This window comes from Streptomyces sp. NPDC051320 (assembly GCF_040682175.1).
Classification (GTDB): domain Bacteria; phylum Actinomycetota; class Actinomycetes; order Streptomycetales; family Streptomycetaceae; genus Streptomyces.
Map to the genome: position 1 here is coordinate 111,999 of NZ_JBFBAL010000004.1, position 393,491 is coordinate 505,489.

The 393,491-nt window shown below is 69.1% G+C and carries 384 protein-coding genes, 4 tRNA genes and 11 pseudogenes (1 of these 399 only partly in view); 143 read left to right on the forward strand and 256 right to left on the reverse strand.

Annotated elements, in window-relative coordinates; translation table 11 throughout:
• On the forward strand, nt 1-244 hold the final stretch of the coding sequence (locus AB0M87_RS10760) for an aldehyde dehydrogenase family protein (RefSeq protein WP_365851600.1). The gene continues 659 nt to the left of window position 1, outside the view; only the last 244 of its 903 coding nucleotides appear in the window; its start codon lies off the left edge, out of view; it ends in the stop codon at nt 242-244.
• 328 nt (nt 245-572) lie between these two features.
• Here AB0M87_RS10760 and AB0M87_RS10765 read toward each other — a convergent pair whose 3' ends face one another.
• Nucleotides 573-953: a hypothetical protein gene (locus tag AB0M87_RS10765; RefSeq protein ID WP_365851601.1), complete on the reverse strand. Its 381-nt coding sequence runs from the start codon at nt 951-953 to the stop codon at nt 573-575.
• A gap of 110 nt (nt 954-1,063) precedes the next feature.
• On the opposite strand from AB0M87_RS10765, the gene AB0M87_RS10770 reads away from it, so the two are divergent.
• Nucleotides 1,064-1,741, forward strand: coding sequence for an ATP-binding protein (locus tag AB0M87_RS10770; protein ID WP_365851602.1), 678 nt, complete (start codon nt 1,064-1,066; stop codon nt 1,739-1,741).
• A gap of 173 nt (nt 1,742-1,914) precedes the next feature.
• Here the strand turns inward: AB0M87_RS10770 and AB0M87_RS10775 are convergent, their stop codons facing one another.
• Entirely contained in the window at nt 1,915-2,679 is a 765-nt protein-coding gene (locus AB0M87_RS10775) for a SigE family RNA polymerase sigma factor (protein ID WP_365851603.1), read from the reverse strand.
• A 236-nt stretch (nt 2,680-2,915) separates the two neighbouring features.
• On the opposite strand from AB0M87_RS10775, the gene afsQ1 reads away from it, so the two are divergent.
• From afsQ1 to AB0M87_RS10800, 5 genes are all read left to right on the forward strand, one after another.
• Nucleotides 2,916-3,593 (forward strand): two-component system response regulator AfsQ1, encoded by a 678-nt coding sequence (gene afsQ1, locus AB0M87_RS10780; RefSeq protein ID WP_365851604.1) that lies wholly within the window; start codon nt 2,916-2,918, stop codon nt 3,591-3,593.
• Entirely contained in the window at nt 3,590-5,086 is a 1,497-nt protein-coding gene (locus tag AB0M87_RS10785) for an ATP-binding protein (RefSeq protein WP_365851605.1), read from the forward strand. The genes afsQ1 and AB0M87_RS10785 overlap by 4 nt, the downstream gene beginning before the upstream one ends.
• The gene (locus tag AB0M87_RS10790; protein ID WP_365851606.1) at nt 5,083-5,694 is read left to right on the forward strand and encodes a hypothetical protein; all 612 of its coding nucleotides are present in this window, start codon (nt 5,083-5,085) and stop codon (nt 5,692-5,694) included. The genes AB0M87_RS10785 and AB0M87_RS10790 overlap by 4 nt, the downstream gene beginning before the upstream one ends.
• Nucleotides 5,695-5,810: 116 nt before the next feature.
• Complete coding sequence (locus AB0M87_RS10795; protein WP_365851607.1) at nt 5,811-6,380, forward strand: VanZ family protein; 570 nt, start codon at nt 5,811-5,813, stop codon at nt 6,378-6,380.
• A 56-nt stretch (nt 6,381-6,436) separates the two neighbouring features.
• Nucleotides 6,437-6,643 carry a PspC domain-containing protein gene (locus tag AB0M87_RS10800; RefSeq protein ID WP_365851608.1) on the forward strand — a complete coding sequence of 69 codons (207 nt, stop codon included), beginning with the start codon at nt 6,437-6,439 and terminating at the stop codon, nt 6,641-6,643.
• A 95-nt stretch (nt 6,644-6,738) separates the two neighbouring features.
• Here AB0M87_RS10800 and AB0M87_RS10805 read toward each other — a convergent pair whose 3' ends face one another.
• Both AB0M87_RS10805 and AB0M87_RS10810 read right to left on the reverse strand, forming a co-directional pair.
• Nucleotides 6,739-7,122 (reverse strand): hypothetical protein, encoded by a 384-nt coding sequence (locus tag AB0M87_RS10805; RefSeq protein WP_365851609.1) that lies wholly within the window; start codon nt 7,120-7,122, stop codon nt 6,739-6,741.
• Between the two features lie 125 nt (nt 7,123-7,247).
• Entirely contained in the window at nt 7,248-8,402 is a 1,155-nt protein-coding gene (locus tag AB0M87_RS10810) for an adenosine deaminase (RefSeq protein WP_365851610.1), read from the reverse strand.
• A gap of 103 nt (nt 8,403-8,505) precedes the next feature.
• Between AB0M87_RS10810 and AB0M87_RS10815 the strand changes: the two genes are divergently transcribed.
• Nucleotides 8,506-9,270: an alpha/beta hydrolase gene (locus tag AB0M87_RS10815; protein ID WP_365851611.1), complete on the forward strand. Its 765-nt coding sequence runs from the start codon at nt 8,506-8,508 to the stop codon at nt 9,268-9,270.
• 20 nt (nt 9,271-9,290) lie between these two features.
• Here AB0M87_RS10815 and AB0M87_RS10820 read toward each other — a convergent pair whose 3' ends face one another.
• The gene (locus tag AB0M87_RS10820) at nt 9,291-10,253 is read right to left on the reverse strand and encodes a LysR family transcriptional regulator (RefSeq protein WP_365851612.1); all 963 of its coding nucleotides are present in this window, start codon (nt 10,251-10,253) and stop codon (nt 9,291-9,293) included.
• A 63-nt stretch (nt 10,254-10,316) separates the two neighbouring features.
• Between AB0M87_RS10820 and AB0M87_RS10825 the strand changes: the two genes are divergently transcribed.
• The gene (locus AB0M87_RS10825; RefSeq protein ID WP_365851613.1) at nt 10,317-11,603 is read left to right on the forward strand and encodes an MFS transporter; all 1,287 of its coding nucleotides are present in this window, start codon (nt 10,317-10,319) and stop codon (nt 11,601-11,603) included.
• A 140-nt stretch (nt 11,604-11,743) separates the two neighbouring features.
• On the forward strand, nt 11,744-12,721 hold the full coding sequence (locus tag AB0M87_RS10830) for a sigma-70 family RNA polymerase sigma factor (protein WP_365851614.1): 978 nt from the start codon (nt 11,744-11,746) through the stop codon (nt 12,719-12,721).
• Between the two features lie 18 nt (nt 12,722-12,739).
• Here the strand turns inward: AB0M87_RS10830 and AB0M87_RS10835 are convergent, their stop codons facing one another.
• The 4 genes from AB0M87_RS10835 to AB0M87_RS10850 all read right to left on the reverse strand — a co-directional run bounded on the left by AB0M87_RS10835 (nt 12,740) and on the right by AB0M87_RS10850 (nt 15,299).
• Nucleotides 12,740-13,054: an STAS domain-containing protein gene (locus tag AB0M87_RS10835; protein ID WP_365851615.1), complete on the reverse strand. Its 315-nt coding sequence runs from the start codon at nt 13,052-13,054 to the stop codon at nt 12,740-12,742.
• Nucleotides 13,055-13,233: 179 nt separating this feature from the next.
• Nucleotides 13,234-14,511 (reverse strand): thymidine phosphorylase, encoded by a 1,278-nt coding sequence (locus tag AB0M87_RS10840; RefSeq protein ID WP_365851616.1) that lies wholly within the window; start codon nt 14,509-14,511, stop codon nt 13,234-13,236.
• Between the two features lie 131 nt (nt 14,512-14,642).
• Nucleotides 14,643-15,032, reverse strand: a complete 390-nt coding sequence (locus AB0M87_RS10845; protein WP_365851617.1) for a cytidine deaminase — start codon at nt 15,030-15,032, stop codon at nt 14,643-14,645.
• A 108-nt stretch (nt 15,033-15,140) separates the two neighbouring features.
• Nucleotides 15,141-15,299: an Arc family DNA-binding protein gene (locus AB0M87_RS10850; RefSeq protein WP_365851618.1), complete on the reverse strand. Its 159-nt coding sequence runs from the start codon at nt 15,297-15,299 to the stop codon at nt 15,141-15,143.
• A 29-nt stretch (nt 15,300-15,328) separates the two neighbouring features.
• Here AB0M87_RS10850 and AB0M87_RS10855 point away from each other — a divergent pair.
• Nucleotides 15,329-16,409 (forward strand): annotated as a pseudogene (locus tag AB0M87_RS10855) (transposase); the annotation flags it as partial.
• A 48-nt stretch (nt 16,410-16,457) separates the two neighbouring features.
• Here AB0M87_RS10855 and AB0M87_RS10860 read toward each other — a convergent pair.
• From AB0M87_RS10860 to AB0M87_RS10900, 9 genes are all read right to left on the reverse strand, one after another.
• Nucleotides 16,458-17,744: an ABC transporter permease gene (locus AB0M87_RS10860; RefSeq protein WP_365851619.1), complete on the reverse strand. Its 1,287-nt coding sequence runs from the start codon at nt 17,742-17,744 to the stop codon at nt 16,458-16,460.
• Entirely contained in the window at nt 17,741-18,874 is a 1,134-nt protein-coding gene (locus AB0M87_RS10865; protein WP_365851620.1) for an ABC transporter permease, read from the reverse strand. Before AB0M87_RS10865 ends, AB0M87_RS10860 begins: the two co-directional genes overlap by 4 nt.
• Nucleotides 18,871-20,505, reverse strand: coding sequence for an ABC transporter ATP-binding protein (locus AB0M87_RS10870; RefSeq protein WP_365851948.1), 1,635 nt, complete (start codon nt 20,503-20,505; stop codon nt 18,871-18,873). The genes AB0M87_RS10865 and AB0M87_RS10870 overlap by 4 nt, the downstream gene beginning before the upstream one ends.
• A 361-nt stretch (nt 20,506-20,866) precedes the next feature.
• Complete coding sequence (locus AB0M87_RS10875) at nt 20,867-21,925, reverse strand: BMP family ABC transporter substrate-binding protein (RefSeq protein ID WP_365851621.1); 1,059 nt, start codon at nt 21,923-21,925, stop codon at nt 20,867-20,869.
• A 141-nt stretch (nt 21,926-22,066) separates the two neighbouring features.
• A complete protein-coding gene (locus tag AB0M87_RS10880) occupies nt 22,067-23,263 on the reverse strand; it encodes an amidohydrolase (RefSeq protein ID WP_365851949.1) in 1,197 nt (398 codons plus the stop codon).
• 362 nt (nt 23,264-23,625) lie between these two features.
• Entirely contained in the window at nt 23,626-24,675 is a 1,050-nt protein-coding gene (locus AB0M87_RS10885; RefSeq protein WP_365851622.1) for a hypothetical protein, read from the reverse strand.
• 40 nt (nt 24,676-24,715) lie between these two features.
• Nucleotides 24,716-25,639, reverse strand: coding sequence for an N-acetylneuraminate synthase family protein (locus tag AB0M87_RS10890; protein ID WP_365851623.1), 924 nt, complete (start codon nt 25,637-25,639; stop codon nt 24,716-24,718).
• An 11-nt stretch (nt 25,640-25,650) separates the two neighbouring features.
• Nucleotides 25,651-26,838, reverse strand: coding sequence for an acylneuraminate cytidylyltransferase (locus tag AB0M87_RS10895; protein ID WP_365851624.1), 1,188 nt, complete (start codon nt 26,836-26,838; stop codon nt 25,651-25,653).
• The gene (locus AB0M87_RS10900; protein WP_365851625.1) at nt 26,838-28,091 is read right to left on the reverse strand and encodes a DUF6716 putative glycosyltransferase; all 1,254 of its coding nucleotides are present in this window, start codon (nt 28,089-28,091) and stop codon (nt 26,838-26,840) included. The genes AB0M87_RS10895 and AB0M87_RS10900 overlap by 1 nt, the downstream gene beginning before the upstream one ends.
• A 238-nt stretch (nt 28,092-28,329) precedes the next feature.
• On the opposite strand from AB0M87_RS10900, the gene AB0M87_RS10905 reads away from it, so the two are divergent.
• Together AB0M87_RS10905 and AB0M87_RS10910 are read left to right on the forward strand one after the other, a co-directional pair.
• Nucleotides 28,330-29,313, forward strand: a complete 984-nt coding sequence (locus AB0M87_RS10905) for a glycosyltransferase family 2 protein (RefSeq protein WP_365851626.1) — start codon at nt 28,330-28,332, stop codon at nt 29,311-29,313.
• Complete coding sequence (locus AB0M87_RS10910; RefSeq protein WP_365851627.1) at nt 29,310-30,638, forward strand: alpha-2,8-polysialyltransferase family protein; 1,329 nt, start codon at nt 29,310-29,312, stop codon at nt 30,636-30,638. The genes AB0M87_RS10905 and AB0M87_RS10910 overlap by 4 nt, the downstream gene beginning before the upstream one ends.
• A 60-nt stretch (nt 30,639-30,698) precedes the next feature.
• Here AB0M87_RS10910 and AB0M87_RS10915 read toward each other — a convergent pair whose 3' ends face one another.
• Complete coding sequence (locus AB0M87_RS10915) at nt 30,699-32,297, reverse strand: methylmalonyl-CoA mutase family protein (RefSeq protein ID WP_365851628.1); 1,599 nt, start codon at nt 32,295-32,297, stop codon at nt 30,699-30,701.
• 214 nt (nt 32,298-32,511) lie between these two features.
• On the opposite strand from AB0M87_RS10915, the gene AB0M87_RS10920 reads away from it, so the two are divergent.
• Entirely contained in the window at nt 32,512-33,444 is a 933-nt protein-coding gene (locus tag AB0M87_RS10920; RefSeq protein ID WP_365851629.1) for a L,D-transpeptidase family protein, read from the forward strand.
• Between the two features lie 163 nt (nt 33,445-33,607).
• Here the strand turns inward: AB0M87_RS10920 and AB0M87_RS10925 are convergent, their stop codons facing one another.
• From AB0M87_RS10925 to AB0M87_RS10935, 3 genes and pseudogenes are all read right to left on the reverse strand, one after another.
• Nucleotides 33,608-34,711 carry a hypothetical protein gene (locus AB0M87_RS10925; protein ID WP_365851630.1) on the reverse strand — a complete coding sequence of 368 codons (1,104 nt, stop codon included), beginning with the start codon at nt 34,709-34,711 and terminating at the stop codon, nt 33,608-33,610.
• Nucleotides 34,711-35,370 (reverse strand): RNA polymerase sigma factor, encoded by a 660-nt coding sequence (locus AB0M87_RS10930; protein WP_365851632.1) that lies wholly within the window; start codon nt 35,368-35,370, stop codon nt 34,711-34,713. The genes AB0M87_RS10925 and AB0M87_RS10930 overlap by 1 nt, the downstream gene beginning before the upstream one ends.
• Before the next feature lie 583 nt (nt 35,371-35,953).
• A pseudogene (locus tag AB0M87_RS10935) lies at nt 35,954-36,517 on the reverse strand (enolase C-terminal domain-like protein); the annotation flags it as partial.
• On the opposite strand from AB0M87_RS10935, the pseudogene AB0M87_RS10940 reads away from it, so the two are divergent.
• Nucleotides 36,513-37,111 (forward strand): annotated as a pseudogene (locus tag AB0M87_RS10940) (ABC transporter substrate-binding protein); the annotation flags it as partial. The pseudogenes AB0M87_RS10935 and AB0M87_RS10940 overlap by 5 nt on opposite strands.
• Nucleotides 37,112-37,477: 366 nt before the next feature.
• On the opposite strand, the gene AB0M87_RS10945 reads toward AB0M87_RS10940, so the two are convergent.
• Nucleotides 37,478-37,954: a lamin tail domain-containing protein gene (locus AB0M87_RS10945; RefSeq protein ID WP_365851633.1), complete on the reverse strand. Its 477-nt coding sequence runs from the start codon at nt 37,952-37,954 to the stop codon at nt 37,478-37,480.
• 283 nt (nt 37,955-38,237) lie between these two features.
• Between AB0M87_RS10945 and AB0M87_RS10950 the strand changes: the two genes are divergently transcribed.
• Both AB0M87_RS10950 and AB0M87_RS10955 read left to right on the forward strand, forming a co-directional pair.
• Nucleotides 38,238-38,933 (forward strand): TNT domain-containing protein, encoded by a 696-nt coding sequence (locus tag AB0M87_RS10950; RefSeq protein ID WP_365851634.1) that lies wholly within the window; start codon nt 38,238-38,240, stop codon nt 38,931-38,933.
• Nucleotides 38,934-38,941: 8 nt separating this feature from the next.
• On the forward strand, nt 38,942-39,175 hold the full coding sequence (locus AB0M87_RS10955) for a hypothetical protein (protein WP_365851635.1): 234 nt from the start codon (nt 38,942-38,944) through the stop codon (nt 39,173-39,175).
• A gap of 49 nt (nt 39,176-39,224) precedes the next feature.
• Here AB0M87_RS10955 and AB0M87_RS10960 read toward each other — a convergent pair whose 3' ends face one another.
• Both AB0M87_RS10960 and AB0M87_RS10965 read right to left on the reverse strand, forming a co-directional pair.
• The gene (locus AB0M87_RS10960) at nt 39,225-39,479 is read right to left on the reverse strand and encodes a hypothetical protein (protein ID WP_365851636.1); all 255 of its coding nucleotides are present in this window, start codon (nt 39,477-39,479) and stop codon (nt 39,225-39,227) included.
• Nucleotides 39,480-39,565: 86 nt separating this feature from the next.
• The gene (locus AB0M87_RS10965) at nt 39,566-41,182 is read right to left on the reverse strand and encodes a glycoside hydrolase family 20 protein (protein ID WP_365851637.1); all 1,617 of its coding nucleotides are present in this window, start codon (nt 41,180-41,182) and stop codon (nt 39,566-39,568) included.
• Nucleotides 41,183-41,336: 154 nt separating this feature from the next.
• Between AB0M87_RS10965 and AB0M87_RS10970 the strand changes: the two genes are divergently transcribed.
• From AB0M87_RS10970 to AB0M87_RS11010, 9 genes are all read left to right on the forward strand, one after another.
• Complete coding sequence (locus AB0M87_RS10970) at nt 41,337-42,029, forward strand: 2-oxo-4-hydroxy-4-carboxy-5-ureidoimidazoline decarboxylase (RefSeq protein ID WP_365851638.1); 693 nt, start codon at nt 41,337-41,339, stop codon at nt 42,027-42,029.
• Between the two features lie 170 nt (nt 42,030-42,199).
• Nucleotides 42,200-42,580: a succinate dehydrogenase, cytochrome b556 subunit gene (sdhC, locus tag AB0M87_RS10975; RefSeq protein WP_365851639.1), complete on the forward strand. Its 381-nt coding sequence runs from the start codon at nt 42,200-42,202 to the stop codon at nt 42,578-42,580.
• A 7-nt stretch (nt 42,581-42,587) separates the two neighbouring features.
• Entirely contained in the window at nt 42,588-43,064 is a 477-nt protein-coding gene (locus AB0M87_RS10980) for a succinate dehydrogenase hydrophobic membrane anchor subunit (protein ID WP_365851640.1), read from the forward strand.
• A 25-nt stretch (nt 43,065-43,089) separates the two neighbouring features.
• Nucleotides 43,090-44,844 carry a succinate dehydrogenase flavoprotein subunit gene (sdhA, locus tag AB0M87_RS10985; RefSeq protein ID WP_365851641.1) on the forward strand — a complete coding sequence of 585 codons (1,755 nt, stop codon included), beginning with the start codon at nt 43,090-43,092 and terminating at the stop codon, nt 44,842-44,844.
• Entirely contained in the window at nt 44,844-45,638 is a 795-nt protein-coding gene (locus AB0M87_RS10990) for a succinate dehydrogenase iron-sulfur subunit (RefSeq protein ID WP_365851642.1), read from the forward strand. The genes sdhA and AB0M87_RS10990 overlap by 1 nt, the downstream gene beginning before the upstream one ends.
• A gap of 152 nt (nt 45,639-45,790) precedes the next feature.
• Nucleotides 45,791-46,309 (forward strand): hypothetical protein, encoded by a 519-nt coding sequence (locus tag AB0M87_RS10995; protein WP_365851643.1) that lies wholly within the window; start codon nt 45,791-45,793, stop codon nt 46,307-46,309.
• Nucleotides 46,310-46,393: 84 nt separating this feature from the next.
• Nucleotides 46,394-46,801 carry a hypothetical protein gene (locus AB0M87_RS11000; RefSeq protein WP_365851644.1) on the forward strand — a complete coding sequence of 136 codons (408 nt, stop codon included), beginning with the start codon at nt 46,394-46,396 and terminating at the stop codon, nt 46,799-46,801.
• 6 nt (nt 46,802-46,807) lie between these two features.
• Nucleotides 46,808-47,200: a DCC1-like thiol-disulfide oxidoreductase family protein gene (locus AB0M87_RS11005; protein WP_365851645.1), complete on the forward strand. Its 393-nt coding sequence runs from the start codon at nt 46,808-46,810 to the stop codon at nt 47,198-47,200.
• Between the two features lie 11 nt (nt 47,201-47,211).
• Nucleotides 47,212-47,916 (forward strand): TetR family transcriptional regulator, encoded by a 705-nt coding sequence (locus tag AB0M87_RS11010; RefSeq protein ID WP_365851646.1) that lies wholly within the window; start codon nt 47,212-47,214, stop codon nt 47,914-47,916.
• A 72-nt stretch (nt 47,917-47,988) separates the two neighbouring features.
• Here AB0M87_RS11010 and AB0M87_RS11015 read toward each other — a convergent pair whose 3' ends face one another.
• Complete coding sequence (locus AB0M87_RS11015; protein ID WP_365851647.1) at nt 47,989-49,545, reverse strand: ABC transporter substrate-binding protein; 1,557 nt, start codon at nt 49,543-49,545, stop codon at nt 47,989-47,991.
• A 169-nt stretch (nt 49,546-49,714) separates the two neighbouring features.
• A complete protein-coding gene (locus tag AB0M87_RS11020; RefSeq protein WP_365851648.1) occupies nt 49,715-49,966 on the reverse strand; it encodes a hypothetical protein in 252 nt (83 codons plus the stop codon).
• Here AB0M87_RS11020 and AB0M87_RS11025 point away from each other — a divergent pair.
• Nucleotides 49,905-51,311 carry a D-alanyl-D-alanine carboxypeptidase gene (locus AB0M87_RS11025; protein WP_365851649.1) on the forward strand — a complete coding sequence of 469 codons (1,407 nt, stop codon included), beginning with the start codon at nt 49,905-49,907 and terminating at the stop codon, nt 51,309-51,311. The genes AB0M87_RS11020 and AB0M87_RS11025 overlap by 62 nt on opposite strands.
• Here the strand turns inward: AB0M87_RS11025 and AB0M87_RS11030 are convergent.
• From AB0M87_RS11030 to AB0M87_RS11040, 3 genes are all read right to left on the reverse strand, one after another.
• Nucleotides 51,259-52,173: a YihY/virulence factor BrkB family protein gene (locus AB0M87_RS11030; protein ID WP_365851650.1), complete on the reverse strand. Its 915-nt coding sequence runs from the start codon at nt 52,171-52,173 to the stop codon at nt 51,259-51,261. The genes AB0M87_RS11025 and AB0M87_RS11030 overlap by 53 nt on opposite strands.
• Before the next feature lie 97 nt (nt 52,174-52,270).
• On the reverse strand, nt 52,271-53,236 hold the full coding sequence (locus AB0M87_RS11035) for a decaprenyl-phosphate phosphoribosyltransferase (protein ID WP_365851651.1): 966 nt from the start codon (nt 53,234-53,236) through the stop codon (nt 52,271-52,273).
• Entirely contained in the window at nt 53,229-53,747 is a 519-nt protein-coding gene (locus AB0M87_RS11040) for a phosphatase PAP2 family protein (RefSeq protein WP_365851653.1), read from the reverse strand. The genes AB0M87_RS11035 and AB0M87_RS11040 overlap by 8 nt, the downstream gene beginning before the upstream one ends.
• A 247-nt stretch (nt 53,748-53,994) precedes the next feature.
• Between AB0M87_RS11040 and AB0M87_RS11045 the strand changes: the two genes are divergently transcribed.
• Both AB0M87_RS11045 and AB0M87_RS11050 read left to right on the forward strand, forming a co-directional pair.
• Nucleotides 53,995-55,335: an FAD-binding oxidoreductase gene (locus AB0M87_RS11045; protein WP_365851950.1), complete on the forward strand. Its 1,341-nt coding sequence runs from the start codon at nt 53,995-53,997 to the stop codon at nt 55,333-55,335.
• 92 nt (nt 55,336-55,427) lie between these two features.
• Entirely contained in the window at nt 55,428-56,183 is a 756-nt protein-coding gene (locus AB0M87_RS11050) for a decaprenylphospho-beta-D-erythro-pentofuranosid-2-ulose 2-reductase (protein WP_365851654.1), read from the forward strand.
• A 64-nt stretch (nt 56,184-56,247) separates the two neighbouring features.
• Here AB0M87_RS11050 and AB0M87_RS11055 read toward each other — a convergent pair whose 3' ends face one another.
• The gene (locus AB0M87_RS11055) at nt 56,248-56,853 is read right to left on the reverse strand and encodes a 2'-5' RNA ligase family protein (protein WP_365851655.1); all 606 of its coding nucleotides are present in this window, start codon (nt 56,851-56,853) and stop codon (nt 56,248-56,250) included.
• Between the two features lie 133 nt (nt 56,854-56,986).
• On the reverse strand, nt 56,987-58,000 hold the full coding sequence (gene trpS, locus AB0M87_RS11060; RefSeq protein WP_365851656.1) for a tryptophan--tRNA ligase: 1,014 nt from the start codon (nt 57,998-58,000) through the stop codon (nt 56,987-56,989).
• Nucleotides 58,001-58,055: 55 nt separating this feature from the next.
• On the opposite strand from trpS, the gene AB0M87_RS11065 reads away from it, so the two are divergent.
• From AB0M87_RS11065 to rocD, 3 genes are all read left to right on the forward strand, one after another.
• A complete protein-coding gene (locus tag AB0M87_RS11065) occupies nt 58,056-58,697 on the forward strand; it encodes a sigma-70 family RNA polymerase sigma factor (protein WP_365851657.1) in 642 nt (213 codons plus the stop codon).
• On the forward strand, nt 58,694-59,638 hold the full coding sequence (locus AB0M87_RS11070) for a hypothetical protein (RefSeq protein ID WP_365851658.1): 945 nt from the start codon (nt 58,694-58,696) through the stop codon (nt 59,636-59,638). The genes AB0M87_RS11065 and AB0M87_RS11070 overlap by 4 nt, the downstream gene beginning before the upstream one ends.
• 107 nt (nt 59,639-59,745) lie before the next feature.
• Nucleotides 59,746-60,951, forward strand: a complete 1,206-nt coding sequence (gene rocD / locus AB0M87_RS11075) for an ornithine--oxo-acid transaminase (protein ID WP_365851659.1) — start codon at nt 59,746-59,748, stop codon at nt 60,949-60,951.
• An 18-nt stretch (nt 60,952-60,969) separates the two neighbouring features.
• On the opposite strand, the pseudogene AB0M87_RS11080 reads toward rocD, so the two are convergent.
• The 3 genes and pseudogenes from AB0M87_RS11080 to AB0M87_RS11090 form a co-directional block, all read right to left on the reverse strand.
• Nucleotides 60,970-62,171: pseudogene (locus AB0M87_RS11080) on the reverse strand (glutathionylspermidine synthase family protein).
• Between the two features lie 20 nt (nt 62,172-62,191).
• On the reverse strand, nt 62,192-62,464 hold the full coding sequence (locus AB0M87_RS11085) for a hypothetical protein (protein ID WP_365851660.1): 273 nt from the start codon (nt 62,462-62,464) through the stop codon (nt 62,192-62,194).
• 136 nt (nt 62,465-62,600) lie between these two features.
• Nucleotides 62,601-63,989 (reverse strand): PLP-dependent aminotransferase family protein, encoded by a 1,389-nt coding sequence (locus AB0M87_RS11090; protein ID WP_365851661.1) that lies wholly within the window; start codon nt 63,987-63,989, stop codon nt 62,601-62,603.
• 47 nt (nt 63,990-64,036) lie between these two features.
• Between AB0M87_RS11090 and AB0M87_RS11095 the strand changes: the two genes are divergently transcribed.
• Entirely contained in the window at nt 64,037-64,570 is a 534-nt protein-coding gene (locus AB0M87_RS11095; RefSeq protein WP_365851663.1) for a carboxymuconolactone decarboxylase family protein, read from the forward strand.
• Between the two features lie 87 nt (nt 64,571-64,657).
• Here the strand turns inward: AB0M87_RS11095 and AB0M87_RS11100 are convergent, their stop codons facing one another.
• From AB0M87_RS11100 to AB0M87_RS11110, 3 genes are all read right to left on the reverse strand, one after another.
• Nucleotides 64,658-65,647: a malate dehydrogenase gene (locus AB0M87_RS11100; protein WP_365851664.1), complete on the reverse strand. Its 990-nt coding sequence runs from the start codon at nt 65,645-65,647 to the stop codon at nt 64,658-64,660.
• Between the two features lie 378 nt (nt 65,648-66,025).
• On the reverse strand, nt 66,026-66,568 hold the full coding sequence (locus AB0M87_RS11105; RefSeq protein ID WP_365851665.1) for a DUF3017 domain-containing protein: 543 nt from the start codon (nt 66,566-66,568) through the stop codon (nt 66,026-66,028).
• Nucleotides 66,558-67,412, reverse strand: a complete 855-nt coding sequence (locus AB0M87_RS11110) for a bifunctional methylenetetrahydrofolate dehydrogenase/methenyltetrahydrofolate cyclohydrolase (protein ID WP_365851666.1) — start codon at nt 67,410-67,412, stop codon at nt 66,558-66,560. Before AB0M87_RS11110 ends, AB0M87_RS11105 begins: the two co-directional genes overlap by 11 nt.
• A 213-nt stretch (nt 67,413-67,625) precedes the next feature.
• Between AB0M87_RS11110 and AB0M87_RS11115 the strand changes: the two genes are divergently transcribed.
• Nucleotides 67,626-68,258 (forward strand): RDD family protein, encoded by a 633-nt coding sequence (locus tag AB0M87_RS11115; protein WP_365851667.1) that lies wholly within the window; start codon nt 67,626-67,628, stop codon nt 68,256-68,258.
• A gap of 100 nt (nt 68,259-68,358) precedes the next feature.
• Here AB0M87_RS11115 and purH read toward each other — a convergent pair whose 3' ends face one another.
• Together purH and purN are read right to left on the reverse strand one after the other, a co-directional pair.
• Nucleotides 68,359-69,996: a bifunctional phosphoribosylaminoimidazolecarboxamide formyltransferase/IMP cyclohydrolase gene (purH, locus tag AB0M87_RS11120; protein WP_365851668.1), complete on the reverse strand. Its 1,638-nt coding sequence runs from the start codon at nt 69,994-69,996 to the stop codon at nt 68,359-68,361.
• The gene (gene purN, locus AB0M87_RS11125) at nt 69,908-70,594 is read right to left on the reverse strand and encodes a phosphoribosylglycinamide formyltransferase (protein ID WP_365851669.1); all 687 of its coding nucleotides are present in this window, start codon (nt 70,592-70,594) and stop codon (nt 69,908-69,910) included. Before purN ends, purH begins: the two co-directional genes overlap by 89 nt.
• A gap of 171 nt (nt 70,595-70,765) precedes the next feature.
• Here purN and AB0M87_RS11130 point away from each other — a divergent pair, with 171 nt between their 5' ends.
• Nucleotides 70,766-71,581 carry a hypothetical protein gene (locus AB0M87_RS11130; protein WP_365851670.1) on the forward strand — a complete coding sequence of 272 codons (816 nt, stop codon included), beginning with the start codon at nt 70,766-70,768 and terminating at the stop codon, nt 71,579-71,581.
• 44 nt (nt 71,582-71,625) lie between these two features.
• Here AB0M87_RS11130 and AB0M87_RS11135 read toward each other — a convergent pair whose 3' ends face one another.
• Nucleotides 71,626-73,536, reverse strand: coding sequence for a DUF6350 family protein (locus tag AB0M87_RS11135; protein WP_365851671.1), 1,911 nt, complete (start codon nt 73,534-73,536; stop codon nt 71,626-71,628).
• A 125-nt stretch (nt 73,537-73,661) separates the two neighbouring features.
• On the opposite strand from AB0M87_RS11135, the gene AB0M87_RS11140 reads away from it, so the two are divergent.
• Nucleotides 73,662-74,465: a hypothetical protein gene (locus tag AB0M87_RS11140; RefSeq protein ID WP_365851672.1), complete on the forward strand. Its 804-nt coding sequence runs from the start codon at nt 73,662-73,664 to the stop codon at nt 74,463-74,465.
• A 64-nt stretch (nt 74,466-74,529) separates the two neighbouring features.
• Here AB0M87_RS11140 and sucD read toward each other — a convergent pair whose 3' ends face one another.
• From sucD to AB0M87_RS11165, 5 genes are all read right to left on the reverse strand, one after another.
• A complete protein-coding gene (gene sucD, locus AB0M87_RS11145) occupies nt 74,530-75,417 on the reverse strand; it encodes a succinate--CoA ligase subunit alpha (protein ID WP_365851673.1) in 888 nt (295 codons plus the stop codon).
• Between the two features lie 45 nt (nt 75,418-75,462).
• On the reverse strand, nt 75,463-76,638 hold the full coding sequence (sucC, locus tag AB0M87_RS11150; protein ID WP_365851674.1) for an ADP-forming succinate--CoA ligase subunit beta: 1,176 nt from the start codon (nt 76,636-76,638) through the stop codon (nt 75,463-75,465).
• 302 nt (nt 76,639-76,940) lie between these two features.
• Nucleotides 76,941-78,140, reverse strand: coding sequence for a VWA domain-containing protein (locus tag AB0M87_RS11155; protein ID WP_365851675.1), 1,200 nt, complete (start codon nt 78,138-78,140; stop codon nt 76,941-76,943).
• The gene (locus AB0M87_RS11160) at nt 78,140-80,629 is read right to left on the reverse strand and encodes a DUF5682 family protein (RefSeq protein ID WP_365851676.1); all 2,490 of its coding nucleotides are present in this window, start codon (nt 80,627-80,629) and stop codon (nt 78,140-78,142) included. Before AB0M87_RS11160 ends, AB0M87_RS11155 begins: the two co-directional genes overlap by 1 nt.
• Nucleotides 80,626-81,729 (reverse strand): AAA family ATPase, encoded by a 1,104-nt coding sequence (locus AB0M87_RS11165; RefSeq protein WP_365851677.1) that lies wholly within the window; start codon nt 81,727-81,729, stop codon nt 80,626-80,628. The genes AB0M87_RS11160 and AB0M87_RS11165 overlap by 4 nt, the downstream gene beginning before the upstream one ends.
• A gap of 118 nt (nt 81,730-81,847) precedes the next feature.
• On the opposite strand from AB0M87_RS11165, the gene AB0M87_RS11170 reads away from it, so the two are divergent.
• Both AB0M87_RS11170 and AB0M87_RS11175 read left to right on the forward strand, forming a co-directional pair.
• Nucleotides 81,848-83,260 carry an SWIM zinc finger family protein gene (locus AB0M87_RS11170; RefSeq protein ID WP_365851678.1) on the forward strand — a complete coding sequence of 471 codons (1,413 nt, stop codon included), beginning with the start codon at nt 81,848-81,850 and terminating at the stop codon, nt 83,258-83,260.
• A gap of 120 nt (nt 83,261-83,380) precedes the next feature.
• Nucleotides 83,381-84,934: a DUF5691 domain-containing protein gene (locus AB0M87_RS11175; protein WP_365851679.1), complete on the forward strand. Its 1,554-nt coding sequence runs from the start codon at nt 83,381-83,383 to the stop codon at nt 84,932-84,934.
• Between the two features lie 215 nt (nt 84,935-85,149).
• Here AB0M87_RS11175 and AB0M87_RS11180 read toward each other — a convergent pair whose 3' ends face one another.
• Entirely contained in the window at nt 85,150-85,563 is a 414-nt protein-coding gene (locus tag AB0M87_RS11180) for a cobalamin B12-binding domain-containing protein (protein ID WP_365851680.1), read from the reverse strand.
• A 278-nt stretch (nt 85,564-85,841) separates the two neighbouring features.
• Between AB0M87_RS11180 and AB0M87_RS11185 the strand changes: the two genes are divergently transcribed.
• Both AB0M87_RS11185 and AB0M87_RS11190 read left to right on the forward strand, forming a co-directional pair.
• Nucleotides 85,842-86,777, forward strand: a complete 936-nt coding sequence (locus AB0M87_RS11185; RefSeq protein WP_365851681.1) for an alpha/beta fold hydrolase — start codon at nt 85,842-85,844, stop codon at nt 86,775-86,777.
• A gap of 248 nt (nt 86,778-87,025) precedes the next feature.
• Complete coding sequence (locus tag AB0M87_RS11190) at nt 87,026-88,549, forward strand: M23 family metallopeptidase (protein WP_365851682.1); 1,524 nt, start codon at nt 87,026-87,028, stop codon at nt 88,547-88,549.
• Between the two features lie 11 nt (nt 88,550-88,560).
• Here the strand turns inward: AB0M87_RS11190 and pcrA are convergent, their stop codons facing one another.
• On the reverse strand, nt 88,561-91,035 hold the full coding sequence (gene pcrA, locus AB0M87_RS11195; RefSeq protein WP_365851683.1) for a DNA helicase PcrA: 2,475 nt from the start codon (nt 91,033-91,035) through the stop codon (nt 88,561-88,563).
• 459 nt (nt 91,036-91,494) lie between these two features.
• Here pcrA and AB0M87_RS11200 point away from each other — a divergent pair, with 459 nt between their 5' ends.
• Nucleotides 91,495-92,646 carry an NlpC/P60 family protein gene (locus AB0M87_RS11200; RefSeq protein WP_365851684.1) on the forward strand — a complete coding sequence of 384 codons (1,152 nt, stop codon included), beginning with the start codon at nt 91,495-91,497 and terminating at the stop codon, nt 92,644-92,646.
• A 7-nt stretch (nt 92,647-92,653) separates the two neighbouring features.
• On the opposite strand, the gene AB0M87_RS11205 is transcribed toward AB0M87_RS11200, so the two are convergent.
• A complete protein-coding gene (locus tag AB0M87_RS11205; protein ID WP_365851686.1) occupies nt 92,654-93,007 on the reverse strand; it encodes a hypothetical protein in 354 nt (117 codons plus the stop codon).
• Nucleotides 93,008-93,361: 354 nt separating this feature from the next.
• Between AB0M87_RS11205 and AB0M87_RS11210 the strand changes: the two genes are divergently transcribed.
• Entirely contained in the window at nt 93,362-94,408 is a 1,047-nt protein-coding gene (locus AB0M87_RS11210) for an NlpC/P60 family protein (RefSeq protein ID WP_365851951.1), read from the forward strand.
• Here the strand turns inward: AB0M87_RS11210 and AB0M87_RS11215 are convergent.
• Together AB0M87_RS11215 and AB0M87_RS11220 are read right to left on the reverse strand one after the other, a co-directional pair.
• Complete coding sequence (locus AB0M87_RS11215; RefSeq protein ID WP_365851687.1) at nt 94,372-95,520, reverse strand: alpha/beta hydrolase-fold protein; 1,149 nt, start codon at nt 95,518-95,520, stop codon at nt 94,372-94,374. The genes AB0M87_RS11210 and AB0M87_RS11215 overlap by 37 nt on opposite strands.
• Before the next feature lie 90 nt (nt 95,521-95,610).
• A complete protein-coding gene (locus tag AB0M87_RS11220; RefSeq protein WP_365851688.1) occupies nt 95,611-95,985 on the reverse strand; it encodes a VOC family protein in 375 nt (124 codons plus the stop codon).
• Nucleotides 95,986-96,292: 307 nt separating this feature from the next.
• On the opposite strand from AB0M87_RS11220, the gene AB0M87_RS11225 reads away from it, so the two are divergent.
• The 3 genes from AB0M87_RS11225 to AB0M87_RS11235 all read left to right on the forward strand — a co-directional run bounded on the left by AB0M87_RS11225 (nt 96,293) and on the right by AB0M87_RS11235 (nt 97,992).
• Nucleotides 96,293-97,186, forward strand: a complete 894-nt coding sequence (locus AB0M87_RS11225) for an SPFH domain-containing protein (RefSeq protein ID WP_365851952.1) — start codon at nt 96,293-96,295, stop codon at nt 97,184-97,186.
• On the forward strand, nt 97,183-97,446 hold the full coding sequence (locus tag AB0M87_RS11230; RefSeq protein ID WP_365851689.1) for a hypothetical protein: 264 nt from the start codon (nt 97,183-97,185) through the stop codon (nt 97,444-97,446). Before AB0M87_RS11225 ends, AB0M87_RS11230 begins: the two co-directional genes overlap by 4 nt.
• Nucleotides 97,447-97,602: 156 nt before the next feature.
• Nucleotides 97,603-97,992, forward strand: a complete 390-nt coding sequence (locus AB0M87_RS11235; protein ID WP_365851690.1) for a cupredoxin domain-containing protein — start codon at nt 97,603-97,605, stop codon at nt 97,990-97,992.
• Here AB0M87_RS11235 and AB0M87_RS11240 read toward each other — a convergent pair.
• The 3 genes and pseudogenes from AB0M87_RS11240 to AB0M87_RS11250 form a co-directional block, all read right to left on the reverse strand.
• Nucleotides 97,979-98,164, reverse strand: coding sequence for a DUF397 domain-containing protein (locus AB0M87_RS11240; RefSeq protein ID WP_365851691.1), 186 nt, complete (start codon nt 98,162-98,164; stop codon nt 97,979-97,981). The two genes, AB0M87_RS11235 and AB0M87_RS11240, sit on opposite strands and share 14 nt — an antisense overlap.
• A complete protein-coding gene (locus tag AB0M87_RS11245; RefSeq protein ID WP_365851692.1) occupies nt 98,161-98,775 on the reverse strand; it encodes a DUF5753 domain-containing protein in 615 nt (204 codons plus the stop codon). The genes AB0M87_RS11240 and AB0M87_RS11245 overlap by 4 nt, the downstream gene beginning before the upstream one ends.
• A 49-nt stretch (nt 98,776-98,824) precedes the next feature.
• Nucleotides 98,825-98,953, reverse strand: a pseudogene (locus tag AB0M87_RS11250) (transcriptional regulator); the annotation flags it as partial.
• 93 nt (nt 98,954-99,046) lie between these two features.
• Between AB0M87_RS11250 and AB0M87_RS11255 the strand changes: the two are divergent.
• Nucleotides 99,047-99,487 carry an ATP-binding protein gene (locus AB0M87_RS11255; RefSeq protein ID WP_365851693.1) on the forward strand — a complete coding sequence of 147 codons (441 nt, stop codon included), beginning with the start codon at nt 99,047-99,049 and terminating at the stop codon, nt 99,485-99,487.
• A 16-nt stretch (nt 99,488-99,503) separates the two neighbouring features.
• Here AB0M87_RS11255 and AB0M87_RS11260 read toward each other — a convergent pair whose 3' ends face one another.
• Together AB0M87_RS11260 and AB0M87_RS11265 are read right to left on the reverse strand one after the other, a co-directional pair.
• Nucleotides 99,504-100,421, reverse strand: a complete 918-nt coding sequence (locus tag AB0M87_RS11260) for an RNA polymerase sigma-70 factor (RefSeq protein ID WP_365851694.1) — start codon at nt 100,419-100,421, stop codon at nt 99,504-99,506.
• Nucleotides 100,418-101,611: an FAD-dependent oxidoreductase gene (locus AB0M87_RS11265; protein WP_365851695.1), complete on the reverse strand. Its 1,194-nt coding sequence runs from the start codon at nt 101,609-101,611 to the stop codon at nt 100,418-100,420. Before AB0M87_RS11265 ends, AB0M87_RS11260 begins: the two co-directional genes overlap by 4 nt.
• A 219-nt stretch (nt 101,612-101,830) precedes the next feature.
• On the opposite strand from AB0M87_RS11265, the gene AB0M87_RS11270 reads away from it, so the two are divergent.
• The gene (locus AB0M87_RS11270; RefSeq protein ID WP_365851696.1) at nt 101,831-102,034 is read left to right on the forward strand and encodes a hypothetical protein; all 204 of its coding nucleotides are present in this window, start codon (nt 101,831-101,833) and stop codon (nt 102,032-102,034) included.
• A 135-nt stretch (nt 102,035-102,169) separates the two neighbouring features.
• On the opposite strand, the gene AB0M87_RS11275 is transcribed toward AB0M87_RS11270, so the two are convergent.
• Nucleotides 102,170-103,696: a hypothetical protein gene (locus tag AB0M87_RS11275; protein WP_365851697.1), complete on the reverse strand. Its 1,527-nt coding sequence runs from the start codon at nt 103,694-103,696 to the stop codon at nt 102,170-102,172.
• A 275-nt stretch (nt 103,697-103,971) separates the two neighbouring features.
• On the reverse strand, nt 103,972-104,751 hold the full coding sequence (locus tag AB0M87_RS11280) for an SDR family oxidoreductase (protein ID WP_365851698.1): 780 nt from the start codon (nt 104,749-104,751) through the stop codon (nt 103,972-103,974).
• A gap of 639 nt (nt 104,752-105,390) precedes the next feature.
• Here AB0M87_RS11280 and AB0M87_RS11285 point away from each other — a divergent pair.
• Nucleotides 105,391-105,723, forward strand: a complete 333-nt coding sequence (locus AB0M87_RS11285; RefSeq protein ID WP_365851699.1) for a hypothetical protein — start codon at nt 105,391-105,393, stop codon at nt 105,721-105,723.
• A 66-nt stretch (nt 105,724-105,789) separates the two neighbouring features.
• Here AB0M87_RS11285 and AB0M87_RS11290 read toward each other — a convergent pair whose 3' ends face one another.
• On the reverse strand, nt 105,790-106,485 hold the full coding sequence (locus AB0M87_RS11290; protein ID WP_365851700.1) for a response regulator transcription factor: 696 nt from the start codon (nt 106,483-106,485) through the stop codon (nt 105,790-105,792).
• Nucleotides 106,482-107,768, reverse strand: a complete 1,287-nt coding sequence (locus AB0M87_RS11295) for a PspC domain-containing protein (RefSeq protein WP_365851701.1) — start codon at nt 107,766-107,768, stop codon at nt 106,482-106,484. Before AB0M87_RS11295 ends, AB0M87_RS11290 begins: the two co-directional genes overlap by 4 nt.
• Nucleotides 107,769-107,898: 130 nt before the next feature.
• Here AB0M87_RS11295 and AB0M87_RS11300 point away from each other — a divergent pair, with 130 nt between their 5' ends.
• Nucleotides 107,899-109,218, forward strand: a complete 1,320-nt coding sequence (locus tag AB0M87_RS11300; protein ID WP_365851702.1) for a PspC domain-containing protein — start codon at nt 107,899-107,901, stop codon at nt 109,216-109,218.
• Nucleotides 109,208-109,531: a hypothetical protein gene (locus AB0M87_RS11305; protein ID WP_365851703.1), complete on the forward strand. Its 324-nt coding sequence runs from the start codon at nt 109,208-109,210 to the stop codon at nt 109,529-109,531. Before AB0M87_RS11300 ends, AB0M87_RS11305 begins: the two co-directional genes overlap by 11 nt.
• 66 nt (nt 109,532-109,597) lie before the next feature.
• Here the strand turns inward: AB0M87_RS11305 and AB0M87_RS11310 are convergent, their stop codons facing one another.
• Nucleotides 109,598-110,491, reverse strand: a complete 894-nt coding sequence (locus tag AB0M87_RS11310) for an NADP-dependent oxidoreductase (RefSeq protein ID WP_365851704.1) — start codon at nt 110,489-110,491, stop codon at nt 109,598-109,600.
• 70 nt (nt 110,492-110,561) lie between these two features.
• On the opposite strand from AB0M87_RS11310, the gene AB0M87_RS11315 reads away from it, so the two are divergent.
• Nucleotides 110,562-111,158, forward strand: a complete 597-nt coding sequence (locus AB0M87_RS11315; protein ID WP_365851705.1) for a helix-turn-helix domain-containing protein — start codon at nt 110,562-110,564, stop codon at nt 111,156-111,158.
• Here AB0M87_RS11315 and AB0M87_RS11320 read toward each other — a convergent pair.
• From AB0M87_RS11320 to guaA, 4 genes are all read right to left on the reverse strand, one after another.
• On the reverse strand, nt 111,124-111,681 hold the full coding sequence (locus AB0M87_RS11320; RefSeq protein ID WP_365851706.1) for a TQO small subunit DoxD: 558 nt from the start codon (nt 111,679-111,681) through the stop codon (nt 111,124-111,126). The two genes, AB0M87_RS11315 and AB0M87_RS11320, sit on opposite strands and share 35 nt — an antisense overlap.
• A 223-nt stretch (nt 111,682-111,904) precedes the next feature.
• The gene (locus AB0M87_RS11325) at nt 111,905-113,200 is read right to left on the reverse strand and encodes a hypothetical protein (protein ID WP_365851707.1); all 1,296 of its coding nucleotides are present in this window, start codon (nt 113,198-113,200) and stop codon (nt 111,905-111,907) included.
• Between the two features lie 144 nt (nt 113,201-113,344).
• Nucleotides 113,345-114,133, reverse strand: a complete 789-nt coding sequence (locus tag AB0M87_RS11330; RefSeq protein WP_365851708.1) for a class II aldolase/adducin family protein — start codon at nt 114,131-114,133, stop codon at nt 113,345-113,347.
• Between the two features lie 134 nt (nt 114,134-114,267).
• The gene (guaA, locus tag AB0M87_RS11335) at nt 114,268-115,842 is read right to left on the reverse strand and encodes a glutamine-hydrolyzing GMP synthase (protein ID WP_365851710.1); all 1,575 of its coding nucleotides are present in this window, start codon (nt 115,840-115,842) and stop codon (nt 114,268-114,270) included.
• A gap of 297 nt (nt 115,843-116,139) precedes the next feature.
• Here guaA and AB0M87_RS11340 point away from each other — a divergent pair, with 297 nt between their 5' ends.
• Nucleotides 116,140-116,466 (forward strand): chorismate mutase, encoded by a 327-nt coding sequence (locus AB0M87_RS11340; protein ID WP_365851711.1) that lies wholly within the window; start codon nt 116,140-116,142, stop codon nt 116,464-116,466.
• Between the two features lie 655 nt (nt 116,467-117,121).
• Here AB0M87_RS11340 and AB0M87_RS11345 read toward each other — a convergent pair.
• The 8 genes from AB0M87_RS11345 to AB0M87_RS11380 all read right to left on the reverse strand — a co-directional run bounded on the left by AB0M87_RS11345 (nt 117,122) and on the right by AB0M87_RS11380 (nt 132,318).
• Complete coding sequence (locus AB0M87_RS11345; protein WP_365851712.1) at nt 117,122-119,038, reverse strand: GMC family oxidoreductase; 1,917 nt, start codon at nt 119,036-119,038, stop codon at nt 117,122-117,124.
• Nucleotides 119,039-119,057: 19 nt separating this feature from the next.
• Nucleotides 119,058-120,680, reverse strand: coding sequence for a succinic semialdehyde dehydrogenase (locus AB0M87_RS11350; RefSeq protein WP_365851713.1), 1,623 nt, complete (start codon nt 120,678-120,680; stop codon nt 119,058-119,060).
• A gap of 141 nt (nt 120,681-120,821) precedes the next feature.
• A complete protein-coding gene (locus tag AB0M87_RS11355) occupies nt 120,822-122,522 on the reverse strand; it encodes a serine/threonine-protein kinase (RefSeq protein ID WP_365851714.1) in 1,701 nt (566 codons plus the stop codon).
• Between the two features lie 58 nt (nt 122,523-122,580).
• On the reverse strand, nt 122,581-124,239 hold the full coding sequence (locus AB0M87_RS11360; protein ID WP_365851715.1) for a serine/threonine-protein kinase: 1,659 nt from the start codon (nt 124,237-124,239) through the stop codon (nt 122,581-122,583).
• A 33-nt stretch (nt 124,240-124,272) separates the two neighbouring features.
• Nucleotides 124,273-125,826, reverse strand: a complete 1,554-nt coding sequence (locus AB0M87_RS11365; protein WP_365851953.1) for a serine/threonine-protein kinase — start codon at nt 125,824-125,826, stop codon at nt 124,273-124,275.
• Nucleotides 125,827-125,974: 148 nt separating this feature from the next.
• Nucleotides 125,975-128,377, reverse strand: coding sequence for a protein kinase (locus tag AB0M87_RS11370; protein ID WP_365851716.1), 2,403 nt, complete (start codon nt 128,375-128,377; stop codon nt 125,975-125,977).
• 122 nt (nt 128,378-128,499) lie between these two features.
• Entirely contained in the window at nt 128,500-130,488 is a 1,989-nt protein-coding gene (locus AB0M87_RS11375) for a protein kinase (RefSeq protein ID WP_365851717.1), read from the reverse strand.
• 120 nt (nt 130,489-130,608) lie between these two features.
• Complete coding sequence (locus AB0M87_RS11380; RefSeq protein WP_365851718.1) at nt 130,609-132,318, reverse strand: glycerol-3-phosphate dehydrogenase/oxidase; 1,710 nt, start codon at nt 132,316-132,318, stop codon at nt 130,609-130,611.
• A 207-nt stretch (nt 132,319-132,525) separates the two neighbouring features.
• Here AB0M87_RS11380 and AB0M87_RS11385 point away from each other — a divergent pair, with 207 nt between their 5' ends.
• Both AB0M87_RS11385 and AB0M87_RS11390 read left to right on the forward strand, forming a co-directional pair.
• Nucleotides 132,526-133,776, forward strand: a complete 1,251-nt coding sequence (locus tag AB0M87_RS11385; RefSeq protein ID WP_365851719.1) for a nucleotide sugar dehydrogenase — start codon at nt 132,526-132,528, stop codon at nt 133,774-133,776.
• 160 nt (nt 133,777-133,936) lie between these two features.
• Nucleotides 133,937-134,437, forward strand: a complete 501-nt coding sequence (locus AB0M87_RS11390; RefSeq protein WP_365851720.1) for a hypothetical protein — start codon at nt 133,937-133,939, stop codon at nt 134,435-134,437.
• Nucleotides 134,438-134,510: 73 nt separating this feature from the next.
• On the opposite strand, the gene AB0M87_RS11395 is transcribed toward AB0M87_RS11390, so the two are convergent.
• The 4 genes from AB0M87_RS11395 to AB0M87_RS11410 all read right to left on the reverse strand — a co-directional run bounded on the left by AB0M87_RS11395 (nt 134,511) and on the right by AB0M87_RS11410 (nt 138,820).
• Nucleotides 134,511-135,635 (reverse strand): GuaB3 family IMP dehydrogenase-related protein, encoded by a 1,125-nt coding sequence (locus AB0M87_RS11395; RefSeq protein ID WP_365851721.1) that lies wholly within the window; start codon nt 135,633-135,635, stop codon nt 134,511-134,513.
• A 108-nt stretch (nt 135,636-135,743) separates the two neighbouring features.
• A complete protein-coding gene (gene guaB / locus AB0M87_RS11400; protein ID WP_365851722.1) occupies nt 135,744-137,246 on the reverse strand; it encodes an IMP dehydrogenase in 1,503 nt (500 codons plus the stop codon).
• Between the two features lie 141 nt (nt 137,247-137,387).
• Nucleotides 137,388-137,975, reverse strand: coding sequence for a sigma-70 family RNA polymerase sigma factor (locus tag AB0M87_RS11405; RefSeq protein ID WP_365851723.1), 588 nt, complete (start codon nt 137,973-137,975; stop codon nt 137,388-137,390).
• Nucleotides 137,976-138,208: 233 nt separating this feature from the next.
• Complete coding sequence (locus tag AB0M87_RS11410; protein ID WP_003948568.1) at nt 138,209-138,820, reverse strand: response regulator transcription factor; 612 nt, start codon at nt 138,818-138,820, stop codon at nt 138,209-138,211.
• A 393-nt stretch (nt 138,821-139,213) separates the two neighbouring features.
• On the opposite strand from AB0M87_RS11410, the gene AB0M87_RS11415 reads away from it, so the two are divergent.
• On the forward strand, nt 139,214-139,537 hold the full coding sequence (locus tag AB0M87_RS11415) for a WhiB family transcriptional regulator (protein ID WP_365851724.1): 324 nt from the start codon (nt 139,214-139,216) through the stop codon (nt 139,535-139,537).
• 100 nt (nt 139,538-139,637) lie between these two features.
• On the opposite strand, the gene AB0M87_RS11420 is transcribed toward AB0M87_RS11415, so the two are convergent.
• Nucleotides 139,638-140,528 (reverse strand): LysR family transcriptional regulator, encoded by an 891-nt coding sequence (locus tag AB0M87_RS11420; protein WP_365851725.1) that lies wholly within the window; start codon nt 140,526-140,528, stop codon nt 139,638-139,640.
• An 80-nt stretch (nt 140,529-140,608) separates the two neighbouring features.
• Here AB0M87_RS11420 and AB0M87_RS11425 point away from each other — a divergent pair, with 80 nt between their 5' ends.
• The 5 genes from AB0M87_RS11425 to AB0M87_RS11445 all read left to right on the forward strand — a co-directional run bounded on the left by AB0M87_RS11425 (nt 140,609) and on the right by AB0M87_RS11445 (nt 143,555).
• Nucleotides 140,609-141,286, forward strand: a complete 678-nt coding sequence (locus AB0M87_RS11425) for an MOSC domain-containing protein (RefSeq protein ID WP_365851726.1) — start codon at nt 140,609-140,611, stop codon at nt 141,284-141,286.
• Between the two features lie 71 nt (nt 141,287-141,357).
• Nucleotides 141,358-141,525 (forward strand): hypothetical protein, encoded by a 168-nt coding sequence (locus AB0M87_RS11430; RefSeq protein ID WP_365851727.1) that lies wholly within the window; start codon nt 141,358-141,360, stop codon nt 141,523-141,525.
• Entirely contained in the window at nt 141,476-141,832 is a 357-nt protein-coding gene (locus tag AB0M87_RS11435) for a multicopper oxidase domain-containing protein (RefSeq protein WP_365851728.1), read from the forward strand. Before AB0M87_RS11430 ends, AB0M87_RS11435 begins: the two co-directional genes overlap by 50 nt.
• Before the next feature lie 10 nt (nt 141,833-141,842).
• Nucleotides 141,843-142,616, forward strand: a complete 774-nt coding sequence (locus tag AB0M87_RS11440; RefSeq protein WP_365851729.1) for an SDR family oxidoreductase — start codon at nt 141,843-141,845, stop codon at nt 142,614-142,616.
• A gap of 243 nt (nt 142,617-142,859) precedes the next feature.
• Nucleotides 142,860-143,555, forward strand: a complete 696-nt coding sequence (locus AB0M87_RS11445) for an ester cyclase (RefSeq protein ID WP_365851730.1) — start codon at nt 142,860-142,862, stop codon at nt 143,553-143,555.
• Nucleotides 143,556-143,632: 77 nt separating this feature from the next.
• Here the strand turns inward: AB0M87_RS11445 and groL are convergent, their stop codons facing one another.
• Together groL and groES are read right to left on the reverse strand one after the other, a co-directional pair.
• Entirely contained in the window at nt 143,633-145,255 is a 1,623-nt protein-coding gene (groL, locus tag AB0M87_RS11450; protein ID WP_365851731.1) for a chaperonin GroEL, read from the reverse strand.
• Nucleotides 145,256-145,368: 113 nt separating this feature from the next.
• Nucleotides 145,369-145,677 carry a co-chaperone GroES gene (groES, locus tag AB0M87_RS11455; protein ID WP_328537177.1) on the reverse strand — a complete coding sequence of 103 codons (309 nt, stop codon included), beginning with the start codon at nt 145,675-145,677 and terminating at the stop codon, nt 145,369-145,371.
• 291 nt (nt 145,678-145,968) lie between these two features.
• On the opposite strand from groES, the gene AB0M87_RS11460 reads away from it, so the two are divergent.
• Nucleotides 145,969-147,183 carry a class I SAM-dependent methyltransferase gene (locus AB0M87_RS11460; RefSeq protein ID WP_365851732.1) on the forward strand — a complete coding sequence of 405 codons (1,215 nt, stop codon included), beginning with the start codon at nt 145,969-145,971 and terminating at the stop codon, nt 147,181-147,183.
• Here the strand turns inward: AB0M87_RS11460 and AB0M87_RS11465 are convergent.
• From AB0M87_RS11465 to tsaB, 6 genes are all read right to left on the reverse strand, one after another.
• Nucleotides 147,167-147,532, reverse strand: coding sequence for a hypothetical protein (locus AB0M87_RS11465; protein ID WP_365851733.1), 366 nt, complete (start codon nt 147,530-147,532; stop codon nt 147,167-147,169). The genes AB0M87_RS11460 and AB0M87_RS11465 overlap by 17 nt on opposite strands.
• 74 nt (nt 147,533-147,606) lie before the next feature.
• A complete protein-coding gene (locus AB0M87_RS11470; RefSeq protein WP_365851734.1) occupies nt 147,607-148,326 on the reverse strand; it encodes a hypothetical protein in 720 nt (239 codons plus the stop codon).
• 94 nt (nt 148,327-148,420) lie between these two features.
• Entirely contained in the window at nt 148,421-148,678 is a 258-nt protein-coding gene (locus AB0M87_RS11475) for a hypothetical protein (RefSeq protein WP_365851735.1), read from the reverse strand.
• Nucleotides 148,675-149,778 (reverse strand): tRNA (adenosine(37)-N6)-threonylcarbamoyltransferase complex transferase subunit TsaD, encoded by a 1,104-nt coding sequence (gene tsaD, locus AB0M87_RS11480; protein ID WP_365851736.1) that lies wholly within the window; start codon nt 149,776-149,778, stop codon nt 148,675-148,677. The genes AB0M87_RS11475 and tsaD overlap by 4 nt, the downstream gene beginning before the upstream one ends.
• Nucleotides 149,771-150,280 (reverse strand): ribosomal protein S18-alanine N-acetyltransferase, encoded by a 510-nt coding sequence (gene rimI, locus AB0M87_RS11485; RefSeq protein ID WP_365851954.1) that lies wholly within the window; start codon nt 150,278-150,280, stop codon nt 149,771-149,773. Before rimI ends, tsaD begins: the two co-directional genes overlap by 8 nt.
• A gap of 35 nt (nt 150,281-150,315) precedes the next feature.
• Nucleotides 150,316-150,975 (reverse strand): tRNA (adenosine(37)-N6)-threonylcarbamoyltransferase complex dimerization subunit type 1 TsaB, encoded by a 660-nt coding sequence (gene tsaB / locus AB0M87_RS11490; RefSeq protein WP_365851737.1) that lies wholly within the window; start codon nt 150,973-150,975, stop codon nt 150,316-150,318.
• Nucleotides 150,976-151,082: 107 nt separating this feature from the next.
• On the opposite strand from tsaB, the gene AB0M87_RS11495 reads away from it, so the two are divergent.
• Complete coding sequence (locus AB0M87_RS11495; protein WP_365851738.1) at nt 151,083-151,643, forward strand: hypothetical protein; 561 nt, start codon at nt 151,083-151,085, stop codon at nt 151,641-151,643.
• A gap of 62 nt (nt 151,644-151,705) precedes the next feature.
• Here the strand turns inward: AB0M87_RS11495 and AB0M87_RS11500 are convergent, their stop codons facing one another.
• From AB0M87_RS11500 to glmS, 7 genes are all read right to left on the reverse strand, one after another.
• Complete coding sequence (locus AB0M87_RS11500) at nt 151,706-151,987, reverse strand: hypothetical protein (protein WP_365851970.1); 282 nt, start codon at nt 151,985-151,987, stop codon at nt 151,706-151,708.
• Between the two features lie 187 nt (nt 151,988-152,174).
• Nucleotides 152,175-152,696, reverse strand: a complete 522-nt coding sequence (gene tsaE / locus AB0M87_RS11505) for a tRNA (adenosine(37)-N6)-threonylcarbamoyltransferase complex ATPase subunit type 1 TsaE (protein ID WP_365851739.1) — start codon at nt 152,694-152,696, stop codon at nt 152,175-152,177.
• Complete coding sequence (locus AB0M87_RS11510) at nt 152,671-153,885, reverse strand: alpha/beta hydrolase (RefSeq protein WP_365851740.1); 1,215 nt, start codon at nt 153,883-153,885, stop codon at nt 152,671-152,673. Before AB0M87_RS11510 ends, tsaE begins: the two co-directional genes overlap by 26 nt.
• Nucleotides 153,882-155,087, reverse strand: a complete 1,206-nt coding sequence (gene alr, locus AB0M87_RS11515; RefSeq protein ID WP_365851741.1) for an alanine racemase — start codon at nt 155,085-155,087, stop codon at nt 153,882-153,884. Before alr ends, AB0M87_RS11510 begins: the two co-directional genes overlap by 4 nt.
• Nucleotides 155,088-155,204: 117 nt before the next feature.
• Nucleotides 155,205-156,629: an NAD(P)H-hydrate dehydratase gene (locus AB0M87_RS11520; RefSeq protein WP_365851742.1), complete on the reverse strand. Its 1,425-nt coding sequence runs from the start codon at nt 156,627-156,629 to the stop codon at nt 155,205-155,207.
• A gap of 3 nt (nt 156,630-156,632) precedes the next feature.
• Nucleotides 156,633-157,001, reverse strand: a complete 369-nt coding sequence (locus AB0M87_RS11525; RefSeq protein WP_365851743.1) for a holo-ACP synthase — start codon at nt 156,999-157,001, stop codon at nt 156,633-156,635.
• Nucleotides 156,998-158,845 (reverse strand): glutamine--fructose-6-phosphate transaminase (isomerizing), encoded by a 1,848-nt coding sequence (gene glmS, locus AB0M87_RS11530; RefSeq protein WP_365851744.1) that lies wholly within the window; start codon nt 158,843-158,845, stop codon nt 156,998-157,000. The genes AB0M87_RS11525 and glmS overlap by 4 nt, the downstream gene beginning before the upstream one ends.
• Before the next feature lie 154 nt (nt 158,846-158,999).
• Here glmS and AB0M87_RS11535 point away from each other — a divergent pair, with 154 nt between their 5' ends.
• The 7 genes from AB0M87_RS11535 (at nt 159,000) to AB0M87_RS11565 (ending at nt 163,996) form a co-directional block, all read left to right on the forward strand.
• Nucleotides 159,000-159,617, forward strand: a complete 618-nt coding sequence (locus AB0M87_RS11535) for a GPP34 family phosphoprotein (RefSeq protein WP_365851745.1) — start codon at nt 159,000-159,002, stop codon at nt 159,615-159,617.
• Nucleotides 159,618-159,699: 82 nt separating this feature from the next.
• Nucleotides 159,700-160,701: a type I pantothenate kinase gene (gene coaA, locus AB0M87_RS11540; protein WP_365851746.1), complete on the forward strand. Its 1,002-nt coding sequence runs from the start codon at nt 159,700-159,702 to the stop codon at nt 160,699-160,701.
• Nucleotides 160,702-160,719: 18 nt separating this feature from the next.
• On the forward strand, nt 160,720-161,661 hold the full coding sequence (locus AB0M87_RS11545; protein ID WP_365851747.1) for a DUF389 domain-containing protein: 942 nt from the start codon (nt 160,720-160,722) through the stop codon (nt 161,659-161,661).
• A gap of 298 nt (nt 161,662-161,959) precedes the next feature.
• Nucleotides 161,960-162,562: a hypothetical protein gene (locus tag AB0M87_RS11550; RefSeq protein WP_365851748.1), complete on the forward strand. Its 603-nt coding sequence runs from the start codon at nt 161,960-161,962 to the stop codon at nt 162,560-162,562.
• Between the two features lie 213 nt (nt 162,563-162,775).
• A complete protein-coding gene (locus AB0M87_RS11555; protein ID WP_365851749.1) occupies nt 162,776-163,051 on the forward strand; it encodes a hypothetical protein in 276 nt (91 codons plus the stop codon).
• A gap of 217 nt (nt 163,052-163,268) precedes the next feature.
• Nucleotides 163,269-163,550, forward strand: coding sequence for a hypothetical protein (locus tag AB0M87_RS11560; RefSeq protein WP_365851750.1), 282 nt, complete (start codon nt 163,269-163,271; stop codon nt 163,548-163,550).
• Between the two features lie 92 nt (nt 163,551-163,642).
• Entirely contained in the window at nt 163,643-163,996 is a 354-nt protein-coding gene (locus tag AB0M87_RS11565) for a hypothetical protein (RefSeq protein ID WP_365851751.1), read from the forward strand.
• 90 nt (nt 163,997-164,086) lie between these two features.
• Here the strand turns inward: AB0M87_RS11565 and AB0M87_RS11570 are convergent, their stop codons facing one another.
• The 5 genes from AB0M87_RS11570 to AB0M87_RS11590 form a co-directional block, all read right to left on the reverse strand.
• On the reverse strand, nt 164,087-165,019 hold the full coding sequence (locus AB0M87_RS11570; protein ID WP_365851752.1) for an alpha/beta hydrolase: 933 nt from the start codon (nt 165,017-165,019) through the stop codon (nt 164,087-164,089).
• A gap of 198 nt (nt 165,020-165,217) precedes the next feature.
• On the reverse strand, nt 165,218-166,576 hold the full coding sequence (gene glmM, locus AB0M87_RS11575; protein ID WP_365851753.1) for a phosphoglucosamine mutase: 1,359 nt from the start codon (nt 166,574-166,576) through the stop codon (nt 165,218-165,220).
• Nucleotides 166,577-166,775: 199 nt separating this feature from the next.
• On the reverse strand, nt 166,776-167,303 hold the full coding sequence (gene rpsI, locus AB0M87_RS11580; RefSeq protein ID WP_365851754.1) for a 30S ribosomal protein S9: 528 nt from the start codon (nt 167,301-167,303) through the stop codon (nt 166,776-166,778).
• A gap of 44 nt (nt 167,304-167,347) precedes the next feature.
• Nucleotides 167,348-167,791: a 50S ribosomal protein L13 gene (gene rplM / locus AB0M87_RS11585; protein ID WP_365851756.1), complete on the reverse strand. Its 444-nt coding sequence runs from the start codon at nt 167,789-167,791 to the stop codon at nt 167,348-167,350.
• A gap of 327 nt (nt 167,792-168,118) precedes the next feature.
• On the reverse strand, nt 168,119-169,738 hold the full coding sequence (locus AB0M87_RS11590) for an ATP-binding cassette domain-containing protein (RefSeq protein WP_365851757.1): 1,620 nt from the start codon (nt 169,736-169,738) through the stop codon (nt 168,119-168,121).
• Nucleotides 169,739-169,833: 95 nt separating this feature from the next.
• Between AB0M87_RS11590 and AB0M87_RS11595 the strand changes: the two genes are divergently transcribed.
• Entirely contained in the window at nt 169,834-170,682 is an 849-nt protein-coding gene (locus AB0M87_RS11595) for a hypothetical protein (protein WP_365851758.1), read from the forward strand.
• Between the two features lie 69 nt (nt 170,683-170,751).
• Here the strand turns inward: AB0M87_RS11595 and truA are convergent, their stop codons facing one another.
• From truA to AB0M87_RS11755, 32 genes are all read right to left on the reverse strand, one after another.
• Nucleotides 170,752-171,603: a tRNA pseudouridine(38-40) synthase TruA gene (gene truA, locus AB0M87_RS11600; protein ID WP_365851759.1), complete on the reverse strand. Its 852-nt coding sequence runs from the start codon at nt 171,601-171,603 to the stop codon at nt 170,752-170,754.
• 88 nt (nt 171,604-171,691) lie between these two features.
• Nucleotides 171,692-172,186 (reverse strand): 50S ribosomal protein L17, encoded by a 495-nt coding sequence (gene rplQ / locus AB0M87_RS11605; RefSeq protein WP_327295852.1) that lies wholly within the window; start codon nt 172,184-172,186, stop codon nt 171,692-171,694.
• 282 nt (nt 172,187-172,468) lie between these two features.
• On the reverse strand, nt 172,469-173,491 hold the full coding sequence (locus AB0M87_RS11610; protein WP_365851760.1) for a DNA-directed RNA polymerase subunit alpha: 1,023 nt from the start codon (nt 173,489-173,491) through the stop codon (nt 172,469-172,471).
• Between the two features lie 122 nt (nt 173,492-173,613).
• On the reverse strand, nt 173,614-174,018 hold the full coding sequence (gene rpsK, locus AB0M87_RS11615; protein ID WP_125496499.1) for a 30S ribosomal protein S11: 405 nt from the start codon (nt 174,016-174,018) through the stop codon (nt 173,614-173,616).
• A 96-nt stretch (nt 174,019-174,114) separates the two neighbouring features.
• Nucleotides 174,115-174,495, reverse strand: a complete 381-nt coding sequence (rpsM, locus tag AB0M87_RS11620) for a 30S ribosomal protein S13 (RefSeq protein WP_164264459.1) — start codon at nt 174,493-174,495, stop codon at nt 174,115-174,117.
• Between the two features lie 191 nt (nt 174,496-174,686).
• Nucleotides 174,687-174,800 (reverse strand): 50S ribosomal protein L36, encoded by a 114-nt coding sequence (rpmJ, locus tag AB0M87_RS11625; RefSeq protein ID WP_003956441.1) that lies wholly within the window; start codon nt 174,798-174,800, stop codon nt 174,687-174,689.
• A 62-nt stretch (nt 174,801-174,862) separates the two neighbouring features.
• A complete protein-coding gene (infA, locus tag AB0M87_RS11630; protein WP_014047798.1) occupies nt 174,863-175,084 on the reverse strand; it encodes a translation initiation factor IF-1 in 222 nt (73 codons plus the stop codon).
• 155 nt (nt 175,085-175,239) lie between these two features.
• Nucleotides 175,240-176,094, reverse strand: a complete 855-nt coding sequence (gene map, locus AB0M87_RS11635; RefSeq protein WP_365851761.1) for a type I methionyl aminopeptidase — start codon at nt 176,092-176,094, stop codon at nt 175,240-175,242.
• Nucleotides 176,095-176,203: 109 nt separating this feature from the next.
• Nucleotides 176,204-176,869 (reverse strand): adenylate kinase, encoded by a 666-nt coding sequence (locus AB0M87_RS11640; RefSeq protein ID WP_365851762.1) that lies wholly within the window; start codon nt 176,867-176,869, stop codon nt 176,204-176,206.
• Nucleotides 176,869-178,182 (reverse strand): preprotein translocase subunit SecY, encoded by a 1,314-nt coding sequence (secY, locus tag AB0M87_RS11645; protein WP_365851763.1) that lies wholly within the window; start codon nt 178,180-178,182, stop codon nt 176,869-176,871. The genes AB0M87_RS11640 and secY overlap by 1 nt, the downstream gene beginning before the upstream one ends.
• A gap of 212 nt (nt 178,183-178,394) precedes the next feature.
• Entirely contained in the window at nt 178,395-178,850 is a 456-nt protein-coding gene (gene rplO, locus AB0M87_RS11650) for a 50S ribosomal protein L15 (RefSeq protein WP_365851764.1), read from the reverse strand.
• 1 nt (nt 178,851) lies between these two features.
• Entirely contained in the window at nt 178,852-179,034 is a 183-nt protein-coding gene (gene rpmD, locus AB0M87_RS11655) for a 50S ribosomal protein L30 (RefSeq protein WP_093594204.1), read from the reverse strand.
• Nucleotides 179,034-179,636: a 30S ribosomal protein S5 gene (rpsE, locus tag AB0M87_RS11660; protein ID WP_031080478.1), complete on the reverse strand. Its 603-nt coding sequence runs from the start codon at nt 179,634-179,636 to the stop codon at nt 179,034-179,036. The genes rpmD and rpsE overlap by 1 nt, the downstream gene beginning before the upstream one ends.
• A 46-nt stretch (nt 179,637-179,682) precedes the next feature.
• Nucleotides 179,683-180,066 (reverse strand): 50S ribosomal protein L18, encoded by a 384-nt coding sequence (gene rplR, locus AB0M87_RS11665; protein WP_327295855.1) that lies wholly within the window; start codon nt 180,064-180,066, stop codon nt 179,683-179,685.
• 3 nt (nt 180,067-180,069) lie between these two features.
• Nucleotides 180,070-180,609, reverse strand: a complete 540-nt coding sequence (gene rplF / locus AB0M87_RS11670) for a 50S ribosomal protein L6 (protein WP_328537214.1) — start codon at nt 180,607-180,609, stop codon at nt 180,070-180,072.
• A gap of 21 nt (nt 180,610-180,630) precedes the next feature.
• Nucleotides 180,631-181,029, reverse strand: a complete 399-nt coding sequence (rpsH, locus tag AB0M87_RS11675; protein WP_164264452.1) for a 30S ribosomal protein S8 — start codon at nt 181,027-181,029, stop codon at nt 180,631-180,633.
• 263 nt (nt 181,030-181,292) lie between these two features.
• A complete protein-coding gene (locus AB0M87_RS11680) occupies nt 181,293-181,478 on the reverse strand; it encodes a type Z 30S ribosomal protein S14 (RefSeq protein WP_024491590.1) in 186 nt (61 codons plus the stop codon).
• Nucleotides 181,479-181,480: 2 nt separating this feature from the next.
• A complete protein-coding gene (gene rplE, locus AB0M87_RS11685) occupies nt 181,481-182,038 on the reverse strand; it encodes a 50S ribosomal protein L5 (RefSeq protein ID WP_365851765.1) in 558 nt (185 codons plus the stop codon).
• The gene (gene rplX, locus AB0M87_RS11690) at nt 182,038-182,361 is read right to left on the reverse strand and encodes a 50S ribosomal protein L24 (RefSeq protein ID WP_365851766.1); all 324 of its coding nucleotides are present in this window, start codon (nt 182,359-182,361) and stop codon (nt 182,038-182,040) included. The genes rplE and rplX overlap by 1 nt, the downstream gene beginning before the upstream one ends.
• A gap of 2 nt (nt 182,362-182,363) precedes the next feature.
• Nucleotides 182,364-182,732, reverse strand: coding sequence for a 50S ribosomal protein L14 (gene rplN, locus AB0M87_RS11695; RefSeq protein ID WP_003966950.1), 369 nt, complete (start codon nt 182,730-182,732; stop codon nt 182,364-182,366).
• Between the two features lie 100 nt (nt 182,733-182,832).
• A complete protein-coding gene (rpsQ, locus tag AB0M87_RS11700; RefSeq protein WP_365851767.1) occupies nt 182,833-183,129 on the reverse strand; it encodes a 30S ribosomal protein S17 in 297 nt (98 codons plus the stop codon).
• Nucleotides 183,129-183,353 carry a 50S ribosomal protein L29 gene (gene rpmC / locus AB0M87_RS11705; RefSeq protein WP_028812369.1) on the reverse strand — a complete coding sequence of 75 codons (225 nt, stop codon included), beginning with the start codon at nt 183,351-183,353 and terminating at the stop codon, nt 183,129-183,131. Before rpmC ends, rpsQ begins: the two co-directional genes overlap by 1 nt.
• Nucleotides 183,353-183,772 carry a 50S ribosomal protein L16 gene (rplP, locus tag AB0M87_RS11710; protein WP_164264448.1) on the reverse strand — a complete coding sequence of 140 codons (420 nt, stop codon included), beginning with the start codon at nt 183,770-183,772 and terminating at the stop codon, nt 183,353-183,355. The genes rpmC and rplP overlap by 1 nt, the downstream gene beginning before the upstream one ends.
• A 5-nt stretch (nt 183,773-183,777) precedes the next feature.
• Entirely contained in the window at nt 183,778-184,635 is an 858-nt protein-coding gene (gene rpsC, locus AB0M87_RS11715) for a 30S ribosomal protein S3 (RefSeq protein WP_365851769.1), read from the reverse strand.
• Nucleotides 184,635-184,982: a 50S ribosomal protein L22 gene (rplV, locus tag AB0M87_RS11720; protein ID WP_006604878.1), complete on the reverse strand. Its 348-nt coding sequence runs from the start codon at nt 184,980-184,982 to the stop codon at nt 184,635-184,637. Before rplV ends, rpsC begins: the two co-directional genes overlap by 1 nt.
• Before the next feature lie 41 nt (nt 184,983-185,023).
• On the reverse strand, nt 185,024-185,305 hold the full coding sequence (gene rpsS / locus AB0M87_RS11725) for a 30S ribosomal protein S19 (RefSeq protein ID WP_164264446.1): 282 nt from the start codon (nt 185,303-185,305) through the stop codon (nt 185,024-185,026).
• A 12-nt stretch (nt 185,306-185,317) separates the two neighbouring features.
• Nucleotides 185,318-186,154 carry a 50S ribosomal protein L2 gene (gene rplB, locus AB0M87_RS11730; RefSeq protein WP_365851770.1) on the reverse strand — a complete coding sequence of 279 codons (837 nt, stop codon included), beginning with the start codon at nt 186,152-186,154 and terminating at the stop codon, nt 185,318-185,320.
• Nucleotides 186,155-186,193: 39 nt separating this feature from the next.
• Nucleotides 186,194-186,517: a 50S ribosomal protein L23 gene (rplW, locus tag AB0M87_RS11735; protein WP_327295858.1), complete on the reverse strand. Its 324-nt coding sequence runs from the start codon at nt 186,515-186,517 to the stop codon at nt 186,194-186,196.
• On the reverse strand, nt 186,517-187,170 hold the full coding sequence (gene rplD / locus AB0M87_RS11740) for a 50S ribosomal protein L4 (protein ID WP_365851771.1): 654 nt from the start codon (nt 187,168-187,170) through the stop codon (nt 186,517-186,519). Before rplD ends, rplW begins: the two co-directional genes overlap by 1 nt.
• Nucleotides 187,171-187,177: 7 nt before the next feature.
• Nucleotides 187,178-187,822 carry a 50S ribosomal protein L3 gene (gene rplC, locus AB0M87_RS11745; RefSeq protein WP_250299280.1) on the reverse strand — a complete coding sequence of 215 codons (645 nt, stop codon included), beginning with the start codon at nt 187,820-187,822 and terminating at the stop codon, nt 187,178-187,180.
• A 13-nt stretch (nt 187,823-187,835) separates the two neighbouring features.
• Nucleotides 187,836-188,144, reverse strand: coding sequence for a 30S ribosomal protein S10 (gene rpsJ, locus AB0M87_RS11750; protein ID WP_003948644.1), 309 nt, complete (start codon nt 188,142-188,144; stop codon nt 187,836-187,838).
• Nucleotides 188,145-188,990: 846 nt separating this feature from the next.
• Nucleotides 188,991-190,547, reverse strand: coding sequence for an SMI1/KNR4 family protein (locus AB0M87_RS11755; protein WP_365851772.1), 1,557 nt, complete (start codon nt 190,545-190,547; stop codon nt 188,991-188,993).
• 201 nt (nt 190,548-190,748) lie between these two features.
• On the opposite strand from AB0M87_RS11755, the pseudogene AB0M87_RS11760 reads away from it, so the two are divergent.
• From AB0M87_RS11760 to AB0M87_RS11795, 8 genes and pseudogenes are all read left to right on the forward strand, one after another.
• Nucleotides 190,749-190,865 (forward strand): annotated as a pseudogene (locus AB0M87_RS11760) (ATP-binding protein); the annotation flags it as partial.
• 355 nt (nt 190,866-191,220) lie between these two features.
• Entirely contained in the window at nt 191,221-192,159 is a 939-nt protein-coding gene (locus tag AB0M87_RS11765) for a helix-turn-helix domain-containing protein (protein WP_365851773.1), read from the forward strand.
• Between the two features lie 52 nt (nt 192,160-192,211).
• The gene (locus tag AB0M87_RS11770) at nt 192,212-192,799 is read left to right on the forward strand and encodes a Uma2 family endonuclease (RefSeq protein WP_365851774.1); all 588 of its coding nucleotides are present in this window, start codon (nt 192,212-192,214) and stop codon (nt 192,797-192,799) included.
• Nucleotides 192,726-193,097, forward strand: a complete 372-nt coding sequence (locus tag AB0M87_RS11775; RefSeq protein ID WP_365851955.1) for a phospholipase D-like domain-containing protein — start codon at nt 192,726-192,728, stop codon at nt 193,095-193,097. The genes AB0M87_RS11770 and AB0M87_RS11775 overlap by 74 nt, the downstream gene beginning before the upstream one ends.
• Before the next feature lie 499 nt (nt 193,098-193,596).
• Nucleotides 193,597-193,851, forward strand: a complete 255-nt coding sequence (locus tag AB0M87_RS11780) for a hypothetical protein (protein WP_365851775.1) — start codon at nt 193,597-193,599, stop codon at nt 193,849-193,851.
• Between the two features lie 128 nt (nt 193,852-193,979).
• Complete coding sequence (gene cpt, locus AB0M87_RS11785; protein WP_365851776.1) at nt 193,980-194,513, forward strand: chloramphenicol phosphotransferase CPT; 534 nt, start codon at nt 193,980-193,982, stop codon at nt 194,511-194,513.
• Nucleotides 194,514-194,688: 175 nt separating this feature from the next.
• Nucleotides 194,689-195,402: a hypothetical protein gene (locus tag AB0M87_RS11790; protein WP_365851777.1), complete on the forward strand. Its 714-nt coding sequence runs from the start codon at nt 194,689-194,691 to the stop codon at nt 195,400-195,402.
• Nucleotides 195,314-195,976: a hypothetical protein gene (locus AB0M87_RS11795; protein WP_365851778.1), complete on the forward strand. Its 663-nt coding sequence runs from the start codon at nt 195,314-195,316 to the stop codon at nt 195,974-195,976. The genes AB0M87_RS11790 and AB0M87_RS11795 overlap by 89 nt, the downstream gene beginning before the upstream one ends.
• Nucleotides 195,977-196,525: 549 nt before the next feature.
• Here the strand turns inward: AB0M87_RS11795 and AB0M87_RS11800 are convergent.
• From AB0M87_RS11800 to AB0M87_RS11820, 5 genes are read right to left on the reverse strand one after another with little or no spacing between them, the layout of a single operon-like run.
• The gene (locus AB0M87_RS11800; protein WP_365851779.1) at nt 196,526-197,119 is read right to left on the reverse strand and encodes a hypothetical protein; all 594 of its coding nucleotides are present in this window, start codon (nt 197,117-197,119) and stop codon (nt 196,526-196,528) included.
• 6 nt (nt 197,120-197,125) lie between these two features.
• Nucleotides 197,126-197,737 carry a hypothetical protein gene (locus tag AB0M87_RS11805; protein ID WP_365851780.1) on the reverse strand — a complete coding sequence of 204 codons (612 nt, stop codon included), beginning with the start codon at nt 197,735-197,737 and terminating at the stop codon, nt 197,126-197,128.
• Nucleotides 197,734-199,086: a hypothetical protein gene (locus tag AB0M87_RS11810; protein ID WP_365851781.1), complete on the reverse strand. Its 1,353-nt coding sequence runs from the start codon at nt 199,084-199,086 to the stop codon at nt 197,734-197,736. Before AB0M87_RS11810 ends, AB0M87_RS11805 begins: the two co-directional genes overlap by 4 nt.
• 25 nt (nt 199,087-199,111) lie before the next feature.
• A complete protein-coding gene (locus AB0M87_RS11815) occupies nt 199,112-200,485 on the reverse strand; it encodes a putative T7SS-secreted protein (RefSeq protein WP_365851782.1) in 1,374 nt (457 codons plus the stop codon).
• A gap of 56 nt (nt 200,486-200,541) precedes the next feature.
• Nucleotides 200,542-200,871, reverse strand: coding sequence for a hypothetical protein (locus tag AB0M87_RS11820; protein ID WP_365851783.1), 330 nt, complete (start codon nt 200,869-200,871; stop codon nt 200,542-200,544).
• Nucleotides 200,872-201,233: 362 nt separating this feature from the next.
• Between AB0M87_RS11820 and AB0M87_RS11825 the strand changes: the two genes are divergently transcribed.
• Nucleotides 201,234-201,671, forward strand: coding sequence for a DUF5959 family protein (locus AB0M87_RS11825; RefSeq protein ID WP_365851784.1), 438 nt, complete (start codon nt 201,234-201,236; stop codon nt 201,669-201,671).
• Nucleotides 201,672-202,471: 800 nt separating this feature from the next.
• Here the strand turns inward: AB0M87_RS11825 and gdhA are convergent.
• Nucleotides 202,472-203,788, reverse strand: coding sequence for an NADP-specific glutamate dehydrogenase (gene gdhA / locus AB0M87_RS11830; RefSeq protein ID WP_365851956.1), 1,317 nt, complete (start codon nt 203,786-203,788; stop codon nt 202,472-202,474).
• A 706-nt stretch (nt 203,789-204,494) separates the two neighbouring features.
• Here gdhA and AB0M87_RS11835 point away from each other — a divergent pair.
• The gene (locus AB0M87_RS11835) at nt 204,495-206,492 is read left to right on the forward strand and encodes a PIG-L family deacetylase (RefSeq protein WP_365851957.1); all 1,998 of its coding nucleotides are present in this window, start codon (nt 204,495-204,497) and stop codon (nt 206,490-206,492) included.
• Between the two features lie 137 nt (nt 206,493-206,629).
• Here the strand turns inward: AB0M87_RS11835 and tuf are convergent, their stop codons facing one another.
• The 14 genes from tuf to AB0M87_RS11905 all read right to left on the reverse strand — a co-directional run bounded on the left by tuf (nt 206,630) and on the right by AB0M87_RS11905 (nt 224,668).
• Nucleotides 206,630-207,823: an elongation factor Tu gene (gene tuf / locus AB0M87_RS11840; protein WP_365851785.1), complete on the reverse strand. Its 1,194-nt coding sequence runs from the start codon at nt 207,821-207,823 to the stop codon at nt 206,630-206,632.
• Between the two features lie 150 nt (nt 207,824-207,973).
• On the reverse strand, nt 207,974-210,103 hold the full coding sequence (gene fusA / locus AB0M87_RS11845) for an elongation factor G (protein WP_365851786.1): 2,130 nt from the start codon (nt 210,101-210,103) through the stop codon (nt 207,974-207,976).
• A 38-nt stretch (nt 210,104-210,141) separates the two neighbouring features.
• The gene (gene rpsG, locus AB0M87_RS11850; protein WP_365851787.1) at nt 210,142-210,612 is read right to left on the reverse strand and encodes a 30S ribosomal protein S7; all 471 of its coding nucleotides are present in this window, start codon (nt 210,610-210,612) and stop codon (nt 210,142-210,144) included.
• A 2-nt stretch (nt 210,613-210,614) separates the two neighbouring features.
• Nucleotides 210,615-210,986, reverse strand: coding sequence for a 30S ribosomal protein S12 (gene rpsL / locus AB0M87_RS11855; RefSeq protein WP_003948652.1), 372 nt, complete (start codon nt 210,984-210,986; stop codon nt 210,615-210,617).
• A gap of 328 nt (nt 210,987-211,314) precedes the next feature.
• Nucleotides 211,315-215,214 carry a DNA-directed RNA polymerase subunit beta' gene (locus AB0M87_RS11860; RefSeq protein ID WP_365851788.1) on the reverse strand — a complete coding sequence of 1,300 codons (3,900 nt, stop codon included), beginning with the start codon at nt 215,212-215,214 and terminating at the stop codon, nt 211,315-211,317.
• Between the two features lie 128 nt (nt 215,215-215,342).
• Nucleotides 215,343-218,825, reverse strand: coding sequence for a DNA-directed RNA polymerase subunit beta (gene rpoB / locus AB0M87_RS11865; protein ID WP_365851790.1), 3,483 nt, complete (start codon nt 218,823-218,825; stop codon nt 215,343-215,345).
• A gap of 594 nt (nt 218,826-219,419) precedes the next feature.
• The gene (gene rplL, locus AB0M87_RS11870) at nt 219,420-219,803 is read right to left on the reverse strand and encodes a 50S ribosomal protein L7/L12 (protein ID WP_365851791.1); all 384 of its coding nucleotides are present in this window, start codon (nt 219,801-219,803) and stop codon (nt 219,420-219,422) included.
• An 81-nt stretch (nt 219,804-219,884) separates the two neighbouring features.
• Nucleotides 219,885-220,442 carry a 50S ribosomal protein L10 gene (gene rplJ, locus AB0M87_RS11875; RefSeq protein ID WP_365851792.1) on the reverse strand — a complete coding sequence of 186 codons (558 nt, stop codon included), beginning with the start codon at nt 220,440-220,442 and terminating at the stop codon, nt 219,885-219,887.
• A 305-nt stretch (nt 220,443-220,747) separates the two neighbouring features.
• Nucleotides 220,748-221,644, reverse strand: a complete 897-nt coding sequence (locus AB0M87_RS11880; RefSeq protein ID WP_365851793.1) for a DUF1396 domain-containing protein — start codon at nt 221,642-221,644, stop codon at nt 220,748-220,750.
• Between the two features lie 141 nt (nt 221,645-221,785).
• A complete protein-coding gene (gene rplA, locus AB0M87_RS11885) occupies nt 221,786-222,508 on the reverse strand; it encodes a 50S ribosomal protein L1 (RefSeq protein WP_365851794.1) in 723 nt (240 codons plus the stop codon).
• Between the two features lie 132 nt (nt 222,509-222,640).
• Nucleotides 222,641-223,075: a 50S ribosomal protein L11 gene (rplK, locus tag AB0M87_RS11890; protein ID WP_365851795.1), complete on the reverse strand. Its 435-nt coding sequence runs from the start codon at nt 223,073-223,075 to the stop codon at nt 222,641-222,643.
• A 164-nt stretch (nt 223,076-223,239) separates the two neighbouring features.
• Nucleotides 223,240-224,130, reverse strand: coding sequence for a transcription termination/antitermination protein NusG (nusG, locus tag AB0M87_RS11895; RefSeq protein WP_365851796.1), 891 nt, complete (start codon nt 224,128-224,130; stop codon nt 223,240-223,242).
• Between the two features lie 73 nt (nt 224,131-224,203).
• Nucleotides 224,204-224,488 (reverse strand): preprotein translocase subunit SecE, encoded by a 285-nt coding sequence (gene secE, locus AB0M87_RS11900; RefSeq protein WP_365851797.1) that lies wholly within the window; start codon nt 224,486-224,488, stop codon nt 224,204-224,206.
• A 107-nt stretch (nt 224,489-224,595) separates the two neighbouring features.
• Nucleotides 224,596-224,668 (reverse strand) — tRNA-Trp (locus AB0M87_RS11905).
• A 225-nt stretch (nt 224,669-224,893) separates the two neighbouring features.
• Between AB0M87_RS11905 and AB0M87_RS11910 the strand changes: the two genes are divergently transcribed.
• Together AB0M87_RS11910 and AB0M87_RS11915 are read left to right on the forward strand one after the other, a co-directional pair.
• The gene (locus tag AB0M87_RS11910) at nt 224,894-226,120 is read left to right on the forward strand and encodes a pyridoxal phosphate-dependent aminotransferase (protein ID WP_365851798.1); all 1,227 of its coding nucleotides are present in this window, start codon (nt 224,894-224,896) and stop codon (nt 226,118-226,120) included.
• Nucleotides 226,121-226,269: 149 nt separating this feature from the next.
• Nucleotides 226,270-227,286, forward strand: coding sequence for an adenosine deaminase (locus AB0M87_RS11915; RefSeq protein ID WP_365851799.1), 1,017 nt, complete (start codon nt 226,270-226,272; stop codon nt 227,284-227,286).
• Here AB0M87_RS11915 and AB0M87_RS11920 read toward each other — a convergent pair.
• Nucleotides 227,276-227,875, reverse strand: a complete 600-nt coding sequence (locus AB0M87_RS11920; RefSeq protein ID WP_365851800.1) for a TetR/AcrR family transcriptional regulator — start codon at nt 227,873-227,875, stop codon at nt 227,276-227,278. The two genes, AB0M87_RS11915 and AB0M87_RS11920, sit on opposite strands and share 11 nt — an antisense overlap.
• A 96-nt stretch (nt 227,876-227,971) precedes the next feature.
• Here AB0M87_RS11920 and AB0M87_RS11925 point away from each other — a divergent pair, with 96 nt between their 5' ends.
• Nucleotides 227,972-228,613, forward strand: a complete 642-nt coding sequence (locus tag AB0M87_RS11925; RefSeq protein ID WP_365851801.1) for an NAD(P)H-binding protein — start codon at nt 227,972-227,974, stop codon at nt 228,611-228,613.
• 30 nt (nt 228,614-228,643) lie between these two features.
• Here the strand turns inward: AB0M87_RS11925 and AB0M87_RS11930 are convergent, their stop codons facing one another.
• The 8 genes from AB0M87_RS11930 to AB0M87_RS11965 all read right to left on the reverse strand — a co-directional run bounded on the left by AB0M87_RS11930 (nt 228,644) and on the right by AB0M87_RS11965 (nt 233,408).
• Nucleotides 228,644-229,699: a UDP-N-acetylmuramate dehydrogenase gene (locus tag AB0M87_RS11930; protein ID WP_365851802.1), complete on the reverse strand. Its 1,056-nt coding sequence runs from the start codon at nt 229,697-229,699 to the stop codon at nt 228,644-228,646.
• Between the two features lie 65 nt (nt 229,700-229,764).
• Nucleotides 229,765-231,195, reverse strand: coding sequence for an MFS transporter (locus AB0M87_RS11935; protein ID WP_365851803.1), 1,431 nt, complete (start codon nt 231,193-231,195; stop codon nt 229,765-229,767).
• 75 nt (nt 231,196-231,270) lie between these two features.
• Nucleotides 231,271-231,828 (reverse strand): helix-turn-helix domain-containing protein, encoded by a 558-nt coding sequence (locus tag AB0M87_RS11940; RefSeq protein ID WP_365851804.1) that lies wholly within the window; start codon nt 231,826-231,828, stop codon nt 231,271-231,273.
• Between the two features lie 99 nt (nt 231,829-231,927).
• The gene (locus AB0M87_RS11945) at nt 231,928-232,356 is read right to left on the reverse strand and encodes a MaoC family dehydratase (protein WP_365851805.1); all 429 of its coding nucleotides are present in this window, start codon (nt 232,354-232,356) and stop codon (nt 231,928-231,930) included.
• A 2-nt stretch (nt 232,357-232,358) separates the two neighbouring features.
• The gene (locus tag AB0M87_RS11950; RefSeq protein WP_365851806.1) at nt 232,359-232,811 is read right to left on the reverse strand and encodes a MaoC family dehydratase N-terminal domain-containing protein; all 453 of its coding nucleotides are present in this window, start codon (nt 232,809-232,811) and stop codon (nt 232,359-232,361) included.
• Between the two features lie 157 nt (nt 232,812-232,968).
• Complete coding sequence (gene rpmG / locus AB0M87_RS11955) at nt 232,969-233,133, reverse strand: 50S ribosomal protein L33 (protein ID WP_006604855.1); 165 nt, start codon at nt 233,131-233,133, stop codon at nt 232,969-232,971.
• An 85-nt stretch (nt 233,134-233,218) separates the two neighbouring features.
• A tRNA-Met gene (locus AB0M87_RS11960) sits at nt 233,219-233,291 on the reverse strand.
• A 44-nt stretch (nt 233,292-233,335) separates the two neighbouring features.
• Nucleotides 233,336-233,408: transfer RNA gene (locus AB0M87_RS11965), tRNA-Thr, on the reverse strand.
• 213 nt (nt 233,409-233,621) lie between these two features.
• On the opposite strand from AB0M87_RS11965, the gene AB0M87_RS11970 reads away from it, so the two are divergent.
• Nucleotides 233,622-234,857 carry a hydrolase gene (locus AB0M87_RS11970; protein ID WP_365851807.1) on the forward strand — a complete coding sequence of 412 codons (1,236 nt, stop codon included), beginning with the start codon at nt 233,622-233,624 and terminating at the stop codon, nt 234,855-234,857.
• 67 nt (nt 234,858-234,924) lie between these two features.
• Nucleotides 234,925-235,581, forward strand: a complete 657-nt coding sequence (locus tag AB0M87_RS11975) for an SDR family oxidoreductase (RefSeq protein ID WP_365851808.1) — start codon at nt 234,925-234,927, stop codon at nt 235,579-235,581.
• Nucleotides 235,582-235,651: 70 nt separating this feature from the next.
• Here AB0M87_RS11975 and AB0M87_RS11980 read toward each other — a convergent pair.
• Nucleotides 235,652-235,733, reverse strand: a tRNA-Tyr gene (locus AB0M87_RS11980).
• Nucleotides 235,734-235,923: 190 nt separating this feature from the next.
• Here AB0M87_RS11980 and AB0M87_RS11985 point away from each other — a divergent pair.
• Nucleotides 235,924-236,412 (forward strand): YajQ family cyclic di-GMP-binding protein, encoded by a 489-nt coding sequence (locus AB0M87_RS11985; RefSeq protein WP_328537243.1) that lies wholly within the window; start codon nt 235,924-235,926, stop codon nt 236,410-236,412.
• 38 nt (nt 236,413-236,450) lie between these two features.
• Nucleotides 236,451-237,098, forward strand: a complete 648-nt coding sequence (locus AB0M87_RS11990) for an alpha-ketoglutarate-dependent dioxygenase AlkB (protein WP_365851809.1) — start codon at nt 236,451-236,453, stop codon at nt 237,096-237,098.
• Nucleotides 237,099-237,131: 33 nt separating this feature from the next.
• On the opposite strand, the gene AB0M87_RS11995 is transcribed toward AB0M87_RS11990, so the two are convergent.
• The gene (locus AB0M87_RS11995) at nt 237,132-237,404 is read right to left on the reverse strand and encodes a GlsB/YeaQ/YmgE family stress response membrane protein (protein ID WP_365851810.1); all 273 of its coding nucleotides are present in this window, start codon (nt 237,402-237,404) and stop codon (nt 237,132-237,134) included.
• A gap of 144 nt (nt 237,405-237,548) precedes the next feature.
• On the opposite strand from AB0M87_RS11995, the gene pyrF reads away from it, so the two are divergent.
• The gene (pyrF, locus tag AB0M87_RS12000; protein ID WP_365851812.1) at nt 237,549-238,256 is read left to right on the forward strand and encodes an orotidine-5'-phosphate decarboxylase; all 708 of its coding nucleotides are present in this window, start codon (nt 237,549-237,551) and stop codon (nt 238,254-238,256) included.
• 14 nt (nt 238,257-238,270) lie between these two features.
• Here pyrF and AB0M87_RS12005 read toward each other — a convergent pair whose 3' ends face one another.
• From AB0M87_RS12005 to AB0M87_RS12065, 13 genes are all read right to left on the reverse strand, one after another.
• A complete protein-coding gene (locus AB0M87_RS12005; RefSeq protein WP_365851813.1) occupies nt 238,271-238,663 on the reverse strand; it encodes a YccF domain-containing protein in 393 nt (130 codons plus the stop codon).
• Nucleotides 238,660-239,523, reverse strand: a complete 864-nt coding sequence (gene htpX, locus AB0M87_RS12010) for a zinc metalloprotease HtpX (protein ID WP_365851814.1) — start codon at nt 239,521-239,523, stop codon at nt 238,660-238,662. The genes AB0M87_RS12005 and htpX overlap by 4 nt, the downstream gene beginning before the upstream one ends.
• A 147-nt stretch (nt 239,524-239,670) precedes the next feature.
• Nucleotides 239,671-240,129 (reverse strand): MscL family protein, encoded by a 459-nt coding sequence (locus AB0M87_RS12015; RefSeq protein WP_365851815.1) that lies wholly within the window; start codon nt 240,127-240,129, stop codon nt 239,671-239,673.
• 181 nt (nt 240,130-240,310) lie between these two features.
• Nucleotides 240,311-241,825 carry an NADH-quinone oxidoreductase subunit N gene (locus AB0M87_RS12020; protein ID WP_365851816.1) on the reverse strand — a complete coding sequence of 505 codons (1,515 nt, stop codon included), beginning with the start codon at nt 241,823-241,825 and terminating at the stop codon, nt 240,311-240,313.
• Nucleotides 241,822-243,435, reverse strand: a complete 1,614-nt coding sequence (locus AB0M87_RS12025) for an NADH-quinone oxidoreductase subunit M (RefSeq protein WP_365851958.1) — start codon at nt 243,433-243,435, stop codon at nt 241,822-241,824. The genes AB0M87_RS12020 and AB0M87_RS12025 overlap by 4 nt, the downstream gene beginning before the upstream one ends.
• A 27-nt stretch (nt 243,436-243,462) precedes the next feature.
• The gene (locus tag AB0M87_RS12030; RefSeq protein WP_365851817.1) at nt 243,463-245,484 is read right to left on the reverse strand and encodes an NADH-quinone oxidoreductase subunit L; all 2,022 of its coding nucleotides are present in this window, start codon (nt 245,482-245,484) and stop codon (nt 243,463-243,465) included.
• Nucleotides 245,481-245,831: an NADH-quinone oxidoreductase subunit NuoK gene (nuoK, locus tag AB0M87_RS12035; RefSeq protein WP_365851818.1), complete on the reverse strand. Its 351-nt coding sequence runs from the start codon at nt 245,829-245,831 to the stop codon at nt 245,481-245,483. Before nuoK (AB0M87_RS12035) ends, AB0M87_RS12030 begins: the two co-directional genes overlap by 4 nt.
• Complete coding sequence (locus AB0M87_RS12040; RefSeq protein ID WP_365851819.1) at nt 245,831-246,397, reverse strand: NADH-quinone oxidoreductase subunit J; 567 nt, start codon at nt 246,395-246,397, stop codon at nt 245,831-245,833. Before AB0M87_RS12040 ends, nuoK (AB0M87_RS12035) begins: the two co-directional genes overlap by 1 nt.
• Nucleotides 246,394-247,008 (reverse strand): NADH-quinone oxidoreductase subunit I, encoded by a 615-nt coding sequence (locus AB0M87_RS12045; RefSeq protein ID WP_365851820.1) that lies wholly within the window; start codon nt 247,006-247,008, stop codon nt 246,394-246,396. Before AB0M87_RS12045 ends, AB0M87_RS12040 begins: the two co-directional genes overlap by 4 nt.
• Nucleotides 247,008-247,976 carry a complex I subunit 1 family protein gene (locus AB0M87_RS12050; protein WP_365851821.1) on the reverse strand — a complete coding sequence of 323 codons (969 nt, stop codon included), beginning with the start codon at nt 247,974-247,976 and terminating at the stop codon, nt 247,008-247,010. Before AB0M87_RS12050 ends, AB0M87_RS12045 begins: the two co-directional genes overlap by 1 nt.
• Nucleotides 247,973-249,148, reverse strand: coding sequence for an NADH-quinone oxidoreductase subunit C (locus tag AB0M87_RS12055; RefSeq protein ID WP_365851959.1), 1,176 nt, complete (start codon nt 249,146-249,148; stop codon nt 247,973-247,975). Before AB0M87_RS12055 ends, AB0M87_RS12050 begins: the two co-directional genes overlap by 4 nt.
• A gap of 2 nt (nt 249,149-249,150) precedes the next feature.
• Entirely contained in the window at nt 249,151-249,741 is a 591-nt protein-coding gene (locus AB0M87_RS12060; RefSeq protein ID WP_365851822.1) for an NADH-quinone oxidoreductase subunit B family protein, read from the reverse strand.
• Complete coding sequence (locus AB0M87_RS12065) at nt 249,732-250,157, reverse strand: NADH-quinone oxidoreductase subunit A (RefSeq protein WP_365851823.1); 426 nt, start codon at nt 250,155-250,157, stop codon at nt 249,732-249,734. Before AB0M87_RS12065 ends, AB0M87_RS12060 begins: the two co-directional genes overlap by 10 nt.
• Nucleotides 250,158-250,382: 225 nt before the next feature.
• On the opposite strand from AB0M87_RS12065, the gene AB0M87_RS12070 reads away from it, so the two are divergent.
• The 5 genes from AB0M87_RS12070 (at nt 250,383) to AB0M87_RS12090 (ending at nt 257,152) form a co-directional block, all read left to right on the forward strand.
• A complete protein-coding gene (locus AB0M87_RS12070) occupies nt 250,383-251,552 on the forward strand; it encodes a sensor domain-containing protein (RefSeq protein ID WP_365851824.1) in 1,170 nt (389 codons plus the stop codon).
• Nucleotides 251,553-251,748: 196 nt separating this feature from the next.
• Nucleotides 251,749-253,059 (forward strand): sensor domain-containing protein, encoded by a 1,311-nt coding sequence (locus AB0M87_RS12075; protein WP_365851825.1) that lies wholly within the window; start codon nt 251,749-251,751, stop codon nt 253,057-253,059.
• A 133-nt stretch (nt 253,060-253,192) separates the two neighbouring features.
• Complete coding sequence (locus AB0M87_RS12080; RefSeq protein WP_365851960.1) at nt 253,193-253,852, forward strand: response regulator transcription factor; 660 nt, start codon at nt 253,193-253,195, stop codon at nt 253,850-253,852.
• Between the two features lie 269 nt (nt 253,853-254,121).
• Nucleotides 254,122-256,107 (forward strand): 2-oxoacid:acceptor oxidoreductase subunit alpha, encoded by a 1,986-nt coding sequence (locus AB0M87_RS12085; protein WP_365851826.1) that lies wholly within the window; start codon nt 254,122-254,124, stop codon nt 256,105-256,107.
• The gene (locus AB0M87_RS12090; protein ID WP_365851827.1) at nt 256,100-257,152 is read left to right on the forward strand and encodes a 2-oxoacid:ferredoxin oxidoreductase subunit beta; all 1,053 of its coding nucleotides are present in this window, start codon (nt 256,100-256,102) and stop codon (nt 257,150-257,152) included. Before AB0M87_RS12085 ends, AB0M87_RS12090 begins: the two co-directional genes overlap by 8 nt.
• Before the next feature lie 66 nt (nt 257,153-257,218).
• Here AB0M87_RS12090 and AB0M87_RS12095 read toward each other — a convergent pair whose 3' ends face one another.
• A complete protein-coding gene (locus AB0M87_RS12095) occupies nt 257,219-257,593 on the reverse strand; it encodes a helix-turn-helix domain-containing protein (protein WP_365851828.1) in 375 nt (124 codons plus the stop codon).
• Between the two features lie 97 nt (nt 257,594-257,690).
• Between AB0M87_RS12095 and AB0M87_RS12100 the strand changes: the two genes are divergently transcribed.
• Nucleotides 257,691-258,545, forward strand: coding sequence for an SDR family oxidoreductase (locus AB0M87_RS12100; RefSeq protein WP_365851830.1), 855 nt, complete (start codon nt 257,691-257,693; stop codon nt 258,543-258,545).
• 122 nt (nt 258,546-258,667) lie between these two features.
• Nucleotides 258,668-259,663: an EamA family transporter RarD gene (gene rarD, locus AB0M87_RS12105; RefSeq protein WP_365851831.1), complete on the forward strand. Its 996-nt coding sequence runs from the start codon at nt 258,668-258,670 to the stop codon at nt 259,661-259,663.
• A 7-nt stretch (nt 259,664-259,670) separates the two neighbouring features.
• Here rarD and AB0M87_RS12110 read toward each other — a convergent pair whose 3' ends face one another.
• From AB0M87_RS12110 to AB0M87_RS12130, 5 genes are all read right to left on the reverse strand, one after another.
• Complete coding sequence (locus AB0M87_RS12110) at nt 259,671-260,255, reverse strand: TetR/AcrR family transcriptional regulator (RefSeq protein WP_365851961.1); 585 nt, start codon at nt 260,253-260,255, stop codon at nt 259,671-259,673.
• A gap of 194 nt (nt 260,256-260,449) precedes the next feature.
• Complete coding sequence (locus AB0M87_RS12115; protein ID WP_365851832.1) at nt 260,450-261,340, reverse strand: ABC transporter permease subunit; 891 nt, start codon at nt 261,338-261,340, stop codon at nt 260,450-260,452.
• Complete coding sequence (locus tag AB0M87_RS12120; RefSeq protein WP_365851833.1) at nt 261,327-262,277, reverse strand: ABC transporter ATP-binding protein; 951 nt, start codon at nt 262,275-262,277, stop codon at nt 261,327-261,329. The genes AB0M87_RS12115 and AB0M87_RS12120 overlap by 14 nt, the downstream gene beginning before the upstream one ends.
• A gap of 140 nt (nt 262,278-262,417) precedes the next feature.
• Nucleotides 262,418-263,650, reverse strand: a complete 1,233-nt coding sequence (locus AB0M87_RS12125; RefSeq protein ID WP_365851834.1) for a DUF2092 domain-containing protein — start codon at nt 263,648-263,650, stop codon at nt 262,418-262,420.
• A gap of 255 nt (nt 263,651-263,905) precedes the next feature.
• Nucleotides 263,906-264,916 carry a polyprenyl synthetase family protein gene (locus AB0M87_RS12130; protein WP_365851835.1) on the reverse strand — a complete coding sequence of 337 codons (1,011 nt, stop codon included), beginning with the start codon at nt 264,914-264,916 and terminating at the stop codon, nt 263,906-263,908.
• 177 nt (nt 264,917-265,093) lie between these two features.
• On the opposite strand from AB0M87_RS12130, the gene AB0M87_RS12135 reads away from it, so the two are divergent.
• From AB0M87_RS12135 to AB0M87_RS12145, 3 genes are all read left to right on the forward strand, one after another.
• Nucleotides 265,094-267,106: a CocE/NonD family hydrolase gene (locus tag AB0M87_RS12135; RefSeq protein ID WP_365851836.1), complete on the forward strand. Its 2,013-nt coding sequence runs from the start codon at nt 265,094-265,096 to the stop codon at nt 267,104-267,106.
• Nucleotides 267,107-267,295: 189 nt separating this feature from the next.
• Nucleotides 267,296-268,522, forward strand: coding sequence for a fumarylacetoacetase (gene fahA / locus AB0M87_RS12140; protein ID WP_365851837.1), 1,227 nt, complete (start codon nt 267,296-267,298; stop codon nt 268,520-268,522).
• The gene (locus tag AB0M87_RS12145) at nt 268,519-269,163 is read left to right on the forward strand and encodes a GPP34 family phosphoprotein (protein WP_365851838.1); all 645 of its coding nucleotides are present in this window, start codon (nt 268,519-268,521) and stop codon (nt 269,161-269,163) included. Before fahA ends, AB0M87_RS12145 begins: the two co-directional genes overlap by 4 nt.
• Nucleotides 269,164-269,313: 150 nt before the next feature.
• Here the strand turns inward: AB0M87_RS12145 and recQ are convergent, their stop codons facing one another.
• From recQ to AB0M87_RS12220, 15 genes are all read right to left on the reverse strand, one after another.
• Nucleotides 269,314-271,233, reverse strand: coding sequence for a DNA helicase RecQ (gene recQ, locus AB0M87_RS12150; protein ID WP_365851839.1), 1,920 nt, complete (start codon nt 271,231-271,233; stop codon nt 269,314-269,316).
• Between the two features lie 464 nt (nt 271,234-271,697).
• Nucleotides 271,698-273,350, reverse strand: coding sequence for an NADH-quinone oxidoreductase subunit NuoN (gene nuoN / locus AB0M87_RS12155; protein ID WP_365851840.1), 1,653 nt, complete (start codon nt 273,348-273,350; stop codon nt 271,698-271,700).
• Nucleotides 273,347-274,966, reverse strand: a complete 1,620-nt coding sequence (locus tag AB0M87_RS12160) for an NADH-quinone oxidoreductase subunit M (RefSeq protein ID WP_365851841.1) — start codon at nt 274,964-274,966, stop codon at nt 273,347-273,349. Before AB0M87_RS12160 ends, nuoN begins: the two co-directional genes overlap by 4 nt.
• A gap of 4 nt (nt 274,967-274,970) precedes the next feature.
• Entirely contained in the window at nt 274,971-276,917 is a 1,947-nt protein-coding gene (nuoL, locus tag AB0M87_RS12165) for an NADH-quinone oxidoreductase subunit L (protein ID WP_365851842.1), read from the reverse strand.
• A 14-nt stretch (nt 276,918-276,931) separates the two neighbouring features.
• Entirely contained in the window at nt 276,932-277,231 is a 300-nt protein-coding gene (gene nuoK / locus AB0M87_RS12170) for an NADH-quinone oxidoreductase subunit NuoK (protein WP_250299134.1), read from the reverse strand.
• Nucleotides 277,228-278,145, reverse strand: coding sequence for an NADH-quinone oxidoreductase subunit J (locus tag AB0M87_RS12175; RefSeq protein ID WP_365851843.1), 918 nt, complete (start codon nt 278,143-278,145; stop codon nt 277,228-277,230). Before AB0M87_RS12175 ends, nuoK (AB0M87_RS12170) begins: the two co-directional genes overlap by 4 nt.
• Nucleotides 278,142-278,792, reverse strand: a complete 651-nt coding sequence (gene nuoI, locus AB0M87_RS12180; protein ID WP_365851844.1) for an NADH-quinone oxidoreductase subunit NuoI — start codon at nt 278,790-278,792, stop codon at nt 278,142-278,144. The genes AB0M87_RS12175 and nuoI overlap by 4 nt, the downstream gene beginning before the upstream one ends.
• Complete coding sequence (gene nuoH, locus AB0M87_RS12185) at nt 278,785-280,107, reverse strand: NADH-quinone oxidoreductase subunit NuoH (protein WP_365851962.1); 1,323 nt, start codon at nt 280,105-280,107, stop codon at nt 278,785-278,787. The genes nuoI and nuoH overlap by 8 nt, the downstream gene beginning before the upstream one ends.
• 32 nt (nt 280,108-280,139) lie before the next feature.
• Complete coding sequence (locus AB0M87_RS12190) at nt 280,140-282,683, reverse strand: NADH-quinone oxidoreductase subunit G (protein ID WP_365851845.1); 2,544 nt, start codon at nt 282,681-282,683, stop codon at nt 280,140-280,142.
• Complete coding sequence (gene nuoF, locus AB0M87_RS12195) at nt 282,680-284,074, reverse strand: NADH-quinone oxidoreductase subunit NuoF (RefSeq protein ID WP_365851846.1); 1,395 nt, start codon at nt 284,072-284,074, stop codon at nt 282,680-282,682. The genes AB0M87_RS12190 and nuoF overlap by 4 nt, the downstream gene beginning before the upstream one ends.
• The gene (nuoE, locus tag AB0M87_RS12200) at nt 284,074-284,886 is read right to left on the reverse strand and encodes an NADH-quinone oxidoreductase subunit NuoE (RefSeq protein WP_365851963.1); all 813 of its coding nucleotides are present in this window, start codon (nt 284,884-284,886) and stop codon (nt 284,074-284,076) included. Before nuoE ends, nuoF begins: the two co-directional genes overlap by 1 nt.
• A gap of 26 nt (nt 284,887-284,912) precedes the next feature.
• Nucleotides 284,913-286,301: an NADH-quinone oxidoreductase subunit D gene (locus AB0M87_RS12205; protein ID WP_365851847.1), complete on the reverse strand. Its 1,389-nt coding sequence runs from the start codon at nt 286,299-286,301 to the stop codon at nt 284,913-284,915.
• Nucleotides 286,301-287,026 (reverse strand): NADH-quinone oxidoreductase subunit C, encoded by a 726-nt coding sequence (locus tag AB0M87_RS12210; RefSeq protein ID WP_365851848.1) that lies wholly within the window; start codon nt 287,024-287,026, stop codon nt 286,301-286,303. Before AB0M87_RS12210 ends, AB0M87_RS12205 begins: the two co-directional genes overlap by 1 nt.
• Nucleotides 287,023-287,577: an NADH-quinone oxidoreductase subunit B family protein gene (locus AB0M87_RS12215; protein WP_365851849.1), complete on the reverse strand. Its 555-nt coding sequence runs from the start codon at nt 287,575-287,577 to the stop codon at nt 287,023-287,025. The genes AB0M87_RS12210 and AB0M87_RS12215 overlap by 4 nt, the downstream gene beginning before the upstream one ends.
• Nucleotides 287,578-287,595: 18 nt before the next feature.
• A complete protein-coding gene (locus tag AB0M87_RS12220; protein ID WP_250299117.1) occupies nt 287,596-287,955 on the reverse strand; it encodes an NADH-quinone oxidoreductase subunit A in 360 nt (119 codons plus the stop codon).
• 710 nt (nt 287,956-288,665) lie between these two features.
• On the opposite strand from AB0M87_RS12220, the gene AB0M87_RS12225 reads away from it, so the two are divergent.
• Nucleotides 288,666-289,472 carry a C40 family peptidase gene (locus tag AB0M87_RS12225; protein ID WP_365851850.1) on the forward strand — a complete coding sequence of 269 codons (807 nt, stop codon included), beginning with the start codon at nt 288,666-288,668 and terminating at the stop codon, nt 289,470-289,472.
• Nucleotides 289,473-289,626: 154 nt separating this feature from the next.
• On the opposite strand, the gene AB0M87_RS12230 is transcribed toward AB0M87_RS12225, so the two are convergent.
• Nucleotides 289,627-290,910, reverse strand: a complete 1,284-nt coding sequence (locus AB0M87_RS12230; RefSeq protein ID WP_365851851.1) for a geranylgeranyl reductase family protein — start codon at nt 290,908-290,910, stop codon at nt 289,627-289,629.
• 100 nt (nt 290,911-291,010) lie between these two features.
• On the opposite strand from AB0M87_RS12230, the gene AB0M87_RS12235 reads away from it, so the two are divergent.
• Nucleotides 291,011-291,520 (forward strand): GNAT family N-acetyltransferase, encoded by a 510-nt coding sequence (locus AB0M87_RS12235; RefSeq protein WP_365851852.1) that lies wholly within the window; start codon nt 291,011-291,013, stop codon nt 291,518-291,520.
• Between the two features lie 44 nt (nt 291,521-291,564).
• On the opposite strand, the gene AB0M87_RS12240 is transcribed toward AB0M87_RS12235, so the two are convergent.
• The 5 genes from AB0M87_RS12240 to AB0M87_RS12260 all read right to left on the reverse strand — a co-directional run bounded on the left by AB0M87_RS12240 (nt 291,565) and on the right by AB0M87_RS12260 (nt 298,174).
• Nucleotides 291,565-292,263, reverse strand: coding sequence for a demethylmenaquinone methyltransferase (locus AB0M87_RS12240; RefSeq protein ID WP_365851853.1), 699 nt, complete (start codon nt 292,261-292,263; stop codon nt 291,565-291,567).
• An 85-nt stretch (nt 292,264-292,348) separates the two neighbouring features.
• Complete coding sequence (locus AB0M87_RS12245; protein ID WP_365851854.1) at nt 292,349-292,954, reverse strand: Uma2 family endonuclease; 606 nt, start codon at nt 292,952-292,954, stop codon at nt 292,349-292,351.
• A 128-nt stretch (nt 292,955-293,082) separates the two neighbouring features.
• On the reverse strand, nt 293,083-293,586 hold the full coding sequence (locus AB0M87_RS12250; protein ID WP_365851964.1) for a hypothetical protein: 504 nt from the start codon (nt 293,584-293,586) through the stop codon (nt 293,083-293,085).
• A gap of 15 nt (nt 293,587-293,601) precedes the next feature.
• Entirely contained in the window at nt 293,602-294,816 is a 1,215-nt protein-coding gene (mqnC, locus tag AB0M87_RS12255) for a cyclic dehypoxanthinyl futalosine synthase (RefSeq protein ID WP_365851855.1), read from the reverse strand.
• A 430-nt stretch (nt 294,817-295,246) separates the two neighbouring features.
• Entirely contained in the window at nt 295,247-298,174 is a 2,928-nt protein-coding gene (locus AB0M87_RS12260; protein WP_365851856.1) for a BTAD domain-containing putative transcriptional regulator, read from the reverse strand.
• 366 nt (nt 298,175-298,540) lie between these two features.
• Here AB0M87_RS12260 and AB0M87_RS12265 point away from each other — a divergent pair, with 366 nt between their 5' ends.
• The gene (locus AB0M87_RS12265; RefSeq protein ID WP_365851857.1) at nt 298,541-299,191 is read left to right on the forward strand and encodes a hypothetical protein; all 651 of its coding nucleotides are present in this window, start codon (nt 298,541-298,543) and stop codon (nt 299,189-299,191) included.
• 20 nt (nt 299,192-299,211) lie between these two features.
• The gene (locus tag AB0M87_RS12270; RefSeq protein WP_365851858.1) at nt 299,212-300,243 is read left to right on the forward strand and encodes a hypothetical protein; all 1,032 of its coding nucleotides are present in this window, start codon (nt 299,212-299,214) and stop codon (nt 300,241-300,243) included.
• 114 nt (nt 300,244-300,357) lie between these two features.
• On the opposite strand, the gene AB0M87_RS12275 is transcribed toward AB0M87_RS12270, so the two are convergent.
• From AB0M87_RS12275 to AB0M87_RS12335, 13 genes are all read right to left on the reverse strand, one after another.
• Nucleotides 300,358-300,765 (reverse strand): Imm50 family immunity protein, encoded by a 408-nt coding sequence (locus tag AB0M87_RS12275; protein ID WP_365851859.1) that lies wholly within the window; start codon nt 300,763-300,765, stop codon nt 300,358-300,360.
• Nucleotides 300,758-301,252 (reverse strand): Imm50 family immunity protein, encoded by a 495-nt coding sequence (locus tag AB0M87_RS12280; protein ID WP_365851860.1) that lies wholly within the window; start codon nt 301,250-301,252, stop codon nt 300,758-300,760. Before AB0M87_RS12280 ends, AB0M87_RS12275 begins: the two co-directional genes overlap by 8 nt.
• Nucleotides 301,239-305,582 carry a DUF6531 domain-containing protein gene (locus AB0M87_RS12285; RefSeq protein WP_365851861.1) on the reverse strand — a complete coding sequence of 1,448 codons (4,344 nt, stop codon included), beginning with the start codon at nt 305,580-305,582 and terminating at the stop codon, nt 301,239-301,241. Before AB0M87_RS12285 ends, AB0M87_RS12280 begins: the two co-directional genes overlap by 14 nt.
• A 5-nt stretch (nt 305,583-305,587) precedes the next feature.
• Nucleotides 305,588-305,899, reverse strand: coding sequence for a hypothetical protein (locus AB0M87_RS12290; RefSeq protein WP_365851862.1), 312 nt, complete (start codon nt 305,897-305,899; stop codon nt 305,588-305,590).
• Between the two features lie 268 nt (nt 305,900-306,167).
• Nucleotides 306,168-306,635 carry a pilus assembly protein TadG-related protein gene (locus tag AB0M87_RS12295; RefSeq protein ID WP_365851863.1) on the reverse strand — a complete coding sequence of 156 codons (468 nt, stop codon included), beginning with the start codon at nt 306,633-306,635 and terminating at the stop codon, nt 306,168-306,170.
• Nucleotides 306,632-307,066, reverse strand: coding sequence for a TadE/TadG family type IV pilus assembly protein (locus AB0M87_RS12300; RefSeq protein ID WP_365851864.1), 435 nt, complete (start codon nt 307,064-307,066; stop codon nt 306,632-306,634). The genes AB0M87_RS12295 and AB0M87_RS12300 overlap by 4 nt, the downstream gene beginning before the upstream one ends.
• Complete coding sequence (locus AB0M87_RS12305; protein WP_365851865.1) at nt 307,063-307,506, reverse strand: TadE family protein; 444 nt, start codon at nt 307,504-307,506, stop codon at nt 307,063-307,065. Before AB0M87_RS12305 ends, AB0M87_RS12300 begins: the two co-directional genes overlap by 4 nt.
• Before the next feature lie 157 nt (nt 307,507-307,663).
• The gene (locus tag AB0M87_RS12310) at nt 307,664-307,909 is read right to left on the reverse strand and encodes a hypothetical protein (protein WP_365851866.1); all 246 of its coding nucleotides are present in this window, start codon (nt 307,907-307,909) and stop codon (nt 307,664-307,666) included.
• Between the two features lie 35 nt (nt 307,910-307,944).
• Complete coding sequence (locus AB0M87_RS12315) at nt 307,945-308,880, reverse strand: type II secretion system F family protein (RefSeq protein WP_365851867.1); 936 nt, start codon at nt 308,878-308,880, stop codon at nt 307,945-307,947.
• A complete protein-coding gene (locus AB0M87_RS12320) occupies nt 308,877-309,875 on the reverse strand; it encodes a type II secretion system F family protein (RefSeq protein ID WP_365851868.1) in 999 nt (332 codons plus the stop codon). Before AB0M87_RS12320 ends, AB0M87_RS12315 begins: the two co-directional genes overlap by 4 nt.
• A gap of 10 nt (nt 309,876-309,885) precedes the next feature.
• Nucleotides 309,886-311,196: an ATPase, T2SS/T4P/T4SS family gene (locus AB0M87_RS12325; RefSeq protein WP_365851869.1), complete on the reverse strand. Its 1,311-nt coding sequence runs from the start codon at nt 311,194-311,196 to the stop codon at nt 309,886-309,888.
• Complete coding sequence (locus AB0M87_RS12330; RefSeq protein ID WP_365851870.1) at nt 311,193-312,020, reverse strand: hypothetical protein; 828 nt, start codon at nt 312,018-312,020, stop codon at nt 311,193-311,195. Before AB0M87_RS12330 ends, AB0M87_RS12325 begins: the two co-directional genes overlap by 4 nt.
• A 39-nt stretch (nt 312,021-312,059) precedes the next feature.
• A complete protein-coding gene (locus AB0M87_RS12335; protein ID WP_365851871.1) occupies nt 312,060-312,788 on the reverse strand; it encodes a hypothetical protein in 729 nt (242 codons plus the stop codon).
• A gap of 785 nt (nt 312,789-313,573) precedes the next feature.
• Here AB0M87_RS12335 and AB0M87_RS12340 point away from each other — a divergent pair.
• The 11 genes and pseudogenes from AB0M87_RS12340 to AB0M87_RS12390 form a co-directional block, all read left to right on the forward strand.
• On the forward strand, nt 313,574-314,230 hold the full coding sequence (locus AB0M87_RS12340; protein ID WP_365851872.1) for a hypothetical protein: 657 nt from the start codon (nt 313,574-313,576) through the stop codon (nt 314,228-314,230).
• Nucleotides 314,218-315,276: a hypothetical protein gene (locus AB0M87_RS12345; RefSeq protein WP_365851873.1), complete on the forward strand. Its 1,059-nt coding sequence runs from the start codon at nt 314,218-314,220 to the stop codon at nt 315,274-315,276. The genes AB0M87_RS12340 and AB0M87_RS12345 overlap by 13 nt, the downstream gene beginning before the upstream one ends.
• A gap of 860 nt (nt 315,277-316,136) precedes the next feature.
• A pseudogene (locus AB0M87_RS12350) lies at nt 316,137-316,268 on the forward strand (MarR family transcriptional regulator); the annotation flags it as partial.
• Nucleotides 316,269-316,782: 514 nt separating this feature from the next.
• Entirely contained in the window at nt 316,783-317,085 is a 303-nt protein-coding gene (locus tag AB0M87_RS12355; RefSeq protein ID WP_365851874.1) for a hypothetical protein, read from the forward strand.
• 1 nt (nt 317,086) lies between these two features.
• Nucleotides 317,087-318,298: a putative T7SS-secreted protein gene (locus AB0M87_RS12360; RefSeq protein ID WP_365851875.1), complete on the forward strand. Its 1,212-nt coding sequence runs from the start codon at nt 317,087-317,089 to the stop codon at nt 318,296-318,298.
• 11 nt (nt 318,299-318,309) lie between these two features.
• Nucleotides 318,310-318,984, forward strand: coding sequence for a hypothetical protein (locus tag AB0M87_RS12365; protein WP_365851876.1), 675 nt, complete (start codon nt 318,310-318,312; stop codon nt 318,982-318,984).
• A 20-nt stretch (nt 318,985-319,004) separates the two neighbouring features.
• Nucleotides 319,005-319,895, forward strand: a complete 891-nt coding sequence (locus AB0M87_RS12370) for a hypothetical protein (protein WP_365851877.1) — start codon at nt 319,005-319,007, stop codon at nt 319,893-319,895.
• Between the two features lie 144 nt (nt 319,896-320,039).
• Nucleotides 320,040-320,930, forward strand: a complete 891-nt coding sequence (locus AB0M87_RS12375; RefSeq protein ID WP_365851878.1) for a hypothetical protein — start codon at nt 320,040-320,042, stop codon at nt 320,928-320,930.
• Between the two features lie 255 nt (nt 320,931-321,185).
• A complete protein-coding gene (locus tag AB0M87_RS12380; protein ID WP_365851879.1) occupies nt 321,186-323,408 on the forward strand; it encodes a hypothetical protein in 2,223 nt (740 codons plus the stop codon).
• On the forward strand, nt 323,398-324,687 hold the full coding sequence (locus AB0M87_RS12385) for a transmembrane domain-containing protein (RefSeq protein WP_365851880.1): 1,290 nt from the start codon (nt 323,398-323,400) through the stop codon (nt 324,685-324,687). The genes AB0M87_RS12380 and AB0M87_RS12385 overlap by 11 nt, the downstream gene beginning before the upstream one ends.
• A 37-nt stretch (nt 324,688-324,724) precedes the next feature.
• Nucleotides 324,725-324,975: pseudogene (locus AB0M87_RS12390) on the forward strand (thiamine pyrophosphate-binding protein); the annotation flags it as partial.
• 28 nt (nt 324,976-325,003) lie between these two features.
• On the opposite strand, the gene AB0M87_RS12395 reads toward AB0M87_RS12390, so the two are convergent.
• Nucleotides 325,004-325,672 (reverse strand): hypothetical protein, encoded by a 669-nt coding sequence (locus AB0M87_RS12395; protein ID WP_365851881.1) that lies wholly within the window; start codon nt 325,670-325,672, stop codon nt 325,004-325,006.
• A gap of 222 nt (nt 325,673-325,894) precedes the next feature.
• On the opposite strand from AB0M87_RS12395, the gene AB0M87_RS12400 reads away from it, so the two are divergent.
• Nucleotides 325,895-326,548 (forward strand): hypothetical protein, encoded by a 654-nt coding sequence (locus AB0M87_RS12400; protein ID WP_365851882.1) that lies wholly within the window; start codon nt 325,895-325,897, stop codon nt 326,546-326,548.
• Between the two features lie 859 nt (nt 326,549-327,407).
• Here the strand turns inward: AB0M87_RS12400 and AB0M87_RS12405 are convergent.
• The 3 genes from AB0M87_RS12405 to AB0M87_RS12415 are packed head-to-tail and all read right to left on the reverse strand — an operon-like array spanning nt 327,408 to nt 330,051.
• On the reverse strand, nt 327,408-328,013 hold the full coding sequence (locus tag AB0M87_RS12405) for a hypothetical protein (protein ID WP_365851883.1): 606 nt from the start codon (nt 328,011-328,013) through the stop codon (nt 327,408-327,410).
• 12 nt (nt 328,014-328,025) lie between these two features.
• Nucleotides 328,026-328,685, reverse strand: a complete 660-nt coding sequence (locus AB0M87_RS12410; protein WP_365851884.1) for a hypothetical protein — start codon at nt 328,683-328,685, stop codon at nt 328,026-328,028.
• Nucleotides 328,686-328,719: 34 nt separating this feature from the next.
• A complete protein-coding gene (locus AB0M87_RS12415; RefSeq protein WP_365851885.1) occupies nt 328,720-330,051 on the reverse strand; it encodes a hypothetical protein in 1,332 nt (443 codons plus the stop codon).
• Between the two features lie 236 nt (nt 330,052-330,287).
• Between AB0M87_RS12415 and AB0M87_RS12420 the strand changes: the two are divergent.
• Nucleotides 330,288-330,617: pseudogene (locus AB0M87_RS12420) on the forward strand (transposase); the annotation flags it as partial.
• 26 nt (nt 330,618-330,643) lie between these two features.
• Here AB0M87_RS12420 and AB0M87_RS12425 read toward each other — a convergent pair.
• Nucleotides 330,644-331,843, reverse strand: a complete 1,200-nt coding sequence (locus tag AB0M87_RS12425; RefSeq protein ID WP_365851886.1) for an IS110 family transposase — start codon at nt 331,841-331,843, stop codon at nt 330,644-330,646.
• A 188-nt stretch (nt 331,844-332,031) separates the two neighbouring features.
• On the opposite strand from AB0M87_RS12425, the gene AB0M87_RS12430 reads away from it, so the two are divergent.
• Nucleotides 332,032-332,553: an IS5 family transposase gene (locus AB0M87_RS12430; RefSeq protein ID WP_365851887.1), complete on the forward strand. Its 522-nt coding sequence runs from the start codon at nt 332,032-332,034 to the stop codon at nt 332,551-332,553.
• Nucleotides 332,554-332,568: 15 nt separating this feature from the next.
• On the opposite strand, the gene AB0M87_RS12435 is transcribed toward AB0M87_RS12430, so the two are convergent.
• The 3 genes from AB0M87_RS12435 to AB0M87_RS12445 form a co-directional block, all read right to left on the reverse strand.
• On the reverse strand, nt 332,569-333,015 hold the full coding sequence (locus tag AB0M87_RS12435) for an SRPBCC family protein (RefSeq protein WP_365851888.1): 447 nt from the start codon (nt 333,013-333,015) through the stop codon (nt 332,569-332,571).
• 21 nt (nt 333,016-333,036) lie between these two features.
• Nucleotides 333,037-333,294 (reverse strand): hypothetical protein, encoded by a 258-nt coding sequence (locus AB0M87_RS12440; RefSeq protein WP_365851889.1) that lies wholly within the window; start codon nt 333,292-333,294, stop codon nt 333,037-333,039.
• 148 nt (nt 333,295-333,442) lie between these two features.
• Nucleotides 333,443-333,742, reverse strand: coding sequence for a WXG100 family type VII secretion target (locus tag AB0M87_RS12445; RefSeq protein ID WP_365851890.1), 300 nt, complete (start codon nt 333,740-333,742; stop codon nt 333,443-333,445).
• A 243-nt stretch (nt 333,743-333,985) separates the two neighbouring features.
• On the opposite strand from AB0M87_RS12445, the gene AB0M87_RS12450 reads away from it, so the two are divergent.
• Nucleotides 333,986-338,533, forward strand: a complete 4,548-nt coding sequence (locus tag AB0M87_RS12450; protein ID WP_365851891.1) for an FtsK/SpoIIIE domain-containing protein — start codon at nt 333,986-333,988, stop codon at nt 338,531-338,533.
• A 150-nt stretch (nt 338,534-338,683) separates the two neighbouring features.
• Nucleotides 338,684-338,830 (forward strand): hypothetical protein, encoded by a 147-nt coding sequence (locus AB0M87_RS12455; protein ID WP_365851892.1) that lies wholly within the window; start codon nt 338,684-338,686, stop codon nt 338,828-338,830.
• A 41-nt stretch (nt 338,831-338,871) separates the two neighbouring features.
• On the opposite strand, the gene AB0M87_RS12460 is transcribed toward AB0M87_RS12455, so the two are convergent.
• Together AB0M87_RS12460 and AB0M87_RS12465 are read right to left on the reverse strand one after the other, a co-directional pair.
• Nucleotides 338,872-339,195 carry a PQQ-binding-like beta-propeller repeat protein gene (locus tag AB0M87_RS12460; protein ID WP_365851893.1) on the reverse strand — a complete coding sequence of 108 codons (324 nt, stop codon included), beginning with the start codon at nt 339,193-339,195 and terminating at the stop codon, nt 338,872-338,874.
• A gap of 185 nt (nt 339,196-339,380) precedes the next feature.
• Entirely contained in the window at nt 339,381-340,193 is an 813-nt protein-coding gene (locus AB0M87_RS12465; protein ID WP_365851965.1) for a menaquinone biosynthesis protein, read from the reverse strand.
• 401 nt (nt 340,194-340,594) lie between these two features.
• Here AB0M87_RS12465 and AB0M87_RS12470 point away from each other — a divergent pair, with 401 nt between their 5' ends.
• Entirely contained in the window at nt 340,595-340,798 is a 204-nt protein-coding gene (locus AB0M87_RS12470) for a cold-shock protein (protein WP_003967102.1), read from the forward strand.
• Nucleotides 340,799-340,949: 151 nt separating this feature from the next.
• Here AB0M87_RS12470 and AB0M87_RS12475 read toward each other — a convergent pair whose 3' ends face one another.
• The 6 genes from AB0M87_RS12475 to AB0M87_RS12500 all read right to left on the reverse strand — a co-directional run bounded on the left by AB0M87_RS12475 (nt 340,950) and on the right by AB0M87_RS12500 (nt 346,728).
• The gene (locus tag AB0M87_RS12475) at nt 340,950-342,821 is read right to left on the reverse strand and encodes a long-chain fatty acid--CoA ligase (protein ID WP_365851966.1); all 1,872 of its coding nucleotides are present in this window, start codon (nt 342,819-342,821) and stop codon (nt 340,950-340,952) included.
• 406 nt (nt 342,822-343,227) lie between these two features.
• Entirely contained in the window at nt 343,228-343,851 is a 624-nt protein-coding gene (locus AB0M87_RS12480) for a TetR/AcrR family transcriptional regulator (protein ID WP_365851967.1), read from the reverse strand.
• A gap of 156 nt (nt 343,852-344,007) precedes the next feature.
• Nucleotides 344,008-344,307 (reverse strand): DUF4229 domain-containing protein, encoded by a 300-nt coding sequence (locus AB0M87_RS12485; RefSeq protein WP_365851894.1) that lies wholly within the window; start codon nt 344,305-344,307, stop codon nt 344,008-344,010.
• 73 nt (nt 344,308-344,380) lie between these two features.
• The gene (locus AB0M87_RS12490; RefSeq protein ID WP_365851895.1) at nt 344,381-344,905 is read right to left on the reverse strand and encodes a GNAT family N-acetyltransferase; all 525 of its coding nucleotides are present in this window, start codon (nt 344,903-344,905) and stop codon (nt 344,381-344,383) included.
• 94 nt (nt 344,906-344,999) lie between these two features.
• The gene (gene mqnE, locus AB0M87_RS12495; protein ID WP_365851896.1) at nt 345,000-346,196 is read right to left on the reverse strand and encodes an aminofutalosine synthase MqnE; all 1,197 of its coding nucleotides are present in this window, start codon (nt 346,194-346,196) and stop codon (nt 345,000-345,002) included.
• Between the two features lie 76 nt (nt 346,197-346,272).
• On the reverse strand, nt 346,273-346,728 hold the full coding sequence (locus AB0M87_RS12500; RefSeq protein ID WP_365851897.1) for an Lrp/AsnC family transcriptional regulator: 456 nt from the start codon (nt 346,726-346,728) through the stop codon (nt 346,273-346,275).
• Nucleotides 346,729-346,833: 105 nt separating this feature from the next.
• Between AB0M87_RS12500 and AB0M87_RS12505 the strand changes: the two genes are divergently transcribed.
• Nucleotides 346,834-346,956 (forward strand): hypothetical protein, encoded by a 123-nt coding sequence (locus AB0M87_RS12505; protein ID WP_365851971.1) that lies wholly within the window; start codon nt 346,834-346,836, stop codon nt 346,954-346,956.
• A gap of 13 nt (nt 346,957-346,969) precedes the next feature.
• Here the strand turns inward: AB0M87_RS12505 and AB0M87_RS12510 are convergent, their stop codons facing one another.
• The 3 genes from AB0M87_RS12510 to AB0M87_RS12520 all read right to left on the reverse strand — a co-directional run bounded on the left by AB0M87_RS12510 (nt 346,970) and on the right by AB0M87_RS12520 (nt 350,117).
• The gene (locus AB0M87_RS12510) at nt 346,970-347,653 is read right to left on the reverse strand and encodes a UbiX family flavin prenyltransferase (RefSeq protein ID WP_365851898.1); all 684 of its coding nucleotides are present in this window, start codon (nt 347,651-347,653) and stop codon (nt 346,970-346,972) included.
• Between the two features lie 83 nt (nt 347,654-347,736).
• Nucleotides 347,737-348,660 carry a menaquinone biosynthesis prenyltransferase MqnP gene (mqnP, locus tag AB0M87_RS12515; RefSeq protein ID WP_365851899.1) on the reverse strand — a complete coding sequence of 308 codons (924 nt, stop codon included), beginning with the start codon at nt 348,658-348,660 and terminating at the stop codon, nt 347,737-347,739.
• A complete protein-coding gene (locus AB0M87_RS12520; RefSeq protein ID WP_365851900.1) occupies nt 348,657-350,117 on the reverse strand; it encodes a menaquinone biosynthesis decarboxylase in 1,461 nt (486 codons plus the stop codon). Before AB0M87_RS12520 ends, mqnP begins: the two co-directional genes overlap by 4 nt.
• A 120-nt stretch (nt 350,118-350,237) precedes the next feature.
• Between AB0M87_RS12520 and AB0M87_RS12525 the strand changes: the two genes are divergently transcribed.
• Entirely contained in the window at nt 350,238-350,624 is a 387-nt protein-coding gene (locus AB0M87_RS12525; protein WP_365851901.1) for a PLD nuclease N-terminal domain-containing protein, read from the forward strand.
• Nucleotides 350,624-351,138, forward strand: a pseudogene (locus AB0M87_RS12530) (nucleoside deaminase). The gene AB0M87_RS12525 and the pseudogene AB0M87_RS12530 overlap by 1 nt, the downstream one beginning before the upstream one ends.
• Before the next feature lie 24 nt (nt 351,139-351,162).
• Here the strand turns inward: AB0M87_RS12530 and AB0M87_RS12535 are convergent.
• From AB0M87_RS12535 to hemL, 8 genes are all read right to left on the reverse strand, one after another.
• Nucleotides 351,163-351,672 carry a hypothetical protein gene (locus AB0M87_RS12535; RefSeq protein ID WP_365851902.1) on the reverse strand — a complete coding sequence of 170 codons (510 nt, stop codon included), beginning with the start codon at nt 351,670-351,672 and terminating at the stop codon, nt 351,163-351,165.
• Nucleotides 351,673-351,782: 110 nt separating this feature from the next.
• Nucleotides 351,783-352,865 (reverse strand): c-type cytochrome biogenesis protein CcsB, encoded by a 1,083-nt coding sequence (gene ccsB, locus AB0M87_RS12540; RefSeq protein WP_365851903.1) that lies wholly within the window; start codon nt 352,863-352,865, stop codon nt 351,783-351,785.
• Nucleotides 352,862-354,580 (reverse strand): cytochrome c biogenesis protein ResB, encoded by a 1,719-nt coding sequence (locus tag AB0M87_RS12545; protein WP_365851904.1) that lies wholly within the window; start codon nt 354,578-354,580, stop codon nt 352,862-352,864. Before AB0M87_RS12545 ends, ccsB begins: the two co-directional genes overlap by 4 nt.
• The gene (locus tag AB0M87_RS12550; protein WP_365851905.1) at nt 354,581-355,354 is read right to left on the reverse strand and encodes a cytochrome c biogenesis protein CcdA; all 774 of its coding nucleotides are present in this window, start codon (nt 355,352-355,354) and stop codon (nt 354,581-354,583) included.
• Between the two features lie 4 nt (nt 355,355-355,358).
• Entirely contained in the window at nt 355,359-355,976 is a 618-nt protein-coding gene (locus AB0M87_RS12555) for a TlpA disulfide reductase family protein (RefSeq protein WP_365851906.1), read from the reverse strand.
• 67 nt (nt 355,977-356,043) lie between these two features.
• On the reverse strand, nt 356,044-357,291 hold the full coding sequence (locus AB0M87_RS12560; RefSeq protein ID WP_365851907.1) for a hypothetical protein: 1,248 nt from the start codon (nt 357,289-357,291) through the stop codon (nt 356,044-356,046).
• Between the two features lie 102 nt (nt 357,292-357,393).
• Nucleotides 357,394-358,119 (reverse strand): histidine phosphatase family protein, encoded by a 726-nt coding sequence (locus tag AB0M87_RS12565; RefSeq protein WP_365851908.1) that lies wholly within the window; start codon nt 358,117-358,119, stop codon nt 357,394-357,396.
• Nucleotides 358,116-359,438: a glutamate-1-semialdehyde 2,1-aminomutase gene (gene hemL, locus AB0M87_RS12570; RefSeq protein ID WP_365851909.1), complete on the reverse strand. Its 1,323-nt coding sequence runs from the start codon at nt 359,436-359,438 to the stop codon at nt 358,116-358,118. Before hemL ends, AB0M87_RS12565 begins: the two co-directional genes overlap by 4 nt.
• Before the next feature lie 116 nt (nt 359,439-359,554).
• On the opposite strand from hemL, the gene AB0M87_RS12575 reads away from it, so the two are divergent.
• Nucleotides 359,555-360,124 (forward strand): hypothetical protein, encoded by a 570-nt coding sequence (locus tag AB0M87_RS12575; protein WP_365851968.1) that lies wholly within the window; start codon nt 359,555-359,557, stop codon nt 360,122-360,124.
• A 28-nt stretch (nt 360,125-360,152) separates the two neighbouring features.
• Here the strand turns inward: AB0M87_RS12575 and AB0M87_RS12580 are convergent, their stop codons facing one another.
• A complete protein-coding gene (locus AB0M87_RS12580; RefSeq protein ID WP_365851910.1) occupies nt 360,153-360,758 on the reverse strand; it encodes a TIGR03086 family metal-binding protein in 606 nt (201 codons plus the stop codon).
• Between the two features lie 97 nt (nt 360,759-360,855).
• Between AB0M87_RS12580 and AB0M87_RS12585 the strand changes: the two genes are divergently transcribed.
• Both AB0M87_RS12585 and AB0M87_RS12590 read left to right on the forward strand, forming a co-directional pair.
• Entirely contained in the window at nt 360,856-361,665 is an 810-nt protein-coding gene (locus tag AB0M87_RS12585; RefSeq protein WP_365851911.1) for a helix-turn-helix transcriptional regulator, read from the forward strand.
• 127 nt (nt 361,666-361,792) lie between these two features.
• Nucleotides 361,793-362,341 carry a GNAT family N-acetyltransferase gene (locus AB0M87_RS12590; RefSeq protein ID WP_365851912.1) on the forward strand — a complete coding sequence of 183 codons (549 nt, stop codon included), beginning with the start codon at nt 361,793-361,795 and terminating at the stop codon, nt 362,339-362,341.
• Here AB0M87_RS12590 and AB0M87_RS12595 read toward each other — a convergent pair.
• Nucleotides 362,331-362,597, reverse strand: coding sequence for a hypothetical protein (locus tag AB0M87_RS12595; protein ID WP_365851913.1), 267 nt, complete (start codon nt 362,595-362,597; stop codon nt 362,331-362,333). The two genes, AB0M87_RS12590 and AB0M87_RS12595, sit on opposite strands and share 11 nt — an antisense overlap.
• Before the next feature lie 194 nt (nt 362,598-362,791).
• On the opposite strand from AB0M87_RS12595, the gene AB0M87_RS12600 reads away from it, so the two are divergent.
• Both AB0M87_RS12600 and AB0M87_RS12605 read left to right on the forward strand, forming a co-directional pair.
• The gene (locus tag AB0M87_RS12600) at nt 362,792-363,652 is read left to right on the forward strand and encodes an NAD(P)H-binding protein (RefSeq protein ID WP_365851914.1); all 861 of its coding nucleotides are present in this window, start codon (nt 362,792-362,794) and stop codon (nt 363,650-363,652) included.
• Nucleotides 363,653-363,746: 94 nt separating this feature from the next.
• On the forward strand, nt 363,747-364,493 hold the full coding sequence (locus AB0M87_RS12605) for a Mut7-C RNAse domain-containing protein (protein WP_365851915.1): 747 nt from the start codon (nt 363,747-363,749) through the stop codon (nt 364,491-364,493).
• Here AB0M87_RS12605 and AB0M87_RS12610 read toward each other — a convergent pair.
• Both AB0M87_RS12610 and AB0M87_RS12615 read right to left on the reverse strand, forming a co-directional pair.
• Complete coding sequence (locus tag AB0M87_RS12610) at nt 364,462-364,956, reverse strand: MarR family transcriptional regulator (protein WP_365851916.1); 495 nt, start codon at nt 364,954-364,956, stop codon at nt 364,462-364,464. The two genes, AB0M87_RS12605 and AB0M87_RS12610, sit on opposite strands and share 32 nt — an antisense overlap.
• 78 nt (nt 364,957-365,034) lie before the next feature.
• Nucleotides 365,035-365,667 carry a TetR family transcriptional regulator gene (locus AB0M87_RS12615; RefSeq protein ID WP_365851917.1) on the reverse strand — a complete coding sequence of 211 codons (633 nt, stop codon included), beginning with the start codon at nt 365,665-365,667 and terminating at the stop codon, nt 365,035-365,037.
• A 123-nt stretch (nt 365,668-365,790) separates the two neighbouring features.
• Here AB0M87_RS12615 and AB0M87_RS12620 point away from each other — a divergent pair, with 123 nt between their 5' ends.
• The 3 genes from AB0M87_RS12620 (at nt 365,791) to AB0M87_RS12630 (ending at nt 368,473) form a co-directional block, all read left to right on the forward strand.
• Entirely contained in the window at nt 365,791-367,242 is a 1,452-nt protein-coding gene (locus AB0M87_RS12620; RefSeq protein ID WP_365851918.1) for an FAD-dependent monooxygenase, read from the forward strand.
• A 28-nt stretch (nt 367,243-367,270) separates the two neighbouring features.
• Entirely contained in the window at nt 367,271-367,606 is a 336-nt protein-coding gene (locus AB0M87_RS12625) for a YnfA family protein (RefSeq protein ID WP_365851919.1), read from the forward strand.
• Between the two features lie 93 nt (nt 367,607-367,699).
• A complete protein-coding gene (locus AB0M87_RS12630; RefSeq protein WP_365851920.1) occupies nt 367,700-368,473 on the forward strand; it encodes an SDR family NAD(P)-dependent oxidoreductase in 774 nt (257 codons plus the stop codon).
• Between the two features lie 61 nt (nt 368,474-368,534).
• Here AB0M87_RS12630 and AB0M87_RS12635 read toward each other — a convergent pair whose 3' ends face one another.
• The gene (locus AB0M87_RS12635; RefSeq protein ID WP_365851921.1) at nt 368,535-369,728 is read right to left on the reverse strand and encodes an RtcB family protein; all 1,194 of its coding nucleotides are present in this window, start codon (nt 369,726-369,728) and stop codon (nt 368,535-368,537) included.
• A gap of 162 nt (nt 369,729-369,890) precedes the next feature.
• Here AB0M87_RS12635 and AB0M87_RS12640 point away from each other — a divergent pair, with 162 nt between their 5' ends.
• From AB0M87_RS12640 to AB0M87_RS12650, 3 genes are all read left to right on the forward strand, one after another.
• Nucleotides 369,891-370,727, forward strand: a complete 837-nt coding sequence (locus AB0M87_RS12640) for a DUF3558 domain-containing protein (RefSeq protein WP_365851922.1) — start codon at nt 369,891-369,893, stop codon at nt 370,725-370,727.
• 129 nt (nt 370,728-370,856) lie between these two features.
• On the forward strand, nt 370,857-371,567 hold the full coding sequence (locus AB0M87_RS12645; RefSeq protein WP_365851923.1) for a DUF3558 family protein: 711 nt from the start codon (nt 370,857-370,859) through the stop codon (nt 371,565-371,567).
• Nucleotides 371,568-371,660: 93 nt separating this feature from the next.
• Nucleotides 371,661-373,061, forward strand: coding sequence for a DUF2637 domain-containing protein (locus AB0M87_RS12650; protein WP_365851924.1), 1,401 nt, complete (start codon nt 371,661-371,663; stop codon nt 373,059-373,061).
• 73 nt (nt 373,062-373,134) lie between these two features.
• On the opposite strand, the gene lysS is transcribed toward AB0M87_RS12650, so the two are convergent.
• The gene (lysS, locus tag AB0M87_RS12655) at nt 373,135-374,934 is read right to left on the reverse strand and encodes a lysine--tRNA ligase (RefSeq protein WP_365851925.1); all 1,800 of its coding nucleotides are present in this window, start codon (nt 374,932-374,934) and stop codon (nt 373,135-373,137) included.
• A gap of 177 nt (nt 374,935-375,111) precedes the next feature.
• On the opposite strand from lysS, the gene argS reads away from it, so the two are divergent.
• Nucleotides 375,112-376,878 (forward strand): arginine--tRNA ligase, encoded by a 1,767-nt coding sequence (argS, locus tag AB0M87_RS12660; RefSeq protein WP_365851926.1) that lies wholly within the window; start codon nt 375,112-375,114, stop codon nt 376,876-376,878.
• An 18-nt stretch (nt 376,879-376,896) separates the two neighbouring features.
• Here the strand turns inward: argS and AB0M87_RS12665 are convergent, their stop codons facing one another.
• Nucleotides 376,897-378,183, reverse strand: coding sequence for a helix-turn-helix transcriptional regulator (locus tag AB0M87_RS12665; protein ID WP_365851927.1), 1,287 nt, complete (start codon nt 378,181-378,183; stop codon nt 376,897-376,899).
• Nucleotides 378,184-378,460: 277 nt separating this feature from the next.
• On the opposite strand from AB0M87_RS12665, the gene AB0M87_RS12670 reads away from it, so the two are divergent.
• On the forward strand, nt 378,461-378,985 hold the full coding sequence (locus AB0M87_RS12670) for a DUF4232 domain-containing protein (protein WP_365851928.1): 525 nt from the start codon (nt 378,461-378,463) through the stop codon (nt 378,983-378,985).
• 46 nt (nt 378,986-379,031) lie between these two features.
• Here the strand turns inward: AB0M87_RS12670 and AB0M87_RS12675 are convergent, their stop codons facing one another.
• A complete protein-coding gene (locus tag AB0M87_RS12675) occupies nt 379,032-379,511 on the reverse strand; it encodes a MarR family transcriptional regulator (protein ID WP_365851929.1) in 480 nt (159 codons plus the stop codon).
• 70 nt (nt 379,512-379,581) lie between these two features.
• Between AB0M87_RS12675 and AB0M87_RS12680 the strand changes: the two genes are divergently transcribed.
• The 4 genes and pseudogenes from AB0M87_RS12680 to AB0M87_RS12695 all read left to right on the forward strand — a co-directional run bounded on the left by AB0M87_RS12680 (nt 379,582) and on the right by AB0M87_RS12695 (nt 381,275).
• Nucleotides 379,582-380,136, forward strand: coding sequence for a carboxymuconolactone decarboxylase family protein (locus AB0M87_RS12680; protein WP_365851930.1), 555 nt, complete (start codon nt 379,582-379,584; stop codon nt 380,134-380,136).
• A 115-nt stretch (nt 380,137-380,251) separates the two neighbouring features.
• Nucleotides 380,252-380,614, forward strand: coding sequence for a GNAT family N-acetyltransferase (locus tag AB0M87_RS12685; protein ID WP_365851969.1), 363 nt, complete (start codon nt 380,252-380,254; stop codon nt 380,612-380,614).
• A pseudogene (locus tag AB0M87_RS12690) lies at nt 380,512-380,811 on the forward strand (amidase family protein); the annotation flags it as partial. The gene AB0M87_RS12685 and the pseudogene AB0M87_RS12690, both read left to right, overlap by 103 nt.
• Nucleotides 380,812-380,891: 80 nt before the next feature.
• A complete protein-coding gene (locus tag AB0M87_RS12695) occupies nt 380,892-381,275 on the forward strand; it encodes a VOC family protein (RefSeq protein WP_365851931.1) in 384 nt (127 codons plus the stop codon).
• Between the two features lie 38 nt (nt 381,276-381,313).
• On the opposite strand, the gene AB0M87_RS12700 is transcribed toward AB0M87_RS12695, so the two are convergent.
• On the reverse strand, nt 381,314-382,012 hold the full coding sequence (locus AB0M87_RS12700) for a YafY family protein (RefSeq protein WP_365851932.1): 699 nt from the start codon (nt 382,010-382,012) through the stop codon (nt 381,314-381,316).
• A 230-nt stretch (nt 382,013-382,242) separates the two neighbouring features.
• On the opposite strand from AB0M87_RS12700, the gene AB0M87_RS12705 reads away from it, so the two are divergent.
• On the forward strand, nt 382,243-383,028 hold the full coding sequence (locus tag AB0M87_RS12705; protein ID WP_365851933.1) for a DUF4253 domain-containing protein: 786 nt from the start codon (nt 382,243-382,245) through the stop codon (nt 383,026-383,028).
• Between the two features lie 205 nt (nt 383,029-383,233).
• On the opposite strand, the gene hemB is transcribed toward AB0M87_RS12705, so the two are convergent.
• From hemB to AB0M87_RS12735, 6 genes are all read right to left on the reverse strand, one after another.
• Nucleotides 383,234-384,223: a porphobilinogen synthase gene (gene hemB / locus AB0M87_RS12710; RefSeq protein WP_365851934.1), complete on the reverse strand. Its 990-nt coding sequence runs from the start codon at nt 384,221-384,223 to the stop codon at nt 383,234-383,236.
• Between the two features lie 56 nt (nt 384,224-384,279).
• A complete protein-coding gene (locus AB0M87_RS12715; protein WP_365851935.1) occupies nt 384,280-385,938 on the reverse strand; it encodes a bifunctional uroporphyrinogen-III C-methyltransferase/uroporphyrinogen-III synthase in 1,659 nt (552 codons plus the stop codon).
• On the reverse strand, nt 385,935-386,894 hold the full coding sequence (hemC, locus tag AB0M87_RS12720; protein ID WP_365851936.1) for a hydroxymethylbilane synthase: 960 nt from the start codon (nt 386,892-386,894) through the stop codon (nt 385,935-385,937). Before hemC ends, AB0M87_RS12715 begins: the two co-directional genes overlap by 4 nt.
• Nucleotides 386,891-388,279 (reverse strand): glutamyl-tRNA reductase, encoded by a 1,389-nt coding sequence (locus AB0M87_RS12725; RefSeq protein WP_365851937.1) that lies wholly within the window; start codon nt 388,277-388,279, stop codon nt 386,891-386,893. Before AB0M87_RS12725 ends, hemC begins: the two co-directional genes overlap by 4 nt.
• Nucleotides 388,276-389,052, reverse strand: coding sequence for a redox-sensing transcriptional repressor Rex (locus AB0M87_RS12730; protein ID WP_365851938.1), 777 nt, complete (start codon nt 389,050-389,052; stop codon nt 388,276-388,278). The genes AB0M87_RS12725 and AB0M87_RS12730 overlap by 4 nt, the downstream gene beginning before the upstream one ends.
• A gap of 274 nt (nt 389,053-389,326) precedes the next feature.
• The gene (locus AB0M87_RS12735; RefSeq protein WP_365851939.1) at nt 389,327-389,605 is read right to left on the reverse strand and encodes a glutaredoxin family protein; all 279 of its coding nucleotides are present in this window, start codon (nt 389,603-389,605) and stop codon (nt 389,327-389,329) included.
• A 207-nt stretch (nt 389,606-389,812) separates the two neighbouring features.
• Between AB0M87_RS12735 and AB0M87_RS12740 the strand changes: the two genes are divergently transcribed.
• From AB0M87_RS12740 to AB0M87_RS12750, 3 genes are all read left to right on the forward strand, one after another.
• Nucleotides 389,813-390,748, forward strand: coding sequence for an HAD-IB family hydrolase (locus AB0M87_RS12740; protein WP_365851940.1), 936 nt, complete (start codon nt 389,813-389,815; stop codon nt 390,746-390,748).
• A gap of 416 nt (nt 390,749-391,164) precedes the next feature.
• Nucleotides 391,165-391,938 carry an ECF subfamily RNA polymerase sigma factor, BldN family gene (locus AB0M87_RS12745; RefSeq protein ID WP_365851941.1) on the forward strand — a complete coding sequence of 258 codons (774 nt, stop codon included), beginning with the start codon at nt 391,165-391,167 and terminating at the stop codon, nt 391,936-391,938.
• A gap of 236 nt (nt 391,939-392,174) precedes the next feature.
• The gene (locus tag AB0M87_RS12750) at nt 392,175-393,395 is read left to right on the forward strand and encodes a DUF5667 domain-containing protein (RefSeq protein ID WP_365851943.1); all 1,221 of its coding nucleotides are present in this window, start codon (nt 392,175-392,177) and stop codon (nt 393,393-393,395) included.
• Nucleotides 393,396-393,491: the final 96 nt, after the last annotated feature.

The following is a 393,491-nucleotide window of genomic DNA, read 5'->3' on the forward strand; positions in this document are numbered from 1 at the left end:
CGCACCGCTCGCCGCACACCAGGACGTCAACGCGATCGATCTCACCGGGGCGGACGCCGAACTGGCCCGCGACCTGGAAATCGCCGCGGCGGACAACCTGAAGCGGGTGCTGCGTCCCCAGCCGGTGGATCAGCCGGCGGATTTCACGGCCGACCCCGGCACACGGCGGCTGACCGCGTTCCTGGAGACCAAGACGGTCTGGCACCCGACGGGTGCGCTGGGGGTCTCCGGATCGTCGTACTGAGGCACCCACGAGAGCCGTGCCCTGTCTCCGTCCGGGGAGGGCACGGCTCTCGCATCGGAAAGGTCGCATCGGAAAGCTCGCATCGGAAAGACGGAGCTGCGACGGCACAGCCCGTGTCAGGATGCTCGGCATGTCTGGTCGCGCACTGCGCGCAAGCACGTACCGCGACTACCGAGCTGTACATCATCGAAGTCGACGTGATCCGCATCATGGTCACCCATCTCTGCCGGACACCCTGAAGGTCCGGCAGACTGAACGCGGCCCGGCACACCAGGGGTCGTGCCCTCCCCGTCCGGGGAAGGCACGGCTCCTGGCGCCGTGTACCGGCTCAGCCGCCGGCCAGCAGGTCCTTCAGGCTGGCGCCCTTGGTCACCGGGGAAGTGACCTGCGCGGTGGAGACCGGCTTGAAGTCCGCGATCTGGGTGCCCACCGCGTTGTCCAGCGGGTCGACGCCGGTGTTGGCCAGCGGGTCGAGCTGAAGCTGCGTCGCCGGCGCGGTCGAGTCGGTGACCGCCTCGGTCAGCTTCTGCACCGGCGACGATCCGAGGTCACCCAGCGCGGCGGTGGGAACGCCCGCCGCAGGTACGGGGGGCGCCGCGGCCTGGGCCGCCGCACCGCCCATCCCGAGCGCCGCGCCGGCCACCGAAACGGTGAGCCCGACGCGCAGCAGGGTGTTCCGCCGGGGCCTGGGGGAAGCATGTGTTGCCATGAGGTTCCTGACTCGCTGGATGATCGTTTGCGTAATCGTGCGAACGCACAGCGTAGTTGAGTGGCCCTGCTCACTCCAATAAGCGCACCCGGAAGCACCCTCCCGGGGGGATGCGCGGCCCGCTGAATGACGGAGAATGGACTCCCGTGAGTCCTTCCCAGTCGCTGCCGACCCGTGTCGTCCTGCTCGCGGGCCCTTCCGGTTCCGGAAAGTCGTCCCTCGCCGCGCGTTCGGGGCTTCCCGTGCTGCGCCTCGACGACTTCTACAAGGAGGCCGGTGACCCCACGTTGCCGCAGGTCCCGGAGAGCGCCGACATCGACTGGGACTCACCACGATCCTGGGACGCGGACGCCGCGGTCGCGGCGATCGAGGAGCTGTGCCGTACCGGCCGCACCGACGTACCGGTGTACTCCATCGCCACCAGCACCCGCGTGTCGGCCGAAACTCTGGACATCGGCCGGCCGCCGGTCTTCATAGCCGAGGGGATATTCGCGGCGGACATCGTGCGGCGCTGCGCGGAACTTGACCTGCTGGCGGACGCCCTGTGCCTGCGCGGCCGGCCGTCCACGACGTTCCGGCGGCGGCTGCTGCGCGATCTGCGCGAGGGGCGGAAGTCGGTACCGTTCCTGCTGCGACGGGGATGGCGGCTGATGCGCGCCGAGCGGGCGATCGTGGCCCGGCATTCGGCGCTGGGCGCCTACCCGTGCGCCAAGGAGGATGCGTTGACCCGCCTTGCCGCGGCCGCCGTGGCCGAACCCGGGATCCGCACCGGGCTCCGGTCATCCTGATCGGCGCGGGCGAGCGGAGCGCGGGCGACCACGGCGCGGGCGGAACCCGAAGCGCAGACGGAAGGGGCCGGACGGACCCCCCCGGTCCGTCCGGCCCCGACTCCCCCGTACCCCGTTACCCCCTCGGTACATCCGCCGTATCCCCCGAGACGGCGGCCCCCGTACCCCGATCCTCAGGCGACCAACTCGCCGAAGGACTCCTCCTCGTCACGGCCGAAGCTGAGCGCTTCGTCGTCCCGCATCCGGCGCAGGCAGCGCCAGATGGTCGACTTCACCGTGCCGACACTTATACCGAGAATGTCCGCGATCTCCGGGTCCGTGCGGCCCTCGTAGTAGCGCAGTACCAGCATGGTGCGCTGCGGTTCGGGCAGCCGGGCCAGGGCCTGCCAGAGCACCGCGCGCAGTTCGGTTCCACGCATCGCGTCCGTGTCGCCCGCCGTCTCCGGGAGCTGCTCGGTCGGATACTCGTTGATCTTGCGCCGGCGCCAGGCGCTGATGTGCAGATTGGTCATGGTGCGGCGCAGATAACCGCCGACCGCCGCCTTGTCGCTGATCCGGTCCCAGGCGCGGTAGGTGGAGAAGAGCGCGCTCTGCAGCAGATCCTCGGCCTCGAAGCGGTCACCGGTCAGGTGGTACGCGGTGGCGTACAGGGAGGCGCGGCGTTCCTGTACGTAGGCGGTGAACTCCGCCTCCGACAGGGACTGCCGCTCCCCCGTGTCCTCCCGGTACGCCGCCGCGGGCTCCGCCGGTGCCTGTTCCAGCGGTGCCCGTTCCAGCGGTGCGTCGACCACGGTCATGTACGCCGTGGACTGACGCCCGGTGCCGCGAGCACACCCCCGCCTGCTTACGGCACCGGACTTCTCGGCGTTGCGCGTCTGCACGACGTCGTGCAGACGCGTGATTACTGCGCTGGAGTTGGTGCTGTGCAGTGTGTTCATCTCGCGCCCCCCGTCGTGGAGTCGTGCTCGGCCTGTGATGAAGAGATTGCCCTGGCAGTTTCATGACGGTGTCTGCCGACTGTCACAGCCGCGTTACAAGGGGAGGTTGTGCTCGGCCGCGGGTCCGTGGGTTGCCACGGGGAAACGTGGTACGAGGGGAGATTGCAGGAGGGCGGAAGCGATCAGAGCGCTCCAGAGGTCGAACTCCGCTGCCCCCATAGGCCAGAATGGCCCCCGTGCCCTTCCTGTTGCTGATCGAGGACGACGACGCCATCCGTACGGCTCTTGAGCTGTCTCTGTCACGCCAGGGGCACCGTGTGGCCACGGCCGCCACCGGCGAGGACGGTCTGAAGCTGCTGCGCGAACAGCGGCCCGATCTGATCGTGCTGGATGTGATGCTGCCCGGGATCGACGGTTTCGAGGTCTGCCGGCGGATCAGACGCACCGACCAGCTGCCGATCATCCTGTTGACCGCGCGCAGCGATGACATCGATGTGGTGGTCGGCCTGGAGTCCGGCGCCGACGACTACGTGGTGAAGCCGGTCCAGGGCCGGGTGCTCGATGCCCGGATCCGTGCGGTGCTCCGCCGCGGGGAGCGCGAGTCCACCGACTCGGCGGCCTTCGGCAGTCTGGTCATCGACCGTTCCGCGATGACCGTGACCAAGGACGGTGAGGACCTTCAGCTCACGCCGACCGAACTGCGGCTGCTCCTCGAGCTGAGCCGCAGGCCCGGGCAGGCGCTGTCCCGCCAGCAACTGCTCCGGCTGGTGTGGGAGCACGACTATCTCGGCGACTCCCGGCTGGTGGACGCCTGCGTTCAGCGGCTGCGGGCGAAGGTCGAGGACGTGCCGTCCTCGCCGACCCTGATCCGTACGGTCCGTGGCGTCGGCTACCGGCTGGACACCCCTCAGTGAGTCGTACGTTCCTCCGCAGGCTGCGATGGACCAGTCTGCGGCTGCGGCTCGTCGTCGTCTTCGCGCTGGTGGCGCTCACCGCGGCGGTCTCGGCGTCGGGCATCGCTTACTGGCTCAACCGTGAGGCGGTGCTGACCCGCACGCAGGACTCCGCGCTGAAGGACTTCCGGCAGGAGATGCAGAACCGGGCCGCCTCGCTGCCGCTGCAGCCGTCGCAGAACGAACTGCAGACCGCCGCCGTGCAGATGGCGCACAGCAGCAACCCGGGATACAGCGTGCTGCTGGTCGGCGAACGGGCGAAGGGCAAACCGGTCGTCGGCTATTCGAACCTGGACGGTTTCACCCTGTCCGACGTGCCGAAACGGCTCCAGGACGCGGTGGGCAAGAAGCAGGACGTCGGCGATAGCAACGCGTACGCGTACCACTTGTTCTGGCAGCGGATCACCCTGCACGGCAAGCCGTATCTGGTCGGCGGCACCCGGATCATCGGCGGCGGACCCACCGGTTACATGCTCACCTCGCTCGCCCAGGAGCGGGAGGACCTCAACTCCCTCGCCTGGTCACTGGCGATCGCCACCGCACTGGCGCTGATCGGCTCCGCGCTGCTCGCCCAGGCGGCGGCCACCACCGTGCTCCGGCCCGTACAGCGGCTCGGGGACGCGGCCAGGCGGCTCGGCGAGGGCAAGCTCGACACCCGGCTCAGGGTCTCCGGCACCGACGAACTCGCCGATCTTTCCCGGACCTTCAACAGGACCGCCGAGGCGCTGGAGGAGAAGGTCAGCCACATGAGCGCGCGGGAGGAGGCGAGCCGCCGTTTCGTCGCCGACATGTCGCATGAGCTGCGGACCCCGCTGACCGCGATCACCGCCGTCTCGGAGGTCCTCGAGGAGGAGTCCGAGAACCTCGACCCGATGATCGCGCCCGCCGTGCAGCTGGTGGTCAGCGAGACCCGCAGGCTCAACACCCTGGTGGAGAACCTGATGGAGGTCACCCGCTTCGACGCGGGCACCGCCAGGCTGGTCCTCGACCATGTGGACATCGCCGACCAGATCACCGCCTGCATCGACGCCCGTGCCTGGCTCGACGCGGTGGAACTCGACGCCGACCGCGGCATCATGGTGCGCCTCGACCCGCGGCGTCTCGACGTGATCCTGGCGAATCTGATCGGCAACGCGCTGAAGCACGGCGGTTCCCCGGTGCGGGTGGCGGTGCGGATCGAGGGCGACGAGCTGGTCATCGAGGTGCAGGACCACGGCCCCGGCATCCCCGAGGAGGTGCTCCCGCACGTCTTCGACCGTTTCTACAAGGCGAGCGCTTCCCGGCCGCGTTCGGACGGCAGCGGCCTCGGTCTCTCCATCGCGATGGAGAACGCGCACATCCATGGCGGGGACATCACCGCGGCCAACGCGGCGGGCGGCGGTGCGGTGTTCACCCTGCGGCTGCCCCGCGACCCGGCGGACCCGGCCGACGACCAGGAAGGCGACCGCGCATGAGGGCGGGCAGAGCGGTGGCGGCGCTCATCGGGGTGGCGGCGCTCTTCGCCGCGGCGACCGGATGCGGGATCCGGGACACCTCGGTGCCGGTGGACGCGGGGGCCGCACCGTCCCGGGTGGCCTGTGACCTGCCCACGGAGAACGTCACCGCGCAGGCGCTCGAGGGCATCCCGGTCCGGGTCTATCTGGTCTGCGGGAGCCGCCTGGTCTCCGTGGACCGTACGGTGCAGATCGCCGAGGGCCGGACGCTCTCCGACGGTGTACGGGTCGCCGAGAAGCTCCTCGACGAACTGCGCGAACCGCCGACCGCCGCCGAGAAGAACGCCGGCTTCACCACCGACGTACGGGATCCGATCGCGGTGAGCGCCGGGCACAAGCGCGACCCGGCCGGAGCGCTGCGGCTGAGCGTCGCGCCGGAGGACCTGCCGGCCAACGCCCTCGCCCAGATCGTCTGCACCTACGCGGAGAGCGCGGCGGCGGAGACCGACGGCTCGGTGGTACTCGGCGGCCCCGGGCAGGACCCGCCGCGGGCCTACTTCTGCACCCAGGAGCTCAAGACCCGGCCGGGCTCCGGTCCGAACCTGGGCAACGTACGGCCCGGGGGCTGACGCACGGGCCGGTAGCCGACGCACGGGCCGGTGGCCGATGACAGGGACGTCACCGTGACAGAGTCGGCGGAACCGATCCTGATGGTGGCCGCGTCTTGGAAGGCGTGCGTCAAGGAATGGGCGGCCGCGCCGTCATCCGTGTCCGCGTCGCGGGGGTCGTCCTCCTCGCCGCGCATCTGCTGGTCGTCGGCTGGCTGACGCTGCGACCCCTTGACGTGATGTGGGTGACCGCATCGAATTTCACCCCGTTCGCCGGCCTCAGAGCGGACCTGGCCCTCGGCGCCCTGCAAGCCACCCGCCGCATCGGCGAGGGCCTGCTGCTGCTCGCGCCGCTGGGCGTGCTGCTGCCGCTCGCGGGCGCCCGGCTGTACGTCTCTCCGTGGGCCTCGCTGGCCCGTACGGTCGCGGCGGGCGCCCTGATCTCGCTGGCCATCGAGCTGCTGCAGACGGGTGTGCCCGGCCAGGTCGTCGATGTGGACTCGCTGCTGCTGAACACCGTCGGGGTGGCCCTGGCGCACGTCGCGGTGGTGCCCGCCGTACGGTCCCGGCTGCGCGGCAGCCAGGCGCCGCGTCCACGCCGCGCGCTCCCACCGCAGGAGGAGCCTGCTCAGGGGCCGACCCCGATGATTCCCAGGGTCGGGATCGCCCCGCGGAGCGACGCTCTGTACCAACGCTCCGCGTCATAGTGGAAGTACCGGGAGCGCGACGGAGCAGCTCCCAAAGCTTCGCGAAGGAGCCCCTCATGTCCGCACTTGTCCGCCCCCGTGACGGCCGTGTCCTCGGCGGAGTGTGCGCAGCGCTGGCACGGCGCTTCGGCACGTCCGCCACCACCATGCGGGTGATCTTCGTGGTCTCGTGCCTGCTGCCGGGGCCGCAGTTCCTGCTCTATCTGGCGCTGTGGATCCTGCTGCCGTCCGAGTCCCCGAGGCCGGCGTCGACCGCCTGGTAGCCCGGGCCCGCCGATGACCGCGGCGGGGCGCACACCCGTGGGGACGGGTGTGCGCCCCGCCGCGGTTCACTGCTGCGCCGGCCGGCGCCCCGGCGTCAGGCGCTGACGCCGGACAGCGCATCGCCCGGCAGTGAGTTGCCGGACAGCGAGCCGCTGGGCAGGCCGCCGAGGAGGCCGCCGGGGTTGACCCCGCCGTTGAGGGGCAGCCCCTTCGACAGGGTGGCGGCGAGGGCGTTCGGCAGGCTTGTGGTTTCGCTGCCGAGGGCGGTCCGACCGGCGTCCACCGACTTGGCGGCCCCGAGCGGCATCTGAGCGGGGCCGACCTGCATCGGGAGTGCCTCGGCGACGGAGTCCAGGGCTCCGGCCACGTTCGGCGTGGCCGCCGGAACGGTGGCCGCGGAGGCGGAACCGGCGGCGACTGCGGCGAAAGCGGCACCGACGACGGCGACACCGAGGGTCTTGGCAGCAGACTGCTTCATGAGGAAAACGTCCTTGTGACGGGGAATTTGAGCGGTTACGCAAGGTAGCCATCCGTCAGCACGTCCCGCAAACACCCGTAAGTGCCCGTAACCACCGGCGCCCGGCCGTTTTCCGTCGGCGCCAGTCAGCTCGTCGAACCCCTGGAACCACTGGTCACAGCGGTCTGACGGAACAGCCATTCCGCCTTGAGTTCGGCGTAACCCGGCTTGATGACGTCATTGATCATGGCCAGCCGTTCATCGAAAGGAATGAACGCCGACTTCATCGCATTGACGGTGAACCACTGCATGTCGTCGAGCGTGTAGTCGAACGCATCGATCAGGGACTCGAATTCGCGACTCATGGTGGTACCGGACATCAGCCGGTTGTCGGTGTTCACCGTCGCCCGGAAATGCAGCTTCCGCAGCAGCCCGATCGGGTGCTCGGCGTACGAGGCTGCGGCGCCGGTCTGCAGGTTCGACGTCGGGCAGAGCTCCAGCGGGATGCGCTTGTCGCGGACATAGGCGGCGAGCCGCCCGAGCTTCACCGTGCCGTCGTCGGCGACCTCTATGTCGTCGATGATGCGCACGCCGTGGCCGAGCCGGTCGGCGCCGCACCACTGGAGCGCCTGCCAGATCGACGGCAGGCCGAAGGCCTCGCCGGCGTGGATGGTGAAGTGGTTGTTCTCCCGCTTCAGGTACTCGAACGCGTCGAGGTGCCTGGTGGGCGGGTAGCCCGCCTCGGCGCCCGCGATGTCGAAGCCGACGACGCCCGAATCGCGGTAACGGTTCGCGAGCTCGGCGATCTCCAGGGCGCGGGCGGCGTGCCGCATGGCGGTGAGCAGCGCCCCGACCCGGATCCGCCTGCCGTTCTCGCGGGCGATCCGCTCGCCCTTGCGGAAGCCCTCGTTGACCGCCTCGACGACCTCTTCGAGGCTCAGCCCGCCGTCCAGGTGCTGCTCGGGCGCGTAGCGGATCTCGGCGTACACCACGCCGTCCTCGGCGAGGTCCTCGGCGCACTCGGCAGCGACCCGCACCAGGGCCTCGCGGGTCTGCATGACGGCGCAGGTGTGCGCGAACGTCTCCAGATAACGCTCCAGAGAACCGGAGTCCGCCGCTTCCCTGAACCAGATGCCGAGCTTGTCGGTCTCGGTCTCGGGAAGCGACTCGTACCCGACGGCGCGGGCGAGTTCGATGATGGTGCCGGGGCGCAGGCCGCCGTCGAGGTGGTCGTGCAGCAGCACCTTCGGTGCGCGGCTGATCTGGTCGGTGGTGGGCGATTGCCCGGTCTGGCTCGTCATCTGTGCACTTTAGCCCCTACGCGCGTAGAACAGTCCCCGCCGATATGTAACAGTGACCGTCTTGGAGGGTGGAGTACACCTCCGCTTCTGAGACTGTTCCGTTATGGCACTGCAAGCACCCGGCCTGCCGGAAGCCCGGCTGGGACCGGTAGTCGGGGCGGACGGCGCCCGGTCAGCGGTCGGTGGCGTGGTGCTGCTGCTCCCCGACGGCGCCCCGCTCTCCAAGCGCCGCCCGTCCCCTCTTCCGTACGCCTCCCTCCGCCCGCTGGCCCGACGGCTGGCCCGGGCGGGCCGCGACGACGGTCTGGCGGCCCATGTCGTCCGGTACCGCTTTCACGGCTGGAACGGCACCGACGCGCATCTCGCCGAGGACGCGAACCGGTGCGTGGACGAAGCCGTACGGCGTTACGGGGACGTGCCGGTCTGCCTGGCCGGGCGCGGCATGGGCGGCCGCGCGGCCCTGCACGCGGCGGGTCACCCGGCGGTCGCCTCGGTCCTGGCGATCGCTCCGTGGCTGCCGGAGGACGACCGGGCCCCGGCACCCGAGCCGGTGAAGCAGTTGGTGGGGCGGCAGGTGCTGATCGTGCACGGCACGACGGACCGGCGTGCGGACCCGGAGCTCTCCCTGCGCCTGGCCGAACGCGCCAAGAAGATCAACCGCACCACCTGCCGTTTCGAGGTGCACTCGGACGGCCACGCACTGCGCCAGCACCGGGCCGAGGTGATGGCGCTCGCGTCGGATTTCGTGTGCGGGACGCTGTTCTCCCGGCGGTTCTCGCGGCCGGTGGTCGATGCGCTCGCGGCTCCGCCGCCGCTGGGGCTGCGGATGCCGTTGGCAGCGGGATTCGGGCGGTCGCTCGAGCGGTAGCCGCAGACCTCGACGGAGCCTCAGGGACTGAAGGTGGGCAGCAGTCTTCCTCTTCGTGACAGCAGGAACTCCTTGAAGGCGGCGACCGGAGGCGTGTCCGGGTGGCCGTCCAGCCAGGCCACCCCGATCTCGCGCACGGCCCGCGGCGCGGTGACCGACAGTTCCACCACCCCGGGCCTGGGCACCGCCGGCGGGGGCAGCAGCGCCACCCCCAGGCCTGCGGCGACCAGGCCCCGCAGTGTCTCCGCCTCCTCGCCCTCGAAGGCGACCCGCGGGGTGAAGCCGGCCTCGGCGCACAGGTCGTCGGTGATACGCCGCAGGCCGTATCCGGGCTCCAGCGTGACGAAGGCCTCGTCGGCCGCCTCGACCAGACGGATCCGCTTGCGTCCGGCCAGCCGGTGCTCGTCCGGCACCACCAGCCGCAGCCGCTGCTCGTCGAGACGGCGGGCGACCAGATCCGGCGCTTCGGGGACCGGTGAGGTGAGGCAGAGGTCGAGTTCCCCCGCCCGCAGCCCCTTGAGCATCGCCTCGCCGTAGTTCTGCACCAGCTGGAAGCGCACCTTCGGATGGTCTGCCCGGAAGGCGCGGATCAGTGCGGGCACCGTCTCCGAGCCCATGGTGTGCAGAAAGCCGAAGGAGACCCGGCCCGCCGTGGGGTCCGCGTCCGCCCGTACCGAGTCCGCGGCCCGCTCCACCTCGGCGAGAGCCCGCTCGACGGTGGTGAGGAAAGTCCGGCCGGCCGGAGTCAGTGAGACGGTGCGGCCCTTGCGGGCGAACAATGCCACCCCCAGGTCCGCCTCGAGCCTGACCATGGCCCGCGAAAGGGTGGACTGGGGCACCGACAACTCGTGCGCGGCCCGGGTGACGTGCTCGTGGCGGGCCACCGCCTCGAAGGAGGCGAGGCGAGGCGCGAGCAGGAGGCGGATGTCTTCGTCGTGACTACCGGGTGACATCCGGGGCTGTGAGCTGTCGTCATGCACCATGGGAACGATTATGGCCAGTCCGTGCATTGGACGCATGAGAGCCGGCCGACCTACGTTCGCCGTATGCCTTCCGCGAGTACCGAGGCGCTCAGCACGTCGAGCGCCCCGTCCGAGTCCGCCCCGTCCGAGTCCTCTGCACCACAGCAGCTCATGCCGGGGCGCCCCGGCTACCGGCGGATGAGCTTCGCGCTCTTCGCCGCCGGTGTGGCCACCTTCGCCCTGTTGTACTCCACGCAGGCGCTGCTGCCCGCGATCACCTCCGACTTCGGTGTCACGGCGAGCCAGGCCAGTTGGACGGTCTCCGCCGCGACCGGCGGACTCGCTCTCTTCGTACTGCCGCTCAGCGCGCTGTCCGAGCGGTTCGGACGTCGGACGATGATGACGGCCTCGCTGACGGTCGCCGTGGTCATCGGACTGTTGGTTCCGTTCGCACCGAACCTGGGCTGGCTGATCGCGCTGCGCGCCGTACAGGGCGCGGCTCTCGCCGGGCTGCCCGCATCGGCGATGGCGTTTCTCGCCGAGGAGGTGCGGCCGAAGGCGCTGGTGGCGGCGATCGGTCTGTTCGTCGCGGGCAACTCCATCGGCGGGATGAGCGGGCGCATCCTGGCCGGCTGGGCGGCGCAGGCCTGGGGCTGGCGGGCCGCGCTCGGCACGATCGGCCTGGTCGCGGCGGTCTGCGCGGTCGGCTTCCGGCTGCTGCTCCCGGCGGCCCGCAACTTCACCCCGGTCTCCCTCAACCCCCGCGCCCTGGGCCGTACGGTCGGCGCCCACCTCGGCGACCCGCTGCTGCGCCGGCTGTTCGCCATCGGCGCGCTCTTCATGACGGTGTTCGGTGCCGTGTACACGGTGATCGGCTACCGGTTGGTCGGCGCGCCGTTCGATCTGGCCCAGGGCCTGGCCGGTTCGGTGTTCCTGGTCTATCTCGTCGGTACGGTCTCCTCAGCGGCCGCCGGACGGCTGGTCGACCGGCTCGGCAGGCGCGGTGCGCTCTATCTCGCCGGGTCGACGACCGCGGTGGGCCTGCTGCTCTCGCTGGCCGACCTGCTGCCCGTCGTACTGCTCGGGCTCGTCCTGATCACGGCGGGCTTCTTCGCCGGGCACGCGGTCGCCTCGTCGGCCGTGAGCCACACCGCGAAGACCGGCCGGGCCCAGGCTTCGGCGCTCTACCAGTCGGCGTACTACCTGGGCAGCAGCGCCGGTGGTGCGCTCGGCGCGGTCGCCTTCCATGCCGGGGGCTGGGCGGGCACGGTCGCGCTGGGGCTGCTCGCGGTGCTCGGTGTCGTGGCGGTCACCGTGCACGGGTCGCACAGCGCCCGGGCCGCCCGCCGGATGACTACCGCGGTGCGCTGAGCGGCGCCGAGCCGGCCGCACCGACGGTACCCGCCCCGCCCGGGCCCGGTCGGTCAACGACCGTTCCGGGGGCGATTGTCAGTGGTCCCCTGTAGCTTTTCAATCGCTGGTGCGATTGGGATTCAAGCAGGGGGCACCCTATGAGCGACCTCGCCACAACCGACCTCGACGTCCGTCTGGAAGAGCACCGGACGGAGCTGACCGGATACTGCTACCGGATGCTCGGTTCGGCCTTCGAAGCGGAAGACGCCGTGCAGGACACGATGGTCCGCGCCTGGCGGGGCTTCGACCGGTTCGAGGGGCGTTCCTCGCTGCGTTCGTGGCTGTACCGCATCGCGACCAACGTCTGCCTGGACATGCTCAAGGCCGGCAGCAAGCGCGCCCGCCCGATGGACCTCACCGCCGCCACCCCGGTCGCTCAGGCCGCGCTCAACTCCCGCCCCGAGGTGACCTGGCTGGAGCCGGTGCCGGACGGCCGGGTGCTCCCCTCGGCAAGTGACCCGTCGGAGACCGCGGTGGAGCGGGAGACGATCCGGCTGGCCTTCGTGGCCGCGTTGCAGCATCTGCCGCCCAAGCAGCGGGCCGTGCTGATCCTGCGCGAGGTGCTCGCCTGGAAGGCGAGCGAAGTGGCGGAGCTGCTCGAAACCACCGTCGCGTCGGTCAACAGCGCGCTGCAGAGAGCCCGTGCGACGCTCGCCGAATCCCCGCCCGCGACGACCGACGCCGCCGAGCCGCTGGACGAGGAGCAGCAGAAGCTGCTCGCCCGCTATGTGGCGGCCTTCGAGGGGTACGACATGCAGGCGCTGACCGCGCTGCTGCATGAGGACGCCACTCTCTCCATGCCGCCCTACGACCTGTGGCTGCGCGGACACGAGGACATCGTCGGCTGGATGCTGGGCGTCGGCTCGGTCTGCCGTGGCTCGCGCCTGGTGCCCGTGGTGGCCAACGGCACGCCGGCCTTCGCGCACTACCACCCGAGCGAATCGGGCAAGGGCTTCGATCCCTGGGCGCTCATGGTCATCGAGATCACCGACGGCGCGGTCGCCGGGATCACGTCCTTCCTGGACACCGAGCGCTGGTTCCCGCTGTTCGGCCTGCCCACCCGCCTGGAGGCGTGAGCGGCGGCGTCCGCCTCCCTACGACACGTCGGCGAGCCCGACCAGCTCCAGCAGTGCGACGAGCGCGGGAGCGGCATTGCGCAAACGGACGCGGCTGCCGTGCCGGCGGGCGGTGAGCCGGAGCCGGACGACGGCTTCGACCGCGGCCAGGTCGGGGCAGGTCAACGCTCCGACGTCGCAGTCCACCACGGATGCCCCCGTGCTGGTGAGCAGCGCTCGCAGCTCCGCGCACAGGCGCGGTACATCCGCCCGGCCGACCGGCCCGGCCACGACAAGGGCGATCGGCCCGGTGACATCCACAAGGGGAAGACCGGCGCGGCGAACGGAACTCATCGCTGCGAGCACGGCCGGCCGCGGGCCTGCGCACCGCGCACCGGGCCCGGACCACCGTTCCGGCCACGGACACCGCGCCGGGGCCGGCCGGATGAGCCCCACCGGGGCGCCGTGCTGCTGGACCGACTCAACTGCCGTGCGGGTGCGGCTCGTCACGGCGTCATGGGTCGGATCCCCGGTCAGGCGATGCGTTCCAGGACGATCGGGCTCGCCGTGAACGCGGTGCCGGCGGGGGCGATCTCGTACGCGGCGGAGAGCGATTCCAGGGCGTAACCGAACTTCTCCGGGGTGTCCGTGTGCAGGGTGAGCAGCGGCTGCCCCGCCGTCACCCGGTCCCCCGGCTTGGCGTGCAGCTCGACGCCCGCCCCGGCCTGCACCGGGTCGTCCTTTCGCGCCCGGCCCGCGCCGAGACGCCAGGCGGCCACCCCGACGTCGTACGCGTCGAGGCGGGTCAGCACGCCGCTCGAACCGGCGGTGACCACGTGCTGCTCGCGGGCGACCGGTAGGGCCGCGTCCGGGTCGCCGCCCTGGGCGGAGATCATCCGGCGCCAGTGGTCCATCGCCGAACCGTCGGCGAGCGCCTTGGCCGGGTCGGCGTCCGGCAGCCCCGCCGCGTCCAGCATCTCCCGGGCCAGCGCCAGGGTGAGCTCGACGACGTCGGACGGGCCGCCACCCGCGAGGACCTCGACGGATTCCCGCACCTCGAGGGCGTTGCCCGCGGTCCGGCCCAGCGGGGTGGCCATGTCGGTGAGCAGTGCGACCGTACGCACACCGTGGTCGGTGCCGAGGCCGACCATGGTCGAGGCCAGTTCGCGGGCGTCGGCCAGGTTCTTCATGAAGGCGCCGGAACCGACCTTGACGTCCAGCACCAGCGAACCGGTGCCCTCGGCGATCTTCTTGGACATGATCGAGGAGGCGATCAGCGGGATGGCCTCCACGGTGCCGGTGACGTCGCGCAGCGCGTACAGCTTCTTGTCGGCCGGCGCCAGGCCGTCGCCCGCCGCGCAGATGACCGCGCCGACCGAGTCCAGTACGTCCAGCATCTCGGCGTTGGAGAGCAGCGCCCGCCACCCGGGAACGGACTCCAGCTTGTCCAGGGTGCCGCCGGTGTGGCCCAGGCCGCGGCCCGACAGCTGCGGCACGGCGGCGCCGCAGGCGGCGACCAGCGGGGCGAGCGGCAGGGTGATCTTGTCGCCGACACCGCCGGTGGAGTGCTTGTCGGCGGTCGGTCGGGAGAGCGTCGAAAAGTCCATCCGCTCACCGGAGTTGATCATCGCGGCGGTCCAGCGGGCGATCTCGGCGCGGTTCATGCCGTTCAGCAGAATCGCCATGGCCAGCGCGGACATCTGCTCGTCGGCGACCTCGCCGCGGGTGTAGGCGTCGATCACCCAGTCGATCTGCTCGGGGCTCAGCTCGCCGCGGTCCCGCTTGGTGCGGATGACGGAGATGACGTCCATGGCTTTCCTTCCGGCCTTCCGGCAAAAAAATCGTATCGCGCGACTCTACGCGCATAGAGAAAACGTGGGGTGACGGCCTGCCCGCGCATGCGGGAAGGCCGTCACCCTCGGCGACGTCAGCCTCGGCGCGGTCAGCCGAGATGCTGCGGGCCGAACGCCTGCGGCAGCATCTCGGACAGCGGCAGCACACCGCCAGGCGTTTCGAGCAGCAGCTCGGGCCCACCGAATTCGTACAGCAGCTGGCGGCAGCGACCGCACGGCACCAGGACCGCGCCCTCGCCGTCCACACAGGTGAAGTGCGTCAGCCGGCCGCCGCCGGTGGCCTGCAGCTGCGAGACGAGCCCGCACTCGGCGCACAGGCCCAGACCGTACGAGGCGTTCTCGACGTTGCAGCCGACCACCGTACGACCGTCGTCCACCAGGGCCGCCGCCCCGACCGGATACCGCGAGTACGGCGCATAGGCCCGGGCCATCGCAGCCCGAGCGGCCTCCCGCAGAGCGTCCCAGTCGACATCGGTCACCGGGCCCCTCCGAGGATGCCCCGGCCTTCAGGCCGGCGCGAGGGCATCTCCCTCCCGAGGGGGAGAATCGGACTTCTGCGGAGCGGGGCAGGGAAAGGCGAATCAGCGTTAGAGCGATTCGCCGCCTGCCGCAGCGTCGGCGCGCTCGCTCTCAAGCCGGTGGACGATCTCGGAGTTGAGTGACCGGTGAGCGGACTTCGCTTCGGCGACCAGCCACGAGTGGAGGTCGGCGGGCAAGCGAAGCGTGATGCGTGATTCATGATCCATGACTCCCACTGTAGTGCTAAGATGACACCATGACGACACTTGAAGTGGCGGAGCAGGCCGGGCATGCCCGATACACCTACCGCCTTCGCGTGTCGTCCACCGCACTCGCCGGACTCGAGGCCGAGTGGGCGCGATGCCGGTGGATCTGGAACGAGTGCGTGGCACGCTCGAAGAAGGCCCATGCCGAGAACGAGAAGTGCGGCCCGGCCCGCCTCGACAAGATGCTGACCGAGGCCCGTACCGCGACGACGTGGCTGCGTGAGGGGCAGCTCGGTGCCGCAGCAACAGACCATCCGGGACTTCGGCAAGTCCCGCGCCAAGGCCCTGAAAGACATCAAGGACCGCCTGCCCGTGCGGCGCCGGGCCGGGATGCCCAGGCTGAAAAAGAAGCGTGAAGCAGTGCCCACGCTGAACTACACGAAGCGCGGGTTCCGCCTCAAGGATGGCCGTCTGCACCTCGCCGGAAACATCGCGCTGACCCTGGTGTGGTCCCGCCACCTGCCCGCCGAGCCGTCCAGTGTGCGCGTGTACCAGGACTCCGTGGGCCACTGGTACGCCTCGTTCGTCGTCACCGCCGAAGCCCAGCCCCTCCCGGAGACGGGTGCCGTGATCGGCATTGACTGGGGCGTGAAAGAAACCGCGACCACCACCTCGGACTCGCACGACCTCCCACACGCCGAACACGGAAAGAAAGCCGCGCAACGCCTGGCCCACTATCAGCGGAAGATGGCCCGCCGCAAACCAGTACGCGGACAGGCCGCCTCCCAGGGCTACCGGCGGGCGCAGAAGCAAACCGCGAAGGTCCACAAGAAGGTGTCCCGCCAGCGGCGGGACACCGCCCGTAAGTGGGCGAAGAAGATCGTGAGCGACCACGATGCTCTGGCCGTCGAGGACTTCCGTCCGAAGTTCCTGGCCAGGACCACCATGGACTGCGCGTCGTGCGGAGCGAGAACCAAGCACGCACTTCCTCTTTCGGAACGTATCTACACCTGCACCGCCTGCGGAGCGGTGTCCTCCCGGGACAAGAACTCCGCCCGCGTGATGCTCGTCCGGGCTGGTCTGGCCCCGGCTGGTGTCGAAGGCATAAGACCTCCCGGACCGCCGGTCCGCGAGGCAGCCCGAGCCAGAAATCCCCTCCCCCTTCAGGGAGGGGAGCATTCACTTGCCCTGGCCCTTTCGGTAGCGCATACCGTCCGCTTTCGGCATCCGCAGCCGCTGCGCGGACAGCGAGAGCACCAGCAGGGTCACCACGTACGGCGTGGCGCCCACGAAGTCGGACGGGACATCGTCGGTCAACAGGTACCAGACCAGGACGACCACGGCCATGACCGCGCTGATCGTGCCCTGCACGACCGCCTTGCGGTAGAGCTTCCACACCGCCAGCAGCACGAGCAGCACCACGATGAGCAGCAGCAGCGCATGCACGGTCTCGCCGCCGTTGCGCAGCTGCAGCGCATCGGAGAAGCCGAACAAGCCGGCGCCCATGGCGAGGCCGCCGGGCCGCCAGTTACCGAAGATCATCGCGGCGAGGCCGATGTAACCGCGGCCGCCGGTCTGGTTCTCCAGGTAGATGTGCGTGGGGACCATCGCCAGGAAAGCGCCGCCGAGTCCGGCCATACCGCCGGAGATGGCGACGGCCGCGTACTTGTACCGGTAGACGTTGACGCCCAGCGACTCCGCAGCGATCGGGTTTTCGCCGCTGGAGCGCAGTCGCAGGCCGAACGCGGTCTTCCACAGCACCCACCAGGTGCCGACGAAGAGCAGCACGGCCAGGATCGTCAGCACCGACACATCGGTGACCAGACCGCCGAGGATGCCGGCCAGGTCGGAGACGAAGAACCAGTGGTGCTTCTCGATCGACGACAACCCGTCCGAGAGCCCCGGGATGGTGACGGTGGGCAGCGAGTCGACCGGCGGGGACTGCTTGGGGTTGCCGCCCGCGGCGATGGCGTCGCCGTGGTTGAAGAAGATCTTGGCGAGGTACTGCGTGGCGCCCAGCGCTAGCAGGTTGACCGCGACGCCGGAGACGATGTGGTCGACGCCGAAGGTGATGGTGACGATGCCGTGGATCAGGCCACCGAGCATGCCGAAGGTGATGCCGGCCAGTAGTCCCAGCCAGGGGCTGGTCTGCCAGCCGATCCAGCCGGCCCCGAAGGTGCCGAGGATCATCATGCCTTCGAGGCCGATGTTGACCACACCGGCCCGCTCGGACCACAGACCGCCGAGGCCCGCGAGTCCGATCGGCACGGCCAGGCCCAGCGAGGCGCTGATCTGACCCTCCGAGGTGAGCTGGTCGGCGCCGGTGATGATGCGGACCAGCGAGACCAGGATCAGCGCGCCCGCGATGATCAGCAGGATCTTCGAGAGGCTGAGCTTGCGGCCGGGTGTGGCGTTCGCCGCCTTGGGAGCCGCCGGAGGCGGGGTCTTCGTCATGGTCGCGGTCATGCCGTCACCTCCTGCTGGTCCTGCTTGATCGAGGCGGCCTGCGCGGCGATTTCGGCGCCGACCTTCTGCTGCTGGCGCTTGAGCCCGTATCGACGCACGACCTCGTAGGCGATCACGACGCACAGGACGATGACGCCCTGGATCACGCCGAGGATCTCCTTGTCGTAGCCCATGAACTCAAGGTGGTTGGTGGTGCGCTCCAGGAAGCCCCAGAGCAGCGCGCCGAGCGCGATGCCGACCGGATGGTTGCGGCCGAGCAGGGCGATCGCGATCCCGGTGAAGCCGACACCCAGCGGGAAGTCGTTGCTGTACATGTGGCTGTCGTTGAGCAGCGTCGGCATGCCGATCAGACCGGCCATGGCGCCAGAGATGATCATGCTGGTGGCGACCATCTTCTTGACGCTGACACCGCTCGCGGACGCCGCGGACTCGGACTGGCCGACCGCGCGGAGGTCGAAACCGAAGCGCGTGCGACCCAGCACGAACCAGTACGCGACACCGGCCAGCGCCGCGATGACGATGAAGCCCCACAGCACGCCGGCCGGGCCGGTGTCGATGGAGAAGAACCAGGAGGACTTGGGGAGCGGCTTGGTGGAGACCAGGGTGCCGGAGTCGTCGAGCTGGCCGAGCCGGCCCGGCTGCATCAGATAGGCGATGACCGCGGTGGCGATCGAGTTGAGCATGATCGTCGAGATCACCTCGCTGACGCCCCGCGTCACCTTCAGCACACCCGCGATACCCGACCACATCGCACCGACCAGCATGGCGGTGACGATCATCAGCGGGATCTGGACGGCGCCGGGCAGTGTCAGCGCACCGCCGACGACCGCGGCGAAGAAGGCAGCCATGCGGTACTGGCCGTCGACGCCGATGTTGAAGAGGTTCATCCGGAAGCCGATGGCCACCGCGATGCCGGCGAGGTAGTAGGTCGTCGCCTTGTTGAGGATGTAGATCTGGCTGTCGCTGGCCGAGCCGAAGCTGATCATGTCGCTGAACGCGGCGAACGGGTCCTTGCCGGTGGCCAGGATGACCAGCGCGGTGACGACCAGGGCCGCCACGATCGCGAGCAGCGGGGCGGCGATCGCCAGGACCAGCCGCTCCCGGTCGATGCGCGAGGTGTACTTCTTCATCGGTCCTCTCCCCCAGCTTCGCCGCCGGTGGTGTCCGGGGTCTTCCGGGACTCCGGGATCCCCGGTGTCTTCGGGGCGTCCGGAGTCTTCGGAGCGGCCGTCCCGTCGGGCACGGGCTTCTCGCCGTGGTCCAGGTGTCCGCCGGCGGCGCCGGTCATCGCGGAGCCGAGCTCCTCGGGGGTGATCGTGGCGGGGTCCGCGTCCGCGACCAGCCGGCCGCGGTACATCACCCGCAGGGTGTCGGACAGGCCGATCAGCTCGTCCAGGTCGGCGGAGATCAGCAGGACGGCGAGGCCCTCACGCCGGGCCTCCTTGATCTGGTCCCAGATCTGCGCCTGCGCGCCGACGTCCACGCCCCGGGTGGGGTGTGCGGCGATCAGCAGCCTGGGGCGGTGGCTCATCTCCCGGCCGACGATCAGCTTCTGCTGGTTACCGCCGGAGAGCGAGGCCGCGGTGACGTCGATCCCCGGCGTACGGACGTCGTACTCGGCGATGATCCGCTCGGTGTCGGCGCGCGCCGCCTTGGCGTCGATCAGTCCGCGCCGGGAGTTGGGCGCCTCGGTGACATGGCCGAGGATGCGGTTCTCCCAGAGCGGGGCCTCGAGCAGCAGGCCATGGCGGTGCCGGTCCTCGGGGATGTATCCGACGCCGCTCTCGCGCCGTTTGCGGGTGGGGGTGTGCGAGATGTCCGTGGTGCCGAGGGTGATGACGCCGCCGTCCGGTTCGCGCATCCCCATGATCGCTTCGACGAGCTCCGCCTGGCCGTTGCCCTCCACACCCGCGATGCCCAGGACTTCGCCCTGGTGGATGGTGAAGGAGACGCCGGACAGCACCTCGCGCACGAAGCCGTCGGCGTCGGCCGCGGTCAGCGTGAGGTCGTCGAGGGTGAGCATCGGGGTGCCGGTGACCGTCGACTCGCGGGTCTCCGGCGAGGGCAGCTCGCTGCCGACCATCAGCTCGGCCAGCTGCTTGGTGGTGGTGGACGCCGGGTCGACGGTGCCCACGGTGGTGCCGCGGCGGATCACGGTGATCTCGTCGGCGACCGACAGCACCTCGCCCAGTTTGTGGGAGATGAAGATGACGGTCAGGCCCTCGGACTTCAGCTCGCGGAGGTTGTCGAAGAGCGAGTCCACCTCCTGCGGGACCAGCACCGCGGTCGGCTCGTCGAGGATGAGGGTGCGGGCGCCGCGGTAGAGCACCTTGAGGATCTCCACCCGCTGGCGGTCCGCGACCCCCAGATCCTCGACGAGGACGTCCGGGCGGACGTTCAGCCCGTACGCGTCGGAGATCTCCTTGATCCTGGCGCGGGCCTTGCCACCGATGCCGTGGAGCTTCTCGCCGCCGAGCACGACGTTCTCGAGGACGGTGAGGTTGTCGGCGAGCATGAAGTGCTGGTGCACCATGCCGATGCCGAGCGCGATGGCGTCGGCGGGCGTGGCGAAGGAGGCCTGCTTGCCGTCGACGGTGATGGTGCCCTCGTCCGGCTTCTGCATGCCGTAGAGGATCTTCATCAGGGTCGACTTGCCGGCACCGTTCTCACCGCAGAGCGCGTGCACGGTGCCCTTGCGGACGGTGATGTCGATATCGCGGTTGGCGACGACACCGGGGAATCGTTTGGTGATGCCGCGCAGTTCGACGGCGGGCGGGCTGGACGCGTTGATGACGCACTCTCCTCGGGAGAAGGAGCGATGGGGCGGCGGGCCCCGGCGGAGTCGGGGGTGCGGTGACGCTAACGCGCCAACTGAACGCTACACGCGTAGAGTTGACACATTGTTACGACCTGGTGCGCGGTAGGCGTCGGATCAGCCTGCGGTGTCGGATGCGGTGCATCGCAAGGCGGCGGCGCGCCCTCATAGCGGAGCTGTTTGGGCGTTTCGCCAACGCGGCGAGGTGCCGTAGCCGGCGCCGCAGGCCCGACGCCTACCGCGCGCCAGGTCGTCAGGGGCCCGGGGAGGGATGGCAACCCTCTCCGGGCCCATGGGAGACGGCGGGTCAGGGAGTGGTCTTGACCTTGACGGTGCCGTCGGCGATCTTCTTCTTCGCCGCGTCGAGCTGCGGCTTGATGTCGTCGATGAACCCCCCGCTGGTGGACAGCGAGACGCCGCCCTTGGCGAGAGAGTAGGTGTTGGTGCCGGTGACGGGCTTGCCGTCGTGGACCGACTTGACCAGGTCGTAGACGCCGATGTCGACGTTCTTGACGACCGAGGTCAGGATCGAGGACTTGTACTGCGCCAGCGACGGAATGTTGTACTGGTCCGAGTCGACGCCGATCGCCCAGGCGCCCTTCTTGCCGTGGACGGCCTCGATCGCGCCGTTACCGGACGAGCCGGCCGCAGAGAAGACCACGTCAGCGCCCTTGTCGAGCATGCCCTGTGCGGCCTGCTTCCCCTTGTCGGGGCTGGCGAAGCCGGAGGTGTCCGAGCCGTGGCTCAGGTACTGCCGGTCGATCTTGATGCTCTTGTTGGTGTCCTGGACGCCCTGGACGTAACCCGCCTCGAACTTCTTGATCAGCGGGATGTCCACGCCGCCGATGAAGCCGACGTGCTTCGTCTTGGTCTTCAGCGCCGCGGTGACACCCGCGAGGTAGGAGCTCTGCTCCTCCGTGAAGACGATGTTGTCGATGTTCTTCGCGTCGACCACGGAGTCCACGAGGCCGAAAGTGACCTTCGGGTACTTGGCGGCGACCTTCTTCATCGACGGCGCGTAGGAGTAGCCGATCCCGACGATCGGGTTGTAACCCGCGTCGGCCAGGTCGGTGAGCCGCTGCTCGCGGTCGGCCTCGGTGTCCGACGTCTTGGCGGTCAGCTCCTTGACGTCACCACCGAACTCGGACTTGGCCTTGTCGATACCGCGCGCGGCGGAGTCGTTGAAGGAGTGGTCGCCACGGCCGCCGACGTCGTACGCGACGCCGACCTTGACACCCTTGGACGAGGAGGAGGACGAGGCGGAGTCGGACTCCTTCTGGGTCGACGTGCTGCCGCAGGCGGAAACGGAGAGAGCGAGGGCCGCGGTGGCTATGCCAGACGCAGCGATCTTGGTTACCCGGCGCAAGAGGAGGTCCCTTCAAACCAAACCTGGAAGCGCCTCTTCCGGCGCTGGTTTTCGCCAGGATCGTAACGCGCGTAGATGTCAGGTAAAGGCCCGTTCGGAACCTGTTATCGGATCGACGCGAACGGGGCCTGACGTGTCCGGCTACAGCCGGTGTCCGGCGAGCAACGCAGCGGCGGTGAAGAGCTCGACGGCGACCTCGATCGCGGACTCGTCGGCGTCGAAATCACCCCGGTGCAAGTCCCCTCCGACGCCGTCGCCCGGCGTACGCACCCCGAGTCTGACCATCGCCCCCGGCACCCGCTCCAGGTACCAGGAGAAGTCCTCGCCGCCCAGGCTCTGCGCGGTGTCCTCGATCGCGTGCAAGCCGCGGCGGGCGGCCATCGCGTCGCGCACCAGCTCGGCCACGTCTCCGTCGTTGACGACCGGGGGCACCCCGCGAACGTAGTTGACCACCGTCTTGGCCCGCTGCATTTCGGCCACCTCGTCGATCGCCGCATGCACCAGGTCGGGTGCGGCCCGCCAGGCGTCGAGATCCAGACACCGCACGGTCCCGGAGAGCTCCGCGTGCTGCGGGATGACATTGCAGGCGTGACCGGAGTCGATACGCCCCCAGGTGACGACGAGCCCCGACCGGGCGTCCACCCGCCGGGCCAGCAGCGCCGGCACGTCGACGGCGACCTTCGCGACGGCGGTGACCAGGTCCGTGGTCAGATGCGGGCGCGCGGTGTGCCCGCCGGGTCCGTCCAGGGTGATCTCCACACGGTCGCAGGCGGAGGTGATGGGCCCGGTCCGCAGCCCGATCCGCCCGGCATCGACCTTGGGATCACAGTGCACCGCGATGATCTGCCCGACCCCGTCGAGCGCCCCGGACTCGATGGCGTCGAGCGCACCGCCCGGCAGCACCTCCTCGGCGGGCTGGAAGATCAGCCGCACCGGAAACGGCAGCTGCCCGGCCCGGTGCAGTTCGGCCAGTACCAGCCCGGCGCCGAGCACCGCCACCGTATGGACGTCGTGCCCGCAGGCGTGCGCCATGTCCGGCACGGTGGACCGGTAGGCGCACCCGATCTTGGTGTCCGGGATGGGCAGGGCGTCGATGTCGGCCCGCAGCGCGAGAATGGGCCTGCTTGCTCCCCCGCCGCCCTCCGGCATGCCGATGTCGCACAGCAGCCCGGTCCCCGTGTCGAGCACCCGCGGCGCGAGCCCGGCCTGCTCGAGCCGCGCCTTGATCGCCGCGGTGGTCCGGAACTCCTGGTTCCCGAGCTCGGGATGCCGGTGCAGATCCCGCCGAAGGGCGATCAGCTCATCACGCAACTCCGCCGGGAGCACCCCGGGCAGCACCTCGTCGCCGGCGTCGCCGCCTGCGCCACGGTCGGTGGACTGATGAACATCGGACTCGCGGGGGGTCAAGTGGTTCACCTGTTCAAGGTTAGGCCCCTTCACGGCTCAACCACCGGTCCATCCGGGAATTTCAGCCGCATAGGCGAAAGAATCTCGGTTCGCGAGGTATGGCGGCGGGCTCCGATGGGTAAGGCGCGGGCTCTGTACTGAGGCCCGGGTCCGGTCGTCTCACCGCAGGTGACCACCGTTCGGAGCCCCGGTGACGCGACTTGATCTACTTCGACGCCCTCGAGGTGCAGGATTCGGCGACGTCCGACGCAGCTGAGCTCGTGGTCCCGAGGTTCGGGACGTGCCCGCGGACCTCACGCAGCCGACGCCGGTCCCATCGGGGTCAGTCGCTGCACGTCGCGGGCCGTTCCTGTGACGCCCGCCAGGAAGCCCTGGGCGCGCGGTGACGCCGTGGCGGTGAGCCAGACGGGGTCGATGTCGCAGACGGCGACGCGGACCTCGGTGCCGGCCAGGGCGAGCGGGAGGGTGTGGACCACGGTGGACGGGAAGCTCACGATGGTGCGGCCGATGGGGCCGCGGCGGGCTATCAGTTCCAGCGGGAGGTCGGGGCGGACGATTTCCAGGCCGGTTTCGAGGTGCAGGCGGTGCAGCTTGTCGGTGGCCTCGCGCCGGTGCGCGAAGTAACGGGTCGCGTGGTGGGTGCGGGCCAGCGAGGCCACCGCGGTGATGTAGCGGTCCGGGTCCACCACGCCCGTCTCGACGAGCGAGGTGCCCACCAGGTCGGCGGTGCGAGTGATGCGGGGCGGGCCGAAGCGGGCGCGGGTCCAGGCGAAATCGTTCCGGGTGACGGTCAGGCCGGGTGGCGCGGTGTCGACCGGCATGGCGCTGAAGACCTCGACGGTGCGGCGGCGGGACGGAGTCAGCCGGCGGCGGGCCGCCGAGGACATCGGGGCGAAGAGGAGGTCCCGGGGGCCGCGGCGGCCACGCCGGTGCCAGCGGGTCAGCGGCTGCCTCGCGGCGAGTTGGGAGATGAACTCCATGGTGGCGGTGCCGTCGTCGACCACCGTCAGGTCGCGGGCGCCGGTGATCGAGAGGAGAAGCTGCACGTAACGGGAGAACGGGTCGCCGATGACGATCCGGCCGGCCCCGCGAAGCAGCGGCAGCAGACCGCCGATCGTCCGGAACGGCGCCGCCGCGCCGCCACGCGCCTCCTCCCACCGCACCGTGATGCCTTCGCCGCGGGCCAGTTCGGCCATCCGGCGCAACTGGCCGCGGGACATCGGGTCGAGCGGTGAGAGGACGACCACGGTCAGGTCCGTGGGCGTCGGGTGAGCCCATTCCAGCAGGTTGAGCAGCTGGACGGGGCTCTCCACGAAGGCGAGCGTGGCGGGGGCGCTCTTCACTGTGGCGGCCTCTCCTCGTACGGACTTGGGCCTCTACGGATCAGACGGACGCGGGCTCGCGGTCACCGGCCTCGGCGACCACCCCGGCCACCCGGCGCAGCTTCTTCATCGGGGCGAGCTCCGAGTCGTAGACCTTCTTGACGCCGTCACCGAGGGAGGCCTCGATGGTGCGGATGTCGCGGACCAGGCGCTGCAGGCCCTGCGGCTCGACGGAGGCCGCCTGGTCGGAGCCCCACATCGCGCGGTCCAGGGTGATGTGGCGCTCGACGAAGGCCGCGCCGAGCGCGACGGCGGCCAGCGTCGTCTGCAGGCCGGTCTCGTGGCCGCTGTAGCCGATCGGGACGTTCGGGTACTCGGACTGCAGGGTGTTGATGACCCGCAGGTTCAGCTCCTCGGCCTTCGCGGGGTAGGTCGAAGTGGCGTGGCAGAGCAGGATGTTGTCGCTGCCGAGCACCTCCACCGCGTGGCGGATCTGCCGCGGGGTCGACATGCCGGTGGACAGGATGACCGTACGGCCGGTGGCGCGCAGTGAGCGCAGCAGCTCGTCGTCGGTGAGTGAGGCGGATGCGACCTTGTGGGCGGGGAGGTCGAACTTCTCCAGGAAGGCGACGGCCTCGGTGTCCCACGGGGAGGCGAACCAGTCGATGCCACGCAGCGCGCAGTGGTCCGAGATGGCCCGGTACTCCGCCTCGCCGAACTCCACGCGGTGGCGGTAGTCGATGTACGTCATCCGGCCCCAGGGGGTGTCGCGCTCGATGTCCCACTGGTCGCGCGGGGTGCAGATCTCGGGGGTGCGCTTCTGGAACTTGACGGCGTCGCAGCCGGCTTCGGCGGCCGCGTCGATCAGGGCGAGCGCGTTGTCCAGCTCACCGTTGTGGTTAATGCCGATCTCGCCGGTGATGTAGACGGGGTGGCCGGGGCCCGCGGTCCTGTTGCCGAGGGTGCGGAGGCGGGTGGTGCGCATGAGGGGTGTCCTTAGCTGTGGGAGGTGTTGAGGGTGGGGCCCAGGAGCCAGGCGGCGATCTCACGGATCGCGCCCTCGCCGCCGGGGGTGGTGGTGACCGCGCGGGCGGCGCCGCGTACGACGTGGTGTGCCTGGGCGACCGCGACGGGCCAGCCGACGAGGCCGAAGCACGGCAGGTCGTTCACGTCGTTGCCGACGTAGAGCACGCGCTCGGGCGCGACGCCCTGTTCTTCGCACCACTGCTTGAGTGCGAGGTCCTTGCGGTCGATGCCGTGCAGTACGGGGACGCGCAGTTTGCGTGCCCGTGCGGCGACGACCGGGTTCTGTTCGGTGGAGAGGATGAGGAGTCTGAGGTCCGTGGTGTCACGGAGGGCGGCGATCCCGAGTCCGTCCCCGCGGTGCACGGCGACGAACTCGTGGCCCTCGGCGTCGATGAGGACCCGGTCGTCGGTCTGGGTTCCGTCGAAGTCGAGAACCACCGCGTCGATGTCCTCGCGGCTCGGCAGCGTCCGGGTGTCGAGCAGCGGGGCCAGGGCGCGGGCCCGGGCCAGGTCGTGCGGGTCGTCGATCTCCAGCACCCGGGCGGGGTCCGTACGGACCAGTGCGGTCTCGCCGAAGAAGCGGTGCCGGGTGGCGCGGAAACCGGCGGCGTTCATCGCGTACGCCGCGCCGGTCTCCAGGTAGTCCTGCGGCCGGTCCTGGCGGCGGGGCCGACTCGCCTTGTCGTGGTTGACGCCGATGGCCTCCGCACTCGCCGGGCTTTCCCGCCACAGGAAACCGTGGGTGGTGGCGACCGTGTGCGCGGTGTCCGCGCCGCCCTCGGCGACCGCCGCGGCGACCCCGTCGATGTCCTCCCCGGTGATGAAGGGGCTGGTGCACTGGACGAGCAGCACCACGTCCGTGCCGGGGTAGCCGTCCAGGGCGTGCAGCACCGCCGCCTCGCTGCTCGCCGTGTCGCCGGCGATCTCGGCGGGGCGCAGCACCACGTCGGCGCCGGCCTCCCGGGCCGCGGCCGCGATGCGTTCGTCGTCGGTGGAGACGGCGACATCGGTGACCAGACGGGCGCCGAGGCAGGCGCGGACCGCCCGGACGACCAGCGGCACGCCGCCGACGGCGGCCAGGTTCTTGGCCGGTACGCCCTTGGACCCGCCGCGGGCGGGGATCACGGCCAGGATCTTGGTCGGCACAGTGGTGGGCATCACAGTTCTCCCATGCGGCGGATGACGGGGGCCACGCGCTGGACGCCGTGGCGGTAGGCGCCGCGCGCCGCGTCGCGTACGGCGTCGCGCATCACGCGCCGGACACCGGTGACTTCGTCGGCCGGAGCGGCATCGAGGCGGTAGCGGGCGAGGATCCCGGGGAGGTAGCCGGGCGCGGTGGTGGCGGTGTAGTAGGGGGCGATCGGCGGAAGTGCGGGCCGGGCGAGGAGGTCGGCGACCCGTTCGCGTACGGCGTCGAAGGCCGTGTCGTACGGGACGTCGGCGGCCACCCCCTGCCCGGCCAGCCACGCCGGGTCGGCGTCGGGGCGTTCACCTGCGTCGAGTTGGTCCCAGGACGCGAGGCAGCCGGAGCCGATGAAGTGGTGGTTGCCGAGCGTTTCCCGGACGCCGAGGTCGGTGAGGACGACGGTCGGGATGCGTCGGTGCAGGGATTCCAGGGCGGCGGTCGACGACACGGTGACCAGCAGGTCGGTGCGGTCGAGCAGCTCGCCCATGTGCCCGTAGGCGAGACGGAAGTTGGGCGGCGGTTCGGAGGCGAGTTTGCCGGCCAGCTTCTGGTAGGGCAGTTCCTCGATGTGCGTGGTGTGCTCGCCGGGCTGGGAGCGGAGTTTCAGCACTACCTCGCGGCGCGGGTGCAGCCTGGCGTGCTCGACGAGGCGGCGCAGCAGATAGCCGCGGTCCTCGCGCGACTCGGGCACGGAGGGCTGTGCGGCGAAGACCACCGTGTCGCGGCCGTCCGCCGGAGCGTAGGGCGCCCCGCCCAGGAAGGGCAGCGCGGTCTCGGTGACCGCCGATGCGTCGGCACCCACCCCCGTATAGACCGCGCGGAACCGCTCCGCGTCGTGGCGGGAGTTGGCGAGCACGACGTCCGCGCCGTGTCGCAGCAGCAGCCCGTCGGCCAGCTTCTCGTAGACGACGCCGACATAGCCGGTGACGACGACGGGCCGGCGGTCCAGGGCGGCCAGCCCGTGCAGTACCGCCTGGACGGCTCCGCCGACGAGCGCCAGGACCACCACGTCGTAGGCGTCCTGCTGAACGGCGCGGACGAACTCGGCCCCTGTCACTTCGCGCAGGTCGTCCGGGTGCACGCCGGCCCCGACCTCGGCGAGTTGGCGGGGGGTGGGTGTGGCCCGGCCGCGCAGCAGGAAACCGCTGAGGTCGACGTCTCGTTCGGAGACACGGCGTGCGGTGAGCGCGCCCCATTTCCAACGGGTGTCGGAATCGGCGATCACGGCTACGCGGAGAGCGTGGCCGGCATTGGGAGGAGATGGTCTTACTGGCACACCCAAGAAGGTAGAAAGGCATTCCGTGCGGCGGCCCAACTCGACTGCAACAAAGGGTTAACAGCACACTTCCGGACGGGGAGAAATCCCGGATCGAGATCCGGTTCACCGTTCCGCCACGCGTCGTTCACCCTGCGTACGGTCACAGGTCAGCGGAAATGCCGACGGCGAAATTAGCGTCACGCGGGTGGTCAAGCTCTCCGTCATCGTGCCGTTCTTCAACGTGCAGACATACGCCCCCGACACCCTCAGAAGTCTCCGCGCGAACGCACGCGACGACTTCGAGTTCCTGCTGGTCGACGACTGTTCGACGGACGGGACCCCGGAGATCCTCGAACGTGCCGCGCGGGAGCTCCCCGGGGCGGTCCTCATCGGACACCAGCAGAACGGGGGTCTCGCCACGGCGCGCAACACCGGTCTTGACGCCGCACGCGGGGAGTACATCACGTTCCTCGACGGCGACGACTGGCTGGCGCCCGGGTACTACGAGCGGCTGCTGGCCGCCACGGAGGGCCTGGGCTGCGACTTCGTCCGTACCGACCATGTGCAGTGCACGGGCCGCTCCCGGTCGGTGCACCGCGTGCCGTACGGCAGGCGCGGTGAGGTGCTGAACCCGCGTGACGTCATTCTGCCCGCCGACCGTTCCACCCCGGTCGACTACGCCTACGCCTGGGCCGGGCTGTATCACCGCAGGCTGCTGGACCGGGGGTTGCTGCACTTCACCGCCGGCCTGCGCACTGCGGAGGACCGCCCCTGGATCTGGCGGCTGCACCGCGAGGCCGAATCGTTCGCCGCGCTGAGTCTGCTCGGGGTTTTCTACCGGAGGGGCGTCGCTTCGTCTCTCACCCAGATCGGCGACGTGCGCCAACTCGATTTCATCCGCGCTTTCGACCAGGTTATCGACGAGACGTCGAAAGACGTCGATGCGGCTCTGTTTCTCCCCAAAGCGGTGCGCACCTATTGCGCGATCATTTCGCACCACTTGGGCTCCATCGAAAGGTTCGAACCAGCCGTGGCACGTAAATTGCGGACCGTGAGCGCCGCTGCGCTGAAGCGAATGCCGCAGGACCTGCTGAGCGACGCCCTCGACTCGATGGACACCCAGCGCGCCTCCCGGCTGCGCAGGCTGCGCCGCCGCCCGGCACCGCTGACGACGGAGGTCGCGGCGTGACACCCGGACGCACCACACAGATCTTCTACGCCTCCACGCTCTACGGAGCCGCCACGCTCGCCGCCGCGATCGACAGCGGCTGCTTCGGCCCCGCCGAACGGCGGCTGCTGCTGGTCGGCAACAACGCGGCCGTCCCGGAGACCACGCCCGCACTGGACGAGATGCCCGGCTTCGACCGGGTACGCGAACGGTTCGACGCGGTGGTCTCCTGGAACGCCACCATCGCTCCGCTGCACCCGGGGGGATGGGCTCCGCGCCCCGATGACGTCCCTCTGTGGGAACGGCAGTTGAGGCTCGCCTGGGACCTCGGTGACGACCGGATCGAACTGGCCGTCGAGTCCATCCAGGTCAACCCGGCGCAGGCGCTCACCCTGCTGTTCCAGGACGCGCCGGTGACGGTGTACGCGGACGGGCTGATGTCGTACGGACCGACCCGCAACAAGATCGACCCACTGATCGGAACGCGGATCCGGGGCCTGCTCCATCTGGACCTGGTGCCCGGTCTGACGCCTCTGCTGCTCGCGGAGTTCGGGGTGGAACCGGAGATCGTGCCGACCGCGGCCTTCCTGAAGGTGCTGGGTGAGCTGGCCGAATCGGCGACCGGTCTTCCCGAGTGCGCCGAGCCTCCGGCACTGCTGCTCGGCCAGTACCTCTCGGCACTTGAGATCCTCACCCCGCAGGAGGAGGAGGATCTCCATGTCCGGATGCTGCGCGGTGCGGTGGCCCAGGGCCATCGCACCATCGTCTTCAAACCGCACCCGACGGCCCCGGCCCGCTGGTCCCGCCTGCTGGAACGGGAGGCGGAGCAGCTGGGCGTCGAACTGACCGTGGTGGAGCACCCGTTGCTCGCCGAGACGCTGTACGAGCGGGTGCGTCCCGCGCTGGTGGTGGGGTGCTTCTCGACGGCGCTGCTGACGGCACGTGCCTTCTACCGGATTCCGGTCGCCCGTACCGGCACGGACCTGCTGCTGGACCGGCTCGCGCCGTACCAGAACAGCAACCGGGTCCCGGTGACGATCGTCGACGCGCTGCTGCCGGAGCTGGCGGGCGACACCGCGTCGACCGCCGAGGACCTGCCGGGGCTGGTCGCGGCCGTCGGCTTCGCGATGCAGCCGCAGCTGCGGCCCGATCTGCGGCCGGCCGCCGAGGCGTATCTTGCCGCTCGTCTCGACGACCACACTCTGCGCTACTTCAAGCGGCGCAGGCTGACGGTGCTCGGGCTGCCGGGCGGGGTGCCCGCCCAGTTGGCCTTCATCCCGCGCAACGCGGCGGTACGGCGGGTCGCCCGGCGGGCGCGTTCGCTCAAGAGGATCGCCCTGGGGTGACCACCGTGGTCCGCGCCCGCCGCGGCCCCAGCCCCCGGGGCGGGGCCGCGGCGGGACTGCTCAGAACGCGTCGGTCGGCACGTAGGTCCCCCACACCTCGCGCAGCGCGTTGCAGACTTCGCCGACCGTGGCGCGTGCCCTGAGCGCGTCCTTCATCGGATACAGCACGTTGTCCGTGCCCGCGGCAGCCTTCTTCAGCTCGGTGAGCGCCGCGTCGACGGCCGGCTGGTCCCGGTCGGCGCGCAGCGCGGCCAGCCGCGCCGCCTGCTGGGCCTCGATCGCGGGGTCCACGCGCAGCGGCTCGTACGGCTCCTCGGCGTCCAGCTGGTAGCGATTGACGCCGACCACGACCCGCTCGCCGCTGTCGGTCTCCTGGGCGATGCGGTAGGCGTTTCGCTCGATCTCGCCCTTCTGGAAGCCGTTCTCGATCGCGGCCACCGCGCCGCCCAGGTCCTCGACCCGCTCCATCAGCGCGAGCGCCGCCTCCTCGACCTCGTCCGTCATCCGCTCCACCACGTACGAGCCGGCGAAGGGGTCGACGGTGGCGGTCACGTCCGTCTCGTAGGCGAGGACCTGCTGGGTGCGCAGGGCCAGCCGGGCGGACTTGTCGGTCGGCAGCGCGATGGCCTCGTCGAAGGAGTTGGTGTGCAGCGACTGCGTACCGCCGAGGACAGCGGCGAGGCCCTGGACGGCGACCCGCACCAGATTGACCTCGGGCTGCTGGGCGGTGAGCTGCACGCCCGCGGTCTGGGTGTGGAAGCGCAGCATCAGTGACTTCGGGTTCTTCGCGCCGAACTCATCGCGCATCACCTTCGCCCAGATCCGGCGCGCCGCACGGAACTTGGCGACCTCCTCCAGGATGGTCGTGCGCGAAACGAAGAAGAAGGAGAGGCGGGGCGCGAAGTCGTCCACGTCCATCCCCGCCGCGACGGCCGTACGGACGTATTCGATGCCGTCGGCCAGGGTGAAGGCGATCTCCTGCGCGGGCGAGGCACCGGCCTCCGCCATGTGGTAGCCGGAGATCGAGATGGTGTTCCACTTCGGGATCTCGGCCCGGCAGTACTTGAAGATGTCCGCGATCAGCCGCAGCGAGGGCTTGGGCGGGAAGATGTACGTCCCGCGGGCGATGTACTCCTTCAGCACGTCGTTCTGGATCGTGCCGGTGATCCTGTCGGCCGGTACACCCTGTTCCTCGCCGACGAGCTGGTACATCAACAGCAGCAGCGCCGCCGGGGCGTTGATGGTCATCGAGGTGGACACCTTGTCCAGCGGAATCCCGCCGAACAGCACCCGCATGTCGTCGATCGAGTCGATGGCCACACCGACCTTGCCGACCTCGCCGGACGAGATGTCGGCGTCGCTGTCGTGCCCCATCTGGGTCGGCAGGTCGAAGGCGACCGAGAGGCCCATGGTGCCGTGCTCGATGAGCTGCCGGTACCGGGCGTTGGACTCGGTGGCCGTGCCGAAACCCGCGTACTGGCGCATGGTCCAGGGCCGGCCGGTGTACATCGACGGATACACACCGCGGGTGTACGGGTACGCCCCCGGCGCACCGAGCTTCTCGGCCGGGTCCCACCCGTCCAGGGTGTTCGGGCCATACACCGGCTCGATCGGCAGCCCACTCTCGGTGATGCGTCCTTCGCCGGATTCGTGCGCCATCTGCTGTGCCTCCCGCTGAAAAAACTACCCACTGGTACGTCCCGGCCCTCGCCACGGACTGTAGCGGCGGGCGTGCGGCGGGTGGAGGCCTACACGCTGGGACCTTGCTCACAGCGTGTCCGGATCGTGTCCCCGGCTTTCGCAACCGGCGGGGGCGGGAATCTGTCCCTGGACGCACCGGACAGAGTATGGCCGGAGAGAGCAGGGGGCCGAAATGCGGAACGGATTGCGGGACACGTTGCTGGGCAGAGCACTGGCCGCGGCCGCCGTCGTGGCCGTGGCAGCGGGCTGTTCGGCGCAGACCACGGGGACGCCGGACGCGAAAGGCGTGCAGAGCGCGAAGAGCGCGAAGCCGAGCGGCAGTACGGCGGACGGCAGTACGGCGGACAGCAGCACGGCGGCAGCCTCGCCCAGCCCGTCACGAAGCGGCGCGACGACCGCGCCGGTCGCCGGGATGCCGGCGGCGTCCGCCACCACCACCCCGGCGAAGCGGCCGGTCGACGTGGCCACGCCCAGGACCCTCATGTCCCGTGGCAGCACCGGCAAGCAGGTGCGTGAACTGCAGGCGAGGCTGCGCCAGATCGCCTGGTTCGACGAGAACCCGACGGGGACCTACGGGCCGGTGACCGTCGCAGCGGTCCAGGGCTTCCAGGGCAAACGGGGCCTGACAACCACCGGCCGGACCGACACCGTCACCTGGCAGAAGCTGCTTGCCATGACCAGGACACCGACCCGTGACGAACTGAACGGTACGTCAGGCGGACAGCGACGGGGCAAGCTCGACCCGCGCTGCATGACGGGCCGGGTGATGTGCATCAGCAAGACCAGCCGCACGCTGAGCTGGGTCAATGACGGTCACGTGCTCTCGACGATGGACGTGCGGTTCGGCTCGCAGTACACGCCGACCAGGGAAGGTACCTTCCACGTCGACTTCAAGAGCCGGCACCACGTCTCGACGATCTACCACTCGGCCATGCCGTACGCGATGTTCTTCAGCGGCGGCCAGGCGGTGCACTACTCCTCGGACTTCGCGGCCCGGGGCTACAGCGGCGCCTCGCACGGCTGCGTCAACGTCCGGGACGAAGGGAAGATCGCCGCACTCTTCGCCCAGGTGAAGGTCGGCGACAAGGTCGTCGTGTACTGGTGAGATTGGGGGCGCGGGTGGGTCCGGGGGAACGTAACCCACCCGCGCCGGGTGCGTGGAGCCGAAGGTACGGGGGGAACCCCGGCTCACACGCGGCCGATGACCAGTCGGCTCACTCTCTACTGCGCCGGGCGCTCGAAAAGTGTCACACCTGTCGGCGTCACACCTACCGGTCGGTCTGCCCGTGCCGGCCTTTCGAAGCCCCGGCGCCGTGACCGGTGCTCGGTGAAGCGCTCGGCGGCGCGCTCGCGGACGCGCTCGATGAAGCGCTCGGCGGTGCACTCGCGGACGCGCTCGGTGAAGCGTGCGAGCGGGGGGCGAGGGCGAAGGCCGAGGCGAGCGCGGAGGCGGTCGGGAGCGAAGGCGACGGGGAGGGCGACGCGTCGGGCGCGAAGGACGCATCACCCTGGTCGCCGCCGCTGCCACCCGCGCTGCTGCCGCCCTTCTGGCCGTCGAGCACCCGGGCACAGAACTTCCCGATTTTGGACGCGCCGTGGGCGTGGGTCACCAGCGTCTGCCGGCCGTCGACGTCGACGCGTCCCGCACGGTAGTCGCGGCAGGCGGCCACCAGTCGGAGGGATGCCTTCCCGGTCCCGTGCACGACTCCGCCGGGAGACGTCCCGTCCTGACCGGACGGGGCGGACGACCTTCCCGGTCCGGCGCTGCGGTCCACCGCACCCGGGTCCTGCTGCTGACCATTCTGGCGACCGCCGGGCAGCGGATCGTCGGGCTGCCCCTGGTCGCCCGGCTGTTCGGTGCCGGGGGCCCCGGGGCCGGGGTTCGGTACCGCGCTCGTACCGGCCCCCATGGTCGGCGGGGAGGCCGGCGGGCTCACGGTCGCCGCAGCCGGAACCGATGAGGCCGGCATGGGCTCGTGCGGGCGGAAGGGCGAGGGCAGCATGCCCGCCCCTGCCGCGACGGCCACTCCGCTCAGTGTGCATCCGGCCACCGCGGCTGCGACGCCGAACCACACGGGTCTGCGCCAGCGGCCGCCCGCCGGGGGTGACGGAGCCGACACCGAACCGAGGCGTACCGGGCCGAGGGCGTTCGGTGACGCCGCCCTGGCCTGCCGAAACGCCTCCAACGCGAGCTTCTCGCCCGGGAACTCGCCGTTTTCGGGATGCGTCACGGGCCGGGCCACGCCGTCCAGCGCGGCGTACAGCCGTGCGGCCTGCGCCCGGGCATGATCGTCGACAGCACCGACAGGGCCACCGTCCAGCAGTCGGTCAGCCATGTCCTTGTCGAGCCATTCGCACCGCTCGTCGGCCATCACATGTCCCTCTGCGTCCAGCGATGTGAATGCGTCACACCAACCGCCGTTGTCGCCTCCTCGCGCGCCGCGCGCTGCGGGGGCACGGCATCGAGTCCGTACTGGCCGGCGTCGGGGCCGAGCAGTTCCGCGAGCCGTTTCAGTCCGCGGTGCGCCGCGGTCCGGACCGCGCCGGGACGCTTGCCGAGTGTTTTGGCGGCGGTCTTCGCGTCGAGTCCGACGACCACGCGCAGCACCACCGCTTCTGCCTGGTCCTGCGGAAGCTGGGCGATGAGCCGCATAGTACGGCCGGTGGCCAGGGCTTCCATGGCCTCGTCGGCGGTATCGGACTCGCCCGGCTCCCCGGTGAGTTCCGATTCGTCACCGCCGATCGCCGGACGCCTGCCCCGCATCCGTATGTGATCCAGTGCGCGATTGCGGGCTATCCGCGCCGCCCAGCCACGGAACCGGTCCGCGTCACCGCTGAAGCGCTGAAGGTCTCGGGCTATCTGCAGCCAGGCCTCCGACGCGACGTCTTCGGCGTCCGGCTCTCCGACGAGTGTCCGTACATAGCCCAGCAGCCGCGGGTGCACAGCGCGGTACACAGTCCGGAAGGCATCCTCGCCCCCGTCCTGCGCCGCGAGCACCGCGGCGGTCAGCTCCGCGTCGTCCCCCAGCACTTCCTCAACCTGTCCCGCTGCCCTGCGTCGCCGATTCGCAGTCGGTCACTACTGCCGCGCCAACTGTGTGCAAACCGTCACGCTACGGCCTGAGCCCGCGTACGTCCACGTCTTGTACAACACGCAACAACTTAGGAGGTGTGACAGAAAGCGCATCCCCGGCGCTGTAAGAGATACGGGACCCGTTCCGCGGCTCCCGCGGATGACGACCGGGGCCTCTCCTGTGGGGGGTGGCGGCCCCGGTCGTCGTTCCATCACACCGCTCTGACCAGGCAATACGCGGGTCGCAGGCCTCTGCGTGACCAACGCGTGACCAACGCAGCCAGCGGACATCAGAAGACTGCCGTCTACGCGTCGGCGTCGGGGCACGTGACGACGCTGACGCAGACGTGCTCCGACGGACACAAACGTGCCGTGACCTACCCCACCGCCGGCCGCTTTCCGTTACACCGCTCGGCCCAGGCAATTCGCACGCCGCAGGGCCTCTGCGTGACCAACGCCGCCCAAGCGATCACCCGACCTTTCCCGGACCGGTGCGTGCATAAGGCTGCGGGACGTTTCTGCTGAGCGGTCCGGCGAGAAGCTAGAGCGCTATCCATTCGGTGGCGGTGGTGACTTCTTCGAGGATGTCGGGGAGCGGCTCGGTGCCGAGTCCTGGGCCGGTGGGAACATCGAGGTGTCCGTCGGTGAGGACGAACGGCGGTGTGATGTCCGTGGCGAAGTAGCGGTGGGAGCCGGATGTGTCGCCGGGGAGAGTGAAGCCGGGCAAGGCGGCGAGGGCGACGTTCGCGGCGCGGCCTATGCCGGTCTCCAGCATGCCGCCGCACCAGACGGGAATGCCGTGGGCGCGGGCGAGGTCGTGGATCCTGCGCGCTTCGAGGTAGCCGCCGACCCGGGCCGGCTTGATGTTGATGACGGAGCAGGCTCCGAGGGAGATGGCTGCTGCGGCGTGGGCGGCGGACTCGATGGACTCGTCCAGGCAGATCGGTGTGCTCAGGAGCTTCGCGAGCTGGGCGTGCTGCACCATGTCGTCATTGGCGAGGGGCTGTTCGATCAGAAGGAGACCGAAGGCGTCCAGCTTGGCGAGGTGCTGGGCGTCGACGAGGGTGTACGCGGCGTTGGCGTCGACCTGCAGGAGTAGTTCGTTCGGCAAGCTCGTGAAGTTCAGTGCCGCCAAGGCGAAGAAGGACCTGGATGCCGCGGGCTGGAAGGCCGGTCCGGACGGTGTGCGTGCCAAGGGCGGCAAGAAGCTGGAACTGACCTACCCCACCATCGGTGACAGGTCCACCACCAAGGCCAGCGCCACTGCCCTCGCCCAGATGATGAAGGGCATCGGTGTCAAGCTGGACGTCAGGGCGCACCCCTCCGCCGACTTCAACAAGGTGTTCACCCAGCGCGCCTTCGACATCTTCGGGATGGGCTTCATCTCGAGCGACCCGAACGGCATGCTGTACATCTGCCAGATGTACTGCTCCGACTCCACTCTCAACGTCTCCCGCTCGGTGCCGAAGAGCTTGGACAAGGAGACCAAGGCCGTCACCAACCTGCCGACCTTGGACCAGCAGCTCGACGCCGGAAACAAGGTCGAGCTGAAAGCCATGCAGACCTACGGCGTCATGCCGACCCACAACGGCCCCACCATCTGGGCCGTCAAGAAGGGGCCAACTACGGGGCGGCCCAGTTCTACGGCAACTACGGCGTCATCGGCCCGCCCGAGCTGATCGGCTGGCAGAAGAAGTAAGCCGGCCTGCCGGGGGCTCCGCCGCAGCGGTGATGCGGCGGAGCCCCCGGCCTGTACTACAGCCGTGCGTCGTGTCCGGTGGGGCTGTCGAGTCGCGCCGGATGGTGGCGATGGCCCTCCATCAACGCGTTGATCGCTCTGTGGCTCACCGCTGCCGCCCCGGCAGACCGAGCGTAGAGGTGGGCCGGGTACGGGTAACGGGCGACAGGTTTCCCAGTGCCTTCCCGGCACGGAAAAACCCCTGGCCCGACTCGGAAGAGTCGGGCCAGGAATGGCGGCCCCGGTCGTCATTCCTCGATCCCGGCGAGCAGCCCGCGCCCGGGCAGCCACGCGAACGAGCCGGCTGACGACCGGGGCCGCCTGCTGTCAGCGGTGCTGACGACCCCAGCTCACGGTGTCGACCACGTGCCCGCGCGCATCGCGCAGGGTGGCCCGGTCGCCGGCCTTGGTCCAGACGCTGGAGCGACGGTCCTGGTAGACGTTGCGTGCGTCGTCGCGTCCGAAGCCGGTGTGGACCTTCACCGACTTGTGCGCGCCCAGACGCAGCGCGTGGAACCGGTAGGTGTGGTGCTGAGCGTCACTCAGCGTCCAGTTCTTCAGATTGACCGTCCGATGGGTCTTGTTGGTGACGGAGATCCACTCGGTGCCCAGGTCGGCGCGCTGGCCCCGGTGGTGGGTTTCGAAGTGGACGCCGCTGAGATCGACCGCGGCCCGCTCCTGACGCGGGGCCGGGTGGTGGTGGTCACTGGCCGCCGCCGGGAAGGCCGCGGCAAGCAGGGCCCCCGATGCCAGTACTGCGGCGGCGAGACGGGAACCCGAGGACAGAGAAGGCAAGGACGACATGTGAACCCCCAGATCAGGGCGTGCGCACACCGGTTGGCAGATGCGCATCGTGCGGATGAACATCCGGCTCCGCGCCGGACATCCACACTCTGGACCGGCCCTGACGCTCAGGGCGGAGAAACTTCGCCGTGTTACAGAAAGCGGACAAAACACGCACCGTCAGGTCATCCGGCGCGCGCTCCCCGGCGCGCCGATCACCTCGAGCGCCCACCGTGATTGATCGATCACGGCACGTGATGCACCCTGGTGCGACCAGCTCTGATCGGCTCCGAGGGGATCCTGAGTGAACCGCATCCGCACCGCACTCGCCGCGCTCGGCATCACCGCGGCCACCGCGTTCGCGCCTGCCGCGACCACTGCCGCACCGCGGCATCCGGACCGGACCGCGGTCCCGGCCGCCGCCCGCCACGATCCGTGCTCCGGCGAGTTCCGCGGCGACGCCCGCCTCGGCCCGAAGTGGCTGCCCGCCACGTCGCAGGCGCCGGTGGGGCCGCTGCTGAACGGCTATCACCGGACCGGCAGGCTGTCACCGGGGGCCTTCCTGAAGAAGTACTGGGAGGGGCCCGCGGACTCCGGTGGCTGGAAGTACCCGCCCGACGACGGATTCGCCACGGTCAACGGCCGACTGGACAAGGTGCCCAGGGAGCTCCACACCGGCCGGCGCCTGGACCGCTTCGGCTCCGAGTACGGCTCGTACCTGGCACCCGCCGGTGACGCGTACGCCGCCCGCGCGCTGCCGCCGCAGAGCCTGAACACCCGGGACGTGGCGGTGCCCTGCGACTACAACGTCTACCGGGTCACCAAGCCCTTCCGGGTGTGGCAGGGTTCCATCGCGCCGTGGTTCGAGCAGCCGGGCGGCGGGCAGCAGATCAAGCTCGACGCGATGTTCCTGGACCCGGGTGAGGGTCAGTGGCTGAACGTCCACTGGCTGCTGGAGCACCACTATCTCGGCCGGCTCCTGCCCCCAGCCATCGACTAGGACCGCCCATGGACCGCCAGGAACTGCGCGCCGCGCTGCGCACGGCGGGTGTGCCGGACGGTTACTACCGCATCGAAGGCGTCCACGAACCGGCTCCCACCCCCGTCGACTTCCTGTTTCTCAGGAGGAGTCCCGACGGGGCATGGGAGACCGGTGCCTACGAACGCGGTGCCTGCCAGGTCATCACCCGCCACCCCGGCGAAGAGGCCGCCTGCGCGCAGCTGCTGCGGCTGCTGCTGTGAAGGGCCCATGCGGCGGTCGGGCGTCGCACACGGGAGGCGTCGCCCACGTCTATGCGTCGCCCACGTCGCGGCGGTTCGACAGGGCCGATTCCGCGAGGGGCGAGAGCCCCTCGACGTAGACCAGACCTCCCGGTACGGGCCGGACGACGAGCCAGCCGCGCCTGCCGAGGCTGCGCACCTGGGCGCGTACGTCGTCACCGAGCTCGGCCACCAGCTCGTCCTCCCGGGGCCGGTTGCCGGCCTGCAGGTGCTCACGGATACGCAGCAGAAGGGCCTCGTCCTCCGCGGTGATATTGAAGTCCATCCTTGGACGCTAAGGCGGCCGGGCCGCCGCCGCCTTCCGAATGGCCAGGTGGATCAGCCAAAGGCTGTCCGGTAACCCCTGGTGGATCAGCTCAGCTTTGACGCCAGGGCGCCGAACTGCTGCCAGGTCAGTGCCGGCTTCTCCGGATTCCACAGCTTCTGGGCCATCGCCCGCAGCGGCATCCGGATGCCGGAGGCGATCTGCGCGGGCGTCTGCGCGTCCGCGTGGTCGCACCAGACGGCGAACCGGGCGCCCTGGATGAGATGGGCGTACTTGGCCGGCACCGGCCGGGTGCCGCGCAGCACCCGGGGGGTCCACTGCTCGTAGATGCGGCGGCCCGTCGGGTAGGTGAAGTCGTTCGGCTCGCCGAGCACGTAGTAGAGGTACTCGTCGTTGAGGTTCACCACCCGCCGCCCCGCGCTCAGGTACTCCTCCGGCTGCCGGGCGCTGTACTCCTTGCCCGTCCAGTACTCGACCTCGATGGACGGGTCCGCCTCGACCGCGCCGTCGCGGAAGAACCCGTCGTTCCAGGCTTTGAGCTGCTTGGCGTACGGACGCACCACCGCGGCCCGGTCGTTCAGCCAACCGGTCGCCAGGTCCTGCACCCGGGCGTGGGGCCCGTACGTGTGGTGCGCCTCGTCGGCCAGTCGGGGGTAGGAGGTCTCGGGGTCCTTGACGGTCAGCGCGCGGTACTCGTCGCCGCCGAGGTGCCAGTACGCGGCGGGGCCGCCCCGGGGCGAGAAGAGCCCGGCGTACTCGCGCAGCAGATCGTCCACGATGCGGGCCGCCGCCGGGTTCGACACGTCGACAGCGCCGCGGGTCGCCGCCCCGGAGGCATCCTTCAGCTGGAGATCCGGGTGGGCCTTGATCACCGCGCCCAGATGTCCCGGTGAGTCGATCTCCGGGATCACGGCGATGTGCAGGCTGGTGGCGAGGGCGACGATGCGCCGGACCTCGGCCTTCGTGAGGTGCTGCGCCGATACCACCTCGGGGTGCGAGTCCGAGGCGATGCGGAAGCCCTGGTCGTCGGAGAAGTGCAGACCCAGCTCGTTGAGTTTGAGATCGGCCGCTTCGCGCAACCGGTCTTCGATCCAGCCGGCGGTGAAGGATTTGCGTGCGATGTCGACGTTGAGCCCGCGCTGCGGGCGGTCCGGCCGGTCGTGCACGACGCCCTCGGGCACCCTCCCGTCGGCGCGCACCGACTGTTTCACGGTGCGCGTCCCGTAGAAGACCCCGGCCTCGTCGGGCCCGGTGATGCGGACCCGGTGGTCGCGGGCGGACAGCGTGTACGACTCGGGGACGGCCTTGGCGTCCGGCCGCAGGGCGAGCTCGATGTCACCCGGACGCGGCGTGCGGCCGTACGCGTATCCCAGCTTCAGCTCGTGCGCGAGCATTCGGCCCTCGTCGGCCAGCCCCTTGCTGCCACGGTCCACCAGCACCCGGGAGCCGGGCCCCGGCTGCCAGCCGGGGCCCCGGGCGGGTCCGTGCTCGCGTACCGACGGGATGGTCCGTGGCGCCCCGGACAGCGGATACACCCGCGAGGTGGTGGAGGCCGACGAGGAGGAGCCGGCGGGTCCGGCGCTCGCGGGAGCGCTGCCGCCGGTCGTGTCATCGTCGGGCCAGACCACGGCGGCCAGGACGACGGCCGCGGCGACCAGCACCCCGGTGCCCAGGCCGGCCGATCGATTCAGCTTCCTGATCATTCAGAAACCTCCCATGTGCTGCGAAGGTAGGGCGAAAGGTCGACGCCCTCGTCCATCACACGCCGCGAAACTCTGCCTTCCGAGTGAAAATCGCGCATCCGTCGGACGCGTAACTCTCCGCCTCGATAACCTCGGTACCGATCACGTTGTCGTCGTGTCCGAGGAGTTCACGCTGTCCAGCGAGTCCCCTGCCGGTCCGCCGCTGCGCCCGCCGACACTCCACCACACGATGCGCGGCCCGGCGCGCGCCGCTGTGCCGACCCAACCGCACAGCCTGCCCCAGCGTGGCCCGCAGACCCACAGCTCTCAGCCGCATCCGGCCCAGGCCCGCCCCCGGTCCGGTGGACCGCTGGGACTCGCGGCGTTCAACACCGCGCCGCGTGACATCACCGAGGACGCGCTGTTCGCCTGCTGCGGCAGCCGCCGCTGGGCCGAGCGGGTCGCAGCACACCGTCCCTACCCGGATGTGCTCGCGCTGTTCGCCGCGTCCGACGAGGCGGGTTACGACCTGTCCCCCGCCGAGCTCACGCCGGCGCTGGCCGCGGAGTCCACCTCCGGGCCGGCCCACGAGTTCCACGACGGGCCTCCGGCCGCGTACACCGCCCTGCGTGCCGCGCACGCGGCGTACGAAAGCCGCTTCGGTCACGCTTTCGTGATCTGCCTCGACGACTTCCGTCCCGCCGAGCACCTCGACCAGGTACTCGCCGGGATCCGTACGCGGCTGGCAAACGAGCCGGACGAGGAGCGAGCGGTCGCCGCCGAGGAGCTGCGCCGCCTCGTACGGGGGCGAATCGCCCGCCTTGTCGCGGATGTCGACCATCCGGGTAGCCCGTCCGTGGCTGTTTGATTGCCTGTTTGATCACACCGGAGGACCCCGGGCGAGTGATCCGACAACTCGTCGCTACGATGGCCGGGGCCGGTGGACCGTACCCGGCCGGGCCAGACCGACACAGCACTGCTCTTGCCGAGCAGACGTTGGCGGCATGACCCCCATCCCCGCTCCCGGAGGGTTTTTCCGTGCCGGCTGGAACGCTGTACCGCGGCCGGGAAGGCATGTGGTCCTGGGTGGCTCATCGAGTCACCGGTGTCCTCATTTTCTTCTTCCTGTTCGTACACGTCCTGGACACTGCTCTCGTCCGTGTCTCCCCCGAGGCCTACGACAAGGTCATCGCCACTTACAAGACGCCGATCGTGGGTCTTCTCGAGTACGGCCTTGTCGCAGCGATCCTCTTCCACGCTCTGAACGGTTTGCGCATCATCGCCGTGGACTTCTGGTCCAAGGGCCCGCGCTACCAGAAGCAGATGCTGTGGTCTGTCGTGGGCATCTGGGTCGTGCTGCTGATCGGGGCGATCTACCCCGTGCTCGGGCACGCCGCACGTGAACTGTTCGGGAGCTGAGGACTGAATGTCTACTGAGACCTCCGCCGCCGTCGGCCCCGTCGAGGGCGTTCCGCTCTACGACGCCGACAACCCGGCCCCGCTCATCGAGGCCCCGCGCGCGCGCACCAAGAAGACGCCGAAGACCACTCGCGGCAACTTCGAGATGTACGCGTGGCTCTTCATGCGCCTCTCCGGCATCGTCCTGGTCGTCCTCGTCCTCGGCCACCTGCTCATCCAGCTGGTGCTCGACGGCGGCGTGACCAAGATCGGCTTCGCTTTCGTGGCAGGCCGCTGGGCCTCGCCCTTCTGGCAGGTCTGGGATCTGCTGATGCTGTGGCTGGCGATGCTGCACGGCGCCAACGGCCTGCGTACCGTCATCAACGACTACGCGGAGCGCGTCAACACGCGCCTGTGGCTCAAGGGCCTGCTGTACACCGCCACGGTGTTCACCATCCTGCTGGGCACGCTGGTGATCTTCACCTTCGACCCGAACATCCGATAGAAGCCCGGGACCGAGGCGCTTTCACATGAAGATCCACAAGTACGACACCGTCATCGTCGGCGCCGGCGGCGCCGGCATGCGCGCGGCCATCGAGTCGACGAAGCGCAGCCGCACCGCCGTGCTGACGAAGCTGTACCCGACCCGCTCCCACACCGGCGCCGCGCAGGGCGGCATGGCCGCCGCCCTCGCCAACGTCGAGGAGGACAACTGGGAGTGGCACACCTTCGACACGATCAAGGGCGGCGACTACCTGGTCGACCAGGACGCCGCCGAGATCCTCGCGAAGGAGGCCATCGACGCGGTCCTCGACCTGGAGAAGATGGGCCTGCCGTTCAACCGGACGCCCGCCGGCGAGATCGACCAGCGCCGTTTCGGCGGTCACTCCCGCAACCACGGTGAGGCCCCGGTCCGCCGCGCGTGCTACGCCGCCGACCGCACCGGCCACATGATCCTCCAGACGCTGTACCAGAACTGCGTCAAGGAGGGTGTGGAGTTCTTCAACGAGTTCTACGTCCTCGACCAGCTCCTCGTCGAGGTCGACGGCGTGAAGACCTCCGCCGGCGTCGTCGCCTACGAGCTGGCGACCGGCGAGATCCACGTCTTCCAGTCGAAGTCGGTGATCTACGCCTCCGGCGGCACCGGCAAGTTCTTCAAGGTCACCTCGAACGCGCACACCCTGACCGGTGACGGCCAGGCCGCCTGCTACCGCCGCGGCCTGCCCCTGGAGGACATGGAGTTCTTCCAGTTCCACCCGACGGGCATCTGGCGTATGGGCATCCTGCTGACGGAGGGCGCCCGCGGTGAGGGCGGCATCCTCCGCAACAAGGACGGCGAGCGCTTCATGGAGAAGTACGCGCCGGTGATGAAGGACCTCGCGTCCCGCGACGTCGTCTCGCGCTCCATCTACACGGAGATCCGCGAGGGGCGTGGCTGCGGCCCCGCAGGCGACCACGTCTACCTCGACCTCACGCACCTCCCGCCGGAGCAGCTGGACGCCAAGCTCCCGGACATCACGGAGTTCGCGCGCACCTACCTGGGCATCGAGCCGTACACCGACCCGATCCCGATCCAGCCCACCGCGCACTACGCCATGGGCGGCATCCCGACGAACGTCCAGGGTGAGGTCCTCGCGGACAACACCACGATCGTTCCCGGTCTGTACGCCGCCGGTGAGGTCGCCTGCGTGTCGGTGCACGGCGCCAACCGCCTGGGCACCAACTCGCTGCTGGACATCAACGTCTTCGGGCGCAGGTCGGGCATCGCGGCCGCCGAGTACTCCGCGAAGAACGACTTCGTCGCGCTTCCCGATGACCCGGCGTCGCTGGTCGAGGCCAAGGTCGAGCGGCTGCGGAACTCCACCGGCACCGAGCGGGTCTCGGTGCTGCGTACGGAGCTCCAGGAGTGCATGGACGCCAATGTGATGGTGTTCCGCACCGAGCAGACGATCAAGACCGCGGTCGAGAAGATCGCCGAGCTGCGCGAGCGCTACCTGAACGTGTCCGTCCAGGACAAGGGCAAGCGGTTCAACACCGACCTCCTCGAGGCGATCGAGCTGGGCAACCTGCTCGACCTCGCCGAGGTCATGGCGACCTCCGCCCTGGCGCGCAAGGAGTCCCGCGGCGGTCACTACCGCGAGGACTTCCCGAACCGCGACGACGTCAACTTCATGCGCCACACCATGGCGTACCGCGAGGTGGGCGACGACGGCTCCGAGTCGATCCGGCTCGACTACAAGCCGGTCGTCCAGACCCGCTACCAGCCGATGGAGCGTAAGTACTGATGGCTACCCCGACCATGGACAAGGCCACCCCGGCGGGCAAGCCGGAGGCGGGCTTCGCCGACGCCCCGTTCATCACGGCCGTCTTCCGGATCCGCCGCTTCAACCCGGAGATCTCCGCCGAGGCGCACTGGCAGGACTTCGAGGTCCTCATCGACCCGAAGGAGCGGGTGCTCGACGCCCTCCACAAGATCAAGTGGGAGCTCGACGGCACGCTGACCTTCCGCCGCTCGTGCGCACACGGGGTCTGCGGCTCCGACGCGATGCGGATCAACGGCAAGAACCGGCTCGCCTGCAAGACGCTGATCAAGGACATCACGGCGCCGGACAAGAACGGCGTGTCGAAGCCGATCACCATCGAGGCCATAAAGGGCCTCACGGTCCTCAAGGACCTGGTGGTCGACATGGACCCGTTCTTCCAGGCGTACCGCGACGTGATGCCCTTCCTGATCACCAAGGGCAACGAGCCGACGCGGGAGCGTCTGCAGTCCGCCGAGGATCGGGAGCGTTTCGACGACACCACGAAGTGCATCCTCTGCGCGGCCTGCACCTCTTCCTGCCCGGTGTTCTGGAACGACGGCCAGTACTTCGGTCCGGCCGCGATCGTGAACGCGCACCGTTTCATCTTCGACTCGCGTGACGAGGGCGGCGAGCAGCGTCTCGAGATCCTCAACGACAAGGACGGCGTGTGGCGTTGCCGCACCACGTTCAACTGCACGGACGCCTGCCCTCGCGGTATCGAGGTCACGAAGGCGATCCAGGAAGTGAAGCGGGCCCTCATCACCCGCCGCTTCTGACGTCTCCGCAGTCCCCTCAGGGCCCCGCACTCCCGGCTACCGGGAGTGCGGGGCCCTGGTGCGTCGTCCTGTGCCAGGATCTTGCCTGTAGTCGTGCGCAAGGGAACGTCGTACGCGGGTGAACGTCGTACGCAGGAGAACGGGGGAGCGGAATGAGCGAGCAGCATCCATACGCGTCGGGGGACTACCAGTGGGGCCCGCAGCAGCAGCCCGGTGCGCCCGGCTACGGTTACCCCAACGAGGCTGCGTCCTACGGCTACCCGCACCCGGGTCCCGGGTACGTCCCGCCGCTCCCGGCCGGCCTCCCCGTCCCCGCCGGGGGCGGCGCGCCGCTGGTGTCCATCGGCGACATCACCGTCGTCCAGGACGGCGTCATCACGCCGGCCGGCACCCTGCCGCTGCGCGGTTCGGTCTGGAACGCGACGGACATGTCCCGCACGGAGGAACGCATCCCGCCGGTCGCCATCGTGCTGGCGATCGTCTTCGCCCTGTTCTGTCTGCTGGGCCTGTTCTTCCTCCTCATGAAGGAGAAGAAGACGGTGGGCTTCATCCAGGTGACGGTGACCAGCGGTGGCCGCCACCACGCGACCATGGTCCCGGCCACCGGCCCGGACACCTTCCACCTGGTCATGGGGCAGCTGAATTACGCGCGTTCGCTGAGCGCCATGTGACCTCGCCCCGCACTTGAACATGTTCAAAAGTAGGTCTACAGTCCATGACATCAGCTTTTGAACGCGTTCAAGGGAGGGTGGGGCATGGACCTCACAGTGGTCGCGTACATCGTCTATCTCGTCCTGAGCATTTCGCTGACCGTCTGGGTCGCCCGGACGCTCAGCAAGAACGGGCGGGTGTTCCTGGCGGACGTGCTGCACGGGAACGAGAGGCTCGCAGACGCCGTCAACCACCTGCTGGTGGTGGGTTTCTACCTGGTCAATCTGGGATTCGTGGCGCTGTACCTCCAGGACGACACCACCCTCACCGACGCCCGGGGGGTCTTCGAGGCGCTGTCGAGGAAGCTGGGCGTGGTGCTGCTCGTCCTCGGCGTGATGCACCTCGGCAACGTCTACGCGCTGAACAAGTTCCGCCGGCGCGGGATCATGGACCGCGAGCAGACCCCGCCGGTGGCCCCGCAGGGCTGGGTCGCTCCGACCCCCGGGATCTGAGCGGCGATGGGCGGGATCCCGGTCACCGGACTGACCGTGCTTTACGACGCGCGGTGTCCGCTCTGTGTCCACCTGCGGCACTGGCTGTCACGGCAACCGCAGCTCGTGCCCCTGCAACTGGTCCCGGCGGCCTCCGCCGAGGCCATGGCACGCTTCCCGGGGATCGACCACCGGGCCACGCTGGAGGAGATCACCGTGATCGGTGACCGGGGCCAGATCTACCGGGGCCCCGCCGCCTGGATCGTGTGCCTCTGGGCGCTGGCCGGCCACCGGGCCAAGGCCAACTGGCTCGCCACCCCGGCCGGCGCACCGTTCATCCGGGTCGCCATGCTGTCCGCGGCGAAGTACCGGGACGTCACCGCACCGCCCTGCGGTGAACGGTGCGAGGTCCCCGGCTAGGCTCGGTCACCGTGACAGCAGCGAAGGCCCCCAAGAGCGAGCAGACCCGCACGCTCATCCTCGAAACCGCGCTCCGGCTCTTCCAGGAGCGCGGTTACGACAAGACGACCATGCGGGCCATCGCCCAGGAGGCCGGAGTCTCCGTCGGGAACGCGTACTACTACTTCTCCAGCAAGGAGCACCTGGTCCAGGGCTTCTACGACCGGATCGGCGCCGAGCACCGAGCCGCGGTACGCAAGGTGCTGGACCACGAGACGGATCTGGAGACGCGGCTCGCCGGGGTGCTGACCGCGTGGGTGGAAGTCGCCGCGCCGTACCACGAGTTCGCCGCGCAGTTCTTCAAGAACGCCGCCGATCCGGAGAGCCCGCTCAGCCCCTTCTCCTCCCAGTCGGAGCCCGCCCGGGAGGCGGCCATCTCCATCCACCGGGAAGTCCTCGCAGGCGCCAGGGCGAAGGTACCCGCGGATCTGGTCGATGTGCTCCCCGAGCTGATGTGGCTGTCCCAGATGGGCCTGGTCCTCTACTGGGTCTTCGACCGCTCCCCCGACCGTGAACGGACCCGCCGGCTCGCCGGCCGGGGGGCGCGGCTCACCACACGGGGCATCGCGCTCGCACGGTTCCGGGTGCTGCGGCCGTTGGTGCACGAGGTGCACGAACTGTTCACCGACTTCCTGCCCGGCATGGCGGAAACCGCCGCCGCCCGTAAGCGCTCCTGAGGCGCGTGGGCGGGCGCCCCGGACTCTCCACTCCCCCGGGCCCCGCCCGTGCGCAGCGCGCCACGGCCGGCCCTACAGCCAGCCCAGTTCCCAGATACGCCAGACCCCGGTCCCGTCCGAGAGGTACTGCGCCCCCGAAACGTCGTTGTTGGACAGCACATAATCCTTGCGCTGCCACAGCGGGATCAGCGGCACGTCGTCGGCCACCACGTCCTGCATCGACTTGAAGTCCTCGGCGGTACGGCCGCGGTCCGTGTACTGCTGGGTCTGGCTGATCAGCTTGTCGACCTGCTTGCTGCTGTAGCCGTTGTAGAGGCTGTTGCCGGTGCCGATGAGCGGCTGGGAGTAGTTGTCGGCGTCCGGGTAGTCCGCGATCCAGCCGACGGTGTACGCGTCGAACTTGCCGGCCTTGTAGCCGTCCTGGAACTTCGTCCAGTCGGTCATGCCGACCAGCTTGACCTTGAAGAGGCCCCCGGCGTCCAGCTGCTTCTTCAGCAGCGCGGCCTCGGCGTCGGTGACGCTGGTCCGTGAGTACGCCATGCTGAACTTCACCGGGGCCTGCACCCCGGCGTCCTGCAGCAGCTGCCTGGCCTTCGTGACGTCGACCTTCGGGTACGCGTCGAAGAAGGCGGTGCTGTGGCCGGTGAAGCCCTGCGGGATCAGCGAGTAGAGCGGCTCCACCGTGCCGCTGTACACCTGCTCGGCGATCTGCGCCCGGTCGACCAGCAGGGCCGCGGCCCTGCGCACCCGGGTGTCGGCCATCGCCGCACTCCTGCGCACATTGAAGACCAGGTTCCGGATCTCGCTGCCGGTGGCCTCGGTGACGTGGGCGTTCGGGTCCCCCGGAGAGAGCTGCGCCAGCATCGCGGGCGGCAGGTCCCGGTGGGCCACGTCGACTTGCTTGTTCTTCCAGGCGGCGTCGAGCTGGTCCGGCTGCTTGAAGTAGTGGATCTCGATCGGCACGCCGGTCTTCTTGACGGCGCCCTGGTACTTCGGGTTCGGCTCCAGCAGCGCGCTCACCCCGTCCTTGTAGGACTTGAGCACGTACGGCCCGGAACCGACCACCGTGTCGCCGGAGCGTTCCCTGGTGCGGGGGTATTCGGTGTGGTCCACGATCGCGCCACCACCGGTGGCGATCTTCGAAGCGAAGGTCGCGTCCCGGGACTTGAGGTGGAAGGTGACCTTGTCGCCCGCCGCTTCGACGTTCTTGAGGGTGGCGAACAGCGGCGCGGGCCCGTTCCCGTCCTTCATCTTCAGCACCCGGTCGAACGAGAACGCCGCGTCCTGCGCGGTCACTTTGTGACCGTTGGAGAATGTCAGATCGTCACGCATGGTGCAGGTGAATGTACGGAGCGCGCTATCAGTGAATTCACAGCTTTGCGCAGCGTCCGGAACCGGCTGGGCCGACCCGATGTCAAAAGTCATCAATGACTGGTAAAGGCTGCTGTACAAAGCCCATGAACCGGCGTCGTAAGCCTCGGCCGGATCCAGCGACGAGACGACGTCAGTGGTCCCGATGGTGATCGGGTCCTTCTTCCCACCGTCGTCGGGCAACAACTGCCAAGCGCCGATACCGACACACGCCAGAACGACGCAAATTGCCAGAATCCGCATTCGGATCGAACGCATGGTGCTGTACCCCTCAACCCACCCTGTGGACGCACGGATCGTCGCGCGTCAAACCAAAGTCGGCGCCAACCCAACCACACGAAATTCACAAGTGGAAGAGAAAATCTCCACGAGACGCCAACTCGTTAGACGCATCCCGGGTGGTAACGCATACGGCGTGTCCTGGGGGTCATGTCGCGGAGCGCCGGGGCGAAAGCGCGCGCAGTCCACGGAACCCGATCACGCCCACCGCCGTCCCCAGGAGGAAGGACGTGATGGCGAGCAGCAGATGCACCCAGAAGTAGGCGGTCGGGTCGCCCGCGTCGCTGAAGGCGAGCCCGCTGCCGTCCTTCCACAGGTTCTTGACGAAAGTGATCCAGATGAACCAGCTCCACACCCCGAACGCGAGCAGGAACCAGGAGACGGGTCGGCTGAGCTTCATACGTTCAGTATCGACGGCGTACTCCGACCGGCTGCTGCCGGGTGGTCCGGCGGGGGCCACCGTGCGGCGGGTCACACCCGCGGCGGGCGGCCGTCCGGTGGCGCCCTGTACGTTCACCACCGTGTCTGCTGTGAAAAAGACCGCCCTGACGGTCCTCGCCACGTCGTTCCTCTCCGCTCTCTGTGCGGTGCCCGCGTCGGCCGCGACGGCGGACGATCCGAAGCCGCCCGCCTCGATGTCGAGCGTCGGTGGTGACCGGCTCGGTCTGCCCGGTACGCAGGTGAACCTCGGCTCTGCCGGGGCGCTGCCGGAGAAACTGACCGGACGCTCGTGGATCGTCGCGGACGCCGAGTCCGGCGAGGTCCTGGCCTCGCACAACGCTCACTGGGAGTTGGCCCCGGCGTCCACCCTCAAGATGCTCTTCGCGGACACCTTGATGCCTCGTTTCCCGAGCACCGAGACGCACAAGGTGGCGCCGTCCGACCTGGCGGGCATGGGCGAGGGCAGCAGCCTGGTGGGCATCAAGGAAGGACTCACCTACACGGTCCACGACCTCTGGCTCGGCGTCTTCCTGCGGTCCGGCAACGACGCGGTGCACGTGCTGGCGGCGATGAACCACGGCGTGGCCAGGACGGTCAGCGACATGCAGCAGCACGCCCAGGACCTGCGGGCGCTGGACACCCATGTGGTCTCCCCCGACGGCTACGACGCCCCCCGGCAGGTCTCCAGCGCGTACGACCTGACGCTCTTCGCGCGCAGCGGGCTGCAGAAGAAGGACTTCCGCGAGTACTGCTCGACGTCCACCGCGCAGTTCCCGGGGCTGCAGAAGAAGGGCAAGAAGCGGGAGACCTTCGGCATCCAGAACACCAACCGGCTGCTGACCGGCGCCGACGGTGTCACCCAGTACCGGGGCATCGCCGGAGTGAAGAACGGCAACACCTCCAACGCCGGAGCGACCTACACGGCCGTCGCCGAACGCGGCGACCATGTGCTGCTGGTGACCGTGATGAACCCGAGCTCCACGGAGAATCAGGCGGTCTACAAGGAGGCCGCCCGGCTGCTCGACTGGGGCTTCGCCGCCGAGGGCAAGGTGACGCCGGTGGGCCAACTGGTCGCGCCGGTGTCGGCGACCCCGGTGAAGCAGCCGTCGAAGAGCCCGAGCCCGGTCAGCAAACAGCCCCCCGCTCAGGCCGCCGCCACCTCGCGGACGAACGGTTCGGGCCGGGGAGTGGGGATGGCCCTCTCCATCGCCGGCGGGGCGGTGGTGCTGCTGGCCGCGGGAGTGTTCCTGGTCAATCGTCGGTGGCCGCTGCCGGATCTGGCACGACGTTTTCCACGTCGCTGATCCGCTCGCCCTTCCCGTTCCCCGTCGCCGACCAGGCCGCGCAGTACAGCAGCAGCTTCACGGTGAAGCTGATCCACAGCAACAGGGCGACGGGGACGCCGAAGGCGCCGTACATGCTCTTCGATGCGACCCCCCGCAGATAGCCGCTGAGCAGCAGCTTCAGCAGCTCGAAGCCGAATGCGCCGATCAGTCCGGCGGTGATCAGCCGACGCCGCGGAGGCTCCACTCCGGGCAGCAGCGTCAGGACGTACAGCAGCACCAGGAAGTCGGCGAGCACGGCGAGTGCGAAGGCCGCGGACTGCAGCAGCGCACCGCCCCAGCCGCTGTCGTGCAGACCGATACGGTCGGCGATCCATCCGATGGCCGTGGAGCCGACGGCGGAAGCGCCGAACGAGACGACCACGGCGCCGCCCATCCCGATCAGGATGCCGCCGTCCTTGAGCTTGCGCAGCACCGGATTGCCCTCGTCGGCGTTGTCGAGCTCCCAGACGGCACGCAGGCAGTCCCGCGTCGATCCGACCCAGCCGATCCCGGTGAAGATCAGCAGCGCTCCGGCGACGACTCCGACCGTGCCCGCGTTGGCCACCAGCGCGTTCAGGTCGAGCTGGTTCGAGATGCCGGGGACCTGTTCGGCGATCCGGTGCTGCACGGTGTGCAGTTGGCCGGTGGACAGCAGGGCGGCGCCGATCGCCGCGCCGACGGTGATCAGCGGGAAGATCGCCAGGAAGCTGACAAAGGTGATCGCGGCGGCGAGCCGGGTCCAGTGCACCCGGTCGAGGGTCTCGTACGAACGCCAGGCGTGCGTACGCATCAGGCGAATCGCCCAGGGGCCGATAACGGGAAGCTTCGTCAGCCAGTCCATGGCATCCGCTTACCCACGCCGCTGCAGACCAGCGGTCGGACCGGGGGGCCCGCGATGTCCACCCCGACGAGGACGGCGTACTCGCGCCGGCCGGTCCTCACAGGTGCGCGACCGCCAGGGCGTACAGGCCGATCCAGGTCACGCCGATGAACGCCAGCGCCCGGTCGTGCAACACCACGTCCTCGGGTGCTCCGGCGATGCCGCGGTCGGCGAAGACCGCATAGCGCAGGACGGCCAGGATGAACGGGATCATCGACAGCTGACGCCACGGCAGCAGGCCGCCGTGGGACGTACCGCCGCCCTCCATGGCCCAGAGGCAGTACGCGAGGACGGCGACACCGGCCGCCAGCTGCCAGACGAAGCGCAGGTAGCCGGTGGTGTATTCGGAGAGCAGGGCGCGGGTCGCCGCCCCGCCGTCCATCTGGACCGACTCGGAGTAGCGCTTGGCGGAGACCATGAAGAGCGCGCCGAAACCGGCGGTGATCAGGAACCAGCGGGAGAGCGGAATGCCGAGGGCCACGCCGCCGATCATGGCCCGCATCAGGAAGCCCGCGGTCACCACCACGAGGTCGACCACGAGGACATGCTTCAGGCTGACGCAGTAGGCGAGTTGCATGGTGATGTACGCGACGAGCAGCACGGCCGTCATGGTGTTGCAGTACCGGAAGGCGGCGACGGTGGCGAGGGCGGCGAGCAGGGCGCCCGCGGCGTAGGCGACGGTGACCGGTACCTGTCCGGCGGCCACCGGGCGGTGGCACTTGACGGGGTGTGCGCGGTCGGCCTCGGCGTCCTTGGCGTCGTTCACCAGATAGACGGCGGAGGCCGCGGCCGTGAACAGTACGAAGACGAGCGTCAGTGGGGCGCCGGTGCCGTGGGAGAGCAGTCGGCCGGCCGCGGCGGGTGCGGCGACGACCAGCATGTTCTTGACCCACTGACGGGGGCGCGCCGTCCTGAGCAGGCCCAGCGTCAGCCCGAGCGTGCCACCCGGCCCCGTGCGGTCGGGCGCCCGGGGTGGCGGCGGTTCACCGAGGAGGACGGCGGTCTGCTCGGACACTTCAGACATGGGCGCCTCGCATCCATTGCGCACCGAGCCGGGCGGTCAGCCCGCCCAGCAGGGCGCCAGCGGCGACATCGGTCGGATAGTGCACGCCGGCGACGAGCCGTGAAACGCACATCGCGGCGGCGAGCGCCGGTACGACATGACGGCCCGCCGGCCGCAGCGCGCCGAACGCGACGGCGGCCGCGACCGCGGACGAGGCATGCGAGCTGGGGAAGGAGTGGCGGCCCACGGTGCGTACCAGCGGCGGCCGGGCCCGGTCGGGTGGGCGTGGGCGGCGTACCACCCGCTTGACGCCCATGCTCGTCAGGTGGGCGGCGGCGACCAGTGAGGTGGCCCGCAGCCAGGCGCCGCGACGGGCCCGGTCGGCAACGGCGCCACCGAGCCCGGCGGCGATCCACAGGGCGCCGTGTTCACCGCAGAAGGACAGGGCGCGGGCAGCGGCGGCCACCCGTGGGTCGGTACCGCAGTCGCGCATCACCGACAGCAGGCGGTGGTCGGCGTCGACGGACCACATCGCGTCACCCCTTCTCCGAACGAGCTTCCGGCCGGGCGGCCGTACATCGGGGAAAGACTCTTATATGACATATACCCAGAAACACGTCTATAGCTACTGACACTCCCTCAATCACCCGTTTCCGCCTATACACCAGCGATACGGTCAGCTCATGCCTGCCGAAACCACCGTGTCCCCCGCGGCGCCACCCGACGTGTCCCCCGCGGCGTCACCCGACGTGTCGCCCACCGTGTCCGCCGGTCCCGGAATGCTGAGTTCCGTGACGGGCTGGGGGCGCACCGCTCCCACCGCCGCACACCTGATCCGCCCGCGCACCCACGAGGAGGCGGCCGCCGCGGTGCGCGGCTGCGGGGCACGCGGTTCGATCGCCCGGGGGCTGGGCCGCGCCTACGGTGACGCGGCGCAGAACGCGGGCGGCGCGGTGCTCGACATGACGGGCCTCGACCGCATCCGCTCCATCGACGTGGACGCCGGTGTGGTGGTGTGCGACGCGGGGATCAGCCTGCACCGGCTGATGGAGGTGCTGCTGCCGCTGGGCTGGTTCGTACCGGTCACGCCGGGGACCCGGTACGTCACGGTGGGCGGTGCGATCGGCGCGGACATCCACGGCAAGAACCACCACGTCTCCGGATCGTTCTCGCGCCACGTCCGCTCGCTCGATCTGCTGACCTCGGACGGTTCGGTCCACACGACCACCCCGGGCACCGTGCTCTTCGACGCGACGGCGGGCGGGATGGGGCTGACCGGGGTCATTCTCTCGGCGACCGTCCAGCTGCTCCCGGTCGAGACCTCCTTGGTCTCGGTGGACACCGAACGGGCCACCGACCTGGACGATCTGATGGCCCGGCTGACCGCGAGCGACCACCACTACCGCTACTCGGTGGCCTGGATCGACCTGCTGGCGCGGGGCGCTGCCACCGGACGCTCGGTGCTCACCCGCGGCGACCACGCGCCGCTGGACGCGCTCCCGGCGCGAGCCCGGCGCACCCCGCTGTCCTTCCGGCCGGGGACACTCCCCGCGCCGCCGTCCTTCGTCCCGGAGGGCCTGCTGGGCCGCGGCTCGGTCTCGCTCTTCAACGAACTCTGGTACCGCAGGGCGCCGCGCAGGCGCACCGGCGAGCTGCAGCGCCTGACCACCTTCTTCCATCCGCTGGACGGAGTTCCGCAGTGGAACCGCGTCTACGGCCGCAGTGGCTTCGTCCAGTACCAGTTCGTCGTCGGCCACGGGCAGGAGGAGACGCTGCGCAGGATCGTCGGCCGTATCTCCCTGCGCGGCTGCCCCACCTTCCTGGCGGTCCTGAAACGCTTCGGTGACGGCGATCCCGGCTGGCTGTCCTTTCCGGTGCCGGGCTGGACCCTGGCGCTGGACATCCCGGCGCGTCTCAGCGGGCTCGGCGCCTTCCTCGACGAACTGGACGAGGAGGTGGCCGCCGCCGGGGGCCGCGTCTACCTGGCGAAGGACTCCCGGCTGCGGCCGGACCAGCTGGCGGCCATGTATCCGCGGCTGGCCGACTTCCGCGCGCTGCGCGCGGAACTGGACCCGACGGGGGTCTTCACGTCGGACCTGTCCCGTCGCCTCGGACTCTGAGCCGCTTCCCGGCCTGTGCAGCTTCCCGCGGCCTGTGCCGCATCCGCCTCTGCCGCATCCCCCGCGCCATCCCGCTCCTAAGGAACCCGCCCATGAAAGACGCCTTCGGTGCCCCGCAGTCGCTGCTGATCCTCGGTGGCACCTCCGAGATCGCTCTGGCCACCGCCCGCCGACTGGTGGTCCGTCGCACCAGGACGGTCTGGCTGGCCGGACGCCGGTCCGCCGCCCTCGACGAAGCCGCGGCCCAGCTGCGGAAGCTGGGCCCGGACGTCCGTACAGTCGATTTCGACGCCCTGGACCCGTCGTCCCACGAGGAGGAACTGGGGAAGGTGTTCGCCGAGGGCGACATCGACATGGTGCTGCTGGCCTTCGGCATCCTCGGCGACCAGGCCCGGGACGAAAGCGCCCCGCTCTCCGCGGTGAAGGTCGCGCAGACCAACTACACGGGGGCCGTTTCGGCGGGTCTGATCTGCGCGAAGGCCCTGCAGGGCCAGGGCCACGGCTCCCTGGTGGTGCTCTCGTCGGTGGCGGGCGAGCGGGCCCGCCGGGCGAACTTCATCTACGGCTCGAGCAAGGCAGGCCTGGACGCGTTCGCCCAGGGCCTGGGCGATGCCCTGCACGGCACCGGGGTGCATGTGATGGTGGTCCGCCCCGGCTTCGTGCGATCCCGGATGACGGCCGGCCTGGAGGAGGCCCCGCTGGCCACCACCCCGGAAGCGGTTGCGGCGGCGATCGAGATCGGCCTCCGCCGCCGTTCCGAAACGGTCTGGGTGCCCGGCACGCTGCGGGTCGTGATGTCGGCGGTACGACACGCTCCGAGGCCGCTGTTCCGCCGTCTGCCGATGTGAGGCAGCGCCCCTGCGGCGGAGCCGATGTGAGGCAGCGCCCTGCGGTGGAGCTCTTTCCGGCAGGCTACGGACGAGAGGCGGCGGTGGACGGGCGCGAGGCGGCGGGCGTATCGCGCGATACGTTCGGGCCGGGAACGACTCCGCCCCCGCCGCCGAACGCGTACTCCCGCAGCTTGCGCCACACCGAGTCCGTGCCCTGCTCGTACAGAGCGAACGACCCGCAGGTCCACATGGCCTCGAACGAGGAGAGTGCCTCGTACGCCCGGTCCATCGCCTCCTCGGAGATGCCGTGCGCCACTGTCACATGCGGGTGATACGGGAAGGACAGCTCGCGCACCAGCGGACCCGATGCGTCCCTGATCTGCTGCTGCAGCCAGGAACAGGCCGACCCGCCCGTCACCACCTGCACGAAGACGACCGGCGAGAGCGGCCGGAACGTGCCCGTCCCGTACAGCCGCATCGGAAACGCCCGGTTCGCCGCGGCGACCGACACCAGGTGAGCCTCGATCGCGGGCAGCGACCTCGGATCGGCCTCCGTGGGCGGCACCAGAGTGACGTGTGTGGGGATGCCGTGCGCGGCGGAATCCCCGAAGCCCGCGCGCTGCTCCTGGAGCAGGCTGCCGTACGGCTCCGGGACCGCGATCGAAACGCCGAGCGTTACGGTCCCCACATCGTTCTCCTCCGCTGTCTGATGCCTCTGTGTGCGGTTCGGCTGGGTGTGCTGCTGCTGGCTGCGGTGTTGCTGTCTGCAGTGTGGCGGGCGGGTCGGCCCTCTGACCAGAGTCCTAGGTCACGAGCCCGGTTCAGTGCTTGGCGGGCAGGAATCCGACCCGGTCGTACGCCTGCGCCAGGGTCTCGGCGGCCACCGCGCGGGCCTTCTCCGCGCCCTTGGCCAGGATCGAGTCCAGCGTCTCCGGGTCGTCCAGATATTCCTGGGTGCGGGTCCTGAAGGGCACCACGAAGTCGGCGACGATCTCCGCGAGGTCGCCCTTGAGCGCGCCGTACATCTTCCCTTCGTACTGCCGCTCGAGCTCGGCGATGCCGGTGCCGGTGAGCGTCGAGTGGATCGTCAGCAGATTCGACACGCCGGGCTTCGCCACCGTGTCGTAGCGGATCACCGTTTCGGTGTCGGTGACCGCGCTCCTGACCTTCTTCGCCGAGACCTTCGGCTCGTCGAGCAGGCTGATCAGGCCCTTGGGCGAGACGGCCGACTTGCTCATCTTGGCGGTCGGGTCCTGCAGGTCGTAGATCTTCGCCGTCTCCTTGAGGATGTACGGCTCGGGAACGGTGAAGGTCGCACCGAAGCGGCTGTTGAAACGGTCCGCCAGGTCGCGGGTCAGCTCGACGTGCTGCCGCTGGTCCTCACCCACCGGGACCTGGTTGGCCTGGTAGAGCAGGATGTCGGCGACCTGGAGGATCGGATAAGTGAACAGGCCGACGGTCGCGCGGTCGGCGCCCTGCCGGGCGGACTTGTCCTTGAACTGCGTCATGCGCGAGGCCTCGCCGAACCCGGCGATGCAGTTCATGATCCAGGCCAGCTGGGCGTGCTCGGGCACATGGCTCTGGACGAAGAGGGTGCAGCGCTCCGGGTCGAGCCCGGAGGCCAGCAGCTGGGCGACGGCGAGCCGGGTGTTGGCCCGCAGCTCGGCCGGGTCCTGCGGCACGGTGATCGCATGCAGGTCGACCACCATGTAGAACGCGTCGTGCGTCTCCTGCAGGGCCACCCACTGGCGCACCGCGCCGAGGTAGTTGCCGAGGTGGAACGAGCCTGACGTGGGCTGGATCCCGGAGAGCACGCGGGGACTTTCAGAGGCCATGTACAGCATTCTCTCAGGTGCGGAACCCATCTCCGTCGCGCGGTGTATCAAAGATGTGAGAACGCGGGAGGGGGGCCACGCCGTAGTCGCGGACGAGGCCGAAGTGATCGCACGCGTAAGAGCCGGGGACATCCAGGCGTACGCGTGGCTGGTGCGTGCGTACACCGGGACCGCCTTACGTACCGCGGCGGCCTTCGGAGCGGGCGCGGAGGCCGAGGATGTGGTGCAGGCGGCCTTCTTCAAGGCTTACCGGGCACTGAGCCGGTTCCGGGAGGGTGCGTCGTTCCGGTCATGGCTGCTGCGGATCGTGGTGAACGAGACCAGGAACACAGTGCGCTCCGCGGTCCGGTTGCGCTCCGCCACCGGACGCGAGGCCGCGCTGACGGAGGCGGAGCCGCTGATACCGGACTCGGCCGACCCGGCGGTGGCCGCCATCGACGACGAGCGCAGGAAGCAGTTGCTGGCCGCGCTGGACCGGCTGAGCGCGGAACAGCGCCTGGTCGTCACCTACCGCTACCTGTTGGACATGAATGAGGCGGAGACGGCCGAGGCACTGGGCTGGCCACGGGGCACCGTGAAGTCGCGACTGAACCGGGGGCTGAAGAAGCTCGGTCAGCTGTTGCCGCCACAGGAGGGCGGTCGGGAGTGCGGTCCGGACGGCGATCCGGAGGGCAGTGAGGAAGGGGCGTGGGGATGACGGACCGGGATGCACGGCTCCGCGAGGAGCTGGCTGCGCTGGGCCGCCGGCTCCGCGCGTCGACGGGATCCGACGGCACGGTGGCCGACGGGGAATCGATGGCCGAGCGGGTGCTGGCCCAGATCATCGCCGAATCGGTGCCTCCGGCGGACCCCGCCGCACCGCCTCCCGGGGTGCCCGCGACGGAGGCGCCCGGGCGGTTCACCCGCGCGCGAGCCTGGGCCGGAAGGCGGTGGCGGGCGGTGCTCGCGGTGCTCTGCGGACTGCTGGCCGCACTGATACTGAGCCCTCCGGTGCGCGGCGCGGTGGCGGACTGGTTCGGCTCCGGCGGCGTCCCGGTGCGCTACTCCCCGGCCGCGCGCGCACCCACCGGGCAGTCGGTGGACCCGGGTAGGCCTGCCGACCTGGCGCTGGTCATCGCGGCGGGCAGCGGACGATCCGAGACGCTGACCGTCGAGGACGCCGACTTCAGCCGGCTCTTCGGGCTGCTGAACCCGCAGTCGACCGACACCGAGCGGGCGCCCGAGGACCCGGCACCGCAGGTGCGGGCCAGCGTGGTCTGGGGGCTGAGCGGCGTGGGCGGCTGGCCGCAGACCGACCGAGCTCCGGGCGGAGACATCGCCATCGAGCGGGAGGACCAGGTGATGGTGGCGGACGACTCCACGGTCTGGGTGCGCTCCGACGCCGCGGTCGGCACAAAGGACGACGACATCCGCTGGCACCGGGTCCCGGCCGATGTGCTCGGTCTGCTGGCGAAGCACAGGCTGCTCGGCCCGCCCACGGCGGAAACCGCCGCGCAGGCATCCTGGGCGGGCTGGTGGTGGGCGTCGGCGGCCCTGGCGGCGGGAGCGGTCGCCGGGTACGGCTGGGCGGTGCTGCGTCGGCGCCGGGATCCGGGCCCTCCGGAGCCGCACCAGCAGTTGATCGATCTGGACGCCTGAGCCGCGACGCGAGGTTCGGTCGCGCGGGACGTGACCGACGGCAGTAAGCGGCGCATCCTGGCCTGTAGGCCGCAGGATTCGTACCCCCGGGCAGGAACGGAGAACCCGTGTCAGTTACGGAAACATCGATCGCCGCCGCCGAGGCGCACAGCGCGCACAACTACCATCCGCTTCCCGTGGTCGTGGCGTCGGCGGACGGTGCCTGGATGACCGACGTCGAGGGGCGCCGCTTCCTCGACATGCTCGCCGGGTACTCGGCGCTCAACTTCGGGCACGGCAATCGCCGGCTGATCGAGGCTGCCAAGGCACAGCTGGAGCAGCTCACCCTCACCTCGCGGGCCTTTCACCACGACCGGTTCGCCGCCTTCTGCACCCAGCTCGCCGAGCTGTGCGGGATGGAGATGGTGCTGCCGATGAACACCGGCGCCGAAGCGGTGGAGACCGCGGTGAAGACGGCGCGCAAATGGGGCTACCGGACGAAGGGCGTGCCGGACGGCCGAGCCAGGATCGTCGTCGCGGAGAACAACTTCCACGGCCGCACGACCACCATCGTCAGTTTCTCGACGGACCCCGAGGCTCGGGCGGACTACGGTCCGTACACGCCGGGCTTCGAGATCGTCCCGTACGGCGATCTGACCGCACTGGAGGCGGCGGTCGACGAGGACACCGTGGCCGTGCTCATCGAGCCCATCCAGGGTGAGGCCGGGGTGCTGGTGCCGCCGGCCGGTTATCTGCCGGGCGTACGGGAGCTGACCCGGGCCAGGAACGTGCTGTTCATCGCCGACGAGATCCAGTCCGGTCTCGGCAGGACCGGCCGGACCTTCGCCTGCGAGCACGAGCACGTCGTGCCGGACGTGTACATCCTGGGCAAGGCGCTCGGCGGTGGTGTCATCCCGGTGTCGGCAGTGGTGTCGTCGGCGGAGGTGCTGGGCGTCTTCGAACCGGGCGAGCACGGCTCCACCTTCGGCGGGAACCCGCTGGCCTGCGCGGTCGCCCTGGAGGTCATCGCGATGCTGCGCACCGGAGAGTTCCAGCAGCGGGCGGCCGAGCTGGGCGACCATCTGCACCGCGAACTGGGTCTGCTGGTGGGTGGCGGCGCGGTGGAGGCCGTCCGGGGGCGCGGCTTGTGGGCCGGTGTGGACATCGCACCGTCCCGCGGCACCGGCCGGGAGATCTCCGAGAAGCTGATGGACCGCGGTGTGCTGGTCAAGGACACCCACGGTTCCACCATCCGGCTCGCCCCGCCTCTGGTGATCAGCAAGGAGGATCTGGACTGGGGCCTGGACCAACTGCGGAACGTACTCAGCACCTGACCGGGCCCCGCGGACTCCCTACAGGATGACGTGGGGCAGGAAACGGGCGTACTCGTCCGTGACCGGCCCCGCCGACTCCCTGATGCCGAGCCCCGCCGCCTGGTCCTCGATCACCCACGCACCGAGCACCACCCGGTTGCCGTCGAAGTCCGGCAGCGGGGCCAGTTCCTGGTAGCAGCAGACCTCGTCGGTCCGCACCGCACACCCGGCGGTGCCGTCCGGCCCTGTCTCGTGCAGCAGGACGCCCGCGCCCTCGCGTCCGAGCAGCGGCTTGGAGACGTACCCCTTGGACGACGCAGACCCGGCAAGCTCACGGGGCCCGTCCAGATAGGCGGCCAGCAGATTGGGGTGGCCCGGATACATCTCCCACAACACGGCCAGCAGCGCCTTGTTGGAGAGCAGCATCTTCCAGGCCGGCTCGATCAAGTGGAGCCGGTGGAGCCGCCGTTGTCGAGGGTGTCGAGGACGTGCGGCCCGAAGCGGTCGGTCGTCAGCCACTCCCACGGGTAGAGCTTGAAGCAGCTGCGGATGAAACGCATCCGTTCGTCGACGAACCGACCGGACAGCGGGTCCCAGCCGATCCGCTCCACCGACAACGCCTCGGTGTCGAGGCCGGCCTGCTGGGCGGTCTCCCGGAGGTAGGCAACCGTCATGAGGTCCTCGCCGAGCTCGTCGGCTTCGGAGTGCACGAAGTGCAGCGGGCCCGGCGGCAGCAGCGGTGCCTGCCGCTTCCAGGCCGCGATGAGCCGTTCGTGCAGCGAGTTCCACTGGTCTGCGCCGGGGAAGCGGTCCTCCATCCAGAACCACTGGGGGCTTGCCGCCTCCACCAGCGAGGTGGGGGTGTCGGCGTTGTACTCCAGCATCTTGGCCGGGCCTTCGCCGTCGTAACGCAGATCGAACCGTGCGTAGACGGAGGGCAGCTCGGCCCGCCGGTGCCACGCCTCGCCGACCAGCCGGGCAAGCCGCGGGTCGTTGATCCCCAGCTCCGCGAAGCGGTCGTGCTCGACGATGTGCGCTGCCGCCGCGAGACACATGGCGTGCAGTTCCTCGACGACCTCCTCCAGCGCCTCGACCTCCGGGAGGGAGAACGAGTAGTAGGCGCTCTCATCCCAGTAGGGGCGCAATGAATCGTCGGGGTAGCGGGTCAGCGGATAGATCAGTCCCTGTTCCTCGACGATCTGCTGCCAGCCGGGGCGCGGGTCTATGGTGTGGCGCTGCATGATCTCGCGTACGCCTCGGCTCAGCCGCCGCTGGAGTGGAAGCCGCCGCCGAAACCGCCGCGGTGCACCGATGACTTGTTGAAACTGCCGCCGGATATCTTGCCGTTCCGCGACGAGCCGCCGTAGTAGTACGTGCCGTGTCCGTTGCTGTCGCTGCACTCGTACTTCGGCAGTTGCTTGTGGGTGTCCGGGTCCACGCAGCGCTTGTCCACGTCGGAACCGCAGGCGGTGAGCGTGGCCGCCAGCATGCCCATACCGCCGAGCACCACGGCGCTCGACCTCATCTTGCGCATGCGTTGTCTCCCCCGTCGTAGCCGACACCGTCCGGGTGTGGGCATGTTCGAACTGTCGGTGTACAGACTAGAGGCCGCCTTCGGCAGCCGCAGGCCGGGCAGGCGCCGGCCGACCGGTGCAGGATCGGCAGAGGCGCTACGGGAGCACCCGGCACAGCGCATCCAGCGCGGCGGGGTAGGCGCTGTCGGTCGGTGTGCCGTACCCCACGACCAGGGCGTCGCGCCCCGGGGCCGCGTCCGGGTGCCGGAACTGGGTCAGCCCTTCCAGGGCCAGCCCCTGCCAGGCGGCAGCCTGCACGACGGAACGCTCGGTGCCCGGCGGGAGTTCGAGTACGGCGTGCAGCCCGGCCGCGATGCCGTGCACGCGGATGTCCGGTGCCCGTTCGGCGAGCGCGGCCATCAGCTGGTCCCGGCGCCGGCGGTAGCGCAGCCGTTTCCCGCGCACGTGCCGGTCGTAGGCGCCGGACGTGATGAACTCGGCGAGCGTCAGCTGGTCCAGCGCACTCGACAGGTCGTGGATCCCCTTCGCCGCCAGCAGTTCCCCCACCAGGTCCTCCGGGGCCACCATCCAGGCCAGCCGCAGCCCCGGCGCCACGGACTTGCTCGCCGTGCCGAAGTAGACGACGCGTTCCGGGTCAAGTCCCTGCAGGGCGCCGACCGGTTGGCGGTCATAGCGGAACTCGCCGTCGTAGTCGTCCTCCAGGATCAGGCCGCCCGAAGTACGGGCCCAGTCGACCACTGCCGCGCGCCGGGGCGGACTGAGCGCGATGCCCACCGGAAACTGGTGCGCCGGGGTCATCAGTACCGCGCCCTCCCGGGTCAGGGCCTCCGTCCGTGAGCCCTGCGCGTCGAAGGGCATCGCCGAGGTGTGCATCCCGGCCTCGGCCAGCAGGTCCCAGTGCACGTCGAGGCCGTACGCCTCGACAGCCACCTCCCGTACCCGGTGGTTTCGCAGCACCTTCCCCATCAGCGTCAGCCCGTGGACGAACCCCGAGCAGATGATGATGCGTTGCGGATTGGCGTAGACACCCCGGGCTCGCGCCAGGTAGTCCGCGAGCGCGGTCCGCAACTCGATGCGGCCGCGCGGATCGCCGTAGCCGAACGCCTCATTGGGTGCGGCGACCAGTGACTTTCTGGCGGCCTTGAGCCACTCCGTGCGGGGGAAGGACGCCAGGTCGGGCGAGCCCGGCTTGAGGTTGTGGACGGGTCCGCGGCGCACCGGACGCCGGACCGCGACCGCCTTCTTCACCGGCCGCGGCGCCGACCGCCGGGCGACCTGTGTACCGGAACCCTGCCGGGCGGTCAGCCAGCCCTCGGCCACCAGTTCGGCATAGGCGTCGGCGACCGTGTTCCGGGCGATGCCCAGGTCGGCTGCCAGCGTCCTGGAGGACGGCAGCCGGCTTCCCGGCGCCAGGCGTCCGGTGCGCACGGCCTGGCGCAACGCGTCCGTGAGGCCCAGCCGCAGCCCCGGTCCGGTCACTTCCAGATGTAGGTCGACGCCGAAAGTGGCCCAGGAATCTGTCATGAAAGTGGACCATACGCCTGCGCCACACTGCCCGTAGTGTCCTCGTCATGACGACAGAATCGAAGCAGGGCACGGACCAGCAGGTCACCGACAAGCAGGACGTGCGGTACGCCCCCGAGCACACACCCCGCCTGCAGATGGCGGAGCTGGCCCCCGAGGTCTACAAGGCGATGGTGAGGCTGGACGCCGCTGCGCGTCAGGGTGTCGATCCGACCACGCTGGAGCTGGTCAAGATCCGCGCCTCGCAGCTCAACCACTGCGCCTTCTGCCTGGATATGCACACCAAGGACGCGCTCGCCGCGGGTGAGTCGTTCGAGCGGATCGTCCAGCTCAGCGGCTGGGAGGAGTCGAAGCACTTCTACACCGAGAAGGAGCTCGCGGCGATCGAGCTGACCGAAGCCGTCACGGTGCTCACCGACGGATTCGTCCCGGACGAGGTCTACGCACACGCCGCCCGTCATTTCGACGACACCGAGCTCGCGCACCTGATCTCCGCGATCACCGTGATCAACGCCTGGAACCGCTTCGCCGTCACCACCCGGATGGTTCCCGGCCACTACACGCCGGGCGCCCACCGCTGAGCAGCGGACACCGACACAGATGCCCCCGGCAACCGGATGGTTGCCGGGGGCATCGTGCGCACATACGGGCCGGGCGGGCCCGGATGCTCAGATCAGGCCGAGCTCGCGCACCGCGTCGCGCTCCTCGGAGAGCTCCTTCACCGAGGCGTCGATGCGGGCACGCGAGAAGTCGTTGATCTCCAGGCCCTGGACGATCTCGTACTTCCCGTCCTTCGTGGTGACCGGGAAAGAGGAGATGAGGCCCTCGGGGACGCCGTACGAGCCGTCCGACGGAATACCCATCGAGGTCCAGTCGCCGTCCGCGGTGCCGTTGACCCAGGTGTGCACGTGGTCGATGGCGGCGTTGGCGGCCGAGGCGGCCGACGAGGCGCCGCGCGCCTCGATGATCGCCGCGCCGCGCTTGGCCACGGTCGGGATGAAGGTGTCGGCCAGCCACTTCTCGTCATTGACGGTCTCGGCGGCGTTCTTGCCCGCGACCTCGGCGTGGAAGATGTCCGGGTACTGCGTGGCGGAGTGGTTGCCCCAGATGGTGAGGCGGCGGATCTGCGAGACCGTGGAGCCGGTCTTCTGCGCGAGCTGCGAGACCGCGCGGTTGTGGTCGAGACGGGTCATCGCAGTGAACCGCTCGGCCGGTACGTCCGGGGCCGAGGCCTGCGCGATGAGCGCGTTGGTGTTGGCCGGGTTGCCGACGACGAGGACCTTGATGTCGTCAGCGGCGTTGTCGTTGATGGCCTTGCCCTGCGGGCCGAAGATGCCACCGTTGGCGGCGAGCAGGTCACCGCGCTCCATGCCCTTGGTACGCGGACGGGCCCCCACCAGCAGCGCGACGTTGGCCCCGGCGAAGGCGACATTCGGGTCGTCGGTGATGTCGATGCCCTGCAGCAGCGGGAAGGCGCAGTCGTCGAGCTCCATCGCGGTGCCCTCGGCCGCCTTCAGGCCCTGCGGGATCTCGAGGAGACGCAGCCTGACCGGCACATCGGAGCCGAGCAGATGGCCGGAGGCGATGCGGAAGAGCAGCGCGTAACCGATCTGGCCGGCCGCGCCGGTGACGGTGACATTCACAGGAGTGCGGGTCATGGCGTTCTCCGTAAGACAGCTGGCGGTAGGGGCCCTGCCCCTGGTGCGGGAAGTCCCGGCGTCTCACATCCGGAACGAATCTTGATGTGAAGAGACTTCCGACGTCAGGCTATCCGACCCGGTGGGTGACCGACTCCCGCCCCCGTGTGGCACGCCGCACACGGCTCCCCCGACGCCCCGCGCCTCCCGCATACGACGGTGGCCGCCGGCGCCACCCCGGGGGGTGAGGCGGCGCCGGCGGCCACCATCGGGTGCAAGCACCCGTGGGGGGATGCCACTCGCCTGCCCAGTCCATCGCGGACCACTCCTCCGGCTTTCCACTACTTTCCGGCCCACCGTTGCGGCCAACCGACCACGGCAGCACACGCGTTCCGGCGATCACCGCACGGTGAAGTGGACCAGGTCCTCCAGGAACGGGATCTCCAGCCAGGGTTTCGGCTGCACCATCAGCGCAAGCAGCGTGATGGCCACACCGAGTACCCCATAGGTCACCATGTCGGTGAACCGCGAGCGCACGGCCAGCATCCCCACCGACCGCACCCACCAGCGCATCACCGCGCCGGCGATCAGCGCGGCCCCGATGACGAGCAGGCCCACCCGGGTGACGTCCAGGGCGACCAGCAACAGCCCCACACCCGCCGCGACGAGCACCGTCAGCAGCGGCCACTGGCGGGCGGGCGCCGGGGCGTCGCTCCCGGCGGCGCGGCCGCCGCCCTCCGGCCGGGCGGTGTCCCGGGTCACCCGGGGGAAGCGCCGGGTGGTGCGTACCGGTTCACCCTCGGGGCCGGGCGCGCTGACGACGCCCTTCGCCTCGGGCTCTTCGGGCTGTTCGCCAGGCTCGTCGGGCCCGTCAGGCTCGTCGGGCCCGTCAGGCCTTTCGGGCTCGTCGGGACCGGTCCTGGCGGCGGCGTCAGCCGACACTGCGCTCCGCCGCCTCCACGACGTTCACCAGCAGCTGGGCGCGGGTCATCGGGCCCACACCGCCGGGGTTCGGCGAGATCCAGGCGGCCACATCGGCGACGCCGGGGTGCACATCGCCGACGATCTTGCCGTTCTCGTCGCGGCTGACGCCGACATCGAGGACCGCGGCACCCGGCTTCACGTCCTCGGGCTTGATGATGTGCGGCACTCCGGCGGCGGCGACGATGATGTCGGCCTGCCTGAGCTGAGCGGAGAGATCGCGGGTGCCGGTGTGACACTGCGTCACCGTCGCGTTCTCGGACTTGCGGGTCAGCAGCAGCGGGATCGACCGGCCGACGGTGATGCCGCGGCCGACCACCACGACGTGTGCCCCGTTGATCTCCACACCGTGGTGGCGGAGCAGCTGGATGATGCCGTACGGGGTGCAGGGCAGCGGGCCGGTCTCGTTCAGCACGAGCTTGCCGAGGCTGGTCGGGTGCAGGCCGTCGGCGTCCTTCGCCGGGTCCATCAACTCCAGGACCCGGTTGGTGTCGATGCCCTTGGGCAGCGGCAACTGCACGATGTATCCGGTGCACTCCGGGTTCTCGTTCAGCTCCCGGACGACTGCCTCGATCTCTTCCTGGGTGGCGGTGTCGGGGAGCTCACGCTGGATGGACCCCATGCCGACCTCGGTACAGTCGCGGTGCTTGCCGTTGACGTACCACCGGCTGCCGGGGTCGTCACCGACCAGCAGGGTGCCGAGACCGGGAGTGAATCCCTTCTCCTTGAGGGCCGCCACGCGGGCGGTCAGGTCGGACTTGATCGCGGCCGCGGTGGCCTTGCCATCGAGAATCTGGGCTGTCATAACGGCCATTCTTTCAGGGCTTGCCCCGATCCCCCAAGTTGCACTTGCACAACTCCTGGCCAATGCGACTGGACAAACTTATGCGTTGTTTAGAACGATGATCCTGCAGTGCCGCGGCAGTGCCGGGGGGGGCAGGACCGCTTTATTCGCTTTTCTCACCAATCCTCCGCTCGAACCGCGTCGTCCCCGCAGTACCTACGGAGGAAACACCGCATGAGCTTCGGCGATCCGAACCCGAACAACCCTTACGGCCAGCCCCAGGGCCAGCCCGAGCAGCCGCCGCAGCCCGGCTATGGCTACCCGCAGCATCCGCAGCAGGCTCCGCAGGGCGTGCCGCCGCAGCAGGGCATGCCGCCGCAGCCGGGCTACGGCTACCCTCAGGCACCGCCGGTCCAGCCCTATGGCGCGGGCGGGTACCAGCAGCCGGGTTATGGCATCCAGCCGCAGTACGCCGGCTGGTGGAGGCGGTTCGGCGCCCTCCTGCTCGACATGCTGGTCATCGGCGTCCCTTACGGCGTCATCGTCGGCATCGGTGGCGCCATCGGTGGTGGCGCGGGATCGGCCGTCGTCGTGATCGGCCTCCTCGTCGGCCTCGGGCTGGGCCTCTTCAAGCTCTACAAGGAGGGCACCACCGGCCAGTTCATCGGCAAGAAGGCCCTCGGCATCAGCCTGTTGCGCGAGGCCGACGGGCGGCCCATGGGCTTCGGCATGGCGTTCGTCCGCAACCTCGCCCACTTCCTGGACAGCCTCGCCTGCTACATCGGGTGGTTGTGGCCGGCGTGGGACGCCAAGAAGCAGACGTTCGCGGACAAGGTCTGCTCCAGCGTGGTCGTCAAGGCCGGCTGAGCCGCACACTGCAGGACCGAGGGCCGTAATCCGGCGCGATGCGCGCCGGATTACGGCCCTCGGTCGTACCCGCACTCAGTGCGGCCCGGCTACCGTGCGGTCAGTGGAAGAAGTGCCGCGTACCGGTGAAGTACATCGTCACGCCCGCCTTCTCGGCGGCCTCCACGACCTGCTCGTCGCGGATCGAACCGCCCGGCTGGACCACCGCCTTGACTCCGGCGTTGGCGAGGATCTCGAAGCCGTCCGGGAAGGGGAAGAACGCGTCGGACGCGGCGTACGCACCCCGGGCGCGCTCCTCGCCCGCGCGCTCCACCGCGAGCTTCGCCGAGTCGACCCGGTTGACCTGGCCCATGCCGACGCCGACCGAAGCGCCGTCCTTGGCCAGCAGGATCGCGTTGGACTTCACCGCGCGGCAGGCCTTCCAGGCGAACGACAGCTCGGCGAGCTCGTCGTCCGAGAGAGCCTCACCCGAGGCGAGCGTCCAGTTCGCGGAGTCGTCGCCGTCGGCCTGCAGCCGGTCGGCCGCCTGCAGCAGCGCGCCGCCGTCGATCTGCTTGACCTCGAAGGCCGCTGACGGAGCGTCCGGACAGCGCAGCACCCGGAGGTTCTTCTTGCGGGTCAGCGCTTCGAGGGCGCCGTCCTCGTAGTCCGGGGCGACGATGACCTCGGTGAAGATCTCCGCGACCTGCTCCGCGAGGGCGACCGTGACCGGCCGGTTGACGGCGATCACGCCCCCGTAGGCGGAAACCGGGTCACAGGCGTGCGCCTTGCGGTGCGCCTCGGCCAGATCACCCGCGATGGCGATACCGCACGGATTGGCGTGCTTGGTGATCGCCACACACGGCTCGGCGTGGTCGTACGCGGCCCGGCGCGCGGCGTCGGTGTCCGTGTAGTTGTTGTACGACATCTCCTTGCCGTGCAGCTGCTCGGCCTGAGCCAGGCCACCCGTGCCCGACAGGTACAGCGCGGCGCCCTGGTGCGGGTTCTCGCCGTACCGCAGCACGTTGCCGCGTTCGTAGGTCGCACCCAGGAACTCGGGGAAGCCGCTGTCGGACGCCGCCTCGTCAGCCGCGTAGTCGACCGCGAACCAACTGGCCACCGCGACGTCGTAGGCAGCGGTGTGCCGGAAGGCCTCGGCCGCCAGCCGCTTGCGCGCGGTCAGGTCGAATCCACCGCTCCGGACCGCGGCGAGCACGTCCGCGTACCGCTGGGGATGGGTGACGACGGCAACGGACGGGTGATTCTTGGCGGCGGCCCGGACCATCGAAGGTCCGCCGATGTCGATCTGCTCGACACACTCGTCGTCGGTGGCGCCCGACGCGACGGTCTGGGTGAACGGGTAGAGGTTGACCACGACCAGGTCGAAGGGCTCCACGCCCAGCTCGTCGAGCTGGTGCCGGTGGTCGTCGAGCCGCAGATCGGCGAGGATTCCGGCGTGCACCCGGGGGTGCAGCGTCTTGACCCGGCCGTCCAGGCACTCCGGGAAGCCCGTGAGCTCTTCGACCTTGGTGACCGGCACGCCGGCAGCCGCGATCTTCGCGGCGGTGGAACCGGTGGAGACGAGCGTGACACCCGCCTCGTGCAGTCCGAGGGCCAGCTCCTCCAGACCGGACTTGTCGTAGACGCTGACGAGCGCGCGGCGGATGGGCTTAACGGTGTCCGTAATCTCGGTGTGCACCGACCTGAACCTTTCGTCCCTCAATGCGATAGCCGTCACGGGACAGACGCCCCACGACATCGACGAGCAGCTGTCGCTCGACTTCCTTGATGCGCTCGTGGAGAGCGCTTTCGTCGTCCTGCTCCCGGATCTCGACCACGCCCTGCGCGATGATCGGGCCGGTGTCGACGCCGTCGTCGACGAAGTGGACGGTGCAGCCGGTGACCCGCACGCCGTACGCGAGCGCGTCGCGTACGCCGTGCGCTCCCGGAAAGGCGGGCAGCAGGGCCGGATGGGTATTGACGAACCGGCCGCCGAAGACCCCGAGGAATTCCTTCCCCACGATCTTCATGAAACCGGCCGAGACGACCAGGTCCGGCCGGTGCGCGGCGGTGGCCTCGGTCAGTGCGGCGTCCCAGTTCTCGCGGCCCGGGTAGTCCTTCACCTTGCATACGAAGGTCGGAATCCCGGCGCGGCGGGCCCGCTCGAGCCCGGCGATGTCGTCGCGGTCCGCGCCGACCGCGACGACCTCGGCGCCGTAGGCGGCCGGGTCGTCACCGATGGCGTCGAGCAGTGCCTGGAGATTGGTTCCGGAACCGGAGACCAGCACGACCAGGCGGGCGGGAGTGTGCGGGGAGGCCACGGCGGGGCCCTTTCTGGATACGACTTGTGCGGTCATACGAATTGATCTCATCCCCCGATACGGGGAACTCTACGAACGCGCCGACCGTCGGCAACGATACCGGCACACCGAGCGGCCCCCACGGGACGGGGCCACAGCCGGGAGGTAGCGTCTGGGGACAGGACCGTCTTCCGGACGGGAACCGAATGAGGGGAAGACGTTCACCAGATGCAGGACCGACGCCACCGCGCGACTCTCCGCACCCCACTGCAGGAGCAGGTTTCGATGCTGCTGCGGGAACGCCGGCCCTCTTCCACGGAGCCCGACGACAACCCCTTCGCGCCACCGCCCGAGGACCGGCCGGAGCAGCCGTGGCAGCCCCGGCACCCGGCCAACGGTGACGAGGAGTCCTCGTCGTCCGAACCCTCTTCGCCCGGCCGTGGCAGCCAGTGGAGCCCGGTGCAGCCGGGTCGCCAGGACGGTGGTTTCGGCAGCGGACCGCAGCGGCCCAAGAGCGGCCCGAACGAGCCGGACGGCGGCCAGGGCGGTAAGGGCGGCCCGGGGCCCGGGCTGCGCTGGGACCCGACGGACCCTGTTCAGCGCCGGGCGCGCTATGCCCTGCTCGCCGGGATGTGGGCGTTCTTCTTCGCCCTCTTCAATCTGCCGCAGGTCGGACTGCTGCTCGGCGCCCTCGCGGTGTACTGGGGCGTCAGCTCGCTGCGGGCGGAGCCGCGGCAGCGAGCCGGCGGGCACCCGGCTCTGCACCCGCGGACCGACGCGACGGCGCGGCCGACGGGCCCGCCTGCCGCGCCGGCGGCTCCCGGTCCGTATCCCGGCTCGTCGAAGCCGCAGATCACAGCGGCGGTGAGCGGTCTGGTGACGGCGGGCCTCGCGCTCCTGATCGTGGCGCTCACGTTCACGTCCCAGCTGGTGTACCGGGACTACTACACGTGTGTGCACGACTCGCTGACCAAGCAGGGTCAGCTCGCATGCAACTCCCATCTCCCGGACTCACTGGTGCCGATCCTCGGAACGAAGAAGTAGGAAGAGTCGCGGACGCAGGGGCCGCCGGGGCCGGCCGCCCCCGGTCAGTCCCTGTCGGAGGGCTGCTGCGCGGTGGCGTCCGGGGGGTCCGAATCCGGGGGCTCCGAGTCGGGGCGCTCCGAGTCGGGGCGCTCGGCGGCCTGGGACTCGGCGGCCGGGGGCTCGGCGTCGGTGGTACCGGTGTCCGTCACGTTTGTCTCTGCTGGTGGCCGGTCACCGCCCTCTTCGGCGGAACCGTCACCCGAGGCGACGCCGGCGCCGCTGCCCCGGGACGTGCTGCCCGTCTCCTTGGACGCCGTGGACGCCTTGGCGCCGGTGGACTCCTGCGCTGCGGGCTCCGATGTCAGGGCCTGCTCCGGGGGCTCTGTGTGCGGTGCGAGGACGGGTGACGCCGGCGCCGCCGGAAGGGCGTCCTCGAGCGCCTGAACCGCGCTCAGCACCTCGGCGACCGCCTCGGCGGCCCGGGCATGCGCGTCCTCGGGCCTGCTCCCGGCGCCGCCGGGCGCCCCGCCGGTCGGGACCTTCGTATCCGGGCCGGCGGGTGCCGTGCGCCGCCACCAGCCCCGCCGCTCCGGCCGCGCCGCCCGCTCCCGCTCCGCCGTCTTCGCGGCGTGAACGGCCTGCGCGGCCTGCGCGGCCTTCGCCGCTCGCGCCGCCTCGGCGTTCTTCGCGGCCGTTGCCGCCGCCTTGCGTGCGGCCCTCTCGGGGTGCCCTGCCCACCAATGTCTGACAAGCGCCACCGGCATGCCCGCGGTCAGGGTCCAGGCCAGGGCCGCCGCTCCGGTACGCCACCACACCGGCCCGAAGGACCTCAGAGCGCCCGTCCCCAGCGGACCGCCCGCCAGCCCCGCCAGTACCGCCATCGCGATCGCACACCCCAGCGCTGCCACGGCGGCCGTACGCACGGTGTCGCGCAGCGCCCGGCGCCGGCCCCTGGGCCCTACCCGGGTCGCGAACCAGCCGAGCACCACCCCTGCGGCCACCGGAACTGCGGCGACCGCCCAGGTCAGCGGGGTGCCGCGGCCCTCGGTCGGTAGCGCGGCCAGCAGTGGGAAGTACGGCAGGGCGGGATTTCCGACCGTCGCGAGTGGCGTGGCCGTCGCCCCGACGCCGAGCGCGAAGCCCGGGCCGAGCGCGTATGACGCCGCCCACACCGCCGCGTTCGGCACCAGCGCGACCGCCAGCAGCAGGACCGCGAACCGGCCCGACCACACCCCGGTGAGCTGCATCAGAGACGCCCGGGCCGCCCCTTCGTGCCACACGAGCGAGCCGCCGACCAACAGGGCGCCGCCACCCACCAGCACGGCGGTCGCCGCGCCGGCCGACCTGAGCGCGGCGGCCGCCCAGGGGCGCCCGAGCGAGTTCCGTACGCCTGCGGGCACCACGACGCACAGCCATCGGGGAAACGGGCCGCCGGGGCACCCGTTCGCCTTCCAGACACCGATGCCGGCCGCGCCCCCGATGGCGGCCGGCAGATGGAGCAGTGCGCTCACCGGCGCGGCGGGCATCGGGCCGCCCGCCGCGTACGCCAGTACGGCGGCGGTGACCAGCAGATAGCCGCCCGTCACCGCTGTGAAGGCGCCGCGGTCGGTGGCGACGGGACGGCGTTCCTCGGGGTCGAGCGCGTCGCGCGCGGCCCGGTAGATCAGCCACATCGGCAGGAGCATCAGCAGCATCGGCGCCACCCCGAGCGGGGCCGGTGCACCGGAGAGGGTGCTCTGCCTGGTCAGTGCGGTGCCATGGGCGAGCAGCCACAGTCCGGCCGTGACATGCAGGGCGCCGCGGGGGCCGCTGTCCGGGTACGGAGAGCTGATCCACAGGAGCATCACCAGTACCGCCAGCGAGCTGAACCCGAGACCCGCCGCGACGGCCCCGCGCAGCACGCAGTGGGCCAGCGCGGTGGGTCGGCTCCGCAGGGGCGGGAGGAGCGGGCGGTATTCGGTCGTCTGGGTCACCCGGCCATGCTGCCAACGACACGCGCTTTCCCGGCGTAACGGCGAAAGGCCGGTCGTGTCACTCAATATACGTTTATGTACTTTTCAGACTGGTGCATGGCCAGGGGCAGCGCAGCGGGCACCTCATGAACGCCACGCCGGCCGAGGCCTTCGACCTGCTCTATGCGGAAGCCGCCCCCGCCCTGGCCCACCAGACGTATCTGCTCACCGGCCGCCGCCGGCCGGCCGAGGAGTCCGTCGAACGTGCCTTCCAGCTGGCCTGGGAGCGATGGCCCGAGGTCGCGACCGACCCGGATCCGGCGGGGTGGGTGCGCGCTGCGGCATACGAGTACGCGGTATCGCCCTGGTACCTGCTGCGCCGGGGTTACGAGCAGCCCGACCACCCCGCCACCGATCCCGCGGGCTCGCCGCTGCGTGCGGCGCTGCTCGCGCTGCCGCCCGCCCACCGGCGCGCGCTGCTGCTCTACGACGGCCTGGGGCTCGACCTGCCGGAGACCGCCGCCGAGACCGAGGCGAGCACCCCGGCCACCGCCGGCCGGCTGCTGCATGCCAGGGCCGCCGTCGTCCGGCAGGTACCGGAACTGCGAACGCCGGGACTGCTGCAGGAACGTTTGAGCGCGCTCACCCTCAACGGCCCGGCCCCCGGGTTGCCCACCGCCCGGGCGGTGCGAACCGGCAGCGAGCGCAAGGCCCGGTTCTGGACGCGGCTCACCATCAGCTGCGTCGTGCTGCTCGCCGCGGTCACCGCCTTCGCCCTGGTCACCGCCCCCAACCACTACGCACGCCCGACCGGCCCGCCGCACCGCGTCGAGGGTGTCCCGCCGCGCGGCGGCCCGCAGCAGCTGACCACCGCCGACAAGAAACTCTGGAAGAAGCTCAGCACCGCCCGGCCGAACGGCCCGGGCCGTCTGGTCCCGCGACCCGAGTAGCAGCGGACATGCGACCGGGCCGGCACCCCCACGGGGGTACCGGCCCGGATCAGACAAACGATGACTACGCGCCGGCCAGGATCGCCCGGGCCAGCTTGGCGGTCTCGGTCGGCGTCTTGCCGACCTTCACGCCTGCGGCCTCGAGCGCTTCCTTCTTGGCCTGCGCCGTGCCGGAGGAGCCGGAGACGATGGCGCCGGCGTGGCCCATCGTCTTGCCCTCGGGCGCGGTGAAGCCCGCGACGTAGCCGACGACCGGCTTCGTCACGTTCTTCGCGATGTAGTCGGCCGCACGCTCCTCGGCGTCGCCGCCGATCTCGCCGATCATCACGATCAGGTCGGTCTCGGGGTCGGCCTCGAACGCCGCGAGGGCGTCGATGTGCGTCGTACCGATGACCGGGTCGCCACCGATGCCGACGGCGGAGGAGAAACCGATGTCCCGGAGCTCGTACATCATCTGGTAGGTCAGCGTGCCGGACTTCGACACCAGACCGATGCGGCCGGGCTTGGTGATGTCACCCGGGATGATGCCGGCATTCGACTGGCCGGGGGTGATCAGGCCGGGGCAGTTCGGACCGATGATCCGGGTCTTGTTGCCCTTCGAGCCCGCGTACGCCCAGAAGGCAGCCGAGTCGTGCACGGCGATGCCCTCGGTGATGACGACCGCGAGGCCGATCTCCGCGTCGATCGCCTCGACGACCGCGGCCTTGGCGAAGGCCGGCGGCACGAAGACGACGGAGACGTCGGCGCCGGTCTTCTCCATCGCCTCGGCGACGGAGCCGAAGACGGGGACGGACGTACCGTCGAAGTCGACGGACGTACCGGCCTTGCGCGGGTTCACGCCGCCGACGATGTTGGTGCCGTCAGCGAGCATGAGCTTGGTGTGCTTCATGCCGGTGGCGCCGGTCATCCCCTGGACGATGACCTTGCTTTCCTTGGTCAGGAAAATAGCCATGGTGTTAGTGCCCTTGTTCCCTTGTCGTGTCGAAGACGCGCGATGTCAGCGTGCAGCCGCGAGCTCGGCGGCCTTGTCGGCGGCGCCGTCCATGGTGTCCACGCGCTGCACCAGCGGGTGGTTGGCGTCCGACAGGATCTTGCGACCCAGCTCCGCGTTGTTGCCGTCGAGGCGCACGACCAGCGGCTTGGTGACCTCTTCGCCCTTGGACTTGAGGAGCTCGAGCGCCTGGACGATGCCGTTGGCGACCTCGTCGCACGCGGTGATGCCGCCGAAGACGTTGACGAACACGGACTTGACGTCCGGGTCGCCGAGGATGATCTCCAGGCCGTTCGCCATGACCTCTGCGGAGGCGCCGCCACCGATGTCGAGGAAGTTGGCGGGCTTTACGTTGTTGTGCTTCTCACCGGCGTAGGCGACGACGTCGAGGGTGCTCATCACGAGCCCCGCACCGTTGCCGATGATGCCGACCTCACCGTCGAGCTTGACGTAGTTGAGGTTCTTGGCCTTGGCGGCGGCCTCGAGCGGGTTGGCCGCCGCCTTGTCCTCGAGAGCCTCGTGCTCGGGCTGGCGGAAGTCGGCGTTCTCGTCGAGCGAGACCTTGCCGTCAAGGGCGATGATCTTGCCGTCACCGGACTTGATCAGCGGGTTGACCTCGACGAGGAGGGCGTCCTCCTTGATGAAGACGGTCCACAGCTTCTGCAGGACGTCGGCGACCTGTCCGGCGATCTCGGCCGGGAACTTCGCCGCGGCGACGATCTCGGCGGCCTTCTCCGGCGTGCAGCCGTCGTTGGCGTCGACCGGGATCTTCGCCAGCGCGTCGGGGTTCTCCTCCGCGACGATCTCGATCTCCACGCCGCCCTCGACGGAGGCCATGGCGAGGAAGGTGCGGTTGGTGCGGTCCAGCAGGAAGGAGACGTAGTACTCCTCCGCGATGTCCGCGGTCTGGGCGAGCATGACCTTCTGGACCGTGTGGCCCTTGATGTCCATGCCCAGAATGGCGTCGGCCTTCGCTACGGCGTCAGCCGGGTCGGAGGCGAGCTTCACGCCGCCGGCCTTGCCACGGCCCCCGACCTTGACCTGCGCCTTGACGACGGCCTTGCCGCCCAGACGCTCGGCCACCTCGCGCGCCGCCTCAGGCGTGTCGATGACTTCACCGGCCAGCACCGGTACACCGTGCTTGGCGAAGAGGTCCCTCGCCTGGTACTCGAACAGGTCCACGCGCGTCCGTCTCCCTTTGCTTTGAATCGTCGTCGCAGTAGTGATCGCGGTTCGTTCTCTGCGTGGGCGTGCCGCGAAGGGCAACGTGACCGCTGTCACAAGGGAGGCGTACACGGTGTCCGGGTACGCGGCATGTCCGTCTCGCAGGTTATCCCCGTGGGAGCTTGGTCCCTAAATCGCAGATCACACCTGCGCGGTGATTACGGTCACAGCACTCCCGCCCGGCACCAGCGTATCGCTTGCACTCGGCAACTGCCCCGTGAGCTGCGGTGATGCGGCTCCCGAGCCGACCGGGGGGCGGGTTACGGGTGCGGTCCGAGCGTGTCCGGGACATCGCCGGGGGTGACCGACGACACAAGCGGTCGCTTCTCTATCGCCGCCGCCATGACCTCCGGGAACCGGTCCGGAGTGCAGGCGAAGGCCGGCGCCCCCAGCGCGCCGAGGGCAGCCGCGTGCTCGTGGTCGTAGGCGGGTGCGCCCTCGTCGGACAGCGCGAGCAGCGCCACGAACTGCACCCCCGATGCCTTCATCGCCGCGACCCGCTTGAGCATCTCGTCCCGTATCCCGCCTTCGTAGAGGTCGCTGATCAGCACGACCACGGTGTCTGCGGGACGGCTGATCCGCGACTGGCAGTACGCGAGGGCCCGGTTGATGTCGGTCCCGCCGCCCAGTTGGGTGCCGAACAGGACGTCGACCGGGTCGTCGAGCTGGTCGGTCAGATCGACGACTGCCGTGTCGAAGACGACGAGCCGGGTGGCGAGGGAACGCATCGATGCGAGCACCGCGCCGAACACCGAGGCGTAGACGACCGAGGCCGCCATCGACCCGGACTGGTCGATGCAGAGGATCACGTCCTTCTTCACCGACTGCGAGGCGTGTCCGAATCCGACGAGCCGCTCCGGAACGATGGTGCGGTGCTCGGGCAGGTAGTTCTTCAGGTTGGCGCGGATGGTGCGGTCCCAGTCGATGTCCCGGTGGCGCGGACGGCTGATCCGCGCCGAGCGGTCCAGTGCCCCGGTGAGGGTGGCCCTGGTGCGCGTCGCCAGTCGCTTCTCCAGGTCTTCGACCACCTTGCGGACCACCGCCCGGGCGGTCTCCCTGGTGGTCTCCGGCATCGCCTTGTTGAGCGAGAGCAGAGTCCCGACGAGGTGCACGTCCGCCTCGACCGCCTCCAGCATCTCCGGTTCGAGCAACAGGGCCGACAGCCCGAGCCGTTCGATGGCGTCGCGCTGCATCACCTGGACGACCGAACCGGGGAAGTACCTGCGGATGTCCCCGAGCCAGCGCGCCACGGACGGCGCGGACGCGCCCAGCCCCGCAGATCGCTCGCCGCCGCCTCCGGAAGGCGTGCGCCAGGTCTCGGGGCGCCCGCTGCCGTAGAGCGCGCCCAGTGCGCCGTCCATCGCTGCGTCCTTGCCGCCGAGTGAGACCCCGGTGCCGTCCGCCGCCTCACTGCCGAGTACCAGCCGCCAGCGCCGTAGCCGGTCGTCCGCCGCGTGCATCAGCCCACCCCCACCAGGTCGTTGTTCCCGTCGATGTCATGGCCGTCAGCGCCATGGCCGTCGGCGCCTTGACCGTCGGCGCCATGACCGTCAGCGCCATGGCCGTCGGTGTGTTGACCGTTGGTGTGTTGACCGTTGGTGTGTTGACCGCCGCCGAGGATAAGCCGCAGGACCGGAAGCACCGCATCCGCACGCTCCGTGTCGAGCCCGGCGCCGAAGCCGGGCGCCGAGGTCTCCGGCGCACCGGCCCGGCTCCGGCCACCATCGGCCGGACCGCGCCCGACCAGCTCACCAAGGGTGCGGCGGACGCCTGGCTGGTACGCCGAGAAGGTGCGGCGCAGCAGGGGCAGCACGTCGGTGAACGCGTCCGTCGGTACACCCGTCAGCCAGCTGTCGATCAGCCCGAGCAGCCGCTCGTCGTGGACCAGCAGCATGCCTCCGCCGGAGGCCCCGCCGACGAAGCCCTCGATCCAAGCGGCGGCATCGGCGGGCGGCGCACCTGGTGACAGAGCGAGTCCCATCAGCAGCGCCGCCGCTTCCTGCGCCAGGAGGCCATCGTCGAGCAGCAGGCGGGCCGCCCGCCCGCGTATCACCCCGGCGACCGAGTCACGCCGGGCCAGTCTGCCCAGCACATCGGCCCAGCGGTCGCGGAGTTCTCCGGTGTCCGGCAACAACCCCATGGCGGTGTGCACCGCGTCCAGGTGGGTGCGCATCTGCTGCGCGCCATCGGCGTCCAGGCCGGCGCAGGCCGGTGGCAATCCGACGCAGATGCGCTCGGCCAGGCCGACCGCCACCTCGCCCAGCGCGGCGGTATCCGTGGAGCGCACGTCCCCGTATCGCAGCGAGCGGGCCAGCGCGGGCAGCGCCTGGGCGAGGTGCCCGACGTCGGTGTCCAGCGCGGCACGGTCGGCGAGCGCTCGCATCACCACCGGGAGGGCGTCCGGCAGTTCGGCGAGCAGACACTCCTCGGCCAGCGCGGTGACCGCCGAGAGCGCGGTCGCCGATATGGCCTGCGCCTCGGCCTTGGCGGTGGCTGCGGACAGCACGGTCGTTCCCCACACTCCGGCCTCCGCGACCCGCACCGCGAGCTCCGGCTCCCAGCGCAACCGCCAACTCTCCCGGAAGGTGCCGGCGCTCCCGCGGCCTGCGGCAGGCTCGCCCCAGCGCACTCCGAGCAGCCGCAACCGGTGCAGCATCCGGGAACGTGCGGCGTCGGTCTCCTTCCGCAGATCGAGATCCAGCTCCCGGTCCACCGCTTCCGGTCTGAGCCGCAGGGATCGCTGAGCGCGCGTCAGGTCACGTTGGAGCGGTACGGCCGGTGAGGTGTCCGGGACCTCGCCGAGCACATCGCCGACGACGAGCCGGTCCTGTATCAGAGCGAGTGGTATGTCGGAGCCTTCGCACATCACCGCCCGGATCGCGTCGGTCGTCTCGGTCAGTCCGGGCAGTGGACGCCCCCGCATGGCGGCGAGCGCCCCGGCCAGCCGCACCGCCTCGATGACGTGTGCCGACGAGATCGGCCGGTCCTCGCTCCGCAGCAGCCGGGCGACCTTGGTCATCCAGCGCTCCACGGGGCGGTCGGTGGCGCTGAACAGATGCCCGTACCAACCGGGCGACTCGATGCCCGCGCCGTAACCACTGCGCCGGGCGAGTCTGCGATGGGTCCAGGGCACCCAGGTCATCTCGGTTCTGACCCTGGGCAGCCCCTTGAGCAGGGCCCGGTCGGCGGCGAGAGTGGTCTTCGCGGCAAGCGCGGGCACATGCCAAGCGCCGCAGACCACGGCCACCGCCGACCCGAATTCCTTCCGGGCGGCGCGCAATTGGATGCGCATGCAGGCCTCGCGCGCCGCATCGTGCGGAAAACCGCCGTCGCCGAATGTGTCCCGCAGCGCGCCCATGGCTTCGGCGAGCGCGGTGAACGGCGCCAAGGCGTCCGCGGATCCGGAGGTTCGGTGTTCGACGACGTCCTCCCACCAGCGCTCGGCGTCGTCGTACCCGGCGGCCTCGGCGAGCACCCCGATGGGATCGATCCTTACCGCACCGGGTCCCGGACGGGTCTCCGGATCGGCCCGTGGGTCTGCTCCCCAGTCTGCTTCCGGGCTGTCCTCCCTCTCTTCCCACGCAGCCGTCCCGTCCTCCGCCACCGCCAGCGAGTGAGCCGCCGGCAGGTCGATGAAGCGAACCGGCACCTGGTGCTGCTGGGCCCAGCGGATCGCCACCCATTCCGGTGAGAAGTCGGCGAGCGGCCAGAACGCGGCTCTGCATGGGTCGTCCACGACGTGGGCCAGCAGCGCGACCGGCGGACGCATCTCGGGATCGGCGGCGAGCGACAGCAACGCGTCGCCCTCGGGCGGCCCTTCGATCAGTACGGCGCTGGGTGCCGCAGCCTCCAGTGCGGCCCGCACCGCGCGGGCCGAGCCCGGTCCGTGATGGCGCACCCCGAGGAGCAACGGGGTGGCGAACTCGTGAGGCGTCGAGGATGCCGTCATACCGAGACCTCCCGGCAGGCGCGATAGAAGTCCTTCCAGCCCTCCCGCTCGCGGACCACCGTCTCCAGATACTCCTGCCAGATCACCCGGTCGGCCGCCGGTTCGCGGACGACCGCGCCGAGCAGCCCCGCGGCGACGTCGGCCGGCCGCAGCACGCCGTCCCCGAAGTGCGCGGCGAGCGCCAGGCCGTTGGTGACGACGGAGATCGCCTCAGCCGTGGACAGTGTCCCCGACGGGGACTTGACCTTGGTGCGCCCGTCGGCTGTCACCCCGCCCCGCAGTTCGCGGAAGACGGTGACCACCCGCCGGATCTCGTCCATGCCCTCGGGTGCGGCGGGCAGTTCGAGGGAGCGCCCTATCTGGTCGACCCGCCGGGAGACGATGTCGACCTCTGCGTCGGCCGATGCGGGCAGCGGCAGGACCACCGTGTTGAAGCGGCGGCGCAGGGCGCTGGAGAGTTCGTTGACCCCGCGATCGCGGTCGTTGGCCGTGGCGATCAGATTGAATCCGCGGACCGCCTGTGTCTCCTGGCCCAGCTCCGGAATGGGCAGTGTCTTCTCCGACAGGATCGTGATCAGCGTGTCCTGCACATCGGCGGGGATCCGGGTCAACTCCTCGACCCGGGCGGTCATGCCCTCCGCCATCGCCCGCATCACCGGGCTGGGCACCAGGGCGTCCCGGCTCGGGCCGTGGGCCAGCAGCGCGGCGTAGTTCCAGCCGTATCTGATCGCTTCCTCCGGCGTGCCCGCGGTGCCCTGGACGAGCAGGGTGGAGTCACCGCTGACGGCCGCCGCCAGGTGTTCGGAGACCCAGGTCTTGGCGGTGCCCGGGACACCGAGCAGGAGCAGCGCGCGATCGGTGGCGAGCGTGGTGACAGCGACCTCGATGATGCGGCGCGGGCCGACGTACTTGGGAGTGATCACGGTGCCGTCGGGCAGCGAACCGCCCTGCAGATAGGTGGCCACGGCCCAGGGCGAGAGCCGCCAGCGCTCGGGACGCGGCCGGTCGTCGGCGGCGGCGAGTGCCGACAGTTCGTGGGCGAACGCGTCTTCGGCGTGCGGCCGCAGAACCTCTGCCGGGGTGGTTTCGGACGCGGTCATGGATCCCCCTCCAGATCATTCGACCCGATGTGCTTCCCACCGTGCACCATGGCACTGACAATCGACTGTTTCCGCAGGTCAGGATGGATTGTCAGTGGTGGCGCCTAGCTTGAGGAACATGCTGCGAAACAACGGGGAACAACACCCGGCGCCCCGGGAGCAGGGGGTGCGCTGGACGGTGGATCAGGTGCTCGCACTGGCTCCTGACGCGGCCTCACGTAAGGCGGGAAGCAGGCTCGGGTCACCAGGGCCTTGGTCGGAAACGGGGTGCGGAGGCGGTTCGGGTGCCGTTTGGGGACTGTGTGGGGGAAGCGGCAGCAAGCCGTACCGGACCGTCGTGGACACGGCGGGCGTGGCGTACCGGTGCAGCTGTCCCAGCCGGAAGTTCCCCTGCAAGCACGCACTGGGGCTTTTGTTGCTCTGGGCGGCGGAAGCGCATGAGGTGCGGGAGACGGAGACACCGCCGGAGTGGGCCGGCGAGTGGCTCCGCACACGGCAGCAGCAGGGTGCTCGGCAGCAGCAGACGCGGGAGCCGAGCGGTGGGCCCGGTCCCGTGGCGGCGAGCGCGGTTGATCCGGAAGGGGCCAGGCGCAGGGCGGAGCGCAGGGCAGAGCGGGTCACCGCGGGGGCGACGGAGCTGGAGCAGCGGCTGGCGGATCTGCTGCGCGGCGGGCTCTCGACGGCCGAGCAGGCGGGGTACGACCTGTGGGAGGAGACGGCCGCCCGGATGATCGACGCGCAGGCGCCCGGACTGGCCGGCCGGGTGCGGGAGTTGGGGGCGATACCGGCCTCGGGGCCCGGCTGGCCGGTGCGGCTGCTCGAGGAATGCGCCCTGCTGCATCTGCTCGACCGGGCCTGGCTGGACCGCGAACTGCTGCCGGAGCCGCTGGCGGCGACGGTCCGGTCACGCATCGGGCTTCCCACCGCGCCCGCCGGCCCGGCCCTCCGCGACCACTGGCTGGTGCTGTCGCAGTACGACACCTTCGACGGCAAGCTCACCACGCGACGGATCTGGCTGTACGGCCGTCGGACCGGCAGGACGGCCCAACTGCTGGACTTCGGGGCAGCGGGGCGGCCACCGGGAACCGCCCTGCCGACGGGTCTGACACTGGACGCCGAGCTCACCGCGTACCCGGGCGCGGGTCAACTGCGGGCCGCGCTCGGCGAGCGCTTCGGCATCCCCGCGCAGTCGGGAGGCCCACCGCCGGGAACGACGGTCGGCGGCGCACTCGCCGCCTACGGTCGAGCACTGAGCGACGATCCCTGGCTCACCGGGCGACCAGTGACCCTTGGCTCCGTCATACCGGTTCCCGACGCGGGCGACGGCGTCGGCTGGCAACTGGTCGACACCGATGGGCAGTCCGCCCTGCCCGTAGCGCCGGACGCACCGTCCCGGTCCGGGCTGTGGAGGCTCACCGCCCTCTCCGGCGGAGAGCCGGTCACCGTCTTCGGCGAGTGCGGTCACCGCGGCTTCACCCCGCTCACGGCCTGGCAGCCGGGCAGCTCCGACGCCGTACCCCTGCACCGTTGAGCGGAGCCACGCCGATCCGACCACTCCCTGATCCGACCACTCCCCGATCCGACCTTCCCCCACCCGAACCACTCGCCGGTCGAACCATCCGCCGATCCGAACCATCCACGGAGGGAACCGATGACCGGCACCGCCACCTGGGAAGACCTCGTCACCGCGGCTCTGCTCGGCACCGATCGCCGCCCATCGCCGGCCGGTGCCCCCGCACTGCTGGACATCGCCGCGGTGCACACCGTACGGCGAAGAGCCGGTCTGCGCCCGGCACCCGCCGCGGCTCGGCCGGTCCCGGCGCCGCCCGATCCACGGCCGGAGCCGCCGGCGGCCGCCCGGCGCAGACTTGCCCAGCTGCTCGCCGACCGGGCCGGAGCCTCGAACTCCGGCGGCCGACGTGGCGCTTCTCCCGATCTGACCGAGCTGCTGCCCCCATGGCTGACCGCGGCAGCCCACTTCGGCTACCGGGCACCGGCCTCGCTCATCGACGCGCTGCTGGACGCGGCGCGGGCGCGGTCGGATCTGCGGCCTCAGGCACTGGCCTTCGTCGGACCGCGCGGACTGTGGCTGGCCCGGCTCAACCCGGAGTGGAAGTACGCGCTGCGCGGCACGTCCGGCGCAGCCGTGCTGCCGTCACCGGACGATGCCGGAGCCGTCCGGCGTCTGTGGGAGGAGGGCCTGTTCGCCGAGCGGGTCGCCCTGCTCTCCGCGGTACGGGCCGATGCCCCCGCGGCCGGGCTCGACCTGCTCGCCACCACTTGGACGACGGAGCGGGCCGAGGACCGGCTGATGTTCCTGGACTCCCTGCGCACCAGGCTCACCGCAGCGGACGAACCCTTCCTGGAACAGGCCCTGTCCGACCGCAGCCGGAACGTCCGCAGTACGGCGGCCGAACTGCTCTCCGCGCTCCCCCGGTCCGCCCTGGCCGGCCGGATGGCGAGCCGTGCGGTGACCTGCGTCAGCCTGGACCGGACCGACGCCCACGCCCGTATCGCGGTCGAGGCGCCGCACGAATGCGACGCGGCGATGCAGCGCGACGGTGTGGTCCCGGTCCCTCCGGCAGGCCGCGGCGAGCGGTCCTGGTGGCTGGGCCAGCTGGTGGAGGCGGCGCCCCTCGCTGTCTGGCCCGGGGTGCTCGGTGGCCGTACGCCGCAGCAGATCGTCACGCTGGCAGTGACCGACGGCTGGGACGAGGAGCTGCACGCCGCTTGGTGCCGGGCCGCGGTACGGCAGGGCGACGCCGATTGGTCCCGTGCGCTGTTGGACGGCCCCGGTACGGCGTCCCTGGCCGAACGCGCCAAGCTGCTGGCCACCCTGCCGGACGGTGAGCGAGCCGACCGGGTCGCCCGCTTCATCGCGGGCCACGGCCTGTCCGAGGCGTTCCAGCTGCTGTCCGTCTGCGCGGTCCCCTGGGCCGAGCCACTGGGCCGGGCGGTGGTCGAGGCCCTGGAGATCGCCCGGGACGCGGGCAGCTACCCGTGGAGTTTCAGCGGTGTGATGGGCCTGGCCGAGCGCTGCCTGGACCCGGTGGAGGCGCGTCGGCTGGAGGCCCTCACCGCGATACCCGCCGAGGCGGAGGGAGCTTCGCCAGGGGCCGGGGGCTACTGGTCGGAGGCCTTTCAGCGGCTGGTGGCCACGCTGCAGCTGCGGGCCGCGATGTGGGAGGAGCTGGCGGGTACGTAACCCGCCGGGCGGGGATCTACGCCGCGCAGGGGTCTACGCCGCGCGGGGTTCTACGCCGCGCAGGGGTCTACGCCGCGCGGAGGTCTACGCCGCGCAGGGGTCTACGCCGCGCGGAGGTCTACGCCGCGCGGAGGTCTACGCCGCGCGGAGGTCTACGCCGCGCGGGGAGCCGCCACGCGGCGGCTCCTCCGTTGAGGTCCGGCAGCCCGGTTTCCCTACGCCTCGGCCGGCTGGCGGACATTCGCGTGGACCCAGTCCACGATGGAGGCCGTCGTCGCGCCGGGCGTGAAGATCTCCGCCACGCCCTGCTCCTTCAGCGGCGCGATGTCCGCCTCCGGGATGATCCCGCCGCCGAAGACCTTGATGTCCTCCGCCTCGCGTTCCCGGAGCAGATCGAGGACCTTCGCGAACAGCGTGTTGTGGGCCCCGGAGAGGATGGAGAGCCCGATGGCGTCCGCATCCTCCTGGATCGCGGTGTCCACGATCTGCTCGGGGGTCTGGTGAAGGCCGGTGTAGATGACCTCCATACCGGCATCCCGCAGCGCACGGGCGATCACCTTCGCGCCGCGATCGTGCCCGTCGAGTCCCGGCTTGGCGACCACTACGCGGATCGGACCGACGACACCCATCACTGCCTCCATGCACGATGTGAACGAACGTTATCCACAGCATCCCGCAACCAGCGGTTTCGCGGTGGCCGGAGAGGGGGAAATCACACATGGGACGTATTCGTTACGCGCCGTACCCCCCTTTCGGCAGACAAATGGGCCGCATCCGGGGCCGGTGCATCGGGAGTCGCAGTCGAGAGGCGGTCTCAGGTCCATCGGCCGGTCTCTCCCCGGTGACCCCATGAGTGCATACGGATGCCACCGCGTCACCCTCCGTATGCCGTTCAGGAGGTCGGCCAATGAAGGTCCTGCCCTTCGTCCTCAGCCCGCGGTGCTTGCTCAGCCCGCAGCTCCTGCGCAGCCCGGGAGCCCTGCTCAGCCCGGCGGGAGCCCTGCTCAGCCCGGGAGGCTTGATCCGGCACCTGCGCCTCTCCTCGGTGCTGCTGCGAGCCACCGCGCTCGATCTGGCGATTCTCGCCGGTCATCTGTTGCTCTATCCGTCCGGCATCTCGGCCGAGCGCAGGACCCTTCCACCCGTGAACGAGACCCCCGATTCCGCTTCCCTGACCACTGCGCAGGGCGTGGGAGCGGCCACGGTGAGTGATCAGCCGCCCGTCGTCCTGCTGCACGGCTTCATCGACAACCGCTCGGTGTTCCTCCTGTTGCGCCGCTCCCTGTCCCGGCACGGTCGCCACCATGCGGAGTCGCTCAATTACTCCTTGCTGACCTGCGATGTCCGCGCCGCTGCCGAGTTGCTGGGACGCCACATCGAGGAAATCTGTGCCCGCACCGGACACCACGAGGTGGACATCGTCGGCCACAGTCTGGGCGGACTGATCGCCCGCTACTACGTGCAGCGCCTCGGCGGCGACGTCCGCGTGCGGACACTGGTCACCCTCGGCACCCCGCATGCCGGCACTCAAATGGCCCAATTGCTGAGTGCTCATCCCCTGATGCGCCAGATGCTCCCGCACTCCGACCTGATCGAGGAGCTGCGCAGTCCGGCGGTGGGGTGCCGCACCCGGTTCGTGAGCTTCTGGAGCGATCTCGACCATCTGATGGCGCCGGTCGAGGCGGCCTGCATCGACCATCCGGATCTGATCGCGACCAACGTCCGGGTCACCGGCATCGGCCACCTCGCCCTGCCGGTTCACCCCGCTGTCGCAGCCGGTATCCGGCAGGCCCTGGACGCCCAGGAATCCACCGGCCTCGAGGGCACGGCGTCGGTGGCCTGAGGAAGGCCGCCTCGCCCCGGTGGCTCGAAAGGAGCCCCGGAAGCGGGTCGGCAGCTCGAACGCTCTCCGAACGCCGTGCCAAAGGTGGGCCCATAGTCCCCGAAAGACGGCCGAATGACCGTTTCGCGGGCCACTGATGGCCGCCGAAGATTGTCGCCGCGACGTACTGCCGGGTACAGTCGCGCCACTGCTCTGGACCGGGGGGTGCCCCAGGGCAGGGCCCTGCTGCCGAGGCGAGAGAGACGTTGGTGAACGACCAGCAAACCCACGCCGGGTATGTGGAAAGCGACTCCCCCCACACTCACGGTTACCCCACCGACGGCTACCCCGGCAGCAGTTACTCCACCGGCACGTACGCCGCCGATCCGCTCTTCGGCGATCTCCCCGGCCCTTACGCGGCAGGGCACTCGGCACATCACAGCGGGCAGTACGACACCACTCAGTGGGACACCGGGGCTCAACAGACGGCCGGTTACGACGCGGCCTATGCCGCCCAGCAGGTCCCGCAGGGTGGCGGGGACACCTACAACACCACCGGCCAGTGGTCCTTCCCGATGCCGGACCACGAGTCGCCGGCCCACGAAACGGGGGCCGCCGACTACGACGCGACCGGCCAGTGGGACGCCAACGCCTGGAACGGGACGGGCCAGTTCGAGACGGCCGCCCACGCCACCACGCAGTGGCCGGCCCAGGACTACGGCACGCAGATCACGTACGGCACCGGCACATACGGAAGCACCGGCGCCTACGCAGCGGACGGTTACGACGCCGGCAGCCACGACACGGGCGCCTACGACACGGGCGCCTACCTCGACGACCCGACCGCATACGGCACAAGCCAGTTCAGCGCCATCGACGTCGCAGACATCACCGACGTCCCCGACCTGGCGGCCACCGCGGAAACCGCGAACCCCACGGACACCCCGGAGACAGCGGGAACCGGCGACAGCCCGGACCACACGGAGCAGTCGGAGAGCCCCGACCCCCCGCCGTACGAGCTGAGCCACGCGCCCGCCGCCCGTCGCGCCTCCGGCGGGCGCGGCCGCCGCCGTACCCCCGCGAAGCGCTCCGCGCTGCTCACCGTCGCGGTCCCCTCGGTCTGTGTGATGGGCGTGGCCGGTGTCGCCGCCGCGACCGTCGGTGGGTTCAGCGGGGACGACAGCGGCGCCACGACCCGGGCCGCAGCCGACCCCTCCTCCGTCAAGCCGGTCGCCGTCAACAACAAGTTGGACACCCAGCTCGCCAACCTCAGTCATGAGGCCGACGACTTCGCCGACCGCGCCAGCCGCACGCAGGAGCGCATCGACCTCAAACAGCGGCAGGCCGACGCCAAGAAGAAGGCCGCGGAGGAGGCCGCACGCAAGGAAGCCGCGCGACCGAAGTTCCTGCTGCCGGTGAAACAGAAGGGCCTCAGCGCCTACTTCGGCCAGGCGGGGGTCAACTGGATGTCGGTGCACACCGGCATCGACTTCCCCGTCTCGTACGGGACACCGGTCATGGCGGCGACCGACGGCACGGTCCAGACCAAGTGGAACAGCGCTTACGGCAACATGGCCATGGTGACCGCGCCCGACGGCACCGTGACCTGGTACTGCCACCTCAGCAGCACCAAGATCCGTTCCGGCATCGTCAAGGCCGGTGACGTGATCGCCTACTCGGGGAACTCCGGCAACTCCACCGGACCGCATATGCACTTCGAGGTGCATCCGCACGGCGGAGCAGCCGTCGACCCGCTGCCGTGGCTGCGCAGCCACGGCCTCGACCCGACCTGAACGAAACCCCGCTACAGCTTCTCGACCGGTGCGTACCGCAACAGCAGTTTCTTCGGCCGCTCGTCGCCGAAGTCCACCGCCACCTGGGCGTCCGCACCTGACCCGGTCACCTGCATCACGGTGCCCAGACCGAACTGGTCGTGCGTGACCCGGTCCCCCACCTGCAGCGTGATCACCGGCTTGTCGCCGGCCCGCCGCGTCGCGAACCCCGTGGCACCGCCCGAACCGGAGCGCGACCGCGAGGACGACAGCGACGAGGTCAGCGAGGAAGTGACCCCGGACGTCGGGCCCGCCGGCGCCGCCATCGCTCCGGTGCGCTTCCACTCCAGGTGCTGCGCGGGGATCTCCTCCAGGAACCGCGAGGCCGGGTTGTAGGAGGGCTGTCCCCAGGCGCTGCGCAGTGTCGAGCGCGTCAGATACAGGCGTTCCCGGGCTCGGGTGATCCCCACGTACGCAAGCCGCCGCTCCTCCTCGAGCTCCTTCACCTGCCCCAGCGCGCGCATGTGCGGGAAGACGCCGTCCTCCATGCCGGTCAGGAACACCACCGGGAACTCCAGGCCCTTCGCGGTGTGGAGCGTCATCAGCGTTATGACGCCGGAGCCGTCCTCGTCCTCGTCGGGGATCTGGTCCGAGTCGGCGACCAGGGCGACCTTCTCCAGGAATTCCGCCAGCGTGCCCGCGCCCTCTTCCTCGCCGCGCTCCTGCTCGAACTCCAGCGCCACTGCGGCGAGTTCCTGGAGGTTCTCGATCCGGGTCTCGTCCTGCGGGTCGGTGGACGCCTGCAACTCGGCGAGGTAACCGGTCCGTTCGAGGACCGCCTCCAGCACCACCGCGGGTCCGGCCCCCGACTCGACGACGGTACGCAACTCCTCCATCAGCACGTTGAAGCGTTTGACGGCGTTCGATGAGCGGGCCGCCATGCCGTACGCCTCGTCGACCCGCCGCAGCGCCTGTGGGAAGCTGATCCGCTCGCGCTGCGAGAGCGCGTCGATCATCGCTTCGGCCCGGTCGCCGATGCCGCGCTTGGGCACGTTCAGAATGCGGCGCAGCGGAACGGTGTCTTCCGGGTTGGCCAGCACCCGTAGGTAGGCCAGCACATCGCGGACCTCCTTGCGCTCGTAGAACCGGACGCCGCCGACGACCTTGTACGGCAGCCCGACCCTGATGAAGATCTCCTCGAAGACACGGGACTGGGCGTTCGTACGGTAGAAGACGGCCACGTCACCCGCCTTCGCGTCGCCCGCGTCGGTCAGCCGGTCGATCTCGTCGGCGACGAACTGCGCCTCGTCGTGTTCGGTGTCCGCGACATAGCCGATGATCTTCGCGCCCTCGCCCGCCTCCGTCCAGAGGTTCTTGGCGCGGCGGTTCTCGTTGCGCTCGATCACGGCGTTGGCGGCGGAGAGGATCGTCTGGGAGGAACGGTAGTTCTGCTCCAGCAGGATGGTCGTGGCGTCCGGGTAGTCCTCTTCGAACTGGAGGATGTTACGGATGGTGGCGCCGCGGAACGCGTAGATCGACTGGTCCGCGTCACCGACCACACAGAGCTCTCCGGGGGCCTTGTCCTCCCCGGAGGGGCCCACCAGTTCCCGGACGAGCGTGTACTGGGCGTGGTTGGTGTCCTGGTACTCGTCCACCAGGACGTGCCGGAAGCGCATCCGGTAGTGCTCGGCGACGTCCGGGAACGCCTGGAGCAGGTGCACCGTGGTCATGATGATGTCGTCGAAGTCCAGGGCGTTGGCCTCGCGCAGCCGCGCCTGGTACAGCGCGTACGCCTCGGCGAGGGTCTTCTCAAAACCATCCGTGGCCTGCCCGGCGAAGGTCTCCTCGTCGATCAGCTCGTTCTTCAGGTTCGAGATCTTGGCGCTGAAGGACTTCGGCGGGTAACGCTTCGGGTCGAGGTCCAGGTCACGGCAGACCAGGGCCATCAGCCGCTTCGAGTCGGCCGCGTCGTAGATCGAGAACGACGACGTGAAGCCGAGCTTCTTGGACTCGCGGCGCAGGATGCGGACGCAGGCGCTGTGGAAGGTCATGACCCACATGGCCTGAGCGCGCGGGCCGACGAGCTCGGCCACCCGCTCCTTCATCTCGCCCGCGGCCTTGTTGGTGAAGGTGATCGCCAGGATCTGCCCGGGCTGCACCCCACGCGAGCCCAGCAGATGCCCGATCCGGTGGGTCAGCACCCTGGTCTTGCCGGAACCCGCCCCGGCCACGATGAGCAGCGGGGAACCCGCGTGCACGACGGCGGCGCGCTGCTCGGCGTTCAGCCCATCGAGCAGCGCGGCGGGGTCCACGGCCGGGCGCGGGGCGCCGTCCCGGTAGTACGCGTCCCGCGGGGGCGGGGGCCCGTCGAACGCGCCGCCGAAAAGGTCGTGCGGGACCTCTTCCCGGTCCCCCGGCCCGCCGGCGGGGTCCTCGGCGGGCGGCGGGGGCTCTTCCTCCGAAGGCTGGAGGCTCGCCAGGAAACTGTCGTCAAAGAGGCTGCTCATCGTCTACCGAGTCTAGGCCGACCCACCGACAGCCCGGAGCCGTATGCCCGAGCCGCATGTATCGAAGGGCGGCCCCAGGTCACGAAAATGTATCGGGCATATCGAACATCAGCCTTCCCAGCGGTCACAGGAGTTGGCTATCTTGCTCGCTCAGGACCGCCCGTACCCCATCGGCGAACCACGCCGAAGCGAGCGGCCCGCGCCGAGTCCGCTCTGCTGTAGGCCGCGTCACGTACCGGATATGTCACGACCGGATATGACGTATGTCGCACGGCAGAAGGAGCCGGGGACCCACCAAGCACCACCGGGGTGAATCGGTCCGCACCACCCAGGCACCACCGCACCATGGACCGTAGGGCGACCTTCCGAACGTGCCCGAACCCTCCCCAGAGCCTGAACGGCCTGGGCGGGTCCCCCACCGCTAACCCGGTAGGCGGTCCACGGAAGGAAATGCCTCACTTGGCATCGCACCGAAAGCCGCGCACCCGCTCGCACAGTACGGCCCCCGCCCTCGGCATCACCACGGCCGCGCTCGCCTCGGTCTCGCTGCTCGCCCAGAGCGCCGGTGCCGCTCCGGCTGCCGCCGCCAAGCCGAAGCCGAGCATCGAAGAGGTGCAGAAGAAGGTCGACGACCTGTACCGGGAGGCCGGGTCGGCCACCGAGAGGTACAACAAGGCGAAAGAGGACACGTCGACCCAGCGCAAGAAGGTCGACGGTCTGCTCGACCAGGTGGCCACGCGCACCGAAAAGCTGAACGAGTCCCGCCGGACGCTCGGCAACTACGCCGCCGCCCAGTACCGCGAAGGCACCCTCTCCTCCACGGCCACGCTGCTGCTGGCCGACGACCCGCAGTCGTACTTCGACCAGAACCACCTGATGGCCACGCTGACCGGCCGGGAGGGCAAGGCGGTCGCGGACTACCGGGTGCAGCAGAAGGCGGCGGCGGAGAAGCGCGGCGAGGCCGCGCGCAGTCTGGCGACGCTGACCGGAAAGCAGGCCTCGCTCAGGTCGAGCAAGGAGACCGTGCAGTCGAAGCTCGCCGAGGCGCGTCAGCTGCTGTCCAGGATGACCGCCGAGGAGAAGGCGCGGCTGGCGGCGCTGGAGAAGAAGAAGCAGGCCGAGGCCAAGCGCAAGGCGGCGAAGCTGGCGCAGGAGCAGGCCGCGGCGGAGCAGAAGCGCAAGGCCGCCGAGAAGGCGGCGGCGAACAGCGACAGCAGTACCGGATCAAGCACCGGTACCGGCGCCGGCAGCAGCACATCCTCCGGCAAGGCCGCCCAGGCCCTCGCCTTCGCCCGCGCCCAGATCGGCAAGCCGTACGTCTGGGGCGCCACCGGGCCCAGTTCCTACGACTGCTCGGGGCTCACCCAGGCGGCGTGGAAGGCAGCCGGCGTCGATCTGCCGCGGACCACGTGGGACCAGGTGAAGGTCGGCACCCGCATCGCCACGAAGGATCTGCGCCCCGGTGACCTGGTCTTCTTCTACGACGACATCAGCCACGTCGGGATGTACATCGGCAACGGCATGATGATCCACGCCCCGAAGCCGGGTGCGTATGTGCGTGAGGAGTCGATCTTCTACATGCCGGTCTACGGCAGCGTGCGACCGGGGTAGTGCCCGCTCAGGTCCAGAGCAGTGCGATGAAGATGTTGACGACGGTCAGACCGCCGACCGCCCCGAAGACGCGCTTGTCGATCCGGTCGTCGTCACGCTTCACGTAGACGAGCCCCAGGATGACCACCAGTACCGCGAGCTTGATCCCGTACTTGACGGTGTTGATGGTGTATCCGTCGGCCTGGCTCAGGCCGATCAGTGCCACCCCGGTGACCAGCATCGTCAGGGCGCCGTACAGCATCGGCTGCCCGAAGCGGGCGGTGCCCGAGCGCATCGGGCCGAGCTGGGTCAGAAAGCCGCCGAGCAGTGCCCCGATGCCGATGATGTGCAGGCCGACAACGGCATGGATCAGTTCGTTCATGAAATTCGACCTTAGCCACCCCGGCACCGGCTTCGGTCAGAGGGTCACGCAATCAACAAGTGCACCGAAGATTCAATGCTCCTGGACGGTCACGGTCGGCCAGATCCGACCAGTACCTTTCATGACGTCTCGTTCCCATAACCCCGGGTTTAACGTTCTTGATCAGGTGACCGGCTCCCCACCGCCGTCCGGAACCGGACGGCCGTCGGTCACCACCGCCGAGAGATCCGGCGGCGGCCCGCTCCCCCTGTGCGGACCGCCGCCGGACACGTATCCGTCCGTCGGCTCACCGGCTCGCCCGGGGTGAACACGGGCGAATGCGGCAAGGACGTACGGAAGGACGTGAACGCCCTCGTGGCCGCTCACCGAAAGCCCAGACAACGCCCGCTCACCGGCCCCGCGGCCCGGACCGCCGCCACCCTCGCACTCGCCGGAGCCGCATCGGCAACCGCCTTCGAAGGCGTCGGCCATGCCGAACCCCAGCTCTCCCCGGCACAGGTCAAGGCCAAGGTCGACCAGCTGTACCAGCAGGCGGAGGTCGCCACCGACAAGTACAACGGGGCGAAGGCCGAGACGCAGGCCACCGAGAAGTCGCTGCGGACGCTGCACGACGGGGTCGCCCGCAGGACCCAGGAACTCAACACCGCCCGCGACGCGCTCGGCGCGGCCGCCGAGGCCCAGTACCGCAACGGTGCCATCGACCCGTCGCTCCAGGTCCTCCTCTCGTCCGATCCCACGCAGTACCTGGACCGGGCCGGCTACGTGGAGCGTGCGGACGACCTGCAGGCCGCCAAGGTGACCGGGGTGAGCAAGCAGCTCGGTGACCTCGCCCAGCTCCGCTCGGAGGCGGACCGCAAGATCAGCGACCTCCGCGCGCAGCGGGCCGACCTCAAGAAGCAGAAGACCACCGTGCAGAGCAAGATCCGCACGGCGCAGGCACTGCTCGCCCGGCTGACCGCCCCGGAACGCGCGCAGTACGCCGCCCAGGACGCCGGAGCCGCCGTGCCGCGCGCCGACCGTTCCGCCGTCCGCGGCTCGTTGGTGGCCCCCAACTCACGAGCCGCGCAAGCCGTCGCCTTCGCCTACGGCGCCCTCGGCAAGCCGTACGTATGGGGGGCGACCGGTCCTTCGTCCTTCGACTGCTCGGGGCTGACCCAGGCGGCGTACCGCTCGGCCGGTGTATCGCTGCCGCGCACCACGTACACCCAGATCGACTCGGGCCCGCGGGTGAGCCGCTCGGAGCTGGCGCCGGGGGATCTGATCTTCTTCTTCTCGGGCATCAGCCACGTGGGCATCTACATCGGCAACGGCGAGATGATCCACGCCCCGCATCCCGGCGCGCCGGTCCGGATCGCCCCCATCGATCAGATGCCCTTCGCCGGAGCGACCCGCCCCGTGTAGGGCGCCGACCCCGCGAACTGTTCCGAAAGCCAGAGGAACACGTCCGGTACCTGCTTCCGCCACACGGCCCGGCTGTGCCCGCCGGTCACCGGTACGACGTGCACCCGCGTCGGTCTCCTGGCCGCCGCCCGCAGCGCGAGGCCGTCCCGGTAGCCGTCCTGCGGTGCACCCGAGAGGTACAGCGCCGCACGGGGCGGGGTCTTGGCGTGGCGCAGAATCCACAGCGGGTTGTTGTCGCGGCGCAGCGTCGGGTTCTTCGCCGTGATGGACGCACGTTCGGCGGCGGGATCGTTGTATCCGGAGAGCCCGACGGCCGCCCGGTACCGGTTGGGGTGGGCGAGTGCGAGCTTGACCGCGCAGTGCGCCCCCGCGGAATATCCCGCGACCGCCCAGCCCCGCGGCCCCCGCTGGGCCCGGAACGTGTCGGTCACCATCCTCGGCACGTCCACGCTCAGCCAGGTGTCCGCGTCGACCACCCCCGCCACGTTGGCGCACCCGGTGTCACGGCTGCCCAGCAGCGACGTCCTCGGCGACACCAGAATGAACGGCGCCACCTCACCGCTCGCCATCATCGGCGCCAGCTGGGTCTGCGCGTCCAGGCTGCCGAACCAGGCCTTCGCCGTCCCGGGGAAGCCGGCCAGCAGCTCCACCACCGGGAACTTCCTGCCCCGGTACGCCGGCTGGTCGTACTGCGGCGGCAGCCACACGTACACCTCACCGCGCACCCCGGACACCCGCCCGGTCAGTGTCGTGCCGATCACCCCGCGCCCCATCCGCCGGTCGTGCGACGGCGCGAAGTCGGCCGGCTGCCGGGGCCCGGCGTCCGGTTGCAGGCCGCCCAGGCCGTCGGGTCCGAGGTCGGGCGCTGCGACGACGTGGTGGCCTCTGCCGAGCAGGTCGGACCAGTTGTCGTACAGCCCGTTGCTGTTGTTCACCGCGACGAACACCGTCAGCACCGCGGTCGCCTGCGCCACCAGCACCATGCCCAGCCGTACCGCACCCCGCACCGCCACGGGACCGGCGACCCGCCCCCACAGCAGCAGCGGCAGCAGCACTGCGATGACCGTCGCGGCGATCGCGGTCAGGAAGAAGGGGGTCCCCGTCAGGCTCATCACGCGTGAAGAGATGCCCAACCGACGACCTGGGTTACCTGTTTTGCCCCCTTTTTACATCGGCGCCCCCGACGGGTACGCCCGTCCGGTTCAGGACGTTGCGGGCCCCTGCACGAGCTGGAGGTAGTTGCCGACCGGATCCAGCACGGTGCAGATGATCCAGCCGCCACCCATCTCCTCGACGGGCCGAACCCACTTCACCCCGACGCTGTTGAGGTGCTGCTCGGCGGCGCGGATGTCCCGGACCGTGATGTTGACCATGTGCCGCCCCGGCTCCGCCGCCGTGTCCGCAACATCGTCGCGCCGGTCGAATCCGATGATCGACTGCTGTCCGATGACGAGCATGTGCCCTTCCCAACGGGCGCCCAACGGCTCCAGCGCGGCCCGGTACCACTCGACGAGCCGGTCGGGCTCCGTACTGCCGAGAATCACACCGAGTCCGGTGAGGTTGTCCTGCGATGCCATGAAGGCACCTCCCTGTGCATAGGTGGTTGCAGAGGTCATGACGCCGCCCGGAGGCGAAACTCATCGGTCGGCGGCTCATCGGCCGCCGGTTCATCAGCCGTCGGCTCATCGGCCGCCGGAAGCTGCCGTACTGTGCTAAATTAGATATCACTTTGATTCTTCCCAGCAAGCAATTATGCGACTCCGGTCCGGCCGGAGTCCGGAGACGGAGCTCTTCATGACCGGATCACCCGGCCAAGGCCCTGCGGAGCGCCCCGCGCACCCCGCCACGACCACTGCGGCGGGTCTCGACGCGGACACCCCGGAGATGCCCGCGCCACAGGTTCGGGAAAGGACCGCGCACGGCATCGCGGGCGGGCTGGCGCTGCTGCTGACCGTGCTCGGTGTCGCGGTGGGCCTCGGCCTGCTCATCGGCGGCGGGGTCTCGACCGGCGGCGGCAGCAAGGCCGCCCTGATCATCATCGGCATCCTGGTACTGGTCGTCTCGCTGTTCTGCATGACCGGCGTGAAGATGGTCGCGCCCGGCGAGGCCCGCGTGATCCAGCTGTTCGGCCGTTACGTCGGCACCATCCGGCAGGACGGCCTCCGCTGGGTCAACCCGCTGACCAGTTCGCGGAAGATCTCCACCCGGGTCCGGAACAACGAGACCTCCGTCCTGAAGGTCAACGACGCGTACGGCAACCCGATCGAGCTGGCGGCCGTCGTGGTGTGGAAGGTCGAGGACACGGCGCAGGCGCTGTTCGAGGTGGACGACTACCCGGAGTTCGTGGCCACCCAGACCGAGTCCGCCGTCCGGCACATCGCCATCGAGTACCCCTACGACGCCCACGACGAGAACGCACTGTCGCTGCGGGGCAACGCCGAGGAGATCACCGAGAAGCTCTCTCTCGAGCTGACCGCCCGGGTGCAGGCCGCGGGCGTACGGATCATCGAGTCCCGTTTCAGCCACCTCGCCTACGCACCGGAGATCGCCTCCGCGATGCTCCAGCGCCAGCAGGCCGGCGCCGTCGTCGCGGCCCGTCAGCAGATCGTCGAGGGCGCGGTCGGTATGGTCGAGCAGGCGCTGATCCGGATCAGCGAGCAGGGCATCGTCGAACTGGACGAGGAGCGGAAGGCCGCGATGGTGAGCAACCTGATGGTCGTGCTGTGCGGGGACCGGGCGGTACAGCCGGTCCTGAACACCGGCTCGCTCTACCAGTGAACGAGGACGAATCCGGCGCACCGCCGCCACCACCACCGCGCGCGGCCCGGCAGCGCAAGCAGGTCCTGCTGCGGCTGGACCCCGCCGTGCACGACGCGCTGGCCCGCTGGGCCGGCGACGAACTGCGGAGCACGAACGCCCAGATCGAATTCCTGCTCCGCCGGGCCCTGGCCGACGCGGGCCGCCTGCCGCGCGATACCGGCGCCCTCCCCCGCCGGGGCCGGCCGCCGGGGTCGGGGCGCGGTCCGGCGAAGGCATAGACAACGCAGCGCCTCGAGGCCATCCGTTCGGGTGAGCCGTCGGCCCGGTCGGCTCCATGGAACACCGCGCCCTGCCGTCCGCTCCGGAACACTCGACCCAACAGCCGTACCGTTGCGCCTGCTTGCCCCCGATCGTCCGAGACCACCGGAGAGACGATGCCCTTCCTCACCCGCAAATCGTGCGCCGTCGCGGCCGTGGCCGCACTGTGCATGCTCACCACCGTGACCGGTTGTTCGAGCGGTGGTGGCTCGAAGACCTCTTCCGCTACGGCGTCGGCGTCCGGAAGCGGCAAGTCGGCGCACATCACGATCAAGGACTTCGCGTTCAAGCCCGCAGACCTCACGGTCGCCCCCGGGACGAAGATCACCGTCACCAACAACGACTCGGCGGCGCACACCGTGACGGCCAAGGACAAGAAGTCCTTCGACACCGACACGATCGCGCCAGGCCAGACGGTCACCTTCAACGCGCCCGCCAAGGCGGGCACGTACCCCTACTACTGCTCGATCCACCCGTACATGAAGGGCACCCTCACGCTCCGCTGACCGCGTACACGAGAAAGGCCGCCCAGGCCGGGGCGGGCACGGCCAGTTGGGGACTCTCGGCCAGCTTCGAGTCCCGGACGTGGACGGTGGCGGGACAGGCGGCGACCTCTACGCAGTCGCCACCTTCGGTGTTGCTGTAGCTGGACTTGATCCACATCAACTCGTCGCTCACAATTCCTCCGCCAACTTGCCAATGAATTGGGCCGACTGCTCGACCCCGAGGGCCTGCATCCGGATCATGCCATGGCGTTGGATGAGCAAGCCGACCTTGTCCGAGGCCGAATGCAGGATGCCGGTCGACTGACCTTCTTCGTAGGCGAAGTGTTCATGCTCGTCAGTCTCGATCAGTACCAGTGGACCATTGAGCCCAGTGTGGGCACCTTGCCCCACCGGAAGCACCTGGATTGACACGTTGCGCAGGTGCCGCAGCTCCAGCAGGTGCTGCAGTTGCGCTCTCATCTCGTCACGACCGCCCACAGGTTCACGCAGCGCCGCCTCATAGACGACAAATCCGAATAACACGGTCTGCTTACGATGCAACCGCTCTTGCCGCTGCAAGCGCGCTGCGACCCTGGCTTCGACCGTCTCGTCATCGAGAGGGGGACAGTTGGCGTTCAGCAAGGCGCGGGCATAGGCCTCAGTCTGCAATTGCCCCGGCACGAACAAGGGCTGATAAGAGTGCAAGGCAACTGCCTTGGCCTCCGCCTCGGCGTACTCCTGCGAGTACGAGGGGAACTTCTCCGGTCGAAGAAACTCCTGCGCCGCGACCAATCCCGCCAGCACTGCACAGTTGATCAGCGGCCTCCAAGAACCGCAGCGTGGGCCGACGTCGCCCGACCTCCATCGACCGTACGTAGTCGTAGCCGTACCCGGCCTCGGCCCCCAACTGCTCCCGGGAGACACCCGCCTTCGTACGCCACAGCTTGATCTGGTTACCGCAGTACCGCCACGCCTCCGACATCCGCACGCCTCCCCAGGGCACCACGTGTACAGCTACGGTACGTACACGCTCCGTTACTCCCTACGCTATTCCCTCGGCGCCAGGCTGTGGGTCATGACCAGCACAATGCCCAAGGACATCGAGTGGCGATTCCCCCGCCGCCCCCGCAGCGTGAGCCGGGCCCGCGCGTTGCTCGCCGAGCAGGCACACGCCTGGAAGGTGCCGGACGAGGTGACCGACACAGCCGTGCTGCTGCTCAGCGAGCTGATGACCAACGCGGTACGCCACGCATCCGTCCCCCCGGGCCGCGAAGTATCGGCACGCTGCATCCTCAGCGACGACACCACCCTGCGCGTCGAAGTGGCAGACGCGTCCAGCGCCCTCCCCGAGGTGCAACACCCGAGCCTCGAAGCCGAGTCGGGACGGGGCCTCGCCCTGGTCACCGCACTCGCCACCACGTGGGGCACCCGGCCGCGCCCGTACGGCATCGGCAAGACGGTGTGGTTCGAGCTGACCACCACCCGCACGCAGCTCGATGCGTCAGCAGCCGACTAGCGTTCTGCGACAGTGGTCAGGAGAGTTCGTGCCGAGTGCCGTCGGCGACCGCGTGGAGTTTGTCGGGGTTGGCCACGTTGTGGATGGTCGAGATACTGCCCTCCGGATCGAAGTCGAAGGTCAGCGTGGCGACCACGCGGTCCGGGCCGTGGAAGACCACGCCCGGGCCACCGTTGATCCAGGTGAGCTCGGCCCGCATCTGCCCGGGCTCGATGCCCTGGTAGGTCGCGGTGCCGAGGGCGGCGAACCAACGGGCCACGGCCTTCAGGCCGACGACCGGTTTGAGGGCCTGGCGGACCTTGCCGCCGCCATCGGTCCACAGCGTGACGTCCGGGGAGAGCAGTTCCATGAGGGTGTTGATGTCGCCGCCCGACGCCGCCGCGAAGAAGCGTTCGGCGACGTCGCGTTGGCGGGCGCGGTCCGCGGTGAAGCGGGGCCGGCGGGCCTGGACGTGCTCGCGGGCGCGGTGCGCGGCCTGCCGGACCGCCGCCTCCGTGCGTTCCACCGCCTCCGCGATCTCCCCATAGCTGAAGGCGAAGACCTCCTTCAGTACGAAGACCGCGCGCTCCAGGGGGCTCAGTGTCTCCAGCACCACCAGCAGGGCCATGGAGACCGAGTCCGCCGCGGCAACGCCGTCAGCGGTATCCGGGCCGGTGAGGATCGGCTCGGGGAGCCATGGCCCGACGTAGGTCTCGCGCTGGTGGCGGGTCGAACGAAGCCGCTCCATCGACAGGTTGGAGACGATCCGGGTCAGGTAGGCCTTGGGGTCGGCGACCTGGGCACGGTCGGCCGCCGACCACTTGAGCCAGGCGTCCTGAACCACGTCCTCGGCGTCGGCGGCGGTGCCGAGGATGCGGTAGCCGACGGAAAAGAGCAGGGTGCGGTACTTCTGGAAGGCAAGCTGGTCAGGTCCGGCCTGCTGCGGCTGGTTCACTTGGCGCTCCGAATCCGGGTGTAGCGGCCGCCGTGCGGCCAGAACGCGCCCGAGGCCGGCATCTTCTTCATGCGGGTGAAAGTCGACCACGGCGCGGCGGTGACCGTCTCCTTGTACTTCGCGGCTCGCTTGCCGGTCAGCACGATCCGGCGCGGGCTGTCGTCGGGGTGGGTGAACTGCACGACGGCGTCGTTCCGGCCCAGGCTGACAGGTGTGTGGTAGTAGCCGAATCGGAAGGGCTTGGGCTCCTTGCCGGCCAGCACCCGCAGGATCGAAAGGGCCGCGTGCACGCCGGTGGGCATACCGCCCTGACAGGTCCCGTGCATCACGCCGTAGCCCTGACGGATCGCCGCCGCGTCGCCCACGGCGTAGACATCCGGGTGGGAGACCGAGCGCAGCGCGCTGTCGGTGACCACACGGCCGCGCTCGTCGACGGTCAGGCCCGCGGCGGCGGCCAGCGGCGAGACACGGGTGCCGCTGGTCCACAGCACCGCGCCCGCCGGAATGCTGGAGCCGTCCGCGAGCTCGACACTGTCCGGCAGCACCTTGACCACCTCAACGCCGCTGCGCACCTGCACACCGAGCCGGGCGAGCGCCGCGTCCAAGTAGGCCTTGGCCTTCGGGTGCATGCTCTCCCCCGGCTCCTGCCGGCCGAGCAGCACGACCTGTAGCTCCGGGTGCCGCTCGGCGATCTCCGCGGCGGCCTCGACGCCGGTGAGGCCGCTGCCGCCGACCACGACGGTCCCGCCGTCGAGCCGGGTCAGCCGGCCGGCGAGAATGGCGGCGTCCTCCGGGCTGTTGAGGGTGTGGGCGTGGTCATCCACACCGGGGACGGCGGCGGTGTCCGCGACGCCGCCCAGGCCGTAGACCAGGGTGTCGTAGCGCAGGACCCGGTCGTCATCGATCCGGACGGTCTTCGCCTCGGCGTCCAGGGCGGTGACCCAGCCGCGGACGAAGCCGGCGCCGGTGCCGTCCAGCAGCTCCGGGATGTTCATCTCGGCCGTCTCCTGGCCGGTGGCCGTCATGTGCAGTCGGAGCCGCTCGGTGAAGGTGTCGTAGGGATTGACCAGCGTCACTCGCAGGTTCCCCTGCTTTCTGGTGCGGGCCGCGAGCTGGATCGCGGCGGAGAGTCCGGCGTAACCGGCGCCCAGGACCAGGACCTCATGCTGCTGCGCTGCTGTCGCGTTCATCGCTCTGCCGTCTCTTTCCTGTCGGTCGTTCCCGCTGTGCGGACGACCACCAGACGCGAACTGCCCTTCCGTTCGTGACGCGAGGCCCGCGTGACCCGCGTCACAAGGCGGGGAGAGAGAGTGGGGCACGCGGCATCAGCCTGCCGAGCATCGCGATGTGCTACCCATCGTCGACCGCCGGCCGCTTGGATAGGCTGCGCGGGGAACCCAGGAGGTGTCATGGCGAAGGTCACCATCAGCCTGGACAGCGATCTGGCCATCGAGGTCATGCTGCTGGCCGGTACCAGGAGTCCGCAGGACGCTGTCGAGTTGATCGTCCGAGACTATCTGGCACGGGGTCGCCGCACCGAGGCTCGTGCCGGTGACGCCGGCGACCAGGATCGCCTCGCCGACCGGCGGTCAGCGCCGGAAGAGGGCCGATGAGCACTTCAGGGAGCTGGTCGCCGCCCTGCGCAACCGAACAGTGCATCACCCGGCTGCCGTTGGCTACAACGGTTCACCGGGCGTGACCTCGTCGCCCGCCTCGCTCATCGGGCGTCCAGCGAGAACGGCCCGGGATCAGCAGCCGTTCGTCCAGGGGAGCCGGTACTCCGAGCTCAATCGGTACGTCCCGGCAGCCGGAGCCGTCAGCTGCACCCAGTCTCCCGCCCGCTTCAGGCAGGCGCCGCCGTCGGCGTGCAGCCAGGACGAGAAGACGATGCGTACGGTGATCGGCCCTTCGCGGCGGGCTCTGATGACGACCTCGGAACCGTCGGACGTGACGACCTGTGCCGGGCCGGTGACGAGTGCCGGTGCGTTGCGCACGCGGTAGATGCTCCAGTGGCTGTCGTGCCAGACGGGGTCGAGCCAGCCGGGCCCGGACCGTACGAGAGCGGCCTCCTGCTCTGCCGGGCCGTCCGGTCTGCCGTCGTGCAGGACGACGTAGCCCACCGCCCAGTGGTTCAGCCAATCGCGGTACGAGGCCTCGGACAGCGTGCCGTCGTAGAAGAGCCGTCCGCGTTCCACGTCCAGTTGCCGGTTCCAGCCCCGGGCCGTGTTGACGTGGGACGACAGAACGGCGGCCTCACGGTGGTTGCGGGCGGGGACGACTTCCACCCGGGTCCGATCGGCACGGAGGGCCGCCAGTTCCCGTACGACGCCGTCGGTGTGCGACGCCCAGGCCGGCACCTCCGTGGAGATGGTGATGTCATCCGCCGTCTTCTTGATCACCCAGCCCGACGATATGGCGAACGAGACGGCCGCTCCGATACTCACCAGGGACCGGAGCCGGCGGGGGGCCGGCTGGAGGGCGCAGGCGAGCAGGGCCGCCGGTGCCGCGAGTTCCGCCAGTCGCTCGACGTTCGTGCCGATGGGAGACGGGATGAGATAGGTGAGGACGATGCCCACTGCGTAGACCGCTGCCGCGTTCCGCAGCACCCGCCAGGCCCGGGGGGCGAACAGCACAACGGCGAGAGCGAGGCAGGACGGCTGCCAGACCCGGCCCAGGGACATGGGTTGCTCACCCTGAAAGGGAAACAACAGCGTCGTCGTGGCGACCATGACCACGGGCGGAAGCAGCAGGACCGACGCCCTGTGCCAGTCCCTCGCGAGGAACCAGCCGGCGCCCGCCACGACGAGGAACAGACCCGCGACCGGGCTCGCCAGGGTGGCCAGTGCGGCCAGAACCGCCGCGGCGACGAGCTTGCGCGCGCCACCGGCCAACACGAGACACGACGCGAGGGCGAACGCCGTGCCGAGCGCGAAGGTCGTCCGGCCGGACACCACGTCGCACCACAACGCCAGCGCCGCGAACAGCGCGGGCCACAGCGGTCTGCGGACACCGGCGCGTACCATCAACACGCCCACCAACCACGAAGACGCAAGTCCCGCAAGGACACCGACCGTCCGGACTCCGAAGAGCGCCATCAGCTGCGGCGAGATCACGCTGTAGTTGACGGTGTGCATACCGCCGTACCAGAAGAGGTTGTACGCGGAGGACGGAGACCGCGAAACGAACCCGGCCCACGCGAGCTGCGCCGCCAGGTCTCCCCCACCGGTGGCCAGGAACGCGGCCCATATCGCGTAAAGGGGCACGGTGACGGCCACAGCGCACAGCGGAACGCCGTATCGATCCCGGGAGAGCTGAGATCGAAGGGTTCCTCGCTTCTCCGCCGGACCCGCGCCGGACCGTTGTGCCGGCAGCTCATCAGTGGACACGGAACATCGTTTCTGTTCGGACGGCAGACGACGGGCCGGGGCGTGGCTGACCGGTCCCGCACGGGCGCGGACACGTGAACAGATGGCACGGACCGGGCTCGCGCATGCAGGCCCAGGCTCCCACACCGGGCTGCAGGAGCCGGTCGCCCCTCGGCCGGCTGACCTCAGTGCACGGAGAACCCGCCGTCGACGAAGATCGATTGCCCGGTGACGTAGGCGGAGGCGCGGCCGGCCAGGAAGACCGCCGCGCCCGCGAAGTCCTCGGCCAGGCCGTTCCTGCCGACCATCGTGCGCGCGGCCAGCGCCGCCACCTTCTCGGTGTCCGACGACAACCGCGCGTTGAGCGGCGTCATCACGAAGCCGGGCACGAGCGTGTTGCAGGTAACGCCGTACGGCGACCAGGCCTCGGCCTGCGAACGAGCCAGTGACTCCAACGCCCCCTTGGAGACACCGTAGGCACCGCTCTGGACGAACGCCCGGTGCGCCTGCTGCGAGGTGACGTGGATGATCCGGCCGAAGCCGCGGTCGGCCATGCCGGGGCCGAACCGCTGTCCCAGCAAGTAGGGCGCCTCCAGGTTCACCGCCATCGTGGTGTCCCAGACGTCGTCGCCCAACTCGCTCATCGGCGGGCGCAGGTTGACGCCTGCGCAGTTGACGAGGATGTCGGGCTCCCCGAACGGCTCTGCCGCCCGGTCGGCCGCCGCACGCACCCGGTCGCGGATGCCGAGGTCGGCGCTCACCCACGCCGCCCGGCAGCCTTCGGCCTTCAGCTCGTCCACCGTGGCGGCCAGCTCCGCCTCCTTGCGCGCCACGATGACGACGCTCGCCCCGGCCCGCGCGAGTGCCCCGGCGATGGCCCGGCCGATGCCGGAGCTGCCGCCGGTCACCAGGGCGACCCGGTCGTCCAGCGAGAAGAGTTCGGAGAGGTATGCCTGCGCTGCCATGATCGAACACTAGACCCCGTGCGGTAGGAGAGGCAGGTCGGACCAGGCTTCGCGCCGTCGCCCAGCGGGTCGGTTCGTTTCACGGAAGCTGCGGAATCAGTGACACCCACCGCGCAACATACGCCCGCAACGAATCATTGTGATTCAGGTACTGATCAATCCCCTTCAGAGGGATCAGCATATTTTTGATACGCCTCAGACCGAGCATACGAGCCGCAGAACAGCAACGCCATGTGGCAGCCAGCACTTCCGCTTCCGCGCACGGCAGATCGATCCTCTCCATAACATATCTGCAGAGGTCCGATGGATCCCTTTCGCTACCAGCGGGGCCAACTCCGAACTCGTGGATCATAAAAACCCGAAGATGGGCAACCTCTGCAGCAAGTTTCTTTACATCACTGTCGACTGGTTCAAATTCCCGAGAGATGGCCACCAAAGCGAGACGGGCCCAGCGGAGCCTCACATCTGCAGGCAGATCTTCCTCTCGCATCGTACCCGTACAGAGGGCACGGAGAGTCAGCCAATCGTGCAGAGGGACAGAGCCCCGGGGAGCTGATAGAGCTTTCTCTTCCAGCCATCGCAGCGAGCGGCCTGACATATCTCCAGCTGCGAAGTGAGACGCGGTGCAACTCATGCGAAATGCTTCTGAATCTCGCCGGGCGGGGTGCCCGATTTCTTGAACTGGTGCGAAAGGTGAGCAGCCATGGTGGTGAAGTCTGCAAGTCGGCGACCTTCCTTGAGGTCCCCGGTCACACTCCCTGTAACTACGTCCATGGTGATTTCGGGCCGTCAATTCGCGTACTGAACGGGGTCGTCGTGCAGAAGCCGGCGTGCGACGCTCCGGCGCTGTTCGTGGTCAAGATCGCACATCCGCGCGACCACGGTCCGTCCGGCGGCCGCACCGAGAACGTCTCGGCCAGGGCCGGGACGGCCCCCTGGTCGAAGAACAAACACCAAGCCCGCCCGCGTTGAAAGCCGAGTTCAGCCGTGAGCTGGAAAGTGTTCACGCTCCGGTGAAGGACCCCTGCCCCGGGCCGGTCAGACCAGGCGTCGTGCCGTCGCCCAGCGGGTCAGTTCGTGGCGGTTGGAGAGCTGGAGCTTCCTGAGCACGGCGGAGACGTGGGACTCGACGGTCTTCACCGAGATGAAGAGCTGCTTGGCGATCTCCTTGTAGGCGTAGCCGCGGGCGATCAGGCGCAGCACCTCGCGTTCTCGCTGGGTCAGCCGGTCCATGTCCTCGTCGACCGGCGGTGCGTCCGTGGAGGCGAAGGCGTCGAGCACGAAGCCGGCCAGGCGCGGGGAGAAGACCGCGTCGCCGTCCTGGACGCGGAAGATGGAGTCGACCAGGTCGGTGCCGGTGATCGTCTTGGTGACGTAGCCGCGGGCGCCACCCCGGATGACGCCGATGACGTCCTCCGCCGCGTCCGAGACGGACAGGGCGAGGAAGCGCACCGGATTCTCCGCGTCGGACATCAGCGCGGCCGAGCGGCGCAGCACCTCGACACCGCCGCCGCCCGGGAGGTGCACGTCGAGCAGGACGACCTCGGGGCGGGTGGCCTTGATGACGGTGACCGCCTGGTCGACGTCGGCCGCCTCGCCGACCACCTCGACTCCGGTGGTCTCCGTCCGGCCGATCTCGGCCTGTACGCCGGTGCGGAACATCCGGTGGTCGTCGACGAGCACGACCCGGACCCGGCGGCTCTCGGTGGTCTGCTCAGTCTCGGTCTCGGTCATGCTCGCTCCATCTCCAGTTCCACTACGGTGCCGCCCTCCGGCGCGGAACGCAGGTGCGCCGTACCGCCGTTGCGCTGCATCCGGCCGATGATCGATTCCCGGACGCCCATCCGGTCGTCGGGGACCGCGTCCAGATCGAAGCCGGGGCCCCGGTCCCGTACGGATACGAAGACGGTACGGCCTTCGACCTCCGCGTAGACCTGCACCGCCCCACCCCCGCCACCGTACTTGGCCGCGTTCACCATTGCCTCGCGTGCGGCCTGCATCTGTGCGGACAGCTTCTCGTCGAGCGGGCAGTCGCCGACGACCACCACCTCCAGCGGGACACCGTGCTTGTCCTCGACCTCGGCAGCGGCGCTCTTGACCGCTTCGCCGAGGGTCTCGGGTTCGTCGTCCTGGTCCTTGCCGGTGCCCTCGGGTTTGTACAGCCAGGCGCGCAGTTCGCGTTCCTGGGCGCGGGCGAGCCTGCGCACCTCGCCGCCGTCGTCGGCGTTGCGCTGGATCAGGGTGAGGGTGTGCAGCACCGAGTCGTGCACATGGGCGGCGACCTCGGCGCGTTCCTGGGCGCGGATGCGCATCAGGCGTTCCTGCGAGAGGTCCTGGGTCATCCGCACCAGCCAGGGGCCGGCGAGCAGGGCGATGCCGGCGACCACAGCGAGCGTCGCGGTCAGTACGTTGCCCAGTTGGGCGGCCGAACCGCGGATCACGATGAACGCCGCCAGGCCGGTGCCGACCAGGACGACGCCCGCCAGCGCCCGCCCCAGCGGGAGCAGCCGGCTGCGGCGGCCGACCTCGGACCAGTGGGCGCGGCGGGAGTTGTCGGCCTGGCGCCAGACCAGCACGACACCGGCGCCGATCAGCAGGACGGGCCAGATGTACGGGCTGGCGGCACCGCCGATGTCGACGTTCGTCGCGAAGATCCCCACCCCGATGACCAGCGCGATCAGTGCGACGATCTGGCCCCGGTCCGGTTTGCGCAGCAGCCGGGCGCGGCCGTCCGGGGACTCCTCGAAGGCGGAGCGGTTGGCATCCACCCCGCCCGCGCCCAGCGGGACGACGAACCAGAACGCCACATACACCAGGGCGCCGAGCCCCTCCAGTGTGAACAGCACGATAAAGGCGGCCCGCACCCAGGAGACCGGCACCCCGAGGTGGCCGGCGAGCCCGCGCGCGACACCGCCCAGCATGCGCCCCTCGGCGCTGCGGTACAGCTTGCGCAGCGGCGGCTCTTCCGGCGCTTCGGCGGCGCCGGGGCCTGCGGCGCGGGGTGGGGCGACTGGCATGGTTCGATCGTCACATGCACAGGCACACCGAGGCATCAGGGAAAACCCCCTGGTTCGCCGCGCCGAAATCAGGGACCGGCCAGGGTTGTGACGGCTCCCTTCCGTGCGCGGTGCCCGTCACCATGGACGCATGACATCCCCGCCGCCGCAGTACGAGCCAGTGCCGCAGTTGCGGCGCCACCGGAGGAACAAGGTGGTCGCCGGGGTGTGCGGCGGTCTCGGCAGGCATTTCGACCTGGACCCGGTGATCTTCCGGGTGGTGCTCGGGGTGCTGACGGTGACCGGCGGCCTCGGGCTGATCTTCTACGGTTTCGCCTGGCTGCTGCTGCCGCTGGATGGGGAGGACGAGAGTGAGGGGCACCGGCTGCTGACCGGGCGGGTCGAGGGCGCGTCGATGGCGGCGGTGCTCGCCGCGCTGGTCGGCTGCGGTCTGTTCCTGTCGATGCTGCACTACGTGTCGGTGCTCGTCTTCTCGGCGCTGCTCGCGCTGGCCGCGGGCGGCTCGGCGGTGTGGTCGCAGCGGCGGCGGCTGGTGCCACCGGCGGAGACCGCACCGGACGGCGGCCAACCGGCCGGCGCGTCGCGGGCGTTCGCGCAGAAGGTGGCGGCGCAGCGGGTGGCCGCGCAGAAGGTGGCCGACGCGCCGCCGGAGACCCAGGCACCGCCGTCCCCGGGAAGCCCGTCCTGGTGGCGGGATCCGATCATCAAGGACGGCACCACGGGGCCGGTGGGCTCGGGTTATCTGTGGGGGCCCGCGGATGCCGCGGTGGACCGTCCGGCGCCGTCCCGAGGACCGGCCTGGCCCCCCGCCGCGATCCGCGGTCCCCGGGGCATCGGCGGACGGGTGTTCCTGCTGGCGCTGTGCGCGGCCGGTCTCGGCGCCGGGCTCTCCTGGCACGCCCAGCCGGTCGGCACCAGCCTGCAGATCGGGCTGGCCTGCGCACTCGCCGTCTTCGGCCTGGGCATGCTGGTCAGCGCGTTCGTCGGGCGTACCGGCGTCGGCACGATCATCCTGGCGGTGCTCACCACGGCGCTGCTCGGGGCGTCCGCGTCCTTGCCGAAGAACATCACATCCGACTGGGTCCGTACGGACTGGCGGCCCGCGTCGGTCTCCGCTCTGCAGCCGAAGTACGAGGTCGGCTCCGGGGTCGGCACCCTGAACCTCCGCGATCTGGCCCTGCCGGCGGGCACCTCGGCCGGCACCCGCGCGGAGGTCGGTGCGGGGCGGCTGGTCGTGGTCGTACCGAAGAATGTGACGGTACGGCTCCGGGTCGACGTCGGCATCGGCGACATCCGGTTGCCTGGCGAGGACGGCAATGACGTCGACATCCAGCCCGACCAGAAGAAGACGGTGACGCTCGACCCGCCGCCCGGCGGGAAGGTGGCGGGCACCCTCGACCTCCGCCTGGAGGTCGGCGTGGGACAGGCGGAGGTGACCCGTGCACGGTGACGACTCGGGGCGTGAGCGCGGGGACGAACGGCTGCGCACGCCCAGGCGTGAGTACCGGCATGAGGTCCGGCCGGGGAAGGTGGTCGCGGGGCTGGTGCTGCTGGGCATCGCCGCCCTCTACCTCGGTGACGCGGGCGGCGTCTGGGTGACACCGGCCGGAGTCGCCGCGCCGGTACTCGTCGCCGGTCTGGTGGCGGCGGGGGCGACGAGCCGGATCAGTTACGGCGTGCGCCGGCGCCGGGCGGCCCGCAGGGCATCGGCGGACAGCACCGACGACCCGGCGAGCACCAGTGGCGACCAGGCCATGAGGTAGACGTTCGGTCCCCGGATCCGGTCGGCTCCGGGGACGAGATCGACGATGATCGCCCGGCAGAACGCCTCAGACGACCATGACCCGGCGCCCGCGCGCGTGACCGGCCTGGCTGTCGATGTGCGCCTGCGCGGCCTCGGCGAGCGTGTACGACTTCTCGACCGGGATGTGCAGCTTTCCCCGCGAGATGAGGCCGGCGGCCTCGGTGAGCGCTTCCGGCATGCTCCCGGCCACGCCGGAGAACCGGACACCGAACTCCGGCGCAGCGAGATCGGCGATGGAGATCACCTTCTGCGGATCCCCGGTCAGTTCGACGAGCTCGCGGATCACACCCGAGCCGGCCAGATCGAGAGCTGCGTCGACCTGGCCGAGCTGTCGCACCCGCTCCACCCAGCCCTCGCCGTACGTCGTGGCGACGGCACCCAGGTTCCGCAGATAGTCCTGGTTCGCGGCCCCAGCCGTGCCGATCACCGTGATGCCGCGGTCGCGGGCGATCTGCAGCACCGCCGATCCGACTCCCCCGGACGCTCCGCTGGCCAGCAGCGTCTGCCCGGGCCGCACACCGACCTCGCGGATGATGCGCAGCGCGGTCTCCACCACGGAGGGGTACCCGGCCGCCTCTTCGAACGTCAGGCCCTCGGGCATACGGGCCCAGGCCCACAGCACGGCGAACTCGGCATAGGTGCCCGAGCCTTCGCCGAACACGTGGTCGCCGACCTCGACCCCTTCGACGCCCTCGCCGACCTCGTCCACCACCCCGGAGGCGTCCAGCCCGACTCCGGCGGGCAGCTCGATCGGATGGGCCCCCAAAACCTGGCCTTCGCGGACCCTCCAGTCGACGGGGTTCACGCCCGCCGCCCGCACGGCGATGCGTATGCGGCCGGGGCCCGCGTGGGGCTCCTCGGCGTCTATGAGTTGCAGGACGTCCGGACCGCCGAATTCGGCGAAGCTCACTCTCTTCATGCGGAAGAACGTAGCACTAACGGTTAGCTTTTAAAAACAGCTTCGGGTTTGTATTTGATAGCGTCATGGCATGACCGTGCCGTCCGGACGCCGTGAGCGCAAGAAGGCCGCGACCCGCCAGAAGATCGCTGACACCGCCCTGCGCCTCTTCCTGGAACGCGGGTATGACGCGGTGGGCATCCGTGACGTGGCCGCCGAGGCCGACGTGGCCGTCACCACGCTCTTCTCCCACTTCGCCTCGAAAGAGGCCCTGGTGTTCGAGCAGGGCGACGACTTCGAACAACGCCTCACGCAGGCGGTCACCGGCCGGGCGCCGCACGAGCCGCTCATCCCTGCGCTGCGCCGCGAGATCCATGGCCTGGTGCGACACTGCACGGCGGACAGCGCCGCCCCGATCTGGTCCATGATCGAGGAATCGCCCGCCCTGCGGGAGTACGAGGAGTCGATGAGGCTGCGCCACGCGGAGACGCTGGCCACGGCCATCGCGGCCGATCCCGGCCTGTCACCGACCACAACGGCCTGCCGGACGATCGCGAGGTTCGCGATCGACGCCTATTCGCTGGCCCGCGGGGCGGACGATCCGGAGGCCGCGGTGGACGAGATCTTCCGGATGATCGAGGCGGCCTGGGAGGTCAGCTGCCCTTCTGTTCGTGGCGCCGACGCCTGATCAGGGCATCCAGCGACCAGAGGGGCGCACCGGTCAGCATGAGGGGCACCCAGCAGAACATGTACGGGAGGTCGTTGCCGTAGTAGTACGGCGTGGTCTGCCAGCTCACGGTCAGCCAGAGACTGAGCGAGATCGCCGCCCCGCCGAGTGCGGCGAGCCGGCCGAAGAGGCCGAGCAGGGTGCCGATGCCCACCGCGAGTTCGCCCAGGGCGATGGCGTACCCGAAGCCTGACGGGTTCTTCAGGGCCAGGTCCACCAGGGCCGGGAGGGCGGCCGAGTCGCGGACCGAGCGCATGAGTTCGCCGATGGAGCCGGTGCCGGACGCGTGCAGGAAGGCGGAATCGGCGAGCTTGTCGAGACCTGCGTAGGTGAAGGTGACGCCCAGGAAAAGGCGGAGGGGGACCAGGGCGTAGGTGCGGGCGGTCTCTCTCCAGTCGGGGCGCCGGCCGGGGCGTTGGGCGGCGCGTTGGGCGTGGCCGCCCGTCGCGGGTGGCGTCGTCTCTGTCCGGTATCCGTGAACCATGGCCGGTTCCTGCCTCTCCGGGGTGCCCCCCGTTTGTGCGGATCCCTTTTGGGCCTTGGTGGGGAATACGGGTGGGGCGGGCGGTGGGCTCAATCTTGCACCGAGCAATGTGGGGCGGGCGGTGGGGGCGGCGGGCCTTTTCCCCGCCCCCACCGCCAGCCTCCGGCCGGGGGCCCCACCTTCCCGAACTGGGGCTCCGGGGGCGGAGCCCCCGGGGACGGTGCTAGTCGGTTACGTCGACCTCGTGCGGCGCTGTCTCCAGACCCGCAGCGGTGATCACCCGGACCTCGACCCGCCCGGGCTCCACCTCCACCGGTACGGGCACCACAAGCACCGTGTCGGTCGGGTTGGCGAAGCCTCCGAGGACCGGGACCAGGGGGACATGGACGTGCACGGTTCCGATGCGGACCATCATGCGGGCCAGCAGGTCGGGGGTGCCGGCGCCCGGGGGGATGAAGCCGGTGCCGCGGATTTCGATGTCGTCGCCGGTGCGGATCGGGGCGTCCAGGTCACCGGCCTCTCGGGCACGGACCACCGAGAGGATCACCGGGCGGCCGCCCTCCGCGTACTTGCCGGCGAAATAGGTCGCCGCCGAGACGGCGACCAGCAGGGCCACCCCCCACGGCAGGTCGGGGAGCTGGTCGGGGCGGCGGGCCAGGCGGACCATGGCGAAGACCGCCGCGACCGCGTTCAGCAGGACGTACTGCGTGTCCGCGAAACTGCCGCGGCCGGCGTCGTCGGTGAGGAGGTCGGCGGCGCGGGGGCGGTCGGCCGGCAGCTTCTGGAGTTTCTGGGCCGGCACCCGGATGGCCACCACCCGGAGCACCACCACGGCGATCAGACAGACCAGGGCGAGCACGGTCACCAGGCCGGCACCCCGGGCCAGTTCGAGGCCGTCGATGAGGGCGTCGCGCCGGTCATGGCCGGACGCGCCCGCCAGTTGGAGAGAAAGGATCAGGACGGAGAGGACCGCCACGAGCACCCACACTCCGGCGACCGCGCGCGAGGTGGAGAGGCGGTTGTCCTCGCCGATCAGCGGGGCCAGCAGCCCGCCGCGCGCCCGGTGGAAGCGGGCCGCGCCGGTCAGCAGCCCGGCGGTCATCAGCGCTGCCAGGAGGCCTGCCGTGCGCGCCGCGCTCCAGCCCGCGCCGATCGCGGTCGCCGATTCGGCCAGGGCCAGTACCACCGCGCCGCCCCAGACCATCAACAGCGTGCGCTGCCACACCTGGTGGAACCAGGCTTCACCGGCCTCCCGGTCGCGGTCGGCCACCGTACGGGCCGACTGGGTCAGCTCGTCGGAGACCCACTGCCGTGACGCGCCTGCCGAGTGCGCGACGGCCGCGGGCAGCCCCTGCCCGGCCGCCAGTTCGTCCCGCTTGGCGAGGAACGCGGCAACGGCACGCCGATGCCCCTCGCGTGCGCCGTGCGGACATGCGGGACATGTACAGCCGCTGCCGTGCGCACCGGCGTGCGTCCCGGCGTATGCGCCGTCGTCCTGCCTTGTCTCCTGCAACGCCACGAAGAACGCCGCCCTTTCCGCACCGTGAACTTCCTTGGGATTCAAGGGGATTGTGCCGTACGGAAAGCACGCTGCCCGCAGCAGGTCAGGTCAGCGGGGGTGATGTGCGAGCCGTTGCGTTGACGGGCGGTGGGCAACAGGCCGTCAGGACGGTGTGTCCGGCAGCGTTCGGCTGATGCGGCGCCACAGCGGCTGGTAATTGATCCAGGCGACCAGATCGCTGCCGAGCTGCTCGCGGGTGGCGACCGCGTCACCGTGCTCGATCAGTACAGGCTTTCCGGCGGCCCGGGCGGCGAGCTGCACCTGGCAGCAGCGCTCCATCGTGTGGAACCACCAGGCCGCCGCGTCCACCGAGTCGCCGACGGTGAGCAGCCCGTGGTTGCGCAGGATGACCCCCTTGCCGTCGCCGAGGGTGGCGGCGATCCGGCGGCCCTCCTCCTCGTCCACCACGACACCGCTGTAGGCGTCGTACAGCGTGTGGTCCTGGTAGAAGGCGCAGGACTCCTGAGTGATCGGGTCGAGCAGCTCGCCCAGGGCGGACAGTGCCCGCCCGTGCACCGAGTGGCTGTGCGCGACGGCGACGACCCCGGGCCTGGCCCGGTGCACCTGGGCGTGCACGGCGAACGCGGCCTGATTCACATGGTGGCGGCCCTCCACGACCTGCCCGTCGCCGTTGGCCAGGATCAGGTCCTGCGCGGTGATGTCCGCGAGGGGCGCGCCGAAGGGGTTCACCCAGTAGCAGTCGGCGTATCCGGGGTCGCGTGCGGTGATGTGGTCGGAGACGCCGTCCTCGTAGCCGTAGTGGGCGAACAACCGCAGCGCCCCGGCCAGCCGTGTCTTGCGGTAGTGCCGCTCCTCGGCGAGGGATTCGTGGACGGGTGGCATGGCGAACTGGAGCTGTTCCACCGGTATGGGAGCTGGCGCATCGGTCATGGCGGGAAGCTACCTCGCGGTAACCACAGGTGGGAAGGGGTAGGCGGCAGAGAGCGGCGGACAGGGCGGAGAAAACGACCGCGCCGCCGTCCGGTGGTCCGGGGCGGCGGCGCGGTGCGGGTCTGCTGGGGAGATCACTCCCACTCGATGGTCCCCGGCGGCTTGCTGGTGACGTCGAGCACGACCCGGTTGACGTCGGCGACCTCGTTGGTGATGCGCGTCGAGATCTTCGCGAGCACGTCGTACGGCATCCGGGTCCAGTCCGCCGTCATGGCGTCCTCGGACGAGACGGGACGCAGCACGATCGGGTGGCCGTAGGTCCGCCCGTCGCCCTGCACGCCGACCGAGTGGACATCTGCGAGCAGCACCACGGGGCACTGCCAGATCTCGCGGTCCAGGCCCGCCGCCGTGAGCTCCTCGCGGGCGATGGCGTCGGCCTCGCGCAGCAGGTCGAGGCGGTCCTTGGTGACCTCTCCGACGATACGGATCCCGAGGCCCGGGCCGGGGAAGGGCTGGCGGTGCACGATCTCGTCGGGGAGGCCGAGTTCCTGGCCGACCATCCGGACCTCGTCCTTGAACAGCTGGCGCAGCGGCTCGACGAGCTGGAACTCGATGTCGTCGGGGAGTCCGCCCACATTGTGGTGGGACTTGATGTTGGCGGTGCCGGTGCCGCCGCCGGACTCGACGATGTCCGGGTAGAGAGTGCCCTGCACGAGGAAGGCGACGTCCTCGCCCGCGTCGGCGATGATCTCGGCCTGGGCCTGCTCGAAGACCCGGATGAACTCGCGGCCGATGATCTTCCGCTTCTCCTCGGGGTCGGAGACGCCCTTGAGCGCGGTCAGGAAGCGGTCCTCGGCGTCGACGACCTTGAGCTGCACGCCGGTGGCCGCGACGAAGTCCTTCTCGACCTGCTCGGTCTCGCCCTTGCGCATCAGCCCGTGGTCGACGTACACGCAGGTCAGCTGAGATCCGATGGCCTTCTGGACGAGCGCGGCGGCGACCGCCGAGTCCACGCCGCCGGAGAGCCCGCAGATGGCGCGCTTGGCGCCGACCTGCTCGCGGACCAGCGCGACCTGCTCCTCGACGACGCTGGTCGTGGTCCAGTTCGGCTCGATGCCGGCGCCCCGGTAGAGGAAGTGCTCGAGGAGCTGCTGGCCGTGCGTGGTGTGCAGCACCTCGGGGTGGAACTGCACGCCGTACAGCTTCTTGTCGTCGTTCTCGAAGGCCGCCACCGGTACGACGTCGGTGGAGGCGGTGACCGTGAAGCCCTCGGGGGCCGCGGAGCAGGCGTCGCCGTGCGACATCCACACCGACTGGTCGAGGGGCGTGCCCTCGAAGAGGGTCGAGCCGGGCTGGGAGACGGTCAGCGAGGTGCGGCCGTACTCGCGGGCGCCGTTGTCGTCGACCGTGCCGCCGAGCGAGGTCGCCATCAGCTGGAAGCCGTAGCACATCCCGAAGACCGGAACCCCGGTCTCGAAGAGCTCGGGTGCGGTGGTCGGGGCGCCCTCCGCGTACACCGACGACGGACCGCCGGAGAGGATGATCGCCTTCGGGTTCTTGGCCAGCATCTCGGCCACCGGCATGGTGGAGGGAACGATCTCGCTGTAGACCCGCGCCTCACGGACACGACGGGCGATGAGCTGGGCGTACTGGGCGCCGAAGTCGACGACGAGTACGACGTCGGGGGCGGCGGGGGGCGCTGCTGGCACGGGGCGGCCTTCCGGCGGGGCATGAACGGGGACATCAAGAGGTCTGGTATGTCGATTCTACCGGGGTCGGCGGGGGGCACTTGTCCCCTCCCTCCGGACCCCGCATAATGGCGCTCATGCATCAGCAGCTGACCTTCGTCTTTACCTATGGCACCGGCCCGTCCGGCTGCCATGGTCGTGCTGCTTGATCCACTGACAAGCACTTCCCCAGGCGCCCCGGGCCGACAAGGTCCGGGGCGCCTGTGCATTCCGGACCGTGTCGGCGCCGGGGGCCTCGCCCCTCGAGGAGTTACCGACATGAGCACCTCCACCACCCGGTCCGTCACCACCGCGAACACCCCGCCGAACGCCCCGGAGAAGACCGGCGCGCACAGTGCGGAGGCGGCCGCGCTGATCACCGGCGCACGCGAACGCATCGACGGCCTGGACGACCGGATCATCGGCCTGATCCAGGAACGGATCGCGGTGTCGGAGGTCATCCAGGACGCCCGGATGATCTCCGGCGGCCGCCGGGTGAACCTCTCGCGCGAGATGGAGGTGCTGAGCCACTACAGCGAAGCGCTGGGCAAACCGGGCACCGGTCTGGCGATGACGATGCTGGAGCTGTGCCGGGGACGGATCTGATCACCGGGCGGGCGAGGCGGCGGGTTCCCTATCTGAGTTCGGGCCCGCTCTCACCCGTACGGCGCGTGACCGGGCTCGACGGCGGTTCGTTGGTCCCTACGTCCGCACCAGCCAGGGGCGGCCCGTCAGAAAAGCAGAATCCACGCGTGGCTCCGCCGCGGTGTGTGACGTACTGCAGGTGCGTCGTGGGACCACACTTCGGCGTGCGTGACCGGACGGCAGGGGACAGCGGCCCGGTCACCCCAAGGCGGTCGGTTCCGGGGACGCCCGGGGCCGACGGCCCGGTCCCCCGGGTTCCCAGCCCACAGTTCCCCGCCATCGGACGCGCGTCCTCAGCAGTTCTTCAGGGCCCCGTGGAATTCCTCCACGGGGCCTCTGCCGTTGCCCGGCCGGCCCTGGCGGCGCCGATCCGGTGACGCACGTCACATAAAGGATTCGTGAATCCGGAAGCAACCATTCACCGGGTTCACAGGTCATCCATGCGGAACCACCAAAGGCCCCAGCTGTGCGCACACGTACCGCGGCGCGGGCCTCGGCCGGACTCGGGAGGGCTGCACTCGGAGGGGGGTGCAGCCCTCCCGCATGCCGGGACGGACCGTGGGCGGGCGTGCCGGGTGGGCGATTGTGCCGGGTGGGCGGGGCGTGCCGTGCCGGGTTACTTCTTCGATGGCATCGCCGGCATCCCGAGGAACGGCAGCTTCAGCGCACCGAAGGCTTCCGCCGGCACCGCCGGTGACTTGGGTTCGACCGCGGCGAGGCGCCGGTATGCCTGGTCCTGCCCGGGACGCGGGTCCTCCTCGCCCTTGTTGGGCCAGTACGACATCGCGCGCTCCGCCTGCGCGGTGATGGTCAGCGAAGGGTTGACGCCGAGGTTCGCCGAGACCGCCGAGCCGTCGACCACGGAGATGCCGGGGTGACCGTACAGCCGGTGGTACGGGTCGATCACCCCCTCGTCCGCGGAGGCGCCGATCGGGCAGCCACCGAGGAAGTGCGCGGTCAGCGGTGTGCCCATCAGCTCGCCCACGTTCGAACCGGCGAAGCCGTTGATCTCCTCGGCGATCAGCGTCGCGGCGCGGGTGCCCGCCGCGATCTGCTTCGGGTTGGGCGCACCGTGGCCCTGCCTCGCGGTGAGCAGGCCCTTGCCGATGCCGCCGGGCTTGCGGTAAGTCGTCAGGGAGTTGTCCAGGGACTGCATCACCAGACCGATGATGGTCCGCTCCGACCAGCGTCGGTTGGACAGCGAACGGGCGGCGGCGGAGGGGTGTTTGACGACGTTGCCGAGCCAGCCCAGGACACGCCGTGAACCGTAGGGAACCTGGATGATGGACATGGCGCCCATCGCGTTGGACCCCTTGCCGTACCGCACCGGCTCGATGTGGGTGTCGCCGTCCGGGTGGATCGACGAGGTGATCGCGACGCCCCGGGTGAAGTCGGCCTTCGGTGCACCGTGCTTCTTGCGGTAGCGGCGGTTGGTGGTCTGCGCGCCCACCAGCGCTTCGGAGTTGGTGCGGGTCAGCTCGCCGAGCTTCGGGGAGATCCGGGGCAGCAGCCCCTGGTCGCGCATGGTGTGCAGCAGCGTCTGGGTGCCGTAGGTCCCGGCGGCGACCACCACCTGGCGTGCGCGCAGCACCTTCGGCGCGGGCTTGCGGACGTTCGTGGGGACGGTGGTGACCTGGTAGCCGCCCTCGCCGTGCTCGGCGATCGCGGTCACCGAGGTCAGTGGGTGGATGACCGCACCGGCCTTCTCGGCGAGGTAGAGGTAGTTCTCGGTGAGGGTGTTCTTCGCACCGTGCCGGCAGCCGGTCATGCACTCGCCGCACTCGGTGCACGCCTTGCGCGAGGGGCCCGCCCCGCCGAAGTACGGGTCGTCGACCGCCGCTCCGGGCTTCACCCGTGCCGTGCCTTCGGCGTCCTGGCCGTCGCCGAAGAAGACCCCGACGGGCGCCAGGTGGAAGGAGTCACCGACGCCCATCGCTTCGGCGGACGCCTTCAGGTGGACGTCCGCCGGTGTCATGGTCGGATTCAGCCGCACCCCGAGCATCCGCTTGGCCTGGTCGTAGTACGGCGCCAGCTCGGACTGCCAGTCGGTGATGTCCGCCCACTGGGGGTCCGCGAAGAACGGCGCCGGCGGGACGTACAGCGTGTTGGCGTAGTTGAGGGAGCCACCGCCGACGCCCGCACCGGCGAGCACCATCACGTTGCCGAGCAGATGGACGCGCTGGATGCCGTAGAGCCCGAGCGCCGGGGCCCAGAGGTAGTTCTTGACGTCCCAGGAGTTCTTGGGCAGCGTCCCGGCGGTGAAGCGGCGGCCCGCTTCGAGTACGCCGACCCGGTACCCCTTCTCGGTCAGTCGCAGCGCGGTGACCGAACCGCCGAAGCCGGAGCCGACGACGAGCACGTCATAGTCGTAAGCAGTGTCGTCGTAAGCGGCGTCGTCGTGAGCGGTGTCGTGGTGAGCGGTGTCGTCGTGAGCGGCGTCGTCGTGAGCGGCGTCGTCGTGAGCGGTGTCGTGGTGAGCGGTGTCGTCGCCCTGTTCCCCGTCCTCGCTGCGGACGGAGTTCTCCTGTGTCATCGACTCTCCTCGGGAGGAACTAGCGGAGGCGGAAGGCCTTCATCGCCTTGAGACTGCGGCTCATGAACGCCGCGTACTTCTCGTCGTTCATGCCGAAGGACGGGGCCATCGGCATGATCCGCTGATGCGCGACGGTCTGTGCCTCGGTGTATTTCAGGATGCCTTCGGAGCCGTGCCGGCGGCCGAGGCCGGACTCCTTCATGCCGCCCATCGGGGACTGCACGCTGCCGTACGCGGGGGCGTACCCCTCGTTGATGTTGACCGTGCCGGTCCGCAGCCGGGCCGCGACGGCGTGACCGCGCTTGCCGTCCTTGGTCCAGACGCTCGAATTGAGGCCGTAGGGCGTGGCGTTGGCGATGGCGATCACCTCGTCCTCGTCCTTGAAGCGGTAGATGGAGACGACCGGGCCGAAGGTCTCCTCGGAGCAGACGGACATCGGCGCCTCGACACCGTCGAGAATCGTCGGCTCGTAGAACAGCGGGCCGATGTCCGGGCGGTGCACGCCACCGGCGACGAGCTTGGCGCCCTTGGACACCGCCTCGTCGACGTGCCGTTGCACGGTCTCCAGCTGGCGCTCGCCGACCAGGGAGCCCATGTCGGCGCCGTAGGCGAGGGAGTTGCCGAGACGCATCGCCCGGGTGCGGGCCGCGAAGCGCTCGACGAAGTCGTCGGCGATCGACTCGTGGACGTAGAGCCGCTCGATGGAGATGCAGAGCTGACCCGCCGACGAGAAGCAGGCGCGTACGGCTCCGGCGGCAGCCTTCTCCACGTCGGCGTCGCGCAGCACCAGCATGGCGTTCTTGCCGCCGAGTTCGAGGGAGACGCCGACGAGCCGGGCCGCCGCACCCTGGGCGACCTCGCGGCCGGTGCGGGTGGAGCCGGTGAAGGAGACGTAGTCGGCGTGCTTGACCAGCTCGGGGCCGACGACCGGGCCGTCGCCGATGACCACCTGGAAGACCTCGCGCGGAAGACCGGCCTCGATCAGCAGATCGCGGGCCCACAGGGCGGTCAGCACCGTCTCGGTGTCGGGCTTCATCACCACGGCGTTGCCCGCGGCGAAAGCCGGCAGGGCGTCGCCGACGGACAGCTCGAAGGGGTAGTTCCAGGGGGCGATCTGGCCGACCACGCCACGCGGCTGACGCAGCTCGGTCACCTTGGTCAGGGTCGGCACCGCGCCGGTGTGACCCTTGGGCTTGAGGTACCAGGGGGCCCTGCGGCCGTAGTGGCGCGCGGCCACCGCGACCGCCTGCACCTCCTCATGGGCGTGCAGCCTGGCCTTGCCGGTCTCCAGCTGGATGAGGTCGAGCACCTCGGCCTGCCGGGAAAGGACCAAGTCATGGAAGCGCAGCAGGACGGCGGCCCGGCTGCGGACGGGCATCGCGGCCCAGGCGGGCTGCGCCGCGCGGGCCCGCTCGAAGGCGGTCGCCACGTCCTCGGGGGTGGACTCGGGCAGATCGGCCAGCTTCTCACCGGTGAACGGCGTGTGGTTGGCGGTGCGCCCGGAACCGACCACGTCACGGGTCAGCTGGGCGACCACCTCGGGGGTGACCACATCGGCAGCGGTACGCACACCGGCGGGCGCGGGGGCGATCGGGTTCGTGCCGTGGAGGGCAGCGGCGGTGGGAGCCTGCGAGTCCGTCATGAGGGGAGGCTATGCCTCGGTGGACACTTTCGGTACCCATGGGTAACACCTTTTCACCATCCCCCCTTATACCGCCAGCGATCACTGGCGGCATAAGCCCTGATCAGGTGGCTCATGCCGCTCGATCATGCGGGATGCGGCTCAGAGCCCGTCGATCCGAAGATGTGCCGCAGTGTCGGAGAACAACTGGTCGCCGACCTTCGCGGCCCAGCCGTGCGCGGGGCCGGTGACCCGCAGCCGCCAGTAGACCGTGACCTTGTGCTTGCCGTTCGCCCTGCCCGGGACGAGCAGTTCGTGGTAGCGGTGAATGACCGGGGTGTCGCTGCTGTCCGACGGAGCCACGAAGTCGGTGATGATCTCCGAGGCGTGCTGCCCCTGATGGTCCAGGGGCTTGACGGTGACGTGGGGCTTCGAGAGCTCCGTTCCGTTGTCGCCGCCGGATTCGTAGTGCTTCTTCCAGGCGTCGGGGTCCGGGCCGATCACCGTGTCGTCATCGGTGGCGGCGGCGTCGGCGGTCGCGGTGTCCACCCGGTCGACGAAGACCGAGAAGACCCCGCTGGGATCCCAGTAGGTGACGGTGTTGTCGTCGGAGTCACCCTCGACACGCTGGTAGTCCTTGGGTACGGCGACGTCCGCCTTGAGCACCTCGGTCTCCGGGCGCACCAGCCAGCCGGACGGCAGACCCCCGCCACCGAACGGGTCGGCGAAGATCAGCACGAGCACGACCGCCACGGCGAGCAGTGCGGCGCCGAAGCCGTACTGGGCCTTGCGGTTGCGGTGCAGGACCGGCGGAACCCAGATGTTGGTCGCCGACGGATCCGACAGCGCCCCGGCCGGACCGAAACCGCGCGGCTGCACGGCGGTCGGCTGGGGCGGGCGGGCCACCGAATCCAGCGTCTGCCGGATCTCGGCCGCGTCCGGCCGGTCCACCGGATTCTTCCGCAGCAGCTGCATCACCAGCGTGCCGAAGGCGCCCGAGCCACGGGCCGGCACCTGTGGCTCGGCGCTCAATACGGCCTGCAACGTGGCAGGAGTGTTCGAGCGGCGGAACGGGGACACCCCTTCCACCGCCGCGTAGAGCACCACGCCCAGTGACCAGAAATCGGACTCGGGACCGGGGCGCTGTCCCAACACCCGTTCGGGGGCGATGTATTCGGGTGAGCCGACGAACGCGCCGGTCTCGGTGAGACCCTGCTCGCCCTCCACCTGGGCGATGCCGAAATCGGTGAGCACCACGCGCTCACCACGGCCGAGCAGCACGTTGTCCGGCTTGACGTCGCGGTGCAGCACGCCCGCCGCGTGCGCCGCGCCCAAGGCGCCGAGTACCGCGAGGCCGATACGCGCGGCCTCCCTGACGTCCAGGGTGCCTTCGCTGAGCCGGTCGCGCAGCGAGGGGCCGTGCACCAGCTCCATCACGATCCACGGCTTGCCGTCCTCGACGACCACGTCATGCATGGTGACGACGGAGGGGTGATCGATCCGGGCCGCCGCACGCGCCTCGCGCTGCATCCGCAGATAGACGTTCTCGCGCTCGCGGGCCGGCAGATGGTCCGGGACCCGCGGTTCCTTGATCGCCACATCGCGGTCGACGACCTCGTCGTGCGCGCGCCAGACCGTACCCATCCCGCCGTGACCCAGTCGGCTGACGAGACGGTAACGGCCACCCAGCACCCGCCCCACGTCGGCGTCCTCGGGGGGCCGGACCGCGGACACCTGCGTCGGTTCGTACCGCCGCGCTTCGGGCTGCGGCGTTTCGGGCTGCGGCGTTTCGGGCTGCCGCGGTGCCGGTGGCCGCAGACCATAGCTCGTGGGCTCGTCGGCCCGCCCCCCGTTGTCGCTCATGATCTCCATCCTGGCGCGCCATAGATCGCTCGTCCATGCCTACTGACCCGTGCCCACCTCAGCCGGCGGCCGTGAACGAGTCCACGGCCGTGTCGAAGTGCCGTTTCGCCGTGTCGATGCTGCCGACGGGGGCCGAGACCCAGACGTCGTAGAGGTGGCCGTCCTGTTCCCAGCAGAGGTCATAAGTGTGGCGCTGCCCCTCGGCCTTCGAGAAGCCGTTCCAGCTGAACTCCCAGAGCGCGGCGTCGTGTCCGTCGTGGGTGGTGGCGGTGACCCGGCCGTCGTGATAGCCCGGGTTGGTGGAGGGGCCCGCGGTGTCCGACGCCTGCTGGGCGGCGACCGGGCCGTCACCGGGGGTTCCGTGGATCCGGATGCCGATACGGAAGACCTTGTCCGGCGTCATGTAGTAGATCCGCTCGCCATCGGTCCAACGGGTGGCGTCGCTGGGCACGGCGAGCGAAAAGCCACCCGGATCGCCTGCGGTGCGGTATCCGGCCGGGGCGTCGGAACCGCCGGACGCGGAACTGACCGGACGGGCGTCGCGGCCACCGGACCCGCTTCCGCCGGCCGTGGCAGCGGGCTGCCGGGTCACCGTGACGGTCGGGGCCGGTCTCGGGGACGCCTTGGACGGCTCGTATGCCGGTGCGCTGTGGCGTGCGGTGGCCTTACCCGTCGACGAGCCGTCCTCCCGGACGGCAAGCGCGACGGCCGAACCGGCAACCGCCACCGCCAGCACCGCGACGACCAGGGCGGTACGGCCGGTGAACCGCCGACGCGGTGGTGGGGCCGGCGGTGGAGCGACCCCGGCCGGTTGCGGGAGCGGGGCCGACTCGCCGGCGGCCGCGGCCGGAGCGGGGACCGGGGCCTGCGTGGGGACGGTGGCCGGCTCCTGGTCGGCGGCCGGGTCCGTGGAGACGTAACCGGCGAGCAGCCGCTCGGCCTCGTCGGCGGTCAACCGCTGTGCCGGGTCCCGCGCCAGCAGCCCCCGTACGACGGGGAGCAGCGGGCCCACCGCTGCCGGCGGGCGGATCTCTTCGGTGACGACGGCGTGCAGCACCCCGCCCAGCGAGTCGCGGTGGAAGGGCGATTCACCGCTCAGCGCGGCACACAGCAGTGCGCCCAGCGACCACAGATCGGCTTCCGGACCGGCGGTCCCGCCCTGCATCCGCTCGGGGGAGGTGTACTCGGGAGAGCCGATGAAGGCCCCGGTCTCGCTGATCGTCGTGGCTCCCGCGACCCGGGCGATCCCGAAGTCGGTCACCACCACCCGGCCGCCGTCCTCCAGAAGGACGTTGGCGGGCTTGATGTCCCGGTGCAACACCCCCCGGGCGTGTGCCGCCCGGAGCGCGCCGAGCAACGCGATCCCGATTCCGGCGGCCTCCCGGGTGTCGACCGGTCCGTGGTCCTTGAGCCGGTCGGCCAGCGAGCCGCCGACCACCAGTTCCATGACGATGTACGGGCGTTCGTCCTCGACGACCACATCGTGCACGACGATCACATGCGGGTGCTTGATCTGCGCCACCGCACGCGCCTCGCGGAGCGCCGACGCGGGGGCCGCTCCGGTCTCCGGATGCAGCTCCTTGACGGCGACCTCGCGGCCGAGCAGCTGGTCGGTCGCCCGCCAGACGGTGCCCATACCGCCTCTGCCGATCCGGTCACCGAGCAGGTAACGTCCGGCGATCAGCCGGCTGTTCCGCGATGGTGCGTCGTGTGGCACTCGTGCTCCCCCTACGTTCCCCGCGCCGGGTGGTCAGCTCGGCGGCTGCCAATAGCGAAGGACCGTGTCGAACCGCTGGCGGTTCCAGTCACCGGCCGGACCACCCATGTAGATCGCGTACTCTGCCCGGCCGTGGTCCACGTTGTACATCTGGTCGATGGCGCGGCGCAGGCCCGGGTGGTCCTTGGTCTCGGTCCAGGTGAACTCCCAGAGCGAGGCATCCTGGTCCCGGAAGTTGTTGACGTGCAGGGTCAGGCGCTTGTAGTCCGGCAGCCGATCGAGCTGAGGTTCCAGAGCCAGCTCGTGCAGATACGGGGTCTCGTAGTCCGGGCTGTTGTCGACGCTGATCCGGATGAAGTGGTTGCCGTCGTCGGGCGTGTAGTCGATCTCCCCCGTTCCGTCCGTCTGCCGCTCCCAGCCGTCCGGTACGGCGAGGCTGAACCCTTCAGGGTCCTGCACCCGCTTCCAGCCGTCGGGCAGACCCTGCTGCGACTTGGGCCTTCCGCTACGCGGGGTGGGCCCGGGCGTCCGCACCTCACCTGCGGTGGAACTGCCGGGCCGGTTCTTGTACTTCATGGCGCCGAAGCCGACCACTCCACCGGCCAGCACCGCCAGGACCATCACCAGTACGAGCGTACGCAGCCGCCGGCGCCGGGGTCCGGCTGCGCGGAGCGGGGCGGATTCGGCCACCGGGTCCGGGATCGCCTGTCTGTTGGTCGTGGCTTCCTGCAGCACCCCCTTCGCGAGCAGTTGCGTCGGGACGTACGCCTGGGCCTCCTTCGGCCGGCGTCCCTCCATCGCGTCGAGCAGCATCCGCTCGGCCTCGACGGGATCGGGCCGGTCGGCGGGGTCCTTGCGCAGCAGCGCGGTGATGACGGGCTCCAGTGGCCCCGCCCGTTCGAGCGGCGGCAGTTCGTCATTGACCACCGCCTGCAGGGTGGAGATCGGCGAGGTGCGGCGGAAGGGGGAGCGCTCCTCGACGGCGGTGTAGAGCGTGGCGCCCAGTGACCACAGGTCCGAGGCCGGGCCCGGAGCCTCACCGTAGACCCGCTCGGGAGCCAGGTAATCGATGGAACCGACGATCTCGCCGGTCCGGGTTATCTCGGAATCACCCTCGATCGCGGCGATCCCGAAGTCGGTGAGGAGCACCCGGCCGTCCCGGGCGAGCAGCACATTGCCCGGCTTCACGTCCCGGTGCAGCACCCCCGCCGTGTGCGCGGCCCGCAGCGCGCCCAGCACGTGGAGCCCGACCCTGGCGGCCTCGGCGGGTGACAGTGGGCCCGACTCCTTGACCTCGTCGGCGAGCGAGGGGCCGTCGACGTACTCCATGACGATCCACGGACGGTCGTCGTACTCGATCACGTCGTGGACCGTGACCACGCCCGGGTGGTTGATCCGGGCGGCGGCGCGCGCCTCCTTCTGGGTCCGGGCATGCAGGACGACCCGGTCGGCCTCGGCCACGTACAGACCGGCCGTCAGTTCCTTCACCGCCACGGTCCGGTGCAGTACTTCGTCGTGGGCGCGCCAGACCTTGCCCATACCGCCACGGCCGATGAGCTCGCCCAGCCGGTATCGGTCCGCGAGCACCAAGTCCGCGCTGTGAGTGTGTTCCACGTGCCCCTGTCCCCGTTCCCTCGACTGCCAGGTTACGGACGGAGGTTCGGTCGTGGAACCTCGGGGCGGACCGTGATACCGCACTGTGACGGGAGCCCACCACCCTCTGCCTGCGGGGTGGTTACGTGTCGGCGTGGTAGCTGGATACGGCCTGGTCATAGATTTCGGTGACCTTGTCGCGCTGCGACTCGGGCCCGATGACCTGCACGATGTGGTACCGACCGCTGATGATCATCGCTACGTTGCGGACGAAAACCTCGCGGCCACTGCTGTCCTGCCAGGTGAACTGCCCCTCCGCCATGGCCTGCGTCCCGACGTCGATCCGGCGCAGCCCGGCAGCGGACGACCACGTGGAGTCACGGAACGGCTTGAGCTCCCGCTCCTTGTTGCGCTGATACGCCATCGGGTCGGCGCCGTCGTCCTTCACGCTGTCGCGGCCCGGCACGACGATCAGCTCGAAATCGCCGCCGAGATAACGGATTTGTCCGGCGTCGTTGACCGGGCGGCGCTCCCAGTCCTTGTCCACCGCGACGCTGAATCCCTCGGGGTCCTTGCGAACGGCGTATCCGGCGGCCGGTCCCCCGCTGTCCGGCTCGGTGCCCTGCGGCTCCCCGGGCGACTGCGACTGCTGCGAGGGCCCGGTGTCCGACTTCCCGGCGGAGGTCCCGGCGGAAGCCCCGGTCGCCGGCCCGGTGGGGACGGCGGTGGGTGCACCGCTGCTGCCGGACTGCCGGGTCCCGGCCTCGGGCATGAACTTCAGCGCGTAGACCAGCGCGGCGATCAGCACGACCAGGATGACGATGACCAGGGTGCGGCCGAGCGAGCGCGGCTGCCCGCCGCCGCGGGGCTGCGCTGACCACTGTGGGGCGGTCCGGCGAGCGGTGACCGGCTCCATGGCCTGTACGGACGGGACGGCTTCGGTCTCACCGCGCCGGTCACCCCGCTTCCGCTGGCGATGCCTGCCGTGCACGTCGGCCGCAGCGGCCTTGCGGTTGCGGCGCCTGCGGACCAGCTCCCCTCTGCGCCGCACGATCGGCAGCCGCGCGGCGTCGACGGCGGGAACCGGCACGATGCCCTGTCCCGCGTCCGGCTCCGGCGCGGACCGTACGAGCGAACGCAACCAGCCGCGCAGCTCCTCCATGTCCGGGCGCTCCGTCGGGTCCTGACGCAGCAACGACTCGACGACCGGCCGCAGTGGGCCGCACTCCTCGGCGAACGCGGGCGGCTCGGCGCACACCAGCTGGACGAGCTCGGCCGCGCTCTCCTCCGGATACGGCGCATGGCCCTGGACGGACCGGAACAGCAGCGCGCCGAGCGCCCACAGGTCGGTGGCGGGACCGACCGGGGCGGCAAGCTGCCAGTTCTCATGGACCGGGCCCGCCTGTTCGGGCGCCCAGCGTTCGGTGACCGGCCCGACGACGGCGATCCGCGCCTGCCTGGCCCGCTCCGCGGCGAGCGGTGTCGCGGGGCCGCGGCGAACGGGGGCGACGGACTCCGCCGTCGCGCGGTTCCAGCCCCCGGCGACTGTCTGCTGCTCCGTGACCTGCGAGGGCAGGACGGTGTCGCGAGGTCGTGGCTCGGCGTCGTACCAGTGGCCCGCCAACTCCTGCCGCTCGACGTCACTCACCCGGGCGGCGGCGCGGGTACCCGCACGGTAGGCGGCGATCGCACCGGCGCGTGCGGCCCTGATGTCTCCCGAGCCGCCGCCCCGGAGGGCGGGCAGGGCGGTATCGGCCCCGGGTTCCGCACTCGCGCCGGCGGCGGGGGCCTGCCGCTGTGCGGGCATCGTGTCGCCGTAAGGGTGGTCGTACCGCGTCTGCGACGGGTCGGGCTCCTGAGGCGCCTGCGCCTGCGGCTCCGGAGGCGCGTCCGGGTCCGGCTCCGGCGGGCTCTCCGGCGGTAAGTCCGGTGCCGGCACCGGATCGTAGCCGCACAGCGCCTCCTCCGCCGCGCCCGATGCCAGGCCGGTCAGCACCACCCGGCCGTCCTCGCAGACGAGCACCGTGCGGGCGGTGATGTTCCGGTGCGTCCAGCCATGGGCGTGCAGCACCCGGAGCGCGGTGAGCACATCGGCGGCTATCTCCGCGGCCCGGTACGGGTTCAGCGGCTTCTCGGCGAGCAACGCCGCCAGCGGTCTGGCCGCGACGAGTTCACTCACCACCCAGAGCGAACCGCCCTCCGCGAACACGTCGAAGACCTGGTCGAGGCGGGGGTGATCGGGAATCTGCGCGGCGGACTGCGCCGCCTCCATCGCCCGCCGGACGGCCGGCTCGGTGGGCCGCCGGGTGGTGCCCGCCGAGGGCCGCCGGGGAGACGGCACGCCGGAACCTGCCCCGACGCCGGGGCCGGCGCCCTCGTCCAGCACCTCGGCATCGACGACTTCGGGCAACGGCACCTGTCTGACCAGGACTTCCTGTCCGCTGTAGGTGTCGAAGGCGCGGGTCTCGGCAAGCTCGAACTCGTCGGAAGGCGGCAGCGGAAGGCGGTAGCGGTCGGCAAGAACCCTTCCCGCATACTCGTCCACGACGCCTCCCCGGAGCGCGCTGTTCCTTGGTCAGGGGACCACATCAAACCGTCAATTACGGTCGATTACGGGCCCATTGCGGCTGCGTACGGTCCGCGTCCTCTCACGATACGTGTTCGCGGTCACTTCTTGGGGCTGAACGTCCTGAACGCCGTATCACGCAGCGTGCGGCAGGCGTCGCCGTCCCACTCGCTCGCCTTGCAGCTGATCATGATGGAGTAACCGCGGTGGGCGTCCACCTTGAACCCGCGGTTGAGCACCCGGACGCGCTCGCCGTTCTGCTCCCGCTCGAACTTCCAGTCGGCGACGGTCGGATACCCCTTGTAGTCGACCTTCGCGATGCCGAGATGCCTGTAGGAGTTACTGCTTCCCGACACGGCCGTCACCGAGGCCCGCCAGGCGGCAGCGGCGTCGTCCTTGGGAGAGTCGGTGAAGTCGACCTGGACGCGCGGAAAGTCCCGGTGGGCGCTGTATATGCCGCCCGAGTTCTGACCCGCTATCGATCCGCGGGTGAACGAGGCGGGCATCGCCATCGAGAAGTGGAACCGGCCGTCGGTGATCGTCTTGTACCCACTGGGCAGCGCGGAACCGGACGGCGAGGTCGATGAGGGGTCACCGGTGTTCGACGACGCGCCGCCGCTGTCCTTCCCCTTCGCTTTGCCGTTCCCCTGACTGCCGGTCGCTTCCTGGCCGGGCTTGCCACTCGGCTCGTCGGGCTTCGCCTTGCCCGTGCTGTCGGGCCCGGCGCTCTTTCCGCTCGACGTGCCGGTGCCGGCTTTGGCCTTGCTGCCGTTGCCCTTGCTGCCGTCACCGCTCAGGGAAAAGGCGAGCACGGTCCCGAGCAGAGCCAGCACGATGACGGCGGCGATGATCACCAGGGTGCGGCGCGGAACGACGTCGGTGAGCGGCGCCCTGACCCGGGCCGGGGGCCCGCCCGCCGCACCGGCGGGCTTGGCCGGGGCAGCCTCGGATCGCGCCGTGCGCACCGATTTCAGCGCGCTGCGCACGCGTTCCGCGGCGGCCGTGTCCAGCACCTTGGGAACTTTGAACTCGCGGGGTGCACCGGGCTCCGCGGACGTCGCGCCGAGCGTCTTCGGCTGGGACTCGGCCCGGAGCCCGGACTGCGGCTTCGGGTTCGGCTTCACTACCGGCTTGGCCTTCGGCTTCGCTACCGGCTTGGCCTTGGCCTTCGGCTCGTCCGGCGCCGGGGGCAGCGGAACCACCCGGGTGGCGTCCAAGGGCACCGGGTCGTCCGCCTGCTCCGGCGCATCGGGGGCGTTGATCACCGCGTTGAGCAGAGTCCTGGCACCCGCGTCGTCGAGTCGCTGGGCCGGGTCCTTCGCCAGCAGGCCGTAGATGACCTCCGTCAGCGGGCCCGCGTTCTTCGGCGGGTCGACGGGCTCGGTCATCACCGCGGTGAGGGTCGCGATGGCCGACCCCTTGTCGTACGGAGGCGCACCCTCGACGCTTGCGTACAGCAGCCCGCCGAGCGACCACAGGTCGGCAGGAGGGCCGGGTTTGTGCCCGCGGGCGCGCTCCGGCGAGATGTACGAGGGGGCACCGACGAGCATGCCGGTCGAGGTCACCGACGGGTCGCCCTCGACCTGCGCGATCCCGAAGTCGGTCAGTACGACGCGGCCGTCCTCGGCGATCAGTACGTTGGACGGCTTCACATCACGGTGCAGGATGCCTTCACGGTGCGCCAGCCGCAGCACGTCGAGAATCGCGAGGCCCACCTCGGCCGCGCGCCTGGGGGTGAGCACGCCCTTCTCCCGCACCAACTCGGCGAGCGAGCAGCCCTCGACGAGTTCCATGACGATCCACGGCCGGTCGTCCTCGTCCACCACGTCGTAGACGGTCACCGCTCCGTTGTTGCGGATCCTGGCAATCGCCTTCGCCTCGCGCAGGGTGCGCGTGACGAGCCTGCGCTTCTCGTCCTCGTCGATCGCCGAGGGGAAACGCAGTTCCTTCACTGCGACGGTGCGGCCGAGTGTCTCGTCCACGGCCCGCCAGACCGTGCCCATGCCGCCCTTACCGAGCACCCCTCCAAGCCGGTACCGCCCAGCCAGGAGGCGCCCCGTGGGTTCCTTCGCCTGCTCCGCCTCCGACATGCGTCCCCTCTGCGTTCAACCCGCCCTGGCAGAGCGACCATTGTCCCTCACTCCGGGACCGGTGATGGTGCGGGGTCCGCAGGCCCGGCCGTCCCCCCGTGGCCGGGCCCCGATGGGGGGTCATGCCAGCGGCGAGATGTCCGGAGCGCCCAGCCTCGCCGCGTCCGCGGTCAGGTCGTCCGGCTGCCGCTGCGATTCCCGCTCCGCCTCCACCCGCTTCTCGTAGTGCTCGATCTCCTTCTCGATCTGGCCCTTGTCCCAGCCGAGCACCGACGCCATCAGCTCGGCGGCCTCTCTGGCACAGCGTGTTCCCCTGTCGAAGGTTTCTATCGAGATTCTGGTGCGGCGGGTGAGCACGTCGTCCAGATGGCGCGCGCTCTCGTGCGACGCGGCATGAACCACCTCGGCCCGCAGATAGTCGTCGGCACCCGTCAGCGGCTCGCCCAGGGAAGGATCCTTCTCGATCAGCTCCAGCAACTCCTGTGTCATGGCGCCGAAGCGGTTGAGCAGGTGCTCCACCCGGACCACATGAAGACCCGTCCGTGCGGCCAGCCGCGCCCTGCCGTTCCACAGCGCGTTGTAGCCCTCGGCGCCGATCAGCGGCACGTTTTCCGTGACGCACTCGGCGACCCGCTGGTCCAGGGCGTGCACCGCCGCGTCCACCGCGTCCTTGGCCATCACCCGGTAGGTCGTGTACTTGCCGCCGGCCACCACCACCAGGCCGGGCACCGGATGCGCGACCGTGTGCTCCCGGGAGAGCTTGCTGGTCGCGTCGGACTCGCCGGCCAGCAGCGGCCGCAGTCCCGCGTACACCCCCTCGACGTCGTCCCGGGTCAGCGGCACCGCGAGCACGGAGTTGACGTGTTCCAGCAGGTAGTCGATATCGGCGCTGGACGCCGCGGGGTGTGCCTTGTCGAGATCCCAGTCCGTGTCGGTGGTGCCCACGATCCAGTGCCGGCCCCAGGGGATCACGAACAGCACCGACTTCTCGGTCCGCAGGATCAGCCCGGTCGTGGAGTGGATTCGGTCCTTGGGTACGACCAGATGGATGCCCTTCGACGCCCGGACATGGAACTGCCCCCGCTCACCGATCAGCGCCTGGGTGTCGTCGGTCCACACCCCGGTGGCATTGACCACCTGCTTGGCGCGGATCTCGTGCTCCGCGCCGCTCTCGACGTCCTTCACCCGGACGCCGACGACCCGTTCGCCCTCGCGCAGGAAGTCGACCACCTTGGTCCGGTTGGCGACCAGCGCGCCGTAGCTCGCGGCCGTCCGCACCAAGGTCATGACGTAACGCGCGTCGTCCATCTGCGCGTCGTAATACTGCAGGGCCCCGACCAGGGCGTCCTTCCGGAGGGCCGGCGCCACCCGCAGGGCGTGCTTGCGGGTCAGATGGCGGTGGGTCGGCAGGCCGCGGCCATGTCCGGAGGAGAACGACATGGCGTCGTACAGCGCCACACCGGAGCCCGCGTAGAGCCGCTCCCAGCCCTTGTGCTGCAGGGGATACAGGAACGGCACCGGCCGCACCAGGTGCGGGGCGAGCCGCTCGAGAAGCAGGCCGCGCTCCTTCAGCGCCTCTCTGACCAGAGCGAAGTCGAGCATCTCCAGATAGCGCAGACCGCCGTGAATGAGTTTGCTCGACCGGCTCGATGTGCCCGATGCCCAGTCCCGCGCCTCGACGAGGCCGGTCGCCAGGCCGCGCGTGGCGGCGTCCAGCGCCGTCCCCGCGCCCACCACACCGGCGCCCACCACCAGTACGTCCAGTTCACGCTCGGCCATTCCGGCGATCGCCTCGGTGCGCTCGTCGGGTCCCAGTGTCGCTGTCCTCACTGTTGCCTCCCGCGTAGATCGGGTCGGTCGTACACCCCCGATTCTGTCCGCCTTCGACGACTTCAGCCACCGCCTGTGGACAACACTCGGCCGACATGAACCGCCCAATACCGCAAATCGGTCATATTTACTCCTAACCTGACATTGCGCTGTCCACAGGACTTGCGTCATCGTCCCCCTCCGGCTATTGGGAAGACGGACCACCCCATGCCCGCAGATCTCGCCGTCATCGGACTCGGCCACCTCGGCCTGCCGCTCGCACAGGCCGCTGTCGCCACCGGCCTCGAAACCATCGGTTACGACACCGACCCGCACCGGTTGCTGCAACTGTCCGCGGGGCACACCCCCGTCGACGGTTCGCTCAGCGCCGCCGACATCCGCCGGATGCTCTCGGGGGGCTTCCGGCCGGTCACCGATCCGGCCCAGTTGGGCCGGGTCCGTACTGCCGTCATCTGTGCTCCGACGCCACTCGGCGAGGACCGGGCACTCGATCTCGCTCCGGTCACCGACGCGACCCGCGCACTCGCGGCACGGCTGCGCCCGCACACCACCGTCATCGTCGAATCCGCCGTCTATCCGGGCACCACCGAGGAAATCCTGCGCCCCCTGCTGGAAGAGGGCTCCGGACTACGGGCCGGCCGGGATTTCCATCTCGCCTACTCCCCCAGTCGGCTCGACCCGGGCAGTCGGAATCACCCGTATGCCGCGACGCCCAAGGTCATCGGCGGCCTCACCCCCGCCTGCACCGAGTCGGCCGCGGCCTTCTACGGACGGCTCAGCGACAAGGTGGTGCGGGCCCGCGGCCCACGCGAGGCCGAGATGACCAAGCTGCTCGAGACCAACTTCCGGCATGTCAACATCGCACTGGTCAACGAGATGGCGGTGCTCTGCCACGAGCTCGGCGTCGATCTCTGGGACGTCATCCGCTGCGCCGAGACCAAGCCCTTCGGCTTCCACGCCTTCCGCCCCGGCCCCGGCGTCGGCGGCCACGGCGTCCCGGTGGACACCGCGGGCCCGCCGCACGCGGCCCGCCCGCTGCGCATGGTGGAACTCGCGCAGCAGGTCAACGACCGTATGCCGCAGTACGTCATCCAGCGTTCCGCCACCCTGCTCAACGAGCACGGCAAGTCCGCCCGCGGCGCCCGGGTGCTGCTGCTCGGGGTGACGTACAAACCGGACCTCGCCGACCAGGAGAACTCCCCGGCCGGCGAAATCGCCCGGCGGCTGATGGACCTCGGCGCATCGGTCAGCTATCACGACCCGTACGTCCCCGACTGGCGTATCCGCGACGTACCGGTCCCGCGAGCCGACTCCCTCTACGAAGCCGCGGCGGACGCGGATCTGACCCTGCTCCTCCAGCACCACCGCACCTACGACCTCCAGGGCCTCGCGGTGAAGGCCCAGCTCCTGCTGGACACCCGGGGCGCCACCCCGATCGGGGCCGCCCACCGCCTGTGAGACGCGACCGCCCGCCACGGCCCGACGACCCCGGGAGCCACCGAAGCCGAGAGCCCAACGACCCCGTGAGCCCCGCCACCCCCCTTGTCGCTGCGGACTGCTAGCCTGCGGCGTTCGCTTACCGCACACCAGTGCGTACTCGTCCCAGGGGGGATTCAGCATGAGCCAGCCCGTACCACCGCCATACCCGTCCGACCCGACGCAGCCGGCCCAGCCGCCGCAGAGCTTCGGTTACCCGATGGCTCCGCCGCCCGCCCCAGTGCGGAAGAACCTCGCCGGCGGTGTGGTGGTGGCCCTCGTCGCGGCCATCGCCGTGGGGGCCGCCTACGGCGGCATCCTGGGCGCCACCAGCCACGAGATCGGTTACGCGGCCATCGCCGTCGGCTTCATCATCGGCTTCGCCGCGGGCAAGGTGGGCGGCGACCACCTGGCGCTCGCCGGGATCAGCGCCGTTCTCTCGCTGGCCTCGATCTACTTCGGCCAGCTGCTCGGCGAGGCGATCATCGCCACGAAGCACCTCCCGGTCTCCGTGTCCGAGCTGTTCTTCCAGCACTTCGGCCTGCTCAACGAGGCCTGGCGGGCCGATTCGGACTTCATGAGCTACGTGTTCATCGTGATCGCGGTGTGCGCGTCCTTCGCCGGCATGAAGCGGGCGGTCTGACCGCAGACACCACGAATCCCCGCTGCCGTTCGACCGGTGCAGCGGGGATCCGGGTAACCGGGCGGGGCCGGTTTCAGCGCTTGTGCTGCGCGTCGGCCACCGTCACCTCGACGCGCTGGAATTCCTTCAGCTCGCTGTAGCCCGTGGTCGCCATCGAGCGGCGCAGCGCCCCGAAGAAGTTCATCGAGCCGTCCGGGATGTGCGAAGGCCCCGCCAGGACCTCCTCGGTGGTGCCGACGATGCCCAGGTCCACCAGCTTGCCGCGCGGCACGTCCTCGTGGACGGCCTCCATGCCCCAGTGGCGGCCCCGGCCGGGGGCGTCCGAGGCACGGGCCAGCGGGGAGCCGATCATCACCGAGTCCGCGCCGCAGGCAATCGCCTTCGGCAGGTCGCCGGACCAGCCGACGCCGCCGTCGGCGATGACGTGCACGTAACGACCGCCGGACTCGTCCATGTAGTCCCGGCGGGCCGCCGCCACGTCGGCGACCGCGGTCGCCATCGGCACCTGGATGCCCAGGACGTTGCGGGTGGTGTGCGCGGCGCCGCCGCCGAAGCCGACGAGGACACCCGCCGCGCCGGTACGCATCAGGTGCAGCGCCGCGGTGTAGGTCGCGCAGCCGCCGACGATGACCGGGACGTCCAGCTCGTAGATGAACTGCTTGAGGTTCAGCGGCTCGGCCGCGCCGGAGACGTGCTCGGCGGAGACCGTCGTACCGCGGATGACGAAGATGTCGACACCCGCGTCGACCACGGCCTTGGAGAACTGGGCGGTGCGCTGCGGGGAGAGCGCGGCGGCGGTGACCACACCCGAGTCGCGGACCTCCTTGATGCGCTGACCGATCAGATCCTCCCTGATCGGGGCCGCATAGATCTCCTGCAGGCGACGGGTCGCGGTTTCCCCGTCGAGCTCGGCGATCTCGTCGAGCAGCGGCTGCGGGTCGTCGTACCGGGTCCACAGGCCTTCGAGGTTCAGCACGCCGAGGCCGCCCATCTCGCCGATGCGGATGGCGGTCCTCGGCGAGACGACCGAGTCCATCGGTGCGGCCAGGAACGGCAGCTCGAAGCGGTAGGCGTCGATCTGCCAGGCGATCGAGACCTCCTTCGGGTCCCGGGTGCGCCGGCTCGGCACGATGGCGATGTCGTCGAACGCGTACGCCCTGCGGCCGCGCTTGCCGCGCCCGATCTCGATCTCAGTCACGATGTGTGGCCTTTCCCTCTACGTATGCCGTTCCAGTATCCCCGACGCTCATACCGAAGCCCGGCCGGCCATCGGCCGGTCGGGCTTGTGCGGTAATACGTGGGCAGTTCAGCGCCGGGTGTAGTTCGGCGCCTCGACCGTCATCTGGATGTCGTGCGGGTGGCTCTCCTTGAGGCCCGCCGAGGTGATCCGGACGAACCGGCCCTTGCTCTCCATCTGGTCGACGGAGGCCGCGCCCACATAGCCCATCGTCTGGCGCAGACCGCCGACGAGCTGGTGCAGCACGTTCGCCAGCGGACCCCGGTAGGGCACCTGGCCCTCGATGCCCTCCGGCACCAGCTTGTCGTCGGACGAGACCTCGGCCTGGAAGTAACGGTCCTTGGAGTACGACCTGGCCTGACCGCGGGTCTGCATCGCGCCGAGCGAGCCCATGCCGCGGTACGACTTGAACTGCTTGCCGTTGATGAAGAGCAGCTCGCCGGGGGACTCCTCGCAACCGGCGAGCAGACTGCCCAGCATCACGCTGTCGGCGCCGGCCGCGAGCGCCTTGCCGATGTCGCCGGAATACTGCAGACCCCCGTCGCCGATCACCGGGACACCGGCCGCGCGGGCGGCGAGCGCCGCCTCGTAGATCGCGGTGACCTGGGGAACGCCGATCCCGGCGACCACCCGGGTGGTACAGATCGAGCCGGGGCCGACACCGACTTTGACGCCGTCCACGCCCGCGTCGAGCAGGGCCTGGGCGCCGTCGCGGGTCGCGACGTTGCCGCCGATGACGTCCACCGGGACGCTCGACTTGATCTTCGCCATCCAGTTGAGGGCGTTGCTGTTGTGACCGTGCGAGGTGTCGACGATCAGGAAGTCGGCACCGGCCTCGGCCAGCGCCTGGGCCCGGTCCAGCGCCTCGGGGCTCGCCCCGACGGCCGCGCCGACGAGCAGCCGGCCCTCGGCGTCCTTGGCGGCGTTGGGGTACTTCTCGGCCTTGACGAAGTCCTTCACCGTGATCAGGCCCTTGAGAATGCCCGCGTCGTTGACCAGCGGCAGCTTCTCGATCTTGTGCCGGCGCAGCAGCTCCATGGCGTCCGCGCCGGAGATGCCGACCTTGCCGGTCACCAGCGGCATCGGGGTCATGACCTCGCGCACCTGCCGGCTGCGGTCCGACTCGAAGGCCATGTCACGGTTGGTGACGATGCCCAGCAGCTTGCCCGCCGGATCGGTGACCGGGACACCGCTGATGCGGAACTTGGCACACAGCTCGTCGGCCTCGCGCAGCGTCGCGTCCGGGTGCACGGTGATCGGGTCGGTGACCATGCCGGACTCGGAGCGCTTCACCAGGTCGACCTGGTTGGCCTGGTCCTCGATCGACAGATTGCGGTGCAGCACGCCGACACCGCCCTGACGGGCCATGGCGATGGCCATCCGGGCCTCGGTGACCTTGTCCATCGCCGCGGAGAGCAGCGGGATGTTCACCGTGACGTTCCGGGAGATCCGGGACGAGGTGTCGACCGCGCTCGGCAGCACGTCCGACGCGCCCGGCAGCAGCAGCACATCGTCGTACGTCAGCCCGAGCGTCGCGAACTTCTCGGGCACTCCGTCGACGTTTGCAGTCATGACACCTTCCCCAAATGGCCTTGATCGGTGCGGATGTCCATGCTAACGGGCTCCGGGGGCGTCTCATTCCACGATCTGCATGATCACCGGACCTTGGAAGCCCCGAGCCCAGCGGCGACCGGACAACAGCTTCTGTGCTTCCTACTGCTCGGCCAGTGCCCGCAGCCGGCTCAGCGCCCGGTGCTGTGCCACCCGAACGGCGCCGGGCGACATCCCCAGCATCTGCCCGGTCTCCTCGGCGGTCAGCCCGACCGCGACGCGCAGCACCAGCAGCTCGCGCTGGTTCTCCGGCAGGTTCGCAAGAAGCTTCTTGGCCCAGGCGGCATCACTGCTGAGCAACGCCCGTTCCTCAGGACCGAGCGAATCGTCGGGCCGCTCCGGCATCTCGTCCGAGGGCACAGCGGTGGATCCGGGATGGCGCATCGCCGCCCGCTGGAGATCGGCGACCTTGTGCGTGGCGATCGCGAAGACGAAGGCTTCGAACGGCCGCCCGGTGTCCTTGTAGCGCGGCAGCGCCATCAGGACGGCGACACAGACCTCCTGCGCGAGGTCCTCAACGAAGTGACGGGCATCACCGGGCAGCCGGTTCAGCCGGGTGCGGCAGTAGCGCAGGGCCAGCGGATGGACGTGGGCCAGCAGATCGTGGGTCGCCTGCTGGTCACCGTCGACGGCGAGATGAACGAGTGCGCCGATGGCCGCATGGGCATTCGAAGCCTCGTCCTCGCGCATCGGACCATGGTGCCCCGGCGCCGGACCATCCGCTCCACCGGGCTCGTAGTTGTGCACTGAAGCGTTATGAGCAAGTGCGCCGGAACTCATCCGCTGCGCCCTCCCCTCCCGCTCGAACGACTCGTCCCCGAGGACCTCCACACCTCAAGGATGCGGCATCGCTCGGAAAACCGAGTTGGGGCGTCCGCCACCCCGTCCGCCGTCGGGCGGACGGGGGTCCTGCTGGCCGTGCTCTAACGCACCAGACCCCAGCGGAAGCCGAGCGCCACCGCATGCGCGCGGTCGGAGGCGCCGAGCTTCTTGAACAGTCGCCTGGCGTGCGTCTTCACCGTGTCCTCGGAGAGGAAGAGCTCACGGCCGATCTCCGCATTGGAGCGGCCGTGGCTCATTCCTTCGAGCACCTGGATCTCCCGCGCGGTGAGCGTGGGAGCCGCTCCCATCTCGGCCGAACGCAGCCGGCGCGGGGCGAGCCGCCACGTCGGGTCCGCGAGTGCCTGGGTCACCGTCGCCCGCAGCTCGGCGCGCGAGGCGTCCTTGTGCAGATAGCCACGGGCGCCCGCGGCGACGGCGAGAGCCACTCCGTCAAGGTCCTCCGCGACCGTCAGCATGATGATCCGAGCGCCGGGGTCCGCGGAGAGCAGCCGCCGCACGGTCTCGACGCCGCCCAGACCGGGCATGCGTACGTCCATCAGAATCAGGTCCGAACGGTCGGCGCCCCAGCGGCGGAGGACTTCCTCGCCGTTGGCCGCCGTCGTCACACGCTCGACGCCGGGCACGGTCGCGACCGCGCGACGGAGCGCTTCTCGGGCAAGCGGGGAATCGTCGCAGACGAGGACGGATGTCATGACCGCCCTCCGCAGCTGATGCGCGTCACCTTGAGCCTCCAGGCTGGGTACGAATCGTCACCTGTGCGGTCGACGCCTCTCGGACATGTGCCCGAGCGCTTGTTGTTTCAACCGCCCACGCACTCTCAACGACGGTCACTCGAAAGAGTTACGGGCCGGACGGCCGCCTTCAGCACTCTACGTGAGGAGTCGGTTGCGGAGGAGAGTCATGCGCGTCACCTGGGGTTATTGGCCGGACATAACCCATTCAGCTGCTTTTCTTCCGTTTCGCCCGCGTATGTGACTAGATTCGTAATGAGTCATATTTACATCTACTTACATCGCGGATGTACCGTCGCGGGGCGCGGTCGACGTCACCGCCCCCGCCTGACAACGGCTTCAAGGGGACAAGCAATGGCAGATTTCTCCCGCCTTCCCGGACCCAACGCCGACCTGTGGGACTGGCAACTCCTCGCGGCCTGCCGCGGGGTGGACAGCTCGCTGTTCTTCCACCCGGAGGGCGAACGGGGCGCGGCCCGCAGCGCCCGCGAAGCCTCGGCCAAGGAGGTCTGCATGCGGTGCCCGGTCCGCGCCGAATGCGCGGCCCACGCGCTCGCCGTGCGGGAACCGTACGGGGTGTGGGGCGGGCTGACCGAGGACGAGCGCGAGGAACTCATGGGGCGGGCCCGCAACCGGCTGATCGCCGCCGCGACCCCCAACGGCTCGGGCCCCGGCTGACGGACCCGCGGCCGCCCACCTCGCAGCAGAAACGTTCCCGCAGGCCGGGCCTCCAGGCCCGCAAACCCCAAGCACCCGACATCCACGACTCGACGTCCCGTCAGCGTGCGGCGACCCCGGCAAGCCGGTCCAGTGTCGCCGCCACGGCCGGCACCCGGGCCAGATCCGGCAGCGTCAGCGCGACGATCTCCCGCTGCACGGCGGGCTCGACCGGCAGCACGCTGGTGCCCCTGCGGCGTACCGTTCCGATCGCGAGCTCCGGCAGGACCGCGACGCCGAGCCCGGCGCCGACCAGCCCGATCACCGCGGGGTAGTCATCGGTCGCGAAGTCGATCCGCGGCGTGAATCCCGCGCTCTCGCAGACCTCGACCAACTGACGGCGGCAGCGCGGGCAGCCCGTGATCCAGGGCTCGCCGGCCAGGTCGGCCACCCCGATGGCGGCCGCACCGGCGAGCCGGTGACCGTCGGGCACCAGGCAGACCATGCGGTCGGTGAGCAGCGGACGCACGACCAGGTCGTCCCATTCGCCGGTGCCCGCTCCGTACCGGAAGGCGAGCGCCACATCGCAGTCGCCCTGGCGCAGCATGTCGACGGAGCGCGGCGGCTCCGCCTCGACCAGCGAGACCCGGGTCCCCGGATGCGCGGCACGCAGGGCGGCGAGCGCGGTGGGGACCAGTGTCGAACTACCGCTGGGGAAGGACACCAGCCGGACCCGGCCGGACCGCAGCCCGGCGATCGCGGCGACCTCCTCCTCGGCGGCGGTCAGCCCGGCGAGGATGCCCGCCGCGTGCCGCACCAGGACGTCGCCCGCCTCGGTCAGCCGCATTTCCCGGCCCGTCCGAACCAGCAGCGTGGTACCCGACGAAGCCTCCAGCGCCTTCATCTGCTGACTGACCGCCGGCTGGGTACAGCCCAGTTCACGGGCGGCTGCCGAGAAGGAACCGGTGGCGGCGACTGCGCGCAGGACACGGAGATGGCGAGCCTCGATCATGAGGCGAGCATAAGAGACACTTGGGGCAAGCGGCGATTTTCGCTTTGTGGCTTGGACAACGCCCCCTCTAACCTGCCGGTATGAAGCTTCTGTCATTGAATGTGGGGCGGGCGAAGCACGCCGATTACACGGATGCCGAGGGGGGCCTCACCGGTGTCGACAAACGCCCGGTCGACGGGCCGGTACGGGTGTTCGCACCGGGCCCCAAGGGCGTGGGAGCCGGTGGGGTCGAGGGAGACGCGGTCTGCGATCTGCGGTTCCACGGGGGCGAGGGGCGGGCCGTGTACGCCTTCGCGAGGGAGGACCTCGACGACTGGGAGCACCGGCTCGGGCGCCCGCTCGCCGACGGCTCGTTCGCCGAGAACCTCACCACCAGTGGCGTCGATGTGAGCGGCGCTCTGGTCGGTGAGCGGTGGCGGGTCGGCCCCGACGTGGTGCTGGAGGTCACCGGCGGCCGGATCCCCTGCCGTACGTTCCAGGGCCACCTCGGCGAAAAGGGCTGGGTCAGGCGCTTCACACGGGCCGGGGCGCCGGGCGCGCTGCTGCGGGTGATCGAGACGGGTGAGTTCAGCGCCGGCGACCCGATCGAGGTGGTGCACCGGCCCGACCACGACATCACGGTGGCGCTGCTGTTCCGCGCGGTGACCACGGAGCGTGAACTGCTGCCGCGCACGCTGGTGGCCGCCGAGTGGATGGAACCCGGCCTGCTGGCCGTGGCACGCGAGTACAGCGAGCAAGGGACCGGGAGGCGCTCCTAGGGTTCGCTCAGGGGGCTCGTCAGGGATCCACCCGATGCCGAACAGGGGCCTGCCGAGGGAGGGTCGGCCCCATGACCAAGACCAGCGGGCGTGGGCGCCTCAAGCGGGTACTGATCATCTTCGGCTCGGTGTCGGCGGTGCTCGTCGGGCTGCTCGGCGGCGGGTTCGCCTGGCTGTGGACCGGTGCCGATGGTCACCCGTGGCACCACCGAGGTGTGGACGCTGCACAACGGCGGTGACATGACCCACAACTTCCCTGTCCACGATGTGCAGTTCAGGGTCGTGTCGGTCAACGGGAAGGAACCGGAACCGTCGCTGCGCGGGCCGAAGGACACCATCGCGATGCCGCTCGGTGCGACGGTGAAGATCTCGGTGCGCTTCGACGGACCGTCCGATCCCGACCATCCGTACATGTATCACTGTCATCTGCTCGACCACGAGGACCACGGAATGATGGGGCAGTTCGTGGTGGTCGACAAGGGGTGGCAGGCGGGACACGTCACCGACCGCACCGCCGGTCACTCGGGCGGGCACGCGGGGCACTAACGTTCCGCTCATGACGACTGCACTGATCACGGGTTCTACCGCCGGAATCGGAGCCGCCTTCGCGCGGCGGCTGGCCACGGACGGCCACAACCTCGTCCTGGTGGCCCGGGACACCGAACGGCTACGTGATCAAGCGACCGAGCTGCACGACCGGCACGGCATCGAGGCGGAGGTGCTGACCGCGGACCTCGCCACGGACGACGGGATCGCGGCGGTCGAGAAGCGCCTCGCGGACTCCCGGAACGTGGTCGATCTGCTGGTCAACAACGCCGGCTTCGGCAACAAGGGCCGCTTCCTGGACGTACCGTTGGCCGACGAGCTGACGATGCTCAAGGTGCACTGCGAGGCGGTGCTGCGGCTGACCGCCGCTGCGGTCCCCGGGATGCGGTCGCGCGGACGCGGCGGGGTGGTGAACGTGGCGTCGGTGGCCGCGTTCCTGCCGCGCGGCACGTACGGGGCATCGAAGGCGTGGGTCGTGCAGTTCACGCAGGGCGCGGCGAAGGACGTGGCCGGGTCGGGGGTGCGGATGATGGCGCTGTGCCCCGGCTTCGTCCGTACGGAGTTCCATGAGCGGGCCGGGATGGGTACCGACGGTATCCCCGGGTGGATGTGGCTGGACGCCGACAAGCTGGTGGCGGCGGCGCTGGCGGATCTGGCCCGGGGCAAGTCGGTGTCGATTCCGGACCCGCGGTACAAAGTGCTCATGGGGGCGGCGAAACTCGCGCCGCGCGGCCTGCTCGGAGGGATCACCTCCAAGACAGGCCGCAAGTACGGGCCCCAGTAGTACGGGGTCGCAGTAGCACGAGGTCGCAGTAGTACGGGTCGCAGTAGCACGAGATCGCAGTGGTACGGGGTCGCAGTAGCCGCGTGGCTACTGGCTGATGCTGTTCAAAGGACAGCAGCTCCGAACCCCTACGGCGTCTATCTCGCGCGGGTGTTCAGCGCCGGATCCAGTTCTGCCGTCGGGCCTGGCCCAATCCGCCTAGACTGGGATCATCCCACTCAAACCGTGAGACCGGGAGACGCCATGAAATTCGTACAAGTAATCGACTGCAAGACCGAGCGGTTCGACGACGTGGACCGCCTCATGGATCAATGGGTCGAACAGACCAAGGGCAGGCGGACCGCCACCCACAGTTTGATCGGCAAGGACCGCTCCGACGGCGCACACTACGTCGAGATCGTCGAATTTCCGTCGTACGAAGAGGCGGTGGCGAACTCCAAGCTGCCGGAGACCGACCGGATCTTCCAGGAAATGGTGGAGCTCTGCGACGGAACGCCGACCTTCACCGACCTCGACGTGGTGCGCGACGAACAGTTGAACCAGGAACTGTCACGCCGGTTCTTCCACGAGATCGCCGCCGGCGGCAATCTCGACGCCATCGACGAGGTGTTCGCGGCCGACTACGCCGACCACGACATCCTGAAGGAAGAGGACACCGTGGTCGGGTGCGACGGTCTGCGGAGCGATGTCAGCAGATGGCGTTCTGCTTTCGACTTCACCGTGAGCCTGGACCGGCAGATCTGCGAGGGGGACGACGTCGCGACGCTGTGGACCCTGACCGGCATCCACAAGGGCGACTTCATGGGCATCGCACCCACGGGCAAGCAGTGCACGATGACGGGCACCACGATCTTCCGGTTCAAGGACGGCAAGATCCAGGAAGGCTGGTGGCACCACGATGTGCTCGGCCTGATGCGCCAGCTCGGCGCGCTCGGCTGAACGCCGAAAGCCCCTGTCCCACCGCCGAGCGGCAGGGCAGGGGCCTTCTGCGACGTGTCAGCCGGTCCGGCGACGCCTCAGTGCGAGTGGCCGTGGCCGTGGCCCGCCTCGGGCTCCTCCTCGGCCGGCTTCTCGACGACCAGGGTCTCGGTCGTGAGCAGCAGCGAAGCGATCGACGCGGCGTTCTCCAGCGCGGAGCGGGTGACCTTGACCGGGTCGATGACGCCGGCCTTCACCAGGTCGCCGTACTCGCTGGTCGCGGCGTTGAAGCCCTCGCCCTTGCCGAGCTCGGCGACCTTCGCGGTGATGACGTAGCCCTCGAGGCCCGCGTTCTCCGCGATCCAGCGCAGCGGCTCGACGACGGCGCGGCGGACGACGGCGACACCGGTGGCCTCGTCGCCCTCCTTGCCGAGGGAACCTTCGAGGACCTTCCCGGCGTGCACCAGAGCGGAGCCACCACCGGAGACGATGCCCTCCTCGACCGCGGCGCGGGTCGCGGAGATGGCGTCCTCCAGACGGTGCTTCTTCTCCTTGAGCTCCACCTCGGTGGCGGCGCCGACCTTGATCACGCACACGCCGCCGGCCAGCTTCGCGAGGCGCTCCTGGAGCTTCTCGCGGTCCCAGTCGGAGTCCGTGGACTCGATCTCGGCCTTGATCTGGTTGACGCGGCCCTGGACCTCGTCGGCCTTGCCACCGCCGTCGACGATGACCGTGTCGTCCTTGGTGATCGTGACGCGGCGGGCGGAGCCCAGTACGTCCAGACCGGCCTGGTCGAGCTTGAGGCCGACCTCCTCGGCGATGACGGTGGCACCGGTGAGGGTGGCCATGTCGCCGAGCATCGCCTTGCGGCGGTCGCCGAAGCCGGGGGCCTTGACCGCGACGGCGTTGAACGTGCCGCGGATCTTGTTCACCACCAGGGTCGACAGGGCCTCGCCCTCGACGTCCTCAGCGATGATCAGCAGCGGCTTGGAGCCGCCGGCCTGGATGACCTTCTCGAGCAGCGGCAGCAGGTCCTGGATCGAAGCGATCTTGCCCTGGTGGATCAGGATGTACGGGTCGTCGAGGACGGCCTCCATACGCTCCTGGTCGGTCACCATGTACGGCGAGAGGTAACCCTTGTCGAAGGCCATGCCCTCGGTGAAGTCGAGCTCCAGGCCGAAGGTGTTGGACTCCTCGACGGTGATGACACCGTCCTTGCCGACCTTGTCCATCGCCTCGGCGATGAGCTCACCGACCTGCTTGTCCTGCGCCGAGAGCCCGGCGACGGCGGCGATGTCGGCCTTGTCGTCGATGGGGCGGGCGGTCGCGAGCAGCTCGTCGGACACGGCCTTGACCGCGGCGTCGATGCCCTTCTTCAGGGAGGCGGGCGAAGCGCCGGCAGCGACGTTGCGCAGGCCCTCGCGGACCAGCGCCTGGGCCAGCACGGTCGCGGTGGTGGTGCCGTCACCCGCGATGTCGTTGGTCTTGGTCGCCACCTCCTTCACCAGCTGGGCGCCGAGGTTCTCGTACGGGTCGTCGAGCTCGACCTCACGGGCGATCGTGACACCGTCGTTGGTGATGGTGGGGGCGCCGAACTTCTTGTCGATGACGACGTTGCGGCCCTTGGGGCCGATCGTCACCTTGACCGTGTCGGCAAGCTTGTTGACGCCGCGCTCGAGGGCGCGACGGGCGTCCTCGTCGAACTTCAGGATCTTCGCCATGGAGCTGATTCAGTCCTCTCAAAAAGCGAACTGCGCCCCCGGCGCCCGCCACTCGGTGTGCGAACACAGCAGATGCGGAGCCAGGGGCGCAGATCAGGAAACGCGCAGGTGAATTACTTCTCGATGATCGCGAGCACGTCGCGAGCCGAGAGCACGAGGTACTCCTCGCTGTTGTACTTCACCTCGGTGCCGCCGTACTTGCTGTACAGCACGACATCGCCGGTCTTGACGTCGAGCGGAAGACGCTCGCCGTTCTCGAAGCGGCCCGGGCCCACGGCCAGGACGACGCCCTCCTGGGGCTTCTCCTTGGCGGTGTCCGGAATGACCAGGCCGGAGGCCGTGGTCTGCTCGGCGTCGAGCGGCTGGACCACAATGCGGTCCTCGAGCGGCTTAATGGCAACCTTGGAGCTGGTTGTCGACACGATCCGGTCTCCCCCTTCGGAGATCTCACGGGGTGAACTTGTTTGAGGTGGCGACCGGATGAATCCGTCGTCGCGGGTGCCGGACCGGCCCGTCGCCATGTTTGGCACTCTCCCGTGGGGAGTGCCAGAACTGAGACTAGGACGGCGATTAGCACTCGGTCAAGCGGAGTGCCAACGCCGTCGGTCGGTGTCGCGGCATCAGCACCCTTGAGGCAGGGCCGCAGAACCGCTCCCTGCCTGGTTGTGTACGCCGAACCGAACGGGCTCCACCGGCGCTGAGACACTTGACGGGTGACCGACCTCGACGCCTTCTCCCTCCTGCTCACCGCCGAGGGCTCCGCCCTGCTCGACTCGTTGCGGGACTTCGACCCGGCGCGGGAACTGGCCGTCGCCACCCGGCTGCGCCGCTCGTACCCGACCGAGCTGGTCTCGGCCGCGCTCGCCCAGGCCCGGCTGCGGCAGCGGGCGGTGGCGAAGTTCGGCGCGGACGACGCGTACCGGATGTTCTTCACCCCGCACGGGGTCGAGCAGGCCACCCGGAAGTCCGTCGCCGGCCACCGGGCCGGGCGTCTCTCCGCGCTGGGCGTGCACGGCGTGGCCGATCTCTGCTGCGGCATCGGTGGGGACGCGGTCGCGATGGCCCGGGCCGGGATCTCCGTACTCGCGGTCGACCGTGATCCGCTGACGGCCGCCGTGGCACGGGCCAACGCGGAGGCACTGGACCTGGGCGAGTTGATCGAGGTCCGCTGCGCGGACGTCGCGGACATCGGCACCGGCCCGTACGACGCGGTCTTCGTCGACCCTGCCCGGCGTGGCGGACGGGGCCGGATCTTCGACCCCGAGGGGTACTCGCCGCCGCTCTCCTGGGCGGTGGGCGCCGCGCATGCGGGATCCGGGGCCATCAAGATCGCGCCGGGCATCCCGCACGAGATGATCCACCCGGCCGCCGAGGCCGAGTGGATCTCCGACGGCGGTGACGTCAAGGAGGCGGTGCTCTGGTTCGGCACCCGGCCGGGACTGCGCCGCGCCACCCTGCTGCCGTCCGGTGCGAGCCTCACCGGACGCGGCCTGCCCGATCCCGCGCCCCGCAAGGTCGGCCGGTACCTGTACGAACCGGACGGCGCCGTCATCCGGGCGCACCTGGTCGCCGAGGTCGCCGAAGAGCTCGACGGCGGGCTGATCGACGAGACGATCGCCTACATCACAGCGGACGAACTGCGCGCCACGCCGTACGCGACCGCGTACGAGATCACCGACGAACTCCCCTTCGGCCTCAAGAAGCTGAAGGCGCTGCTGCGCGAGCGGGAGGTCGGCAGCCTGACCGTCAAGAAGCGCGGTTCGGCGGTCGAGCCGGAGGAGGTGCGCCGCCGGGTGAAACCCAGGGGGCCGCACGCGGCGACGGTCTTCCTGACCCGGGTCGGGGGCGCGCCGGCCATGCTGATCGGGGCACCCGTGGCGAAACCGGCGGGTCCCGGGGCCGGTCGGCTTCTCAAGCCAGGTCGGTGAGATCGTCCGCGTACACCTGGGACAGCGGCTGTGGTCCCACGTACTGCTGGCAGTTGCAGACGCCCGGCTCGAAGCTCAGCGGCTTCTTGTTCTCGTCCCAGGCCGTCGGCACCTCGACCGTCTCGTGGCATTTGCCCTGCCGGTCATGCTTGGCGAGATGATGCGTGCAGCCGCAGATCGGCTCGGGCGGCTTGTGCGCCGCCTCGATCTCCCTGCGCTCCCGCTCCGCGGTCTCCAGCCGCTCCATCCGGCGCTCGTGCCGGGTGCGCAGCGCGGTGCGCCCCTGGTCGGCGACCCAGCCGAAGCCGCCAACCATGAAGAAGATGAATACCCACCAGAACCAGTCCACTTGCCGCCCCTTCCCCCTGGCACGCGATCCTCGCCCCAGGCTACGCGCTGTGCCGCGACGATCCGCGGTCCCGGTCAGTCGCTCGCCCGGCGGCCGGGCGGCAGCAGGTCCGTGGCAAGCCGTACGACCCGGTCGGCGAGGGGGCGCTGAGCAGACTCCTGTCGTACGGCCGCATCGGCGAGACGTACGACGTCCTCCTGCCACCGCCCGCTGACCACCTCCTGAGCGCCGACCCGCCGCAGGCCGCGCTCCAGCAACCCCCGCGCGGTGTCCGGCCGTTGGCGCAGCACCGCCTTGACGGCGGCCACCGCATTGGCGAGTGCGCTGGCGGCCGCCGACCAGTCGTCGCCGCGCGCCTGCGGGTTGTCGCGGTCGTACGCGGGGTCCTGCGCGACCGACTCCGCGGAGATCTCCAGATCGACGCGCCAGAAGAGCGGCAGATCCCGGAAGTTCACGAAGAGCAGACGTCGCTTGCTCGACCGCTGCAGGTCGGGGTCACCGCGCACCGAGACGACCTCCCGCACCTGCCCCAGACAGGCGGCGGCCCCCGCTGCGCAGTCGTCGAAATCCGCGTCGGGAACGATCCAGCCGAGGTCGATGTCGCTGTACGGATCCGCCGTTTCCCGGGCGAGCGAGCCACGCAGCTCGGCCCGGGAGCCGGGACACCGGGCCCGCAGCGCGGCCAGCAACCGCTGAGCCAGGGCGTCCCGGCGCGCCGGGTCCAGGGTGGCGGATGGCCACCCGGTCCCCGGTGTCCGTGCCGGCATGCGCTCATGCCGGTCGTCCCGCGTCAATTGCCGCTCCTCCCCCGGGCACGCACCCCTGTACTTCTCCGGGCGCGGACCATGGACTTCTCAGGCTACGCGCGGCCGGGCCGGGGGCCGCCCGCTACTCGACCACGACCGACTCGAAGCGCCAGCGGTGCACGGCCCGGGTGATCAGCTCCGGTGCCGGTTCGGGAAGTTCCGGCAGGTCCGCGTCGTACGGGGCGTTCCACCAGGTCAGGACGAGTACCCGGTCCTGCGGGGCGCGCAGGTACTCGCGGCGGGCCGGCGCCGGCACGAGGACCTGGGCCCGCGCCCAGTCCAGCAGTTCGGCGCCCCGGCCGTCCGCCGCGCGAGCCTCCCACATCAGCACGACCGTCATGAGTAGAGGTTGTCCTTGCTGACCTCGTGCACATGGTCGTGGGTGTGGGCGTATGACTCGCCCGGTACGTGCGTCTCGGTCACCGGCAGCGACGAGTCCGCCGACAGGTCCCAGTCCGACGCCGCCCGGTTCCGGGCCACCATCTCCGCACCGAGCGCCGCCACCATCGCGCCGTTGTCCGTGCAGAGCCCGGGGCGCGGCACGCGCAGCCGGACGCCGGCCCGCTCGCAGCGTTCCTGGGCCAGCGCCCGGAGCCGGGAGTTGGCCGCGACGCCGCCGCCGATCATCAGGTGGTCCACGCCCTGGTCCCGGCAGGCCCGGACGGCCTTGCGGGTGAGTACGTCGACGACCGCCTCCTGGAAGGAGGCCGCGACGTCCCGCACCGGGACCTCCTCGCCGGCCGCGCGCTTCGCCTCGATCCAGCGCGCCACCGATGTCTTCAGGCCGGAGAAGGAGAAGTCGTACGCCGCGTCGCGCGAGCCGGTGAGACCGCGCGGGAACGCGATCGCCGCCGGGTCGCCCTCCCGGGCGAGCCGGTCGATGACCGGGCCGCCGGGGAAGCCGAGGTCCAGCACCCGGGCGATCTTGTCGAAGGCCTCGCCCGCCGCGTCGTCGATGGTCGCGCCCAGCGGGCGGACGTCCGAGGTGATGTCGGGGGCGAGCAGCAGCGAGGAGTGGCCGCCCGACACGAGCAGCGCCATCGTCGGCTCCGGCAGCGGGCCGTGCTCCAGCTGGTCGACGCAGATGTGCGAGGCCAGGTGGTTCACGCCGTACAGCGGCTTGCCCAGCGCGTAGGCGTAGGCCTTGGCCGCCGACACGCCGACCAGCAGCGCGCCCGCCAGGCCCGGTCCCGCCGTGACCGCGATCCCGTCGAGGTCCCTCGCGCCGACCCCGGCGTCCTTCAGCGCACGCTCGATGGTCGGGACCATCGCCTCCAGGTGCGCCCGCGAGGCGATCTCCGGCACCACGCCGCCGAACCGGGCATGGGTGTCGACACTGGACGCCACGGCGTCCGCGAGCAGGGTCGTGCCGCGGACGATGCCGACGCCCGTCTCGTCGCAGGAGGTCTCGATACCGAGTACCAGGGGTTCGTCAGCCATGGGTCTCTGTCTCTGTTCCTTGTGCGAGGCCGCTTCCGGGGCCGGTTGCCGGGCTCGGTTCCCGGCCCGGTTCGAGGCGCATCACGAGCGCGTCCACGTTGCCCGGCTGGTAGTAACCGCGGCGGAAGCCGATGGGTTCGAAGCCGAAGCGCTCGTAGAGCTTCTGGGCGCGGAGGTTGTCGACCCGCACCTCCAGGAGGACTACCGCGCATTCGAAGGCGGTGGCGTGCTTGAGCAGATCGGTGAGCAGTTCGGCGCCGAGACCGCTGCCCCATCGGTCGCGGGCCGATGCGATGGTCTGTACGTCCGCCGCATCGCCGACAGCGGCCAGCCCGGCGTATCCGACGATCCGGCCGTCGGCCTCCGCGACCACGTAGCGCCGGGTCGCTCCGGGCCCGCGCGCATGGGCGAGTTCGGACCAGAACATGCCCTCGGACCAGGCGTCGTCGGGGAACAGCTCGTGTTCGAGCTCCAGTACGGCTGCAATGTCCCACCAGCGCATTTCGCGCAGTACGGCGGTCGTGGGTGTGGCCCGGATCACTGCGGGGTGACCACCTTGTAGTTCTTCGGCACCTGCGCGTCGGGGCGCCGCAGATAGAGCGGGGTGACGGGCAGGAAGTCGCCCTCCTCGCCCTGCGCCAGCTTCTCGGCGGCCAGCGCGCCCAGCGCCCCGGCCGACACGTGTTCGGGGGCGCGCGCGTCCGGGAAGGTGTCCGGGTAGAGCAGCGCGCCGGCCCCGACGGCCGGCAGCCCCGCGACCTGCTCCGCGATCTCGGCGGGACGGTCGACCGCGGGCTCGCCCAGGCGCGTGCGGGAGTCGTCGTACCGCGCCCAGTAGACCTCCTTGCGCCGGGCATCCGTGGCGACCACGAAGGGACGGTCGAGACCGGAGGCGTGGGCCAGGCCGTCCAGCGTGCACAGCCCGTACACCGGTACCCCGAGCACCGACCCGAAGGTGGCGGCCGTCACCAGGCCGACCCGCAGTCCGGTGTACGGGCCCGGGCCGACGCCGACGACGATGGCGGTGACGGCGTCGAGTTTCGCCCCGGCTTCGGCGAGCACCCGGTCGACGGCGGGCAGCAGCAGTTCACCGTGGCGGCGGGCGTCCGTCCGGCTGGATTCGGCGACGACGGACGCGCCGTCATGGAGCGCGGCGGTCACGGCGGGGGTGGCGGTATCAACGGCAAGCAGGAGCACACAAACAGCCTACGGCTCCCACGGCGGGGGCACGGCGCCCCGTCCGGTCAGCCGCCTGCTGCTAACGTCACCGAGAATTCGTACGTACGAGAAGTCGGGAGCGCCAGGTGTCCAGGAGCAGCTCGGGAATCGTGGCCGGGCTCACCGCCGCGGCCATGGCCGCGGTCGGGTTCCTCGCCTACCAGGCATCCGCGAACGCCCCCGCCGATCTCGGCTCCGCCAAGCCGTCCACCTCGGCCTCGTCCCCGTCCGACCTCTCGGGTACCGCAGGCAAGCCGGGCTCGTCGGTCAGCCGTGCGCTGCCGCCGCATTCGGGCACCGGCACCCGGCTCGTCTACTCGCTGTCGCTGAAGCGGGTGTGGCTGGTGAACGGCTCAAAGACGAAGACCTTCGCGGTCATGCCGAGCGCGGTCGATCCGAAGCCGGGCTCCTACCAGGTGAGTTCCCGCTCGGGGAGCGTCATCGGCTCGGACGGGGTGCCCATCGAGCATGTGGTGCGCTTCGCGGCGGTCGACGGCGTGACGGTCGGCTTCAGCGCCGCACGCAACAACTCGATGGCCAGCCCGAGCCCGAAGCTCAAGACCGGGGGCATCCGGATGATGCGGGCGGACGGGAACGCGATGTGGACGCTCGCGACGATCGGCACGAAGGTCGTCGTCGTCCCCTGACCCCGTCGTGCTCGCGTCGCTCTTCCGGTGACGTGCGACCGGCCACGCGTCACCCGTACGGGCTACGCCGCGTCGCGCCGCCGCGCGGGTGTCCCGGTGGCGGCCCCGGGCTCCTCCCCGGGAGCACGCGGGGGCCTCGACACGGCATCGGCCGCGGCGCATGAGGCGAGCAGATCGCTCATGGGGAGATCGCCCATCGGCAGGTCGCGCAAGGGCAGGTCGCGCAGTGGCAGGGGGGACGGCGACTGCGCTTCGGGGTCCGACGCGGACATGGCTGCCTCCTCGATCTCCTCGGCGTGGTGAGGCAGACCTAACCAGGTCTGGGCATCCATGTGACCACGCATGGTGGGATCCGTGCAACACCTTACCGACGGCTTGTCGGAAAGTACGGGCCGCGTGTGCGGCGTGCTGGGGCTCCGCCCCGGACCCTGCTCCTCAACCGCCGGAGGGGCTGGATTTGCCCCATTGTCGGTCGGCAATCGTCTGCACCTGCACGCTGGGCCAAGGTCGGCAACCCAGCCCGGTCGGCAGCTAACCCCGGAGCTCGGCAAGGGGTTCGTGTCGCCAGCGGTTTCCCATCCCGCTCACCGTCACCACGCGGCGCTCATCGTCCGTCGCGCCGACCGCGCGCTCGATGAACACCCGCAGGCGGTCCTGCGACAGGTCCTCGACCTTTCCGTCCCCCCACTCGACCACGATGACCGAGTCGGGCAGCGAGACGTCCAGATCGAGGTCCTCCATCTCGTCGAGCCCGCCGCCCAGGCGATACGCGTCGACGTGGACCAGCGCGGGGCCGTCGCCCAGCGGCGGATGGACCCGGGCGATGACGAAGGTCGGCGAGGTGACCGCGCCGCGTACGCCGAGGCCTTCGCCCAGGCCGCGGGTGAGGGTCGTCTTGCCCGCGCCGAGTTCACCGGAGAGCATCACCAGGTCACCGGGGCGCAGCAGCGCGGCCAGCCGCCGGCCGAGGTCCTGCATACGCTCCGGAGAGTCGACGGTCAGGCGGGTGACGAAGGTGGCAGCGGCGTCAGCTGCCGGGGTGTGCGCTTCCATGCATGCCAACGTTAGCGTCTGCCGGCACCGCGCCCACCCGGGCGAGGAGCCCGAGGAGCCCGGCCGTCACGGCCTCGGGGTGTTCGAGCATGACCAGATGCCCCGAGTCGGGGACGATGACCAGCTCCGACTCGGGCAGCAGCCCGGCGATCGCCTCGCTGTGTGCGCTCGGCGTCACCAGGTCGCCTTCGCCCGCCAGGACCAGTGCCGGTACCTCCGCGAAGACCGTGGCCAGCGCCTCGGCCTTGTCGTGGTCGGTGAAGGCCGGGTAGAACTCCGCGACCACGTCGATCGGGGTCGCCTCGATCAGCCGCTCGGCGAACCGGGCCACCGCCGGGTCGACCTCCTTCGAGCCGAAGGAGTAGCGCTTGATCACACCGGCGAACAGATCGGCGGTGGCCCGCCGCCCCCGCTCCACCAGCTCGGTCTGCGAGCCGAGCGCCCTGAGTACGCCGGGAAGCACCCGCCGTACGGCGTTCACCCCGGCCACCGGCAGTCCGAAGCTCACCTCGCCGAGCCGCCCGCAGGACGTGCCGACGAAGGCCGCCGCGACGACCCGGTCCCGTACCAGCTCGGGGAACTGGTCACCAAGCGCCATCATCGTCATGCCGCCCATCGAGTGCCCCACCAGCACCAGGGGCCCCTCGGGCGCCGCCGCGTCGATGACGGCCTTCAGGTCGCGGCCGAGCTGATCGATGGTGATCGGTACGCCGTCGGCCTGCGCCAGGCCGCGCTGCGAACGCCCGTGGCTGCGCTGGTCCCAGTGCACGCTGCGGACGACGCCACGCAGGGCGGCGCGCTGGAAGTGCCAGGCGTCCTGGCCGAGGCAGTAGCCGTGCGAGAAGACGACGGTGACCGGCAGGCCGGCCTTACGGCCGAAACGCTTGCGCTTACCGGTGCCCGAGGCCTCCGGAGCGCCATCGTCGACCTCGTAGTGGATCGCGGTGCCGTCGTCGGCGAGGGCCCGGCCGGGGACGCCGCGCAGCGAGCCGTACGGACCCGATGCGTCCAGCGCCAGCCGCGCCTTCCGGCGCATGCCCCGGCCGACGGTCATCCGTTCGACCGCCACGCCCGCCGCCGCACCCGCCGCGAGCACTCCGATGGCGGCGCCTGCGAAGCTGCCGGCCCGGCGCCAGCCGACGCCTGCCGCCACGGCCTCGGCCACCTCCATGCTGGTGCTCTCGCTCACCGTGCCGCTCCCACTGGTCCGTCCGGGTCGGTTCCCGGGTCTGCCGGCTCCTCGTTGACATACACGCGGTCCACCCGCGGACCGATGCGGGTGACGATCTCGTACGCGATCGTGTCCGCGGCCACGGCCCAGTCCTCGGCGGTCGGCTCGCCCCGGTCGCCGGGGCCGAACAGCACGGCCTCCGCGCCCGCTGCGGGCTCGTCCCCGCCCAGGTCCACCACGAACTGATCCATCGCCACCCGGCCCGCGACCCGCCGCCACGCGCCGCCGACCAGCACCGGACCCTTACCCGAAGCGTGCCGCGGGATACCGTCCGCATACCCGAGAGGCACCAGTCCAAGGGTGGTGGGGGCCGAAGTGACGTAGTGGTGCCCGTAGCTGACGCCGTGCCCGGCGGGGACGTGTTTGACCAGGCCGAGGCGGGCGCTGAGGGTCATCACGGGGCGCAGCCCGAAGTCGGCGGCGCTGCCGAGCTGGGGGACCGGCGAGATGCCGTAGAGGGCGACACCGGGGCGCACCAGGTCGTACTGCGACTCCGGCAGCGTCAGCACGGCGGGTGAGTTGGCGATGTGCCGGACCTCGGGCCGGAGGCCGGCCTTCTCCGCGTGGGCCACGGCCTCGTCGAACCGGGCTGTCTGAGCGGCGATCGAGGGGTGGCCCGGCTCGTCGGCGCACGCGTAGTGCGACCAGAGGCCGGTGACCCGCAGCAGTCCTTCCGCCTCGGCCGCGAGCGCCGCACCGACCAGTTCCGGCCAGTCGGCGGGCTGGCAGCCGCCGCGGCCCAGGCCGGTGTCTGCCTTGAGCTGCACCCGGGCGGTGCGTCCGCAGTCGCGCGCCGCGGCACACACCTCGTCGAGCGCCCACCTGGCGCTCACCGAGACATCGATGTCCGCCTCGATGGCCTCGCGCCAGGGGCCGCCCGGCGTCCACAGCCAGCACAGCAGCCGGGTCCGCAGCCCCGCCGCCCGCAGCGCCAGGGCTTCCTGCGGGGTGGCGGTCCCGAGCCAGTCCGCCCCGGCCAGGACCGCCGCCCTGGCGCAGGGCACCATGCCGTGCCCGTACGCGTCGGCCTTGACCACGGCCATCAGCCGGGCCCGTGGCGCGCGGGCACGCAGCGCGTGAACATTGGCGCGCAGCGCCGCCAGATCGATCTCGGCCCGCGCCCGCAGGGGTGCGCGCACTCGCATGGGTGTTTCAGTCATCGCCGGCCCAGTCTCTCAGAGCGAAGCCGGCGAAGGCCCACGGCAACGCGCTGCATCCCGCGCCACCCCGTGCGTACGGGCGCCGCCGCCCCGTGCGTACGGACACCCGCACCGGCCTCACCGTTCGCGGCAGACGTCCCGCCAGGCCCCCACGATGCCGCCCGCCACGTCCTGCGCCGCCACGCCGGCGCCGCCGGACGCCTGCCGGGCCGCGAGCCCGTGCAGGTAGGCCGCCACGGACCCGGCGTCCCTGGCCTCCAGGCCCGCCGCGAGCAGCGAGCCCGCGAGCCCGGACAGCACGTCGCCGCTGCCCGCGGTGGCCAGCCAGGGCGTGCCGGTCGGGTTCACCCGGACCGGTACGTCACCGGACGGCGAAGCGACCAGCGTGGTCGAGCCCTTGAGCAGGACCGTCGCCCCGTACCGGGTCGCCAGGGCGCGCACCGACGCCAGCCGCGCCCCCTCGACCTCCTCCCGGGACATCCCGAGCAGCGCGGCCGCCTCCCCGGCGTGCGGGGTGAGCAGCGTCGGCGCCGGCCGGTCCCGTACCGCCGCCGCGTCCAGCAGCCGCAGCCCGTCCGCGTCGACCAGCACGGGCACGTCGGAGGCCAGTACGTCGTCGACCGCCGAGGTGTCGTCACCGATCCCGGGGCCGACCACCCACGCCTGCACCCGCCCCGCCTTGGACGGCGGGCCGTTGTGCACCAGGGTTTCCGGGAAGCGCGCGATCACCGCGTCGGCCGCCGGCCCCGCATAGCGCACGGCGCCCGCCCCGCCGTGCAGCGCGCCCGCCACCGCGAGCACCGCCGCCCCCGGGTAGCGCGCCGACCCGGCGGCGACGCCGATCACCCCGCGCCGGTACTTGTCGCTCTCCGCGGCGGGTTTCGGCAGCAGCGCGGCCACATCGGCATACTGCAGCGCCTCCAGTTCGGGCACCGCGGGCAGGTCGAGCCCGATGTCGACGAGCCGCACCGCTCCGGCGTACTCGGCGGCCGGGTCGATGAGCAGCCCCGGCTTGTAGGCGCCGAACGTCACCGTCGCGTCGGCCCGCACCGCCTCGCCGACCACCTCGCCGGTGTCGGCGGACACTCCGCTCGGCAGGTCCACAGCGACCACCGGCACCGCGTCCGGGATCGCCCAGAGCGCGGCCTCCGCCTCCGGGCGCAGGCCACCGCGCCCGCCGATGCCGGTGATCCCGTCGACGACCAGGTCGGCGCGGCGGATGACGGCCGCGTCGTCGACCCGCCCGCCGGCCGCGAGCAGCGCCCGCAGCCCGCCCGGGTACGCCCGGTCCGGGTCGAGCAGCACGGCGCGCACGCCGGCGCCGCGCCGGGCGAGCCGAGCGCCGGCGTGCAGCGCGTCTCCCCCGTTGGCCCCGCTGCCGACGAGCAGCACGATCCGGGCGCCGTACACCCGGCCCAGCAGATCCGCGCAGGCCGCGGCGAGCCCGGCGGCGGCCCGCTGCATCAGGGCGCCGTCCGGCAGCCGCGCCATCAGCTCGCGTTCGGCGGTCCGTACGGTTTCCACGCTGTAAGCAGTACGCATGCCTCAACCCTCCGCGATCACGACGGCCGAGGCCACTCCCGCGTCATGGCTGAGCGAGACATGCCACGACCGCACGCCGAGTTCGGCGGCCCGGGCCGCCACCGTCCCGCGGACCCGCAGCCGGGGCCGGCCGCTGTCCTCGACGTACACCTCGGCGTCCGTCCAGTGCAGGCCACCGGGCGCCCCGAGTGCTTTGGCCAGGGCCTCCTTGGCCGCGAACCGGACGGCCAGCGACGCGGTACCGCGGCGCTCCCCGTCGGGGAGTATCAACTCCGCCGGGATGAAAAGCCGTTCAGCCAGATTCGGGGTCCGCTCCAGCGCCACCCGGAACCGGTCGATCTCGGCGACGTCGATCCCCACACCGATGATCATTCGACGGTCACCGACTTCGCGAGGTTGCGCGGCTGGTCGACGTCGTTGCCGCGCGCGGTCGCCAGCTCGCAGGCGAAGACCTGCAACGGCACGGTGGCCACCAGCGGCTGCAGCAGCGTCGGTGTGACCGGAATCCTGATCAGATGGTCCGCGTACGGCACCACTGCCTCGTCCCCCTCCTCGGCGATCACGATCGTCCGCGCCCCCCGGGCGCGGATCTCCTGGATGTTCGACACCACCTTGCCGTGCAGCAGCGACCGCCCGTTCGGTGACGGCACGACGACCACCACCGGCAGATCGTCCTCGATCAGCGCGATGGGTCCGTGCTTCAGCTCGCCCGCCGCGAAGCCCTCGGCGTGCATGTACGCGAGCTCCTTGAGCTTCAGCGCGCCCTCCAGCGCCACCGGGTACCCGACATGGCGGCCGAGGAACAGCACGGTCTTCTTGGCGGCCAGCGACCGGGCCAACTCCCGGACCGGTTCCATGGTCTCGAGCACCCGCTCGACCTGGCAGGAGATGTCGGACAGCTCCCTGACGACGGTCCGGATCTCGTCCGCCCACTTCGTCCCGCGCACCTGCCCCAGATAGAGCGCGACGAGATAGCAGGCCACCAGCTGGGTCAGGAACGCCTTGGTCGACGCGACCGCCACCTCGGGACCCGCATGTGTGTAGAGCACCGCGTCCGATTCTCGCGGAATCGTCGAACCGTTGGTGTTGCAGATGGCCAGCACCTTGGCGCCCTGCTCGCGCGCGTGGCGCAGCGCCATCAGGGTGTCCATGGTCTCGCCGGACTGTGAGATCGCGACCACCAGGGTCTGCTGGTCCAGGATCGGGTCCCGGTAGCGGAACTCGCTGGCGAGCTCGGTCTCGCAGGGCAGCCGGGTCCAGTGCTCGATCGCGTACTTGGCGATCATCCCGGCGTGGAACGCGGTCCCGCAGGCCACGATGACCACCTTGTTGATCTCCCGCAGCAGGCCGGCCGGGATCCGTACCTCGTCCAGCGTCAGCAGCCCGCCCGCGTCGATCCGCCCCAGCAGGGTGTCGGCCACCGCCTTCGGCTGCTCGGCGATCTCCTTGAGCATGAAGTAGTCGTAGCCGCCCTTCTCGGCGGCCGACGCGTCCCAGTCCACGTGGTAGCTGCGGACCTCGGCCGGCGCTCCGTCGAAGTCGGTGACCACCGCCCCGTCCCTGCGCAGCTCCACCACCTGGTCCTGGCCCAGCTCGATCGCCGAGCGGGTGTGTGCGATGAACGCGGCCACGTCCGAAGCCAGGAACGCCTCGCCCGCCCCGATGCCCACCACCAGCGGCGAGTTCCGCCGCGCACCGACCACCATGTCCGGCTCGTCGGCATGCACCGCGACCAGCGTGAACGCCCCTTCGAGCCGCCGGCACACCTGCCGCATCGCCTCCGGCAGATCGCCGCACGAGGAGTACGCCTCGGCCAGCAGATGCGCCACCACCTCGGTGTCGGTCTCGGACGCCAGGGTGTGCCCCCGCCCGGTCAGTTCGTCGCGCAGCGCGGCGAAGTTCTCGATGATCCCGTTGTGCACCACGGAGACCCGTCCCGCGTTGTCCAGGTGCGGGTGCGCGTTGACGTCATTGGGCGCGCCGTGCGTCGCCCACCGGGTATGCCCGATCCCGGTACTCCCGGCGGGCAGTGGCCGCTCGGACAGCTCCTTCTCCAGGTTGACGAGCTTGCCGGCCTTCTTGGCCGCCGCGAGCCCACCGTCCGCGAGCACGGCCACGCCGGCCGAGTCGTAGCCCCGGTACTCCAGCCGCTTCAGACCCGCGATGACAACATCCAGCGCCGACTGCCCGCCGACGTACCCCACGATTCCGCACATGTCGGCAGCCTACGGGGCCGCGGGCGAACACCCGTCGGACGCAGCACACCTGTGCCGGATCGGGGGCATATGCTGGGTGTACGCGCTGAGCTGCGTATGCGTGTTGATCGACGCCACAGCCCGACCGACCCATCGCGCTGACCTGGAGTCACGCATGACCACACCCCGGGACCTGTTGATCATTGTCGTCGAGATGGACGCCGGCCGCCCCGTGGAGCGAGGCGATCTCTCCCTCGCGCTCGCCGGAGCCGAGGCCATCGATCTGCTGACCGGCGAGGACATCACGCTGGCCGACCACCGCATCGTCCCGGGCATCGAGCGAGCCATGCCGGACATGCTGCTGGACGAGGCCGTGTCGTCGCTCCACCGCGAAGCACCGTACGAGCCGATCGGCGACTGGCTGTGGCGCAGAGGCCGAGGCCTGTCCGACGCCTATCTGGCCACCCTGGAAGCCGAGGGACTGCTCACCCGCCAACGCCGCCGCCACTGGATGTTCCTCAGGGACAACGGATTCGCACTGGCCGACTCGTCCGCTCGCCGGACCGCCCTGAACCGCTGGGCGGCGGACGAGCCCGTCCTGGTCACCCTGGCCGAGGCCATCGGGCTCCGCGACCCCCAGCCGGCGGAAGACTCGCCGAGTGCCGCCGACGACTCGGTGACAGCCGTACTCGATGCCGTCGGCGAAGCGGTGAGTGAGCTGTCGGCGGAGCGCCAACGGCGCGCCCGAAGGCTCCAGGACGCGGCTGCCGACAACGTCCAACGAGGGTACTGAGGGCCGTGGACCGCCCCGCCCGCTGCCCCGGCGTGACGCACTCCACCCGCCACCGGCCCCGTACAGCCCCGACAATGAGCAGGTGATCTCTCCGGTCTCCCCGCCGCCGAGGAGCGCCCACCGGTCCAGGCCGGAGGCGACTCCCTATGTCGACCTCACTCGTGCCGAATGGAGCGCCCTTCGCGAGAAGACGCCGTTGCCGCTCACCGCCGAGGAGGTGGAACGGCTGCGCGGGCTCGGTGATGTCATCGATCTCGATGAGGTGCGGGACATCTATCTGCCGCTCTCGCGGCTGCTCAATCTGTATGTGCAGGCCTCGGACGGGCTGCGCGGTGCGCTCAACACGTTCCTCGGGGACGCCGGAAACGGCCACGGCACGCAGCACGGCACGCCGTTCGTCATAGGTGTCGCGGGGAGTGTGGCGGTGGGCAAGTCGACCGTCGCCAGGCTGTTGCAGGCACTGCTCGGGCGTTGGCCGGAGCATCCACGGGTGGAGTTGGTGACCACCGACGGGTTCCTCCACCCGATGGAGGAGTTGAAGCGTCGCGGGCTGATGTCGCGCAAGGGTTTCCCCGAGTCGTACGACAGACGGGCGCTGACCCGGTTCGTCGCGGATGTGAAATCGGGGAAGGACGAAGTGACCGCACCGGTCTACTCGCACCTGATCTACGACATCGTGCCGGGCGAGCGGCTGACCGTGCGCCGGCCCGACATCCTGATCGTCGAGGGGCTGAACGTGCTGCAGCCCGCGCTGCCGGGCAGCGACGGCCGCACCCGGGTGGGGCTTGCCGACTTCTTCGACTTCTCGGTGTATGTCGACGCACGCGCCGAGGACATCGAGAGCTGGTACCTCAACCGCTTCCGCAGGCTGCGGGAGACGGCGTTCCAGGACCCCTCCTCCTACTTCCGTAAGTACACCCAGGTCTCGGAGGACGAGGCGCTGGCCTACGCGCGCACCATGTGGCGCACCATCAACAAGCCGAACCTGGTGGAGAATGTGGCACCGACCCGCAGTCGCGCCACGCTCGTGGTGCGCAAGGGGGCGGACCACAAGGTCCAGCGGATCTCGCTGCGCAAACTGTGAGCCGAGGAGTTCCCGAGCGTGCTGCATCTGCGTCTGATCGTCCCCACCGACCGGACCGACGAGGTCGTACGGACCGTGAAGGCCACCGTCGGGACCGCGCACCTGGTGGTGCTTCCCGGGGCGGCCCGCGACCCGGCCGGCGACCTGGTGCTGTGCGATGTGGCCCGCGAGGCGGGTGACGAGCTGATCGGGCGACTGCGGAAGCTCCGGATCGACCAGGACGGGGCCATCTCCGCCGAGGAGGTGGGGCTTTCGCTGTCGCGCCGGGCCGACGAGGCCGAGCGGGCGGCGCCGGGCGAGGGCGCGGACGCGGTGCTGTGGGACCAGCTGACGGAGGCGACCAGCGAGGAGTCCACGCTCTCCGTCACCTATCTGGCGTTCCTGACCATAGCCACGATGATCGCGGCCTGCGGTGTGGTGCTGGACAACGCGATTCTGATCGTGGGCGCGATGGCGGTGGGCCCGGAGTTCGGCCCGCTCGCCGGGGTGTGCACGGCAGCGGTGCGGCGCGCGCCCCGGCTGGCCTGGCGTTCCCTGATCGCACTGGTGGTCGGCTTCGCGTTCGCGATGGTGGTGACGGTCGGCTTCAGCTCGTTCATGAACGCGGTCGGGCTGTTCTCCGAGCACCAACTCAACGGCGAGCGGCCCAACACCGGCTTCGTGTACGCGCCCACCTCGTTCTCCTTCGTCGTCGCGGTGCTGGCCGGCGTGGCCGGGGTGTTGTCGCTGACGTCCGCCAAGTCGGGCGCACTGGTGGGGGTGGCGATCTCGGTGACCACCGTGCCGGCCGCGGCCAACGCGGCGGTGGCGCTCTCGTATGGAGACTTCGGCCAGACCCAGGGCTCCCTCAAGCAACTGCTGTTGAACCTGGTGGGAATCCTGCTCGCAGGGACCCTCACGCTGCTCGTCCAGAAGCGGCTGTGGGCGAGTCAACTGGTACGCAAACGAGCGCAGGCGTAGCCGAGCCTGCCGACCCGCGTCAAGGCGCCCGCGCCCGGGCGTTCGGCCACGCGTGGGGTTTTCGCGGCATCAGGTTGACCGGCCCGGCGACGGCGGAGCGCCCGGACACGGGTGCCGCCGCCACAGGCGGGGCAGGGCGGAAGTCCGTGTGACCGGCCCCCGGGCGGCGCCGTTGACCTTCCGACACGAAGCGGCGCGGGATAAATCCCACCGGTCACTACTGTTAGCGTTCACTCACTTACGGCGGGTGACAGCAACCCGCATGTACCCATGCACCCAGTCGAAGGGCCAACGTTTCATGCGCAAGCTTCAGCAGGTGGCGGCCGTCACCTTCGCGATCGGCAGCCTGTCCGCCTTCGGAGCCGGCGTCGGCTTCGCCGATGCTCCCGCCCCCGCCCCCCAGGGTCAGGCGATGTCGCAGCCCGACATGGCACCCCAGCAGGCCCCCCAGCAGGACCCGCAGGCCGCACCGCAGCAGGCCCCCCAGCAGGCCGCACCCCAGCAGGCCCCGCAGGCCGACCCCCAGCAGGCCCCGCAGCAGGCACCGCAGGCCGCACCGCAGCAGGCCCCCCAGCAGGCCGCACCGCAGCAGGCCCCGCAGCAGGCCCCGCAGGGAACCCAGGTCTCCCCGCAGGTCTCGCCGCAGATCTCGCCCGACGTGTCCCCGGTGGCGACGACACTCCCGCAGAAGCTCCCGCAGTCCGGCCCCCAGCAGGCACCGCAGGCCGCGCCCGCGTCGGCACCCCGGTCCGCGCCGCAGGAGCAGAACAACGTCTTCCACCCCTACCAGGAGTGCAGCCCGCAGACGATCCTCAACGCCAACTTCCCGGTCGCGCTTCTCGGTTACGCCGGGACCCAGGGTGACACCTGCACCCAGGTCAACGACGCCTTCAAGGACTGAGTCCGCTCAGCCCCGAACGCCCCACCCCTGGCAGGCCCTTCGGGGTCGACCGTCCCGGACGTTCGCTCCCACGGCGGACAACCGGATGAGGCGTTCCACGCCGTACAACCCCCGGCGCGGCGATGAACCTTACTGGACATTCTCCTCTAATGTCACAAACTGTACGTACACGGTCGCTAACGGACCGCATCGCACTACCCAAACGGAGAAGAAATGCGCAAGTTCCAGAAGGCTGCCGTCGTGGCCGCCATGCTCGGCAGTGTCGCCTTCCTCGGTGCCGGCACCGCTTCCGCGCACGATGAAGGCGGTCCGGACATCGGCGTCAAGCAGAGCGCCTCGTGCAAGTCGCACGACCTGAACCTCGACGTCCTCGGCGAGGTCGGCGTCCTCAACGGCCTGCTGGGCAACGCCCTCAACGGTGAGGGCGACCCGGGCGCCCAGGCCACCAGCCAGGGTTCGTCGATGGGCTGCAACAACAGCGCCCTCTGAGTATCAGCGTGCAGTTGACCGCCTGAAGTGCGGTACTGCGGCGGGTCACCCTTCGAGGGCGGCCCGCCGCTTTCGCGTGCGCTCGGTCGAATGGAGTGCGCCATCTCCCCGCACCAGCGCGCCGTTGACAGACGCGGAGCTTTGTGGCGTTAACCTCTCGTAGCTGATGGTACTCATTCCATCACGGAATGTAGTGAGCTCGACAAACGGAGAAGAAATGCGCAAGTTCCAGAAGGCTGCCGTCGTGGTCGCCATGCTCAGCAGCGTCGCCTTCCTCGGCGCCGGCACCGCTTCCGCCAACGACGGCGGCCCGAGCATGGACGTGCAGCAGAGCACGGCCTGCAAGTCGCACGACCTGAACCTCGACGTCCTCGGCGAGGTCGGCCTCCTCAACGGCGTGCTGGGCAACGCCCTGAACGGCGAGGGCAACCCCGGCGCCCAGGCCACCAGCCAGGGTTCGACCATGGGCTGCAACAACAGCGCCCTCAACGGGCACTGATCAGGCGAGTCAGCATCTGAGAACGGGTCCCGGTTCCCGAGCCATGCGCCCGGCAATCGGGCCCGTTTTCCCGTCGTTAAGGAACGCAGCACATGTTCAGTCGGAAGAAGTTGGCAGTCGCTTCGATGCTCATGGGCGGCCTCGCCCTGAGCGGGCTGGGCGTCGCTCAGGCCAACGCCGAAGGGCCGCGGGTGCACTGCGCGTATGACGCGCAGGCCAACCTTGTCTGCAGCCGCAAGAGCGACACCACGTACACCAGCGAAGACGGTACGTACCACCTCCAGCAGACGCAGGACTGCACGACGGTCTCGCCGGTGCCCGGCGAACAGCCGCAGCGCTCGGTCAGTATGGGAAAGCCCGGGACGACCAAGGTCGGCGCCAGGGTGGGCTGCTCCAACAACGCGCCCGCACCGGCCGGCTTCGTGGCCCCCAGCGTCCCGAGCTGAGCCCGGACGGGCTTTGCACGGACGGATGGCCGGACCCGATCGACCCGGGCCCGGCCATCCGTCTGTCCATGGGTACTTCAGGGCAGCGCCTCATGTCCTCGCAGGCGCCACCTCGCCGGCAGCGACCGGCGCGGGGACGACGGGCCGTCGCACGTCGGTACCCAGCATCTCCACCGGGTTGCAGTACGACAGTCCGGTGAGCGGCCGGCCGGTGCAGAACCTGACCATCAGGTCGGAGAACTCCTCCATCCGTTCCACCGGGGCCAGATGGTCGGCCTCCTTGATGGTCGTGAAGGCCGCCGCGGGCAGCGAGGCGGCGACCTCGCGCCCCATGGCCGGCGTGCAGAGCGAGTCGTACTCGCCGGTGCAGACCAGCGAGCGCACCGCGGGCACCGGCTCGTTCCGGTACCAGTCATGGCTCATCAGGCGCGCGTTGTGCTCCACCGACATTCTGATCTCATCATCCGACTGCGCCATGAACTGCCGGAAGAGCAGCCGGGAGACGACCCGGTGCTTACGGACGGTGCCCGTACCGGCCGGCGACATGAACCGTTCGACCAGCTCGTCAGCGATCCCGGCGCGGTCCCCGGACTCCAGCATCCGGGTCCAACGCGGCACCGCGTCGGCATAGTCGTCCGGGATGACCTTGGTCATTCCGACCAGCCCGAGCGCGGCCACGAAACCGGGGTACTGCTGGGCGAAGCGCAGGGCGATGGCGCCACCGAAGCAGCTACCGACGAGATTGACCCGGGGCATGGCCAACTCCGTCAGCATGTGACGCACGTTGGCGGCGAGGAAGTCGATGCCGTGTTCCACCGGAAGGAAGTCCGCCGCACCGTAACCCGGCAGGTCCACGGTGACCGTCGTGCAGTGCTCGGCCAGCCACTTCTCGTGCCGCAGCCACGCGTAACGGTTCTGCGAGGAACCACCCAGCAGCACCAGCGGCTCGGCCTGCGGGCGGTCCTGGTGGACGATGCGACAGTGGTAGGTGAACCCCTCGAAGAGGAGCGTCCGTTCCTCCACCCGTGCATCAGCCGATGGCAACGGGCCGGAAGTTGTCAGGGAAGTGTCCTGTGCGGTGCCGGTGTCAGAGCGCATGGTGACCCCCGGGGGGAGAGTGGGATAAGTGAGACAGAATGTCACGATCCTCCCCTCTCACCCGCTTCGCGCTGATCAGCCCATGGTGGGCGTGTCGGCGGCCCCGGGGGCGGACGACAGCTTCTAACCCAGCGCGGACTTGACCACATCGGCCAGCCGGGCCGCCACCGCTTTCGCCTGCTCGATGTCGGCGGCCTCGACCATGACCCGTACCAGCGGCTCGGTGCCGGAGGGGCGCAGCAGGACCCGTCCGGTGGAGCCCAGCTCCCGCTCGGCCTCGACGACCGCGGTGACCAACTCGGCTGATGTGGTGACCCGGGACTTGTCCACGTCGGGCACATTGACCAGGACCTGCGGCAGCCGCTCCATGACGCCCGCGAGATCGGCCAGGGTGCGGCCGGTGGCGGACACCCGGGCGGCCAGCATCAGGCCGGTCAGGGTGCCGTCGCCGGTGGTCGCGTGGTCGAGCACGATGACGTGGCCGGACTGCTCGCCGCCGAGTGCGTAGCCGTGCTCCTTCATCGACTCCAGGACGTAGCGGTCGCCGACCGAGGTCTGGATCAGTTCGATGCCCTCGCGCTCCATGGCGATCTTGAAGCCCAGGTTGGACATCACGGTGCCCACCACGGCGTTGCCGCGCAGCGTGCCCGACTCGCGCATGGCGAGGGCCAGTACGGCGAGGATCTGGTCGCCGTCCACCTCCGCGCCGGACGCGTCCACGGCGAGGCAGCGGTCGGCATCGCCGTCGTGCGCGATGCCGAAGTCGGCCCGGTGCTCGACCACGGCGGCCTTGAGCAGCTCCAGGTGGGTCGATCCGCAGCCGTCGTTGATGTTCAGCCCGTCCGGCTCGGCGCCGAGCGTGATGACCTCGGCCCCGGCCCGGGTGAACGCCTCGGGCGACACCCGGGAGGCCGCGCCGTGCGCCTCGTCGAGTACCACCGTCAGGCCGTCCAGGCGGTTGGGCAGTACGGCGATCAGATGCGCGACGTACTGGTCGAAGCCCTGGTCGTAGTCCCGGACGCGGCCCACCCCGGCGCCGGTCGGGCGGTCCCACGGCTCGCCGGTGCGGTGCTGGTCGTAGACCGTCTCGATGCGGTCCTCCAGCTCGTCGGCGAGCTTGTGGCCACCCCGGGCGAAGAACTTGACACCGTTGTCCGGCATGGCGTTGTGGCTGGCGGAGAGCATCACCCCGAAGTCGGCGCCCAGCGCACCGGTGAGATACGCCACCGCGGGGGTGGGCAGCACACCGACGCGCAGGACGTCCACCCCGGCGCTCGCGAGGCCCGCCACCACCGCGGCCTCCAGGAACTCCCCGGACGCGCGCGGGTCACGCCCCACCACCGCCTTCGGCCGATGGCCCTCGAACGTCCCCGCTTCCGCGAGTACGTGCGCCGCGGCGACCGAGAGACCGAGCGCCAGCTCGGCCGTCAGATCGACGTTGGCGACACCGCGCACACCGTCCGTGCCGAAGAGTCGTCCCACTGCTGTCCTCCGAGAAAAAGCTCCGAAAATGCGGGCCTCCGAGCGCGTGAACGAGTGCCGCGAACAAGCGTCGTCAGCGTCTTATCCCGTTATACGCGTGAGGTCCTGATAAACGAACGCCCCGACAGCACAGAAGGTGCCGCCGGGGCGAACGTCGTACGCACGGGTCGTGCAGGCACAGCACACCCGCAAGCGGGATTTAGCGCTTGCTGTACTGCGGGGCCTTACGGGCCTTCTTGAGACCGGCCTTCTTGCGCTCGACCGCACGGTCGTCGCGGGAGAGGAAGCCGGCCTTCTTCAGCGTGGCGCGGTTGTTGTCCACGTCCGCCTCGTTGAGCGAGCGGGCCACGCCGAGACGCAGGGCGCCGGCCTGGCCGGAGACGCCGCCACCCGAGATGCGGGCGATGACGTCGTAACGGTTGTCGAGCTCGAGCACCTTGAAGGGCTCGTTGACTTCCTGCTGGTGCACCTTGTTGGGGAAGTAGTCCTCAAGGGTGCGACCGTTGATCTTCCACTTGCCGGTGCCCGGAACGATCCGGACGCGGGCAATGGCGTTCTTGCGACGGCCCAGGCCGGCCGCCGGCTGCGGGTCGCCGAAGCGGCCCGCGAGCGACTCGCTGGTGTACTCGCCCTCGACGGGAACCTCCGACTCGAAGGTGGTCACCTCGGCGAAGGTCTCTTCGCCCTCGGTGCCCTCGACGGGGGTCTCTGCAGTGGTCTCGGCCACGATTCTCCTCAGATCTTTCTGTACGTCTTAGGTGGTGGCCGGAGCTACTGCGCGACCTGGGTGATCTCGAACGGGACGGGCTGCTGAGCAGCGTGCGGGTGCTGGTCTCCCGCGTAGATCTTCAGCTTCGAGAGCACCTGACGGCCCAGGGTGTTCTTGGGGATCATGCCCTTGATGGCCTTCTCGACGGCCTTCTCGGGGTTCTTCGCGAGAAGCTCGTCGTAGCGGACGGAACGCAGACCACCCGGGTAGCCCGAGTGGCGGTACGCCATCTTCTGGGTCTTCTTGTTGCCGGAGAGGTGAACCTTCTCGGCGTTGATGATGATGACGAAGTCGCCCATGTCCATGTGCGGGGCGTAAGTCGCCTTGTGCTTGCCCCGCAGGAGGTTGGCGGCGGTCGACGCCAGACGGCCCAGGACGATGTCCTGCGCGTCGATGATGTGCCACTGGCGAGTGACATCGCCGGGCTTGGGGCTGTACGTACGCACTTCGTAGCCTTCGCTTCTTCAGTGGATGAGGTCCAGACACATGGCACCGCTGAAGCGATTCATGCAGCTGGGGCTCACAGTGCCGGGGACGCTGCCCGTATGCGAGCCACTGGTAACTGCTCCAGGGAACCTACGTAAGGGCCCTTCGCGTGAGAACGACGAAGCCAATACGTATAACAGTCCCAGAGAGTACCCGCCCCGCCCCGGACGGGTCAAAACGGCTGGTCCGGGTCCGGGTCCGGGGTCCCGGGCCGGGACGAGGGCACAGCCACCGGGCCTGCCGCCCCGGCCGCCGCACCGTCACCCCCACCGCGCCATCCGACCCGCCTACCGCGCCCGCATCACGCGCCGCTCGTCCCAGACCGGCTCCGCCGTCTCCCGTACGACGCCGTCCGAGCCGAAGACCAGGTAGCGGTCGAAGGACTTCGCGAACCAGCGGTCGTGGGTGACCGCGATCACCGTGCCCTCGTACGCCTCCAGGCCGTCCTGGAGGGCCTCGGCGGACTCCAGGTCCAGGTTGTCCGTCGGCTCGTCCAGCAGCAGCGCGGTGGTGCCCGCCAGCTCCAGGAGCAGGATCTGGAAGCGGGCCTGCTGCCCGCCCGAAAGCTTCTCGAAGCGCTGGTCGCCCTGGCCCTCCATCTCGTACCGGCGCAGCACCGACATCGCCGCACCCCGGTCCTTGGCGTGCTCGGTCCACAGGATGTCGACCAGCGTGCGGCCCAGCAACTCCGGATGCGCGTGGGTCTGGGCGAAGTGACCGGGGACCACCCGGGCGCCGAGCTTCCACCGGCCCGTGTGGGCGACCTCGCCGTCGGCCAGCAGCCGCAGGAAGTGCGACTTGCCGGAACCGTTGGAGCCCAGCACAGCGACCCGTTCACCGTAGAAGACCTCCAGCGAGAACGGCTTCATCAGCCCGGTCAGCTCGAGGTCCTCGCAGGTCACGGCCCGTACGCCGGTGCGGCCGCCGCGCAGTCGCATCCTGATCTCCTGCTCACGCGGCGGCTCCGGCGGCGGCCCGGCCTCCTCGAACTTCTGGAAGCGGGTCTGCATCGCCCGGTAGCGGGACGCCATGTCGGGGCTGATCGCCGCCTGGTTCCGCAGCCGCAGCACCAGCGCCTTCAGCCGGGCGTGCTCCTCGTCCCAGCGCCGCTTCAGCTCCTCGAACCGCGCGAAGCGTTCCTTGCGGGCGGCGTGGTACGTGTCGAAGCCACCGCCGTGCACCCAGACATCCGAGCCCGCCGGGCTCGGCTCGACGCTGACGATCTTCTCGGCGGCACGGGACAGCAGCTCCCGGTCGTGGGAGACGAAGAGGACCGTCTTACGGGTCTCCTTGAGCCGGTCCTCCAGCCACCGCTTGCCGGGCACGTCGAGATAGTTGTCCGGCTCGTCGAGCAGCAGCACCTCGTCGGGGCCGCGCAGCAGCGCCTCCAGGACCAGCCTCTTCTGCTCACCGCCGGACAGCGTCCGTACCTCGCGGAACTGGGCCTTCTCGTACGGCACGCCGAGCGCCGCCATGGTGCACATGTCCCAGAGGGTCTCGGCCTCGTAGCCCTGGACCTCCGCCCAGTCGCTGAGCGCCTGCGCGTACCGCATCTGGGCGGCCTCGTCGTCCACCGTCATGATCAGGTGCTCGGCCGCGTCCACCGCTTCCGCGGCCTGCCGGATCCGCGGCTGGGCGACCGAGACCAGCAGGTCCCTGACCGTACGTTCGTCGCGCACCGAGCCGACGAACTGCCGCATCACGCCGAGCCCGCCGCTCACCGCGACCGTGCCACCGTGCGGCTGCAGTTCCCCCGCGATCAGCCGCAGCAGGGTGGTCTTGCCCGCGCCGTTCGCGCCCACCAGGGCCACCACGGCGCCTTCACCCACCCGGAACGAGGCGTCACCGAGCAGCACCCGCCCGTCCGGCAAGTAGTACTCGAGATGTCCTGCCTCAAGATGTCCCATGGAACGGATTGTCGCCCACACCCGCTGCCCTGCGGCAACTCAATTCCGGACGCCCGCGGGAACCGGGGCCGCGGCGCCGGATTAGGATGCGCGCCATGAGCTTTGGGCAAGGGGGGCCCTCCTGGGGGCCAGGGGATTCGCAGACACCTGACTGGGCGGCGCTCGCCGATATCAGTGCCGCGCGCAACCGCCGCCGGAAGTGGCTGTTCATCGGCGGTGGTGTGGTCGCGACCGCCGTGGTCGGCGCGCTCGTGGCGGCAGTCGTCGTAGCGGCCGGCAACGGGTCCGACGCCGCGGACAAGAACGCCACTCAGCTGCCGTCGCCGCAGGCCCTGCCGAGCGAGTCCAGCGCGCCGGCGCCGTCGTTCACCACGAAGGCGCCGCCTCCGCCGCCCAACCCGAAGGACTTCATCTCCAGCTCGAAGAAGGACAAGGCGCCGCTCAACGCCGGCACCCTTTTCCCCGGAGCGAAGCTGACGGTGGCCAACCGTTCGTACGCCAAGCACGCCACCCACCACACCACCGGTTGCGCGTCCGTCACCCAGGGCGCACTCGGATCCATCCTGGTGAACAACGGCTGCCGGCAGGTCATCCGCGCCACCTACAGCAAGGCGGGGGTCGCCGCCACGGTGGGCGTCGCGGTGTTCGACACCGAGGCGCAGGCACAGAGGGCCATGAAACAGTCGGCCGGCGGTATCGCCTCGCTCAACGGTGCCGGCGTCCCCACCTTCTGCCGCAACGGCTCGATCTGCCGCCGGACCGCCAACGCCTACGGCCGCTACGCCTACTTCACCGTCGCCGGCTTCATCAGCGGCAAGAACGTCACCAATGCCTCCGCCAACGTCTTCACGGCCGGCGACGACGTCGCGGAGTTCACCTTCCGTCAGATCGTCGCGCGCGGCCAGGCGCAGGCCTCCGCGGCGGCCGCCGCCCCGGCGAGCTGACCGGGCGGGCGAGCTGACCGGGCGGGCGGATCCTCATCGCCCGCCCCGCTCCCACGCCCACGCCACCGGTCAGCAGCAGCCCACCCCCGGCAGGGTCCGCATCCGGCGCGCCTGCCTGCTGCGCTCGGCGAGCAACTCGTCGGCCGGATAGCCCACTTCCTCCAGGGTCAGCCCGTGCGGCCGCACCACATGCACCCCGGGGTCCCGGATACCGACGGCCAGCACCTTGCCCGGCCAGTCCACCGGCCTGCGCCCGTCCCCGACGAACAGCAGCGCGCCCACCAGGGAACGCACCATGTTGTGGCAGAAGGCGTCGGCCCGGACCGTCCCGGTGATGACGCCGTCCGCGCCCCGCTCCCAACTGAACTGCTGCAGCGTGCGGATGGTGGTCGCGCCTTCGCGCTTCTTGCAGTACGCCGCGAAATCGTGCTCACCGAGCAGCGCCTGCGCGGCCGCGTTCATCGCGGTGACGTCCAACTCCCGCTCGTGCCACAAAACATGGCCACGCAGCAGTGGATCGGCGCCGCCCGGGGCGTCGGTCACCCGGTAGGCGTACCGCCGCCAGACCGCCGAGAACCGGGCATTGAAACCGGCCGGGGCCTCGGTCGCCCGCCACACCCGCACATCGCGCGGCAACCGTCCGGCCAGGCGGCGCAGCAGCTTCTCCCGGTGCTCGTCCCAGACCTCCTCGGGCAGGTCCACCTGGGCGACCTGGCCGCGCGCGTGCACCCCGGCGTCGGTGCGCCCGGCGACGGTCAGGTCATAGGTACGCGCCGACCGGGTCACCGTACGGATCGCCGACTCCAGCTCGCCCTGCACGGTGCGCCGCTCGGTCTGTCTGGCCCAGCCGGAGAAGTCCTTGCCGTCGTACGAAAGGTCCAGCCGCACCCGTACGAAACCGGGCTCCACCTCGTCACTCACCCGTGCATCCTTTCCCACCCGATACAACAGAACGGGCCCGCACCACCCCGAAGGGAGATACGAGCCCGTTCGGCTGTCTTCAGAACGCTCAGGCGTCCTTGGACTCGGCCTCGACCGGCTTGGCGTCCTCGACGACCTCGGCCGGGGCCTCGGTCTTGGGCGCCGCGTCCTTGGCCGCACGCTTGGTGGCGGCCTCGGCCTCACCGGTGGCCTGCTGCGCCACGGTCAGCGCCTCGACCAGCTCGATGACCGCCATCGGGGCGTTGTCGCCACGACGGTTGCCGATCTTGGTGATACGCGTGTAACCACCGGGGCGGTTCTCGTACCGGGGGGCGATCTCGGTGAAGAGCGTGTGGACGACGCCCTTGTCCGTGATCGACTTCAGCACGAGGCGACGGTTGTGGATGTCGCCCTTCTTCGCCTTGGTGATGAAACGCTCCGCGACCGGACGCAGGCGGCGAGCCTTGGCCTCGGTCGTGGTGATGCGGCCGTGCTCGAACAGCGACTTCGCGAGATTCGCGAGAAGCAGCCGCTCGTGCGCGGCACTGCCGCCCAGACGGGCACCCTTGGCAGGCTTCGGCATGGTGTTTCTCCTTGTGATCTGCACCGGCCGTATCAGGTACCGGTGTCAGTTACCGGCGAGCTGCTGCCCACCGGAAGTCAATGCCAGGCGCGCCGGGCCGGCCAAAACCAAGCCCCACCCAGCGCATCAGGCTCAATCGGACATCAGCCGAGATCAAGCCCGTCCAGTGCCTCAGGGCTCAATCGGCCATCAGCCACAACCAAGCCCGTCCGGCGTCTGAGGACAAAGCCTCAGCCCGGTCCGGGGCACCAGGTCAAAACCCGGCGCCCCCGCCGGAGGCGATCAGTACTGCTCGGTCTCCACGAAACCCGCATCCGCATCGTCATCGGCGCCGAACGCGTCCGCCGCGGCGGTCGGGTCGAATCCGGGCGGGCTGTCCTTGAGCGCCAGGCCCATGCCGGCCAGCTTCGCCTTGACCTCGTCGATCGACTTCGCACCGAAGTTGCGGATGTCGAGCAGGTCCGCCTCGGACCGTGCCACGAGCTCACCCACCGAGTGGATGCCCTCGCGCTTGAGGCAGTTGTACGAACGGACCGTGAGCTCGAGCTCCTCGATCGGCAGCGCCAGATCCGCGGCGAGCGCGGCGTCCGTCGGGGACGGGCCCATGTCGATGCCCTCGGCGTCGATGTTGAGCTCGCGGGCCAGACCGAACAGCTCGACCAGGGTCTTACCGGCCGACGCCATGGCGTCACGCGGACGCATGGCCTGCTTGGTCTCGACGTCGACGATCAGCTTGTCGAAGTCGGTGCGCTGCTCGACTCGGGTCGCCTCGACCTTGTAGGTGACCTTGAGGACCGGGCTGTAGATCGAGTCGACCGGGATACGGCCGATCTCCTGGCCCAGCTGCTTGTTCTGCACGGCGGAGACGTAGCCGCGACCGCGCTCGACGGTCAGCTCCATCTCCAGCTTGCCCTTGCTGTTCAGCGTGGCGAGCACCAGGTCGGGGTTGTGCACCTCGACCCCGGCCGGCGGGGCGATGTCAGCAGCGGTGACCAGGCCGGGACCCTGCTTGCGCAGGTACATCACGACCGGCTCGTCGTGCTCCGAGGAGACGACCAGCTGCTTGATGTTGAGGATGAGGTCGGTCACGTCCTCCTTGACGCCCGGCACGGTGGTGAACTCGTGCAGGACACCGTCGACGCGGATGCTGGTGACAGCGGCGCCGGGGATGGAGGAGAGCAGGGTGCGACGGAGAGAGTTGCCGAGGGTGTAGCCGAAGCCCGGCTCCAGCGGCTCGATGACGAACCGGGAGCGGTACTCGTCGACGACCTCTTCGGTCAGCGAAGGGCGCTGAGCGATAAGCATGGTGATCCTTCAGTTTCGTGGGCGCCCACTATTTGACGCCCCCAAGTACTTCAAGAGTACGGGCGGCACGGCACCGAAGCGCCGTACCGCCCGAGAGTCCAGCGAAGTCCGGCCCCGAAGGGTCAGACGCGGCGGCGCTTGGGCGGGCGGCAGCCGTTGTGCGGGGTGGGCGTGACGTCCTGGATCGAGCCGACCTCCAGGCCGGTGGCCTGGAGGGAGCGGATCGCGGTCTCACGGCCGGAGCCGGGGCCCTTGACGAAGACATCGACCTTGCGCATGCCGTGCTCCTGCGCGCGGCGGGCGGCCGACTCGGCGGCCATCTGCGCGGCGAAGGGGGTGGACTTGCGCGAGCCCTTGAAGCCGACGTGGCCGGCGGAGGCCCAGGAGATCACGTTGCCCGAGGGGTCCGTGATCGAGACGATGGTGTTGTTGAACGTGCTCTTGATGTGGGCGTGCCCGTGAGCGACGTTCTTCTTTTCCTTGCGGCGCACCTTCTTGGTGGCACCCTGACGGCCCTTAGGAGGCATGTCTTACTCCCGTTGGAGTGGAGGTGATCGGTCCCACAGCGAAGACCGCTGAACAGCGTCCGTGAGCGGTGTCCGTGGACACCACCTGGCTGAGGACTACTTCTTGCCCGGCTTCTTCTTACCGGCGATCGCGCGACGCGGGCCCTTGCGGGTACGAGCGTTCGTGCTGGTGCGCTGACCGTGGACCGGAAGCCCACGACGGTGGCGCAGACCCTGGTAGCAGCCGATCTCGACCTTGCGGCGGATGTCGGCCTGGATCTCGCGGCGGAGGTCACCCTCGGTGCGGAGGTTGGCGTCCACGTACTCGCGGATCTTGACCAGGTCCTCTTCGGCCAGATCACGAACGCGGGTGTTGGGGTCAACACCGGTGGCGGCCAGGGCCTCCTTGGACCGGGTGCGCCCGATGCCGAAGACGTAGGTGAGGGCAACCTCCACGCGCTTTTCGCGCGGGATGTCAACACCTGAAACGCGTGCCATTCAATGGCTCCTGTTGATATCGGGGGTCTTCCACAAAGCCGTTCCCGGACAAAAGTGCCTACGGATGCGTAGGCGCCATTCAGGGTCCCCGGCCCCCGCCGGAGGTGTCGCCCGCTGGGTGAGCGGACGGGCTCTGCGTATGTACGTATTTACGTGCGTCGCGCGAAGAACTGCGAGGTGCAGGTCGTGCTTCAGCCCTGGCGCTGCTTGTGGCGCAGGTTGTCGCAGATGACCATGACCCGACCGTGACGGCGGATCACCTTGCACTTGTCGCAGATCTTCTTGACGCTCGGCTTGACCTTCATGGGATGTCAGGTTCTCCGGGTCGGTGCCACCACCACGCCGTACGGCGGGATGCGGGCAAGATCTACTTGTAGCGGTAGACGATCCGACCACGCGTCAGGTCGTAAGGAGACAGCTCCACGACGACCCGGTCATCCGGGAGGATGCGGATGTAGTGCATACGCATCTTGCCGCTGATGTGCGCTAGGACCTTGTGACCGTTCTGAAGTTCCACCCGGAACATAGCGTTCGGGAGGGACTCGATCACGGTGCCCTCGATTTCGATGGCACCTTGCTTCTTGGCCACGCTTCGCCCTTCGAATCGGCTACCTTGATCAGCTCCGTGCAGCACGCATAAGGACATGCGGGTACACCGGAGCCGACGAGTCAGTCTACGTCAGGGCATCCGTAAAGACGAATCGGGGGAGAATGCCCAGCTGCGCAGCTCTTCAACCGCGGATCTCAAGCACCCGAGTCCAGCGGATCCGGCGCCACCGTGACACCCAGCTCGGCCAGCTTCGCCCGGCCGCCGTCCGGGGCAGTCAGCACGATCAGGCCCTGTTCGGTCAGCGCGATCGAGTGCTCCCAGTGCGAGGACCAGGTCCCGTCGGTGGTGATGACCGTCCAGTCGTCCTCGAGCACCTGGGTGCGGGGGGTGCCCAGGGAGATCATCGGCTCGATGGCCAGGCAGAAGCCGGGAACCAGCTTGGGGTTGTGCCGGCCGATGAGGCGCCGCTTGTCGACGTAGTTCAGCAGGTGCGGGTCCATGTGCATCTCGGAGCCGATGCCGTGGCCGCCGTAGTCCTCGATGATCCCGTACTTGCCGGAGGCCGGGCGGGGCTGGCGGCGGATGTAGCCCTCGATCGCCCGCGACACCTCGGCGAGCCTGGCGCCCTTCTTCATCGCCGCGATACCGGCCCACATCGACTCCTCGGTCACCCGGGAGAGCTCGACCAGCTCCGGTGCGTGCCCGGTGCCGACGAAGGCGGTGTACGCGGCGTCGCCGTGCCAGCCGTCGATGATGGCGCCGCAGTCGATCGAGATGATGTCGCCGTCCTTGAGGACCGTCTTCTCGTCCGGGATGCCGTGGACCACGACCTCGTTCACCGACGTACAGATGGTGGCGGGGAAACCGCCGTATCCCAGGAAGTTCGGCTTCGCGCCGTGGTCGGCGAGGACCTTGCGGGCCACCTGGTCCAGGTCGTGGGTGGTGGACCCGGGCACCGCGGCCTCCCGGGTCGCGGCGTGGATCGCGGCGACGACCAGCCCCGCCTCACGCATCTTCGCGATCTGCTCGGGAGTCTTGATCTCCACCATCGACATGCGCCTTCCGCATCGGCTGGGGTAACCAGCACTGTTCCGTGTACTCAACAGTACGGCCGCGGTGTCCCGGGGACACCGCGGCCGTGTACATCCGTACTGTGTGTCAGGCCTGCTCGGCCTGCTCCATCTGCAGGGCCTGCATGGCCCGCTCGGTCACCTCGGTGACCTTGCCGAGCGCGGAGATCGTCGCCACCAGGCCCTGGGCCTTGTAGTGGTCAATGATCGGCTCGGTCTGCGTGTGGTAGACCTCGAGACGGGTACGCACCGTGTCCTCGGTGTCGTCACCGCGCTGGTAGAGCTCGCCGCCACAGGTGTCGCAGACGCCCGCCTTCTTCGGGCGGCTGTACTCCACGTGAAAGACGTGGCTCGAATCGTTACGGCAGATGCGCCGGCCGGCGATCCGCTTCACGACCTCGTCCTCGGGGACCTCAAGATCCAGCACCGCGTCCAGCTGCTGTCCCTCGGCGTTCAGCCACTCGTCGAGCGCCTTGGCCTGCACGACATTGCGCGGGAAGCCGTCGAGGAGAAACCCGCCCTCGGCGTCCGGCTGGGACATGCGATCCTGTGCCATCCCGATGGTGACCTCGTCCGGAACCAGCTTGCCGGCGTCCATCAGCGCCTTGGCCTGCCTGCCCAGCGCCGTGCCCTCGCTGATGTTTGCACGGAAGAGGTCGCCCGTGGAGATGTGCGGGATCGCCAGGTTCTTGGCGAGGTACGCGGCCTGCGTTCCCTTGCCCGCCCCGGGCGGTCCGACGAGGACGATACGCATCAGCGGAGGAACCCTTCGTAATTACGCTGCTGGAGCTGGCTCTCGATCTGCTTCACGGTCTCCAGACCCACACCCACGATGATCAGGATGCTCGTCCCGCCGAACGGGAAGTTCTGGTTCGCACCGAAGCCCACCAACGCCATCGTCGGCACAAGAGCGATCACACCCAGATACAGCGAACCCGGCCAGGTGATCCGGTTGAGTACGTAACTCAGGTACTCAGCGGTCGGTCGGCCAGCCCGGATGCCCGGGATGAAGCCACCATACTTCTTCATGTTGTCGGCGACTTCCTCGGGGTTGAACGTGATCGCCACATAGAAGAAGGCGAAGAACACGATCAACAGGAAGTACGTGACGATGTAAGCAGGGTGGTCGCCCTTGACCAGGTTGTCCTTCACCCAGGTCGCCCAGCCCGCGGTGGATCCGCTGAACTGAACGATCAGCCCCGGGATGTAGAGCAGCGAGGAAGCGAAGATGACCGGAATCACACCGGCCTGGTTCACCTTGAGCGGGATGTAGGTCGACGTTCCGCCGTAGGCCCGGCGGCCGATCATCCGCTTCGCGTACTGGACCGGGATCCGGCGCTGGGCCTGCTCGACGAAGACGACCAGGCCGACCATGATCAGGCCGATGATGATCACCGCGCCGAACTCGATCCAGCCGTCGGCGAGCTTGCCCTGCTGCTTGATCGCCCACAGCGAGCCGGGGAAGCCGGCCGCGATCGAGACGAACATCAGGATGGACATGCCGTTGCCGATGCCGCGGTCGGTCACGAGCTCACCGAGCCACATGACCACGCAGGTGCCCGCGGTCATGCAGATGACCATGGTGGCGGTGATGAAGATCGACTGGTCCGGGACGATCTGGTTGGCCACCGGGCAGTTGCCGAACAGCGCGCCGGTACGAGCGGTCGCCACCAGGCCGGTGCCCTGGAGGATCGCCAGCGCCACGGTCAGATAACGCGTGTACTGCGTGACCTTCCCCTGCCCTGCCTGCCCCTCCTTCTTGAGGGCCTCCAGCCGTGGGATCACCACGGTCAGCAGCTGCAGGATGATGCTCGCCGTGATGTACGGCATGATGCCGAGCGCGAAGATGGTGATCTGCAGCAGTGCGCCACCACTGAACATGTTGACCAGACCGAAGAGACCCTGGTTGGTCTTCGTCTGGTCCATACACGTCTGGACGTTCGTGTAGTCCACGCCGGGGATGGGGACATGCGTCCCGGCCCGGTAGATCACGATGATGGCGAGAGTGAACAGCAGCTTCTTGCGCAGGTCGGGCGTCTTGAACGCTCGGGCGAACGCGGTGAACACGGTGCCTCCTGCGACCCCGGCGCGTCTGCGTCAAGGGTGACGGTCTTGAGGATCAATGAATACGTATCAGTCAAAAGCCACATGGTTTCACCACGTGGCCACAGACAGTGGACGCCACCTTACCGGCGACCCTGCTCCCTGAGAACGACCAACCGGGGATGCCCCTTGTGACAAGGGCATCCCCGGTTGGGTGTTCAGGCCATCGAGTCGTCTCAGACGAGCTCGGTGACGGTGCCGCCGGCAGCGGCAATCTTCTCCTTGGCGGAGCCGGAAACGGCGTCAACCGTCACCGTCAGCGCCACCGAGATCTCGCCCTGGCCCAGGACCTTGACGAGGCTGTTCTTGCGCACCGCGCCCTTGGCGACCAGGTCGGCCACCGTGACCTCGCCACCCTCGGGGTAGAGAGCGCCGAGCCGGTCCAGGTTCACGACCTGGAACTCGGTGCGGAACGGGTTCTTGAAGCCCTTGAGCTTCGGGAGACGCATGTGGAGGGGCATCTGCCCACCCTCGAAGCGCTCCGGAACCTGGTAACGGGCCTTGGTGCCCTTGGTACCACGACCTGCGGTCTTACCCTTCGACGCCTCACCACGGCCCACACGGGTCTTGGCGGTCTTGGCGCCCGGGGCGGGCCGGAGGTTGTGGACCTTCAGCGGGTTGTTCTCCGCCATGTCAGTCGACCTCCTCAACCGTCACGAGGTGGCGGACGGTGTGCACCATTCCGCGGAACTCGGGGCGGTCATCCTTGACAACCACGTCGTGCAGGCGCTTGAGCCCGAGCGAACGCAGGGTGTCGCGGTGGTTCTGCTTGCTGCCGATGTACGACTTCGTCTGCGTGATCTTGAGACGGGCCATCACGCACCCGCTCCCGCACGCGCACGGAGCAGAGCGGCGGGCGCGACGTCCTCGAGGGGCAGACCACGGCGAGCCGCGATCTCCTCGGGACGCTGCAGACCACGGAGGGCCGCCACCGTCGCGTGCACGATGTTGATCGGGTTCGACGAACCGAGCGACTTCGACAGGATGTCGTGCACGCCCGCGCACTCGAGCACGGCGCGCACCGGGCCGCCGGCGATCACACCGGTACCGGGGGAAGCAGGCTTCAGCAGGACGACGCCCGCAGCCTTCTCGCCCTGGATCGGGTGAGGGATGGTGCCCTGAATACGCGGAACCTTGAAGAAGCTCTTCTTGGCCTCTTCAACGCCCTTGGCGATGGCCGCGGGAACTTCCTTGGCCTTGCCGTATCCGACACCCACGGTGCCGTCACCGTCGCCCACCACGACCAGCGCGGTGAAGCTGAAACGACGACCACCCTTGACAACCTTGGCAACGCGGTTGATCGCGACTACGCGCTCAACGTAAGCGGTCTTCTCGGCGGCAGCGCCACCGTCGCGACCCTTCCGGTCCCGCCGCTCGCCGCCACCGGCACCGCTTCCGCGGCGCTGGGGTCCAGCCATTGGATTTACCTCTCTCTGTTACGTCCGTTAGTCCCGGAACCGGGGCCTAGAACTTCAGCCCGGCTTCGCGGGCGGCGTCAGCCAGAGCGGCAATGCGCCCGGCGTACCTGTTGCCACCACGGTCGAACACGACGGTCTCGACACCCGCGGCCTTCGCACGCTCTGCGACGAGCGCGCCGACCTGCTGTGCCTGGGCGCTCTTGTCGCCCTCGCCACCGCGGATCGAGGTGTCCAGCGTCGACGCCGAAGCGAGCGTGTGGCCCGCGATGTCGTCGATGACCTGCGCAACGATGTTGCGGTTGGAGCGCGTGACGACCAGGCGAGGACGCTCCGGCGTACCGGAGACGTGCTTGCGGACGCGGACGTGGCGGCGCTTGATGGCAGCGCGCTTGTACGCGTCGCCCTTGGCGATCTTTACACCGTATGCCATGGCTTACTTACCCGCCTTTCCGACCTTGCGGCGGATAACCTCGCCGGCGTACTTGACGCCCTTGGCCTTGTACGGGTCGGGCTTCCGCAGCTTGCGGATGTTCGCGGCGACCTCGCCGACCTTCTGCTTGTCGATGCCCTCGACGCTGAGCTTCGTGGGCGACTCGACCTTGAAGGTGATGCCTTCGGGGGCCTCGACGATGATCGGGTGGCTGTAGCCCAGGGCGAACTCCAGGTTGGAGCCCTTCGCCTGGACACGGTAACCAACACCGCTGATCTCGAGCGCCTTGACGTAACCCGTGGTCACGCCGGTGATCATGTTCGCCACCAGCGTGCGGGACAGGCCGTGAAGGGCCTTGTTCTGACGCTCGTCGTTCGGGCGAACGACGTTGAGCACGCCGTCCTCGCCCTTGGTGACCTCGATCGGCGCGGCAACGGTATGCGTGAGGGAACCCTTGGGGCCCTTCACCGCAACCGTGCGGCCGTCGATGGTGACGTCCACACCGGCGGGAACCTGGATGGGGAGCTTGCCGATTCGCGACATGAGCTTTTCCTCCGTTCCCGACTACCAGACGTAGGCGAGGACTTCCCCACCTACGCCCTTCTTGCTGGCCTGCTGGCCGGTCAGGAGACCGTGGGACGTGGAGATGATCGCCACGCCCAGGCCGCCGAGAACCTTCGGCAGGTTGGTGGACTTCGCGTAAACACGCAGACCCGGCTTCGAAATCCGCTTGATGCCGGCGATCGAGCGCTCGCGGTTCGGGCCGAACTTCAGCTCGAGAACGAGGTTCTTGCCGACCTCGGCGTCCTCGGTCTTCCAGCCGGTGATGAAGCCCTCCTGCTGGAGGATCTCCGCGATGTGCGACTTGATCTTGCTGTGCGGCATCACGACGGAGTCGTGGTACGCCGAGTTTGCGTTACGCAGACGCGTGAGCATGTCTGCGATGGGATCAGTCATGGTCATGAATTGGCCTTCGGCCTCTCTCGCCGGGGTTTCCTGTATGCGCCATCCCTCTCCCCGCTCAGTGGCGGGACGGGTGCGGTGCGGGGACCTACGGCGTAGTAAGTCGTTGCAGGGCGGCAGACGCCCAACCCGGCAAGCCTACGGCATGCGGGGAGGGGCTTCTGCCGACCAGATACTTACCGAGAGTCCTGGCTGGTTCTGATCAGTCCATCGGCCCGAAGGGCCACCTTGAGGGGTGGTGGTCGGGCGACGGGTGGGCAGAATTACCAGGAGCTCTTGGTCACGCCCGGCAGCTCGCCACGGTGGGCCATCTCACGAAGGCACACGCGGCACAGGCCGAACTTGCGGTAGACGGAGTGGGGCCGGCCGCAGCGCTGGCAGCGGGTGTACCCGCGGACGCCGAACTTCGGCTTGCGGGCGGCCTTAGCGATCAGGGACTTCTTCGCCACGGTCAGTTCTCCTTGAACGGGAAGCCGAGGTGACGAAGGAGGGCACGACCCTCGTCGTCATTGGTCGCCGTGGTGACCACGGTGATGTCCATGCCCCGGACCCGGTCGATCTTGTCCTGGTCGATCTCGTGGAACATGACCTGCTCCGTGAGACCAAAGGTGTAGTTGCCACGGCCGTCGAACTGCTTCGGCGACAGGCCACGGAAGTCACGGATACGCGGCAGCGCGAGCGACAGCGTACGGTCCAGGAACTCCCACATGCGGTCACCGCGGAGGGTGACGTGGCAGCCGATCGGCTGCCCCTCGCGCAGCTTGAACTGCGCGATCGACTTGCGGGCCTTGGTGACGGCCGGCTTCTGGCCGGTGATCGTGGTGAGGTCCTTGATGGCACCGTCGATCAGCTTGGAGTCGCGGGCGGCGTCGCCCACACCCATGTTGACCACGATCTTGACGAGACCGGGGATCTGCATGACGTTCTCGTAGGAGAACTCGTCGCGCAGCTTGCCGGCGATTTCCTCGCGGTAGCGCGTCTTGAGACGCGGCGCAGTGGTGGCAGTCATCAGATGTCCTCACCAGTCCGCTTGGCAACGCGGATCTTGTTGCCCTCGTCGTCGAAGCGGTAACCGACGCGGGTGACGACCTTGTTGCCGTCCTTCTCCACCACCAGCTGAACATTGCTGACATGGACAGGGGCTTCGGTCGTCACAATGCCACCGGTCTGCGAACCGCGAGCGGTCTGACCGGCCTTGGTGTGCTTCTTGACCCGGTTGACACCCTCGACGAGGACACGGTTCTGCGTGGGGTAGGCCACAATGACCTTGCCCTGCTTGCCGCGGTCCTTACCGGTGATGACCTGAACCAGGTCGCCCTTCTTGATCTTCATGCTTACAGCACCTCCGGCGCGAGCGAGATGATCTTCATGAACTTCTTCTCGCGCAGCTCACGGCCCACCGGGCCGAAGATACGGGTGCCGCGGGGGTCGCCGTCGTTCTTCAGAATGACGGCGGCGTTCTCGTCGAAGCGGATGTACGAGCCGTCCTGACGACGACGCTCCTTGACGGTGCGAACGATGACCGCCTTGACGACGTCACCCTTCTTCACGTTGCCACCGGGGATCGCGTCCTTGACGGTGGCGACAATGACGTCACCGATACCCGCGTAGCGGCGACCCGAGCCACCGAGAACACGAATGGTGAGAATTTCCTTCGCACCCGTGTTGTCGGCGACACGAAGTCGCGACTCCTGCTGGATCACGTCTATCTCCTGATCGTCTGCCGGTTCCCGGCGGGGTCGTACCGAGGTGCGACCCCACCGAGCCTGGCGGAACTGACCTGAGCGATGAGCTCAGGGATTGTTACTTGGCCTTCTCGAGGATCTCGACGATGCGCCAGCGCTTCGTCGCGGAAAGCGGCCGCGTCTCCATGATGACGACACGGTCGCCCACGCCGGCGGCGTTGGCCTCGTCATGCGCCTTGAGCTTGTTCGTACGGCGGATGACCTTGCCGTACAGAGCATGCTTCACGCGGTCCTCGACAGCGACGACGACGGTCTTGTCCATCTTGTCGCTGACGACCAGACCCTCACGAGTCTTGCGGAAACCGCGGTCGCCCGTCTTGCTTTCAGTCGTCTCAGTCACAGTCTTCTCGCTCATCAGGCGCTCTCCACCGTCTCGATGCCCAGCTCGCGCTCACGCATCAGGGTGTAGATCCGGGCGATGTCCTTACGGACGGACTTGAGCCGACCGTGGTTCTCGAGCTGCCCGGTCGCCGCCTGGAAGCGGAGGTTGAACAGCTCTTCCTTGGCCTCACGGAGCTTCGCGACGAGATCCTCGTCGTTCAGCTCACGCAGCTCGGTCGCCTTGGTACCGGCCGCCATCACGACTCACCTGCCTCGCGCCGCACGATGCGGCACTTCATCGGAAGCTTGTGGGCGGCGCGGGTCAGCGCCTCCTTAGCGACCTTCTCGTTCGGGTAGGACAGCTCGAACATCACCCGACCGGGCTTGACGTTCGCGATCCACCACTCCGGGGAACCCTTACCGGAACCCATGCGGGTCTCGGCAGGCTTCTTGGTGAGCGGACGGTCCGGGTAGATGTTGATCCAGACCTTGCCGCCACGCTTGATGTGACGGGTCATCGCGATACGAGCAGCTTCGATCTGACGGTTCGTCACGTACGCCGGCGTCAGAGCCTGGATGCCGTACTCACCGAATGCGACCTCAGTGCCACCCTTGGCCATACCACTGCGCTTGGGGTGGTGCTGCTTGCGGTGCTTGACCCTACGAGGGATCAGCATGTCGGTCAGGCCTCCGTTCCGGCGCTGTTCGTTGTCGCGGCCTCGGCCGGAGCAGCCGCCGCGGGAGCGTCGGCCTTGGGGGCCTCGGCTGCCGGTGCGCCCTGCTGCGGCTTGCGTCCGCGGCCGCCACGCTCGCCACCACGACCACCGCGGCCACCGGCCGGACGGTCGTTGCCGCCGCCACGGGCCGGGCGGTTGCCGGCACGGGCCGCGGCGTTCTCGGCGCGAACCTCGGCGATGTTCTTGACGTTGCCCTTGTAGATCCAGACCTTCACGCCGATGCGGCCGAAGGTCGTCTTGGCCTCGAAGAAGCCGTAGTCCACGTTCGCGCGGAGCGTGTGCAGCGGCACACGGCCCTCGCGGTAGAACTCCGAGCGGGACATCTCGGCGCCGCCGAGACGGCCACCGCACTGGATCTTGATGCCCTTGGCGCCGGCCTTCATCGTCGACTGCATGCTCTTACGCATGGCGCGACGGAAGGAGACACGCGAGGACAGCTGCTCGGCGACGGCCTGGGCCACCAGCTGAGCGTCCGTCTCGGGGTTCTTGACCTCGAGGATGTTCAGCTGGACCTGCTTGCCGGTCAGCTTCTCCAGCTCGCCGCGGATGCGGTCGGCCTCGGCGCCGCGGCGGCCGATGACGATGCCCGGACGTGCGGTGTGGATGTCGACGCGGACGCGGTCGCGGGTGCGCTCGATCTCGACCTTCGAGATACCGGCGCGCTCCATGCCCTTCGTCATCATGCGACGAATGGCGACGTCTTCCTTGACGTAGTCCTTGTACAGCTTGTCGGCGTACCAGCGGGACTTGAAGTCCGTGGTGATGCCGAGCCGGAACCCGTGCGGGTTAACCTTCTGGCCCATTACCGGGTTCCTTCCTTGCTGCTGACGACCACGGTGATGTGGCTGGTCCGCTTGCGGATCCGGTAGGCACGGCCCTGGGCGCGCGGACGGAACCGCTTCAGGGTCGGGCCCTCGTCGACGTACGCCTCGGAAATGACGAGGCTGCCGGCGTCGGTGTGGTCGTAGTTGTGTGCGGCGTTGGCAATGGCGCTGTCAAGCACCTTGCCGACCGGCACGCTCGCGGCCTGCGGGGCGAAACGCAGGACCGCCTGAGCCTCCGTGGCATCCATGCCACGGATAAGGTCCACCACGCGGCGGGCCTTCATGGGCGTGACGCGGATGTACCGCGCCTGGGCCCTGGCTTCCATGGTTGTCCCTTCGGTGTCGTTCATAGTCATCGCACCCCGCCTCAGCGGCGCTTCGACTTGCGGTCGTCCTTGACGTGGCCGCGGAAGGTGCGGGTCGGCGCAAACTCGCCGAGCTTGTGGCCGACCATCGACTCGGTGACGAACACCGGGACGTGGATCTTGCCGTTGTGCACCGCGATGGTGTGTCCCAGCATGTCTGGGATGATCATCGAGCGCCGGGACCAGGTCTTGATGACGTTCTTGGTGCCTGCTTCGTTCTGTACGTCCACCTTCTTGACGAGGTGTCCGTCGACGAAAGGCCCCTTCTTGAGACTGCGCGGCATCTGAACCCGCTCCTAGCGCTTCTTGTTCGACTTGCGGCGGCGGACGATGTACTTGCTCGAAGCCTTCTTCGGCGAGCGAGTACGACCCTCCTTCTGACCCCACGGGCTGACCGGGTGGCGACCACCTGAAGTCTTGCCCTCACCACCACCGTGCGGGTGGTCGACCGGGTTCATCGCGACACCGCGGACGGAGGGGCGAACGCCCTTCCAGCGCATACGGCCGGCCTTGCCCCAGTTGATGTTCGACTGCTCGGCATTGCCGACCTCGCCGATGGTGGCGCGGCAGCGGATGTCGACCAGGCGGACCTCACCGGACGGCATACGAAGGTGCGCCATGGCGCCTTCCTTCGCGAGCAGCTGGACCGAAGCACCCGCGGAACGGGCGATCTTCGCTCCGCCACCGGGACGCATCTCGATCGCGTGCAGCGTGGTACCGACCGGGATGTTGCGCAGCGGCAGGTTGTTGCCGGGCTTGATGTCGGCGCCCGCGCCGTTCTCCACCCGGTCGCCCTGGCCCAGCTTGGCCGGGGCGAGGATGTAGCGCTTCTCGCCGTCTGCGTAGTGCAGCAGCGCGATGCGCGCGGTGCGGTTCGGGTCGTACTCGATGTGCGCGACCTTGGCCGGCACGCCGTCCTTGTCGTGACGACGGAAGTCGATCACACGGAAGGCGCGCTTGTGTCCGCCACCCTGGTGGCGAACGGTGATCCGGCCGGTGTTGTTACGGCCGCCCTTGCTGTGCAGAGGGCGAACCAGCGACTTCTCCGGCGTGGACCGCGTGATCTCGACAAAGTCGGCGACGCTGGAGCCACGACGGCCCGGGGTCGTCGGCTTGTACTTGCGGATACCCATTTCTCAGTCCTCGTCCGATTCCGGACGACTCGGACTCCGTTAGGAGACCGGGCCGCCGAAGATGTCGATACGGTCGCCCTCGGCAAGGGTCACAATGGCGCGCTTGGTGTCAGCGCGCTTTCCGAACCCGGTGCGGGTGCGCTTGCGCTTGCCCTGGCGGTTGATCGTGTTGACCCCGGTGACCTTGACCGAGAAGACCGCTTCCACGGCCTGCTTGATCTGGGTCTTGTTGGAGCCCGGCGCGACGATGAACGTGTACTTGTTCTCGTCGAGCAGCGCGTAGCTCTTCTCGGAAACAACCGGCTTGACGAGGACGTCGCGCGGGTCCGTGAAGGTCTTGCTGGTAACGGTCGCCTCAGCCATCAGACGTCGCTCCCTTCGGTCTCAGTGGTGGCCTTGGGGCCAGACACGAAGGACTCGAAGGCGGCCTTGGTGAAGACCACGTCGTCGGAGACGAGCACGTCGTACGTGTTCAGCTGGCCCGGCTCCAGGAGGTGCACCTGGGGCAGGTTGCGGGCGGAGAGCCACGCGGCCTCGTCCGAACGCTCGGCGACCAGGAGCACGTGCTTGCGCTCACTGACCTTGCCCAGCAGGGACTTGGCGGCCTTCGTGGACGCTGCGCCCTCGACCACGCCGGAGACGACGTGGATGCGAGCGTTACGGGCCCGGTCGGAGAGGGCACCGCGCAGCGCGGCGACCTTCATCTTCTTCGGGGTCCGCTGCGAGTAGTCACGCGGCTGCGGGCCGTGGACGACGCCACCGCCGGCGAACTGCGGCGCACGGGTCGAACCCTGGCGCGCGCGGCCGGTGCCCTTCTGGCGGTAAGGCTTCTTACCGCCACCACGGACTTCACCGCGGGTCTTGGTCTTGTGCGTGCCCTGTCGGGCCGCGGCCAGCTGTGCGACAACGACCTGGTGGATCAGCGGGATGCTGACCTTGGCGTCGAAGATCTCCGAGGGGAGTTCGACGGTCCCGGCCTTGTCGCCTGCCGGCGAAAGGATGTCAATGGTGCTCATCGGTTCCTCAAGCCCCCTTGGCCGCGGTACGGACCAGGACGAGGCCGCCGTTCGGACCGGGGACCGCGCCCTTGATGAGCAGCAGACCCTTCTCCGCGTCAACGGCGTGGACGGTCAGGTTCTGGGTGGTGACCCGCTCGTTGCCCATGCGGCCCGCCATGCGCATGCCCTTGAAGACACGGCCCGGGGTGGCACAGCCACCGATGGAGCCAGGCTTGCGGTGCACACGGTGGGCACCGTGGGAAGCCTTGCCACCCTTGAAGTTGTGGCGCTTCATGACACCGGCGAAGCCCTTGCCCTTGCTCTTGCCCGTGACATCAACCTTGATGCCGGACTCGAACACCTGAGCAGTGATCTCCTGGCCCAGCGTGTACTCGCTGGCGTCAGGGGTGCGGAGCTCCACCAGGTGGCGGCGCGGAGTCACGTCGGCCTTGGCGAAGTGGCCCTTGAGGGGCTTGTTCACCTTGCGCGGGTCGATCTCGCCGAAGGCGATCTGGACCGACTCGTAGCCGTCGATGTCGTTCGTACGGACCTGCGTCACGACGCACGGACCGGCCTTGACGACGGTCACCGGGACGACCCGGTTGTTCTCGTCCCAGACCTGGGTCATGCCGAGCTTCTCGCCCAGGACGCCCTTGATGTTCTTGGTCATCTCGCGCGTCACCTCAGAGCTTGATCTCGATGTCGACGCCGGCCGGCAGGTCGAGACGCATCAGCGAGTCAACCGTCTTCGGCGTGGGGTCGAGGATGTCGATGAGGCGCTTGTGCGTGCGCATCTCGAAGTGCTCGCGCGAGTCCTTGTACTTGTGCGGCGACTTGATGACGCAGTACACGTTCTTCTCAGTGGGCAGCGGCACCGGGCCTGCGACCGACGCGCCAGTGCGCGTCACCGTCTCGACGATCTTCTTGGCCGAAGAGTCGATGACCTCGTGGTCGTAGGCCTTGAGCCGGATGCGGATCTTCTGTCCCGCCATGGCTACTCAGTAGTCCTGTCTCTCGTAACGCTCTGGGACCCGGCGGGTACTGCGCTCTTCTCCGGCCCACGCGGTCGGGCGTGTCGCATTCCCTCTTCGTAGATCTCCCGAAGGATTTCCCAACCAAGGGGTGCGGGCCGTGACCGCGAGCCGGGGGAAAACACCCACCGGGCGCCTGGCCGGTACCCCGCTGACGCTTCCCGGAAGATTCCCGTACGTCCGTCCCAGCGCTGCCATACGGCAGTTGGGACGACGAGTACTGTGGGACTTGCTTCCAGTCCTCCCGACGAGAGGCGCGCAGCATCGGCACTCAACCGAGCAACCCCGATAGTCTGCCATAGCGGGCCCGGCCCTGGCCAATCGGGCCGGAGATCCTACTCCCCACGATCTGTGGATCAAACGCGGGCGGTTGGCGACCTGTGGCGTACGCCACGACGCCCGTGGCTGGCGCGCTGGTGACGCGGCCCAGCCGGGGCCGGTCATCGGATCAGGGCCGACCCTGGGTGTCTGGTCTCCCTCTGAGGGTCGGGTCTCCCTGGGCCACCAGGACCGGCTCGGCCCCGTCATCGAGCAAGCCGTCGAAGAGGACAGGCTCCGCAGCTCCGACCCGATGTGCGCGGAGCTCGACCCCCGGGTCCACGGCCGCCACTGCTCGAGAAGTGGGCCGCCGCCCACCCGGCAGCCGGCCTGTACTCCCAGCTGAGCGAGGTACAGGCGGCCTGACGGGCCGAGACCCCCCAGCTGCCCGGGACGGCCCTGGCACTGTCCACCGAGGAGTAGCCCTTGCCTGAGCTGCTTCGGACGGATCGAGCGCCCGCGGTATGCACAGCGCGCCATGCCGGGGACTCACCCAGCGTCGGATCCGACGGTTCCGGTGGCGCGGAACACGTCCCCGGAGTCCAGACCGAGGCGGCCCGACCAGGCCAGGGCCTCGTCGAGCAGGGCGTCGTCGTCGGCCAGCCGGACAGCAGCGAGGGTGGGCGGTACCTTGCCCTCGTCCAGCAGGACGGTCCACTGCCGCGCGGTGAGAGCCAGGTAACGGAGGTCCCGCAGATCGGCCAGGACGGTCAGATCGCGGACGTCGGCCCGGGAAAGGTCCAGGCCGCGCAGGTTCGGGACGGTGCGCAACGGGGCGATGTCCATGGGCCCGGTGGTCCCTAGGTCCAGGGAAGTAAGGTCACGGTGGCCTGCGAGGGAGGTCAGGTCGCCTCCTTCCAGAGTGAGGCGCAGGGACTCGACGGGCAGCTCCCGGATCGGCACCAGGTCGGCGGTGGCACAGCGATTCAGGTGCAGCCGTCGCAAGTGCGGCGCGGCGGTGAGCGGAGCGAGATCGACCAGGCCGATGGCGTCGTTGATGTGGAGGGACTGAAGGGTGGGCGGGACCTCAGCGGGGAGTTTGCCGACGATCTTCCAGGTGCCGAGGTTGCATTCGGGCTGCAGCAGAAAGATGTAGTCGTCCTCCTTCTCGTAGGCTTCTTGCTCCAGCAACCGCAGGTGCTGGCCGAGCAGGGAGGTTATCGAGTCGGCGATGTAGGCCGGGCCGTCGTCGTAGTCGCGGCCGATGCAGATGACCTGGCCGGGGCGGCCGGCGCGGGCCGGGGCCAGGTCCACCGCCAGATAGTTGCCGTCCTCGCCGGTGGCGAAGGGCAGCCAGGCCGGATGTCCGCCGCACCGCCGGACGGTGCTGGGCGGGTCAGCGTCGAAGACGACCGATTTCCAGGCTGCGTCCCAGCCGAACCACACCGGTTCGCGCAGGTCGGCGTGGACGGCGATGAGGTCCTCCAGTGACAGCCACGCATAGTCCTCCAGCAGGTAGCGAGGCCCGCCGCCGTCGGCGATCAGGTACAGCGCCCGCAGGTCGGCGGGCAGGGACCGCCCGATGCGGCGTTCGGCCTCGTCGAGTGCGGCGGCGGACGCGGGCGGCGGCAGTCGCTCCGGCCGCCCCAGGATGGCGGCGCGCCGCTGCATGTACTCGCGGAACCGCGCCATCGCCAGCTCTGGATCGCCTGCCGGGGCGGCGGTGCCCTCCTCCTGACCGGAACCGGGCTGTGGCAGCCGATAGCGGGGGTCCAAAACAGCCTGGAATCCGCCTCCCTGGCCGCGCAGGCTCCCGATCGCGCCTGCGGTCGCGACCAGTCGGTACTCTCCGGACGGCTGGCACACGATCTCCAGGCTGGTGTGTTCCCAGCCCCGGCTCTCTTTCAACGCCTCCGCAAGGCTGCCCAGTTCCTTGGAGGGGCCGGTTATCGGGTTGCCCCACGAGGGCGAGTCGGCGACGGCGTACTCGCCGGACAGCGAGATGCTGTGCCGGCCTGCGGTGCCAGCCAGCACCGCCCTGGTCCAGCCCGCCGGCGCGCTCGCGACGATGTTCTCGGCAATCCGTCGTGCGGCCCGCTCGGCCATGCCATGCTCCCGTTCTTGTCGACACCGCCGGTCATCGTCTCACTGGCTACTGACAGGACAGCTGGGCCACTGCTTCGCGACCGGCGCCCTCGGCAATCGACCGGCATCCGCGCGAGTCCGAACTGCCCACCGTCGCGCAGCCGTTCCTGGGTTCCCCCGCACGGCGCTCGGCGGACGGCGCCGACGCCGAGGCCGGGCGGCGACGCGGAGTGCGGGCGGGGGCTGCTGATCGTCGAGGCGTACGCCGACCGCTGGGGCGTCGAGCCCGGACCCGTACCCCGTAAAACGGTCTGGGCGGAGCTCGATCTCCTGCCGTGACACCACTCCCACCGGGTCGCGGGATTCCACGACCCGGTGGACCGCGACCCGGCCTTCCGCGACGTAAGAAGCTCTCAAGTACCTGAAGAAAGAACCTTCCCCACCCCACCCCGTCGTCGTCACCCGCAGGAGTGAGGTTTGCCAACTTGGCTGGCTTTCGACCCGGTTGACCGGCATATGCTCGCGGCGACGAACAACACCCAGACATGCGACGGCCCCCGGCCGGGACTGGCATCCCGAACGAGGGCCTGACCAACGAGGAAGAAGACGCTTCCCGATGGATACCCAGCAGATTAGCGCGCCCTCGCGCGCATCGTCCCGTACTCCCCGCGGCGGAATCTCACCGTTCGGCATCGTGCACAGCAACCTCCCGCACACCAGCCGCTTCACGATCATCGGCAACCACCTCGCCCAGCACTTCGAGCTGTCCCTGATCGCGATCGGGCTCGCCGTCCACATCCAGTCGCTGCCCACCGGCGCGAAAGTCGGCATCAAGGCCCTCGCCGCCCGCTTCCCGGAAGGCGAGACGACCATCGCCGCCGCCCTGCGCGAACTCGAGAACCACCACTACCTGCTGCGCAGCCGCGAACGCCTTCCCAGCGGCCGAGTCGTCACCCGCACGGTTTCCTACAACCAGCCGCACAGCGCTGCCACGGACCCCGCCCCCACCACAGCGTGCGAGGCGCAGCCCGAGGCTGGCCGCTCGGCCTCCAGTCCCACGGCTTCGGCACCGGTCCCCGCACCGGCCCGCGTACCCACGCAGTGCACGGCCCCCGCAGGATCACGGGCGCCCGAGCCGGACGTGGGGGCCGCCGCCCTCGTCCCCGTCCGGGGCCCGGAACCCACCGCACCCCAACCGGGACCGGAGCGCACCACGCCGCAGCTGAAGGGGAACGGCACCACACCGCTCCCGCAGCCGGAACTCCACGACGTGGAACGCCACCGCGCCGCCGCCGGCCTCCTCGCCGGCCTGCGCCGCCACGAACCCCGCATGCTCCTCGCCGAGCACGACATCCGCCGCCTCACCCCCGCCGTCGCCGCCTGGCTCGAACACGACACCCACCCGGACGCCCTCCGCCACGCCCTCACCGCCGGCCTCCCCGAACCCCTCAACCACCCCGCCGCTCTCCTCGCCCACCGCCTCACCGCCCTCCTGCCACCCCCGCTCCCGGCCACGGCACCCGCCCTCGCGCCTGAGCCGTTCCAGGACTGCGAAGGCTGCGACCGCCCCTTCCGCGCTCCACAACCCGGCCGCTGCCGCGACTGCCGATCCGACCTCGCCGGGGCCGCCTAGCATGAAGGTGACGACCCTTGCCCCCGGGTACAGACGACGAGGAGCGAGCACCATGACCATCGCCCCGGACGACGCACGCCGAGACGCCCGGCTCTACCAGGTCATGCGGGACTTCGTCTCCTCCATGGACGACACCCTTCCCGGAAAATTCGAGATCACCAAGGAAGGGATCGTCCACGACATGATGTCGCCGGCCAGGCCGCACGAACTCACCGTGCTACGGGTACGCAAGCGCCTTGAGGAGGTCCTGCCGGAAGACCTGGTGGCCCACACCGGCACTCCCGACGTGGAGGACGCCCCGGAAGGCATCATGCGGCACCCCGATGTGATGGTGATCGCCGAGGCCGACATGGAGGGCGAAGGGTCCTTCGACCCGCGCACGCTCCTCGCCGCCATCGAAGTCGTGTCACATTCCAACCCGGACAACGACTGGGTGAGCAAGATGCGGGACTACCCACTCCTGCGTGTCCCGGTCTACGTGATCTTCGATCCGCGTACCGCATCCGGAGCCGTCCTCAGCGACATCCACCCCACCCCCACCGGCCCTCGCTACGCCACCCGCAAGGATTTCGTGTACGGCGAGGACATCACCATCGGCGAGTGGACGGTGTCGACATCGGGCCTCCCCCAGTACACCTAGCGCGACGACCCCCACCAACTGTGCCTCGGCCTCGCCGGTCGTTCGCCGAACTCCGCTCCGGGAACACGTTCGGATCTGGCAACGCGCGGACAGATCGGCCCGCAGCGGCCTGCACGCCAAGGTGATAGCCGCCGATCGGCGAACTGCCCTGCTGGGCAGCGCGAACCTCACCGGCCGTGCTCGGAGCGACAACGTGGAGATCGGGGTCATCCTGCGCGACTCGAAAGCCGTCGGGCGGCTGGTGGACCGCCTCCACTGGCTCACCACGCCGGAGGCCGGGTTCCTGCGCCCCGGCTAACGCCCTGAGGCGCACCGCGCCATACGTCAGCACGTCAATCCGCCTTCACTCCTCCGGATGAAGCGGTCGGCTCCGGCATATGCCACTGGCGCATCACACCTAGCGTTTACCCATGGTCAATTCGTCAGAGGAAACGGCACAATGCCACGTTCTGGGTGTGGCCGAATTCCCCGATGTCCAATTCCGCCACTGTCCTGCCCAACGAAGTCACCGAGGTGCGGCCGACCGAACACGACATCGGCACCTTGCTGCGCATCGACTCGGAGTACGGCGAGCCGTTCCTCCTCGCCATCACCATCCAGGACGAGGCGGAACCGGACAAGCCCGGGGCCTGGGCGTGCTATCTGTCCGCTGTATACGCGAAGTACCAACTGCCTCCAGTGCTCCTGGTTCTGTGCCAGGACCACGCTGTAGCCGCATGGGCCTCCCGTCCGGTCCTCATCGACTCCCGCCCCGAGTTCGGACTCACTCTGCGCCCCGGGTCATGGGTCCCCACAACATGCCGGTCATCACCGAAGTCACCGAAGCCCGCAGAAATCTGTCGCTCGCCGCGCTGTCCGCGATCGCACACGCCGACGACCCGGGCATTGGCGCCATCCTGGAAACAATGTCCGCCGCGCTGGAGGACTCGCCGCGATCCGTCGCTGCCCCTCTTACCGAACTCATCGGGCATGGGCTGGGCAACCGCTCGGCCGCACAACAGTGGTGGGATCTGATGGCCGTGGACTTTTCCTTCCGGAAGTCCGGGGACTGAGCATCCCGCCATTCGGTCGAGTCCTGCCCCGGCCGCTGGTTACAGCGACCGCAGCGTCGCGAGGCAAGCAGGACAGCTGCCCCGAAACCCCTTCGAGCGCCGTGCCGGTTGCCTCTAGCGTGACCTGAATGACGACTCAGGTGATCGTGTTGAACGGCGGGTCCAGCTCCGGCAAGTCCGGGATCGTCCGGTGTCTGCAAGCGGTACTGCCCGAACCGTGGCTTGCCGCCTCGATCGACTCGCTGGTCGAAGCGATGCCCGCTTCCCTTCAGGCATCGGACGCCGGGATCGAGTTCGCCGCGGGTGGCGGTGTGCAGGTCGGACCGGCGTTTCGCGAGCTGGAGGCAGCATGGATGGAGGGGGTTGCCGCGATGGCCCGTGCGGGCGCCCACGTCATCGTCGATGACGTCTTCCTCGGCGGAGCGGCGTCGCAGGGGCGGTGGCAGAAGGCCTTGGGCGGACTGGACGCGCTGTGGGTCGGCGTCAGGTGCGAGAGTGCGGTCGCCGCGGGTCGCGAGGTCGCCCGTGGGGATCGGATCCGGGGAATGGCCGCATCGCAGGCAGAGACGGTCCACCGGGGCGTGGTCTACGACCTGGAGGTGGACACCACGCACACGCAATCCCTGGACTGCGCGCGGACTGTGGCCACCCGCGTCAACTGACCGAAAGCTCAGGTGCCGGGCGGGAGCATTCGCGGTCGGTAGGTGGCCCCGGGTTCAACAGGAGGCCGCCCAAGGTGATCGACCGCGTACCGCGTTCGAGACCTGATCGTTCTGAGACGACGGCGTGTCTAACCTGCGGCGATCACTTGGCCGGCTGAATGAGGACTTCGACCGCATGACCAAGAACGCAGCACCCGAAGAGCGCCCGGACGAGGGTTCGCCGGCCGTTTCCCACGAGGAGTTGGCCGAGTTTCTCCAGCAGGCGGAGGACGGCACCGGGCGGGAAGCCGCGCCGAAGGAGCCGTCCGCACGAGCCCGGATGGTGACTGCGCGGCTGCGGGAGCAGGACGCGGCGGTCGCAGCGCAACGGGGCGGCCGGTTCAGGCGGCGGGCGGCGAAGAAGCAGGACAACGAGCAGCCCTGGCAGCCGGAGGGCTGGCGTACCGGCCCGGCCTGGCAGGAGATGAACGGGCGCGGGCGCAAGCGGCGACGGTTCGGGGCCGCGGTGGGGATCGTCGCAGCGGTCGGGCTGGCCCTGGCCGCGATGCGGCCCGGTCTGCTGATGGACCACCTGCCCGGCAGGGACTCCCCTGCCGAGGCCGGAGCCGGGGCCGGTATCGGTGTCGGGGCGGCGGCCCCGCTGGCCCCCGAGACCGCACGCCCTCATCCGCTCCTCCGGTGGACCCGGTGGCCGGACTGCCCACCGTCGCGCAGCCGTTTCTGGGTTCCCCCGCACGGCGCTGGGCGGACGGGACGGCGCCGACGGCATCGTGCTTCCCACGGCCAAGGCGGTGGGCGGCATGAGCAGGACGGCCGTGCGGCACTCGCTGACCGAGATGAAGAAGCTGCTGATAGCGACGAGCCTCGAACCCGCCACGCTCAGGGGTGAACGGCCGAAAGCAGCGCTGGCGGTGCTCGACCCGCGGCAGAAGGACCTGCTCCGCGACCTGAACACGTCGCTGGCCAAACCGTCCGAGAAGCACGATCCACTGAGCCTCTTCACCCGCTTCGATCCGGAAGAACTCACCTTGTCCGGGAAGGTGGTCAAAACCCGCGGCCGGATGACCTTCGAGGCGGGCGACCAACCGGGCACGGTCGACGTGCACGCCGACTACACCTTCGTCTACCCGGTGGTCCGAGTCGGCACCGGAGCGGACGCCGAGGTGGCACGCACCATCGTGCGACGCACTCTGACCGGCACGCTGTACGACCCCGCGAAGTACCTGGCGACCGGCGGGAAGCTGAACCTGACCTACTACGCCGACGATCTCTACAACTCGGCGTGTTCCGTGTACGACGGCTACCTGCACCCGCAGTTCGCCGGCGAATCGGTCGGTACTGCGCCGACCGGACCCGCCGCCGACCCGTACGACCGCAGCAAGAGCCTCCCGACGGCCGCGCCGGGCACCTCGGGCCAGGTCGGGGAGCGCGAAGCCGAGTGCGGGGTGGTCTCCCGTACGTGAGGCGCGTGGCCTCGCAGGGCCACCGGCCCACCTCTCACTCACACCAGTGAAGTCGGCCAACTTCGCCGGTGAGGTGGCCGGTTGACGTGACAGGTTCGGTCGACGGCACCGGCAGGCCCGCCGGAAGCGAAGTTCGTCGACCCCTTATGGAGTGACCAAGGTGACCGAATTTCCGCACCACGGGTCCCCGCCGGACGGCTTCTTCAAAAATCAGTGACCATCTCCTCCAGCATCCCACGCTGTCACTCTGCGCGATCGGACTGGCGGCGCACATCCAGTCGCTGCCAGAGGGCTCTCCGGCGGACGCCGACCCGCTGGGGCGGACGTTCACCGAAGGGCCGGACGAGATCGCCGTCGCGCTGGACGAGCTGGAAGCGGAAGGGTACATCGAGCGGGTGCGGGTGCGCCTCCCGGACGGGCGGACGGGCATCCGCACCCATCTCGTACAACAACCCGGCGGCCGCCCGCGCCCACTTCGCCCGTGAGGCGGGCGCCGTTCCGGGGCCGGGCTCGGGCTCCGCGCCGGGACACCCGGCCCCTGAGGGCCCTTCACAGCGACAGCGTTCCGGCGATGTTGTCGACGATCTGCTCCAGTGGCTCGTCGACCACCGATTCGGTCCACGAAACACGCAGGGTGAGCAAGCCGTCGGAGTCCCGCGGGCGTACGCCGTAGGTGAGGGCCCGGATCACCGGCCGGGAACCGAAGCGCCACTTTCGGTCGCCTGCCATGTTCTCCCGGATACGGACGGCGTCACCGAGAGGCAGCTCGACGTACCGGACATCCGGCTCGCCGAAATCGCCGGCACTTATGTTCTCGGCCAGCCACTCCAGGGTCAGCACCGGGACGGTGTCGTCGGGATAGATCGCGTCGATCTCCAGGATGGCGATAACGTCGTATTGACCGCTGAGGTACCAGCCGAAGGCGCACACCGGTGTCCGGGTACGGCTGTCGGCGGCAACGCGCCTGAGGCTCCGCGCCAGCCGTGCGGTGTCAGCTGGGGGCCGGCCTTCCCGCTCATAGCGCTCGGTGATGTTCTGGGCCTCGTGGCTTGCCCAGTAGTCGAGGTCCATGTCGTCGGTGGCGGGAAGCGGTACCCAGTCGTCCGAGCACTCCAGACCGAGATTTGTCAGGTCGATCGGCATGTACGGTCACTCCATCCAGCACAATGAATCGGCGACGGCGTCGAAGAGCCCGGCCATCGCGTCGGCCAGCGGCTCCAGTGGGGTCGAGAACGTCAGCAGCAGGAACGCCGTCGTATGCGGTACGGGAAGGTGGTATTCCACGGAGGTGGAGTAGTGAGTACGGCCGTCGGCGTCGTCGCCGGGCTGTTCGGTCTGCTTGCGCACCCGCACGGCGGGGCCCGACGACAGATCCTCGATGCTCACTTCCTGGCCCGCCGGAGCACCACCGACGAGGGTCCCGGCCAGCACATCGAGCGGTAGCGGTTCCGGGTGCTCCAGCGGGGCGAGCGTCACCAGGAGGGAAGCCGGAATCGTGAAGGGCCCCACCGGCTGAAGGCTCAGATAGAGCTCGATGCCGCCGCTGCGGTAGGCCTTGGCACCCCTGCGCAGCAAGTCCTTCAGTAGTTCCGCCTTGAGATGCGGGGCGTTATCGACCCCCTGGAACTGTCTCTCCACGAGCGCGGTCGCCGACCGCTCTCGCTCCACGGGTTCCAGCAGGATCCGGAACCATCCGTCGGGGAGCAGCAGCCGATAGTCGGCAGGGGCGGCGGGCTCCGGTTCCCCGGCCGGGTCGGTCATGACGCGTTCTCCTTTCCCGAAATGGGGCGGTCGAGCCGCAGGCGGCTGCTCAGCTGATGCACCACATAGGGCGCGGCCTGCAGGAACGCGCCGATGGCCCCGAGCAGTATTGTGGTAGTCGCCGCGCTCGCGTGTGTACCCCCGAGCACCACCCCGAAGCTCAGCGAGAACATCGAGCCGAGGCCCATAACAGCGGTGGAGGAGCCACCGGCGATCGTGGCGGGGAAACGGGACACCCGACGCGCCTCGCCAGCCGATGCCGGGAGGGTACCCAGCCCGGCGGCGGCCTTCTTGGGCCATCGGCCTCGATGACTCAGCTGGTGGTCGGCCACGCGGAGCCCCGATGTCCGCTGGAGCTCCGACCAGCCACCGCTGCCCCCGGGCCCGCCGAACCACAGCTCCCAGGGCAGCACCGCGCGGACCTGCCCGTCGGGTCCGCGCAACTCGACGCCCAGGGCGCCGCCGGTGTGGTCGAGCACCCGGACCAGGGACGCCACTCCGTGGGGTCCGCCGCGCGGCAGCCAGAGTTCCTGCCCCGAAAGATCGCGGAGCACGAGATCCCGGTCCTGGACGCGCAGTTCGGTGTCCCGGCAGAACCGGACCGTCGCACCCGTTCCGGCCGAAGGATGGGGGACGATCCTGGCGCGCGCTCCGGGCACGTACCGGCGCATCCGTACGCAGGTCCAAACACGCAGTACCAGCCGGGCCACCGGGGCGAGCACGGCCGCGACCGCAGACACCAGGATCAGCCAGGGCGCACGGGTGCCAGAGAAGATGATGACGGTGAGGGCAACGAACCAGACCGCGCCGGCGGTCAGGCGCACGCCCCAATACCAGTACGGAAAAGGGTTGCCGGGCCCCATCGAGATGCCCGGGCGGAAGGACGTGGTACTCGCCACCAGGTGGTCGCTCCGGTCCCGTACGGTGTGCAACGGAATCCCCGCGGCGGCCAGCAGCGCGGACATCCCAGTACGGGTCAGCAGCTGCTCACCGGCGACCAGGCCCTTCGGCAGCTCGCCCGCCTCGGGCAGCCAGTCGTCCAGATCGAGGCGGCCGATCAGCCCGCCACCATCGTTCTGGAACTGGATCTCGCCCCAGGAGCCGCGCACTGGCGGCCCCATGCGCTCCAAGTCCGGCCCGACCGCGTCGATAAAGACCGCACGGGCGATCCCGTCCGCGACCCCGACCGGGAACCGGTGCTCCCCGGAGCGCGCGCGCAGGACCAATTCGCCGCCATCCGCGAAGAGCCGAGCCCGGTGGCACAGCTCAAGACCGGGGCCTCGCTGCGCTACGGGCCTGAGAGCGGGTTCATCCGGCGCAGTTGTGGTCCGGGCCGGGCCAGCATTCATGGGGGTTTCCTGGGTCAGGTGAGTGTCAACCAGTGACGTTGTCATAGAGAGATGTCACGGCGTTATACGCCCCCTCCGCTCCGGCAGCGACTCCGGTGGCGGTGGTTCCGAGCCAGACACTGGACTGGCCGGTGAAGTTGCTCACGGATGAGGCGACAGCGGGCATTTTCAGTGCGGCTGGAGAGATGCCCTTTAGGTCTGCGGCGGCCCGAGCCAGATCGGGATCCAGCGTGCTGATCGACTGAGGCGGCACCATGTCGCTGATGCCGTCGCGCCAGACCTTGCCGGAGAAGGGATTCTTGACCGACTTGAACCCGTCGACCGTGTCCCGGTACATCGCGACGGGACTGAAGCCTTCCTTGACGTTGCTCCAGCTGGGAAGCCATCCCTTCGGCCTGGCCGCCGCCAGGGCCTTCGCGGCGGACGCGCCGCGCAGAGTTCCCTGAGTGCCACGATTGGCCAGATTCCAGGCTTTGCTGGTCTTCACGCCCGAAGATACCGCCTCCTTGAAGAGACTGCTGCGGGCCAGCGCCTTGCTTCCGGCGGCCACTCCCCTGGCTCCCGACATGGCTGCGCGTCCGATACCGAAGGTCGCGACGCCCACCGCGTCGAGGATCACCGACTTCCAGCTTCCCTCGCCGCCCAGCGCCAGGACGAGGTCGGTGGCCAGCGCCACGACGCTCGCCGCCAGGGCGATCGCGTTGGCGACGACAGCGATGGCCTGACCGATGACCGGGATCCAGCCAAGGGCAAGGGCGGCCACACCGGCCCACAAGGCGATCCTGCCCGCCCATTTGGAAATCCACTTGAGCCAGCCCGCGTTCTCGTGAACCCAGTTCTTGAACTTGTCGGTCCAGCCGTCCTTGAGTTCGTCGTGCTCGATGACGTCGCGTATTGCGTCCGCAGCTGCCTTCGCCGCCGCGTCCCGTACCCCCTTGGCGGTATCCAGCGCGTCTCTCGCACTCGACAGCGCGTTTGACGCCTGCTCCTTGTGGTGCTTGAACTTGCGGCTGTCCGGATCGTCGTCCGGTGTGTTGTCCGGCTGTCCGTCGATCGAACGCTGCGCCGAATCAATGTCGCCCTGGGCACTCTCGGCGTCAGTCAGAGCCTTGTCGGCCATCTGCTGGGCCCGGTGCAGCTCCGAGGCGTATTCCTTGCTGCACACCCCGTCGACCACCTTGGTCCCCAGCGCCCGGGAAGCCACGTCGTACCGTTTGAACGCCTTGCGCAGCTTGTCACCGGCGCCCTCGGCCGAGTCACGGAACTTCGTTGCGGCTTTGCCCTGCCAGTTCTCGACAGAGGCAAGAGCTTTGATCTCACGCGCTTCCTTGTCGATGGCATCGGCGGTCTTCCGCAACTGCCGGCCGAGCCCTGCCACTTCCTCGGGGTCTCCGGGCACTGGGTCCGACCCTTCGCCCAGCACTTCCCAACGATGCCCTGCGGGGCGCGTCGCGGTCACTTCGCTGCCGGCTTCCCAGCGGGCTTCGAGGACTTCTTGTCCTGGTCCCGAAGCGCCTCGGCGAGTTCGTGATCTATCTTCTCGTAGGACTCGGCTGCCGTCTTCGTGGTCCCGTACAGAGTCTGCAGCTCTTCGGTGAGTTTCTTGCGGTGGATCTTCCAGTTGCTGCCGAAGTCATCAAAAGCGTCGAGCAGTTGCTGCGAACCGAGCTCCCCCACGCCGTACCCCTGGGAGGGGTCGCTCCGCTTCTCGAAGGTGTCATGGATGCGCTTCAGTGACCGTGCGCACTCCTTGATCCGTTCGATGTCCGCCACTTGGTCACTCACGCCGACTCCCCTCGTTGCATCCCCGTGCCCCAGCCGTTACGGGTGACAACCGGCCAGGACCCTGCAGTACGAAGACCACCACGATCCTCCCGGTGGTCGCAACCGTCAGAGCCGGGAGCGAACGTCCAGCGGGCTGAACGCCCGTCAGGTCGATCGGCACGTGCGGTCACACCATCCAGCGCCACGAATCGGCAACGGCGTCGGAGAGCCCAGCCGTCGCGGTTCGGCGTTCCGAGAGCTTGAAGCAGCCTGGATGCGTCGGCTCAGCGCCGAGTGGACCCGCCGGGGAAGGAGCACTCCGCAAATGACATGGCACCATTCACGTGCCAACTCGAACCACGAAGCGGAGGAGAACAACGACGATGGATGAGCGACGCGAGAGTGAACTGATCGCGCTGTCCGACGAGGAACAGAGTGTCACTCTGCGAATCTTTCGCGGCGAACACTTCGGTGACGGCGAACAGTTCGACGCTCTGCACGCGGAGATCGCCATCACCAGCGCATTCGTGAACGGGAAGTGTGAGCTTTACCTCAGCAGCTACGATATTGACAACTGGAGCCAGACACTGGACCTCATCGAATCAGGCCACAGAGCCACCTGGCTGGAGAGTGGCCGTTCTCCACGCATCATTATTACCCCGGCTGAAGCGAGCGAGAGCGAGTGCACTGAAGTGAGCGTTCATGACGTCACGGCTTCGCACATCTCTGTCACGGTCCCCATTGCGGCACCTGTAACTTGGATCAGCGACCATCGAGAAATGCTCCGGAATATGCGAAACAGGTTCCCACTCGCGGACTAAGCGAGCGGTGGGCATTTGCAACCGTTCTGTAGTGGCAGAGGGCGCTGCAACGCAGGCCGGCCTGCCAGGAAGGCCTGCCGCCGACACGCGCGCTATCAGGAGAAGCAGGGCAAGCCCGTGGTCGGCCCCTGGACCTGCTCAGGACTCGAAGTATCCACATGCTTCCAACCGAGTGACGCCACCCCCCAGCCAGGAGCCATCGTCCGGTCGGAAAGCCAGCGGGGCCTCATGTCCGTACTCCGGGATGGCTTCGTGCTCGATCGTGACCCACACAGCGGTTTGCAGAAAATCCGCGAATCCACCATCGCAGTACTCCGCTTCCCAGCGCCTGGTACGACTGGCCACTTTCCAACGGTCCGGATCATCCTCCTCAGTGACCCAATACACCGCACAGCCCTCATCAGTAACCGCAAACGGCAACAAGCCCCCGGGGGCCGGGACAACTCGACCGACGCCGGGACACGGTCACCAGAATTCCAGTACTAAAGGCGCCGGAGCCGGTGGCAGGGAGCCGCAGTCGGAGGGTCAAACCCGGCACCCTGGAGTCCGCCACCGCGTACGCGCAGTCCACCCTCGGCGGGGCGACGGGCACCGACGGGGACGCGTTCGGGATCGCACTGCCGCATAAGACACACGTCCACGGTCAGCCCGGCAGTGGGGCTGCACCAAACGGATCCGGAGCTGCGGAGACCCGCGCCGACTGCCACACCGGCATGACGTTCTGGGGCGTGAAGGCATCGGGTCCGCACAGGGTCGCGGACATGTCCCGGCGCCCGGATCGACCGGGCGCCGGGCCTGCGTCAGATGACGCCCTGCGCCAGCATCGCGTCCGCGACCCGCTCGAAGCCGGCGATGTTGGCGCCGGCCACGTAGTCACCGGGGGCGCCGTAGCGTTCGGCGGTCTCGTAGCAGGTGTGGTGGATGTCGCGCATGATGCGCAGGAGTTCCTCCTCGACGCGGGCGGGCGTCCAGGTGTCGCGGGCCGCGTTCTGCGACATCTCCAGCGCGCTGACCGCGACGCCCCCCGCGTTGGCGGCCTTGCCGGGGCCGAAGGCGACTCCCGCCGCGGTCAGCAGGTCGACGGCCTCGGGGGTGGTCGGCATGTTGGCGCCCTCGGAGACCGCCTTGACGCCGTTGCGGATCAGGGTGGTGGCGGCGTCGGCGCCGAGTTCGTTCTGGGTGGCCGACGGGAGCGCGATGTCGGCGGGTACGTCCCAGACGCTGCCGCCGGCGACGTAACGGGCCGAGCCGCCGCGCCGCGTCGCGTACTCGCTGACCCGGCCGCGCTCGACCTCCTTGATCTGCTTGAGCAGGTCGACGTCGATGCCCTTGTCGTCCACCACGTAACCGCCGGAGTCCGAGCAGGTCAACGGGTTCGCGCCGAGGGCCTTGAGCTTCTCGATGGTGTAGATGGCGACGTTGCCGGAACCAGACACGACGGCGGTCTGGCCCTGCAGGTCCTCGCCGCGCCGGTGCAGCATCTCGGCGGCGAAGTAGACGTTGCCGTAGCCGGTCGCCTCGGGACGGATCGCGGAGCCGCCCCACGAGCGGCCCTTGCCGGTGAGGACGCCCTCCCAGCGGTTGGTGATGCGGCGGTACTGGCCGAACAGGTAGCCGATCTCCCGGCCACCGACGCCGATGTCGCCGGCCGGTACGTCGGTGTGCTCGCCGATGTGGCGCTGCAGCTCGGTCATGAAGGACTGGCAGAAGCGCATGACCTCGGAGTCGGAGCGGCCGTGCGGGTCGAAGTCACTGCCGCCCTTGCCCCCGCCGATGCCGAGACCGGTCAGCGCGTTCTTGAAGATCTGCTCGAAACCGAGGAACTTCACGATGCCCAGATTGACGCTGGGGTGGAAGCGCAGGCCGCCCTTGTAGGGGCCCAGCGCGCTGTTGAACTCCACCCGGAAGCCGCGGTTGACGTGCACCTTCCCCCGGTCGTCCTGCCACGGCACCCGGAAGAGAACCTGCCGCTCCGGCTCGAGGAGCCGCTCGACGATCGCGGCCTGCGCGTAGTCCTCGCGGGCGGCCAGCACCGGCGCCAGGCTCTCGAGTACTTCGTGGACGGCCTGGTGGAACTCGGGCTGGGCAGGGTTGCGGTGCTCGATCTCGGCGCGCAGCGAAGCGAGCCTGTCGGGCGAGGACTTCGAGGCCGTCGACGAAGAAGTGGTCGGCGAAGTCGAGGTGGGCAGTGTCACAGGGGTGTCCCTTTCTGTCCGGCGCGTGCGTCGGCTGCCCGGTTGTGCGGCACTGCGGGCGGTCGGCCGCCCCAGTCTGCCCTCTGCCGGGCGTGCTCGGCGAGCAGCCCTCCGTTGATCCGTCCAGCTGTTGAGATACGGATCGGGGAGCAGGCTCGTTCACTCGTTTACTCGTTCACCGTGCGGCGAACCTTCCCCCTTCAGCGCGCAAATGGGTGTGTCATCCGGCTCGGCTCGGTCAGCGGTACGTCTGGCTGCCGTTCTCCGGCTGAGACCGAGCGGACGACGGGCGGCGCATCACATCGAAGGCCCTGGGCAACGCGGCCACCGCACGGCCCGGTGACTGTCAGCTGGTCGTGGTGGACGGCGCGGGCACGCCGTCGGTGGGGCGGCTCATGCGGGTGACGCTGCCCTGACAAACACTGTGGTAACAGAGGGGTGATGAGACCTGGCAGGTGTGTGGTGAAGGTGTGACGTAACACGGCACACCACCCACCGGCTGCAAGCAACCGGCCCCCGAAGTTCCCCGTCAAGCAGATCGAACAGCGCACGGGACGGCCCGTGCGGGGGGATCGGACGGAGCACCACCTTGCGCACGCCACCTGGATCCGGCCTGACCCGACGGCTTCTGCTGGCGGGTTTCGGCACGGGCGCCGCTTCTCTGGCACTGTCCGCCTGTTCGGTCCCCGAAACCCCGCGCCGGGGCACCCAAGCGGCAGATCCCCTGCCGGGCAAGGCGATATCCATCGACCGGCACGAACAGCTGATGCAGATACTGGCGCACCCCGACGACGACCTCTACTTCATGAACCCGGACACCCAGCGAATGCTGGACTCCGGTACCCCGCTGGTCTGCGTGTACGTCACGGGGGGCGAGGCGACCGGCATCAATGTGATCGCCGGCCACCCGCATCCCCGCCCCGACAAACCCGCCTACTCGTCGGCCCGCCACCAGGGACTGCGCCAGGCCTACGCCACACTGCTCGGTCTGCCCGCCTTCACACCGTGGAACAAGGGCGTCACCGAACTGCGCGGCGGCCACCGGGCCGAGATGAACACGCTGGTCAGTAGTGGCCGACGGGTCGAGCTGATATTCCTCAACCTCGCCATGCACACCGCCCGCGGAGGACATCTCGGCCTCCCGTCGCTCTGGACCTACCGGGGTCTGAACCTGCGGACCGTGGTCGCCGAGGGCTCCCCGCTGGAGACGTCGGGAACGTACACCTACGACGCCCTGGTGGACGTGCTCACCGGCCTGCTGACCCGGTACCGGCCGACCGTCGTGCACACCATGGATCCGGACCCCGACATCCAGCACAGCCCGACCGCGGTCCGTCGCAAGGACAGCGAACAGGTCGGCTACTCCGACCACGCCGACCATACCGCCACCGCCTCCTTCAGCTGGGCCGCGCTGATCCGCTGGGTCGCCGAAGCCACCGCCGGGGGCGGCGACATACCGGCCTTCGTCACCACGGCCTACCGGGGTTACTACAACCGGCACTGGCCGAAGAACCTGTCGCGCAAGGTGCTCCTGGAGAAGGCATCGCATCTGCTCCCGTACGGCGGCGGCGCCGACTGGGAGTGCGGAAATCCGGGCGGCTGCGGCGACTACAACGTGGGCGTGGGCCGTCCCCTGACCAACAAGAAGGGCTGGGTCCGCTCGACCCACTACCGCTATCCCGGGCCGCGACCCCTCCTGACCGCCGAGTCCGACGGGCGGCTGGTCGGCTACGGAGTGCTCGGACTGCGCGCGGTGCGCTGGCGGGAGACGACGCCCGGCAGCGGCCAGTGGGGCCCGCCGGACGACCTGGGCGGCGGACCGCTGGCACCCACCCTGGGCGGGGCGGCACTCGCCGACGGCACCCAACTGCTGTTCGCGCTGCGGTTCGACTCGCTCGCCGGACACGGCGCGTCCAACACCCGGGAGATCGCACTGCTGCAACAGAGCACGCCCGGGGGGAAGTTCAGCACCTGGACCGGCCTGGGGAATCCGGAGACCGAGCCGGACAGGGGCCGCCGGATCGGGGTGCCGGTCGCCGTGACCGCCCCGGACGGGCAGGTCCACCTCTTCGTACGCAACGCGGCCCAGGGCATCAGCACCCGGGTGCGCGACACCACCGGACGCTGGGGCGGCTGGCGCGACCTGGGCGGCGAGCAGATACAGGACGGTCTCTCCGCGGCCGTGGACACGGCCGGGCTCGTGCATGTCTTCGCCGCCGGGCGCGACACCGTGCACCACTGGGCGCAGAGCGTTCCCGGCGGCCGGCTCTCGCTGCACCCGGAACCGGGGCTGCCGCTGCCCGGCGACTCGCCCACCGCGGTCGCCGCCCGGGACGGCGGTATCGACGTGTACTACCCGCGGCCCGCGTCGGCCCGGACCAACGCGGTGCATCTCGGCGGTACGCACCCCGGTGTCCGGCCCACGACTCCGGTGCTGCCGGGCAAGGACGACCGCGGGCGGGTCCGGCTGCTGCTGAACGGACGGGTGACCGTCCGGAGCACCGGGGTGGTCCCGCTCCAGGGCACCGCGCTGCACGTCGCGAGCGGCCGGGACCATGAGCCGACCGTCGCCGGCCTCGGGCCGGACGCACTGCCGTGGATGTGGCGGCCGGTGCGGGCCGTGTGAGCGCGGAGCACCACGCAGAGGGCCCCCGGTCCGCCGCGAACGGCGGGCCGGGGGCCCTCTTCATGCTCTGCGCTGGGTGCTCCGCGCTTCGTGCGATGCGCTGAGCTGTCAGGTCAGATCGTCAAGTACGGATGTACTTACTTGAGGATCTTGGTGACCTGGCCGGCGCCCACGGTCCGGCCACCCTCACGGATGGCGAACTTCAGGCCCTCTTCCATCGCGACGGGCTGGATCAGCGAGACGTTCATGAGGGTGTTGTCGCCCGGCATGACCATCTCGGTGCCCTCGGGAAGGGTCACCACGCCCGTTACGTCCGTGGTACGGAAGTAGAACTGCGGGCGGTAGTTGTTGAAGAAGGGGGTGTGACGGCCACCCTCGTCCTTCGACAGGATGTAGGCCTGGGCCTCGAACTCGGTGTGCGGCGTGACCGAACCGGGCTTGATGATGACCTGGCCGCGCTCGACGTCCTCGCGCTTGATGCCACGAAGCAGCAGACCGACGTTCTCACCGGCCTGGCCCTCATCGAGCAGCTTGCGGAACATCTCGATGCCGGTGACCGTGGTGGTGGTCTTCTCCTGCTTGATGCCCACGATGTCAACGGTCTCGTTGACCTTGAGGACACCACGCTCGATACGACCGGTGACGACGGTGCCACGACCGGTGATCGTGAAGACGTCCTCGATCGGCATCAGGAACGGCTTCTCGACGTCACGCTCGGGCTGCGGGATGGACTCGTCGACAGCCTTCATCAGGTTGAGGACGGACTCACCCCACTCCTTGTCGCCCTCGAGCGCCTTGAGCGCCGAGACCTTGACGACCGGAACGTCGTCGCCCGGGAACTCGTACTCGGAGAGGAGCTCACGGACCTCGAGCTCGACGAGCTCCAGGATCTCCTCGTCGTCCACCATGTCGGCCTTGTTCAGCGCGACAACGATGTAGGGAACGCCGACCTGGCGGGCCAGGAGCACGTGCTCCTTGGTCTGCGGCATCGGGCCGTCGGTGGCGGCGACCACGAGGATGGCGCCGTCCATCTGCGCGGCACCCGTGATCATGTTCTTGATGTAGTCCGCGTGACCGGGGCAGTCGACGTGCGCGTAGTGACGCGACTCCGTCTGGTACTCGACGTGCGCGATCGAGATCGTGATACCGCGCTGGCGCTCCTCAGGAGCCTTGTCGATCTGGTCGAAGGCCGAGGCCTCGTTCAGGTCCGGGTACGCGTCATGCAGCACCTTGGTAATGGCGGCCGTGAGGGTCGTCTTACCGTGGTCGATGTGACCGATGGTGCCGATGTTGACGTGCGGCTTAGTCCGCTCGAACTTCGCCTTCGCCACTGGGTCCTCCTGTGGAGTGGTTCTGTACGCCTTGCTTCATCGGCGCCAGGTGATCTTTGCTGGGATGCCGGGCCCCGGGGCATTCAATCCATTCTGCACTGAATGCCCCGGTAGCTCCGGTAATAAGCCTAAAGCGTGAACCCCGAAGAGTTACTCGCCCTTGGCCTTCGCGATGATCTCCTCGGCGACGTTCCGCGGAACCTCGGCGTAGGAGTCGAACTGCATCGAGTAGCTTGCGCGACCCGAGGTCTTGCTGCGGAGGTCTCCGACATAGCCGAACATCTCCGAGAGTGGCACGAGGCCCTTCACGACGCGAGCGCCGCTGCGCTCCTCCATGGCCTGAATCTGGCCACGGCGGGAGTTGAGGTCACCGATGACATCGCCCATGTAGTCCTCGGGCGTGGTGACCTCGACGGCCATCATCGGCTCGAGGAGCACGGGGGACGCCTTGCGGGCACCCTCCTTGAAGGCCTGCGAACCGGCGATCTTGAAGGCGAGCTCCGAGGAGTCCACCTCGTGGTAGCCACCGTCGAGAAGGGTGATGCGGACACCCACCATCTCGTAACCGGCCAGGATGCCGAACTTCATGGCTTCCTGAGCACCCGCGTCCACCGAGGGGATGTACTCACGGGGGATGCGGCCACCGGTGACCTTGTTCACGAACTCGTACGACGCGTCGCCGCCCTCGATGGGCTCCATCGCGATCTGCACCTTCGCGAACTGGCCGGTACCACCAGTCTGCTTCTTGTGCGTGTAGTCGATGCGGTCGACGGTCTTGCGGATCGTCTCGCGGTAGGCGACCTGCGGCTTGCCGACGTTCGCCTCGACGCGGAACTCGCGCTTCATGCGGTCGACGAGCACCTCGAGGTGAAGCTCACCCATACCGCCGATGACGGTCTGGCCGGTCTCCTCGTTGGTGTGCACCTGGAAGGAGGGGTCCTCCTCCGAGAGCCGCTGGATGGCGACACCCAGCTTCTCCTGGTCACCCTTGGACTTGGGCTCGATCGCGACCTCGATGACCGGCGCCGGGAAGTCCATGGACTCCAGGATCACCGGGTTCTTCTCGTCGCACAGCGTCTCACCGGTGGTGGTCTGTTTCAGGCCCATCACGGCGATGATGTCGCCGGCGCCCACCGACGCGATCTCCTCACGCTTGTTCGCGTGCATGCGGTAGATCTTGCCGATGCGCTCCTTCTTGCCCTTGACCGAGTTCAGCACCGCGGTGCCGGCCTCGAGGCGGCCCGAATAAATCCGGACGAAGGTGAGCTTGCCGAGGTGCGGGTCGCTCGCGATCTTGAACGCAAGACCGGAGAAAGGCTCCTCGTCGGACGGCTGGCGCTTGACGACGGTCTCCGGGTCCTTGACGTCGTGGCCCTCGATGGCCTCGACGTCCAGGGGGGAGGGCAGGTAGCGGACGACCGCGTCGAGCAGGGGCTGGACGCCCTTGTTCTTGAACGCGGTACCGCAGAAGACGGGAGTGACGGTGACGGAGTCCGCGGTGCCCTTGGAAGCAAGGGTGATACGGCGGATCGCCGCGTGCAGCTGCTCCTCGGTGGGCTCCTGGCCCTCGAGGTACAGCTCCATCATCTCGTCGTCGTTCTCCGAGACGGCTTCGAGCAGCTTGCCGCGCCACTCGTCGGCAGCCTCGATGTGGGTGTCCGGGATGTCGACGATGTCGTACATCTCGCCCTTGGTTGCCTCGGCGGACCAGACAAAGGCCTTCATCGTCACGAGGTCGACGACGCCCTTGAAGTCGGCCTCGGCACCGATCGGGAGCTGCATGACCAGCGGCACCGCACCGAGGCGGTCGACGATCATGTCGACGCAGCGGTGGAACTCGGCGCCGGTACGGTCCAGCTTGTTGACGAAGCAGATGCGCGGCACGCCGTAGCGGTCCGCCTGACGCCAGACGGTCTCGGACTGCGGCTCGACGCCCGCCACACCGTCGAACACGGTGACAGCGCCGTCGAGGACGCGGAGCGAACGCTCCACCTCGACGGTGAAGTCGACGTGACCCGGGGTGTCGATGATGTTGATCGTGTGATCGACATCGTTGAGCGGCCAGTGGCAGGTCGTCGCGGCGGACGTGATCGTGATGCCGCGCTCCTGCTCCTGCTCCATCCAGTCCATCGTGGCAGCGCCGTCGTGGACTTCACCGATCTTGTAGCTCACACCGGTGTAGAAGAGGATCCGCTCAGTGGTGGTCGTCTTGCCCGCGTCGATGTGGGCCATGATCCCAATATTGCGGACCTTGGCCAGGTCAAGCGAAGTGGTGGCCATAAGGCTCAATCTTCTCTCGGTCTCGAGGTGGGTAGCGACTACCAGCGGTAGTGCGCGAAGGCCTTGTTGGACTCGGCCATCTTGTGGGTGTCCTCGCGCTTCTTGACAGCAGCGCCAAGACCGTTGGAGGCGTCGAGCAGCTCGTTCATGAGGCGCTCGGTCATGGTCTTCTCACGACGGGCGCGGGAGTAACCCACGATCCAGCGCAGCGAGAGGGTGGCGGCGCGGCCGGGCTTGACCTCGATCGGCACCTGGTAGGTGGCGCCACCGACACGGCGGGACTTGACCTCGAGGGACGGCTTGACGTTCTCGAGAGCGCGCTTCAGCGTGATGACCGGGTCAGCGCCGGTCTTCTCGCGGAGGCCTTCCATGGCGCCGTACACGATCCGCTCGGCAGTGGAACGCTTGCCGTTGAGCAGGATCTTGTTGATCAGCGAGGTGACAAGAGGAGAACCGTAGACCGGGTCGATGATGACCGGGCGCTTCGGGGCAGGGCCCTTACGAGGCATTCTTACTTCTCCTTCTTGGCGCCGTAGCGGCTGCGGGCCTGCTTGCGGTTCTTGACACCCTGGGTGTCGAGCGAACCGCGGATGATCTTGTAGCGAACACCGGGCAGGTCCTTCACACGGCCACCACGCACGAGCACGATGGAGTGCTCCTGCAGGTTGTGTCCCTCACCCGGGATGTAGGCCGTGACCTCGATGCCCGAGGTCAGGCGCACACGCGCGACCTTGCGGAGCGCCGAGTTGGGCTTCTTCGGGGTGGTCGTGAAGACGCGGGTGCAGACGCCACGACGCTGGGGCGAACCCTCGAGCGCGGGGGTCTTGTTCTTCTCGACCTTGTCCTGCCGGCCCTTGCGGACCAGCTGCTGGATCGTAGGCACTACTTCTCCGGTTTCTGTGTGCCGTGTAGTGAAACTAACCTGGAACATCTCCGACCCACGCGGTCGGGTGTGTCGAATACTGCGGACTCCCGCCGAGATGACGGAGAGGTCACAGATTGCGGTGGCTGCTTACGACCCGCCGTGCGGTTGAAGACACGCACGGGAACCAGGGCACACCCCAGGCACAAGGTCAGAGCGTACCTATCGCATCGGCTCCGGTCAAAACAGATACCGCCGCGATGACCCGCCGCCCCCGAAAACACGCCATCGTACGCCACTGGGCGGCCACCCGCGAGGGGTGACCGCCCAGTGGACCTGCTACGCGCTTCTACTGGTTGTACGGACCGTAGTCGTAGTCCTCCAGCGGGACGGCCTGGCCGGAGCCGGTGCCGAACGGCGAGTAGTCGATGTCGTCGTAGCCGACGGCCGAGTACATCGCGGCCTTGGCCTCCTCGGTGGGCTCCACCCGGATGTTGCGGTAACGGGAGAGACCCGTACCGGCCGGGATGAGCTTACCGATGATGACGTTCTCCTTGAGGCCGATCAGGGAGTCCGACTTGGCGTTGATCGCCGCGTCGGTCAGAACCCTGGTGGTCTCCTGGAAGGACGCCGCCGACAGCCACGACTCGGTGGCCAGCGAGGCCTTGGTGATACCCATCAGCTGCGGACGGCCGGAGGCCGGGTGGCCGCCTTCCGTGACCACACGACGGTTCTCGGTCTCGAACTTCGAGCGCTCGACGAGCTCGCCCGGCAGCAGCTCCGCGTCGCCGGACTCGATGATCGTCACCCGGCGCAGCATCTGCCGGATGATGATCTCGATGTGCTTGTCGTGGATCGACACGCCCTGCGAGTTGTAGACCTTCTGGACTTCGCCGACCAGGTGCACCTGGACCGCACGCTGGCCGAGGATGCGCAGCACGTCGTGCGGGTTGGTGGCACCCACGGTGAGCTTCTGGCCCACCTCGACCCTGTCGCCCTCGCCCACCAGCAGACGGGCGCGCTTGGAGATCGGGAACGGCGTCTCCTCGCTGCCGTCGTCCGGAGTGACGACGAGCTTCTTGGTCTTCTCGGTCTCCTCGATGCGGACGGTGCCCGCTGCCTCGGAGATCGGCGCGACACCCTTGGGCGTACGCGCTTCGAAGAGCTCGACGACACGCGGCAGACCCTGCGTGATGTCGTCACCGGCCACACCACCGGTGTGGAAGGTACGCATCGTCAGCTGGGTACCGGGCTCACCGATGGACTGGGCGGCGATGATGCCGACCGCCTCACCGATGTCGACCAGCTTGCCGGTGGCCAGCGAACGTCCGTAGCAGAAGGCACAGGTGCCGACCGCGGACTCACAGGTCAGCACCGAGCGGGTCTTGACCTCCTCGACACCGGCGCCTACCAGCGCGTCGATCAGGACATCGCCCAGGTCGACGTTGGCCGGCGCGATGACCTTGCCGTCGATGACGACGTCCTCGGCGAGCATCCGGGCGTAGACCGAGGTCTCGACGTCCTCCGTCTTGCGGAGCACACCGTCCTCGCCCTTGACCGCGATCCTCAGCTTCAGACCACGCTCGGTGCCGCAGTCCTCCTCGCGGATGATCACGTCCTGCGAGACGTCCACCAGACGACGGGTCAGGTACCCCGAGTCGGCGGTACGCAGGGCGGTGTCCGCGAGGCCCTTACGGGCACCGTGGGTGGAGATGAAGTACTCCAGGACGGACAGACCCTCACGGAACGACGCCTTGATGGGACGCGGGATCGTCTCGTTCTTGGCGTTCGACACCAGACCACGCATACCGGCGATCTGACGCATCTGCATCATGTTTCCTCGGGCACCCGAGTCAACCATCATGAAGATGGGGTTCGTCTTGGGGAAGTTCGCGTTCATCGCCTCGGCAACCTCGTTGGTCGCCTTGGTCCAGATCGCGATGAGCTCCTGCGTGCGCTCGTCCTTGGTGATCAGACCGCGCTCGTACTGCTTCTGGACCTTCTCGTCCTGGGCCTCGTAGCCCTGGACGATGGCCTTCTTGGCCTCCGGGACGACGATGTCCGAAACGGCCACGGTCACGCCGGAACGGGTCGCCCAGTGGAAGCCGGCCGCCTTCAGGTTGTCGAGCGTCGCCGCCACGATGACCTTGGGGTAGCGCTCGGCCAGGTCGTTGACGATCTCGGAGAGCTGCTTCTTGCCCACCGAGTAGTCGACGAACGGGTAGTCCTCGGGCAGCAGCTCGTTGAAGAGCGCGCGGCCCAGCGTCGTACGCAGCCGGAAGGTGTCCCCCGGCTGGTACTCGGGCTCGCCCGGCTCGGCGACCGGCGGCACCCAGCCACGCGGCGGGATGGTGCCCACCGGGAAGCGGATGTCGACCTTCGCCTGCAGCGACAGCTCGCGGTTGTCGAAGGCCATGATCGCCTCGGCCGCGGAACCGAAGCTCCGGCCCTCGCCGATGACCTTGCGCTCCGCCTCGTCGGTCGTGAGGAAGAACAGCCCGAGCACCATGTCCTGGGTCGGCATGGTGACGGGACGGCCGTCGGCCGGCTTCAGGATGTTGTTCGAGGACAGCATCAGGATGCGGGCCTCGGCCTGCGCCTCTGCCGACAGAGGCAGGTGCACGGCCATCTGGTCACCGTCGAAGTCCGCGTTGAACGCGGTGCAGACGAGCGGGTGGATCTGGATGGCCTTGCCCTCGACCAGCTGCGGCTCGAAGGCCTGGATGCCCAGACGGTGCAGGGTGGGCGCACGGTTCAGCAGCACCGGGTGCTCGGCGATGACCTCTTCGAGGACGTCGTACACCACGGTGCGGCCACGCTCGACCATGCGCTTGGCCGACTTGATGTTCTGCGCGTGGTTCAGGTCGACCAGGCGCTTCATCACGAACGGCTTGAAGAGCTCCAGCGCCATGGCCTTCGGCAGACCGCACTGGTGCAGCTTGAGCTGCGGTCCGACGACGATCACGGAACGCGCGGAGTAGTCCACACGCTTGCCGAGCAGGTTCTGACGGAAACGGCCCTGCTTGCCCTTGAGCATGTCGCTCAGGGACTTCAGCGGACGGTTACCGGGTCCGGTGACCGGGCGACCGCGGCGGCCGTTGTCGAACAGCGCGTCGACGGCCTCCTGCAGCATCCGCTTCTCGTTGTTCACGATGATCTCGGGGGCACCGAGGTCAAGGAGACGCTTGAGGCGGTTGTTGCGGTTGATCACCCGGCGGTACAGGTCGTTCAGGTCGGAGGTCGCGAAGCGGCCACCGTCCAGCTGCACCATCGGACGCAGGTCCGGCGGGATGACCGGCACGCAGTCGAGCACCATGCCCTTGGGCTTGTTGGCCGTCTGCAGGAACGCCGAGACGACCTTCAGGCGCTTGAGCGCACGGGTCTTCTTCTGGCCCTTGCCGGTACGGATGATCTCGCGGAGGCGCTCGGCCTCCTCGTCGAGGTCGAAGGACTCCAGGCGCTTCTGCAGGGCAGCGGCACCCATGCAGCCGTCGAAGTACGTGCCGAAGCGGTCACGCAGCTCGCGGTAGAGCAGCTCGTCGCCCTCCAGGTCCTGGACCTTGAGGTTCTTGAAGCGGCTCCACACCTCGTCGAGACGGTCGATCTCGCGCTGCGCACGGTCGCGCAGCTGCTTCATCTCACGCTCGGCGCCTTCGCGCACCTTGCGGCGCACGTCGGCCTTGGCGCCCTCGGCCTCCAGCTCGGCCAGGTCGGTCTCGAGCTTCTTGGCGCGGGCCTCGAGGTCCGAGTCACGGCGGTTCTCGACCTGCTGACGCTCGACGGAGACGTGCGCCTCCAGCGACGGCAGGTCGCGCGTCCGGCGCTCCTCGTCCACGAAGGTGATCATGTACGCGGCGAAGTAGATGACCTTCTCGAGGTCCTTCGGCGCCAGGTCGAGCAGGTAGCCCAGACGGGACGGGACGCCCTTGAAGTACCAGATGTGGGTGACGGGCGCGGCCAGTTCGATGTGGCCCATCCGCTCACGACGCACCTTGGCGCGAGTGACCTCGACGCCGCAGCGCTCGCAGATGATGCCCTTGAAGCGGACACGCTTGTACTTGCCGCAGTAGCACTCCCAGTCCCGGGTCGGACCGAAGATCTTCTCGCAGAAGAGTCCGTCCTTCTCGGGCTTGAGCGTGCGGTAGTTGATGGTCTCCGGCTTCTTCACTTCGCCGTGGGACCAGGTCCGGATGTCGTCCGCGGTGGCGAGGCCAATCCGCAGCTCGTCGAAGAAGTTGACGTCGAGCACTTGTCGTCAATCCCTCTTTCGGGGGTTCGAGCCCCTCCTCGCGCCAGCGAGGGAATGGGCACTTCAGCAATGGTCTGAACGGGTCCGGGGAGAGCCGGCCGGATCAGGCGATCCGGCCGGCCAACCCGTCAGACCTCTTCGACGCTGCTCGGCTCGCGCCGGGACAGGTCGATACCGAGCTCTTCCGCTGCACGGAAGACGTCCTCGTCCGTGTCGCGCATCTCGATGGACATGCCGTCCGAGGACAGCACCTCCACGTTGAGGCAGAGCGACTGCATTTCCTTGATGAGCACCTTGAAGGACTCGGGAATGCCCGGCTCGGGGATGTTCTCGCCCTTGACGATGGCCTCGTACACCTTCACGCGGCCGGTCACGTCGTCGGACTTGATGGTCAACAGCTCCTGGAGTGCGTAAGCGGCGCCGTACGCCTCCAGCGCCCACACCTCCATCTCACCGAATCGCTGCCCACCGAACTGGGCCTTACCACCCAGCGGCTGCTGGGTGATCATCGAGTACGGACCGGTCGACCGCGCGTGCAGCTTGTCGTCGACCAGGTGGTGGAGCTTGAGGATGTACATGTACCCGACCGAGATCGGGTCCGGGAACGGCTCACCGGAGCGGCCGTCGAACATCCGCGCCTTGCCGGACGGGAGGACCATGCGGTCACCGTCGCGGTTGGGGATGGTGGACTCGAAGAGACCGGAGATCTCGTCCTCGCGGGCACCGTCGAAGACCGGGGTCGCGACGTTGGTACCGGGGGCGACATCGTCGGCGCCGATGGACTTGAGGCGCTCCATCCACTCCTCGTTGCCCTCGACCTTCCAGCCCTGGCTGGCGAGCCAGCCGAGGTGGATCTCCAGGACCTGTCCCGGGTTCATTCGGGACGGGACACCCAGCGGGTTGAGGATGATGTCGACCGGGGTGCCGTCCTCCAGGAACGGCATGTCCTCGATCGGCAGGATCTTCGAGATGACGCCCTTGTTGCCGTGCCGGCCGGCGAGCTTGTCACCATCGGTGATCTTGCGCTTCTGCGCCACGTAGACGCGCACCAGCTGGTTCACGCCCGGCGGCAGCTCGTCGCCCTCTTCGCGGTCGAAGACGCGGACGCCGATGACCTTGCCGATCTCGCCGTGCGGCACCTTCAGCGAGGTGTCGCGCACTTCGCGCGCCTTCTCGCCGAAGATCGCACGGAGCAGACGCTCCTCCGGGGTCAGCTCGGTCTCACCCTTGGGCGTGACCTTGCCGACCAGCACGTCGCCGGCGACGACATCGGCACCGATACGGATGATGCCGCGCTCGTCGAGGTCGGCGAGGACCTCCTCGGAGACGTTCGGGATGTCCCGGGTGATCTCCTCGGGGCCGAGCTTGGTGTCACGGGCGTCGACCTCGTGCTCCTCGATGTGGATCGAGGAGAGGACGTCGTCCTGCACGAGGCGCTGCGACAGGATGATCGCGTCCTCGTAGTTGTGACCCTCCCACGGCATGAACGCGACGAGCAGGTTCTTGCCCAGCGCCATCTCGCCGTCCTCGGTGGCGGGACCGTCGGCGAGGACCTGGCTCTCGATGACCCGGTCGCCCTCGTTGACGACGACCTTCTGGTTGACCGAGGTGCCCTGGTTCGAGCGGGAGAACTTGGCGATGCGGTACGTCGAGTACGTGCCGTCGTCGTTGGCGATGGTGACGTAGTCCGCGGATACCTCCTGGACCACACCGTCCTTCTCCGCCTTGAGCACGTCACCGGCGTCGACCGCGCAGCGGTACTCCATGCCGGTGCCGACCAGCGGCGCCTCGGACTGGATCAGCGGCACGGCCTGACGCATCATGTTCGCGCCCATGAGGGCACGGTTGGCGTCGTCGTGCTCGAGGAACGGGATCATGGCGGTCGCGACCGACACCATCTGGCGCGGCGAGACATCCATGTAGTCGACGTCGTCGCCGGGGATGTAGTCGACCTCTCCGCCACGACGGCGGACCAGGACGCGCGGCTCCTGGAAGCGCATGTCCTCGTTGAGCGTGGCGTTGGCCTGGGCGATGACGAAGCGGTCTTCCTCGTCAGCGGTCAGGTAGTCGACGTCGTCGGTGACCTGGCCCTCGACGACCTTGCGGTACGGCGTCTCGATGAAGCCGAACGCATTGACCCGGCCGTAGGAGGCCAGCGAGCCGATCAGACCGATGTTCGGGCCTTCCGGCGTCTCGATCGGGCACATGCGGCCGTAGTGCGACGGGTGCACGTCACGGACCTCGAAGCCGGCCCGCTCACGGGAGAGACCACCGGGGCCGAGAGCGTTGAGACGACGCTTGTGCGTCAGACCCGACAGCGGGTTGTTCTGGTCCATGAACTGGGACAGCTGGCTGGTGCCGAAGAACTCCTTGATGGAGGCGACGACCGGCCGGATGTTGATCAGGGTCTGCGGCGTGATCGCCTCGACGTCCTGGGTGGTCATGCGCTCGCGCACGACACGCTCCATACGGGCGAGACCCGTACGGACCTGGTTCTGGATCAGCTCGCCGACGTTACGGATACGACGGTTGCCGAAGTGGTCGATGTCATCGGTCTCGACCATGATCGAGCGACCGGACTCGCCGACCGTCTCGGTCTCCCCGGCGTGCAGCTTGACCAGGTACTTGATCGTCGCGATGATGTCGTCGCTGGTCAGCACACCGGCGTCGAGCGGCTCTTCCGCGCCGAGCTTCTTGTTCACCTTGTAGCGGCCGACCTTGGCGAGGTCGTAACGCTTCGGGTTGAAGTAGAGGTTCTCGAGCAGCGTCTGAGCGGCTTCGCGCGTGGGCGGCTCGCCCGGGCGCAGCTTGCGGTAGATGTCGAGCAGTGCGTCGTCCTGGCCCTGGGTGTGGTCCTTCTCCAGGGTGGCGCGCATCGACTCGTACTCGCCGAACTCCTCGAGGATCTGCTCGGTGGTCCAGCCGAGAGCCTTCAGGAGGACGGTGACGGACTGCTTGCGCTTGCGGTCGATGCGGACACCGACCATGTCGCGCTTGTCGATCTCCATCTCCAGCCAGGCACCCCGGGACGGGATGATCTTGGCGGAGAAGATGTCCTTGTCGGACGTCTTGTCGATGGAGGAGTCGAAGTAGACACCCGGCGAGCGCACCAGCTGGGACACCACGACACGCTCGGTGCCGTTGATGACGAAGGTGCCCTTGTTCGTCATGAGCGGGAAGTCGCCCATGAAGACCGTCTGGGACTTGATCTCGCCGGTCTCGTTGTTGGTGAACTCGGCGGTGACGAAGAGCGGCGCCGCGTACGTGAAGTCGCGGTCCTTGCACTCGTCGATCGAGTTCTTCGGGGGCTCGAAACGGTGATCGCGGAACGTCAGCGACATCGACCCGGAGAAGTCCTCGATCGGCGAGATCTCTTCGAAGATCTCTTCCAGACCGGACTTGGTGGGGACGTCCTGTCCACTCTCGAGAGCGGCCTCGACGCGACCCTTCCAAGCGGGGTTCCCGAGCAGCCAGTCAAAGCTCTCGGTCTGCAGCGCAAGGAGGTTCGGAACCTCGAGGGGCTCCCTGATTTTTGCAAAGGAGATGCGCAGCGGGGCGGTGCTGGCGGCGTTGTTCGTATTGGAGGTCGAGGCGTTGCGCGAGGCGGCCAAGAGGGGGTCCTTCCGAGGGCTCGGACTCACTACGCGCGTACCGGTCCCAAGCCGGCAGAGAGACAGGCGTCCCGGGTCGGGGATGTCGGTCTCGATGCTTGAAGCGAGGGCATGCCCCTGGTGACGGGCAGGAGGCAGCTAACAGGCAGCGCAAAGGGACAGTGTAGCCAGAAGGCTCACTGATGTCCAGAGCGGGTTTTTTGGGACCCTCATTCTTCTTCTCAACACCTGCGGCAAAGCTTCCCTCTTCGTCGCCGATCCATGCCTCGGATACGGATCGAAGTGACGACGCGTCCTGAGAATTGCGCGCTCCGTGCCGTTCGTCAAGGCCCCCCACTCGGTGGGGACCGCCCGCGGAGGGCCGCGGAAGCACGGGAAGCCGCCAGGTCCGGCGCACAACGAAGATCACCCTACTCGCCACGACGGCAAGAGCAAGGCAGCCATCAGGGACGTCACCCTACGCCGAAGGGCGACCACCCGGATGGGTGATCGCCCTTCGTGATGACGTCGTACGCCCCGCGGCGCGCGTCGTACGCCCTGCGGCGCACTCAGCACGCCCTGCGGCGTACTCGGAGAGTCAGCAGACTCTCGGGGTCACTTGACCTCGACGGAGGCGCCGGCGCCCTTGAGGGACTCGGCAGCCTTGTCGGCGGCGTCCTTGGCGACCTTCTCGAGGACGGGCTTCGGGGCGCCGTCCACGAGGTCCTTGGCCTCCTTGAGACCCAGCGAGGTCAGCTCACGCACGACCTTGATGACCTGGATCTTCTTGTCGCCGGCACCGGTGAGGATGACGTCGAACTCGTCCTGCTCAGCAGCGGCCTCGGCGGGGGCGGCGACGCCACCGGCGGCGGCAACGGCGACCGGGGCGGCAGCCTTGACGTCGAACTTCTCCTCGAAGGCCTTGACGAACTCGGAGAGCTCGATGAGGGTCAGGGTCTCGAACTGCTCGAGCAGCTCGTCCTGGGACAGCTTCGCCATGATGGCGTCCTTCCACTTTTTCGGCAGGTGCCGGGTGTATATGACGGCGGGCGTACGGGCCCGCTGTGACGCGAAACCGAATTACTCGGAGTCGGCCTCGGCGGGAGCCGGCGTACCGGCACCGCCCTGCTCGACCTTGGCGCGAAGGGCGTCCGCGGTGCGGACGAACTCCGACAGCGGGGCCTGGAAAGTCGCCGCGGCCTTGGCCATCGACGCCTTGATTCCACCGGCCACCTTGGCGAGCAGAACCTCGCGGGACTCGAGGTCCGCAAGCTTCTTGAACTCATCGGCGGACAGCGCCTTACCATCAAGGACACCGCCCTTGATGATGAGGTTGGGGTTCTCCTTGGCGAAGTCACGAAGACCCTTCGCCGACTCCACCGGGTCACCGGTGACGAAGGCAACCGCCGTCGGACCCGTGAACAGGTCGTCCAGCGTGTTGATCCCGGCCTCGTTGGCCGCGATCTTGGTCAGCGTGTTCTTCACCACGGCGTACTGGGCGTTCTCACCGAGCGAACGGCGCAGCTGCTTGAGCTGGGCCACGGTGAGACCCCGGTACTCGGTCAGCACAGCGGCGTTCGAGCTGCGGAACTGGTCCGTCAGCTCGGCTACCGCGGCAGCCTTGTCGGGCCTTGCCATAGAGCGTCGGCCTCCTTCCGGGTGATGAGGACCGCTCAGAAGGGGCTGGGTACAACGAAAACGCCCCGGCACAGGTGCACGGGGCGCGAGCTCGACCGGACACGGTCCGGGAGCACTTCCACGAATCACCTGCGCAGGTCGCCCGCACCCAGCGGATCCTTCGGCCACCACGCCCCCTTGCGGGAGCGCAGCAACGACCAGCGGTCTTTGGCTTCGTCGAGAGACTACGTGAACGGGGGCGCGGCAGGCAAATCGCCGCTGCGCCCCCGATCCGGTGCCCGCTGCTTCGGTGCCCCCGAGCCCGCTCAGGCCGAGCCCGAGCCCTCCATCATCTGCGCCAGGTCCATCGTCTCGGCGGCCGGCGGGGTCTTCACCGTCACCGGCTTGTTGATGTTCACGAACTTGATCATCATGTCGAGGGGGCCCTTGGTCGCGGTGCCCCGGGTCCGGAACTGCTTGGTGTGGTCACTGCCGTCGACCCACATGTCCATGGTGAGCTTGGTCAGGCCCATGTCCCGGTACGCCTTGATGGTCTGCTCGGTGCGCTTCTTGGCGTCCGCGCCCTTTCCGGCCGACTCCTTGCGCAGCGCGTCGAAGGTCACCGTGCCGCTGTAGTGCGTGGTGCTGACCCCGTCCACCGTCTCGGTACCGACCTTCTTCAGGTCCTTGGAGGCGGTCAGCGAGGTGGACTCATCCGCCGGATTCCCGCTCGCCTGGGAGCCGAGCCCGGCGAGCGGGTCCTGGCCCCCCTTGGCGCCCCCGCCGAGCGCACTGGTCGGAAACTTGATCCACTTCTTGCCGCCGGACTCGGCGGCCAGCGACGCACCACCGATGTACAGCCCGCTCCCGGTGAGACGGATCTCCATGTCACCGTTCTCCTGCGGATCGGCCGCCCCCGACGTCTTCGTCAGCATCCGCATCGCGAGCGGCTTCATGCTCATCGACGCGTTGGCGTCGACCGTGCCGCTGCCGGGGATGCTGCCGTGCATCGTGTACGTGAGCGAGGTGATCTTCCGGCTGTTGTCCGCGGCCTGCCGCACGGCGGCGAGCGGGCTCACCTCGACCGGCTTCTGCGCTGCGCTGCTGTGCGCCGCGGGCTTCCCGGCGTTGTCGCTGCCGTCGCCGCCCGAGCAGGCTGCCGTGCCGCACAGCAGCACACCGGTCACTACGGCCACCGCGACGTTTCGGTGCTTGGTGTTCATGATCCCCCCACAGGTGAACAGAAAATCCTTAATTCCGGTGACCCTACCGCCTGCCCGAAAAAGCCGGGCCCCGCACCTCCGAGGAGGTGCGGGGCCCGGCTCAACACGCGCGCGAACCGCGGCTGCCTGCCGATCCTGGGATCAGACGGCGGCCGGGTCCTCCTCGACCAGCAGGTTGCGGGTGCGGTTGGCGTCCAGCGGGATGCCGGGGCCCATCGTGGTGGCCATCGTGGCCTTCTTGATGTAGCGGCCCTTGGCGGCCGACGGCTTCAGACGGAGGACTTCCTCCAGCGCCGCGGCGTAGTTCTCGACCAGCTTCGTCTCGTCGAAGGAAACCTTGCCGATGATGAAGTGCAGGTTCGAGTGCTTGTCGACGCGGAACTCGATCTTGCCGCCCTTGATGTCCGTGACAGCCTTCGTCACGTCCGGGGTGACCGTTCCGGTCTTCGGGTTGGGCATCAGGCCACGCGGACCGAGCACGCGGCCGAGGCGGCCGACCTTGCCCATGAGGTCCGGGGTGGCGACGACGGCGTCGAAGTCGAGGCGGCCCTTGGCGACCTCGTCGATGAGCTCGTCGGCGCCGACGATGTCGGCGCCCGCGGCCTCCGCGGCCGCAGCACGGTCACCGGTCGCGAAGACCAGGACCCGGGCGGTCTTGCCGGTGCCGTGCGGCAGGTTCACGGTGCCACGGACCATCTGGTCGGCCTTGCGCGGGTCCACACCCAGACGCATGGCGACCTCGACGGTGCCGTCGAACTTGGTCGTGGTGGTGTCCTTGGCGAGGCGGACGGCTTCGAGCGGGGCGTACAGCTTGTCCGCGTCGACCTTGGCGTCCGCAGCGCGGAGAGTCTTGCTGCGCTTCACTTCTGCTCCTAGATGTGGAGTGGGAGTCGTGGTCCGGGCCTGCGCCGGCCCTGCCACTGTGGTGCTGGTGCTGCGTGGTGCAGGTGCTGCGTGGTGCAGGTGCTGCGCCGTACAGGCGCAGCCGGGGCTCGATCAGCCCTCGACCGTGATGCCCATAGAACGGGCGGTGCCGGCGATGATCTTCGACGCGGAGTCGAGGTCATTGGCGTTCAGGTCGGGGAGCTTGGTCGTGGCGATCTCGCGGACCTGCTCGGCCGTCAGCTTGGCGACCTTGGTCTTGTGCGGCTCGCCGGAGCCCTTCTCGACACCAGCGGCCTTGAGGATCAGCTTGGCGGCCGGCGGAGTCTTGGTGATGAAGGTGAAGGAACGGTCCTCGTAGACCGTGATCTCCACCGGCACGACCATGCCACGCTGCGACTCGGTCGCAGCGTTGTAGGCCTTGCAGAACTCCATGATGTTGACGCCGTGCTGACCCAGCGCGGGGCCGACCGGCGGAGCCGGGTTGGCCGCGCCGGCCTTGATCTGGAGCTTGATAAGCCCCGTGACCTTCTTCTTCTTGGGAGGCATGTGCTCTCTCCGGGTCCTAGTGAGAGTGTTTCGCCGCTCATCCGGTCATCCGGACGGAGGCATACCGCACAACGATAACGGGTATAGCTGCGCGACCAAAAACCGAGCAGGTCAGAACGGCTGTGACAGCCGTTCTGACCTGCTCGGAAGGCGTGTGGCAGCGGTCAGTTCTTCTGGATCTGGTCGAAGCTCAGCTCGACCGGGGTCTCCCGGCCGAAGATCTCGACGAGGCCCTTGACCTTCTTGGAGTCGGCGTTGATCTCGTTGATCGTCGCCTGCAGCGTCGCGAACGGGCCGTCGGTGACGGTGACCGAGTCGCCGACCTCGAAGTCCAGCACCTGGACCTCGACCTTGCGGGCCGGCACCGGCTTGCCCTCGGCCTCGGCCGCCTCGCGGGCCGCCTTCTCCTCGGCCTCGGGGGCGAGCATCTTGACGATCTCGTCCAGGGTCAGCGGGTACGGGTCGTACGCATTGCCGACGAAGCCGGTGACGCCGGGGGTGTTGCGGACCACGCCCCAGGACTCGTTGGTGAGGTCCATACGGACCAGGACGTAGCCGGGAAGCTTGTTCTGGCGGACGTTCTTGCGCTCGCCGTTCTTGATCTGGACGATCTCTTCCTCGGGCACTTCGGCCTGGTAGATGAACTCCTCGACGTTCAGCGAGACGGCGCGCTGCTCCAGGTTGGCCTTCACGCGCTTCTCGTAGCCGGCGTACGTGTGGATGACGTACCACTCGCCGGGCAGTCCGCGGAGCTCCTGGCGCAGGGCCTCGACCGGGTCGACCGGGGGCACCTCCGCGGCCTCGGCGGGCTCCTCGTCGGTGGACTCGTCATCCGCCGACGCTTCCCCGGCGTCCGCGGCGGCCGGGGCGTCCTCGGCGGTCTCCGCCTCGGTGGGCGCTACGGCCTCTTCGGCGGGCTCGCCGGCAGCGGCCTCGGCGGTTTCGGCCTGGTCCGGCTCCACAGCGTCCGCCGCCTCGACGATGTCGGGCCGGTCCTCTGCAGACTCGAAGCTTTCGCCCGGCTCGACGGCCTCGTTCAGATTCGGGTCAGACACGGTGGCTGCTTCTTCCTGGATCAAATGGGGTGGAACATGCGAAAGGGGCGCCGCTCAGGGCGCCCTTCGCGGATCAGCCAAAGACATACTTGGCGGCTTCATTGAAACCATAGTCAATCAGCATCACGATGCCGATCATGATCACGACGAAGACGATGACCACGGAGGTGTAGGTCGACAGCTGGTTACGCGTCGGCCAGACGACCTTGCGCAGCTCGGCGACAATCTGGCGGTAGAAAAGAGCAAGTCGGGCCATAGGACCCTTCTTGCCACGCTTTCCGCCCTTGCGCGCCTTCTTCGACTCCGGCGCTTCATCCTGCGCATCAGGCACGTCGATGGAGCCGACGGCGTCCGTCACGATCTCTCACCTGATTCCCGGGTCGTGGCCGTGCCGCGCCCGGTGGAGCCGCACGGCGGTGCATTACGTACGTACATGCGCACACAGCCTGGCGAAGGTGTGTGTAGCAGGGCCGGAGGGACTTGAACCCCCAACCGCTGGTTTTGGAGACCAGTGCTCTACCAATTGAGCTACGACCCTTTGTGTTTTCCCCAACCTACCGCATCCGACCGAGCGCACCGGGTGCGTAGGACGGGACGGCTGGTGTGGGCCAACGACCAGTGAGTGTACGTGGTCGGGCGCCCGACGTCGAACAGCTAACCCCGGTCCGCTCGCTGGGCCATCGGTGACCGTCCGATTTCCGTTCGATGTCCGCTCCTCGAAACCTGTGTGCCGAGTGGCTCCGAGGTCTGGGACGATGGCCGTATGAGCGCTGCAACTCCTCCGACCGAGCGCAGGGTCTCCGCCCGCATCGGTGCTATCTCCGAGTCCGCGACCCTTGCCGTCGACGCCAAGGCGAAGGCCCTCAAGGCCGCCGGCCGTCCGGTGATCGGCTTCGGTGCCGGTGAGCCCGACTTCCCGACGCCCGGCTACATCGTCGAGGCCGCGATCGAGGCCTGCCGCAACCCGAAGTACCACCGCTACACCCCGGCCGGCGGTCTTCCCGAGCTGAAGGCCGCCATCGCCGCGAAGACGCTGCGCGACTCCGGATACGAGGTCGACGCCTCCCAGGTGCTGGTCACCAACGGCGGCAAGCAGGCCATCTACCAGGCGTTCGCCGCGATTCTCGACCCGGGCGACGAGGTCATCGTGCCGGCCCCCTACTGGACCACCTACCCCGAGTCGATCCGGCTGGCGGGCGGCGTCCCGGTCGAGGTCGTGGCCGACGAGAGCACCGGCTACCGGGTCTCCGTGGAGCAGCTCGAAGCGGCCCGTACGGAGAAGACCAAGGTCGTCCTCTTCGTCTCGCCGTCCAACCCGACCGGCGCCGTCTACAACGAGGCCGACACCGAGGCGATCGGCCGCTGGGCCGCCGAGCACGGGCTGTGGGTGCTGACCGACGAGATCTACGAGCACCTCGTCTACGGCTCCACCGAGTTCACCTCGCTGCCGGCGATCGTGCCCGAGCTGCGCGACCGGTGCATCGTGGTCAACGGCGTCGCCAAGACGTACGCCATGACCGGCTGGCGGGTCGGGTGGATCATCGGCCCGAAGGACGTCGTGAAGGCCGCGACCAACCTCCAGTCGCACGCCACGTCCAACGTCGCCAACATCTCGCAGGCCGCCGCGCTCGCCGCCGTCTCCGGGGACCTGGACGCGGTCGCCGAGATGCGCTCGGCCTTCGACCGGCGGCGCAGGACGATCGTGCGGATGCTCAACGAGATCGACGGCGTGGTCTGCCCCGAGCCCGAGGGCGCGTTCTATGTGTACCCGTCGGTGAAGGCGCTCCTCGGCAAGCAGATCCGTGGCAAGCGCCCGCAGAGCTCGGTCGAGCTGGCCGCGCTGATCCTGGACGAGGTCGAGGTCGCCGTGGTGCCCGGCGAGGCCTTCGGTACCCCCGGGTACCTGCGTCTTTCCTACGCGCTCGGTGACGACGACCTGGCCGAGGGCGTCTCCCGGATGCAGAAGCTGCTGGGCGAGGCCACCGCCTGACGATCGTCCCCTGCTGCCTGAAGACGGGCCTCCGGCTGCTGCCGGGGGCCCGTCTCACGCGTTCTCGCCGTTCGGGAAAATATTCGGAACCGTACCCATAGGGGGAAAGCGGCTACCGAACCACCGGGTGCGTGCGGCAGGATCTTGGGATGGAGCACGTACGCGACATCAGTCAGCTGCCGAAGGCCCATCTGCATCTGCACTTCACCGGGTCGATGCGGCCCGCCACCCTGCTGGAAATGGCCGACCGGCACGGCGTGCACCTGCCCGAGGCGCTGACCGGCGGCGAACCGCCGAGACTCCGCGCCACCGACGAGCGGGGCTGGTTCCGTTTCCAGCGGCTCTACGACATCGCCCGCTCCTGCCTGCGCACCCCCGAGGACATCCAGCGGCTGGTGCGCGAGGCGGCCCAGGAGGACGTCCGGGACGGCTCCGGCTGGCTGGAGATACAGGTCGACCCGACGTCGTACGCACCGCTGCTCGGCGGGCTGATCCCGGCACTGGAGATCATCCTGGACGCGGTGGACGCCGCATCCCGGGAGACCGGTCTCGGCATGCGTGTGGTGGTCGCGGCGAACCGGATGAAGCACCCGCTCGACGCCCGGACCCTGGCCCGTCTCGCGGTGCGGTACGCGGACGCGGGCGTGGTGGGCTTCGGCCTCTCCAACGACGAGCGCCGGGGGATGGCCCGTGACTTCGACCGGGCCTTCGCGATCGCCCGTGACGGCGGGCTGCTCGCCGCACCGCACGGCGGGGAGCTGAGCGGGCCCTCCTCGGTCCGGGACTGCCTGGACGACCTGCACGCCGCACGCATCGGACACGGCGTACGGGCGGCCGAGGACCCGCGGCTGCTGCGACGGCTCGCCGACCGCGGGGTGACCTGCGAGGTGTGCCCCGCCTCCAATGTGGCGCTCGGCGTCTACGAGAAGCCCGAGGACGTACCCCTACGACGTCTGTACGAGGCGGGGGTGCCGATGGCGCTCGGAGCCGACGACCCGCTGCTCTTCGGGTCGCGGCTCGCCGACCAGTACGAGCTGGCGCGCGCCCAGGGGTTCACCGACGCGGAACTCGCCGAGCTGGCCAGGCAGTCGGTACGCGGCTCGGCCGCACCCACCGACGTACAGCGGAAGTTGCTGGCCGGTGTCGACGACTGGCTCAGCGGCTGATCCCGCGAAGCACCGCACGGGCGATCGACACGGCGAACTCGTCGAGGGACTGCGGGGGTTCGCCTTCCTCGGTCATGTCGTAGGCGAAGGCCCGCTGGGCACAGGCCCCCAGGAGCAACGAGGCCGCCGCGTAGGTGTCGGCCTCGGCATCGATACGCCCGGCCTGCCGTTCGGCCCTGAGGTAGGCGTCCACGCCCCTGATGGGCATGTGCGGTCCAGCGCCTATCTGGCGCACGGCCGCCTCGTGGCGCTTCTTGAGCCCGGGGTCGGCGTAGAGCGAGGCGGCGATCGGGAAGCTCTGCTGATAGAAGAGCGCCGCCGTGCGGGCGATCTCGGTGAGATTCGCCTCGACGCTCTGCTGCTGAGGATCGCGGGTCAGACCGCGCACCAGCGGGGTCAGCTCCGGCAGCCGCTCGTGCAGCACGGCCACGAAAAGCTCCTCCTTGCCGGCGAAGTGCTTGTAGAGCGCCGCCTCCGAGCAGCCTGCCGCCTTGGCGATCGCCTTGGTCGTGGTGTGCACCAGTCCGACGGTGAGCATCAGGTCGTGCGCGGCGTCCAGGATCCGGACGCGGGTCGGCTTCTGCTCCATGGGCGCTCCAAGCAAGCTTGACGAAGGGGTGAGTGTCCGCTCACTCTAGTGGGTGAGTGAATACTCACTCACCCCTTCGCTCCTGGAGTGTGCGCGATGGAACTCACCGTATTCGGCGCAACCGGCGGTATCGGACAGCAGATCGTCCAGCAGGCACTGGACGCCGGCCACCGGGTGACGGCGGTGGTACGCGATCCGGCCAGGCTGACGGTGACCGGCGCGGGGCTGAACGTCGTCCGGTCCGGGCTCACCGACCCCGAGGACGCGGAACCGCTGCGCGCCGCGGTGGCCGGCCGGGACGCGGTCCTCTCCGGTCTCGGCGCTCGCTCCCTCAAGGACGCGGGCATCGCCGCCGTGCTCACCAGGCCGGTGCTGCGGGCCATGGAGGCGGAGAGCGTACGGCGGCTGCTGGTGGTGAGCGCGGCCCCGCTCGCACCGGACACCGGACAGGCCTCGCTCGTGGACAGAGTCGCTCTGGGCGCGATCGGAGTCGTTCTCAAGAAGGTCTACACGGACCTGCGGGTGATGGAGGACGAGATCGCCCACAGCGCCACCGACTGGACATCGGTCCGCCCGCCGAAGCTCACCGACAAGCCGCTGACCGGCAGCTACCGGACCGTCGTCGGCGGCAACCCGCGCGGTGGCAGATCCATCGCACGCGCCGATGTGGCCCATGCCATGCTGGCGATGATCGACGACCCGGCGACCGTCCGGCAGGGCGTGGGGGTGGCGTACTGAGCCCACCGCCACCAGCTGTTCAACGCCCGCCTACAGCGTCACGCCCACGGTCACCGGCTCGTTGACGAGCGTCACGCCGAACGTCCGGTGCACCCCCGCGACCACCTCGCGGGCGAGCGCCAGCAGGTCCTCGGTGGTGGCGCCGCCGCGGTTGGTGAGGGCCAGGGTGTGCTTGGTGGAGATCCGGGCCGGACCGGTGCCGTAACCCTTGGTGAAGCCTGCCTTGTCGATCAGCCAGGCCGCCGAGGTCTTGGTGTGCCCCTCCCCCGCCGGGAAGGCGGGCGGAGCGGCGTCCGGGCCGAGACGGTCCCGCACCCGGGAGCGGAAGGCGGCGAACTGGCGGTCGTCCAGGATCGGGTTGGTGAAGAACGAACCCGCCGACCAGGTGTCGTGGTCCGCCCGGTCCAGCACCATGCCCTTGCCCGCGCGCAGCTTCAGTACGGTCTCCCGGACGGTCGCCGCCGGCACCCGGTCCCCCGCCTCGACCCCGAGGACGCGCGCCGTCTCCGGGTACTTGACCGGCGCGGAGAGGCCCCCGGCGTCCTCCAGCTCGAACCGGACCCTCAGCACGACGAAGCGGTCGGGCTCGGCCTTGAAGCGGCTGTGCCGGTAGGCGAACCCGCATGCGGCGCCGTCCAGGGTCACCGTCCGGCCGGTGGTGCGGTCGTAGGCGACGACCTCGGTGATGGTGGAGGAGACCTCCTGGCCGTACGCGCCGACGTTCTGGATCGGGGTGGCGCCCGCCGAGCCGGGGATTCCGGCCAGACACTCGATGCCCGCGAGTCCGGCCTCGACCGTACGCGCCACCGCGTCCGTCCAGACCTCGCCCGCCGCCAGCTCCAGCGCCGTGCCGGACAGCTCGAAGCCCCGGGTGGCGATCCGCAGCGCGGTGCCCGCGAATCCCCGGTCGCCGATGACCAGATTGGATCCACCGCCGATCACCAGCAGCGGGGTGCCGCTCGCGTCGGCCGCGCGGACGGCTTCGATCACCTCGCCGTCGCTCTCCGCGGTGATCAGCCGGGTCGCGGGGCCGCCGAGCCGGAAGGTGGTCAGGGGGGCGAGGGGGGCATCGTGGAGTTCCTGCACGGGCCAAGCGTACGAGAACGGCCCCACCGGCCGGGGCGGGGCCGTTCCGTTATGAGCCGGGTCGCTCAGGCCGCGACGAGTTGCGGCTCCTCGTCCGCTCCGGCCGCTTCGTCGCGCTCCGCGCTCCGGCGCGGGATCAGCAGCGCCACGAGCGACGCGACCGCGACCACCGCGGCGCCGATCCACAGGGCGGGGACCGTGCCATCGGTGAAGGCGGTCGGCGACTCGTAACCGCCCCGTACGGCGAAGACCGCGCCCAGGACCGCGACCCCCAGCGCTCCGCCGACCTCGCGGAGTGCGTTGTTGGCACCGGATGCGATGCCCTGCTCGGCCGGACGGACGCTGGACATCACCACGCTGGCGGCCGGGGCGAAGTACAGCGCCATGCCGACACCGCCGAGGATCAGCCCGGGCAGCTGGGCGGCGTACGACACGTCGGCGCTGGTCACCAGGGCGAAGTAGCCGAGTCCGGCGGCCTGCAGCGCGAGGCCCGAGGCGACGACCGGGCGGCCGCCGATCCGGTCCGAGAGGATGCCGGCGAACGGCGCGACGATCAGCGGCATGCCGGTCCAGGGCAGCATCCGCAGGCCCGCCTCGGTGGGTGAGTAACCGGAGACGCCCTGGAAGAACTGACTGAGCAAGAAGATCGACCCGAACATCCCGAGGAACATCAGCAGGGCGGCGACATTGATCCCGAAGAACGCGCGGTTGCGGAAGAGCCGCATCGGGAGCATGGGGTGCGCGTGGGTGAACCCGTGGTGGATGAAACCGGCCAGCAGCGCGGCGCCGGCGAAGAGGGCGGTGAGGATCGTGGGGCTGCTCCAGCCGTCCGACTGCCCGTTCACCAGCCCATAGACGATGCCGAAGAGACCGCCGCTGACAAGCGCGGTGCCGGGGACGTCGATCCTGGCGTTCGGTGCGCGGGACTCGTCGAGGCGCAGCCGGGCGAGCGGGAGCAGCAGCAGGCCGATCGGCACGTTCAGCCAGAAGATCCACTGCCAGGACAGGTGCTCGGTGAGGCTGCCACCGATCAACGGGCCGCTGGCGACGGCCAGGCCGGTGACCGCGCTGAAGATGCCGAGCGCGGCGCCGCGCCGGGCGGCGGGCACGGCCGCGGTGAGCAGGGTGAGGGTGAGCGGCATCATGATCGCGGCACCGACGCCCTGCACCGCGCGGGCGGCGATCAGCGGAGCGATCCCCGAGGCGAGAGCCGCAGCGGCGGAAGCGCCGGTGAATATGGTGAGGCCGGTGACGAACAGCCTGCGGCGGCCGAACCGGTCGCCGAGCGACGCGCCGAACATGAGCAGGACCGCGAAGGTGAGCGTGTAGGCGTTCACCGTCCACTGAAGGTCGTCCAGCGCCCCGCCGAGCTCCTTGCGGATGGAGGGCAGCGCCGTGGTGACCACGAGGTTGTCGAGGGCCGCCATGAAACCGGCGACGCTGGTGATGATCAGAGCCCAGGTGGCGCCTCCGCGCCGGGCCGCTCGCTCGCTCATTGCTCCCCCTGTGGGTTAGTTATCGATGACTAACTCTGCTGGCCATGCGTATGGGCACATCCGGGCGGATGGTGGTCACTTCTTCGGCCGCGACGATTCGTAGCATCCGGACCAGACCCGGGCGTCCGCCGGGAAGCCGAGTGACACCAGCGTGTTGATGAGCATGCCGTAGGCAAGGAAGGTGGTGGTCTCGTCCGTATCGGCGCCGAGGACCAGATGGACCGTGTCGTACATCTCCGTCCAGCCGGCTCGCACCGCCGCGCCGAACTCGTGATCGCCGGACGCCTCGGCGGAGGCCACCGCGACGTAGGTCTGCATCTGCATCAGCAGCTTGCCCGGATCGTCCGCGATCAGCGACTGATACGCCTCGCTCATGGCGTGCAGGGCCTCATCGCCCGCCAGCCCCTCGGCCGCGCCGGCCAGGACCGCCGTGGTCTCTTCCATGCAACGACCGGAAGCCGCCAGGAAGATGGCCTCCTTGTTCGGGAAGAGCCGGAAGAGATACGGCTGCGACACACCCACTCGTTTGGCGATCGCCTCGGTGGAGGTGCCGTGGTAGCCGCCGCGGGCGAATTCGACCATCGCCGCGCGGATGACGCTCTCGCGTCGCTCTTCAGCGCTCATCCTGACCATGCGAGAAGGTTAGTGGCCAATTACTAACTTCGTCAACGCCCCCGGAACGCCGTCGAGGGGCGCCGCGGCGGGACGCCCCTCGTGAACACCCGCCCGCGGTCAGGCCAGCCGGACCACCGCACGGGACATGCCCAGCACCTTCTTGCCCTCGCTGACCGCCGTCAGGTCCACCCGCACCTGGTGGTCGTCGAGCTTGGCCCCGACCTTCGCGCTGACCTCGATCAGCGCCCCCTTGTCGTCGTTGGGGACGACGACCGGTTTGGTGAAACGAACGCCGTACTCCACCACCGCACCCGGATCGCCGACCCAGTCCGTGACCACCCGAACCGCCTCGGCCATGGTGAACATCCCGTGCGCGATGACATCGGGCAGCCCGACCTCGACCGCGAACTTCTCGTTCCAGTGGATCGGATTGAAGTCACCCGACGCCCCCGCGTACCGCACCAGCGTGGCACGGGTCACCGGGAAGGACTGCGCCGGCAGCTCCGTGCCGACCTCAATACTTCCGTACGAAATCCTCGCAGTCATCGTCACGCCTCCCCGGCCGCTCGCGACACCAGTTTCGTCCACGCGGTCACGACGTGTTCGCCGGACTCGTCGTGCACCTCGCCACGGATGTCAATGATGTCGTTGCCCGCGAGCGACTTGATCGCCTCGATGGTCGACGTGATCGTCAGCCGGTCCCCCGCCCGCACCGGACGCCGGTACACGAACTTCTGATCGCCGTGCACCACCCGCGCGTAGTCGAGACCCAGCTGCGGATCGTCGACCACCGCGCCCGCCGCCTTGAACGTGATCGAGAAGACAAAGGTCGGGGGAGCTATCACATCCGGGTGACCGAGCTCCCTCGCCGCGTCCTGATCGACATACGCCGGATTACTGTCACCCACCGCTTCGGCGAACTCACGGATCTTCTCCCGGCCGACCTCGTACGGCGTGGTGGGCGGATACGTCCGCCCCACGAAGGACTGATCGAGCACCATGGGCTCACTACCTCCTGAAGAGTTGTGCCGGGACACAGATGGGTTGTGCCGGGACACAGGAGAACACGTCGCACCCGCAGGACCGCGAAAACGACGCGAGGCCGCCCCCGAAGACGGGGACGACCTCATGCCTGTGCCTGTGGAGAAAGCGCCAGGTTCAGCGCGTTTCGCGGTGCGCGGTGTGCGAGTTGCAGCGCGGGCAGTGCTTCTTCATCTCAAGACGGTCCGGGTCGTTACGCCGGTTCTTCTTGGTGATGTAGTTCCGCTCCTTGCACTCCACGCAGGCCAGCGTGATCTTCGGGCGGACGTCGGTGGCAGCCACGTGAGTGCTCCTTGGACGGATGGACGGATGAACGCAAAAAAGAGTAGCCGATCGAAGGACCGACCCCACAATCGGCTACCGTGTGTAGCGGTGACCGGACTTGAACCGGTGACACAGCGATTATGAGCCGCTTGCTCTACCGACTGAGCTACACCGCTTTGATACGGAGTCCCTCACCCGAAGGTGAGGGCTACCGCACCAGAGCCCCAATACGGAATCGAACCGTAGACCTTCTCCTTACCATGGAGACGCTCTACCGACTGAGCTATTGGGGCGAGCGATGAAGACATTACACGCTCTGTCGCCGATCGCCCAAATCCTTATGAGGTGCCCATCCGGCACCCCCTCCCCACCGTCCTCCGAGGCACCGGAAGGCACACCGGTACGACTATTTCGCCCCTCCTCGAACCCCGTACCGCTGCCCCCTAGGCTCGCCTCACGCTGCGTGACATCGCCCGTCACGCCCGGCCACAGCATCCAGGAGCGCGATGCCCGACAGCCAGCCGCGGCCTCCCGAGGGAGTCACCGCCGACACCACCGCGCTCCTGCTCCGCGGCGCCCGCCTCACCGACGGACGAACGGTGGACGTGCGGCTCAACAACGGCCGCATCGAAGCCGTCGGCACCGCCGGCAGCCTGACCACACCGCAGACCCGCGGCTCCCACCTCGACCTCGACGGATTCCTGCTGCTCCCCGCCCCCGCCGAACCGCACGCCCACAGCGACACGGCACTCACCGCCGACACCGGTCCGGCCACCGACCTCCCGGGCATCCAGCGCCGCACCACCGAGGCCGCCCTCCTCCAGCTCAGCCACGGCGCCACCGCCCAGCGCAGCCACGTACGCATCGGCGACGTCCAGGGACTCGGGCCGCTGGAAGCCGTACTCCAGGCCGGCCGCGCCCTGCACGGCCTCACCGAGCTCAGCACCGTCGCCGTGCCCCGGCTGCTCACCGGCGTCGCAGGTGCCGACAGCCTCGCCATGCTGCGCGACGCCCTCAAAATGGGTGCCACCGCCGTCGGCGGCTGCCCCGACCTCGACCCCGACCCCACCGGCTACGCCGAAACCGTCCTCGAAGTCGCCGCCGAACACGGCTGCGCCGTGGACCTGCACACGGAGGGTGACGATCCCGCCCGCATCGCCCGGCTCGCCGCCATGGCCTGCGGCCTCCGTCCCGGCCTCACCCTCAGCCCCTGCGGCGGCCTCTCCCGGCTCCCGCACGACGCTGCCGTAGGCACCGCGGGCCGGCTCGCCGCGGCCGATATCACGGTGACCGTCCTGCCCCAGGGCGGCTGCGCCGGCGTGGACCGCACCGGCGTCGCCCCGGTACGACTGCTCCGTGCCGCCGGGGTACGGATCGCCGCGGGCAGCGGCGCCCTGCGCGACCACGCCAACCCGGTCGGCCGCGGCGACCCATTGGAGGCCGCCTACCTGCTCGCCTCACAGAGCGGGCTCACCGCGCAGGACGCCTACGAGACGATCGCCGCGGCCGCACGCCGGGTGATGGGCCTCACCGAAGTCCGCGTCGAAGCCGGCTTCCCCGCCGAACTCATGGCGGTACGCGGCGAACGGCTCTCCGGCGTGCTGTCCCTCGCCTACAGCCGTATCGTCATCCACCGGGGACGCGTCGTCGCCCGGACCAGCGCGGTCCGCGAATACTGCGACCCGGCCGCCGCCTCCCCCCTCGAACTCCCGCGCCAGGGAAGGCCGGACGCCACCACCTGACGGAGCCCCGACCACCGTCCCTGCCGATTCCGAGCGAGCCGGGCCACTCCGGCGTACCGTCGGAATCATGCGCATTGTCATCGCAGGTGGACACGGACAGATCGCGCTGCGGCTGGAGCGGTTGCTCGCCGCGCGCGGTGACGAGGTCGCGGGCATCATCCGCGCCGCAGGGCAGGCCGACGACCTGAGAGCCGCCGGCGCCGAGCCGGTCGTGCTCGACCTGGAATCGGCATCCGTGGACCAGGTCGCCGAAGCCCTCCACGGCGCCGACGCCCTGGTCTTCGCCGCCGGCGCGGGCCCCGGCAGCAGCGCCGAACGCAAGGTCACCGTCGACCGTGACGCCGCGGTGAAGTGCGCCGACGCCGCCGAACAGGCAGGCGTACGCCGCTATCTCATCGTCTCCTCCATGGGCGCCGACACCCAGCACCGGGGCGACGGCGTCTTCGACGTCTACCTGCGCGCCAAAGGCGCCGCCGACGACGCCGTACGCGCCCGCACCACTCTCGACTGGACGGTCCTGCGCCCCGGCTCCCTGACCGACGACCCGGGCACCGGCCAGGTGCGCCTGGCAGCCGGCACCGGCCGCGGCTCGGTGCCCCGCGACGACGTGGCGGCGGTCCTGGCCGAACTGCTCGAGACCCCGGCCACCGCGGGTCTCACCCTGGACCTGATCAGCGGCTCGGTGCCGGTCTCGGTCGCGGTGAAGGACGTGGCGGGCAACTGACTCCGGGGGCGGGCCGCCCGGGAAACGCAACAGCCCCTGACCAGAACTGCTGGTCAGGGGCTGCTTTCCGTGGCGGCGCCAGGGTTCGAACCTGGGTAGGCTGAGCCGGCAGATTTACAGTCTGCTCCCTTTGGCCACTCGGGCACACCGCCAAGGATTCGCTGCCGAGGGACCGCTTCGCGGCGGTGCCCGTGGCAACGACGTAAACGATACCCGATGACCAGGGGTGCTTCGCCACCCGATTGATCGGGGCTCGGAGCGCGGAGATGACTAGGCTTGCCACGGCAGGCCGGAGAACCGGCCGCACTCCCATAACGCACCCGATACAAGGAGCCACAGGACATGGCCGACTCCAGTTTCGACATCGTCTCGAAGGTCGAGCGGCAGGAGGTCGACAACGCCCTCAACCAGGCCGCCAAGGAGATCTCGCAGCGCTACGACTTCAAGAACGTCGGTGCCTCGATCGACTGGTCGGGCGAGAAGATCCTGATGCAGGCGAACTCCGAGGAGCGCGTCAACGCGATCCTCGACGTCTTCCAGACCAAGCTGATCAAGCGCGGGATCTCACTCAAGGCGCTGGACGCGGGCGAGCCGCAGCTGTCCGGCAAGGAGTACAAGATCTTCGCCTCGATCGAGGAGGGCATCTCGCAGGACAACGCCAAGAAGGTCGCGAAGGTGATCCGCGACGAGGGCCCGAAGGGCGTCAAGGCGCAGGTGCAGGGCGATGAGCTGCGGGTCAGCTCGAAGAGCCGGGACGATCTGCAGGCCGTGCAGGCGCTGGTGAAGGGCAAGGACTTCGACTTCGCACTGCAGTTCGTGAACTACCGCTGAATCGACGGCTTCCGGGTGCCGCTGGAGGAGAGCGAGCGATGACGGGCCTGTTTCCGCGGACGCGGGCCGAGGTGGCGCCCGGGGCCGTGCACGTACCGGAGTGGCTGTCGGCCGAGCGGCAGCGGGAGTTGGTGGGGGTGTGCCGGGAGTGGGCGCGGGGGCCGGTGCCGCTGCGGCACACCCGGTTGCCCAACGGCGGCGCGATGTCCGTGCGGACGTGCTGCCTGGGTTGGCACTGGCAGCCGTACCGGTACTCGCGTACCGCCGACGACGTGAACGGTGCGCGGGTCGCGGCGTTCCCGCAGTGGCTGGTGGAGCTGGGCCGCTCCGCGGTGGCCGAGGCGTACGGGGACGCGGGGGCGTATGCACCGGATGCGGCGCTGGTGAACTTCTATGACGGCGCCGCGCGGATGGGGATGCATCAGGACAAGGAGGAGCGGAGCGCTGCTCCTGTGGTGTCGCTGAGCCTGGGCGACACCTGTGTCTTCCGGTTCGGGAACACGGAGGGACGCGGACGGCCGTGGACGGATGTGGAGTTGGTCTCCGGGGACCTGTTCGTCTTCGGCGGGCCGTCGCGGTTCGCGTACCACGGGGTGCCGAAGGTCCTCCCGAGCACGGGTGAGCCGGAGTTGGGGTTGTCGGGCGGGCGGCTCAACATCACGTTGCGGGAGACGGGGCTCGGCTGACCGGCCCGCTTCCCCGGGCCCGTACCGCCCGGCTCAGCGGCGTTGGCGTGAGTTCCCGAAGATCAGTCGGTAGACGATCAGCAGAACGAGGGAGCCGCCGATGGCCGATATCCAGGTGGCGCCGTCGTAGAAGTGCTTGGAGACCGGGTGGTCGAAGAACTTCGCCCCGGCCCAGCCTCCGATGAACGCTCCCGCGATGCCGATCAGCGTGGTGCCGACGAGTCCGCCCGGGTCGCGTCCGGGGAGCAGGATCTTGGCGATGGCCCCGGCGAGCAGGCCGAGGATGATCCAACTGATGATTCCCATGAGCAGAGCCTGCCTTCCGTACGGTTCTTTAAACGGTCCTGGTACTGGGTGGTTCTGTGAACAAGGACGTCAGAGGGGGTGCGGCGGTTGCGGGGACGTGCGCCGGGGCGATCGGCGCTTCTCTCCGTGGGGAACAATGACGCCGTGGAGCCCGCCGATCCGATCATCGTTGTCCTGGATGTGGACACCCGGCGGGCAGCCGAGGGTGTCGTTGACCGGCTGGGTACGGAGTGTCGTATCTACAAGGTGGGGCTGGAGCTGCTCACGGCGGCCGGGCCCGGGCTGATCGAGCGTCTGGTGGCCGACGGCAAGGAGGTCTTCCTCGACCTCAAGCTCTTCGAGATCCCGACCTCCGTCGCCGGGGCGGTCCGCGCGGCCGGCGCCCTGGGCGTCTCCATGGTGACCGTGCACAGCATGGGTGGCACCGGGATCATGGCGGCCGCCGTGGCCGCGGCCGGTGGTTTTCCGCGCCTTCGGGTGCTGGCCCTGACGGTCGTCACCAGCATGACGCGCGCCGATCTGGCGGATGTCGGCATCACGGGTTCAGCCGAGGACCAGGTGCTGCGGCTGGCCGGTCTGGCGGAGGGGGCCGGCTGTCATGGCGTGATCGCAGCGCCGCGGGAGGCCGGGGCGCTACGGGGCCGGCTGGGTCCCCGCGCCCTGATCGTCACGCCGGGCGTGGCCCTTCCCGGGGAGGCCCGGGGCGAGCATGCCCGGCCCGGGACTCCACGTGCTGCCGTTGCCGCCGGTGCGTCCCATGTCGTGGTGGGCCGGGCGGTGACCCGTGCTGCGGACCCGGTGGCCGCGCTGCGGCGGGTCCGCGGCGACCTTCTCGGAGAGGACCGGACCTAAGGCCGGGACAGCCCTTAGCGCACGGTGAAGGGCTGGTCCGTAGGGACGATGTCCTTGCCGAGCGGCATCAGGGAGACCGGGATGAGCTTGAAGTTGGCGAGGCCCAGCGGGATTCCGATGATGGTGACGCACAGCGCGATGCCGGTGAAGATGTGGCCGAGTGCGAGCCACCAGCCCGCGAGGACCAGCCACAGGACGTTGGCGACGAAGGAGGGCGCGCCAGCGTCGTGGCGGTCCACGGCCATGTAGCCGAAGGGCCAGAGGGCGTAGCGGCCGATACGGAAGGCGGCCACGCCGAAGGGGATGCCGATGATCGTGACGCAGAGCAGGAGGCCCGCCAGCAGGTAGCCGAGGAACATCCAGAAGCCGCAGAGAACGAGCCAGATGACGTTGAGGATGGTTTTCACGGGCGGGGACCTGCCATTTGCTCGAGTCGGGAGATGCGCTCCGCCATCGGTGGATGGGTGGAGAACATCTTGGACAGCCCTTGGCCGGGACGGAACGGGTTCGCGATCATCATGTGGCTCGCGGTTTCGATCCGGGGTTCGGGGGGCAGCGGCAGCTGCTTGGTGCCGGCGTCGAGTTTGCGCAGGGCGCCGGCGAGTGCGAGGGGGTCGCCGGTGAGCTGGGCTCCGGAGGCGTCCGCCTGGTACTCACGGGAGCGGCTGACGGCGAGCTGGATCACGGAGGCGGCCAGCGGTCCCAGGATCATGATCAGCAGCATGCCGAGGAGGCCGGGGCCTTCGTCGTCGTCGGAGCGGCCGACAGGGATCAGCCAGGCGAAGTTGACGAGGAACATCACGACGGAGGCGAGCGCGCCCGCCACGGAGGAGATCAGGATGTCGCGGTTGTAGACGTGGCTGAGTTCGTGGCCGATCACACCGCGCAGTTCCCGTTCGTCGAGTATCTGCATGATGCCTTCGGTGCAGCAGACGGCGGCGTTGCGCGGGTTGCGGCCGGTGGCGAAGGCGTTGGGCGCCTGGGTCGGTGAGATGTAGAGGCGGGGCATGGGCTGGCGGGCGGCGGTGGAGAGCTCGCGGACTGTGCGGTAGAGCGCGGGGGCTTCGAATTCGCTGACGGGGCGGGCGCGCATGGCGCGCAGCGCGAGCTTGTCGCTGTTCCAGTAGGCGTACGCGTTGGTGCCGATCGCGACGAGGACCGCGACGATCAGTCCGGTGCGGCCGAAGAAACTGCCGATGACGATGATGAGGGCGGAAAGCCCCCCCAGGAGGACGGCGGTCCTCAGCCCGTTGTGCCGGCGGTGCACGGTACGCCCTCCAAGTGGTGCGGCAGGGGAACCCTTGCTCAGTGACTCAGCCCACCTGTTCAGTGGACCCTCCCTCACTGGTCAACGCCAGGCGGGGGGAGCTGGTTCCCTGGTGCGCGCGGTCACCGGGTCGGCCGTACGGGTGGGTCAGCCCTGGGCGGGGACCTTCGCCATGCGCAGAGCTTCCTGCTCGGGCTCGACCTGGCTGGTGCAGTGGCCGCAGCGGGACGCGATGGCCGGGATCTCGGTGTAGCAGTAGGGGCAGTCGCGGAGGGCGGCCTTGACGTCGAACGGCTTCTCGGCGGTGAAGCGGGACTGGATCTTGGCCAGCGGGACGACGACCACGAAGTAGAGGACCGCGGCGGTGACGAAGAAGGCCACACTGGCGTTGATGAGCAGGCCGTAGCGGAAGTGGGCGCCGTCCACGGTGAACTGGGCCTTGCTGAAGTCGCCCATGGTGGAACTGGTGGCGAGGCCGATCAGCGGGGTGATGAAGGCGGTGCTGAGCGCGGTGACGACCGCGGTGAAGGCGGATCCCACGGCGAGGCCGATGGCCAGCGAGATGACGTTTCCGCGGAGGATGAAGTCTTTGAAGCCGCTCAGCACTGCTTGCTCCTCGATGCTCTGGTTCCTGGGTGACCGGCGTGGACGAGGTGGTCGTTGTGACCGGCCTGTCCGGCGCGTGCCGGGCGTCTTGCGGACGTCTTCCGGTGTCCCCGGGCCGTGTGCCCGCCGGCTGCCCGGGCGGGTATCGGGGCGGGTGCCCGGCGCAAGACCGTAGCAAATCTCAGAAGAGGCTGCCGGACGCGAAGCGCAGGGCCAGCTGGGGGGCGCCGGAGAGGGCGATACCGGCGGCCGCGGCGAGGATGACGGCGACGGTGAGGGGGGCCGGGGTGCGGAGCGCGGTGGACTCCGCGGGTGCGGCGGAGGGCTCCGCGGCGGGCTGCTGCTCGGGCGCGCGGAAGAGGATCGCTGTCCACTTCAGGTAGTAGTAGAGCGCGATCACGACGTTGACGGCCATGACGACGGCCAGCCAGCCGAGACCCGCGTCGACGGCCGACTGGAAGACGACGACCTTGGCGAAGAGGCCGATGATGCCGGGGGGCAGGCCTGCCAGGCAGAGCAGGAAGAAGGCCATCGCGAGGGCGGCGAGCGGGCGGGTGGCGTGCAGGCCGCGATAGTCGGTGAGGCGGTTGCCGGGCCGGGTACGGGCGACCAGCGCTGCGACGCCGAAGGCGCCGAGGTTCACCACGGCGTACATCAGGGCGTACGCGACGGTGGAGCCGATCTCGTCGTTGGAGGTGTAGGCGGCCGCGGCGATCGGTACCAGCAGGTATCCGGCCTGGGCGACGGACGACCAGGCGAGCAGCCGGACGGCGCTGTGGGCGCGGGTGGCGGACTGGCGCAGCGCGGCTACGTTGCCGACGGTCATGGTGAGGGCGGCGAGCGCGGCGACGGCGGGGCCCCAGGCGTCGGCGTAGTCGGGGAATGCGATGACGGTGACGAGGATGAGTCCGGAGAAGCCGACCGCCTTGCCGATCACCGAGAGGTAGGCGGCGATGGGCAGGGGGGCGCCGACGTAGGTGTCCGGTACCCAGAAGTGGAAGGGCGCGGCGGCGGTTTTGAAGGCGAAGCCGACGAGGGTGAGGACGACTCCGGCCTCGGCGAGGGTGTTGAGCTGCGGGTCCACCTGGGCGGTGGCGATCCGGGTGAGGTGCAGGGTGCCGGTGGCCGCGTAGACGAAGCTGACGCCGAGCAGCATCACGGCGGTCGCGGTGACCGAGGAGAGGAAGAACTTGAGGGCCGCTTCGGCGGAGAGGCGGTTGCCGCGTTTGATGCCGACCAGGGCGAAGGCGGGCAGTGAGGCCACTTCGAGGGCGACGACGAGGGTGGCGAGGTCCCGGGACGCGGGCAGCAGGGCGGCGCCCGAAGCGGACGACAGCAGCAGGAACCAGTATTCGCCGGCCGGGAGTTTGTCGCGGCCGGTTTCGTGGAGGGACAGCAGTGTGGTGAGCAGTGCGCCGCCGATGACCAGGAGTTGGATGACCAGGGCGAAGTGGTCGGCGGTGTAGCTGCAGGCGCTGTTGCTGCCGGTGAGGCAGAAGGTGGCGTGGTGACCGCCGCGCAGCGGCACCAGCATGAGGAGCGCGGCCGCGAGCCCGGCGATGGTGGTCCAGCCGAGCAGCGGTTTGCGGTGTTCGGGCACGAAGAGGTCGCTGACCAGGACGATCAGCGCGGTCACCGCGACGATGATGGGCGGGGCGATCGCCAGCCAGTCGACGGACTGGACGAGGGAGGTCATGCCTTGCCTCCAGCGAGGAGCTTCTGCACGGCCGGGTTGGAGAGGCCGAGGAGGACCGCGGGCCACAGGCCGGCGAGGACGGTGAGGGCGACGAGAGGGGTCCAGGTCAGGAATTCGTATCCCTGCACGTCCTGGAGGCCGTGGGGCTGCGGGTCTTCCTGGGGGGTGGCTCCCATGCAGACGCGGCGGACCACGACCAGCAGGTAGGCGGCGGTGAGCAGGGTGCCGAAGGCCGCCACGGACATGAAGGTGAGGAAGGCGGGGCGGCTGAGGCCGCCGGCGGGGTGGAAGGCGCCGAACATGGTGAGCATCTCGCCCCAGAATCCGGCGAGCCCGGGCAGTCCGAGGGAGGCGACGGCGGCGAAGGCGAGGAGGCCGCCGAGGCGGGGCGCCCGGCCGTAGAGGGCGGCGCCGGTCGCTCCGGCGAGGGTGTCGAGGTTGACCGTGCCGTAGCGGTCCTTGAGGGCGCCGACCAGGAAGAAGAGCAGGCCGGTGATGAGTCCGTGGGCGATGTTGGCGAAGAGCGCGCCGTTGACTCCGGTGGGGGTCATCGATGCGATGCCGAGGAGGACGAAGCCCATGTGGCCGACGGAGGAGTAGGCGATGAGGCGTTTGAGGTCGCCCTTGGTGCCGGGTCTGGTGAGAGCCAGGCAGGCGAGTGATCCGTAGATGATGCCGGCGACGGCGAAGGCGGCCAGGTAGGGCGCGAAGGTGTGCATGCCTTGGGGGGCGATCGGCAGGGCGATGCGGACGAGTCCGTAGGTGCCCATTTTCAGCATGACGCCGGCCAGCAGGACCGAGCCGACGGTGGGGGCCGCGGTGTGGGCGTCGGGGAGCCAGCTGTGCAGGGGCCACATCGGGGCCTTGACGGCGAGTCCGACGGCGATGGCGAGCACCGCGATGACCTGGGTGCTGTGGGTGAGGCCGCGGCCGTTGTCAGTGGCGAGTGCCACCATGTCGAATGTGCCGCTTTTCACGCCGATGAGGAGGAGGCCGAGCAGCATGACCACGGAGCCGAGGACCGTGTAGAGGATGAACTTCCAGGCGGCGGCCTGTTTCTGGGCGCCGCCCCAGCGGGCGATGAGGAAGTACATCGGGATGAGGACCATCTCGAACGCCAGGAAGAAGAGCACCAGGTCGAGGACGGCGAAGGTGGCGAGGGTGCCGGACTCGAGGACCAGGATGAGCGCGACGAAGGCCTTCGGGGAGGGGCCTGCGGGCATGTTGAAGAGGCTGTAGAGCGCGCAGAGGAAGGTCAGCAGCGCGGTCAGCAGGAGAAGGGGGAGCGAGATGCCGTCGGTGCCGAGGTGGATGTGCACGTGGAGTGCCGGGATCCAGCTGATGTCGGTCGTGGCCTGCATGGTCGACGGGTGGTCCCGGTCGAAGCCGAGCGCGAGGACGATCGTGGCGAGGAGGACGGCACCGGTGACGATCACGCCGTGGCGGAGCACGGCCCGGTCGGGTGACGTGGCCTTCAGTCCGGTGACGGGACCGGTCGCCGCGGAGCGGCTCGTTGAGGGGCGGCGGTCGGGTGACGGGCGGGCAGGCAGCAGCGCCGCCACGGCACCGATGAGCGGGGCGGCGACGATGAAGGCCAGAAGGTACTGCATGACGGATGTGCTGATATCGATCATGGCTCACGATCCGGCGTAGGCGTTGGCAAGGGCGACGGCGGCGATCGCCAGGACGACGGAGCCGGCGAGCAGGGCGCTGAGGTAGGTCTGCAGGTTGCCGGTCTGTGCGCGGCGGACGGCGGCGCCCAGCCGGCGGGGCGCCGCGCTCGCGCCGCGGACATAGGTGTCGATGACCTCGCGGTCCAGGAAGCGGACCAGTTCGGCTGCGGCGATGACCGGGCGGACGAACAGCGCGGAGTAGAGGGCGTCGAGGTGGAAGCCGCTTGCGGCGTGCCGGTGCAGGGGGCCGAGCAGGAGCCGGCCGGGGTCGGCGGGGTCGGGGGCGGACGCGATGTTGCCGTAGGCCGCGGTGTGGGTGGCGATGGCTTCCGCTTCGACGGTCGCCGGGTCGGCGTCCGGGTGGGCGGTGACGGCTGCGGTGCCCAGTGGTGGGTGGGCGCCGCCGGTGACGGCTTCCCGGTACTGCACGGCCCGCCAGGTGCCGTAGGTCATCAGACCGCCGACCAGGGCCACGCCGGTTCCCAGCACGGAGGTGGTGAGGGAGGGGGTGAGGTCGTTGCCGTCGAACCAGCCGGTGATGACGCCGGCGGTGAGGCCGAAGCCGATGGTGGGGATGGCGAGGACCCACAGGACGGCGTTCATCACAAGGGGCTGCTTGCCGTGCGCCGGGGCTTCCGTTCCCTTGCCGCGGAAGGCCAGCAGCCAGAGGCGGGTGGCGTAGGCGGCGGTCAGCAGGGCGGTGACGAGGCCGGAGACGAGGACGGTCCAGCCGGCCCCCGCGGGGGCGATGGGGCTGTCGCCGAGTGCGGTGTGCTCGGCGGCGCCGAGGACGGATTCCTTGGAGAAGAATCCGGCGAAGGGTGGGATGGCGGCGAGTGCGAGCAGGGCGATGGTCATCGTCCAGAAGGCGTCGGGGACCCGTTTGGCCAGCTGGTCCATCCGGCTCATGGCGGCCAGCGAGTTGGTGCCGGCCGCGTGGATGATCACACCGGCACCCAGGAAGAGCAGGGCTTTGAACGCGCCGTGCGACAGGAGATGGAAGACGGCGGCGCCACGGTCGCCCACGGCCAGGGCGCCGGACATGTAACCGAGCTGCCCGATGGTGGAGTAGGCGAGGACGCGCTTGATGTCGTCCTGGGCGAGCGCGGCGAGCGCCGATCCGATCATGGTGACGGCTGCCATGACCGCGAGGACGGTCATCGCGGCCGTGGACGCGGCGAAGACGGGCAGCAGCCGGGCCACGAAGTAGATGCCGGCGGCGACCATGGTGGCCGCGTGGATCAGCGCGGACACCGGAGTGGGGCCGGCCATCGCGTCGGGCAGCCAGGTGTGCAGCGGGAACTGAGCGGACTTGCCGGCGACGCCGGCCAGGAGCAGCAGCGCGACCAGCGTGGGGTGGTGGAGCGCCCCGTCGTTGACCGTCTGCAGAATGCCGGTGATCCGGAACGTCCCGGCGTCGGCGGCGAGGGCGAAGAGGCCGATCAGGAAGGGGACGTCGCCGAGTTTGGTGACCAGGAAGGCCTTGAGGGAGGCCGCGCGGGCTTCCGGCGTCTCCCAGTAGTGGCCGACGAGGAAGTACGAGCAGATGCCCATGACTTCCCAGCCGACCAGCAGCACCATCAGGTCGCCGGAGTAGACGACAAGCAGCATCGCGGAGGTGAAGAGGGAGACGATCGCCGCGTACGAGGCGTAGCGGGGGTCGTCCCGCAGGTATCCCGTCGAGTAGATCTGCACGCAGCCGGCCACGGTCACCACCAGTACGGCGACCAGGGCGGCGAAGCCGTCGATGTGCAGGGACAGGTCGATGGGCACGGAACCGGTGGGCGTGAGCCTGGTGGCCGCGTCGATGGCGTGCCCACCGCCCTGACGCACCGCGACGCTGATCGCGAGTGCGGCGGCGCCCAGGGTCGGCAGGATCGCCAGCGGGCGGGCGAGCCCGGGGACGCTGCGGCCCACCAGGAGTCCTGCGGCCGCCCCGAGGAGGGGCAGCAGGGGGACGAGGACGGCGAGGGTCGTCGTGGTCACGCGGCAGCCTCGGCCTTCTCCTCGTGGTCTTCGGGACCTGTGCCTTCCGCGCTGTCGCGGAGTGTGTCGATGTCCGTGGTGCCCCGGCCCCGGTACACGGCGAGGACGATCGCCAGTCCGATGCCGATCTCGGCGGCGGCGATGGCGATGGTGAACAGGGTGAGCGCCTGGCCGGCGTGCAGTGTGTCGCGCAGCCAGACGTCGAAGGCGACCAGGTTGAGGTTGACGGCGTTGAGCATCAGCTCGACGGACATCAGGATCAGGATCACGTTGCGCCGGGCGAGGACCCCGTACAGCCCGGTGCAGAAGAGCAGTGCGGCGAGCACCGCGGGATAGGCGAGGTGCATCAGCGCTGCTGCTCCCTGCTGTTCTTGCGGGACAGGACGACGGCGCCGACGAGTGCCGCGAGCAGCAGCACGGAGAGTGCTTCGAAGGGCAGCACCCAGTGCCGGAAGAGGCTTTCGCCGGACACCTCGGTGGAGCCCTGGGCCGGTCCGTGCAGGTCGACCCAGGTGGTGCGGAAGGCGTCGGCGACGACCCAGACGAGGGAGCCGGCCGCGGCGGCGGCCACCACCAGGGCCACCCAGCGGTTCTCCGAGTCGGTGTCCGGGGAGCGGCCGATGGGGGCCTTGGTGAGCATCAGCCCGAAGAGCAGGAGGACGACCACCGAGCCGACATAGATCAGCACCTGCACCCAGGCGATGAACTCGGCCGTCAGCAGGAGGTATTCGACGGCGAGGCCACCGAGCGCCACGATCAGCCAGAGGGCGGCGTGCACCAGCTGCTTGGTCGTGACGGTGATGACGGCCGCGCCGAGGGTGGCGACACCGACGAGCAGAAAGATGATCTCGACGCCGGTGGGTGACAGGAAGCCGGGGTGGTCCGCGGAGGCCACTGCTGCTGCGAGGGTCACGCGCCTCCCTCCGGCTCGTCGCCCGCCTGCGGTTCGCCGTTCCGCTGTTCGTCGGCCTGCGGTTCACCGGCCTGCTGCCGGGACTGCTCATCGGCCTCGAGTTTGTCGGCCGTCTTGCGGGCGGCCGCGATCTCCTTCGGCTCCTCCGCGCCCGGCTCCAGCGCGGGCGGTGCGGGCACCGTCCACATCCACTCGCGGAGCTTGTCGCGCTCGTGGGTGAGCTCGTGGATGTCCGTTTCGGCGTACTCGAACTCCGGTGACCAGAACAGCGCGTCGAAGGGGCAGACCTCGATGCAGATGCCGCAGTACATGCAGAGCGCGAAGTCGATGGCGAAGCGGTCGAGGACGTTGCGGCTGCGCTCGCGGCCGCCGGGCGCGGCGGCCGGCATCGTCTCCTTGTGGGAGTCGATGTAGATGCACCAATCGGGGCACTCACGGGCGCAGAGCATGCAGACCGTGCAGTTCTCCTCGAACAGCCCGATGACCCCGCGGGAACGCGGCGGGAGTTCGGGCTGGACGTCCGGATACTGCGCGGTGACCGTCTTCCTGGTCATGGTGCGGAGGGTCACGGCCAGGCCCTTGGCCAGGCCTGATCCGGGGATGGGAGGCATTAGCTGATCGCCACCTTCACGATGCCGGTGAGCGCGATCTGCGCGAGGGCGAGCGGGATGAGCACGGTCCAGGCGAGTTTCTGCAGCTGGTCCTCGCGGAGCCGCGGGTAGGTCACCCGGAGCCAGATCACCCCGAAGGCGAGTACGGCCGTCTTGAGGAGCATCCAGACCCAGCCGAGCCCGTCGCTGCCCCAGGGGCCGTGCCAGCCGCCCAGGAAGAGGACGGCGCTGAGAGCGCAGAGGACGACGATCCCGGCGTACTCGGCGAGCAGGAACAGCGCGAAACGCAGGCCGGTGTACTCGGTGTACGCACCGAAGATGATCTCCGAGTCGGCGACGGGCATGTCGAAGGGCGGACGTTGCAACTCGGCGAGACCCGCGGTGAAGAAGACCAGGCCGCCGATGATCTGCCAGGGGATCCACCACCAGGCGAAGGCGTCCAGGATGCCCGGCAGCGAGACCGTACCGGCCGCCATGGCCACCGAGGCGGCGGTGAGCAGCATCGGCAGCTCGTAGGCGAGGAGTTGCGCGGCGGTACGGAGCCCGCCGAGCAGGGAGTACTTGTTGGCCGACGCCCAGCCCGCCATCAGCGAGCCGAGCACGCCGACGCCCATCACCGCGAGCACGAAGAAGATCCCGGCGTCGACCACCTGCCCGACCGCGCCCTGCTGCGGTCCGATCGGGATCGCGACCAGCACCAGCAGGTACGGGAGCAGGGCGATGGCGGGCGCCAGTTGGAAGACCCGGCGATCGGCGTCGGCCGGAACGACGTCTTCCTTCTGGGCGAACTTCACGCCGTCCGCCATGAGTTGTGCCCAGCCGTGGAAGCCACCGGCGTACATCGGGCCAAGCCGGCCCTGCATATGCGCCATGACCTTGTGCTCGGTCTGCCCGACGACCAGCGGCAGCACGAGGAAGGCCAGGAAGACGATGATCAGCCGGATGGCGACGTCGATTACGTCGTTCACGCGGTATCGCCTCCGGCGGGGGTGTCGGGTCCTGGCTGGTCTTCTGGGCGGGGCTCGGCGTTCGGGCGGGGCTCGGCGTCGGGGGCGGGGGCGGGGGCGGGGGCGGGGGCGGCCTCCGCCGTCTCTGCCGTGCCCGTGTCCGTGGCCGCGTCCATGTCCGTGCCCGCGTCCGTGTCCGCCGGGCGCGGGGCGTCGTCGGTGGCCCCGGACGCCGGACGGGCGTGGTGCCACGGCGCGTCTTCGCTGCGAACGGGTCGTGCCGGAGCGGGAGCCTCGGGCGCACCGGTGCCACCGGTGTCCGTGTCCGGGGCACTACCGGTGGCAGGCGTACTACCGGTGGCAGGCACGTCACCCACGGCGCCCGACGCCTTCGGCTCCGAGGCCTTGGGTTCCGGGGCCTGGGGCTCCGTGGCCTGGGGCTCCGGGGCCTTTGTGTGCGGGGTCTTCCTCTCCGCAGCGACGGCCGCCTCCGCAGCTCCGGCCGTCTCCGCAGCCTGGCTCGCAGAGCCCTCGCTCACGCTGCGCGCACGGCGCACCGGGCGGTCGCCCGCGGCGCGTGGCGTGCGGGCCGGGCGGGCCGGGGCCGGTGGGAGCTGGCCCTTCTGCGGGCCCCATTCGTTGGGATCGGGGACGCCGGGCGGCAGCATCTGGCGGCGCTTGGCGCCACCGTGGGACGCGGTGGACTCGCCCGGTTCCTTCGCGCCGGGCCAGGCCTTCACGACCCGGGCCGCCAGCACGAAGTCCTTGCGCAGCGGGTGCCCCTCGAAGCCCTCGGGCAGCAGCAGCGGGGTCAGGTGCGGGTGGTCGGTGAAGGAGACGCCGAACATCTCGTGGGTCTCGCGCTCGTGCCAGCTCGCGCCCGCGTAGACCGCTACGGCGGTCGGCAGCTCCGGCGCGGTGTGCGGGACGGTGGTGCGTACCAGCAGGCGGCGGACGGTACGCCCGTCGAGCGCCACCACGTGGGCGCACACCCGGAAGCCGGTGTCGGGTTCGTCGACCGCGCTCAGCCAGTCGAAGTACGTGCAGCCCAGGGTGTTCCTGGCGGTCTCCAGCGCGGCGATCCAGGAAGCCGCGGGAACGTCCACGGTCAGCAGGTCGTAGCTGTGATCGGCGGTGGCTTCCTCGCCGAAGAGTTCGGTGACGGCCTCGGGCAGCCGGTCGTACGCGTTCATGGTCACCGCCCGGTTCCCGGCGCCGGCGGCGGGGTGACGAGGCCACTGGTCAGCTGGGCGGCGGACGGAGTGGCGTAGCGCTCGCCCAGCGACTCGCGGGCGATCTTCTCCTGGAGTTTCAGGATGCCCTGGAGCAGCGCCTCGGGGCGCGGCGGGCAGCCGGGGACGTAGACGTCGACCGGGATGATCTGGTCGACGCCCTTGGTCACCGCGTACGAGTCCCAGTAGGGACCGCCGCAGTTGGAGCAGGCGCCGAAGGAGATGACGTACTTGGGCTCGGGCATCTGCTCGTACAGCCGCTTGACCGCGGGCGCCATCTTGTCGGTGACGGTGCCGGACACGATCATCAGGTCGGCCTGGCGCGGCCCCGGTGCGAATGGGATCACGCCGAGCCGGATGAAGTCGTGGCGGGCCATCGAGGCGGCGATGAACTCGATCGCGCAGCAGGCGAGACCGAAGTTGAAGACCCACAGGCTGTAGCGGCGCCCCCAGTTGAGGACCACCTTCATGGGTTCGGGGGCCAGCCGGGAGAGCACGCCCAGACGGCGCGGTTCGGGCAGGAACTCGGGGGTGGCGGGGGTCGTCACGTCCATTCGAGGACTCCCTTCTTCCATGCGTAGAGGAGTCCCACGGCCAGGAAGCCGAGGAAGATGAACATCTCCACCAGCGTGGTCGCCCCATAGCCGTCGGCGGCGAAGACCGTCGCCCACGGGAAGAGGAAGATCGAGTCGACGGCGAAGATCACGTAGAGGAAGCCGTACACGTAGTAGCGGACCTGGGTGTGGGCCCAGCCCTCGCCGACGGGGTCGACTCCGCACTCGTAGGTCAGCAGTTTCTCCGGGGTCGGCACCACGGGCCGCAGTAGCCGGCCGGCTCCGAAGGCCACGGCGACGAACAGCACACCGACGACCGCGAGCACCCCGACCACCGCATACGTGTGGAAGCAACCCGTGTGATCCGCCGCTTGTTCCGCTGCTCGTTCCGCCGCGAGAACGGTCGGTCCCGGCACGTCCGCCTCCTCGCTCCCTGCGCCCTGTCAGCTGCCTCGTCCGTCACATCCGCCACATTCGACGATCTGTACGCACGGGAGTCTAGGCCCTGTTAAAGACTCGGTAAGCAGCCGCATCCGGCATCGAGTACGCCACGGGGCCCGGCGCGGGGTGGGGTTATCCCTACTTCGTCCCACCCAGCTGCCCCATGGCATCCGCGGCCCCGGACCGGCAGGCTTGGCCGTATGACCGCGACCAACTCCCGCCGGCTCGACTCCGAGCAGCTGCCGCCCGTGCGCTTCGCCTTCGACCGGCACACCTGGAAGGAGATCGCCCATCTGCTGTCCAATCTACCTGCGGCGATCCTCGGATTTGTTTACGTGGTGTTCATGGTTGCGGTGGGGAGCGGCCTTGCGGTCACCGTGATCGGGCTGCCGCTGCTCGCGGCCGGGCTGCTGGGTGCGCGGCAGCTCGGCAAGCTGGAGCGGGCCCGCGCGCGGGCCCTCCTCGGCGTACGGGTCGATGAGCCGAGCCCCTTGGCCGTCAGGCGCGACGGCAACCTGCTGTCACGGCTGTGGATGAGCCTGAAGGACCCGGTGGGCTGGCGGACGGTGCTGTACGAGTTCATCCGGCTGCCGTGGGGGGTGCTGACCTTCTCCCTGGTGCTGCCCAGCCTCTTCGTGCTGTGGCCGGTCCTGCCGTACATCGCGCGGGGGCTGACCAATGCCGACCGGGCGATGGTGCGCGGCCTGCTCTCCCCGTCCGACGAGCTGGAGCGCAGGATCGCGGAGCTGGAGTCGGACCGCGGGGTGGTGGTGGATACCGCGGCAGCCGATCTGCGGCGGATCGAGCGCGATCTGCACGACGGAGCGCAGGCCCGGCTGGTGGCGCTGGCCATGGGGCTCGGGCTGGCGAAGGAGAAGCTGCTCGAGGATCCGGACGCGGCGGCGGTGATGGTCGGCGAGGCGCACGGCGAGGTGAAGCTGGCCCTGCAGGAGCTGCGCGATCTGGCCCGGGGCATCCATCCCGCCGTGCTGACCGACCGCGGTCTGGACGCGGCGCTCTCCTCGATCGCCTCGCGCTGCACGGCGCCGGTGAAGGTCCATGTCGATCTGGCCGAGCGGCCGGCCCAGGCCATCGAGGGCATCGCCTACTTCACGGTCTCCGAGCTGCTGCAGAACATCAGCAAGCACGCTCAGGCGCGTTCCGCCTCGGTGGAGGTGTGGCGGTCCGCCGACCGGCTGCTGATCCAGGTCCACGACGACGGGCGGGGCGGGGCGAGCCTCGACGCCGGTACCGGCATGGCGGGGCTGGCCGACCGGCTGGGCGCGGTGGACGGTCTCTTCGTGCTCGACTCCCCCGTCGGCGGGCCGACCACGGTGACGGCCGAGCTGCCCTGGCGGGACCGCGACTGAGCCGGGCGGCCCGCCGGAGCAGCTCGGGGGTGGGGAAAACCCCCGGTCGAAGACGGTGCTGCGCCTCATGGCCGCCGTCCGCCCTGCCCAGCACGATGGACCTGTACGACCGGACACATGGCGTACACACACGACGTACGCAGCACGGCGTACGCAGACGACGCGATCAGCCAGCCGAGCAGAAACGGACGACGCCATGGCCACGGATTACGGCATGCGAACGCGGGACCACCGGATGCCCGCGGCGCTACGCGCACCGTTCGAGGGCCGCACCTGGCGCGAGTTCGGCTACCTGATGCTGTCGCTGCCGCTCAGCATCGTGCTCTTCACCTTCGGGATCACCTTGTTCTCGGTGGGCGTCGGCCTGGTGATCACCTTCCTCGGTATCCCGGTGCTGGCCGCGGGTCTCGCGATGTGCCGCGGTTTCGGGGCGATGGAGCGGGCCCGGGCCCGGGCGCTGCTGCGGGTGGACGTCGCGGCCCCCGCCCCGGTGCGCGCACGCACCGCCGGTCTGCTGCCGTGGGTGGGCGCGGTGCTGAAGAGCGGGGCTTCCTGGCGTCATCTGGTCTATTCGCTGGTGCACTTCCCGTGGGCCGTCTTCGCTTTCTGCGTCTCGCTGCCCCTCTGGTTGTACGGCTGGGCGATGTTCACCTACCCGCTGTGGCAGTGGGTCTTCCCCCGGTACACCGGCCAGGGTGGTCTCCAGCTGTACGGGGACACCTCGCACCGCATCTATCTGGACAATCCCTTCGAGATCACCCTGACCAGCCTGTCCGGTCTGCTGCTCGTCCTGGCGACCCCGTGGGTGATCCGGGGTCTCAGCTCCGTCGACCGGCTGCTGGTCATCGGGCTGCTCGGTCCTTCTCGGCTGGACACCCGGGTGACCGAGCTGGAGTCCGACCGCGGGGTGGTGGTGGACACCGCGGCAGCCGATCTGCGGCGGATCGAGCGCGATCTGCACGACGGGGCGCAGGCCCGGCTGGTCGCTCTCGCGATGGACCTCGGGCTCGCCAAGGAGAAGCTGACGGCCGATCCGGAGGCGGCCGCCCGGATGGTCGACGAGGCGCACGGCGAGGTGAAGATCGCCCTGCAGGAGCTGCGCGATCTGGCCCGCGGCATCCATCCCGCCGTGCTGACCGACCGTGGTCTGGACGCCGCGCTCTCGGCGGTGGCCTCCCGCTGCACGGTGCCGGTGCAGGTCGAGGTGGATCTGCCGGCCAGGCCGGCCGCGGCCATCGAGGGCATCGCGTACTTCACCGTGTCGGAACTGCTGCAGAACGTCAGCAAACATGCCCGGGCGACCCGCGCGAGCGTGGACGTCTGGCGGGTGGAGAACCGGATCATGCTGCAGGTCGCCGACGACGGAGCAGGTGGCGCGGACACCACGGCGGGCAGCGGGCTGGCCGGGCTCGCCGAGCGGCTGGACGCGGTGGACGGGCTGCTGGTGGTGGACTCGCCGGTCGGTGGGCCGACCACGGTGACGGCCGAGCTGCCCTGGCGCGACTGATCGGCACCGCCGCGAGGCAAGTCGTACCCGTTACTTGCCCTCGCGCCGCCCACTCGGCGCCCGGAGCTGGGATGCTGGGACGGACGGGGCGGGAACTAGGGAAAACGGGGGCTTCCAAGTCGTGGAGGACAGAGTGCGGGTGGTCATCGCCGAGGATTCAGTGCTGCTTCGGGAGGGCCTGACCCGGTTGCTGACCGACCTCGGTCACGACGTCGTCGCCGGCGTCGGGGACGCGGATGCGCTGATCAAAACGATCCAGGACCTGGCGGCGGAGGCCGCCCTGCCGGATGTGGTGGTCGCGGACGTACGGATGCCGCCGACCCACACCGACGAGGGCGTCCGGGCGGCCGTACGGCTGCGCAAGGAGTACCCGGGGATCGGGGTGCTGGTCCTTTCGCAGTACGTCGAGGAGCAGTACGCGACCGAACTGCTGGCCGGGTCCAGCCGGGGCGTCGGCTATCTGCTGAAGGACCGGGTCGCCGAGGTCCGGGAGTTCGTCGATGCCGTGGTCCGGGTCGCCCAGGGCGGGACGGCGCTCGACCCGGAGGTGGTGGCACAGCTGCTGGGCCGCAGCCGCAAGCAGGACGTACTGGCCGGGCTGACGCCGCGCGAGCGGGAGGTGCTGGGGCTGATGGCCGAGGGCCGTACCAACTCCGCGGTCGCCCGGCAGCTGGTGGTGAGCGACGGGGCGGTCGAGAAGCACGTCAGCAACATCTTCCTGAAGCTCGGGCTCTCCCCGAGTGACGGGGATCACCGTCGGGTGCTCGCGGTACTGACCTACTTGAACTCCTGAAGCCCCGGCACCGTGACGGCAGGGGGCCGTCCGGCCGCCGACGTGCGGCTCGGGCGCGCGCCCGGGCGGGCACACAGCGACCTCACTGAGTCGTCATGGAACAACGGGGGGTAGCGAAAACGTGACAAAAGCGGGCAATAAAGCGTCTCAAAAAGTCGTCCAGCATATGAGCCTTCCCGGGAAGGCCACCCTTACCGACGTAGGGTGGTCCCGGTGTGCCCGGCGGGCCGGGCGCGTCGGAGCAGCCGCCTCGAGGGAGGTCCAGTTCAGTGACCAGCCAGGTCAGTAGCCCAGCCGAGCAGGCCGACGGAGCCGATGAGGCCGCAGTCGGGGACCAGCGCGCCCCGCTTGTGAATGACCCACTGGCGGAGAATCCGCCGCACCCGCAGCAAGCCGAGGCCAAAGAGGTACGCCGTCTCAACCGGGTGATCATCCGGTTCGCCGGTGACTCGGGTGACGGGATGCAGCTCACCGGGGACCGTTTCACCTCGGAGACGGCGTCGTTCGGGAACGACCTGTCGACGCTGCCGAACTTCCCCGCCGAGATCCGCGCCCCCGCAGGCACCCTGCCGGGTGTTTCGTCGTTCCAGCTGCACTTCGCGGACCACGACATCCTGACGCCGGGTGACGCGCCGAACGTGCTGGTGGCGATGAACCCGGCGGCGCTCAAGGCGAACCTCGGCGATGTGCCCCGCGGGGCGGACATCATCGTGAACACCGATGAGTTCACCAAGCGTCCGATGGCGAAAGTCGGCTATCAGACGTCGCCGCTGGAGGACGGTTCGCTGGAGGCGTACCAGGTCCACCCGGTGCCGCTGACGACGCTGACGATCGAGGCGCTGAAGGAGTTCGGGCTGCCCCGCAAGGAGGCCGAGCGGAGCAAGAACATGTTCGCGCTCGGGCTGCTGTCGTGGATGTACCACCGTCCCACCGAGGGCACCGAGCACTTCCTGCGGACGAAGTTCGCCAAGAAGCCGCAGATCGCCGAGGCGAACGTCGCGGCCTTCCGCGCCGGATGGAACTTCGGCGAGACCACCGAGGACTTCGCGGTCAGCTACGAGGTGGAACCCGCGACCGCGGCGTTCCCCACCGGGACCTACCGCAACATCTCCGGGAACCTGGCACTGTCCTACGGCCTGATCGCCGCGAGCCTCCAGGCCGACCTGCCGCTCTACCTCGGCTCGTACCCGATCACCCCGGCCTCCGACATCCTGCACGAGCTGTCCCGGCACAAGAACTTCGGCGTGCGCACCTTCCAGGCAGAGGACGAGATCGCCGGGATCGGCGCTGCGCTCGGCGCGGCCTTCGGCGGTTCACTGGCCGTGACCACCACCTCGGGCCCCGGAGTGGCACTCAAGTCGGAGACCATCGGCCTGGCGGTGTCCCTGGAGCTGCCGCTGCTGGTCGTCGACATCCAGCGCGGCGGACCCTCGACCGGTCTGCCCACCAAGACCGAACAGGCCGACCTGCTGCAGGCCATGTACGGGCGGAACGGCGAGGCCCCGGTCCCGGTGATCGCTCCGAGGACCCCGGCCGACTGCTTCGACGCCGCCATGGACGCGGCCCGGATCGCCCTCACCTACCGGACCCCGGTCTTCCTGCTCTCCGACGGCTACCTCGCCAACGGCTCGGAGCCGTGGCGGATCCCGGAGATCGACGAACTCCCCGACCTGCGGGTGCAGTTCGCCACCGGGCCCAACCACGAGCTGGCTGACGGCACCGAGGTCTACCACCCCTACAAGCGGGACCCCGAGACCCTCGCCCGCCCCTGGGCGGTACCCGGCACCCCGGGGCTCGAGCACCGTATCGGCGGCATCGAGAAGCAGGACGGCACCGGCAACATCTCCTACGACCCGGCCAACCACGACTTCATGGTCCGCACCCGCCAGGCCAAGATCGACGGTATCCAGGTCCCCGACATCGACGTCGACGACCCTCACGGTAACGCGCGCACCCTGGTGCTGGGCTGGGGCTCCACCTACGGCCCGATCACCGCGGCCGTCCGGCGGCTGCGCGCCGCGGGCACACCCATCGCACAGGCCCATCTGCGGCACCTCAACCCCTTCCCCGGCAACCTGCGGGAGGTCCTCGCCCGGTACGACAAGGTGGTGGTGCCGGAGATGAACCTCGGCCAGCTCGCCTCGCTGATCCGGGCCAAGTACCTGGTCGACGCGATCTCCTACAACCAGGTCAACGGGATGCCGTTCAAGGCCGAGCAGCTCGCAGACGTCCTCAAGGAGGCCAACGATGCCTGAGTCCCTGAAGCTGGTCCCCAAGGCCGAGGCCAAGCAGTCCATGAAGGACTTCAAGTCCGATCAGGAAGTCCGCTGGTGCCCCGGCTGCGGCGACTACGCCGTGCTCGCCGCCGTGCAGGGATTCATGCCCGAACTCGGCCTGGCGAAGGAGAACATCGTCTTCGTCTCCGGGATCGGCTGCTCCTCCCGCTTCCCGTACTACATGAACACCTACGGGATGCACTCCATCCACGGCCGCGCCCCGGCCATCGCCACCGGACTCGCCTCCTCCCGGCGGGACCTCTCCGTGTGGGTCGTCACCGGTGACGGCGACGCGCTGTCCATCGGCGGCAACCACCTCATCCACGCGCTGCGCCGCAACGTCAACCTCAAGATCCTGCTGTTCAACAACCGGATCTACGGGCTGACCAAGGGCCAGTACTCCCCCACCTCCGAGCTCGGCAAGATCACCAAGTCGACGCCGATGGGCTCGCTCGACTCACCGTTCAACCCGGTCTCGCTGGCCCTCGGCGCCGAAGCGTCCTTCGTGGCCCGCACCGTCGACTCCGACCGCAAGCACCTCACCAGCGTGCTGCGCGCCGCCGCCGACCACCCCGGCACGGCGCTGGTGGAGATCTACCAGAACTGCAACATCTTCAACGACGGCGCCTTCGAAGCCCTCAAGGACAAAGACCAAGCCGAGGAGGCGGTGATCCGCCTCGAACACGGACAGCCGATCCGCTTCGGCAGCGAGAGCGCGCCGAAGGGCGTCGTCCGTGACCCGGCCACCGGCGACCTGGAAGTCGTCGCCGTCACGCCGGAGAACGAAGCACGGATCCTGGTCCACGACGCCCACACCGCGTCCCCGACCACCGCCTTCGCGCTCTCCCGCCTCGCCGACGCCGACACCCTGCACCACACCCCCATCGGGGTGCTGCGCGATGTCGAACGGCCGGTCTACGACACCCTGATGGCCGACCAGCTGGAGACCGCCGTCGAGCAGAACGGCAAGGGTGACCTCGCCGCCCTGCTCGCCGGCGGCGACACCTGGACGGTCGCCGGCTAGGCGCTGTCCGGCGAAGACCGGCCGGACAGGAACCAGTACCGCACCCGGAGCCCGGTCCTGCTGTTGTCAGGGCCGGGCCTCGTCGTATGTCTCGCGCGCCGTGAGCACCTCGTCGAGCCGCCGCTCGGTCCAGCGCGCCAGCCCCCAGACCTGCTCGGCGGCCTCCCGCCCCAACGCGGTCAGGGTGTAATCCACCCGCGGCGGGATCACCGGTCGGGCGTCACGCGCCACGAAACCGTCGCGCTCCAGCGTCCGCAGCGTCTGGGTGAGCATCTTCTCGCTGACCCCGCCGATCTCACGGCGCAGCTCGCTGAAGCGGTACGAGCGCTCCAGCAGGGCCGCGAGCACCAACACGCCCCAGCGGCTGGTGACATGCTCCAGGACCAGCCGCGAGGGGCACATCGGACGGTTGACGTCGGGCTTCTGCTGGATTACGGCCATGCCAGTACCTTACTTCAAAGTGGGTACTTTCGTTTGGTTAGCGCTCTCTCTAGAGTGGTTCCGGACCGTACAGAGAACATCCGCAGGGAGAAGAACCATGGGTATCGTCGTCACCGGAGCCACCGGAGCTCTTGGCCGGCTCGTCATCGACGAGCTGCTGAGCAAGGTCCCCGCCGACCAGGTCGCCGCACTCGTCCGCAACAAGGAGAAGGCCGCGGAGCTCGCGGCGCGCGGCGTCGAGCTGAGGATCGCCGACTACGACGAGCCCGCCACCCTGGCCGGTGCCTTCCGGGCCGGCGACCGGGTGCTGCTGATATCGGCCAGCGAGGTGGGGCGCCGCGTCCCGCAGCACACCGCGGTGATCGAGGCGGCAAAGGCGGCGGGCGTCGCCCAGCTCGCGTACACCGGCATACTGGGCGGCCCGGACGCCGACTTCCAGCTGGCCGCCGAGCACAAGGTGACCGAGCAGCTGATCCTCGACTCCGGACTGCCCTACACGTTCCTTCGCAACGGCTGGTACAGCGAGAACTACACCGCCAACCTCGCCCCGGTCCTCGAGCACGGCGCGGTGGTCGCCAACGCGGGCGGGGGACGGGTCTCCTCCGCTGCCCGCGCCGACTACGCGGCCGCGGCGGCCGCCGTACTGGTCTCGGACGGCCACCTCGGCAAGGCGTACGAGCTGAGCGGCGACACCGCCTGGTCGTTCGCCGAATACGCCGCCGAGGTCGCGAAGGCCACCGGCAAGGACATCACGTACACCGAGGTCCCGGCCGCCGTGCACCAGGAGATCCTGGTCGGCGCCGGTCTGCCGGAGGCCTTCGCGGCGATCCTGGTGGACGTGGACTCCGCCATCGGGCGCGGCCTGCTGGCCGGCACCAGCGGCGATCTGGCCGCACTCATCGACCGCCCCACCACCCCGATCGCCGCCACCATCGCGGACGCCCTCGCCTGACCGCTCCATCCCCGCGCTGCACGGTCATGACCGGTCATGACCGTGCAGCGATACGGACATGACAGCCGCCCCTCTCTGCCGTTACCTTCGTCTGGTTGTCGGACGAGATGCAGGGAGGGCCCGTGAAGGTGACCGGCGAGCGGGCAGGGTTCCTGAACGGCATGGCCGCCTACGTGATGTGGGGGCTCGTCCCGATGTTCTGGCCGCTGCTCAAACCGTCCGGCGCCATCGAGATCCTCGCCCACCGCATGGTGTGGTCGCTGGGGATCGTGCTGATCGCCCTGCTGGTCATGCGCCGCTGGGCCTGGATCGGCGAACTGGTGCGCACTCCGCGCAGGCTGGGACTGGTCGCGGTGGCCGCGGTGGTCATCAGCATCAACTGGGGTGGCTACATCTGGGCGGTGAACGACGGCCAGGTCGTCGAGGCCTCGCTCGGCTACTTCATCAACCCGCTGGTCACCATCGCGATGGGCGTCCTGCTGCTCGGCGAGCGGCTGCGCCCCGCCCAGTGGGCGGCCGTCGGCACCGGTGTCGCCGCCGTGCTGGTGCTGGCCATCGGATACGGCAAGCCGCCGTGGATCTCGCTGATGCTGGCCTTCTCCTTCGCGACCTACGGACTGGTCAAGAAGAAGGTCAACCTCGGCGGTCTCGAGTCGCTGGCGGCCGAAACGGCCGTCCAGTTCCTCCCCGCCCTCGGCTATCTGCTCTTCCTCGCAGCGCACGGTGACGCCACCTTCGGCACCCCGGCGCACGGTGCGCTCCTCGCGTCGACCGGGCTGGTCACCGCCATCCCGCTGGTCCTCTTCGGAGCGGCCGCGATCCGGGTGCCGCTGTCCACGATGGGCCTGCTGCAGTTCCTGACGCCGGTGTTCCAGTTCGGACTGGGCATCGTGTACTTCCACGAGGCGATGCCACCGGAGCGGTGGGCGGGCTTCTCGCTGGTGTGGCTGGCGCTGACCGTACTCACCTGGGACGCGCTGCGGAACGCGCACCGGACGCGGGCCGAGGCGGTACGGCTGAAGACCGAGGCACGGAACACAGGGGCGCCCGCGCCCACGGATACCACGCGCACGGACCCCGCCGGCGCGAACCCGCCCAGCACCGAGCCGGCCGGCTGAGACGGAGTCAGGTGGCGCCCAGCGCCCGCAGCACATGCGCGATCAGTTCGGCGATCCTGTCCGGATCGTGTGGTTGCCTGCGCAGGGTGTGGCGGTAGTAGAGGGGCCCGTAGAGCAGCTCCACCGCCATCGCCAGATCGGCGTCGGCGGGGAGCGCGCCCTGCGCCTGCGCGCTGCGCAGGCGTGCCGAGCACGACTCGAGCCGCGGCCCGATGAACTGCTCCTGGACAGCTCTGGCCAGTTCATCGTCGTACTGGAGCTCGGTGAGGATCCCGGCGTAGGCCGGGCCCAGCGGTGGGTGGGCGAGCAACCGCACCACGGCGGTCATCTGGGCCAGCAGATCCGCCGCCAGATCCCCCGTGTCGGGAAACGGCTTGGTCCGGATGACAGCGTTGTCCACCGCCTCCAGCAGCAGCGCGCCCTTCGAGGGCCACCACCGGTAGATCGTTTTCTTGCTCACCCCGGCCCGCGCGGCGATCCCCTCGATCGTGACGCGGGCGTATCCCCGTTCGGCGCAGAGTTCCAGCGCGGCCGCGAGGATGGCCTGCTGCGATTTCTCGCTGCGGCGCGCGGGGTTCGGGTTGGGGACCAGGGGCACCTTAGTAGTCTATTCCGGAAGCTCTGGGGCGGACTATACGTAGCGTGTTGACAGCAGAAGGTGGACGGCCGACAATATCGCCGGGGAAACGGTACGTGTCGTGTCGAGCCGCGTCGGGGGACGGTTCTCGGTACGGCACGTGCCCTCCCGTGCTGCGATCCTCGTGGCGCGTCCTGGTGCCGTCATCCTCACACCACGATGTCCTTAGCCGTGAACCGGGCCCAGGCAGCCGAACCGAGGACCACCGCGTACAGCCCCTGCAGACCGAGGTTCTTGATCACCTGGTCCCAGTAGACCGGCGCGCGCAGCAGGTCCGCGAAGGACAGCCAGTAATGCGTGAAGAGATAGGGCTGGATCGCGTGCAGCTGCGGGATACCGTCCAGGATCTGCACGGTGATCAGCAGACCGACCGACGCTGCCATCGCGGCGACACCGCTGTTCGTGAGCGTGGAGATGAACAGGCCCAGCGTCGCCGGCCCGATCAGTGAGCCGGCCACGACCACCGCGATGAGCAGAGCGCGGCCCAGCCCGTCCAGAAACGAGATCTGGGTGCCGGAGATCGTGGTCACCTCGCCGAGCGGGAAGAGCAGCGCACCCACCACGAGCGCCGCGACCGTCACGACCAGGGTGGCGATCAGACAGAAGGCCAGCGTGCACGTGTACTTGGCGAGCAGCAGCCGGGTCCGGCCGGCCGGTGCGACCAACAGGTAGCGAAGCGTGCCCGCGCTCGCCTCACCCGCGATGGCGTCCCCGGCGATGACCCCGATCGCCATCGGCAGGAAGACGGGCAGGGTCGCCGCGAGAGCCGCGAAGACCAGGAACAGACCGTTGTTGGTGATCTGGGTGAGGAACGCGGGGCCCGCGCCGCCGCCATCCACCGTCGAGCCGTTGCTGGTCTGCCACTTCACGGCGATCCCGATGAGCACCGGCATCGCCGCCAGCACCGCGAGCAGGGCGAGGGTCCGCCGGCGCCGGAAGGTGGTGGTCAGCTCGGACCGGAACAGCCCCAGCGACCAGCGCGGCTTCACCGCGCCGGGCGCCGGCACCGCACGCTCCGACTCAGCTTCAGCCTGCGACATCGAATCCCTCCCCGGTGAGTGCCACGAAGGCGTCCTCCAGCGAGGCCCGTTCGACCCCGAAGGCCCTGACCCGGACGCCCGCCCTGACGAGTGCGGCGTTCAGGTCGGCCGGCTCGGTCTCGTCGGACGGAAGTTCACCGCTGACCCGGTTGTCGGCGATGATCACCTCACCGACGCCCGACTCCATGAGCACCCTGGCCGCCTCGCCCGGATCCGGGGTGGTGACCACGAGACGGCCGGGGGTCGCCAGGTCGCCCACCGGGCCCTGAGTGATCAGCCGTCCCCGTGCCATCACGGCGGCGTGCGTGCAGACCTGTTCGATCTCGTCGAGGAGGTGCGAGGAGAGAAAGACAGTGGTGCCGTCACCCGCGAGTTCCCGGATCAGGATCCTGATCTCCCGCATGCCCTGCGGATCCAGACCGTTGGTCGGCTCGTCCAGCACCAGCAGCCGCCGGGGCTGGAGCAGCGCCGCGGCCAGCCCGAGCCGCTGCTTCATCCCGAGCGAGTACGCCTTGGCCTTCTTCCCCGCGGCCGGCCCGAGCCCGACCCGGTGCAGCGCGGCATCGACCCGGGCGCACCGCGTGCGGGGGTCCGCCTCCGGGTCGGCGGAGTCGTAGCGGATCAGGTTGTCGCGCCCGGAGAGAAAGCCGTACAGCGCCGGCCCCTCGATGAGCGCGCCCACCCCGGGCAGCACGGTGCGGGCGGCGCGTGGCATCGGCTGCCCCAGCAGCCGGGCCGAGCCGGAAGTCGGCTCGATGAGCCCCAGCAGCATCCGGATGGTGGTGGTCTTGCCGGACCCGTTCGGCCCGAGAAACCCGAAGATGCTGCCCCGGGGGACGGTGAGGTCGAGGTGATCCACGGCCAGCCCGCCGTCGCGGAAGCGCTTGGTGAGGGCGTGGGTCTCGATCACCGCCTCTGCGGTGGCGGCTGGCTGCATGGGGATCCTCAGGTCGAGGTGGCCTCAATCTCCCCCGGACTCCGTCCGGGGGTACCCCCAGGCCGGGCTGGTTCGCGGCTTACGCCGATGGAATCCAGCCCGGTCGGCGATTGAGGAGCGGGGTCCGGGGCGGAGCCCCGCTACTTCGCGGCGTCGGCCGCCCGCACCAGCGCGTCCTTGTTCACCGTCCCCACGAACACCTTCCCGTCGTCCGTGATCAGGGCGTTCACCAGCCGGGTGTGGAACACCATGCCCGACCCGAACTTGCCGCTCACCTTGTCACCGAGCGAGTCGAGGAAGCCCTGCGCCGCGGCCGGCACGTCGCCCTTCTTCCCGGCGGCCCCGGAGCCCAGCGCCCCGAGCCCCTGGCCACTGCCCGTGTCGAGTTGCGCCACCGACGTCCAGCCCTTGCCGATGACGTTCAGGCCCTTGAAGCCGTCCGGCACGGCGGGTGTCCGGTCGTTCTTCGGCGCCCGGTGGGTGTCGCCCTCGGTCACCTTCGCGCCCTTGGGCGGCGTGAACGTGAAGGTGGATGCGGCCGGCTTACCGAAGTCGACCTTGGTGAAGCCCACGTCGATCGCGGCCTTGCCTCCCCCGCTCGGGGTGAGGGTGAACCTCAGCGGGGTGCCGGTCTTCGCATCGACCGCGACCCGGATGGCACCGATCGTCGAGCCGGACTGCTTCGGCTTGATGAGCAGCTGGTAGGCATCACGCCCCGCCACCTGGGCCGTACCGTCGATGCTCACCGAGGTGGTCGGGCCGGCGGCCTTCAGCGCCTCGTCGGCGAACGCCTTCGGTGTGGCCGGCAGCTTGTCGGTACCGGCCTTCGGTGTGTCGCGGGCCGGCCGCTCGGCGGACTTCTCGTGGTACGCCTGGTTCGACTTGCTGTCGTAGGCCCAGAGTTGCCCGCCGTTGTGGATCACGCTGTACTCGGCGGCGGAGTCCAGGATGGAAACCCGCTGCTTGTCTGGGCCGTCGGCCGCCACCCGCAAGGTGTGCGTACCGGAGGCGAGTTCCATCAGTTTGCTGTCCGGTGCGGCGCTCGCGCCGCCCTTGTCGCCGCCGCCGCCCGCGCCGCCCGGAAGGAACGATCCGGCCATTCCGCCGAGCGAGGGCAGACCGAGGTCCGTGCTGACCTTGACGGTGCCGGAGAGCTGCTGGGTGTCCGACGCGGCGATCTTCTCGACCAGTTGCTGTGCGGTGATCTTCGGCAGACTCGGGTCGCCCGAGCTGGCGAGCGCCGGGACGAGACCGATCGTCACCGCCGCGACCCCCGCGACCGCGACCGGTACGAGATAGCGCGCCGCCTTCCGGCGGCCCACGACCAGGTCCCTCGCCTCTTCGGTGTCCTGTGCGCTGTCGTTCGGTGCCATAAGTGCCCTACCTCCGTGGTCGGCGGCGATCCGTCCGCGTGCGTCCACCCCGCGCCGCCATTCTCACCCGAATTGGTGGGGTGTGGTGCTATCCATCTCACCAAAATGCCCGCCGGTAGGCGTCAGCCCCCGGGAGCAACTCCACGTACTGCTCCGGTATGACAGCGGGCCGCCGGAGCCCCTCCGTCCCGTAGGGGCTCACCCGCTCGGCGCATCGTCGGTACGGTCACCCGATCGGGCGTCAGCAAGCAGCCGTCAGCCCACCCGGTGCACCACGGCACCGCAGAGCTCCTCGAGGGCGGTCTTGGCGGAGCACGCGCGCAGCGGCGCGAGTGACGCCCTGGCCTCCTCCGCGTACCGCACGGTGTCCCGACGGGCCTGCTCCAGTGCCGGATGCTTCCGCATCAGGCGCAGCGCCTCGGCACACCGGGCATCGTCCGTGAGGTCTCCGTCGAGCAGTTCGACCAGGGCCAGGTCGTCCGGCCTGGCATGGGCGGACGCCTGGGCGCGCAGATGGAGTACCGGGAGTGTCGGAATGCCCTCGCGCAGGTCCGTACCCGGCGTCTTGCCCGACTCATGGCCGTCGCTGGCGATGTCCAGCACGTCGTCGGCCAGCTGGAACGCCGTGCCGAGCCGCTCGCCGTACTGGGTGAGGATGTCCACGACCCCCTCGTCGGCGCCGGACATCATCGCACCGAAACGCCCGGAGACCGCGACCAGTGAGCCGGTCTTGCCGGCGATCACGTCGAGGTAGTGCCCGACCGGATCGCGGCCGTCCTGCGGCCCCGCGGTCTCCAGGATCTGACCGGTCACCAGTCGCTCGAAGGCCTCGGCCTGGATCCGTACCGCCTCGGGGCCGAGGTCGGCCAGGATGTGGGAGGCCCTGGCGAAGAGGAAGTCGCCGGTCAGGACCGCGACGGAGTTGTCCCAACGGGCGTTGGCGCTGTCCACCCCGCGCCGGACCTCCGCCTCGTCCATCACGTCGTCGTGGTACAGCGTCGCCAGATGGGTCAGCTCGACCACCACGGCTGAGGGCACGACCCCGGGTGCGTAGGGATCGCCGAACTGCGCGGCCAGCATCACCAGGAGCGGACGGAAGCGCTTGCCCCCGGCGCGTACCAGATGCTGCGCGGCCTCGGTGATGAAAGGGACCTCGCTCTTGGTGGCGTCGAGCAGCCCGGCCTCGACGGCCGCCAATCCCGCCTGGACATCGGCCTCAAGTACCTGGTCCCGCACGCTCAGCCCGAACGGCCCGACGACGGTCACGAGGGGATCTCCTGTCTGCTGACGATCACACGGATTGTCGATGTGTCGCTGTCCGCACTCAAGTCAGCGTATCCGGTCGGCTTTCGATCACCATGAGCGCCTGCCCGCCCATCTCGAGCACAGACCGAGGGCGGCCGGTATGTTCGAAATGAGCAGATTTGAAGTGGAGTATTTCATTTGTCAGGAACCGAGCTCCGCCTCCGGACCGACTTCCCGTACGAGACGCGCCGCGAAGACGTGTGGATCCCCCTGACGGACGGCACCCAGCTGTACGCACGGATCTGGCGGCCGATCGCCGAGGAGCCGGTCCCCGCGCTGCTCGAATACCTCCCCTACCGGCTCAGCGACTGGACGGCGCCGCAGGACTGGCAGCGGCACCCCTGGTACGCGGGCCACGGCTACGCCTCCGTACGGGTGGATGTGCGCGGCCACGGGAACTCCACCGGCCTGGCGGGCGACGAGTACGACGCGCAGGAGCTGGCCGACGGGGTCGCCGTGGTCGAGTGGCTGGCCGAGCAGCCCTGGTGCACCGGCCGGGTCGGCATGTTCGGGATCTGCTGGGGCGGCTTCAACTCTCTGCAGATCGCGTCGCTGGCACCGGAACCGCTGAAGGCGGTCGTCGCGGTCTGCTGCTCCGACGACCGTTACGACAACGACGTGCACTACATGGGCGGGTCGGTGCTGGCCATCGACATGCACGCCTGGGCGGCGACGATGCTCGCCCACGTGTCGCGCCCGCCGGACCCCGCCCAGGTCGGCTCGGTGTGGCGGGACATGTGGCTCAACCGGCTGGAGTCCGTCGACCCCTTCCTGCACACCTGGCTCGCCCACCAGACCCGGGACGCCTACTGGAAGCACGGCAGCGTCTGCGAGGACTACTCGGCCGTTCGGGCGCCGGTCCTGGCGGTGGGCGGCTGGCACGACCCCTACCGGGACGCCGTGCTGCGCCTGGTGGAGCACCTGGCACCGTCCCGGGTCCGCGGCCTGATCGGGCCGTGGTCGCACCACTACCCGGACAAGGGCCGCCCGCCGGGCCCGGCGATCGGCTTTCTGCAGGAGACGCTGCGCTGGTGGGACCACCATCTGAAGGGCGAGGAGACCGGGGTGATGGCGGAGCCCCTGCTGCGCTGCTGGATCAGCGAATCGCACCCGCCGGCCACCACCTATCCGGAGCTGCCGGGCCGCTGGGTCGGCGAACCGGCCTGGCCGTCCCCGCACGTCACGCCGGTCTCGTACGCCCTGCAGGGCGAGCCTATGCCGGTCAACTCGCCGCAGCACACCGGCCTGGACGCCGGACGCTTCTATCCGTACGGCAACGAATCCGACCTGCCGCCCGACCAGCGGGACGAGGACGCGAAATCCGTCTGCTTCGAATTCCCGGTCCGGCAGGCGCCGATCGAGATCCTGGGCCGGCCCTCGGTTCATCTGACCTTGCGCTGCACCGTGCACACCGGGCAGGTCATCGCCCGCCTCTGCGACGTGGCGCCGGACGGCTCGTCCACGCTGGTCACCCGCGGCGCCCTCAACTTCTCCGCCCGGCACAGCCGCAGCCGCTCCGATGCCTGGGAGCCCGGCACCACCGAACCCGTCGCCTTCGAGCTGAACGCCATCGGCCACACCTTCCCGCCGGGCCACCGCATCCGGCTCGCGGTCTCCTCGGCGTACTGGCCCTGGATCTGGCCCCAGCCGGACTCGGCGAAGGGCTGGACCCTCGATCCCGCGGCTTCCACCCTCGAGCTGCCGATCCGCGCGCCCGTCACCGAGGACCGCATCACCTTCGACATCCCCGAGGAGTCCCCGCCGCTCCCGGTGATCCTCCCCGACCACACCCGCAAGGACCGGCCGCAGCGCCGGGTCGTCCGCGACGTGGCTGAGCGCACCTGGCGCCTGGAGGTGGACCCGCACTACGGAGGCACCCGGATCTATCCGGACGGCCTGGAGTACACCGAGGACGTGCTCGACACCTACACCATCCACGAGTCGGACCCGCTGTCCGCGCACACCCACTCCGACTGGTCCGTCAGACTGCACCGCCCCGAGACGGGCTGGGACGTGCGGATCGAGACGCACTCGGACATCACCTGCGACGCACAGGACTTCGTCACGTCGAACGAGGTGGTGTGCCGGGAAGGGGACGCCGTGGTGTTCCAACGGGCCTGGGCCAAGCGGATCCCGCGCACCGCGGGGTGACGGGGCACGGGCGACCGGGCGCGGGCAGTGGGGTGACGAAGCGCGGGGCGACCGGGCTCGGGCAGTGGGGTGACGGGGCACGGGCACTGGGCTGACGGAACGCGGGCGGCGGGGTGACGGGCCTCGCGCAACCGCCGCCGCCGCCGACGTAACGTGTCCTTACCCGGACCCGAAAGCGAGGCAGCACCCATGCCCGAGCAGAGCCCGCTCGACCTGCCCGAAGGCGATCCCTTCGGCCCGCACAATCTGCCCTACGGCGTCTTCTCCACCCCTGAAGAGCCCGACCGGCGCCGGGTGGGCGTGCGCATAGGCGGTCATGTACTGGACGCGGGCGCGGCGGCGCTCGCGCTGGGGTCTCCGTACAGCAGGCTGCTCGCCCACCCCACCCTCAACCCGCTGCTCGCCGCGGGCCGTACCGCCTGGCGTGACGTGCGGCGGGCGCTCACCGCCTGGGTCACCGTCCCGGCACACCGCGCGGACATCGAGCCGTTGCTGCATCCGCTGGCGTCCGTCACGCTGCACCTCCCCTACGAGGTCGGCGACTACGTCGACTTCTACGCGAGCGAGCACCACGCCACGAACGTGGGTAGGATCTTCCGGCCCGACTCGGCGCCGCTGACTCCCAACTGGAAACATCTGCCGATCGGTTACCACGGCCGCTCGGGCACGGTGGTCGTGTCGGGCACGGAGGTGGTCCGTCCCGCGGGCCAGCGCAAGGCACCGTCCGAGCCGGCTCCGGTCTTCGGCCCCTCGGTCAAGCTCGACATCGAGGCGGAGGTCGGCTTCGTCGTCGGCGTGCCCTCCGAGCGGGGCAGGCCGGTCGCGCTGGCCGACTTCCGCGAGCACGTCTTCGGCATCCAGCTCCTCAACGACTGGTCCGCGCGCGATATCCAGGCCTGGGAGTACGTCCCGCTCGGCCCCTTCCTCGGCAAGTCCTTCGCCACCTCGGTGTCGGCCTGGGTGACCCCGCTGGAAGCCCTGGACGCGGCCCGGATCGCCCCGCCGGCCCGCGAACTCCCGCTGCTGCCCTATCTCAACGACGCATCGGCCGACGAACCCGGTGGCCTGGATCTGCTCCTGTCGGTGACGGTGAACGGGCAGCAGGTGTCGCAGCCGCCATTCGCCGGCATGTACTGGACGGCCGCCCAGATGCTGGCCCACACGACGGTCAACGGGGCATCGCTGCGTACCGGCGACCTCTTCGGCTCCGGAACGGTCAGCGGCCCGGAACCGGACCAACGCGGCTCACTCCTCGAACTCACCTGGAACGGCACCGAACCGCTCGACCTGCCACAGGGCAAGCGGACGTTCCTGGAGGACGGCGACGAGGTCACTCTGGCGGCCTGGGCGCCCGGCCCGGACGGCACCAGGGTCGTTCTTGGCGAAGTGACGGGAAGGATCGTGCCGTCACCATGAGCCAGGCGGAACCGACCCTCCCCGAGGAGCTGCTGCTGCTCGCCCTGGACCCGCAGCGCGGCAAGCCGTACTGCCGCAACCGTTTCCTGCAGTACGGGATGGCGGGCGCGGCCCTGGCCGAACTCGAACTCCAGGGCCGGGTCGCCGCGTCGCGCGGCCGTGTGCAGGTGACCAAACCGCTCACGCCGCCCGACCCGCTCCTCGCTCAGGTGCTGGCGACCCTGCGGGCCCCGGACAAACGCCGGTTCGCCGGCGGCGTCGGCGCCCGGAGCTGGATCCGGCGCACCGGTCGGCAGGTGGAGGGCCTGTACCTGGACCATCTGGTCAAGTACGGCGTGCTGCGCCGCGAGACGCACCGCTTCATGGGTCTGTTCCCTTACCACCGCTACCCGGCGGGCCCGGACAGCTGGGCTCCGCACGCCCGGTCCCGGTTCGCCGCTGCGGAGGCAGCCGGCTTCCCGGACCGCCGGAGCCGACTGCTGGCCGGCTTCGCGGCGGCGACCGGGCTGGCCCGGACGATCGCCCACGGGGGCAGGCCCTCACGGGCGGCGATGCGGGTGTTCGTACGGGAGGAGTGGGCGCCGCAAGCCGTGCACCGCAATGTCGTGCAGGACAAGTCGAACCAGGCGGGCGGGGGCTGAAGCGGGCCCCGGGCCGGGCGCATCCCCTGGACCGGGCCGGTTCAGGGGCCGGGGCCCGGCTCGAGCCGGCCGGTTCAGGGGCTCCCGGGGGTCCGGGACGCCGCCGCTCAGGCTGGTTCAGGGGCTCCCGGGGGTCCGGGACTCCCCCACTCAGGCCGGTTCGGCGGCGCCAGGGTCCGCCAGCACTTCCAGCACGCCCTCCCCGTACGTCGCCAGCTTCTTCTCGCCCAGACCCGCGATCCCGCCGAGCTCGGAGAGCGACGCGGGCCGGAGGGTGGCGATCTCCCGCAGCGTCGCGTCGTGAAAGATCACATACGCCGGCACGCCCTGCTCCTTGGCCTGCCTGCCGCGCCAGGCGCGCAGCGCCTCGAAGACCGGGACCGCCTCCTGCGGCAGGTCCACGGCGGCGGCCTTAGCCTTCCGCTCGCCCTTGGCGGCCCTCGCCGCCACCGGCTTGTCGGGATCCTTGCGCAGCCGGACCTCCCGCTCCCTGGCCAGCACCGAGCCGCTGGCCGGCGTCAGCACCAGCGTGCCGTACTCACCCTCGACGGCCAGCAGGCTCTGGGCCAGCAACTGCCTGACCACGCCCCGCCACTGACCCTCGGACAGGTCGTCGCCGATGCCGAAGACCGAGAGCTGGTCGTGGTCGAACTGGATGACCTTGGCGGTCTTGCGGCCGAGCAGGATGTCGATGATCTGACCCGTCCCGAACTTCTGCCGGCGCTCGCGCTCCAGCCGGACCACCGTGGAGAGCACCTTCTGCGCGGCCACCGTCCCGTCCCAGGTCTCCGGCGGGCTGATGCAGGTGTCGCAGTTCCCGCAGGCGGGCGTGACCGCCTCCTGGCCGAAGTACTGGAGGAGCTGGGTCCGTCGGCAGCCGGCCGTCTCGCACAGCGCCAGCATCGAGTCGAGATGGGCGGCTGCCCGGCGGCGGAAGGTGTCGTCACCCTCCGAGCCCTGGATCATCTTCCGCTGCTGGACGACGTCCTGCAGCCCGTAGGTCATCCAGGCGGTCGACGGCAGTCCGTCGCGCCCGGCGCGACCGGTCTCCTGGTAATAGCCCTCGACCGACTTGGGCAGGTCGAGGTGGGCCACGAACCGCACGTCCGGCTTGTCGATACCCATCCCGAAGGCGATGGTCGCCACCACCACCAGGCCCTCCTCGCGCAGGAAGCGCGACTGGTGCACGGCGCGGGTGCCGGCGTCCAGGCCCGCGTGGTAGGGCACCGCCTCGATGCCGTGGTCGCAGAGGAATGCGGCGGTGCGGTCGACGGACGCGCGCGAGAGGCAGTAGACGATGCCCGAGTCCCCGGTGTGCTCCTCCTTCAGGAAGGCGAGCAGCTGCTTCTTCGGGTCGTTCTTCGGCACGATCCGGTACTGGATGTTGGGCCGGTCGAAGCCCGCCACGAAGTGCCGGGCGTGCGGCATGCCGAGCCGCTGGGTGATCTCCTGGTGGGTGGCCCGGGTGGCGGTGGCCGTCAGGGCGATCCTCGGTACGTCGGGCCAGCGCTCGCCGAGCATCGACAGAGCCAGGTAGTCGGGCCGGAAGTCGTGTCCCCACTGGGCCACGCAGTGCGCCTCGTCGACCGCGAAGAGCGAGATTTTGGCCCGCCCCAGCAGGGCGACGGTGGCCTCGACCCGCAGCCGCTCCGGCGCCAGGTAGAGCAGGTCAAGCTCCCCGGCGAGCAGCTCGGCCTCCACCGTGCGCCGCTGGTCGAGGTCCTGGGTGGAATTGATGAAACCGGCCCGGACCCCGAGCGCGCGCAGCGCGTCCACCTGGTCCTGCATCAGCGCGATCAGCGGCGAGATGACCACGCCCGTGCCGGGCCTGACCAAGGCGGGGATCTGATAGCAGAGCGACTTGCCGCCACCGGTCGGCATCAGTACCACGGCGTCCCCGCCGTCCAGCACCTGCTGGATGACCGCTTCCTGCTCGCCGCGGAAGGCGTCATACCCGAAGACCCGGTGCAGAGTCTCCAGCGCTTCGCTGTGCGCGACCGTCGCTTCGCCCTGTGCACCCGCTGCTCCGCTGTGCGTGCGCTCCGCCACCGCCTCGCCGCTCCCGCTCATCGTGTCGTCCCCCGTCGTACTCGTCCCTTGCCCGTCCTGCCGGTCACTCCTGCCACGATAGGGTCCCGCACCGACATCACCCGACGCCCCGGCCACCGCCCGGCTCACGGAGTGAGACGGAAGAGGAGACCCGTAGTGGCAGAGCTGCCACAGCGGGCCGCTAAAGACCAGGTCAGGCCGTTGTCCGGCGCGCAACCGGTGGCGCAACACTGATGCAACACCAGGGGTGACCCAGCGTCGGTATGGTCCACCGGCTGCCGGCCGAACGCACCCGTGAGCACGCCGCGCCGGTCTCCGCCGCGCGTCGGCGGCGGCTGCGCGCGGACCAGGTACGACCGCCGTCCACGACCCGGACGCCGACGTCCGCGCCTACGCGGGCCGGGTGTCCGCGGCTTGGTCCCACCCGCAAAAACGCCGGGCGGCCTGGTCTCCCAGGCCGCCCGGCGGTGCGCTCCGTGCCGCCCCTACCGGACGAACACGCTCGCCTGACCTGCCAGATCCAGGAAGTACTGCGGGGCGACCCCGAGCACCACCGTGACCGCGGCACCGACCGCGATCGTGGCCATGGTCAGCGGCGAAGGAACCGCCACCGTGGGCCCTTCCACCTTCGGTTCGCTGAAGAACATCAGCACGATGACCCGGATGTAGAAGAACGCGGCGATCGCGGACGAGATCACACCGACCACGACGAGCCCGCTCGCCCCGCCATCGGCTGCCGCCTTGAAGACCGCGAACTTCCCGGAGAACCCGCTGGTCAGCGGGATACCGGCGAAGGCGAGCAGGAAGACCGCGAAGACCGCGGCCACCAGGGGTGAACGACGCCCGAGCCCGGCCCACTTGGAGAGGTGGGTCGCCTCGCCGCCCGCGTCCCGTACCAGCGTGACCACGGCGAACGCGCCGATCGTCGTGAAGGAGTAGGCGACCAGATAGAAGAGCACCGAACTGACGCCGTCCGGAGTGGTCGCGATGACACCGGCCAGGATGAACCCCGCGTGTGCGATCGAGGAGTAGGCGAGCAGCCGCTTGATGTCGGTCTGGGTGATCGCGACGACCGCTCCGCCCAGCATGGTGATGATCGCGACGCCCCACATGACGGGGCGCCAGTCCCACCGCATCCCCGGCAGCACCACGTAGAGCAGCCGCAGCAGCGCTCCGAACGCGGCGATCTTGGTGGCCGTCGCCATGAAACCGGTGACCGGGGTCGGGGCGCCCTCGTAGACGTCCGGGGTCCACATGTGGAACGGCACCGCGCCGACCTTGAAGAGCAGCCCCATCAGGACCATCGCGCCGCCGATGAGCAGCAGGGCGTCGTTGCCCATGGTGTCGGCGAGTGCCGGGTCGACGTTCTGCACGGTGCCGTTGACGACGTCCGCGATCCGGGCGTAGGAGACGGAGCCCGAGTAGCCGTAGAGCAGCGCGATCCCGAAGAGCAGGAAGGCCGACGAGAACGCACCGAGCAGGAAGTACTTCACCGCCGCTTCCTGCGACATCAGCCGCTTGCGGCGGGCGACGGCGCAGAGCAGGTAGAGCGGCAGCGAGAAGACTTCCAGCGCCACGAAGAGCGTCAGCAGGTCGTTGGCAGCCGGGAAGATCAGCATGCCGCCGACCGCGAAGAGCACCAGCGGGAACACCTCGGTGGTGGTGAACCCGGCCTTGACCGCTGCCTGTTCGCTTTCACTGCCCGGTACGGACGCGGCTTGCGCGGCGAAGGAGTCGACCCGGTTGCCGTGCGCCGCGGGGTCGAGCCTGCGCTCGGCGAAGGTGAAGACCGCGAAGATCGCGACCAGCAGGATGGTGCCCTCCAGGAACAGGGCGGGCCCGTCGACCGCGACCGCACCCATCGCCGCGATGTGCGCCTTGGACGAGCCGTATCCGCCGGCCGCCAGTGCGACGACCGCGGCGAAGGACGCGGCGAGCGCGACCACCGTCAGGAACACCTGGGCGTAGTAGCGGTTCCGGCGCGGCACGAATGCCTCGACCAGGACACCCAGCAGTGCGGCCCCGAGGACGATCAGCGTGGGTGAGAGCTGCGCGTACTCGATGTGCGGGGTCGGGATCTTGGATGCGGGGTCGACCGCCCCCATCGTCCACAGGCTGTGGACAGCTGATGCGCTCACTTCGCGGCCTCCACTGCGGGCACGGAAGGACGGGGGTCCTTCTTCTGGACATCGGACATCGTGTGTTTCACGGCCGGGTTGACGATCTCCGTCACCGGCTTGGGGTAGACGCCGAGGAAGACCAGCAGCGCGATCAGCGGCAGCACCACGACCAGCTCACGGACCTTGAGGTCCGCCATGCCCTGCACCGTGGCCTTGACCGGGCCCGTCATCGTCCGCTGGTAGAGCACCAGCACGTAGATCGCGGCCAGCACGATGCCGATGGTCGCGATGATGCCGGCGGCCGGATAGGCGCTGAACGTACCGACCAGGACCAGGAACTCACTGACGAAGGGGGCCAGTCCGGGGAGCGACAGGGTGGCGAGGCCACCGATCAGGAAGGCGCCGGCGAGCACCGGGGCCACCTTCTGCACCCCACCGAAGTCGCTGATGAGCCGCGAGCCCCGGCGCGAGATCAGGAAGCCGGCCACCAGCATCAGGACGGCGGTGGAGATCCCGTGGTTGACCATGTAGAGCGTCGCACCCGACTGGCCCTGCGTGGTGAGGGCGAAGATGCCCAGCACGATGAAGCCGAAGTGCGAGATCGACGCGTAGGCGATCAGCCGCTTGATGTCCCGCTGGCCGACCGCGAGCAGCGCGCCGTAGATGATGCTGATCAGTGCCAGGACCAGGATCACCGGGGTCGCCCACTTGCTGGCGTCCGGGAAGAGCTGGAGGCAGAAGCGCAGCATCGCGAAGGTGCCGACCTTGTCGACCACCGCGGTGATCAGCACCGCGACCGGCGCCGTCGACTCCCCCATGGCGTTGGGCAGCCAGGTGTGCAGCGGCCAGAGCGGCGCCTTCACCGCGAAAGCGAAGAAGAAGCCGAGGAACAGCCAGCGCTCGGTGCCGGTCGCCATGTGCAGCGAGCCGCCGGCCCGTGCGGCGACGATGTCCTGGAGCGAGAAGCTCCCCGCCACCACGTAGAGGCCGATGACCGCGGCCAGCATCAGCAGGCCGCCGACCAGGTTGTAGAGCAGGAACTTGACGGCCGCGTACGAGCGTTGGGCGGCCGCCGCCTCGTCCCCGCCCGCGTAGGCCCGGTCCCCGAAGCCTCCGATGAGGAAGTACAGCGGGATGAGCATCGCTTCGAAGAGGATGTAGAAGAGGAAGACGTCGGTGGCCTCGAAGGAGAGGATCACCATCGCCTCGACGGCCAGGATCAGGGCGAAGAATCCCTGGGTCGGCCGCCAGCGATATGGCCGCGTCTCGTTGGGGTCTCCCCTGCTCGAACGCAGCTGAGAGCTTGGGGAAGGGTCGGCGTCGTGCCACCCGGCCAGGATGACGAACGGGATGAGCAGGGCGGTCAGGGCGAGCATCACCACGCCGATGCCGTCCACACCCAGGTCGTAGCGCACGCCGAAGTCGCTGATCCAGGCGTGTGATTCGGTGAGCTGGTAGCGGGCCCCGCCGGGCTCGAACCGGACGAGCTGGACGGCGGCCAGCGCCAGCGTGCCGAGCGAGACCAGCAGCGCCAGCCACTTCGCGGCGGTGCGCCGGGTGGCCGGAACCGCGGCGGTGGCGATCGCACCGACCGCCGGGAGCGCGGCCGTTGCCGTAAGCAGTGGAAAGGACATCAGTTCAGACCGCCCTCATCAGCAGGGTCGCGGCGACGAGAATCACTGCGCCGCCGAACATCGAGACCGCGTAACTGCGGGCGTAGCCGTTCTGCAGTTTGCGCAGCCGGCCGGAGAGCCCGCCGAACGAGGCGGCCGTGCCGTTGACGACTCCGTCGACCAGCGAGTGGTCGAGGTAGACCAGCGACCGCGTGAGGTGCTCACCGCCGCGGACCAGCACCACGTGGTTGAAGTCGTCCTGGAGGAGATCGCGCCGGGCCGCCCGGGTGAGCAGCGAGCCGCGCGGGGCGGTCGCCGGGACCGGCTTGCGGCCGTAGACCAGCCAGGCGATCGCGACGCCGATCACCAGAACCACCATGGTGGTGGCGGTGACCGCGCTCGCACTGACCGGTGAATCGCCCTCCGTGTGGCCGGTGACGGGCTCCAGCCAGTGCAGGAAGCGGTTCCCGATGCCGAAGAACCCGCCGGCGAAGACCGAACCGAAGGCCAGGATGATCATCGGGATGGTCATCGAGTTGGGCGCCTCGTGCGGGTGCGGCTCGCTGTGCTCGCCGCGTTCCTCGGCAGCGGGCTCGACGCTCGGCTCGGCGGGCGATGCGGTGGCCCGGTGGCGCCAGCGCTCCTCGCCGAAGAAGGTCATCAGCATGACCCGGGTCATGTAGAACGCGGTGATCCCGGCGCCCAGCAGCGCCGCGCCGCCGAGGATCCAGCCCTCGGCGCCACCCTTGGCGAAGGCCGCCTCGATGATCTTGTCCTTGGAGAAGAAGCCGGAGAGCCCGGGGAAGCCGATGATCGCGAGATAGCCGAGCCCGAAGGTCACGAAGGTCACCGGCATGTACTTCCGCAGGCCGCCGTACTTCCGCATGTCCACCTCGTCGTTCATGCCGTGCATGACCGATCCGGCGCCGAGGAAGAGACCCGCCTTGAAGAAGCCGTGGGTGACCAGGTGCATGATCGCGAAGACGTAGCCGATCGGGCCGAGGCCCGCGGCCAGGATCATGTAGCCGATCTGCGACATGGTCGAGCCCGCCAGGGCCTTCTTGATGTCGTCCTTCGCACAACCGACGATCGCACCGAAGAGGAGCGTCACCGTACCCACCACGACGACCGCCAACTGCGCGTCGGGCGCGGCGTTGAAGATCACGCCGGAGCGGGTGATGAGATACACGCCCGCGGTCACCATGGTCGCCGCGTGGATCAGGGCCGAGACCGGGGTCGGGCCCTCCATCGCGTCACCGAGCCAGGACTGCAGCGGCACCTGCGCGGACTTTCCGCAGGCGGCCAGCAGCAGCATCAGCCCGATGGCGGTGAGCTTGCCCTGTGAGGCGTTCCCCGCCGAGTGCAGCACCGGCCCGAAGGCGAAGGTCCCGAAGGTGGTGAACATCAGCATGATCGCGATCGACAGACCCATGTCGCCGACCCGGTTGACGATGAACGCCTTCTTGGCGGCGGTGGCTGCGCTCGGCTTGTGCTGCCAGAAACCGATCAGCAGGTAGGACGCCAGGCCGACGCCCTCCCAGCCGACGTAGAGCAGCAGGTAGTTGTCGGCGAGGACCAGCAGCAGCATGGCCGCCACGAAGAGGTTCAGGTAGCCGAAGAAGCGGCGGCGCCGCTCGTCGTGCTCCATGTAACCGATCGAGTAGATGTGGATCAGGGTGCCCACACCGGAGATCAGCAGCACGAAGGTCATCGACAACTGGTCGAGCTGGAAGGCGGCATCGGCCTTGAAGCCGGCCACCGGAACCCAGCTGAACAGATGCTGGTGCAGGGTCCGGTCGTCGGCGCCCTTGCCCAGCATGTCCGCGAAGAGGATCGCGGCGATCACGAACGACACGCCGGCGAACAGCGTGCCGAGCCAGTGGCCCACGCCGTCCAGCCGCCGCCCACCGCAGAGCAGCACCGCCGCTCCGAGCAAAGGCGCTGCAATCAGCAGCGCAATCAGGTTCTCCACTGTTCAGCGACCCCTTACAGCTTCATCAGGCTGGCGTCGTCGACCGAGGCCGAGTGGCGGGAACGGAAGAGCGACACGATGATCGCGAGCCCGACCACGACCTCGGCGGCGGCAACGACCATCGTGAAGAAGGCGATGACCTGGCCGTCGAGATTGCCGTGCATACGGGAGAAGGCTACGAACGCGAGGTTGCAGGCGTTGAGCATCAGCTCCACGCACATGAAGACCACGATCGCGTTCCGCCTGATCAGCACTCCGGCCGCGCCGATGGTGAACAACAGCGAGGCGAGATACAGGTAGTTGACCGGATTCACTTCGTCGCCTCCTCGTCCTCGCGGTCCCGGCCGTCATTCCGGCCGCCGTTCCGGTCCTGGCCGTGGTCGCGGTCGTATGCGGCGTCACGGTCGTCGGCGAGTCCCACATCGTGGCCGTGTCCGGAGTTCCGGCCGAGCCGCTCCTCGGAGCTGCGCTCCAGGGCCTTGAGGTCGGCCAGGGCTTCCTGGGACACATCGCGGATCTGACCGCGCTGACGCAGCGTCCGCATGACGGTGAGCTCGGCCGGTGTGCCGTCCGGCAGCAGTCCCGCGACGTCCACCGCGTTATGCCGGGCGTAGACACCGGGGGCGGGCAGCGGCGGCAGCTGCTTGCTGCGTACCCGCTCCTCGGACATCTCCCGCTGGGTCTTCGCCCGCTCGGTGCGCTCCCGGTGGGTGAGCACCATCGCACCGACCGCCGAGGTGATCAGCAGCGCGCCGGTGATCTCGAAGGCGAACACGTACTTGGTGAAGATGAGGGCCGCGAGGCCCTCGACGTTGCCGCCGGCGTTCGCCTGTCCCAGTCCGTCGAACTGGGAGAGCGAGGCGTTGGCGATGCCCGCGATCAGCAGGATCCCGAAGCCGAGTCCGCAGGCCGCGGCCAGCCAGCGCTGGCCCCTGATGGTCTCGGTCAGCGAGTCGGCAGCGGTGACGCCGACCAGCATGACGACGAAGAGGAACAACATCATGATCGCGCCGGTGTAGACGACGATCTGGACGATGCCCAGGAAGTACGCACCGTTGGCGAGGTAGAAGACCGCCAGCACGATCATGGTTCCGGCGAGGCTGAGCGCGCTGTGCACGGCCCTGCGCATCAGGACCGTGGAGAGCGCCCCGATCACGGCGATCGTGCCGAGCACCCAGAACTGGAAGGCCTCGCCGGTGGAGGTGGCGTAGGCGGCGAGGGACATCATCCTCCGATCACCTTCTTCGACGCCGGTTCACCGGGACCGAAGTCCGCGGCGGCCTCCTGCGGAGCTTCGCCCTTGGAGAGCGCGACCTGACGGACCGTGCCCGGCGCCGCCTCGGTCACCAGGCCCCGGTAGTAGTCCTGTTCGTCGGTGCCGGGGAAGATCGAGTGCGGCGAGTCGACCATGCCTTCCTCGAGACCGGCGAGCAGCTGCTCCTTGGTGTAGATCAGATTGGCGCGGCTGCTGTCGGCGAGCTCGAACTCGTTGGTCATGGTCAGCGCCCGGGTCGGGCAGGCCTCGATGCAGAGTCCGCACAGAATGCAGCGGGCGTAGTTGATCTGGTACACGCGGCCGTATCGCTCGCCCGGGGAGTAACGCTCCTCCTCGGTGTTGTCCGCGCCCTCCACATAGATCGCGTCGGCCGGACAGGCCCAGGCGCAGAGCTCGCACCCGATGCACTTCTCCAGTCCGTCCGGATGCCGGTTGAGCTGGTGCCGCCCGTGGAAGCGCGGCGCCGTGGTCTTCTCCTGCTCCGGGTACTGCTCGGTCAGCCGCTTCTTGAACATGGCCTTGAAGGTCACGCCGAAGCCGGCCGCCGGATTCAGCCACGGAGATTTGGGGGTGTCCCCCTCGGAAGAGCGGTCAGGCATCGTCAGCCTCCTTTCCGTCACTCACAGTGTCCACGCCACCACTGACAATCAGCTCCCGCCCCGTGCGCGAGCGCCGCCGGGGAACCGGCGGAAGGGTCTGTCCGGGCAGTGGTGGCACCGGGAAACCACCCGCCATCGGGTCGAACTCGGCCTCCGGCGCGGCTGCTTCGGCCTCCGCCTTCTCCCGCTTGTCGCGGAAGATGTCATAGACGAAGGAGAGCAGCAGGATCGCGATGACGGCCCCGGCGACATACAGCACGATCGAGGTGAAGTCGTAGTTCTCGTTCCGCAGCGCCCGTACGGTCGCGACCAGCATCAGCCAGACCACCGAGACCGGGATGAGGACCTTCCAGCCCAGCTTCATCAGCTGGTCGTAGCGCACCCGGGGCAGCGTGCCGCGCAGCCAGATGAAGAAGAACAGCAGCAGCTGGACCTTGATGACGAACCAGAGCATCGGCCACCAGCCGTGGTTCGCGCCCTCCCAGAACGTCGAGATCGGCGCCGGGGCCCGCCAGCCGCCCAGGAACAGCGTCGCGGAGACCGCCGAGACGGTGACCATGTTGACGTACTCCGCCAGCATGAACATCGCGAACTTGATCGACGAGTACTCGGTGTTGAAGCCACCGACGAGGTCACCCTCGGATTCCGGCATGTCGAACGGCGCGCGGTTGGTCTCACCGATCATCGTGACGATGTAGATGATGAAGGAGACCGGCAGCAGCACGATGAACCAGCGGTCCTTCTGTGCGTCCACGATCGCCGACGTCGACATCGAGCCCGAGTAGAGGAAGACCGAGGCGAAGGCCGCGCCCATCGCGATCTCGTAGCTGATCATCTGTGCGCAGGAGCGCAACCCGCCGAGCAGCGGATAGGTCGAGCCGGACGACCAGCCGGCCAGCACGATGCCGTAGATACCGACCGAGGCGACCGCGAGGATGTAGAGCATCGCGATCGGCAGGTCGGTGAGCTGCATCGTCGTGCGATGGCCGAGGATCGATACCTCGTTGCCGGCCGGGCCGAAGGGGATCACCGCGATCGCCATGAAGGCGGGGATCGCGGCGACGACCGGGGCGAGGACATAGACGAACTTGTCCGCCCGCTTGACGATCACGTCTTCCTTGAGCATCAGCTTCATGCCGTCGGCCAGCGACTGGAGCATGCCCCAGGGGCCGTGCCGGTTGGGCCCGATGCGCAGCTGCATCCAGGCGACCACCTTGCGCTCCCACACGATGGAGAAGAGCACGGTGATCATCAGGAAGGCGAAGCAGAAGACGGCCTTGATGACGACGAGCCACCAGGGGTCCCGTCCGAACATGGACAGGTCCTCGGCCGCGAGGTAGTAGTTCGTCACGCCTCCACCTCCGTCGTGGCCGCGGCTGCGGCAGGTGCGGCGGAGATCCGCACCGGTTCGCCCGGGTGGGCGCCGGTGTCGGCGAGGACACCGCCGCCCGTCGAGTTCAGCGGAAGCCAGACCACCCGGTCCGGCATCTCGGTGACCTGCAGCGGGAGTTCGACCGCACCGGCGGACCCGGTCACGGCGAGGACGTCGCCGTCCTTGACGCCCGTCTCGGCCGCGGTGGCCGCCGAGAGCCTGGCGACCGCGGCGTGCCGGGTGCCGGCCAGGGCTTCGTCGCCCTGCTGGAGCAGCCCCTGGTCGAGCAGCAGCCGGTGCCCGGCGAGCACCGCCTCGCCCGCATCGGGGCGGGGCAGCGGGAGCGAGGACTCGGCCGGAGCGTCCGCGTACGGTCCGGTCCACGCGCCGAGCCGGCCCATCTCCCTGCGTACGGCGTGCACGTCCGGCAGTCCGAACCGACCGGCGCGGTCGGCGCCTCCGGTGCCGGACCGCGCTTCGGCCAGGGCGTCGGCCAGCATGTGCAGCACCCGCGCGTCGGCCGGGGCGAGGCGGCTGGTCATCTGCTCCGGCTTGAGCGCGGCCTCGAACGGCCGGGCCCTGCCCTCCCAGTTGAGGAAGGTTCCGGGCTTCTCGGCGACCGCGGCCACCGGGAACACCACATCGGCGCGCTCGGTGACCTCGCTGGGCCGCAGCTCCAGCGAGACCAGGAAGCCGACCTTGTCGAGCGCCTCGCGCGCCCGCGCCGGATCGGGCAGGTCCGCGATTTCGACACCCGCGACGAGCAGCGCACCCAGTTCGCCGGTGGCGGCCGCCTCGACGATCTGGCCGGTGTCCCGTCCGAAACGGTGCGGGAGTTCCGGTACGCCCCAGGCGGCGGCCACTTCTTCGCGGGCCCGCGGGTCGGTGGCGGGGCGGCCGCCGGGCAGCAGCGCGGGAATCGCGCCCGCCTCGATGGCGCCGCGCTCGCCGGCCCTGCGCGGAATCCAGACCAGCTCGGCGCCGGTGGCCGCCGCCGCCCGCACGGCCGCGGTCAGCGCGCCGGGTACGGCCGCCAGCCGTTCACCGACGATGATCACCGCGCCGGCGCCGCGCAGCGCCTCGGCTGCCTGCTGCCCCGCGGCGTTCAGGCCGACCCCGCCCGCGATGGCGTCCAGCCACTCGGTCTCGGTGCCCGGTGCGGCGGCGAGCAGCACACCGCCCGTCTTCTCGAGTCCGCGGGTCGCGTACGAGGCGAGGGAGAAGGTGCGCAGACCGTGTTTGCGGTGGCCCTTGCGCAGCCGCAGGAAGACACCGGGGGCCTCTTCCTCGGATTCGAATCCGACCAGGAGTACGGCCGGGGCCTGCTCCAACGAGGTGTTGGTGACGCCACGGCGGTCGAGATCCTTGCCGCGTCCCGCCACCCGGGCGGCCAGGAAATCGGCCTCCTCGGCGGAGTGCACCCGGGCGCGGAAGTCGACGTCGTTGGTGTCGAGGGCGACCCGGGCGAACTTGGCGTAGGCGTAGGCGTCCTCGACGGTGAGACGACCGCCGGTGAGCACTCCGGCGCGGCCCCGGGCGGCGGCCAGTCCTGCGGCCGCCCGGCCCAGCGCTTCCGGCCAGCTCGCCGGTTCCAGGACGCCGTCCTCGCCGCGCACCAGCGGGGTGGTCAGCCGGTCGTGGCGCTGTGCGTAACGGAAGCCGAAGCGTCCCTTGTCGCACATCCACTCCTCGTTGACCTCCGGGTCCAGGGCGGCGAGCCGCCGCATGACCTTGCCGCGCCGGTGGTCGGTGCGGGTCGCGCAGCCACCGGCGCAGTGCTCGCAGACGGACGGTGACGAGACCAGGTCGAAGGGGCGGGACCGGAAGCGGTAGGCGGCCGAGGTCAGCGCGCCGACCGGGCAGATCTGGATGGTGTTGCCGGAGAAGTACGACTCGAAGGGGTCGCCCTCCCCGGTACCCACCTGCTGGAGCGCGCCCCGCTCGATCAGCTCGATCATCGGGTCGCCGGCGATCTGGTTGGAGAAGCGGGTGCACCGGGCGCAGAGCACGCACCGCTCCCGGTCGAGCAGCACCTGGGTGGAGATCGGTACCGGCTTCTCGAAGGTCCGCTTCTTGCCGTCGAAGCGGGACTCCGCCGCGCCGTGCGACATCGCCTGGTTCTGCAGCGGGCACTCGCCGCCCTTGTCGCAGACCGGGCAGTCCAGCGGGTGGTTGATGAGCAGCAGCTCCATCACCCCCACCTGGGCCTTGGTGGCGACGGCCGAGGTGAGCTGTGATTTGACGACCATGCCGTCGGTGCAGGTGATGGTGCAGGAGGCCATCGGTTTGCGCTGGCCCTCGACCTCCACGATGCACTGGCGGCAGGCGCCCGCCGGGTCGAGCAGCGGGTGGTCGCAGAAGCGCGGGATCTCGATGCCGAGCATCTCGGCGGCACGGATGACCAGGGTTCCCTTGGGGACCGAGATCGCAATGCCGTCGATGGTCAGCGACACCAGGTCCTCGGGCGGCACGGCCGCCTCGCCGCCCCCGGAGGGAGCGCTGTTGGTGGTCACTGTCATGCGTTCACCTCCGCGTTACGGGTGGGGCCGTCGGCCCATACGGTCGACTTCGCGGGGTCGAAGGGGCAGCCCCGCCCGGTGATGTGCTGCTCGTACTCCGCACGGAAGTACTTGAGCGAGGAGAAGATCGGCGAGGCGGCGCCGTCGCCGAGTGCGCAGAAGGACTTGCCGTTCACGTTGTCGGCAATGTCGTTGATCTTGTCGAGGTCGGCCATCTCCCCCTTGCCTGCTTCGATGTCGCGGAGCAACTGGACGAGCCAGTAGGTGCCTTCGCGGCAGGGTGTGCACTTGCCGCAGGACTCATGGGCGTAGAACTCGGTCCAGCGGGTGACCGCCCGCACCACGCAGGTCGTCTCGTCGAAGCACTGGAGCGCCTTGGTGCCGAGCATCGACCCGGCGGCGCCCACCCCCTCGTAGTCCAGCGGGACGTCGAGGTGCTCGTCGGTGAACATCGGGGTGGAGGAGCCGCCCGGCGTCCAGAACTTGAGCCGGTGGCCCGGTCGGATGCCGCCGCTCATGTCGAGCAGCTGGCGCAGTGTGATGCCCAGCGGCGCCTCGTACTGCCCGGGGCTCGCGACGTGGCCGCTCAGCGAATAGAGCGTGAAGCCTGGGGACTTCTCGCTTCCCATCGACTTGAACCAGTCCTTGCCCCGGTTCAGGATCGCCGGAACCGATGCGATGGATTCCACGTTGTTGACGACAGTGGGACAGGCGTAGAGCCCCGCGACAGCCGGGAAGGGAGGACGGAGCCTGGGCTGCCCGCGCCGGCCTTCCAGCGAGTCCAGCAGCGCGGTTTCCTCGCCGCAGATGTAGGCGCCCGCCCCGGCATGCACCGTGACGTCGAGGTCGAGCCCGCTGCCCAGGATGTCCTTGCCGAGGAAGCCCGCTTCGTACGCCTCACGCACGGCCTCGTGCAACCGCCGGAGCACGGGGACGACCTCGCCCCGCAGGTAGATGAAGGCGTGCGAGGACCTGATCGCGTAGCAGGCGATCACGATGCCCTCGATGAGGGAGTGCGGATTGGCGAAGAGGAGCGGGATGTCCTTGCAGGTCCCCGGCTCGGATTCGTCGGCGTTGACCACCAGGTAGTGCGGCTTTCCGTCGCCCTGCGGAATGAACTGCCATTTCATTCCGGTGGGGAATCCCGCGCCGCCCCGGCCACGCAGCCCGGAGTCCTTCACGTAGGCGATGAGGTCGTCGGGCGCCATGGCGAGCGCCTTCTTCAGGCCCTCGTAGCCGTCGTGCCGTTTGTAGGTCTCCAGGGTCCAGGACTCCGGCTGGTCCCAGAAGGCGGAGAGGACCGGTGTGAGCAGCTTCTCAGCGCTGCTTCCGTTGCTCCCGCCGCCCCCCTCGCCGTTGCCGCTTCCGCTGAACTCGGTTGCCAAGGTCATCACTCCCCCTCCTCAGCCACGGGTCCGGCCGGGTGCTCCGGGTCGGACGCGGAGGTCTTCTGTGGTGCGTCGTGCGAGCTCAGGTGCTCGGACCCCGGCTGGGGCGCGTCCTGCGGGGCCTCACCGCGCGGGGACACGACCCGGGGCTGCGGTTTCTCGCCCTTGGCGAGCCGCAGCCCGACGAGCGAGGGAGCACCGGCACCGCCGGTGGCCGCCACGGCGCCGGGGCGCTGGTCGGGGAAGCCGGCCAGGACGCGGGCCGTCTCCTGGTAGGTGCAGAGCGGCGCCCCGCGGGTCGGCGAGACCTGCTCGCCCGCCCGCAGGTCGTCCACCAGCTGTTTGGCGGACTCGACGGTCTGGTTGTCGAAGAACTCCCAGTTGACCATCAGCACCGGTGCGAAGTCGCAGGCCGCGTTGCACTCGATGTGCTCGAGGGTGACCTTGCCGTCGGCGGTGGTCTCACCGTCGCCGACGTCGAGGTGCTCGCGCAGCGCGGCGTAGATCGCGTCGCCGCCCATCACGGCGCACAGCGTGTTGGTGCAGACCCCCACCTGGTAGTCACCGCTCGGCTTGCGCCGGTACATCGAGTAGAAGGTGGAGACCGCGGTGACCTCGGCGGTCGTCAGACCCAGCATCTCGGCGCAGAAACGGACGCCGGTACGGGTGACGTAGCCCTCCTCGGCCTGTGTCAGGTGCAGCAGCGGCAGCAGCGCCGACCTGCTGTCCGGGTAGCGGGCGATCACCTCCCTCGCATCCGCCTCCAGCCTGGCGCGTACGTCGGCCGGATAGTCGGGAGCGGGCAGTTGGGGCATGCCGAGGCTCGTCGGAGCGACGTTCGTCACCGGTCAACGCCTCCCATCACGGGGTCGATGGACGCGACAGCGACGATGACGTCGGCGACCTGGCCGCCCTCGCACATCGCCGCCATGGCCTGCAGGTTGGTGAACGAGGGGTCGCGGTAGTGGACCCGGTAGGGGCGGGTGCCACCGTCCGAGACCACATGGACGCCGAGTTCGCCCTTGGGCGACTCCACGGCGGTGTATGCCTGTCCGGCCGGGACCCGGAAGCCCTCGGTCACCAGCTTGAAGTGGTGGATCAGGGCCTCCATGGAGGTGCCCATGATCTTCTTGATGTGGTCGAGCGAGTTGCCGAGTCCGTCCGGGCCCATCGCGAGCTGCGCGGGCCAGGCGATCTTCTTGTCGGCGACCATGACCGGGCCCGGCTCCAGCCGGTCCAGGCACTGCTCGACGATCCGCAGCGACTGCCGCATCTCCTCCAGGCGCACCAGGAACCGGCCGTAGGAGTCGCAGGTGTCGGCGGTCGGGACATCGAAGTCGTAGCTCTCGTACCCGCAGTACGGGTCGCTCTTGCGCAGATCGTGCGGCAGACCGGCGGAGCGCAGGATCGGCCCGGTCGCGCCGAGCGCCATGCAGCCGGCCAGATCGAGGTAGCCGACGCCCTGCATGCGCCCCTTGAAGATGGGGTTGCCGGTGGCGAGCGCGTCGTACTCCGGCAGGTTCCTGCGCATCGTCTTCACGAACTCGCGGACCTGATCCACGGCGCCCGGGGGCAGGTCCTGGGCCAGTCCGCCGGGCCTGATGAACGCGTGGTTCATCCGGAGTCCGGTGATCAGCTCGAAGAGATCGAGAATGAGTTCACGATCACGGAAGCCGTAGATCATGATCGTGGTCGCCCCGAGCTCCATGCCGCCGGTGGCGATGGCCACCAGGTGCGAGGAGAGCCGGTTCAGCTCCATCAGCATGACGCGGACGATCGTCGCGCGGTCCGGAACCTGGTCCTCGATGCCGAGCAGCTTCTCGACGCCCAGGCAGTACGCCGTCTCGTTGAAGAACGGCGTCAGGTAATCCATCCGCGTGACGAAGGTGGTGCCCTGCGTCCAGTTCCGGACCTCGAGGTTCTTCTCGATGCCGGTGTGCAGATAGCCGATGCCGCAACGGGCCTCGGTGACGGTCTCGCCGTCGATCTCCAGAATCAGCCGGAGCACACCGTGCGTGGACGGGTGCTGCGGTCCCATATTGACGACGATGCGCTCGTCGTCGGCCTTGGCGGCCGACTGGACGACCTCGTCCCAGTCGCCACCGGTGACTGTATATACAGTCCCCTCGGTGGTCTCCCGGGCCGAAGCGTGCGAGGCGCCGGACTGCGTCCCGGAGGGACCCGATGAGGGGTGGGCGCCGGGCGACGGGTGGGCGTTTGGTGTGGACATCAGTTGTAGGACCTCCGCTGGTCCGGAGCCGGGATCTGGGCGCCCTTGTACTCGACGGGGATACCGCCCAGGGGGTAGTCCTTGCGCTGCGGGAAGCCCTGCCAGTCGTCCGGCATCATGATCCGGGTGAGGGCGGGGTGGCCGTCGAAGATCAGGCCGAAGAAGTCGTAGGTCTCGCGCTCGTGCCAGTCGTTGGTCGGATAGACCTCGACCAGCGACGGGACATGCGGGTCCGCGTCCGGCGCGCTGACCTCCAGCCGGATCAGCCGCCCGTGCGTGATCGAGCGCAGGTGGTAGACCGCGTGCAGTTCCCGGCCCCTGTCCCCCAGGAAGTGGACCCCGCTCACGCCGGTGCAGAGCTCGAAGCGCAGCGCCGGGTCGTCACGCAGGGTGCGTGCCACCGTCACCAGGTGTGCACGCTCGATGTGGAAGGTGATCTCGCCGCGGTCGACGACGGTCTTCTCGATCGCGTTGCCCGGGACGAGTCCCTGTTCCTCGAGGGCGCCTTCGAGTTCATCGGCCATCTCGTCGAACCAGCCCCCGTAGGGCCGGTTCGTGGCGCCCGGCAGCGCCACGGTGCGGACGAGGCCGCCGTACCCGCTGGTGTCCCCGCCGCTGCCGCCGTTGCCGGCGCCGAACATTCCCCTGCGTACGCCGATGACCTCACCGGTGTCCTCGCGCGGGACGGGCACCGAGCCGTTCTCTTCGTGCCGTTCGTCGCTCACCGCAGCAGCCCCTTCATCTCGATCGTCGGGAGCGCCTTGAGGGCCGCCTCCTCCGCCTCACGGGCCGCTTCCTCCTGGTTGACCCCGAGCTTGGAGCTCTGGATCTTCTGGTGGAGCTTGAGGATGGAGTCGATCAGCATCTCGGGGCGAGGCGGACAGCCGGGCAAATAGATGTCAACGGGGACGATGTGATCGACACCCTGCACAATCGCGTAATTGTTGAACATCCCGCCCGACGAAGCACAAACCCCCATGGAGATCACCCACTTGGGGTTCGGCATCTGGTCGTAGACCTGCCGCAGCACCGGCGCCATCTTCTGGCTCACCCGCCCGGCGACGATCATCAGGTCCGCCTGCCGCGGTGATCCGCGGAAGACCTCCATGCCGAAGCGCGCCAGGTCGTAACGGCCCGCACCCGTCGTCATCATCTCGATGGCGCAGCAGGCGAGGCCGAAGGTGGCGGGGAAGACGGAGGACTTCCGCACCCAGCCGGCGGCCTGTTCGACGGTGGTCAGCAGAAAGCCGCTCGGCAGCTTCTCTTCGAGTCCCATGGTGTGCCCCTCAGCCCCTCAGTCCCATTCCAGACCGCCGCGCCGCCATACATACGCATAGGCGACGAAGACGGTGAGCACGAAGAGCAGCATCTCGACGAGCCCGAAAAGCCCCAGGGAGTCGAAGGTGACCGCCCAGGGATAGAGGAAGACGATCTCGATGTCGAAGACGATGAACAGCATCGCCGTCAGGTAGTACTTGATGGGAAAGCGGCCGCCTCCGGCCGGCGTGGGCGTCGGTTCGATACCGCACTCGTACGCCTCGAGCTTCGCCCGGTTGTAGCGCTTGGGGCCGATTAGCGTGGCCATGACCACGGAGAAGATCGCAAACCCTGCCCCGAGGGCGCCGAGCACGAGGATGGGCGCGTAGGCATTCACGCTCCTCGCTCCTTCCAGTCGTCCTTGACCGTGTGGACCGCATCGGGCCGGCTCGTCCGCCTCGCTCTCGCCGCCGTACGGACGGAGATCACGAATATGTGAAGCAGGTCACAAGCCCGACTGCCACGCATCCTATGCCCGTCGGTCTGTGATCTGCGACACGGGGTACTGGGGCGGCTTTGTGATCTCCACCACCAGATGAAGGATCATGAAGTCGGATGAGTAGTGATCTTCATACGCGAAGCGCACGAGTGGTCACGAGACGTGACATCCGATGTTGTTGTCGCTGGTGGGGGACGTGCGCCCCCTATCAAGTATGGACAGTCCGAAGCAAATTGGCGATGGGCGGCAACGGGTGATAGAGGGACCGCCGGACGGCCGCCGGGAGAGATCAACAACTGCCGACGGACAAGTGCGCTCATTCGCGAGCAACCCCGATCGCGGACGGTCGCCACCGAGTGACCTGCCTCACGTGATCCACGCGCCGGAGAAACAGGGCTTGGCCAACCTCGTGAACGGATGGTAAGTGGCGGGCAATTCGGGCGAATTACTGAAAGACCGTGATCACGCCGCTGATCGCCACTGCCCGGATTGCCCGTTTGGGCGTCAATAAGGGCCTCGGATAACCGGAATTGGGCGGTCCATTCGTAACTGTGGCGCAACACACGTTTGTTGAAGGGAACCGCGATCGCCTGATAGCGGTAGTGCTCATGTCCCTCACCGCTCACATACCCAGCCACCGGAAGCCCCGCCGAAGCGCCGCCAAGTCCGCGCTCCGTGCCGGAGTTGCCGGTGGCGTTCTCAGCACCATCGCAGTGGCAGGCGCCGCGGCTCCGGCGAACGCCGCTGAGCCGGTGACCGAGACGACGCTCCAGATGCCCACGCTCAGCGCCACCCAGGTCGCCGCCGCGACCGAACAGGCCGCCGCCGACCTCCAGCAGCAGGCGCAGCAGGACGCAGCGGCCCAGGACGCCGCCAAGGCGGCCAAGAAGGCCAAGGCCGAGGCCGTGCACAAGGCGGAGGCCAAGAAGAAGGCGGAAGCCGCTGCGAAGGCCAAGGCCGCCGCCGAGGCAAAGGCCAAGGCCGCCGCTGCCGAGCGCGCGTCGCGCTCCGCCACCCGCACCACGCTCAAAGCGGTGTCCGTCAGCTCCTCGCAGGCGACCGGTTCCGCCGCCGCCATCGTCAGCTTCGTGACCGCTCACCTGGGCGACGCCTACGTCATGGGCGGCACCGGCTCCAACTCATGGGACTGCTCCGGCCTCGTCCAGGCCGCGTACAAGTCCGTCGGCGTCGACCTGCCGCGGGTCTCCCAGGGCCAGTCGACCGCGGGCACCCAGGTCTCCCTGGGCAACCTGCAGCCCGGCGACATCCTCTACTGGGGCAGCGCGGGCAGCGCGTACCACGTGGCCATCTACGTCGGTGGGGGCCAGTTCATCGGCGCTCAGAACCCGAGCTCCGGCGTCGTCGAGCACCCGCTGAGCTACGACCAGCCGACGGGCGCGGTCCGGGTTCTCTGATTCGCCCGGTCGGTCCGATTCACCCGATGCACCCGGTTTACCCGTTCAACTGACATACGCCGAAGGGCCGCTGTCCCCCCGCTCGGGGGCAGCGGCCCTTCGGCACACCGGGTCCTGGGCAACCGGGGTCCTGCTCACCGGGTCCTGTACGGGCTCAAGCCTTCGGCGCGACCTTCGACAGGCCGTTGATGACACGGTCCATCGCGTCCCCGCCGGTCGGGTCCGTCAGGTTCGCCAGCAGCTTCAGGGCGAACTTCATCAGCATCGGGTGGGTCAGCCCGCGCTGAGCCGCGATCTTCATGACCTTCGGGTTGCCGATCAGCTTCACGAAGGCGCGGCCCAGCGTGTAGTAGCCGCCGTAGGTGTCCTTGAGGACCTTCGGGTAGCGGTGCAGCGCCAGCTCGCGCTGGGCCGGGGTGGCCCGCGCATGGGCCTGGACGATGACATCCGCGGCGATCTGGCCGGACTCCATGGCGTAGGCGATGCCCTCGCCGTTGAACGGGTTGACCATGCCGGCCGCGTCACCGACCAGCAGCAGGCCCTTGGTGTAGTGCGGCTGACGGTTGAACGCCATCGGCAGCGCCGCACCGCGGATCGGCATCGTCATGTTGTCCGGGGTGTAGCCCCAGTCCTCCGGCATCGACGCACACCAGGCCTTCAGCACCTCGCGCCAGTCCAGTTCCCGGAAGGCGGACGACGAGTCGAGGATGCCGAGCCCGACATTGGATGTGCCGTCGCCCATGCCGAAGATCCAGCCGTAGCCCGGCAGCAGCCGGTCCTGGGCGCCGCGGCGGTCCCAGAGTTCCAGCCAGGACTCCAGGTAGTCGTCGTCGTGCCGCGGCGAGGTGAAGTACGTACGCACCGCGATGCCCATCGGCCGGTCCTCGCGCCGGTGCAGTCCCATACCGATCGAGAGCCGGGTGGAGTTGCCGTCGGCGGCCACCACCAGCGGGGCGTGGAAGGTGACCGGAGTCTTCTCCTCGCCCATCTTCGCGTGCACGCCGGTGATCCGGCCGGTGCGCTCGTCGGTGATCGGCGCGCCGACGTTGCAGCGCTCGTGCAGCCGGACACCCGCCTTCTGCGCCTGGCGGGCCAGCTGCTCGTCGAAGTCGTCGCGCTTGCGGACGAGTCCGTAGTCCGGGTACGAGGCCAGTTCCGGCCAGTCCATCTGGAGGCGGACGCCGCCGGCGATGATCCGCAGCCCCTTGTTCCGCAGCCAGCCGGCCTCTTCGGAGATGTCGATCCCCATCGAGACCAGCTGCTTGGTGGCGCGCGGGGTCAGACCGTCACCGCAGACCTTCTCCCGCGGGAAGGCGGTCTTCTCCAGCAGCAGGACATCGAGTCCGGCCTTCGCGAGGTAGTACGCGGTCGTGGAGCCGGCCGGGCCCGCACCGACGACGATCACATCTGCGGTGTTCTCCGAGAGGGGCTCGGTCACGGCGGGATCTCCCGAAGGTTCGATTACACATGGCGAACGGCACTGAACAAGGGCAGTCTAGGGGGGCGTCCTGATCGATCAGCTGAAGGGTGAGCACCGAGTGAACGAGCCTGCGCCCACGGTCCGGCTGCGTGTCCCCACCGAGGAGGACGCCTTCGCCTGGCACCGGGTTTTCGCCGACCCCGACGTCATGGAGTTCCATGGCGGTTCCGCGGCGGAGCTGTCGGTGTACGAGGAGTTGACGGCGCGGCAGCGCAAGCACGACGCCGAACGCGGCTTCTGCCTCTGGACGATGCTCGACGAGGACGACGCGGTGATCGGCTTCACCGGCGCGCAGCCCTGGCCGCACGAGTCCTTCGGCCCGGTCGGCGAGATCGAGATCGGCTGGCGGCTGAGCCGGGCCCACTGGGGCCGCGGGTATGCGACCGCCGCTGCCCGCACCACGGTGGAGCGGGTCGGGGCGGCGGGCGTCGAGCGGGTGGTCGCCATGGTCGACGCCCGCAACGAACGTTCCATCGCGGTCACCCGGCGGCTCGGCATGAAGCACGTGGAGACCTACACGACGCCGGGGTCGAAGGTGACCGGGTACTGCTTCCGGCTCGACCTCTGACGGGTCCGGTCAAGCGGGTCCGGTCGGGCGGCTGACAGGTCCGGTCAAGCGGCCCGCTTGAACCCCCGGTGCAGGGCCACCACCCCACCGGTCAGGTTGCGCCAGGCGACATCCGCCCAGCCGGCCTGCTGAAGACGCGCGGCGAGCGCCGGCTGGTCGGGCCAGGCTCGGATCGACTCGGCGAGATAGACGTACGCGTCGGGGTTGGACGACACCGCGGTGGCCACCGGCGGCAGCGCGCGCATCAGGTACTCGGTGTAGACGGTGCGGAACGGAGCCCAGGTCGGCTGCGAGAACTCGCAGATCACCACCCGGCCGCCGGGCTTGGTGACCCGGTACAGCTCGCGCAGCGCCGCGTCGGTCTCCTGGACGTTGCGCAGCCCGAAGGAGATCGTCACCGCGTCGAACATGTCGTCGCGGAACGGCAGCTTCGTCGCGTCGCCCGCGGTCAGCGGCAGATGCGGGTGCCGCACCTTGCCGACCTTGAGCATGCCGATCGAGAAGTCGCAGGGCACGACATACGCCCCGGCCTGCGCGAAGGGCAGCGACGAGGTGGCGGTGCCCGCAGCCAGGTCGAGGATCTTCTGCGCGGGCCGGGCGCCGACCGCCTTGGCGACCTCCTTGCGCCACAGCCGCGTCTGCCCGAGGGACAGCACATCATTGGTGAGGTCGTAGTTCGCCGCCACGTCGTCGAACATCGAGGCGACTTCGTGCGGCTGCTTGTCCAGGGATGCTCGGGTCACCCGGCCATTGTGTCGTGCGGGCCCCCCGGGGCGGGCACGGGGTGGCGTCGGCGCGTCAGGTGTGCCGGCCCACCGCCGCAGGTGCTCAGAGTTCGAGCAGAGCGGACAGATCGAACTCGACGGCGAACGGCTGCTCCGTGACCAGCCGCTTGGTGTGCACCGGGTGGGTGACGGCGGGAATGTACTCGTGCCGCTCATGATGCAGCCAGTACTCGTGGATGCTCAGCCCGTCGTCGGCGCCCAGTTCGGCCCGCCAGGAGTACGGAATCTTGGCCTCCGCGAAGAGCGCGGGCTTGCGTACCCGGTCGTCCTGCCGGGACCCGGGAGAGACCACCTCGACCGCCAGAGCGACCTTGGTCACCGGGATGCACTCCAGCTCGAAGACATTCAGTCCGGTGGGGTCATAAACGATCACGTCGGGGCGAGGTGCGTTGTACCGATCCACCAGCACGCACTGCTCGGTGAGCACCGCGTACGGATTGGTCCGTGCATCTTCCAGGCGGCGCGCGATGCTGTCGCGCACCCGGTTGTGCCACACCTTGGTCTGCCCACGGGCCACGATCACTCCGTCCACGAGTTCCCAGTCGAAGGGCAGCTCGAGATCCGTCACCTGCTCGAAGGCCCACCCCTCGGGGGGCGGGAACATCCAGTTGTCCTCGGTGGCCTGTTCCGTCCGGCGTGCGATAGCCATGACTGCTCCCATGAAGCAAGTGTGAACGGAGGGACGGAGTGCGATCCCCTATACGAAGGTACCGTCACCCGAAGTGATGGGCACGGGCCATACCGTTGACCGCGTGCCGTCCCCCGACCCGGCGGCCGTCAGCGCGCCCGGTACAGCAGCCGGCCGCCGATGCAGGTCACCAGGCAGACGCCGTCATCGCCCAGCACCGCGAAGTCGGCGCGCCCCGAGACGGTCAGCGGCCGCGGTGCGGAAAGTACCGGTACGCCGGACCGCTCCACGGCGGTACGCACCGAAGGCCGGCCGAACGGGCCGGCGACCGCGGTCGTCCCCGCCGCCAGCAGCCGCTGCAGCCCGCGCCGGGCGCTCGCGCCCCACCGCGCCTCGGTCATCCCGAGCGCGGCCGGTGCGTCGCCGGTCAGCGGGTCGGAGCCGAGGTCCTCGCGGGGGTCGGGCCAGTAGCAGGACTCCAGCAGCGCGGGCGCGTCCGGTTCGTACCGGCCCGGGGTCAGCACCCCGTCCCACTCCCGGAGCCTGGCCCGCTCCCCGTACCCCGCAGCTAGCTCCTCGTACCGGCCGAGCGCGGCGACGCGGTCGCCGTCGACGACGACCGCTTCCGCGCCCGCCCGGTGGATGGTCAGCAACAAAGCCTCGGAACCTCAGTTGGCGCTGAGCAGCTTCAGCTCTGGGTGCGCGGTGCCGCCCTCGATCGCGGTGGAGGAGATGTGCGAGACGACGCGGTCGTCGACCGGGTCGTTCGCCGGGTCGTCGTGGACCACGAGGTGCTCGTAGGTGGTGGCCCGCTGCGCGGGGACGCGGCCGGACTTGCGGATCAGATCGATGATCTCCATCCGGTTCGACCGGTGCTTGGCGCCGGCCGACGAGACCACGTTCTCCTCCAGCATGATCGAGCCCAGGTCGTCCGCGCCGTAGTGCAGCGACAGCTGGCCGACCTCCTTGCCGGTGGTCAGCCAGGAACCCTGGATGTGCGCCACGTTGTCGAGGAACAGCCGGGCGATGGCGATCATCCGCAGGTACTCGAAGAGCGTCGCCTGAGTGCGGCCCTTCAGGTGGTTGTTCTCCGGCTGGTAGGTGTACGGGATGAACGCGCGGAAGCCGCCCGTCCGGTCCTGTACGTCACGGATCATCCGCAGGTGCTCGATCCGCTCGGCGTTGGTCTCGCCGGTGCCCATCAGCATGGTGGACGTCGACTCCACGCCCAGTCCGTGCGCCGCCTCCATGATCTCCAGCCAGCGCTCACCGGACTCCTTGAGCGGGGCGATCGCCGTGCGCGGCCGCGCGGGCAGCAGCTCGGCGCCGGCACCGGCGAACGAGTCGAGACCCGCGGCGTGGATCCGCGTGATGGCCTCTTCCACCGACACCTTCGAGATCCGCGCCATGTGCTCGACCTCGGAGGCACCCAGGGAGTGGATGACCAGCTGCGGGAACGCCTTCTTGATCGCCGAGAAGTGCTCCTCGTAGTACTCCACGCCGAAGTCCGGGTGGTGCCCGCCCTGGAACATGATCTGCGTGCCACCGAGCTCGACGGTCTCCGCGCAGCGGCGCAGGATGTCGTCGAGGTCGCGGGTCCAGCCCTTCTCGGTGTCCTTCGGGGCGGCATAGAACGCACAGAACTTGCACGCCGTCACGCAGAGGTTCGTGTAGTTGATGTTGCGCTCGATGATGTACGTCGCGATGTGCTCGGTCCCGGCGTACCGTCGCCGCCGCACGGCGTCGGCCGCGGAGCCCAGCGCGTGCAGCGGGGCCGACCGGTAGAGGACCAGCGCCTCCTCGGGGGTGATGCGACCACCGGCGGCGGCGCGGTCGAGGACGGCTGCGACATTTACCGACGTGAGGTCGGCGTTCTCGGTCACCGGGCGGGTCCTTCCCAAGGGGCTACTGACGACCGATCCAGCCTACGCCAGCCGCCGAAGCCGTCGGCGGCGCCCAGCCCGGCCGGCTGCGCCCCCGCACCCGCGCACCCCCGCACCGCACCCCCGCACCCCCGCACCCGCGGCACCTGCCTCGTCGCGCCTGGCCACTTCCAGCCCGGCCGGCGTTCGAGGCCACTCTTCGGGCCCGGCTCCAGCCCGGCCGGCGTCCAGGGCCACCATTCGAGCCCGGCAGACGCTTGAGGCCGCCTTCCAAACCCGGCAGACGCTTGAGGTCGCCTTCCGAGCTCTGCTGCGGCCCGGCCGGCGTCCGACACCGCCTTCCAGGCCCGTCCGGCGATTGAGGACCGGGGTCCGGGGCGGAGCCCCGAATGGCCCGCGCCCGGCGAGCCTCACCCCGCCCCCGGGAACCTCACCCCGCCGCCGCGACCCCGTCCCGCCACCCCGGCAACAACTCGTCCAGCAGCGCCTCGGTCCGCGGCGGCAGGCCCCGCGCCCCGCTTCGTGCCGCCAGGTCCGCCGCCAGTTCCCGCAGCCGCGACTCGTCATGGGTCGCGTGGGTGGCCCGGAGCAGCTCGTTCCACAACCGCTCGTCCGCCGAGGACCCCGCCACCGCCGCGTTCAGCGCGGCAATGGCCTTCTCCGGCTGCTCCTGCTCCAGGTGGTGCGCGGACAGAGCCAGCGCGACGTCCGCCACCAGCAAGGGAAGTTGGGTGTCGATGATCTCGTGGGTCAGCCAGGTGTAGCGCCCCTCCGTGCGGTCGGCCAGCAACGGCCCCCGCACCAGACCCAGCGCATCCGTCAGCAACCGCTCCCGCACCGACGCGCGCCGCGCGCCGCGCCCCTCCGTCGCCTCGTGATGGAGCGAGCGCAGCACGTCCAGGTCGGACACCACCGAGCGGGCCAGGGTGAGCCGCCCGGTCTCGTCCGTACGGAGCCGGGCCGAGCCGTCCTCGTCGGTGCCCAGCCACACCCGCAGCCGCTCGATGAGCGCGTCACACACCTCGGGGGTGACCCCGCGCGGCCACATGGCCGAGGCCAGCACCCGGGGGTGCACACCCTCCCGGTGCAGCAGCAGCAGCGCCAGCGCCTCGTGCAGCAGCACGCTGCGCTCGCTGTCCGGGGTGTCCAAGCCGATGATCTCGTACGGGCCGACCAGCCTGGCATACACCGCGGGGCGCCCCTGCTCGGAGATGTCGACCAGGAAGGGACGGGCCGGCTCGGGCCCGTCGCCCGACGGATCGGCGTCGGCGAAGAGCCGTACCACCGCTTCGTGCTGCGGCTGCGGCAGCAGCTGCGCGGCGAGTTCGAGGCCGAGCAGCGGAGCCAGCAGGGTGCCGCCTTCGGTGATCTCCAGGTCCCAAGTGGCGCCGGGCAGTTGCTCCCCGGACGCGGTACCGACCAGGCAGCCGATGCCCAACCGGCCCGAGTCGGCCGTCAGCTCGGCGAGCGCCGTGGCCTCCTCGGCGGTCGGCTGCTCGGCGATCAGCACCAGGTGCGGCGCCCAGCGGGTCTGCTGGGCCGGGCCCATCCGCCCGGTGAGCACCGAGTCGTGGCCCGCCGCACCGAGCGCCCCGCGCCGCTGCCCGATCTCCACGCCGAGCGTCTCGATGAGCTCGTCGACCGACGGGAGATGACGCAGCCGGGTCGGTGCCAGCGGGCTGAGGTCCGCTCCGAAGCCGACGACGGTGACCGTCATCCGGTCCGACCAGCCGTTGGTGGCCAGCTCGGCCGCGACCGAGGAGAGCACCGCGGCGCGCTGCCCCGCGGGGCCGCCCAGCGCGACCAGGCCGGGCACCGCCTCGAGGTTGAGCAGCAGTCGGGCGTCGTCCCGCGTACCGAGACTGACCAGCCCCGGATACGGCGCCGCCGCGGTCTCCGGGTCCACCCCCTCGTACGCCGAGACCGCCGACCGCTCCAGACGCCAGAACGTCTGGTCCTGGCCCAGTTCCCAGGGCGCCGGCGGCTGCCCCGCGGGCTGGGCGAGCTGGAGATGCAGATCCCCGTCGGTGAGCCAGCCCGCGTACACCACGGGCAGCGGACGGTTCTCGTCGGCGAGCGATGCGGACAGCCCGCGCAGCGCCAGGTCCAGGAACCGTACGGCGTCGGGGTCCGCACCCACCAGCAGCGCGTCGTGCACATCGGCCTCGTCACCGGTGGGAACCGGCGGCTCCATACCGCGCCGTCCGGCCACCGCCGTCATCGCCGACTGCCACAGCGCCATCCGGCGCCGACGGCCGAGCGCGCCGAGCACACCGGCCGCGAGCAGCGGAGCGCCGATCAGCGCGGCAGACAGCCCGAACCCGGAGTCGGAGCTCTGCGAGGGCGCCTCGGCGACCGCGCCGGAGTCGCCGAGCGGCGCGTTCGGCAGCCGCTGTTCCGGTAGCGAGATCTGCGCGGTGGGATTGTCCACCCGGCTGCCACCGCCCTGCTGGGCGGGCTGCTGGTGGTCGCCGGACTTCGCGTACTCGGAAATCTGATGCTGCAGGGACTCGGAGATCTGGGGAGCCTGGTCGGGCATCTCCACGACCTCGCCCCCATGCGCGTCGGCCGGCATCTCCATGATCCAGCCGGGCCGGATCAGACTGGCCTCGGACAGCTTCGTACCGTCCGGCTGCGTCCGGTCCTTGTTGAGCTGGTAGATCTCCTTGTACCTGCGGCCGTCGCCGAGATGCCGCTGGGCGATCTCCCACAGCGAATCGTGATGGCGCCCCTCGGGCGGATTGATCCGGTAGAACTTCGTCGCCCCGTCGGCGCTCGGGCCGGTGTGCACACTGGCCTGCTCCGCCTGTGCCTCCGCCTGCTGCGCCATCGCCGCCTGTACCTGGTGCACGGACCCGACACCGGGCGCCTGTTGGGCGGCGGCCACCGTCGGCTTGTGCGTCGACTCCAGCGCGTGCCCCAACTGGCCGATCCCGGGCGCGAAACTCGCGGCGGTGGCGCTCACCAGCAGCAGCGCGGCGATCAGTTGCCGGGCCAGCATCTGACTCGGGCCCGCGCCGGGGATGCGCGAGGGCATCCCGACCCCGGACAGGGCCGCCTTGATCTCGACGAGCACGCATGCGGCGAACTGCGCCCAGGCCACCCAGACCACGACGACCAGGATGTTCACGAACGTCTCGACGGTGATCTGCTGCTGCACCATGTCGATCGACGGCATGCTGTGCGGCAGCGGCCAGCCCTGTGTCGACAGCGCCAGCGGCACCGCGAGCAACAGCCCCACGAGCGCGAGCAACGCGAAGAACGCTTTGCCGAAGTCTCCGGCGGTACGTCGGCGGGGCAGAGGTTGTGGCGTCCGATTCCTCGGGCCGCCCGTCGAGCCGGGATTGGTGCGCGCCATGGCGGATGTCCTGTGTGAAGGGAGCGGGTGTCGGGCGTTGTCGGGGGTGTGCTGAGCCTACTGAGATGGTACGGACGGTGTCGAAGGACAGACAGGGCCCGAGGTCCTCAACGGGTCCGGTACAGGCGGTCTGTTGACCTACGCCCCATTTGATCCCGGGACGGCATCGAAAACGTGCGTCCGGCGATGCTCGGCAACCACCTGTCCGGAACGCCACGTTCACCACGAGGCGGACACGTTTCCCACACGCCGCACGAAATCCGCTAACCGCCCCCCTGCGCCCTTTACATGCTGCTGATAGCTTCGTTATCAGTTGCCCATTTTCAGGACTGCCGATTATCGGCCACACACCGGGGGAGAACACACGTGGCTCGCCGCACTCCGATCACCGCCGCCGCTCTTGCCCTCAGCGCGGGCTTGCTGCTGACCGCTTGCGGGGGCGGCAGCGACGACTCCTCGTCGGACAAGATCAAGGGCGCGGACGATGCTCCCTCGAAGACTCCGACAGCATCCGCTTCCACGTCATCGGATGCCGCACGTCCGAAGATCGAGATCCCGAAGTCCTTCCAATTGAACTTCCAGGGATGGACCAGCGACGACTCCGACGAGCAAGCCGTGCTCGATGACGGAAAGGAGCAGGTCAGGGCGGGATACGCGGCGATCACCGCGAACGATCCCCATGCCTCCTACCTGGTCTTCTACGACACCGACGCCGGTCTCTCCCAAGACCGGAAATGGATCAAGACGTACACCGACAAAGATCTAACGGTTATCGGCAAGGCCCCGGTCTTTGACGCCAAGGCCACACTCCTCGGCAGCAACAAGAGCCGGGCAACGCTCAGTTACTGCATGGACGAGAGCAAGGCGTACTCCAAGAACCGCAAGACCGGGAAAACGGAAGGTAATCCCGCAGGTACGGATCCTGAGGTGTTTTACACGGCCACCCTGCAGAAGAGCGACAAGGGTGTGTGGCAGACCGTTTCCGTCGACTCGAAGAGGGGCGGGTGCACCTCGTGAGGGTGCTGCACAGATCAGCAATGTTCGCAGTCACCTCACTTACCGCGATAGCCCTCCTTCCGGGTTCTGCACAGGCGATCGGCGGGGGAGGCACCAAGGGCGGCTCCGACGACCACGGCAACCTCAATGCCTCCGCCACCCACTCACAGATCGTGATCACGTATCCCAAGGGCGGGGGCGGCAGTGGCAAAAAGGGCAACCTCGCCTCGATCGATCCCAACTGGAAGCCGCCGGCCTGCTGGTACGAACCGGTCTTCACACCCGAAGGCCTCAAAAGCTTCGTGAAATCGTCCGGCGGTGACGGTGACGTCGGCATCCACGAGTACTGGGCCGGCACAGGCCTCTGGACCGACCACTACCGGGATGGCAAGGCCGAAACCAACATGGACGACGCCTCGTCCACCGCCCCCGGTTACAAGAGGTACAACACCGGCAAGGACGGCTACTTCTGGCGGAGCGTCGCACCGGACGAATCCGACCCGGACTCCTGGCAATGCGGCCGCATCATGTTCTGGCAGGATGCCGACCAGGTTCCGAAGATCCCACACGCACCCACCCCAAAAATGCTCGCCGACTACGCCTACAACCAGGTCAAGGTCCCGGAAACCAAGATCGAGCTGAAGCCGGAAACCAAGTCCACCGTCAACCTCCCCACCTGGATCTGGCTCGACAAGGGCACCTTCAAGGACGTCGTGGTCCGCGCCGCGCTCCCCCACACGGGTCTCTGGGCCGAGACCACCGCCAAGCCGGTCAGCCTCCACCTCGACCCCGGCACGTCGGACGCCGAGACCTCCCCCGCGTCAGGCACCTGCACCTTCAACAAGGACGGCTCGATCGGCACCCCGTACAAGCCGGGCGACGCCGACCAGACCCCGCCGTGCGGCATCACCTACCTGCACGCCACGAACGGCAGCCCCTACCAGCTCAAAGCCTCCATCACCTGGAAGATCTCCTGGAAGGGCTTCGGCGGCACCGGCGGCGATCTCCCCGACGGCACCTTCGAGACCACCCAGGACATGAACGTCCAGGAAATCCAGGCCGTCAACCGCTGACCGCGCCCCCGGTCACCTACATCGACACGCCGTAGCTGCGTCAGCGCTGCTACAGGCGGACCCACGCGCCGACCCCACCCCGGGTAGAACACACGTGGACCGCAGAGGCCAGGCTTATGAGCCTGAAGCTGCTAGAAAAGCGCGAACATGCGCGATCGAAGCCGATTCGGCTCTGAACTCGATATGGCTGCCATCGCTGGAGACTCGAACGTTCATGCCACCTTCGTCCCCCCGCAGGATATCAACGTTCTTTTGACCAGGGCATCCCCATCCGTTGATGCGCAACTGAGAAGTTCCGGTAAAATAGAGGAAGAAGTTGATGGAATTGAATTCCTTCTCCTTCCATTTTTGTTTGGGACGTGAGGGCGGTTGCCTGGTCTCAAAGCCGAAGGTGATGCTCGTTTCGCGCTCATCGATATGAACATAGAAAAGATCACAGCTACCCAGAGCAGGCGGGCGATCATACAGCTCAAAGATATCGCTGGGGTCGGACAGGAATGTCGGCCATCCGTTTTTATCCATAGAAGCTCGTTTCATGAACGGCGGGCGTTGAATCGTACATCCGCTTGTCGATCTTTCGAGCATACTGGTGTCGTCCGCTGTCGGAACCGTCACCGTTCATCTTGAACGCACTGACATGGTTCACGAGAATGTCCTGGCTTCCGTCAAACGAAAGCCGCAGGCGCCCGCCCGTGACTTCGACGTGCATCCGGTAATCGGCACGAGGAGCGATCTCGATTTTGCAGAATTCCGGAGGGGTCCACTGGTCCAAGACGATTTCCTCCACCGCCTGAAAGGCTAGGTGGCACTGCAGGGTGTCGAACTCCTCTTCTGCCCATTCCGGCGGATGGGTGGAGAGGGGCTGCGGCAGATCGACCCTGAGGGTAACGGATGGGCCAATATAGCTCACATTGATGGATCTGAGACGAAGCTCATCCAGTGGCGGCACCGAACCCACGAAGAGAGAGCTCAGGACTTCCGGATTTCTGACGAAATCAACCCAAGTCATAGTAGTAATGCTCCTCGCACCCCGGTATCTGACCGTTGCGATCGTTTTCATACGGCCGCACATGCACATGGGCCGGCTGATGGCCCGGGGTCCCTGGCTCTTGATGCCCGAACCAGTGGTCCTGGAAAACGACGATATCTCCCGAGGGCGTCTCGTACCACTCTGTGGTGTAGTAAATGGGTTTACCGTCCGGCCCCAGCAGTCGCTTACCGCCTTGCCACGCAGGGGCTGTGGCTTCGGTCCACTCGTTGACGTCGAACGGTTCTGTCCCTTCCGGGATTCCGGCGTCTCGCAGTGCCTTGGCTTTGGCTTCAGTGAGGCACGGCGCCAATCCGCGGGGGTCGGACCACACGTGCGGGTTGCGTACGTACGCAGTGGGGTTCGGCGCAGGAGCCAGGCCGAGTGGGTCGACCGTCAGGTAACGAGCGGTCTCGGGGTCGTAATGGCGAAAATAGTTGTAGTGGAGCCCTGTTTCGGGGTCGTAGTACTGGCCAGGGAACCGGAGCGGTGTGTAGGCCCCTGCGTCAGAGTTCCAACTAGTGGTGCCCCACAGAGTGGTCCTCGTACGCCAGGCAGTTTTTCCTTGTTCGTCGATGAGTTCACTCGGTGCACCGACCAGGTCGGTGATGATCGCGAAGAAGCGTTCGTCGATCAACTCCTGACAGTCCGACATCATTCGTTCGGTCTGTGCGAGCGGCTGCCAGTTGTTGTGGTCCCATGTCAAAATGACGTCGTTCGACAGCCCTATGGTTGTCGTCGTCTGTTCGCACAGAGTTGAGCCGTCCCAGGTGAAATCGACCCGTTCGACGACGGTCTCGCAGTCCGCACCCATGCGCTGCTTTGCGACGCGGCGACCCAGGGGGTCATACAGGTAGCGCCAGACAGAGCCGTCCGGGGTGACCACCGATATCAGGTGGTCCTCCGCGTCCCAGGTGTAGCGCCAGGTATCGGGTTTGCGTGACAGGCGCGTTTTCTGACGAAGCACGATGCGCCCCTGGGCGTCATGTTCGTACCGGACACTGCCCGCCCGAGCGATGCGCGTGCCTGCGTATTCTCGCTCCCCTACAGCCTCTGCGCCGGCGTGGGTGGTTGGCCAGGATGCGGAGGTCTGGTTGCCCGCATCATCGTATGCATATCGCTCGGTCCAGTTGTTGGCGTGGACTGCGGTGACCCGCCCCGTCGAGTCGAGATCGAAACGCCGGGACCCCGTCAGTTGGTCATCGACACCGGTCAGATAGCCGTCGGCGCGATAGGTAAAGCTGCGCAGGAGGACGTTTACGTCTGAGCATGCCACCCGCTGGGTGGTCAGGCGCCCCAGTTCGTCGAACGTGTGGTTCAGCGCAAGCCCGGCATGGAGATGGCGGGAGACTTCCTGCCCGGCGGCGTCGTACGCAAAGGCAATACTGCGCCCTGAAGTGGTCAGCTCCGTTCGGCGGCCGGCTTCGTCGTAGGACCACTCGCTGGCCGCGCCGCTCGGCGTTGTGCGGTGTACCCGGCGGCCCAGTTCGTCGTACTCGAAGGACAGCTTCCTCCCATTGACCATTTCACTGACAAGACGCCCCATGGGACCGCGTTCGAATGACACGGTGGCGTCAGGGCCAGTTGCCAAGGTGAGCGCGTCCGAGTGGTTGTACTCGAAAGTAGTGATGCCACCCGCTGCCTCCTTGAGCGTGGTCCGGCCGAGAGCGTTCCGCTCGTACCGGACGGTCTCACCGACACCGTTGGTTCGGTGGCTCAGACGCCCGGCCGCGTCGCGTTCATACGTAAGGGTGCGGCCATCGAAATCCGTTTCGGACGCTATGCGGCCGACGGGGTCGTACTGGTACTTCCACGTCAGCGCCTGCGGGTTGGTTACCTGGGTGAGTCGAAGCTCCGTGTCATGGCTGAACTCCTGACGCACACCATCGGGACCAGTGCGGGCTGCGAGCAGATCGAAGTGCGTGTACTCGAAACGGGACACCTCGCCTCTCACATCGGTGTGCCCGGTGCAGTTGCCCTCGCCGTCATAGGCCCATGACTCGCTGGAACCGTCAGCGGCGATACGGCGCAGAGGCTTGCCTTCGAGCGTCCACTCCAGACGCGTCATACGGCCGAGAGGGTCTGTGACGACAATGGGGAGGCCATGGGCGTTCCGCGCGTACCGCGTGGCCGCGTTGAGGGGATCGATGACTTCGACGGGAAGTCCGGCTCGGTTGGAGCGTATGCGGGTCGTGTGGCCGAAGGCGTCAGTGATCGACGTCAGGTGGCCTGCTCCGTTGTGGGTGTAGACCGTGGTGGAACCGGCCGGATCCGTGATCGCAGTGGGGTTACCGCGATCGTCGTACTCGTGGAACCAGGATGCACCGCCGGGTGCGGTGACCGCCCTGGGTTGGCCGAGCGCGTTGTACTCGACACTCGCTACGAGTCCGTCCGGGCGGGTGGCCGATGCGACGCGTCCGTGTTCGTTGTAGGTGTAGTGGGTGGTGTGGCCGAGTGGGTCGGTGACGGCGGTCAGTTGGTGGTCGGTGTCCCATTGTTGGTGGGTGGTGTGGCCGAGCGGGTTGGTTTCGCGGATGAGGCGGTAGGCGTCGTTGTGCTCGTAGTGGGTGGTGTGGCCGAGGGAGTTGGTGACGGTGGTGGTGTGGGTGGTGTCGTCGTAGGTGAGGGTGCCGGAGAGGTAGCCGCCGGTGCCGTCGGTGCGGATGACACGTCCGCGTGGGTCGTAGGTGTAGGCGTAGGTGGTGTGGTTGCGGTCGGTCCAGGAGGTGATGCGGCCTTCGGTGTCGTAGGTGAAGCGCAGGGGCAGGCCGGAGGAGTTGGTGACGTCGGTGAGGTGACCGTCGTCGTTGTATCCGTAGGTGAGCAGGGTCGTGCCGGGTGCGTCGGGGTGCTGGGGGTCGAGGAGGCGCAGGGCGGTGATGCGGGGCTGGGTGGGGTGGTGGTCGAGGGCGATGCGGTAGCCGCCGGTGTGCGTGACGTGGGTGGGGATCCCGTCGTTGGTGTAGTGCAGGGTGATGCGCTGGTTGTTGCGGTCGACGATGGCCTGCAGGGGCAGATCGATGGCCTGGCCGTCGTCGGTCGGCTGCGGGGTGTGGAAGAGGTAGGCGAGCCCGGTGTCCGGGTCGGTGATACGCAGCCCGCCGTCGGTCTCGGTGTCCCAGGTCAGCGCGAGGCGTGAGCCCGTGTCCGGGTACACCGGTTCCTGGGGGTCATGGGCAGGAACCGAATAGACGAGGCGGGCGCCGTCGGGGGTCGTGTAGATGATCCCCTCATCGTCGACCTGAACGCGCTGGTCAAGGGTGGACGCCCAGGAGGGTCCGAACCAGCCGCCCCACCGGTAGGAGGAGAGGTGGGTGCGCTGAAGGATCAGCGGGAGGGTGCCGGGGAGCTGGACATCGGTCTGCGGCAGGAGCATGTCACCCGTGGCGACGTCGATCGGGTCGAGCTTGCACTCCTTGAACATGTTGCGGATGGAGGCGGGGAGCTTCTCCCACTCCGAGGGCCGCAGCTTCAGCCGGGACAGCCCGGACCCGTTGAGTTTCAACGCCTTCGCGAGGTCGCCGAGTTCGCCGGGCTTGAGAGCCTTGAGCCCCTTGCCGAGGGCTTTGCCGAGGAACCCCAGACCGACACCGGCAACGGCACCTTCGGTGAGGAGCTTGGCGAGCTTCCCCGGGTCCTTGAACGCGCCGGGATCCTCCAGCGCGGTCGTGAACGCGGTGAACTTCATGCCCTCACCAGCGAGTTTCCCGACCTTCGCGACGGTCTTGATGTCCTTGAGAGCCTTCAGCGCCCGCTCGACGTTACGGACCGCCTCCATCACGGTGCGCACCGTGCTGCCCAGCGCGCCGCCTTCCTCCTCGATCCGCGCCACGAGCGCGATGACCTTCAGCGCGCGCTCGCCGGCCACCAGGGTGGAGGCCACCTCCGACATACCCGCGGTCAACACGGACAGGGCGAGGCCGGCGATCTCGAACTCGGCGATCTCCGCGAGCATCACACCGATCTGCGTGATCAGCTCATGCGCCTCATCCGCGAACTTGTCCAGCGCGGTCGCACCATCCCGCAACGAGTGCGCCATATCGGTGGCGTGCTTGCGCATCGTCCGCGCCCGCTTGGAAAAGGCTTTGGCGGTCTCCCCTTCCCAGGTCACGTCCGCCAGGGCCAGCTCTGCGGCATGGCCGGCCTCGTCGAGACCCTTGGCCAGGGCCCGCCAGTGCTTCGCGATCTCCCGGACCCCGTCCGGATCGACGGCCGGGTCGGTGATACCGAGGAACTCCAGGCCACTGGCCATGGTCGACCCGAAGGCATGGTTGGCCTTGCTGATCCAGTGCAGCGGATTGAGATCAACCACCGTGCTCAGCCCTTCTTGCCGCGGGCAGCCGCACTCAGCAACACATCCAGCAGATCGAACGCGTCGGACACCTCACCGAGCAGCTTCGCCTCCGCGTTCCACTCCTCGCTCAGGCTCTCCGTCAGAGCGGACAGAGTGTTCATGCCGTCGCGGATGTCCCCGGTGGCCTTCAACAACGAACCCAGCGCCCCCAACGCCGACAGATCATGCGAAGCCGCCTTGAAATCATGCAACGGCTTCGCCGTGTGATGCGGCGCCCCCCGCAACCCCGCCGACCCCTTCGCCATCGACGCAGCATCCTTCGCCAGATCCGACACGATCCCCACCCCCGTATACAACCGCGCACATGACAACCGAACAAAGATACGCAGATGACTCCTGGGCCAGGTATGGCTCACGCCAAGGACGAGTCAAGCGTGGCGGGCATTACCTCTGCGCGTGCCCCTCAGGGCTGGGGCCGCGGCCATACGCCGGGACGTGGAGCTAGTGGATCTGGAGCGGTCGTGGCGCGGGTACTGAGAGTTGGCCCGTGCCGTCCACGCCCTGTGGTTCCGCGAAAGCCTGTGTCCACCTGCCGAAAACATGTCAGCCGGTGACGGACTCGGCGACCGACGACCCGTGCACGGTGATCGAGCTGCTGTAGAACATGCCGGTCAGGATCGGCTCGTACGTGAGCTGGACCGTCACCTCGACCCGTTGGGCGTTGGCCGCGGTGCAGTGCGAGCCCGCGATGTCCGCGGCGCTCATGCCCATTTCGACGGCGAAGGCGTGCACCCGGGCATCGCAGTCCTGGTACTTGATCGGCGCAGCGCCGCCGGAGTTGCCGTACAGGGCCTCGGTGTCGATGTCCTGGGCCGCGTACCGGGCAGCCTGTTCGGCGATGTCCGCTGCGCGTTCGCGCTGGGAGATGGACAGGCCGCCGTCGACCACGAAGGCGGCGAGCGCCAGGAACACGAAGGCGAAGATGATGACGGCGGCGGCTCCCGAGCCCCGGTCGTCGAGCCTTGCCCGGCGGGACTCGATCCAGCCCGCCAACCCGGTCACCGCGCTCACTGGGTCCTCCGGTACGGGTCGATCGGCGAGGTGGAGTGGCCCTTGAGGGTGGTCGGGATGTTCAGCCCGAGCATGGCGAGCCCGCGGATCTGGCAGCTCACATCGACGGTGAAGAAGCCGCCCTTGACGAAGCCGTTGGCGGTCACCGTCACGGGACCGGAGCAGACATCGGTCAGGTCTGCCTCGGCCGCCCTGCGGGCCTCGGACATCGCCACCGAGCCGTCCTTCTGGATGGAGCCGGCCCGGGCGGCGTCGCGTGCCGCACTGTCCACGGCTCCGCGGCCCTCGACCAGTTGGCCGAAGCCCACCAGTACCAGAATGAAGAGGATCATGATGGGCGCGAGGATGACCACTTCGATGGTGGACAGACCCCGGTCGCCTCCGCCGCCTCGGTGACGCAGGAAGTCCCGTATCCGCAGCGCCGCCGTCACTTGTCCTCCACGAACCGCTCGACCGGCCCCCGCGACTGAGCGTGCACCGTGAGATCGAGACCGGGGAAGACGCTGGGCACCTTCGCGGCGATCTCCACGCCGACGGTGTCCGGGTCCGGATTGAGCATGGTCACGGCCGGATGCAGCACCAGCTTCGAGCCGAGCTGCTGGATGTAGCTGTCCACGACGTCTCCCGCATCACCGCGCCAGCCACCGGGGTTCGCGTCCGCCTCGGCCCGTGCCTTGCGCGCCCCCGCCTGGGCGGCGGCCTGGGCCACGTGGTCGGCGAAGAAGTACAGCGCGAACTGCACTGTCGCGAAGATCATGAAGAAAAGGACCGGCGTCAGGAAGACGAACTCGATCGCGGTCATGCCGGAGTCGCCGCGGGTGGAGGCTGCCTCCACCCTGCGGCGTACGAACGCTCTGATCCTCTGACGCACCAATACCCGTTCAGTGACAGTGACGCGGGACGACGTGGACTCGTCGGGCGCCGACCCCGGTCCCGACCCGACGCCGACCTCGACCCGAGGCCGCCTCAGACTCGGCTTCCGATTCCGGCTCGGCTTCGGCCTCAGCTTCGGCCTCAGCTTCGGCGACTCAGCAGGTGCCGCTCGCGCTGGCGCCCTTGATGCAGTTGCCGACCTTGTTGGCACCGTCGCTCAGCGCCGCGTTGATGATCGCGGCGACCACGCCCACGATCGCCACCACGACGGCGGAGATGATGACCCACTCCACGGCGGAGGCGCCGCGGTCGGTGTCCTCGGAGCGGGCACGCTCGACGCGGGCCTGCAGGAACGTAATCAGGAAGTCGACAGTCGGGTGACTGAAGTGGCGTCCGAACATGGGGTGAATTCCTCTCGGGAGAATGGGTAGCGGGATCAGACCTGGAAGACGCGCATCGCGGCCGGATAGATCAGGAAGACCAGGAAGCCAGCGCAGAGAAGCAGCTGGGCGACGAGCATCGACTGTGACTTCTCACCTGCCGCTCCCTCGATCTCGGCCATTTCGCGGTGCCGCATCGTCTCGGCCCTGGAGGCCAGCGACTCACGGACTTTCGCCCCGTCGTCGGCGACGAGCGCCAGCGACGACGACAAGTCTTTCAGTTCCTCGATGCCCAGTTCCTCGCCCAGCCGGCCGAGTGCGAGCCACTGGCTGGTGCCGGTGATACGGGCGTCCGCGAGTGCGTTACGGATCCGGCGCAGCGCCCACCCGTCACTCACCTCGGCAGCCGCCATCAGCGCCTCGGGCAGACCGCGGCCACCGGCCAGGTTCATCGACACCAGGTCCAGGTAGGCGCCGATGACGCGCCGCAGATCCTTGCGCTTGTCCGCCGCGTCCCGGCGTACTTCCAGATCCGGCAGGAAGAAGAAGAGCGCCCCGAAGGCCAGCGCCAGCCAGACCGGAATGATCGGTCCGCTGCCGAAACCGATGGCCCAGGCGATGGCGAACAGCATCGGCCCGAAGATCAGACCCGATACGCCGAGCAGCACCTTGGTCGCCAGAAACCGTTCCCAGCCGCGGTCCAGGACCGCCAGGTCGGAGCGGAGCGAGCGCTGCTCCCAGCCCTGCTGCATGTACAGCTCGGCGATCCGCGCACCGACCTGGGCACGCACCGAGCCGAACCGCCCGGCGTCGTGGTCGGTGGACTGGCCGCTCGGCCGTTCGTACGCGGTGCCCGCTGCCCGCAGCGCGTCGATGCGCCGCACCTGGGAGACGGCGGATCGCTTGGTGCGGGACAGGGCGCGTACGAGGACGAAAACGCCGAGGCCGAGTACGGCCCCGATCAGTACCGGTGCGGTGAGAATGTCGATCATCGCGGTGCCCCCTGGCCCGTGTTGAACGGTGAGGCCTGCGGTGCGGGATGCGCACCGGACTGTGCGCCGGCCTGCGCGGCCGGCTCCGGCCGTACGAACCGGACCTCGACCTCGTCACGTACCAGGAAACGCTCCGGCGTCTCGATCACCGACAGCTTGCGCAGCCACCAGAAGCCGAGCGCGAAAAGACCACAGACACCGGCCAGTACGACCTGGCCCGTCGCCGTGCTGTAGGGCTGGACGAACGACCGGTTGAAGACGGCGAGTCCGAGAACGAACGCCACCGACACGACCACCACGATCTGCACACTGCGCCGGGTCGACGACCGCTGGGCCATCACCCGGTGACGCATGTCGATCTCCTCACGGGCCGACTTGGCGAGCGCGCCGAGCACCTGGCGCAGGCCGGGCCCGCGCAGCTTGGCGTTGAGGATGAGCGCCGCCACGATGATGTCCGCGGAGGCGTCGTCGATCTCGTCAGCGAGATGCTGGAGGGCTTCGGGCAGCGGCATCCGTGAGCGGAGCCGGTCGACCAGGGCGTCCAGATGCCCCCGCAGCGCGGGGGCCGCGGCGCGCGCGGACGCCGGGATGGCCTGTTCCAGGCCGACCGCGCCGGCGATGGTGTCACGCAGTGACTCGGTCCAGCCGGCCAGCGCCTCGACCCGGCGCATGGCGACCTTTTCCTGCGCGGCGCCGCCGAAGAGGCGGTCCCAGAAGAACACCAGCAGCCCGGCCGCGACACCGGCCACGGTCCAGCGTGTGAGCAGCAGCACGACCAGCCCGACACCGACCGCGATCGACCCGCGCCGGCCGATGAACTGCACGAGTTCCCGGCGGCGTTGGCCGTGCTGGGCCTTCACGTGGCCGGGCTTGGGTTCGATGCCCCGGATGGCGAGGATCAGCAGGGAGAGGCCGCCGCCCGCCGCGACACCGCACCCGAGCGCGTACAGCAGTTGCGGATCGAAGATCCCGCCCAACGAGGAGATGCCATTCATTCGGTCTCCTTCACCCCCAGGCCCCGGAAGGGCGATAGCCGTATGCGGCAAGTTCTTCGAGGCATGCCACCGGGGCGTGCGGCACGACGCGTCCGTCGGGCGTCTCGGCGAAGACCTCGCTGGAAAGCACCCGCCCGTCCACGCCGTTCACCTCACGGACCGAGGTGACAGCACGCTGCAGCCGGCCGCCGCTCTCGAAGTTGTTGCGGCGCTGGACGAAGACGACGAAGTTGACTGCTCCGGCGATGAGCATCTGGCTGGCCTCGATGGGCAGCCGCTCGGTGGCCTGCAGCGCGTAGGTGGAAATACGGTTGAAGACCTCGCTGGAGCTGTTGGCGTGGATCGTGGAGAGCGAGCCGTCGTTACCCTGCGACATCGCGTTCAGCATCGTCACGATCTCGTCGCCGAGCACCTCACCGACGATGACGCGGGAGGGGTTCATACGCAGCGACCGGCGTACCAGCTCGCCCATCGATATCTGCCCGAGTCCCTCGGAGTTGGGCAGCCGCTCCTCGAACGCCACCACGTTGGGGTGCAGTTCGGGAAACTGGTCGAGCCCGAGCTCCAGCGCGCGCTCCACCGTGACCAGGCGCTCCACCGGCGGGATCTCGTTGGCGAGCGCCCGCAGCAGGGTGGTCTTACCGGCGTTGGTGGCCCCGGCGATCATGATGTTCTTACGGGCCCGCACGGCGCAGGCCAGGAAGTGCGCCAGCTCCGGCGTCAGCGTGCCGTTCCCGACGAGGTCGGCCACGAACACCTTGCCCATCCGGGCACGACGGATGGACAGCGCGGGCCGCCGCGCCACTTCCATCACCGCGGAGAGACGGGACCCGTCGGGCAGCCGGAGGTCCAACTGCGGGTTGGCGGAGTCGAACGGTCGCGACGAGAGACCCGAGTACGCACCCAGCACCTGGATGAGCTCGACGAGCTCCTCATCCGTCTCGGCCACCGGGTCGACCCGCGCCTCACGCCCGTCGGAGTATCCGACGAAGACCTGGTCACAGCCGTTGATGTCGATGTTCTCGACTTCGGGGTCGTCCAACAGCGGCTGGAGCCGCCCGACGCCGAAGAGCGCCGCGTGCACCGCGGCCGCGTACTGCTCCTCGGTTTCCGCGTCGAACGGGGTGCGCCCGGCGTTGATCTCGGCGCGCGCGTACTCCTCGAGTATCTGGGCGATGACGGCGCGGGCGTACTGCCGCTCGTCCTCGCCCGACATCGGCGGAGTGTTGCTGACCTGGTCGATACGGCGCTGTTCCGCGATCCGGTCACCGGCGTCCTGCCGGAACCGCTTGACCAGGCTGTGATCGACGACGCTGCTCATCGACCGGCCCCGGCGCTCGGCTGCGACCACGCCGCGCCGAACTGCTGGTACACGTCGGCCGCGACCTTACGGGCACTGCGGATCAGCAGGGACTTGTCGAGCCGCCCACGACCCCGCCCGGCCAGCAGCCCGGCGCCGGAGGTGTCGTGCGCGATCGTCCCGATGACCCGGGCGCCGGTCTGCGCGGCCACCAGCATGTCGTTCACCTGGTGCGCGAGCTTGGCGGAAGCCCCTGCATCGACGACCAGCAGCACCCCGATGAGCGGGCTGGCCAGCTGCGACATCCCCCGCTGACCACCGTGCAGTTGGGCTGAGAGCGCGGCAGCCCTGTCCCGTACGCGGGCGATGTGCTCCGGCTCCGCGCGGGAAACCAGCAGTACGAGGCCGGCCTGCGGCATCAGATCGATGGCCGGCGACCCACCGACGATCCGCCCGCAGTCGGCGATGACGTCGGCCGGCGCGTGCGGTGACTCCCCCAGCGTCGCGAAGGCGTGCCCGAGCGTCGGCCATACCCCGGCGAGCCCGGCTGCCTGCTCGGCCGAACCGAGACCGACGAGCAGTTCGAGCCCGCCCGACATGGGCTGCGCATGGTCCCAGAGCTGATCGGCCACCAGCCCGCGGCGGGCGGCCGCCGCGATGGACAGCAGACCGGTGTTGGGGTTGAGCGGCCCGCCGTTGGCACCGGTGGTGCGGTAGACGAGGTCCCCGCCCGCCGGATCGGCTTCGGCGAGCAGCGCCCGCCGGGGCCAGACAGCGGCAAGGGCAAGGGCGGCCGTGGTGACTCCGGGCGAACCCTTGTCTGCGGCGAGGGCGATGAGCGCCATGTCTTCTGCGTTCCTCTATGTTCCTCTATGGGCTCGGGGTCAGCCGTTGTTGGGGACGAGCACCAGAGCGACTTCGCCGTTGGCGGAGGCCTGAGCGAGAGCGGCTGCGTCAGCAGCGTTGACGGTCAGCGTGACGGAACGGTTCCCGCTGCTGATCGTGCCGGATGAGACCTTGGGGGCCGCGGCGACAGTGGCCCGCTCAACGATGGCCGCTCCACCGGAGCCGCCGGTCTGCGCGTTGTCGTTACTGCTGCCGTTGCTGCCAGACACCTTGTCGCCGACGCGGTAGGCGGTGACGGTGTCGCCGGCCTTGATGTCGGCGGGGTACTGACCGTCCTTGAGGGAGAGGCCGACTACGGCCTTGCCCGCGGGAGTGCCCGTCTTGTCGGCGAACATGTCGCCGATCAGCACCGTGCCGCCCACCAAGGCGTTCTTCGCCTGCAGCTTCTCCAGTGTGCGCAGCTGCTTGTACGGGACGTAGTTGATGCTGGCGTCATCGGCGACCATCACCGACTCGACGTCCGAGGTGGTCAGGCTCTGTCCCGCCTGGATGTCATGGTGCGCCTTCAACTTGACGACCTCGACACGGTTACCGGCGCGTAGCACGAGCACCGTCGCGCCCAGCGCACCCACCAGGATCAGCAGCACAGCTAGCGCGGCCAGTGCCGGTTTGCGCTCACGTGTCACCGATGGAAGCCGCTCACCGGACGACTGTGCGGGCGAGGGAACCCTGTGGTTACCTGCGCCCGTGCGCTCCTGGACCTTCACGCCGCTGCTCCCCGAAAAAGTTTCTCTGCGACATAAGCGAGTCGACTTCGCCGCCATTTATCCGGTTCCGATTCCCAGGCCACCGGAGGCTGTCAAGTCATCGCACCGTAGCAGCAGCACATAAGCGCCTCAAGACGAGATAAGGATCGCGAACCTCACGCCCTTCGTCAACATCGACCCAAACCGGTCACAACCGGCCGGGCTTGGCGACCACGGAAAGCTTCACCAGATTTCCCCTCGGCCCCTCGACGGCCGCACGCCACCCTTTGCACCCGCCAAGTCTTCCCCGCAATCATCCGAACATGGCTTTCCAGCCCGGGCCTTCCACCGCAGTTGCCGATGCAGCCGCAAATCCGCGCACCTCACAGCACACACGCATCACCCTCACAACCGCGGCAGTTACGGTCACCAACCGGTCGGCCCGGCTCGACTTGCGCCACGATCACTCGGGCGGCCAACGGCCGAGCCCCGGCGGGATCGGGTGGAGTGGACTGCGGGTGACAGGGGACGCGACGGCGCGACGGACGCGGAACGTGAAATACATGAAGCGTGAACCACGCGTGACCAAGACGGAACCTTCGCTGCACCGCGCTTCAGTCGCGGGCTTTGGCCCACAGGTGATCGGACACCTCCTGGACATCCACGGCCCTCTCCCGCCCGACCGATTCACCCGAAACGCCACAAGTATTCCGCCGACACCGTCCAGTTCGCTCTGGTGAAACCAAGTACTGCCCGGATAGCGTCAATTACCTATAGTCCGCAAACGCCCCCACCGGGAGTCGCCCGTGAACCGCCGATCTTTGCCCGTTGCCGCCGCACTCGCGACAGCAGCAGCCCTCCTCCTCACCGCCTGCAGCGGGGACGGTGACAGCAAGTCCAAGGACTCGGACAAGATCGCGGGCGCCGACCAGGGGGCTTCGAAGTCGGCGTCGCCCAGTCCTTCGGCCTCGACGGCGCCCGGGCGCCCGAAGATCACGCTGCCGGCGGACATGTCGTACACCTTCGACTGGCCGAAGACCGGCAACAAGGAGAAGGATGCAATCCTCTCCGACGGCGAGCAGTTCATCAAAGCCACCGACCTGGCGGTTACGAATCAAGATCCCCTGGACAAGGCGTACCGCTTCTACTCGGAGGGAGAGGTGTCTGTCGCAACACAGAAATACGTACAGGAGTACGTCAACGACAAGGCGCGAATGACGGGGAAATTTCGCTTTTATGACGCAACCGTAAGCGTCGGCAAGGATAAAACAGCCACGCTGGTCTACTGCGAAGATCAGGGCAAGGCGTTTGACTTGCACATCAAAACCAAGAAAATTGATAAAACTCCTGTCACGAGCAATAGTTACATCCTCTATAACACAGCGTTGCGAAAGAACGATCTCGGCGTCTGGGTCACCACGAAGATGATCAGTTTGAGGGGGAATTCGAAGTGTCAGCCATGAATCGTCCGCGAATTATGGCGCTAGCGGTCACGGGATCCGCTATCTTCCTGCTCAGCACACGGCCGGCACTGGCTGATGGGTCGCACGACCAGGCCCCTCCACCTCCTCCCAAAACGGATACCTCCGGCAATGCGGACGGCAGCGGCACCATCTCGGCCAGTGCCGGGGTCGTCTATGACCGAACCAACAACGGCCACGGCCCACAGACCGGAGCCGTTGCCCCTCAGGGCAATTGGTCGCCGCCCCCGTGCTGGTATGCCCCGAAGTACACCCCAGCCCAACTCAAGGCCTACCTAGAACCCATCTGGGAGGCCCCGTCCACGGGATCCCAATGGGACCTCACACAGCGCAATCACTATGAAAAGGGCGACGGCAAGGGCGGTGACTACAAGGACTTCAACAAAGCCAAGACCGGCCAAGGCTACTGGTGGGACTCCTACGTCGACGACGCACGCATCGGAGAACCAGGCGCACTGTCCTGTGACAAGCCCATCTTCTGGGTGGACAAGGGCGACCCGCCTCCCGCGAACATCCCGCAGGCCATCACCCCCGAAATCCTGTCGCAGCTCGCCTACGCTGAAATCCGCGTCCCGACCAGCAGGGTCACCCTGGCGCCGAATGGCGCGACCAAGGTGAACCTCCCGACCTGGGCCTGGCTCGACAACACAGACTTCAAGCCGGTCTCCGTCACCGCTTCCGTGCCCGTCCTCAACATCCAGGCCACGACCACCGCCACCCCGGTCTCCCTGAAGATCGAACCAGGTACGTCGGACGCCGAGTTGTACCCCGCATCCGGGGAATGCGCCATCAACAGCGACGGCTCCATCGGCACCCCTTACGCCAAGGGCGACGCTGACAAAACCCCGCCCTGCGGCCTCACCTATCTCCGCGCCTCCGGCAACAACGGACCGTACAAACTCAAGGCCACCATCACCTGGAAGATCAGCTGGACCGGCACCGGCGGTACCGGCGGCGACCTCCCCAACGGCACTTTCGGCAACACCCAAGACGTAACAGTCCAGGAAATCCAAGCCGTCAACCGCTAAGCGCACCGGGGCGCCGGCGCCGATGGGAACTCGCCGAACGACCGGTCTGGGCACCGGCCCATCGTGGACAGGACAGGCTTCGTTTGCTCGCTCTGCGAACTTTGCCGAGCAACTCCTCACGTCGGCATTGCTCCGCAGCCTCAGCCTCGTCATCATCCTGTGGCTCGGGCGCGCCAGCCACGTGGCGCGCCTCCTCAGGTTTTCGGCCAGGTGCCGGGCCACACTGGGATTACAGCATCCGAGTTCCACAAGCGGCGGCAGGTAGTCGCTGGCGTGTGATACCCGATCGAGCCCCAGCGACGGCAGCAGAACGTCCACACCCGCCAGCGCGGAACTCACCCCAAAAAACGTGAACACTCCATGCAGAAGTGTCATCGGACTGCTCAAAGGAGCGGCCAGTGAACAATAGGGGTCGGAACGTTCACGGTTCGGGAGGGGTACGCCGCCGGTGCAGAGGCCTGGTCCCCTTGTCGGCGTCGCGACTGCAGAAAACTCGGACACCAGGCGTATTCGGTAGCCGCAGCAGCCCGGTCCTCGCCACCCGGGTCCGCAACCTCCGAATCTTGAGATCCGGGTTTCGAGGGACGAATTTCGAGCACCGGGACGGGAGCGTCGAGCTTCGAGAGCCGAAACCCCGAGCTACGGGCCTCGAGCTTCATTTTGGACTGGGTAGGTAGGTAAGGGGGGTTGGGCAACCTCCCCGCCTCCCCACCGTCGTAACGGTGAGGAAATACGACTAACCCGGACCAGCTTGCGGCGCGCGGGCGCGGCTGTTTACGGTGCGAGCAACTAAACGACCCCGACGCGGTGTTAGCAGTACCAAGCCGGGGTCTCACCCCGAGATCGAAGGAAGCGATCTCGTGGCTACCCAGAACTTGAGCGCCGCCCTGCGCGCCCCCGCATCATCGCCCGCACACCCGATGGCCGCTCCTGGCTACGGCAAACGGTCGGCCCCCGACCAGGCCCCCCGCCGGGCGGACGACTTTCTGCTGAGACAGCAGGAGACGCTGGACACCATTGTCGCCACACAGCCGAACAAGTGCCGGCCTGTGATAAGTCGCCGACCTAGCGGCAACTTCCTCATCGACACAAGCATTCCAGCGGACGTCAACGAGTCGCACATCGGCAGGCCGTCACCGTTTCACTTGATGGGGAGGGATGGCGAAGACGTGAGGTATCAGGATGATGATCTATGAGTAAATCCGGCGCATACCAACAAAGTGCGCAGATGTGCTTCCCGCCCTCCCCGACCATCCAGAGAGCCCTCAGCTCAGGCCAAGAGGGGTCAACGCAGAATCAACACTGCGCTCGAGCCGCGCTCCCGGACTATGTCCAGTCAGCACACTGCACTATGGACGACAGGAGCCCATCTGGAGAGCCGGCAGAGGTGCCCTGATACCCGCTTCCGTTCCCTCACGCCGCCGCATGGCATCATCGGCCACACTCGAGGACGTCACTGTCCAAGAGGTTCAGGCCAGCAACGGATGACGCAGACGGGGATGCGGCATGACTGATCTACGACTCGACGGCACGATCTTCGACGATCTCAGGAAGACGTTTTCCACCGTCTCGGATCGAATGTCGGATGTGCGCAAGATACTGCGCGGAACAGACGGTTCGGTCGTTGGCGCTCACAAACTCGTCGAGGACGTCCACGACTTCGCCGACGACTGGGGCTACGGCGTCAAGCAGCTCGGCAAGCACACGCACAACGCCGTCAAGATGATCGATAAAATCGGCGAATCCTTCAACAAACTGGACCTGGATCTCGCAGAGTCCATGAAGCCTAAGAAGCCGAAGGGCAAGTGACGTGAGCAAACGCCCCGCCTTCCCCCACATAGGCTGGGATCCCACGCCCGGTGACGTGGAACAGACCCGGGACCTGGCCAAGCAGCTCGGCAAGCTGGCGAGCGAACTGGGAACGTCGCTGAACGAGCTGCAACGCATCGAGTGCGGGGCCTGGAAGGGCAAGACCGCCACCGCCTTCACCGAGCACATATCGACCGACGTCACACCGCTGATCAAGAAGAGCCACGATTCCTTCGACAAGGCAGCGCGCGCGCTGCACCGGTGGGCCGGCGAACTCCAGGACTTCCAGGACGAAGCGGACCGGCTGGAGAAGACCGCCAAGCAGGCATTCGACGACATGTCGAAAGCCAAGGAAAAGACCCCCGACGACCTGAGCAAGCCTTCCGGGGAAATCAACGACCTCGAAGGCAAGGTCGACGACCTGGAGAGCCGGTACAACAAGGCCGCCGGAGCCATCGGCAAGGAACTCGACAAGGCAAGCGACATCGCGCCCGACGAGCCCGGGTTCTGGGACAAGCTCGTACACGGCGTCGAGGACGCCTGGAACGCCACCGGCAAGTGGATCAAGGATCACGCCGATGTCATCAAAGCAATCGGTGACGCGCTCAGCCTGATCAGCAGCGTTCTCGGCATCCTCGCCATCATTACCGCCCCGTTCGAGCCAGTGGGTGCCATCTTCGCTGCCGCTGCGATGATCACCAGCGGGGCGGCGCTACTGACGCACTTGGTCGCTAAAGCAGCTGGGGCCGACGTCAGTTGGGTAGATATCGGGTTCGATGCGCTCGGCGTCCTCCCAGGCGTCAAGGGCCTGACGGGCACTGCTGAACTGGCAAAGGGCGTCAAGGCTACAACACGCGCGGCGGAGCTCGGCGAGGGCTATCGCGGTATGCCCAGCGTCAGCAAGACTTTCGTTCTCTTCGGCAAGACAAAGACAGTCCCCGTCGTCAAGCTCGGTGAGGGCGGCAGCCGTCTTAGGCTGGCCGTAGAGAGCGGTCTCCAGAACGTCCGCAAGGGACAGTGGCTCGGCAGCCAGGGCGTCAACACGCTCGCGTCCAAGGTGCCGTTCATCAAAGAAGTCAATCCCATGAGCATCGGCAGCCGAGCTGTCGATGCCACCGTTAAGACCGGATTTACGGTCAAAAAGGCATACACATACGCGAAGAACGATCTCGGGTTTGGGGACAACTTTCACGCAGCCGCTACCAATCCGTGAGCGAGAGCCATATGGACAGCACCGCGCAGCTTCAGGAACTGGGTGTCGACAGCACCACGCTTCCTCCGATGACTTTCCAACTGCCCCACGGAATACACGCTATCGAGGTCTCACTGGATGCGGCGGAGCGTGCCGCAGCCGTCGCCCAACTCGTCCGCGACATCTACCCGCTCGGCGAAGAGCCATTGTGGGAGGTCATGGGGGCCACCTACAGTGCGATGGCGGACGAGATGCTGAGCACCGGCGTCTCCTTCTTTGGCATCGGCCTGTATGACATTGGCAATCGCGGCATCGCTCACTGCTCCCTGACCGTCGCCGTCTTCGAGTCCGATCAGACCGACCAGGACGTCGCCGCACACGGCACCCTGGAGATCTTGCAGCAGGACCCAATGCGCGATGTGCGCTGGCTGGACCTGCCGTCTGGACCCGCCGTCTCGGCGATCTCGCTGCGCAGCCTCGTGGTGGACGGGAAGTTCACCACGGATGGCACGGACCACGAATTGATCATGGGCCAGATCCAGGTTCATATCCCTTTCTCGACGGGCCCTTATACCGCAGTGTTTACCCTGGACACCGCGGCAATGGACCAGTGGGACGACTTCTCCCGCGCTATGGCGGATATCGTCCGGTCAGTGGATTTCGCGGAGATCCCCGCACACGACGAGCACCCGGCTGAGCCGGAATAACCTTTGAGAGTTGAGTCACCATGGACTGGCAACCAAGCCCTGACGAGGATCTGCTGATCCGTGCATCCGCCAAGTTCGCCACCGGCTTGGCACCAGCCGTCGCAGGCTGCCGCTGGTTCCGCGATACCGGACGCCACGACATCCAGGGCGACTTGCCGAACTGGCCGCCCGGTCCGGCCTTCACCCTGAGGTCCACGAGCGACCGCGCAGCCCGCCGCACCGGCCGTGCGCTCCTCGTCGGTATCCCCTTGATTGCGAACATCGTCGCCAGCATCGGCGGAGCACTCGGCTCGCCCTTGGGCGACGTAACTCTGCAGGGCGACCCGGAAGAGCCCGAGAACGAGGTCGAGGACTTCCCCGTGATGTGGGCCGCGCCGGGGACGCTGGCCAGAACCGTTCCGTGGCAGCTCGACCCGTCACGAAGGCCCGAGGACTACCTCACGGACATGGTGCTGACCACCCGTCGGTTGGTCTTCCTCAGCACCCGTACGGCGACGCCGGACAAGGCCGAAGAGCTCTGGGGAGTGCCACGCAACGCGATCGCCGGAGCCGAGCAGATGAAGTTCAGCGAGATCGGCGGGGATATCCGCATCACCTTCGCGGATGGGTCATGGATCCGCCTGTTCACCGGCTCGCCCGAAAGTTCCGAGCGATTGTCCCAGTTGCTCACCGGTTCCATCCAAGGGCTCATCGCGGCAGACCTCACCGACGGCCAGCGCGAACGGGTGCAGAGGTTCCAACGCGATGTTCCGGAGAACGCCGAGGCACCGACTTTCACACGGCTCAAGAGCGGAATCGTCCAGGTCGAGTGCCGAGCTCCCGCTAAGGCCGCAGCCGGGTTTTTCGAAACGCACGGGATTCTGATGGACGCCTCAGGAGCCCCTGCGGTACCGAAGCCCGGTGACCTTTGAGCGACCTCAACGGCGTCCCCGAAGGTAACGGCGTCAAGGTAGCGGACAAGACCGTGGCAGTTGCTCGAGCCGCGAGCGAGTCCGGCAAGGAGGCAAGGGTGCGAGCAGTTACAGCTGAGCCGAAGTCTGAGAGTTGATGTCACCATGGACTGGTACCCCGGGCCCGACGAGGATCTGCTGATCCGTACGCCCGCCACGTTCGCCACCGGCTTGGCACCAGCCGTCGCAGGCTGCCGCTGGTTCCGCGATACCGGACGTCACGACATCCAGGGCGACTTGCCGAACTGGCCGACCGCTCCGGCTTTTACTCTGAGGTCTACCAGCGACCGCGCAGCCCGCCGCACCGGCCGTGCGCTCCTCGTCGGTATCCCCCTGATCCTGAACGTCATCGCCGGCGCCGGCAGCGCAGTGGGCTCACCCTTCGGTGGTGTGCCCACCCGCGGCAACCCGGAGGAGCGAGAGAACGAGGTTGAGGACTTCCCCGTCATGTGGGCCGCACCCGGGACCGTCGCGCGTACTGTCCCCTGGCAGCTGGACCCCTCGCGCCGTCCCGACCGTTACGCCACGGATGCCGTGCTCACCGATCGACGACTCGTCTTCCTCGGTAACCAGCAGGCGTCGTTGAGCAAGGCTGACGAGCTCTGGGAGGTGCCCCGGAAAGACATCGCGGGAGCCCGGCAGATGAAGTTCAGCGAGATCGGCGGGGACGTTCGTCTCACCTTCGCGGACGGATCCTGGATACGCCTGTTCGCGGGCTCTCCGGAAAGCGCCGGGCGCCTCGCCCAGCTCATCAACGGCTCGATCCATGCGCTCACCGAAGCCGACCTCACGGAGGGCCGGCGCTACCGTGTACGGGACTTCAGGCAGGAACTCCCAAAGGGCGCCGAACCACCCACCTTCACTCTGCTCAAGAGCGGGACCGTCCAGGTCGAGTGCCGGGTACCCGCGAAGGCCGGACAGGGGCGCGTCGAAACGCACTCGATTCTGATGAGCCCGTCGGGCGGCCCGGCAAAGCCGAAGCCGGGCGATCTGTAGTCAGGACCGGCAGGACCCTCCCCGACCCTCCCCACAGAGACTTATGCCTCATGCCGGACACCAAGGCAATCGTCAACGGCTACCGGCATCCGGGGGACTCGCAGGCGGATCGGCGGCAGTCGGCCAAGGGTGATCAGTCGACCCCCTGGCAGGTGCGAGCTGCTCGGGAAAACGTGGGGTGCTTACCCAGAATGCCGCTTCTCCGCCTATTCGGTCTCTTACCACCAGAACGCACACCTCGCTAGAGTTCGCCGCATGAGGGAACGGAACGCAGACGCCCAGGCGCCCACCACGCCGTGCACCGCTCGTGGCGGCATCCCGCGCGTGCCCGGGCTGCGTACGGTATTCGCGCTGCTGACCCTGGCGTTCGCCCTGCTCGTTCCCGCCGGGCCGGCTGCCGCCCAGGGCAGCGTGCCCGCTTCGCAGGCAGCCCATCTCGCCGACCTGCTCCGTAGCAACCCGGTCTACGTCAGCGACCAGATGCCCCGCGAGGTGCCTTACTCCATGGCCCCGGCCTTCGCGAAGTACGCCAAGCGGACCGGCGTCCCGACGTATGTCCTGGTGCTTCCCGCGCAGCTCAGCAGCGAGGGTTCGCTGCTCGCCGCAGTGCACGACCGGCTAGGACGGGACGGGCTCTACGTACTGGTCGACGACATGGGGGTCGCGGCCGCCGACGCCTACGGCGTACGAGCCCCGGCGGACGACGCGTCCACCGTGACGCTCTATGAACTCCCCTATGACGCGGGGCCGCTGCTCAAGTTCCAGCGCTTCACCGAAGTGATCGCCGAAGGAAGCGCCAAAGCTGCGCGGCATGCGGACAGTGCGCAGAAGAGGTACGGCGGTGAAGGCGGGAGTTCGCATGAGCCGGACAATATGTACATCGGGCCGACCGACCGGGACAACCAGTCGTTTCTCACCGGCATTCTGCTGACCGGTGTTCCGCTGCTGATTCTGCTGCTGTCGCCGTATGTACGGCGCCGCCTCCGCCGCCGCGCGCCGCCGACCAAGGCGTCCAAGCCGCCCATCGACCTCGGCAAGCTGCCGAAACAGGCCGGCACCGCCTCCGCGAAGTCCGGAAACTCCGGGAAGTCCACGAAAGAGGCGACTCCCCGCGCCCGGCATCCGCTCGCCGCGCGTCTGATCGAGGCGGGATGCGCCCTGCTGGCCGCCGTCGCCGTCGTCTTCGTCACGCTGCACACCTTCGACCAGAAGACGTCGAGCGCCGCGCCGCCGCCCACCGCCGCCGATATGTCGGCCCGGGTCGACCGGGTCGCGGCCGGGCTGCGGCACGACCCGCTGTACAGCGATCCGGAAAGCCCGCAACTGCTCACTGCGGCACAGCAGTCCGAGCTGCGGCACCGCATGGCCGAGTTCAAGTCGAGCACCGGGCCGGTGTACGTCACGCTCGTGCCGCAGCTCTCCAACGACGAGTCGGGCGACCAGCCCGGCATTTTCAGCGCAGCGCTGCACAAGAAGGTGGGCAAGGACGGCGTCTACATCGTCGCCGACCCGCTCCGCGGCGATATCGGCGCCGAGGACTACGGGCTCCGGATCGAGAGCAGCCGGCTGACCTTCGACCTGCCTGATGCGATCCGCCACGACAACGCGGATTCCGAGCCGGCCGACTTCCGGCTCGGCGCACGGCTCGACCAGCTGATGACGTTCCTCGACAAGATGCCACGGACCTCCGAGCCGAGTTATTCCGAGTTCGGCACCGAACGAGCACCGGATCCCGTCGAGGACAACACGCTGCACCCGCTGTTCTTCCGCAGCGACTTCTGGCCGGGCGTCTTCGTCGGTCTGCTGGCGGGGGCGTTGGCCTTCGGCATCATGGTCGCGCTGATCAGCATGCTCGGCGGGCTGATCGCCTTGCGGCGACGGCGGGCCACCGCCCCCGCTTCCGCCACGCCCGGTGCTTTCACCGCTCCGGCCGATCCCGCCGAGTCGTACTTGCGCCGGACGGCCCGCAGCGACATCACGGCCCTCGGGAGGGAGTTCGAAGCGGCACCGGAGAGTCTGCCCGATGCGGTACGCACCCGGATCTGGGACTGTCTGGACGCCGCCACCCTCCTCGTCGACCGCGATTCCGACCGCCGGGTCGACAACGAAGCCGCGCCCGCCGAATTGGCCGCCGCCATCGCCCTGGCCCGCTCGGGCCGGGCCACACTGGTCACCGGCGCCGCCGCCGACTTCTGCTGTGACCTCAATCCGCTGCACGGCCCCGCCACCCAGAAGCACGACGTGCGTTACGTGGAGCGTGGGCGGCGCAGGCGGCGCCGCATCCCGGTGTGCGAGCCATGTCGCCACGCGGCCGCCGACCGCCGGCACGGCCCACTGAGCGCCCTTCGGCTCACTCTGCCGGGTGCGGACCACGGTGAGCGGGTGGCGTACCAGGAGGCGGCCGGTCCGCTGCCCGCCGCACAGCACGGAATTGCCCGACTTCTCGACGCCGTAAGGGAGTACGCCGGTGTCCAGTAACCCCAGGGGCCACAAGCGAACCTTCGCCGCCCCGCTCGCCGCCCTCCTGTCGGCGCTGGCCCTGGTGCTGGTGCCGGTGCTCCCGGCCGCGGCGCAGCCGCCCAGCCCGGGCGCCCGGATCGCGGCGGGGCTGCGTACCTCGCCGGTGTACGTCGACCCCGGGTACGCCGGGTCCGTACCACCCGCACGACAGAAGCAGCTCGCCGCGCAGATCGCGAAGACCGGGCTACCTATCAAGGTGGTGCTGGTGCCGCTGATCAAGGGCGACAGCTTCAACGGCGAGCCCGACAACCTCCAGAGCGTTGTACGCGACCATCTGACCCAGCCCGACCTCATCCTGATCACCACGTCCGACGAGTCCGGCTATCTGAGCGGCCATGAGTGGCCCGACGACCAGCATCAGACCAACGACGCCGTGTCGGCGGTCGGCTTCCTGGACGGCATGCGGGACGCGAGCCTGACCGATCAGGTGTCCAAGGCGATCGAGCTGGTGCAGCAGGGCAACGGGACGCAGGTGTACAACGACGCGATGGGCGACCTCGGCGGGTCCGCCCCGGGCAACGACCACAAGTCGAAGGACGGTGGCACCGCCCCCTGGCTGATCGTCGCCATCGCCGCGGTGGCGGTGCTCGGACTCGCGGGCGGCCTGCTGGTGTTCGTACGCCGCCGTCGGAACCACCACGCGTCGGGCGCCCCTTTCGCGTTTCCCCGGGCGGTGTTCGCGGCCGCCCGCAACACCGACGTACGTGAACTGCGCCGGCACGCCTCCGCAGAGGTCATCGCACTCGGCGAATCGGCGCAGTCCGCCTCCGATTCCCTGCCGGGCCTGCCGCGCGCCCTGGACGCGTACGCCGCAGCCGGCAAGGTCCTGGACGCCGCCCACGGCCTGCCCGACCTGGCCGGGGTCCTGGCCCTCGTCACCGAAGGCCGCGACGCCCTGGCGGGCCATGACCCGTCCGCACTCCCGCTCTGCTTCTTCAACCCCCTGCACGGCCGCGCCGCCCGCCGCTTCGACTGGCGCCCACTGGGCCGCCGCGACCGGTTGAACGTGGCGGCCTGCGAGGCCTGCGACCGGGCGGTACGCACCCGACGCGCGCCGGAGGTACTCACCGCCCCCGAGTCGAAGGGCGGCCGCGAGATCCCCTACTTCGAGATCCCGGCCGACCGCAGCGTGTGGGCGGCCACGGGATACGGGTCGCTGGTGCGATCGGCGGAGGACGGGATGGCGGCGCGGGTGGGGCGGGGGGAGTTCTCACACGGGGCGGAATCAGCCCGCTGAAACCGCCGATGGATCCGGCGTGGGAACCGCATGCCTGTGGCTACTGAAACCGAAGTGGGAGCGCTGTTTGGGTGCCTTCGACGGGCCGACGCGTTCGGCGAGGCGACCGCGACGGAACTGACCCGGCCCGACTACGTGGCCCTGGCGGAATTCTTCGCTGTCCCCGCGGGCCGGACGACCCCGGAGAACCTGGAGCAGGACCTCGTGAAGGCACTGGCGTCACCCAGGCCTTCCGTAGTCCTGCTCCCGGCCGTGCTGCGGATGTTCGCGCCGCCGCATCTGGGGTGAGCGCCGGCCTGCCGCTGTCCGGATTTCCCTACAGGCCGTCGCGAACCATGGCGGCGACGATGAGGACGTGGCGGTCGGCCGCAGTGTTCGACCACTCATTGTCGTAGTTCAGGCCGTAGGGCCAGAAGTGGCCGCCGCCGGTGGAGATCTTGGCGCCGGAGCCGTCGTACTGCTTGACGAGAGCGGTGGCCTGCCCGCCGGTCCAGGTGCCGCTGCCGCCGAGCCGGGACCAGCCCGAGCTCGTCCCCACGCCGATGGTGTGGGCGATCTCGTGCAGGGCCGTCCGCTCGCTCATGTAGCTGCGGTTGCTGCCGAAGCGGATCGTGCCGTTGTTGCTGCCGTCGGCGGTGGGGACGCTCGGGTCGTATCGGACGGTGATGGTCTTGCTCAGGTCGCTGAGGTTGTTGTAACGGGCCACAGCCGCGTTCATGGCCCTGGTGATGGAGTCGTAGGCCGAGCTCTGGTCCGAGGTGGGGTTGTTCGCACGGACGAGGGACCAGGTGATGGCCGCCGCGGCGCGTTCCCGTGCCGGGCCGGGTACGGCGGTTGTCTGCGGGGTGGCGGCCTGGGCAACGACGCCCGGTCCGGCCAGCAGTGCGGCCGTCAGAATGGCGCCCTCGCTGCTACGCCCGACGCCGTCACTCCCGTCCCGGACAGCGCAGCCCGACTGCCTACGAGAACGCCTACCGAACGACATCAACCAACGCCGACGCAAGCCGCATAACCCGTGTCCAGAAACCGGGTCCAAGGCCCCCTGGATGTACTCGATTCCGGAACCTTGCCCCCACCCGGGCACACAAGTTCAGCCGAGGTCATGGAGGTAGAAGGCGACCGCTAGAGTCGGTCGGATTCGGCAGTCAGTTCCGCTCAGGGGGTAACAGTGGCGTTCCGGACGAGCAAGCGGGCCGAGGAGCCTCCGGTGGAGCCCGTCGAGTGGGCGAACGTCTACAAGTTCATCATCAGCGCCACGGAACGTCCTGTAACCACCAAGCGCAAGAGAGCCATCCACGGGCTGCGCGCGGTGCGTGTGCCCAAGGGTGGCAAGGAACTCCGAGTCAACGCGCCCTGCGCGTACGTCGCTCCCGCGTCCCGAGCCCGGACTGGGCCCTCGGACTCCCATCTCACCCTGTATGAGGACCCCGAGGCGCAGCGTCTGCTCTGCTACGTCGACGCTCCACAGGAAGTGGGCGGCAAGCGTCACCATGTCGTGCGGGACGGGCAGGGCCAGGTCATAGGAACCTTGCGCCGCGTTCCCCCCAAGCGTCCCTTCAAGCACACCTGGCGCATCGACCAGCCCGGGCACCCGGAGATCGTGGGCCGCAATGAGTGGGCCAGCGGTGACTCGAAGGCCGAAGTCGTCGGGCGGGCTGCCGTCCGAGTGACCCTCGGACTCGTGGTCGGTCTGGCCGACTTCGGTGAGGGCGGCGATCAGCCGTCCAAACCGCGGACGTTGGAGTGGCGGGTGGGTGACAAGGTGGTCATGATGTCCGAGGGAAGCACGGAGGTCACCATCCGGGCGGACTGGATCGACCGCCGGCTTGCCTTCGCCTTTGCGCTCGTTGGGGACAAGTAGACAGACCGAGGGAGCCGTTGGATAAGCGGAGCTCTGTCCATCATCTCCGGGCCGTGAATGTGCTACTCGGGCCAAAATGCACGCTTGACGGAGGCCTTTCCAACCGCAGGCTGAGGCACGGTGTGACGGACGGGCGGCGGCGCCTTCACGATGTCGGCGATTCGGTTGGTGCTGCAGCGGCTCACGCAGCAATCGCCGGCCGCTCAGAGTTACGCATAGGGTCAAAGGACACATCAGCGACGCCTCAGCTGTCTCGGATCGCCGCTCGGCTTCTGCCCTTCCCCTTCTTACGGAGCCTTCGCCATCGCGCTTTCCCTTCGGCTTCGCGCCGCGCTGCGCGTATACAACGTACAAATACGAATCCCCAGCTTGCGACGCCGGCGGTCAGCAGAAACACGATGATCGACCGCCCCGATCCGGAAACGGCGACGCAACCGGTGTCGGTCGAACGTCAGTTATGTCCGGGCATCGTCCCGATCATGAACAGCACCACGCCGGATGACAAAGCCACGCATACGCCAGTGCCGAGCTTACGTCCCCACGCCGTAGCAGCCCGGCGCTTGACCCGATGACGGGCTCGATGAGCCACAAGGCCGAGACCGCCTGCGACCGCCACGAGTCCAAAAGCCTATGGGCCGCCTGGACAATCAGATCGGGGGCTTGTCGTAGTGCCGAGCGGTAGGCTCCCTTCCCTCGTAGCAAAAGGACAGCGGTCACGATCAGGAATCCTGTCAGGACAGCCACTCCCACGCTGCCCCGGCGCTGGAATCCGCCCCGGGTCTCCACCTCCCTGGCCCAGCTTCTCGTTTGGCGGGCCAGGACGAACTTCTCCGCTGCGCTCCGTATCCGTTCCGCGGTGTCATGCCCAGTGCAGCGTTCCTGCCACGACGTCAAACAACTCGACCATCTGGTCCGCCAATGGGTCCACGGGGGTAGAGAACGTCAGCATCAGCCAGTTCTTAGTGACAGGGATCGGGACGTAGTACGTGAGCGTCGTGGTGGGGAGCGTGTTGCCCAGCTGGGTCGCAGGGTCAGGGGCTTCTTTGCGTCTCTGGCGGACTGCCTTGCCTGCAGCCGACAGTTCCACCACATCGAGCTGACCGTCGTCAGCCGGGCTAGCCAGGTGCTCCGACAGTTCTTCCGCATTAAAGCACCTAGGCCATTCATCGGCCGGAGGGACGCTGATCAACAGCGAGGACGCGAGCGGCACTGGCCCAATGGTCAGCGTAGAGAGGTAGAGCTCCGTGCCGCCGACCTTGTAGGCGTCCTTTGCCTTCCTCTGCAATTCCCTCATGAACTGCTCCTTGAGGTGTGGAGTGTTGTCCACGCCTCGAAACTGCAGCTCTGCGAGGGCGACGATGCCGCGGTCTCGTGCATCAGGGTCGAGCAAGAGTTGGAACCAACCCTCCGGGACGATCAGCTGGTAGTCCCTAGGAGGTGCAGTGAAATCGCTTGCACTCAGCATGATCGGGGAGACTCACCTCGATGGATTGGTATCAATTTCGTTGCCACCGGCATCGACCGGTACGATTCGAAGAGTAGGCATCAATTCGTCGACGGTTCGGGTGAGATCTTCCGTTAGTTGGACAAATTCCCAGGTCGCTGTAACCACGATCAGACTGTCACTATCGGGAGGAAACACAGCGTACTTAATGAACTCGGTGAGGCGTCGACCGAACCCCAGGATCTTCTTGACCTTGAGCATCGACTGAACCCGTACGGTGGGTCCGGCCGGCAACTCCAAGTGGGCCACCTGAGGATCGCCCACAACCTCGCCATTCTCCCATTCCAGAAGCAACGGCTGTACCTCCCCCGGAACGGGGCGTGGCACACCTTCCTCGCCGTACGAATCGATGACGAGATTCGCCAGAGCAGTTCCATTTTCGCTGTAGTACGCGGCTGCGAGAAGAGGACCGTCCTCGTTGAGATCAACGGCCCTCCGGACCATGTCGTCGAAAACCGCGCTTTTCTCGATTTCGAGACGCAATGGATTGAGACGATTGACGGTCTCAGTGGCCAAAGCTTTCGCCTCAGCCTTAGTCCCCTCGTGCAAGGTTAGATCCACCCAACCCGCCTGAAGGTCGAGGCGGCACACGTGGTCATCCACGACAGGCCCGCCCTCGTCCTGTGTGCTCATGAGATTGCCTTTCAGTCAGAAAGATACTCTGGGATCAGCCCAGGAGCGGGTTTAGGTTACCGTCCAGCCCCAGACCACCCAGCGTCATTCCCGCACCGACTACCGACATGCGGGATGCTGTCTTAGAAATTCTATTTATGGCATTCGGGTCGAAGTTCCCTAGGCCGGACACGCCCAGCTTGATGTCCTTAAGGTCCGAGGCGACCCCGGGGTCGACCATCGAGACAGATCTTCCCAGCCCCTTTACCGGATTACCACCACCTCGGGCTCCGATCTGGTTCCAGGCAGCACGGTAGTTTCCCCTACCAAACTTCAGTGTATTGACGTTGCTGACCCACGCGCGCTTCGAAAAAGGCTCAAGGAAGGGCTCCTTGAGTGACTTCCAGCCCTCGCCCTTCCCTAGTTTAAACTTTTTCGCGGAAATCTTCCTGAGCGCCTTGTTGTTACGGCTAATCTGCTTGGTTGTCGTAGCCTTAGCTGCTCTACCCATGCGACCTAGCGCTGTCTTGGCAAATTTTCCTGCGACCTTCGAGAACGCTTTCCCTGCGCCCATCATCAAAAAGCCCAAGGCAGACATGCCGAGGTCCAGCCAATCTGCGTTCCCCTGAAATACCTGCACAAGCGTGGTCAGCGTATTCACCAAAGTCGCGATCATCGCGATGGCACCCAGCACCCCCGCCAGAGCCTGCCCGATGACAGGAATCCAGCCAACCACCAGTGAAAGGATCCCGCACCAGGTGGAGACCATCGACGTGAAGTCCGCGATGTTTTGGATTTGAGTTTCCCAGAAGCCGTCCTTCAGCGAGTCATGGCTGATAACTGCGTCGATGGACTCGCGTGCACGATCCGCCGCTGCGTCGCGGATTGACTTGGCCTGGCTGATTCTTTCCTTGGCCGCCTCGATCTCGCCATGGGCCGCATCGCGCTTGGCCTCGATTTTTTTGCGGTCGCTGCCGTGTCCGCCCGATGAGGACTCCGTATGCGAGCTCGACTTCTTGTCCGAGAGGGTATCCAGGCTCCTCTGCGCGGCGCCTTTGCGCTCATCCGCGTCCTTCGCGTCCTTGAGCGCCGCATCAGCGATCTCCTGCGCCCGGTTCAGGTCCGATGCGTAGTCCTTGGGTTTCGCATGGATCTTGTCCTGGACGGTGCCGCCGTCCTCTGTGACACTCGTACCAATGGCATCAGCTGCCGTGTCGTACCGCTTTAGTGCTGCTTCAAGCTTCTTGACGTTTCCCTTCGCCTTCTGGCGGAACTCCTTGCCAGCTTCACTGTCCCAAGCTTCAACATCTGCGACGGCTTTTAGGTTTCTGATCTGCCGTTCCAGCTCGGAGGCAGTCTTGCGCAACTGCTTGCCCAGCGCTGCCATCTGGTCCGCGTCCCCTGGGATCGGATCGTTGTCCGCTACCGGGTGCCAGTCCCGAGGCCGTCCCGCCATCGCTTACTTGCCCTTCTTCTTGGGATCCTTGGCACCCCGGATCGCGTCTGCCAACTGATGGTCGATATCCTCGTATGCCTGTGCCGCCGCTTTGAGCTCGTAACAGGATCTTGTTGGGGTGCCCTGGTCGAGCGTGACCGATGTGATGATCTGGCCGTTCGTGTGGTGTGACGACTCGGCCGTGGATCGTGGATGACGACTTGTGGGTGCGGATCGAACCCCTGCTGCCGCCATGGCCGGAGCGGTCACCAGGACCGAGACCGGTGCCCGACCGGCTGTGTCTGCAGGGCATCTTGTATGTCCTGCACCAGGACATCGCCTGGCAACTTCTGCCCCTGGAGCTGGGGTTCGGCTCCGGACAGACCTGCTGGCGACGCCTGGACCGTTGGCAGAGGGCCGGAGTATTCGAGCGGTTGCACCGCCTACTGCTCGCCGAGCTGAACGCGGCCGGCAAGCTCGATTGGAGTCGCGCATGCGTGGACGGCTCCCACGTCCGCGCGAAAAAGTGCCCCTATGGTTTTCGTCAAGCCGCAGAGGCAGTCGGTGGTTGGTAGAAGGTGCCGTCGCGGAGCATGGCGAAGAGCACATCGATGCGACGTCGGGCGAGGGCGACGAGGGCCGCAACGTGGTGTTTCCCTTCGCGGCGTTTCTTGTCGTAGTAGGTGCGTGACTCCGGCTGGGACAGAGACGCGAACGCGGCCAGGTAGAAGGCCCGTTTGAGCTGCTTGTTGCCGCGCCGTGAGGGGTGTTCGCCGCGGATGGACGACCCGGAACTTCTGGTCACCGGCGCCAGGCCGGAGTAGGCGGCCAGGTGCCCGGCGGTGGGAAACGCGGTGCCATCGCCGACGTCGATGAGGATGCGGGCTGCGGTCCTGACCCCGATGCCGGGCATGGAGGTCAGGACCTGGGAAAGAGGGTGGGCCTCCAGAAGTTGCTCGATCCTGGCGGCCAGCAGCCTGCGCTGGTCCAGGACCGAGCTCAGCGAAGAGGCCAGGCTCGGGACGACCAGCGCGGCGGCGTCCGTGCCGGGCACAACCACAGTCTGCGCGTCGAGCGCCGTGAAGATGTCCTCGACCAGGCGCTCCGCCATGCGGGGTGCTTTGGGCCGCAGCAACGTGACCAGTCGACGGCGACCGGCCTTCCTGAGCTGGGCGGGAGAGCCGAAGCGTTCAAGCAGGGTCAGGACTGCGGGATGCTCGAGCCGCGGGCCCAGGACTTTTTCCAGCGAGGGGTGGATCTGCGTGAGCAGGCCGCGGAGCCGATTCTTGGTCCGGGTCGACTCGGTGGCGAGGTCGTCGTCGAAGCCCGCGATCATCTCCAGTTCAGCGACAGTCTCGTCGGCGGCCTCAACGGCCCGCAGGGTGTGCGGCATAGTGCGGGCGGCGTCGGCGATGACGAACGCGTCGCGGGCGTCGGTCTTCGCCTCTCCTGGGTAGAGGTCTGCGATGCGGCGCATCGTCAGGCCCGGCAGGTAGGCGACGCGACAGCCCAACGCGCGGGCCACGGCCAGGGGCAGCGCGCCCACGGAGGCGGGCTGGTCAACAACCACGAGCACGGTCCCGTGCTTGGCCTGCAGCTTCGCGAACACCTCGCGCAGTTTCGGCTCGGTGTTGGGCAGGCGCCTGTCCAGGACCGTTTTACCCGCGGGGGTGAGCGCGGTGGCATGGTGTTCGCCTTTGCCCACGTCCAGGCCGAGGTAGACGTCGATGCCGTCGTTGGACACGTCCCAGCTCCAGTTCTCGAACTTCTCCCGGCCCTACCTGCGGCATCAGCGTGCCGGCATCCACGTTACGAAGAGACTGCCTCACCCAGGTTCGGGATCAGCGCTCGTGCCCCTAATCAGCGGTCTGCCAATGCCTCCGCGCCCGGTGACACCACTTTTTCGATCATGATCGACAAGGGGGCTCAGTCATGCCGGGCCCGAAGGCCGGGAGCCCCGTGCGGGGCCACGAAAACAGTAACGGGGGTGCCGCGACCGGTCCGTCGCCGGTCGACCGCCGGAAGACGGGCAGCAAACACCACCTGATCTGCGACGGAAAGGGCACTCCGCTGCACGTGATCACCACAGCGGCCAACGTCAACGACATCACCCAGACCATCAACCTGGTCGACGGCATTCCGCCCGTCCCCGGACGGCCCGGCCGACCCAGGCGGCGCCCCGAGTCCGTCCTCGGGGACAAGGCATACGACTCGAAGGCCGTCCGCCTCGAACTGCGCCGCCGGCGGATCCTGCCCGTCATCTCCCGCAAGGGCGCCCCGAACATCAAGGGCTTGGGCAAGCTCCGCTACGTCGTCGAGCAGACCTTTGCCCTGCTCCACCAGTTCAAACGCCTCGCCGTCCGCTGGGAACGCCGGCCCGAACTCCACGACGCCTTCCTCTCCTTGGCCAGCAGCCTGATCTGCTGGCGGCGACTCAAGAAAAGCGGACCATGAACCTGGCACAGGCTTCTAGGAGTGTCGGCTCACGATTGAGTTGGCGTATGAAGCCAGGTCCTGGACCAAAACCTGCAGGCGCCGTCTCCTGAGCTTGTCCAGAAGGGGGAGGGTGTGCCGGTAGGTTGCTGACCAGGTGATGTCGGTGCCGCCGTGGGGTGCTCGGGCCACGTCCACAGACCCCCTATGAGAAGCGAACAACCCGGCGGCCTGTTCGTAGCTGAACCGCTGGTCGGGAACCATCTCGACGATGCGCTCGCGGCAGCACACCCGTCCAATGCGAGAACGAATGGTGCGGAGATCACCTACCCGTGCCGGTCGCTCGACCCCCGCGGGCAACTCCCACTCGACCTCGTAGTAGGAGGTCCACGACGGCCAGGATTCTGCATCCACGAGCGCGGCGTAGACGAGAGCAGCAGGCGCCGATGAGTGCGAGGTGGCAGTAACAGCAAGGGACGACACCCAACAAGGCTAGACCGTGTCTCACCATGATCGTGTTACGAGCTCTTTGGCGATCTGTGCGAGGGTATCGATCTCCTTCGTCAGCTTCTTCCGGCTGAGTTCCCAGTTTCCGGCGAAGTCATGGAACTTGTCGGCGAGATCGCCATCACCAAAATCATCCGCATATTTATTTTTAAGATTGTCCAGGCCGTCAAACGCCCTTTTGACATTACTGAGCCCGGTCCCCATGCCCTTGATTACATCCAGATCGAGCCTGGTGTGATCACTCTCGTTACCCATGGACTCATCCCCCGAGTCGGCGTGCGGCTTCGTAGCGGCGTTGAATTCAAGTACGAGCCAGGACCGCAGGAACGACCAGGTGCGATGTGCCCGCAGACCCTCGCGTGCCCATCGCACCTGGTAGCAACAACGTCTGAGGCGGCTGCGACTAGCCCTTGACGCCCTTGGCCAGCTCGTCGTCCAGGTCCTGGTACGCCTTCGCGGCGTTCGTGAGGAACTTGGCCATGCCGGTGAGGCCCTCGACGGTGTCCTTCGCGCCCTTCGTGAACTCCTTGAAGGAGTCCTCGAACGCCTGCGATCCCTTACGAGTGGTGTAGCCGTCCTTCACGAGGCCCTCGATGTACTTCTCGAGGCCGTCCAGCTTCTCGTCGAGCTTCTCCTTCTCCGAGGTCAGCCGGCTGGCGGCCTTGTGCATCTCCTCATAAGTGATATCGGCGTCTTTGGCCATGAGGCACTCTCTCTTTCTGACTCGCCGCAGGGCCAACCCCCGTGGCTCCTGGCGCGGATGATCCGATCGTCCGCCTGGGAGAGCAGCTTACGGGTGGGCCGACTGGGAGCACAGCCTTGCCGGTATTGCGCGACCCGTGAGCTGGTGCACAGCCCGTTGCCAGTGGGAAGGGCGCAGCAGCTATCGTCATTGGCACTGTGGTCAGCGTCCGGAAGCGGCCTCAGGTCCATGGGGAGGACGAGCGTGCGCCTGACTCTGACCGTGGTCGACCCGCTCGGTGGTGCCAGCGCCGACGTCGTCCTCGATATCGATCCTGAGTCCTCGGTCGGGGACATTTCGCGTGAACTGGTCCATCACGTAGGGCATGGCGGCGGAGCGCAGATCATTCCCCTGGGTGGTCAACGCAGGACCGGCGACGGCTCGCCCCTCGTATATGTGGACGGGCACCTCGTGGATCCGACGGCGACGGTCGTCACTTCTCCGCTCCGCGAGGGCGCCGTCGTCAGCCTGCACGATCCGGCGGGATGTCTGCCCGGTGAGCCGATGGGCCTGGTGGAGCTGCGGGTGGTCGGCGGGCCCGCTGCCGGCGCTGTGCACCGGCTGGGAGTCGGGCGTTACGACATCGGCAGCGGCCCGGCCTCGTACATACGCATCGACGACCCCGAGCTCCCGCTTCGCGCTGTCACCTTGTCGATTGCAACCGATGGCACTTGCCAAGTCGCCATACAGGGTGACAAGGAGGACGCCAGGCTCGACGGAGAGGCGCTGAAGGACGAAGGGTGGCCGCTCGACAGTCAGTTGGCCGTCGGGAATTCGCTGCTGGAGATCGGCCGGTATGCACCCCCCGACGCCGCACTCAAGTGGTCCGAGGACGGTGCGGGACTCGACTACAACAGGCCGCCACGGCTGCGCCCGCCGGAGCGCGAGACTCATTTCCGCCTGCCGACACCGCCGCGTGACCGCGAGACCCGGCCGTTGCCCTGGCTGATGGCCATCTTTCCGCTGGTCTCCGCGATCGTCATGGCCACGATTTTCGGGCGCTGGTATTACCTGATCATGGCCGTGATGAGTCCGCTCATGCTGTTCGGCAATTACTTCAATGACAAGAAGCAGGGGCGCAAGTCCCATGCGAAGCAGGTCAAGGAGTACAAGGAACACAAAGCGAGAATCGACGACGAAGCACAGGAAGCGCTGGTGGCCGAGCGGCTCGACCGGCGCCGCTTCAACCCCGACCCGGCCACGGTGCTCTCGCTGAGCACTGGTCCGCGTACCCGTCTGTGGGAGCGCCGGCGTACCGACCGCGACCATCTGCTGCTGCGGGTGGGGACCGGGCGTCTGCCGTCCGAGGTGATTCTCGACGACCCGGAACAGGATGACCACCGCAGGCAGGTCACCTGGCAGATCGAGGACGCGCCCGTCACCCTCCCGCTGGCCACGCTCGGCGTGATCGGTATGGCAGGCCCCGGCGATTCCGCACGGGCACTCGCCCGGTGGGCGGTGGCTCAGGCGGCCGTGCTGCACAGCCCGGTGGACGTCCAGTTCTACGTACTGACCGAGGGGACCGCGCAGGAGAGCTGGGACTGGGTGCGCTGGCTGCCGCACGTACGGCCCTCCGGGGGGCATGACACCAATGTGCTGATCGGTACCGATGCCGAGACGGTCGGTGCCCGCATCGGTGAGCTCACCCAGCTGCTCGACGCCCGGCGCAAGGCCGCCAAGGAGAACGGGAACAAGGGCGCGACCTTCTCCGAACCCGACATCGTCGTCGTCTGGGACGGGTCGCGTCGGCTGCGTTCCATGCCGGGTGTGGTGCGGCTGCTCCGTGAGGGCCCCTCGGTAGCGATGTACGCGGTGTGCCTCGACTCGGAGGACCGCTTCCTGCCCGGCGAATGCCAGGCCATCGTGGTCGCCGAGCCCCGGCCGGAGGAACACCCCACCCCCAAGGCGGTGTCCGCGGCAGCCACGCCCCAGGCATCGGGCGGCTTCCCCTCGTTCCAGGCCTGGCACGCTCCCGCGGCCAGGACCATGGAGGCGGCGCAGGGCACTCCGCAACTGCGGCTGCGGGTCGAGCAGACCGACGCGGCGCGCATCACCAATGTGCGCCCCGACTTCGTTTCCCCCGCCTGGAGCCTGCGACTTGCCCGCTCCCTGTCACCCATCCGCGACATCAGCGGCGAGGCCGAGGACTCGGCGCTGCCCGGCTCCAGTCGGCTGCTCGACGTGCTCCAGCTCGAGCCGCCCACCGGCGAAGCGGTCGCCGGGCGCTGGCGCATGGGCGGACAGTCGACGATGGCCGTGGTGGGTGAGTCGTACGACGGCCCCTTCGGCATCGACATCCGACGGGACGGACCGCACGGCCTCATCGCCGGCACGACCGGTTCCGGTAAGTCGGAGCTGCTGCAGACCATCGTTGCCGCGCTGGCGGTGGCCAATACGCCCGAGTCCATGACGTTCGTACTCGTCGACTACAAGGGCGGTTCGGCGTTCAAGGACTGTGTGAAGCTGCCGCACACCGTGGGCATGGTCACCGACCTCGACGCGCACCTGGTCGAACGCGCCCTGGAGTCACTGGGCGCCGAACTGAAACGCCGCGAACACATCCTCGCGGCCGCCGACGCCAAGGACATCGAGGACTACCAGGACCTGGTGCGCCGCGATCCGTCACATGCTCCCGTGCCCCGACTGCTCATCGTCATCGATGAGTTCGCGTCGATGGTCCGCGACCTGCCGGACTTCGTCACCGGCCTGGTGAACATCGCCCAGCGGGGCCGGTCGCTCGGTATTCACCTGCTGCTCGCCACGCAGCGGCCGAGCGGTGTGGTCTCCCCCGAGATCCGCGCCAACACCAACCTCCGTATCGCACTGCGGGTGACGGACGGCAGCGAGTCCACCGATGTCATCGACTCACCCGAGGCCGGCAACATCTCCAAGAGCACGCCGGGGCGCGCCTATGTGCGTCTCGGGGCGTCCTCTCTCGTACCGTTCCAGTCCGGGCGGGTCGGTGGACGCAGGCCGGGCGCCGCGGACCCCACGGCCATCGCGCCGTGGGCCGGCCTGCTCGACTGGCAGGATCTGGGCCGCGCCGCGCTCAGGAAGCCCAAGTCCGAGGCGCGTGAAGAAGAGGAGATCACCGACCTCAAGGTGCTGGTGGACGCGGTACGGGAGGCCAACGAGCGGCTCGGCATCCCGCCGCAGCACAGCCCGTGGCTGCCCGCGCTGTCCGAGACGCTGCTGCTGGACGAGGTCCCCGCACCGCAGAGCACCGGCGCCCTGCCGCCCGCCCCGTACGGCGTCGAGGACATCCCCAGCGACCAGGCGCGCCGGCCTGTCTCCATCGACTTCTCGGCCTTCGGTCACCTGCTGATCGGTGGGGCACCACGCAGCGGCCGCTCCCAGGTGCTGCGTACCATCGCCGGTTCGCTCGCCCGCACCCACTCGGTCGCGGACGTCCACCTGTACGGGATCGACTGCGGCAACGGCGCCCTCAACGCGCTGACCAGGCTGCCGCACTGCGGGGCAGTGGTCGGCCGCGCGCAGACCGAGCGTGCCGTGCGCCTGATCAACCGCCTGAAGGGAGAGGTCACCCGCCGTCAGGAACTCCTGGCCGAGAAGGGCTTCGCCGACATCGGCGAGCAGCGGGGCGCCGTTCCGGTGGAGGAGCGGTTGCCGCACATCGTGGTGCTGCTGGACCGCTGGGAGGGCTGGCTGCCCACCCTCGGAGAGGTCGACCATGGTGAGTTGACGGACGAGGTGACTGTCATCATGCGCGAAGGCGCGAGCCTCGGCGTGCACATGATCGTTACGGGCGACCGGCAACTGCTCATCGGACGGATCGCCTCGCTGACCGAGGAGAAGTACGGCATGCGGCTGGCCGACCGCTCCGACTTCTCGATGCTCGGCATCAACGCCCGGAAGATCCCGGACGAGATCCCGCCCGGCCGTGCGTTCAAGAACGAGTTCGCCACCGAGACGCAGTTCGCGCTGCTCACCGAGGACGCCACGGGCCAGGGCCAGGCAGCCGCGCTCACCGCGATCGGCGAGATGGCGGCCACACGGGACGCGGCGGTCCCGCGCGGCCTGCGGCCGTTCCGGGTGGACACACTGCCGAGCCGTATCTCGTTCGCCGATGCCTGGGAGATGCGCGACCCGGCGGCGTCGCGGTCGCCGCTCTGGAGCCTAGTCGGTGTGGGCGGTGACGACCTGGTCGGCTTCGGCCCCGATCTGGCTCAGGGCGTGCCGACCTTCGTCATCGCCGGTCCCGCCAAGTCCGGCCGCAGCACCGTTCTGCTGAACATGGCCCGCTCGTACCTGACCCAGGGCGTACGTCTGGTGGTCGCCGCACCACGACAGTCGCCGCTGCGCCAACTGGACGGCCAGGAAGGCGTGTTGAAGGTCTTCACGGACGACGACATCGAGAGCGACGACCTCAAGGAAGCCATCTCCACGGCGACGCCGGAGACCCCTGTGGTGGTGCTGGTCGACGACGGCGAGAGCCTGGAGGACTGCGACGCCGCTTCCACCTTCAAGAAGATCATCCAGCGGGGCATCGAGCAGGGCGTCGCCCTGGTCATCGCCGGCGACGAGGAAGAGGTCTGCAGCGGGTTCAGCGGCTGGCAGGTCGACGCCAAGAAGGGCCGTCGGGGAGTGCTGCTGTCGGCGCAGGATTCGTCAAGCGGCGAGCTCATCGGCATCCGCACGACCCGCAGCATGGTGGGCGGGCCGATCGCGCCCGGGAAGGGGCTGCTGCACCTCGGGGACGGAGAGGTGCGGACGGTGGTCACACCCATGTGAGGGCGGAGGAGGCGCCTCCTGACCGCGGTACTGCTCCGCTCTTACGCGTTTCCCCGACCGGCAGTCTTTAGTAACTTCGCACCTACGTACGGCTACTGAGACCAAGTCGGGGGTTGGGGCATGGGAGGTCATCGGCCGGCGGATTGGCATGTGTTGGATCTGGACAAGGATCCGACACCCGGCGATCCGGACCGGGTTCGTCATTTGGCGAAGAACCTGCATGACTTCGCTGACGACGTGTCCGGGGTGCTGCGGGACATCAAGGGCATGGCGGGCAACGGGGGCGACGGCAAGTAGGGCTCGCGGAACCCCGGTGAAGCCGCCGACGCCACCCGGTCTCACACGGCAGGCAGCGCGTACAGCTCGTCCGAGTGGGCCACCAGCAGTCGGCTGCCCGCTCGGCTGATCTCCCACTCACCATCGTCCGATGCGCCGTCGTTGTAGTCCCAGCGGTACGTGCCGGTCTTCGCGTCCAGGGCGTAGATCCCGCCGCGGTCGAAGACCGACGCGATGTACAGCGAGTCGCCCGCACGCACCATCTGATCGCCGAACGGCCGGTCGCCCAGATCCTCCATCCAGCGCTTGTGACCGGTCCTGGGGTCGGCAGCCCACACGCCGCCGTCGAAGTCCAGCCCCGACAGGAAACACAGATCTGACGCCACAGCCCAGTGGGTCAACGAGCACTATCCGTACGGCTGGACGATGGTGCTGCTGGGGATCACCGTGTCCGTCGCCCTGCCGCTCGCCGTATACAGCAGATACAGCAAGCATCAAACGGCTGAGGGCACTCGGACCGACCGGACGAGCATGCCCTGAGGGCAGCCCGCGCTGCCGCTCAGGCACGGCCTCAGGGTGCGAGCAGCTCGACGCTCACATCGGTGGGGAAGCCCGTGGTGGCGCCGACCCGGCGGGCGAACTCGCGTACGCCTTCGAGCTGGTCCGCGCCGAAGCGGAAGTCCAGCGTGGTGAAGTACCGCTCCAGCAGCTGCGCGTCGAATACCTCCCAGTGCGAGGCCTGCTCGGCGACTTTGGTGACCTCTTCCAGCGACACATCGCGTGAGGCGAGGAATGCCTCGTGCACCGCCTTGACGACGCCGGGCTCGCGGGCTGCGTAGTCCTTGCGGGCCGCCCACACCGCGAAGACGAACGGCAGCCCGGTCCACTCCTTCCACATCTGTCCCAGGTCGTGGACCTCCAGACCGAGCTTCGGAGCGTCGTGCAGGTTCGCCCGGAGCGCGGCGTCCCCGATCAGTACGGCGGCGTCGGCCTCCAGCATCATCACCCGGAGGTCGGGCGGGCACTGGTAGTAGTCGGGGGCGACGCCGTACCGCTCGGCGAGCAGCAGCTGGGCGAGGCGTACGGAGGTCCTGGACGTGGAGCCGAGCGCCACCCGTGCTCCGTCGAGCTGGTCGAGCGGCTTCTTGGAGACGATCACGCAGGACATGACGGGCCCGTCGCAGCCGACCGCGAGGTCGGGGAAGGCGACCAGATCGTCGGCGTTCTTCAGGAACTCGACGAGGGTGACGGGCGCGATGTCGAGTTCGCCGCGGATCAGCTGTTCGCTGAGCTTCTCGGGCGTGTCCTTGGTGAGCTCGAGGTCGAGCAGTGTTCCGGTGCGGGCCAGCCCCCAGTAAAGGGGCAGGCAGTTCAGGAACTGGATGTGTCCGACCCGGGGCCGGCTGCGACGGTGGTCGGCTTCGGCGGCGGTGCGGGCGGCGTTCCCGGAGGTGTTCCCGGCGGTGCGGGCGGCGGAATTTTCGGCGTATGAATTGTCCACATCGTGAGGCTAGACCCGCCGCGGTCGGCACGGTACGCAGGGGCGGCCGTCAGCCTGACGCGCCGGTCGACGGGCCGGCTGAAGGGCCGGTCACAAACGTCCGGGTGAAGTGATCTTCGCCTCTATCGCGGGCGCGCGAGCGCGTGCTAGGCTCGCTCGCAAGTTGCAGTTTGGTTTCCCTTGCAGTACAGAGCCTGCGGAGCATGTGACCCGCAGGCTCTCGTAGTTTTCAGACTTCTTAGCAGGTTCTGGAGCAGGGCAACCCTTTGGCCCAAGGAGGGCTTATGGCTACCGGAACCGTCAAGTGGTTCAACGCTGAAAAGGGCTTCGGCTTCATCGCCCAGGACGGCGGCGGCCCGGATGTCTTCGTCCACTACTCCGCGATCAACGCGTCTGGTTTCCGCTCTCTCGAGGAGAACCAGGTCGTGAACTTCGACGTCACGCAGGGCCCGAAGGGTCCGCAGGCGGAGAACGTCACCCCGGCCTAGTCCCGTCAGGGGCACAGCCTGGGCCGATCGGATCGCGGTCGGGAATAGCACCACCCAAGGAGCCCGCTCCGTACGTTTTTCGTACGGAGCGGGCTCCTGCCTGTGTCCGCTCGGTGCCTGAGCCGCCCGGGCGGCCGCTACCCGCCGACCGCTACTGGGCGTACAGCGCCTGGATCTCCCGCGTGAAGTCCCTCAGGACCGCCGCCCGCTTCAGCTTCAGCGACGGCGTCAGATGGCCGCTCGCCTCGGTGAAGTCGGTCGGCAGGACGGTGAACCTCCGGATGGACTCGGACCGGGACACCAGCCGGTTCGCCTCGTCCACGGCCCGCTGCAACACGGCCCGCAGTTCCTCGTCCGCGACCACCTCCGACAGCCGGAGCCCGGCTTTCTTCCGCATCCGGAGCCAGTGCCCGAGCCCGTCGGGTTCCAGGGTGATCAGCGCCGTGATGTACGGCCGGTTGTCGCCGATCACCATGCACTGGCCGACCAGCGGATGCGCCCGCAGCCAGTCCTCCAGGGGCGCCGGCGCGACGTTCTTGCCGGTGGATGTGATGATCAGATCCTTCTTGCGGCCGGTGATGGTGAGGTAGCCGTCCTTGTCCAGCGCGCCGATATCGCCGGTGGCGAACCACTGGTCAGGCTCCTGCCAGACGGCCTCGCACCGCTGCATGTCCCAGTAGCCGCTGAACACCTGGCCACCGCTGAGCAGCACCTCCCCGTCCTCCGCGATACGGACCGCGGTGCCGGGGAGCGGCCAGCCGACCGTGCCGAGCCGCGGTTTCAGCGGGGGCGTGACGGTCGCGGCCGCAGTGGTCTCGGTGAGTCCGTATCCCTCGAAGATCTCGATGCCGGCCCCGGCGTAGAAGGCCGCGAGCCGGTGGCCGAGCGGCGAGCCGCCACAGATCGCGTACTCCACCTTGCCGCCGAGGGCCGCTCGGATCCGCCGGTAGACCAGCGGGTCGTACAGCGCACGGGCCATCCGCAAACTCTTTCCGGGACCTGACCCGGTGCCGTGCTCGACCGCTTCCAGGGCCTCGCCGTACCGCTGGGCGATCTTCGCCGCGCGGTCGAAGGACGACGCCCGGCCCATCTTCTCGGCGGTCGCGCGACCGGCGTTGTACACCTTCTCGAGGACGTGCGGGATGGCCAGCAGGAAGGTCGGCCGGAAGCCGGCCAGATCGGCCAGCAGGTCGTCGGTTTCGATGCTGGGGGCGTGGCCGAGGCGCACCCGGGCCCGCAGGCAGCCGATCGCGACCATCCGGCCGAACACATGGGACAGCGGGAGGAAGAGCAGGGTGGACGACGGGTCCTCGCCCGCCGATCTGAAGACCGGGTGCAGCAGCTCGATCGCGTTGTCCACCTCGGCGAAGAAGTTGCCGTGGGTGAGGACGCAGCCTTTGGGGCGGCCGGTGGTGCCCGAGGTGTAGATGAGCGTCGCGATCATGGCCGGCGAGACACCGGCCCGCCGGTCAGCGACCGTCTGGTCCGGTATGTCGCGGCCGGCCTCCTTCAGTACGCCGACCGCGCCCGTGTCGAACTCCCAGAGGTGGGTGAGCCCCGGCAGCTGACGGCGCTCGGTGCTGACCAGCCGGGCCTGCTCCTTGTTCTCCACGACGCAGGCGGCCGCGCCCGAGTCCTGCAGGATCCACCGGGTCTGGAAGGCGGACGACGTCGGGTAGACGGGCACGGTGACCAGGCCGGCCGCCCAGGCTGCGAAGTCCAGCAGCGTCCACTCGTAGCTGGTGCGGGCCATGATCGCGACTCGTTCGCCGGGTCGCAGCCCCTCGGCGATCATCCCCTTGGCCACGGCCTGCACCTCGACGGCGAACTCCATGGCGGAGACGTCGTACCAGCTGCCGTCCGGGCGCTTCCTGCTGAGCACCGCGGCGTCGGGTGCGTGGTACGCGTTGTCGAAAGGGATGTCGGCCAGTGAGCCGTGCTCGACGGGCCGGACCAGCGGCGGCACGGACACCTGCCGCACCATGCCATCGACCCACCGCTTGTCCGGTTCCACCTGCTGCATCGACACGGTCACTTGCGGCTCCTCATGTCGTGCTGCGCGGTCGGCCCGTGACCCAACGAGCGACCTTACTCAGCAGTAATCTACGACGCGGTGAGAGCCCGGACAATGGCTACGATCGCTGTCTGCACGTCACCACCACAGCACCCGGCCGTTTCCCGACCGAACGGGTGGGCCGTCAGCTCCCTGCCGGTCCGAGGAGCCGGGCCGGAACATGGTGGAGCCGGCCGGGACATGATGGAACCGGGCCGGTCACGCGCCCGCATCACCCCATCCCGCTGAGAGCAACCGGAACGGCGAGCCCCTGGCGGCGGGCGGCGCCGGGCGCGCGGTGGAAGCGGCGGAGGAGACGGTGAGCGCTCAGCCTGCCTATCGGACGAGGCTCAGCCCGCCGCGAGAAGCATGCATCTCACGGGCGCGGTGACGGTGCCCACCGCACGCCCTGCATGAGGTTGTCCAGACCCGCCCAGGCGAAGTTCATCAGGGTCGCCGCGGCCTCCTTCGCCGAGACGCCGGGGTTCTCGTTGGCCCAGCCGGCGAGCGACTCCGCGGCGCCCACCAGCGCCTGGGCGAGTCCGGCCACATCGCCGTCGGGGAGGGCCGGATCACGGTGGGCCTCGCGGGCGGCCTCCCCGATCAGACCGGTCACGAACTTCACGATCTCCTCGCGCAGGACGCAGACTTCGGCGGCGAACGGCTCACCGTGCATGCGGGCCTGGTGGTGCAGGATGCTCCAGCCGTCCGGGTGTCGCGCCGTGTGCTCGAAGAACGCCCGCAGCCCGAGCCACAGTTGCCGGTCGGCAGCAACACCGGGCCGGACTCCGCTCTGCACCGCGTCGACCAGCGACCGGGCCTCGCGCCGGATGCAGGCGGAGAAGAGCTCTTCCTTGGAGTTCAGATAGAGATAGACCAAGGGCTTGGACACGCCCGCCAGTTCGGCGATCTCGTCCATCGAGGCGGCCCGGTAACCCTGCTGCCCGAAGCTCCGCACTGCGGCGTCGAGCATCTGCCGCTCACGTACGGCACGGGGCATCCGTTTGCCCTTGGCTGCCTTGACTGCACCCACCTGGGAGGCTCCTTACGCCGGTCGGTCGTTCTCGTCGGGACGAGAGTACGGCTCCGGCCCGGCCCGTTCGCCCGGAGTCGGGGAGGGTGGCGTGAAGTGAGCGATGAAGGCGGGTCGCGGGGCCTATTCGGCGGCGACGCCGTCCTCCTGGGTGCGGCTCGCCTCCAGCTTCGCCTTCGCGTGGTCGACCCTGCTGATCAGCTGCGCGGACATCTCGTCCCGCTGGTTGCGCAGCAGTACGAAGCTGAGCGGTGCGGAGACCACCAGGGCGAGCAGGATGGTCCAGACACCGTTGGACCCGCCGAGCCCCTTGGGCAGCACGCCGAAGTGGATGAGCAGCGCGACGAAGACCAGGGACCCCATGAAGATGCCGATCCGCATCGCGGTGTAGCGAATCGTGGCGCCGGGCTTGGCTACAGACACGGCTGAGGCCTTTCTCTTCGTACGTATGGCATATCCGACCCTGCCCGACAAGTGAAGCACGCCCGAGTTGTGATCAGGTCAGCGGGAGGAACATCGTGATGTCATCCCGGTCATCACCAGGGGCGACCCGGATCGCGTCCGGCACCCGGCCCACCTCCTTGTAGCCGCAGGAAGCGTAGAACCGGTCGGCGCCGGTGCGGCCGCGACAGGTGAGCCGGATCGCCTCGATACCGTCGATGGAGCGGGCCGCGTCGGCGGCCGCGGCCATCAGCCGGCGGCCGTCACCCCGCCCCTGGCGGGACGGGTGGACCATCACCGTGTAGAGCCAGAGCCAGTGCCGCATCAGGCGGTGGGTGTTGAGCATCAGGAAGGCGCTCGCCGCGACCCGCCCGTCCGCGTCCCGTCCGACCAGCAGCCGGGTACGGCCCTCGGCCATCGACGCCAGGTGCTTGAGCAGTTCGGGGCGGACGTCCTCGGCGGTGACGGGTGGCACGAAGCCGACCGCGCCGCCGGCGTTCGTCACGTCCGTCCAGAGTGAGAGGACACCATCCCGCAGCTCCGGGTCCATTCGCGGGTCCAGCTGAAACGTGAGGCTCATGCGAACCAGCGTAGGAAGCGGCGAAGCCCCGGCGTCAACCGGGGCTTCGTCACAGGGCCGCGAGCAGGATCGCGTCAGGAACACATCAGATCGGTCAGAACCGCATCAGCTGCGGCGCCTCGCGGCGGTCCGGGTCCGGTCCCTCGAACTCGCGGACGATCTCGTAGTGCGTGTTGCGTTCCACCGGGCGGAAGCCCGAGTCGCGGATCAGCTCGAGGAGGTCCTCGCGGCCGAGCTTGTTCGGCGTGCCGAAGTTGTCCGCGTCGTGCGTGATCTTGTACTCGACGACCGAGCCGTCCATGTCGTCGGCGCCGTGCTGCAGCGCGAGCTGCGAGGTCTGCACCCCGTGCATCGGCCAGAAGACCTTGACGTGCGGGACGTTGTCGAAGAGCAGCCGGGAGACCGCGAAGGTCTTCAGGGCGTCGACGCCGCTCGCCATCGTCGTCCGGGCCTGAAGGCGGTTACGGATCTTGCCGTCCTTCATGTCCTCGAAGTCGTGCTGGTAACGCAGCGGGATGAAGACCTGGAAGCCGCCGGTCTCGTCCTGCAGCTCGCGCAGCCGCAGCACGTGGTCCACGCGGTGGCGCGGCTCCTCGATGTGCCCGTAGAGCATCGTGCACGGGGTCTTGAGACCCTTCTGGTGCGCGAGACGGTGGATGCGCGACCAGTCCTCCCAGTGGGTGGCGTGGTCGACGATGTGCTGCCGGACCTCCCAATCGAAGATCTCGGCGCCGCCCCCGGTCAGCGACTCCAGGCCGGCCTCGATCAGCTCGTCGAGGATCTCGGACGCGGAGAGTCCGGAGATCGTCTCGAAGTGGTGGATCTCGGTGGCGGTGAAGGCCTTCAGGGCGACCTGTGGAAGGGCCTCCTTGAGCGCGCTCAGAGAGCGGGGGTAATAGCGCCACGGGAGCGTCGGGTGCAGGCCGTTGACGATGTGCAGCTCGGTGAGGTTCTCGCCCTCCATCGCCTTGGCGAGACGGACGGCCTCCTCGATGCGCATGGTGTACGCGTCCTTCTCGCCCGGCTTGCGCTGGAACGAGCAGTAGGCGCACGAGGCGGTGCACACATTGGTCATGTTGAGGTGGCGGTTGACGTTGAAGTGGACGACATCGCCGTTCATGCGGGTGCGCACCTCGTGGGCGAGACCGCCGAGCCAGGCCAGGTCATCGGTCGCATAGAGGGCGACCCCGTCCTCGCGGCTCAGCCGCTCGCCGGCCCTGACCTTCTGCTCCAGCTCGCGCTTGAAGCCGACATCGTCGACAGATGCAGTCATGTGGCGGCCGCCTCCCATTTCAGTACGTACAAACCCAGCCAACCGTACGCCGCCCCGGCGGCCCCGGGCCCGGGGCCCCCTGGACGACCGCGCGTCAGTCCTGCTCCGGCAGCTCGCCCACCCGGTTCTCCCACTTGGTCGAGAGCACGATGGTGGTCCGGGTCCGCGACACGCCCTTGGTACCGCTCAGCCGCCGGATCGTGCGCTCCAGGCCGTCCACGTCGTCGACCCGCACCTTGAGCATGTACGAGTCGTCGCCCGCGATGAACCACGCGTCCTCGATCTCCGCGAGGTCCTTCAGCCGGTGCGCCACGTCCTCGTGGTCGGCTGCGTCCGAGAGCGAGATGCCGATCAGCGCGGTCACCCCGAGACCGAGCGACTTGGCGTCGACGGTCGCGCGGTAACCGGTGATGACGCCGGCTGACTCGAGCCGGTTGATGCGGTCGGTGACGCTGGGCCCGGAGAGGCCCACGAGCCTGCCGAGTTCGGCGTAGGAGGCCCTGCCGTTCTCTCTCAGCGCCTGGATGAGCTGCCTGTCCACCGCGTCCATAGGGATGAGCCTTCCATTATTCAGCAATAGCGCGAGTCTGGGTGTAGAATCTAAGGCGTGCAGGGGAAATGCCCTGCGAATCTTTCATCAGGAGTGATTTTCACCGTGTACACGATCGAGATGGCCTACGCCCGCATGCGCGAGCTGCAGGATCGGGCCAACCGTTCGCGTGACCACCGGCCCGTCCCCGCCGAGCGCCGCGGCAGGCGCCACGCCAAGAAGCGCTGACCTATAACGGCGGCTAATCGGCACGGGACCCACCGAGCTCCCCCTTCCACCGGCGGTACAGCTGGTGCGGCACCCCTGCCGCGTCCAGCACCCGCCCGGCGACGAAGTCCACCAGGTCCTGGATGTGCGTCGCCCCCGCGTAGAACGCCGGAGAGGCGGGCAGCACCACGGCGCCCGCCTCGTCCAGGCTCACCAGGTGCTTCAGCGTCTGACCGTTCAACGGGGTCTCCCGCACCGCGACCACCAGCCGGCGACGCTCCTTGAGCGTCACGCTCGCCGCCCGCTGCAGCAGGTCCTTCGACAACCCCAGCGCGACCCCGGCCACACAGGCCGTCGATGCCGGCACGATCAGCATCCCCTTGACCGGATACGAGCCCGACGAGGGGCCGGCGGCGAGGTCCCCGGCAGGCCAGTGCCGCACCCGGTCGGTGTCCACCGCGAAGGTCTCCGGCTTGCCGTCCGCGCCCCTGGCCAGCCAGGCCCGCAGGTCCTGCTGCCAGTGCGCGTCCCGGTAGGCGATCCCCGTTTCGTCGAGGAGGGTGAGCCGTGCCGCCCTGCTCACCACGAGGTCCACGTCCTCGCCCGCGTCCAGCAGCCCGCGCAGCACCGACGCGGCGTACGGCGTACCGGACGCCCCGGAGACTCCGACGATCCAGGGCCGCCGAGGCCGCTGACTGTGTACGTGTCCGTGCTCCACGTGCCCGAGCCTATCCGGCACCCCGGAACCGGCACGGAGTCAGGTGCGCCCGGGGCCCACGGGAGGCGCCGGGCCGAACGTACTCACACGGTCAGACCACGCACCAGCAGATCCAGCAGGGCGCACACGAAGAGGGCGATCCCGATGAAGCCGTTGACCGAGAAGAACGCCCGGTTCAGCCGGGACAGATCGTGCGGCTTCACCACGGTGTGCTCGTAGACGAAGGCCACCGCGACGATGACCAGGCCGATCCAGAAAAACGTTCCCGCGTCGGTGGCGAGGGCGTACCAGACCAGCAGCGCCGTCGTCACCGCGTGGCAGGCGCGGGCGCCGTACAGGGCCGCCGGGATGCCGAAGCGGGCCGGTACGGAGAGGACGCCGTGCGCCCGGTCCGCCTGGACGTCCTGGCAGCCGAAGATCAGGTCGAAACCGCCGATCCAGATGCCGACCGCGAGACCGAGGATCACCGCGTCCCACGACCAGGCGCCGGTGATCGCGATCCACGCGCCGACCGGGCCGATCGCCTGGGCGAGGCCGAGGATGGCGTGCGGGAAGTTGGTGAACCGCTTCCCGTACGGATAGACCACCATCGGGATCACCGCGAGCGGCGCCAGCGCGAGACAAAGCATGTTCAGCGCGGCCGCGGCGGCCAGGAAGACGACCACCGCGACCAGCGCACCGGTCCACGCCGACCGCACCGAGACCGCGCCGGTGACCAGTTCCCGGGTGGCGGTGCGCGGGTTACGGGCGTCGATCTCGCGGTCGATGATGCGGTTGCAGGCCATCGCGAAGGTGCGCAGCCCGACCATCGCGAGGGTGACGAGCAGCAGCCGCCCCCAGTGGATGTTGCCGTCGAGCCGGTACATCGCGGTCAGCGCGGCGATGTACGCGAAGGGCAGCGCGAAGACCGAGTGCTCGATCATCACCAGCCGCAGAAAAGCCTTGATCCGGCCCGGCGGTGCGGGCTCGGACCCGAAGAGATCGTGGGTTGCTGAATCGGCGCTCACGAAAGCCCGTACTCCTTCCAACGGCGGTCGACCTTCGCCGCCGTCCGCGGGTCCGACTCAACCATCTGCGGCCAGCCGCCGTCCCGCGTATAGCCCTCCTCGGGCCATTTCCTGGTGGCGTCGATTCCCGCCTTGCCGCCCCAGAACTGCTGGTAGGAGGCATGGTCGAGGTGGTCGACGGGGCCCTCGACGACGGTGAGGTCGCGGGCGTAGTCGGTATTGCCGAGGGCTCGCCAGGAGACCTCGTGCAGATCGTGCACGTCGCAGTCGGCGTCCACCACCACGATCAGCTTGGTCAGCGACATCATGTGGGCGCCCCAGACGGCGTGCATCACCTTCTGGGCGTGCTTCGGGTACTTCTTGTCGATCGAGACGATGGCGCAGTTGTGGAAGCCGCCGGACTCGGGGAGGTGGTAGTCCACGATGTCCGGGATGATGATCTTGAGCAGGGGCAGGAAGAAACGTTCGGTCGCCCTGCCCAGCGGCCCGTCCTCGGTCGGGGGGCGGCCGACGACGATCGACTGGATCAGCGGGCGCCGGCGCATCGTGACGCAGTCGACGGTGAGCGCGGGGAACTCCTCCTGCGGGGTGTAGAAGCCCGTGTGGTCGCCGAACGGTCCCTCGGGGAGGGTCCTGCCCGGCTCCAGCCATCCCTCGATGACGACTTCGGCGTTCGCCGGGACCTGCAGCGGGACCGTCCGGCAGTCCACCATCTCGATCCTCCGGCCCTGGACGAAGCCGGCGAAGAGGTACTCGTCGATGTCCTCGGGGAGGGGGGCGGTGGAGGCGTACGTCACGGCCGGGGGCGCGCCGAAGGCGATCGCGACCGGCAGCCGCTCGCCCTTCCTGGCGGCCACCGCGTAGTGGTTGCGGCTGTCCTTGTGGATCTGCCAGTGCATCCCGATGGTGCGCTTGTCGTGGCGCTGGAGGCGGTACAGGCCGAGATTGCGGATGCCGGTCTCGGGGTGCTTGGTGTGGGTGAGCCCCAGGTTGAAGAAGGAGCCGCCGTCCTCGGGCCACGTGAACAGCGCCGGGAGCCGGTCCAGGTCCACGTCGTCGCCGGTGAGGACGACCTCCTGGACGGGCGCGTCGTCGGACTTCACCTTCTTCGGAGGTACGTGAACCATCGAGCCCAGCTTGCCGAAGGCATCCCGTACCCCGACGAAACCCTGCGGCAGCTCGGGGCGGAGCAGCCCGCCGATCCGGTCGCTGATCTCGTCGTACGACGTCAGGCCGAGTGCCTTGAGCAGCCGGCGGTCGGTACCGAAGACGTTCATCGCCAGGGGCATCGAGGACCCCTTGACGTTTTCGAAGAGCAGCGCGGGCCCGCCGGCCTTGTTGACGCGGTCGACGATCTCCCCGACCTCCAGGTAGGGGTCGACTTCTGCCGTGACGCGCTTGAGGTCGCCGTCGCGCTCCAGCGCCCTGAGCAGCGAGCGAAGATCGTCGTAAGCCATGCCGTCCAGTCTGTCATCCCCGCGGGGACGACAGACCGGCACCTGCGCGGACCGCTACCCTGTGCCCGACATCGGGGCGTCCGCGCGTCCCTTCACCATTCCCGGGGGGAATCTTCGATCATGCTCAGGTATCTGCCGTTTCTGCTGGTCCTGGCGCTGTGGATCTACGCGTTCATCGACTGCCTCAACACCCCCGAGGAAGAAGTCCGCGGTCTTCCCAAGGTGGTGTGGGTCATCATCATCCTGCTCTTCGGCGAAGTGCTCGTGGGTCCGATCGCCTGGCTGGTGGCCGGCCGGAACCGGCGCGGTCCGGGGGCCGGATCGACGCCCTCCGAGTGGCACCGCAACCAGCGGACGACCTGGACCGCACCGGACGACAATCCCGAGTTCCTCAGGTCGCTCAAGGAAGAGGCCAAGAAGGACGAGTCCATGCTGAAGGACTGGGAGGCGGACCTGCGGCGCCGCGAGGACGAGCTGCGGCGCCGCGAGAGCGAGGACGAGGTCTGATGGACCGCGCCCCCGACCGCCCCCTCGACCGCGCCCTCGCCGAGCGGTGGCTGGCCGCGGCGGTCGCCGAGGCACGCGCCGGACTCGCGGAGGGTGGCATCCCGATCGGCGCCGCGCTGTACGGGGCGGCGGGCGAGCTGCTCGGCCGCGGCCGCAACCGGCGCGTCCAGGACGACGACCTTCCCCAAGCTCTCGGCTTCGCTCGAGCAGGGGAGACCCCAAGGTGCACGCGGAGACCGCGGCGTTCCGCGCGGCCGGCCGGCAGCGGTCGTACCGGGGCACCACCATGGTCACCACCCTGTCGCCCTGCTGGTACTGCAGCGGTCTGGTGCGGCAGTTCGGGATCTCCCGGGTGGTCATCGGCGAGGCGGCGACGTTCCGCGGCGGGCACGAGTGGCTGGCCGGGCACGGGGTGCGGATCGTGCTGCTGGAGGACGCGGAGTGTGCGGACCTGATGCGCGGTTTCGTCGCCCGGAACCCCGAGCTGTGGAACGAGGACATCGGCGTCGACTGAGGGCCCGCCGGACGGGGAGCCCGGTCAGTCGTGCTCGGCGCACACCGACCGGTAGCCGTCGCGCAGCCTCCGCCAGTGCTCCGGATCCTGCGCCGACCAGTCCTTGGGCCGGCCCGCGAGCGCGTCGTGCAGGAACTCGAAGTGCTGGTGCCAGCCGGCCAGCCGGTCCAGGCGCAGCCCGTCGGGCCCGGTGAACTCGTTGGTGAAGCGCAGCACGCTCGCCCGGCGCCCGACCGACTCCAGGTGGAAGCGGATGCGGCCGTACACGGAGAGCGTGTACTCGGCGACGTGCTCCACGTCCCAGGCGGTGACGGTGCCTGCCGCGACCGTGGACTCCTGGAGCCAGCGCAGGGTGACCCGGCCGCCGAGCCGTGACTCGAAGACGTCCGCCGCCGCGAGCCAGCCGGGAAGCCCCACCGGGGTGGCCACCGCGCCCCACACCTGCCGCGCCCCGTACGGCAGATACAGGGCGAACCGCAGGACCCGGGTGTCCCCATGGCTGGAACTCGTGCCGTGCGCGATCGCCTTGGTCATGTCATCAGCCTGGCCCGGCGGGCCCGGTTCCGCACCGGAAAGGGCCGGTTTCCCGAGGCGTGTCGGGAAACCGGCCTCTTCCGTGAGACGGCGGGCCGGTGCAGGCCGGTTCAGACCCCGGCGTAGGAGTGCTTGCCGGTGATGAAGATGTTGACGCCGTAGTAGTTCCAGATCCAGCAGCCGAAGGCGAACAGCGCCAGGTAAGCGGCCTTCCGGCCCTTCCAGCCGGCAGTCGCCCGGGCGTGCAGGTAGCAGGCGTACACGACCCAGGTGATGAACGACCAGGTCTCCTTGGGGTCCCAGCCCCAGTAACTGCCCCACGCCTCGCCCGCCCAGATCGCACCCGCGATGATGGTGAACGTCCAGAGCGGGAAGACCGCGGCGTTGATCCGGTACGAGAACTTGTCGAGCGAGGCCGCCGAAGGCAGCCGGGAGAGCACCGACTCGGCGAACGCGCCGGGCTGCTCGCCACTGGCCAGCTTGGCCTCGTAGTTGTCCCGCAGAAGATAGAGCAGCGTGCCGACCGCGCCCATGTAGAACATCGCGCCGCAGATGATCGCCGTGGAGACGTGGATCCACAGCCAGTACGAGTGCAGGGCCGGGACCAGCTGGTCGCTCTTGGTGTAGAGCACCGTGGTGGCGAGACCGAGGTCCAGCAGGACCGTGGTGACCAGGGCGAGCCCCAGCCAGCGGATGTTCTTCTTCAGCACCAGCAGGACGAGGTACGCGGCGACCACGACCGTGGAGAAGGTCAGCGAGAACTCGTACATGTTGCCCCAGGGGGCCCGCTGTACCGATGCGGCACGGGCGACCACACCGCCGGCCTCGACCAGGAAGCCCAGGACGGTCAGCGAGATCGCCATCCGCCCGTACAGGTCGCCCTTCTCGGTACCGCCGGCCGCGCCCGGACCGTCCGGCACGTCACGCGAGCCGACCGCCGACCGGGTGACGATCTTCGGCCGGTCGAGTACGTCGGTGCCTCCGCCCTGCTTCTTGACCTGGACGACCGGTGCGGTCGCCGCGGCGGACGTGGTCGTCAGCGCGGCCGCTGTGCGGCCGACCTTGCTGCGCCCGCCGAAGGTCCACTCCGCGATGTGCGCGAAGAAGGCCAGCGTGTAGACGGCCATCGACGAATAGACGAGCACATTGCTGATGTGCGCCAGGTTCTCATTGGTTCCGGCGGCGAGATTCACTTCTCGGCCCCTTCGGCAGTTTCTGCGGTTGCTGCGGAATCCGGCGCCGACGGCGCCACTGAATGGAGCGTTGCGGCCAGGTCGGCCAGCTCCTCGGGGAGCTTCGCGGACTCGCTCCGTCCGAGGCCGGCCATCTCGACGACGGTGACGCCGTCCTCTCCCCGTACGGCCCTGACCCAGACGCGACGGCGCTGGATGAAGAGCGATCCGGCGAGACCCGCGATGGCCGTCAGTGCGCCGGCCAGCGCGAAGCCGTTGCCCGGCTGGTGCGAGATCTGGAAGCTGGCCCACTGCTTGACACCCACGAACCGGATGGAGCCCGCGCCGTCCGGCAGCTTCATCGTCTCGCCGGGCAGCAGCAGCTTCGCGAGCTTCTTGCCGGAGCCGGTCGTGAACTGGGTCATGTGCTTGGTGTCGAGCTGGTACACGCTCTGCGGCAGCCCGGAGTCGACCCCGAGGTCGCCGTGCAGACCGGACACGGCCATCACCGGGAAGTCCAGCCCCGGGTAGGTCGAGAACATCGTGCCCTTGCCCTTACCGGCGAAGGTCGGGACGAACAGCGCGTTGAAACCGAGCTGCTCCTTCTTGCCCTTGGCGTCCCGGTAGCCGTCCATGACCTTGATCGCCCCGGTCGACGTCGCATTGGAGTCGATCGGCAGCATCGGCACCGCGTCACGGTAGACCTCCTTGCCGCGCCCGTCCTTGACGGAGACGATGGGGGCGTAGCCGTGCGAGATCAGATAGACCTTCGAACCGTCGACCTCGAGCGGCTCGTTGACCTTGATGACGGCCTTCTTCTCCTTGCCGTCGGGGCCCTCGGAGTACGTCACCTGTGCTTCGTACTTGCGCGGCGTACCGCGGTTGGGCCCGTTGTGCTCGTACGTCCCGACGAACTTGTCCAGGGTGAAGCTGAACGGGGCCAGGTCGTCGGAGTTGAAGAGCGTGCCGGGGGTGAAGTCGTCGTACTGGGTGAGCGTGTTGGAGAAACCGTCGCCGTCGACGATCAGCTTGCCGCCGTCGGACTTCCACAGCTGCCCGCCGGCGAAGGAGACCAGCAGCACGATCAGCGCGATGTGGAAGAGCAGGTTTCCGGTCTCGCGCAGGAAGCCCTTCTCGGATGCGACCGCGTCACCTTCGGGATGCGCCCGGAAGCGGCGCTTCTTCAGCATCGCCAGTGCGGCCTCGCGTACGGCCTCCGGTTCGGCGTCGGTACGCCAGGTGGTGTACGCGGGCAGCCGGGTCAGCCGCTTGGGCGCGGCCGGCGGGCGGCCGCGCAGCTGGCCGACGAACTGCCAGGTGCGCGGCACGATGCAGCCGATGAGGGAGATGAAAAGCAGGATGTAGATCGCGGAGAACCACACCGAGCTGAAGACATGGAACATGCCCAGCTTCTCGTAGATCGGCGCGATCACATGGTGCGCGGCCTTGAACTCGTCGACCTTGACCTGGTCCTTGCTGGTCTGCGGGATCAGCGAGCCGGGGATGGCGCCGAGCGACAGCAGCAGGAGCAGCAGCAGCGCGATGCGCATCGAGGTCAGCTGGCGCCAGAACCAGCGGATCCAGCCGATCACACCCATGGCGGGGAGGACGGCCGCCGACTCCTCCTTGGGCGCGGTGGACAGCTGGGAGCCGGCGGCTCCGAGATCGGCCTCGGTCTCCGCGGCTTCGTTGGCGGCGGCTGCGTCGGCGGCGGCCGTCGCTTCGGTCTTGCTCATTCAGATCCCCACCGTGAAGCCGTGTGACCAGCCCTGCATCAGCTGGATGATGTGGTCCCAGGCGCCGGTCACCAGCAGAACTCCGGTCCCGATCATCATGATCCCGCCGATCCGCATCACCCAGGCGTAGTGCTTCTTGACCCAGCCGAAGGCACCGAGCGCCTTACGGAACGCCACCGCCGCGAGCACGAACGGCACCCCGAGGCCGAGGCAGTACGCGACGGTCAGTATGGCCCCGCGGCCGGCCGTCGCCTGCTCGAAGGCGAGAGCGTTCACCGAAGCGAGGGTCGGTCCCAGGCAGGGTGTCCAGCCGATACCGAAGAGCGCACCGAGCAGCGGAGCGCCGATCAGCCCGGTCACCGGCCGCTTGTGCAGCCGGAACTCCCGCTGGGTCAGCCAGGGCATCAGCCCCATGAAGAACACCCCGAGCAGGATCATCAGGACGCCGAGCACCTTGCTGATGGTGGACCGGTACTCCTGGAGCGTATTGCCGAAGTACCCGAAGAGGGCACCACCGGAGACGAAGACGGCGGTGAATCCGAGCACGAAGAGCGTGGCGCCCACGGCCAGCCGACCGCGTCGTGCCTGTGCCAGGTCCGAACCGCTGACCCCGGTGACGTAACTCAGATAGCCGGGGACCAGCGGCAGGACGCACGGCGAGAAGAACGAGACGAGCCCGGCCAGCACCGCAAGCGGCAACGCCAGCAGCAGCGCCCCGTTCCTCACTGTTCCCTCTATGCCGGAGCCGGCCGCCTCGGCAGCGAATGCGAGCACGGGATCACTTCTCCGCGATCAACGGGTCGATCATCTTGTGCAGCGTCTCCTCGTCGACCGCGCCGGACTTCCGCGCTGCGATCTTCCCCGCGCGGTCGATGACGACCGTGGAAGGAATGGACTGAGGACTCAGGCTGCCCTTGGGGAAGCGCAGGATGAGCTTTCCGGACGGGTCGAAAAGGCTCGGGTACGGCATGTCGTGGCCGGTCTCGAAAGCCTTGGCGTTCCCTGTGGTGTCCCGGGTGTTGATGCCAACGAATTCCACGCCCTTGGCTTTGAGCTGCTTGGCGACCTTCACCAGGTGGGAGGTTTCATCGCGGCAGGGCGGGCACCAGGAGCCCCAGACATTGACCACCACGATCTTGCCCTTGTCGGTGGCCCCGACGTCGAGCTTTTTGCCGTCGACGGTGGTGCCGGACAGATCGGGAGCATCCTGTCGACCGGTCTTCGCCGCCGTGACGATCCCACTGCTGCTCGTCACATAGTGGGCGTCCTTCGAACTGCTCACCTTGGTCCCGGACCCGCAGGCCGACAGGGCGACCGCGCAGGCGGCGGCAGCGGCGCCCAGCTGGACGGTGCGGCTGAGCCGGGTGCTGGAGCGGAGGGGGCGGGGAAGAGCCATGTGAAAAGTTTCGCATGGCCGGTCCGCAGATTTTGGCCACCCCCCTCTCTGCCCGGAACGCCCGTTGTCAAGCGGCCTTAAGGAAACCGTTCCAACCGCCGGCGGGGCTCTCGCCGACATCGAGCGCGCGCAACTTGTCGAGCATCGCCGGATCCTGGACGTCGAGCCAGTCGCAGAACTGCTTGAATGAGACCAGCCTCACATCGGGGTGCCCGGCGATCTTCTTCAGCGCTTCTTCGACGGCATCCATGTAGATTCCGCCGTTCCATTCCTCGAAGTGGTTTCCGATGTACATCGGCGCGCGGTTGGATTCGTAGGCCCGCTGGAACCCGGCGAAATACGAGGCCGCCGCCTGCTGACGCCATTGGGCGTAATGCGAGGTCATGCCTTTGGTCGAATTCTTCGACTGGTTGGCCAGCATGTTGTAGTCCATGGAGAGGACTTCGAACTTGTGCCCGGGGAAGGGGATCTGCTGGAGCGGCAGGTCCCACAGTCCGCCGCGCTTGACCGGCCAGACCTGCCGCCCGCCGGGTGAGCTCGCGTCGTACCGCCAGCCGAGCTTCCTCGCGGTCGGCAGCAGATTGTCCTGGCCGAGCAGACAAGGGGTGCGGCTGCCCGCGAGTTCCTGGCGGTAGTCGAAGGGCAGCGGGTCCTCGTCGTGCCAGCCGGTGTTGGTGCGCCATTCGGTGATGAAGGAAACCGCCTGGTCGATCTCGCTCTGCCAGTCCGCGGGGGTCCAGTGCGCGACCGATCCGGATGTGGTGCCGCAGAAGTGCCCGTTGAAGTGGGTCCCGATCTCGTGGCCGTCGAGCCAGGCCTGCCGGGTGTACTTCATCGTCGCCTTGATGTGCTCGTCGCTGAGGTATCCGATGGCCGAGGCGCCGACGCGGTTGTTCGGCGGGTGGTAGAGCGCCTTCTTCGACTCGGGCAGCAGGTAGAGGCCGGAGAGGAAGAAGGTCATTCCCGCGTTGTGCTCCTTGGCGAGCTGCAGGAACCGGGGGAAGAGTCCGTTGCCGACCTCGCCCGCACCGTCCCAGGAGAAGATCACGAACTGCGGAGGGGTCTCACCCGGCTCCAGCCGTACCGGCTTGGCCGGCTGGTGCGGCTGCGGTCCGGTGTCGGCGGTGGACCCGTCGCCAATGAGCCGGACCGGCGTGGACTTGTCGGGGCCGGCGCCCGCCCCGAGGTTGCCCTTGTCCTTCGCCCGGTGGGCGGGGCCCGAGCCACCGGACCCTGAGCCGCAGGCGGCCAGTCCGGCCGCGGCCGCGGCTCCTACCCCCAGTCCCAGCAAACCCCTCCGGCTCATGTTGTGCATAGCGCCACCACCATCCATCGACTACCGCCCATACAAGCGAACAACTAGTCAGATGATGGTATTAATGTGATGGTTGCCCGCTAACCGCCACAAAATTTCACCCTAGGCACCGAAGGATTTGGCTTTCCCTTTGGACGGCTTTGCCCCCGGCAGAAGATGGGACGGCACCAGGTCCCTCGCCGGTTCCGAGTAACCGACCGAAACAATGCGGTCACCCTGATACGTAAAGCTGGTCAGCGAGGCGAGCGTGCACTGCCGCTTACGCGGGTCGTGCCAGAGCCGCCGCCGCTCGACATAGCTCCGCACGGTCCAGATGGGCAGCTGATGGCTGACACAGACTGCCTCGTGCCCACGGGCCGCGTCGCGTGCGGCGCTCAGGGCGGCCATCATCCGTACGACCTGATCGATGTACGGCTCGCCCCAGGACGGGCGGAACGGATTGGTGAGGTGCTTCCAGTTGGCCGGCTTGCTCAGGGCGCCGTCGCCGACCCCGAAGGTCTTCCCCTCGAAGATGTTCGCCGCCTCGATCAGACGCTCGTCGGTGGCGATGTCCAGGCCGTGCGACGTGGCGACCGGGGCGGCGGTCTCCTGAGCGCGCTCCAGCGGGGAAGCGACGACATGGGTGATGTCGCGGCTCGCGAGGTGCTCGGCCACCCGGTCGGCCATCTTCCGGCCCAGCTCCGACAGGTGGTAACCCGGCTTGCGCCCGTACAGCAGGCCGTCCGGGTTGTGCACCTCACCGTGGCGCATCAGATGGACGACGGTGATCTCCTCGCCGTCGGCGTTGCCTCTGTTGCTTCCGGTGGTGCTGGTGTTGCTGTCGTTCATGCGGACACCTCGGCGGCTGCTCGGGCGGCGGCGGGGAGTGCGGCGGCGATGCGCTCGACCGCCCGCTCGTCGTGCGTGGTGGAAACGAACCAGGACTCGAAGGCCGACGGCGGCAGGTAGACACCCTGCGCCAGCATCGAGTGGAAGAACGGGGTGAACCGGAAGGCGTCCTGCGCCTTGGCGTCCTCGTAGTCACGGACGTCACGGTCGCTGAAGAAGACCGAGAACATGCTGCTCGCCGTCTGGATCCGGTGCGCCACGCCCTCCTTGCTCAGCGCGGCGGAGACGAGCCCCTGGATCTCCTGGGAGACGGCGTTGACCTTGTCGTACGCGGTGTCGTCGAGCAGCCTCAGCTGCGCGAGCCCGGCGGCGGTGGCGACCGGGTTACCGGAGAGTGTGCCCGCCTGGTAGACCGGGCCTGCCGGGGCCAGATGCGCCATCACGTCCGCGCGGCCGCCGAACGCGGCAGCCGGGAACCCGCCACCCATGACCTTGCCGAAGGTCATCAGGTCGGGGCGGACCCCGTCGACGCCGTACCAGCCGGCCTTCGAAGTACGGAACCCGGTCATCACCTCGTCGGAGATGTACAGCGCGCCGTGCGCGGCGCAGAGTTCCTTGAGCCCGGCGTTGAAGCCCTCGCCCGGGGGCACCACGCCCATGTTGCCCGGCGAGGCTTCGGTGATCACGCAGGCGATCTCGCCCGGGTTGGCCAGGAAGGCCTGGCGCACCGCTTCGAGATCGTTGTAGGGCAGCACGATGGTGTCGCCGGCCTGGGCGCCCGTCACACCGGGCGTGTCGGGGAGCCCGAAGGTCGCCACCCCGGAACCGGCGGCGGCCAGCAGGGCGTCCACATGACCGTGGTAGCAGCCGGCGAACTTCACGACCTTTGCGCGGCCGGTGAAACCACGGGCCAGCCGGATCGCCGACATGGTCGCCTCGGTGCCCGAGGACACCAGGCGCACCTGCTCGACCGGCTCCACCCGGGAGACGATCTCCTCGGCCAGTGCGACCTCGCCCTCACCCGGCGTACCGAAGGACGTACCGCGCGCGACCGCGGCCTGCACCGCCGCGATCACCTCGGGATGGGAGTGGCCGAGAATCATCGGTCCCCAGGAGCACACCAGGTCGACGTACTCACGTCCGTCGGCGTCGGTCAGATAGGGGCCGGAACCAGACACCATGAAACGGGGCGTACCGCCCACCGCCCGGAAGGCGCGGACCGGCGAGTTCACCCCGCCGGGTGTCACAAGGGACGCACGGTCGAAGAGCGTCTGCGAAACTGGGGCTTCATATTCGTACGGATAGCTCACACAAGCCATGGTGTCAGAGGCGCAGACGGTATTGCGGACAGGTGTTTCACCGCACATCCGTGGGGGAGGTCTCTGACACGATGATCGGGTTGCGCGGCGGGGGCCGCGAGTGGTCGGGTGGAGATATGCATCGCGGTGGCGGACTGGGCGAGGGGACCGACGACCTGGGTCCCGAGCCTGCCCGAAGGGGCAAACACCGACGAGAGGCTGAGGCGCGGGCGCAAACAGGGAACAGAAGCAGTGGCAGCGGTGGACTTGTGGGCGTGACCTACAAGTATTTCGGCGCGCCCGACGGAGCTACGGCCGCGCGCGTGCCCATCACCATGCGCCCGGAGGAGCTCGGCGGTGACGAGCTCGGCATGGGTGGCATGTTCACGAAGATAAAGCCGGAGACGATGGCCGCCATGGTCCTCACCGGTATCCAGGGCATACCGCTGGGCAAGGTCCCGCCACTCGAACTGGTCGTGCTGCACCCCGATTACGCGGTGGTCAAGCTCCCCATGACGGTCGTGGACCCGCTCCGCGGCGTCGGCGAGGAATCGGTGGGCGCGGCGGCCTTCATCTGGTCGACGGTCCCGGACCGCGGAGGGCCGCGGGACGCGTTCAACGCGTACCAGCTGCTGCACGAGTGGCAGGACTTCAGCCATCGGCTGCACGATGCGGGGCACCAGGCGTACTGCCTGGTGTGGCCCTAGCCGGGCCCCAGGCCGACGGACCTGCCCGCTATCGGGCCCAGTGCGGGTCGCGTCCGGTGGCGGCGAGCAGCTTCTCCAGGTCGGAGGCGTCGTCGGGCACCGGAACCGGCTCGCCGAAGACCCCTGCCTTGCGGGCCATCGGCGCCATCTGCGTGAATGCCGGGCGGGTCTCGTCCAGTACCGCTTCGGGTGCCGTGTACTCCTGCCCGGTCGCCCGCGCCAAGTCCCAGGCGTGCACGGTCAGGTCGCCGAGGACCATGTGCCCCACCGTCCTGGCGGGCAGTCCCATCGAGCCGGTGGTGCCCTCCTCGGCGCCGGGGGCGGCCCAGGCGTCGATCAGCCTCCGCGTCTCCTCGCCGAACTCCGTGCGCCAGTCGCCGCCCAGGTAATCGGCGCCGTCATCGAATGCGACGTCCTGCCGGGCGGCCAGTGCCTGGAAGTTGATCACCACCTGGATCAGGTGATTGAGCAGCTTCCGCACGTCGTACTCCGCACACGGTGTGGGGTTCGCGAGCTGCGTGTCGTCGATCGCCCGGACGATGGGTACCGCCCGTGCCGCGGCCGCTTCGAGCAGTTCGCTGATGGGGCGCGGCTCACCGGTCCGCGCTCCGTTCGCCCGCGCTGCTGCATTCATGGCTTCTCTCCTGGTTTCGTTCCTGGCTTCGCTCATGAATTCACGCTACGGAGCACGACCGTCCGCGTCTTGAAGAAACGCGACATACGATCGCCCCATGCCTGGTCCGCGCCGCGACACCCGGGGCATCGTCGACGCTCCCGAGCTCTTTGCCCGCGTCCGATTCCGCCGCCGTGAGCCGGCGCCCGCGTTCCATCCGTATGTGGAGCACTACTGGCTCATCGACTGGGACCTGAGCGAGCCGTACACCTCCCAAGTGGTGCCGCACCCGTCCGTGAACGTGGTCTTCGAGAAATTCGGTGATTCCCCGGCCTTCGGTGAGGTCGCCGGCATCGGACCGGATCTCTTCACCCAGCGGCTGGAAGGACAGGGCAGGGTCTGCGGAATCCAGTTCCGGCCCGGCGGCTTCCGTCCCTTCGCCCCCGACCGGCCGGTGTCCGACTGGACGGGGCGCCGGCTGCCGTTGGAGGACGTCTTCCCGGCAGGCACCGTCTCCGCCACGCCGAAGGAGGTGCTGGGTCCCCCCGACGAGGACGACCGGGTGCGCGCGCTGGACGCCTTTCTGCGCCTCCTCGGCCCGGAGCCCGACCCGCAGGCGGCACGTGCGATGGACATGGTGGACCGGGTCCGCAGCGACCGCACGATCCGGCGCGTCGAGGAACTGGCAGCCCAGGAAGGCGTTTCGGCACGCTCGCTGCAGCGGCTTTTCGCCGCCCACGTCGGCGTCAGCCCGAAGTGGGTCATTCTCCGCTACCGCATCCATGAGGCGCTGGAGCGTGCGGAGACCGCGAAGGCGATCGACTGGGCCGGGCTCGCCGAAGAGCTCGGATACAGCGACCAGGCACATCTCACCCGTGACTTCACCGCCACCATCGGCGTCCCGCCGACGGCGTACGCCATCCGCTGAACCCTGCTGAACAACCCCTGCTGAACCGAGCCGGAGGTTGCCGAACCGTGCCGGAGTCTGCCGAAGCCGCACCGCGCTGACCAGCGACCCGGGCCGATTGTCCGACCCTGCGCCTACAGTCGGTGACATGGGACAGGACGTGCGTATCGAGCCGTGGTCGGAGAGCGATCTCGACCTGCTCCGACGGATGAACGCGCCGGAGCTGATGCGCCACCTGGGCGGCCCCGAAACCGAGGAGCAGCTGCTCGTCAGACACGAGCGGTACGTCGCCATGAGCGCCGGCACCGGCGGCGCGGGCACGATGTTCCGGATCGTGCTGTCCGAGGGGGAAGCCGTGGGGACCATCGGGTACTGGGAGCGGGACTGGCAGGGACAGCGGGTGTACGAGTCGGGGTGGGGCGTGCTCACCGCCCACCAGGGACGGGGCATAGCCTCCGCCGCGATCGCGGCGGTGATCCAGTGGGCCGGTCAGGAGCGGAAGCACCGCTATCTGCACGCCTATCCGTCCGTCGGTAATCCGTCGTCGAACGCGGTGTGCCGGAAGGCCGGTTTCACGCTCATGGGAGAGTGCGACTTCGAGTACCCACCGGGCACACCGCTGCGCTGCAACGACTGGCGCGTGGAGCTCGATCCGGCCGGTAGGCGCTCTGCCCCCGCCGCCCCCGTCAGTGCATGAGTTCGTTACCGGCCGTCAGCAGGTCGCTCCCGGCCCTGGCGGCGTCCTTGACGGCGTGTACCTTCTCGCCGACCTTGTCCCCGACGACGCCCTCCGCCACCGGTTTGGCATGTTCGCCGACTACCGAGGCGGTCTTCGCGGTACTGCCGAGGTTGCCCCCGAGGTCACTGGCCTGAGCGGCCTGAGCGGCCGGCGCAATGGCGGCGAGCAGGGCGGATGCGGCGGCAGCGGTGGTGAGGATTCGACGTACGTTCATGACCCATGCAACGCGCGGGAGCCCCCGAGGGCACGCGGTTCCCCGGGACTCCACCCCAAGTGGGTACTCCGATGGGCAAGGCGAGGCCGTTCCACGGAAATCCGCTTGACGAGCAGACCGCGGTCGCCAATATTTACCTGCGTCACACAGATTATTCGCCGCGGATGTAATGACTCGCCGAGAAACGGAACCTCATGACCACCCTCGTCACCGGAAGCCGCGGCAAGGTCGGCTCCACCCTCATTCAGTTGCTGCGGGACCACGGAACCGACGTCCGGGCCGCATCCGCCCGCCCCGACGAACTCGCCGTGCCCACCGGCGTGACGACCGTACGGGTCGACCTCCGCGACCCGGCCACCTTCGCGGACGCACTGGACACGGTCGACTCGGTCTTCCTCTACGCCGAACCCGCACAGATCGGCGCCTTCCTCGAACGGGCCGAGTCGGCAGGCGTTCAGCACATCGTGCTGCTCTCCTCCAGCTCGGTACTCGACCCCGCGTCCGCCGACAGCCCGATCGTCGCATCCCACCTCGCCGTCGAACAGGCACTGGGCGTCACCGCCATCGAGACGACCGTCCTGCAGCCCGGAGCCTTCGCCGCCAACGCGCTGCAATGGTCCTGGGCGTTGAAGGGCGGGGGCGCCATCGACCTTCCGTACCCCGGCAGTTACACCGACCCGATCCACGAACGGGACATCGCCGACGCCGCCCTCGCGGTACTCACCGAATCCGGGCTGCGCGGCACCTCGTACCACCTCACGGGACCGCGGTCCCTGACCTTCGCCGGGCAGATCGCAGCACTGGAGCGCGCCACCGGCCTGACCATCCCCGTCAACCACGTCTCACCCGACGCCTGGAAGAAGTCCGTGAGCGATTACCTGTCCCCCGCTTTCGCGGACGCCCTGCTGGGCTACTGGGCGGCGAACGACGGCATACCCACGCCGATCACCCGCAACGTCGAGGTACTCACCGGACATCCGGCTCGTACCTTCGACACCTGGGCGGCGGAGAACGCCGACGCCTTCCGCACCCCGTCGGGCCCCTCCCCCGCGTAAGCCGCTCGCGCACCGGTCCCGGGTGCACCCGCCCGGGTGCGCCACGACAGGAAACGACTGGTTCAGCGCCTCCGCTCAATGACATCCTGACCGTGTGAACGGACCGGAGATCCACCTCGACTTCGCCCCGGAACTGCGCCTCTTCGTTCCGTCGGGCCACCGGCAGGGACGTACGCCGGTGATCACCGACGGCCGGTCCACCCTCGGCCACGTCATCGAGTCGATCGGCGTCCCGCTCACCGAGGCCGGCCGACTGGTGGTGGACGGCCTCCCCGTGGAGACCTCCCACATCCCCGGTGCGGGCGAGTCCATCGAGGTGTACGCCGTCGAGCGGCCCCAGCACGTGCCCGGCGCCCCGCTCCGCTTCCTGCTCGACGTCCACCTCGGCACGCTGGCACGACGACTGCGGCTGCTGGGGGTGGACGCGGCGTATTTCAGCGAGGACATCGGCGATCCCGCGCTCGCCACCATTTCGGCGCGCGAACGGCGAGTGCTGCTGTCACGCGACCGGGGCCTGCTGCGGCGCCGCGAGCTGTGGGCCGGGGCCTACGTCTACAGCGACCGGCCCGACGAGCAACTGCGCGACGTGCTGAGCAGGTTCACCCCCGAACTCGCGCCATGGACCCGCTGCACCGCATGCAACGGCGACCTCGTCCCCGCCACCAAGGACAGCGTCCGCGACCGCATCGAAGGCGGCACCGAGCGGACGCACGACGTCTTCGCCCAGTGCGTGGCCTGCGAACGGGTGTACTGGCGGGGCGCACACCACCAGCGTCTGGATGCGATCGTCGCTGCGGCGCTGCGCGACTTCAGTCCAGTGCCCCGCTCCGCAGACGACTGATCTCTACGGCACTGAGCTCCACCGTCCGTCGCATGTGCGCGCACAGCAGCGCGATCTCCTCGTCGCCGCAGGTGTCGAAGAGGGCGAACCAGTCCCCGCTCAGCTGTTTCCAGACCGAGCCGAGCTGCGTCATGCGCTCGGGTACGGTCGCGACCAGCACCTTGCGCCGGTCCCCGGAGTCACGCCGACGCGTGACGTAACCCGCACGCTCCAGACGGTCGACGAGCCGGGTCGCGGATCCTGTCGTCAGTCCGGTCAGCTCGGCGATCCGCCCGGTGGTGACCGGATCGCGTTCGAGCCCCAGCAGATTGAGACACTGCAGATCGGTGGGATGCAGCTGCAGATGGTCGGCCATGGCCTGGTTGAACAGGGCGTACGCCGCCATGTATCTGCGAGCCGTGACCCCCATCTCGGCTATCAGAGCATCCCGCGTCTCGCGCTGCCCATCCGTCCTCTGCGTCATGCAGAAAGTGTAGAGAGCAGGCAGGCCCCGGCCCTGTCCGGCTACTGCCGGGAGCGCCTGCGGCACTGCGGCAGGACCTCAGGGCTGCTCGGCGGTCAGGTACCGCTGGATCGTCGGCCCCAGCCAAGCGATCAGCTCCTCCCTGGTCATTTCCACGGCAGGCGGAAAGCGCAGGATGTACCGCGCCATCGCCATCCCCAGGATCTGGGCGGCGACCAGCGCGGCCCGGGCCGGCGCCTGCGCGGGATCCGGGCAGACGCCTTCGGCGATGGGGACGAGCTGCTGCTTGAGGATGCTCCGCATCCGCTCGGCACCCGCCGGATTGGTGACACCCACCCGCAGCAGAGCGCTGAGCACGTCGTCCTGCTCCCAGCGGTCGACGAAGTGCGAGGCCAGAACGGCGCCGATGTGACGGCCGGGCAGTGCGCCGAATTCGCTCAGCACGCCCGGCCCGCTCTCGCCGAGACCGATGAGCTCCGCCGGCCCGGGAAGCCGCAGATCGATGTCCGAGGCCGCGGCGAACAGCGCCTCCTTGTTGCCGAAATACCGCATCACCATGGACGGATCGATCCGGGCGTCCCGCGCTATGGCCCGGATCGTCGCGCGCTCGTAGCCGTCGGCGGCGAAACGCTCACGGGCGGCTTCGAGAATCGCCGCCTTGGTTACTTCGGACGAGCGCCTGGGAGAGGCCGGAGCCGACGTGTCGTTCATGTTGCCAACTGTATGCCAACGGACGTTGGCCAACAAGTGTTGACTTCATTCGGCCGGGCGCTATAGCTTTGCCAACAAGCGTTTGCCAACGTCCGTTGGCAGGCTCATCGGCAGGAGGCCGCCATGACAGACCAGCCCAGCCCCGGCAGCAGCCCCGCGACCGCCGACGTCCTCGTGGTCGGCGCCGGCCCGACCGGACTCCTGCTCGCCGGCGACCTCGCCGCTGCCGGTCTGAGCGTCACGCTCGTCGAGCGCCGTCCGCACGAGACCAGCAACCTGACCCGCGCGTTCGCCGTCCACGCCCGGACCCTCGAAATGCTCGATGCCCGTGGCCTCGCCGACGAGCTGACAGGGAAGGGCGAGGTCATCCGCAGCCTTCAACTGTTCGGCCGACTCGCTCTCGACCTCGGCCGGCTGCGTTCCCGCTTCCCGTACCTTCTGGTCGCCCCTCAGTACGAAGTCGAGGGCCTGCTGGACCGCCGGGCCCGGTCCGCGTCCGTGGACTTCCGCTACGGCACGGAACTCGTCGGCCTCCATCAGGACGCCGACTCGGTCACCGCTGAGGTCAGGGCCGGGGACGGCACACCGACCACTCTCCGCGCCCGGTACCTGGTCGGCACGGACGGAGTCCGCAGCGCCGTCCGTGAGGCACTCGGCCTGCCGTTCCCCGGCACCGCGGTCATCCGCTCCATCGTGCTCGCCGATGTGCGCCTCACCGAGGAACCCGGGACGCTCCTCAGCGTCAGGGGCAATGGCGAAGCCTTCAGCGTCATCGCCTCTTTCGGGGACGGCTGGTACCGCGTGATGGGGTGGAACCGCAACCACCAGGTCCCCGACACCGCGCCGGTCGATCTCGACGAGGTTCGCGAGATCACCCGGGCGGCTCTCGGCACCGACCTCGGGATGCACGACGCCCGTTGGATCTCCCGGTTCCACAGCGACGAACGCCAGGCGCCCTCCTACCGGGCCGGCCGGGTCTTCCTCGCCGGAGACGCCGCCCATGTCCACTCGCCGGCCGGCGGCCAAGGGATGAACACCGGCATCCAGGACGCCGCGAACCTCTCCTGGAAGCTCGCCGCCGTGCTGCGGGGACACGCCCCCGTCTCCCTCCTCGACAGCTACGAGTCCGAGCGACACCCGGTCGGCGCAGCGGTGCTCCGCAGCAGCGGCGCCCTGGTCCGCCTCGCCATGGCACACACCCCGCTCCAACGCGCAGCGCGGTCAGCCTGCGCACGGCTGCTCAGTACGGTCCGCCCCGCCTCCGCCAAAGCCATCGCGATGGTCTCCGGCATCGGCATCTCGTACCCGGCGGCCCGCGGCGCCCACCGCCTGACCGGCAAGCGGGCCCCCGATCTGCACCTCGCCGAAGGCCGCCTCCATACCCTGCTGCGTGAGGGTTCCCCGATTCTGGTGACGCCGGCCGGCCGGACACCTGGGCTTCCGGCCCACGTCATATCCGCCCACTGGTCAGGCACCCGGCGCACCTCGCTTCTCGTCCGCCCCGACGGCTACATCGCCTGGGCGAGCGAGAAGCAGCACACCGCGGACGACCTCGCGCCCCTGCTCGGCCACTGACCGGCGGCGGCGTGCCACCCTGTCGGCCATGCAGATCGCCCGCTCCGCCGCCCTGTTCGTGCTCGCCGCCCTCTTCGAGATCGGCGGCGCCTGGCTCGTCTGGCAGGGAGTACGGGAATATCGGGGCTGGGTCTGGATCGGCGGTGGCGTCATTGCCCTGGGCATCTACGGATTCGTCGCCACCCTCCAGCCCGACGCGGAATTCGGCCGGATCCTCGCCGCCTACGGAGGTGTTTTCGTCGCCGGGTCCATCGCGTGGGGAATGGTGGCCGACGGTTACCGCCCTGACCGCTGGGACATCACCGGAGCGCTGATCTGTCTGGCCGGCATGGCAGTCATCATGTACGCGCCGCGCGGCCGATGACCGCCCGACAGCTTGCAGCGCAGCGGCCCGGGGCCGGCCACACCACCCGCCTATCCTGTCAGTGAATCGACCGTATGCCCGAGGAGCACCCCTATGACCGCCGCGCCCGCAGCCACCAACCGCATCGCCGTCGTCACCGGTGCGAGCAGCGGCATCGGCGCCGCCACCGCCCGGCAGCTCGCGGCCGCCGGTTACCGCGTCGTCCTCACCGCACGTCGCAAGGAACGGCTGGAAGAGCTCGCAGCCGAGATCAACGCGGCCGGCCACCAGGCGACCGCCTACGCCCTGGACGTCACCGACCGGTCTGCCGTCGAAGCCTTCGCCAGTGCCTTCCCCACCATCGGCGTGCTGGTCAACAACGCCGGTGGGGCACTCGGCGCGGACCCGGTCGCCACCGGCGACCCCGACCAGTGGCGCCGGATGTACGAGACCAATGTCATCGGCACCCTCAACGTCACCCAGACGCTGCTCCCCGCCCTGATCGCGGGCGGCGACGGCACCGTGGTCGTCCTCTCCTCCACGGCGGGTCACGCCACGTACGAAGGTGGTGCCGGCTACGTGGCGGCGAAGAACGGCGCCCGGGTCCTCGCCGAGACACTCCGCCTGGAGATCGTCGGTCAGCCCGTGCGGGTGATCGAGATCGCTCCCGGGATGGTCAAGACCGAGGAGTTCGCCACCACCCGCTTCGGCGGCGACGAGGAGAAGGCCGCCCGGGTCTACGCAGGCGTGGCCGAGCCGCTCACCGCCGACGACGTCGCGGACACCATCACCTGGGCGGTCACCCGCCCCAGCCACGTCAACATCGACCTCCTGGTGGTCCGCCCCCGCGCCCAGGCCTCCAACACGAAGGTGCACCGGGAGATGTGACACGGCTCGGCTCCGGGAACTGGGTCCCGGAGCCGCCGTTCACCTGTTGCGCCCCGGGGCCTCAGCCCTTCACACACACGACCTGCTTCAGCTTCGCCACGACCTCGACCAGATCACTCTGCCGGTCGATGACCTGCTCGATCGACTTGTAGGCACCCGGAATCTCATCGACGACACCGGAGTCCTTCCGGCACTCCACTCCCTGCGTCTGCTCCTCCAGGTCCCGGGTGGAGAAGCGCCGCTTGGCTGCGTTCCGGCTCATCTTCCGGCCAGCACCGTGCGAGGCCGAGTTGAAGGCCTTCTCGTTGCCGAGCCCCTTCACGATGTACGACCCGGTGCCCATGGAACCCGGGATGATCCCGAACTCACCCGATCCCGCACGGATCGCACCCTTCCGGGTGACGAGCAGGTCCATGCCCTCGTACCGCTCCTCCGACACATAGTTGTGGTGGCAGCTGATGACCGGTTCGAACGCCACCCGGGCCTTCTTGAACTCCTTGCGCACCACGTCCTGGAAGAGGGTCATCATGATCGAGCGGTTGTACTTCGCGTACTCCTGCGCCCAGAAAAGATCGTTCCGGTACGCCCCCATCTGAGGGGTGTCCGCGATGAACACCGCCAGGTCACGGTCGACCAGGCCCTGGTTGTGGGGCAGCTTCTGTGCGACGCCGATGTGGTGGTCGGCCAGTTCCTTGCCGATGTTCCGGGAGCCGGAGTGGAGCATCAGCCAGACGACACCCGACTCATCAAGACAAACCTCGACAAAGTGGTTGCCCGAGCCGAGCGAACCCATCTGCTTTACTGCCCGCTCCTGACGGAATTTGACCGCTTCCGCGACCCCGTCGAACCGCTCCCAGAAGCCGTCCCAACCAGCCGTCGGGAACCCGTGCAGCCGACCCGGGTCCACCGGATCGTCGTGCATCCCCCGGCCGACCGGGATCGCCTGCTCGATCTTGGAGCGCAGCCGCGACAGATCGCCCGGCAGCTCGTTGGCCGTCAGTGAGGTCTTCACCGCCGACATGCCGCAGCCGATGTCCACGCCGACCGCAGCCGGGCAGACCGCCCCGTGCATGGCGATCACCGAGCCGACCGTCGCTCCCTTGCCGTAGTGGACGTCGGGCATCACGGCCAGCCCCTTGATCCAGGGCAGCGTCGAGACATTGCGCAGCTGCTGCATGGCGCCGTCCTCGACCGTGGCGGGGTCGGCCCACATACGGATGGGTACCTTCGCACCCGGAACCTCTACATACGACATAACTCCTCGTTTCCCCCGAAAGTTCAGAAGCAGGAAAACCCGCGACAAGGTCCGCGAAAGCGACAGCGGACCGGCATGCACACCAGTGCGTGCGATAGACATTGTGTCCGGCCACCGCCATCGGGCGGTATCCGTTTTTCGTCCCGAAGGAGCCTCGGACCAGTGCAGCGTAGGGCGTACGTACCCAGCTTGATGCTGTTCGCAGCGCTTGTCGCGGGCTGCACCTCGGGCTCCGGGGACAACAGTTCCCCCGACGACTCCAAGCCCGGCGAGACCACGCCGGCTGCCGCGCCGGGGAAGTACCTGACGCTGCCCGAGCCCTGTGGCGCGAGCGATCGCGGCGTGCTCAAGGACATGTTCCCCGGGGCGGCCGGCCTGCCCGAGGAACAGCAGGAGAAGGTGTACGCGGGCACGCCCGAACCGACCTTCGACACCGACCGCCGCGTCGGCTGCCGCTGGAAGGGCGGTGACGCCACCACATCGCACCGTCTGTACGTCGACATGGAGCGGGTGGTCAGCTACGACAACGCGGTCAGCGACGACGACCGGGCGAAGGCGCTGTACGCGGACAGGGAGACCGCAGCGGACCTGCCGGACCCCGCCACCGGCAAGCCCAGCGGAAAGCCGTCGGGATCGCCCTCCGGCTCCCCGTCCGGCACCACCGACGAGGCGAACACCTCGGACGGCTCGGACGACGCGACCGGGTCCGACGGATCCGCCGACACAGCCGGCTCCAGCGGCGCGCAGACCTCCACCGCCCTCCAGTCACGCATCCTGAAGGGCCTCGGCAGCGCCGCATACCTCGAGGACATCCCGTCCGGACCCGGCGCAGCGACTCCGCAACGCACCGTCCGGGTGGTCTTCCGCGAGTCCAACGTCATCGTCACGGTCGAGTACAGCGAGCAGCCCATCGGTACGTCCGAGGTGCCGGCCGGCAAGGACCTCCAGGTCCGGGCCCAGGCCCTGGCACACAAACTCGCCGGACAGATCGGCGAATAGACACCACCCGCCGCCCCCGGCGTACCGTGGCGCCCCGAACCTGAACCGCACGAAGCGTGCCGGTCCGGCACCTGACCGCAGATACAGCCCCGAACGACACAGCCCGCACGACACATGAGCGAAGGAACCATGCACCGATCAGCCCCGCGACTCACCCGCCTCCTCGCCTGTGCAGCCGTCCCCGTGATGCTCGTCGTCGCCGGCTGCTCATCGGACTCAGGCTCCAACGGCAAGAAGGACTCGAGCGCCTCGAGCACGCCCAGCCCGTCGAAGTCACCGACGGTCGAGAAGGCCGCGTTCGCCAAACTGCCGGACGCGTGCAAATCGATCTCGGCCAAGACGATCGCGGACCTGGTCCCCAAGGTGAAGGACAAGTCGGGCACCGAGGACAAGTCGAGCGATCTGTCGGCACGCGCCGGCTGCTCCTGGAACGGCCTGCAGAGCAAGGGCACCAAGGGTTCGCAGTACCGCTGGCTCTCCGTCTCCTATCTCCGCTACGACTCGGACGCGGTGCTCGGCAGCGGCGCCAAGCGCGCCGAGCAGCAGTACACGAAGTCCGTCAGCGATGTGCAGGCCACCGACGGCGCCAAGAACGTGAAGTCGTCCCCCGCCACCGGGCTCGGCAATGAGGCGACCACGGTCACCTATGAGCAGCGCAAGACCGACGCGGACTTCAACTACGCCCTGGTCATCATCCGCACGGAGAACGTGGTGGTCGTCGTCAACCACAACGGTGCCGGCTACGAGGGCTCGAAGTCGCCGTCCGTCAGCGATATGACGAAGGGGGCCCAGACCGCGAGCAAGGAGGCGGTGGCCGCGGTGGCCGCCGCCAACAAGTAGCTCCGGGCCGCCTCGCACCCACCCGCGCAACGCCGTCCGCACACATGTGCCAGGCTGTGCCCGCCAGATGTCGAAATGGGGAGGGGAACGCGGGTGGCCGCGATGCAGCTGACACGCACGCACCGGATACTCGTCGCCGTCGTGGTCGCAGGCGCTGTGATCATCGCGGGGATCGGTTTCGCGGGCTCCTACGCGGCCGTGCGCGAGCTCGCCCAGGAGAAGGGTTTCGGCCGGTTCTCGCTGGTCTTCCCGATCGGCATCGACGCGGGCATCTGCGTGCTGCTCGCACTGGACCTGCTGCTGACCTGGATCCGTATCCCGTTCCCGCTGCTGCGGCAGACGGCGTGGCTGCTGACGGCGGCGACTATCGCCTTCAACGGCGCGGCCGCGTGGCCCGACCCGCTCGGCACCGGTATGCACGCCGTGATCCCGGTCCTGTTCGTCGTCTGCGTCGAGGCGGCGCGGCACGCGGTGGGCCGGATCGCCGACATCACCGCCGACAAGCACATGGAGGGCGTCCGCCTCACCCGGTGGCTGCTCTCCCCGGTTCCCACGTTCCGGCTGTGGCGCCGGATGAAGCTGTGGGAGCTGCGCAGTTACGACGAGGTCATCAAGCTCGAACAGGACCGGCTGATCTACCGGGCCCGGCTGCAGGCGCGGTTCGGCCGCAACTGGCGGCGCAAGGCCCCGATCGAGTCACTGATGCCGCTTCGCCTCGCGAAGTACGGGGTCCCGCTCGCCGAGACGGGCCCCTCCGGCCTCGCCGCCGCCGGCGTCGAGCCGGTGCTGCTGCCGTCGGCCCCCGCTCTGGAGGCAGCGCGTGTACCCGCCGCCGAGACGTCCGCCGTGGTCGCGCCCGCACAGCCGGAGCCCGAGCCCGCGCCGGAACAGGCCCCGCAGGAGCCTTCTCCCGCGCAGGAGAGCCCGTGGTTCGCGCCGCAGCAGGTGTCCCAGGAGTATGCGGGAACGTACGACCCGGCGTACGAGATGACGTACGACCAGGTGACGTACGAGCAGCAGTACCCGGAGCAGTACGAGCCCCCGCAGGGCTACGACCAACAGCCGTACGACCAACAGGCGTACGACCAGCAGCCGTACGCCGAGGCCGCGGAAGACACCGACGCCCCCGAGGACCCGGATCATCCCCAGGTCATGGTCCCCTCCGGCCCCCACCGCACTCGCCCCCTCGGCCGTGCCGTGCCCGGACCCCGTACGGAGGGTCTGTCGGCGGAGGTGGCCGACGTGGTGGGGCCGGAGAGCACCGGCCTGCCGGAGGACGTCACCCGCGAGGACGCGTACTTCACGGCGTTCCGCAAGTACATCAGCGAGAACAACGAGTCCCCGACACCACGTCAGTTCGGCCGGTACCTCAAGGACTTGTACGGCGTCACGGGCCGCAACGGAGACACCCTCAGCGACAGTTCGATGCGCGGCTACATCAGCCGTTTCCAGGTCCGGTACAACACCGAACTGGACGCGGAACACATCGCGTAGCGCCGCCGAACACGGGCTGAGGGCCGCCGCCCCGGACCGTTCCGGGGCGGCGGCCCTCAGCCGTGCGGCGCGCTCAGGCGCCGAGCAGCTTCCGTACCCGGTCGGCGCCGACGGCGAGCAGCAGGGTGGGCAGCCGGGGCCCGGTGTCGCGGCCGACCAGCAGCCGGTAGAGCAGCGCGAAGAAGGTGCGCTGCGCGACCTTCATCTCCGGGGTCGGCTTGGCGTCCGGAGCGAAGCCCGCCTGGATCTTCGGCACGCCATAGACGAGCGCCGTCAGGCCCTCCAGCGACCAGTGCGAGTCCAGGCCGTCGACCAGCAGCCGCAGCGACTCCCGGTCCTGGTCGGCGAGGCCGGTCAGGATCTCGGTGTCCGGCTCGTCCCGCACCACGGTGCGCTGCTCGGCCGGTACCTGGGTGGTGATCCAGTTCTCCGCGCAGTCCAGCCGTGGCCGTACCGCGTCGAGCGAGGCGATCGGATTCTCCGGGTCCAGTTCGCTGAGGATCCGCAGCGTCTGCTCCTCGGCGCCCGCCGTGATGTCCGCGACCGATGCCAGCGTGCGGTAGGACAGCGGGCGCTCGGTGTGCGGCAGTTCACCGGCGGCGGTGCGGGTCGCCCGCGAGTGCGCCGCCGCGTCGGCGGGCAGCACGGAACCGTCGGCCACCTTCTTGGCCAGCGCGTCCCACTCGTCGTAGAGCCGCTGGATCTCCTGGTCGAAGGCGATCTTGAACGACTGGTTGGGCCTGCGCCGTGCGTACAGCCAGCGCAGCAGCGGCGCCTCCATGATCTTCAGCGCGTCGGCCGGCGTCGGCACGCCGCCCTTCGAGGACGACATCTTCGCCATGCCGCTGATCCCGACGAACGCGTACATCGGTCCGATCGGCTGCACGCCGTCGAAGATCTCCCGGACGATCTGCCCGCCGACCACGAACGACGACCCGGGCGACGAGTGGTCGACACCGCTGGGCTCGAAGACCACGCCCTCGTAGGCCCAGCGCATCGGCCAGTCGACCTTCCAGACCAGCTTGCCGCGGTTGAACTCACTCAGCAGCACGGTCTCGGAGTGCCCGCAATGGGTGCAGGTGTAGGTCAGCGACGTGCTCTCGTCGTCGTACGCGGTGACCTTGGTGAGGTCCTTCCCGCACGAACCGCAGTACGGCTTGTACGGGTAGTACTCGGTGCCGGCGCCGCTGCCGTCGTCCTCGTCCGCCGCTCCGGATCCCTCGGCGGCCTCGATCTCGGCCTCGTCGAGCGGCTTCTGGCTCTGCTTCTGGCCCTGCTTCTTCGACGGCTTGTCGGCCTGCTTGTCCGCCTGCGCCGGGTCCTTCTTGGTCCGGTACCGGTCGAGGATGGCGTCGATGTCGCCGCGGTGCTTCATCGCGTGCAGGATCTGCTCGCGATAGGTGCCGGCCAGATACTGCTCGGTCTGGCTGATCGGGTCGTACTCCACGCCCAGCTCGGTGAGCGCCTCGGCCATCGCGGCCTTGAAGTGCTCGGCCCAGTTCGGGTACGCGGACCCGGCGGGCGCCGGCACCGAGGTCAGCGGCTTACCGATGTGCTCGGCCCAGGAGCCGTCGACGCCGGGCACGCCGTTCGGCACCTTGCGGTACCGGTCGTAGTCGTCCCACGAGATCAGGTGCCGCACCTGGTACCCGCGCCGCCGGATCTCGTCCGCGACCAGGTGCGGGGTCATCACCTCACGCAGATTGCCCAGGTGGATCGGCCCGGACGGGGACAGCCCGGACGCCACGACGATCACCGGCGAGGCCGCGCCGCCGAGTTTCGCGCCCTGGGCACGACGCTCCGATTCGGCGATGACATCGTCCGCGAAACGGGAGACCCAGTCGGTCTCTGTGCTCTGAGCCACGATCGGCACGTCCTTCTTTCTCGTACGCCGGTGAGTACGGTCCGCGAGTACCGTTTGCAGGTACCGTCGGCCAGTACTGGCGACAGCCATTGTCCCAGGTCCCCCGCCGACCGCGAAAATGGCTTTACGGGCCATGGGATACTTGGGTCCATCCCTTGTACCCCTACGGAAACGGCAGTCGGCCCCATGCCTGAGCCAGTCTCGGTCACCTCGCTCGCTTCGACGCTCCAGCAGCACCTCTCGGACGCCCTGACGGCAGCTCTGCCGGACGCCGGCGTCTCGGACCCGCTGCTGCGCCGAAGCGACCGGGCCGACTTCCAGGCCAACGGCATCCTGGCGCTCGCCAAGAAGCTCAAGGGCAACCCGCGCGAGCTGGCGGCCACCGTCACCGCGGCGATCCCGGCCAACGAGCTGATCAAGGACATCGAGGTCTCCGGACCCGGCTTCCTCAACATCAGACTCGCCGACCGGGCGATCACCGAAACCCTCGCCGCCCGCGCCGCCGACGGCCGCCTCGGCGTGCCGTTCGCCGCGAACCCGGGCACCACGGTCATCGACTACGCCCAGCCGAACGTCGCCAAGGAGATGCACGTCGGGCACCTGCGCTCCGCCGTGATCGGCGACGCGATGGCCAAGATCATGGAGTTCGAGGGCGAGACGGTGGTGCGCCGCCACCACATCGGTGACTGGGGCACCCAGTACGGGATGCTCATCCAGTACCTGATCGAGCACCCCCACGAGCTGGACCACGAGGGCGGCGAGGCGGCCGGTGAGGCCGCGATGTCCGCGCTCAACCGGATCTACAAGGCATCCCGGGCGGTCTTCGACTCCGACGAGGCGTTCAAGGAGCGCTCGCGTGACCGGGTGGTCGCCCTGCAGTCCGGGGACCCGGAGACGCGCGCGCTGTGGCAGCAGTTCGTCGACGAGTCGAAGATCTACTTCTACTCGGTCTTCAACAAGCTGGACATGGAGATCAGCGACCCCGACATCGTCGGTGAGTCCGCCTACAACGACATGCTCGAGGAGACCTGCCGCCTGCTGGAGGAGTCCGGCGTCGCGGTCCGCTCCGAGGGCGCGCTCTGCGTCTTCTTCGACGACGTGAAGGGCCCGGACGGCAACCCGGTGCCGCTCATCGTCAAGAAGACCAACGGCGGTTACGGCTATGCGGCCACCGACCTCTCCGCCATCCGCAACCGGGTGCAGGAGCTCAAGGCGAACACGCTGGTCTATGTCGTGGACGCCCGCCAGTCCCTGCACTTCAAGATGGTCTTCGAGACGGCCCGCCGGATCGGCTGGCTGAGCGACGAGGTCAAGGCCTACCAGCTGGCGTTCGGCACGGTCCTCGGCAAGGACGGCAAGCCGTTCAAGACCCGTGAGGGCGAGACGGTGCGGCTGGAGGACCTGCTCGACGAGGCCACCGAGCGCGCGTCCGCGGTCGTGCGGGAGAAGGCGCAGGACCTCACCGAGGAGGAGATCGCCGAGCGCGGCACGCAGGTCGGCATCGGAGCGGTGAAGTACGCGGACCTGTCGACGTCCGCGAGCCGGGACTACAAGTTCGACCTGGACCAGATGGTGTCGCTGAACGGCGACACCAGCGTCTACCTCCAGTACGCGTACGCCCGTATCCAGTCGATCCTCCGCAAGGCTGGCGACACCGGGCCTGCCGCGCACCCGGAGCTGGCGCTGGCCCCGGCCGAGCGCACGCTGGGCCTGCACCTGGACCGGTTCGCCGAGACGCTCAGCGAGGTCGCCGCCGAGTACGCCCCGCACAAACTGGCCGCGTACCTCTACCAGTTGGCCTCGCACTACACGACGTTCTACGCCGAGTGCCCGGTCCTCAAGGCCGAGACCCCGGCGCACATCGAGAACCGGCTGTTCCTCTGCGAGCTCACCGCCCGCACGCTCCACCAGGGCATGGAGCTGCTGGGCATCCGGACGCCCGAGCGGCTCTGAACCACGGCTGCCGGGGCCTCATTCGCCCGGCTCGACCGCTTCCCAGCCGTCGCCGCCCAGCGGGTGGACGTAATGCGGCAGGCCGTTCCCGGCGGCGCTCGCCCGGAACGGCTTGCCGTGGTCACCGATGAGCAGCGTCCCGTGCCGGTCGCCGCTGCTCCAGCGGAGCTCCAGGTACCAGCTGACGTCGTGGCCCGCCGTGTGCGCGTTCACCTCGAGCACCTGCGGGTCGGTCGTGGACACCATGTACGGGAAGTCCGTGGCCGGAATCTTTCGGTCGCCCTGGACCCCGCTGGTCGCCCGGGTCACCGGCATACCCGCGTCGAGGTTCACGTCGAAGGCCGCCGGGACGAGTCCGCCGCCGCAGCCGTCGCCCATCGCGTACGACGCCCAGCCGAGCGGCGCGTGACGCCCCACGATCCGTACGTGCAGGGCCTGCAGCACCACCGCGTCCGTCGTTTTCCCCTGCACGGACAACTCGATCCGCGCCCCGCCGGAGGACACTGCGCCGAGACCACTGGCCCAGTCGGCGGCGTCCTGTTCGGTGACCGGCGGGGGCACTCGGTCCGGTTTCCGGTCCACCAGATACGACTGGCTGCACGGCCCGTCCCAGAGGTACGGCCGCACGTCCACGCTCAGGGGCACGGCGGGAACGCTGGCCCCGTCGGCGCCCAGAGCCCCCGATGGGGCGTGGCTGTGACCGGCGGATACGGACGGCGAGGCGGACCGGGACGGGGGCGCGGAGCCGGTCGGCCGCTTCGACGGTTCGGCAGGCGCCGACGAACTCGGAGGCGCCGGGATCTTCTCGGGAACGACGGCGACCGTCGACGTCCCCGAAGGCCGCGATGTGCCCGAGTGCGTGAGAGCTACGGCGACCGGCACGGCCACGGCGACGCTCGCGGCGACGGCGGCTCCGATGAGCCACGGCTGTCGCCGCCTCGTCCAGCGGGCGGCGGGGGCAGCAGCAACGGGGCGCACCGGTGCGGGCTCGGGCGCGGCCACCGGGACGGCCTCCGGGACCACCTCGTCCGTGGCCACCACACCCTTCGGCCGCCGCCTCACCGCGTCGGCCAGGATCCACCGCCGGTGCAGCTCGACCAGCTCGTCCGGTGTCGCCGTGCAGAGCCGCGCGAACCGCTCGACCGGCGCGTACTCGGTCGGCACCGCATCGCCGTTGCAGTAACGGTGGACAGTGGAGGTGCTCATGTGGAGCTTCCCCGCGAGCACCCCGTAGCTGCGCCCCGAACGGACCTTCAGCTTCCGCAGCAGCGCGGCGAATTCCTCGGTCTCCGAGCCCACAGCCACTGTTCCCCCTCGTACCGCGTCCCAGGCAGGCGTTCCAGGGACCTCGTATCTCCCCAGGTCACAGTACGCGCAGGCGTTCCAGCGTCCCCAATGGACCGGGAACGATTGCGGCCGGAATCAGCCACCCCACAAGCTGAGTTCGTGACCAGCAGATTCCGGTCCGGCCTCACCGATCTCGTGGCCCTGGTTGTCCTGGCCGCGTCCACGGCGACCGTCGCGACGCTCATCGCGCACTTCTGACACGTCATTCCGAACAACACGGGGAGAACCACTCACCATGAACATCCGCCGCACCCGCATCGCCGCCACCACCCTGGTCGCCGCACTCGCCCTGACCGGCCTCTCCACGGCCGCCGCCACTGCGGCGCCCGCCGGGGCCGCGAAGCGGGTCACCTGTGTCGGCGACAACACCAAGGTCACCGTCAGCAAGGTGAGCCGACCGGTGAACCACCTGCTCATCAAGATCACCAACGCCGGCACCCGCACCTGCGACGCCTACTACGCCCCCACCGTCACCTTCGACCACGACACCTGGCACGCGAAGGTCGTCGAGGACAGCCAGCCGCAGGCCGTGGTCACCCTCTTCCCCGGCGAGTCCGGTTACGCGTCGCTCGGCCTGGCCGGCGAGGGCAACCACCACCAGCACAAGGCCAAGCACGCCACGCTCTCCTTCAAGGCCCGTAACGGCGGCTCAACCCACACCGCCCCGGACCGGCTGAAGCTCCCGGCGGGCACGGTGGTGAACAACGGCGCCTACGTCACGTACTGGCAGTACTCGGCAGCCGACGCGCTGGTCTGGTAGCGGAGTCGCGGGTTGTGCGTTGCCCGCAACGCACAACCCGCGCCCTTCACCCCGCGAACCAGCTCGCGGCGTCGAGCCGGAACGCCCCCTCCGGCGCCATCGTTCTGAGGCTCGACTCCAGGTCGGCCAGGCGGGCCGGGCCCAGCTCGCTCGCCCACTGGGCGTGCAACCGGTCGAAGATCGCGGCCGAGCGCACCAGTACGTCGACGCCTCGCGCGGTGAGCCGGACCAGCTTCCGCCGTCCATCGGCGGGATCGTCGAAGCGCTCGACGTAACCCAGCATTTCCAGCCGCTCCACCGTCTTGCCGGCCGCCTGCTTGGAGACGCCGAGCCGCCGCCCGATCTCGGTCGCGGTGGCGCCCTGCCGGCCCACGGCCTGCAACGCGAACCCGTACGCGGGCCGCACCTCGGGGTGCCCCTCCTGAGCCAGTTCGGCGTGCAACTCGTCGATGAGCGAACGGAATCCGGCGAACAGCAGCAGCGGCAACTCGAAGCCGCGCCCCGGCCCCGGCGCAGCCTCAGCCATTGCGAAACTCGACAATGTGGTTTACCTTTTCGTCAATCACGTTGTCGATTTTACGGCCGAGGGGTCATCTATGCCAGTCACCGCGTTTCCCGATCACACACTCGAATCCGCCCCCGAAGCCGCACGTCGCGCCCTGCGGGCGACCACCGACCGGCTCGGCTACCTGCCGTCGCCCGTGGCCCGGATGGCCACCTCGCCCCACACCCTCGACGGCTTCCTGAAGCTCAGCGCGATCTTCGAATCGACCACCCTCGCGCAACTCGACCGCGAGGTCCTGATCCTCACCATCGCCACTCGCAACGAGTGCCACGTGTGCGTGGCCATGCATACGGCGAAGCTCACCGCGATGCACGCGGACCCCGCCCTCATCAAGGCACTCCGCGCCCAACAGCCGCTGCCGGACGCCAAACTGGAGGCGCTGCGCGCCTTCACCCTGGCGGTACTCGCCACCGCCGGCGCGGTCGAGGAGACCCGACTCAGCGCGTTCCTCAAGCACGGCTACACCGCCCAGAACGCCCTGGAAGTCGTCCTGGGCATCGGCACCTACACCCTCTCCACCTTCGCCAACCGGCTGACCGGCGCACCGATCGACGAACAGCTCGCCGCGTTCGCCCCGGAGGGTTAGGGCCTGTCCGGCGGATCACACTCTGGTCGCGCATCCTCGTTCGTTTGCGCGAAAGGGGTTCTGGACGGTGTGATCGGCGCCGCACTACGGTCTTCTGATGTCCCTTCTCACCCCGATGCTGCCGTCCAGCTACCGTTCACGCCCTGCGACTGCCGACGACATCGGCGTGCGCCACGATCACCGGGGCCAAGGCATCGCGCGACTACTGCTGCGCCGTACCTTCCGCGCCTTCCATCGGGCAGGCCGACGCTCCTGCACGCTCTGGACACACTCGGACACCGGCGCACTCGACCTGTACCTGCGGGTGGGTATGACGGTCCGGCACAGCTCCACGGTCTTCCGCAAGCAACTGCGGTTGAACGCACCTTCGCCCACGCCGACCTCCTGGCCACCCCGACCACCCCCCACGCACCACACGGCCACCAGGGGCCGCCCGGGAACGCCCGGGAACGCCCGGGAACGCCCGGGAACGCCATGAGCGTGGCCTTGACCTGGGCCTTCAATATCAGCGGACGCCCTGCCATCAGCCTGCCCGCAGGCACCACTCCGACCGGCCGGCCGGTCGGGCTCCAGTTGATCGCCAGGCATGGAGGGGAGGCCGGCCTGCTGGCTTTGGCCAAGGCAGCTGAGGAGGCAGGGGGCGCCCCGGCAGCGAAGTTTCCCCACCGCGCGTAAACACCGACAGGGGGTTGTCGCCGCCGTCCCCGAGAGTGGGTCGAGCCGGGAGAGGCCCGGTGCGACACGAGAGGGATGACATGCCTGGATTCAACGGCATCGGCTGGTTCGAGATCGGCACCGACGACCCGGCGGCCGCGAAGCGGTTCTACGGTGACGTGTTCGGCTGGACGGCCTCGCACGACGACACGAAGAGCACCGACCCGGCGTACCAGGTCCTCACCACGGGCGACGCGGAGGGGTTGCACGGCGGACTCTTCGCGACCGAGGGAAAGATGCCCGGTTACGCGGTTTTCAGCGTGCTGGTCGAGGACGTCGAGGCGGCCTGCCGACGGGCCGAAGAGGCGGGTGGCCAGGTTCAGCGCGCGCCGCAGGTCAACCCGGTCGGGGTGACGTTCGCGCATCTGCTGGACCCGGCCGGTAACCACTTCTCGGTGTTCACGCCACCGTCCGTCCGGCCCTGAGCCGAGAGGCGGCCCTGTCGGCCGGGGGCTCTGCTTCGTCAATTCAGGGTGAGCTGACGGACGATGCCCTCCGGAATGTCGAGATCCTCGCTGCGCAGCGAGCGCGGCGGGGGCACCTCGGCGGTGACCGAGACCGAGGTGATCCGGTCGGTGCGGAAGACGCGCAGGGCGTCGCGCAGCCGGCACCAGGCCACCAGATACCAGCGGTCGGTCTTGCCGATGTAACCGAGTGGCTCGATCTCGCGCATCGAGGTGGCACCGTCGCGGTCGCCGTAGCCGATGCGCAGGACGCGGCGGGTCTCCAGCGCGTCGGCCACCATGCGGGGCATCGACGGTGTGGTGGTCGCGTCGCCGAGCAGGTGGATACGGCCCGCCAGGTCATGGGCCGCGGCGGCGTCGTCACCCTGCATCGCCGCGACCAGCTTGCGCAGCGCCGAGCCCGCGGCCGCTTGGAACGGCGTGCCCTCCAGCCGCCGCAGCGCCACCGCCATCGCGACCGCTTCGCCCGGCGTCAGGTTGACCGGTGGCAGCGTGCGTGCCTTGTCGAGGCAGTAGCCGCCCGTGCGGCCGGGCTCGGCGTAGACCGGCACCCCCGACTGCTGCAGCGCGCTGATGTCCCGTTCGACCGTGCGGACGCTCACCTCGAAACGACCGGCCAGCCAGCGCGCGCTGCGCGGCCGGGGCGCGACAGCCCGCAACTCCTCGACCAGGGCGTAGAGGCGATCGGTTCGGTTCACACGGCCAACCTACAAGGCGGGTATGACACAGGACGACGGCCCCGGCCCGCACACCGTCCCTGCGAAAAAACGTGAGCACTTCGCCGCAAAGTGTTCAGTGCCCGCTCAACTGAGCGCCCCGTGAACACATCGGCTGCAACTCTTCACGTTTTTCACGCAGGGGGTCAGCCGGGAGGGCGATGGGACCGACGGAACGACCAGTGTCAGTGGCCCCCTCTATGGTCATCGTCATGGCGACGCTCCCGAATCCGCTCCCTTCCCTGGCCACGTCCGGCCTGGACCTCCCGCCCGGCACGCTGGTGGACACCACCTCCGACGGCCCGTGGCACGAGCCTCTTCTCTGGTACGCCGACGCGCCGGGAAACCCGACCGCGTGGGCCGGTCTGCGGGCGGCGGGCCGGCCGCTCGGGCTGCTTCCCGTGCTGATCGACGGCGGGGACCGCGGCCAGTGGCCCGAGGAGTGGGACCTCGCCCCGGCCAGGACCTCGTATGCGGGCGATCACGACGCCGAGGACGTACTGCGCGAGTTCTGGGAGGAGTACGCCGACGACGAGCTGGGGGCCGGCGGCGCCCCGTGGCCCGGTCTGGGGCCGACTCCGTCCCGGAGCACGTCCGAAGACCCGGACGAATTGGCTGCCGAGGTCGCCCGGCAGCTCGCCGCATCCGAAATACCGGGCGCGCGCCCGGCACTCGTCCCGGCACGGCGCAGCGCGGACATTCCGGCGGCCATCGGCTGGTCGGGGCCGGTGAACCAGGAGAACGACGTGGCCCGGCTCTGCGCGGTGCTGCGTTCGTGGGAGGACCGCTTCGACATCCGGGTGGTGGCGCTCGGCTTCGACACCCTGACCGTCTCCGTCGGGCGGCCGCCCACCACGGCGGCGGAGGCGCGGGCACTCGCCGACGAGCACTTCGCGTTCTGCCCGGACACCATCCAGCAGAGCCCGCCGTACGACCTGGACGGGTACGCCGAGAAGGTTCTGCTGAACCAGGGGGCGTGGTGGTTCTGGTGGGACTGAGCGCCTCGCAGCGGGCAGTTGAGCACACCGCGACCGCACCGCCCTCGGGTGCTTCGCCCGGCGACCGGCCGTAGGCCGGTCAGGCCGCGAGTCCGAGAGCGCCGCCTGGCGGGGAGGCGGCAGGCACTGGCGGGGAGTGCTTCGGAGCGGCCGGGGACAACAACGAACGGGCCACGGTATCCGTGGCCCGTTCACCGTCGGCGCGTCAGAGCTGCTGCGCGACCTCCGTCGCCCAGTACGTCAGGATCATGTTCGCGCCCGCCCGCTTGATGCCCGTCAGGGTCTCCAGGATCGCGCGGTCCCGGTCGATCCAGCCCTTCTCGGCGGCCGCCTCGATCATCGAGTACTCGCCGCTGATCTGGTACGCGGCCACCGGCACGTCCACCGATTCGGCGACCTTGGCCAGGACGTCCAGGTAGGGGCCGGCCGGCTTGACCATCACCATGTCGGCGCCCTCGTCGAGGTCCAGCGCCAGCTCGCGCAGCGACTCGCGGATGTTCGCCGGGTCCTGCTGGTAGGTCTTGCGGTCGCCTTTCAGCGACGAGCCGACGGCCTCGCGGAACGGGCCGTAGAAGGCGGACGAGTACTTCACGGTGTACGCGAGGATCGCCACGTCCTCCTTGTCGATGGTGTCCAGGGCGTCCCGAATCACGCCGACCTGGCCGTCCATCATGCCGCTGGGGCCCACCACATGGGCGCCCGCGTCGGCCTGGACCTGGGCCATCTCGGCATACCGCTCCAGGGTGGCGTCGTTGTCGACACGGCCCGAGTCGTCCAGCACACCGCAGTGGCCGTGGTCGGTGAACTCGTCGAGGCAGAGATCGGACATGATGATCAGCTCGTCGCCCACCTCGGCCCGCACATCGCGCAGCGCCACTTGGAGGATGCCCTCCGGGTCGGTGCCGGCCGAACCGGTCGCGTCCTTCTTGGCGTCCTCGGGGACGCCGAAGAGCATGATCCCCGAGACGCCCGCGGAGACCGCCTCGACGGCCGCCTTCCGCAGGGTGTCCCGGGTGTGCTGGACCACGCCGGGCATCGCGGCGATCGGCACCGGCTCCGTGATGCCCTCCCGCACGAAGGCGGGCAGGATCAGGTCGGACGGGTGCACCCGCGTCTCGGCGACCATCCGCCGCATCGCGGGGGTGGTGCGCAACCGCCGGGGACGGGCGCCGGGGAACGATCCGTACACAGTCATCTTCAGTTACCTTCTCGAACGCGTAAGACCGGTCGGCAAACGGGGACGCCGACCGCTCAGGTGGTGCGTCGCCTGCGGCCACCCGGGCGGCGCTCACTGGGGCGGGTGACGGTCTCACCCGCCTCCTTCGCCGTCTCCCGACGCTGCGCGCCGAACTCGGCGAGTGCCTCGGCCAGCCGGTGCACGGACGGCTCGGGCGACATCACGTCGACCCGGAGGCCGTGCTCCTCGGCTGTCTTGGCGGTGGCCGGACCGATGCAGGCGATGACCGTCACATTGTGCGGCTTGCCCGCGATACCGACCAGGTTACGGACCGTGCTCGACGAGGTGAAGAGCACCGCGTCGAAACCGCCGCCCTTGATCCCCTCGCGGGTCTCGGCCGGGGGCGGCGACGCGCGCACCGTGCGGTAGGCGGTGACGTCGTCGACCTCCCAGCCCAGCTCGATGAGCCCGGCCACCAGCGTCTCGGTGGCGATGTCGGCGCGCGGCAGGAAAACCCGGTCGATCGGGTCGAAGACCGGGTCGTAGGGCGGCCAGTCCTCCAGCAGCCCGGCCGCTGACTGCTCGCCGGACGGTACGAGATCGGGCTTGACGCCGAACTCGATCAACGAGGCGGCCGTCTGCTCACCGACGGCGGCGACCTTGATCCCGGCGAAGGCCCGGGCGTCGAGCCCGTACTCCTCGAACTTCTCCCGGACCGCCTTCACTGCGTTGACCGAGGTGAACGCGATCCACTCGTAGCGGCCGGTGACCAGGCCCTTGACCGCGCGCTCCATCTGCTGCGGGGTGCGCGGCGGCTCGACGGCGATGGTGGGGACCTCGTGCGGCACCGCGCCGTAGGACCGGAGTTGGTCGGAGAGCGAGGCCGCCTGCTCCTTCGTACGCGGCACGAGCACCCGCCACCCGAAGAGCGGCTTGGACTCGAACCACGACAACTGGTCGCGCCGGGCGGCGGAGCTGCGCTCGCCGACCACGGCTATGACCGGCTGGTGGCCGTCCGGCGACGGCAGCACCTTGGCCTGCTTGAGCACCTGGGCGACCGTGCCGAGCGTGGCGCACCAGGTGCGCTGGCGGGTGGTGGTGCCGGCGATGGTGACGGTCATCGGGGTGTCGGGCTTGCGGCCCGCGGAGACCAGCTCACCCGCGGTCGCACCGACCGTGTCGAGGGTGGCGGAGACGACGGCGGTGGCGTCGCTGGCACCGACCTCGCTCCAGCAGCGGTCGGACGCGGTACGGGCATCGACGAAGCGCACGTCCGTGCCCTGCTGGTCGCGCAGCGGCACACCGGCGTAGGCGGACACACCCACCGCCGTGGAGACGCCGGGGACGACCTCGAAGGGAATGCCGGCGGAGGCGCAGGCCAGCATCTCCTCGCCGGAGTTCCCGTCCAGGCCGGGGTCGCCGCTGACGGCACGGACGACCCGCTTGCCGCTCCTCGCGGCCTCCATGACAAGATTGCCCGCATCTCGGATGGCCGGGATACCGGCGGCTGTTGACGCTTCGTCAACAATCGTCAGCTGAGGCGTGCTCACGGATGCCCGTGCATGGCCGCGTACCACGTCGAGCACCTGCGGCTCGGCGATCAGTACGTCCGCACTCGCCAGGGCTTCCACGGCGCGCAGTGTGAGCAGTCCCGGATCTCCGGGTCCGGCACCGAGGAAGGTGACGTGCCCGTGCGTGGGAAGGACGGGGTGGTTCGATGTGGTGGGGCTCATCGTGCTCGCTCCCCCATAAGACCGGCCGCACCCTTGGCCAGCATCTCGGACGCGAGTTCGCGTCCGAGCGCCTCGATGCCTTCGTGCGACGCAGGTACGGGACCGGTGGTGGACAACTGCACCAGCGAGGAACCGTCGGGCGAGCCGACGACGCCGCGCAGGCGCATCTCGGTGACAGCAGACTGCCCGTCGGCCAGGACGTCGGCCAGTGCGCCAACAGGCGCACTGCAACCGGCCTCCAGGGCGGCGAGCAGGGATCGCTCGGCGGTGACGGCGGCCCGCGTGTACGGGTCGTCGAGCTCCGCGAGCGAGGCAATGAGGGCGGTGTTCGACGCCGCGCACTCGACTGCCAGGGCCCCCTGGCCGGGGGCGGGCAGGATGATGTCGACCGGCAGGAACTCGGTCACTTCGGCGGTCCTGCCGATCCGGCTGAGCCCGGCCGCGGCGAGAACCACCGCGTCCAGCTCGCCGCTGCGGACGAAGCCGATGCGGGTGTCGATGTTGCCGCGGATCGGCACGGTCTCGATGCGGAGCCCGTGGTTACGGGCGTACGCGTTGAGCTGCGCCATCCGGCGCGGCGAACCCGTACCCACCCGGGCACCGTCCGGCAGCCGCTCGAAGGGCAGGCCGTCCCGCGCGATCAGCACGTCCCTGGGGTCCTCACGGACCGGGATCGCGGCGAGCACCAGCTCGTCGGGCTGCGTGGTCGGCAGGTCCTTCAGGGAGTGCACGGCGAAGTCGACATCCCCGCTCACCAGCGCGTCACGCAGCGCGGTGACGAACACACCGGTCCCACCGATCTGCGCGAGATGCTCACGGGAGGTGTCCCCGTACGTGGTGATCTCGACGAGCTCCACGGGGCGACCCGTGATGCGGCGCACCGCCTCGGCAATTTGTCCTGACTGGGCCATGGCGAGCTTGCTCCGCCTGGTCCCCAGCCTCAAGGCATTGGTCATGCCCGCCCTCGGTTCTTGACATCTGTGTTGCTCAGGTCGGTCATATCGGCCCTGCTGACGGCCGCGACCGTCAACGGGTCGAGGTCGAAGAGTTCACGCAGCGCGTCCGCGTACCCGGCTCCGCCGGGCTCGCTCGCGAGCTGCTTCACCCGCACGGTGGGCGCGTGCAGGAGCTTGTCGACGACGCGGCGCACGGTCTGGGTGATCTCGGCGCGCTGCTTGTCGTCCAGGTCGGGGAGGCGTCCGTCGAGACGCGCGATCTCACCGGCGACCACGCCGGCCGCCATCGTACGCAGCGCGACGACGGTCGGGGTGATGTGCGCGGCGCGCTGCGCGGCGCCGAAGGCCGCCACCTCGTCGGAGACGAGGGTGCGTACCGCGTCGACGTCGGCGGCCATCGGTGCGTCGGCGGACGCGTCCGCCAGCGACTCGATGTCCACCAGGCGCACCCCGCCGATCCGGTGCACCGCGCCGTCGACATCGCGCGGCATGGCCAGGTCGAGCAGGGCGAGCCGGACGGGACGCGCGTCCCCGGACGCACCGGCGGGTGCGGGCCGCCGGTCCAGGGCTTCCGCGATGGCGTCCGCGGTCAGTACCAGGCCGGTCGCACCCGTACAGGAGACGACGACGTCGGCACGGACCAACTCGGCGCCGACCGCGTCCATCGGGACGGCCCTGGCTCCGGTACCGGCGGCGCGGAGGATCTCCACGAGCCGCTCGGCACGGGCCGGTGTGCGGTTGGCCACGACGACCTCACCGATACCGGCCCGGGACAGCGTGGCGGCGGCCAGCGAGGACATCGAGCCCGCGCCGATCACCAGGGCACGCTTCTCCTTGGCCCACACGGCCACGTCCGTACCATCGGCGAGCTGCTCGAGACCGAAGGTGACGAGCGACTGCCCGGCCCGGTCGATGCCGGTCTCGCTGTGGGCCCGCTTGCCCACGCGCAGCGCCTGCTGGAACAGATCGTTCAACAGCCGCCCTGCGGTGTGCAGTTCCTGGCCGAGGGCCAGGGCGTCCTTGATCTGGCCGAGGATCTGTCCCTCGCCGACGACCATCGAGTCCAGTCCGCAGGCCACCGAGAAGAGGTGGTGAACGGCCCGGTCCTCGTAGTGCACATAGAGATAAGGAGTGAGCTCGTCCAGGCCGACCCCGCTGTGCTGGGCGAGCAGCGTGGACAGCTCGGCGACGCCCGCGTGGAACTTGTCCACGTCGGCGTACAGCTCGATGCGGTTGCAGGTGGCGAGCGTCGTGGCCTCCGCGGCGGGCTCCGCCGCCAGGGTGTCCTGCAACAGCTTGGCCTGCGCGTCAGTGGAGAGCGCGGCACGCTCGAGCACGCTGACGGGGGCGCTGCGGTGGCTCAGTCCGACGACCAGGAGACTCATGCCGGCATCACGGCGGGCATGTCCCCGTCGGGTCCCTTCCGTTCGGCGTGGGCGGCGTGCGCGGCTCCCCGGAGGGGCGGCGCCCCGGCGGCGGCCGCGGCGGCTGCCCCTTCGCCGGCCTTGCGCTGCTCGTGGAAGGCGAGGATCTGCAGCTCGATGGAGAGGTCCACCTTGCGCACGTCGACGCCGTCGGGCACCGAGAGCACGGTGGGCGCGAAGTTGAGGATCGAGGTGATGCCGGCGGCGACCAGCCGCTCGCAGACGGGCTGGGCCGCGCCTGCGGGGGTCGCGATGACGCCGATGGAGACGCCGTTGTCGCTGATGATCTTCTCGAGGTCGTCGCTGTGCTGCACCGGGATCCCGGCGACGGGCTTGCCGGCCATCTCCGGGTCGGCGTCGATCAGTGCGGCGACCCGGAAGCCCCGGGAGGCGAACCCGCCGTAGTTGGCGAGTGCGGCGCCGAGGTTACCGATGCCGACGATGACGACTGGCCAGTCCTGGGTGAGACCGAGCTCACGCGAGATCTGATATACGAGATATTCGACGTCGTATCCGACCCCGCGGGTCCCGTACGAGCCCAAGTAGGAGAAGTCCTTGCGCAGCTTCGCGGAGTTGACCCCCGCGGCGGCCGCGAGCTCCTCGGACGAAACCGTGGGTACGGAACGCTCCGAGAGCCCGGTGAGGGCGCGAAGATACAGCGGAAGTCGGGCGACTGTGGCCTCGGGGATTCCTCGGCTACGGGTCGCCGGTCGGTGAGTTCGGCCAGTTGCCACGGTGCTCCTGCGGGATGAGCGAGGCTGCAGGCGGCCTCGTGTCGCAGGACCGCCCCGTCGAATGCAGGCTATGTCTTTGTGAACGCGTGCACAAAGATTGTGTCCGTTTTGTCCGCCTGAAGTGACCGGAGTCACGCGATGCGACCGCGCGACGCCGGAACTGCGGGCCGGTCCGATGCGTTCGCTTCCCGATGGGGGCAAAACCGCACACACTCCTCACGTCATCGCCCCCGAGACCGCTCAAATCGCCCACGATGGTAGCCGGGTTTAGGGGTCAGGCGCCCAGTGCGCGACGAAGGCGGTCCGGATCGACGCGCCAGAACGTGTGCTGAGCGCCGTCGATGAGGACCACGGGGATCTGCTCCCAGTACGCGGCGTTCAGCGCCTCGTCCTGGGTGATGTCCTTCTCTTCCCACTCCGTGCGGAGGTCCTCGCAGACCGTGGCGACGACCTTTCTCGCGTCGTCGCAGAGGTGGCAGCCGGGCTTCGCCAGCAGGGTGACGGTGTGGGGGGGCTCGGGGCCGCGGTGCGGGCGGCGCAACAGGGGACTCATCCCGCCATTGTCCGCCCGGTCCGGTGGCTTCTCCCCCCACGCGCCCCTTCCCCCAACCGGAACTCCGCCCCGGGCCCCGGTGAGGCGCCGAACGCCGACCCGGCCGGAGGCGCCGAGGTCCGCAGTGTGCGGTGACGCAACGAAGAGTTCACCCCACCGCATCGCCACACGGCGGGAACAGCCGAACAGACTGGCTATGCTCACGACATGGCCGCACTGGGATGGCTCACCCCTCGTAAGCGCTCGGCAACCGCACGCAGCGTGCTGGCAGGCGAGGCCGCTGCCGAAGCAGCCCGGAAGTCCTCGCAAGAGCTGGCGCAGGTGATGCCGGAGGGCGAGACCGCTGCGGAGCTCGGATTCCCCGTCGTGGGGGACGATCTGGCCGCTGCCTTCTTCGACCTCGACAACACCGTGATGCAGGGCGCCGCGATCTTCCACTTCGGCCGCGGCCTCTACAAGCGGAAGTTCTTCCAGCGCCGGGAACTCGCCAGATTCGCCTGGCAGCAGGCCTGGTTCCGGCTGGCCGGCGTGGAGGACCCGGAGCACATGCAGGACGCCCGCGACAGCGCGCTGTCCATCGTCAAGGGCCACCGGGTCTCCGAGCTGATGTCCATCGGCGAGGAGATCTACGACGAGTACATGGCGGACCGCATCTGGCCCGGCACCCGCGCGCTGGCCCAGGCCCACCTGGACGCGGGTCAGAAGGTGTGGCTGGTCACGGCCGCCCCCATCGAGACCGCGACGATCATCGCCCGGCGCCTGGGCCTGACCGGCGCCCTGGGCACCGTGGCCGAGTCCGTGAACGGCGTCTATACGGGCCGCCTGGTCGGCGAACCCCTGCACGGCCCGGCGAAGGCCGAAGCCGTACGGGCGCTTGCCGCCGCCGAAGGCCTGGACCTGGGCCGGTGCGCCGCGTACAGCGACTCGCACAACGACATCCCGATGCTCTCGCTGGTCGGACATCCGTACGCGATCAACCCGGACTCCAAGCTGCGCCGCCACGCCCGTGAGCGCGAGTGGCGGCTGCGCGACTACCGCACCGGCCGCAAGGCCGCCAAGGTCGGCATCCCCGCAGCCGCAGGGGTCGGCGCCCTGGCCGGGGGCACCGCCGCGGCCATGGCTCTGCACCGCCGCCGCCGCTGAGCCCACCCACCCGGCCCGCCGTGCCCCGCGCGACAGCCGCGACGCATCCGTTCGACGCGCCGACACGCCAGATCCGCACCTGACCGCGACACGCCGCCAGCCGGCACGTGCACGGGCAAATCGAACTTCTTACCCGTCCACCCGCGCCGCCAGTCCCGTTGCACCCGCTCGCGCACAAGTGGCCCCGCAATCAAGCGGATCGTGAGGCAATCCGATCAATAAGCGGTCACGAAGTGCTACTTGATTCGACGCGTTCACGTAAGAGAAGCGACGTAATCGATGATTTGAGCAACTGGGTGTAGCACTGCCTGTACGAAGCGTTATTCTCCTCAGACGCATACCGGACCCCACTCGTCATCACGTCGGGTGAAAGGTCCAGCACTGCACGTGATGGAAGCTCTGCCTCTGGGAGTCCCGTGTACCCACACGTCGGGGTTGACGCCTCGGGCCTGGCTACGCTGCGCGCAACGGTCCTGGACCAGCTGCGCGGCATTGTCCCCACCGCGTACGCCGTCCCCGCTTTTGCCACCCCTGTGCCCGCCGGCCCCTGCTATGCCCTCGCCGAGAACGGTGCGGCGGTCGGCAGACACAGCCGGGGCGGCACCGGCACGTCCACTGTCCGTCGGCCTGCGGCCGACAGCGACAGCGCTCGCATGATGGACCTCGTCGAACGTGCTCAGGCCGGCGAGGCCGATGCCTTCGGGCGCCTCTACGACCAGTACAGCGACACGGTCTACCGCTACATCTACTACCGCGTCGGCGGAAAGGCGACGGCGGAGGATCTCACCAGTGAGACCTTCCTACGCGCTCTGCGCCGTATCTCCACCTTCACCTGGCAGGGCCGTGACTTCGGCGCCTGGCTGGTCACCATCGCCCGGAACCTGGTCGCGGACCACTTCAAGTCGAGCCGATTCAGGCTGGAAGTGACCACGGGCGAAATGCTCGACGCCAACGAGGTCGAACGCAGTCCGGAGGACTCCGTCCTGGAGTCCCTCTCCAACGCCGCCCTGCTCGAAGCCGTCAAACGGCTCAACCCACAACAGCGGGAGTGCGTGACCCTGCGCTTCCTGCAAGGTCTCTCCGTCGCCGAGACGGCACGTGCGATGAGCAAGAACGAGGGTGCCATCAAGACGCTCCAGTACCGGGCCGTGCGCACGCTGGCACGACTGCTGCCGGATGACGCCCGGTGATCAACACCGATCGCAACTCACCCTCGGTCATGGGCTGATGACGCTGCCGTCATACTGCGGTCGGATCATCTTTCGTCCGTAACCCAAGCGCTGTGCGGCTCGTTGAGTGGGATGCAGGCTCCCTGTGGTCACGCCACGCCCGTAAGTGCTCACTCGATCGTGTGAATGCGCTCAAGGTGGGCAACCTTCCGGACCCCGAGGGGAGTCGATCGTCATGACGAGAGGAGGTGCCGCCAGTGATCGGACAAGTTTCGGCACACCGGCGGGCGAACGCCTTCGCCCAGGTCCTGGAGGAGCAGTCGCTCCGGGACACGGCGGCCGACCAGCCAGAAGATCCCGGCGATTCGGACGGACCAGGCGAACAAGAGCCGTTGCTCGCCCTGGTGACCCGTCTCGACGAGCTACCGAAACCGCAGCTGGACCCCGAGGTGAGAGTCGTGCAGCGGGCCCAGCTCGTTGCCGCCATGGAGGCCATGCTGCTGGAAGGCACCGCCCCGGGGGGAGGTGCGTCCGAGGGCCCTCAGGTGCCCGAACAGCGGACCGGTCGCGGCGCCCACCGGGCGAGCGCGCTCCGGAAACTGCGCCCCCGTTCCCGCTGGTCGAAGGGCATCGCTGCGGGCGGACTCGCCGTCGGTGTGGCCGCCGGAGCCTTCAGCGGCGTCGCCGCTGCCAGCTCCGACGCCCTCCCCGGTGATTCGCTGTACGGGCTGAAGCGCGGTATGGAGGATCTCAAGCTCGGGATGGCGGATGACAACGCCGACCGCGGTGAGATCTATCTGGACCAGGCCTCGACCCGGCTCCAGGAGGCCCGTCGCCTCATGGAGCGCGACCGGGCAGGCCAACTCGACCACGAACAACTGAGCGAAGTCCGCCGCGCGCTGAACGGCATGAACCACGATGCCAGCGAGGGCCACCGCCTGCTGCACGAGGCGTACGCACGGAACGGCGCACTCGGCCCGATCCGGACGCTCTCCTCGTTCTCCCACTCGCACCGGGAGGCCTGGAGCAAGCTCCGCGGTCGGCTGCCCGCGCAGCTGCATGACGTGGGAGACCGGGTGAGTTCGGTCTTCGACGCCATAGACCAGGAGGTCGAGCCGCTGCAGTCGCGGCTGCCCGAGCCCCCCGGCAGCACCCGAGGCCCGGCACACGCGGTCCCGTCCCAGCCGGGGGCCTCCGGGACCGAACGAACCGGACCCACGGCGTCCACCCCGGGCCGGGACAGGACGGGCAGCGGCACCCCGCAGCCCTCCAGCTCCGGCAGCAAGGCGGACCAGGGGCTGATCGGCGGCGACACCGGCGGTCTGCTCGACCCGCCGAAGTCGGACACCAGCCCGTCCTCCTCGCAGGACCCGGACCGGTCCGACAACAGCCGCCCCGGCGCGCCGCACGTCACCCTCCCACCGCTGCTCCCGGGGCTGCTCCCCGGTCTGGGCATCGACGAGCAGGACGCGCAGTAGCAGCACGGGCGTGAGGGGGGGGGGGGGGGGGCCCCCCCCCCCCCCCGGGGGGGGGGGGCCCCCCCAAAAAAAAACACCAGCGCCGCACCAACAGGT

Excerpts from the sequence above, each read along its gene's own strand:
- AB0M87_RS10765 (WP_365851601.1), bottom strand. The coding sequence starts at position 953 with ATGGCAACACATGCTTCCCCCAGGCCCCGGCGGAACACCCTGCTGCGC.
- AB0M87_RS10770 (WP_365851602.1), top strand. The coding sequence starts at position 1,064 with ATGCGCGGCCCGCTGAATGACGGAGAATGGACTCCCGTGAGTCCTTCC.
- AB0M87_RS10775 (WP_365851603.1), bottom strand. The coding sequence starts at position 2,679 with ATGAACACACTGCACAGCACCAACTCCAGCGCAGTAATCACGCGTCTG.
- AB0M87_RS10790 (WP_365851606.1), top strand. The coding sequence starts at position 5,083 with ATGAGGGCGGGCAGAGCGGTGGCGGCGCTCATCGGGGTGGCGGCGCTC.
- AB0M87_RS10795 (WP_365851607.1), top strand. The coding sequence starts at position 5,811 with ATGGGCGGCCGCGCCGTCATCCGTGTCCGCGTCGCGGGGGTCGTCCTC.
- AB0M87_RS10800 (WP_365851608.1), top strand. The coding sequence starts at position 6,437 with ATGTCCGCACTTGTCCGCCCCCGTGACGGCCGTGTCCTCGGCGGAGTG.
- AB0M87_RS10805 (WP_365851609.1), bottom strand. The coding sequence starts at position 7,122 with ATGAAGCAGTCTGCTGCCAAGACCCTCGGTGTCGCCGTCGTCGGTGCC.
- AB0M87_RS10810 (WP_365851610.1), bottom strand. The coding sequence starts at position 8,402 with ATGACGAGCCAGACCGGGCAATCGCCCACCACCGACCAGATCAGCCGC.
- AB0M87_RS10815 (WP_365851611.1), top strand. The coding sequence starts at position 8,506 with ATGGCACTGCAAGCACCCGGCCTGCCGGAAGCCCGGCTGGGACCGGTA.
- AB0M87_RS10820 (WP_365851612.1), bottom strand. The coding sequence starts at position 10,253 with ATGGTGCATGACGACAGCTCACAGCCCCGGATGTCACCCGGTAGTCAC.
- AB0M87_RS10825 (WP_365851613.1), top strand. The coding sequence starts at position 10,317 with ATGCCTTCCGCGAGTACCGAGGCGCTCAGCACGTCGAGCGCCCCGTCC.
- AB0M87_RS10830 (WP_365851614.1), top strand. The coding sequence starts at position 11,744 with ATGAGCGACCTCGCCACAACCGACCTCGACGTCCGTCTGGAAGAGCAC.
- AB0M87_RS10835 (WP_365851615.1), bottom strand. The coding sequence starts at position 13,054 with ATGAGTTCCGTTCGCCGCGCCGGTCTTCCCCTTGTGGATGTCACCGGG.
- AB0M87_RS10840 (WP_365851616.1), bottom strand. The coding sequence starts at position 14,511 with ATGGACGTCATCTCCGTCATCCGCACCAAGCGGGACCGCGGCGAGCTG.
- AB0M87_RS10850 (WP_365851618.1), bottom strand. The coding sequence starts at position 15,299 with ATGGATCATGAATCACGCATCACGCTTCGCTTGCCCGCCGACCTCCAC.
- AB0M87_RS10860 (WP_365851619.1), bottom strand. The coding sequence starts at position 17,744 with ATGACCGCGACCATGACGAAGACCCCGCCTCCGGCGGCTCCCAAGGCG.
- AB0M87_RS10865 (WP_365851620.1), bottom strand. The coding sequence starts at position 18,874 with ATGAAGAAGTACACCTCGCGCATCGACCGGGAGCGGCTGGTCCTGGCG.
- AB0M87_RS10890 (WP_365851623.1), bottom strand. The coding sequence starts at position 25,639 with ATGCGCACCACCCGCCTCCGCACCCTCGGCAACAGGACCGCGGGCCCC.
- AB0M87_RS10895 (WP_365851624.1), bottom strand. The coding sequence starts at position 26,838 with ATGCCCACCACTGTGCCGACCAAGATCCTGGCCGTGATCCCCGCCCGC.
- AB0M87_RS10915 (WP_365851628.1), bottom strand. The coding sequence starts at position 32,297 with ATGGCGCACGAATCCGGCGAAGGACGCATCACCGAGAGTGGGCTGCCG.
- AB0M87_RS10920 (WP_365851629.1), top strand. The coding sequence starts at position 32,512 with ATGCGGAACGGATTGCGGGACACGTTGCTGGGCAGAGCACTGGCCGCG.
- AB0M87_RS10925 (WP_365851630.1), bottom strand. The coding sequence starts at position 34,711 with ATGGCCGACGAGCGGTGCGAATGGCTCGACAAGGACATGGCTGACCGA.
- AB0M87_RS10945 (WP_365851633.1), bottom strand. The coding sequence starts at position 37,954 with ATGTCGTCCTTGCCTTCTCTGTCCTCGGGTTCCCGTCTCGCCGCCGCA.
- AB0M87_RS10955 (WP_365851635.1), top strand. The coding sequence starts at position 38,942 with ATGGACCGCCAGGAACTGCGCGCCGCGCTGCGCACGGCGGGTGTGCCG.
- AB0M87_RS10960 (WP_365851636.1), bottom strand. The coding sequence starts at position 39,479 with ATGGACTTCAATATCACCGCGGAGGACGAGGCCCTTCTGCTGCGTATC.
- AB0M87_RS10965 (WP_365851637.1), bottom strand. The coding sequence starts at position 41,182 with ATGATCAGGAAGCTGAATCGATCGGCCGGCCTGGGCACCGGGGTGCTG.
- AB0M87_RS10980 (WP_365851640.1), top strand. The coding sequence starts at position 42,588 with ATGTCTACTGAGACCTCCGCCGCCGTCGGCCCCGTCGAGGGCGTTCCG.
- sdhA (WP_365851641.1), top strand. The coding sequence starts at position 43,090 with ATGAAGATCCACAAGTACGACACCGTCATCGTCGGCGCCGGCGGCGCC.
- AB0M87_RS10990 (WP_365851642.1), top strand. The coding sequence starts at position 44,844 with ATGGCTACCCCGACCATGGACAAGGCCACCCCGGCGGGCAAGCCGGAG.
- AB0M87_RS10995 (WP_365851643.1), top strand. The coding sequence starts at position 45,791 with ATGAGCGAGCAGCATCCATACGCGTCGGGGGACTACCAGTGGGGCCCG.
- AB0M87_RS11000 (WP_365851644.1), top strand. The coding sequence starts at position 46,394 with ATGGACCTCACAGTGGTCGCGTACATCGTCTATCTCGTCCTGAGCATT.
- AB0M87_RS11005 (WP_365851645.1), top strand. The coding sequence starts at position 46,808 with ATGGGCGGGATCCCGGTCACCGGACTGACCGTGCTTTACGACGCGCGG.
- AB0M87_RS11015 (WP_365851647.1), bottom strand. The coding sequence starts at position 49,545 with ATGCGTTCGATCCGAATGCGGATTCTGGCAATTTGCGTCGTTCTGGCG.
- AB0M87_RS11025 (WP_365851649.1), top strand. The coding sequence starts at position 49,905 with ATGAACCAGCTCCACACCCCGAACGCGAGCAGGAACCAGGAGACGGGT.
- AB0M87_RS11020 (WP_365851648.1), bottom strand. The coding sequence starts at position 49,966 with ATGAAGCTCAGCCGACCCGTCTCCTGGTTCCTGCTCGCGTTCGGGGTG.
- AB0M87_RS11030 (WP_365851650.1), bottom strand. The coding sequence starts at position 52,173 with ATGGACTGGCTGACGAAGCTTCCCGTTATCGGCCCCTGGGCGATTCGC.
- AB0M87_RS11035 (WP_365851651.1), bottom strand. The coding sequence starts at position 53,236 with ATGTCTGAAGTGTCCGAGCAGACCGCCGTCCTCCTCGGTGAACCGCCG.
- AB0M87_RS11040 (WP_365851653.1), bottom strand. The coding sequence starts at position 53,747 with ATGTGGTCCGTCGACGCCGACCACCGCCTGCTGTCGGTGATGCGCGAC.
- AB0M87_RS11045 (WP_365851950.1), top strand. The coding sequence starts at position 53,995 with ATGCTGAGTTCCGTGACGGGCTGGGGGCGCACCGCTCCCACCGCCGCA.
- AB0M87_RS11050 (WP_365851654.1), top strand. The coding sequence starts at position 55,428 with ATGAAAGACGCCTTCGGTGCCCCGCAGTCGCTGCTGATCCTCGGTGGC.
- trpS (WP_365851656.1), bottom strand. The coding sequence starts at position 58,000 with ATGGCCTCTGAAAGTCCCCGCGTGCTCTCCGGGATCCAGCCCACGTCA.
- AB0M87_RS11070 (WP_365851658.1), top strand. The coding sequence starts at position 58,694 with ATGACGGACCGGGATGCACGGCTCCGCGAGGAGCTGGCTGCGCTGGGC.
- AB0M87_RS11085 (WP_365851660.1), bottom strand. The coding sequence starts at position 62,464 with ATGCGCAAGATGAGGTCGAGCGCCGTGGTGCTCGGCGGTATGGGCATG.
- AB0M87_RS11090 (WP_365851661.1), bottom strand. The coding sequence starts at position 63,989 with ATGACAGATTCCTGGGCCACTTTCGGCGTCGACCTACATCTGGAAGTG.
- AB0M87_RS11095 (WP_365851663.1), top strand. The coding sequence starts at position 64,037 with ATGACGACAGAATCGAAGCAGGGCACGGACCAGCAGGTCACCGACAAG.
- AB0M87_RS11100 (WP_365851664.1), bottom strand. The coding sequence starts at position 65,647 with ATGACCCGCACTCCTGTGAATGTCACCGTCACCGGCGCGGCCGGCCAG.
- AB0M87_RS11110 (WP_365851666.1), bottom strand. The coding sequence starts at position 67,412 with ATGACAGCCCAGATTCTCGATGGCAAGGCCACCGCGGCCGCGATCAAG.
- AB0M87_RS11115 (WP_365851667.1), top strand. The coding sequence starts at position 67,626 with ATGAGCTTCGGCGATCCGAACCCGAACAACCCTTACGGCCAGCCCCAG.
- purH (WP_365851668.1), bottom strand. The coding sequence starts at position 69,996 with ATGTCGTGGGGCGTCTGTCCCGTGACGGCTATCGCATTGAGGGACGAA.
- purN (WP_365851669.1), bottom strand. The coding sequence starts at position 70,594 with ATGACCGCACAAGTCGTATCCAGAAAGGGCCCCGCCGTGGCCTCCCCG.
- AB0M87_RS11130 (WP_365851670.1), top strand. The coding sequence starts at position 70,766 with ATGCAGGACCGACGCCACCGCGCGACTCTCCGCACCCCACTGCAGGAG.
- AB0M87_RS11140 (WP_365851672.1), top strand. The coding sequence starts at position 73,662 with ATGAACGCCACGCCGGCCGAGGCCTTCGACCTGCTCTATGCGGAAGCC.
- sucD (WP_365851673.1), bottom strand. The coding sequence starts at position 75,417 with ATGGCTATTTTCCTGACCAAGGAAAGCAAGGTCATCGTCCAGGGGATG.
- AB0M87_RS11155 (WP_365851675.1), bottom strand. The coding sequence starts at position 78,140 with ATGCACGCGGCGGACGACCGGCTACGGCGCTGGCGGCTGGTACTCGGC.
- AB0M87_RS11160 (WP_365851676.1), bottom strand. The coding sequence starts at position 80,629 with ATGACGGCATCCTCGACGCCTCACGAGTTCGCCACCCCGTTGCTCCTC.
- AB0M87_RS11165 (WP_365851677.1), bottom strand. The coding sequence starts at position 81,729 with ATGACCGCGTCCGAAACCACCCCGGCAGAGGTTCTGCGGCCGCACGCC.
- AB0M87_RS11170 (WP_365851678.1), top strand. The coding sequence starts at position 81,848 with ATGCTGCGAAACAACGGGGAACAACACCCGGCGCCCCGGGAGCAGGGG.
- AB0M87_RS11175 (WP_365851679.1), top strand. The coding sequence starts at position 83,381 with ATGACCGGCACCGCCACCTGGGAAGACCTCGTCACCGCGGCTCTGCTC.
- AB0M87_RS11180 (WP_365851680.1), bottom strand. The coding sequence starts at position 85,563 with ATGGGTGTCGTCGGTCCGATCCGCGTAGTGGTCGCCAAGCCGGGACTC.
- AB0M87_RS11185 (WP_365851681.1), top strand. The coding sequence starts at position 85,842 with ATGAAGGTCCTGCCCTTCGTCCTCAGCCCGCGGTGCTTGCTCAGCCCG.
- pcrA (WP_365851683.1), bottom strand. The coding sequence starts at position 91,035 with ATGAGCAGCCTCTTTGACGACAGTTTCCTGGCGAGCCTCCAGCCTTCG.
- AB0M87_RS11205 (WP_365851686.1), bottom strand. The coding sequence starts at position 93,007 with ATGAACGAACTGATCCATGCCGTTGTCGGCCTGCACATCATCGGCATC.
- AB0M87_RS11215 (WP_365851687.1), bottom strand. The coding sequence starts at position 95,520 with ATGAGCCTGACGGGGACCCCCTTCTTCCTGACCGCGATCGCCGCGACG.
- AB0M87_RS11220 (WP_365851688.1), bottom strand. The coding sequence starts at position 95,985 with ATGGCATCGCAGGACAACCTCACCGGACTCGGTGTGATTCTCGGCAGT.
- AB0M87_RS11225 (WP_365851952.1), top strand. The coding sequence starts at position 96,293 with ATGCCCGCGCCACAGGTTCGGGAAAGGACCGCGCACGGCATCGCGGGC.
- AB0M87_RS11235 (WP_365851690.1), top strand. The coding sequence starts at position 97,603 with ATGCCCTTCCTCACCCGCAAATCGTGCGCCGTCGCGGCCGTGGCCGCA.
- AB0M87_RS11255 (WP_365851693.1), top strand. The coding sequence starts at position 99,047 with ATGACCAGCACAATGCCCAAGGACATCGAGTGGCGATTCCCCCGCCGC.
- AB0M87_RS11265 (WP_365851695.1), bottom strand. The coding sequence starts at position 101,611 with ATGAACGCGACAGCAGCGCAGCAGCATGAGGTCCTGGTCCTGGGCGCC.
- AB0M87_RS11270 (WP_365851696.1), top strand. The coding sequence starts at position 101,831 with ATGGCGAAGGTCACCATCAGCCTGGACAGCGATCTGGCCATCGAGGTC.
- AB0M87_RS11280 (WP_365851698.1), bottom strand. The coding sequence starts at position 104,751 with ATGGCAGCGCAGGCATACCTCTCCGAACTCTTCTCGCTGGACGACCGG.
- AB0M87_RS11285 (WP_365851699.1), top strand. The coding sequence starts at position 105,391 with ATGCTTCTGAATCTCGCCGGGCGGGGTGCCCGATTTCTTGAACTGGTG.
- AB0M87_RS11290 (WP_365851700.1), bottom strand. The coding sequence starts at position 106,485 with ATGACCGAGACCGAGACTGAGCAGACCACCGAGAGCCGCCGGGTCCGG.
- AB0M87_RS11295 (WP_365851701.1), bottom strand. The coding sequence starts at position 107,768 with ATGCCAGTCGCCCCACCCCGCGCCGCAGGCCCCGGCGCCGCCGAAGCG.
- AB0M87_RS11300 (WP_365851702.1), top strand. The coding sequence starts at position 107,899 with ATGACATCCCCGCCGCCGCAGTACGAGCCAGTGCCGCAGTTGCGGCGC.
- AB0M87_RS11310 (WP_365851704.1), bottom strand. The coding sequence starts at position 110,491 with ATGAAGAGAGTGAGCTTCGCCGAATTCGGCGGTCCGGACGTCCTGCAA.
- AB0M87_RS11315 (WP_365851705.1), top strand. The coding sequence starts at position 110,562 with ATGACCGTGCCGTCCGGACGCCGTGAGCGCAAGAAGGCCGCGACCCGC.
- AB0M87_RS11320 (WP_365851706.1), bottom strand. The coding sequence starts at position 111,681 with ATGGTTCACGGATACCGGACAGAGACGACGCCACCCGCGACGGGCGGC.
- AB0M87_RS11330 (WP_365851708.1), bottom strand. The coding sequence starts at position 114,133 with ATGACCGATGCGCCAGCTCCCATACCGGTGGAACAGCTCCAGTTCGCC.
- AB0M87_RS11340 (WP_365851711.1), top strand. The coding sequence starts at position 116,140 with ATGAGCACCTCCACCACCCGGTCCGTCACCACCGCGAACACCCCGCCG.
- AB0M87_RS11345 (WP_365851712.1), bottom strand. The coding sequence starts at position 119,038 with ATGACACAGGAGAACTCCGTCCGCAGCGAGGACGGGGAACAGGGCGAC.
- AB0M87_RS11350 (WP_365851713.1), bottom strand. The coding sequence starts at position 120,680 with ATGACGGACTCGCAGGCTCCCACCGCCGCTGCCCTCCACGGCACGAAC.
- AB0M87_RS11355 (WP_365851714.1), bottom strand. The coding sequence starts at position 122,522 with ATGAGCGACAACGGGGGGCGGGCCGACGAGCCCACGAGCTATGGTCTG.
- AB0M87_RS11375 (WP_365851717.1), bottom strand. The coding sequence starts at position 130,488 with ATGTCGGAGGCGGAGCAGGCGAAGGAACCCACGGGGCGCCTCCTGGCT.
- AB0M87_RS11385 (WP_365851719.1), top strand. The coding sequence starts at position 132,526 with ATGCCCGCAGATCTCGCCGTCATCGGACTCGGCCACCTCGGCCTGCCG.
- AB0M87_RS11390 (WP_365851720.1), top strand. The coding sequence starts at position 133,937 with ATGAGCCAGCCCGTACCACCGCCATACCCGTCCGACCCGACGCAGCCG.
- guaB (WP_365851722.1), bottom strand. The coding sequence starts at position 137,246 with ATGACTGCAAACGTCGACGGAGTGCCCGAGAAGTTCGCGACGCTCGGG.
- AB0M87_RS11405 (WP_365851723.1), bottom strand. The coding sequence starts at position 137,975 with ATGCGCGAGGACGAGGCTTCGAATGCCCATGCGGCCATCGGCGCACTC.
- AB0M87_RS11410 (WP_003948568.1), bottom strand. The coding sequence starts at position 138,820 with ATGACATCCGTCCTCGTCTGCGACGATTCCCCGCTTGCCCGAGAAGCG.
- AB0M87_RS11415 (WP_365851724.1), top strand. The coding sequence starts at position 139,214 with ATGGCAGATTTCTCCCGCCTTCCCGGACCCAACGCCGACCTGTGGGAC.
- AB0M87_RS11420 (WP_365851725.1), bottom strand. The coding sequence starts at position 140,528 with ATGATCGAGGCTCGCCATCTCCGTGTCCTGCGCGCAGTCGCCGCCACC.
- AB0M87_RS11425 (WP_365851726.1), top strand. The coding sequence starts at position 140,609 with ATGAAGCTTCTGTCATTGAATGTGGGGCGGGCGAAGCACGCCGATTAC.
- AB0M87_RS11430 (WP_365851727.1), top strand. The coding sequence starts at position 141,358 with ATGACCAAGACCAGCGGGCGTGGGCGCCTCAAGCGGGTACTGATCATC.
- AB0M87_RS11435 (WP_365851728.1), top strand. The coding sequence starts at position 141,476 with ATGGTCACCCGTGGCACCACCGAGGTGTGGACGCTGCACAACGGCGGT.
- AB0M87_RS11440 (WP_365851729.1), top strand. The coding sequence starts at position 141,843 with ATGACGACTGCACTGATCACGGGTTCTACCGCCGGAATCGGAGCCGCC.
- AB0M87_RS11445 (WP_365851730.1), top strand. The coding sequence starts at position 142,860 with ATGAAATTCGTACAAGTAATCGACTGCAAGACCGAGCGGTTCGACGAC.
- groL (WP_365851731.1), bottom strand. The coding sequence starts at position 145,255 with ATGGCGAAGATCCTGAAGTTCGACGAGGACGCCCGTCGCGCCCTCGAG.
- AB0M87_RS11475 (WP_365851735.1), bottom strand. The coding sequence starts at position 148,678 with ATGACGGTCGTGCTGATGTGGGAGGCTCGCGCGGCGGACGGCCGGGGC.
- tsaD (WP_365851736.1), bottom strand. The coding sequence starts at position 149,778 with ATGGCTGACGAACCCCTGGTACTCGGTATCGAGACCTCCTGCGACGAG.
- rimI (WP_365851954.1), bottom strand. The coding sequence starts at position 150,280 with ATGCGCTGGTGGGACATTGCAGCCGTACTGGAGCTCGAACACGAGCTG.
- AB0M87_RS11500 (WP_365851970.1), bottom strand. The coding sequence starts at position 151,987 with ATGCGTGGTCACATGGATGCCCAGACCTGGTTAGGTCTGCCTCACCAC.
- tsaE (WP_365851739.1), bottom strand. The coding sequence starts at position 152,696 with ATGGAAGCGCACACCCCGGCAGCTGACGCCGCTGCCACCTTCGTCACC.
- alr (WP_365851741.1), bottom strand. The coding sequence starts at position 155,087 with ATGACTGAAACACCCATGCGAGTGCGCGCACCCCTGCGGGCGCGGGCC.
- AB0M87_RS11520 (WP_365851742.1), bottom strand. The coding sequence starts at position 156,629 with ATGCGTACTGCTTACAGCGTGGAAACCGTACGGACCGCCGAACGCGAG.
- AB0M87_RS11525 (WP_365851743.1), bottom strand. The coding sequence starts at position 157,001 with ATGATCATCGGTGTGGGGATCGACGTCGCCGAGATCGACCGGTTCCGG.
- glmS (WP_365851744.1), bottom strand. The coding sequence starts at position 158,845 with ATGTGCGGAATCGTGGGGTACGTCGGCGGGCAGTCGGCGCTGGATGTT.
- AB0M87_RS11535 (WP_365851745.1), top strand. The coding sequence starts at position 159,000 with ATGACCACACCCCGGGACCTGTTGATCATTGTCGTCGAGATGGACGCC.
- AB0M87_RS11550 (WP_365851748.1), top strand. The coding sequence starts at position 161,960 with ATGCGCAAGCTTCAGCAGGTGGCGGCCGTCACCTTCGCGATCGGCAGC.
- AB0M87_RS11555 (WP_365851749.1), top strand. The coding sequence starts at position 162,776 with ATGCGCAAGTTCCAGAAGGCTGCCGTCGTGGCCGCCATGCTCGGCAGT.
- AB0M87_RS11560 (WP_365851750.1), top strand. The coding sequence starts at position 163,269 with ATGCGCAAGTTCCAGAAGGCTGCCGTCGTGGTCGCCATGCTCAGCAGC.
- AB0M87_RS11565 (WP_365851751.1), top strand. The coding sequence starts at position 163,643 with ATGTTCAGTCGGAAGAAGTTGGCAGTCGCTTCGATGCTCATGGGCGGC.
- AB0M87_RS11590 (WP_365851757.1), bottom strand. The coding sequence starts at position 169,738 with ATGGGACATCTTGAGGCAGGACATCTCGAGTACTACTTGCCGGACGGG.
- AB0M87_RS11595 (WP_365851758.1), top strand. The coding sequence starts at position 169,834 with ATGAGCTTTGGGCAAGGGGGGCCCTCCTGGGGGCCAGGGGATTCGCAG.
- rplQ (WP_327295852.1), bottom strand. The coding sequence starts at position 172,186 with ATGCCGAAGCCTGCCAAGGGTGCCCGTCTGGGCGGCAGTGCCGCGCAC.
- AB0M87_RS11610 (WP_365851760.1), bottom strand. The coding sequence starts at position 173,491 with ATGCTTATCGCTCAGCGCCCTTCGCTGACCGAAGAGGTCGTCGACGAG.
- rpsK (WP_125496499.1), bottom strand. The coding sequence starts at position 174,018 with ATGCCTCCTAAGGGCCGTCAGGGTGCCACCAAGAAGGTGCGCCGCAAG.
- rpsM (WP_164264459.1), bottom strand. The coding sequence starts at position 174,495 with ATGGCACGCGTTTCAGGTGTTGACATCCCGCGCGAAAAGCGCGTGGAG.
- rpmJ (WP_003956441.1), bottom strand. The coding sequence starts at position 174,800 with ATGAAGGTCAAGCCGAGCGTCAAGAAGATCTGCGACAAGTGCAAGGTG.
- map (WP_365851761.1), bottom strand. The coding sequence starts at position 176,094 with ATGGTGGAGATCAAGACTCCCGAGCAGATCGCGAAGATGCGTGAGGCG.
- AB0M87_RS11640 (WP_365851762.1), bottom strand. The coding sequence starts at position 176,869 with ATGCGTATCGTCCTCGTCGGACCGCCCGGGGCGGGCAAGGGAACGCAG.
- rplO (WP_365851764.1), bottom strand. The coding sequence starts at position 178,850 with ATGGCGGAGAACAACCCGCTGAAGGTCCACAACCTCCGGCCCGCCCCG.
- rpmD (WP_093594204.1), bottom strand. The coding sequence starts at position 179,034 with ATGGCCCGTCTCAAGATCACGCAGACGAAGTCGTACATCGGCAGCAAG.
- rpsE (WP_031080478.1), bottom strand. The coding sequence starts at position 179,636 with ATGGCTGGACCCCAGCGCCGCGGAAGCGGTGCCGGTGGCGGCGAGCGG.
- rplR (WP_327295855.1), bottom strand. The coding sequence starts at position 180,066 with ATGGCATACGGTGTAAAGATCGCCAAGGGCGACGCGTACAAGCGCGCT.
- rplF (WP_328537214.1), bottom strand. The coding sequence starts at position 180,609 with ATGTCGCGAATCGGCAAGCTCCCCATCCAGGTTCCCGCCGGTGTGGAC.
- rpsH (WP_164264452.1), bottom strand. The coding sequence starts at position 181,029 with ATGACCATGACTGATCCCATCGCAGACATGCTCACGCGTCTGCGTAAC.
- rplE (WP_365851765.1), bottom strand. The coding sequence starts at position 182,038 with ATGACTGCCACCACTGCGCCGCGTCTCAAGACGCGCTACCGCGAGGAA.
- rplX (WP_365851766.1), bottom strand. The coding sequence starts at position 182,361 with ATGAAGATCAAGAAGGGCGACCTGGTTCAGGTCATCACCGGTAAGGAC.
- rpsQ (WP_365851767.1), bottom strand. The coding sequence starts at position 183,129 with ATGAGCGAGAAGACTGTGACTGAGACGACTGAAAGCAAGACGGGCGAC.
- rpmC (WP_028812369.1), bottom strand. The coding sequence starts at position 183,353 with ATGGCGGCCGGTACCAAGGCGACCGAGCTGCGTGAGCTGAACGACGAG.
- rplP (WP_164264448.1), bottom strand. The coding sequence starts at position 183,772 with ATGCTGATCCCTCGTAGGGTCAAGCACCGCAAGCAGCACCACCCCAAG.
- rpsC (WP_365851769.1), bottom strand. The coding sequence starts at position 184,635 with ATGGGCCAGAAGGTTAACCCGCACGGGTTCCGGCTCGGCATCACCACG.
- rplV (WP_006604878.1), bottom strand. The coding sequence starts at position 184,982 with ATGGAAGCCAGGGCCCAGGCGCGGTACATCCGCGTCACGCCCATGAAG.
- rpsS (WP_164264446.1), bottom strand. The coding sequence starts at position 185,305 with ATGCCGCGCAGTCTCAAGAAGGGGCCTTTCGTCGACGGACACCTCGTC.
- rplB (WP_365851770.1), bottom strand. The coding sequence starts at position 186,154 with ATGGGTATCCGCAAGTACAAGCCGACGACCCCGGGCCGTCGTGGCTCC.
- rplW (WP_327295858.1), bottom strand. The coding sequence starts at position 186,517 with ATGGCTGAGGCGACCGTTACCAGCAAGACCTTCACGGACCCGCGCGAC.
- rplD (WP_365851771.1), bottom strand. The coding sequence starts at position 187,170 with ATGAGCACCATTGACATCCTTTCGCCGGCAGGCGACAAGGCCGGGACC.
- rplC (WP_250299280.1), bottom strand. The coding sequence starts at position 187,822 with ATGACCAAGAACATCAAGGGCGTCCTGGGCGAGAAGCTCGGCATGACC.
- rpsJ (WP_003948644.1), bottom strand. The coding sequence starts at position 188,144 with ATGGCGGGACAGAAGATCCGCATCCGGCTCAAGGCCTACGACCACGAG.
- AB0M87_RS11755 (WP_365851772.1), bottom strand. The coding sequence starts at position 190,547 with ATGGCCGAGCGGGCCGCACGACGGATTGCCGAGAACATCGTCGCGAGC.
- AB0M87_RS11770 (WP_365851774.1), top strand. The coding sequence starts at position 192,212 with ATGACCATCGCCCCGGACGACGCACGCCGAGACGCCCGGCTCTACCAG.
- AB0M87_RS11780 (WP_365851775.1), top strand. The coding sequence starts at position 193,597 with ATGCCGGTCATCACCGAAGTCACCGAAGCCCGCAGAAATCTGTCGCTC.
- cpt (WP_365851776.1), top strand. The coding sequence starts at position 193,980 with ATGACGACTCAGGTGATCGTGTTGAACGGCGGGTCCAGCTCCGGCAAG.
- AB0M87_RS11790 (WP_365851777.1), top strand. The coding sequence starts at position 194,689 with ATGACCAAGAACGCAGCACCCGAAGAGCGCCCGGACGAGGGTTCGCCG.
- AB0M87_RS11795 (WP_365851778.1), top strand. The coding sequence starts at position 195,314 with ATGAGCAGGACGGCCGTGCGGCACTCGCTGACCGAGATGAAGAAGCTG.
- AB0M87_RS11800 (WP_365851779.1), bottom strand. The coding sequence starts at position 197,119 with ATGCCGATCGACCTGACAAATCTCGGTCTGGAGTGCTCGGACGACTGG.
- AB0M87_RS11805 (WP_365851780.1), bottom strand. The coding sequence starts at position 197,737 with ATGACCGACCCGGCCGGGGAACCGGAGCCCGCCGCCCCTGCCGACTAT.
- AB0M87_RS11810 (WP_365851781.1), bottom strand. The coding sequence starts at position 199,086 with ATGAATGCTGGCCCGGCCCGGACCACAACTGCGCCGGATGAACCCGCT.
- AB0M87_RS11825 (WP_365851784.1), top strand. The coding sequence starts at position 201,234 with ATGGATGAGCGACGCGAGAGTGAACTGATCGCGCTGTCCGACGAGGAA.
- fusA (WP_365851786.1), bottom strand. The coding sequence starts at position 210,103 with ATGGCCACCACTTCGCTTGACCTGGCCAAGGTCCGCAATATTGGGATC.
- rpsG (WP_365851787.1), bottom strand. The coding sequence starts at position 210,612 with ATGCCTCGTAAGGGCCCTGCCCCGAAGCGCCCGGTCATCATCGACCCG.
- rplL (WP_365851791.1), bottom strand. The coding sequence starts at position 219,803 with ATGGCGAAGCTGTCCCAGGACGAGCTGCTCGAGCAGTTCGAGACCCTG.
- rplJ (WP_365851792.1), bottom strand. The coding sequence starts at position 220,442 with ATGGCAAGGCCCGACAAGGCTGCCGCGGTAGCCGAGCTGACGGACCAG.
- AB0M87_RS11880 (WP_365851793.1), bottom strand. The coding sequence starts at position 221,644 with ATGAACACCAAGCACCGAAACGTCGCGGTGGCCGTAGTGACCGGTGTG.
- rplK (WP_365851795.1), bottom strand. The coding sequence starts at position 223,075 with ATGCCTCCCAAGAAGAAGAAGGTCACGGGGCTTATCAAGCTCCAGATC.
- AB0M87_RS11910 (WP_365851798.1), top strand. The coding sequence starts at position 224,894 with ATGAGCGCTGCAACTCCTCCGACCGAGCGCAGGGTCTCCGCCCGCATC.
- AB0M87_RS11915 (WP_365851799.1), top strand. The coding sequence starts at position 226,270 with ATGGAGCACGTACGCGACATCAGTCAGCTGCCGAAGGCCCATCTGCAT.
- AB0M87_RS11920 (WP_365851800.1), bottom strand. The coding sequence starts at position 227,875 with ATGGAGCAGAAGCCGACCCGCGTCCGGATCCTGGACGCCGCGCACGAC.
- AB0M87_RS11925 (WP_365851801.1), top strand. The coding sequence starts at position 227,972 with ATGGAACTCACCGTATTCGGCGCAACCGGCGGTATCGGACAGCAGATC.
- AB0M87_RS11935 (WP_365851803.1), bottom strand. The coding sequence starts at position 231,195 with ATGAGCGAGCGAGCGGCCCGGCGCGGAGGCGCCACCTGGGCTCTGATC.
- AB0M87_RS11940 (WP_365851804.1), bottom strand. The coding sequence starts at position 231,828 with ATGGTCAGGATGAGCGCTGAAGAGCGACGCGAGAGCGTCATCCGCGCG.
- AB0M87_RS11945 (WP_365851805.1), bottom strand. The coding sequence starts at position 232,356 with ATGACTGCGAGGATTTCGTACGGAAGTATTGAGGTCGGCACGGAGCTG.
- AB0M87_RS11950 (WP_365851806.1), bottom strand. The coding sequence starts at position 232,811 with ATGGTGCTCGATCAGTCCTTCGTGGGGCGGACGTATCCGCCCACCACG.
- AB0M87_RS11970 (WP_365851807.1), top strand. The coding sequence starts at position 233,622 with ATGCCCGACAGCCAGCCGCGGCCTCCCGAGGGAGTCACCGCCGACACC.
- AB0M87_RS11975 (WP_365851808.1), top strand. The coding sequence starts at position 234,925 with ATGCGCATTGTCATCGCAGGTGGACACGGACAGATCGCGCTGCGGCTG.
- AB0M87_RS11985 (WP_328537243.1), top strand. The coding sequence starts at position 235,924 with ATGGCCGACTCCAGTTTCGACATCGTCTCGAAGGTCGAGCGGCAGGAG.
- AB0M87_RS11990 (WP_365851809.1), top strand. The coding sequence starts at position 236,451 with ATGACGGGCCTGTTTCCGCGGACGCGGGCCGAGGTGGCGCCCGGGGCC.
- AB0M87_RS11995 (WP_365851810.1), bottom strand. The coding sequence starts at position 237,404 with ATGGGAATCATCAGTTGGATCATCCTCGGCCTGCTCGCCGGGGCCATC.
- AB0M87_RS12020 (WP_365851816.1), bottom strand. The coding sequence starts at position 241,825 with ATGACCTCCCTCGTCCAGTCCGTCGACTGGCTGGCGATCGCCCCGCCC.
- AB0M87_RS12025 (WP_365851958.1), bottom strand. The coding sequence starts at position 243,435 with ATGCAGTACCTTCTGGCCTTCATCGTCGCCGCCCCGCTCATCGGTGCC.
- nuoK (WP_365851818.1), bottom strand. The coding sequence starts at position 245,831 with ATGCACCTCGCCTATCCCGCGGTGCTCGCCGCACTGCTCTTCTGCACC.
- AB0M87_RS12045 (WP_365851820.1), bottom strand. The coding sequence starts at position 247,008 with ATGCCTCCCATCCCCGGATCAGGCCTGGCCAAGGGCCTGGCCGTGACC.
- AB0M87_RS12055 (WP_365851959.1), bottom strand. The coding sequence starts at position 249,148 with ATGAACGCGTACGACCGGCTGCCCGAGGCCGTCACCGAACTCTTCGGC.
- AB0M87_RS12060 (WP_365851822.1), bottom strand. The coding sequence starts at position 249,741 with ATGGACGTGACGACCCCCGCCACCCCCGAGTTCCTGCCCGAACCGCGC.
- AB0M87_RS12070 (WP_365851824.1), top strand. The coding sequence starts at position 250,383 with ATGACCGCGACCAACTCCCGCCGGCTCGACTCCGAGCAGCTGCCGCCC.
- AB0M87_RS12075 (WP_365851825.1), top strand. The coding sequence starts at position 251,749 with ATGGCCACGGATTACGGCATGCGAACGCGGGACCACCGGATGCCCGCG.
- AB0M87_RS12090 (WP_365851827.1), top strand. The coding sequence starts at position 256,100 with ATGCCTGAGTCCCTGAAGCTGGTCCCCAAGGCCGAGGCCAAGCAGTCC.
- AB0M87_RS12095 (WP_365851828.1), bottom strand. The coding sequence starts at position 257,593 with ATGGCCGTAATCCAGCAGAAGCCCGACGTCAACCGTCCGATGTGCCCC.
- AB0M87_RS12100 (WP_365851830.1), top strand. The coding sequence starts at position 257,691 with ATGGGTATCGTCGTCACCGGAGCCACCGGAGCTCTTGGCCGGCTCGTC.
- AB0M87_RS12115 (WP_365851832.1), bottom strand. The coding sequence starts at position 261,340 with ATGTCGCAGGCTGAAGCTGAGTCGGAGCGTGCGGTGCCGGCGCCCGGC.
- AB0M87_RS12120 (WP_365851833.1), bottom strand. The coding sequence starts at position 262,277 with ATGCAGCCAGCCGCCACCGCAGAGGCGGTGATCGAGACCCACGCCCTC.
- AB0M87_RS12125 (WP_365851834.1), bottom strand. The coding sequence starts at position 263,650 with ATGGCACCGAACGACAGCGCACAGGACACCGAAGAGGCGAGGGACCTG.
- fahA (WP_365851837.1), top strand. The coding sequence starts at position 267,296 with ATGCCCGAGCAGAGCCCGCTCGACCTGCCCGAAGGCGATCCCTTCGGC.
- AB0M87_RS12145 (WP_365851838.1), top strand. The coding sequence starts at position 268,519 with ATGAGCCAGGCGGAACCGACCCTCCCCGAGGAGCTGCTGCTGCTCGCC.
- recQ (WP_365851839.1), bottom strand. The coding sequence starts at position 271,233 with ATGAGCGGGAGCGGCGAGGCGGTGGCGGAGCGCACGCACAGCGGAGCA.
- AB0M87_RS12160 (WP_365851841.1), bottom strand. The coding sequence starts at position 274,966 with ATGTCCTTTCCACTGCTTACGGCAACGGCCGCGCTCCCGGCGGTCGGT.
- AB0M87_RS12175 (WP_365851843.1), bottom strand. The coding sequence starts at position 278,145 with ATGATGTCCCTCGCCGCCTACGCCACCTCCACCGGCGAGGCCTTCCAG.
- nuoI (WP_365851844.1), bottom strand. The coding sequence starts at position 278,792 with ATGCCTGACCGCTCTTCCGAGGGGGACACCCCCAAATCTCCGTGGCTG.
- nuoH (WP_365851962.1), bottom strand. The coding sequence starts at position 280,107 with ATGTTCGGACGGGACCCCTGGTGGCTCGTCGTCATCAAGGCCGTCTTC.
- AB0M87_RS12190 (WP_365851845.1), bottom strand. The coding sequence starts at position 282,683 with ATGACAGTGACCACCAACAGCGCTCCCTCCGGGGGCGGCGAGGCGGCC.
- nuoF (WP_365851846.1), bottom strand. The coding sequence starts at position 284,074 with ATGACCTTGGCAACCGAGTTCAGCGGAAGCGGCAACGGCGAGGGGGGC.
- nuoE (WP_365851963.1), bottom strand. The coding sequence starts at position 284,886 with ATGCCCCAACTGCCCGCTCCCGACTATCCGGCCGACGTACGCGCCAGG.
- AB0M87_RS12205 (WP_365851847.1), bottom strand. The coding sequence starts at position 286,301 with ATGTCCACACCAAACGCCCACCCGTCGCCCGGCGCCCACCCCTCATCG.
- AB0M87_RS12215 (WP_365851849.1), bottom strand. The coding sequence starts at position 287,577 with ATGGGACTCGAAGAGAAGCTGCCGAGCGGCTTTCTGCTGACCACCGTC.
- AB0M87_RS12225 (WP_365851850.1), top strand. The coding sequence starts at position 288,666 with ATGTCCCTCACCGCTCACATACCCAGCCACCGGAAGCCCCGCCGAAGC.
- AB0M87_RS12245 (WP_365851854.1), bottom strand. The coding sequence starts at position 292,954 with ATGGCTATCGCACGCCGGACGGAACAGGCCACCGAGGACAACTGGATG.
- AB0M87_RS12260 (WP_365851856.1), bottom strand. The coding sequence starts at position 298,174 with ATGGCGCGCACCAATCCCGGCTCGACGGGCGGCCCGAGGAATCGGACG.
- AB0M87_RS12270 (WP_365851858.1), top strand. The coding sequence starts at position 299,212 with ATGTTCGCAGTCACCTCACTTACCGCGATAGCCCTCCTTCCGGGTTCT.
- AB0M87_RS12275 (WP_365851859.1), bottom strand. The coding sequence starts at position 300,765 with ATGGATAAAAACGGATGGCCGACATTCCTGTCCGACCCCAGCGATATC.
- AB0M87_RS12280 (WP_365851860.1), bottom strand. The coding sequence starts at position 301,252 with ATGACTTGGGTTGATTTCGTCAGAAATCCGGAAGTCCTGAGCTCTCTC.
- AB0M87_RS12310 (WP_365851866.1), bottom strand. The coding sequence starts at position 307,909 with ATGTTCGGACGCCACTTCAGTCACCCGACTGTCGACTTCCTGATTACG.
- AB0M87_RS12315 (WP_365851867.1), bottom strand. The coding sequence starts at position 308,880 with ATGATCGACATTCTCACCGCACCGGTACTGATCGGGGCCGTACTCGGC.
- AB0M87_RS12320 (WP_365851868.1), bottom strand. The coding sequence starts at position 309,875 with ATGAATGGCATCTCCTCGTTGGGCGGGATCTTCGATCCGCAACTGCTG.
- AB0M87_RS12325 (WP_365851869.1), bottom strand. The coding sequence starts at position 311,196 with ATGAGCAGCGTCGTCGATCACAGCCTGGTCAAGCGGTTCCGGCAGGAC.
- AB0M87_RS12330 (WP_365851870.1), bottom strand. The coding sequence starts at position 312,020 with ATGGCGCTCATCGCCCTCGCCGCAGACAAGGGTTCGCCCGGAGTCACC.
- AB0M87_RS12355 (WP_365851874.1), top strand. The coding sequence starts at position 316,783 with ATGACTGATCTACGACTCGACGGCACGATCTTCGACGATCTCAGGAAG.
- AB0M87_RS12365 (WP_365851876.1), top strand. The coding sequence starts at position 318,310 with ATGGACAGCACCGCGCAGCTTCAGGAACTGGGTGTCGACAGCACCACG.
- AB0M87_RS12370 (WP_365851877.1), top strand. The coding sequence starts at position 319,005 with ATGGACTGGCAACCAAGCCCTGACGAGGATCTGCTGATCCGTGCATCC.
- AB0M87_RS12375 (WP_365851878.1), top strand. The coding sequence starts at position 320,040 with ATGGACTGGTACCCCGGGCCCGACGAGGATCTGCTGATCCGTACGCCC.
- AB0M87_RS12380 (WP_365851879.1), top strand. The coding sequence starts at position 321,186 with ATGAGGGAACGGAACGCAGACGCCCAGGCGCCCACCACGCCGTGCACC.
- AB0M87_RS12395 (WP_365851881.1), bottom strand. The coding sequence starts at position 325,672 with ATGTCGTTCGGTAGGCGTTCTCGTAGGCAGTCGGGCTGCGCTGTCCGG.
- AB0M87_RS12405 (WP_365851883.1), bottom strand. The coding sequence starts at position 328,013 with ATGCTGAGTGCAAGCGATTTCACTGCACCTCCTAGGGACTACCAGCTG.
- AB0M87_RS12410 (WP_365851884.1), bottom strand. The coding sequence starts at position 328,685 with ATGAGCACACAGGACGAGGGCGGGCCTGTCGTGGATGACCACGTGTGC.
- AB0M87_RS12415 (WP_365851885.1), bottom strand. The coding sequence starts at position 330,051 with ATGGCAGCGCTGGGCAAGCAGTTGCGCAAGACTGCCTCCGAGCTGGAA.
- AB0M87_RS12430 (WP_365851887.1), top strand. The coding sequence starts at position 332,032 with ATGCCGGGCCCGAAGGCCGGGAGCCCCGTGCGGGGCCACGAAAACAGT.
- AB0M87_RS12440 (WP_365851889.1), bottom strand. The coding sequence starts at position 333,294 with ATGGGTAACGAGAGTGATCACACCAGGCTCGATCTGGATGTAATCAAG.
- AB0M87_RS12445 (WP_365851890.1), bottom strand. The coding sequence starts at position 333,742 with ATGGCCAAAGACGCCGATATCACTTATGAGGAGATGCACAAGGCCGCC.
- AB0M87_RS12470 (WP_003967102.1), top strand. The coding sequence starts at position 340,595 with ATGGCTACCGGAACCGTCAAGTGGTTCAACGCTGAAAAGGGCTTCGGC.
- AB0M87_RS12475 (WP_365851966.1), bottom strand. The coding sequence starts at position 342,821 with ATGCAGCAGGTGGAACCGGACAAGCGGTGGGTCGATGGCATGGTGCGG.
- AB0M87_RS12480 (WP_365851967.1), bottom strand. The coding sequence starts at position 343,851 with ATGCCCCGTGCCGTACGTGAGCGGCAGATGCTCGACGCCGCAGTGCGG.
- AB0M87_RS12490 (WP_365851895.1), bottom strand. The coding sequence starts at position 344,905 with ATGAGCCTCACGTTTCAGCTGGACCCGCGAATGGACCCGGAGCTGCGG.
- mqnE (WP_365851896.1), bottom strand. The coding sequence starts at position 346,196 with ATGGGAGGCGGCCGCCACATGACTGCATCTGTCGACGATGTCGGCTTC.
- AB0M87_RS12500 (WP_365851897.1), bottom strand. The coding sequence starts at position 346,728 with ATGGACGCGGTGGACAGGCAGCTCATCCAGGCGCTGAGAGAGAACGGC.
- AB0M87_RS12520 (WP_365851900.1), bottom strand. The coding sequence starts at position 350,117 with ATGGCTTACGACGATCTTCGCTCGCTGCTCAGGGCGCTGGAGCGCGAC.
- AB0M87_RS12525 (WP_365851901.1), top strand. The coding sequence starts at position 350,238 with ATGCTCAGGTATCTGCCGTTTCTGCTGGTCCTGGCGCTGTGGATCTAC.
- AB0M87_RS12535 (WP_365851902.1), bottom strand. The coding sequence starts at position 351,672 with ATGACCAAGGCGATCGCGCACGGCACGAGTTCCAGCCATGGGGACACC.
- AB0M87_RS12545 (WP_365851904.1), bottom strand. The coding sequence starts at position 354,580 with ATGAGCAAGACCGAAGCGACGGCCGCCGCCGACGCAGCCGCCGCCAAC.
- AB0M87_RS12555 (WP_365851906.1), bottom strand. The coding sequence starts at position 355,976 with ATGGCTCTTCCCCGCCCCCTCCGCTCCAGCACCCGGCTCAGCCGCACC.
- AB0M87_RS12560 (WP_365851907.1), bottom strand. The coding sequence starts at position 357,291 with ATGCACAACATGAGCCGGAGGGGTTTGCTGGGACTGGGGGTAGGAGCC.
- AB0M87_RS12565 (WP_365851908.1), bottom strand. The coding sequence starts at position 358,119 with ATGAACGACAGCAACACCAGCACCACCGGAAGCAACAGAGGCAACGCC.
- hemL (WP_365851909.1), bottom strand. The coding sequence starts at position 359,438 with ATGGCTTGTGTGAGCTATCCGTACGAATATGAAGCCCCAGTTTCGCAG.
- AB0M87_RS12575 (WP_365851968.1), top strand. The coding sequence starts at position 359,555 with ATGCATCGCGGTGGCGGACTGGGCGAGGGGACCGACGACCTGGGTCCC.
- AB0M87_RS12580 (WP_365851910.1), bottom strand. The coding sequence starts at position 360,758 with ATGAATGCAGCAGCGCGGGCGAACGGAGCGCGGACCGGTGAGCCGCGC.
- AB0M87_RS12585 (WP_365851911.1), top strand. The coding sequence starts at position 360,856 with ATGCCTGGTCCGCGCCGCGACACCCGGGGCATCGTCGACGCTCCCGAG.
- AB0M87_RS12590 (WP_365851912.1), top strand. The coding sequence starts at position 361,793 with ATGGGACAGGACGTGCGTATCGAGCCGTGGTCGGAGAGCGATCTCGAC.
- AB0M87_RS12595 (WP_365851913.1), bottom strand. The coding sequence starts at position 362,597 with ATGAACGTACGTCGAATCCTCACCACCGCTGCCGCCGCATCCGCCCTG.
- AB0M87_RS12600 (WP_365851914.1), top strand. The coding sequence starts at position 362,792 with ATGACCACCCTCGTCACCGGAAGCCGCGGCAAGGTCGGCTCCACCCTC.
- AB0M87_RS12610 (WP_365851916.1), bottom strand. The coding sequence starts at position 364,956 with ATGACGCAGAGGACGGATGGGCAGCGCGAGACGCGGGATGCTCTGATA.
- AB0M87_RS12615 (WP_365851917.1), bottom strand. The coding sequence starts at position 365,667 with ATGAACGACACGTCGGCTCCGGCCTCTCCCAGGCGCTCGTCCGAAGTA.
- AB0M87_RS12620 (WP_365851918.1), top strand. The coding sequence starts at position 365,791 with ATGACAGACCAGCCCAGCCCCGGCAGCAGCCCCGCGACCGCCGACGTC.
- AB0M87_RS12625 (WP_365851919.1), top strand. The coding sequence starts at position 367,271 with ATGCAGATCGCCCGCTCCGCCGCCCTGTTCGTGCTCGCCGCCCTCTTC.
- AB0M87_RS12630 (WP_365851920.1), top strand. The coding sequence starts at position 367,700 with ATGACCGCCGCGCCCGCAGCCACCAACCGCATCGCCGTCGTCACCGGT.
- AB0M87_RS12635 (WP_365851921.1), bottom strand. The coding sequence starts at position 369,728 with ATGTCGTATGTAGAGGTTCCGGGTGCGAAGGTACCCATCCGTATGTGG.
- AB0M87_RS12645 (WP_365851923.1), top strand. The coding sequence starts at position 370,857 with ATGCACCGATCAGCCCCGCGACTCACCCGCCTCCTCGCCTGTGCAGCC.
- argS (WP_365851926.1), top strand. The coding sequence starts at position 375,112 with ATGCCTGAGCCAGTCTCGGTCACCTCGCTCGCTTCGACGCTCCAGCAG.
- AB0M87_RS12670 (WP_365851928.1), top strand. The coding sequence starts at position 378,461 with ATGAACATCCGCCGCACCCGCATCGCCGCCACCACCCTGGTCGCCGCA.
- AB0M87_RS12675 (WP_365851929.1), bottom strand. The coding sequence starts at position 379,511 with ATGGCTGAGGCTGCGCCGGGGCCGGGGCGCGGCTTCGAGTTGCCGCTG.
- AB0M87_RS12680 (WP_365851930.1), top strand. The coding sequence starts at position 379,582 with ATGCCAGTCACCGCGTTTCCCGATCACACACTCGAATCCGCCCCCGAA.
- AB0M87_RS12685 (WP_365851969.1), top strand. The coding sequence starts at position 380,252 with ATGCTGCCGTCCAGCTACCGTTCACGCCCTGCGACTGCCGACGACATC.
- AB0M87_RS12695 (WP_365851931.1), top strand. The coding sequence starts at position 380,892 with ATGCCTGGATTCAACGGCATCGGCTGGTTCGAGATCGGCACCGACGAC.
- AB0M87_RS12705 (WP_365851933.1), top strand. The coding sequence starts at position 382,243 with ATGGCGACGCTCCCGAATCCGCTCCCTTCCCTGGCCACGTCCGGCCTG.
- hemB (WP_365851934.1), bottom strand. The coding sequence starts at position 384,223 with ATGACTGTGTACGGATCGTTCCCCGGCGCCCGTCCCCGGCGGTTGCGC.
- AB0M87_RS12715 (WP_365851935.1), bottom strand. The coding sequence starts at position 385,938 with ATGAGCCCCACCACATCGAACCACCCCGTCCTTCCCACGCACGGGCAC.
- hemC (WP_365851936.1), bottom strand. The coding sequence starts at position 386,894 with ATGACCAATGCCTTGAGGCTGGGGACCAGGCGGAGCAAGCTCGCCATG.
- AB0M87_RS12725 (WP_365851937.1), bottom strand. The coding sequence starts at position 388,279 with ATGAGTCTCCTGGTCGTCGGACTGAGCCACCGCAGCGCCCCCGTCAGC.
- AB0M87_RS12735 (WP_365851939.1), bottom strand. The coding sequence starts at position 389,605 with ATGAGTCCCCTGTTGCGCCGCCCGCACCGCGGCCCCGAGCCCCCCCAC.
- AB0M87_RS12740 (WP_365851940.1), top strand. The coding sequence starts at position 389,813 with ATGGCCGCACTGGGATGGCTCACCCCTCGTAAGCGCTCGGCAACCGCA.